Below are 457,849 nucleotides of genomic sequence, written 5' to 3'. Positions count from 1 at the left end.
GGCAGATTGCGCATGAAACCATGTTTGGGCAGCATGCCGCGCATGTTGAACTGCGGGCAACATACGGGCACGCCACCGCGGATCGCGGTCTTGCCGTCGAACACGGCGCGGGGGCTGACATAGAACCTTTCCACTCCGTCGGCCGTGGTCCACGAGAGCACTTGCGCGCCATGCAGGGCCACGGTCAACGTGCTGCCGTCTGCGCCAAGGGCTCGGATCGCGGGCTGGCCGCGCAACTCGATCGGGGTGATTTCCATGTGAGGAATTGTAGGCAGCGCCCGTGTCATGGCACGGAATTGGCACTGGAAGCCATTGCGCGCCCCGCTCCTCTTTGGATACCCTGTGCCTGCTTGCACGAGGGGACAAGGTGCAGGTCGGTCCCGAGCCTTCGACAAAAACCACTCTCATACGACAAAGGGGATACGCATGAAGAAAAAATTGCCGATGGCGGCATGGATCCTGATCGCCATGGTGCTCGGCATCATCGTGGGCTACATGATCTTCACCAGCTTTCCCGACAAGAAGGCTGCCAAGGAAATCGCGGACTACGTTTCCATCGTCTCGGACGTGTTCCTGCGCCTCATCAAGATGCTGATCGGCCCGCTGGTGTTCTCCACGCTGGTGGTGGGCATCGCGCACATGGGCGATGCCAAGTCGGTCGGCCGCGTGTTCGGCAAGGCCATCGGCTGGTTCCTCACCGCCTCGCTCATTTCGCTGGTCATCGGCCTGGTCATGGCCAACCTGCTCAAGCCCGGCGAGAACCTGGGCCTGCCGCTGCCCGACATCGGCACCTCGGCCAACCTCGCGACCAGCAAATTCACCTTCAAGGACTTCGTGAGCCACACGGTGCCCAAGTCTTTCGTGGAGGCGATGGCCAACAACGAGATCCTGCAGATCGTGGTGTTCTCGATGTTCTTCGGCGTGGCGCTCGCCTCGCTGGGCGATAAGGCCAAGACCCTGGTGGCCGCCATCGAGGAGCTCTCGCACGCCATGCTCAAGATCACGGGCTACGTCATGAAGCTCGCGCCGCTGGCGGTGCTGGCCGCCATGGCTGCCACGGTCGCCGTGAACGGGCTGGGCATTCTCATCAAGTTCGCCGTGTTCATGCGCGACTTCTACCTGGGCCTGTTCGTGCTGTGGGCCGTGCTCATCCTGGCCGGCCTGCTGTTCCTCGGACCGCGCGTGTTCAAGCTGCTGGTGCTCATCAAGGAAGCCTTCCTGCTCTCGTTCGCCACCGCGAGTTCCGAGGCGGCGTACCCCAAGATCCTGCAGGCACTCGACCGTTTCGGCGTGAAGCGCAAGATCTCCAGCTTCGTGATGCCGATGGGCTACTCGTTCAACCTCGACGGCTCGATGATGTACTGCACCTTCGCCGTGCTCTTCATCGCGCAGGCCTACGACATCCACATGCCGATCAGCACGCAGGTCACGATGCTGCTGATCCTCATGCTCACCTCCAAGGGCATGGCCGGCGTGCCGCGCGCCTCGCTGGTGGTGATTGCCGCCACGCTCAACCACTTCGACATTCCCGAGGCCGGCCTGCTGCTGATCCTGGGCGTGGACACCTTCCTGGACATGGGCCGCTCGGCCACCAACGCGGTGGGCAATTCCATCGCCACCGCGGTGGTCGCCAAATGGGAGGGCGAACTGCTCTCCGAGGGCGATGCCGAGATCAACGCCAAGGCGCTCGACGAGGAGGCCAACGCCACCCTCGCCCATCCGGCCCACGCGTGAGGCGCGCCATGAAGCCCAAGGCCACGCGGTCGGTTCTGTCGGTTCTTCTTGCCGGACTGCTGGCGGTTGCCTCGCTTGCGCCGGCGTACGCGCAGGAACAGCTCACCGGCACCCTTGCGAAGGTGCGCGAGACGGGCGCCATCGCCATCGGCTACCGCGAGTCGTCGGTGCCCTTCTCGTACCTCAATGCGCGCAAGGAGCCGATCGGCTATTCGATCGAACTCTGCCGCGCACTGGTCACCGCCATCGAGGACACGGTGAACAAGAGCCTCGCGATCAGGTGGGTGCCTGTCACGTCCGATTCGCGCATCGACGCGGTCGCCAGCGGCAAGGTCGACCTGGAGTGCGGCTCCACCACCAACAACCTCGAGCGCCAGAAGCGGGTGAGCTTCTCGCCGACGATGTTCGTCTCGGGCACCAAGGTGCTGGTGAAGAAAGGCGCGCCGATCAAGTCGTTCCGCGACCTGGCCGGCAAGAAGGTGGCCGTGACCGCCGGCACCACCAACGAGAAGACGCTGCGCGACCTGTCGGAGAAGTTCAAGCTGCGAATCAACCTGCAGGTGGCGCGCGACCACGCGGAATCGTTCGGCCTTGTGAAGAGCGGCCAGGCCGATGCGTTCGCGACCGATGACGTGCTGCTCTACGGCCTCATCGCGCAGGACGCTGCCAAGTCCGACTACGAGGTGGTCGGCGACTTCCTCTCGTACGACCCCTACGGGATCATGTACCGCAAGGGCGACGCGCAACTGGCCAGGGTGGTCAACGACACCTTCCAGGTGCTGGCGGAAGACGGCGAGATCCACCGGCAGTACAAGCGATGGTTCCTGCGCAAGCTGCCGTCGGGGGAAAGCATCAACCTGCCGATGAGCGCGCAGTTGGAGACGATCATCCAGACGATGTCGGTGAAGGCCGAATAGGCGGCGCGACGCTCCCTACCGCGCTGGCCACTCCCAGCGCGGGATTTCGCTCATGTCGAGGTTCGCGATGCGGGTTTCGCCGAACTGCTTTTCGAGCACCACCGGTTGCAGGCCTTCGCAGTCGTCCAACGCGGCGATCAGGCGCGCCGCGTGCGATACCACGATCACCTGCGACTGCCGCGCCGTCTGCGCGATGAGGCGGCCGAGCGCCGGCAGCAGGTCCGGATGCAGGCTGGTCTCGGGCTCGTTGAGCACCAGCAGCGCGGGCGGCCGCGGCGTCAGCAACGCGGCGATCCACAACAGGTAGCGCAGGGTGCCGTCGGAGAGTTCGGCGGCCGTCAGGGGCCGCAGCAGGCCGTGCTGGTGCATCAACGTCTGGAAGCGATCGCCTTCGGCCTCGACTTCGACGCGTGCGCCTGGAAAGGCATCGTCCACGGCACGGTCGAGCGCCTCGCCGTCGCCGATCTCGCGGATGGTCTGCAGCGCGGCGGCCAGGTCGGCGCCGTCGTTGGCGAGCACGGGCGTGTAGGTGCCCAGTTGCGGCAGGCGCGCGGGTGCATCGGCGTCGGAGCGGAAGTGATCGTAGAAGCGCCAGGAGCGCATTTGCTCCCGCAGCGTGAGCATCTCGGGCGCATCGCGCGGGTCGGCGTGCTCGGTCATCATGCTGGCGAAAGCCGGAATCGGCCGGCCCACGGCCTGCCAGCCCTTGCCTTCGCGCAGGCGCAGCGCGCCGCCCTTGCGGTCCACCAGTTGCGTCGAGGGCCGCAGCAGCGGGCCGCTCCAGATGGCTTCGTGCTTGATCTGCGGGTCGCGCGAGAAAGCCGTCGAGGGAATCGGCGGCGGCAGGCCGATGTCGATCGCGTATCCGAAATCCTCCGACTCGGCGCCGGCAAACCCCAGCTTCAGCGCGACCGGTTCGCTGCGCGTGGTGCCCTGCACCGGCATTTCCCCGCGCAGCATCGCCGCCGAAAAACGCTCGGGCCCGGCCCACAGCGTGGAAGACAAGCCGCCTTCGCGAACCAGCGAGCGGATCACACCGCCATTGGCGATGTCGGCCAGGAGGCGCATCGCGCGGTACACGCTCGACTTGCCGCTGCCATTGGCGCCCGTCACCACCGTGAGGCTGCCCAGCGGCACCGTCAGCTGGCGCAGCGAGCGGTAGTTGGCAATGGCGAGCGCGGAGAGCACGCGCTACAGGACGTAGAGGAAAAAGGCGTCAGGCGCCGGCCAGCTCGTCCGCGCGGGCTTGCGCGGCGGCGAAGTCGAGGTCGCCCGAGTAGATGGCGCGTCCGCAGATCACGCCCTCGACGCCTTCGAACTCGACCGCGCAGAGCTGGTCGATGTCGGCCATGTTCGAGAGACCGCCCGAGGCGATCACTGGAATGGTCAGCGCCTGCGCGAGCTTGACGGTGGCGTCGATGTTGATGCCCGAGAGCATGCCGTCGCGGCCGATGTCGGTGTAGATGATCGACTCGACGCCGTAGTCCTCGAACTTCTTGCCGAGGTCTGCCACCTCGTGGCCCGTGAGCTTGCTCCAGCCGTCGGTGGCGACCTTGCCGTCCTTGGCATCCAGGCCCACGATGATGTGGCCGCCGAAGGCGCTGCAGGCGTCCTTGAGGAACCCCGGGTTCTTGACCGCGGCGGTGCCGATGATCACGTAGCGCAGGCCGTCGTCGATGTATCGCTCGATGGTGTCCAGGTCGCGGATGCCCCCGCCCAACTGCACCGGTATGTCGTCGCCGACCTCCTTCAGGATCGCCTTGATCGCCGCGTGGTTCTGCGGCTTGCCGGCGAAGGCGCCATTCAGGTCGACCAGGTGCAGCCGCCGCGCGCCGGCGGTGACCCACTTGCGGGCCATGGCGGCGGGGTCTTCGCTGAAGATGGTGGACTGGTCCATGTCGCCCTGCTTGAGGCGAACGCAGTGGCCGTCTTTGAGATCAATGGCGGGAATGAGGAGCATGGAAGTGACGCGAGTGAGCGAAAGCCGGGCTGTGGGAGGTTCGGCCCGGTCGGAAAAAATGGTTCAGGGATTCCAGTGGAGGAAGTTGCGATAGAGCTGCAGCCCATGGTCCGCACTCTTCTCCGGGTGGAACTGGGTGGCAAAAATGTTATCGCGTGCGATGGCTGCGGTAAAGCTCGCGCCGTAATCGGCCTCGCCCACGCTGTGCCGGGCGTCGGCCGGCCGCGCGTAGAAGCTGTGCACGAAGTAGAAATAGCTTTGGTCCGGAATGCCCGCCCACACCGCGTGCGGCTGGGCCTGGCGCACCTGGTTCCAGCCCATCTGCGGCACCTTGAAACGGCTGCCGTCGGCCTGCAGGCGGCCAGCCAGTTCGAACTTGATGACCTCACCCGGTATGAGGCCAAGGCCGTCGGTCGGGCCTTCGTCGCTGCGCGACAGCAGCATCTGCATGCCGACGCACACGCCGAAGAGCGGCTTGTTCGCTGCCGCTTCGAGCACGGATTCCTGAAGACCGGAATCGCGCAGCTCGCGCATGCAGTCGGGCATCGCGCCCTGCCCCGGCAGCACCACGCGGGTGGCCTTGCGCACCACGTCCGGATCGGAGGTGACGAACACCTCCACGCCCACCTGGTCGGCCGCATGGCGCACGGCCTGCGACACGGAGTGCAGGTTGCCCATGCCGTAGTCGACAACGGCGACGGAATTCGTTGCTACAGATTTCATAGCTGTTCGCCGATGGATTTCAGAGCGAACCCTTGGTCGAGGGAATGACGCCGACGGAGCGCGGATCGAGCTCCAGCGCGCCGCGCATGGCGCGCGCGAAGGCCTTGAAGACCGTCTCGCACTGGTGATGCGCGTTCACGCCCTTGAGGTTGTCGATGTGCAGCGTGACGAACGCGTGGTTCACGAAGCCCTGGAAGAACTCGTAGGTGAGCTGGCTGTCGAAGGTGCCGATCATTCCGCTGGTGAAGGGCACATGCATCACGAGGCCCGGGCGACCCGAGAAGTCGATGACCACGCGGCTGAGCGCTTCGTCCAGCGGCACGTAGGCATGGCCGTAGCGGCGGATGCCCTTCTTGTCGCCGATGGCCTGGGCCACGGCCTGCCCGAGCGTGATGCCGACGTCTTCCACCGTGTGGTGGCCATCGATGTGCAGGTCGCCCTGGCAGTCGATGTCCAGGTCGATCAGCCCGTGGCGGGCGATCTGGTCGAGCATGTGGTCGAAGAAGCCGATGCCGGTGGCGAGCTTCGCCTTGCCGGTGCCGTCGAGGTTCACGCTGACGGTGATCTTCGTCTCGGCGGTGTTTCGGGTGACCGACGCGGTGCGGTCGGTGCTCTGTGGGGTGGTCATAGTGAGGCTTCGAGTGCCGCCAGCATCCGCGCGTTCTCGTCGGCCGTTCCGACGGTGAGGCGCAGGCAATTTGCCAGCAGTTCGTGCATTTTAGAAACGTTCTTCACCAGGACCCCCTGGGCCTTCATGCCCTCGAAGGTCTTGGTGGCATCGGGCACGCGCAAAAGGACCATGTTGGCGTCGCTCGGCCAGGTCTTCACGCCGGGCAGCCGGCCCAGGCCCGTCATCAGGCGCTCGCGCTCTTCGCGGATCTGTTTGGCCTGTGCCTCGAACACCTCGGCGTGCGCCAGCGCGAACAGCGCGCACTCGCAGTTGAGCACGCTGATGTTGTAGGGCGGGCGCACCTTGTCGACCTCGGCGACCAGCGCGGCCGGCCCCATGAGGTAGCCCAGGCGAATGCCCGCCAGCCCGAACTTGCTGAGCGTGCGCATCAGCAATACGTGGCCGTGCTTCGCGAGCCGGTCGATGTAGCTGCGAGCGGCGAAGGGCTGGTAGGCCTCGTCGATCACCACCAGGCCGCCCTGCGCGCCCTGGGCTTCGACGATCTTCTCGACGACCGCGTCGTCCCAGAGATTGGCGGTCGGGTTGTTCGGGTAGGCGAGGTAGACGATGGCGGGCTTTTCGCGCGCGGTGGCGGCCAGCATGGCGGCCTCGTCCAGCTCGAAGTCGGCCGTGAGCGGCACGCCGACGAAGCGCAGGCCCTGCAGCTGGGCGCTCATCGCATACATCACGAAGCCGGGCACGGGCGCGAGCACGGTGGCGCCGGGCTGGTCGCAGGCGATGGCCAGCAGCGAGATCAGCTCGTCCGAACCGTTGCCCAGCATCAGCGAAAAGCCTTCGGGCATCTGCGCGTGGGTGGCCAGCGCGCGCTGCAGGTCGGCACCGCGGTCGCCCGGGTAGCGGTTGAGGGCCAGTGCGCCGAGTCGCGCGCCGAGTTCGGCCTGCAGCGCGGGCGGCAGGCCGAAGGGGTTTTCCATCGCGTCGAGCTTGATGAAACCGCGCGCGTCCTGCACGGCATAGGCATGCATGGCGCGCACGTCCGCGCGGATGCGCTGGAGCGCGGGGAGAGAGTCAGACATAGGAGGTTCGCTGGGGGTCGAAGACCATCGGGTGGTCGTTGGCGTCGAACAGGTCGAGCAGTTCGCCGAGACCGTCTTCGCGCTTGACCAGCGCGTATTCGGCTTCGGAGATGAGGTTGACGGTCAGCGTGGCGATGGCCTCGCCTTCATCGACGGTGACGCCCGAGAGCATGCGTGCGTCGGGGCCGTAGATCGGCGTGAGAAAAAAGAAGGTCTGGAACCCGCAGAACGACAGCGGCGGCTCGGGCATCGGCACGCGGTGGCCGCTGGCGAGGAAGAAGCGGTCGAAGGCCGGCAGCTTGGCGAGCCAGCGCAGGTTCGAGATGTATTCGGGGTTCAGGTCGCGCACGTACCAGACCAGCTCGGCCGCGCGCGTCATGCCCTCGGGCACACCAGCGGGCGGCGCGGGCATGAGGCGGTCGCTCATGCCGTTGGTGACGAGCACGTAGCCTTCGTCGTCGGCCGAGTCGCCATCTTCGACGAAATTGCGGCCGAAGGCGTGGATGTCGACCCGGTGCTCGGCATCGGCGCTGTCCAGGAAGGTCTGCTCGGGCTCGTCTTCCAGCGCGTCGAGCATGGCCTGCAGGCGCACTTGGGCGCGCGTGGGCGTCGCATCCGCGGCGCCGCCCATCAGAGCCTTTTTCAGTTTCGCGAACATGGGGAAATCAGGACGCGCACCGGAAGCTGTTCTGCAGCGCGCTCGACAGCACCAGCTGCACCGGCATGTCGGCCTCGTACAGCTCGGCATTGCGCTTGAGCTCGGCCTGGAAGAGCGAACGCGCCATCGAGGGCTCGAGCCGGCGGCCATCGACGCAGAACAGCGGCTTCTGGCCGGTGCGCCGCGCCGTGTCGCTGGCTTCGCGCAGGCCTTCGAGCACGCCCACGAGGTAGTAGCTCGCGTAGGCCTTGCCCTCTTTCTTTTCCTTGACCTCGAGCGTGTGGAACTCGCGGAGGGTCATGGCCTGCGCACCGGCGCCGGCCGCGAGCGCGAGCGCGAGCAGCAACATCGACAGACGCGCGGTGCGCTTCATGGCATTTACTTGCGGTAGCGCGGCGGGGGCGCATAGACGCCATCGGCCGGGAAGGCGCTGGGCTGCGGCGGCGTGGCATCGCGGCGCGGACGGCGCGGTGCCTGCGGCTCTTCGAGCTCGAACAGCGCGGCGCCGATCACGCCAATGTTGCGCACGTCGCCCGCTTCGGTGTTCGCTGCATAGGCGCGGCCCGGCGTGGCGAAGCGGAAGGCCGCAACCTCGCTCTGACTCTTGCGGAAGCCCTCGATGTTCAGCGTCTCCTGCGGGCGCAGCACGTAGCCGCCGTTGCGCAGGCTCCCGGCCTTGCCGGTGAGCACGTCCAGGCCGTCGACGGTGGCGATCACCTCGTAGCTGCGGTCGCTCAGGTTGCGAAAGCGCAGCGTGTAGCGCGCGCCTTCGACGCCGGCGAGGCGGAACATGTCGCTGCTGCTATTGCCGCGGCGCGCGCGCTGCAGCGGCAGCGGGCGATTGCTCTCATCGAGCACCGACCATTCGACGTCGCCCTGAGCCAGCTGCAGGTTGAGCCGGCGCTCGGGGTTGTTGCCCACGTCGCGGCGCACGGCGGATGCTTCGTTGTAACCCAGCGAAGCCACTTCGTCGGGCTGCTCGGACAGCCGCTTGGCCACGACGGTACGGGTCTTCGACTCGATGCCCTCGCCCCATTGGGTGCCCAGTTGTGCGGGCGCAGGTGCAGCCGGCGCGGCGCTGGGCGTTGCGGACATCGCAGCCGTTTCGCCGCGGTTCTGCGGCATCTGCGTGCAGGCGGCCAGCAAGGCGGCGCCGGCCACGAGGCTGGCGGCGAAACGGAAAAACCGCGAACGATAGAGACGTTGAATCATCTGGCTTGCTCCTCCCGGGAACGGGGTTATTGGAGCGTCAGATCTTACTGAGCCGCATCCGGGCGGCTTCAGCGTGCGCCTGCAGGCCCTCGCCCTCGGCCAGCGTGACGGCGATCGGGCCGAGCACCTGGGCGCCGGCTTCGCTCACCTCGATGAGGCTGGAGCGCTTCTGGAAGTCGTAGACGCCCAGCGGACTGGAAAAGCGCGCCGTGCCGCTGGTGGGCAGCACGTGGTTCGGGCCGGCGCAGTAGTCGCCCAGGCTCTCGCTGGTGAAGGCGCCCAGGAAGATCGCGCCGGCGTGGCGCAGCAGGGGCTCCCAGCGGTTCGGCTCGCTGCTGCTGACTTCGAGGTGTTCGGGGGCGATGCGGTTGCTGATCTCGCAGGCCTCTTCCATGCTCTTCGTGTGGATCAGCGCGCCGCGCCCGTTGAGCGAGGCGGCGATGATTTCCGCGCGCGGCATGGCCGGCAGCAGGCGATCGATCTCGGCCTGCACGCGGTCGATGTAGACGGCGTCGGGGCACAGCAGGATGCTCTGCGCCAGTTCGTCGTGCTCGGCCTGGCTGAAGAGATCCATCGCCACCCACTCGGGCGGCGTGGTGCCGTCGGCCAGCACGAGGATCTCGCTCGGGCCCGCAATCATGTCGATGCCCACGGTGCCGAACACGCGGCGCTTGGCGGCCGCCACATAGGCGTTGCCGGGGCCGGTGATCTTGTCGACCGCCGGGATGGTGGCGGTGCCGTAGGCGAGCGCGGCAACGGCTTGGGCGCCGCCGATGGTGAAGGCGCGGGTGACGCCGGCCACATAGGCCGCAGCGAGCACCAGCACGTTGCGCTCGCCCTTCGTCGACGATTGCCCGCCCGCGCCGCCCGTCGCAACGCTGCCCTTCACGGGCGTCGGCACGACCATGATGATTTCACTGACGCCAGCCACATGCGCCGGGATCGCGTTCATCAGCAGGCTGGACGGATAGGCCGCCTTGCCGCCGGGCACGTAGATGCCGACGCGGTCGAGCGGCGTGACCTTCTGGCCGAGCAGCGTGCCGTCCGCATCGCGGTAGCTCCAGCTCTCGCCGCTGGCCTTCTTCTGTGCCTCGTGATAGCTGCGCACGCGGTCGGCCGCGGCTTGCAGCGCGGCGCGCTGGTCTTCGGGCAGCGAGTCGAAAGCTTCCTTGAAATCGGCTTGCGTCAGTTCGAGTTGCGGCACGGACGCGGCACCCAGCCCGTCGAAGCGGCGCGTGTACTCCAGCACCGCGTCGTCGCCGCGCTTCTGCACATCGGCCAGGATGTCGGCCACCACCTTCTCGATCGCAGCATCCGCATCCGCGGACCAATGCAGCCGCGCCTTGAATTCAGCGTCGAAGCTGGCTGAAGTCGTGGAGAGACGAGCGGGGGCTGCTTTCAGAGTCATGGGGCGGGAGATGTGGCGGGAGGAATGGCGGACGCGAAGGCGTCGATGATGCGGCGGATCGGCTCGCGCTTGAGCTTGAGCGCGGCCTGGTTGACGACCAGCCGGGCGCTGATGTCCATGATGCGTTCCACCTCGACCAGGTGGTTGGCCTTGAGCGTATTGCCGGTGGAGACCAGGTCGACGATGGCATCGGCGAGGCCCGTGAGCGGCGCGAGCTCCATGCTGCCGTAGAGCTTGATGAGGTCGACGTGCACGCCCTTGCTCGCGAAGAACTCGCGCGAGAGGCCCACGTACTTGGTCGCCACGCGCAGGCGCGAGCCCTGGCGCACGGCCGAGGCGTAGTCGTAGTCGGCGCGCACGGCCACGCTCAGGCGACAGGCCGCGATGCGCAGGTCCAGCGGCTGGTACATGCCCTGGTTGCCGTTTTCCAGCAACACGTCGAGGCCGGTCACGCCGAGGTCGGCACCGCCGTACTGCACGTAGGTGGGCACGTCGGAAGCGCGCACCAGCACCACGCGCACGTCGGGGCGGGTGGTTTCCAGGATCAGCTTGCGCGACTTCTCGGGGTCTTCGGTGACCTCGATGCCGGCGGCGGCGAGCAGGGGCATCGTCTCTTCGAAGATGCGGCCTTTGGAGAGGGCCAACGTGATCATGCGGCGGCTCCGGTCACGCGTTCGATGTCGGCACCGAGGCCGCGCAGCTTGGCTTCCATGCGGTCGTAGCCGCGGTCCAGGTGGTAGATGCGGTCGATCAGCGTCTCGCCCTCGGCCACGAGGCCGGCGATCACGAGGCTGGCGGAGGCGCGCAGGTCGGTGGCCATCACGGTGGCGCCCGAGAGTTGCTGCACGCCCTCGACCATCGCCACCTTGCCTTCGACATGGATGGTCGCGCCCAGGCGCACCATCTCGTTCACATGCATGAAGCGGTTCTCGAAGATCGTTTCGGTGACCATCGAGGCGCCGCGCGCAATCACGTTCAGCGCCATGAACTGGGCCTGCATGTCGGTGGGGAAACCGGGGTATTCGGTGGTGCTGAAGCTCTGCGCCTTCAGGTGCTCGCTGGCCGGGGCCTTGGAGCTGATGCGCACGCCGCCCTCTTCCGGCGCGACCACGCAGCCGGCGTCGCGCAGCTTGTCGATCACCGCGTCCATGTGGTCGGCGCGGGCGTGGCGCAGGAACACGTCGCCGCCCGTGGCCGCGACGGCGCAGAGGAACGTGCCGGCCTCGATGCGGTCGGCCACCACGGCGTGCTCGCAGCCGTGCAGCTTCTCTACGCCCTGGATGCGGATGTGGCTGGTGCCGTGGCCTTCGATCTTCGCGCCCATCCGGATCAGCATTTCGGCGAGGTCGACGATCTCGGGCTCCTGCGCGGCGTTTTCAAGCAGCGTCTCGCCCTCGGCCAGCGCAGCGGCCATGAGGAAGTTCTCGGTGCCGGTGACGGTGACCATGTCGGTCAGGATGCGCGCGCCCTTCAGGCGGGTGCGGCCTGCCGGCAGGCTGGCGATCATGTAGCCGTGCTCGACCACGATCTCGGCGCCCATCGCCTGCAGGCCCTTGATGTGCTGGTCGACGGGGCGCGAGCCGATGGCGCAGCCGCCGGGCAGCGACACCTTGGCGTGGCCGAAGCGCGCGAGCAGCGGGCCGAGCGCCAGCACCGAGGCGCGCATGGTCTTGACCAGCTCGTAAGGGGCTTCGGGGTTGGTGAGGTCGCCGGCGTTCAGCTGGACCGTGCCGTTGTCGTCGCGCTCGGCCACGACGCCCATGTTGCGCACCAGCTTGAGCATGGTCGACACGTCCTGCAGGCGGGGCACGTTGTGCAGCGTCACGGGCTGGTCGGTCAGCAGCGCCGCGCACAGCTCGGGCAACGCGGCGTTCTTGGCGCCGGAAATGAGTACCTCGCCGCGAAGCTGGCGCCCGCCGCGAATCAGAAGTTTGTCCATCGAGGATCCAGCGAAATGGGGTGGCCCGAGGGCCGGAATTTACTTTTCCACCGCCGCCCATTCGGCCGGCGTGTAGGTTTTCATCGAGAGCGCATGCACTTCGTCGGTGTGCATTTTCGCACCGAGGGTGGCGTAGACCCGCTGGTGGCGCTGGATGGCGCGCTTGCCCTCGAATTCGGCCGAGACAATGGTCGCGTACCAATGTCGGCCATCGCCCTCCAGCGAGATGTGCTCGCACGGGAGGTGGGATTGGATCAGGGCCTGGAGTTGTTCGGCGGTCATGGGTCTGGAAAGGGGCGTTCAGCCCCGGATTTTGTAGCCGATACGGAGGAGATGAACAGCAATCGCGCTCACCACCAGCCAGGCGGTGCCGACGATGCCCAGGCTGAGCCAGGGCGAGGCGTCGCTCACGCCGAAGAAGCCGTAGCGAAAGCCGTCGATCATGTAGAAGAACGGGTTCAGGTGGCTCACGCTCTGCCAGAACGGCGGCAGCGAGCCGATCGAATAGAACACGCCCGAGAGAAACGTCATGGGCATGATCAGAAAGTTCTGGAAGACCGCCATCTGGTCGAACTTCTCGGCCCAAAGGCCGGCGATGAGACCCAGGGTGCCGAGCATCGCAGCGCCCAACAGTGCGAAAACGACGATCCAGACCGGCGCCACGAAATTCGGCATTGCGAAGAACACGGTCACCACGAACACGCCGAGCCCCACGGCCAGCCCGCGGATGATCGACGAGCCTACATAGGCGAAGAACCAGCCCCAGTGCGACAGCGGCGTGAGCAGCACGAACACGAGGTTGCCCATGATCTTGCTCTGGATGATCGAGGACGAGCTGTTCGCAAAGGCGTTCTGCAGCACGCTCATCATCACTAGGCCCGGCACCAGGAAGGCCGTGTAGCCGACCGAGCCGTAGACCTTCACATGGTCTTCGAGCACGTGGCCGAACACCATCAAATAGAGCAGCGCGGTGAGAACCGGCGCACCGACGGTCTGGAAGCCGACCTTCCAGAAGCGCAGCGTTTCCTTGTAGAGCAACGCGCGCCAACCGGTCACTGCCATCATCTTGCGACCTCCAGCGGTGTCTGCTCGCCCGCCATCAGGTCGATGAACACGTCTTCCAGATCGGCCTTGCGCATTTCCACGTCTTCCACCGCGACGCCGGCTTCGCGGATCGCGGCCAGCAGTTGTTCGACTTCATGGGCGTTCTGCGCCGGCAGCTGCACGATGCGCCCGGTGATGCGCGCATGCTGGGCAATGGCCCAGGGCAGCATTGCATCGGTCTTGAAGCGCAGCACGTTGCTTGCGGCCGATTTCAGGAGTTCACTGGTGCGGTCGAGAGCGATCACACGGCCCAGCTTGAGCATCGCGATGCGGCTGCACAGCGCCTCGGCCTCTTCGAGGTAATGCGTGGTGAGCAGCACGGTGCTCCCCTGCTTGTTGAGTTTGGCGACGAATTGCCAGAGGGTCTGGCGCAACTCGACGTCGACGCCGGCCGTGGGCTCGTCCAGCACGATGACGGGCGGCTTGTGCACCAGCGCCTGCGCCACGAGCACCCGGCGCTTCATGCCGCCCGAGAGCTGCCGCATGTTGGCCGTGGCCTTGTCGGCGAGGCCGAGGCTGTGCAGCAGCTCGTCGATCCAGTCGTCGTTGTTCTTGATGCCGAAGTAGCCCGACTGGATGCGCAGCGACTCGCGCACGTTGAAGAAGGGGTCGAACACCAGCTCCTGCGGCACGATGCCCAGCTGGCGGCGCGCCTCGGCGTAGTCGCGCTGCACGTCGAAGCCATGCACGCTGATGGCACCCGACGTGGGCCGCGAGAGGCCCGCGAGCATGCTGATCAGAGTGGTCTTGCCCGCGCCGTTGGGGCCGAGCAGGCCGAAGAACTCGCCCGGCTCGATCTGGAAGGAGACCTCGTCGACCGCGCGCAAGCCTTGTTTGCCTTGGGCTTTCTGCTGTCTGGAGGGGGGGTAGGTCTTGGAGACCGATTGAAATGAGATCGCGGGCATGGGAGCCCGCGATTTTAAGGGGCCGTTACTTTTTCAGGGCGCGGCGGGCAAAAGGCCCGCGATGCCGTACAGCGCCGCCAGTTCGCGCAGGCGCGGCGAGAGGCCCTTGACCGAGAAGCCGCGGCCCAGCGCGCTCGACTCACGACGGCACTCGAGCAGCACCGCCAGCGCCGACGAATCGAACTGGGTCAGCGCGGTGGCGTCGACCACCGTGGACGATGAATCCGTCTGACCCTTGAGCCCCTGCTGCAGCATGCGCATGCAGGCGGGGGCCTCGTCGTGGGTGAGCTTGGTGGGCAGGACCAGCATGTGCGTTGCCGTTGGCCGGTCAGCCCTTGATGTTGCTCTTGTTGCGGGCGGCGAGCGCGGCGATCAGGCCGTCGATGCCGCTCTTGTTGATTTCCTGCGCGAACTGCGTGCGGTAGGTGTCGACCAGCCAGACGCCCAGCACATTCAGGTTGTAGACCTTCCAGCCCGCGCCTTGTCCCGGCGTCTTTTCCAGGCGGTAGTCGAGCTGCACCGGTTCGCCGCGGCCCTGGATCTCGGTGCGGACCAGCACTTCCTTGTCATCGGCCGAGCCGCGGAACGGACGCACGGTGACGGTCTGGTCGACCACCTGGTCGAGCGCGCCAGCGTAGGTGCGAACCAGGAGGGCCTTGAACTCTTCCTGCAGGCGCTTTTGCTGCTCGGGGGTGGCCTGGCGCCAGGCCGGGCCGACCGCCGAAGCCGTCATGCGCTGGAAGTTGACGTTGGGCATGATCTTGCTGTCGACCAGCAGCATGATCTTGTTGACGTCGCCGGCCTTGATCGACGAGTCAGCCTTGATCGTCTCGAGCACATCGCTCGACAGGCGCTTGACCAGCGCGTCGGGCGCCTCATCGGCGGCGTAGGCGGGGCGAACGAACGTGGTGGCAGCGCCCAGCAGCAGGGCACCGGCCAGGGCCAGTCGGCCCATATCGCGTCGTTGCAGCAAGATCTTGTTGTTCATGGAGAGTCCCTCAAATTTGAAAAATCGACGAAGCACCCGGATCGCACAAAGCAAGGGGTGCTGCGACAAGAACGGATTCGACAGGCCCGGGGCCGACCGGGTTCCTGAAGCGCAGGTGAAGCCTTGCAACCGGATGCAAGCAGCTTCATCGCCCGTCCTCGCGCTTTTGCTTACTTTCCGGCGCCGTCGTCTGCCGGGCTGTTGCCGGCACCGTCGTCCGGCGGATTGCCGTCGTAGACCTGGCTTCGGCGGCGCTGCAGGAACGCATCGCGTGTGAACGAGTACTTGTCGAGCGCCGCTTCGCCGAGCAGGCGGCCGGCGCGCAGGTACTGCGAACGCGTGTCGACGGCATGAAGCACGGTGAGCGAATTGCGCCAGGCCACGTCGTTCATCTGCGAAACCGGATCACCCAAGCGGTCCACCGGCAACGCGGCTGTGTCACGCAGCGTCGACGGACCCAGCAACGGCAGCACCACGTAGGGACCGGCGCCCACGCCCCAGTAGCCCAGCGTCTGCCCGAAGTCTTCTTCGTGGCGGGGGATTCCCGCCTCGGTCGCCACGTCGAGCAGGCCGCCAAGCCCGAAGAACGTGTTGACATTGAGCCGCATGAAAGTCTCGGCGCTGCCCTGCAGCTTGAGCTGCGCGACATTGTTGGCGAGGTTCCAGACGTCGCCCAGGTTGTTGAAGAAGTTGTCCACGCCGGTGCGAACCATCGACGGCAATGCACGCTGGTAAGCCGTGGCCACTGGCACGAGAACCGCGTCGTCGACCGTCTCGTTGAAGCGCGTGACGCCGCGATTGAAAGGCTCGAACGGATCGACCGGATTGGCATTGGGCCCCGTGGCACATCCGGCAACGATCGCCAGAGCGGTGGCGGTAACTGCCCAGCGGGCACTGTTGGCTATGCTTTTCATAGCATGCGATGCAAAAGGTCGTGATTTCATTTTTTGTTGGCTGTTCCCGGCGCCGTATTCGAGCCCCCTTCGGCCGCCTTGCTGTAAAGGAACTGGCTGATCAGGTTCTCCAGCACCACGGCCGATTGGGTCGAAGTGATGGTGTCGCCGGCTTGCAAGTTCTTCTCCTCGGCGCCCGCTTCGATGCCGATGTACTGCTCGCCGAGCAGGCCACTGGTCAATATCTTGAGCGAGCTGTCCTTGGGAAAACTGTAACGGTTTTGAAGTGCCAGCGTCACATCGGCCTGAAAGGCCTTGTCGTTGAACGCGATGGACTCCACACGCCCGACCACCACGCCGGCACTCTTGACCGCGGTTTGTGGCTTCAAACCACCAATGTTGTCGAAGCGCGCGGTTACCGTGTAGGTCTTCTGGAAATTCAGGCTCAGCAGATTGGCCGACTGCAGCGCGAGAAACAGCAGTGCCGCCGCGCCGATGAGCACGAAAAGGCCGACCCAGATGTCGTTGTTGGAACGTTGCATGGTTTGCACTCTTTAGAACGATTGGAGCGGTGCCCCTTTAGATACTGAACATCATGGCGGTGAGCAGGAAGTCCAGCCCAAGCACTGCCAGCGATGCGGTGACCACCGTGCGGGTCGTCGCGCGCGACACGCCTTCGGGCGTGGGCTGGGCCGCGTAGCCCTGCAGCAGAGCAATGAAGGTCACGGTGAAGCCGAAGACGATGCTCTTGATGACGCCATTGCCGACGTCGCGCCACACGTCGACGCCGCCCTGCATCTGGCCCCAGAACGCACCCGGATCGACCCCCAGCATCAGCACGCCCACCACGTAGCCGCCCATGATGCCGACCGCGCTGAACACGGCCGCCAGCAGCGGCATGGTGATGACGCCGGCCCAGAAGCGCGGCGCGAGGATGCGCTGCACCGGATCGACCGCCATCATTTCCATGGCGCTCAATTGCTCGTCGGCCTTCATGAGCCCGATCTCGGCGGTGAGTGATGTGCCCGCCCGCCCGGTGAAGAGCAAGGCCGCCACCACGGGGCCGAGTTCGCGCACGAGGCTCAGCGTGACCAGCAGCCCGAGCGCCTCGGACGAGCCGTAGCGCTGCAGCGCGTAATACATCTGCAGCCCCAGCACGAAGCCGACGAACAGCCCCGACACGCCGATGATCGCGAGCGAGTAATTGCCGAGGAAATGGATTTGGTCGCGCACAAGGCCGAAGCGACGCATGATCTGCGCGCCCGGACCCAGGAGACGCATGAAGAGCTTGGCGCCATAGCCAAGATTCGCGAGGTGGCTGCGCACGGCAAAGCCGACATCGGCGGGCTTCCACCAGCTCATGAACGCCCTCCTTCGACATTGCCGAAGTCGTCTTCGATGCTGACGCCGGGATAGTGAAACCGCACTGGCCCGTCGGGCAGCGCATTCACGAACTGGTGCACGAGAGGGTCGGTGCTCTCGCGCACCTCGGCCGGCGTGCCCTGCGCGGCGATGCTGCCGTTGGCCAGGATGATCACGTGATCGGCGATGCGGAAGGTTTCTTCCAGGTCGTGCGACACGATGATGCTGGTGAGCCCCAGCGTGTCGTTGAGCTGTCGGATGAGCCGTGCCGCGGTGCCCAGAGAGATCGGGTCGAGGCCGGCGAAGGGTTCGTCGTACATCACGAGGTCAGGGTCCAGCGCAATTGCGCGCGCCAGCGCCACGCGTCGCGCCATGCCGCCCGACACCTCGCTGGGCATCAGGTCGCGTGCACCGCGCAGGCCCACCGCGTCGAGTTTCATGAGCACCACATCGCGCACCAGCGCTTCGGATAACTGCGTGTGCTCACGCAGCGGAAACGCCACGTTGTCGAACACGGTCATGTCGGTAAAGAGTGCACCGGACTGGAACAGCATGCCCATGCGGCGCCGGGCCAGGTAGAGCGCCGCGTTGTCGAACTTGCCAACATCTTGGCCGTCGAAGAGCACTTCACCGCGTTGCGCCCGCTGCTGCCCGCCGATCAATCGCAGCACGGTGGTCTTGCCACCGCCGGACGCGCCCATCAGGGCCGTGACCTTGCCGCGCGGGACGGTGAACGAGACGCCGTCGAGGATCGTGCGCGTACCGTAGCCGAACGTGACGTCACGGAACTCTGCGAATGGTTGTGGCGGTGTGGCTGGGTCCATCTCAATAAAAAAGCCGGGCGCCTTTTCAGGCATCCCGGCATGCGGTTTCCGCGAATGATAGCGGGGCCGCGAAGGGCCCCGCGAAATTGAAACAAAATTCAGCGCGGCAAATCACTGAATCCCATCAGGAATTCGTCCACCGAGCGCGCGGCCTGGCGGCCCTCGCGAATCGCCCATACAACCAGCGATTGGCCGCGGCGGATGTCGCCCGCTGCAAACACCTTCGGCACGTTGGTGGCGTAACCGCCGATGAAGTCGACGGTCGCGCGTGCGTTGCCGCGTGCATCCTTCTCCACGCCGAAGGCATCGAGCACGGTGGCCACGGGGCTGATGAAGCCCATCGCCAGCAGCACGAGGTCGGCCTTCAGGATCTGCTCGCTGCCGGCCACTTCCTGCATCTTGCCGTCCTTCCACTCGACGCGAACGGTCTTCAGGCCGGTGACCTTGCCCTTCTCGCCGATGAATTCCTTGGTGGAGATCGCAAACTCGCGCTCGCAGCCTTCCTCATGGCTGGAGCTGGTGCGCAGCTTGATCGGCCAGTAGGGCCAGGTCAGCGGGCGGTTCTCTTCCTCGGGCGGCTGAGGCATCAGCTCGAACTGCGTGACGCTCACGGCGCCGTGGCGGTTGCTGGTGCCCACGCAGTCGGAGCCGGTGTCGCCACCGCCGATGACGATGACGTGCTTGCCTTCGGCGCGCAGTTGGCCCTTGACCTTGTCGCCCGCGTTGACGCGGTTCTGCTGCGGCAGGAACTCCATCGCGAAATGGATGCCATCGAGGTCGCGGCCGGGCACCGGCAGGTCGCGCGATTGCTCGGCGCCGCCGGTGAGCACCACGGCGTCGAAGTCCTTCTGCAGCTGCTCGGGCGTGATGGTTTCCTTGGCGAGGTTGGTCACCTTGGAGCCCTTGCCCAGCGGATCCTTTGCGGCACCGATCATCACGCCGGTACGGAAGACGACACCCTCGGCCTTCATCTGCTCGACGCGGCGATCGATGTGCGTCTTCTCCATCTTGAAGTCGGGGATGCCGTAGCGCAGCAGGCCGCCGATGCGGTCGTTCTTCTCGAACAGCGTCACATCGTGGCCGGCGCGCGCCAGTTGCTGCGCGGCCGCCATGCCGGCCGGGCCCGCACCCACCACCGCCACTTTCTTGCCGGTCTTGTGCTTGGCCACGCGCGGCGCGACCCAGCCTTCGTCCCAGGCGCGGTCGATGATCGCGTGCTCGATCGACTTGATGCCGATCGCGTCGTCGTTCACGTTGAGCACACAGGCCGCCTCGCAGGGTGCGGGGCAGATGCGGCCGGTGAACTCGGGGAAGTTGTTGGTCGAATCGAGCACCGCGAAGGCGTTCTGCCAGTCGTTGCGGTACACGAGGTCGTTGAAGTCCGGAATGATGTTGTTGACCGGGCAGCCGCTGTTGCAGAACGGCGTGCCGCAGTCCATGCAGCGCGCGCCCTGCACCTTGGCCTGCTCGGGCGTCAGGCCGACGACGAATTCCTTGTAGTGCTTGACGCGCTCGTCGACAGGCTTGTAGCCCTCTTCGATGCGCTCATGCTCCATGAAGCCGGTGATCTTTCCCATCGTGCTTTCCTCTGTTCTTCGTTTTCGTTGCCGCTCAGACCGCAGCCGTCGTGGCCGGTGCGACCAATGCGTGCGGCTCCAGGCCCACGTGCGCGTTGTTGCCGCTGCTGGTCAGCTCGACCTTGCGGTCGTGCAGTTCGGCGAGCGCCCGCTTGTATTCGTTCGGGAACACCTTGACGAACTTGGTGCGCGACACGGCCCAGTTGTCGAGCAGTTCGCGCGCGCGCTTGCTGCCGGTCCAGCGGTGGTGTTCTTCGAGCAGCTTCTTCAGTTGCGCTTCGTCGGTCTCGCCGCCGTGCCAGATCTTGCGATGCACGCTGGCGGTCTGCTCGGCGGAGGTCAGCACCTTGTCGAGCGACACCATCGAGAGATTGCAGCGCGTGGCGAACTGGCCGTCCTCGTCATAGACGAAGGCAACGCCGCCGCTCATGCCTGCTGCGAAGTTGCGGCCGGTCTTGCCGAGCACCGCAACCGTGCCGCCGGTCATGTATTCGCAACCGTGGTCGCCCGTGCCTTCGATGACCGCCGTGGCACCCGAGAGGCGCACTGCAAAACGTTCGCCGGCCACGCCGCAGAGGTACGCCTCGCCGGTGGTCGCGCCGTAGAGCGCGGTGTTGCCGACGATGGTGTTGCGCACCGCTTCACCGCGGAAGTCCAGGCTCGGACGCACCACCACGCGGCCGCCCGAGAGGCCCTTGCCGGTGTAGTCGTTGGCGTCGCCGATCAGGTACAGCGTGATGCCGCGCGCGAGGAAGGCGCCGAACGACTGGCCGCCCGTGCCCTCGAGTTGGATGCGGATCGAATCGTCGGGCAGGCCTTGCGGATGCACCTTGGTGAGCGCACCCGAAAGCATCGCGCCCACCGAGCGGTTGACGTTGCGCGCCACCTCGATGAACTGCACCTTCTCGCCCTTGTCGATGGCGGGACGCGACTTCTCGATGAGCCTCACGTCCAGCGCCTTGTCCAGGCCGTGGTCCTGGTTCTCGACGTGGAAGCGCGCCACGTCGGCCGGCACGTTCGGCAGCGCGAACAGGCGGCTGAAATCGAGGCCCGAAGCCTTCCAGTGTTCGATGCCCTTGCGGGTGTCCAGCAGGTCGGCGCGGCCGATCAGGTCGTCGAACTTGCGGATACCCAGCTGGGCCATGATCTGGCGCACTTCTTCCGCGACGAAGAAGAAGTAGTTGACGACGTGCTCGGGTTTGCCCGAGAACTTCTTGCGCAGCACCGGGTCCTGCGTGGCCACGCCTACCGGACAGGTGTTCAGGTGGCACTTGCGCATCATGATGCAGCCCTCGACCACCAGCGGCGCGGTGGCGAAGCCGAACTCATCCGCGCCCAGCAGCGCGCCGATGGCGACGTCGCGGCCAGTCTTCATCTGGCCGTCGGCCTGCACGCGGATGCGGCTGCGCAGGCGGTTGAGCACCAGCGTCTGCTGCGTTTCGGCCAGGCCGATTTCCCACGGGCTGCCCGCATGCTTGATCGACGACCAGGGCGAAGCGCCCGTGCCGCCGTCATGGCCGGCGATCACGACGTGGTCGCTCTTGCACTTGGCAACGCCCGCGGCGATGGTGCCGACGCCGATTTCGCTCACCAGCTTCACGCTGATGCTCGCGTGCGGCGCGGTGTTCTTCAGGTCGTGGATGAGCTGGGCCAAATCCTCGATCGAGTAGATGTCGTGGTGCGGCGGGGGCGAGATGAGGCCCACGCCCGGCACGGCATAACGCTGCTTGCCGATGTACTCGGTGACCTTGCCGCCCGGAAGCTGACCGCCCTCGCCCGGCTTGGCGCCCTGCGCCATCTTGATCTGGATCTGGTCGGCCGAATGCAGGTACTCGGCGGTAACGCCGAAGCGGCCCGACGCGACCTGCTTGATGCGCGAACGCAGCGAGTCGCCGTCGTTGAGCGGCAGATCGACCTCGACGTTGGCCGCGCCGATCACGCTCTTGAGCGTGTCGCCCTGCTTGATCGGGATGCCCTTGAGCTCGTTGCGGTAGCGCGCCGGGTCTTCACCGCCTTCGCCCGTGTTGCTCTTGCCGCCGATGCGGTTCATGGCAATCGCGAGCGTGGCGTGCGCCTCGGTGCTGATCGAGCCGAGCGACATCGCGCCGGTGGCGAAACGCTTGACGATTTCGGAAGCCGCTTCGACTTCATCGACCGGAATGGCCTTGGCCGGATCGATCTTGAACTCGAACAGACCGCGCAGCGTGAGGTGGCGGCGGTTCTGGTCGTTGATGAGCTGCGCGTATTCCTTGTACGTGTTCCAGTTGTTGGAGCGCGTGCTGTGCTGCAGCTTGGCGATGGCGTCGGGCGTCCACATGTGCTCTTCGCCCCGCGTGCGCCAGGCGTATTCGCCGCCGGCATCCAGCATGTTGGCGAGCACCGGGTCGTCGCTGAACGCGGCCTTGTGCATGCGGATGGCTTCCTCGGCGATCTCGAAGACGCCGATGCCTTCCACGCGGCTTGCCGTGCCGGTGAAGTACTTGTTCACCGTCTCGGTGTTGAGGCCGATGGCTTCGAAGAGCTGCGCGCCGCAGTAGCTCATGTAGGTGCTGACACCCATCTTCGACATGATCTTCGACAGACCCTTGCCGATTGCCTTGACGTAGTTGTAGACCGCCTTGTCGGCGCTCAGGTCGCCCGGCAGGTCGGCGTGAATGGCCGCCAGCGTTTCCATCGCGAGGTACGGGTGCACGGCTTCCGCGCCGTAACCGGCGAGCACGCCGAAGTGATGCACTTCGCGGGCCGAACCGGTTTCGACGACGAGGCCGGCGGTGGTGCGCAGGCCCTCGCGGACCAGGTACTGGTGCACGGCCGAGAGAGCCAGCACGGCGGGGATCGCCACCTGCGTCGGGCTCACGCCGCGGTCGCTCACGATCAGGATGTTGTGGCCGCCCTTGATGGCATCCACCGCTTCGGCGCACAGCGACGCAAGCTTGGCTTCGACGCCCTCGTCGCCCCAGGCGAGCGGGTAGGTGATGTCGAGCACATAGCTCTTGAACTTGCCCTGCGTGTACTTGCCGATGTCGCGCAGCTTCGCCATGTCGGCGAAGTCGAGGATCGGCTGGCTCACTTCGAGCCGCATCGGCGGGTTGACCTGGTTGATGTCCAGCAGGTTCGGCTTGGGGCCGATGAAGGACACCAGCGACATCACGATCGCTTCGCGGATCGGGTCGATCGGCGGGTTGGTCACCTGCGCGAACAACTGCTTGAAGTAGTTGTAGAGCGGCTTGTTCTTGTTGGAGAGCACGGCCAGCGGGCTGTCGTTGCCCATGGAGCCGATGCCCTCTTCGCCGGCCTGCGCCATCGGGCTCATCAGGAACTTGATGTCTTCCTGGGTGTAGCCGAAGGCCTGCTGGCGATCGAGCAGCGCAACCTGGCTGAGCGGCGCCGAGACCGGCTCGGCCTTGACGCTGTCCAGCTTGATGCGCAGGTTCTCGATCCACTGCTTGTAGGGCTTGCTGTTCGCGAGGGTGGCCTTGACCTCCTCGTCGTCGATCATGCGGCCCTGCTCCAGGTCGATCAGGAACATCTTGCCGGGCTGCAGGCGCCACTTGCGCACGATCTTCTGCTCGGGCACGGGCAGCACGCCCGACTCGGAGGCCATGATGACCAGGTCGTCGTCGGTCACGCAGTAGCGGGAAGGACGCAGGCCGTTGCGGTCGAGCGTGGCGCCGATCTGGCGGCCGTCGGTGAAGACGATGGAGGCCGGGCCGTCCCACGGCTCGAGCATGGCGGCGTGGTACTCATAGAACGCGCGGCGGCGCGGGTCCATGGTGGCGTGCTGTTCCCAGGGCTCGGGAATCATCATCATGACGGCCTGGCTGATCGGGTAGCCGGCCATCGTCAAGAGCTCGAGGCAGTTGTCGAAGGTGGCGGTGTCGGACTGGCCGGCGAAGCTGATCGGATAGAGCTTCTGCAGGTCGGCGCCCAGCACGGGCGACGACATCACGCCTTCGCGTGCCTTCATCCAGTTGTAGTTGCCCTTGACCGTGTTGATTTCGCCGTTGTGGGCGACATAGCGGTACGGGTGAGCCAGCGGCCACTCGGGGAAGGTGTTGGTCGAGAAGCGCTGGTGCACGAGGCCGAGGGCCGAGACGCAGCGCTTGTCCTGCAGGTCCAGGTAGTAGGTGCCGACTTGGTCAGCGAGCAGCAGGCCCTTGTAGACCACGGTGCGGCTGGACATGCTCGGAACGTAGTATTCCTTGCTGTGCTTGAGCTTCAGGCGCTGGATGTTGGCGCTGGCGGTCTTGCGGATCACGTAGAGCTTGCGTTCCAGCGCGTCCTGCACGATCACATCGTTACCGCGGCCGATGAAGACCTGACGCAGCAGCGGCTCCTTTTCGCGCACGGTGGGCGACATGGGCATGTCGCGGTTGACCGGCACATCGCGCCAGCCCAGCAGGACCTGGCCTTCGGCCTTGATGGCGCGTTCCATTTCCTGCTCGCAGGCTTCGCGGGAGGCGTGCTCCTTCGGCAAGAAGATCATGCCGACGCCGTATTCGCCCGGCGGGGGCAGCGTGACGCCCTGCTTGGCCATCTCTTCGCGGTAGAGGTGATCGGGCAACTGGATCAGGATGCCGGCGCCGTCGCCCATGAGCTTGTCAGCGCCCACTGCGCCGCGATGGTCGAGGTTCTCGAGGATCTTCAGGCCCTGCAGAACAATGGCGTGGCTCTTTTCGCCTTTGATGTGGGCCACGAAGCCGACGCCACAGGCATCGTGCTCATCGGCACCGGAATACAGACCGTGTTTTTGGAGATGTTCGATCTCGGCAGCCGTTGTCATGGCGCACTCCTTCAGTTTTCGCAGGGAAAGGGAGCATATTGCGATGCACAAAGAATGCCAAACACTTTAATTGGGGTCAGAGTCTTATTAAAAGCCGAGTTTTCTTATCGGAATTAAATTGGGGACATATCAAAGAAGGTAGCGGAAGAGCGAGCGGTTACGCCGGGCAGTCGGCGTTATCGACTCAGGAATTGGATGCTGATGGTGGCCGGCCAGCCTTCGCCTTGACCACGCGGCGCTCGGTCGATTTCTGCAAAGCGTCCAGAAACTCACCGTCACCCGCCGCCCAGCCGCGCAAGGTCGCCTCGGTCAGCGCGTCCTGATCGGCCATTCGAACCCCCGCGCGCACCAACTCGACATACGCCGCCTCACGCGCGAACGGCGTGTTGCCGAGTTCCCAGTACAGCGGATGCGGCGTCAGCAGCTTGTCGTGCCGCAGGCCCGCGTAGTGCCCGTGGCTCGACCACGGATAGTCGCGGGCATCGGCCGCCATGCCGGCACGCACCGGATTGAGGTCGATGTAGGCCATGCAGGTCATGAGGTAGCGATCGGTCTGGATCAGCGTCGACCTGTAGCGGCCTTCCCACAAGGTGCCGCTGCGGCCGTGACGGTCGTTGAAATAACGCACATAGCTGCGCCCGACCGACTGCATGAACTGCGGCAGACCCGTGGTGCTGTCGGGCGTGGCCAGGAGGTGGAAGTGGTTGTCCATCAGCACATAGGCGTGCAGCGCGATACCGAAGCGCGCGGCGTTGTCGGCCAAGAGGCCGAGCAGCTTTTCGTGGTCCGCACGATCGACAAAGATCGGCTGGCGGTTGTTGCCGCGCTGGATCACGTGGTGCGGCATGTCGGCCAGCGTGAGACGGGGGAGACGGGCCATGGAATGAAGTGACGCGCGAGGCTTGTATCCTAAGCGGCCCGTTTACCAACGCACCCAGGGAGGGATGAATGTTCAAGTTTTTCAAGGAACTGGTCGATTCGGTGAAGGAAGGCATGGCCGAAGGAAGGGACGAGCTCGCCCAGGAAACGGCCGATCGCGAGGCCGCGCAGCAGGAAAACAACGCCGCGCTGGCAGCGCGCCTCGCGGCCTCCTCGCGCTTCGAGAACTTTGCCGTGGCGCTCGCCGCGGTGTACCGGCAGACCTTTGCACCCGACCTGAAGGAAGCACACGAGGCGCAACGCAGCGCGGTGCACCTGCTGTGCATCGGCATTCCGCCTAACGAAGTCGAAGCCTGGAAGAAACTGCTGGCACGCGATTTCTCGGTGACGAATGGAGAAGAGGCGGAGGCCGCGGTGGCAGGGATCGTCGAAGACCTCGCTTCGCAAGCCAGCAATGACGCCCTCGCCCTGTGGATCGGGCGCGCGGCCCATCTGGCGACCGGTGCGGCGGCGGTCGGCCATGCGACTGCAGAAGAATCACTGGACTGGCTCGAACCTGCAGCAGAACTCGCCATCGACCGCTTCACCGGTTGGGACAGCTACGCGCAGAGCTTCCTCGCCGGCGAACGCAACGCGCCGGGCAGCAACATCGTCGGGCGCAAGCTGCTGGCCTCGGTGGCCGAGAAGCTTCTCGCGGACGAACTCAGCCCCTGGAAAACCGTGGCGTGGCCGACGCGTGATTCGTTCGCAGACCTGGTGGCCTCGCGCGGAGCCGCCCGCCCCGCCTAGCGCCCTGTTGCGGATTCGTCAGGCGAGCCGAAACCGCGTATCGCCCAGCGCGTCGAGCCCGAACTGCGACAGCAATTCGCCCAGCCGCGTCGCCGCGCTCGCCTTGCGCTGCCCGGTGTAGCGCGCCAGGATCAGCTCGTTCTTCATGCTGTGCTCCCAACCGACCAGTTCGGTCACCGTGACGCTGTAGCCGTTGGCTTCGAGGTACAGGCAGCGCAGCACATTGGTGAGCTGGCTGCCGATTTCGCGCGTGTGCAGCGGATGACGCCACAGCTCCGCGAGCGGCGTGCGCGACAGGGCCAGCGCCTTGGTTTCGCGCAGGCACGCAGCCACTTCCGCCTGGCAGCACGGCACCAGCACCATGCAGCGCGCCTTCTTCGCGAGACCGAAGGCGATCGCGTCGTCGGTCGCGGTGTCGCAGGCATGCAGCGCGGTGACCACGTCGATCTGCGCCGGCAGCTCGCTCGCATTCGCCGATTCGGCCACCGTGAGGTTCAGGAATGACATGCGGCCGAAGCCCAGGTGCTCCGCCAGCTTGCGCGAGCGCTCGACCAGTTCGGCGCGCGTCTCGATGCCGTAGACGTGCCCGCCCTGGCGCGCCCGGAAGAACAGGTCGTAGATGATGAAACCGAGGTACGACTTGCCCGCGCCATGGTCGGCCAGCGTGGCCTCTGCGCCCTCGCCCGGCAGTTCGCGCAGCAGCTGCTCGATGAACTGGAACAGGTGATAGACCTGCTTGAGCTTGCGCCGCGAGTCCTGGTTGAGCCGGCCCTCGCGCGTGAGGATGTGCAGTTCCTTGAGCAGTTCGATGGACTGCCCGGGGCGCAGTACCTCGGTCAATTCAGCGTCGGCCTTGGAAGCCTTGTTCGTCTTCGTGGCCTTGGCGGCGGTGTGTGCGTTCATGGTCGGGCACTCCCTGGTCCCACGTCGAGCGCCGCCCAGCCGTCGGGGCCCAGCGCCTCGAGCGTCTCGATGTTGCGTTCGAAGATGGCTTCGGCTTCCGGAAATGCCTCCACCGCGCGGCTCACGCTGTCCTCGCGCAGCAGGTGCAGCGTCGGGTACGGCGCGCGGTTGGTCGCGTTCTCGATGTCGTCTGGCTCGGTGCCCGCGAACTGGAACTGCGGGTGAAAGCTCGCGAGTTGGAACACGCCGTCGAAGCCCGCCCGGGAGAGCTTGCGTTCGGCGCGGCCGAGAAAATCGTTGAAGTCCAGAAAGTCCGCCAAGGTGTTGGGTGCAATCAAAAGGGTGGTGTCGCGCACGGCGGCGTCGAGGGCTGCGAGGTCGTTGGCTTCGGCAAGAAGCGCATCCATCAGGCCGGATTGGTCGGTGGGCAGGTGCACGGCGTAGTGGATCTGCGCCTTCACATGCACCGCCTTGGCGAACGGGCACAGGTTGAGGCCGATCACCGCTCGCTCGAGCCAGCGGCGCGTGTCGGCTTCGGCCTGAAGGGCGTCGATTGTCGCTGGGGCGGTCATGCCACCTCCGTGGGAGGGCGAATTCGCCCCAGCTTCCGGGCGATCGCCATGCCGGCCAGCGAGCAGGCCAGCGTGGCCGCCCAGGTCCAGTGCCAGCCGCCGACGCGGTGCGCCACCCAGGCCACTGCCGGCGGCGCAAGAAACTGCCCGAGTGACGATGCCTGCTGCATCAGCCCCACCGTCGTGGAAACCGTGGTGGGACTGGGCGCCAGCCGGACGCCGAGCAGGAACAGCGTGGCCGGCACCATGCCGCCGCCGAGCGAGAAGGCGCAGACCGCGGCGTAGCGCAACGCAGGCGGCAAGCCCAGCGCATCCGCGCCCTGCCCCACCTGTGCAAACGCCGCCACCCCGCCGAGCGCCATCGCCAGGAAGCCCCATTGCAGCAATCGCTCGGGCGCCACGCCGCGCTGCAGCCACCGGCCGCCCGCGACGTTGCCGACGATGTTCATTGCGGCCGCGATCGCGGTGAGTACCGCATTCCAGCCGGATGGAATGCCCGCGCCGGCATAGATGGCGGGCAGGAAGCCGATCACGGCCATCCACTGGGCCGAATAGACGGCGAAGGTCAGCGCGGTGAGCCAAGGTGCGCGCGCACCGACGGTGGAGCGCAGGCGCGATGCCCATCCTCCACTTGTGCCGCCCGACGCGGCCGGACGCAGCCGGTCCGAAGGCACGGTCGCCCACACCCAGAGCGCAGCGGCCGCCGACACGATCGACAACGCCCACCACCAGTCGGCCCAGCCGCCCCAGGCAATCAGCGCAGGCCCGAGCAGCAGCGCCAGGGCCACGCCGAGCGGCATGTAGGCGCCCCAGAGACCGAGCGCGGCCTTGTCGGCGCCCGACGGCGTCAGGGCTCGGATCAAGCCGGGTCCCGGCATCACCGCCAGCAGGAAACCGATGCCTTCGACCGCGCGCAGGACCAGCAGCCACTGCACGGCGTGCGCGCCGCCGACAAGGCCTGCACCGACCGCGCCGCCGAGCACGCTGGCCACCGTCAGCACCACGAGGCCCGTCAGCAGGCTGCGGCGCAGGCCGATGCTGTCGGCCGCAAGTCCGGCCGCGAGGCCCAGCGTCATGCTTGCGACCTGCACCAGCGACAGCAGAAAACCCGCCTCGACCAATCCGATGCCGAGCGACGCCTGCAGCGCCGGCACGGCGGGCGGCAGCTTGCCCAGGTGCAAGGCGGCACTGACGCCGCCGAGCATGACGGCGTAAGCCGCGAGCGGGACGCGCGGCGCGGGACTCGTACTCATGCGATGCCCCGCCGGCCGGTCAGCCGCTCGTGCTCGCGCATCGCGAAGCGGTCGGTCATGCCGGCGATGTAGTCGGCGACGGCCCGGTGACGGTCGCGGCGGCCGGCATACGAATCAGGCATCTCGGCGTCGCGCTCGAGATAGGCATCGAACAACTCGCGCACGACCTGCTGGGCCTGGTCGGTGGTCTGCGTCACCTGCGGGTGGCGGTAGAGGTTGCGGAACAGGAAACGCTTGAGTTCGTCCGACAGGGACTGCATGGCTTCGCTGAAGGCGACGATGGGCGGCGCATGGCGCACGCCATTCGCATCGGTGGGCGCCAGCGTTTGCAGCGCTGCGCGCGTGGCATCGATCACGTCGTAGACCTGCGCGCTCAGCATGCGCCGGATGGTCTCGTAGAGCACGCGGCGGCCCTGCAGGTCGGGGTACTCGGACAGCGCCTCGCGGCGGTAGCGCTCGAAGAGCTCCACCTCGGCCAACTGCTCGACGCTGATGAGGCCCGAACGCACGCCGTCGTCGATGTCGTGGGCGTTGTAGGCAATGGCGTCGGCGAGGTTGCAGAGTTGGGCCTCGAGGCCGGGCTGCGTGCGGTCGAGGAAGCGGCGAGCCACGCCGTTCGGCTCGGCCAATTCCAGGCGTTCGGCATTCGCGCGCGAGCAATGCTTGAGGATGCCTTCGCGGGTCTCGAAGCTGAGGTTCAGTCCGTCGTACTGCGGATAGCGGTGCTCCAGTGCGTCCACCACGCGCAGGCTCTGCAGGTTGTGCTCGAAGCCGCCGTGCTCGGCCATGCATTCGTTCAGCGCATCCTGGCCGGCGTGGCCGAAGGGCGTGTGGCCCAGGTCATGTGCAAGGGCAATCGCCTCCACCAGGTCTTCGTTCAGGCGCAAGGCACGTGCGATCGAACGGCCCAACTGCGCCACCTCGAGCGAATGCGTGAGCCGCGTGCGGAACAAGTCGCCTTCGTGGTTCAGAAAAACCTGGGTCTTGTAGACCAGCCGGCGGAACGCCGTGGAATGCACGATGCGGTCGCGGTCGCGCTGGAAGGCATCGCGCGTGGGCGCGGGCGGCTCGGCATGACGGCGGCCGCGCGACTGCGCGGGATGGCAGGCGAACGCCGCGAGGCTCATTCCACGCAGCACTGCGCGAGCACTTCGCGCACCAGTGCGTCGGGCGCGCTGCTGACCGCGGCGGAACCGGGCTGGTCGATGACCACGAAACGGATTTCGCCGGCTTCGGATTTCTTGTCGACGCGCATCAGTTCCAGGTAGCGATCGGCACCCAGCGCCGGGCCAACGATCGGCAGGCCCGCACGCTCGATGAGACGCGTGAGCCGTTCGACGAAGGCTGTGTCCACGCCGCCCAGCCGCTGCGAGAGGTGCGCCGCCATGACCATGCCGCAACCGACCGCTTCGCCGTGCAGCCACTCCCCATAGCCGAGTCCCGATTCGATGGCATGGCCAAAGGTGTGGCCGAAATTCAGGATGGCCCGCAGGCCCATCTCACGCTCGTCCTGACCGACCACCAGCGCCTTGATCTCGCAGCTGCGCTTGACGGCATAGGCAAGCGCGGCCGGATCGCGCGCGACCAGCGCGTCGATATTCGTCTCGATCCAATCGAAGAAGGCCATGTCGTGGATCGGTCCGTACTTGATCACCTCGGCCAGGCCTGCGCTGAGTTCGCGCGGCGGCAGCGTCTGCAGCGTGCCCAGGTCGCAGACGACCAGTTGCGGCTGGTAGAACGCGCCGATCATGTTCTTGCCCAGCGGGTGGTTGATGGCCGTCTTGCCGCCGACCGACGAATCGACCTGCGCTAGCAGTGTGGTCGGCACCTGGACGAAGGGCACGCCGCGCATGTAGCTCGCGGCGGCGAAGCCGGTCATGTCGCCCACCACGCCGCCGCCCAGGGCGAACAGCACGGTCTTGCGGTCGCTGCCGTGGCCCAGCAGTGCGTCGAAGATCAGGTTCAGGGTCTCCAGGTTCTTGTACACCTCGCCGTCGGGAAGCTCGAGCAGGTGCACGGTGCGAAAGCGGTTCGCCAATGCGGTCCGAAGGGCCTTGGCGTAGAGCGGAGCGACCGTGGTGTTGCTGACGATCAGCGCGCTGGCCGCCGCGGGCGTGGCCGCGAAGCTCGCCGGATCGTCCAGCAGGCCGGAGCCGATCAGGATGGGGTAGCTGCGCTCGCCGAGCTGGATGTCGACGCGTTCTGGCGGTGCGGAAGGTGCGGGCAATGGCATGGCAGCGAGTTTAGGCGCTGCGGCCGGGGCGGGCTCGGCCTCTCAGGCGGCGGGCTCTTCCGGATGGGCGCCCGGCGCGACGATGCCGGCCAGTTCGAGTTGCATTACGATGATGTTCACCAGCATGGCGATCGAGGGCCGGCCGGTGTCGACCACGTCGTGGGCCGTCTCGCGATAGAGCGGGTCGCGCGCATCGTGCAACTCGCGAAGCCGCCCGAGCGGGTCGGCCACCTGCAAGAGCGGCCGCTTGACGTCGTGGCGCAGGCGCCGGAACAGGTCTTCGGGGGAGGAGCGCAGGTAGATCACGTGGAAGTGATCCCGCAACTGGCTGCGGTTGGCTTCCCGCAGGACGGCACCGCCGCCAGTGGCCAGCACGCCTTGGGCGTTAGCAGCGAGATCCGCGATGACGGTCTGTTCGAGATCCCGGAAGGCCACTTCGCCTTCGCGGTCGAAGTAGTCACGGATCGAGCAGCCGATGCGCTGTTCGATCACGTGATCGGTGTCGATGAATGGAGTGTTCAGCCGTGCGCCCAGGCGCCGGCCCACTGCGGATTTTCCGGCGCCGGGCAAGCCGACGAGTGCGACCGCCACGCGGTAGCTGCTACGCCCGCGCGTCAGCGCGCGGCGTTGCGGTCGGTAATCATCTTTGGAGTGATAAAGACGAGCATTTCGGTCTTGTTGGCAATGCGTTCGCGCTTGCGGAACAATGCCCCCATGTAGGGGATTTCACCCAGCACCGGCACGCGCGACTCGTCATTGGTTTCGGTAAGTTCGAAGATACCACCGATGACAACCGTGCCGCCGTTCTCCACCAGCACTTCGGTCTGCACGTGCTTGGTGTTGATGGCAGGGCCCGACGGCGTGTTGACGCCGCGCGCATCCTTGCTCACGTCCAGGGTCAGAATGATGTTGCCTTCAGGCGTGATCTGTGGGGTGACCTCTAGCTTCAGCACTGCCTTGCGGAACGAGATGGAGGTCGCGCCACTGGACGTTGCCTGCTGATAGGGAATTTCTTCCCCCTGCTCGATCAGCGCCTTGGTCTGGTCGGCGGTGATGACACGAGGGCTGGAAACCAGCTTGCCCTTGCCGTCGGCTTCGAGCGCGGAGATTTCGAGGTTCAGCATGCGCGAGAAACTCGAATTGAAGAGCGAAATTGCGAAGGTGCCGGCCGCGGTACCTGCCTGGCCTGCATCACCTGCTGGCAGGTTGATGAAGTTGGAATTGGTCCAAGTCGTTGTGGGAGTGCCACCGCTATTGCCACCCGAACCGCCCGTGCCCGAGACGGGCATCGCACCGATCGTTCCGAACGCACGATTGCCGGCCGACGAGGCGAAGCGCTCTCCTGCAATGCCACCACCCAAGCGAACCCCGAGCGACTTGCCGAACGTGTCGGATGCTTCGACGATCCGGGCTTCGATCAGCACCTGACGGACGGGAATGTCCAACTTCTGAATCAGTTCCGTTACCTGCGCGAGGCGCGATGGAATGTCAGACACGAACAACTGATTGGTTCGGGACTCTGCGATGACGCTGCCGCGGGGACTCAAGATGCGGGTCGTCGTACCACTGCTGCCACCACCACCACCGCTGCCGCCGGCCGAAGCTCCAGTACCCATCAGGCCCTGCGCAATGGCAATCGCCTTCGTGTAGTTCAACTGGAACGATTGCGTACGCAGCGGCTCCAGGTTCTCGATCGCCGCCTTCGCCTCGAATTCAAGCTTTTCCTTGGCGTTGATTTCATCCTTCGGCGCGATCCACAGCACGCTGCCGTTCTTGCGCATGCCGAGGTTCTTCGCCTGCATGATGATGTCGAGCGCCTGGTCCCATGGCACGTCTTTCAGGCGCAGCGTCAGCGCGCCAGTCACCGAATCCGAGGTCACGATATTGAAGTTCGTGAAGTCGGCGATCACCTGCAGCAGCGAGCGGATCTCGATGTTCTGGAAGTTCAGCGAGAGCTTCTCGCCGTTGTAGCCCACACCTTGCGTCAGCTTGGTCGGATCGACCTTGCGGGCGCGGACTTCCACCACGAACTGGTTTTCGCTCTGGTAGGCGCTGTGTTCCCAGTCGCCCTTGGCTTCGATCGTCATGCGGACGCGGTCGCCCGACTGTTGCGAAGTGATCAGCTGAACCGGCGTTCCGAAGTCGCCCACATCGAGGCGACGGCGCAGCCCCTCAGGCAGCGTCGACTTGGTGAACTCCACGACGAGGTTCTTGCCTTGCTGCTTGACGTCGACGCCCACCTGGTTGTTCGGCAGGTCGACGATCACGCGGCCGGTGCTGTCGGCACCGAGACGGAAATCGACATCGCGCAGGGGGAGCGTGTCGCGGTTGCGGTTCTCCGCGAAAACAGTAGCGGTGGATGTGGCCAGGGCGGTGCCAGCCACAGGCTCAAGAACGACCAGCAGCGACTTGCCCTGGATTTCCGTCTTGTATGCGGTGGCCTGCTTCAGGTTCAGCACCACCCGGCTGCGCTCACCGGCTTGCACCACATTGACCGAACGCAGGTTGCCCTGATTCACCTCAATGGCGGAGCGGCCGATCGCATTCGTCACGCCCGGGAAGTCGAGCGCGATACGCGCCGGCGTCTGGACGGCGAATCCGGCCGGCACCGCCGTGAGCGGCTTGGCGAGATCGATCCGGATCACCTCGGCGCCGGATTGGGTCGAGCTGGTCACAGCCTCGATCGCGTTTTGCGCATGGGCGACGGCAACTGCACCGAAGGCCAGCAGACCCAGCCCGGCGGCGCGCAGCCACTGTGCCATCGTTGATTTTTTTTGGTTCATTTCGCACTCTCTTGCAGCTGCAATGTCGCCACGCGTTCGATCCATTCACCGGCGGCGTCTTGCACGATTTCACGCAAGGCGACTTCGGTTTCGTTGATACGGGTAATGCGCCCGTAGTTGAGCCCCAGGTATTCGCCGACGCGCACCTTGTAGAGCAGCTTGTCGACACGGACCAGCGCCACCGGCTGGCCGTTGCGGTTCATGCTGCCGACCATGGCCATCGAGTCGAGCGGGAAGGCTTCGAGCGATTCCTTGCGGCGCGCCAGCTCGGGCGCGATCAGCTCCGAGGTGCTCGGCTGGTTTGACTCGCGGCGCAGCGCCTGCGTCAGCTTCAGGATATTGAACGGCTCGAAGGAAGAGCCTTCGGTATAGGCCTGAGGCGTGAATTTCTTGGGCTCGGCAATCGGCGGCACCGAAGGCTTCACCTGGGCACGCTGCTCGACCATCCAGCGCTGGAGGTCTTCTTGGCCTGAATCGCAGGCGCTCAGACCCGCCGTGGCCAGCATCAGCCACAGGACTTTGCTTGCCGCTTTCATTTCTTCGCCTTCGGCGCCGTGGCGCGTTTCTGGGCGGCCCGCTCGTCTTCATCGAGATAGCGGAAGGTGCGCGCGGTGGCGTCCATCGTCAGCACGTCCTTGTCCTTTTGCGGCGTGATCGTCACGTTGTTGAGCGTCACGATGCGCGAGAGGCTGGCGACGTCGGCGGCGAAAGCGCCCATGTCGTGGTAGCGCCCCGTCACGCGAACGGCAATCGGAAGCTCGGCGTAATAGTCCTTCACCGATATCGAACCGGGACGGAACAGCTCGAACTGCAGGCTTCGGCCGAGCCCTGCCTGATTGATGTCCGAGAGCAACGCGTCCATCTCGGCCTTGCTGGGCAGCTGCTTCTCGAGCAGGGTCACGTACTGCTGCACCTGCTCGCGCTGCTTCTTCAACAGGTCGAGATTGGCTGCCTGCGCGACCTTCTTCTGGTAGTCGGCCTTGAGCGTCACTTCCTTGGCGCGCTCGCTCTCGAGCTGGTCATTGGAGTTGGTGAGCCACACGAACCACAGCGCCACGAGCACCAGAGCGGTCACGGCCAGGCACAGGGCATAGCGCGGCACTGCCGGCCACATCGACGGGTCGTTCGGATTGAGTCCGCGGAACTGGTCGCCGGCGTTCCGCAGTACGGCGGACATGTCTACTTTTTGGGAGGGGCGATTGCTTGCCATGATCGATTACCCCTTGACCTGCGCCGCTGCGGCCAATGCCTTGTCGGCTGCAGCCTTCTGTGCATCGGTCGGCCGCTTCAGGCCGATCTTCATCGTGAAATTCGCGACGCGGCGCTGATCGCGCTGGCTCAGGTTGACCATCGTCGAGGTGATTTCGACCAGCTCCGGCTTCACCAGCCACGGACTGTTGTTGCCCAGGTTGCGCAGCAGCTCCGACACGCGTTCGTTCGACTGCGCCATGCCTTGCAGCGTGACGGTCTGGTTGTCCTGCTTCATGCTGGTCAGGTAGACGCCGTCAGGCAGTTGCCGGACCAGTTCGTTGAGCAGGTGCACGGGCAGGTTGCGGTCGCCCTGCAGGTCCTCGACCGCTTGCTGGCGTGCACGCAAGGCCGCGATTTCGTCCTGCAGCGTCGAGATTTCCTTGATTTCGACTTCGAGCTTCTTGATCTCGGCCTGCAGGAAGCTGTTCTTCGATTGCTGGTTGGAGATCTGCGCCTCGAACCAGAGATAGCCGAGGCCTGCGATCAGGCCGCCCAGCAGCGCAGCGCCGCCGAGGGTTCCATAGAAAGCCTCGCGACGCCGCTTGCGTGCGGCTTCGCGGTGCGGAAGCAGATTGATGAGGATCACTGCAGGAACCTCCGCATGGCAAGGCCGCAAGAGGTCAGGTACGAGGGCGCTTCGCGCCGCACCTTCTTCTCGCGGATGCTCGGCCCAAAGTCCATGCCGTCGAACGGATTGACGAGCGAGCAGGCAAAAGAGGTCTGGCGGGTGACGGCACTGGTCAGGCCCGGCAGCGACGACGAACCGCCGGCCAGCAGCACATAGTCCACGCGGTTGTGCGGCGTGCTGGTGAAGAAGAACTGCAGCGCACGTGCGATTTCCTGCGCAATGCTTTCCACGAAGGGCTTGAGCACGCCCGAGCCGTAGTCGTCGGGCAGATCGCCGCTGCGCTTCTTGGCTTCGGCTTCTTCAGCGGAAAAGCCGTATTGGCGGACGATCAACTGGGTCAGCTGCGCGCCACCGAAGGCCTGGTCGCGGTCGTACAGCACCTCCTGGTTACGCAGCACCTGCATGCTGGTGGTAAAGGCGCCCACTTCGAACAGCGCCACGATCGAATCCACGCCCTTGCCGGGCAGCTGCTCGATCAGGCGTGCGGTCGCGAGGCGCGAGGCATAGGACTCGACGTCCAGGATCATGGCCTTCAGCCCGGCCGCTTCGGCCAGGCCTTCGCGATCCTGGACCTTTTCCTTGCGGGAGGCTGCAATCAGCACTTCCACATCGCCGGCGGACGAGGTGCTGGGGCCTGTGACGCAGAAGTCGAGGCTCACCTCGTCCAGCGAGAAAGGGATGTACTGGTTGGCTTCGGACTCGACCTGGATCTCGAGTTCCTGCTCGCTCATGCCACCGGGAAGAATGATCTTCTTGGTGATCACCGCCGAGGGCGGCAGCGCGAGCGCGACGTTGCGCGTCTTGGTTCCGCTCTTGCGCACGACGCGCCGGACGGCCTCGGCCACCTCGTCGAACTTCTCGACGTTGCCGTCGGTGATCCAACCGCGTTCCAGGGGTTCGATGGCACAGCGCTCCAGAACCAGCTTGCCGCTGGCCTCGCGGCCGAGCTCTACCAGCTTGACGCTGGACGAGCTGACATCCAGCCCAAGCAAGGGGGCGTTTTGACGACGAAACAATGATCCAAGAGCAGCCAAGTTAGGTCCCTCTCCCCCTGTATTTGTAACCAATGGAAAAATATGCGTTCGGTTGCACTCTAGCAGCAGGCGTTGTACCAACCAAGCAACCAAGGGGGGCAAAACGGCAAAACGTTGTCAAAACCTGACGTCAAAGCCGCATTCTGTAACTTTCGAATTAGGACTGTGCGAGACAGCAAAGATCGAACCGCGGCCGAAGGGACGGCTTTTTATAATGTCGGGTGACTCTCCGGGCCCTCATGCAAGAAACTTCACGCCCCAAAGGGCCAGCCAAGACCCCTCCTCCCGCACGCCCAGCCTGGCTCAAATGGCTGCTGCGCTTCGTGTTCTGGGGGCTCGGCATTGCCGCGGCCGGTGTGCTGTCGGTCCTCTGCGTGGTCGCGGTGGCGCTGGCTGTCGCTTATCCGAACCTGCCGGACATCTCGGAACTCTCCGATTACCGGCCCAAGCTGCCGCTGCGGGTTTTTTCCGCCGAAGGCACGCTGATCGGCGAGTTCGGCGAAGAGCGCCGCAACCTCACGCCGATCGCCGCCATTCCCAAGGTGGTGAAGGACGCGGTGCTCGCCGCCGAGGACGCGCGCTTCTATGACCACGGCGGCGTCGACTACAAGGGCATGGTTCGCGCCGGCTTGGCCAACCTGAACCGCGTGAAGAGTCAGGGCGCCTCGACCATCACGATGCAGGTGGCGCGCAATGTCTATTTGAGCTCCGAGAAGACGCTGACCCGCAAGGTCTACGAGGTGCTGCTGACCTTCAAGCTGGAGCACCTGCTCAGCAAGGACCAGATCTTCGAGATCTACCTGAACCAGATCTACCTGGGCAACCGCGCCTATGGTTTCGCCGCCGCGTCGGACGCGTATTTCGGCAAGCCGCTGCAAGAACTGACGATCGCGGAAGCCGCCATGCTGGCTGGCCTGCCGAAGGCGCCGGGCGCGAACAACCCGGTCAACAACCCGCAGCGCGCGCGCGGCCGCCAGTTCTATGTGATCGACCGCATGCAGGAAGCCGGCTTCATCACCGCCGAGCAGGCGGCCGAAGCCAAGAAGGAAGAGTTGCACCTGCGTGACGCCGCCGATCCGAACCGCCTGCACGCCGAGTACGTCGCCGAAACCGTGCGCCAACTGATGTATGCGCAGTACGGCGACAGCACCTACACGCGCGGCCTGAAGGTCTACACCTCGCTGGTCGCCGCCGATCAGGCGGCTGCCTACAAGGCGCTGCGCAAGGGCATCATGGATTACGAGCGCCGCCAGATCTACCGTGGCCCCGAGAAGTTCGTCGACCTGCCCAACGACCCCAAGGAACTGGACGAAGCCGTTGACGACGCGCTGACCGATCACCCCGACAACGGCGACGTCATGGCCGCCGTGGTGCTCAAGGCCAACGCCAAGGAAATCACCGCGGTGCGCGGCAACGGCGACCCGGTGCAGATCACCGGCGAAGGCCTCAAGCCCGCGCAGTCGGGCCTCTCCGACAAGGCGCCGCCCAACATCAAGATCCGCCGCGGCGCGGTGATCCGCGTGGTGAAGACGCCCAAGAACACCTGGGAAATCACGCAGTTGCCTGAAGTGGAAGGCGCGTTCATCGCCATGGACCCGCGCGACGGCGCGATCAAGGCGCTGGTGGGCGGCTTCGATTTCGGCAAGAACAAGTTCAACCACGTCACGCAGGCCTGGCGCCAGCCGGGCTCGAGCTTCAAGCCGTTCATCTACTCGGCGGCGCTCGAGAAGGGTTTCACCCCTGCCACGGTCATCAACGACGGTCCGCTGTTCTTTGACGCCGGCACCACCGGTGGACAGCCCTGGGAGCCAAAGAACTACGGCGGCGGCTACGACGGCCCGATGTCGATGCGCACGGCGCTCATGAAGTCGAAGAACCTGGTGTCGATCCGCATACTGCAATCCATCGGCACCCGCTACGCGCAGGACTGGATCACCAACTTCGGCTTCGACAAGGACAAGCATCCCGCCTACCTGCCCATGGCGCTGGGCGCAGGGGCCGTCACCCCGATGCAGATGGCGGTGGGCTACTCGGTCTTTGCCAATGGCGGGTACCGCGTCAATCCGTACCTCGTGACCCGCATCACCGACCACAAGGACAAGCTCCTGGTCGACAAGCAGCCCTCGCTGCTCAACGAGGCGAACCGCGCCATTCCCCAGCGCAACGCCTTCATCATGGACACGCTGCTCAATTCCGTGGCTCGCGCCGGCACCGCCGCAAAGGCGCAGGCCATGCTCAAGCGTGTCGACCTCTACGGCAAGACCGGCACCACCAACGACTCGCTCGATGCGTGGTTCGCGGGCTTCCAGCCGACGATGACAGCCATCTCATGGATCGGCTACGACACGCCGCGCAACCTGGGCGACCGCGAAACCGGCGGCGGCCTGAGCCTGCCGATCTGGATCAACTACATGGAGACCGCCCTCAAGGGCGTGCCGGTGACAGACCTGTCGACCACGCCGCCTTCGGGCATCGTGAACGTCGGCGGCGAGTGGTACTACGACGACTATGCGCCGGGCCGCGGCGTCGCGACCCTCGGCGTGGAAGCTGCCGCGCCCGTTGCACCCGTCGAGGCCCTGACCGGCGCGCCGGTGAGCCCGCCGGCGCCGCCGGAAGAGCGCAACCGCATCCTCGATCTGTTCCGGAACTGACGACAGCGAATCAGGCGGCCGCGAACGCCAGCGGCTGGCCTGCCTGAAGACTCGCTTCGCGCGAGAGGTTGCCGAAGAATTCCTCGCCGGTCTTGGTGTCGACCCAGGCCTGGCCGTCGTGCCGGTAGTGATAGCCACCCGAGCGCGCGGCCAGCCAGATCTCCTGCAGCGGCTTCTGCAGGTTCACGATCAGCTGGCTCCCGTTCTGGAAGGAAATCGTGATCATCCCGCCCACCCGCTGGTTGTCGAGATCGGCGTCGGTCGCGTCGTTGATGCGATCGCAGGCTCGCTCGATCGCAGCAAGCGCGGCTTCGGCGCGGTCCATGTACTCGGTGTCGGTCATTACAATTTCGCTATGTTGAATGTTCGCCAAATTCTAGTGACCGCCCGCGGCCGCACTGTGCTCATGGTTTGCATCGCCGCTGCGGCCGCCGGGCTCGCCGCCTGCGGCCAGCGCGGTGCGTTGTATCTGCCGAACGATCCGGCAGCGGCCCAGCGGGCCACCTTGCCGCAGTTGATCACCCCCGGCGACTCCAGCGCTTCTTCCAGCCAAGCGGCACCCAAGCCTGCCGCCGCCAGCAGCGCGCCGGCCGCAGCCACCACCGGCAACGGAGCGCCCAAGTGATGAACGCCTCCCTGCCCGGCCATCCCCATATCGCCCACCGCGACGGCGCCCTTCATGTCGAAGGGCTGGCCCTCGACGCCTTGGCGCGCGAACACGGCACGCCGCTGTTCGTCTATTCGAAGCAATGGATGCTCGACGCGCTGGCCGCCTACCAGCGCGGCTTCGAAGGCCGAGACGCCCTGATCTGCTACGCGATGAAGGCCAATTCGTCGCTCGGCGTGCTGCGCGTGTTCGCTGAAGCGGGCTGCGGGTTTGACATCGTCTCTGGCGGCGAGCTTGCCCGCGTGCTGGCTGTAGGCGCCGATCCGAAGAAGATCATCTTCTCGGGCGTCGGCAAGACACGTGCGGAAATGCGCCAGGCCCTTGCCGCCGGCATCGCCTGCTTCAACGTCGAGAGCGAAGCCGAACTCGACGTGCTGAACGAAGTGGCGCTGGCCGAAGGCAGCCGTGCACCGATCAGCATCCGCATCAATCCGAACGTCGATCCGAAGACGCATCCCTACATTTCCACCGGCCTCAAGGGCAACAAGTTCGGCATTGCGCATGACCGCGCTGTCGAGGCTTATCGCCATGCCGCCAGGCTGCCGGGCCTTGAGGTGGTCGGCATCGATTGCCACATCGGTTCGCAGATCACCGAAGCCTCTCCGTACCTGGATGCCTGCGATCGCATCCTCGACCTGGTCGAGGCGATCGAGGCGGCCGGCGTGCCGATCCATCACCTCGACTTCGGCGGCGGCCTGGGCATCGACTACAACGGCGAAGTGCCGCCCAAGGCCGATGACCTCTGGCAGCAGTTGCTTGCCAAGCTCGACGCACGTGGCTTCGGCGCGCGCAAGCTCGTCATCGAACCCGGCCGTTCGCTGGTCGGTAACGCGGGCGTGTGCGTGACCGAGGTGCTCTACACCAAGCCCGGCGAAGACAAGAATTTCTGCATCGTCGATGCGGCAATGAACGACCTGCCGCGCCCCGCGATGTACCAGGCCTTCCAGAAGATCGTGCCGCTGCGCATCCGCGCGGGCGATGCGCCGACCTACGACGTCGTCGGCCCGGTCTGCGAGAGCGGTGACTGGATCGGCCGCGATCGCGCACTCAACGTGCTGGCCGGCGATCTGCTCGGCGTGCTGTCGGCGGGCGCGTACTGCATGAGCATGTCCAGCAACTACAACACGCGTCCGCGTGCGGCCGAAGTGCTGGTGAGCGGCCAAAGTGCCACGCTGATCCGTCGCCGCGAGACGATGGAAGACCAGTTGCGCAACGAGCTGGTCTGACTAGCTGGTGCTGCGCAGCGGCTTCTCGCCGCCGCGCGCACCTGCGGGTGCGTTCTTCGCCTTCCGCTTGCTCGCGTAGTTCCACACGCGCCATCCCACCAGCACCGCGATGATCGCGGCGTAGACGAACACTTCCGCAAAGTTGTTCTTGCCCGCCCGCATCCAGAAGAAGTGCAGCAGGCCCAGGCCGGCGATCACATACACCAGCTTGTGCAGCATCTGCCAGCGCTTCGCGCCCATTGCCTTGATCGCACGATTGAACGAGGTGGCCGCGAGCGGCGTCAGCAATACGAAGGCCGAGAAGCCCACCAGGATGAACGGCCGCTTGGCGATGTCCTTGGCGATCTCGCCCCATTCGAAGCCCATGTCGAACCCGCTGTAGCACAAGAGGTGCAGCACCACGTAGAAGTACGCGAAGAGGCCCAGCATGCGGCGAAAGCGCGCGAGCGCGTTCCATTTGCTGATGACGCGCAGCGGCGTCACCGCCAGCACGATGCAGATGAAGCGCAGCGTCCAGTCGCCGGTCGCGCGGATCAGGTACTCCTGAGGGTTGGGTCCCAATTCCCCAACGACCACGCCGTAGGCGAGCCACGCGAACGGCAGCAGGCACAGCACAAAGACGAGGGGCTTGGCGGCGGGATGGAGCAGCAGCTTGTTCATGGCGTTCGGGTCGCGCCCCCTGCGGGCAGCAGGGGTGCGCGCCCGCCTCAGTAGTTCTTCTTCAGGTCCATGCCCGCGTACAGCTGGCCGACCTGCGCTTCATAGCCGTTGAACAGCAGCGTCTTGTTGCGCTTTGCGAAGAGGCCACCGCCGTCGCCGATGCGGCGCTCGGTCGCCTGGCTCCAGCGCGGATGGTCGACGTTCGGGTTCACGTTCGAATAGAAGCCGTATTCCTGCGCCGCCGCCTTGTTCCAGGCGGTGCTCGGCTCTTTTTCGACGAAGCGGATCTTCACGATCGACTTGGCCGACTTGAAGCCGTACTTCCATGGCACCACGAGGCGCACCGGCGCGCCGTTCTGGTTGGGCAGCACCTCGCCGTACATGCCGAAGGACAGCAGCGTGAGCGGATGCATCGCCTCGTCCATGCGCAAGCCCTCGGTGTAGGGCCAGTCGAGCACGCGCGAGCCGACGAAGGGCATGGTCTTCGGGTCGGCCAGCGTCACGAACTCGATGAACTTGGCATTGCCCTGCGGCTCGACCTTCTTGATGAGTTCGGCCAGCGAATAGCCGATCCACGGAATGACCATCGACCAGCCCTCGACGCAGCGCAGGCGGTAGATGCGCTCTTCCTGCGCGCTGAGTTTGAGGAGGTCCTCGATGCCGTACTTGCCCGGCTTCTTGACCAGGCCCTCGACCTCGACGGTCCATGGGCGGGTCTTCAGCGTGCCGGCGTTCTTGACCGGATCGCCCTTGTCGGTGCCGAACTCGTAGAAGTTGTTGTAGCTCGACGCGTCCTTGTAGTCGGTGAGCTTGTCCATGGTCTGCGCGCCAGGCACCGTCGATTTGACGGCGGGCAGCAGCGCCAGCTTGTGCGGGCCGGTCGCCTGGGCGAAGGCCTCGCGCCCGGCAAAGCTGGCCAGTGCCGCACCGGCCGCGCCCGTGGCCATCAGCTTGAGCAGGTCGCGCCGGCCTTCGTAGGCGGCGCGCGGCGTGATTTCGCTCGACAGCGGATGGATGAAGCCGCTGGTGTCGCGGCGGTGCGAGCGGGAATGGAACGACATGACAGGCCTTTCGCGTGAATCGTTGGTCTCAGGGTAGTTCGTGACACGCCCTGGTTTGGTTACGCGCCATGGCGGCGCGTGGTTTCAATTCTTCGCGAAAGGCTGAAAGCCCGCGCTTACAGGGTGCCGTAGCTGTGCAGCCCGCTCAGGAACATGTTCACGCCCAGGAAGGCGAAGGTGGTCACCGCCAGCCCGCCCAGTGCCCACCACGCGGCCACCGTGCCGCGCAGGCCCTTCACGAGCCGCATGTGCAGCCAGGCCGCGTAGTTGAGCCAGACGATCAGCGCCCAGGTTTCCTTCGGGTCCCAGCTCCAGTAGCCACCCCAGGCATCGGCGGCCCACAGGGCGCCGAGCACGGTGGCGATGGTGAAGAAGGCGAAGCCGACGGTGATCGACTTGTACATGACGTCGTCGAGCACCTCGTTGGCCGGCAGGCGCGCCGCGATGCGCTTGCGCCCAAGCAGGATGCCCGCGGCGATCAGCGCCGAGATGCCCGCATAGATCACCCAATAGCTGCCGCCGGCTTCCTGCACGCGCTGGCGAAACGCCACGGGCACGAAGCACAGCGCCACGCCCAGGAGCCAGATCGGCGTGAGCTTGTACCAGCGGGTCTCGGTCGCCTGCTCCTTGATGAGGTAGGCGAACGCCACCATGGCCGCAAGCGCGAAGGTGCCGTAGCCGATGAAGTTGGCGGGCACATGCAGCTTCATCCACCAGCTCTGCAGGGCCGGCACCAGCGGCTGGATTTCATGCGCCTCGCGCACGATCGTGTACCAGAGCAGAAAGCCGACCGCGGCGCTCACCACCAGCATCACGAAGGCGCCGAGCGCGCGCGTGTTGTAGCGCTCTTCGAAGTAGAGGTAGAACGCGGCCGTCAGCCAGCAGAACAGCACGAACACTTCGTACAGGTTGCTCACCGGGATGTGGCCGATGTCCGGGCCGAGCTGGTGGCTCTCGTACCAGCGCACCATGGTGCCGATCAGCGCCATCGTTACCGCTGCCCAAGCGAGGCGCGAGCCGATCGCATCGAAGGTATCGGCCTGCTTGCCGCCGAAGAAGCCGAGCCAATAGAACACCGTGCTCATGAAGAACAGCACGCTCATCCAGAGGATGGCCGACTGGCTCGAGAGGAAGTACTTGAGCCAGAACACCGAGTCGGCGCGCGCCAGGTCGCCCTGGTAGGAGGTGATCGCCAGCAACGAGGCCGTAGCCACTACGATCGCCAGCACCCGCAGCGGGCGCCAGAACCAGCCGATGGAAATCATCGCGATCACCGCGGCGGCGAGGATCGGCTTCTCGTAATAGTCCATCGACCCCGCATAGCGGGTGAACGCGAACAGTCCGCCCGCCAGCACCAGCGCCGCGAACACCCAGTCGAACAGGTTCCGGCGCGAGAGCCAGCTTTCATTGAGCGTGAGGGTCGTGGTGTTCATGGTGTCTCTGGTTCTGTTTTGTTCAGCGCGAGCAGCTTGTGCTTGAGGTGCTCGAATTCGCGGTCGCTGTCGATCGTCTTGCGGTTGACCGAGAAGGCCATCGTGGCGGCCGTTGCGTTGTCTCCGGAAGCCGCTCCACCGGGCGTGAGCCACACCCAGAGTCGCCGCTCGCGCACGTACAGCATGGCAAAAATCCCGACGATGAGCAACAGACACCCGAGATAGACGACGTTCTTCCCAGGGGCGCGCGCCACCTGGAACACGCTGGCCTGCACCTGGGTGAAGTCGGTCATCATCATCGCGACCGGCGCCGGGTAGAAGTGCGCATCGCTGATGGCCAGCACCGCCTGGGTGAGATAGGCCTGCGATTTGTCGTCGCTCGGCACAGCAGCGAGGCCGGCGCCTTCGCGGCTCAGGTTGAGCACTTCGAACAGCACGTCGTTGAGGATGCGCACCAGCACCGCGCCGGCACGTTCGCGCTCGGCCTCGGGCACGTTGACTTCCATGAATTCGGCAATTGCCTGCCAGCCGCCGGCCGTCGTGGCATCGGCACGGGCGCGCTCGCTTCCCGAGAACAGCGCAAGGGCGCGAGTGGCCGACACGCGCAGCTGCTCGGCCATTTCAGGCCGCTTCGGATCGGTTGCCTTGGCGATGTAGCGCTCGATGGCGCGCGCGCGGGTGTCGGGGTCGGCGAGCGCGGTGCGCATGCGCACAAAGCCGTCCATGGAACCCTGTTCGTCGGCCGGCACGCGCAGGTAGCGGAACGGGTCCTCGGGCTTCTCGCGCATGCCCAGCAGGAACACCGGCTGACCGTCGCCGGTGTCGACCGGCACCATGTAGTTCTGGTATTCCCGCGCCTGGCCCGCAGCATCGCGCAGCTTGTAGCCGATGCTCGGGCCGATGTTGCGCAGCACCTTCGGCTTGTTGGTCTTGTTGGCCGCGCCCAGGCGCGATTCGAGGCTGTGGCGCAGGTCGACCTTGCGCACGTCGGCACCGCTGCCCATCGCACCGCCATCGGCGAAGTTCTCGACGTTGATCACCCGCAGCGCGGCGTATTCGAGCGTGAGCTTGTCCTTGCCGTTGGTGATCTCGGTGCTCGGGCCGCCGATGATCCCCTCGACCTCGAAGGGCTTGGCCGCGGCCGCCATCGGCACCGCCTTGAGCTTTACCTTGGAGCCACCGTCGTCGAAGCTCGATTGGTAGATCTCCACGCCCTTGTAGCTCGCGGGGTGGTTCACCTCGATGCGCGCCGGCACCTGTGCGCCGGTCTCGCGGTCGTGCAGCACCACCTCGCTCGCGAAGAGCTTGGGCATGCCGGTCGAGTAGTAGTCGACGATGAACTTCTTGAGCTCGATCGAGAACGGCAGCTCCTGCAGCAGCACGCCGTCGGCCTGGTTCAGGATCGCCACGCTACCCTGCCCGCCCTCGGGCACGAGGATGTTGCCGCGGAAGGTCGGGTTGTTGACCGAGAGCCGGTGCTCGGGCGCCACGTCCGCGATCATGCCGCCGCCGGTGAACACGCTCTTGCCGTTGAACCAGGTCTGCGCGCGCACCACGAGGTCGCCGTCGAGCAGGCCGCCGATGCACACCAGCACGATGGCGCTGTGCGCCGCGATGTAGCCCAGCTTGTGCGCGCCGCCCGCACGCGCGGCGACCATCCAGCCCGGCGCGGCCTTGCCGTCGCCTGAACCCTCACGCTGCTGCAGCTTGACCTTCCAGCCGCCGCTCACCAGCAGTTGGCCGATGCGGTTGGCGGCCGCATCCGGCGTTTCCGCCAGCGTGTTCTCGGCGCGCTGACCGAAAGCTTTCAGGCTCTGCGCGCGGATGTCTTCCTTGAAGGTCTTCAGGTCGACCAGGATGCGCGGCGTGTTGCGCGCGATGCACAGCGTGGTGCTGATCACCAGGAACAGCAGGATCAGCAGAAACCACCAGGCGCTGTAGATCGAATCGAGCCGCGCCGCCCGGAAGAGCTCCGCCCAGAACGGCCCGAACTGGTTGATGTAGTTGTTGATCGGCTCATGCTGCTTGATGACCGTGCCGATGATCGAGGCGATGCAGATGACGGTGAGCAGCGCGATCGCGAAGCGCATCGACGAGAACAGCTCCACCGCCGCGCGAAGCACTTGCGGGCCGCGATGAACGCGAAGGCCATGGGTGGAGACTGACATCGGGTGAGGCGCTGAAAAAAGGGGAAAAAAGCAAAAGGGCGGGCCATCCTCCTGGATCGGCCCGCCCTTTGTTTGGGATTGTTGTTGGCGGTTAGTTCACGCTGGAAAGCGCAGGGTCAGCGCAGGCCGGCGATGTAGTCGGCCACGGCCTTGATTTCACGATCGTTGAGCTTGGCGGCAACGCCGGTCATCGGCAGGCTGTTGTTGCGCACGTTGTCGCGGAAGGCGGTGAGCTGGGCGACGGTGTATTCGGCGTTCTGGCCACCCAGGCGCGGGTACTGGGCGGGAATGCCGGCGCCGTTCGGGCTGTGGCAGCCGGCGCAGGCGGGGATCTGGCGATCGCCGATGCCGCCGCGGTAGATCTTCTCGCCGAGGGCGATGGTGTCCTTGTCTTTCGAGAAGCCCGTCTTGACCTTCTTCGAGCCGACGAACCAGGCGATGTTGCGCATGTCTTCTTCGGACAGCGCCGACGCGAACGGCTTCATGATCGCGCTCTTGCGGGCGCCGGACTTGAAGTCCTGCAGCTGCTTGAGGATGTATTCGGGATGTTGTTGCGCCAGCTTCGGGTTGGCCGCGATGGCCGAGTTGCCGTCGGCGTTGTGGCACGAAGCGCAGCTCTGGCTGTTGGCCGGCGTTGCGTTGAACACCGTGTCGCCCTTGGCGGGATCGGGCTTGGCCGGCTTGGCCGCCGCCGCCGCGGGGGCCGCTGCATGTTCATCGGCTGCAAAACTCGCGCTGACTGCACTACCCAAGAGGGCTGCAAGCAGAATATTGGCAAACAACTTCATATCGGGGGCTTAGATTTATGGCGCAAAACCCCGCGATTCTACAATGGCGCCCCGTTCCGAAAGCCCATTGATGACCTCCCCGCGCGCCAAGTCCGCCGCTTATCCCCCCCGCGCGGCGCCCGCCGCGGACCCGCAGGTCGCCGAACGCGAGCGCGTGGCCCTCGGCTGGCTGCACACCGCCCACTTCCTCACAAGCGCTCCGCAACTGGAACACCTGCCTCCCGTCGACCTCCCGGAGATCGCTTTCGTCGGTCGATCGAACGCCGGCAAATCGACCGCCATCAACACCCTCACTCAGCAGACGCGCCTGGCTTTTGCCTCGAAGACACCGGGCCGCACGCAGCACATCAACCTGTTCGGCATCGGCAAGCAGAAGGTCGACGACGCGGTGCTGGCCGACCTCCCCGGCTACGGCTACGCGGCCGTGCCGAAGGAAGCCAAGCTGCGCTGGCAGCGCGTGATGGGCAACTACCTCATCACACGCGAAAGCCTGCGAGGGGTTGTCCTGATGTGCGATCCGCGCCACGGTCTGACCGAGCTCGACGAGATCCTGCTCGATGTGATCCGCCCGCGCGTGCAGCAAGGCCTCAAGTTCCTGATCCTGCTGACCAAGTCGGACAAGCTCACGCGCAGCGAAGCCGCCAAGGTGCTGTCGATTACGCGACTCCAGGCCGGCGGCGGCGAGGTCAAACTGTTCTCGGCGCTGAAGAAGCAGGGTGTCGGCGACGCAGCCCAGTTGCTGTGGCAATGGGTGCATCCGGAAGGCGGCGCTGCGCCGGCCCAATCGCAGGAGCCGCAGGAAACACCGGAGTCACCGGAAGAAACCTGAGGCCGAACGGCTGCATTGACCGTCCCGCCTGCTCAGCTCACTATCAAAAAAATAGCGACAGTCAACCCAAGGAGACACGAAGCATGATCGAGACCTTCCAACGCAGCCTGCCCAACGGCACCAGCCTGAGCTGCCGCGCGAGCGGCAAGCCGGGCCAGCCGCTGATGGTGTTCCTGCACGGCTTTCCCGAGGCCGCGTTCATCTGGGACGAGCTGCTCGATTACTTCGCCGACCCCGCCCACGGCGGCTACCGCTGCGTGGCGCCCAACCTGCGCGGCTTCGAGAAATCGAGCGCGCCGACCGAGGTGGCCGAGTACAAGGCGCACCTGCTGATCCAGGACATCCAGCAACTCGTCGCCACCGAAAGCGCCGACGGCAAGATGGCCGCGCTGGTCGCTCACGACTGGGGCGGCGCCTTCGCCTGGGGCTACGCGAACGCGTTCCCGGCGCAGATCGGCAAGCTGGTCATCATCAATTCGCCGCACCCGGGCACCTTCACGCGCGAACTGCGCAACAGCGCAGCGCAGCAGCAGGCCAGCGCGTACATGAACTTCCTCGCGCGCCCCGACGCCGAAGCGCTGCTCGCGGCCGACGACTTCAAGCGCATGTGGCCCTTCTTCACGCTGATGAAGGCCGGTCCCGATGGCTTCGGCTGGCTGACCGAAGAAGTGAAGCAACAGTACCGCGAGGTCTGGAGCGCGGGCCTCACCGGCGCCTGCAACCTCTACCGCGTGACGCCGATGAAGCCGCCGCTGCCGGGCCAGACCATCGACGGCATTCCGGTGCTGCCGCACGAACGGCTCACGGTGAACGTGCCGACCTTCGTGTTCTGGGCGCTGGACGACGCGGCGCTGCTGCCGGGGTTGCTCGATGGGCTGGAGGACTACGTGCCGAAGCTCGAGGTCAAGAAGGTGCCCAACGCGACCCACTGGATCGTGCACGAGCAGCCGCAACTCGTCGCGCGCGAGATCGAGGCCTTCCTGCAGCGCAGTTGATTCCTGGAAACCGTTCGGGCTGAGCCTGTCGAAGCCCTGCGCGGCGCTTCGACAAGCTCAGCGTGAACGGGTTTGGCTTTCAGTAGATGTTCGGCTCGCCGTCAGGGCGGGTCTTGAAGCGGCGATGCACCCAGTAGTACTGCGACGGCATCGTGTCGATGTAGTCCTGCAGCCGCTCGTTCATGAGGGCCGTGTCAGCCTCGACGTCGTCGGTGGGGAAGTTCTGCCACGCCGACTTCACCTCGATCTCGTAGCCGCCGGGCGTGAGCTTCGCCACCACCGGCACCACCTTGGCCTTGCCCAGGCGCGCGAAGCGCGAGAGCGAAGGCACGGTCGCGGCCTGTACGCCGTAGAACGGCACGAAGATCGTCTGGTCGCGTCCGAAATCCATGTCGGGCAGCAGGTACAGCAGGCCGCCCTTGCGCAGGCCCGAGAGCACCGGCTTGATGCCGTCCACCCGGTTGAGCGCCGCCACGTCGCCGAAGCGCGTGCGGCCTTCGCGGATCCAGGCGTCGACCATCGGATCGCGCTGCGTCGTGTAGATCGTGGCCGAGGGGCGTGCGGTGTGCATGGTGAGCGCGGTGGCCGCGGCATCGAGGCCGTAGAAGTGCGGCGCGAACAGGATCATCGGCGCGTCGCCCTCGGCGATCTCGCGGATCTCGGACTCGGAACCCACGATCTTCAAGCGGCTCGCCACCACCTTCTCCGGCGCATGCCAGAGCCAACTGCGGTCCAGCCATGACTGCGCGACAAAGATGAAGGTCTCGCGTGCGATGGCGCGGCGCTCGGCCTCGGATTTTTCGGGGAAGCAAAGCGCGAGATTTCGGTCGACCACGCGCCGCCGCGGCACGGCGATGGTGTGCAGCACGCGGCCGAGGATCTTGCTGAAGCCGCGCACCAACGGCAGGGGCAGCGGGGCGAGCACCCGCATGAAGCCGATACCGAGTCGGGAGCTGAGGCTCATGGCGCCTGCTCCCCGGCGACGGCCGCGACGGCCCGGTCGGCGCGCGGCTCCTTGTAGCGCGCGTAGTCCCAGACGTACTGGCCGGGCAGGCTGCGGATCAGGCGGCCGATGCCGTCGTTCATCGCCGCGGCTGCATCTTCAACGGTGGCCTTCGGATCGGTCAGCGCCGTGCCCAAGATCGGCTCGAAGCGGATCACGTAGCCCGCACCACGTGGCAGCCGCTCGCACACGCTGAGAAAACACGCCGCGCCTGTCTGCTGCGCGAGGCGCGGGAGCAAGGTCATGGTGTAGGCCGGCCGGCCGAGGAATGGCACCCACACGCCCTGCCCCGCTGGCGGCACCTGGTCGGGGAGGATGCCGGTGTAGCCGCCGCTTCGCAGCGTGCGGATCAAGCCGCGCACTCCGGTGTTGTTGGTCGGCAGCGTCTGCAGGCCCGGCCGGTCGCGCGAGCCCGCGGCGATCAGGTCGGCCATCCACTTCTTGCGCGCGGGGCGGAACAGCGCGGTGATCGGCCCGAAGGCCTCGAAGAAGCGCTCGCCGATGGCTTGGCCGCACATCTCCCAGCTGCCCAGGTGCGGCGCGACCAGGATCACGCCCTTCTTCGCACGCATGGCCGCTTCGAAGGCCTCGACGCCTTCCCAGCGCACGACGCGGGGCAGCACGCTTTCCCCTTGCGGCCGCAGCCACAACCAGGGCAGCTCGGACGCCATGTGACCGGCGGCGGCGATGGCGGGACGGTATTGATCGGGCGAGAAGCCCGCGCTTTCGGCATTGGCCTTGAATCGGCGTCGGTAGTCCGGCGCAGCGAACCAGACCAGCCAGCCCAGCATGGCGCCCAGGCGATGCATCAACGGCATCGGCACGCGGGCGAGCAGGCGAAACAGGGTGATCATTGAACGGGAAAGGGAGTCAAAAAACGGACGCGCGCGCATGGTATTGCGCGGCTCTAATAGAATGCAAATTGTCGCCGAGTTACGGAACAACTTGCAGGGCGACAACCACAAGCGCAAAAGCGATTGTGTCCCGCCGATTACTCGGCATCTGCTAAAGCGTTCGCCAGGGCTCCGCAGAGTTGGCAACGCGCCAATCAACTTCAAGGAGCTTTGAAAAATGGCGAACGACTTCCTCTTCACTTCCGAATCCGTTTCCGAAGGCCACCCCGACAAGGTCGCCGACCAGATCTCGGACGCCATCCTGGACGCGATCTTCGAGCAGGACCCGCGCAGCCGCGTGGCCGCCGAGACGCTGACCAACACCGGCCTCGTGGTGCTCGCCGGCGAAATCACGACCAACGCGCACGTCGACTACATCCAGGTCGCGCGCGACACCATCAAGCGCATCGGCTACGACAACACCGAGTACGGCATCGACTACAAGGGCTGCGCGGTGATGGTCTGCTACGACAAGCAGTCCAACGACATCGCCCAGGGCGTGGACCACGCCTCCGACGACCACCTGAACACCGGTGCCGGCGACCAGGGCTTGATGTTCGGCTACGCCTGCGACGAAACGCCCGAGCTGATGCCCGCGCCGATCTACTACGCGCACCGCCTCGTGGAGCGCCAGGCCCAGTTGCGCAAGGACGGCCGCCTGCCGTTCCTCCGCCCCGACGCCAAGAGCCAGGTCACGATGCGCTACGTGGACGGCAAGCCCCACAGCATCGACACCGTGGTGCTCTCCACGCAGCACAGCCCCGACCAGAGCGAGACCTCGACCAAGATGAAGGCTTCGTTCAACGAAGCCATCATCGAAGAGATCATCAAGCCCGTGCTGCCCAAGGAGTGGCTGCAGAACACGCGCTACCTGATCAACCCGACCGGCCGCTTCGTCATCGGCGGCCCGCAGGGCGACTGCGGCCTCACCGGCCGCAAGATCATCGTGGACACCTACGGCGGCGCCTGCCCGCACGGCGGCGGCGCGTTCTCGGGCAAGGACCCGTCGAAGGTCGACCGCTCGGCCGCCTATGCCGCGCGCTACGTGGCCAAGAACATCGTGGCCGCGGGCCTTGCGCGCCAGTGCCAGATCCAGGTCGCGTACGCGATCGGCGTGGCGCAGCCGATGAACATCACGGTCTACACCGAAGGCACGGGCGTGATCTCGGACGAGAAGATCGCCGAACTCGTGCGCGAGCATTTCGACCTGCGCCCGAAGGGCATCATCCAGATGCTCGACCTGCTGCGCCCGATCTACCAGAAGACCGCCGCCTACGGCCACTTCGGCCGCGAAGAGCCCGAGTTCACCTGGGAAGCGACGACGCAAGCGGCTGCACTGCGCGCAGCAGCCGGCCTCAAGTAAGTAGATAGAAAAAGACGGTGGGTCGTCAGAAGCGGTACGCACCGCTGAGGCCAACCGTCCAGTTACGGCCCGGCGCGGGTTCGTAATAGCGCGCATTGCCCTCGTTGACGATGACCGAGCCCACGTAGCGCCGGTCGAACAGGTTGTCGACACGCGCGAAGGCGTTGAATTCCCAGCGCTCCCATTTCTTCAGATAGCCCGCATACAGCGCCGCGACGGCATAGCCCGGCGCACTCGCCGTGTTGACGTCGTTCGCCTGGATGCGGCCGAGCGCGCGCATCTCGACACCGGCGCGCCAGCCCTCGGGCGGCACCCAGCCGAGCGACGCGAACAGCGACTGCCGCGCGATGCCCGGAATGCGCTTGCCGCCGGCCACGGTGTTGGCTGCCGCACACGGCGACGGCGAGCAGAACGCATCGCGGTACGTCGCATCGAGCCAGGTGTAGGCCAGCTGCGTGCGCCAGTGGTTCGACGTCTCGTGCTGCCAGCCGAGCTCGAAGCCGTTGCGCCGTGTGCGCCCCGCGTTCTGGAAGGTCGCTCGGCCGCCGACGTTGGTGTCGGTCACGATCTCGTCGCGCGTGCGGGTCTGAAACAGGGCCGCCGTCAACAGCCCGCCGGCGAGCCGCGCCTTGGCGCCCAGCTCGATGCTGTCGTTCACCGAGGGCCGCAGCGCGAAGTTGAGGCCGCTCGCGCCGCCCGAGCGGTACGAGAGCTCGTTGAGCGTCGGCGTCTCGAATCCTCGGCCGATGGAGCCGTAGAGCGCGAGGTCTGGCGTCGCCTGATAGCGCAGCGACGCCACCGGCAGCGTCTTGCTGTAGCGCGCGGTGCCACTGTCGTCGCGGTTCGCGCCCACGATGTAGCGGTCGTTCGATGCGAAATGCACGCTGCTGCGGCGCACGCCGGCCTCGAGCGTCCAGCGGTCGGTGAAGCGCCAGGTGGCCTGCGCGTAGGGGTCGAGGTTCCAGACCTCGTTGCGCTCGCTGCGACGCAGGCGCCCCTGCACGCCCAGCAACGGGTTCGCGACGCTGCCGAGGTAGTTCTCGTAGCCGCGGCGGCGCTCGCGCAGGCTGTCGTAGCCGAGGCCCGCCACCACGTCGAGCGGCCGGTCGGCGAGTTGCAGCGCGGCGGTCCAGCGCACATCGATGCCGCCGTACTGCCGCGAGAGATCGATCACCCCGCCCGCATGCAGCGGGTTCTGCTGCGCCGAGGGAGGGATCGACTGGTACTGCGTGGTCTTGCGCTCGCCGCCGTAGACCATGAGACGCAGCCCCTGCGTCGCGTCGATGCGCCGCTCGTAGAGCAGGCCGAGCTGCGTCTGCTCGACCGTCTTGCGCGTGTCGTACTGCGTCGCGAGCGGCGCGCTGCGGGGCGCTCGCGCGTACTGGTCGGCGGTCAGGCCCAGCGGGTCCTGCGCGTCGATGCGCACGCTGTTGAGCACGAGCGTGAGCTTGTCGCCGTTGTCCAGCGCAATGCCCAGCTTGCCGTTGGCGATGTCGCGCCGCGCGGCGCTGTGCTCGCGCCATCCGTCGGTGTGGAAGCGGCTGGCGCCCAGCAGGTAGTCCACCGCGCCCTGCGAGCCGCTGATCTGCATCGACTGCCGCCAGGTGCCGAAGCTGCCGCCGGCCACGGCATACGAAAGGCGCGGCGCACCTTCGCCCGATGCGGTGAAGGCCTGCACCACGCCGCCTGATGAGTTGCCATAGAGCGCCGAGAACGGCCCGCGCAACACCTCCACGCGATCAACGGAGCCGATGTCGATGTTCGACGTCTGCCCCTGCCCGTCGGGCAAGGTGGCCGGAATGCCATCGACATAAAGCCGCACGCCGCGCACGCCGAAGGTCGAGCGCGCGCCGAAGCCGCGGATCGACAGTTGCAGGTCCTGCGCGTAGTTCAGCCGGTTCTGCACCTGCAGCCCCGGCACGGCGCCGAGGCTTTCGGAGAGATTGACCTGCAGGCGGCTGTCGCGCATCTCCGCACCATCGATGCGGTCGACCGAGCCGGGGACGTTGAAGGGTGCCACCTCTCCGCGCGGCGTGGAGACGGTGACCTCCCGCAGCTGGCCCTTCGCCGTTTCGGCTGGAAGCTCCTGCTGCTGGGCGTGTGCGGCGAGGGGAATGCCCAGGATCAACAGGCGAAAGGTGGTGGCGAATGCAGCGGTCATTGCACCGATTCTGCGTCGGTGCGGCGAGCGCCCTGCCTATCGGGAACCCGACCGGCGCCGGGCAACGGAACCGGCGAAGTCAGTCCGCCGGCGCGCGGCGCCAGCCGTACCAGGCGCACACGACGACCGGAATGCCGAGTGCGACCCAAGCCAGCATGTCGCCGAACCCGCCGTCGCTGAAGAGCGCGGAGATGAGGCCGATGGTCGTCAGCACGCCGAGCACGATCGGCCACCCCCACATGCGCCAGAACGACTGGTGCGGCGTCTTGTGGTGCGTCGTCATGCCTGCACCTTCATGGCCGGTGCCGGGTCGGGCTGCGCGCCCGATGTCGTGGGCGGCGCGCGCTCCGAGCCAGGCGAAGCTGCAGGCGCATTCGAGGCTGTTCTGGCCGGCACGGTCTTGCCGCGCTTGAGCCACAGGTAGAGCCCGCTGCCCAGCACGATGATGGTCGCGATGTCGAGCAAGGCCCAGAGGATCTGCATCGGCATGCCGCCGTAATCGCCGAAGTGCAGTGGCTGCGACACCAGGAGCGCCGTGAGGTACCAGGGCAGCTTCGGTGCCGCCGTGATCTCGGTGGTCTTGGCGTCGACCAGCACCGGCTGCAGCAGCTTCGAAGTGAAGGGCTCGTTGCCGCGCAGGAAAAAGGTCGTATGGTGCGGGCTCGAGAACGCGGTGCCGGGGAAGGCGATGAACGACAGCTTCGTGTCGGGCGCGCGCTGCATGGCCACCTCCATCGAGCGCTGCACGGAGCCGCGCTCGGCCACCGGCACCGTCGGCTGGTCCTTGTAGGGCGCAAGCAAAGTGCTGAGCTGGTCGTACTGCCAATACTTGATGACCAGGTCGGCCCACGTGTTGATCATGCCGGTGGAGCCCACCACGAACAGCCACACGAGCGTGACGACGCCCAGCAGGTTGTGCAGGTCGAGCCACTTCAGGCGCGGGCGTTTCTCGCGCCGCACGGTGCCGAAGTCGAGCTTGCGCATGAAGGGCGAATACAACACCACGCCAGAGACGATGGCCACCAGCAGCAAGAGCCCCATGAAACCGAGGAACAGCTTGCCGGGAAGCCCCGCGAACAGGTCGACGTGCAGCTTGAACATCACGTACATGAAGCCTTCGTCGAACTTCGGCTGAGCGAGCACGACGCCCGTGCGCGCGTCGACCGCGACCGACTTGAAGTCTTCGGTAGGCGCGGGGGTAGGCGTGAGCGTGACGAACCACAGGCCGTCGTCGTCCTCGGGCTGCGAGGCGAACTGCACCACGCGATCGGGGTGCTTCGCCTTGGCGATGTCCAGCACCTTGTCCAGGCTGATGCGCGGCGTGTTGGCCGGCATCTTCGGCGCCTCGACCTCGGTGCCCAGCAGGTGCCCGATCTCGTGGTGAAAGATCAGCGGCAGCCCAGTGATGCACAGGAGCAGCATGAACACCGTGCACACGAGGCTGCTCCACTTGTGCACCCAGGCCCAGGTCTTGATCTTTCGGCTGTTCATGTCGTTGCGGCTGTGTGGGTTGAAGGCGGAGTCTAGAAGCGGTACGTTGCGCTTGCGACGATGTTGCGGCGCGAACCGTACCAGCAGTCACCGCGCGACAGGCAAGTGGAGAAGTACTTCTTGTCCGTCACGTTGTTGATGTTGAGCGCATAGCGCCAGTTCGCGGTGTCGTAGGCGAACACGAGGTCGGCCAGAACGACGCCCGGAATGCGCGGGCCGACACCGAACTGGACGTCGCGGAACGAGCTCATCGCACGCACGCCGGCACCGGCCGAGAAGCCGCTCATGCCGGCAACGGAGAACCTGTACTTGGCCCAGACGCTCGCCTGGTGCTTGGGCAGGCCTTCGATCTGCGCGTCGGCATCGGTGTAGTTGTAGTGGGCGATCAGGTCGAGGTTGGAGCCGATCGAGCCCTTGGCTTCGAGCTCCACGCCCTTGGTCTTGGTGAGGCCGCGCTGTGAGAACACGTTGGGCTGCTCCTCGACGATCTGGTTCTTTTCGCGCAGGTCATACACCGCGGCGCTGAAGGCCAAGGCACGATCCTTGGGCTCGTATTTCACGCCCACTTCCCACTGCTCGCCGCGCAGCGGCGTGAAGATGCGCCCCTGGCGCGGCGACTGCGGCGTGAACGACTCGCTGTAGCTCACATACGGCGACCAGCCCGAAGGCGACGCGTACATCACGCCCAGGCGCTTGGTGGTGGCGCTGCTCTTTTGCTCCTCGCTGCCAACGGCGCTGGAGGAGGCGCGGTCGTGGCGCAGGCCCGCCACGAAGATCCAGTTGTCGAGCTTGATCTGGTCCTGCAGATAGATGCCCGTCTGGCGCTGGCGCGTGCGCGGCAGCGCGGTGGCGTCGGGCACGTCGCGGTGGCCATAGACCGGCGCGTAGACATCGATGGTGTCGACATTGGTGCCGCTCCAGACGTTCTCGCGCTGGCGCGCGAAGTCCGCTCCCACCAGCAGCGTGTGCTTGAGGGCGCCGGTCTGGAAATGGCCCTCGACGTGGTTGTCCAGCGTCTGGGTGCGGTTGAGGGTCAGCTGGTTGTCGAAGTAGCGGCCCAGCACGCGCTTGAAGATCGGATCGCTGGACCAGCTGTCGAACCCGCTGAACGCGGCGCCATAGTGGTACTGGTTGGCGTTTTCGTTCTGCGCGTAGCGGAAGTTCTGCCGCACGGTCCAGTTGTCGTTGAACTTGTGCTCGAACAGCCAGCCGAAGGTCTTGCGCTCGCTGTTGTAGAAGTCGCCCGGCTCGCCGATGAAGCGGCTGCCCGGCAGCCGCCCGTTGGGGTTCGGCAGCAGCGTGCCCTCCCACGGCAGGAACTGCGAGCTGCTGCCGCTCTTGTCCTTTTGCCACAGGCCTTGCAGCGTGAGCGAGGTCGCCGCGTTGGGCCGCCAGGTGAGCGAGGGGGCGATCAGGCTGCGGTCGTCGGGCACGTAGTCGACCTGCGTGTCGGACTTGCGCTGCAAGGCGATCAACCGGTACGAGAGGGAACCGTCGGCATTGAGCGGGCCGGTCAGGTCGGCCTGGATCTGCTTGCGGCCGAAGCTGCCGAACTGCACGCCCACTTCGCGCTGGGCCTCCTGCTGCGGCCGCTTGCTGACCATGTTGACCACGCCCGCGGCCGTGCCCGCACCGAACAGCATGCCCGAGGGGCCACGCAGCACTTCGAGCCGTTCCAGCGTGTAGGGGTCGGTTCGGGTGGTGCTGGTGTAGTAGCCGTAGGCCTGGCGCAGGCCGTCGAGATAGATATCGGGGTAGGCGCCGCGCACGCGCACGGAGTCGGTCCGCGAATCCAGGCCGTAGGCGTCGGAGCGCACGCCGGCGGCGTAATTGAGCGCGTCCTGCAGGTTGTTCGCACCCTGGTCGACGATCTGGTCGCGCGTCACGACGGTGACGGATTGCGGCGTTTCGGACAGTGGCGTGTCGGTCTTGGTGGCGGTAACGGCGTTCTTCGCGCGATAGCCGATGACGGGCGTCGTGGCGGTTTCAGCTTCTGCATTCGCATCGACCCGCACTTCCGGCAGCGAACCCTGGGCTCCCGTCTGGGCCAACACCTGGTGTTGCATGTAAACGGCCATGCATCCCACCAGCACCGAGGCGGCTCTCCGCCGCACCAACATCCTCTTCATTCCGACCTCACTCCAAGCGTTTATCAAATGTCAATTAAGAAGCATTCTCATTTTAGTAGGTAGAAAATCTCAATTTGTCCAATCCCCAAGCGCGGCAAAGGGGGTTGCGTTGCGCATTTGCATCCTCGGCGCGGGGCAGAGCGGCTACGATGCCGCGGGCACATTTCTCCGTGCCGGCAGGTCTCATGCACAAGCTCATCGCCTTTCTGATTCCTGCGTTTCGCGCACCGGTGCTGCTGCTGATCGCCCTTGCATTGACAGGCTGCGCCGGGCTCCCGCCGCGCACACCCGAACCGCCGACCGAGGCGATCGCAGCCTCCCCCGCCACCGCGCTCGGCCGCGCCGCCATCAGCCTGAACACACCGCCTGACGGCCTCTCGAGCCTGCGGCCGCTGATCGAGGCCTCCTACGCCCTCGATGCGCGGCTGGAGCTGATGCGGCGCGCCCAGTCTTCGCTCGACGTGCAGAGCTACCAGCTAGGCAACGACAAGACCGGCCGGCTCCTGCTGCGGGAGCTGCGCGATGCGGCACGGCGCGGGGTGCGCGTGCGCCTCTTGCTCGACGATTTCTACACGGCCGGCATGGACCGCCTTCTGCTGGGCCTGGCCGCCGAGCCCAACGCCGAAGTTCGCCTGTTCAACCCCTTCGTCAACCTGCGCGACCACTCCTCGGGCCGATGGTTGGAGTTCTTCGGCGATTTTCGGCGGCTCAACCACCGCATGCACAACAAGCTGTTCGTGGCCGATGGCGCCATGGCCATCGCCGGCGGCCGCAACCTCGCCGACGAATACTTCCTGCGCAGCGAGAGCGCGAATTTCATCGACTTCGAAGTGCTCATGGCCGGCCCGGTGGTTCGGGAGTCGGCAGCGATCTTCGACACCTACTGGAACAGCGACGTCGTCTACCCACTGCAGCGGGTCGCCGGCACCAGCCGCACGGCCGACGAGCTGAAGTCCGCGTTCGAGACCGACACCTCCCCACGCTACGCCCCGCCTCCCGACCCGCTGCCCGCCACTGACCTGCTGGGCGACCCGCCGCTGGCCGCGCAACTGGCGAACATCGACGAAGCCAAGTGGATGCGCGCCGAAGCGCATGCCACCGCCGACAGCCCCAACAAGGCTTTGGGCGTCATGGCGCGCCCCACCGAATCGCTGGCGCAGCGCTTCCATGAAATGCTGGCCACCGCGCAGTCGAACGTGGTGGTGATCTCGCCCTACTTCATCCCGGGCGACGAGGGCATGGCGCGCATCCGCATGGGACGCGAGCACGGGATCAACATCACGGTGATCACCAATTCGCTTGCCGACAGCGACGAGCCGCTGGTCAACATCAACTACAACCGCTACCGCGTCGACATGCTCAAGCTGGGCGTGAACCTGTATGAGGTGAGCACGCAGCAGCTGCGCCGCAGCGGCCAGTTCCGCGACCTGCTCAAGAAGGCGCGCGGCCGGCTGCACGCCAAGCTGGCGTTGGTCGACCGCCAATGGGTGCTGCTGGGCTCCATGAACCTGGATCCACGCTCGGCGCTGCTGAACACCGAATTCGGCGTGCGCGTGCGCAGCTTCGACCTGACGCAGGCCCTGCTCTTCGCCTACCAGCTGGACGACATCGAGGGCGTCTACCGCGTGGTGCTGAAGCCGGACGGCCAGAACGTGCAGTGGATTGGCACCGGCGACGTCAACAACGAGGTACTCGACAGCGAGCCGGATTCCAGCATGCTGACCCGGCTGCAGCTGCTGCTCTTCTCTTGGTTCGTGCCCACGGACCAGTTGTAAGCGACCGGCCTCCGGCAGCCCCCAGACCTTGAAAGGTCACGGATTGCCCTTATGATTAGCACTCGCTGATGATGAGTGCTAACAGCCCTCGCTCCCCAGTCGATGGGTCGCCAACCTTCGGGTCCGGCGCCCGACCACAAACCCGTTTCTTATCCATATCCAGGAGATGCAATGAAACTTCGTCCTTTGGCCGATCGCGTGATCGTCAAGCGTATCGACAGCGAAACCAAGACCGCCTCCGGCATCGTCATCCCCGACGCAGCCGCCGAAAAGCCCGATCAGGGTGAAGTCCTGGCCGTCGGCCCGGGCAAGCGCAACGACAAGGGCGATCTGGCCGCACTGACCGTCAAGGTCGGCGACCGCGTCCTGTTCGGCAAGTACAGCGGCCAGACCGTCAAGGTCGATGGCGACGAACTGCTCGTGATGAAGGAAGACGACCTGTTCGCAGTCGTCGAGAAGTAAGCCTTCTCCCTTTTGATTCATTCAATCCAATCCATTCGGAGTTAATTCATCATGGCAGCAAAAGACGTAGTCTTCGGCGGAGAAGCCCGCGCACGCATGGTCGAGGGTGTCAACATCCTGGCCAACGCAGTCAAAGTGACCCTGGGCCCCAAGGGCCGCAACGTGGTGCTCGAGCGCTCGTTCGGCGCCCCCACCGTGACCAAGGACGGTGTGTCCGTGGCCAAGGAAATCGAACTCAAGGACAAGCTCCAGAACATGGGCGCCCAGCTCGTGAAGGAAGTGGCTTCCAAGACTTCGGACAACGCCGGTGACGGCACCACCACCGCGACCGTGCTGGCCCAAGCCATCGTTCGCGAAGGTTTCAAGCTGGTGGCTGCCGGCATGAACCCGATGGACCTGAAGCGCGGCATCGACAAGGCCGTGACGGCCCTGGTCGCCGAGCTGAAGAAGGCTTCCAAGCCCACCACCACGTCGAAGGAAATCGCGCAAGTCGGCTCCATCTCGGCCAACAGCGACGAAACCATCGGCAAGCTCATCGCTGACGCGATGGACAAGGTCGGCAAGGAAGGCGTGATCACCGTCGAAGACGGCAAGTCGCTCGACAGCGAACTCGACGTCGTCGAAGGCATGCAGTTCGACCGCGGCTACCTGTCGCCCTACTTCATCAACAACCCCGAGAAGCAATCGGCGTTGCTGGACAACCCCTTCGTGCTGCTGTTCGACAAGAAGATCAGCAACATCCGTGACCTGCTGCCGGTGCTGGAGCAAGTCGCCAAGGCTGGCCGTCCGCTGCTGATCATTGCCGAAGAAGTCGAAGGCGAAGCCCTGGCTACCTTGGTCGTGAACACGATCCGCGGCATCCTGAAGGTCGTGGCCGTCAAGGCTCCTGGCTTCGGCGACCGCCGCAAGGCCATGCTGGAAGACATCGCCATCCTGACGGGCGGCAAGGTCATCGCTGAAGAAGTGGGCCTGACGCTCGAAAAGGTGACGCTGGCCGACCTGGGTCAAGCCAAGCGCATCGAAGTGGGCAAGGAAAACACGATCATCATCGACGGCGCCGGCGCTGCTGGTGACATCGAAGCCCGCGTGAAGCAAGTGCGCGTTCAGATCGAAGAAGCGACCAGCGACTACGACCGTGAAAAGCTGCAAGAGCGCGTGGCCAAGCTGGCCGGCGGCGTTGCAGTGATCAAGGTCGGCGCTGCCACCGAAGTCGAAATGAAGGAAAAGAAGGCTCGCGTCGAAGACGCCCTGCACGCCACCCGCGCTGCAGTGGAAGAAGGCGTCGTGGCTGGCGGCGGCGTGGCTCTGCTGCGTGCCAAGCAAGCTGTGGGCGACTCGGTCAAGGGCGACAACGCTGATCAAGAAGCCGGCATCAAGCTGGTGCTCAAGGCCATCGAAGCGCCCCTGCGCGAAATCGTGAACAACGCCGGCGGCGAAGCCTCGGTGGTGGTGAACGCTGTGTTGGCCGGCACCGGCAACTACGGCTTCAACGCTGCGAACGACACGTACGGCGACATGCTCGAACTGGGCATCCTGGACCCGACGAAGGTCACCCGCACCGCACTGCAGAACGCCGCTTCGGTGTCCTCGCTGCTGCTGACGACCGAAGCCATGGTTGCTGACGCACCCAAGGACGAGTCCGGCGCCGGCGGCGGCATGCCCGACATGGGCGGCATGGGCGGCATGGGCGGCATGGGCATGTAATTTCGCTCGCCCCCAGGCTGCGCGGCACTTCGTGTCCGCTACGCCAACCCCCTACCGGGGGCAACACCTGCGGCCCGGCAAAGCCGGTTCCGCGGTGTTTCGCGAAAGTAAAAAACCCGTCTTGCGACGGGTTTTTTTATGGGCGTTCGGTTTGTCGTGTCGGCTATCGAAACTGATCGCGCAGCGCCATGTACAGCACCTGGAACCGCGCATGCCGTGTCTTGTGCCCATCGCCCCCTTCGGACGAAGGAACCAGTTGCTGCTTGACCGGCGGCAGCGTGCACACCTCGGCCACGGCACCGCCATCGGCCAACCACGCAAGCCGCGCCGCACCGAGCGCCCCGCCCGTCTCGCTGCCCGCATACAACGTAAGCGGCACCTGGAAGATGTCGGCCAGCAACTGGCCCCACCAGATGCTGCGCGCCCCACCGCCCACCAGCGCAACTTCGCGCAGCGGCATGTCGGCCGGCAGGCGCAGCGTATCGAAGCCGTCGCGCAGGCCAAAGCTCACGCCCTCGACCACGGCATAGGCGATTTCCGCCGGACCGTGCGCATGCGTGAGGCCGAACAGCGCGCCTTGCGCATTCGGGTTGTTGTGAGGCGAGCGTTCGCCCGACAGGTACGGCATGAACAGCGGGCAGCGCGCCCGGTCCGCCAGCGCGACCGATGCCGCCGCTTCGAGCAGCGCGGCCTCGTCCGTGAACTTGAAAGTCTTGGCGGCCCAGCTCACCGCACTCGCGGCCGAGAGCATCACCGACATCTGGTGCCAGCGCTTGGGCAGCGCATGGCAGAAGGCATGCATCGCCTGCGCGGGGTTCGGCAAGAAGCGATCGGTCGAGACGAACACCACGCCCGACGTACCGAGCGACACGAAGCCCTGGCCAGGTTCGACCAGGCCCATGCCGACCGCGCTTGCGGCGTTGTCGCCGGCCCCGCCAGCAATCAGCACCGTGCCGTTGCCCACACCCCAACGCGCAGCCAGGTCGGGCTTGAGCTTCGCCGACACCTCGCTGCCTTCGACCAGCCGCGGCATGTGATCGCGCGTGAGCCCCGTGGCCGCGAGCAGTTCGTCGGACCAGTCGCGCGCGCCCACGTCGAGCCACAGCGTGCCTGCCGCATCCGACATCTCGCTGACCGCCTCGCCGCTCAGCATGAAGCGCAGCCAGTCCTTGGGCAGCAGCACGCGTGCCGTGCGCTTGAAGATCTCGGGCTCGTGCTCGCGCACCCACAGGAGCTTGGGTGCGGTGAAGCCCGGCATCGCGAGGTTGCCCGCGATCTCGCCCAGGCGCGGCACGGCGCGCGTGAGTTCATCGCATTGCGCACCGCTGCGCCCGTCGTTCCAGAGGATGGCTGGCCGCAGCACTTCGCCAGCCGCATCGAGCAGCGTCGCGCCATGCATCTGGCCCGAGAGGCCGATGGCCCGCACGGCAGACAGCGCTTCCGCATGCGAGCCCCGAAGCTGCGTCATGACATCTTCCAACGCCTGCCACCATTGGCTGGGCGCCTGCTCAGACCAGAGCGGTTGCGGCCGTTCGACCGTGAGTGCCGCGCGCGCGACGCCGACGATGCGGTGATCGTCGGCGAGCAACAGCGCCTTGAGCTCGGACGTGCCGAGGTCGAGTCCCAGATACAAGATGAGCTCCCTGCTTTTTCTGACTAAGAAGAAATACCCGAGCCGAAGCGCGTGTCGGCCTGGCGCCTGAATTCGCTGGGCGTCATGCCCTTGATCTCCAGGAATCGCCGGTTGAAATTCGCCACGTTGTTGAAGCCGACCTGATAGCAGATGTCCGTCACGTAGTGGTCGGTCTGCATCAGCAGGTGGCAGGCGCTGTTGATGCGCACGCGGTTGACGAAGTCGGTGAAGCTGTTGCCGGTCGAGCGGCGGAAGAACCGGCTGAAGCGGCTCTCGCTCATGCCCAACTCTGCCGCCACATCGGACATCGCGATCGGCTCGGCCATGTTGTTGGTGATGCGGTTGACGACCTCGTTGATCTGGTCGACCTGCGCATCGCCGTCGCTGCCCTGCGCGCCCTGCATCTGCACGCTGGACAGCAGCCGGTAGTCGGAGCATTGCGCAAGATCGGCCATGAACTCGAGGAACAGGCCGAGCCGGCGCGCGCCGCGCGCGGCCTTGATGTTGTCCCAGTGCGTCTGCGCCTGCTGCGACATGCCGAAGAACTCGATGCCGTGGCGCGCGCGCTCCAGCAGCTGCATCACTTCGCGCAGTTCGGGGATCTCGGCCGCGGCCAGCTCGATGGGTTCGTGGCGGAACTGGATCACCCGGTCGCGACCGGCGGCGCCGCCTTCGGGCACGTCGAGCGAGATCCAGTTGTGCGGCAGCCGCGGCCCGCAGAGCACGAGGTGCCCGGGCTGGAACGGCCCGATCCAGTCGCCGATGAAGGCCTTGCCCGAGGTCTCGGTGATCAGGTGCAGCTCGTAGTCTTCATGGAAATGCCATCGCACCAGCGGGCTCGGAAAGCCGTGCGCGAGGCAGCGCACCAGACCGGTTTCTTCAGGAGCCTCGTAGCCCAGCGAGGGAGAGCGCGCAAAGTCGCGCTCCAGCTCGGGTTGGCGCTGACGGGGGACCGAACGTTTGCGTGTGGACGTCGTCATGGCAGCAGGAAGGCAGAACCTGGAAGCAGCCTCAATTGTCCGCCTGGGCCAGCGCGTTGTGAACGGCTTCCAGCGAGGGTGGATCTGCCCCTTCGCGGGTGCAGTTCAGGGCGGCGGCGGTGGCGGCGAAGCGCATCACTTCAGTCCAGGCTTCATCCGTCAGTTCGCCCAGTTGGGCTGGGTGCTCGACGCCGTGTTCGAGCAGCGACACCGAGAGCCCCGCGGTGAAGGTGTCGCCCGCGCCGATGGTGTCGACCACGGTGACGCGCGGCGCCGCCACGGTGAGCGGCGCGTGCCCCGTGCGCCAGAGCGTGGCGCCCGCGCCGCCGCGCGTGACGATCACCGCGCGCGCGCCGGCCTTCAGGCAGTCAGCGGCCAGCGCATCGACCGGCTGGCCGGGTGCGAGCAGTTCGGCGTCTTCATCGCTGAGCTTGACCAGGTCGGCCATCGCCAGCCAGTTCGTCACGCGGTCGCGGAAGGCGGCCATGTCCGGAATCAGGCTCGGCCGCACGTTGGGATCGAACACGATCACGCAGCGCCCGGCGTTGGCGGTGATGAGGTCGGCGATGCGCGTCGAGGCCGGCTCCTGCAGCAGCGAGATCGAGCCGAAGTGCAGGAATCGGCACTCCGCCGGCAACTGCGGCAGCGGCTCGGGCGACCAGGTCGCATCGGCGCTGCCGCTTGTATAGAACGCATAGCGATTGGTTTGCGGCGTGCGTTCGACGAAGGCCAGCGTCGAGGGCGCATTGCTGCGCAGGATGAAGCTGGTGTCCACGCCGTTGCGCGCCAGGAAATCCATCAGTCGCTCGCCGAAGAGGTCGGTCGACAACTGCGTGAGAAACCCCGTGTGCACCCCGAGCCGAGCGCAGGCCACGGCCGTGTTGAGCGGCGAGCCGCCCTCGTGGCCGAGGAATGCCAGGGCGCCCGCCTCGCTGGCGGTGAAATCGATGAGGGCTTCGCCCGTGAGTGCAATTCGCATGGTGCTTGAATGTCGTGGGATCAAGTCAGGTCGTTGGCATCGGCCAGGAAGCCGCGCTCGGCGGCCAGTGTGGCCGGATGGTCCAGCAGTTCGGCAAAAAGGCGCGGCGGGATCGTGAGGGCACCGACGCCCAGCGCCAGCAGCGAGAGGTACGCCTCACGCGACCGGATGCTCGCCACCAGGAGCCGCGTGCGGGGCGAAGGCCGCTGCGCAACCAGCGCCTGCATCTGCGCGATGAGCCCCAATCCGTCGACACCCGAGTCGTCGAGCCGCCCGAGATAAGGCGCCGCATAGGCCGCGCCCAGTTGCGCCGCGAAGTGCGCCTGCTCGGGTGCGTACACGGCCGTCCACGTCACGGGCACGCCTTCGGCAATGAGCCGCGCGCCGGCATCGAGGCCCTGGCGCGTGGCGGGAATCTTGACGACCAGCTGACCGCGGTCGAAATGCGAGAGCAGCGCTTTCGCGTCTTCGAGCATGCCGTCGACATCGCTCGAATACACCTGCGCCTGCACCTGCCGCGCGCCCAGGTCGAGGCAGCGCTTCAGCAGGCCGGGCACGTCACCGCGGTCGACACCCGCGCGTTTCAGCAGCGTCGGGTTGGTCGTCACGCCGTGGACCACCGGATGCGGCAGGCAGGTTTTCAACTCTGCCAGGTCGGCGCTGTCGAGGTAGAGATGGAAGTCTTCGTTCATGGGTCGCATGCTGCAAGGGAAACCGATCTTCTCACCGGGCCGGGAGAAATTCACCGCGCCAAAGGGAGAGGTCCCGATACTTTCTTATCCGGCCTCATGTCAGCTCATGACGTTGCCGCCATCGACGTTCAGCGTCTGCGCCGTGATGTAGCGCGCCTCGTCGCTGGCGAGGAACACAGCGGCGCCCGCGATGTCGCCCGGCATGCCCATGCGCCCGAGCGGCACCTCGAGCCCCACGCGCCGCTTCTTCTCACCGGGCGGCAGCCCTTCGGCCTTGGCGAACAGACTGTCGACGTGGTCCCACATCGGCGTATCGACCACGCCCGGCGCAATGCCGTTGACGCGGATGCCGTGCGGCGCCATGGCCAGTGCGGCGCTCTGCGTGTAGCTGATGACCGCCGCCTTGGTCGCGCAGTAGTGCGACACCAGCGCCTCGCCGCGGCGCCCTGCCTGCGAAGCCATGTTGATGACCGATGCGCCCTGCGCGCCGGCCTCGACCATGTGGCGCAGCACCGCCTGCATCACGAAGAACATGCCCTTCACGTTGACGGCGAAGAGCTTGTCGAACGAGGCCTCGTCGCTGTCGAGCAGCGGCGCGAGATCGAACACGGCCGCGTTGTTGAAGAGCGCGTGGACGGGGCCGAAGGCGGCAATCGCCTCGGCGAGCAAACGTTGAATGTCTTGCGTGCGCGTGACGTCGGCCGAGATGTAGGCCAGACGATCGGGGTGCCGCTGCAACACCGCGCGCACCGCCTCCGGCGCGCTGCCCCCCCGATCGATCACGCTGCAGCGCGCACCCTCGGCGATGCAGGCCTCGGCCACCGCGAGACCGATGCCGCCGCCGGCACCGGTCAGCAACACGTGGCGGTCCTGCAGGCGGCCGCCGGTCATTGCACGTCGCCTTCGACGAAGCGCACCACGCGCGCACACGCCTTGCGAACCGCCTCGACCAGCCGCGCATCACCCGCGAGGTCGCCCCACAGGCCCGCGTCGGCGCACAGTGCAGCGACCGGATCGGCTGCATCGCAGATCGCGTGCGCCACCGCCGCGTCCATGCCCTGGTCCTGGTAGGCGTAGGGCAGCGCGCCGCGGTGCCAGCGCTGCAGGAAGGCGAGGAACAGCGCCGGCAGCATCGCCACGCTGTCGATGCCCTGTCCCGCGGCCAGGCGCTCGCGCACGGTCGGCGCGATGAAGCCCGGGATCTTCGAGAAGCCGTCCGCCGCGACGCGCTGGTTGGTGTCGCGGATCGCGGGGTTGCCGAAGCGGTCGAGCACCACGTCGCGATACGCCGCGAGGTCGATGGGGCTGGGGCTCAGGCACGGGATCACGTCGTCCGTCACGTAGTCGTGCGCCATCTTGCGGATGGCCGCATCGTGCGTGCCTTCGTGAATGAACTCCAGGCCGATCAGCGTGCCGGCCCAGGCAATGCAGCTGTGGGTCGCGTTGAGGATGCGGATCTTCGCCTCCTCATACGGCTGCACCGACTCGACGAGCTCCACGCCCACGCGCCCCCAATCGGGCCGGCCGGCGATGAAGCTGTCTTCGATGACCCACTGGATGAAGCTCTCGCCCGTGATCGGCGCGGCATCGTCGCGGCCGGTGGCGGCGAGCACGCGCGCGCGCAGCTCGGGCGGCGGCCGGGGCGTGATGCGGTCGACCATCGCGTTCGGGCAGCGGGTGTTGGCAGTCGTCCAGGCCAGCAGGTCGGCATCGCCCGCGCGCTCGATGAACTCCAGCAGGCCCCCATGGAAGCGGTCGCCGTTGTGGCGCAGGTTGTCGCAGTTCAGGAGCGTGACCGGCCCCGCGCCCGCCGCCTTGCGCGCGCGAAGAATCGCGCAGACCGCGCCGTAGATCGTCTCGCCCGCCTCGCCGCGCCGCGCGCGTTCGATGTCCGCGGCGAGGTCCGCGAACGACAGGTCGAGCTTGTTGTCCTTCGCATCGAGGTAGTAGCCCGCCTCGGTCACGGTGAACGAGACGATGCGCGTGGACGGCGCCGCGCCGCGCGCGATCACCGCGGCCAGCGAGGGCTCGTAGGGCAGCACCTCGCGGATCGCCTCGATCTGCTCGTAGCGGTACTCGCCCGCGGGCGACACGGTCTCGAGCGTGTAGCGCCCGCCCTGCGCGCGCAGGGCGGCGACGACCTCGGCCATGTCGGGCCGGATGTTGGCGCCCGACAGCGACCAGCGGGTGTCGCCCGCCTCGATCAGCCGCTGCAGGTAGACGGCCTGGTGGGCGCGGTGGAACGAACCCAGGCCCAGGTGAAGCACCGTGAACTCCGAAGGAGCCGGTGGTGTGTGCGCGGTAGACGCTGCTGCGAGAGTCACGGGAAATGTCCGTAAAGAAAAGGAGGAATCAAGCGGAGACCGAACGGCCTTCGCGGTTGAAGAGATGCAGCACGCTGGGGTCGAGCTCGACCGCCACGTCGTCGCCCGCCTGCAGCGGCGTGCGGTCGTTTTGCCGCGCAATGAGCGGCACGCCGCCGACATCGACGTGGATCAGCGTGTCGGCGCCCAGCGCTTCGATCAGTTCGACACGGCCCAGCACGTCCGACACCGGAGCGCCCTGCTTCGGATGCACGCGCAGGCCCTCGGGGCGCACGCCGAGGAAGCCGTCGTTCGGCAGCCGTCCGCCAGTCGCTGCGGAAAAACTCGGGATGGCGCTCGCCGACACCATGTTCATCGACGGCATGCCGATGAACTGCGCGACGAACTGGTTGGCCGGGCGGTCGTACAGCTCCAGGGGCGTGCCGACCTGCTCGATCAGCCCGTCTTTCAGCACCACCACGCGGTCGGCCAGCGTCATGGCCTCGACCTGGTCGTGCGTCACGTAGATCGTGGTCGCGCCGAGCGCGCGGTGCAGCTTGTGGATTTCGACGCGCGTGTTGCCGCGCAGCGCCGCATCGAGGTTCGACAGCGGCTCGTCGAAGAGAAACACCTTCGGCGCACGCACGATCGCGCGCCCGATGGCCACGCGCTGGCGCTGGCCGCCCGACAGGTCCTTCGGCGTGCGGTCCAGGTACTGCGTGAGGTTCAGCGTCTTGGCCGCGTACTCGACCTTGGTCCTGATCTCGTCCTTGGCGACGCCCGCGAGCTTGAGCGCGAAGGACATGTTGTCGTACACGCTCATGTGCGGATAGAGCGCGTAGCTCTGGAACACCATCGCGAGGTCGCGCTTGCCCGAAGGCGCCCAGGTGATGTCCTTGCCGTCGAGCATCAGGTTGCCGCTGGTGATCGGCTCCAGGCCCGCGATCAGCCGCAGCAGCGTCGACTTGCCGCAGCCCGAGGGCCCGACGAAGACGATGAATTCGCCCTTCTGGATTTCGAGGTCGACGCCCTTGATGATGTTCACGTCACCAAAGCTCTTCTTGATGTTCTTCAGTTCGAGGTAGGCCATGAGATGTCTCCCTTTCTTTACTTGACGGCGCCGAAGGTCAGGCCCTGGACGAGTTGCTTCTGGCTGAACCAGCCGAACACGACGATGGGCGCAATGGCCATCAGCGAGGCGGCCGACAACTTGGCCCAGAACAGGCCTTCGGGGCTGGAGTACGAGGCGATGAGCGTCGCCAGCGTGCCGGCCTTTGCCGACGTGAGGTTCAGCGCCCAGAAGGCCTCGTTCCAGCTCAGCACCAGGCACAGCAGGCCGGTCGATGCGAGCCCGCCGACCGACAGCGGCATCACGACATGGCGGAACTCGGTCCACAGGCTCGCGCCGTCCATGCGCGCTGCCTCCAGGATCTCGTTCGGAATGTCCTTGTAGGCGCTGTAGAGCATCCACACCATGATCGGCAGGTTCGACAGCGTGAACACGATGGTGAGCGCGGTGAGCGAGTCCAGCATGCCCGCGGTCTGCGCGAGCACGTAGATCGGCACCAGCGCGCCGACGGCCGGCATCATCTTGGTGGAGAGCATCCACATGAGGATGTCGCGCGTCTTCTTCGTGCGAAAGAACGCCATCGAGTACGCGGCGGGTGCCGCGATCAGCAAGCCGAGGATGGTCGAGCCCAGGCTGGTGATGAGCGAGTTGCGCGCATACAAGAGGTAGTCGCTGCGGCGCTGCACTTCGCCGAAGTTGTCGAGCGTGGGCTCGAAGATGAACAGCGGCGGCACATGGATCGCCTGCAGTTCCGTCTTGAAGGCCGTGAGGAACAGCCAGCCGAGCGGGAAAAACAGGAGCAGTGCGACGGCCCAAGCACCGACGGTGCGCAGCAATTGGGGAAGGAAGTTGCTGGGTTGCATGGTCGTTCCTTCAGTCGAGGTTCTTGCCGATGATTCGGATGAGGAACACCGCGACGATGTTCGCCAGCACCACCGCGAACAGCGCACCGGCCGAGGCCACTCCCACGTCGAAATTCATCAGCGACTGCTTGAAGATCAGGTAGGTCATGTTCGTGCTCTCGTTGCCCGGGCCGCCATTGGTGGTGATGGCGATCTCGGCGAACACGCTGAGCAGAAAGATCATCTCGATCATGATCACCACGGCCATCGGGCGGCCCAGGTGCGGAATGGTGAGATAGAAAAAGCGCTGGAACGAGCTTGCGCCGTCCATGCGCGCGGCCTCCATCTGCTCGCGGTCCAGCGACTGCAGCGAGGTGATGAAGATGAGGCACGCGAAGGGCAGCCACTGCCAGGCCACCATGATGATCACCGAGAGCAGCGGCACGTCGGTGAGCCAATCGACAGGCTGCGCGCCGAAGAAGCGCCACACGTCGGCGAGCACGCCGTAGATGGGGTTCATCATCATGTGCTTCCACAGCAGCGCGTTGACCGCGGGCATGACGAAGAACGGAGAGATGAGCAGCACCCGCACGATGCCGCGGCCCGGAAAGGGCTCGTTCACCAGCAGCGCGAGCAGCACGCCGAACACCACGGTGATGACGATCACGCTGCCGATGAGCAGCAGCGTGTTCCACGTGGCGGGCCAGAAGTCGGGGTCGGTGACGAAGTAGTGAAAATTCTCGATGCCCGCGAACGTGCGTTCGCCGGGCTGCATGAGGTTGTAGTTCACGAAGGAGAAGTACAACGTCATCAACAGCGGCACGATCATCCAGAGGAAGAGCGTGAGCACGGCGGGCGCCATCAGGGCTCGGGGCAGGAGTCTTTTCATGAGGAAGTCCTTCTTGTTGTCTCTGGCTCCTTCCCCCTCTGGGGGAAGGCGGGGATGGGGGCTCCCTGATCGACCACTGCGGCGGTTCGATGCGCCGCGTGCCCCCACCCCTACCCTCCCCCGGAAGGGGAGGGAGTAAAGCCCTGGCTTACTTGCTTACTTGTACTGGCCCGACTTCTTGATCTCGCGCTCGGCCAGCGTCTGCGAGGTCTTCAGCGCCTGGTCGACCGTGACCTTGCCCGACAGCGCCGCGCTCATCTGCTGGCCCACGCCGGTGCCGATCGCCTGGAACTCGGGAATGGCCGCGTACTGAACGCCGACGTACGGCGACTTGGGCAGCGTGCTGTCGCTCAGGTTGGCGCTGTCGATGGCCTTCTTCTCGGCCGCGGCGAACTTGGCCACCTTCTGGAACTCGGGGTTCGCATAGGTCGACTTGCGCGTGCCGGTGGGCACGGTGCCCCAACCGTGTTCCTTCGCAACGAGATTGACGTACTCCTTGGAGGTCGCCCACTTCACGAAGGTCTGCGCGGCCGCGCCCTTGGTCGAGCTGGCGGGAATCGCCAGGTTCCAGGTCCACAGCCAGTTGGCGCCCTTCGGGGTCACGGCGACAGGTGCCTGTGCGAAGGCAACCTTGTCGGCCACCTTCGACTGCTTCGGATCGCTGATGAACGAAGCCGCGATGGTCGCGTCCACCCACATGCCGCACTTGCCCTCATTGAAGAGCGCGAGGTTCTCGTTGAAGCTGTTGGCCGAGGCGCCCGGCGGGCCATAGGCCTTCATCAGGTCGACGTAGAAGGTGATCGCGTCCTTCCAGGGCTTGGTGTCGATCTGCGGCTTCCACTGCATGTCGAACCACTGGCCGCCGTTGGTGTTGACCAGCGTCGTAAGGAAGGCCATGTTGTCGCCCCAGCCCGGCTTGCCACGCAGGCACATGCCGTACACACCGGCCTTGGGGTCGTGGATCTTGCCGGCCAGCTCCTTCACCTGCAACCAGGTGGGCTGCTCGGGCATCTTGAAGCCGACCTTGTCGGCCAGGTCCTTGCGGTACATGAGCATCGAGCTCTCGCCGTAGAAGGGCGCGGCGTAGAGCTTGCCTTCGTACGAGAGGCCGGCGCGGATGGCGGGCAGCAGGTCGTCCGCGTCATAGGCGGCGTCGGTGGCGATGGGCTGGAGCCAGCCCTTCTTCGACCAGATCGGCGCTTCGTACAGGCCGATGGTCATCACGTCGAACTGGCCGCCCTTGGTGGCGATGTCGGTGGTCACGCGCTGACGCAGCGTGCCTTCTTCCAGCGTGACCCACTTGAGCTTGATGTCGGGGTTGGCCTTCTCGAAGAAGGGGGTGAGCTTCTGCATCTCGATCATGTGGCCGTTGTTCACGGTCGCGATCACGAGTTCGGTGGCGGCCTGGGACACGAACCCCGTGCCGAGGAGTGCGAGGACGAGGCCGGCTTTCAGAAAACGCTTCATGTTGTCTCCTAGAGGTGAGCGACGCCCTCCTGGTGTCGGGTCGCCGTGGGGGGATTCTGGAGAAACTCAATTGCAGTTTTGGTACTTCGTCGGTTACCTCCAGTACTTTCATGCACCGGTTGGCTAGTGAATTCCCTAATTGGTGCAACACAGCATGGAAATCCGCAAGCCAAAGGCTTCAAGCCAATTTCAGGTACCGCCGCCCAGCAACTGGCGCCTGAACTGCGCGGCCGCCGGCGAGAGCGCCCGGTCTTCCCGGGTGATGAGGCAGATGGGCGGCACGCGCACCGGCAACTCCACCGGCACGGTGCGCAGCACGCCGAGCCGGGCGTAGTGATCGGCCTGCGAAGCCGGCATCACGGCCGCCATGTCGGAGTTCTCCAGCAGCGCGGTGATGGCAATGGGCGATGCCGTTTCGATGATGTCCAGCCGCGCCTGGATGCCCGCCTCGCGCATCGCCGCCTCGAAGCGCCCGCGCTGCGGCGAGCCGGGCGGCTGCAGCACCCACGACCAGCCCGCCATCTCGGCCAGCGTGACCGGGGCGCTGCGCTCGAACACCGGGTGCGCCGCGCGAACCACCGCCACCTGCGATTCGCCCAGCAGCGGCACGCTCGCGTACTTCGCCTCGTCGTGGCTGTCGGTGAGCCGGCCCAGCACGAGATCGACATCGCCCTGCTCCAGTTGCGCCTGCATCACGTCGCTGGTCTCGACCACCACCGACACGGCCACTTGCGGATGGCGGCGGTGGTACTCCACCAGCGCAGGCGCCAGCAATTCGGGCACCGCGCCCGGCACGCTGCCCACGCGCAATGCACCGCTCAGACCGGAGCGCAGCGCGAGCATTTCCTCGCGGGCGGTGCCGAAGTCGCTGAGCACGCGGCGGGCGTAGCGGATCAGGATCTCGCCGTAGGGCGTGGGCTCCATGCCGCGCGCGAGGCGCTCGAAGAGCTTTTCGCTGAGCGAATCCTCCAGTTGCTGCAGCAGCTTGGTGGCGGCGGGCTGGCTGATGTTCATGGCTTCGGCCGCGCGCCCGAGGTGGCGGTGGGCATCGAGCCGGGCCAGCAGGAGCAACTGGCGCGGCCGCACATGGAGCATCAGCGAGGTGTCGGAGAGGCCCTGGGTCGCATCGGTCATGCACAAAAGTATATGGAGCTTCGGGCTTTTACGATTGGATTGCGAGGGTGAAGCTCCGTAGGCTCGGGCCAAACAAAGCAGGAGACAACCCGATGAAGCTTTCCTACCTGGCCCGCGCGGCCAGCATTGCCGTATTGGCGTTGGCCGCGGCAACCGCCGGCGCGCAGCCGAACTACCCAGACAAGCCGGTGCGCATCATGGTCGGCGCTTCGCCCGGCGGCGGCACCGACATCCTCGCGCGCGTGCTGGCCGACAAATTCGCGCCGGTGCTGAAGCAACCCGTGACGGTGGAAAACCGCCCCGGGGCCTCCAACACCATCGCCGGCGAACTCACCGCGCGCGCACCGGCCGACGGCGCCACGCTCCTCCTGGCCACCAACACCGCGCAGGCGGTGGCGCCGCACATCCTCAAGCTCAAGTACGACCCGCTGAAAGACCTGACGCCCATCGGCCTCGTGGCCGTCATGCCCAACGTGCTGGTGGTCTCGGCCAACTCGCCCTACAAGTCGGTGAAGGACCTCGTGGCCGCCATGGCCGCGAAGCCCGGCGGCTTCAAGTACGCCTCGTCGGGCATCGGCAGCACGCAGCACGTGGGCGGCGAGGCCTTCAACCTGGCCACGGGCATGAAGTCGATCCACGTGCCCTACAAGGGCAGCTCGCAGGCGCACATCGACATCATCTCGGGCGAGGTCGACATGATGTTCGACAGCACCTCGTCGGCCATGGGCCAGATCAAGGCCGGCAAGTTCCGCGCGCTGGCGGTGAGCGCACCGCAGCGCTCGCCCGAACTGCCCGATGTGCCCACGCTCGCCGAGCAGGGCATCAAGGGCGCCGACGTGTCCACCTGGTACGGCCTCTACGTGACGGCCGGCACGCCCCGCCCCGCAGTCGACAGGCTCAGCGCCGAGCTCGTTCGCACGCTGAAGCTCGCCGACGTACAGGCGCGCATCAAGGCGCTGGGTGGCGAACCCGGCGCGCTGACCGGCGACCCGTTCGCAGCGATGAACAAGCAGGAGTTCGACCACTACGGCCAGCTCGTGCGCGACGCCAACATCAAGGCCGAATGAGGCCGCCTTCCACCCACTCACTTCAACCTCCACAACGCATGCCCATGTCAACGCAAACGAAAACCCCGAGCGTGATCTCCGCCAAGCCCCGCATCGTCGTGCTGCTGGGCGACCCCAGCGGCGTCGGCCCCGAAATGGCCGTGAAGCTGCTCGCGCGCCAGCGCAACCTGGACGCCGCACGCGTGCTGCTGATCGCCGACCCGGCCGTGCTGGCCGAGGGCGAGCGCGTGGCGGGCGTGAAGCTCGATCCGCTGCAGGTCGACAGCCTGGACGAACTGCGCTTCGAGGACGGCCGGCCCAGCCTGTACCTGCGCGACTGGATGGAGGGCGAGGCGCCGGTGCTCGGCGAATCCAACGAGCGCTCGGGCCGGGCCTCGTTCGAGGCGCTCGAATATGCGACCGTGGTCGTGCGGCGCGGGCAGGCCGACGCCATCCTCTTCGCGCCGCTCAACAAGCATTCGCTGCGCCTGGGCGGCCTCACGCACGAGGACGAGCTGCGCCACATGCAGGAGTGCTTTGCGGTGACGGGCTTCGTCTGCGAGTTCAACCTCACCGGGTCGCTCTGGACCTCGCGCGTGACCTCGCACATTCCGCTGAAGGACGTGGCGAGCCACATCACGGTCGAGGGCGTCGGCGATGCGGTGAAGATCATCGCGTCTGCCTTGCGCCGCGCGGGCGTGGCGCAGCCGCGCATCGCGGTGACCGGGCTCAACCCGCACGCGGGCGACGGCGGCACCATCGGCATGGAAGAGATCGAAATCATCGCGCCGGCCATCGAGAAGCTGCGGGCCGAAGGCTACGACGCGCGCGGCCCGTTCTCGCCCGACACGGTGTTCATCGGAGCGCGCCGCGGCGATGTGGATGCGGTGGTGTCGATGTACCACGACCAGGGCCAGATCGCGATGAAGCTCATGGGCTTCGAACAGGGCGTGACGCTGCATGGCGGGCTGCCCGTGCCCGTGGCCACGTCGGCCAGCGGCAGCGCCTTCGACATTGCCGGCAAGGGCATCGCGCAGATCGAAGGGCTGCAGCAGGCCTTCGACCTGTGCGTGCGGATGGCGAGCGGTGGAGCGCCTGTGCGGGCGCCCACGGAAACCGCCGCGGCCTGAAACTTCAGGAGCTCAGGCGCTTCAACAAACCCGCCGTAGACGCGTCGAGCCCCAAGATGTCGCCCGAGGCGAGGCGCGGCTCGATGTCCTTCGCCAGCACCTTGCCCAGCTCCACGCCCCACTGGTCGAAGCTGTTGATGCCCCAAAGCGCGCCGCTGGTGAACACGCGGTGCTCGTACATCGCAAGGAAGGCGCCGAGCGCTTCGGGCGTGAGCTTCTCGAACACGAAGAAGCTGCTTGGCCGGTTGCCCGGAAAGTTCTTGTGGCCGCCTTCGTCCAGCTTGCCCACCATCAGCGCCTGCGCCTGCGCGAGCGCGTTGGCCAGGAGCTTGGGGTGGTGGCCTTCGAGGTCGTGCGCCGCATCGCGCACCGCCACAAATTCGAGCGGCGTCACGTCCGTGCCCTGGTGCAGCATCTGGAAGTAGGCGTGCTGGCCGTTGGTGCCGGGCTCGCCCCAGAGCACCGGTGACGTGCCGAACGCCACGGGCTTGCCGCTCGCATCGACCTGCTTGCCGTTGCTTTCCATTTCCAGCTGCTGCAGGTAGGCCGGCACGCGCTTCAGGGCGCTGTGATACGGCGCGATGCCGCGGCTCGTGAACTTGTGGAAGTTGCGATACCAGACATCGAGCAGCCCGAGCCGCACCGGCAGGTTCTGCGCGAGCGGCGCGGTGCGGAAGTGCTCGTCCATCGCATGTGCGCCCGCGAGCAGCCGGCGAAAACCGTCGGCGCCGATGGCCAGCGCGATCGGCAGGCCGATGGCCGACCACAGCGAATAGCGGCCGCCCACCCAGTCCCAGAAGCCGAAGGTGGTGTCGATGCCGAACTTGTTCGCGGCTTCGACATTCGTCGTGAGCGCGGCGAAGTGGCCGGCGATGTCGTTGCCGCCCGACTGCTCGTACCAGCGCTTGGCCGAGAGCGCGTTGGTCATCGTCTCGGTCGTGGTGAAGGTTTTCGAGGCGATCAGGAACAAGGTGTGCTCCGGCGCCAGGCCCTGCAGCACGCCGGCCAGCTCGTGGCCATCGACGTTCGAGACGAAGTGAAAGCGCTTGCCCGGCGCGGCGAACTCCGCGAGCGCCAGCACCGCCATCTGCGGACCGAGGTCGGAGCCGCCGATGCCGATGTTGACCACGTCGGTGATCGTGTGGTCGCCGCGCACCTTCTCGGCATAGGCCAGCATCGCGTCGAGCGTGGCGTGCACTTCGCGCAGCTTGTCGGCCGTCTTGCCGACCTTGGCATCGGCCGGCGCGCGCAGCAGCGTGTGCAGCACGGCGCGGTCTTCGGTGTTGTTGATGTGCTCGCCCGCGAACATCGCGTCGCGGTGTGCTTCGAGGCCGCATTCGCGGGCCAGCGTGAGCAGCAATTCTTCGGTGCGCGCGTCGATCAGGTTCTTGGACAGGTCGGCGAACACATACGGCGCCTCCTGGCTGAATCGCTCGAAGCGCCCCGCGTCGTCCACGAAGGCATGGCGCACGTCGAACTGGCGGCCCGCCGTCTCGAAGTACGACTGCAGTTGCGCCCAGGCCGGCGCACGGTCGCAGCGTTGGGTCACGTGGGTCACTGCCATGTTTACTTGCCGCTTTCCTGCATGAGCTTCTCGAGCTTCACGGCGTCGGCCGCGAAGGCGCGGATGCCTTCGGCGAGCTTCTCGGTGGCCATCGCGTCTTCGTTGAGCGCGAAGCGGAAGCCGGCTTCGTCGTAGCTCACCTGCTTTGCGTCGCCCTTGGCGGCGGCCTTGGCGTCGAGCGCGTGTTCGAGCGGTTCGTTGCTCGCGGCCAGTTCCGCCAGCAGCTCGGGGCTGATGGTCAGCAGGTCGCAGCCGGCCAGCGCCTGGATCTGCCCGACGTTGCGGAAGCTCGCGCCCATCACCTCGGTCTTGATGCCGTGCTGCTTGTAGTAGTTGAAGATTTCGCGCACCGACTTCACGCCCGGATCGTTGGCGCCGCCATTCGCCGCTTCGTCCCACTTGGCGCCGGCCGACTTCTTGTACCAGTCGTAGATGCGGCCCACGAAGGGCGAGATCAGCTGCACCTTCGCGGCGCCGCAGGCCAAGGCCTGCGCGAACGAGAACAGCAGCGTGAGGTTGGTGCGGATGCCCTTCTGCTCGAGCTGACGCGCGGCCTCGATGCCTTCCCAGGTGGAGGCGACCTTGATGAGCAGCCGCTTCTCGGTGTCGATGCCTTCGGCCTTGTAGAGCGCCACGATGCGCTCGCCGCGGGCGATGGTGGCGGCGGTGTCGAACGAGAGGCGCGCATCGACTTCGGTGGAGACGCGGCCCGGAATGATCTGGAGGATTTCGGTGCCGAAGTTCACCAGGAGGCGGTCGATGACTTCATCGAGCGGCTTGCCCGCATGCTTCTTCACGATCTCGTCGAGCAGGGGGCGGTATTCGGGCTTCTGAACGGCCTTGAGGATCAGCGACGGGTTGGTGGTCGCGTCCTGCGGCTTGGAAATGCTGAGTTGCTTGAAGTCACCGGTGTCGGCGACGACAGTGGTCCATTGGCGGAGGGCATCGAGTTGGTTCATGAAATCAATTATCCAGTGCGGGTTGTGACAAGTCCTGCACGCAGTTGCGCGGCGGCCGATGTTTTCATGCGCACCGTAGCACGGGTTTTCGCGAGGTTCCATCGGCCTGCTGCCCGCAGGGTTGTCGGCCGCCCTGCCCTACAGGGGCTGTGGTCCGTGGCTGACGGCATGCGGCCACCGGCCAGGGCTACCCTGAGCGTCAAGCGAGTCTTGTCCAGGACCTGCGCAGAACGTCTTACCTCCAGGAGCCCCCTCATGTCCCCTCGCCAACGACGCCCCGTCGCAGACCTCGCCGGCCGGCCTTTCGATGACCGCCGCACCAGCCAGGCGATCGGCGCGATGGCCACGGCCTTCGTCGTGGGCGGCCTCGCGACCTGGCTCGCGATGGGGGCCGCCCGCACCGCCCGCGCCCAGGTAGCCGGCCCGCCCGACGGCGCGCCGCTGATGCGCGCCCCCCTGCAGGTGGTGGCGCCGGTCGACCTGCAGCGCTATGCCGGCATCTGGCACGAGCAGGCGCGGCTGCCGAACCGCTTCCAGAAAAGCTGCTCGGGCCCCGTGACCGCCGAATACACGCCGCAGCCCGACGGCACGGTGCAGGTGGTCAACCGCTGCGTGCGGGCCGACGGCAATTTCAACGAAGCCATCGGCACGGCGCGCGTGGTGCCGGTGGCCGGCCAGCCCGGCGCGGGCCGCCTCGAGGTGCGCTTCGCGCCCGCATGGCTGAGCTGGCTGCCCGTCGTCTGGGGCGACTACTGGATCTTGAAGCTCGACCGCGACTACCAGGTGGCGCTGGTCGGCACGCCCGACCGCGAATACCTCTGGGTGCTGTCGCGCGCGCCGCGCCTGGACGACGCAGCGCTGCAGGTCGAGCTGGACTACGCGCGAAGCCTCGGCTTCGACGCCGACAAGGTGGTGCTGACCGGCAGATAGCGCGCGAGCTGCGCCGGCAGCATGTCCGGCGCGGTGCAGTGGATCGCCTGCCAGCCGAAGGCGCGCGCCGCCTCGACGTTGGGCGCCGAGTCGTCGATGAACACCGTCTCCGCCGCATCGAGCGCATGGCGCACCGCCAGCAGCTCGAAGATTTCACGATCCGGTTTGATGAACTTCACATCGCCCGAAAACACGCCGCCGTCGAAGCGGCGCATGAACGCATGCCGCCGCTCGAGCGCGCGTGCATACGGCGCGGGCATGTTCGACAGGTAATAAAGACGCAGCGGCTGCCCGGCTTCGCGGTGGGCAAACAGTTGCTCGAGCATGTCGACGGTGACCTCGATGGCTTCGAGGCGCTCGCCCAGGTTGCCGAGCATCGCGTGAAGCGATTCCGCCGGCAGCGACAGCCGCGCCGCCATGCGGGCGATGGCATCGTCCAGCGTGCGGGTGCCGCAATCGAAACTGGTCCAGTCGTCGTGGTGGAAAAGCGCCCTGCCGAGCGCCACCGCGGCGGCTTCAGTGGGCGCGTGTTGCGCGAGATGGGCCTGCACCAGCCGCGTGGGCTCCCATGCGATCAGCACGGCGCCAAGATCGAAAACCAAGTTCATGGCGCGATTGTTTCATGCGCCCGGCACCACGCTCACGCCATGGGCGCGCAACGACAGCGTGGTCCGCGCGCCCGCGGCCAGGGGCTGCGACAAGTCGGTGGAGACCACGAAGACCGGGCCCAGCGTGGTGTCGAAGCCGTATTCGTAGAAGCTGCCGAGGTAGGCGGCCTTGCGCAAGGTGGCGGGCAAGCCATCGGCCGCGCCAATCTCCCACGCTTCGGGCCGCACCGCCACCTTCACCGTGCCGGGCGCGACGGCATGGCGCGGCTTGAGGCGCAGCGGACCGAGCGTGACGCTGCCGTCGGCCTCCGCCACGCCGGGGAACACCATCGCCTCGCCCATGAAGCCGGCGACGAACTCGCTCTCGGGCCGGCCGTAGAGCTGCTCGGGCGTGCCGCGCTGGGCGATCACGCCGTGGTCCATCACGATGATCTGGTCGCTCACGGCCAGCGCCTCGCTCTGGTCGTGCGTGACGTAGGCGACGGTGAGCTTCAGCCGCTGCTGCAGCGCGCGGATTTCCTCCCGCATCTCGCGGCGCAGGCGCGCGTCGAGGTTGGAGAGCGGTTCGTCGAACAGCAGCACCGCGGGTTCGAGCACCAGCGCGCGCGCGAGCGCCACGCGCTGCTGCTGGCCGCCCGAGAGCTCGCTCGGCAGGCGCTCGTCGAAGCCGACCAGGCCCACGCCCCGGAGCGCTTCACGCGCACGCGAGGTGGCCTCGTCCTTCTTCACACCGCTCATGCGCAGGCCATAGCCGACGTTCTCGATCACGTTCATGTGCGGGAACAGGGCGTAGCTCTGGAACATCATGCTCACGTTGCGTTCGGCCGGGCCGAGCGTCGTCACATCACGCCCGCCCATGAAGATCGAACCCGAGGTCGGCGACTCGAGCCCCGCGATCATGCGAAGCGTGGTCGTCTTGCCGCAGCCCGAAGGGCCGAGGATGGTGGTGAGCGTGCCCACGGGCACTTCGAAGCTGATGCCCTTGACCGCCATCGGCCCGTTCCTGTCGGTGCCGTAGCGCTTGGTGACGTTGCGGAATTCGATGCCGTTCATGGTGTAGCCAGGCTTTCCATTTTGTGATGTCCCTGATGCGGCGGCGCAGTGCCGCGCCGCCCCAGCTTGCGCCCTCCCACCACGAACTGCACCAGCGCAATCGCCAGCGACATCAGGATCATGAGCACGGTGCAGTACGCGAGCGCGATGCCGTAGTCGCCATTGCCGACGCGGCCGATGATGTAGGTGGTGGCAAGCTCGTTCTCGGCGGTGACCAGGAAGATCACCGCGCTCACCGTCGTCATCGCGCGCACGAAGCTGTAGACCAGCGCGGCCACGAGCGCGGGCTTGAGCAGCGGCAGCACCACCTTGAACAAGGTCTGCGAGGTCGAGGCGCGCAGCATCAGCGAGGCTTCGTCGAGCGAGCGGTCGAGCTGCTTGAAGGCCGCGGTGCCGGCGCGCACGCCCACCGGCAGGTTCCGGAACATGAAGCACAGCACGATGATCAAGCCGGTGCCCGTGAGCTCCAGCGGCGGGACGTTGAACGCCAGGATGTAGCTCACGCCGAGGACAGTGCCCGGAATCGCAAAAGCCAGCAGCGCGCCGAACTCGAAGATGCCCTGGCCCTTGAACTCGTTGCGCGCCAGCAGCCACGCGATCAGCAAGCCGAGCGCCGCGGTGATCGGCGCCGAGATGCCCGCGAGCTTGAGCGTGGTGATGAGCGAGTTCCACGCCGTGCCCGCCCACACCAGCCCGAACTGGCCCCACTCCAGCGCGAATGCGTTCTTGAAGTGGTTGAGCGTGAAGCTGTAGTCGCGCCCCCAGGTCTGCACGAAGCCGCCCGCGAAGGCGAAGAGATACACCACCGCGGTGAACGCGATCCACGGCAGCGCGATGCAGTAGATGGTGCGGCGCACGCCGTCGGGCAGCGCCATCGCGATGCCTGCGTCACCCTTGCCGCTCACGGTCGTGTAGTTCTGCTTGCCCAGCAGCCCGCGCTGCAGCGCGAACACGCCGAGCGCGAACAGCGTGAGCACCCAGGCGAGCGAGGCCGCGCGGCCCTGGTCGTACTGCGCGCCGACGATGGCAAAGAAGATGTCGGTCGAGAGCACCGAGAACTGCCCGCCCACCACCACCGGGTTGCCGAAGTCGGCAATGCTCTCGATGAAGCCGACCAGGAAGGCGTTGGCGAGCCCCGGCTTCAGCAGCGGCAGCGTGATGGTGAAGAAGGTGCGGCGCCGGTCGGCGCGCAGCATCTGCGCGGCTTCTTCCAGACTGGGCGCAATGCCCTGCACCACGCCGCGCATGATCATGAAAGCGATGGGCGTGAAGGCGAAGAGCTGCGCCACCAGCACGCCTGGCATGCCGTAGAACCAGCGCGTCGGCTCGATGCCGAACACGTTCTCCAGCAGTTGGTTGACGATGCCCGCGCGGCCGAACAGCAGGATGAGGCCGAGGCCCACCACGAACGGCGGCGTGATGATCGGCAGCAGCGCCAGCACCCGCAGCGCGCCCTGCCCGCGCTTGCTGCTGCGCTCGGCCATGAGCGCCATCAGCGTGCCGAGGAAGGTGGTGCCGGCCGCCGTGAGCAAGGCCAGCACCAGCGTGTTCCACGCCACGCCGCAGCGCACCCCGCCCGCGAGGCAACCCAGGCCCCAGATGCGTTCGGTGAACACGCGCGCGATGAAGGCGCCGATCGACCATTGCCCGTCTTCATTGAAGAACGCGCCCGACAGCGCCTTGCTCACCGGGTAGGCAATGAACAGCGCCATCAGCACGCCGCAGCCGATGACCGCGGCCGCCACGAACAGGTCGCCCTTGAAGAGGCCGAGCCGCGCAATGCCGAAGGCCGCGAGCATCACGAGCGCGGTGAGCGCCACGAAGCCGCCCGCGCCGATGCCGAACTGGTTGATCGCCAGTTCGCCGAACTGCGTGTTGAGCGCCGCGACGCTCCAGCCGCGCGCGCCGATGGTGAAGCCCGCGACCGACAGCCCGATGGCGCCTATCGCGCCGCCCGCCAGCAGCCAGTGCCCCTGAGCCCGTCCCGCGGGCAGCCATGCGCCGACCGCGCACATCAAGAGGCCCGCCAGGCCGATGAAGAGCCAACTGCGCCCCTGCGTCGCGGCCTGCATCAGGCCATTGGCGCCCTCCGCCTGCCCGAAGACCTGTGGAACGGCTTCGTACCAGGTCGCATCCTGGATGGCGTACCAGGGCAGCAGCAGGTACGCCGCAAAGCCCAGTGCAACCCACGCCCAGATCCAGCGCTGCGAACGCCGGGCGGCCGCCACGGAAGCCGGGTTGACCGGCGCGCCGCCGATGGAGCTCGCTTCCACTTAGCGCGGCAGCGAGTTGACGTCCTTCTCCCAGCGCGCGATCAGGCGCCGGCGTTCGGCGCTGGCGCCGTACTTGGCGTAGTCGTAGTCGATGAACTTGATCTTCTTGAAATCAGGGATGCGCGGGTCGAGCTTGGCGCCCGCGTTGCTCGGCAGCTGGAACTGCTTGTTGGCGGCGCCCAGTTCCTGCGCGGCGGGCGTGAGCGCCCATTCGTAGAACTTCTTGGCGGCGTCGAGGTTGCGCGCGCCCTTGATGATGCTCATGGAGCCGATCTCGGCGCCGGTGCCGTCGCTCGGCGTGATGGTCTCGACCGGAAAGCCCTGCATCTTCTCGCCCGGGCCGTCGTGCACGAAGCTGATGGAGATCGCGGTTTCGCCGCGCGCCACCGCCTTGATCGGGCCGGTGCCCGAGCGGGTGTACTGGCCGACGTTCTTGTGAAGCGCCTTGAGGTAGTCGAAGGCCTTGTCCTCGCCCATGAGCTGCACCAGCGTGGCGATCATGGTGTAGGCCGTGCCGCTCGATGCGGGGTTGGCCACCTGGATGTCGCCCTTGTACTCGGGCTTGAGCAGGTCGGCCCAGGTCTTGGGCACGGGCAGCTTCTTCTTGGCGAGCAGCTCGGGGTTGTAGCCGAAGCCCAGCGGCCCCGAGTAGATGCCCACGGTCTTGTAGCCCGACTGCTTGGCCTGCTGCTGGGCCCAGGGGTGCAGTTGCGCGAGCGTGGGCGACTTGTATTCGAGCGTGAGGCCCTGCTCGGCCGCCTGCAGGTGCGGGTCGCCGGTGCCGCCGAACCACACGTCGGTCTTGGGGTTGTCCTTCTCGGCGATGAGCTGGGCCAGCGCCTCGCCCGAGCCCTTCAGGGCCATGTTGATGCGAACGCCCGTGGTGCGGGCGTAGACGGTGGAAATCACGTTGCACCATTCGGCCTGGACCGAGCAGATCACGTTCACGGTCTGTGCCGATGCGGCGGCCGACAAGCCCAGCAGTGCGGCTGCGCAAAAAAGCTTCTTCATTTGGAGTTTTCCTGCTTCATGCATAAAAAAAAGCCTTGCGGCTTGAGAGCAGCGTAGCTTTAGTACAGGTCGCGGGAATCGGTACAAGTACCATCGCGACTGGCGCGCCGGCCCTGCCCGGACGTCTCCAGGCACTCAGACAAAGGAAAGTTTTTCATGAGCTTCGATCTCGTTCTGTTCGGCGGTACTGGCGATCTCGCGTGGCGCAAACTCATGCCCGCGCTGTTCCAGGCCTTCCGGCACGGCAGCCTCCCGCAGGACGGACGCATCGTCGGCGTGGCGCGGGACGACCTGTCGGACGACCAGTACCGCGAGCTGATCCAGTCGCGCTTCAGCGCGGTCGAAGGCGCCAAGCGCCCCTCCCCGGAAGAGTTCAAGAAGTTCGCGTCGATGCTGCATTACCTGCGCATGGACCTCTCCAAGCCCGACGATTACGCCAAGCTCGCCGAGTTGCTCAAACAGCGCGATGCCTCCACGGTCGTGATGTACGTGGCCACGGCGCCCGCCCTCTTCACGCAGGTGGTCGAGCAGATCGCAGCGGCCGGCCTCAACGGCCCCAAGACCCGCATCGTGCTCGAGAAGCCGCTCGGCCACGACCTCGCCTCCAATCGCGCCATCAACGCCGCGGTCGGCAAGGTGCTCGAGGAAAAGCAGGTCTTCCGCATCGACCATTACCTCGGCAAGCCCTCGGTGCAGAACCTGTTCGCGATGCGCTTCGGCAATGCGCTCTTCGAGCCCATCTGGCGCCGCGAGCACATCGCCAACATCCAGATCACCATCGCCGAAGACCTGGGCGTCGAGAAGCGCGGCGCCTTCTACGACCAGACCGGCGCGCTGCGCGACATGGTGCAGAACCATGCGCTGCAGTTGCTGTGCGCGATCGGCATGGAGCCGCCGATCAACTCGCATGCGGACGCGATCCGCGATGAAAAACTCAAGGTGCTGCGCGCCCTCAAGCCCTGGACGCCCGAGAGCCTGAGCCTGCATGCGATCCGTGGCCAGTACACCTCGGGCACGGCCTACGGCGAGCGGGTGCAGGGCTACCGCGACGAGCCCGGCGTCGACCCGGACAGCCGCACCGAGACCTTCGTCGCGCTGCGCACCGAAATCGCCAACTGGCGCTGGGCCGGCGTGCCGTTCTACATCCGCACCGGCAAGCGCCTGGCCTCGCGCGATGCACGCATCGAGGTCAACTTCCGCCCGACGCCGCATGCGATCTACCGCGCGCCAGCGGGCAACGTCAACAAGCTGGTGATCAACCTGCAGCCCAAGGACGGCCTGGAGCTGCACATGCTCGCGCAGGCGCAGGACAACCGGCAGCGCACCAATGGCAACCAGAGCGCCGCCGCGCAACTGGCGCCGGTGCAACTCGACCTGGACTTCGACAAGCGCTTCGGCGCGGAACGCGTGGGCGCCTACGAGCGCCTGCTGCTCGACGTGATCGACGGGCGCCTCAACCTGTTCGTGCGCAGCGACGAGCAGGAAGAGGCATGGCGCTGGGTCGAGCCGCTGATCGACAGTTGGGCATCGGACGGCGGCCCGCGCCCCTACGCGGCCGGCACCTGGGGCCCGAGCGCGTCGAGCGCGATGATTGCGCGCGACGGCTTCTCGTGGGGCGAAGAGCAGTAAGCCTTCAGCCGAACTGCACGCAGCGCATGCTGAGCGTGCCCGACTGGAATCCCTCGTAGACCGTCTTCGCGCGCTCGCCCGTGCCGGCGGCGCCGAGGGCGTAGAGGAACGGAAAGTAGTGATCGGGCGTCGCCACCGCGGTCGATGCGCCCTCCAGCTTTTCATAGCCGATCAGCGCGCGGTCGTCGCGGCCGGCGAGCGCCGACTTCACGGCATCGTCAAAAGACTGCGCCCACGGGCGGCTCGCCTTCGGCCCATCGACCGTTCCGCGGTCGGTGGCGCGCAGGTTGTGCACCACGTTGCCGCTGCCCATCACGAGCACGCCGTTGTGGCGCAGTGCCGCGAGGTCTCGGCCCACTGCGTAGTGGAAGGCGGCCGGCTTGTCGTAGTCGATGCTGAGCTGGAAAACGGGGACATCGGCCTTCGGGTAGAGGTGCTTGAGCACCGACCACGTGCCATGGTCGAGTCCCCATTGATCGGTCGCGATCACCGGCGACTGCTTCACGATGCCGACGGTTTCGCGCGCCAGTGCCGGATGGCCGGGCGCGGGGTAGTCGACGTCGAACAGCGCCTGCGGGAAGCCGCCGAAGTCGTGGATCGTCTTCGGCTTCGCCTGCACCCCGACGCCCGTGGCGCCGCGGCTCAGCCAATGCGCCGAAACACTCAGGATGGCCGTTGGCGGCGGCAACTCTTTGCCCCATGCGGAGAGGCGGCGTGTGAAGGCGTTGTCGGCAATGGCGTTCATGGGTGTGCCATGGCCGATGAAGATGACGGGCATCCGCCGTGAAGGCGCGCCGCTTGCCGCATGCGAGCGCGTTGCGAGCGATGCCAACGCGGTGGTGGCGCCGAGCGCGGACGCCATCACGAAGCCCCTGCGGCCGAGCCCGGGTGCGTTCAATGGATGCGGGGTCGAGAAAGTCGTGCGGCCTGCCATGGTGTCCTTCGGGTTTGCGGCATCACTCTGCCGCAGCGCCCGACGCCACGCAGTGCGTTTACGCACATGCCGTGCCGTCTAGATCCGGTCCTCTTCGACCGCATGGCACGCCACCTGGACGCCCTTGAGGCTCAGCAGCTTCGGCCGCTCCGCCGAGCAGCGCGCATTCGCATGCGGGCAGCGCGGATGAAACGCACAGCCCGTCGGCGGGTTCAGCGGATTCGGCACCTCGCCCTGCACCGGCGTGCGCTGGCGGCCCGTGTGCTTCATCTGCGGGATCGCGTCGAGCAGCATGCGGGTGTACGGATGCTGCGGCTCGGCGAAGAGCTTCTGCTTGTCCGCCACCTCGACCAGCCGGCCCAGGTACATCACGCCGACTTGGTCGGCCACGTGGCGCACCACCGCGAGGTTGTGCGAGATGAAAAGGTAAGTCAGGCCCTGCTCGCGCTGCAGGTCCTTCATGATGTTGAGCACCTGCGCCTGCACGCTCACGTCGAGCGCGGAGGTGGGCTCGTCGCACACCAGGAACTCGGGCTGCGTGGCGAGCGCGCGGGCGATCGAGATGCGCTGACGCTGACCGCCCGAGAACTGGTGCGGGTACTTGCTCATGTCCAGCGGCGACAGGCCCACCGACTTGAGCAGCTCGCCCACGCGCTCGCGCAGTTCGGCCTTGCCGCTCAGGATGCCGTGCTCGCGCAGCGGCTCGCCGATGATGTCTTCGACGATCCAGCGCGGGTTCAGGCTCGCGTAGGGATCCTGAAAGATCATCTGGATACGGCGGCGCAGCTTGCGGCCTTCGGGGGTCTTGAACGCGGCATGCGCGTCCTGCCCGTCGAACTGCAGGCCGCCGCGCGTGGGCGCATAGAGGCCGACCAGGAGGCGCGCGACGGTGCTCTTGCCGCAGCCCGATTCGCCCACCAGCGCAAGCGTCTTGCCGCGCTCGATGGAAAAGCTCACGCCGTCCACCGCATGCAGCAGCACGCGCGGCTTGCGTTCGAGCACACGGTTGAGCCAGGGCGGCGAAACGTCGAAGGTGCGCGCGAGGTCGTGCGCCACCACCAGCGGCTCGCCGGCCACGGTGTCCTTGCGGGGTTCGATCACGGCGCTCATCGCGTCACCTCCACGATGGGTTCGGCCGCCTCGGGCGTGGCGCGTTCGCCGGCCGCGAGCGCGTCGTGGTGCTTCGCCGCGATCTCGGCCTGGCCCGCATGCGGATCGGCCGCGTCGTGCAGCCAGCATGCGGCGCGCGTGGCGCCCGCGTGCAGCAGCTCGGGCCGCTCGGTGAGGCAGCGCGCAAAGGTGCGCGGGCAGCGCGGGTTGTAGGCACAGCCGGTCGGAATGGCGTTGAGCCGCGGCATCGCGCCGTCGATCTGGTTGAGCCGTTCGCGGTCGCTCGCCATGTCGGGAATCGACGCCATGAGGCCCGAGGTGTAGGGGTGCGCGGGCTGATGAATCACCTCATGCACCGGGCCGATCTCGGCGATGCGGCCCGCATACATCACGGCCACGCGGTCGCAGGTCTCGGCGATCACGCCCATGTCGTGCGTGATCAGCATCACGGCCGCGCCGCGGTCCTTGCAGATGCGCTTGAGCAGCTGAATGATCTGCGCCTGGATCGACACGTCCAATGCGGTGGTCGGCTCATCGGCCACGATGAGCTTGGGCTCGGCCGCGAGCGCAAGCGCGATCACCACGCGCTGCCGCATGCCGCCCGAGAACTGGTGCGGAAAGTGATCGATGCGCTGCTCGGCCGCGGGAATGCCGGTGTCCTGCAAGAGACCGATGGCGCGCTTGCGGGCTTCCGATTCGGTCACGGGCAGGTGCGCGCGGATGGTCTCGATGAGTTGCCGGCCCACGGTGTAGAGCGGGTTCAGCGAGGTCAGCGGGTCCTGGAAGATCGCACCGATCTTGCGGCCGCGGATGGGGCGCATCGCATCGAAACTCAGGTTGTCGATGCGCTCCCCCTCCAGCAGGATCTGCCCGCTGGCCACGCGGCCCGGCGGTTCGAGCAGCCCGATGATGGCCGCGCCCGTGAGCGATTTGCCCGCGCCCGATTCGCCCACCACGCCGAGGATTTCCCCGGGCGCGATGTCGAACGAGATGCGGTCGATTGCGCGCAGCGTGCCGCGGCGGTGCGGAAATTCGACAACGAGGTCCTGGACCTGGAGCAGCGTCATGGTGGCGTTCTCCTTTTCTCTTCAGCGCAAACGCGGATTCAACGCGTCGCGCAGCCAGTCGCCCAGCAGGTTCACGCTGAGCGCGATCAGCACCAGCATCAGGCCCGGGAACACCGTGATCCACCACTCGCCCGAAAACAAGTATTGATTGCCGATGCTGATGAGCGTGCCCAGCGAAGGCGAGGTCGGCGGCACGCCGACACCCAGGAACGAAAGCGTGGCCTCCGTGATGATCGCGGTCGCGACCTGGATGGTGGCCAGCACCATCACCGGCCCCATCACATTGGGCAGCACGTGGCGCAGCATGATGCGGATCGGCGCCACGCCGGTGACGCGCGCGGCCTGCACGTATTCCTTGTTGCGCTCCACCAGCGTGGAGCCGCGCACCGTGCGTGCGTACTGGACCCAGCCCGTGAGCGAGATGGAAATGATCAACACGCCGAAAGCGAGCGACTCGTGCGCGCCCGGAAAGAGCGCGCGGCCGACGCCGGCGATCAGCAGCGCGACGAGGATGGGCGGGAACGACAGCATCACGTCGCACACGCGCATGAGAAACGAATCGAGCCAGCCGCCGAGAAAGCCGGCCAGCAGGCCGAACACCACGCCGACGATAACCGACAGCACGACCGAGACGATGCCCACGATCATCGAGATGCGCGCGCCGTAGATGACGGCCGAGAGGATGTCGCGGCCCTGGTCATCGGTGCCGAGCAGGTACTTGGAAGAACCTTCGGCGCTCCATGCGGGCGGCAGGCGGGCATCGCCGAGTTCGAGCGTGGCGAGGTCGAAGGGGTTGTGCGGCGACACCCATCCGGCGAACGCGGCGCAGAAAAGGCAGACCAGCGCGATCAGTGCCGCCGCCATCGCCACGGGCGAGGTGCGAAAGCTGTAGCCGACGTCGCTGTCGAGCCAGCGGGCAAGGGTTTTTTTCATCGCCGGGCCGCCCCAAGATGAAAAACGGCCCCCTCGGGGGGCAGCGGACCTTGCGCAGCAAGGGGAGCGTGGGGGTTAAATTTCATCGTGAGGCAGAAAGGAAAGGGCCCGCAAGAAGCGGGCCCATGGTCGGGCCGCCCCGGGGCGGCGGCCCATCGAATCACGGCTTGACGCTCATCCACTTGAAGTACATGAAGTTGTCGGCCAGTTGCACCAACTCGACCTTCTTGCTCACGCCCCAGGCCAGCGACTGCTGATGCAGCGGCAGCGTGCCGATGTCGTCTGCATGCAGCTTGAAGGCTTCCTTGATGAGCTCGTTGCGCTTGGCCTTGTCGCTCTCGGACTGGATCTTCTTGGTCAGCTCGTCCAGCTTGGGATTGCAGTACGCGCCCAAGTTGAACTGGCCCGTGCCCTTGTCGTCCGGACAGGCGGTGAGCGAGCTCAGCGCGTTGTGCGAGTCGTAGGTGGTCGGAGTCCAGCCCAGCATGTAGAAGCTGGTGTCGCGGCGCAGGATCTTGGGGAAGTAGGTGCCCTTGGTCTCGGCGGCCAGGTTGATCTTGACGTTGATCTTGGCGAGGTTGGCGGCCACGCTCTGGCAGATCTGGCCATCGTTCACGTAGCGGTCGTTCGGGCAGTTCATCGTCACTTCGAAGCCGCTCGCATAGCCGGCTTCGGCCATGAGCTTCTTGGCGGCTTCGACGTCGAAGGGCAGGCGCTTGTCCTGCTCGGCGGTCCATCCGTTGATGCCCGGGCCGACCAGCAGGCCCGTGGGCTTGGAGGCGCCGCGCATCACGGTGCGCTGGATGCCGACGATGTCGATGGCCTGGTAGAAGGCCTGGCGAACGCGCTTGTCCTTGAACGGGTTCTTGCCCTTGATGTTGGAGTACAGCAGCTCGTCGCGCTTCTGGTCCATGCCCAGGAAGATGGTGCGCATCTCGGGGCCGGTGATGACACGGGCGTTGGGCGCGGCGTTGATGCGGGCGATGTCCTGCACGGGCACCGGCTCCATCACGTCGACTTCGCCCGAGACCAGCGCGGCCACGCGGGTGGCGGGGTTGGCGATGGGCGTGAAGACGATCTCCTGCGCGTTGCCGTCGATCTTGCCCCAGTAGGTGCCGTTGCGCGTGAACACGGTGCGCACGTTCGGCTGGCGCTCGCGCACGCGGAACGGGCCGGTGCCGTTGGCCTTGAACGAAGCGGTGTTCTCGATGCCCTTGCGGCGGTCGACCGGCTTGGTGGCCTGGTTTTCCTCGCACCACTTCTTGCTCATGATCATGGTGAGCGAGATCACGTCGGGCAGGATGGGGAACGGGCCGTTGGTCTCGATTTCGACGGCGAGATCGCCGACCTTGCGCACGGCCTTGATGTCGCTCAGCGTGGCGCGCATGTCGGAGCCGTCGCCCTGGGCGCGCGCGAAGCTGAACACCACGTCGTCGGCGGTGAACGGCGTACCGTCATGAAAGACCACGCCCTTGCGCAGTTCGAAGCGCCAGACGTTCGGCGAGGTCTGCTTCCAGCTGGTGGCCAGGAGCGGCGCAAGGCTCAGGTCCTTGTTGCGCCCCACGAGGGTTTCATAGACGTTGGCGGTGACGCTCAACTGCAGCGACTCGTTGAGCGAGTGCGGGTCGAGCGACAGCGCGTCGCCCTGGTTCGCGATGCGGATGGTCTGCGCGCTCGCGACCAGGCTGGCGGCGCTCAGGGCGCACAGGACGGCGACCGCGGCCGCTTTCTTCTTGAAACTCATGGAGACACTCCTCGGGTTGAAATCGAACACATCACGACGCCGCGGTGGCGGCTGCTTTCCCTGGCTGCGTGCTGCGGGTAGCGGCAAGCGGCATGCCCTGCTCGATCAGGCCGGCATGCAGCGCGGCGCCAAGCGGCAGGATCTCGTCATTGAAGTCGTAGCGGCTGTTGTGGAGGAAGGCGCCTTCGCGCACGTCCTGACCGATGCGCAGGTACGCGCCCGCCTTTTTCTGCAGCATGAAGGAGAAGTCCTCGGCGCCCATGCTGGGCTCCATGCTGCGCTCGACATTCTTGGCCCCGACCAGCGACTCGGCCACGTCGGCCGCGAACATCGCCTCGGGGGCGGTGTTGATGGTGGCCGGGTAGATGCGCTCGTACTTGATGGTGGCGGTGGCGCCGAAGCCGGCGGCAATCGCCGTGCACAGCTCGGTCAGGCGCTGCTCGACCTGGGCCTGCACCCGCGCGCTGAAGGTGCGCACCGTACCGACCAGCGTGGCCTCGCCCGGAATCACGCTCATCGCGCCGAGGTCGCCCGCCTGCACCGCGCAGATGCTGACGACGGCCGCATCGATGGGGCGCACGCTGCGCGACACGATGGTCTGGGCCGCGGTGATGATGTGCGCGGCGACCACCACCGGGTCGATGGTCTGGTAGGCGTGCGCACCGTGCCCGCCCTTGCCCTTGATCTCGATCGTGATGCGGTCGGCCGCGGCCATCATTGCGCCGCGGTTGATGCCGACGGTGCCGGCGGGCATCGCGGGCCAGTTGTGCATCGCATAGACCGCGTTCACCGGGAAGCGGTCGAACAGGCCGTCCTCGATCATCACGCGCGCGCCGGCGAAGCCTTCTTCACCGGGCTGGAAGATCAGCACGGCGGTGCCGTCGAAATCGCGGGTCTCGGCGAGGTAGCGCGCGGCACCGACCAGCATGGCGGTGTGGCCGTCGTGGCCGCAGCCGTGCATCAGGCCGTCGTTGGCGGAGCGCCAGCCGAAGCTGTTGTCCTCGCGCATGGGGAGTGCGTCCATGTCGGCGCGCAGGCCGATCATGCGGCCGCTGGCGGTCGACTTGCCGCGGATCACGCCGACCACGCCGGTCTTGCCGATGCCTTCGTGGATCTCGTCGACGCCGCAAGCGCGCAGCGCCTCGCGCACGCGGCCTGCCGTGTAGACCTCTTCGAAGCCGAGCTCGGGGTGCGCGTGCAGGTCGCGGCGAAAGGCCGTGAGCTCGGGATAGAAGCTCGCAATGTTCGCGAAAGCCCGCCCGGACGCCTTGAGGCGAGGGACTGCCGTTGTGGTCGCTGCTTCTGTTGCTGCTGCCATGCTCAATGCCCTCCCGCCTTGCCCACGCGCAGACGCGGATCGACCACGAAATACAGCAGGTCGACCACGAGGTTGATCACCACGAAGATCAGCGCAATGAGGCACAGGTAGGCCGCCATCACCGGGATGTCGGCGAAGGTCACGGCCTGGATGAACAGGAGGCCCATGCCGGGCCACTGGAACACCGACTCGGTGATGATGGCAAAGGCGATCAGGCCGCCGAGCTGCAGGCCGGTGATGGTCATCACCGGCACCAGCGTGTTCTTGAGAGCGTGGCCGAAATGAATGGCGCGGTTCGACAGGCCCCGTGCGCGTGCGAACTTGATGTAGTCGGTGCGCAGCACCTCGAGCATCTCGGCGCGCACCAGCCGCATGATCAGCGTGAGCTGGAAGATCGCGAGCGTCACCGCCGGCAGCACGATGTGTTGCCAGCCGTCGACGCTGAAGAGGCCGCTGGTCCACCAGCCGAACTTCACGGTTTCGCCCCGGCCGAAGCTCGGGAACCAGCCCAGCGTGACCGCGAAGACGAGGATCAGCAGGATGCCGATCAGGAAGGTGGGAAGCGACACGCCGAGCAGCGAGACCGTCATGAACACCTGGCTCATGAAGGTGCCGCGGCGCAGGGCCGTATAGACGCCCATCGGGATGCCGATGAAGAGCGCCAGCACAGCAGCGACGAGTGCCAGTTCGAGGGTGGCTGGAAAGCGCTCGCCGATCAGGCGCGAGACCTTGGCGCCCTGGCGCAGGCTCAGGCCGAATTCGCCCTGGGCCGCATTGACCAGGAAATGCCAGAACTGCACGAAGAAGGGCTTGTCGAGCCCCAAGCCGGCGCGCAATTCACGAATCTGTTCGGGCTTGGCATCCTGGCCCAGCAGGAACACGACGGGATCGCCGACGTATTGGAACAAGAGGAAGGCAATGAACGCGACCGCGATCATCACGATCACGGCCTGGATCAGGCGGCGCAGTACGAAGGCAATCATTAGCAAACAGAGTGATCGGGCATGCTAGCAGTGCAAGGTGCGTGCCCGCACGGGGGTTCCCCGGGGGTGCACACACATGGTGCTCATTGCCAACACCTAGCCCTTGCAGCGCCAGAATGAAAAAAGCCACCCGACTTGCGTCGGGTGGCTTTTGAGCTTTTAGCTTCGATGCTGGCTTACGCCAGCGTCAAATCAGAAAGCGTGACGGATACCGAAGTCGTAGCCGGTCGCGGTCTTGGGGGTCAGGCCGCCGGTGGTCACGAAGCCAGGACCACCAGTGGTCAGAGCTGCGCCGTTCTTGTTGCTGATGCGAGCAACCGTTGCGTACAGAGCCGTGCGCTTCGACAGGTTGTGCACGTAGCCGATTGCCAGCTTGTTGGCCTTCGGGTCAGCAACACGCGGTTGGAACAGCACGTCAGCTTGGTTCAGGTCGTACTTGACAGCCGAGTACGAAGCGCGGATCAGGCCAGCACCGACCGGCACGGTCACGCCGAGCAGGTAACCGGTCAGGTCAGTGTCAGCCGTGCGAACCAGGGGTTCGTTTTCGTAGTCGTCCTTCTTCTTCGAACGCGAGAACTCACCGAACAGCTTCACGGGACCGAAGTCATACGAAGCGCCGACGTTGAACGTGTTGACCTTGCTGGTCACGCCAGCGTAGAACTGGTCGCCAACGGTGCTGCTGCCGTAAGCAGCTGCAACGTCCAGAGGACCGTTTGCGTAGCCGAAACGACCACCGATGTAACGGCCAGCGCGCGAGTTGTTCGCAACGTTAGGCGTAGCGGTGCCCGGGCTGTACTTGGTCTTTTCGCTGAACGAGTACTGCAGTTGGCCGTAGAAACCGCCCAGGTTCGGTGGCAGGAAGTAGGCGATGTTGTTGCTGGTGCGGGTGTAGTTGCTACCACCGACGTCCGTGATCTGGGGCGTGTTCACCAGAGGCGTCTTTGCAGCGCCGTAGCCGTTGAAGGCAGCGAAGCCAGACGAAGCCGCGAAGACCAGGTTGGTACCAACACCATTGGTGCCGAACGGATCAAACACGGTGTCGTTCCAGAACGTGGCGGAGTAGTCACGACCCAAACGAACTTCACCGAAACCACCCGACAGGCTCACGGTCGAACGACGAGCGAACGTCGAAACGCCGCCTTGGCCGTCGTCATTGGTGATCGGAGCTTCGAGCCAGAAGCTGGCTGCCAAGCCACCACCGAGGTCTTCCGTGCCACGGAAGCCCAGACGGCTGGAGTTGTAACCGGAATTAGCCAGTTCGCGACGGCTTGCCTTGATGCTGCCCTTGTTCACGTAGAACGGGTTCAGGAACGTGGCACCGTTCAGGTCACGCGCGGTGGCCGAGTAGCCGCTGATCGACGCGTCGACCACACCGAACAGCGTGACGGACGACTGAGCCGAGGCAACACCGGCAACAGCCAGGGCAGCCAGAGCAACTAGAGATTTTTTCATTGCAAGTTTCTCCAAGGTTAAACATAGGGCTCCGGTGCGAAGGGCTCACCGTGACTGGCACTTTTGTGCTCCCACCGGACCCCGGGCCAACCTCCTTTTGGGAAGTTGATGCTATTGCACCAGAGCCGCTGCGGCAGGGCAAAACAAATCGCCCGAAATCTTGGATGGCCCGCGCGTTTCGTTGCAGTCCTGCAACAAAGGACTTAGCCTATCTGTCGCACCACAATGCGAAACAAGAACGTAACTTTTTGCAGCACTTTCGAGGTGCGTTCAAATAGGCGAATGACGCTCTCGCTTGACCCCGTTCTCACCGCAACAGATGCGGCTTTGCGCACCCTTTTTGCTCGCCCTCACGCAACGCGAACCATGCCCATCCTGTCCCAGGCTCCCGCTGAGATGGACGAGAAAGAGCGCCGCCAAGCCGGCGCGCTCATGCGAGTCAACCATGTCGGAGAAGTCTGTGCACAGGCGCTTTACACAGCCCAGGCAGCCGTGGCGCGCGATCCAAGCCTGCGCGCTCAATTCCTTGAAGCTGCGCACGAAGAGACCGATCACTTGGCCTGGACACGCCAGCGCCTGGACGATTTGGGTGATCGGCCTTCGCTGTTGAATCCGCTCTGGTATGCCGGCGCTTTCGGGCTCGGCCTCGTTGCCGGCCGACTGGGGGATCCTTGGAGCCTGGGTTTCGTGGCCGAAACTGAACGTCAGGTGGAGGCTCATCTCGACAGCCATCTGGATCGACTCCCGTTATCCGACAGTGCCTCCCGGGCCGTGGTCGAGCAAATGAAGTCCGACGAGGCGCGTCATGCAGCGCAGGCCGTCGATGCCGGCGCCGCTGAACTCCCGCCGCCGGTCAAGGCCTTGATGCGTCTGGCCTCACGCGTGATGACCACTGTGGCGCATCGGATCTAAAACGCCCCCAGCCTCAGGTTTCGATCAGATCGAAGCTGGTGGTGATCTCGGCCGTCTTCGCCAGCATGATGCTGGCCGAGCAATAGGTCTCGTGACTCAGTGCAATTGCACGCTCCACTGCGGAAGCGGGGATCGCCTTGCCGGCCACCGTGAAATGCATGTGGATCTTGGTGAAGACCTTGGGATCCTTTTCCGCACGTTCGCTGGTCAGCTTGACGCTGCAACGCTCGACGCGATGTCGGCCTCTTTTCAATATCAGCACCACGTCATAGGCAGTGCAGCCACCGGTACCGGCCAGCACCGTCTCCATCGGCCTCGCGGCAAGGTTCTGGCCGCCGTTCTCCGGCTTGGCCGCGTCGGGCGCGCCATCCATCATCAGGACATGACCACTGCCGGTCTCGGCGACAAAGCCCATGGCCGAACGCGTTCCGGCGTCGCCGGTCCAACTCACTGTGCATTCCATGATTCTTCGGATTCCAGTCAGGATGCCCGGCAAAAACGCACGTCGGCATCGGATTTGTGTGGGAAAAGCATCACTCGCTTGTTGCAACGCAACAAACAGTCGATATACTTTATTTCATCGCGCATACGTTTGCGCCCACAGTTGTCTCCTCCACCCTTCCAATTGGTGGATTTAGCCCCGAGCTGCAAAGCTCGGGGCTTTTTTCTTTGCCGGTTGCCCGACGCGGCCGGAGTCCCCACTCTAGTTTTCGCCCCAAAAGGGCAACTGCTCTGGCTGCCCTGGCTGTTGCCGGTGTTGCCTCGGCTCAGTCGTCCGTCACGCTGTTCGGTGTGGTCGACGCGTCGATCAGCGGCTACTCGTCCACCTCGCGTGACCAAAATAATGGTTTCACGTACAACGCACAGGGCGTCGCCACTGGCTTCAACCCGCTCTACCTGAACAAAGGCAGCGTGAAGGTCAGCCGCACGGCCTTGGCCAACAGTGGCTACAACTCCAGCCGCCTGGGCTTCCGTGGTACGGAAGACCTCGGCGGTGGCCTGGCAGCCAGCTTCTGGCTCGAAGCCCCGATCGCCAACGACGACGGCGCCACTGGCGTTGCGTCGTTCAAGCGCCGCTCGACAGTGAGCCTTTCGGGTGGTTTCGGTGAGGTCCGTTTAGGTCGTGACTACACGCCCACGTTCTGGAACGACACCGTGTTCGATCCGTTCGGCACCAACGGCGTTGGCAGTAACTTGATCAATACGGCCAACGGCTTCAATGTCGACACGAATGGAGCCAAAGACACTGGAGGCTTCGGTGGCAACCAGAACTACGACCGTGCCAGTAACTCGATCGGCTACTTCCTGCCGCCGAACCTGGGGGGGTTCTACGGTCAAGTGATGTACGCGTTCCATGAGCAGGACAAGTACGACAACGGCAACTTCACGCCGAAGACCGGCACCGGTTTCGTTCTGAACCCGAAGACCGGCGCAATCGAGCAAGCCAGCGTTGCCAAGAGCCGCACCGGCCGTTACGTCGGCGGCCGCTTCGGCTATGCAAACGGTCCTCTGGACGTTGCAGTTGCTTATGGCAGCAGCACCGTTGGCGACCAGTTCTATGCAGGCATCACCAACAAGGTCGACACTCTGAACTTCGGCGCTTCGTACGACTTCGGTCCCCTGAAGCTCTTCGGTGAATTCTCGAAGGCCAAGAACAAGCTGGACTACGAAATGACGCCTACCCTGGGCGGCCGTCCCGACATCGACCTGACCGGTTACCTGCTCGGCGTGACCGTGCCGGTCGGTGCTGGCCTGATTCGCGCTTCGTACTCGAGCGTCAAGTACGACGAGAACTTGGTCGCACAGTCTCCCTTCGCGGTCATCCCCGAAGACAAGAAGGCCAACAAGCTGGCAATCGGCTACGTGCACAACCTGTCGAAGCGCACGGCTCTGTACGCAACGGTCGCTCGCGTCAGCAACAAGAACGGTGCAGCTCTGACTGTTGGCGGCCCTGGTTTCGTGACCGCTGGTGGCTTCACCCCGAAGACCTCGACCGGCTACGACTTCGGTCTCCGTCACGCGTTCTGACCTTCTTCGTTTGATCCCGATGCTGGCTCGCGCCAGTTCGAATCAGCAAAGCCTCAAGTCGCCCGGCGCAAGCCAGGCGACTTTTTGTTCTTTGCCCTCAGCTCATCCGGCCTCGCCGGCTTTGCAGCAGCCCCACATTCATTTCTCCGCTCAAAACAGATGCGTAGAAACGTTCGATCATGTTGACGCTCGTTCGCGCATTGCGCGCCAAGGTCAGCATGTCGATGCCTTGCCCATACAAGAGTCGCAACGTGATTGCGGTATGGCGCAAGCAATAGAGCGTTCTAGATTGACCCAGCGGCCCCTTCCCGAGCCGCGTCACATCGAGAACCCAATGGAAAAAGAAATTGAGCACCGCAAGGGCGTGCTCGCGATTCTTCAAATGAGGCAGGAAAAGATAGTCGTCCGCTCCGCCGAAACCATGTTCCCGGCGCTCGGCGAGCAAGCACTCATAGACACGCACAGCCGGCCGCAAGCTCACGATCGGTTGGCTGTGCCGCTTGCTCTCCGGCAGGTTCATCCGCAGGTAGACATGCTTGCCGCGCACTACTTCGATGTGCTTGTGCTTCATGAGCTTGATATCGCTCGGACGAACAAAGGTGTTCACCATCCAGCGAATCAGCCAGGGCAGCTCGTCCGGCATGGCCAGATGCTCGCGTGCGATCCAGAACCGCTCGCCGGCGCCCAACCGGCTGAGCACCGGATGCGAATTTCCGCGCAGCCTTCGCGCTGCAGCAACGATCGCCCGGTACTCCGAAACGCTGAAGCTCCCGCGCGGCTGGCTGCGCACCTTGACCTTGGGAAACAGCGGCGCCTCGCGCAGCACGCCGGTGTGCACACCGTGCATCACGACCTTGCGCAGCAGCACCAGGTACTGCGCGATCGTCGTGCTGGTGAAACCCTGTTCGCCAAGGCGATCGATCAGTCGCTGCGCGTCGGATGTGGCAAACGACTGGGCGGGCAAATTTCCCAGCAGCGGAACGATGTGCGCGCGCAATCTGTTGCCCATCACTTGCCATGTGGCGCGTCCGATTTCTCCTCGTTGAACGCGCGCCGCTTCGGCTTGCATCAGTCCCTTCGAAAGGTCACTGACAAAAACCGTTAACAAATTCTGCTCAAAAGTAATTTCATTTGCAGGCGTATGAATTGCAGGATAGGTGCGCGCAAAAAATCCAGAATCATTTGCGGCTGTCATGCTATCGAAGAGGTTTATGACATTTGTGTCCATGTCATACCTCGCATGCAATCTCGATACCATTTATCATTGGTAAACAAATGAAAATTCCCTTGAAAAAAAATGTGCGCCAAGCACCTGTACCGGCGCAATTGACGCCCGCCGACTATCTCAGAAAAATTCTCAACGCCCGGGTGTACGACGTCGCCGTCGAGTCCGCGCTTGAGAAGGCGCGCGCACTCAGCGAACGTTTAAGTTGCACCGTATTGCTCAAGCGCGAAGACCAGCAACCGGTATTCAGCTTCAAACTTCGGGGCGCTTACAACAAGATGGCGCATTTGAGCGCCGCGCAATTGGCAAGCGGCGTGATCTGCGCCTCGGCCGGCAATCACGCGCAAGGCGTTGCACTCGGCGCGCGAAAGCTCGGCACGCGCGCAGTGATCGTCATGCCGGTGACGACGCCCAAATTGAAGATCGATGCCGTGCGCGGTTTCGGCGGTGAAATCGTCTTGCACGGCGACAGTTATTCCGATGCCTATCTGCACGCGCTCGAATTGCAGAAGCAACAGAACCTGACCTTCGTCCACCCCTTCGACGACCCGGACGTCATCGCAGGACAGGGCACCATCGCGATGGAAATCCTGCGCCAGCACCAAGGCCCGCTCGATGCGGTCTTCGTCGCGATCGGCGGCGGCGGCTTGATCTCCGGCGTGGCCAACTACATCAAGGCCGTGCGTCCCGAGATCAAGGTGATCGGCGTGCAGATGAACGACTCCGACGCGATGATGCAATCGGTCGCAGCCCACCAGCGCGTGAGCCTGCCTGACGTGGGCCTGTTCTCCGACGGCACCGCCGTCAAGCTGGTCGGCGAGGAAACCTTCCGCATCGCCAGCGAACTGGTCGACGAATACATCGCCGTCGACACCGATGCCGTTTGCGCCGCCATCAAGGACGTCTTCGTCGACACGCGCAGCATCGTCGAGCCCGCAGGCGCGTTGGCGGTGGCCGCAATCAAGCAGTACGTGGCCGAACATGGCCGCCGCGGCGAGACCTACGCAGCAATCCTGTGCGGCGCCAACATGAACTTCGATCGGCTGCGCTTCGTGGCCGAGCGCGCCGAGGTCGGTGAGGAACGCGAGGCGCTCTTCGCCGTCACGATCCCCGAGGAACGCGGCAGCTTCCGCCGCTTCTGCGAACTGGTCGGCGAACTGCCCGCGAGCGATGCCGAGGAATCGGGTTCGACCGGCGGCGCGCTGCGCAACGTGACCGAGTTCAACTACCGCATCAGCGACGCGGCCAAGGCGCACGTGTTCGTCGGCCTCACGACATCGACGCGTGGCGAATCGGCCACCATCGCACGCAGTTTCATCGACCACGGCTTCGACGCGCTCGACCTCACGCACGACGAGCTCGCCAAGGAGCATCTGCGGCACCTGGTCGGCGGGCGCACGGGCCTTGCGCACGACGAGCGCCTGCTGCGTTTCGTGTTCCCCGAGCGTCCGGGCGCGCTGCTCAAGTTCCTGAGCCTGATGCGGCCGAACTGGAACATCAGCCTCTTCCACTACCGCAACCAGGGCGCCGACTACGGACGCATCCTGGTCGGTCTGCAGGTGCCGGCCGGCGACGCTGCGGCCTTTGACGCGTTCCTCGAAAACCTGGGCTATCCCTACGTCGAGGAAACGGCCAACCCGGCCTACCGGCTGTTCCTGCAGGCCTGAGGCGCGGTCCTCGCAAACAACGAAAAAGCCGGCGCGAAGCCGGCTTTTCATGGGCGCTACACGCGCTATTGCGCGGCGATTGGCGCCTGCCCTTGCGGCTGTTGCGTCGCCTCGGTCGGGGGCGGCATCACCACGGCGGGCATGGTGGACGGCAACATCCCGGCCGACCTTTGCGCGGGTGGCTGAGCCGGCGCCGGCATGGGCGACACGCCCGAAATCGGCGGCGGCGGCAGCCCCACGCTGATCGGCGCGCGCACCGGAAGTTGCAGCGTGAACGCCGGTGGTCCGTCGGCCTGCGCGCCGAGCGTTGCCGCGCGCACGCCCACCGACTGCAGCACGTAGTTGTCGCCGACGCGCGAACCGACGCGGAAAGGTTTGGGCGGCTTGCCGTCGATGGCGATCAGGGCCGCGCCCTGGTTCGACGGATCGGCAACCACGCCCACCAGCGCGAAGCGGCTGGCCGCCTCAGGGGCCGCGGGCGCCGCTGACTGCGCGGAGACCACGCCGAGCAACCGCCCGACCGCTTCGGCATCCGCCGTGACCGAAGGCCGGGGCATCGCGGCCGCGGCGGCCACGGCATCTGCCGGTGACGAGAGGCGCAAGGCCCAGAACACCGCGGCGCCAGCGGCCAGCGCCCAAAGCCCCGTCGTTGCAAGTGGGGCATGCCAGCGGGCAGCGGAGTAAGGACTTGTCATGGGCGCGGATTATCATGCAGCGCGCTTTCCGAATCATGTCGCCCAACCTATGAACAAATTCCTTCGTGCCGCTTCCCGGACCGCCCAGCGCGGCTTCACGCTGATCGAACTGATGGTGGTGCTGGTCATCATCGGCGTGCTTGCCGCGCTGATCGTGCCGAACGTGATCGAGCGTGCCGACGACGCCCGCGTGACGGCCGCCCGCACCGACATCAACAACCTGATGCAAGCGCTCAAGCTCTACCGCCTGGACAACCAGCGCTACCCGACCGCCGAGCAGGGCCTGCAGTCGCTGCTGACGCGCCCGACCGTCGGTCCGGCCGCCCCGAACTGGAAGCCCTACGTCGAGAAGCTGCCCAACGACCCCTGGGGCCATCCCTACCAGTACATGAACCCAGGCATCAAGGGCGAAATCGACGTGCTCTCGTTCGGCGCCGATGGTCAGAACGGCGGCGAGGGCAAGAATGCCGACATCGGCAGCTGGCAATAGCAGCAAGGGCAGCAAGGGCAGCACGGCGCGCGGCTTCACGCTGCTCGAGCTGATCATCGTGATCGCGATCATCGCGATCGCCACCGCCAGCGTGAGCTTTGCGATGCGCGACACCAACGCCGCCAAGCTCGATCGCGAAGCCGACCGGCTCGCCGCGCTCCTCGAATCCGCCCGCGCCCAGTCGCGGGCCAGCGGCGTCGCCGTGCGGTGGCGGCCCGTCGAAGGCAGCTTCGTCTTCGACGGCCTGCCGGCCGATGCGATCCCGAGCGGCTGGGTCGCCGAAGGCATCACCGCCCAGGCCGCGCTTGGCAACGGCACGCTGGTTCCGGCGCTGCAGCTCGGGCCCGATCCGATCATCGCGGCGCAGCAGATCACGCTCTATTCCGCCGGCCCGCCTGCACGCTCGCTGCGCATCGCCACCGACGGCCTGCGCCCGTTCACCGTCTTCCCCGTGCCATGAGATTGCGGCGCGGAACAAGGGCATGGGCCTGCAGCGGCTTCACGCTGATCGAAGTGCTGATCGCGTTGGGCATCGTCGCGCTCGCGCTGGCCGCGGGCTCGCAGGCCACGATGTCGCTCACGCGCAATGCGCAGCGCCAGTCCGACCTCGTGCTGGCCGACCTGTGCGCCGAAAACGAACTCGCCAAGGCCCGCCTCTCGCGCCAGATGCCGGCCGTGGGCGACTCGGGCTCCATCTGCGTGCAGGCAGGCGCCTCGTTCAACGTGACGACCTCGACGGTGCCCACGCTCAATCCGAACTTCCGGCGGGTCGACGTGCAGGTGCGCGACGAGGTCAACTCACCGATCCTGCGCATCTCCACCGTGGTGGGCCGCTTCTGATGACGAAGACGAAGCAGAAGACCTCGCGCGGCTTCACGCTGATCGAGCTGCTCGTGGCCATCTCGGTGATGGCGCTGCTCTCGCTCGTGAGCTGGCGCGGGCTGGACAGCATGTCGCGCGCCACCACGCAGAACCAGCAGCGCGCCGACGCCATCCTGACCCTGCAGGCCACCCTCGCGCAATGGGGCGCCGACCTCGATGCGGTGACCTCGATCGCGCAGACCCGCCCGATCGACTGGGACGGCAACGTGCTGCGGCTCACGCGCCGCAGCAGCGATCCGACGGCGCCCGCCATGCTGGTGGTGGCCTGGACCCTGCGGCCGGGCGCCGAGGGCCCGCGCTGGCAGCGCTGGCAGTCGCAGGCCTTCACCACGCGCGGCGAATGGCAGCAGGCCTGGAACCTCGCGGCCTCCTGGGCGCAGGGCGGCGGCGCCCAAGGCGGCGGCTACAACGATGTGGTGCTGATGCCCGCCATCGGCTGGCAGCTTTACTACTTCCGCGACAACAACTGGACGCCCGCGGGTTCGCTGCCCACGGCACCCACCACGCCGGTCAATCCAGCCAACCCGGCCAACCCCGCAGGCCCGATCGTCAACATGCCCGACGGCGTGCGCCTGGTGATCAGCCTGCCGCCGGGCGACGGGCTGTCGGGCACGCTCACGCGCGATTGGGTCAAGCCGATCGTGGGGGGTGCGAAGTCATGACCCGGCGCATTACGGCACTCGGGCCACGTGCGCGCCGCCAGTCCGGCGCCGCGCTGCTCGCGGCGATGCTGACGGTGATGCTCGTCGCCACCTTCTCCGCTGCCGCGCTGTGGCAGCAATGGCGCGCAGCCGAAGTCGAAGGCGCCGAGCGCGCGCGCGTGCAGGCGGCCTGGGTGCTGATCGGCGCGCTCGACTGGTCGCGGCTGATCCTTGCCGAGGACGGCCGCGCCGGCGGCCCCGATCACCTGGGCGAACCCTGGGCGGTGCCGCTCGAGGAAGCGCGGCTCACCAGCTTCCTGTCGGCCGACAAGAACGTGTCGAGCGACAACCTCGACGGCCTGCCCGACGCCTTTCTCTCGGGCCGCATCGTCGATGCGCAGTCCAAGCTCAACGTGCTGTCGCTGGTCGATGCGGGCAAGCCGGTGCCGGCCAGCGTGGCCACCTTCACCCGCCTCTTCAACCTGCTGGGTCTGCCGGCCTCGGAGCTCAGCCAGATGACGACCGGGCTCGTGAGGACGCTGTCCACCGGCACCGACGAAGCCTCCGGCGGCGGCGATGCGGGCAATGCGCCCTTGATGCCGCAGGAGGTGTCGCAACTGGTGTGGCTCGGGCTTTCGCCATCGACCGCCGCGGCCATCGAGCCCTACGTGACGATCCTGCCGGTGCGCACCACGCTCAACCTCAACACCGCGAGCGCCGAGGCCATCAGCGCCAGCCTGGAAAACCTGCCGATTGCGACCGCACGCCAGTTGGTGGAGAAGCGCAACCGCTCCTACTTCAAGACCATCGACGAGGCCAATCAGGGGCTGCCCAGCGAAGGCTCCCGCTTCAACGCCACCCAGCACGGCGTGGGCACCCAGTACTTCGAGGTCTACGGGCGCCTCCGTCTGGACCGCACCTGGGTCGAGGAGCACTCGCTCCTGCAACGCAACGGCGTCACGGTGACGACGGTCTGGCGCACCCGCGGCGCCGGCGCAACAACGACTCCGGCTAAACCCTGAGTGCTGTTTACATATATTGATCAAAAAGCCTTATAACGCCCGTCACAACTGTCAACTACGCTATTCAAATAATAGCAATTGACTGTCAGACGCCCTCCTACAATCACCGGCTTTTCCGACCACCTCCATGACCCCGCTGCTGCTCATTGCCCCGCTGCCCCCGGCCGACGCCGCGGGTGAGTACGACTGGGCCCAGGCCGGCGACGACGGCATTGCATTGCGCGACCAGGGCCGTGCGCTGCTGGCGCTGTTGCCCTCGGGCAGCGAAGTCACGCTCGGCATTCCTTCCAAGGCGCTGTCGTGGCACCGCGTCACGCTGCCCAAGGGCAGCATGGGCAGCGCGTCGAAGCTGCGCGCCGTGCTCGACGGCCTGCTCGAAGAACACCTGCTCGACGACCCCGAGGCCCTGCACTTCGCGCTCGAGCCCGACGCGAAGGCCGGCGCCCCCGTGTGGGTGGCCGCATGCAACCGCATCTGGCTTCGCAGCATCGTGCAGGGGCTCGAAGCGGCCGGGCGCCGCGTCGTGCGCATCGTCCCCGAATTCGCACCGCAGTCCGCCGACGGCCCGCCGCTGCTGCAGATCACCGGCGAACCCGAAGCGCCGCAGCTCACCGTCTGCGACGCCGATGGCGTGGTCTCGCTGCCGCTGGCCGGCGCGGGCCTGGCGCTGTCGGGCAGCCTGCCGCTCGACACCGCCGTCATCACCACCGAGCCCGCGGTCGCCGAAGCGGCCGAGCGCCTGCTGGAGCGCCGCGTGCCGATCGTGAAGGCGCCGCAGCGCTGGCTCAACGCCGCGCGCACGCCGTGGGAGCTTGCGCAGTTCGATCTCGCCGCCACCGGCCGCGCGCGCGCCGGCAAGAAATTCGCCTCCGTGCTGCAGACGCTGCGCTATGCGCACGAATGGCGCGCCGCGCGCTGGGGCGTCGTCGTGCTGCTGCTGACGCAAGTGATCGGCCTCAACGCCTGGGCCTGGAAGGAGCGCGGCGCGCTCGAGTCCAAGCGCCAGGCCGCCAAGACCATCCTCACCCAGACCTTTCCCTCGGTGAAGATCGTGATCGACCCGCAATTGCAGATGACGCGTGAAGTCGCGGCGCTGCAGCAGGCCGTGGGCGACGTGGCCGCGACCGATTTCGAACCCATGGTCGGCGCGCTCGCCACCAACCTCCCGCTCGGCCGCACGCCTTCGGCCGTGGACTACACCAACGGCCAGTTGCGCCTGCGCGGCCTCGGGCTGCAGCCGTCGGAGGTCTCGCAGATCACCGGCGCAATGGCGCCGCGCGGCTACAACGTGCGCACCGAGGGCGATCTGCTGCTCGTGCAGGCCGAGACCACTCCCCGATGAACTTCAGCGAACAACTCAAGGCCCGCTGGGCTGCCCTCGCGATGCGCGAGCGCCAGATGGTCGGCGGCGCCATCGCGCTCGTGGCACTGGCCTTGCTCTGGTGGATTGCGCTCGCTCCCGCGTTGCGCACGCTGGCCGCGGCACCGGCCGAACACGCGCAGCTCGATGCGCAACTCCAGCAGATGGCCACCTTGCAGAACCGCGCGAAGGCGCTGCAGTCGCAACCCCGGCTCGCCCGCGACGAGGCGCTGCGCTCGCTCGAAACTTCGGTGCGCGAGGGCTTGGGCGTCAACAACGCGCAGCTCATGACGGCAGGCGGCGACGGCGCCACCGTCACGCTGCGCGCCACGCCCGCCAGCACGGTCGCCCAGTGGCTCGCGCAGGCACGCGGCAATGCGCATGCGGTGCCGCGCGAAGTGCACCTCACGCGCGCGCCCGCCACCCCGCCGGCGCCCGGCAACAAGGACAAGGACGCGCCGCAGCTTCCGCAGGTCCGCTGGGAGGGCACCGTCGTGATGGCGTTGCCCGCCCCCCGGTGAACAGACAGCCCGGCATGGCGACGCGCTCCCCGCTTTCCGCGCTCTCCGAGCCCAAGCCGCGACGCGGCTGGCGCTGGGCCCTCCTCGGCATCGTGATCGGCGCGGTGCTGGCGGTGGTGCTGTTCGCACCCGCGCGCTGGCTCGCCTCGGCGCTGTCGAACTGGAGCCAGGGCCGGCTGCTGCTGGTCAATCCGCGCGGCACGGTATGGAACGGCGCGGCTGCGGTGGTGTTCGCCAGCGGCACCGGCAGCGCGCAGGCCGTTTCGCTGCCCGGCCTCCTGCACTGGCGCCTGCGCCCGAGCTTCAGCGGCGTCTTCGCCTCGCTCGACCTGCCCTGCTGCGCTCCGCGTCCGCTCGAACTCAAGGCCAGCCCGCGCGGCAACGGCGTGCTGCTCGACTGGCAGGACGGTCGCTCGCGCTGGCCCGCCACGATGCTCACCGGCCTCGGTGCCCCGTGGAATACGCTCAAGCTCGACGGCGCGCTCGACCTCTCCACCAAGGCCTTCTCGCTGCAATGGGACGGCCCGGTGCTGCGCATCGCGGGCCAGGCCACGCTCGACGCCACCGACGTTTCTTCCAGCCTGTCGACCCTCAAGCCGATGGGCAGCTACCGGCTCTCGCTCGAAGGCGGCAACAGCCCCACGCTCCTGCTCAGCACGCGCGAAGGCAGCCTGCAACTGAACGGCAGCGGCAGCTGGAACGGCACCGCCTTCCGCTTCAACGGCGAAGCCAGTGCCGCGGCCGGCCGCGAAGACGCTCTTTCCAATTTGTTGAACATCATCGGACGGCGCGACAACGCGCGTTCGATCATCACCCTGGGTTGACCATGATGAAGCCACTGTCCACGCCCGGCGCCCGCCTCGGCATCGTCGCGCTCGCGGCGCGCCTGCTGATCGCGGCGTCCTTCCTGCAGGTGCTGCCGCCCGCCTTCGCGCAGGGCGATGCGCCGCGCCGCGGCGAGCCGATCACGCTCAACTTCTCCAATGCCGACATCGAGGCCGTGGCCCGCACCATGGCGGTGGTCACCGGACGCGACGTGGTGGTCGATCCGCGCGTGAAGGGCACGATGAACCTGGTCACCGACCGCGCCATCCAGCCGGCCGCCGCCTTCAACCAGTTCGCCTCGGCGCTGCGCCTGCAGGGCTTTGCGGTGGTGGAGGCCGACGGCCTCTACAAGGTGGTGCCCGAGGCCGACGCCAAGCTGCAGAGCAGCACCGTGAACACCTCGATCGGCGCGACCTCGTCGTCGGGCAGCAACCAGATCGTCACGCAGATCTTTCGGCTGAACTACGAGTCGCCCAACAGCCTGCTGCCGGTGCTGCGCCCGCTGATTCCGCCGAACAACACCATCAACGTGAACCCGGGCAACAACTCGCTCGTGATCACCGACTACGCCGACAACATGCGCCGCCTCGCGCGAATCATCGCGGCGCTCGACGTGCCGAATGCGTCGGACATCGAGATCATTCAGCTCAAGCACTCGGTCGCGAGCGACCTGCTGCCGCTGGTGCAGCGGCTGGTCGACGGCAGCGGTTCGGGCGCTGCACCGGGTGCTGCGCCGGGCGCGGTCGATGCGTCGTTCCGCACGACGCTGCTTGCCGATCCGCGCAGCAATTCGCTCATCCTGCGTGCGGCCAATCCGGCGCGCGCGCAACTGGTGCGCACGCTGGTCGAGAAGCTCGATCGTCCGCCCGCGGAGAGCAGCAACGGCCTGGCCGGCAACATCTACGTGGTCTATCTGAAGAACGCCGATGCGGTGCGGCTCGCTGCGACGTTGCGTGCAGCGATGGCGGCGAACCAGCAGGCCACGCCGGGTACGCCCGGTGCCGCGGGCGGCGGCAGCAGCCCGGCGCCGCAGCAGGCCAGCTTCCAGCAGAACAACCAGAGCAGCATGGGCGGCAGCAGCGGGCAAGGTGGCTCAGCGGCTGCCAATGCGCCGCTCAACAACGCCAACCAGCCCTCCACCGGCGGACAGATCCAGGCCGACCCATCGACCAACTCACTGATCATCACGGCACCCGAGCCGCAGTACCGCCAGATGCGCGCGGTGATCGACAAGCTCGACGGCCGCCGCGCGCAGGTGATGATCGAAGCGCTGATCGTGGAGGTCAGCGCCAACAAGGCGGCGAACTTCGGCGTCCAGTGGCAGAGCGCGCTGGGCAACAACGCGGTCATCGGCACCAACTCCAGCCTCAACAGGAACAACATCCTGGCCCTCACGCAGGCCTTGGCCACCCGCAACCCCGCGGGTCTGGCCTCCTCGATCCAGCCGGGGCTGAACCTGGGCATTGCCGGCAAGATCGGCGGCCAGTACATCCTGGGCGCCATCGCCAACTTCTTCAACAGCGACGGCGATGCCAACGTGCTCTCGACGCCCAACCTGCTGACGCTGGACAACGAAGAGGCCAAGATCATCATCGGCCAGAACGTGCCCTTTCCCACCGGCTCGTACGCGAGCACCTCGGGCTCGGTGGGCGTGAACCCGTTCACCACCGTGGAGCGCAAGGACGTGGGCCTCACCCTGCGCGTGCGCCCGACGATCAACGAGAACGGCACGGTGCGCATGACGATCTTTCAGGAGACCTCCACGGTCGACCAGAACTCGCTGGCCAACCCCAACGGCCCGACCACCAACAAGCGCTCGATCGAATCGAGCGTGCTGGTGGAAGACGGCGGACTGGTGATGCTGGGCGGGCTGCTGTCGGACACCTACAACAACAACATCGAGAAGATCCCGCTGGCCGGCGACATCCCGGTGCTGGGCAACCTGTTCAAGAACGAGAACCGCACGCGCAACAAGAGCAACCTCATGATGTTCCTGCGCCCGGCGGTAATGCGCGACGGCGCCTCGACCGAAGCCTTTGCCTACGACCGCTACGACGAGATCCGCGGCCAGCAGTTGCAGGTGCAGCCCAACACCGACAACGTGATGCTGCGCGGCGTGAACGCCGCCCCGGTGCTGCCCGAAGCGGCGCTGCAGCGCTCGAACAACCGCGGCAACGGCAGCACCCGCATGGAGGGCACGCAGTTGATTCCGCCGCCGCAGCCTTTGGCGGACACACGCAAGCTCGCACCGAGCCCGTTGCGCGGTGCCCTGCCGCCGACGGCCGACCCGGTCTCCTCGCGCGAAATGCCTTGATGTCCATGCGCTACCCGCTTCCCTACGCGTTCGCACGCAGCCAGCAACTCCTTCTCGAAGAGGCCGACGACGGCCGCTACACGCTGTGGATGTCGGACCACCCCGCGCGCAGCGCGGTCGGCGAAGTGGCGCGCAAGTACAGCGTGCAGGCCTTCGAGGTGCTGGCCGACGCACCGCTCGCGCAGCGCATCAGCGCGGCCTATTCGCAGGGCGAATCGAGTGCCGCCGCGGTGGTGAGCGAAGTGCAGAACGACGCCGATCTCTCGCGGATGATGCAGGAGCTGCCGGCTGTCGAAGACTTGCTGGCGAGCGCGGGCGATGCGCCCATCATCCGCATGCTCAACGCACTGCTCACGCAGGCTGCGCGCGACGGCGCGAGCGACATCCACATCGAACCCTACGAGCGCACCTCGTCCGTGCGCTTTCGCATCGACGGCACGCTGCGCGAGGTGGTGCAGCCCAACCGCGCGCTGCACGCCGCGCTGATCTCGCGCCTGAAGATCATGGCCGACCTCGACATCTCCGAGAAGCGGCTGCCGCAGGACGGGCGCATCAGCCTGCGCATCGGCACGCGCGCGGTTGATGTGCGCGTTTCCACGCTGCCGAGTGCGCATGGCGAACGCGCGGTGCTGCGCCTTTTGGACAAGAGCGAATCGAAGCTCACGCTCGAATCGGTGGGCATGCTGGGCGACACGCTGCAGCGCTTCGAAAAGCTCATCACGCAGCCGCACGGCATCATCCTGGTGACCGGCCCGACCGGCTCGGGCAAGACCACCACGCTGTATGCCGCGCTGGCCCGGCTCGATGCGAGCCGCAGCAACATCATGACGGTGGAAGACCCCATCGAGTACGAGCTGCCGGGCGTGGGCCAGACGCAGATCAACGCGAAGATCGAGCTCACCTTCGCGAAGGCCCTGCGCGCGATCCTCCGGCAAGACCCGGACGTGATCATGATCGGCGAAATCCGCGACTTCGAAACCGCGCAGATCGCCATCCAGGCTTCGCTCACCGGCCACCTGGTGCTTGCGACGCTGCACACGAACGATTCGGTCAGCGCCGTCACGCGCCTCACCGACATGGGCGTGGAGCCCTTCCTCCTGAGCTCGTCGCTCCTGGGCGTGCTCGCGCAGCGCCTCGTGCGCAAGGTCTGCACGAGCTGCGCGGGCGCGGGCTGCGACGTCTGCGGGCAAACGGGCTACCAGGGCCGCACCGGCATCTTCGAATTGCTGGTGGCCGATGAAACCGTGCAGGGCCTCATCCACAGCAAGGCGGCCGAGAGCGAGCTGCTCAAGGCCGGCGCGCTCGGCGGCCTGCGGCTCATGCGCGAAGACGGCGAACGGCTGGTGCAGGCCGGCATCACCTCGCGTGCAGAGCTGCTGCGCGTGACACGCGATTAGCGACCAGCGCCCGCCATGCCCGCCTATTCCTTCGAAGCCATCGATGCCAGCGGCCAGTCGCGCGAAGGCGTGCTGGAAGCCGACACCGCGCGCAGCGCACGCAGCCTGCTGCGCGCGCAGGCGCTGATTCCGCTGTCGGTCAAGCCGGTCGGCAGCGACCACATCAACGGCACCGGGCAGCGCAGCAGTCTTTCGCGCTGGCTGGGCGGCGGCAAGCGTGTCTTCAACTCGACTGGCCTTGCGGTGTGGACGCGCCAGCTCGCGGGCCTCGTCTCGTCGGGCCTGCCGCTCGAACGCGCGCTCACGGCCCTCACCGACGAAGCCGAGTCCGAGCCGCAACGCAACCTCGTCGCCTCGCTGCGTGCCGAAGTCAATGCGGGCTCGCCCTTCGCGCGCGCGCTGTCGGCGCACTCGCGCGAGTTCTCGCCCATCTACACCGCGGTGATCGGTGCCGGCGAGCAGAGCGGCAACCTCGGCCTCGTGCTCGACCGCCTGGCCGACGACCTCGAAGAACGCCAGGCGCTGCAGCAGAAGCTGGTCGGCGCGGCGCTGTACCCGGCCATCGTCACGCTGGTGGCGATCGTGATCGTGATCTTTCTCGTGAGCTACGTGGTGCCGCAGGTGGCGCAGGTGTTCGCGGGCACCAAGCGCTCGCTGCCTTTTCTCACCACCGTGATGCTCTCGCTGAGTGCGGGCGTGCGCAACTACGGCTGGTGGATGCTGGGCGGCGTCGTGCTCTTCGCCATCGGCGTGCGGGTGGCGCTGGCGCAGGAGGCCTTCCGCCTCAAGTTCGATGCGGCCTGGCTCAAGCTGCCGTTGGTGGGCAAGCTCGCGCGCGGCTACAACGCGGCGCGTTTTGCGAGCACGCTCGCGATGCTGGCGACGGCCGGCGTGCCGATCCTGCGCGCGCTGCAGGCCGCCGCCGAAACGCTCAGCAACCGTGCGATGCGCGCCGATGCGCTCGACGCGCTGGTGCTGGTGCGCGAGGGCGCGCCGCTCGCTTCGGCGCTCGCGCAGAAGAAACGCTTTCCCGGCCTCGTGTCGATGTTCGCGCGCCTGGGCGAGCAGACCGGCACCCTGCCGCTGATGCTGCAGCGCGCGGCCAACCAGCTGGGCGCCGAAGTGCAGCGCCGCGCGATGCACCTGGCCACCATCCTCGAGCCGCTGCTCATCGTGGCGATGGGCGGCGTGGTGATGCTGATCGTGCTGGCCGTGATGCTGCCGATCATCCAGCTGAACCAGTTCGTCAAATAGCGGGAGAGTCGCGCCATGGCCAACCGGAGCTACCTGTTCGCAAGCCCCTTTGTTCCGGGCGCGGACGCTGCGGGGAACGATCCGAAACAGCTCAAGGGCCTCTCGGAGTGCAAGTACAACATCCCGCTGGTCTACCGGCTGCTGGTGTCGGCCGACGTGCAACGATGCCGCTCGCTGATCTGGTCCATGCCCGAACCCACGGCGCTCGCGGGCCGCGCCGGTGCCGGCATCGACCGGCTCGAACAGTTTCTGGCCCGCATCGACCACCCCGCCATCGCGCCGATGCGCGACCAGGCGCTCGATTTCCTGAACCGCCACGCCGACCGCAACGGCTACATCTTTCTGGAGTGCGCCGAGGTGCTCGGCATGGACGACACGCCGCTCGACACGCAGGCCGCGAGCCTGCTGCAGGGTGTGCAGAACATCGACGCCGAGGTCGAGGCGGCCCTGGCTCAGCTGGCCCCGAAAAAAAAGAGCTTCTGGGACCGCGTCTTCACGCCCTCGCAGGAGAGCATCGAGGCGCCGCTGCGCGACCTGGGCCTGGGCTACTGGTCGAATACGCTCTATTTCTCGCTCGACGACGCGCTCGACGACGCGCCCGACGACGCCACCTGAACTGCCTCCCACCATGCCAGTCACTCTCGAAGACAAACTCGTGGTCGCGATTTCCTCGCGCGCGCTCTTCAACCTCGAGGAAGAAAACCGCATCTTCGAGGCTGGCGACAACGAGGGCTACATGAAGCTGCAGCTCGACCGGCTCGACGTGCCCGCCGCACCCGGCATCGCGTACTCGCTGATCCGGAAGCTGCTGCGCTTCAACGACGACGGCGTGCAGCGCGTGGAGGTGGTGATCCTCTCGCGCAACGATCCGGTCTCGGGCATGCGCATCTTCAAGTCGAGCGCGGCGGCCGACATCAAGCTGCAACGCGGCGTGTTCACGCAAGGCCGCCCGCCCTTCGGGTATCTGCGCCCGTTGCGCGCGCACCTTTTCCTTTCCGTCAACGCACAGGACGTGCGCGAGGCGCTGGTCGCGGGCTTTCCGGCCGCGCGCGTGCTGGTCGAATCGGTGAAGGCGAGCGATGCCTGGCCCAACGAAGTGCGCATCGCCTTCGACGGCGATGCGGTGCTGTTCTCCGACGAGGCCGAGCGCGTGTTCCAGGCCGAGGGACTCGACGCCTTCCAGGCCCACGAACTCAGCAAGGCCGACCTGCCGCTGCCCGAAGGCCCGTTCAAGCCGCTGCTGATGGCGCTGCACCGGCTGCAGATGGCGGGCAATGCGCAGATGCGCATCCGCACCGCGCTGGTCACCGCGCGCAGCGCACCGGCGCACGAGCGCGCGATCCGCACGCTGATGAACTGGAACATCCGCGTCGACGAAGCGATGTTCCTCGGCGGCCTGCCCAAGGGCGAGTTCCTGCGCGAGTTCGAGCCTGATTTTTTCTTCGACGACCAGACGGGTCACGTCGATGCGGCCTCGCGGCATGTGCCTGCGGGGCATGTGTCGAGCGGGATCAGCAACGAAGGCTGACCCTCACGCGTCGGCCCCTTGCAGGGGAGCGACGCCTGCGGCCCGGCAATGCCGGTTCCACGACATCTCCAGAACGAAGCCCACCCGCTTCCTTGAGCGTTGCTTCGTGCGTCGTCACGCGCACGACTTCGCTCTGTCATCCCGCATTCATTGCGGCGTAACGCGCGCTTCTTAGCCTCGCTGTCTGTTCGGTGCGCAGTGCCCTCGTGGCACTTTTTTTTTGCCGCACCGGCGTCCATCCCTCCGACAGACAGACACACCGGCTTCCTCCGATGCGCCCGACCACACCTTCGCACGCCGCGCATTTCGCGCGCTGGCTCCTGCCCCTCGCCACCTCGCTCGCGCTTGCCGCTTGCGGCGGTGGTGGCGGCGGCGGTGCTTCCTTCCCCCTCGTCAATGTGCCGCCGGCCAGCAGTGGCGGCAGCAATCCGCCTGCATCCGGTACCAACGAGGGCAAGAGCGGCCCGAAGGCGCTCGTCGTGGAGATCGATGGCCTCACACATGCGGCCCTGCGCGACGCCATCGCGCAGAACAAGGCGCCGGCATTGCAATCGATGCGCGTGGCGCCCGCATGGACCGGCGGCGCTAACGGCACGCCGAGCGAACAGCGCACCACCGACGGCCCGGGCTGGGCCACGCTGCTGACGGGCACCTGGGTGACGCGCCACGGCGTGCGCTGGGACACGACCGACCAGCGCATCGATGCGAAGCTCGCGCCTTCGATCTTCGCGCTCGCCAAGCAGAACAAGGCGGCCGGCTACAAGACCGCATCGGTCACGGCCAATGCGCTCTATCCGCGGTTGCTGGCCACCGAGAGCGGCACCATCGACGGAGCCGTCGATTGCGCGGGCGCCGATGCCTGCGTGACCGAGCGCACCGCGCAGTTCATCGACGCCGGCTACGACCTGACGGTCGCGCAGTACGGCGCACCGGCGGCGGCCGCCGACAGCGGCCTGAAGAGCGACGCCTACCAACGCGCGATTTCCGACACCTCGGCCGCCGTCGGCCGGCTGCTCGCGCGCATCGCGCAGCGCACGGCCAACGATGCGAAGGAAGACTGGCTCGTCATCCTCACCACCGGCCACGGCCTGGACGCCTTCGGCACCGCCTCCGGCCTGCAGGCCGTTGACAACAAGACCATCTTCATCGCCAGCAACAAGACGCTGGCCGCCCTGCCCGGAACAGGCACCGCCGCACCGGCGGACACCGCGCTGCTGCAGCTCGCCGCGGCGACCGACATCGCACCGACCGTGCTGCGGCACCTCGGCGCCCTGCCGAGCTCGGAGGCCTACAACTTCAACGGACAGGCGCTGCAGGCCGCCACGTCGTTGCGCAATCTCACCGCCAAGGCGGGCGCGGACAAGAACAGCATCGAACTCTCGTGGACGCTCGCGGGCGCTGCGACGGCGCCGGTGCAGGTGCTGCGCGACGGCAAGCTGGTCGCCACGCTGCCGGCGGGCTCGACCGCGTACGCCGACCCCATCGTGGCCGACGCGGACGGCGTCTACACCTACCAGTACACCGTCGTTGCCGGCGAAGCCAGCGTCGCGCTCGCCGCGCAACTCGCCTACGTGAAGCCCGCCACGCTCGCGCCCACGCTGGCGAACGGCCTCGTCAACTACTACCCGCTGGACACGCTCCCGGCCGCGGACCCGAAGAACGCCTCCACCCTCGCGCCCTGGGCGGCCGATGCCGACGGCGGCACATCGGTCGACGACGGTTTCAAGCTTCCCTACAAGGTCAAGGCGCTGCGTGTCGACAGCACGGTGAAGAACGCGAGCGGCTCGGCCGGCTACCGCCTGCTGCAGACCACCGACGTGGCCACCAACCCGGCCGTCACCGCCTACACCCTCGGCTTCTGGGTGCGCACCGACGCCACCTGCAGCCAGGGCGTGAGCAACGGCGCCTCGATGCTCGCCAACAAGAACTACACCACCGGCGCGAATGCGGGCTTGGCCATCGGTCTCTTCGGCAGCTGCGAGATCCGCTTCAACGTGGGCGCCGGTGGCGGCATCCGCGCCGACAGCAACGGCTACGGCCTGAGCGCAGGCCAGTGGGCCTACGTGGCGGTCGTGATCGACAAGGCCAACCTCAAGCTCACCGGCTACGTGTTCGATTCGGCCCGCGCCATGCAGACCGGGAGCGCCACGCTCACGAGCGCGCTGGTCGCGCAGCTCGGCGGCCTGAAGAACGGCATCGGCCTCAATGAAGACGGCACCGGCCAGTACTACCAGCGCGAGACCAGCTCGCCGCGCGGCGCCATGGACTTCAACGAGTTCGCCATATGGAATCGCGCGCTCACCACCGACGAGCTCACCAGCATCTTCAAGTCGGGCCAGCCGCTGATGTTGCTGCTGCCCTGAACCGTCCCCCGCTCACCTCCCACAACGAACGACTCAAGAGATCTCCATCATGCGAATTCCATTCCTTGCCCCGCGCCTTGTGCCCGTGCTGTCCATGTTGATCGTGGCCTCTGCCCTGTCCGCCTGCGGTGGTGGCAGCGGCGGTGGCGGCTTCGCCGGCCTGCCCGTTGCTGGTACGCCGCCCACCACCCCACCCGTGACGACCCCGCCCGAAACCGGCGTCGCCCCCGTGAAGAGCTGCGCGCCCTGAAAGAGAAAGTCCACGCCATGAACCAGAACGACAAGCCCACGAATTCGCGCCGCAAATTCCTCACCGGCACCGCAACCACCGGCGCTGCCGCGCTCGCGCTCTCGGCCTTTCCACCCGCCATTCGCCGTGCGCTCGCCATTCCGGCCAACAACAAGACCGGCACCATCCAGGACGTCGAGCACATCGTGATCCTCATGCAGGAGAACCGCTCGTTCGACCATTACTTCGGCACGCTGATGGGCGTGCGCGGCTTCGGCGATCGCTTCACCATTCCGCTGCCCAAGGGCATGAATGTGTGGCAGCAGAGCGATGCCTCGGGCAAGCCGATCCTGCCCTACCACCTGGACAGCCGCAAAGGCAATGCGCAGCGCGTGAGCGGCACGCCGCATTCGTGGAGCGATGGGCAGAACGCCTGGGACGGCGGGCGCACCTACCAGTGGCCTCGTTACAAGACCAATGCGTCGATGGGCTACTTCAAGGAGACCGAAGTCGCCTTCCAGTTCGCGCTGGCCAACGCCTTCACGCTTTGCGACGACTACCACTGCAGCATGCACACGGGCACCAACTCGAACCGCATGTTCCACTGGACCGGCACCAACGGCCCTGGCGGCCAGCTGGCCAGCGGTGCGGGGGGCGTCGCAGGCGTGGCCACCGTGAACAACGAGTGGGACTCCATCGACAGCTCGGCGACCGGCTATGAATGGAAGACCTACCCCGAGCGCCTGCAGGAAGCCAAGGTCAGCTGGATCGTCTACCAGAACATGCCGGAGAACTTCGGCGACAACCCGCTTGCGGGCTTCAAGCAGTACCGCCTGGCCAACGAGGCCTCGGGCAAGCCGGTGAGCAACGACGCGGCCTCGCCGGTGTACGACCCGGCGAGCGACGACGCGGGCAACCCGCTCTACAAGGGCATCGCCAACACGATGGGCGACGGCGGATTCCTGGAGCAGTTCCGCCAGGACATCAAGAACGGCAAGCTGCCGCAGGTGTCGTGGATCATTGCGCCCGCCACCTACTCCGAGCACCCCGGCCCGTCGAGCCCGATCCAGGGTGGCTGGTACATCCAGGAAGCGCTGGACGCGCTCACCGCCGTGCCCGACGTGTGGAGCAAGACCGTGCTGCTCATCAACTTCGACGAGAACGACGGCTACTTCGACCATTACCCGTCGCCGGCCGCGCCCTCGATCAATCCCGACGGTTCGATGGCCGGCAAGACCACGCTGCCCGAGGCCGACCTCGCCGTGGAACGCTTCAACCACCCGAAGCCCCCGGGCACGAGCAGCCAGCCCGCGCCCGATGGACGCGTCTACGGCCCCGGCGTGCGCGTGCCGATGTACATCGTCTCGCCGTGGAGCCGCGGTGGCTGGGTCAACTCGCAGGCCTTCGACCACACCTCGGTGATCCGCTTCATCGAGACGCGCTTCGGCGTGAAGGAGCCCAACATCTCGCCGTTCCGGCGCGCGGTGTGCGGCGACCTCACCAGCGCCTTCAACTTCGCGACACCCAACACCGAGGCGCTGCCCACGCTCGCGGGCCGCACGACCCGCACCGGCGCCGACAAGACGCGCAGCGACCAGGAAGCCCTCGCGCAGGTGCCGCTGCCGCTCGATCCGCAACTGCCGCGCCAGGCCACCGGCATTCGCCCCTCGCGCGCACTGCCCTACGAGTTGCATGTGAGCGCGCGCGCCGATTCGGTGAGCGGCAAGATCCAGCTCCTGTTCAAGAACAGCGGCAAGGCCGCGGCCGTGTTCCACGTCTACGACAAGCTCAACCTCGACCGCCTGCCGCGCCGCTACATGGTGGAACCCGGCAAGTCGCTGGACGACGCCTGGAGCCCGATGACCGACAACAGCGGCTTCTACGACCTGTGGGTGCTCGGGCCGAACGGCTTTCACCGCTACTTCAAGGGCGACCTCAATGCGCTGCGCACGAGCGGCGCGAATCCCGAAGTGCGCGTGTGCTACGACATCGCCAACGGCAACGTCTACCTGGAGATGCTCAACGCCGGCACGAACCCCGCCAGGTTCACGGTGCGCGCCAAGGCCTACCGCAACGACGGCCCCTGGGGTGCCACGGTCGCCGGCGGCGCCAAGGCCGAGCAGCTCTGGGTGTTGGCAAGCAGCGGCCAGTGGTACGACTTCGCGGTCACCTGCGATGCCGACCCGGCCTACTACCGCCGCTTTGCGGGCCGCGTGGAAAACGGCAAGCACACGGTGAGCGATCCCGCCATGGGCCTGGCCGACCTCTGAGCGTGGCACCCGGCAACCGCCCCATGAACTCACGCCGCAAATTCCTCACGGGCACCGCCACCACCGGTGCCGTCGCGCTCGCGCTCTCGGCTTTTCCGCCGAGCATCCGCCGTGCCCTGGCCATTCCGGCCAACAACAAGACCGGCACGATCATGGACGTCGAGCACGTCGTGATCCTGATGCAGGAGAACCGCTCGTTCGACCACTACTTCGGCACCCTCAAGGGTGTGCGCGGCTTCGGTGACCGCTTCACGATTCCGCTGCCCAAGGGACTGAACGTGTGGCAGCAGAGCGATGCCTCGGGCAAGCCGATCCTGCCGTATCACTTCGACAGCCGCAAAGGCAATGCCCAGCGCGACGGCGGCACGCCCCACGACTGGAACGACAGCCAGAACGCGTGGGACAACGGCCGCATGTACCAGTGGCCGCGCTACAAGACCAACAAGGCGATGGGCTACCACAAGGAAGCCGAGGTTCCCTTCCAATACGCGCTGGCCAACGCCTTCACGATCTGCGACGCGTACCACTGCGGGATGCACACCGGCACGGACGCGAACCGCTCCTTTCACCTCACCGGCACCAACGGACCGACCGCGCAAAACGTGGCGTTCGTGCGCAACGAGTGGGACTGGATCGAGGGCAAGCCCGCCTCGGCCAACACCGGCTACACGTGGAAAACGTATGCCGAACGCCTGGAGGACGCAGGCGTCAAGTGGATCAGCTACCAGAACATGCCCGACGAATGGGGCGACAACATGCTGGGCGCGTTCCAGCAGTTCCGCCAGGCCAACCTCGCCTCGGGCTTTCCGGTGTGCAGCGGCGGCGCGCCGAACCAGCCTTACGCAGACACCGGCCAGGCATTGCCGTATCACGCCTACGACGCAGCCTCGGACAACGCAAGGAACCCGCTCTACAAGGGCGTGGCCAACACGCTGCCGGGCACGCGCCCCGAGGAGTACCTGGACGCCTTCAAGCGCGACATCCGCGAAGGCAAGCTGCCGCAGGTCTCGTGGATGAACGCGCCCTCGATCTACTGCGAGCATCCCGGGCCGTCGAGCCCCGTGCAGGGCGCCTGGTTCCTGCAGGAAGTGCTGGATGCGCTCACCGCCGTGCCCGAGGTGTGGAGCAAGACCGTGCTGCTCATCAACTTCGACGAGAACGACGGCTACTTCGACCACGTGCCCTCGCCCTCGGCACCATCGCCCAACGGCGACGGCACCTACGCCGGCAAGACGACGCTGCCCGATGCGGCCCTGGGCGCCGAGTACTTCACGCATCCGGCGCCGGCCGGCAGCAGCAGCCAGCCCAAGCCCGACGGCCGCGTCTATGGCCCGGGCCCGCGTGTGCCGATGTACGTGATCTCGCCGTGGAGCCGCGGCGGCTGGGTCAGCTCGCAGGCCTTCGACCACACGTCGGTGATCCGTTTTCTGGAGACACGCTTCGGCGTGAAGGAGCCCAACATCTCGCCGTTTCGGCGAGCGGTGTGCGGCGATCTCACGAGCGCCTTCAATTTCGCGACGCCCAACACCGAGGCCCTGCCCACGCTCACCGGGCGCACGACGAAGGCCGATGCCGACAAGCTGCGCAACGACCAGCAGGCGTTGCCGCAGGTGCCGCTGCCTCTCGACCCACAGCTACCGCGCCAGTTCACCGGCACGCGGCCTTCGCGCGCGCTGCCTTACGAGCTGCACGTGAGCGCCAAGGCCGACACGATCGGCGGCAAGGTGCAACTGCTGTTCTCGAACACAGGCAAAGCGGCTGCGGTGTTCCACGTCTACGACAAGCTGAACCTCGACCGGCTGCCGCGCCGCTACATCGTGGAGCCCGGCAAGACGCTCGACGATGCGTGGAGCGCGATGACCGACAACAGCGGCTTCTACGACCTCTGGGTGCTGGGACCGAACGGCTTCCATCGCCACTTCAAGGGCAACCTGAATCGCCTGCGCGCGGGCGACGCCGCAATGCCCGAAGTGCGCGTGTGCTACGACATCGCGAACGGCAATGTCTATGTGAGCATGCGCAACGACGGCAAGAATCCTTGCCGGTTCACCGTGCGTGCGAAGGCTTATCGCGACGACGGCCCGTGGACTGCAACGGTGAATGGCGGTGCCACCACCGACCAGCACTGGGAGCTCGCCGAGAGCGGCCAGTGGTACGACTTCGCGGTGACCTGCGATGCCGATGCCAGCTACTACCGCCGCTTCGCGGGCCGCGTGGAAACCGGCAAGCACACGGTGAGCGATCCGGCGATGGGGTTGGCCGATCTCTGAGCCTGTGCGGACAGCAGTGCTTGTGCGCGCGCCGATTCATGGCGCGCGCACAAGACGCCGTGCCGGTGTGATCACGCGCTGAAAAAACAACGGCGCACAGCGCGCAACGTAGTCCGAAAGATCGCAAACATTCCCGGTCGTTTCGCTCTCTTACACCTCGTCCCCTGCGGTTCATGGCGTTGTCATCGCCGATTTCTAGCCTTGGTTCTGGCGGCCTTCACGACTCTGCGTGAAGTGCCGCACAGCAACTCCAAGAGGATCTCACCCGATGCAACTTCCTTCTTCTTCCGCGCGACTTGCACCCGCATTGATCGTGGCCTGCGTGCTCTCCGCCTGCGGCGGCGGCAGCGATGGCGGCGGCTTCTTCGGCGGCCTTCCGGGCGCCGGAACGCCACCGACAACGACGCCACCCGTCACAACGCCGCCCGACACCGGCGTGAAGCCCGAGATGCGCTGCGCGCCCTGATCGCACAATGAGAAACACCAAGAACAACACCATGACCTCACGCCGCAAATTCCTCACCGGCACCGCCACCACCGGCGCCGCCGCCCTCGCGCTCTCGGCCTTTCCGCCGAGCATCCGGCGCGCCCTGGCCATTCCGGCCAACAACAAGACCGGCACGATCATGGACGTCGAGCACGTCGTGATCCTGATGCAGGAGAACCGCTCGTTCGACCACTACTTCGGCACGCTCAAGGGCGTGCGTGGCTTCGGCGACCGCATGACCATTCCGCTGCCCAACGGCCTGGCCGTGTGGCAGCAGCTCGACGACACCGGCAAGCAGGTGGTGCCCTATCACCTCGATGCGACCAAAGGCAATGCGCAGCGCGTGAGCAGCACGCCGCACACCTGGGTCGATTCGCACAATGCATGGGACGGCGGTCGCCTCTACCAGTGGCCGCGCTACAAGAAGGTGAACAACAAGGCACCCTTCACGCAGTCGATGGGCTATCTCACGGAGGCCGAGCTTCCGTTCCAGTTCGCGCTGGCCAACGCCTTCACGATCTGCGACGACTACCACTGCGCGATGCACACCGGCACGCACGCCAACCGCTCGTTCCACTGGACCGGCACCAACGGCCCCAACAGCTCGGCCGGTGGCAACCAGGCCTACGTGAACAACGTCAACCCGTGGAGTTCGACCGGCCCTTCGACCGAAGGCTACGAGTGGAAGACCTATGCGGAGCGCCTGCAGGAAGCCAATGTCAGCTGGATCGTCTACCAGAACATTCCGAACAACTACGGCTGCAATCCGTTGCTCGGCTTCAAGCCCTACCGCAAGGCGAACGAGGCTTCTAGCAAACCGGTGAGCACCTCGCTGCCGCAAGGCGCATCGCCGGCGTATGCACCCGGCGACGATGCCGGCAACCCGCTCTACAAGGGCACGGCCAACACGCTGCCGGTGGCCGACCAGGCGGCCTTCGATGCGGGCGCGATCTTCGATGCGTTCCGCGCCGACGTGAAGGCCGGCCGCCTGCCGCAGGTGTCGTGGGTCATTCCGCCGGACGTGTACTCCGAGCACCCAGGCCCTTCGAGCCCTGTGCAGGGTGCCTGGTACATCCAGGAAGTGCTGGACGCGCTCACCGCGGTGCCCGAGGTGTGGAGCAAGACGGTGTTCATCGTCAACTTCGACGAAAACGACGGCTACTTCGACCACGTGCCCTCGGCTTCCGCGCCCTCGCCCATTCCCTCGGCCGACCCGAGCGTGAAGGCCTTCGCGGGCAAGACCACGCTGCCGGATGCGGACCTGAGCTACGAGTACTTCAACCACCCGAAGCCGCCGGGCATGACCGCGTCGCAGCCCACGCCCGACGGCAACGTCTACGGCCCGGGCATGCGCGTGCCGATGTACGTGATCTCGCCGTGGAGCCGCGGCGGCTGGGTCAACTCGCAGACCTTCGACCACACCTCGGTGCTGCGTTTCCTCGAAGCGCGTTTCGGCGTGAAGGAAACCAACATCAGCCCGTTCCGCCGCGCGGTGAACGGCGACCTCACGAGCGCCTTCAACTTCGCCACGCCGAATGAAGAAGCACCGCCCACGCTCGCGGGCCGCCGCAGCAAGGCCGAGGCCGACCAGGTGCGCGCCGCGCAGGACGCACTGCCGCAGGTCACGCCGCCGGGCGACGGCAAGCTGCCCGTGCAGGTCACGGGCACGCGGCCGTCGCGCGCGCTGCCTTACGAATTGCATGCGAGCGGCAAGGTCGACACGGCCGGCGGAAAGGTGCAACTGCTGTTCTCGAACACGGGCAAGGCCGCCGCCGTGTTCCACGTCTACGACAAGCTCAACCTCGACCGCCTGCCGCGCCGCTACATGGTGGAAGCGGGCAAGTCGCTCGACGACACCTGGGCCGCGGCTGCCGACAACGCCGGCAAGTACGACCTGTGGGTGCTCGGGCCGAATGGCTTTCATCGCCACTTCCAGGGCGACCTCAACACCGTGCGCGCGGGCGATGCGGCGGTGCCCGAGGTGCGCGTGTGCTACGACATCGCCAACGGCAATGTGTACCTGAGCATGCGCAACGACGGCAAGGCCGCCTGCAAGTTCACCATCCGCGCCAAGGCCTACCGCGACGACGGCCCATGGACCGCGACAGTGAACGGCGGTGCCACCGTCGACCAGCATTGGGAGCTTGCAGCGAGCGGCCAGTGGTACGACTTCGCGGTGACCTGCGATGCCGATGCGAGCTACTACCGCCGCTTCGCCGGCCGCGTGGAGACCGGCAAGCACACGGTGAGCGATCCCGCGATGGGCATGCCCGACCTCTGACCTCCCGGGAGCGCGAGCTCGCGCGCAAAATCCCGCCATGCTGATCCTCCAACACGCCGACATCCTCGTCACCATGGACGCCACCCGGCGCGAAATCGCCGATGGCGCCGTGGTGACCGACGGCCCCGCGGTGGCCTGGGCCGGCCCCACGGCCGAGCTGCCCACCATCTACCTCGACGCCCTGCGCAACGGCCACGCCGAAGCCATCGACATGCGGGGCCACGTCGTGATGCCCGGCCTGGTCAACACGCACCACCACATGTACCAGAGCCTCACCCGCGCGGTACCCGAGGCGCAGGACGCCGAACTCTTCGGCTGGCTCACGAACCTCTACCTGCTGTGGGCGCGCCTCACGCCCGAGATGATCCGCGTCTCGACGCAGACCGCGATGGCCGAGCTGATGCTCTCCGGCTGCACCACCACCAGCGACCATCTCTACCTGTTCCCCAACGGCTCGAAGCTCGATGATTCGATCGAGGCGGCCGACGCCATGGGCATGCGCTTTCATGCCGCGCGCGGCAGCATGAGCGTGGGCCGCAGCGCCGGTGGGCTGCCGCCCGATGAGGTGGTGGAAACCGAAGCGGCGATCCTGCGCGACAGCGAGCGTCTCATCGGCCGCTGGCACGATGCCTCGCGCCATTCGATGCGCCGCATCGTGCTGGCGCCCTGCTCGCCGTTCTCGGTCTCGCGCGACCTGATGCGGCTGTCGGGCGAACTCGCGCGCGAGCGCGGCGTGTCGCTGCACACGCACCTCGCCGAAAATGACAACGACGTCGCCTACTCGCGCGAGAAGTTCGGCATGACGCCGGCCGAGTACGCCGAAGACCTGGGCTGGGTCGGCCGCGACGTGTGGCACGCGCACTGCGTGAAGCTCGACGAAGCGGGCATCGCGCTCTTCGGGCGCACCGGCACCGGTGTTGCGCATTGCCCCTGCTCGAACATGCGGCTGGCCTCGGGCATCGCGCCCATCGGTGCGATGCGGCGCGCGGGCGTACCGGTGGGGCTGGGCGTGGATGGCAGCGCGTCGAACGACGGCGCGCACATGCTCGGCGAAGCGCGGCAAGCCATGCTGCTGCAGCGCGTGGGCTACGGCCCCGCGGCGATGACGGCGCGCGAGGCGCTGGAGATCGCGACGCTAGGCGGTGCGCGCGTGCTGGGGCGCGACGACATCGGCGCGATCGCGCCGGGCATGTCGGCGGACCTCGTGGCCTTCGACATGCGCGGCGTGGCGCACGCAGGGGCGTGGCATGACCCGGTGGCGGCGCTGGTGTTCTGCACGCCGGCGACCACCGCATTCAGTGTGATCAATGGCGAGGTCCGCATCCGGGACGGACGCTTCACGGCGCTGGAACTGCCGCCCCTGCTGGCGAGGCACCGCGAGCTGGCGCGCACGCTGTACGACAGTGCCCGGCATCCGCACACGGCCCGGTGACGGAAGGGCGAATGCGCACGACCTCTGATTGCCAAGCCTGCGCTGCTCCGCGGAAGCCGATCGGCATCCCGTCGCGCACCAACATCCGAGACGGCGCTCAGCGCCGCATGGTGTCCAGCTGCGTGACGGGCGCGCTGTCGTTGCCCCACGAGCCGCGGATGTAGGTCAGCACCGCCGCTACTTCCGCCGCATCGAGCACCTGTCCGAACGGCGGCATGCCGTACGGGCGCGGGTTGCCGGCAGTCGATGGCAGGAAGCCGCCGTGCGAGACCACCTGGATGAGGTTGGTCGGCGTCGACATGTTCACCGCACGGTTGCCTGCGAGCGGCGGGTAAGCGCCGGTCGCGCCCTGACCCTGGTCGCCGTGGCAGTAGGCGCAGCGCTGGTCGTAGATCTTGCCGCCGCGCGCCATCGTGCCGGCGTCCCGGCGGATGGGCGTTGACGTGCGCGCAGGTTCGTCGGCCTTGGGAACCTCGGGCAGGTCTTTCAGGTAGCCCGCCATGGCCGTGAGGTCTGCCTCACTCAGGTGCTGCGTGCTGCGGAACACCACGTCGGCCATCGGCCCCATCACCGAACCGCCCGGCGCGGTGCCGGTCTTGAGCAGCGCCACCACGTCGGCCGTGGGCCATCCGGCCACGCCGGCCTGGCGCTTGTCGGTGAGCGACGGCGCATACCAGTTCTCCACGGCGATGAGCCCGCCCGAGAGGCCGAGCCTGGTCTCGGTCGCGCCCAGCGAATTGCGCGTGCCGTGGCAGGCAATGCAATGGCCGAGGCCGTCGACGAGGTAGGCGCCGCGGTTCCATTCGGCCGGCTTGCCCGCGTTGGCGACGAAGGGCTCGGGCTTGAACGAGAGCGCGCGCCACACGGCCAGCGCGGCCTGCGTGTCGTAGGGAAAGCGCAGCCGGTGCGCGAGGTTCGGCGTGGGTGCGGGCGCGACGGTGCGCAGGTACGCGTAGATGGCGTCCGAGTCCTCGCGCGTCACTTTGGTGAAGTTCGGGTACGGGAACGCGGGATAGAGCAGGCGCCCGTCCTTGCTGCGGCCGTTGTGCATTGCGCGCCAGAAATGGGCGCTGCTCCAACTGCCGATGCCGGCCTTGGCGTCGGAGGTGAGATTGCTCGAATAGATGGTGCCGAAGGGCGTTTCCAGCGGCAGCCCACCCGCGTACGGCTGGCCGCCGCGCGTGGTGTGGCAGCCCGCGCAGTTGCCGGCGAGCGCAAGGTAGCGGCCGCGCTCGACCTGCTGGGGCGTGGCCTCGAAGGCTTGCGCCTGTTCGGGCAACGGGTCTTCGCCGCGAAGGTTCATCGCCACGAGCACGCCCGCGCACACGGCCGCGAGCACGATGAGGGTGAGAAGGGTCCAGCCGAGGTGTCGCAGTTTCATCGCGGGCTCACTTCGGCATGCCGCCGCAGGCCACACGCTGCGATCCAGGCAGCGGCGCGGGCAACGAAGCCGCGGGCTTGGTGTTCGCCGGCATCGGCTGCACCGCCAGCCAGCTCGCGACCGCGTTGATGTCGGCCGTGGTCATGCGGCGGCCGACCTCGGCCATGCAGTCGGGCGCCATCGCATGCCGCTCGCTCGTGAGCCATGCGCCGAGCTGCGACGACACATAAAGCCGCGGCAGCCCGAGCAACCCGGGGATGGCCGGCTGCACGCCGGTGAGCGCCGCGCCGTGGCATTGCACGCACGCCGGAATGCCGCGTGCCGCATCGCCTTCGAGCGCGAGCTTGCGGCCGCGCTGCAACTGGTCGGGCGTCGCATCGCTGTTGGGAGAGATCGGCGGGTACGGCAGGTCGAGCCCCGCGAAGTACTCGGCCATCTCGCGCAGGTAGGCGTCCGAGAGGTGCTGCACCATGTACGCCATGTCGGCGTTGAAGCGGCGGCCGTCGCGAAAGCTCACGAGCTGGTTGAAGAGGTAGCCTGCTGGCTTGCCAGCCAGGCGCGGAAAGAAGCCCGCGTTGGTGGTCGCACCCTCGCGGCCGTGGCAGGCGATGCAGGCGGCCACGCGCTGCTCGATGGTGTCGGGCACGGTGGCCGGCGGCGCGGCATTCGCCACGCCTTGCACGAGAAACAGCAGCGCGAGCGCGAAGGAGCGGAGGCCGGCCGTCATGTGCCGGCCACGAAGCGCGCCAACGTGATCAGGCCCACGACCAGCAACAGCACCACGAACAGCGCGACGCCGATCAGCGGCAGGATGCCGACCTGGGCGGTCCGCTTGTCGGCGTCGGCGCGGCGGCCGCCCAGCCCGATGAAGCTCCAGAGAACGGCGCGCACCGCGCGCATGAGATTGGACATGCACCGACTGTGCCCCAAACCGCACCGAAAAAACAGATGCAGATCCTGCTCGATTCACCGGTGCAGATAAAGTCCGGGCCAATGACGAACCTCGCGCCATGAAACGTTACGAAGCCCTGGCCGCCGACATCGAGGCCTCGATCCGCAATGGCACCCTGAAGACCGGCGACCGCCTGCCTTCGGTGCGCCACACCGGCCAGAGCCGCGGGGTCAGCGCATCGACCGTGTTCCAGGCTTACTACCTGCTGGAGGCGCGCGGCCTCGTGCGCGCGCGCGACCGCTCGGGCTACTACGTCACGGGCGGAGGCCTGCGCGATGCACCGCCCGAGTCCACCCTCACCTCGCGCCCCGCGGACGGCCCCATGTCGCTCGACGTCAGCGACCGCGTCTTCGACATCCTCGAAGCCAGCATGTCGCGCAAGGTTGTGCCCTTCGGCTCGGCGTTTCCGAGCCCGCTGCTGTTTCCGCTCGCGCGGCTCGGCCAGTTCATGGCCGCGAGCGCCAAGTCGCTCGACCCATGGAGCACGGTGGACGACCTCACGCCCGGCAGCGCGGCGCTGCGCAGGCAGATCGCTCTGCGGTATCTGGCCGACGGCATGCAGGTGCCGGTCGAGGAGATCGTCATCACCAACGGCGCACTCGAGGCGCTCAACCTGTGCCTCGCGGCGGTCACGCGGCCGGGCGATGCAGTGATCGTCGAATCGCCCACCTTCTATGCCGCGCTGCAGGCGCTGGAGCGCATGGGGCTCAAGGCCATCGAAGTGCCGACGCATCCGGGCGAAGGCATCGACCTCGGCGCGCTCGAGCGGGCCATTGCGGCGCACCAGCCCAAGGCCTGCTGGCTCATGACGACCTTCCAGAATCCGCTCGGCAGCCTGATGCCCGATGCGAAGAAGAAGGCACTGGTTGAACTGCTCGCGCGCCACGAGCTGCCGCTGATCGAGGACGACGTGTACGCCGAGCTTTACTTCAGCGACCGCAAGCCCGCGCCGGCCAAGGCCTTCGACACGCAAGGGCTGGTGCTGCATTGCTCGTCGTTCTCGAAGTGCCTCGCGCCGGGCTACCGCATCGGCTGGACATCGGCCGGGCGCTTCGCGCGCAAGGTGGCGCGGCAGAAGCTCATGTCCACGCTCAGCACGTCCGCGCCCGCGCAGCTTGCGCTCGCGGCTTACCTGGAAAAAGGCGGTCTCGACAAGCACCTGCGAAAGCTGCGACAGACGCTCGCGATGCAGCAGGCGACCTTCGCGCAGGCGGTGGGGCATTACTTTCCCGAGGGCACGCGCGCCACGCGGCCGCTGGGCGGCTACTTCCTGTGGGTCGAACTGCCGGCGCGTGTGAACGCACTCGACATCCATCGCAAGGCGCTCGCGCTCGGCATCAGCGTGGCGCCGGGGCCGATCTTTTCAGCGACGCGCGCCTTCACGCATTGCCTGCGCCTGAACTACGGCCACGCGTGGAACGCGCAGAGCGAGAAAGCTATGCGGACACTGGGCCGGCTGGTGTCCGAAGCCGCAGGCGGTACAGCCTGAACAGCAGGAACGACGCGATGCACAGGTTCAGCAGGTTCCAGCCGATGCCGTTGACGAAAGCCGCGTGGTAGCTGCCGGTCAGGTCGAACACCTTGCCCGACATCCATCCGCCCAGCGCCATGCCGAACAGCGAGAACATCAGCACCGTGCCCACGCGCGCGCCGGCTTCCTTCGGCGGAAAGTGCTCGCGCACGATGATCGCGTAGGACGGCACGAGGCCGCCCTGGAAAAGCCCGAACAGCGCCGAGATCACATAGAGCGACACGAGGCCGTCGAACGGCAGGAACAGCAGCAGCGCGATGCACTGCAGCACGCCGCCCAGCAGCAGGGTGCGCAGGCCTCCGATGCGGTCGCAGATCGCGCCCGACACCAGCCGGCTCACCACGCCGAAGCCGAGCATCAGCGACAGCATCATCGCGCCCTGCGTGGGCCCGTAGCCGAGGTCCCCGCAGTAGGCCACGATGTGCACCTGCGGCATCGCCATCGCCACGCAGCAGGCCACGGCCGCGACGCACAGAAGGCCCTGCGCCGTTGTCATGCTCAGGCCGAAGGGGCGTGTCATGTCGCGCGGCGCCGTTGCATTCGATGCATTGCCGACCGGCGCAGCGGCCACTGCCGGCGGCCGCGCGCGGAAGAAGAGCGCGAGCAGCGCCATCGCGATGCCGCAGAAGATGCCCATGCCGATGTAGGTCTGGCGCCAGCCGACCGTCTCGATGAAGTGCTGCGCGATCGGCGGCCAGATGGCGCCGGCCACGTAGTTGCCGCTCGCGCACACCGCCACCGCGATGCCGCGCCGCTTGACGAACCACAGCGACGTGTCGGCCACCAGCGGCGCGAAGGCGGCCGAGCTGCCGAGCAGGCCGACCAGCAGGGCCTGCGCGATGGTGAACGAGACGATGCCGCCCGACAGCCCTGTGGCGATGTAGCCCGCACCGAGAAAAATCGAGCCCATCAGGAGCGGCCACATCACGCCGAAGCGGTCGGCTAATTTGCCCATGAGCACGCCGCCGAAACCGAAGCCGAGCATCAACCAGGTGTAGGGCAGCGAGGCATCGGCACGGTCGATGCCGAACTCGGCCTGCACCGCGGGGAGCATCACCGAGACCACGTACATGCCGCTGCTGCCGACCGTCATGATCAGCAGCGTGAGCGCCAGGCGCAGCATGGCGTAGCGCGAATCCGCCGCGTGGGCGGTTGTCTCTGAAGTCTTCGTCATTGTTTCCTCCGCAGCGAGGATACCCCTCGGCGCGGAGATGCGAGCGCGCAATGGCCGGCGGCACGCGGCCGCCCTCGCGCACGGTGCGCGGATCAGCTGGCCAACACGACCGGCAGCACGACGTTCGCCGAAGCCTTGGGCATCGGCCCGCCCGGCTTGGGCTTGTCGTCGCAACCGGCCGCGATGAGGCCGATGCAGAACAGAAGAGCAAGTGCTGTGCTTCTCATCCGGCGGATGCTAGGCCTGTCGCCTCGCCAGTCAAGTCGGACACCGCGCCGACAAGGGCCTGTCGGCTACCGGCTTCTCCAGGCCTGCGTGCGCTTGAGCGCCCAGTGCCCGGCCAGCGCGAAGACGCCGCGCCCGATCGCCGCCGTGAGCATGATCAACGAAGCCATGGCGGCCGCGGGCGCCACGTCGCCGGCATCGTCCATGTTGAGCACGGCGATGGCGGCCAGCGTGGTCTGCGGCGAATAGAGGAACACGACGGCCGACACGGTGGTCATCGCATTGACGAAGAAATAGCCGCCCACGTTGAGCACGGGCGGCAGCGCCACCGGCAGGTGCACGCGCCAGAGCGTGTGCCAGAACGGCACGCCCATCGATTCGGACACCAGCTCGTATTCGCGGTCGAGCTGGCGCAGCGCGGTGAGCGAGGTGAGATGCGCCACCGAGAAGAAGTGCGCCACGGTGCAGATCACCAGGATCGTCATGCCGCCGTACAGCCCGTTCAGCGGATTCGACGGCGAGATGAAAAAGAAGATGTAGCCCACGCCCAGCACCAGCCCCGGCACCGCGAGCGGCAGGTTCGCGAGCAGGTTGAGCAGTTCGCGCAAGAAGCCGAAGTGGCGCGGCTTCTCCACGAGGTAGGCCGAGACGAAGGTGACGAGCGCGCCCGCCACCGCGGCGCACAGCGCAAGCCGCAGCGAGTTGAAGTAGCTGCCCCAACCGCCGCCGTCCATGTTGCTGAAGTCGTAGTTCTTCAGCGACGGCGTGAGCTTGTACGGCCAGTAGGTCGCAAGCGAAGCGAACACCGCCATGCCGATCATCACGAGGATGGCAGCGGCCGCCAGCACGCAGAACACGAGCAGTGCGCGGTCGCGCGATGCCACCGGCTCCGGTTGATAAGGCGTGGCGCGTGCCGAGAGCGCCGCGGCTTGCTTGCTGCGAACGTGGCGCTCGACGAGGAAGGACAGCACCGCTGGAATCAGCAGCACGAGCCCGACCACCGCGCCCATCTGGAAGTTCTGCTGCCCGACCACCTGCTTGTAGATGTCGGTCGCGAGCACGCCGGTCTGGCCGCCGACCACCTTGGGCACGCCGAAGTCGGTGATGACGAGCACGAACACCACCATCGCGGCCACGATGAGGCCGTAGCGCGAGGACGGCAGCGTCACGGTGCGGAAGATGCGCCAGCGCGAGGCACCGAGCGTCTGCGCGGCTTCATAGAGGCGCCCGTCGGACGTGGCCATGGCGGTCGTGAGGATCAGGAGCGCATGCGGCAGCGTCCAGAACACCGAGCCGAGCACGATGCCCAGCGACCCGTAGATCGAGGCGTCGCCCATCAGCCCCTTGAAGAGGCCCTGGTTGCCGAAGAGGTAGACCAGGCTGATGGCAGGCAGCAGCGAAGGCGCGAGCAACGGAATGAGCGCCACCGCACGCAGCGCGCCCTTGGCCGGCATGCACGAGAGCGTGAGCGCATACGCGTAGACATAGGCGATGGCCGTGCAGATCACCGCGCTGATCGCGGCGAGCCACAGGCTGTTGAAGGCCGACTGCACAAGCGCCGGGTTGTCGAGATAGCGCGCGAAGTTCGCGAGACCGACGAAGGCGCCGGCCCGATCGAAGAAGCTCTGGCCGACCAGCGCACCGACGGGCAGCGCGACGATCACGACCAGCAGCAGCACCATCAGCGCAACGGCTGCGCCGGTGAGCCAGCGTTCGCGGTCGAACGCGCTGCTGCGCGCCATCGCCATCGGCATGACGGCGATGGCGTCGGGAGAACTGCTCATGCTCAATGCGCCAGCACGGACAGCGCGTTCAGAGGCAACTGGATGTGCACCATGCTGCTCGGCACCAGCGGCTCTTCGCCGCCATAGCGCGCATCGGCGGGCAGCTCGGCTTCGATCTCGATGCCCAGCGGTTCGCAGGCCAGCCGCGCCGAGGTGCGGTTGCCGAAGAATTCCGTGTCGAGCAGGCGCGCCGCAAAGCTGTTGGCACCGAGTTCGGTGCCGAAGCGCTTGACCACCACGTGCTCGGGGCGGATGCCCACGGTCGCCTGCGAACCGACGCTCAGGTTGCCCGGCGCGCAGAACAGTTCGCTGTCGCGCACGCGCACCTTGCCGTCGGCCAGCACGGTCGCGGGCAGCATGTTCATGCGGCCGACGAAGCCGGCGACGAAGCGGGTGCGCGGCTGGCGGTACAGCTCGTCGGGCGTGCCGGCCTGCTCGATGCGGCCGTTGTGCATCAGCACCACGCGGTCGGCCATCGAGAGCGCTTCTTCCTGGTCGTGCGTGACCATGATGGTGACGATGCCCAGGCGCTTCTGCAGCGCGCGGATCTCGCTGCGCAGGCTCGCGCGCACCTGCGCGTCGAGCGCGGAGAGCGGCTCGTCGAGCAGCAGCAGGCGCGGATTCGGCGCAAGGGCGCGAGCGAGCGCGATGCGCTGCTGCTGGCCGCCCGAGAGCTGCACTGGGTATTTGTCGGCATGCGCGGTGAGGCCGACGAGGTCGAGCATCTCGCGCGAACGCTTGGCCATCTCGCGTGCCAGCGCGCCCGTCGGGTGCAGGCCGTAGGCGATGTTCTGTGCCGCCGTGAGATTCGGAAACAGCGCATACGACTGGAACACCACGCCGAAGCCGCGCGCCGCGGGCGGCAGGCCCGCGATGTCCTGGCCGCCGAGCAGGATCTGCCCGCTGTCGGCGCGCTCGATGCCGCACACGATGCGCAGCAGCGTGGTCTTGCCGCAACCCGAGGGACCGAGCAGGCAGACGAATTCGCCCGGCTCGATGTCGAGATCGATGCCGTCGAGCACGCGGGTGGCGCCAAAGGACTTGCCGATGCCGCGGAGAGAAAGAAAGCTCGTCATGTGCTTTTTACCGTTCGGACTGAATCCACCCCCGTTCGGACTGCATCCTCCAGCCGTTCGGACTGCATCCTCCGCCGTTCGCCCTGAGCCTGTCGAAGGGCTGCTTCAATCACGCAAGGCTTCGACAAGCTCAGCCCGAACGGTTGGACGCTCGGCCCGAAGGGTTGGACGCTCAGCCCGAACGGTTGGGAGTGCATCAGAGCGGTGCCTTCTTTTCCGACTTCGATTCGTAGCGCTTCGACCATTCGGTGAGGATGCGGTCGCGGTTCGCGGCAGCCCAGGTGAAGTCGTTCTTGGCGAGCAGCTTCTCGACGTCGCCCGGCACGAACTCCAGCTTCTCCTGGATGCCCGGCAGCGCGAGCACGGCGAAGTTCTTCGCGTAGAGCTCGTTGGCCTGCTTGGTCACAGCCCAGTCGGCCAGCGCCTTGGCGGCGTCCTGCTTCTTGCTGGTCTTGATGATGCCGGTGGCTTCCATGTCCCAGCCGAGGCCTTCCTTCGGCAGCACGATGTCGATCGGCGCGCCGTCGCGCTTGGTCTTGTTGGCGCGGTATTCGAAGGACATGCCGAGCGCGAATTCGCCGGCGCCCGCCTGGCGGCAGGGCTTGCTGCCCGACTGGCTGTAGATGCCGATGTTCTGGTGCAGCGCGTCCATGTACTTCCACGCTTTTTCCTCGCCCATCATCTGGATCCAGCCCGACACCATCAGGTAACCGGTACCCGAGGCCGCCGGGTTGGGCATGGTGATCTGGCCCTTGTAGACCGGGTTCGTGAGGTCGGCCCAGCTCGTGGGCTTGGGCAGGTTCTTCTTGGTGGCTTCGGCGGTGTTGAAGCAGATGGCCGACGACCACACGTCCATGCCGACCCACTTGGGCGGGTTGGCCGGATCGCGCATGGTGGGCTTCACCGCATCCAGGCCCTTGGGCGCGTACGGCTGGAGCATGCCTTCCTTGTCGAGCAGCATCAGCGAGGTGGCGGCCAGGCCCCACACCACGTCGGCCTGCGGGTTGGCCTTTTCGGCCAGCAGCTTGGCGGTGACGATGCCGGTCGAGTCGCGCACGAACTTCAGCTCGATGCTCGGGTTTTCCTTTTCGAACGCGGCCTTGTAGGCCTGCACCTGGTCGGCTTCGAGCGCGGTGTAGACCAGCAGTTCGGTGCGACCCTGTGCCGAAGCGGCGAACGCCAGCGAGAACAGGGCGGCCGGTACGGCGGCACGACGGATGAAGCGGAGCAACATGATGGGAAATCCCTGGCAATGAGTGAGATGACGCGGACAAAAGTACGCACGGCGTGGCCGTGAACGCGGCGATGCTCGCAGCGCCATGTGACAAGGGTTTGTCAGATGCGTCACATGGATGTCATGGCGCGCGCCGACGCTTCATGGGCTGTCGCACGCGCTTCCGCCTCCGTTTCACTTTCATGACACTCGACCTCGCAGAGATCGCCCGCCTGTTCGCCGAACGCGGCGGGGTCGCCTACGCGGGCGAGCCGGTGTCGCAGTTGGAGCACGCGCTGCAGTGCGCGTGGCTCGCCGAGCAGGCGGGCGCGGGCGATGCGCTGGTCACGGCCGCACTGCTGCACGATCTCGGACATTTGCTGATCGCCGAGCACCAGACGCTGTCGCAATCGCCCACCGAGCTGGGCATCGACGACCGCCATCAGTACATCGCATTGCCGCTGCTGCGCGGCGCCTTCGACGTGGAAGTGCGCGAGCCGATCCGGCTGCATGTGGATGCCAAGCGCTACCTGTGCGCGACGCGGCCGGACTATGTCTCGAAGCTCTCGCCGGATTCGGTGCGCAGTCTGGCGCTGCAAGGCGGGGTGATGGACGCGGAGGCGGCGAGCCGCTTTGCCGCGCATCGCTGGGCCGGCGATGCCGTGCGGCTGCGGCTGTGGGATGAAGAGGCGAAGGTCGACGGGCTGAAGACGCCGCCGCTGGCGCACTTTCTTTCGACGGCTGCGCGGGTTCTGCTGCGCTGAGGCGCTGAGGCGCTGAGGCGCTGAGAAAGAAGAGGGTTTCTGCCCTTCGGCCGGTTTCAGGCCGCTTTAAGAAACATTTGTCTACGATGGCTTCCTCACGATGTCCGGCGCACCAGCGCCTGCGAGGAAACCTGCATGTCTTCATCCGTCACGGCGCGCGCCGCCACGTTCGCCCAGGTGTTGAAGCGCGTCTTTGCGCTGTCTGCGCCTTATTTCAGGTCTGAGGAGAAGTGGCGGGCGCGCGTCATGCTGCTGGGCATCGTCGCGCTGAACCTGTTCTACGTGTACGTGGCGGTGCTGGGCAACGAGTGGTACGGCCGCTTCTTCGACGCGCTGCAGAACAAGAACTCGGCGGCCTTCTGGCACGAGGTCGGCGTGTTCTGCTGGATCGCCTTCTTCAACATCGCGGTGCAGGTGCTCAAGTTCTACGTCACGCAGCTGCTGCAGCTGCGCTGGCGCAGCTGGATGACGCGCGAATACTTGTCACGCTGGATGGCCAACCACACCTTCTATCACCTGGAACTCGCGCGCTACGCGACCCAGGATGGCCGCGTGCCCGACAACCCGGACCAGCGGATCCAGGAGGACATGCAGATGTTCACCAGCGCCACGATGTCGCTGTCGATGGGCCTGCTGAATGCGGTCGTCACCCTGACAAGCTTCGTCGGCCTGCTGTGGGTGCTGTCGAGCAGCGTCTCGTTCACCGTCGCCGGCACGACCTACCAGGTCGTCGGCGCCATGGTCTGGATCGCGCTGGGCTACTCCGTCATCGGCACCGTCATCACGCATTTCATCGGCCGTCCGCTGATCAAGCTGAACTTCATGCAGCAGCGCTACGAAGCCGACTTCCGCCATCACCTGGTGCGCGTGCGCGAATACAGCGAGGCGATCGCGCTGGACAAGGGAGAGAAGGTCGAGCGCGGACAGCTCGACTTGCGCTTCTCCAGCGTGCTGCGCAACTACCTGCAACTGATCAAGCAGCAGAAGAACCTGGTCACTTTCACTGCATTCTTCGGCCAGGCGGCCGTGATCTTTCCGTTCATCGTCGCGGGCTACCAGTACTTTGCCGGAGCGTTCCAGCTCGGCCACCTGATGCAGATCCGGTCGGCTTTCGGCAGCGTGCAGGAAGCGCTCAGCTGGTTCGTCGACAACTACGACAGTCTGGCCGTATGGCGTGCCGTCACGGACCGTCTCACCGGCTTCGACGACAGCATGACCGCCCATGCCGCGCAGGAGCAGGCTTTGCAGCGCGCATCCGCCGCCGAACTGCGCACCGATGACCTGGCGGTCGCGCTACCCAACGGCACGCCGCTGCTCGCCGGCGCCGCGCTCGCGGTGAAACCCGGCGACAGCGTGCTGCTGCAAGGCCCATCGGGCAGCGGCAAGTCGACGCTGTTCCGTTCGTTCGCGGGAATCTGGCCGTTCTCGAAAGGCCGGATACAGGTGCCCGACAACGTCGCCTTCATGCCCCAACGCCCCTACGTGCCCGATGGCAAGCTGCGCGACGCACTGACCTATCCGAACCCCGCCGCCGATTTCACCGACGACCAGCTCCGCCAGGCCCTGACCGACGCCCTGCTCCCCGACCTCGCCACCCGCCTGGACGACAGCGATTCATGGAGCCAGAAGCTCTCCGGCGGCGAGCAACAACGCTTGGCCATCGCGCGCGTGCTGCTGAAGAAACCGGCATGGCTCTTCGCCGACGAGATCACCAGCGCGCTCGATGCCAAGGCCGAAAGCGAGCTCTACAAGCGGCTCTCGGACACGGTCCACGCGGCGGGCGGCGCGATGGTGTCGATCGCGCACCGCGCGGCGGTCGGCGACTTCCACAACCAGCGCTGGACGCTGGTGCCTCAAGAAGAAGGAACAGGAACCGGAACGCCAGGCGGCGGCGCACGCTACCGCCTGAACACCTCGACCGCTCAGCCGGCGGCGGCCTGACCGGAGTAGCGCTCCCAGCCCTTCTTGCGCAAATCGCAGGCGGGGCATTCGCCGCAGCCATAGCCCCACGCCTGCCGATGCACCCGGTCGCCGAGGTAGCAGGTGTGGGTCTCTTCCACGATCAGCTCGACCAGCGGCTCGCCGCCCAGGCGGTGCGCCATCTGCCAGGTCTCGGCCTTGTCGATCCACATGAGCGGCGTCTCGATGACCAGGCGCCGCTCCAGCCCGAGCGAGAGCGCGAGCTGCATCGCCTTCATGGTGTCGTCGCGGCAGTCGGGGTAGCCCGAGAAGTCGGTCTCGCAGACGCCGGTGACGATCACCTGCAGTCCGCGGCGGTACGCCAGCGCGCCGGCCAGCGTGAGGAACAGCAGGTTGCGCCCGGGCACGAAGGTGTTGGGCAGGCCGTCGGCCTGCATGGCGAAGGCCACCTCCTCGGTGAGCGAGGAGCCGCCCAGCTGGGCCAGCGCCGCGAGCGTGAGCACATGGTCTTCGCCCAGGCGCGGCGCCCAGTCGGGAAAGCGCTCGCGCATCTGGGCGAGGATGGTGCCGCGCACGTCGAGCTCGACGCGGTGGCGCTGCCCATAGTCGAAGCCCAGCGTCTCCACGCGCTGGTACTTCGAGAGCGCGTCGGCCAGGCAGGTGGTCGAGTCCTGGCCGCCGGAGAACAAGACGAGGGCGGTGGTGTGCAGGGGCATGTGCGTCAGCGAAAGGCGCTGTAGTCCAAAGACGCGATTTTCGCAGGGCTCCCCCGGTGCGCGGATACGATCCCGCGGATGAGCACCAAACACCTCGTCGCATGGGCCGCCACCTTCATCGTGCTGCTGGTGATCGACATGCTCTGGCTCGGCGTCGTCGCCAAGAACATGTACCAGCAGGCCATGGGCGACCTGATGTCGCCGGAGCCCCGGCTGGCCTTCGCGGCGGTGTTCTACCTGCTGTACCCCATCGGCCTGCTGATCTTCGCGATCCTGCCGGGCATCGAGGCGCAGAGCATCACGCGTGCGGCGGTGCTGGGCGGGCTCTTCGGCCTCTTCTGCTATGCCACCTACGACCTGACCAACCTGGCGGTGATCCGCAACTGGCCGCTGGCGCTGTCCTTCATCGACATCGCCTGGGGCACGCTGGTGAGCGGCGTGGCAGCCGCGGCGGGCGCCCTGGCCTTGCGCTGGTTCGCAGGGCGTTGATTTCGCCCCACACCATGACTTTAGTCAGGTGGTTGTAACGCCTTGTCAATGCAAAATCCTGCATCAACGATGCAGGGGACAACAAGATGGGCGAGCGCGGCACCGCGATCAGCTTCGAAGACTTTCAGGGCACACGCAATTTCGGCGCACTCGACGGGCTTCGGGCCGTCTCCGTCTTCCTTGTCTTCAGCGACCATTTCGGCGGCATCGGCTGGACCCGCTTCTCGGGCTGGCTCGGCGTCCACGCCTTCTTCGTTCTCTCCGGCTTCCTGATCACCACACTGCTGCTGCGCGAGCGCGACAGCACCGGCGGCGTGTCGCTCAAGGCGTTCTACATCCGCCGCACCACGCGCCTCTTGCCGCTCTACCTGCTGGTCTTCTTGGCCGTGCTGGGCCTGAGCCATCTGGCGCAGGACGGCACCTGGGAGCAGATGAAGGCGGCCGCGCCGTACTACCTGACGCTGCTCAACGAGCTGGCCGACATGGCGCCGCTGCACATGACCTGGACGCTGGGCGTGGAGTGGAAGTACTACCTCGTCTGGCCCGCGCTGCTGGTGGCCTTCGGCACAACGCTGCGCTCGCGCCTGGCGACCGTCGGCTTCTGTCTCGCGGCGTTGGCCATGATCGGCATCGGCGACTTCCAGTGGAAGCTGCTGCTTCCGCAGAACTACGTCGGCATGCTGTTCGGCTCGGGCTTGGCCATCCTGATGAATGCGCGCCGCACCTTCGGGCTGGTTCGCTGCCTCATGACCCATGGCGCGGCCATCGCGCTCGTGCTGGCTCTCTTGGTGGTGCACCGGCGCTTTCCAGTGATCGCCGGGCGCATCGGCGATACCTCGGCCATCGCGCTGTACAGCCTGCTGATCGCGATGCTGATCCCGGCCCTCATCGCCGGCCGCACCTGGATCGCGCGGGCGCTGGCTTCGAAGCCGCTGGTGTTCGTCGGGCATCGCTCGTATGCGATGTACCTGGTGCAGTACACCGCCGCGCACACGGTGATCGCGGTGCTGCCGGCGCCCACCATCGTCGGCGGCACGCTGCTCTTTCTTTCGTTCGCCCTGGCGCTGGTGCTCTCGGACCAGCTCTACCGCTGGTTCGAGAAGCCGATCACCGACTGGGGCCACCGCTGGGCCAAGGCAGTGAAGCAGGCGGCCGTGTCGAAGACGCCGCTGCCGGGCTGCGATGCCGCCGCCGCTGCACTTGGGCCGGCCGGAAAGCGCAGTCCGCTCTGAGCTCGGCCTAGAGAAAGCGCTCGAGCAGCTTGCGCGAAGGCCGGTCCAGCGCCTTCGCATCGGGAATCCGGAACTGCACGCCGTGCGCGCTGGCGATCAGCAGCGCGCCGCCTTCGAGCCGGCGGATGTCTTCCTCGGCCTTGAGCACGAAGCTGGTGTCGCCGCGGTCGGTGCTCACGGTCCAGGTGCTGGGCACGCCGAAGCTGGAGACCTTGTGCAGTTTCAACAGCGTGGGCGCGAAGTCGCGCACCGCCAGTTCTTCTTCGAGCAGCGCGCGGGTCTGGGGCGGCAGCGTTTCGACGCGGTCGATCCAGACCAGCTCGCGGCCGTCGCCGCCGACCAGCGAAATGCCCTCGCCGGGCGCGGTGAGCGGAAAGGCGCGTACGGGCGTGATGCCCACATGGCGCTCGCCCTGGGCGTCGGTCAGCACGAGCCGGCCGAAGGCGTCGCGCTCCATGGCAAAGGGGATGGTGGTGTCGAGTGTCATGCGTCGCCTGCCGGGTGTGCTGCGTGGCTGATCAGCGGCAACTGCGCACCGGCGCGTTCGTCGACGGCACCTTCGCTCGCATCGTCATCGGCTTGGCGCAACTGCGCCTGGTAGAGCCGCCAATAGGCGCCCTGCTTGGCCATGAGCGCATCGTGCGGCCCGACCTCGACCACCTCGCCGCGGTCCATCACCACCAGCCGGTCGGCCTTGCGCAGCGTCGAGAGGCGGTGGGCGATGGCGATGGTGGTGCGGCCCTGCACGAGGTTGTCGAGCGCCTTCTGGATTTCCTTCTCGGTCTCGGTGTCCACCGCCGAGGTGGCCTCGTCCAGGATCAGGATGCGCGGGTCGATGAGCAGCGCGCGCGCAATGCTGATGCGCTGGCGCTCGCCGCCCGAGAGCCCCTGACCCCGCTCGCCGACCAGCGAGTCGTAGCCGTGCGGCAGGCGCAGGATGAAGTCGTGCGCGTGCGCGGCGCGGGCCGCGGCCACCACTTCTTCGCGCGTCGCGTCGGGCTTGCCGTAGGCGATGTTCTGCGCGATGGTGCCGAAGAACAAAAACGGCTCCTGCAGCACCAACCCCACGTGACGGCGGTAGTCGGCCACGGCGAAGCGGCGGATGTCGGTGCCGTCGACCTTGATGGCGCCGTCGGTCACGTCGTAGAAGCGGCAGATCAGGTTGACCAGCGTGCTCTTGCCCGAGCCGCTGTGGCCGACGAGGCCGATCATCTCGCCGGGCTCGATCACGAGATCGAGGTCGTGAATCACCGCGCGCGAGCCGTAGCGGAAACCCAGCCCGCTCATCTCGATGCGGCCCTGCACGCGCTCCACCTTCACCGGGTTCACCGGCTCGGGCACGTTGCTCACATGGTCGAGGATGTCGAAGATGCGCTTGGCGCCGGCCGCGGCCTTCTGCGTGACCGAGACGATGCGGCTCATCGAATCCATCCGCGTATAGAAGCGGCCGATGTAGGCGATGAAGGCGGTGAGCACACCCACCGTGATGCTGCCGCGCGCCACCTGCCAGATGCCGAAGCCCCACACCACGAGGAGGCCGATTTCGGTCAGCAGCGACACGGTCGGCGTGAACACCGACCAGGTGCGGTTGAGCTTGTCGTTCACCTGCAGGTTGTAGGCATTGGCGGTGCGGAAACGGTCGGCTTCGCGGCGTTCCTGCGCAAAGGCCTTGACCACGCGGATGCCGGGAATGGTGTCGGCCAGCACGTTGGTCACTTCCGACCAGACGCGGTCGATCTTCTCGAACCCGGTGCGCAGGCGATCCCGCACCACATGGATCATCCAGGCGATGAAGGGCAGCGGCACCAGCGTGACCACCGCCAGCAGCGGGTTGATCGAGATCAGGATGGCCGCCGTCATGACGATCATCAGCACGTCGTTGGCGAAATCGAGCGCGTGCAGCGACAGGAAGACGTTGATCCGATCGGTTTCCGAACCGATGCGCGCCATCAGGTCGCCGGTGCGCTTGCCGCCGAAATAATCGAGCGGCAGCGTCAGCAGGTGTTCGTAGGTGCTGGTGCGCAGGTCCGCGCCGATGCGCTCGGACACCAGCGCCAGCAGATAAGTGCGCGCCCAGCCCAAGCCCCAGCCCAGCAGCGCGGCGCCCAGGAGGCCGCTCAGGTAAAGGGCGACAAGCGAAGGATCGATCTGCTTGCCGTTCTGGAACGGGATCAGGATGTCGTCCATCAGCGGGATGGTCAGGTACGGGGGGACCAGCGTGGCGGCGGTCGAGAGCAGGGTCAGGAAAAACCCGAGGAAAAGCTGCTTCCTGTACGGCTTGGCGAAACGGCCCAGGCGCAGCAGCACCCAGGTCGAGGGCGGAGTCTGGAGTTCGGTGTCCGCGAGTTCGTCGCCGTCGATGGCATCCGGTGTCGCTTCGGCGACAGCATCTGCCCGCTGACCGAAAAGCTTGAGAAGGCGCAGCGCATGGGCCTGGTTGGCCAGCGTGTAGCGCCAGCGCGCCAGGCGGCCGTCGGGGCCGATCAGGTCGAGCGTGCCGACGCCGGAATGGTCGGCCAGGAGCAGTTGAAGGGCGGGTTCCGTGAGCGGCCACTCACGCCATTCGCCCCCCGGTTCCAGCGCAATCAGGCGCTGGTCAGTCAGGGCAACCAGGCCGGAAGAGAAACGAAGTTCGTAATCGAGGTCAACCGGCAGTGTTACCAGAACGTTTTCCGCGACTGCGAGCCGGTTTTTCAGCGCACCTGAAGCCGCCTCGATTTCTCCCTCCCGGGTGCCGACTGGATCGTGATGTTGCATTGTGTTTCTTTGACTCTTGCCCGTCGCGGGCCGCAGGGACCGCGCCATGGCGTCCTTTGTCGGGCGCCGATTCTGACCGATTGCCATGGGCGCGCTTGAAGGCGCCGTGGTGCTCGGCCAAAGCACATCGAACGTTTTCATGACCCGTTTCGACGACATCCGCCTGCTGCGCATCAACTATTTGCGCGGTCCCAACCTCTGGACCTACCGTCCGGTGCTCGAAGTCTGGCTCGACCTGGGCCAACTGGAAGACTTTCCCTCCAACAAGATCGACGGTTTCACCGACCGCCTCACGGGCCTGCTCCCGGCACTTATCGAGCACCATTGCGGCGTGGGCGAGCGCGGCGGCTTCATCCAGCGGCTGACCGAAGGCACCTGGTCGGGCCACGTGCTCGAGCACGTCGTCATCGAACTGCTGAACCTGGCCGGCATGCCGACCGGATTCGGGCAAACCCGTAGTACGTCGGAGCACGGCGTCTACCGCATGGTGTTCCGGGCGCGCGACGAGCAGGTCGCCCGGGTGGCGCTGGCCGAGGGCCACCGGCTCCTGATGGCCGCCATCAACAACGACCCGTTCAGCGCCGCCGATGTGCAGAAGGCGGTCGATGCGGTCAAGGCCAAGGTCGAAGACTGCTATCTCGGCCCGAGCACCGCCGCCATCGTTTCCGCCGCCACCGACCGCGGCATCCCGCACATGCGACTGAACAGCGGCAACCTCGTGCAACTGGGCTACGGCGCCAACCAGCAGCGAATCTGGACCGCCGAGACCGACTACACCAGCGCCATCGGCGAATCGATCGCCAGCGACAAGGAACTGACCAAGTCCCTGCTCGCCAGCTGCGGCGTGCCGGTGCCCGAAGGCCAGATCGTTTCCAGCGCCGAGGAAGCCTGGGAAGCCGCCGAAGACATCGGCCTGCCGGTGGTCGTGAAGCCTTCCGACGCCAACCACGGCCGCGGCGTGTCGCTCGAACTGACGACGCGCGAAGAAGTGATGGCCGCCTTCGCGGTCGCCGAGCCCGAAGGCAGCGACGTGATGGTCGAGCGCTTCATCCGCGGCCACGAACACCGCCTGCTGGTGGTGGGCGGCGAAGTGGTGGCGGCCGCACGCGGCGAGATCATCACCGTGACCGGCGACGGCAAGCTGAGCGTGGCCGAACTCATCGAAAAGCAGCTCAACAGCGACCCGCGCCGCGGCGCCGAAGAGGAATATCCGCTCGACCTGATCGTGCTGGCCACCGACGCCAAGCTGCAGCTCGAACTCAAGCGCCAGGAACTCGATGGCGCCGCCGTGCCGGCCGCCGGCCGCGTGGTCACGATCCAGCGCAACGGCAACATGGCCAACGACTGCACCGACCAGGTCCACCCCGAAGTCGCGCACGCCGCCGTGCTGGCCGCGCGCGTCGTGGGCCTCGATATCGCGGGCATCGACCTCGTGGCGCAGGACATCTCCAAGCCGCTCGGCCCGCAGCGCGGCGCGATCGTCGAAGTCAACGCCGGCCCCGGTCTCCTGATGCACCTGAAGCCGGCCGTCGGCTCGCCGCGCCCGGTGGGCCGCGCGATCTGCGACCACCTGTTCCCCAACGATGCACCCGGCCGTATTCCGGTGGTCGGCGTGGCCGGCTCGCAGGACACCGCGGTGCTCGCGCGCCTCGTCGCCTGGCTCATCAACCTGGGCGGGCGCCACACGGGCCTGGCCTGTCGCGACGGCCTGTTCCTCGAGCGCCGCCGGGTCGATGCACGCGACAGCGCCAACTGGGAAGCCGGCCATCGCCTGCTGGTGAACCGCGCGGTGCAGGCCGTGGTGATCGAGAACGGCGCCGAGACCATCCTGCGCGACGGCCTGGCCTACGACCGCTGCGAGGTCGGCATCGTGACCGACCTGGAAGGCGCCGAAGCGCTCGCCGACTACGACATCACAGAGAGCGACCAGATGGTGAAGGTGCTGCGCACCCAGGTCGACGTGGTGCTGGGCGAAGGCACGGCCGTGCTGAACGCCGCCGATGCGCGCGTGGCCGGCCTCGCGCCGCTGTGCGATGGCGCCGTCATCCTGTATTCGGCCGACTCGCAGGCCGCCGCGCTCGTCGCGCACCAAAGCACCGGTGGCAAGGCCGTGCTCGTGCGGCAGGACCGCGTGGTGCTGGCCAACGGCAGCAGCGAATCGTTCTTGCCGGGCCTGGGCCGCCTCACGATCTGGCGCGCCACCCATACCGGCGTGACCCTCGAAAGCCTGCTGGCCGCTGTGGCAGCCGCGTGGGCCATGGGCATTCCGCTGAACCTGATCGGCGCCGGCGTGGAGGCTTTCGAAGCCGATCTGCAGGCGGCCCTGGCTTCGCTGCAACTGTCGCAAACGCAGCCCCTTCAACCTCAATTCGTCTGAGGCGCCCAGCGCCCGACTGCAAGCTCTCGCAAGCCCCATGAAAGTCACCCGCATCCGAGCCCTTCGCGGGCCCAATCTCTGGAGCCGCCACACCGCCATCGAGGCGGTCGTGGCCTGCGAAGGCGATGAAAACGCCATCAGCAAGCTCGCCGGTTTCGAAGCGCGCCTGCGCGCCCGCTTCCCGACCATCGGCGAACTGCACCCGATGGTGCTGGGCCAGCCGCTGGCGCTCGCCCACGTGCTCGAAAACGCGGCCGTGGCGCTGCAGGCGCAGGCCGGCTGCGCGGTCAACTTCGGCCACACCGCGCCGACCGTGGAAGACGGCGTCTACCAGGTCGTGTTCCAGTACAGCGAAGAGGCCGTAGGCCGCCGCGCGATCGAGCTGGCCGAAGCGCTGATCGCCGCCGCGCAGGCGGACACGCCCTTCGACGCGACCGCCGCCATCACCGAACTGCGCGACCTGGACGAATCCGAGCGGCTCGGCCCGAGCACCGGCTCCATCGTCGATGCGGCCGTGGCGCGCGGCATTCCGTACCGGCGCCTCACGAGCGGCAGCCTGGTGCAGTTCGGCTGGGGCTCCAAGCAGCGCCGGATCCAAGCGGCAGAGGTCGACAGCACCAGCGGCGTGGCCGAGTCGATCGCGCAGGACAAGGAACTGACCAAGCAACTGCTCAACGCCGCCGGCGTGCCGGTGCCGCTGGGCCGCCCCGTCACCAGCGCCGAAGACGGCTGGGTCGCGGCCGGCGAAATCGGCCTGCCGGTCGTGGTGAAGCCGCAGGACGGCAACCAGGGCAAGGGCGTCACCGTCAACATCACCACCCAGGAACAGCTGACCTCGGCCTACGACTCCGCCGCCGTCTATGGCGAGGTGATGGTCGAGAAATTCCTGCCGGGCTTCGACTTCCGCCTGCTGGTGGTGGGCGACCGGCTCGTGGCCGCCGCGCGGCGCGATCCGCCGCAGGTGATCGGCGACGGCCAGCTCACCGTGCGCCAGCTGGTGGACACCGTGAACCTCGACCCGCGCCGCGGCGAGGGCCATGCCACCTCGCTCACCAAGATCCGCCTGGATGACATCGCCATCGGCCGGCTCGAATCGCAAGGCCTCACGCCCGAGAGCGTGCCCGAGCGCGGCCAGCGCGTGGTGCTGCGCAACAACGCGAATCTCTCCACCGGCGGCACCGCCACCGATGTGACCGACACCGTGCATCCCGAAGTGGCCGCGCGCGCGGTCGATGCGGCGCAAATGGTCGGCCTGCACATCTGCGGCGTCGACATGGTCTGCGAGAACGTGCTGCGTCCGCTCGAAGAGCAGCACGGCGGCGTGGTCGAAGTGAACGCCGCGCCGGGCCTTCGCATGCACATTTCGCCCTCGTTCGGCCGCGGCCGCGCGGTCGGCGAGGCGGTGGTCGACACCATGTTCGCCCACGGCGACGACGGCCGCATTCCCGTGGTCGCCGTCACCGGCACCAACGGCAAGACGACCACTGCGCGCCTCATCAACCACCTGCTCGCCTCCAGCGGCCTGCGCACCGGCATGACGAACACCGACGGCGTGTACGTCGATGGCCGCCAGACCGACAGCGGCGACTGCAGCGGCCCCAAAAGCGCGCGCAACGTGCTGATGCACCCCGACGTCGATGCGGCCGTGTTCGAAGTGGCCCGCGGCGGCGTGCTGCGCGAGGGCCTCGGCTTCGACCGCTGCCAGGTGGCCGTGGTCACCAACATCGGCAGCGGCGACCACCTGGGCCTGAACTACATCACCACCGTGGAAGACCTCGCGGTGCTCAAACGCGTGATCGTGCGCAACGTGGCCGCCGACGGCTACGCGGTGCTGAATGCGGCCGACGTGAACGTTGCTGCCATGGCGGCCGGCTGCCCCGGCCACGTGATCTTCTTCACCGCCGACCGCATGCACCCGGTGATGGCCACGCACCGCGCGCAGGGCAAGCGCACCGTGTATGTCGACCAGGACACGCTGGTCGCGGCCGAAGGCTCGTGGCGCGAGCGCATTCCGCTGCGCGACGTGCCGATCACGCGCAACGGCACCATCGGCTTCCAGGTCGACAACGTGATGGCCTCGGTGGCCGCGGCCTGGGCCGTCGGCCTCGACTGGGACACCATCCGCAGCGGCCTCGCGAGCTTCATGAACGACGCGGCCGGCGTGCCCGGGCGCTTCAACGTCATGGACTACCGCGGCGCCACCGTGATCGCCGACTACGGCCACAACACCGACGCCATGCGCGCGCTGGTCTCGGCCGTGGACACCATGCCGGCCAACAAGCGCTCGGTGGTGATCAGCGGCGCGGGCGACCGGCGCGATTCGGACATCCGCGACCAGACGGCCATCCTCGGCGAAGCCTTCGACGACGTGATCCTGTATCAGGACGCCGCGCAAAGGGGCCGCGCCGATGGCGAGGTGATGGCACTGCTGCGCCAGGGCCTTCAAGGCGCGGGTCGCACGCGCCAGATCGACGAGATCCGCGGCGAGTTCGTGGCGATCGATGCGGCACTGGCCCGCCTGCAGCCCGGCGACCTGTCGCTGATCCTGGTCGACCAGGTCGAGGAAGCGCTCGCTCACCTGGCACAGCGCATCGCAGCAGGCTGAGCACGCTGGTAGATGGGTTGACGGACATGTCCCACATCGAAGGGCGTGTCCGGCCCGCCCGCTGAACACAGGGCTGTCCCACACGCGGCAGCCCCTGCCGCGCAGCAGACTGTGGCTCCGGTCGCGAACCTCCGGCGAGGTCGCGCCCCAACCAGGAGCCCGCATGACAACAACAGTTCGTTCCATCCTTTCCGCCACGGCACTTTTCGCCGCCAGTGGCTTCGCCGTCCTCGGCGCGCAGACCGCAAGCGCGCAGGCGCCCGGGTCCAGTGTCCGCATGCAACAGGAACGCGCCACCTGCGACGGCGTGCAGCAAGACCGTGCCGCCTGCCTGCGTGAAGCCGGGGCCGCGAAACAGGAAGCCGGCCGCGCCGGCCTCACGACGCCGAGTCCGGCCCGTGGTCAGGTCAATTCCCTGGCGCGCTGCGCCGAACAGCCCGCGGCCGACCAGGCCGACTGCGAAGCCCGCGTCAAGGGCGGCGGGCGCACCACCACCGAAGGCAGCGTGATGGGCGGGGGCGTGATCCGCGAAACCGTGACCCCGCTGCCGGCCCAACCCGCGCCGGCCCGTTGATTGACTGACAGATCCCTCCAAGGAGAACTCATCATGAAGAGCAACACCCGTTCGATCGTCCTCGCCCTGCTCGCCGTCGGCGGCATGGCCACAGCCGGCGTCGCCTCCGCACAAGGTTCGCGCGGCGGCACCTATCAGCAGGAACTCGCGGTCTGCGGCCACAACCAGCAAGACCGCGCCGCCTGCATCCGCGAAGCTGGCGCCGCCCGCCAGGAAGCCGCTCGCGGCGGCCTGACCAGCGCGCCCGACTACCGCGCCAATGCGCTCGCGCGCTGCGGCCTGCAGCAGTCGTCCAGCGACCGCGCGGCCTGCGAAGCCCGCGTGCTCGGCGGCAGCGGCAACACCCGCGCCAGCGTCGACGGCAGCGTGATGGGCGGCGGCGTGATCCGCGAATCGGTCACCACCGTCGTGATGCCTGCGCCGATGCCCGCACCGATGCCCGCCGAGCGCGCACCCGCGCCGATCATGGCGCCGATGCCTGCGGAGCGGATGCCCGATCCGATGATGCCGCCGCCGCGCCCCGCGCCGATGCCGGCACCTTTGCGCTGATCCCGACGGCATCGCCGCCTGCGCCGCACGGCGCGGGGGCGATGCCCTTGATTGTCACGAGACTGTCACAAAAGACGGTGGCCTGCTAGCTATAGTTCTCGGTCCCTGCCCACCGAGGAACTCTTTCCCATGAATGCCATCAAGGTCGCTCGCCGATTCATAGAAACGGACCCGGCCAACGAATCGGCCAAGATCCTGGCCCAGCTCGTGTTGGCCCTGGAGTCCGAACGCAGCTTCGAGCTGGTCACGCTCTATTCCCTCGACTACAAGAGCTTCGAGCTCGCCATGGAGATCCTGAAGGAATGGCGCCTGGACCGCTACTACGCGAGCAAGTCCAAGCTGTTCGACCTGTCGCTGCAGGTCACCGAACTCGAGAAAAGCTGACCGCCGCTGTCGCCGGGATACCGCTCAGACGAACATCCCGCCCGACACCTCGATGCGCTGGGCGTTCACCCAGCGGCTCCCCTCTCCCAGCAAGCCCGCGATCGCACCGCCGATGTCGTCGGGCTTGCCCGTGCGTCCGAGCGCGGTGAAGCCCGCGACCATCGCATTCACCTGTGCGTTGTCGCGCACCATGCCGCCGCTGAAGTCGGTTTCGATCGCACCCGGCGCAATCGTGTTCGCCGCGATGCCGCGCTTGCCGAGTTCCTTGGCGAGGTAGCGCGTCAGCACTTCCACGGCGCCCTTCATCGCGGCATAGGCCGAAGCGCCTTCCATGGCGAAGCGCGTGAGCCCCGTCGACACGTTGACGATGCGCCCGCCGTCGTTGATGAGCGGCAGCAGCTTCTGCGTGAGGAAGTACGTGCCCTTGAAGTGGATGTTGTAGAGCGCATCGAACTGCGCTTCGGTCATGTCCTCGAAGTTCACATGCAGGCCGACGCCCGCGTTGTTCACCAGGAAGTCGAAGCGCTCGCGCTGCCAGGTGGCCGCGAGCGCCGCCTTCACCGACTCCGCGAACGCGGCGAAGGCCTTGCTGTCGCCCACGTCGAGTTGCAGTGCGACGGCGCGGCGCCCTTTCGCCTCGATCTCGGCGACCACCGCCTTGGCGGCGGCTTCGTTCGACACGTAGGTCAGGATCACATCGACGCCATCGGCGGCGAGCGCCAGCGCGGCGCTGCGGCCGAGGCCGCGGCTGCCGCCGGTGATGAGTGCGATGCGGGATGGATTGGAAGTGCTGGAAGCGGTCATCTCAAAGTCCTCGGGTGTTGATCGGTGAATCGATACGTGGACTTTAAAAATTACCGGCAGAAAGATAAATTCCGCCAAACTGCGCACACTGTTATCTCAAGAAGAAACAATCTGCCGCCATGAACACCGACGAACTGCGCATCTTCTCGAGGGTCGCCGAACTCGCGAGCTTCAGCCGCGCCGCGGACCAGCTCGGCCTGACCCGCGCACGCGTCTCGGTCGCCGTGCAGCACCTCGAAGAGCGCCTGGGCACGCGGCTCCTGCAGCGCACGACGCGCAGCGTGCGGCTCACCGAAGACGGCGAGCGCTTCCTCGACCGCTGCAGGGACTACCTCTCCGAAGGCGAGCAACTGGCCACCATGTTCCGCGCGAACACCGGCGGCCTCACCGGGCGCCTGCGCATCGACCTGCCGGCCACCGTGGCGCGCGACCTTGTCATTCCGCGTCTGCCCGAATTCCTCGCGCGGCATCCCGCATTGGAGATCGGCATCAGCACCACCGACCGCCGCGTCGACCTGGTGAACGAGGGATTCGACTGCGTGCTGCGCATCGGTGTGCTGGGCGATTCCGAACTGGTCGCGCGACCGCTCGGTTTCATGCGGATGGCCAACGCCGCGAGCCCGGCCTACCTGCAGGCGCACGGCACGCCGCACACGCTGGCCGACCTTGCGCAGCACCGCATCGTGCACTTCGCGCAGACCCTCTCGCCGAACGACGCGGGCTGGGAATACTTCGACGCGGCCCAGGGCCGCTACCGGATCAAGCCGGTGCGCGCCATCGTCACGGTGAACGGCACCGATGCCTACAACGCCGCGGCGGTCGCGGGCCTCGGCCTGATCCAGGCACCGGTCGGCGGCCTCCTGCCCTGCTTTGCAGCCGGCTCACTGGTGGAGGTGATGCCGGCGTTCACCGCGCGCCCGATGCCGGTGTCGCTGGTGTACGTCAACCGGCGCCAGCTCGCGCCGCGCGTGCTCGCGGTGATGGACTGGCTGGCCGAACTCCTCGCGCCCTACTTCGTCGAGGACAGCGAACTGACCATTGCCTCTACTTCCCCCAGCGCAGCACCAGCGGGTCCAGCCGCTTCGCCGTCTCGATCAGCCCGGCGCGCGTTGCAGGATGCATCGCCGGCAGCGGATGCCGCGGTGCCTCGCAAGCGATCACGCCGCCCTCCTTCATGAGCGACTTGCAGGCCAGCAGGCCCGCCTGCCGGTTCTCGTAATTGATGAGCGGCAGCCACTGCTGATAGAGCGCGAAGGCCTTGTCGCGGTCGCCCGCGCGGTGCGCTTCGATGATCGGGCGGATGCCGTCGGGATAACCGCCGCCGGTCATCGAGCCGGTCGCGCCGGCATCGAGGTCGGGCATCAGCGTGATGGCCTCTTCGCCATCCCACGGGCCTTCGATGGCGTCGCCGCCCAGGCGGATCAGCTCGCGCAGCTTCGCGGCCGCGTTGGCGGTCTCGATCTTGAAATACGCGACGTGCTCGATCTCCTTGGCCATGCGCGCAAGGAACGGCGCCGACAGCACCGTGCCGCTCGCGGGTGCGTCCTGGATCATGATCGGAATGCTCACCGCATCGGACAGTCCCGCATAGAACTCGAAGATCTGCGGCTCGGGCACGCGGAAGGTGGCACCGTGGTACGGCGGCATCACCATCAGCATCGCGGCGCCCATGTCCTGTGCGCGGCGGCTGCGCTCGGCGCAGACCTTGGTGCTGTAGTGCGTGGTCGTCACGATCACCGGCACGCGGCCCTTCACGTGTTCGAGCATCGTGCGCGTGAGCACCTCGCGCTCTTCGTCCGACAGCACGAATTGCTCCGAGAAATTCGCGAGGATGCAAAGCCCGTCGGAGCCCGCGTCGATCATGAAATCGACGCAGCGCTTCTGGCTTTCCAGGTCGAGCGCGCCCTGTTCGGTGAAGGTGGTCGGCACCACCGGGAAGATGCCGCGGTATCTGGGGGTCATGGTGTGTGTGGTCAGTGGGAATGACGGGGAACGGCGGAGCCTCTGCAGCCCACCAGAAAGTCGAAGTCGCAGCCTTCGTCGGCCTGCAGCACATGGTTGACGTAGAGCTTCTGGTAACCGCCGCCGCGCGTGCTCATCGGTTGCGCATCGGAGGCGGACAACGAGGCCAGGCGCGAGGCGAGCTCTTCGTCGCTGATGTCGAGATGCAGGCGGCCCGCATCGCAGTCGAGCTCGATCCAGTCGCCATCGCGCACCGCCGCCAACGGCCCGCCGTCCGCCGCTTCGGGCGCGACGTGCAGCACCACCGTGCCGTAGGCCGTGCCGCTCATGCGCGCATCCGAGATGCGCACCATGTCCTTCACGCCCTGGCGCAGCAGCTTCGGCGGCAGGCCCATGTTGCCGACCTCGGCCATGCCGGGGTAGCCCTTGGGGCCGCAGTTCTTGAGCACCATCACGCAGCTCGCATCGATGTCGAGCGACTCGTCGACGATGCGTTCCTTGTAGTGCTCCAGGTTATCGAACACCACGGCGCGGCCGCGGTGCTTGAGCAGTTCGGGCGTGGCCGCCGAGGGCTTGAGCACCGCGCCGCGCGGCGAGAGGTTGCCGCGCAGGATGCGGATGCCGCCATCGGCGATCAGCGGGTTGTCGAGCGGGCGGATCACCTCGTCGTTGAGGCTCGGCGCCTCGCGCACGTTGTCCCAGATCGAGTGGCCGTTGACCGTGAGCGCATCGGGGTGTGGCAGCAATCCGTTTTCACCGAGCCGGCGCAGCACGGCGGGCAGCCCGCCCGCGTAATAGAACTCTTCCATCAGAAAGCGCCCCGAGGGCATCAGGTCCACGATGGTCGGCGTGTGGCTGCCGATGCGCGTCCAGTCTTCCAGTTCGAGGTCGACGCCGATGCGGCCCGCAATCGCCTTCAGGTGGATCACTGCATTGGTCGATCCGCCGATGGCCGCGTTCACGCGAATCGCGTTCTCGAACGCCTCGCGCGTGAGGATCTTCGAGAGCGTGAGCCCTTCCTTGGCCATCTGCACCGCGCGCATACCCGACATCTGCGCAAGCACATAGCGCCGCGCATCGACCGCCGGAATCGCCGCGTTGTGCGGCAGCGAAGTGCCCAGCGCCTCGGCCATGCAGGCCATCGTCGAGGCGGTGCCCATCGTGTTGCAGGTGCCCGCCGAGCGCGACATGCCGCCTTCGGCCGAGAGGAACTGGTGCAGATTGATCTCCCCCGCCTTCAGCGATTCGTGCAGTTGCCACACGGCGGTGCCGGAGCCGATGTCCTTGCCGTCGAGCTTGCCGTTGAGCATCGGCCCGCCGGTCACCACGATGGCCGGGATGTCGCAGCTCGCGGCGCCCATCAAGAGCGCCGGCGTGGTCTTGTCGCAGCCGGTGAGCAGCACGACGGCATCGACCGGGTTGCCGCGGATGGCCTCTTCCACATCCATGCTCGCGAGGTTGCGCGTGAGCATCGCGGTGGGCCGCAGGTTCGACTCGCCGTTCGAGAACACCGGGAACTCGACGGGGAAACCGCCCGCTTCCGAAATGCCGCGCTTCACATGCTCCGCGATCTTGCGGAAGTGCGCGTTGCAGGGCGTGAGCTCCGACCAGGTGTTGCAGATGCCGACGATCGGCCGGCCGTCGAACTCATGGTCCGGAATGCCCTGGTTCTTCATCCAGCTGCGGTACATGAAGCCGTTCTTGTCGGCCGAGCCGAACCATTCGGTCGAGCGCAGTTTCTTCGGAGGGGTGTCCGGCATGCGAAAGTGTCCTGAGAGAAAAGAGAGAGAAAGAAAAAAGAACGTCAGCGCCGGGGTGCGCGCGAGGTGAAGAAGCGTTGCAGCAGGCAGAACACGAAGAGCAGCGCGCCGACGACGATGCGCGTCCACCATGAACTGAGCGTGCCGTCGAAGGAAATCAGCGTCTGGATGATCCCGAGCATCAGCACGCCGAAGAGCGTGCCCGCCACATAGCCCACGCCGCCAGTGAGCAGCGTGCCGCCGATCACCACTGCCGCGATGGCATCGAGCTCCAGCCCGAGCGCATGCAGGCCGTAGCCCGAGAGCATGTAGAAGGTGAAGATCACGCCGGCCAGCGCCGAGCAGAAGCCCGACAGCGTGTACACGCCCACGAGCGTGCGGCGCACCGGCAAGCCCATCAGCATGGCCGAATGTTCGCTGCCGCCGATGGCGTACACCGCGCGGCCGAAGGGCGTGCAGTGCGCGATGAAAACAGCGGCCAGCAGCACCACGATGGCGATCACAGCGCTGATCGAGACCGAGGCCTCGCCCCAGATCGGAATGCGGATCTGCGAAACCTCGGAGTAGAACTCGTTGGTGATGCTGATCGAATCGATGCTGATGAGATAGCAGAGCCCGCGCGCGAGGAACATGCCCGCGAGCGTGACGATGAAGGGCTGCAGCCGGAAGCGCTCGATGAGCAGGCCCATGAATGCGCCGAAGGCCGTGCCCATGGCCAGCACCAGCGGAATCACGATCGCCGGGCTCCAGCCGTGCTTCTCGACCAGCGAGGCCGACACCATCGTGGTGAGCGCGATCACAGAGCCCACCGAAAGGTCGATGCCGCCCGAGAGAATCACGAAGGTCATGCCAACCGCGACGACGATCAGGAAGGCGTTGTCGATCAGCAGGTTGAGGAACACCTGCGCCGAGAAGAAGCCGTCGTAGAACACCGAGCCCAGCGTTGCCATCAGCACGAACAGCGAGATGGTGGCCGTGAGCGGCAGGTACTTCGGGTTGAGCCCTGCCCTGCCTTTCCGAGGAGCGGGCTGGGCCGAAGGAGCAGCCGCAGTCGTCTCGATCACTGCGCTCATGCCCGTCCTCCCTCGTGCGCCGGCCGCTGCACCAGCGACCGCACTTCCGACCTGAACTCCGGCGACTGCAACAGCATCACCACGAACACCACCACCGCCTTCACCACGAGGTTGATTTCCGGCGGCACGCCGAGCGAATAGATCGCATAGGTGAGCGTCTGGATGATCAACGCGCCGATCACGCTGCCCACGAGGCTGAAACGTCCACCGGTGAGCGCCGTGCCGCCGAGCGTGACCGCAAGAATGGCGTCGAGCTCCAGCAACTGGCCGGCGTTGTTGCCGTCCGCGCTCTTCACGTTCGAGCTGATCAAGAGACCCGCCACGCCCGCGCAGAGGCCGCAGAACGCATACGCGCCGACGACGAGCCGCCGCGACTGGATGCCCGCCACGCGCGCCGCGGTCGGGTTGATGCCCACCGCCTGGATGAACAGGCCGAGCGCCGTGCGGGTGATTGCGAGGTACAGCAGCACGAACACCGCCGCCACGATGAACAGCGAGAACGGCAGGCCCAGCAGGTAGCCGCTGCCGAGGAAGAAGAAGGGCTTGTAGTAGATCGTGATGATCTGCCCGTCTGCGACGAGCTGCGCGATGCCGCGGCCCGCCACCATGAGGATCAGCGTCGCGATGATCGGCTGCATGCCGACCTTGGCGACCAGCAAGCCGTTCCAGAGGCCGCACAGCAGCGCGACGGCGAGCGCCGCAAGGATCGCGAGCGGCATCGGGAAGCGGCTCACGTCGCTCGCGACCGAGCCGCCGATCATCCAGGCGGCCACCGCCGCAGCGATGGCCACCACCGCGCCGACCGAGATGTCGATGCCGCGCGTGGCGATCACGAGCGTCATGCCGAGCGAGACCAGCACCAGCGGTGCCGCACGGTTCACGATGTCGATCAGGCTGCCGTAGAGATGGCCGTCGCGCCACTCGAGATGGAGGAAGCTGGCGTTGAACGCGGTGTTGATCGCGAGCAGAAGCAGCAGCGTGATGACCGGCCAGGCGAGGCGGTGGCTCATGAGTGATGAAAGGCGGTTCATGGCTTATGCCTTGCTCCTTCCCCTTCCGGGGGAAGGCTGGGATGGGGGCACGCGGCCTCAAACGCTGCGCGGTGGTGAAGGCCGCGCGCCCCCACCCCGACCCTCCCCCGGGAGGGGAGGGAGAAACACGAGGAGAGATCGAGGCGATTCATGCGGCGGCAATCATTTCGTAGACCTCGTCCTCGGTCGAACCACCTGGGAGTTCGCCCACCTTCTGCCGATCCCTCAGCACCACGATGCGATGCGCCACGCGCACCACTTCGCTCATCTCCGACGAGATGAAGACCACCGCCATGCCCGCTCGCGCGAGCCGCAGGATCTCTTCCATGATTTCCTGCTTGGCCGCGACGTCGATCCCGCGCGTGGGTTCGTCCAGGATCAGCAGGCGCGGCTCGGTCGCGAGCCAGCGCGCGATCATGGCCTTCTGCTGGTTGCCGCCCGAGAGCAGGCCGATGGGGGTTTCGACGCTCGCCGTCTTGATGCCCAGCGAGGCGACGAAGCGCTCGGCCATCGCGGTCTGCTCGGCGTGCGAGAGGAATTTCCGTGTGCCCAGGCGTGCCTGCAAAGCCAGCGCGATGTTCTCGCGCACCGACAGCTCGGCCACGATGCCGTCGGTCTTGCGTTCTTCGGGGCAGAGCGCGAGTCCTTCGCGGATCGCGTCAGCCGGGTTCGAGAAAGTGACGGAGCGGCCGTCGACCTTGAGCACGCCGCGGTCCGGCGATTCGAGACCGAACAAGAGGCGCGCGAGTTCGGTGCGGCCCGCGCCGAGCAGACCCGCGATGCCGACGACTTCGCCGGCACGCACGCGCAGGTCGGTGGCCTGCAATTGCCCGGCCTGGCCCAACCCCTCGGTCTGCAGCAACGCGGGCGCGGCCTCATCGAATGCCGGCAGCGCGGCGGGCCGTGCCGACTGCGCGGCCAGTTCGCGACCGAGCATCGCCGCGATCAGCGCCTGCGGCCCGAGGTCCGCCGCTTTCCATTCGCCCACCCAGTTGCCGTTGCGCAGCACGGTGATGCGGTCCGACACGGCATACATCTGGTTGAGAAAGTGCGTCACGAACACGATCGCGAGCCCCTCGCTGCGCAGGCGCCGCAGCACCTCGAACAGCTTCTCGACTTCGTCGTCGTCCAGGCTCGATGTCGGCTCGTCGAGGATCAGCACCTTCGACGACACGCCGAGCGCGCGCGCAATCGCCACCAGTTGCTGCACCGCGACCGAGTAGCTCGACAGCAGGCGCGTCACGTCGATGTCGAGCCCGATGCGCGCCAGCAATTCGGCCGCGCGGCGGTTCACTGCGGCCCAGTCGATGCGAAAGCCCTGCAATGCGCCGCAGCGCGGATAGCGCCCCGCGAACACGTTCTCCGCCACCGAGAGGTTCGGGCACAGGTTCACCTCCTGGTAGACGGTGCTGATGCCCAGCTTCTGCGCCTCCAGCGGCGAGCCGGGCCGAATGGCCTGGCCGTCGAAGAACATCTCGCCGCCGCTGGACGGCAGCACGCCGGTGAGCACCTTGATCAGCGTCGACTTGCCCGCGCCGTTCTGTCCCATCAGCGCATGCACCTCGCCCGGATACAGCCGCAGTTGGACATCGTTCAGCACCGGAATGCCGCCGAACTGCTTGTGGATGCCCCGCAGCTCGAGCACGGGGGCGAGGGTCGTGCGCTCGGTCATGCGGTCACTTGTTCTTGTTGTAGACGTCGATGAACACAGCCGCCAGCAGCACCAGTCCCTTGATGACCTGCTGGTAGTCGATGCCGATGCCCAGGATCGACATGCCGTTGTTCATCACGCCCATGATGAAAGCGCCGATCACCGCGCCCATCACGCGGCCCACGCCGCCCGAGGCCGAGGCGCCGCCGATGAAGCAGGCCGCGATCACATCGAGCTCGAAGCCGAGGCCCGCCTTGGGCGTGGCAGTGTTCAGGCGCGCCGCGAACACGAGGCCCGCGAGCGCAGCCAGCGCGCCCATGTTCACGAAAGTGAGGAACGCGAGCCGCTGCGTCTTCACGCCCGACAGCCGCGCCGCCTTCTCGTTGCCGCCCAGCGCATAGATGCGCCGGCCGATGGTCGTGCGGTTGGTGACGAAGTCGTACACCACGATCAGCACCGCCATCACCACCAGCACGTTGGGCAGGCCCTTGTAGGTGGAGAGCAGGTAGCTGAAGAACAGGATGATCGCCGCGAAGAACAGGTTCTTCACGAGGAAGAAAGCGTAGGGCTCCTGCTCCATCCCGTGCGCCTTGAGCTTGGCGCGCCCGCGCAGCTTGAAGAACACCAGGGCCGCTGCAGCGAGCGCACCCACGACCAGCGAGGTGGTGCGCAAGGTGTCGCCGCCCAGCGGATCGGGAATGAAGCCCGAGCTCAGGCGCTGGAACTCCACCGGAAACGGCCCCACCGATTGCCCGGCGAGCAGCGCCAGCGTGAGCCCCTTGAACACCAGCATGCCGGCGAGCGTGACGATGAACGACGGGATCTTTCGGAACGCGACGAACCAGCCCTGCGCGGCACCGATGACTGCACCGGCCACGATGCTGATGATCGCGGTCGGTATGAAATGCCATTCGTACTCGACCATCAACACCGCCGCGAGCGCGCCGATGAAGCCGCACACGGAGCCCACCGACAGGTCGATGTGCCCCGCCACGATCACCAGCAGCATGCCCAGCGCCATGATGACGACGTAGCTGTTCTGCAGCAACAGGTTGGTGAGGTTCAGCGGCCGCAGGAGCGTGCCGTCGGTCAACACCTGGAACAGCACCATGATCGCGACCAGCGAGATCAGCATGCCGTATTCGCGCAGGTTGTTCTTCAGGAAGCCCACATGCAGCTTCGGGGAAACGACAGGAGCGGCACCTTGCACCGCGTTGGCTTCAGGCTGCGACATGAACGGAACTCCCTGCGCTCACGATGGCATGCATGATGCGTTCCTGCGATGCCTCGGCCGCCGTGAACTCGGCGACGAAGCGCCCTTCGTTCATCACGTAGATGCGGTCGCACATGCCGAGCAACTCGGGCAGTTCGGAAGAAATCATGAGAATGCCTTTGCCCTCGTTCGCGAGCTGGTCGATGATGGTGTAGATCTCGTACTTGGCGCCCACGTCGATGCCGCGCGTGGGTTCGTCCAATATCAGCAGTTCGGGTTTGGTGAAGAGCCACTTGCTCAGCACCACCTTCTGCTGGTTGCCGCCCGACAGGTTGACCACCAGTTGCTCGACGCCCGAGCAGCGGATGTTCAGCGCCTTCCTGTAGTCGTTGGCGACCTTGAATTCGCGGCCGTCGTCGATCACCGAGCGTTCGGAAATCGCATCGAGGTTCGCGAGGCTGATGTTCTTGCGGATGCCTTCTTCCAGCACCAGCCCGAGGCCCTTGCGGTCTTCGGTGACGTAGGCGATGCCGTGGTCGATGGCCTTGCGCACGGTGCTCACGTCCACCGGCTTGCCGTGCATGAGCACCGAGCCGCTGATGCGTTGTCCGTAGGACTTGCCGAACACGCTCATCGCGAGTTCGGTGCGGCCCGCGCCCATGAGGCCCGCGATGCCGACGATCTCGCCCTGGCGCACATGCAGGTTCACGCCCTTGATCTGTTCGCGGTCGGCATGCAGCGCGTGGTGCACGCGCCAGTCGCGCACCTCGAACACCGTCTCGCCGATCTTCGGCGAGCGCTGCGGATAGCGGTGTTCCATGTCGCGCCCGACCATGCCGCGGATGATGCGGTCTTCGCTGATCGGGTCGCTGCGGCAGTCGATGGTTTCCACCGTCGCGCCGTCGCGCAGCACGGTGATGGAGTCGGCCACCTTGGCGATCTCATTGAGCTTGTGCGAGATGAGGATCGATGCGATGCCCTGGCGCTTGAGTTCAAGCAGCAGCATCAGCAGCGCATCGCTGTCGTTCTCGTTCAGGCTGGCGGTGGGCTCGTCGAGGATGAGGAGCTTCACCTCTTTTGCCAGCGCCTTCGCGATTTCCACCAGCTGCTGCTTGCCGACGCCCAGGTCGGTCACCAGCGTGGTGGGCAGCTCTTTCAGGCCCACCTTGGCGAGCAGCTCGCGCGTCCTCGCATAGGCGGCGAACCAGTCGATCACGCCGCCGCTCGCGATCTCGTTGCCGAGAAACAGGTTCTCGGCAATCGAGAGCAGCGGCACCAGCGCGAGCTCCTGGTGAATGATGATGATGCCCAGCTTCTCGCTGTCGGCAATCGTCTTGAAGCGGCGCAGCTCGCCCTCGAAATGGATCTCGCCGGTGTACGAGTCGCACGGGTAGACGCCGCTCAGCACCTTCATGAGCGTCGACTTGCCCGCGCCGTTCTCGCCGACCACCGCGTGGATCTCCCCCGCGCGCACGGCGAGGTTGACGTTGCTGAGGGCTTTCACCCCCGGGAACGTCTTGGTGATCCCGCGCATCTCGAGGATCGTGCGCCCGTCTGCGCTCACCGTGCTCACTTGACCTGGCTTTCCTTGTAGTAGCCGCTGTCCACCAGCACCTGCTTCCAGTTCGAGGCGTCCACGCTCACCGGCTTCAGCAGGTAGGAGGGCACGACCTTGATGCCGTTGTTGTAGGTCTTGGTGTCGTTCACTTCAGGCGTCTTGCCCGAGAGCATGGCGTCCGCCATCGCGACCGTCACCTTGGCCAGCTCGCGCGTGTCCTTGAACACGGTGGAGGTCTGTTCCTTGCGGAGGATCGACTTGACCGAAGGCACCTCGGCGTCCTGGCCCGAGACGATGGGCATCGCCTGCGTGCCCGAGCCGTAGCCCACGCCCTTGAGCGACGACAGGATGCCGATCGAAAGACCGTCGTACGGCGACAGCACCGCATCCACGCGGTCCTTCGTGTAGTAGGCCGACAGGAGGTTGTCCATGCGCGCCTGCGCCACGGCGCCGTCCCAGCGCAGCGTGCCGACCTTGTCCATGCCCATCTGCTTGCTGCGCACCACGAGCTTGCCGCTCTTGATGTAGGGCTCCAGCACCGACATCGCGCCGTTGTAGAAGAAGAAGGCGTTGTTGTCGTCCGGCGATCCGCCGAAGAGTTCGATGTTGAACGGGCCCTTGCCGCTCTTCAATCCCAGCGCCGCCTCGATCGATTGCGCCTGCAGCACGCCGACCTGGAAGTTGTCGAAGGTGGCGTAGTAGTCGACGTTCTTCGAGCCCTTGATGAGCCGGTCGTACGCGATGACCTTCACGCCCTTGTCGGCCGCCTTCTGCAGCACGTCGGAGAGCGTGGTGCCGTCGATGGCAGCGATCACCAGGACCTTCGAGCCCTTGGTCACCATGTTCTCGATCTGCGCGAGCTGGTTCGGGATGTCGTCGTCCGCGTACTGCAGGTCGGTCTTGTAGCCCTTTTCCTTGAAGTACTTGACCATGTTGGCGCCGTCGGCGATCCAGCGGGCCGACGACTTGGTGGGCATCGAGATGGCGATCAGGCCCTTGTCCTGCGCATTGGCCAGCGGCGTGAAGCCGACGACGGCAAAGGCGAGGCCCGCGAGCGAGGCCTTGAGGAAGTTGCGTTTCATGGTGCGATGAGTTCCGTCTTTGGGAGGTGGTTTCTGTCTTGTTCAATGAGCACCGCGCAGCCGGCTCTGCCGGCCCGCAGGTGTCGCCCCCTGCAAGGGGGAAGGCGCGCGCAACGCGAATCGCGCGCAGCCTGGGGGACTCAATACTTGCGGTTCGGGAATTCCTTGGCGGCCACTTCCATCGGGAAGATGCCTTCCTCGGTCACGATGCGCTTGGGCAGCGGCTTGCCGGCCTTGATGTCCTTCACCGCGCTCATCAGTTGCGGGCCGAGCAGCGGGCTGCATTCCACCGACACGTTGAGCTTGCCGGCGATCATGGCTTCGAACGCGCCCTTCACCCCGTCGATCGAGATGATGGTGATGTCCTTCGCGGGCTTCATGCCGGCTTCCTCGATGGCCTGGATCGCGCCGATCGCCATGTCGTCGTTGTGCGCGAAGAGCACATTGATCTTCTTGCCGTCGGCCTTGAGGAAGGCTTCCATCACTTCCTTGCCCTTGGCGCGGGTGAAGTCGCCGGTCTGCGAGCGGATGATCTTGAACTTCGGATCGGACTTGATGATTTCCTCGAAGCCCTTCTTGCGGTCGATGGCCGGCGCGGAGCCCACGGTGCCCTGCAGCTCGACGATGTTCACTTCGCCCTTCTGGTCCTTCATCTTTTCGACGAGCCAGCGGCCGGCCTTGCGGCCTTCCTCGACGAAGTCGGAACCCATGAAGGTCACGTAGAGCGTGTCGTCCTTGGTGTTCACCGAGCGGTCGGTCAGCACCACCGGGATCTTGGCGGCCTTGGCTTCGCGCAGCACGGTTTCCCAGCCCGATTCGACCACCGGCGAGAACGCGATCACGTCGACCTTCTGCGCGATGTACGAGCGGATCGCCTTGATCTGGTTCTCCTGCTTTTGCTGCGCATCCGAGAACTTGAGCTCGATGCCCGCCTCCTTGGCCGAGGACTTGATCGACTCGGTGTTGGCGGTGCGCCATTCGCTCTCGGCGCCCACCTGTGCGAAGCCCAGCACGAGCTTCTTCTGCGCGAGCGCGGACACGGGCAGCATGCTGCCCAGGGCGGCAGCGGCGAGTGCGGTGTTGAGGGTGCGGCGATTCATGGTCATGGGATGTCTCCTTCTGTGGATTTGCTTGTTGAGAACCGTTCGAGAACCGATTGTTGTGACGGCTCAGGCCAGCATGTAGCCGGTCTTCACCGTCGTGTAGAACTCCGCGGCGTGGCGCCCTTGTTCGCGCGGCCCGTAGCCCGACCCCTTGCGGCCGCCGAAGGGCACATGGAAGTCCACCCCCGCGGTTGGCAGATTCACCATCGTCATGCCGACCACGGCATGGCGCCTGAAATGCATCGCGTGCTTGAGCGAGTTGGTGCAGATGCCCGCGCACAGGCCGAAGGGCGTGTCGTTGCACAGCGCCAGCGCCTGGTCGTAGTCGTCGGCGCGCAGCACGCAGGCCAGGGGGCCGAAGATTTCTTCCCGCGCGATGCGGTGCGAAGGCTTCGCGAGAAACAGCGCCGGGCTCATGTAATAGCCGGGCGTCGAACGCTCGAGCGCCTCGCCGCCCCACACATGCTCGGCGCCTTCCTCGCGCGCGATGTCGACCCACGCGAGGTTCATCGCCAGGCGCTCTTCATCGGCCACAGGGCCGATGTCGATGCCGCGCTCCAGCGCATGGCCGATCTTCAGTGTCTTGAGCCGCTGCCGCAGCTTCGCCACGAAGGCGTCGTGCACCGCCGCCTCGACGATGAGCCGGCTCGATGCCGTGCAGCGCTGGCCCGCGGAAAAGTAGGCGCCCTGCACCGCGCAGTCGACAGCGCGGTCGAGGTCGGCATCGGCCAGCACGACGAGCGCGTTCTTGCCGCCGGTCTCCAGCTGCACCTTCGCGCGCCGGGTGGCTGCGGCCTGCAGCACGCGTTCGCCGTTGGCGGCGGAGCCGGTGAAGCTCAGCGCATCGACCAGCGCGCTGTCGACCAGCGCCTGGCCCACTTCGCGGCCGCTGCCCATCACGAGGTTGAAGGCGCGCCGCCGGCAGGCCTGCGCGGCTGATGATCTCGGCCAGCGCCCAGCCGCAGGCCGGCACCAGCTCGGCCGGCTTGAACACGACGCTGTTGCCATGGGCGAGCGCAGGCGCGATCTTCCAGGCGGGAATCACGAAAGGTGCGTTCCACGGCGTGATGAGCCCGGTCACGCCGACGGCCTCGCGCGTCACGTCGACCTGCACGCCGGCCCGTGTCGAGGCCATGTTCTCGCCACCGCCGCCGCGCAGCGCTTCGCCCGCGAAGAACTTGAAGACCTGGCCCGCCCGCGCCGTTTCGGCCACAGCCTCGGGCAGCGTCTTGCCCTGTTCGCGCGCCAAGAGCAGGCCCAGCTCGTCCTTGCGCGCCAGGAGCTCGGCGCCGATGCGGTCGAGCACGTCGGCGCGGCGCTGCGGGGTGCTGTGGCTCCAGTGCGGAAAGGCCTCGGTGGCCGCGCGGATGGCGGCTTCGGCCTGCCGGCGGTCGGCACGTGCGTACTCGGCGACCACCTCGCTGGTGTCCGAGGGGTTGGCGCTCATACCCGTGGTCGCGCTGGTTTCCCAGCGGCCGTTGATGTATTGCCGCACGTTCTGATGGATCTCACCGTGGATCACGAGGGCGCCGATCTTTCTTGTCTCTTTGTTTGAACTGGCGTGAGTCTAGGAACAGAATTGATATCGATCCAATCGTTTTTTCGACAAAATGCATATCGATCGCCGGATTCTGGAAAACCCGATGTACCAGGCACACCCCCAGTCTTCGCGCACTCCGTGTCGCTTCGCCAACCCCCTTGCAGGGGGCAACACCAGTGGCCCGGCAAAGCCGGTTCCACGGTGTTCCTGGAAGGGCCGCGTCAGTTCCACGGCGGCGTCTCGACATTACGCACAAGAAAACTAGATATGACCAACTACAACCACTGGTTCATTCGCGCGCGGCTCAAGACACGGCAGCTGCTGCTGCTGGTCGCGCTGGCCGAGGAAGGCAACATCCACCGCGCGGCGCAGGTGCTCAACATGACGCAGCCGGCCGCCTCGAAACTGCTGAAAGACCTGGAAGACGTGCTGGAGGTGCCGCTGTTCGACCGCCTGCCGCGCGGCATGCGGCCCACCTGGTACGGCGAAACCATGATCCGCCACGCCCGCGTCGCGCTCGCGAGCCTGAACCAGGCGCACGACGAACTCACCGCGCTCAAGGCCGGCCGCTTCGGGCAGGTGAGCGTGGGCGCGATCACATCGCCGGGGCTGGCGCTGCTGCCGCCGGCCGTCGCGATGGTCAAGCGCGAGCAGCCTGACCTGCGCGTGTCACTCGAAATCGAAACCAGCCCGGTGCTGATCGAGCGGCTCGAGCAGGGCAAGCTCGACATGCTCGTGGCCCGGCTCTTCGCCGAGCACGACAAGTCGCAACTGCGCTACGAGGCATTGAGCGAGGAGCCGGTGTGCGCGCTGGTGCGCCCGGGCCATCCGCTGCTCGGCGAGAGCGGGCTCACGCTGCGCGACGTGGTCGGCGCCGGCTGGATCGTGCCGCCCGCGGGCAGCGTGCTGCGCCACCGCTTCGAGCTGATGTTCCAGGAAGAAGGGCTCGCCCCTCCGACCAACACCATCGAGAGCTCGGCGCTGCTCTTCATCACCCGCATGCTGCAGCAGAGCGACATGCTGGCGGTGCTGGCGACCGACGTGGCGCGCTACTACGCGGCGCACGGCATCGTGTCGCTGCTGCCGCTGGACATGCCCTGCCACATGGACCAGTTCGGCATCATCACGCGCACCGACCGGCTGCTGTCGCCCGCGGCGCGGGTGATGATGAAGGCGCTCAAGACCGCCAGCATGAGCGTCTATGGACGCAAGCTGGAGATGGACTGATCAGGTCCAGCCGGCGTCCACGGTGAACTCCTGCGCCGTGCACATCTTCGCGTCGTCCGATGCCAGGAACAGCACCATGCGCGCGATGTCCTCCGGCATCAGCTTGTCGGGCAGGCACTGGTTGCGCTTGAGCGCTTTCTCGCCTTCGTCGTCGAGCCACAGCTTCACCTGCCGCTCGGTCATCACCCAGCCGGGCGACACCGTGTTGATGCGGATGCGGTCCTTGCCCAGATCGACCGCAAGCCCACGCGTGAGCCCGTTCACCGACGACTTCGCGATCGCATAGCAGGGGTAGCCCGAGCCCTTGCTTTGCCAGCCGGTCGAACCGAGGTTGACCACCGAGCCGAACCCCAGCCGCTTCATGCCCGGAACCACCGACTGGATCGCGAACAGCGCAGGCCGCTCGTTGATCGCCATGCGGTTGTCGTAGTAGTCGGGCGTGACCGATTCGAGCGTGTGGCGGTCGTCGCTCGCCACGTTGTTGACCAGCACCGCGAAGTCGCCAAGCGCGGCGGCGGCGTCAGCGATGGCGCCTTGCATCGCGCCGATGTCGCGCACGTCGCAGGCGCGCCACCACGGCGCGGCATGGCCGGCCTCGACGATCTGCTGCGCGAGCGCTGCGCTGGCGCTCTCGGCGATGTCAATGAAGGCCACCCGCGCACCTTGCGCCGCAAAGGCGGCGACGATGGCCGCGCCGATGCCGCTGCCGCCGCCGGTCACGAACACGGTGCGGTCTTTCAGGCTCGGATGGATCGAGAGTTGGGGTGAATTCAAGAAGGGTCTCCAGTGAGATGGAAAACTGACATTGCAAAACGCATATCAATCTATTCCATATTGTTTGATTTCAATTATCAATATGCCTTGATACGATCCGCTGCGTCAAGGAGACATGACAAGGAAAACAATGACGAACTACACCGCACCCTCGATTGAGGGCTCCCCCGAATGCATCTGGGCCGCCGAGGCGAACCTGGGCGAAGGCACTCTCTGGTCAGAGCGCGAGCAGGCGCTCTACTGGATCGACATCCTCACGCCGCGCCTGTTCTGGTTTCGCCCGTCCGACGGCGCGCGCCGGGCCTGGCAGTTCGATGAGGAGATCACCGCGATCTCGGAACGCGCGGAGGCGCCGGGGCTCATCCTCACGCTGCGCCGCGGCTTCGCGCTCTTCGACACGACGCAGTTGCCGGGCGCCGGCGCCAAGCCGCGCTACCTGCACCAGCCCGAACCCGAACGCATCAACAACCGCTTCAACGACGGCAAGTGCGACAGCCGCGGCCGCTTCTGGGGCGGCAGCATGGACTTCGACTGCAAGGCGCCCACCGGCGCGCTCTACCGCTACGACGCCGACGGCCGCTGCACGAAGCACGACGACGGCTTCGAGGTGACCAACGGCCCGACATGGTCGGCCGACGGCCGCACCATGTACTTCAACAACACGGTACTTAACAACCTCTATGCCTACGACTTCGACATGGAAGCCGGCACCGTGTCGAACCGCCGCGTGTGGCACCGCTTTCCCAAGCCGGACGGCTTGCCCGACGGCATGACCACCGACGCCGCCGGGCGCCTGTGGATCGCGCACTGGGACGGCGCGTGCGTCACCTGCCACGACCCGGAAACCGCGGCGGAGCTTGCGCGCATCGTGCTGCCCGCGAGCAACGTCACCGACTGCGCCTTCGGCGGCGCCGACATGCAGACGCTCTACATCACGACCGCGCGCAACGGCCGCACCGAAGAACAGTTGAAGAGCGAGCCGCTGGCCGGTGGTCTGTTCGCCGTGCGCATCGGCAGCCCCGGCGTGCCGGCCGCCTTGTTCGCGGGCTGAGCCCGGCAACCGTCCGAACCGAGCCCCTACCGTTCAGGCTGAGCCCCAACCCGTTCGGGCTGAGCTTGTCGAAGCCTCGCGCAGCGCTTCGACAAGCTCAGCGTGAACGGACTTTTACTCAGCCCGAACGGACGTTGACTCAGCCTGAGGTTATTCATCTTCAGCCGACGCTGAAGCGGTGTTCCGTCGTGCTGCGGAACACCTCGCCCGGCCGCAGCACGGTCGACGGAAAGCCCGGCTGGTTCGGCGAATCCGGGTAGTGCTGCGTCTCCAGGCAGAGACCATCGCCCTGCCGCAGGCTCGCACCTTGCGAGCCCATGAGGCTGCCGTCGAGGAAGTTGCCCGAATAGAACTGCACGCCGGGCTCGGTGGTGTGCACTTCCATCACGCGGCCGGAGGCTTCGTGCTGCAGGCGCGCGGCCAATGCGAGGCCTTCGCCGCCGCGGTCACCATCGAGCAGCCAGTTGTGGTCGTACCCGTGCGCGCGCAGCAACTGCTCGTGCCCTTCGCGGATGCGTTCGCCGATGCGAACCGGCGTCCGGAAATCGAAGGGCGTCGCGCCCACCTCCGCCAGACCGAGCGGGATCAGCGTCGCATCCACCGGGCAATAGCGGCTCGCGGGCAGCGTCAGCACATGGTCCATCACGGCGCCACTGCCGGCGAGATTGAAGTAGTCGTGGTGGCTCAGGTTCAGCACCGTGGGCTTGTCGGTCGTCGCACGGTAGTCGATGCGCCAGGTGTTCTCGGTCGCCGAGAGCGTGTAGCGCACGGTGAGCTGCACTTCGCCCGGATAGCCCTCTTCGCCATCGGCGCTCGTGTAGCGCAAGTCGATGGCGATGTCGCCGCGCGCGTCCTCCGCGGACACCGGCTCGATCTGCCAGAAGCGCGTGCCGAAGCCCTTCGCGCCGCCGTGCAAGGAATTCACGCCGTCGTTCAGGCCCACCTGGTGCGCGGCGCCATCGAGCGAGAAGCGCCCGGCCGCGATGCGGTTCGCATAGCGGCCGACGATGGTGCCGAAGTGCGGATGCGGCTTCATGTAGTCGTCGAGCGACGGCAGGCCCAGCACGATGTTCGCGGCCTGTCCGTCTCGGTCGGGCACGCGCAGCGCGGTGACGATGCCGCCGTGGTTGATGGCACTCAAGCTGAGGCCACGGCCGTTGTCGAGGGTGTATTCGGTCACGGCGCGCCCATCGGGCATGCGGCCGTATTCACGTGAGGTGATGCTGCTGCTCATTCAGATCCAGGTATGGGTGGAAACAACGCCTCGCGCGCGCACAGCGATGCGGTCTGCAGGCCGATGCGGTCGGTGAGGTCGTGGTAGGTGGGTGGCTCCGCCGCATGCGTCTTCAGCTCGATGCGGTGGCCGGCCTTCGCCACCGCATCGCCGAAGCGCTGCTGCAGGACGAAGGGCGTGTTCTTGTCGTCGCGGTTGCCGATCAGCACGATGCGCCGCGACGGGTCGCGCGCGATGCCGCTCACATGGTCGAGCGGATCGTAGAACTGCGTGCTGCCGGTGGTGTCGGTGCGGCCGCCCTTCGACATGCCCAGCATGCGCGCGCGTTCGAGCAATCCGTAGGCGCCCGAGGTCAGCACCGCGCAGGCCACGCGCGTGCGGCCCATGGTGAGCAGCGCGGCACCGGCAGTCGCGCCGCCGCTGTGGCCCAGGATCACGATGCGCTGCAGCTGGTGGCGCTGCATCAGCGCATCGAGCGCCGCATCGAGCGCGTGGAACTCCACGGGCTCGCGCCGCCTGCGGTGGTCGCCCGAGGAGCCATACGTGCCGGGCCGCGCCATGAAGATCCACGGCACGCCCGCGCGGTCGCGGCTGCGCTGCGAATCGAGCATGCGCAGCGCCTCGGTGTTGCCCGAAATGCGCGTGGGCGGCTGGTCCATCACGCTGTCGCGGTCGCCGGAAAACTGCACGATGGCCACGCGCGCGCCGTCGATCTCGTCGCTCGCGAAGTAGCGGATGCAGGCCGGCCCCTCGACCGGCTGCACCCAGAGGTAGCCGCGGCGGTCGGGGCAGTTCGCACGCACGGCCGACTGGTTCCAGTGCAGCACTTCGTCTTCGGCGGCCACCGGGCGCGCGGCCGGTGTGCCCGGCGCGCGCAGGTCGGCACCCGCGCGCTGCGCACAGGCGGCCTGCATCAACGCGAGCAGCACGAACGCGAGGCGCCGATGTCGCCAGAGGGCAGGCATGAAAGGCGGCGCCGTCACAGCTTCTTCAACAGCGAAGGGATGGTGCCGAAGTCCGAGCGGTCGCGGTCACCCTTCACCAGCAGCAGGTCGCCGTCGCGCAGGTACTCGCCGAGGTACAGGGTCAGCTCGGCCGCGTTGTCGAAATGCGGGCCGAGCAGGCTGGTGGGCACCTCTTCGCGCAGCCAGCGCATCTCGTCGCCGTGCGTCACCAGGTGCGCGATGCCCGAGGCCAGCAGCGGCTCGGCCAGCCCGCGGTGCATCGCCTCGGCCTGCTCGCCCAGGTTCACGATGCGCCCGAGCACGCCGACCTTGCGCGCGACCGGCGTGTTGCCGGACGGTGCGCGGTAGCTGCGCACGAAACTCATCGCGTTGCGCATCGACATGACCTCGGCGTTCCAGCTGTCGTCGACCAGCGTGACCAGCGCGCCATTGCGGGTGCGCAGCGGCTCCACCTGCATCACCGACGCGGGCAGCCGCACATTGGGCATGCGCGCGCTGGCTTCTTCGGCATCGAAGCCCATCGCCACGATCGCGGCGAAGGCCAGTGCCGAGTTGCGCACCAGCCCGATGCTCGCGACCGGAAACAGGTACTCGTGGATGCGCCCCTTGAAAGAGAGCCGCACCCGGCAGCCCGAGGATTCGGGCCGCGCATCGAGCAGGCGGATGTTGTCCCTCGGCCCGGTGCCCACGGTCCACACCTTCGCGGCCGTGCGCATCGCGGCCTTCACGACCTTCGCGAGGTGGGGAATGTGCCCGCTCACGACGGCGATGCCGCCGGGCTCCAGCCCGAGGAAGGCGCGCGACTTGTACTCGGCCGTCTTCTCCAGCGTGTTGGTCTTGGCGGTCTGCGAGAGCCCGACCTCGGTGAGGATCGCCACATGCGGGCGCGCCTCCAGCGAAATCGGCCCACGGTCCATCCACAGCGCGCTCTGCGCCATCTCGAGGATGCACACGTCCACGTCGGGCCCCAGGCTCGCCATGGCGCCGGGCACGCCGACGCGCGAGTTGTTGTTCTCCACCGTGGTGAGCACGCGCGCGCCCGGCGGCAGCAGGTCGCGCACCATGGCGATGGTGGACGACTTGCCCACCGTGCCGGTGACGCCCACCACCAGCCCCTTGTAGCGCGCCCGCGCGGCCGCGCCGAGCGAGAGCAGCGCACGGATCGGGTCGGGCACCTGCAGCAGCGGAAAGTCCGGCGGCAATCCTTCGACCGCGTGCTGCACGATCGCGCCCGCGCACTGGGTGTGCAGGCGCGGGAGGTCGTCGTGCTGGTCCCAGTCTTCCGGCGCGTGGCTGAAGTTCTCGTGCGCGGCCAGCGTGCGGTAGTCCGATGCGACGAACAGCGCCGGCCCCGGCCGCACCTTCAAATGCATCGGAAGGCGCACCACCGACTGCACCGACCAGCCCGCGGGCGGCGGCACCAGCCACTGGCCGCCGGTGATCTGCGCGAGCTGCTCGGCCGTCCACACCGGCCCCGGATCGCGGCTCGCGCCCGGCAGGTTGACCGACAGCACCGGCGCGCGGGTCTCGGGCAACGGCGCCGGCACGCCGGGCATGCGCAGGCCGCACCACACGGGAAGCCGCCGCGCCGCGGGCAGTTCGGGTGCGCCGCGCAGGCGCACTTCGAGCTGCAGCACGTCGCTTTCCATCTGGCGCGTGAGCGGCGGCCGCAGGCCGTAGCGGTCGCGGTAGATGCGCCCGGGGGTCCAGCGGCTGGTCGGCCACATCCAGTCGCAGGGGTCGTGGTCCATGCCGTCGCCCCACACCGGCATGGTCTTGCTGCGAACGGGCAGCGCACGGAACTGCAGCCGCAGGTCGGCCTCGACGGGCGCATCGACCGTCCAGAACGACTCCACCCACAGCAACTGGCGGCCGAAGACCTGGTTGGGCATGCAGCGCATGCCCACGAGGCGCAGCGGCCCGATCTTCAGCGGCGGCATGGCCGCGTCCGCGGGCACGGCATCGACGACCCAGCCGGGCCTGGCGGTGCGCAAGGGCGGCGAGGCGGGGCGAACCACCGCCGCATCAGCCGTCACGGGTTGCAGCGGTTGTTGCGGCAGCACCTCGCGCACGGGCGGCGCCAGGTGCAGCACGCAGCCACCCTCGGGCGTCGGAAAGACCTGCGTGCCCAGCGCGCGGCATTGGGCGGCGAAGTGTTCGCTCGCGGCGCGCGCGCGGTCGCCTTCGTACTGCTCCGAGAACCCGAAATCGACGCGGATGGGCGTGAACTGCACCCGCTCGACACCGTGCGCATGGAGCGTGAGCGAGAAGATGCCCGCGTTCCACGCATCGCCGCGCATCGCATCGAACAGCAGGTCGCCGGCGTCATGGATGATCGGCCGCCCGCGGTAGAGCTCGATGCCCTGCAGCACATGCGCCGAGGTGCCGAGGATGGCGTCGGCACCCGCATCGACGATCGCGTGGCCCACGGCGATCTCGGCGCGCGAGGGCACGGTCTCCAGGTTGTCGCCCCAGTGCACCGCCACCAGCACCACGTCGGCGTGCGACCGCGCCCGCGCGATGCGCGGCGCGAGCACCGCAGTCCATTCGGCGGGGTCGCTCAGCGACAGGTAGGCGCCGCCCGGATGCCAGGCCGTGGCCGCGAATTTCGGCTGCGTGGCATCGAGCGAGAACAGCGCCACCCGCACCTCGCCGGCGCGGGCCATCACCGGCTGCAGCGCGGCCTCGAGGTCGGGCCCGGTGCCCGCCGAGCCGATGCCCGCGGCGTCCAGCAGCGTCTTTTGCTCCAGCAGGGCCTGCGGGCCGTAGTCGCCGCTGTGGTTGTTGGCGGTGCTCACGAGATCGATGCGCGCGGCCGTCAGCACGTCGATCATCTCGGGCCGTGCGCGGTAGTAGTAGGCGCCGGTCTCGTCCTTGTCGGCGCCCTGCTCGCCGGTGGTCGCGACCACGCATTCGAGGTTGACGATGCGCAGGTCCGCATCGCGCAGCGCGGCGATGTTGCCGAGCATCGCCTGCGGTCCGCCCAGCTCGGCCACCCGGTAGTGCTGGCGCCGGCCCAGGTTCACGTCGCCGCCCCAGGCCACCACGCCGCTCGGGCCGCGCGGACCCGGTGCGGCGCCCGTCTCCGCAGCGCCGGCTTCGGCCTGCTGCGCTTCGCGGTTGCGCAGCATCCGGTGGTACGCGACATAGCCCGACAGGTAGTGCTCCACATCGTCGATGCGCACCCGGAAGCTGTGGTGCTTGATGAAGAACGAGCCTGCGATGCGGTCCGGGTTGCGGAAGAACATCGCCAGCTCGGGCCAGAAATGGCCATTGGCGAGATACCGCGCGCGGTGCTCCAGCGCGCGGTCGAACTTGTCGCGGTCAAGGCCCGCCAGCAGCGGGCGCAGCGCCGGGTCGGCATCGATGCGCAGGACCATCTCGCGCGCCGCCATCATCAATTCGAGCAGCGTCGGGAAGGTAGTGATTCGCTCCAGCACGAAGTCCAGGTACCCGGCCACGTTCTGCAGGCCGAACTGGTAGTAGCGCGTCTCGGGCCGGTAGCGCGTGAGCTCGTTGACGCAGTAGCTCAGCCAGTGGTCGTGCGCCTGCCAGTGCTTGGCGGCGATGAAATGGTCGAAGGCTTTCTCCACCACCGCGAGCCAGCGCTCGTCGCGCGTGAGCCCGTACAGGCGCATCAGCCCGAACGCGGCCTCGCCGTCGTAGTAGATGACGCGGAACGCATCCTTGATGTCGAGCTTGGGGAAGTTGAGCACGTGCACGAAGCGCCCGCTCTTCTGGTCCTGCATGGCGCGGATGCCGAGGGCCAGCTGCTCCATCAGCGTCATGTACTGCCGGTCGCCGGTGAGTTCGGTGTACTTCACCAGCGCGAGCAGGCACACCGCGTTGCCGCCGAGCTTGACCTCGTTGCCCACGTCCACCAGGAGCGCCGCCTGCGCGCCATCAGGCAATGGCACCTGCCGGATCAGCTTTTGCGTGAGGATGCCCAGCGAGCGGTCGATGGCCGCCTTCTGCGTGGCGCTGCGCGTGAGCTCCCAGGCTTCGAGCATCGCGTAGGTCGTGCTGGCGTGGCGCAGGGTGTTGTAGGTGGGAATGGCGCGGTCGAAGCAGGGAAACCAGCCGTAGTGGAATTCGCCGGTGGGCTTGACCTGTTCGGCGAGGTAGTCGCTGGCCGAGTCGATCAGGGTGCGCACCTGCCGCGCGTTCCAGTCGTCCAGCCGGCGAAAGCCCGCGGCCTGGCCTTCGGCGGTGATCGGCCAGGCGCCTTGGGCATCGATATACACCGCGCGGGTGGTGAAGCACCAGACGGGCGCGGCGTCGTCCGAGGGAAAGTCGATCTCGGTGCCGAAGCGGCGCTTGGCGTGCAGCCGCAGGTTCGCGAGGTTGGGCAGTGCATGCTCGACCTCGCCGCTGTAGAGCACTGCCGCGCCCTGCATCTCCTGCGCGAGCAGCGCGTGCTTGAAGTTGGCGTCGAAGGCGATGCCGAGGTTGAAGTAGTTGCGCTTGGTTTGCGCCAGCTTCGCCTTCAACTCGCCCCAGCTCATGGCCGTGACCTTGTCGACGATCTCCGCGCGCAGGCGCTCGAAAGGCCGGTCGCCGCGCTTGGCCTGAACGGCCGCCGCATCGGCGCCCCGCTTCCATGCGGTCTCGATGTCCGGTCCGCGTCCGGACACCACGCGGGCCCGGCTTTCGCCTTCGCCCATGGCGAAGAACACCACGCATCCCGCCTCCGCGGTGGCGGGCGATGCGGGAGGCAATGCGCCCTCGGCATCGGCCAGGGCAAGCCTGGCACGGTTCAACAGATCGGAGAGAGAGTTCGGTTCGTGAGTCATTCCACCGCGAATGATGACAGGGCACGACGCAGCCTGCCATCCCGATAACCCGGGACGTGGGCCGCTGCTCGGGGAGCCATTTATTCAGGTCGTGCTCAGGTAGCGGGTCTAGGGCCTGCGCACCCTGCGCGAGGGGTCGCGAAGCTCAGGCCCACGCCTCCATCACCGCCCCACGCACCGCATCGACCGACACGGCCCGCTTGCCATCGACCGGTGCGATCCAGCAGAGCCAGGTGTGCGACCGCCAGCCGTTCCAGATCGCAAGCTCGCCATTGCGCGCGCCCTGCTCCGCCTGGTCGAGCCGCATCAGCCCCGCGCCCATGCCGCTTGCGACCATGCTGCGGATCGCGCTTTCGCCATCGGCGGTGCGGCCCTGCTGGTACTCGCGGCCCGCGCTCGCGAACAGTTTTTCGAGGTGCACGCGCAGGATGCAGGACGTCGGCGTGCCCACCCATGGCAGGTTCACGAGCGCGTCGAGCGAGAGATCGGGGTGCGCCTGGGCCACCGGCAACGGCAGCACCACGGCCAGGTCGACCACGCTCAGGCGCCGCAACTCCAGGCCCTCGGACTGCTCGCTGTCGCTGAGCACATAGGCGCAGTCGAGCTCGCCGCGCTGCACGCCGGCCAGCGTCTCGAACGACAGCCCCTGCTTGAGTTGCAGCGTGACCTGCGGATGCCGCTCCGCCAGCTTCACCAGCACCTCGCCCAGTTTCAGCGACACCGGATCGACCACCGTGCCGAAGCGCACCACGCCCTGCGCCGCACCGCGCAACTGGTCGGCGGCCGAACGCATGCGCATGGCAGAGGCCAGCGTGCGCTCGGCCTCGTCGAGCAGGCTGTGGCCGGCTTCGGTGGGCACCATGCCGCGTGGGGTGCGGTCGAACAGCTTCACGCCCAGTTCGTCTTCCAGCGCCTTGAGTTGCGCGCTGACCGCCGGGGCGCTGGTGAACACGCGCTCGGCGGCGCGGGTCAGGCTGCCCTCCCTGGCGATGGCGACAAAGGTCTTGAGTTGGTAGAGCTCCATGGGGCAAATTGTGGGCGCTTCGGTCCGATTCGACCATTCGCTTTTTTGGAGGGGCCCGTCCAAAGAAGCGAATGGAAATCGGAGCCGCGAACCGCGATTCTTGGAGCCATTGATTCATCGCAAAAGGCTCCCCGTGTCGCTCACCATGTCTCCTCGTCAACGCCTGCTTGGCATCGCCGCCCTGCTGCTCGCCACCTCCAGCTGGGGTGGCATGTTCCTCGTCAGCAAGGGCGTGCTCCACCACGTCGAACCCGTGTGGTTCACGCTCACCCGCTACACCATGTCCGCGCTGCTGTTCGTACTGCTCATTCTTCCGCGCGGCATGGCACCCTGGCGCAAGCTCAAGCTGCATGCGGGGCCGCTGGCGCTGCGCGGATTCGCAGGCTTCGGCGTCTTCAGCGTGATGCTGCTGGTCGGCCTCGCGCACTCGGTGCCCTCGCACGGCGCGGTCATCGTGGCGACCACGCCCATGACCACGCAACTGCTGCGTTGGGCGCTCGACGGCGTGCGCCCCACGCGCTCGACGCTGCTGGCATCGGCGCTGGCGCTGCTCGGCGTGGCCATCGTGTCGGGGTTGCTGTTCGGCAATGCGGCGGCGGGCGAATCGACGCTCTTCGGCGACGCCGTGGCCTTCGTCGGCACGCTGGGCTGGGTCTGGTACACGCGCGGCGCCGCACGCTTTCCGGAGCTGGACGTGATCGAGTACAGCGCACTCACCGTGCTGGCCGCGTGGCCGCTGCTGCTGGCCGTCACCGTCGGCGCGAGCGTGCTGGGGCTCTCGCACATGCCGAGCGCCGAGGGGCTGCGGCTGTCGTGGGAGGCGCTGCTCTATGTGGGCCTGGTGTCTTCGGCCATCGCGGTGCTGGCTTTCAACTACGGCGTGAGCAAGCTGGGCGCGGTCACGGGCACGGCCTTCTTCAACTTCGTACCCGTGTCGGCGCTGCTGATGAGCATGGCGATGGGCAAGATGCCCACGGCAAACGAAGCCGTCGGCATGGCGATGGTGATCGGCGCGCTGCTCATCCATACCGCGGCCGGCCGCAAGGCTTCTGCGGCGCCGGCAGCAGAGGCCGTGCCGCCGCTCCAGAATCGCGGCACCTGCGCAGCCACTTCGTGACATGACATGAGCCAAGCCCAACTCTTCACACCCCTGCAACTCGGCCCGCTTCGCCTGGACAACCGCATCGTCATCGCGCCGATGTGCCAGTACTCCGCCACCGAGGGCACGCCCGGCGACTGGCACCTGATCCACCTCGGCCACCTCGCGCTTTCGGGCGCGGGGCTGATGATCCTGGAGGCGACGGCGGTGGAGGCCGAAGGGCGCATCTCGCCCGGCGACCTCGGGCTTTATTCCGATGCCAACGAAGAGGGCCTGGCCCGCGTGCTCGCGGCGACGCGGGCCCACTCCCCCATCAAGATCGCGATGCAGCTCGGGCATGCCGGGCGCAAGGCATCGAGCCGCGCGCCATGGGAAGGCGGCAAGCAGATCGCACCGGGCGAGCCCGGCGGATGGAAGGCATACGCGCCCTCGGCCGTGCCGCATGCGCCAACGGAAGATGCGCCCCTCGCGCTCGATGCCGCGGGCCTCACGCGCATCCGCAATGCTTTTGTCGATGCCGCACGGCGCGCGGCGAGGCTGGGTCTCGACGGCCTGGAGATCCACGCGGCGCACGGCTACCTGCTGCACCAGTTCCTCTCGCCGCTGGCCAATCACCGCGATGACGCATACGGCGGCAGCCTGGAGAACCGCATGCGTTTTCCGCTCGAGGTGTTCGATGCGGTGCGCGAAGCCTTCCCCGCCGACAAGCCGGTGTGGGTGCGCGCGTCGGCCGTCGACTGGGTGCCGGGCGGCTGGGACCTCGACGGCACCGTCGCGTTCGCCAAAGCGCTCGAAGCGCGCGGCTGCGCGGCGATTCACGTGTCCAGCGGCGGCGTGTCGCCGAAGCAGGCCATCGCGCTCGGCGCGGGCTACCAGGTGCCGTTCGCCGAACGCGTGAAGTCCGAAGTCGGCATGCCGGTCATCGCGGTGGGCCTCATCACCGAACCGCGCCAGGCAGAAGAGATCATCGCGAAGGGACAGGCCGATGCGGTGTCGCTGGCACGCGCGATCCTGTACGACCCGCGCTGGCCGTGGCATGCGGCCGCCGAGCTGGGCGCGCAGGTGAAGGCGCCGCACCAGTACTGGCGCTCGCAGCCGCGGGAGTTCAAGGACCTGTTCGAGAACGCGGCGTTCGGGGCGCGTTAGCAGACGAAGACCGGGTCCGGCTGCCCGGCTCTGCCTTACCATCCCGCCCGGCGTCATGGGCCCGCCGGGCCATCGCCTTCGTCCGCGAATGAAACAGTCTCCCGTTGCCCCCAACGCCACGCCCATGGAAGCCCTGGGCATGGTCTCGCTTTGCTTCGGGTGGTTCATCCTCGGATCGCTGTGGTCGGTGAGCGCGGGGTTTCGCAGTGGCGCCATCACCGATGCCTCGTTGCTCGGAATCGTGGGGTTCGAACTGGTGATCGGGCCCATCGCCCTTCTGGTCCTGCGCAGCCGGGGCTATGCCGTGGCAGACCTTCTGCCGTCGCCATCGTGGATCGGCTGCGGTGTCGGTGCGCTGCTCTACATCGCTTGCGTACTGGCGATCTGGATCGCGCTCGCGCCCTTCGCGAGCAGCGCGTCCCAGCCGATCGACCAGCTCATGGCTACGGCCCGCCCTTCGCTCGCCGTGGTTCTCTTGCTGTCGGTGGTCAACGGTCTCTACGAGGAAGTATTTCTGCTGGGTTACCTCATGAAAGGCTTCCGCCATCGCGGTGCTTCGTTCGCACTGGGGCTGAGCCTTCTGGTCCGGGTTCTGTACCACCTCTACCAAGGCCCGCACGGCGCCTTGTCGATTGCCGTCGCAGGTCTGGTATTCGGCGCTTTCTATCTGCGCACGGGTTGGCTCTGGCCCGTCGTGTTTGCGCACATGCTGGCAGACACGCTGCCGTTTCTCTGACCCGTTCAGTCCGACGCAACCCGCACCCATCGCTGCGTCTTCCCCAAGAGCGGGATGCCGACATACGCATGCAGCAGCAACTCCCCCGCCGCATTGCCGGCGGTGCTGACCGACATGTTGCAGCTGTAGAGCTTGCCGTTCTCGCGGTTGTAGATCTGGCCGGCCCATTGGGTGGGCGGCCGCGCGGGGTCGGCGGTTGCATCGACGGGCGCGAAGTCCTTCAGCAGCGTCATGCCCAGCGCCGGGCGTTTGTCGGCGGCTTGCATGTCGCCGCCGCCGGGTGCCATCGAGCGGTTGCCCAACACCTTGGTGACGGTGCCGCACAGCGCGGCGCCGCAGGGCGCGACCTCGACTTCGAGGTTGCCGTTCGCGGTGATCCACCGTCCGCGCGGATCGGCGGCGGATGAAGGCTGGGCCTGCGCGGCGAAAGCTGTAGCGAGCAACAGGACGGCGGCAAGCGCGCGGCCTGAACGATGGTGGAGCGAGAGCAGGGTCATGGCGGGCTTCGTGTCGAGTGGATGAAGCGCTCATTCCATCGCGGCACGCGCCTTCACGTGTTTCGGTTCACCTGCCGATTCGTCGCGCTGCGTATCTGGCGCGGCACCAGACACGGTGCGATACAAAAATCCATGCCGCTCAGCCGGCCGCGGCGTCCAACGAACCGCTCATGCGTGCCCCGCCAGCGCGCGATAGAAGAACGTGGTGCCACACGGCTCACCCTCCGGCAGCAGCGCGAAGCCGGGGATCACGCCCACGCGCAGCCAGCCCATTCGTTCATAGAGCCGCTCGGCCTCGGCACTCGATGTGTCGAGCACCAGCAGCGTCTTGCGATGCTCGCGCGCCGCGTCCTCGGCCGCGCCCATCAGCAGCGCGCCGATGCCGCGGCGCCGCGCGCGGCGGTACACGAGCATCTTCGAGACCTCGGCGCGGTGCGGCTGGTTCTCGGGCTGGTCGAGCACGAGCTGCACAGTGCCCAAGAGGCCCTCGGCGTCTTCGGCCACCAGCAGCACGCGTTCGCCGCGCGCCACGCCGTCGGCCACCTTGCGCCAGAACGCGAGGGCGCGTTCGCGCGTGATCGGCAGCATGAAGCTCACCGACGCGCCGCCTTCCACGCAATCGATCAGCAGGCCGGCCAGTGCGTGCACCTCCGCATCGCTCGCCGCCGCAAGGGCACGGATGCGGGGCGCTTCTTCAGTTGTCGTTGTCGTCATGTCGTTCATCTCCAGGAGGTGGGTGCCGTGGTGATCACGACGGCATAGCGCGCGGTCTTGCGCGTGGGGTTGTAGTAGCTCATCGGCTGGTCGAGCGTGAGCGCGAGGCAGTCGCCCCGCGTCGAGCCGGTGCAGGTCGTCGCCCACAGTGACCTCGATGCGCCCTTCGAGCACCCACACCTGCTGGTGGATGCGCGGCTCGCGCGCGCCGGTTTCGTAGGCCACGCGGGCCTTGGGCGGAAAGTTGACCTCCACGATCTGAATCGGCGAGATGGCCCCACCGGGCGAGACGTTGCGGCGCACATAGCCGGAGTGCGGGTCGCGCCATTGCAGTTGGTCGGCCAGCCGCGACACGGGGCTGGCGACCGGCTCCGCATCGTCGAACAGCGAGGCGAGCGGAACGCCGAGGCCGGTGGCGAGCTTTTCGAGCAGCACTGCGGTCGGACTGCTCTCTCCGCGCTCGATCAGAGAGATCATCGAGCGGCTGACGCCGCAGTGCGTGGCCAGTGCATCGAGCGACAGGCCGCGGGAAGCGCGAAGGTCGCGCACGCGCTGGGCGATGCGGTCGTTGAGGGTGGTGGCAGTGGTAGTCGGGGCGGGCGTTATTTCCTTCATATTGGAGGAAATATCCACCAAATAAGAAACTCCGTCAACCCGTCATTTGCTCGGCGAAGCGGCCATTCTTCGAACGAATATTCGTCAAAGAGATTGAGATCATTCAACAACTCACCAGCACGGATTCGACATGAGCGCCAACAACCCCGACCCTCTGCCCTCCTCGTTCATCGATTTCGCCGATGGCCTCACCCCGCCTTCGGCCTTGCGTGCGCAGATCACCGCCGCTTACCGGCGCCCCGAACCCGAGGCATTGCCACCCCTTCTCGAACAGGCGCGCCTGCCGGCCGGCCAGGCCGAAGAAGCGCACGCCCTCGCCCATCGCATCGCCGAACAGTTGCGCAATCGCAAGAACGCCGCCGGCCGCACCGGCCTCGTGCAGGGCCTGCTGCAGGAATACGCGCTTTCCTCGCAGGAAGGCGTCGCGCTGATGTGCCTGGCCGAAGCGCTGCTGCGCATTCCCGATGCCGAAACGCGCAATGCCCTCATCCGCGACAAGATCGCGCACGGCCAGTGGCAATCGCATGCGGGGCGCAGCCCCTCGGTGTTCGTCAACGCCGCGACCTGGGGCCTGCTGCTCACCGGCAAGCTGGTGGCCACGCACAGCGAGACGGGCCTTTCGACGGTGCTCACTCGCCTCATCGGCAAGGGCGGCGAGCCACTGATCCGCAAGGGCGTGGACATGGCGATGCGCATGATGGGCGAACAGTTCGTCACCGGCGAAACCATCGCGCAGGCGCTGGACAACGCGCGCGAGCTGGAGGCCGAGGGCTTCCGCTATTCGTACGACATGCTCGGTGAAGCGGCGCTCACCACCGAGGACGCGAAGCGCTATCGCATCGCGTACGAAGACGCGATCCATGCGATCGGCAAGGCCTCGAACCACCGCGGCGTGTATGCGGGCCCGGGCATCTCCATCAAGCTCTCGGCGCTGCATCCGCGCTACAGCCGCGCACAGCACGCGCGCGTGATGGACGAGCTGTATCCGGTGCTGCGCGCGCTCACGCTGCTCGCGCAGCAGTACGACATCGGCATCAACATCGACGCCGAAGAAGCCGACCGCCTCGAACTCTCGCTCGACCTGCTGGAGCGCCTGTGCTTCGAGCCGGCGCTCGCGGGCTGGAACGGCATCGGCTTCGTGATCCAGGGGTATCAGAAGCGCTGCCCGTTCGTGATCGATTTCGTGATCGACCTCGCACGCCGCAGCCGCCACCGGTTGATGGTGCGCCTCGTGAAAGGCGCGTACTGGGACAGCGAGATCAAGCGCGCGCAGATCGAAGGGCTCGAGGGCTACCCCGTCTACACGCGCAAGGCCTACACCGATGTGTCGTACCTGGCCTGCGCGCGCAAGCTGCTCGATGCGCCCGAGGCGATCTACCCGCAGTTCGCCACGCACAACGCGCACACGCTCGCCGCGATCTACACGATGGCGAACCCGGCGCGCTACCAGCCGGGGCAGTACGAATTCCAGTGCCTGCACGGCATGGGCGAGCCGCTGTACGAGCAGGTGGTCGGGCCGCTCGGGCGACCGTGCCGCATCTACGCGCCGGTCGGCACGCACGAGACGCTGCTCGCGTACCTGGTGCGGCGGCTGCTGGAGAACGGCGCGAACACCTCGTTCGTCAACCGCATCGCGGACCCGACGATTCCGCTCGAAGCGCTGGTGGAAGGTCCTGTCGCGACGGTGGAGCACATGGCGGCGAAGGAAGGCGCGGTCGGCCTGCCGCATCCGGCGATTCCATTGCCCGCGGCCCTCTACGGCAAGCAGCGCAAGAACTCGCAAGGCCTCGACCTGGCGAATGACGACAGCCTGCGCTTGCTGGGCGAAACGCTCCACGCCACGGCCGCTGAACCATGGCGCGCTGAGCCGCTGCTCGCCGAGGACCGCGAAGCCTCCAGCAGTTGGGCCGATGTGCTGAACCCTGCGGACCATCGCGATGTGGTCGGCCAAGTGCGCGAAGCCACGCTGGCAGATGTCGAATCGGCCGTATCGCAAGCCCAAGGCATCGCATCAACATGGGCCGCCACGCCGCCCACGGAACGTGCCGCCCTGCTCGACCGCGCGGCCGACCTGCTCGAAACACAACAACCGCGCCTGCTCGGCCTGCTCGCCCGCGAGGCCGGAAAGACCTATGCCAACGCCATCGCCGAAGTACGCGAGGCAGTCGACTTCCTGCGCTACTACGCCGCACAGGCACGCACCGATTTCTCCAACGACACGCACCGCGCGCTCGGCCCGATGGTGTGCATCAGCCCGTGGAATTTCCCGCTCGCGATCTTCACCGGCCAGGTGGCCGCCGCGCTCGCGGCCGGCAACCCGGTGCTGGCCAAGCCCGCGGAGCAGACGCCGCTGGTCGCCGCCGAAGCGATCCGCGTGCTGTGGCAGGCGGGTGTGCCGCACGCCGCCGTTCAACTGCTGCCCGGCCGCGGCGAAACCGTGGGCGCCGCACTGGTCGCCGATGCGCGCGTGCAAGGCGTGATGTTTACCGGCTCGACCGAGGTCGCACGCATCCTGCAGAAGACGCTGTCGGCAAGGCTCGGCGCGAACGGCGCGCCCGTGCCGCTCATCGCCGAGACCGGTGGGCAGAACGCAATGATCGTGGACTCGTCCGCGCTGATCGAGCAGGTCGTCACCGACGTGATGGCCTCGGCTTTCGACAGCGCCGGCCAGCGCTGCTCGGCGCTGCGCGTGCTGTGCGTGCAAGAGGAAGCGGCCGACCGCCTGATCGAGATGCTCAAGGGCGCGATGGCCGAGAGCTGCATCGGCAACCCCGCGCGGCTGGCCGTCGACGTGGGCCCGGTGATCGACGCCGAAGCGCGCGACAACATCGAACGCCACATCGCCACCATGCGCAGCCGCGGCCGCCGCGTCTACCGGCAAGGCCGCGAATACGAGCACGACACGCGCCAGGGCACGTACGTGATGCCGACGCTCATCGAACTCGACAACATCGCCGAGCTGCAGCGGGAGGTGTTCGGTCCGGTGCTGCACCTGGTGCGCTATCGCCGCCGCGACCTGGGCGCGATGGTCGGCCAGATCAACGGCACGGGCTATGGGCTCACGCTCGGCGTGCACACGCGCATCGACGAAACCATCGCGCAGATCGTGGAGCACGCGAAGGCGGGCAACGTGTATGTGAACCGGAACATCGTCGGCGCGGTCGTGGGCGTGCAGCCGTTCGGCGGCGAAGGCCTGTCGGGCACGGGACCGAAGGCGGGCGGGCCTCTCTACATGTACCGCATGCTCTCGAAGCGGCCGGACGATGTGCTGGTGCGTGCGCTTGCAGATGCGGATCCGGGTAACGCCTCGCCGACGCAGACGGGCGCAACGCATTCCGCCTTGTCGGCACTGGCTTACTGGGCCAACGAAACGAACCGCAGCGCATTGGCAACGCAATGCCACCGCTTCGGAGAACTCTCTCGCTCCGGCAGCTCACGCACGTTGGCCGGCCCGACAGGCGAGCGCAACGTCTACACGCTGCAGCCGCGCGAAGCCGTGTTGTGCCTGGCCGATGCGGAAGCCGACCGGCTGGTACAACTGGCAGCCGTGCTCTCGGTAGGCAGCACCGCCATCTGGCCCGCAGATGCGGGCGCGCAAAGTCTGCGCGCATCGCTGCCGGCCGAGGTGCAGCAGTCAGTGGCGGTTGCGAGCGACTGGACTTCGGAGACGGTGGTCTTCGACGCCGTTCTTCATCACGGCGATGCGACGGGCCTCATGGGCGTCGTGCATCGCATCGCATCGCGATCAGGGCCGATCGTCGGCGTGCGCGCGTTCGCTCCGGGGGACACGGGCATTCCGCTCGAGAGCCTTGTGGTCGAACGTGCGTTGAGCGTGAACACGGCTGCTGCTGGGGGCAACGCGAGCTTGATGACGATCGGTTGATGCTGTCGTTCAGGGCGGGTGCACAGGCCGCCGGGTACTCCCCTCCGCGAATGTCCTCCGGGCTTCGCCCTCCCCCTTGATTTCGCTGCGGGGAGCACCCGACGCCCTGCGCACTTGGGCACGCTGCTGGTGCGTGGGCTATCAACGACCGCTCTGACGCCAGGTTGCGCTCGAAAAGACAAAACCGTTCACGCTGAGCTTGTCGAAGCGCCGCGCGAGGCTTCGACAAGCTCAGCCTGAACGGTTTGCTTTGGATCGACCAGACAATTCGAATGGGAGCGCTCGCCCCGAACCGCAGCGGCCTTACTTGTCGAACGCTGGATCAACAGGCACGCGATACCCGTTGACCAGCCGGTTCGTCTCGTTCGCCATCCCGACCACGCCCATGAGCTCGCCGAACATCTCGGGCGTCATGCCGGCTTTTTCCGCGCCCGCGTGATGGCTTGCGATGCAGTAGCCGCAGCCGTTGCTGACGCTCACCGCGAGGTAGATCATTTCCTTGACCACGGGGTCGAGCGCACCGGGCGCCATCACTTCCTTCAGGCTCGACCAGGTGCGCTTGAGCGTCACAGGGTCGTTCGCCAGGTACTTCCAGAAGTTGTTGACGTCGGGCACGTTGCGCGATGTCTTGATGTCGTCGAACACGGCCTGCACTTCGGCCGAAGCGTCTTCGTAGTTGATTGGTCGGGGTTTCATCGGGTCTCCTTAGTGAGCGGTGTGCCGCGCACAAGGATAGTCGGCCCCTCAGGCAAGACGGGGGCCGAGGTCTCTTGCCGCCAGCGGCATCAGCGGCGGCCGGTGCCTCAACGCGAGCGCGTCGTCCGCATAGAGGATCGCGAACGCCCTGCGCTTCTGGTTGAAGTTCACGCCGCTCGCGCCCGCGTGGTGCAGAGAGCGGTAGTTGAAGGCCACGACGTCGCCCGCGTCGACCTCGTAGCCCACGATGTCGAAGGCGCGGCGGTTGGCCTCGATGTCGCGCACCTCGATGCGGCCGGCCCAGCCGCGCTCCGCCTTCCAGAGGTGCGAGCCGCGCACGACCTCGATGCCGGTTTCGCGCGGCACATGGTCCACCGGCATCCACACGCGCACGATGCGGTGGCTGTCGGCGAGGCCGTACGAGGTGTCTTGGTGCCACGGGGTGCCGGCCGCCATCGGGTCGCTGTCGAAGAGCTGGTCGTAGATCCAGCGCAGGCGCCGCGTCACGGTGAGCTGCCGCGCGACCTCGCCGGCGCCCGACTCGAACATCACCTGCTCGTGCTCGACGCCGTCCTGCGCGCGCCGCACCCACTCGGGCGAAATGATCTGGCGCAGGCACACCACGCCGTCCCGGAGGAACCGGAGGCGCTCGTCCAGGCGCACATCGCGGAGCAAGGGGTTGATGCTGTTGTTCATGGCAGGTTGCTTCTCAGCCTCTCAGGCGCCCTGCGGCCTCGGCCTCGGCGCCCGCATGAACACGAACAGCCAGCCGATCATCAGCGCGGCCATGCAGGCAAAGCCCAGGGTCATCGCGTGGATGGTCTGGATGTACGAGACCGGCGCCTTGGCCGCGAGCATCGCGATGCCGAACACCACCGCGCCCACGACCGAGCAGAACAACAGCGCGCCCGGCCGCGCCGCGGCACGGAAGCCCGTGCGCAGGCACATGGTGAGACCAAAGATGGCGGGCGCGTAATAGAAGGGCGAAAAATCCATGTGGCGGTAGTTCTCGCCGAAGGCCAGCACCACGAGGTGCGGCCCAAGCAGGCCCAGCACCACGCCGGCGAGTTCGGCGATGAGGAACCCCATCAGCACGAACATCACGAAGAGCCGGTGCACGCTCCTGCGGTCTTCGGCATGCCAGCGGGCCGCCAGTTGCGGCAGCAGGTAGTAGCCGAGCGCCGCGAGCACGTACTGCATCGGCAGCAAGAAGGTGATGTAGATCTTGAGCAGCCCGCCTTGCTCCGAATCGGCCGACGAGCCCAGGAGCAGGATGGCCCCGCCCGTCATGATCCAGCTCATGAACTGCGAGAGGCTGGCCTTCCAGCCGTAGGCCATCGACTCCTTCACGGTGAGCCCTTGCGCATCTTTCGCGGCGGGCAATGCGGGCATGACGTTGCGCAGGTTCAGCAGCACGAGGATCAGGAAAGGCAACTGCAACGCCGATACCAGCAGCAGCGCCTCGGCCCACGTCGCCGGCTTTTCGACACCGAGCACCGCGACATACCCCACGCAGATCAGCACGCCGGTGATGCACAGCATCGCGTAGCGCCGCCCGGTGAGCAGCAGGCTGCGCGAGAGCCAGAAGATCTCGTAGCCGACGATGAGCGCCACGCCCACCCAGCGCAGCTGCCCCGGAAACACGATGAGCTGCCAGCAGAGGTAACCCGCGAGCGAGAAGAGCGCGACGAGCCCCCAACTCGTCCACGCCGCCGACCGGCTCACGTAGAAGCGCCGGATCAGCAAGGGCTCGTGCACCATCGCCGTGTGCAGGATGTACTGGAAGCTCACGACCGCCAGGAACGCGGAAGCGATGCCGAAGTCCGAAGGCGAGAGCACGCGCGCGAGCGCAAAGCTCAAGAGCAACTGGCTCGCGCTGTAGATGCACTGGTCGGCAATCGCGAAGACCGGGCCACCGAGACGTTTCCTGATACCTGAAAGACGCGCCATCGCGTCTAGTCCGAGATCGACAGCAGCACGGGATAGGCCGAAGCCTTCGCGGAGAACCCGCCGCCCGCGCGGGGCCCGCAACTGCCGCGGCGCACCTCTGGGAAGAAGTCGACGCGCGTGCACTTCTTGCCTTCGGCGACGGGGACGGTCACGTCTTTTTCGGAGCCGGGCGTCCACAGCACATGCAGCAGCGCGTCGTTGCGCTTGAGCACCAGCTGGTTCACGCCCTTCGCGTCGTCGTACGACACCTTCTTCGAGTGCCTGGCGATCTTGAGGAACTCGGTGAGCGCGGAGAACGCCTCCTTCTTCTCGCCCGCGTTCGACATGATCCCGAAGTTGTCTTCCTTCGAGAACGACGAGCGGCCACGGTCGCGCCAGGCGTAGAGGTTCAGCAGCTTGATGCCGGCTGCCGCGTTGATGAGGTACTCGCGAAACACCAGCGAGGCCTGCGTGCTCTGGCTGCGCACCGGCAGGTACGAGGCATAGCCCCATTCGGAAATGGCGATGCCGGTCTTCTGCAGTTGCCGCTGGTCGAGCTGCGCGCGCAGCTTTTCGTAATCACCGAAGGCCGTCTCGGGCACCGGGCGGTACGGGTGGATCGAAATGTCGGTGAGGCAATCGGACTTCGCGGCTGCGACGAAGGCGTTCTCCAACTGCCTTGGCACTTTGCCGCCCACGAACGGCAGGTTCGCGAAACCGAAGCCGACGACGATGTTCGGCTGCACCTTCTGTTTGGCCATGTTGGCGCAGAGCTCCGACGATGCGGCCTCGAAGTCCGACAGCATCGCGGGGTTCAGAAAGGTCTTGTGGTCGGGCTCGTTCCACACTTCCCACACCGCCACGTCGTCGGTGTGCGCCTTCATGAAGCCGACCGCGAAATCGGAGAACAGGCTTTCCTTGCGGGCGCCCGCGCGCAGCTCTTCGGGCTTCGCGCCCCAGATCGCGTTGCCGCCGAACAGCGTCACGATCGCGTCGAGCTTGGCGTTGCGCACGCGCTTGATGAGGCGCGGGTAGTCGATGAGGCTGGGGTTCACGCTCTTGAGCGGCGGGCGCACGCCGAAGCGCACGAACTCGAAGCCGGCCGCGCGAATTTCATTGAGATCGGCGTCGGTGATGGTGGCGGGGTCGATCTGCACGCTGAGCGCGACCGGGTAGTCCGTCTCGATGCCGCTCACGCCTCGGGCTTGCGCCGGATGGCCCGCGAGCATCCACACACTCAGCAATGCAAGGACCTGCAGGAAACGCCCGGCGCGGCAGAAAAAAATCTTCATCGGAGAACCGACTCCTTGTACAGGTTGACGATGGCCGTGTTCATGCGCTGCGAGGTGAACTTCTCTTCGAAGATTCGCCGCCCGGTCTGCCCCATCTGCTGCAGGGCCGCGTCGGAGAGGCCATCGATGTCGCGCAGCGCCTGGTCCATCTGGTCGAGGGAAAAGAGCCGGCCGCTTCGGTCGTGCTCCACGATGTCGACAAGGCCGCCGACGGCCGAAGCAAACACGGGCTTGCCGCGCGCCATGGCTTCCACCGCGACGAGGCCGAAGCCTTCCCACCGCGACGGGACGATGGTGGCATCGCAGTCGCGGTAGACGGCATCGAGCGCGTCTTTCTCGAGCCAGCCCTTGAACTCCACGTGCTCGGGCTGCGCGAGCTGCAGGTCCTTGCGCACGGAGTCGCCGACCACGATGAGCTTGAAGTTCGGCCGCACCCTTGCGTAGGCATCGAGCAGGGCATCGATGCCTTTCTGCTTGTCGAGCCGGCCGACGAAGAGCACCTTGCGCGGCCCGACGGGCTCAGTGTCAGTGATGGTGCTCGTACTGGTGGTGGCGCTGGTGCCGCTCGCCGGTGCGCCCTGCTGCACCATCGACTGCTCGATGCGGTCGATGCCGTTCGGAATGCACCGGCAGCGCAGGATGCCGAACTTCTCGGCGATGCGGATCTCGTGCTTGCTGATGCAGATGATCGCGTCGCTGCGCCAGGAGAGCAGCCGCTCGATCCAGCGATAGGCGATGTTCTTGTACGCGGGGCCGGTCTGGTCGAAGGCCCAGCCGTGCGAGCAATAGACGATCTTCACGCCGCGCGGCACCTGCCCGGCGAGCGCCATGGCGCGCACGACGCCGCCGGCAATCGAGCTGTGCAGATGAAGAATCGCCGGACGCTCCGCCGCGATGATCTCGCGCACGCTCTTCGCGTACCCGAGCAGCGCCGAAGCCTTGCGCGCGGTCGGCACGACGTGCGTGTTCTCCGCGCCCAGCCAGTCGACCTGCCCCGGCAGCACGAACTTCACCTGGCTGATGTCGGGCGACGTGGTCTGGTGGCGCGCGACGGTGCGCAGGTACGTCTCCAGCCCGCCCTTGAGCGTCTCGGCAACGTGCAGTACTTTCATGGTGCAAGGTGCTCCGGGGCCGGTCAGATGAGCGCGTGCGTGCCGGCGATGACTTCGCCCTGCAGCACGTCGAGCCGTTCGCGGTCGGCGTTCTTCTCGCGCAGCAGTTGCAGCACCGAGGCCTTGAGCTGGTCGGGGCGCGGCGACAGGTCGAACAGGTACTGCGTGCGGCCGGTGAGGCGGAAGAACGATTCGACCTTCTTGTCCCAGTTCATCCCCACCGAGGGAATGTTCAGGCTGTAGGCCACGATGTTCGCGTGCAGCCGGTGCGCCGCGATGCACGAGCACGCGCTGATGAGCGCGACGAGATCGTCGGGGCGCTTGGGCACGAGAAAAGCGGTTTCCGCCGCGCCCGCGCCCGCACTGGCCGGGCGCGCCGAGATCTCGGCCATCACGCGGTTGTCTTCGGCCGCGCCGTTCGTGAAGTAGAGAACGCGCGCGCCCTCCTGCTGCAGCGCCTCGGCGAGGTTCGCGAAGAAATCGGCCGAGCCGATGGCGTTGGAATCGCCGTACTCCGAGTTCATGACCAGCGCATCGAGGCTGCTCACGCAGATGCCCACGTCCCATTTCTTGTCGGGCGAAAGCTCGCTGGAGAACGCGCTCTCGCAGACCAGCGCCGGGTCGGGCACCACGCGGATGTCGGGCCGGGGAATGCGAAAGATGTCGTGCAGGTTCTTCGCCGATTCCGCATCGCGGGTCGCGAAGAACACGGGCGCGGCGTTCCTGAAGAACTTGCCCACGAGCACTTTGCCCCAGTACGACCACTTGGCCGTGACGCCGACCGACACCACCGCCACGCGCTTGCCGCGCAGGAGCCGGCTCAGGAAGAACAACTTGGCCGGGAAGTTGAGCGCCACGTCGCAAAAAAGCTGGCCGCCGCCGACGATGACGAGGTCGGCATCGCTCACGGCCGCCTTCCAGTGCGGGCGCCAGCGCTGGAAGTAGTTCTTGAGGCAATACGCGAACACGATGGCCGAACGCAGCAGCGCCGGCAATTTCTGGAAAACGCCGAACGCGCCGCCGCCGCGCAGGTTTTGCTCGTCGAATCCGTGCCGTCCGGCAATGTCGAGGAATTCGACGCGGGCGTCCGGGTATTTGAGGCCGGCAATGTGCGCCAGCGATGCGGCAATGACCCCGTCGCCGAGGTTGTCGCTGAATGGCACGGCGCAAATCAGGATTTTTTTCATCTGAGGAATGGTTTTCTCTCGGCAACCTTGATGGCAATGAGATAGAGCAGCACCGAGGTCAAATGGCGGGTAAAGCTTCCGAGATCGGGCTCGAATATCAATTGCACCAATATGTGGGCAATAAAAAGGCTGGCGAAGAATCTGGTTTCGAAGCGGTCATGCCCGCGTCGGGCTTTTTTTCGGGCCCGGTAAAGAATGATCAGCATCGCGCCGATCATCAATTGCATGAAGAAATCGCTCGGCGTCTGGAAATACAGCACCGGCGTGATCAACACCGTGCCGGCATAGGCGTAATTGACAAGGAACCCGGGGCCAGTGGCTGGCGATGCGATATTGGTAAAGGCCGTCCGATTGTCGCTGCCGATCTGCTCCGCATAGGCGTTGGATGTGTCTCTTGGCGATTGCAATGTCTGCAATACGCTGGATGGCGCCGCCATGACTGCACCAGCCGCCACAATGGCCGCCAGCACATGGTATTTGAGCGGCCGCCGCCAGAGCCAATAAACGAGAAAGAACACGCCGACAATCAGCAAATAATATTGGCGAACGAAGACGCCATAGACTGCGTACAGGAACAAAAAGGAAATGAAGGTGTATTTCTTCGACGTCCGGAAATAAATCGCCGACACGGTGATGAACATCGTCATGATGAGCACCACCGTTTCTTTCGACGGCGCAAACATGTTGAGCATGATGCACGGCGCAATCAGGAGCAATCGCGTAAAGAAATCCCCGGCCCGGCGGATATCGTGGGTCGCAAACAGCAGGAACAGCGCGCTCACGCTGCAGGTAAAGACATCCAGGTTGTCCACGCCAATGAGGCCGAACAAGGCCGCGGTGATCGCGAACGAATTATCCAGGTCGCCGCCCGCGCCGCCGTAATTCAGGATCTCGATGATCTTTGCCGAATCGACGCTCCACTTATCGGGAAGCGAATCCCGAAAATAGACGTAGATGACCGTGTAGACGAACACGATCGAAATCCCGGCAATCGAATACGGGTTGACGCGCCCCGAATTCTTTTTTGTTCTTTTTGTCGTCGTGGCTGGATATCCCTGCTGGATGGCGTGGCTCACCGCGACCCGTGCCCGACAGCGACCACCCATATCGTCCGGAGGAATATGTCGACGTCTTTCGTGACGGAAAGCGTTTCGACATACCTCACGTCCAATGCAACGCGTGCGTTGTAGGTGAGCTGATTGCGGCCACTCACTTGCCAAAGGCCCGTGATGCCCGGCCGTACGGCGCAGTAATGCGCCCAGTCGTGCCCGTACAGCGCCTTCTGCTCGAGCATGCAGGGGCGCGGGCCGATCAGGCTCATTTCGCCGATCAGCACGTTCCAGAATTGCGGCAATTCATCGAGGCTGGTCTTGCGGATGAATTTGCCGAAAGGCGTGATGCGCGGATCGTTTTCCAGCTTCTGGTATTCGTCCCATTGCCGGCGCGCTTCCGGATTGTTTTTCAGGTGCTCTTCGAGCACCTGCGCCGAATTGGCGGTCATCGAGCGGAATTTCCAGAAGCGGAATACCCGCCCGTCTTTTCCATAGCGCGGCTGCGAATAGAAGACGGGCGCACCGGAACTGATCATGACGCACAGGCCGATCAATACAAACACCCAGCCGAATGCCAGGAAGAAGAAAAGCGCGGCGGCAATGTCCACCGATCTTTTCCCAATTCGAAGCAGGACCGGATGATTCACCCGGTTTTGCCCGATGTCGTAGGGCGATTGGCTGTGCGAATGTTCCGAATTGTCCCAACCTTGCGGGACCATCGATTCTTCGGGTCGGAGGTTTCTCATGGCTTTCTCCATCCAGAGGTGAAACGCGAAAGAATTTCTTTAGCAAGGTATTTCATTGGCGACGCACCTTTCCACATGCGGGCAAAAACGCCCGCATCTCTTTGGTTATGGCCCTTGATTTTTTTGGCCGACAGGACCCGCGCAAATGCCCCGTAGCTTCTGCAGTGCAAAAGCTATTGCGCGGTCAACGGACTCGATAGAAGTAGTAAAAATGAATTGCTGCTCATTGGTACTACATAAGTTTTGACTGAATACAAATTGAGTATGAACTCAATACGCCCATCTAAATGTCAAGCGCATCAAGGTGAATTTAACTCCAATTTTTCACGGTCTAGGTGGAATCCCTGTTGGCTTTGTATGTGTATTGTAAATGCTTGTAAGCGCCGTACTTATAGCCCCCACTGCCCGCATGGCGGCGCGATAGGTCAATAGCATTCAGAATTACGCCATTTACCGATCGGCCCGCATGCGCGAGGCGCCGGACGCTTTCATTCAATTCGCCGAGCTGGGTCTTTTCGGCCCGCGCGACCAGGAGGAAGGTGCTGGCCAGCGGCGCCACAGAGGCGGTATCCGCGGCCACCAGCACGGGCGCCGTGTCGATGACGACGAGGTCGTAGCCCGGCGAAAGCCTGTCCAGCACCTGCACGAAGGATTCGCTCATCAGCAATTCGGCCGGGTTGGGCGGCAGCACGCCGGTGGTGATGATGTCCAGGTTCGGCAGCACCGAAGAGCGCACCGCCGTTTCGAAACTGAGGGTTCCTGCTATCAATTCCGACAACCCTGAAGAACGTGGAATCGACAGGAATTGATTGACGCGGCCTTTTCGCAAATCCGCATCAATCAAAAGAACTCTTTTTCCGGCGGCGGCGGAAATGGCCGCGAAATTGACCGAAATAAACGTTTTGCCTACACCGGGCGTTGCACCGGAAATGAGCAGGCGGTTGTTGGTCGCCTCCAGCATCGCGAACTGCAGCGCGGTGCGCAGGCTGCGCAGGCTCTCGACCGCCGGGTCTTCCGGCTGCAGGTGTGCGAGCACGTGCAGGCCGGCCACCTTGTTCTCGATGTTCCGGTCGATCGTGCGCTGCGCCGCGCTCAGCGGAATGCTGCTGTAGACGTTGAGCCCGGTGTGGGTCTCGATCTCGCCCGGGTTGCGGATGCCGCCGAAGAAAGAACTGCGCGCCACCGCGGCCGCGACGCCGGCGGCGAGCCCGAGGATGAGCGCGAGCGCGATGACCAGCGGGCGCTTGGGCCACACCGCTTCTTCGGGAACGATGGCCTCGTCGAGCAGGCGCACGTTGCCGACCTTGCCTTCCTTGGCCAGGCGCATCTGCAGCGAGCTGTTGAGCAGCGACACGTACAGGTCGGTGTTGACCTTGATGTCGCGCTGCATGCGCACGGTGTTCTGCTGCAGCTCGGGCATCTTGCGGATGCGCGCATCGATGCTGGCGAGCGCCGCCTTCCATGCGACGACCTGGGTGTCGAGCGTCTGCACCGCGGGGTGCTCGTCGGTGAAGCGCGCGGCGAGCTCGCGCCGCTTCTGCTCGGCTTCGAGCAGCTTGGACTGCAGGTCGACGGTTTGCGTGAGCGCGTTCTTGGCTTCGTCGTCCAGGCTCACCGTGCCGTTCTGGTTGCGGTAGCGGTTGTAGATGTCTTCGGACTGCTCCAGCTGCTTCTTGAACTGCGGCAGCGCGGTGTCGAGGAAGCCCAGCGTTTTTTCGGCCTCGGCGGCCTTGCGCTCCATGTTCTGGCGCACGTAGAGCGTGCCGATCTCGTTGAGAAGCTGCGTGAGCTTTTCGGGGTCGGCGTTCTTCCAGCTCACGTCGAGCACGCCCGACTGCTTGCCCTTTTCGACGACCTTCAGCGCATCCTGCAGCGCGAGCAGCGTCTTCTGCGTCGACGAGCGCACGAGCTGGAACTGCGCGCCCGGCTTGCCCTCGATGCTGGTGACCATCAGGCTCACGCTGCCGTTCGCGACGTTCGGCACGTTCGCCGAGAGCAGCGTGCCGACGGTGCCTTTCATCGGCGTGTCGATGTCGGGGTTGCTCAGCTCGTACTGGCCGTTGGTGCCGACGGTGAGCGTGAAGGGCTTGTCTTCGAAATCGGGCGGCACATCGAAGCGCGGCACGAGGATGCTCTCGGTGCCGGTGACGTAGCCCGCGAGCCCCATGAAGCCCGGCTCCGACAGCTCGGTGGCGCGGCGCGAGAGGTAGCTGCCCACGAAGGGCGCATAGCGCGGCCGCGCGCTGATGTAGAGCTTGGTGTTCTCCACCGCCTTGCTGAGGACGGCGCGCGAACGCAGGATTTCGATTTCGCCCGCGGCCGGCGTCTTCACGCTCAGCAGCGACGAGGCCGCATCGCCGAGGAAGCTGCCGGCGGAGTTGCCCGAGTCTTCCACCTGCACCGCGAGGTTGGCTTCGTAGACGGGCTTGCCCAGCAGCGCATAGGCGGTGCCGAGGAACAGGAAAACGGCCACCACGGCTGCGACGAGCCAGCGGTTGTCGACCAGGATGTCCCAGTACTCCGCGGGATTGATGCCTTCGCTCTCGTCGTCGGGCGCTTGCATCGGCGGAGCGGCTTGCGGGGATGCATTCATGTGAGTTGATGCTCGGGTTTTGTGATCTTCAGGACGCGCTCGATCCACGAGCGGGCGCCGGCCTCGATGAGCGCCAGCGCATCGGTGAATGCGGCTTCGCCTTGGCGGTAGGGGTCGGGCACGTCTTGCGCCAGCGTGTCGGCAATGCGGAACACCTTGCCGCGCACGAAGGGGTAGGTCGACTCGAGGTGGCGGCGCTGCGCGAGGTCCATCACCAGAATCAGGTCGGCCTGGCGGCACAGCAACTGGCTCACCTGCTGCGCGACGTGGCCCGAGATGTCGATGCCGCGCGCCCGCATGAGCTTCTGCGCGGTGGCGTCGGCCGGCTGGCCGATGAGCGCGCCGGTGCCCGCGGACGCCACGCGCAGGTGCGGCAGGCCCGCCGCGAGCAGGCCTTCGGCCATGGGGCTGCGGCAGATGTTGCCGATGCAGACTGTGAGCACGGATTTCATCGCGGCCTCGTCAGGGTTCACCGGGGTCATCGGTGGTTCATGTAGACGCGGTCGCCGATGTCCAGCACCTGGGCGGCCGGCAGGATCAGGCTGGCCACGCGGTTCCAGCTCACGAGCGGCACCGAGTCGATGTAGACGACGTCGCGCGGCTGCAGCGGAAAGCGGTCGGCCAGCGCGAGCGCGGCGGGGTTCTTCGCGTTCAGGTGGAACACGGCCGGCGTGCCCTTGGCGGTGTTGCGCACGACGTAGATCTGCCCCGTGTTCGCGGTGCCCAGGCTCGCGCTGCCGGCTTCGCCGAGCGCTTCGTTCAGGCTCAGGCGCCCGTTGTGCATGAGCAGCGCCGAGGGACGCAGCACCTCGCCCATCACCACGACCTTGTTCTCGTCGCGGTTGCGCACCAGCACCACGTCGCCGTTCTGCAGCGGAATGCTGCCGGCGCCGCTGCCCAGGTCCTGCAGGCGCGTGAGGTCGATGAGCGTGGTGCGGTCGCCGCGCGTGAGCGTGACGAACGAGCGGTCGCCGTTGGGCGTGATGCCGCCCGCGCGGTTGAGCGCTTCGGCCAGCGTCATCGGCACGTCGGTGAAGATCTGCAGCCCCGGCGAGCGCACCTCGCCTTCGACGAACGCGCGGCGGCTGCGGAACGACTGGATGCGCACCGTGACCTGCGGCTCCTTGATGTAGCGCGCGATGCGCTTGGTGATGAGATCGGAGGCCTCGATTTCGGTGAGCCCCTGCATCTTCACGCGGCCGATGTAGGGAAAGCTGATCTCCCCGTTGGCGCCGACGATGAAGCCGGGCGCCACGCTGATGCCGGTCGGGTCGACCTGCTGGGAGATGACGGCGCCGGCGTTGGGCAGCAGCTCGGGGTGGTCGTAGACGATGACGCCCACGACATCGCCCGGCCCGATGGTGTACGGGGCGGCCTCGCCGAACAGCGCCTTCACGTCGGCCGGCACCGCGGTCGGTTGCGCATCGGCCATCGCGCGGATGAGCGACGGCGAAATCGGCGTGAGCGCGCCTTCGGGCGAGCCGTCCGCGGACAGGGCGGGCGCCGGGCCGAGGTCGGGCTCGGAAGCCGCCATCCTGCCGAAGCCCGGCGCACAGCCCTGGAGCAACATCGCGCCGGCCAGGGCAGCGCTCCACCCCATCAGGTACACGTAGCGTGTCAAATTGATCTCCATTGCAAATCTGATTTCTTCTTCAACTGCGGCCCCTATGCAAAGGTCGAGCCCGCTTGAAGGGGGTCGGCCTTTTGATCGGGGCGCACCACAAAGCGCAGCCCGGGATTTACCGGTGCGCAGGTCGAAAACCGAATTGTCGCTGCGCTCGAAGATGCATTTTTTCGTCGCGCAGGCGAAAAAATCGTGTCTATTCGTGGCGCAACCCTGTGCTACGCAGGGTTATCTGTCATCGCACTCTCTGGAACGGTGTTTTCACTGGGAAAACCACCTTTGGAACAGCATTCCGGATTGCCGTTTTTGCCGTTGAAATGGCGACTTATTAATTACCCCGCAGCGCAGGGAGATCGTGGCGCCTGTGCCACGAAATTGATTTTTTGAGGGTTTTTGATATTGCACGTCTATTTGTAAGATTTTGTGTTTCCGTGCAGTGTAGGAGAACTTCCCGAGTGAAGAACGCCTACCACACCCTGCAAACGGACATGCAACAGCACCCGAAAGGGGCACCGCTACGGTGACACGCGCCCCGATTTGAATAGATGTAGGTTTTTCGATTTACCTGAAATTCGTATGACCGCCGCCAGAGATGGCACCAACACCGTGCAACCATTGCTCACAAAGTTAAATGAATAATTTCACATTCATTTTCAAGCTAAGACTTTTGCACTGTTTTTCAATTTCAGTCATCCATTTGCCATGGATTCTTCGCATTTCGGTCACGCAAATCCGATTTAATCATTCAACGGCACGGTGAATGAGAAAAAAGAATTCAGGCCGAATATGGGCATACGAATTCCTCGATAAGAGTTATCGGGAATTGAGATATAGCGCGCGGGAAATTAAATGAAAAAGGCCTCCAAAAGGAGGCCTGTCGGTGATCGATGCAGGGCCCGTAGGGCCTGCTGGCGCGGAGCTCACTGCTCCTGGTCGTCGCCGGGCTGGCCCAGCTTCTCCTTGGTGGCGCGAACGCCCCGGAGCACGAGGAACAGGGCGATGCCGACGAGAACGAGAAAGCCGGCGAGCGCCCAGCCGCCCATGCCGAAGGCCCACCACCAAAAAAGGCCGCTCAATGGCAGCAGCACCAAGGCCAACAGCAATTCGATGACGATCAAGCGCATTTGTCTCTCCCCCTTCGCTCGGGCACGCGTCAGCCCCATGGATGTGTAAAAAATCGCTACGCGCGTCGGGTGCGAGAGGATAGCCCAAGAAAAGCCGAGGATATGCAGGTCGCCGGACGCTGCATAGAGAGTATTTGTGCTGAACCTGTGCAGGGGCTGACCGTGTTTTTCCCCTGCACTTCCGATCGTTGTTCGCCAGCGACGCCCTGCGCAGTGCGTGCACCGAAGTGGACATCCCGATGGACGCGCGCAGGTTCGATCTCGGCACGGCCATGGCGGCGCACGAAGAGATCGAGTCGGGACGCGTAAAGGGAAAGTTCACCGCCGAGGTCCGCAGCTGAAAGCAGGCGCGCGGTCGCCGTGCGGATGACCGCTCAGTGCGACGACACGACGGCGATGCCGCGGAACTGCCCCGTCTTCGCGTTCTTCTCGGGTCTCGGATGGCGCTGCGGCGAGAAGCGGTGCAGCAGCTCCGCCTCGCGATCGGTTGCGAGCGCGAGGTTGGCCAGCTTCACATGCCCAAAGCCGCGGATCGTCAGCGGCAGCGCCGCGATCTGCGCGGCGAGCGCCTGGTTGTCGGCAGACAGATCGGCGGCCAGTTCGTCAAGCCGCTGGTCGAACTGGGCGATCAGCGCACGCTCCATCCGGCGCTCCGCCGTGTAGCCGAACAGGTCGAAGCCCGTGCCGCGCAGCCGCTTGCCGTGGGCCAGCCATCTCATTGCCGGCAGCATCCACGCGCCGAGACGAATCTTGGCGGGCGCCTGGCCGTTCGCGCGGCGCGAGAGCAGTGGCGGTGCCATGTGGAATTCGAGCTTCAGGTCGCCTTCGAACTGGTCCTTGAGCTTCTGCAGGAATGCGCCGTCGGTGTAGAGGCGCGCGACCTCGTACTCGTCCTTGTAGCTCATGAGTTTCAACAGGCTGCGCGCTGCATTGCGCGTGAAGGGCAGGCGTGCATCGCCGCCCGGCAGCGCGGATTCGGCCGCCTGCAATGCGCGGATGCGTTTGTAGAAGCGATCGGCCCATGCGGCGTTCTGGTAGCCGGTGAGATGGCGGCGCGCGTCGGCGAGCAGCGCGTCCAGCGGGCGCTCGTCGGCTTGTTGTTGCGCCTGCGCTTGCATCGGTGCTGCGCGCAACTGATCGAGCGCAGCCGGGTCGCCCGCCGCGAGCCGCCCCAGCGAAAACGCCGACTGGTTGGCCGCCACGGCCACGCCGTTGAGTTCGATCGCATGCATCAGCGCCTCCAGGCTCAGCGGCACCAGGCCGCGCTGCCATGCATAGCCGGTCGCGACGATGTTCGCGGCCAGCGTGTCGCCGAGGAACTCCTCGGCCAGGCTCTGCGCGTCGAAGGTCTCGACCTGTTCTTCACCGGCGACGAAGCGCATCTTCTCCAGCAGCAGGCCGACGTGCAGGTCGGCATCGGGGTTGCGCAGCGACTCGGCCACCGGAATCTCATGAATGTTCGCGAGCACGCGCGTGCGCCCGTGCCGCACGGTCTGCAGCGCGTCGGGCGAGGCGCCCACCACCACGTCGCAGGCGAGGATGGCGTCGGCCTGCTGCGTGTCGATGCGCACCTGGTTCAGCCGCTCGGGCGTGTCGGCCAGCCGCACGAAGCTCAGCACCGAGCCGCCCTTCTGCGCGAAGCCCATGAAGTCGAGCACGCTGGCCGATTTGCCCTCCAGGTGCGCGGCCATCGCGATGACCGCGCCCACCGTCACCACGCCGGTGCCGCCGACGCCAGTCACGAGCAGGTCGTAGGGGCCGGTCCACGCATGCGGCGCGGGGTGCGCGAGCGCGCCCACGCGATGCAGGAAGGCATCGCGCCCGGCCGCGAGCGCGCCGCTCTTGCGGCGCAGCTTGCCGCCGGTGACGCCCACGAAGCTCGGGCAGAAACCCTTGACGCAGGAATAGTCCTTGTTGCAGCTGGTCTGGTCGATCTTGCGTTTGCGGCCCATCGGCGTTTCGTGCGGCAGCACGGCCACGCAGTTGCTCTGCACGGTGCAGTCGCCGCAGCCTTCGCACACGGCCTCGTTGATGTAGAGGCGCTTGGGCGGATCGGCCAGCTCGCCCTTCTTGCGGCGGCGGCGTTTTTCGGCGGCACAGGTCTGTTCGTAGATGAGCACGGTCACGCCGGGCATTTCGCGCAGGCGCCGCTGCACCTCGTCGAGGGCGGCGCGGTCGTGGAACTCGGTGCCGTGCGGAAAGCGGTTCGTGATGGCGTCGTACTTGCCGATCGCGTCGCTCACGACCACCACCTTGGTGACGCCTTCCGATTCGACCTGCCGCGCGATAGCGTCCACGCTGATGACGCCATCGACCGGCTGCCCGCCGGTCATCGCGACCGCGTCGTTGAACAGGATCTTGTAGGTGAGCGTGGCCTTGGCCGCGACGGCCTGGCGGATCGCGAGATAGCCCGAGTGGTAGTAGGTGCCATCGCCGAGGTTCTGGAACACATGCGGTGTCTTGGTGAACATCGCATGCGAGATCCAGTCGACGCCCTCGCCGCCCATCTGGATCAGGCCCGCGGTGCTGCGGTCCATCCAGTTGGCCATGAAGTGGCAGCCGATGCCGGCGCGCGCGGTCGAGCCTTCGGGCACCTTGGTGCTGGTGTTGTGCGGGCAGCCGGCGCAGAAGTACGGCAGGCGCTTGACCGCATCGCTCGCGTTGCCCAGCAGGTCGGGCGGCGTGAAGTCGCGCACATGCTGAAGGTGATCGCCGAGGTCGTGGTTCTCGGGAAAGTGCACGGCCAGCCAGTGCGCGACCAGTTCGATGAGGCGCGAGGGCCGCAGCTCGCCGAGCGCGGACACGAGCGGCTGGCCGTCGCGGTCGTGCTTGCCCACGAGCACGGGTCGGGCATCGGGCGGCGCGTTGTAGAAGATGTCGCGCAGTTGCGTCTCGACCACCGCGCCCTTCTCTTCCACGACAAGGATTTCATCGAGCCCGCGCGCAAAGTCTTTCAGGCGCGTCTGCTCGACCGGAAAGCTCAGCCCCACCTTGTAGAGCCGCACACCGACACGCGCGAGCTGCTCGGGCGAGAGCTCCAGGCGCCGCAGCACCTCCATCAAATCGTGGTGCGCCTTGCCGCAGGTGACGATGCCGACCTTCGCATGCGGGCTCACGATGACGTGACGGTCGATGCTGTTGCGCCGCGTGAATGCGGCCACGGCGGCGAGCTTGTCCTCCAGCCGCGACTCGATGCGCAGCGAGGGCAGGTCGGGCCAGCGGTAGTGCAGGCCGTCGGGCGGCGCGGCGTGGCCGGTGGCGGCGCGCACGGCATCGGCGTCTTCCCAGGCGGCGACGCGCGCGTTCACCGCATCGAGGTCCACGGTGCCCGCGCTCTCCACGATTTCAGACAGCGCCGCCATGCCGACCCACGCGCCCGAATAGCGCGAGAGCTCGTAGCCGTACAGGCCGAACTCCAGGTACTCGGCCACGCTCGCGGGCTGCATCACCGGCATGCGCCAAGCCATGAAGGCGTGGTCGCTCTGGTGCGGCATCGACGACGACACGCAGCCGTGGTCGTCGCCCGCCACCACCAGCACGCCGCCGTGCGGCGACGAGCCATAGGCGTTGCCGTGCTTGAGCGCGTCGCCCGCGCGGTCCACGCCCGGGCCCTTGCCGTACCACATGGCAAACACGCCATCGACGGTGCGCTCGGGGTCGGACTCCACACGCTGCGTGCCGAGCACCTGCGTGGCCGCGAGCTCCTCGTTCACCGCGGGCACGAAGCGGATGCCGGTCTGCTTGAAGCGATCGCCCGCCTTCCAGATGGCCTGGTCGACCATGCCCAGCGGCGAGCCGCGGTAGCCGCTCACGAAGCCCTGCGTGTGGAGGCGGCGTGCCGCATCGCGCTGTTTCTGCATCGCCAGGATGCGGATCAGCGCCTGCGTGCCGGTGAGGAAGACCGAGCCGGCATCGGCCCAGAGGTTGTCGGAAAGCTGGTAGTCGGGCCGTCGAAGCGCGGCCGTCTTGTGGGGGGCGTTCATGCCCGGAATTGTTCTGCCGCACCCCGAGTAAGTGTTTCTTCAATACACTGGCGCAGACCCTTGTTTGAAGAAGAATCCACTCGGAAACCGTCATGAACGTCGATTCTGTTTCTCTTGATGAGCATTGCCTGAAGATCCTTTCTGCACTGCAGCACGACGGCCGGCAGACGGTGCAGCAGATTTCAGAGGCCGTCGGGCTCTCGCCCACGCCGTGCTGGAAGCGCATCAAGGACATGGAGGCGGCCGGCGTGATCCGCGGCTACACCGCCATGATCGATCCCGAACTGGTGGGCCTGCACGTCTCGGCCGTGGCCGAGGTGAACCTCGACCGCCACAGCGAGGCGATGGTGCAGCGCTTCGAGGAGGTGGTGGCCGCGAGCCCGCAGATCATCCGCTGCGTGTCGGCCACGGGACCCGCGGACTACATCCTGCATGTGACGGTGCCCGACATGAAGCACTACGAGCGCTTCTTGCACGAGGTGCTGTTCAGCCTGCCGGGCGTGACGCACGTGCGCTCGAGCATCGTGCTGCGCGAGATCAAGTCGGAGGTGGCGCTGCCGCTCGGGCACCTCACGGGGGCCAAGGCGAAGACGGGCGCGGCGCCTTCGCGGCGCTGACGCCCGCGACGCCTTATTCCACCGTCACGCTCTTCGCCAGATTGCGCGGCTTGTCCACATCGGTTCCGCGCGCACACGCCGTGTGATACGCCAGCAACTGCAGCGGCACCACATGCAGCAGCGGCGACAGTTGCCCGTAGTGCTCCGGCATGCGGATCACATGCAGCCCTTCGCCGCTCTTGATCTTCGTGTCGCCGTCGGCCAGTACATACAGAACACCGCCGCGCGCGCGCACTTCCTGCAGGTTGCTCTTGAGCTTTTCGAGCAGTGCGTCGTTCGGTGCGACCGCGACCACCGGCATCTCGCTCGTCACCAGCGCGAGCGGGCCGTGCTTGAGTTCGCCCGCCGCATACGCCTCGGCGTGGATGTACGTCACTTCCTTGAGCTTGAGCGCGCCTTCCAGCGCGATCGGGTAGTGCAGCCCGCGGCCGAGGAAGAGCGCGTTGTCCTTGCGCGCGAAGTCCTCGGCCCAGCCGATGATCTGCGGCTCCAGCGCGAGCACCGACTGCAGCGCGACCGGCAGGTGGCGCATTTCCTTCAGGTAGCGCGCTTCGTCGGCTTCGGTGAGATGCCCCTTGGTCTGCGCGATGGCCAGCGTCAGGAGGAAGAGGCCCGCGAGCTGCGTGGTGAAGGCCTTGGTCGACGCCACGCCGATCTCCACGCCGGCGCGCGTGATGTACGCCAGCTTGCACTCGCGCACCATCGCGCTGGTCGCGACGTTGCAGATCGTCAGCGTCTGTTCCATGCCGAGCGAGCGGGCGTGCTTGAGCGCGGCGAGCGTGTCGGCCGTCTCGCCCGACTGGCTGATGGTGACCACCAGCGTCTTGGGGTCGGGCACCGAGTCGCGGTAGCGGTATTCGCTCGCGATCTCGACCTGGGTGGAAATCTTCGCGATGCTTTCGAGCCAGTACTTGGCGGTGCAGCCGCTGTAGTAGCTGGTGCCGCAGGCGAGGATGAGGATCTTGTCGATGTCCTTGAAGACGCGATGCGCGCTGGCACCCGTCGCGCCGTCCTGCCCGATGCCGTCGAACAACTCGGGCACGATGCCCGCCACGCCTTCGAGCGTGTCGCCGATGGCGCGCGGCTGCTCGAAGATTTCCTTCTGCATGTAGTGGCGGTACGGGCCGAGTTCGGCCGCGCCGCTGTGCGCGAGCACGGTGCGCACCTGGCGGGTCACGGGCTTGTGGTTCTTGTCGACGATCCAGTACTTGCCCGGCTGCAGGTCGACCACGTCGCCCTCTTCGAGATAGACGATCTGGTCGGTCACGCCGGCGAGCGCCATCGCGTCGCTCGCGAGGAAGTTCTCGCTGCCTTCCTTGCCCGCGCCGAGGATCAGCGGCGAGCCGGCGCGCGCGCCGACCACGCGCTGCGGCTCGTCGCGGCAGATCACGGCGATCGCGTAGGCGCCGTGCAGCTGCAGCACCGCGGCCTTCACGGCTTCGAACAGGTCGCCGTCGTAGAGGCTGTCGACGAGGTGGGCGATGACCTCGGTGTCGGTCTGGCTCTCGAACACGTAGCCCTTGGCTTCGAGCGCGGCGCGCAGCGTTTCATGGTTTTCGATGATGCCGTTGTGCACGAGGGCGATGCGGCCGGGGCGCGCGCCCTGCGCGTCGGCGCCGGGGCCGTGGCTGAAATGCGGGTGCGCGTTGTGGACGGCAGGCGCGCCGTGCGTGGCCCAGCGCGTGTGGGCGATGCCGGTCAGGCCTTCGACCTTGTCTTCGCGCACCTGGGTGACGAGCTCCGCCACGCGCGAGGTGGTGCGCGCCCGGGTGAGGCCGCCCGCATGGACCGCGACGCCGCAGGAGTCATAGCCGCGGTACTCGAGCCGCTGGAGGCCCTGGACGAGGACCGGAACGATGTTGCGATGGGACGCTGCCCCGACGATGCCGCACATGGTGAGCTGCCTTTGAATGAAGAAGAGGCCAGATGGTAGGGAGGTGAAGAGAAAATATGCCCTCGAAATTTCATGGATTTCGGAGTTTTATTTCATCATCTCTCTCATTTGGATTTTTATTCCATAATTTACATATATATGGAATCAATCTCCCTCGATGCAATAGACCTCCGGCTGCTCGATGCGCTGCAACGCGACGCCTCGCAGACCAACCAGCGACTCGCCGCCGACGTGGGCATCTCCCCGCCCACCTGCCTCAGGCGCGTTCAGCGGCTGAAGGACGAGGGCCTCATCGAGCGCCAGGTCGCGCTGCTCTCGCCCGACCGGCTAGCGGCGGTGCTGGGCCATGGATTGCAGGCGGTGGTCGAGATTTCGCTGGACCGGCAGGACGCCGCCGCGCTCGACGCCTTCGAAACCCGCGTGATCGCCGACAACGCGGTGCAGCAGTGCTGGCGCGTCTCGCCCGGCCCCGACTTCGTGCTCGTTGTCGCGGCGCGCGACATGCCGGACTACGGCGCGCTGACCCAGCGCCTGTTCACGGCCGATGCCAACGTGCGCAACGTGAAGGCGTTCTTCAGCCTCAAGCGCGCCAAGTTCGAACCCGCGGTGCCGCTGGGCTGACTGGCGCCGCGCTCGTCAGGCCTTCGGCTTTTTCTGCGGCCGCTTCCAATTGGGAAAGCTCACCGGCTTGCTGCGCGCGACAGTCAGCGCGCCCGGCTCGGTCGACTTGTTGACGGTCGACCCGCCCCCGATGGTGCCGCCCGCGCCGATGGTGACCGGCGCCACCAGCACGCAGTTGCTGCCGATGTGCACGTCGGCTTCGATCACCGTGCGGTGCTTGTTGGCACCGTCGTAGTTGGCGGTGATGCTGCCCGCGCCGTAGTTGACGCGCTCGCCCACAGTCGCATCGCCCAGGTAGGCCAGGTGGTTGGCCTTGGCGCCGGCGGCGAGGGTCGAATTCTTCACCTCGACGAAGTTGCCGATGTGCACCTCGGTGCCCAGCTGCGCGCCAGGGCGCAGGCGCGCGAACGGGCCGATCAGGGCGCGCTCGCCCACCGTCACGCCGGCTTTCTCGCCGTCGATGTGGGTGAACGGATGGATCACCGCGCCGGCCTCGATGCGCGCATTGGCGATCACGCAGTTCGCACCGATGCGCACGCCCTCGCCCAATGACACCGCGCCTTCGAACACGCAGTTGACGTCGATCTCGACGTCGGCCGCGCAGTCCAACGTGCCGCGCAGGTCGAAGCGCGCCGGGTCGGCCAGGCGCACGCCCTGCTCCATCAGCGTATTCGCCTGGCGCAGTTGCCAGGCGCGCTCGAGCGCCGCGAGCTGCACCGGGCTGTTGATGCCCGCCACCTGCAGCGCATCGGTCGTGATGTGCGCCACCACCGGCACGCCGTCGGCTGCGGCGAGCTTGACGACGTCTGTCAGGTAGTACTCGTTCTGCGCGTTGCGGTTGTCCAGCCGCGCGAGCCAGCCCTTGAGCAGGCGCGCCGGCACGGCCATCACGCCGCTGTAGATTTCGCGCACCGCGCGCTGCGCGTCGTTGGCGTCCTTGTGCTCGACGATGGCCGTCACTGCCCCGCCGGCCGACGTGCGGATCACGCGGCCGTAGCCGGATGGGTCATCGAATTCGATGGTCAGCAGCGCGAGGCGCTCGCCCGCGCTGGCCGCGACCAGCGCCCGCAGCGTGTCTTCGCCGATGAGCGGCACGTCGCCCGAGAGCACGACCACGGTGCCGTCGTCCGGCAGCAGCGGCGTTGCCTGCTGCACCGCGTGGCCGGTGCCCAGCTGCGGCTCCTGGCGTGCGAAACGGGGCGTCGCGCCGCCGACGGCGCCGGCCATCGCGGCCTCGACCTCGGCAGCGCCGTGACCGGTCACGACCACCACGTGGCGGGCGCCGATGCGGGCGGCGGTGTCGGCAACATGCGCGATCAGCGCGCGGCCGCCCAAACGATGCAACACTTTGGGCAGTCTGCTTTTCATGCGCGTGCCCTTGCCGGCCGCCATGATCACCACGTCGATCGGCCCCTGGATGTCTTGCTTTTGCTGCTGCGGAGTCTGATTCATGCTTGTGTTTTCCCGGATGCGTTGCGCGGAACTGGCGCGAATTATCGGCGTGCTGCTGCTGGTCTCTGCGCTGGGCGCCTGCAGCGCGGTGAAGCTGGCCTACAACAACCTGCCCGAGGTGAGCTACTGGTGGCTCGACGGGTATTTCGATTTCGACAGCACCCAGACGCCCAAGGTGCGCGACGAACTCGCCCAGTTGCTGGCCTGGCACCGGCAGAACGAGCTGCCCAAGGTCATCACCCTGCTGCAGGAGGCGCAAGGCCTGGCGCCGGGCGAGGTGACGCCGGCGCAGGCCTGCAAATTCGCCGACGGCATTCGCGAGCGCCTGCTGGCCGCGGTCGAGCGCGCCGAGCCGGCCACCACCGAGCTGGCGCTCACCTTGAGCGAATCACAGCTGCAGCAGCTCGAACGCAAGTACGCCAGGCTCAACAACGACTACCGCAAGGACTGGCTCGACCGCACGCCCGCGCAGGTGCAGGAAAAGCGCTACGACCAGTTCCTCGACCGCATGGAAGACTTCTACGGCCGGCTCACGGCTGAGCAGCGCGACGTGCTGAAGCAGCAGGTCGCGCAGTCGGTGTTCAACCCGCAACTCGCCGATGCCGAGCGCCGCAAGCGCCAGCAGGAAGCGCTGGCGATGCTGCGCGGGTTTGCCACGAAGAAGCCATCGCCGGGCGAGGCGCGCGCCGCGCTGCATGCCTACCTGCTGCGCATCGCCGAGCCGCCGCCCGGCCCCTGGCGCGACCAGCAGCAGGCGCTGCTGGAGGAAGGCTGCCGCAACCTCGCGACCCTGCACAACGGCACCAGCGCCAGCCAACGCGAGCAGGCGGTGCGCCGGCTGCAGGCCTACCAGAGCGACCTGCGGCAGCTCGTGGCCACGCGCTGAGGCTGCGGCCGGCGCGCTTTCAGATCAGCGGAACGGGCCGCAGCGGCCGCTCGAAATAGTCGCCCAACGCCTCCAGCGCATGCGGCTCCAGGATGCGGAGCCACCCCGCATCGAGCTTGTGGAGCCCCAGGCGCTGCAGGCGGCGCAGCGTCTTGTTGGTGTGCACCAGCGAAAGCCCCAGCGCATCGGCGATGTGCTGCTGGTTGAACGGAAACTCCACCCAGCCATCGCGCACCATGCCCACGCGGTCGGCCCGGCGGTACAGGTGCATGAGCAGCATCGCCACGCGTTCGCCCGCGTTGCGCCGGCCGGCGGTGACGAGGTTGTCGTCCACCATCTTTTCCTCGCGCGCCGCGAGCCAGGTGATGTCGTAGCCGAGCTTGGGCTGGGCGTGGAAGAGCGGCCAGAGGCGGTCACGCGAGAAGGCGCACAGCGAGACGTCGGTCACGGCTTCCACGCCGTGGGTCTGGCCTTCGGCGAATTCGTCCTGCAGGCCGATGAAATCACCGGGCAGCAGAAAACTCAGGATCTGCCGGCGCCCGTCGGTCAGGGTCTTGTAGCGGAACGCCCACCCCGAATAAAGGGTGAAAAGCTGCGTGCTGGGCCGGTGCTCTTCGATGATCGAGCCGCCCGCCTCCACCCGCCGCGCGCCGACGCGGAACGACTGGATGGTCTTGAGCTCTTCCGGCGATGCGGGCAGGAACGCCTCGAGCCGGCGCAGCGCGCAGTCGTCGCAAGGATTCACCCCTTGGGGAGGGGAGGCTGCAACGGGATAGTCATCGAATCTCACGCGGCACTATAGGCTTTTGCGCTGTGTCTTTTTACGTTTCGCCGGGCGTCGCCGCTGTCTAGACTCCGCAGCGTTTTCCTCCAAGACGCATGACAGACGAACAGCCGCTCCACGAAATTTTCTATTGCAGCGTACTCGCGCAAGACCTGCCCGCCAATGCCGTGGGCGCCATCGTCAGCCAGGCACGGGCGCGCAATTCCGAGCGGAAGATCACCGGCCTCCTGGTCTTCGACGGCATGCGGTTCTGCCAGCACCTGGAGGGTCCGCGCGATGCGGTGAAGGCATTGATGCGGAGCATCGAACGAGACCTCCGGCATACCGAGGTGCGGCTGGTCCACGAGGGCCCGCTGGAATTGCGCCGCTACAGCGGCTTCGGCCTGGGCCTGGCCGAGAGCGAAGGCCCCGATCTCATGGCCGGCGTGCACGCCCTGGAAGGGGAAGCCGCGCTCAAGCACTTTCTGGCGCTGCGCTCCAGCTTCGACATCAGCGGCTGAAAAAAGCGCCGGAAGCCGCCTGCAAAAAGAAAAGGCGCTCGAAACCGCCTGCAAAAGAAAAAGGCGGCCGAAGCCGCCTTTGTGCGTCCATGGAACCGGTGACCGTTCAGGCCTGATCCCATGTGTAGGTGGCACCGTAGCCATCCCATGCTTCCATGACGATGCGCTGGCCGGCGGCCACCGTCATCGATTCGCCCGGTGCGAGCACCAGGTCTTCGCTGGGGTTGGCCAGCGTGGCGTCGGGCGTGATCCATACCCGGCCCTGCTTGACGCGCAGGACGCTGGCCGCACGCGCCTTCAGGCTCATTGCCTCGCCGGGGGCAATCTGCCAGGCGCCGCGGCGCACGGCGGGCGGCACGGCGGCGGCAGCGGTACGGGCGGGGATCGACAGGGAAGCGAGCGATTGGGTGGTGCAGACGGCGGTGGACATGATGAAACTCCTTGGGCTTGCCGAAGTGCGATTGACAGGACGGAGGCAATGGCGCAGTTCGGGAATGAATGATCGTTTCCCGGGCGTTGTGGGTCCAATGAAAACGAAGTAGCCTACTGATGCTGGTTTCGCATCAATCAAAGGCTCTCCCCCAGGTTTCGCGCACTTCGTGTCGCCTCTCCTCCCCCTCGCCCGGGGGCAACACCTGCAGCCCGGCAAAGCCGGTTCCGCGGTGTTCCCCGAAGGGACAGCGCAAGCAGATGCAGCCGGCCTTTCAAAGGCACCTCCATGCAACATTCGCAAACCCACCTGCGCTCCCGCCCCATCTCAGCCGGCCACCTGCGCGCCTTCGAGGCCGTCGCCCGGCACCTGAACTTCCGCGCGGCGGCCGAGGAAATGGCGCTGACCCAATCGGCGGTCAGCCGGCAGATCCAGTCGCTGGAAGAGGAAGTGGGCGTGTCGCTGTTCCTGCGCCACACGCGGGCGGTGGAACTCACCAGCGCCGGGGCGCAGTTGCTGCTCGCGGTGCAGCAGTCGCTGCCGCGCATCGACATGGCGGTGCGCCAGATTCGCCAGAGCGCGGGGCGCAAGAGCGTGTCGCTCACCACCTTTGCATCGTTTGCCTCGATGTGGCTGATCCCGCGGCTGGAGGCCTTCCAGCGCGACAACCCCGAGATCGACATCCGCATCGACGCCAGCGACGTGGCGGTCGACCTCGAGGTGGCCGACGTGGACATCGCCCTGCGCTACGGCCCCCGCGAGGCCATGCCGCCCACCGCCGTGCGCCTGTTCGGCGAGAACCTCACGCCGGTGGCGAGCCCGTGGCTCATCAAGAGCAGCCCGCCGATCAAGACGCCCGAAGACATCACCCGCTTCACGCTGATCGAGGCGGGCGACGCGCACCGCACGCACCTGGAATGGCTGACGTGGCGGCGCTGGTTCGAAGTGAACGGCCTGGAGCGCGCGCAGCCCAAGCGCTGGCTCTATTTCAACTACGCCTACCAGATGGTGCAGGCCGCGCTCACCGGGCAGGGGCTGGTGCTGGCGCGCAGTTCGCTCATTGCAGAAAGCCTGGCCAACGGCGACCTCGTGGAGGTGCTGCCCCGGCATCGCATGGATTCACCGATGGCCTACTGGCTCATCTCCGGTCCGCGCAATGCACTGCGGCCCGAGATCAAGGCCTTCTGGGACTGGCTGCTGCTGCAGGCCGGCACCACGCGCGAGACCATCGGCGAGGTGCCCGATCCGGACACCATCGACGACATCGACTGAGCTTCTCAGCTCATCGGCCAGACGACGCCGTTGTCATTGAGGATGGCGTCCAGGGGCAGGTCGTGCGCTTCGGGCTCGAAGTCGTCGAGGAAGCCGTGCGTGAAGCCCAGGCCCACCGTGAACGGCCGGGGCTCCAGCGCCGCCAGCGTGCGGTCGTAGAAACCGCCGCCGTAGCCCAGCCGGTAGCCGCCGGCGCTGTAGCCCACGCAGGGCACGAACAGCAGGGTCGGCACGATCAGCTCGGTGTCCTTGGGCTTGGGAATGCCGTAGGCGTCTTCTTCCATCTGGCAGCCCGGATACCAGGCATGGAAGGTGAGGGTCTTGTGAACCTTGTCGATCACGGGCAGTCCGATGCGGCGGCGCTGCGTCTCTTCCATCAGCTCGCCGTCTTCCTTCCAGCGGTGCAGCGCGGGCAGCGGATCGAACTCGCCCTTGATCGGCCAGTAGGCGCCGATCACGGTGTCGGGCCGGCCGACCAGCCAGATGCGCATGACGCGCTGCAGCAGGTCGGCGCGTGTCAGCCGGTCCGGCATCGCCAGACGTTGTTCGATCAATGCCTTGCGCAACTGATCCTTCAGAAAACTCGCCGTCGCCGAGGTGTCGGCTCCCTTTGACTTGTCCATAATCCCCCGATGCAGTTCCCAAGCATTTTGGCATCCATGCGCAACCGCCCGCGCAACGCAACGCCAGCCGTTGCTTTTTCCCTCGTCCTGACTGCCGCTGCACTGCTCTTTCATCCACCCGCCAGCGCCCAGACCAACACAAACACCAACGACGACGTGCTGGTGCAGATGAAGCAGGCCTTCCAGCGCGGCGACAAGGCCCGTCTCACCGCCCTCCTGCCGCAAGCCCGCGGCCACGCGCTCGAACCCTGGGCCGCGTACTGGGAACTGAAGGCCCGCCTGCAGGAAGCCGCGCCGAACGAAGTGCAGGACTTCTACGCCCGCTACCCCGGCACTTATCAGGAAGATCGCCTCCGCAACGACTGGCTGTTGCTGCTGGGCCAGCGCCGCGACTGGGACGGTTTCTCGGCCAACGTCGCCGGCTACCGCATGGGCGACGACGCGCAGGTGCGCTGCTACGCGGTGCTGGTCGACACGCTGCGCTCGGGCACCGCCACCCAGGCCCAGGCCGACGAAGTGCGCCGCAACTGGTTCCGTCAGAAAGAAGCCGACGACGGTTGCCTCACCGCCGCCGACCGCATGGTCGCCGCCCGCCTCATGTCGACCAACGACGCGTGGAAGAAGGCGCGCCTGGCCATCGAGGCCAACCGCCCGCAGGCCGCGCGCGGCGCCGTCACCATCGCCGCGCCCGATGCGCTGCCGCTCTTCGAGGAGCTCAACGCCAGCTCGGCCAAGTTCCTCGTCGGCCGCGCCTTCGTGGCCGCCAAGTCGCGCAAGGAGCTGGTGGTGCTCGCGCTCATCAAGGTCGCGATTGCCGACCCCGACATGGCCGCCTCGCAGCTCGACAGCAAGTGGGGCCCGATGCTCTCGGCCGAAGAGCGCAACTGGCTCTGGGGCGCCATCGGCCGCGCGTCGGCCAACAAGCTCTCGCCGCAGGCCGTGGGCTATTTCGGCAACGTGACGAAGAACAGCGACCTGTCGGACGACATGCTCGGCTGGCGCGTGCGCGCCGCGCTGCGCGCCGGCCAGTGGAAGGACGTGGCGCCCGCCATCAACGCGATGAGCGAAACCGCCCAGCTCGATCCGACCTGGGTCTACTGGAAAGCCCGCGCGCTCGCCAGCGAACGCAGCGAGGAACGCCGCGCCCAGGCCCGCGAGCTCTATACGAGCATCGCCGGCACGCGCGGCTTCTACGAAATGCTCGCGCTCGAGGAACTGGGCCAGCGCGTCGTCGCGGCCACCCGCCCCGCGCCGCTCACGCCCGAGGAAAAGGCGGCGGCGCGCAGCAACGTCGCGCTCAACCGCGGCCTGTATGCGATTGCCATCGGCCTGCGCTCCGAAGGCACGCGCGAATGGAACTACGCCACCAACCTGCACGACAAGGGCGGCATGGACGACCGCGCCCTGCTGGCCGCGGCCGACTTCGCCTGCCAGCGCGAGGTGTGGGACCGCTGCATCAACACCAGCGAGCGCACCAAGGGCGTGATCGACGTGGAGCAGCGCTTTCCGATGCCGTTCCACGACACGGTGCTGCGCAAGAGCCAGGACATCGGCCTCGATCCGGCCTACGTGTACGGTCTCATCCGCCAGGAAAGCCGCTTCATCATGGATGCGCGCTCGGGCGTCGGCGCCTCGGGCCTCATGCAGGTCATGCCCGCCACCGCGCGCTGGACGGCCCGCAAGATCGGCATGACCGACTTCACGCCCGGCCAGATCAACGACCGCGAGACCAACATCACCATCGGCACCAACTACCTGAAGCTCGCGCTCGACGACTTCGACGGGTCGATGGCGCTGGCGGCCGCCGCCTACAACGCCGGCCCCGGCCGGCCGCGCAACTGGCGCAACGGCCCGGTGCTCGACGCCGCGATCTGGGCCGAGAACGTGCCCTTCACCGAGACCCGCGACTACGTGAAGAAGGTGCTGGCCAACACCACCAACTACGCGGCGATCATCAGCGGCCGGCCGCAGTCGCTGAAGGAACGCCTGGGCCGCATTGGCCCACGCGACGCCGCCGAGCCCGAACCGAACAAAGACCTGCCCTGACATGAGCTGGCACGACGAGGTGCTCGACACCATCGCGTCCGAATTCTCGGACGTGACGGACGTCGCGCAGCTCACCCGCATCGTCGTTCGCCTCACGCTCGCCGGCGCGCTCGGCTTCATGCTCGGCTTCGAGCGCGAGCAGCAGGGCAAGGCGGCCGGCGTGCGCACGCACATGCTGGTGGCGATCGGCTCGGCGATGTTCGTGCTGATCCCGCAGCAGACCGGCATCGTGCCGGCCGACATGAGCCGCGTGATCCAGGGGCTGGTGGCGGGCGTGGGCTTTCTTTGCGCCGGCACCATCCTCAAGCAGGGCAAGGACGAATCGCACGTGCAGGGCCTCACCACGGCCGCCGGACTCTGGATGACTGCGGCCATCGGCATGGCCTGCGGGCTCGGCCGCGAAGCCACCGCCCTGCTGAGCGCGCTGCTGGCGTTGGCGGTGCTGTCGCTGGTGCCGCGGCTGGTGAGCCTGCTGGAGCGCACCATCGCCAAGGACCGCCCCCAGGAATCGCAGCGCGTGATCGCCTCACCGGACGACAAGCCCCGCGACCGCTGACAGGCATCAATTCGCGCCGCGTTCGGCATCAATGGCGGCGCGCCGCGCGGCTAGCATCGAAGGCTTTGCCCTCACCGAATCGAACCGAAGGAACCCTCATGCGCCAGCTCTACATCGGCAACAAGAACTACTCGTCGTGGTCCATGCGGCCCTGGGTGCTCATGAAGCAGGCCGGCATCGCTTTCGACGAAGTGATGGTGCGCTTCGATTCCTTCGAGGCGGAGTCGCGGTTCAAGCACACCATCGCCGCGCTGAACCCGGTCGCCAAGGTGCCGGTGCTGGTCGATGGCGACCTCGTGGTCTGGGACACGCTGGCCATCGCCGAATACCTGGCCGAGACCTTTTCCGAGAAGCAGCTGTGGCCCAAGGGCGTGGCCGACCGGGCACGCGCGCGCAGCATCTGCGCCGAGATGCACTCGGGTTTCGGCGGCCTGCGCGGCCATTGCGGGATGAACATCGAGGCGTCGCTGCCCGAGGTCGGCGCCCGGCTGCTCAAGGAACAACCGGAGGTGCGCAGCGACCTGGACCGCATCGTGCAGATGTGGAGCGACCTGCTCGGCACCCATGGCGGCCCACTGTTGTTCGGCGACTTCACCATCGCCGATGCGTACTTCGCGCCCATCGGCACGCGCGTCAAGACCTACGGCCTGCCGGTGCCGCCGGTTATCTCGGCCTACATCGAACGCGTGCAGGCGCTGCCGGGCATCAAGGCCTGGATCGACGAAGCGCTGGAAGAGAAAGATTTCCTGCAGTTCGAAGAGCCCTACCGCACAGCGCGATAGGGCTTGCCCGCGCGGCAGGCGGGATCAGAACCTGTAGGTTGCCGACAGGAAGGTGACGATGGGGTTCAGCTTCAGGCTCGCTTCGCTGCGGGCGACCGGCAGGCCGGTGATCGACGTCGTCGTCAGCTTGGCCTTGGTCTTCAGCGGGATGTACGACACCGAGAACGAGATGCCCCAGTGCTTGTCGAACTGGTAGGAGATACCGGCGTTGAGCACGGGTGCGAACGAGCTGTCTAGCTTGGCCGTGGTGTTCACCGAGTACGGCGATTGGCGGAACTGGCTGGCCAGCGCGCCCTGCAGGCTTGAGGTCAGCTTCACGTCGCTGTACCAGACGTAGGTGGCACCCAGGCCCACGAACGGACGGAAGGCGGAATTGCCTTCGTTGAAGTTGTACTTCACCAGGACCGTGGGGCTCCACTGGCGAGCCTCGCCCAGTTCGCCCACGCGGGCCAGCGTGCCCTTGCCCTCGAGCTTGAACTTCGGCGGAACGCCCAGGACGCCTTCCACAGCCCAGTGGCTGTCGATGAAGTAGGCCAGGCTCAAGCCAAGCGTGTCCGAGTCCTTGACGCTGGCGCCCGATCCCTGGAGCACGCTCTGCACCGGCGCCGTCACCTGGAGCGGCTTGCTCGAGTCCTGAGGCGCGAGGTGGAACCAGCCTGCCCCCGCGACCCAGTCGCCGGCGTTTTGCGCTGATGCGCTGCCGGACGCCATGGCACCCAGAGCCGCCAGCGCAAACATTGTTTTCTTCATGATGTGAATGCTCCTTTGGTTGAAATATCCCGTTGAACGCGATGCCAGCCCGTGGCCGGCGCTGCGTTCCAGCAAATAAACGAACGTTCGTTCTGTTTGCAATCCGGATTATCGAACGCTCGTTCTATTTAGTGGGTGCGGGGTATCCCTATCCCTAACTTCCACCTCATTCCCGCCTCATTCGCCATCTCCACATTCCTCATCCCTACACTGCGGCCATGAAAATCTTTCTCGTCGGCGGCGCCGTCCGCGACCGGCTGCTCGGGCGGCCGGTGTCCGACCACGACTGGCTGGTCGTCGGCGCCACGCCCGAAGACATGACCGGGCGCGGCTACCTGCCCGTGGGGCGCGACTTCCCGGTGTTCCTGCATCCGAAGACGCGCGAGGAATACGCCCTCGCCCGCACCGAGCGCAAGAGCGCGCCCGGCTACCGCGGCTTCACCATCCACACCGCGCCCGACGTCACGCTGGAGCAAGACCTCGCCCGCCGCGACCTGACCATCAATGCCATCGCGCTGCCCGCCGAGCGGGTGAGCGCCGACGGCCAATTCGAACCCGACCCCGATCACCTGGCCGACCCCTTCCACGGCCAGCGCGACCTGCAGGGCAAGGTGCTGCGCCACGTGACCGACGCCTTCCGCGAAGACCCGGTGCGCATCCTGCGGCTGGCGCGCTTTGCCGCGCGCTTCGACGACTTCTCGGTCGCGCCGGAAACCATGGCGCTGATGCGCGAAATGGTCCGGGCCGGCGAGGCCGATGCGCTGGTGCCGGAGCGCGTCTGGCAGGAGCTCGCCCGCGGCCTCATGGAAGCGCGGCCTTCCCGCATGTTCGAGGTGCTGCGCGAATGCGGCGCGCTCGCCGTGCTGCTGCCCGAAGTCGACCGCCTCTGGGGCGTGCCGCAGCCCGAGGCGCACCACCCCGAGATCGACACCGGCGTGCACCTGATGATGGTCCTGGACACCAGCGCGCGGCTCTCGGCCACCTTGCCGGTGCGTTTCGCCTGCCTGATGCACGACCTGGGCAAGGGCACCACGCCCGCCGACGTGCTGCCGCGCCACATCGGCCACGAGAAGCGCAGCGTCGATCTGCTGCATGCGGTGTGCGACCGCTGGCGCGTGCCGGTCGAGATCCGCGAGCTGGCCGAGGTGGTCGCGCGCGAGCACGGCAACGTGCATCGCAGCGGCGCGCTCGATGCGGCGCCGCTGGTGCGCCTGCTGGAGCGCTGCGACGCCTTCAGGAAGCCCGCGCGTTTTGCCGAGGTGCTGCTGGCCTGCGAGTGCGACGCGCGCGGGCGGCTCGGTTTCGAGGACAGACCCTATCCGCAGCGCGAGCGCCTGCTCGCCGTGCTGGCCACCGCCGCGGCCGTGCCCACCGACGTGGTCGCGCGCAAGGCGCAGCAGTCGGGCGCCACCGGACCGCAGATCGGCGACGCCATCCATCGCGCGCGCATCGAGGCCGTGGCGGCATCGCTGCAAGAAAGCTGAAGAAAAGTCGCGGTCCGCCTTGCGCGGACATGGCGGGCATGACTTCTGGCACTTCTCCCTGCAAATCGGCCCGATAGCATCGATCGGGTGAATGCCACCGAGCCGACGCTGTCACACCCATCCCCGCCGCCCCGCCCGGGGGTGCCGGGCGATCTTGGCCTTCGCGTGCTGCGCGAGCATGTGGCCTCGGTGTACGCGGCCTACAACGCATCGATCCTGGTTCACTTCGGCCTCGGTGCGGCGCTGGGCATCGTCATGTACGTGCACCGCCCGCGGTGGTGGATCCTCGCCTGGATGGCCGCCCACCTGAGCTTCGGCCTCGCCCTCTTCCTCATGCCGCGCTGGCACGCCGACGTGCCGCTGCAGGACACCACCCGCTGGGCGCGCCGGCATTCGCGCACCGTGACGCTGGTGAGCATGGCGACGGCCACGGCGCCGTGGCTCTTCATCTCGGCCGACGACCTGCCCACCACCTCGGTGCTGACCGTCGTCATCATCGGCAGTTGCGCGCGCGCCATGCAGTTGCTGTGGCCGCTCAAGCCCGCGCTCTACGGCTACACCCTGCCGATGATGTTGAGCCTGATCGCCGCGCTGGCCTGGCAGGGCGACGCGATGCATCTCTTCCTTGCGGTGTTCAGCCTGGGCTACCTGCTGTTCACGCTGCGCGTGGGCGGCCAGCAGCACAAGCTCCTGACCGATTCGCTGGTGCTGCGCTTCGAAAACGAGGCGCTGGCCGCCCAACTGGGTGTGCAGATCGCAGCTGCCGAACGCGCGAGCGCCGAGAAGACGCGCTTTCTCGCCACCGCCAGCCACGACCTGCGCCAGCCGCTGCACGCCATCGCGCTCTTCGGCGCCGCGCTGGAGAACGAACTGCGCGAGCACCACGGCAGCCGCAACGCGCAGCGGCTGATGCGCGCGGTGAACGCGCTGGGCAATTCGCTCGACACCATGCTGGACGTCTCGCGCCTGGACGCGGGCGTGATCACGCCGGACATCGCGCCGGTGTCGCTGGACGCGATGTTCCGCTCCCTCAATCACATGTTCGCGGCGCAGGCCGAGCAGCGCGCGCTGCAGTTGCGGGTGCGCGCGAGCGGCCTGTGGGTGCACAGCGACCCGCAGTTGCTCTACCGCATGCTTTCGAACCTCGTGGACAACGCGCTGAAGTACACCGCGCAGGGTGGCGTCTCGGTGCGCGCACGGGCGCGCGACGCCGTCGTATGGATCGAAGTGCTGGACACCGGCATCGGCATCGCGCCCGAGCAGCAGGACCGCGTGTTCGAGGAGTACTACCAAGTGCAGAACCCGGGCCGCGACCGCGCCCAGGGCCTGGGCATCGGCTTGTCGATCGTCGAGCGGCTGTCGCGGCTGCTCGACCATCCGGTGCAGGTGACTTCGCGCGTCGGGCGCGGCACGCGCTTTCGCCTTCAGCTGCCGATGGTCGCGGCCGCGCCGCAGCACGAACAGCAAGCGGCTGCCTCGATGCAGCAGCCACAGCGAACGGCTGCCGCACCGGTAATCTCCATTGCGCCTGCCGCGCACCCATTGCCATCGGCCAAGGCAGTACAGGCAGCGCACGGCCGCATTCTCCTGATCGACGACGAAGCCGAGATCCGCGAGGCCATGGCGCGGCTGCTGCAGGGCCACGGCATCGCAGTAGAGACGGCGGCCAACGAGGCCGAGGCCATCGACGCGCTCGGCCGACCCGGAACGCAAGCCGATCCCTTCGTGCTGCTGCTGTGCGACTACCGCCTCGCCAACGGCGACAACGGCCTGGATGTGGGCCAGCGGCTGCAACGCCGCTTCGGGCTCGACGCGCCGCTGGTGCTGGTCACCGGCGAGACCGCCCCCGAGCGGCTGCAGCGCGTGCGCGCCTCCGGCGTGCCCGTGCTGTTCAAGCCGGTGAGCGCAGCCACGCTGCTGCGCATGCTGGGCGATTTCCTGCCGGGCCTGGCCACGCTGCCCGCCTGAGGGAGATCGGCAGGTCGCGGCCCCCGCCGCGAAGCACGTCCGGTTTTGGCCGACACGCGCGACGGAAAGCGCGTGTTATGGTTTTTCCCAATGCCAAAGTCCTCCGACAGCAACCACCAGTTGCCACCTCCGCTGGGCCGCGACGCCGCCCTTTTCCTCGACTTCGACGGCACACTGGTCGGCCTTGCGCCCACCCCCGAAGCCATCGAAATTCCCCCGGCGCTCGTCGCTCTTTTGAGCGATCTGCGCGACCAGCTCGGTGGTGCGTTGGCTGTGGTGTCGGGGCGCCAGATCGACTCGATCGACCGCTTTCTCGCACCGCTGCGGCTGCCCGCGGCCGGCGAGCACGGCGTGCAGCGCCGCGATGCCCAGGGCCACATGCAGGAGCAGCACGCGCCCGATCTGGTGCCGATCCTGGACATCGCCAACGAACTCGCGCGCGTGCACGAAGGCCTCTTGGTGGAGCGCAAGCACGCCGCCATCGCCCTGCACTACCGGCTCGCGCCGCAGCTGGAAGCGGTGTGCGGCGATGCGATGGCGCGCGCCATCGCGGGCCGCCCGGCACTCGAACTCATGCACGGCAAGTTCGTCTTCGAGGTGAAGCCCGCGGGCGTCAACAAGGGCATTGCCATCGACGCCTTCATGACCGAGGCACCCTTCGCGGGCCGCACGCCCGTCTTCGCGGGCGACGACACCACCGACGAGAGCGGCTTCGCGGTGGTGCAGCCGCGCGGCGGCATCGCCATCAAGGTCGGTTCGGGACCCAGCCTCGCGCTGCACCGGCTCGAATCGCCGCGCGCGGTGTACGAATGGCTGGTGCAGGCGCGCGACATGCTGGTAGCGAAACCCTCGGCCCAACCCGAAGAAAACACGCCAAAGAAAACCGAAGAACCGAGGAGCCCCGGATGAGCGAAGAACAACTGTCAAAGGCGCCCGAGGACCGCGCCGGCGAGGCGCTGGCCGACGCTGCCGGCCCCGACGACCGCGCGCCGGTCGACCTGAAGGCCGCCACCGCGCCCGGTCCGCGCGGCTTCGCGCCGCCGGCCGATCCTTCGCTCGATGTCGGGGTGATCGGCAACTGCGCCTACAGCGCGCTCATCGATGCACGCGGCCGCGCCGTGTGGTGCTGCCTGCCGCGCTTCGACGGCGACCCGGTGTTCAACGCGCTGCTGCATCCCGGCGAAGGCGCGGGCGCATGGAGCATCGACATCGAGGACTTCGCCGAAGCCAAGCAGTGGTACGAGCCGAACACGGCCGTGCTGCGCACGCAGCTCTTCGACAGCGCCGGCCAGGGCATCGAGATCACCGACTTCGCGCCGCGCTTCTACAGCCGCTCGCGCTACTTCCGCCCGCTGATGATGGTGCGCCGCGTGCGGCCGATTGCCGGCGCGCCGCGCATCCGCGTGTCGCTCGATCCGCGCTTCCAGTGGGGCGCGTCGGAACCCATCGAGGTGACGCGCGGCAGCAACCACATCCGCTACGTCGGCCCCGATGTCACGCTGCGCCTGAACACCGACGCCTCGATCTCGCACATCCTCGCGCGCCAGCCCTTCGTGATCTCGCGCGAATACAACTTCATGTTCGGCGTGGACGAGACGCTGCTCGACGGCATCGCCGACACCGCGCGCAAGTTCGAGCAGGAAACCATCGCCTACTGGCGCACCTGGAGCAAGCGCCTCGCGATTCCCTTCGAGTACCAGGACGCGGTGATCCGCGCGGCCATCACGCTCAAGCTTTCTCTGTACGAGGACACCGGCGCCATCGTCGCCGCCATGACCACCAGCATCCCCGAGGCACCGGGCAGCCAGCGCAACTGGGACTATCGCTACTGCTGGCTGCGCGATGCCTTCTTCGTGGTGCGCGCGCTCAATTCGCTGAGCGAAGTGGGCACGATGGAAGACTACCTGCGCTGGCTCGGCAACGTGGTCATCGGCTCGCACGGCGAGCACATCCAGCCGCTCTACGGCATCGGGCTGGAGCGCGAGCTGCCCGAGTCCTTCGTCGAAGGCCTTCCGGGCTACCGCGGCATGGGGCCGGTGCGCGTGGGCAACCAGGCGCAAGAGCATTTCCAGCACGACGTGTACGGCAACATCGTGCTCGGCGCGGCGCAGGCGTTTCACGACCACCGGTTGCTCGCCCGCGCGGGTGTGGCCGAGTTTCCGCACCTGGAGGCGGTCGGCGAGCGGGCGGTGAGCGTCTACGGCACGCCCGACGCCGGCATGTGGGAGCTGCGCACCCGCGCCCGCGTGCACACCAGCTCCGCGCTGATGAGCTGGGCCGCCTGCGACCGGCTCGCCAAGATCGCACGCACCCTGGAGCTGCCCGACCGCGCCACCTACTGGCATGGCCATGCGGCGCGCATGAAGGAAGAAATTCTGGCCAAGTCGTGGTGCGAGGAGCGCCAGGCCTTCGCCGAAAGCTTCGGCGGCCACGAGCTGGACGCGAGCATCCTGCTGATGGTCGAAGTGGGTTTGATCGATGCGCGCGACCCGCGCTTCATCTCCACCGTCGATGCCATGGAGAAGTCGCTCTGCGACGGCCCTTACATGCGCCGCTACGAAGCGGCCGACGATTTCGGCAAGCCCGAGACCGCCTTCAACATCTGCACCTTCTGGCGCATCGACGCACTTGCCAAGATCGGCCGCAAGGCCGAGGCACGCCAGATCTTCGAGACCATGCTCGCGGCACGCAACCCGCTCGGCCTGCTTTCGGAAGACACCCACCCGGTCACGGGCGAGATGTGGGGCAATTTTCCGCAGACCTATTCGATGGTCGGCATCATCAATGCGGCTGTGCGTCTGTCCGCTCCCTGGGATTCGTGCATATGAGCCGTCTCGTCGTCATCTCCAACCGCGTGGCCGACCCACGCAAACCAGCAGCCGGCGGCCTGGCCGTCGCACTCGGCGAAAGCCTTCAACAAAGCGGCGGCCTCTGGTTCGGCTGGAGCGGCCAGATCGTGGAAGACGGCCCTACGGGCGAAGGCGAGCTGCACAAGCACCAGGCCGGCAAGGTCACGCTCGCCACCATCGACCTGAGCCGCGAGGACCACGACGCCTATTACCTCGGCTACAGCAACGACGTGCTCTGGCCGGTGTTCCACAACCGCCTGGACCTGGCGCATTTCGAGGCCGGCTTCATCGGCGGCTACCGGCGCGTGAACCAGCTCTTCGCGCGCAAGCTGATGCCGATGCTGAAGGACGACGACGTCATCTGGATCCACGACTACCACCTGATGCCGCTCGCCGCCGAGCTGCGCGCGATGGGCTGCAAGCAGCGCATCGGCTTCTTCCTGCACATTCCGCTGCCGCCGCAGATCATCGTGGCCGCCATTCCGCAGCACGAATGGCTGATGCGCTCGCTGTTCTCGTATGACCTGATCGGCTTCCAGGCACAGCAGGACGTGCAGCACTTCGAGCACTACGTTCGCAACGAGGCGCGCGGCGAATACCTGGGCAACGACATGTACCGCGCCTACGGGCAGACGGTGCGCTGCAGCGCCTTTCCGATCGGCATCGACGTCGACGAATTCGCCGCGCTCACGCACGCGAAGGAATCGCGCGACATGTACGAAACCATGAAGCGCGAGTATTCGAGCCGCCGCCTCCTGCTGGGCATCGACCGGCTCGATTACTCCAAGGGCATTCCGCAGCGCGTGCGCGCATTCCGCGAACTGCTCGCCAACTACCCCGAGAACCGCCGCAGCGCCACGCTGATCCAGATCGCCTCGCCCACGCGCGAGACGGTCGATGCGTATGGCGACATCCGGCGCGAGCTCGAATCGCTGTGCGGCGCGATCAACGGCGACTACGGCGAGCTCGACTGGATGCCGGTGCGCTACATCCACCGCATGGTGGCCCGCAAGCGCGTGCCGGGGTTGTGCCGCGCTGCGGCGGTGGGGTTGGTCACGCCGCTGCGCGACGGCATGAACCTCGTCGCGAAGGAATACATCGCGGCGCAGGACCCGGCCGATCCGGGCGTGCTGGTGCTGTCGCGCTTTGCCGGTGCGGCGGAGCAGTTGAAAGAGGCGCTGCTGGTGAATCCGTACGACACGCACGGCACGGCGGAGACGGTGCAGCAGGCGCTGCAGATGCCGCTGGAGGAGCGGCGCGAACGGCACCAGAAACTGCTGTCGCGGATTCGCGAGCAGGACATTCACTGGTGGCGGCGGACCTTCCTTGAGGCCTTGCGCGAGGCCGCGAGCGAACGCTGAAGCTGTCGTTGGGGCGGCGATCGCGCCGACGGGGTACCTTGCTCCGCGAATGTCCTCCGCCCTTCGGGCTCCCCCTTGATTTCGCTGCGCAAGGCACCCCATCGGCGCGCTCGTTTTCAGAGCCGTCGTTGATCAGCTGTTCACCCAGAGCGTGCCCAAGTGCGCAGGGCATCGGGTGCTCCCCGCAGTGCACCCGCCTGAATGCCCCCGTTACCAGCCCGTGAGCAACCGCACGAAGCGCATCACAGGCCGAGTCTCGGAATAGGCAGAAGCTGCCGGCGCCCCCTTCGTAGGCGCATGAACCCGCAGGTGCGAAGGCTTCAGCGCCGACACCTCGATCCACCCGCCGTGCGCCATGCGATGCACGTCGCCTTCATCGAGCGCCGTCTCGCTCATGAACACCGTGCCGCCGAACCACCCAGGCGGCGACACCAACCGCACACGCCCTTCGGCCACCTGCAGCCAGGTGCCCGCATCGACGCAGGTGCGCAGGGACTGGCCAGGCTCCAGGACGATGGAGTCGGGTGCTTGGGACAGGGTGGTGATCATGGCGGGCCTCGGAGGTGAGTGAGTGAGCGGTGGAAAAGCGATTCGGCGAGTCCAGATCGTAAAAATTCGGGCGCTCAAAAAACAGGCACAAACATCGGCTATTCGCACCGGAACAGCCGGCCGGCAGCGCATCTGTTATGGTCCTTTTCCCGTTCAACTGCATCTGTTTTCGGATGCCCGTTTGGGGGAACATCGACGCCATGGACTCGCTACCGCTCTACCGGCAACTCGCAGCGCACTACGTGGATGCGATCCACACCGGCTCGCTCAAGCAGGGCGACAAGTTGCCTTCGCTGCGCAGCCTCATGCGGCTGCACGAGATCAGCCTCTCGACCGCGCTGCAGTTGTGCCGCGCGATGGAGAGCGACGGCTGGGTCGAGGCGCGCGACCGCTCGGGCTACTTCGTGCGCCGCCCGCAGCGCCTGGCCATCGCGCCGATGGAAGAGCCCGTGGCCGACGTGCCGCCGGACCCCGCGCAGTTCGTCAGCATGCGCACCCGCATGGCCAACTTCATGGCGCGCGGGCGCCACGCCGGCGTGAAGCTCAACTTCGCCATTGCCCGCGCCGCCCCCGAGCTGTACCCGGCCGAGGCCCTGCGCAACTCCATGACGCGCGCGCTGCGCCAGCGGCCCGAGCTGCTGACCACCGCTTCGTCCCAGAAGGGCCACGAGCAGTTCCGCGAGGCCGTGGCGCAGCGCAACCTGCGCGTCGGCATGACGGTGTCGCCGGACGAGGTGCTGGTCACCAACGGCTGCATCGAGGCGCTGAATCTCGCGCTGCGCGCCGTCGCCAAGCCCGGCGACACCGTGGCCGTCGAATCACCCACCTTCTACGGTCTGCTGCAGGTGCTCGAAAGCCTGAACATGCGCGCGCTGGAGATCCCAACCAGCCCGCAGACCGGCATCTCCATCGAAGCGCTCGACCTCGCGATCCACACCTACGACGACATCAAAGCCGTGGTGGTGGTGCCGCATTTGCAGAACCCCATCGGCAGCGTGATGCCCGACGCGCACAAGCAGCGGCTCGTGCAACTGTGCGAGAGCCACGGCATCGCGCTTGTCGAAGACGACACCTACAGCGACCTGGTCGAGAGCGAGGTGCCGCTGCGCGCCGTGAAGTCATGGGACCGCACGGGCAACGTGATCTATTGCGCTTCGCTGCACAAGGTGCTGGCGCCGGGCCTGCGCCTGGGCTGGATCACTGCCGGTCGGTGGCACGCGCAGGTGGAAATGCTCAAGTACGCGCAGACCCGCAACAACGAGGCGCTGGCGCAGATCGCCGCGGGCGAGTTCATCGCGAGCGGCGGCTACGACCGGCACCTGCGGCGCCTGCGCGACCGGCTGCACGTGCAGCGCGACCAGACGGCGGACGCCATCGCGAAGTACTTTCCGCCGGGCACGCGGCTGAACCTGCCGCGCGGCGGCCTTCAGTTGTGGGTCGAGCTGCCCGAGCAGCGCTCGTCGGTCACCGTGTTCGAGGCGGCGCTGCGCGAGCACATGCTGGTGTCGCCGGGCGCGCAGTTCTCCAACTCGGGGCGCTTCGACAACTACCTGCGCATCAACTGCGGATGGCCGTACTCGAAGGCGGTGGACGCGGGGTTGCAGCGGCTGGGCGAGATCGTGTCGTCCACGCGCAAGCTGCCGCGCGCGCCGGCAGCAGGCTAGACGATGTAGAAGACGACGGCGTCGCGCCGCACCGCCGCCTCGGCGAAAAAACGCTTCACGCCTTCCATGAAGTCCGCCAGATCCTCGGCGCTGCCCTGCCAGGTCTTCGCCCAGTAGAGCTCGGCGAATTGCGCCGGCTCGCCGGTGAACCGCGCCACCAGCTCGGGCACGCTGCGCCGCGCCAGCCGGGCCGCCGCGCGCTCGACGTGGCTGGCCGTCAGGTAGATGCAGCCCAGGCCCTCCGTGCCTTCGAGCTGTTCGCCGTCCACGGCCTCGGGCAGCAGCACGCGCACCACGTCCCAGGCCTGCTCCACCGTCTGGCTGGCGTGCGGTCCGCCCTTGTCCCCGGGCGTGTGGAAGAGGAAACCCGACACGCTCGACGGATCGATGACCAGCCCGCGCAGCCGGTAACGGTCGAAGGCGTAGAACGCGCCCCCGATGCTCACGTGCTCGGCTCCAGCCGCGCGGCCCGCGCGACCGCCGCCAGCGCGAGGCTCACGTTGTCGATGTTGCGCTGCGCGTTCGCGAGATTGCCGAAGTGGTCCGGCGCGCAGATCTGGTTGAGCAGCAGCGTGCGCTTGAAGTGCTTCAGCGCCTCGCGCAGGTCGCCCTCTTCCTGCGCGATCAGGCCCAGGTCGTTGTGCGCAGTGGCCGCGCTGGTGGAAATGCCCCGGCAGCTGCGCTCCTGGATCGCCAGCGCGCGTTCGAACAAGGGCTTGGCGTGCTCGGCCTCGTTGCGCGCCATGTGCAGCTGCGCGAAGTTGATCAAGAGGTCGGCGTGCAGGTCGGCATCGCCCTTCCCGTTCTCTTCCGGCGCCAGCTTGTCCAGGTGCACCATGGCCCGCGCGTAGCAGAGCTCGGCCTTCTGGTCCTGGTCGGTGGTCGCATAGAGAAACGCCAGATTGTTGATGGCCCGCACCACGTCGTCGGTCGAGTTGCCCTTGCTGAGCGCCACGGCCATCGCGATGGTCTTCTTGTAGAGCACTTCCGCTTCTTCGGAGCGGCCGGCGCCGGCGCGCAGCAGCGCGAGCGTGTTGCTCGGGCCGAGCCGCCAGCTGTCGTCAAGGCCCAACTGGTCGATGATGGCCAGGCATTCATCGAGCAGCGACACGGCCTTGTCGTGCCATTGCAGCTGCCGGCAGAACTCGGCGTGATTGATGAGGTGCAGCACGACGGCCTTGCCGAGCCCGCCGCCGCACAGCTGGCGGCTGGTGTGGACCGCCTCGGCGCACAGCCGCTCGGCGAGCGCCAGGTCGCGCCGCTCGAAGGCGCCCTTGTAGCGCCGCTCCTGGTCTTCGAGCAGGCCGAGCAGCACGGTGTCGTCGCCCGGGCCGCGGCCGGCGGGCAGGCCCGCGCGCAACTGTCGCGCGGCGTGGTGTTCGCCGATGCCGGCCAGGGTCATGGCCAGCGCCTTGCGCGCGATCTCCATGTCTTCCGCCGGCATACCGATCTGGCGGCCGATGGCAAGGCTTTCCTCCAGGCTGGCCTTGGCCTCGTCGAAGGCCTTGAACTGGTAGCAGGCCTGGCCGTGCATGCACAGCGACATCGCCAGGTTCTGGTGCGGTCCCTTGAAGACCTTGCGCGCGTTGGCGACGATCTGCTCGCTCAGCGCCACCGCCCGGGCCCAGTCGTGCGTCTCGGCGGCGATGACGAAGCGCTCGCGCAGCGCATCGGCATGGCTGAGCGCCTCGAGGTCATAGGTCTTGGCGGTGGGGCGGCGCGCGGCGTCGATTTCATCCTGCCGCTTCAGGCGCACGTGGACCCAGTAGATGTCGAACAGGAGCCAGGGGCCGAGCAGGCCCAGGCAGAACCCCGCGCCCGGCAGGCTGCTGACGCCGAGGAGCAACAGCAGCAATTGCGCCGCCCCGCCCAGGTAGCTGCCCAGATAGAAACGGTGCGCGCCCATGAAGCCACCGACCACCAGCAGCAGCCAGGCGAGCGGCTTGCGGCGGGGGGACCGGGGTGGCGAGATGCGCATGGTTCGCCGAGGGTATTGCGGCGCGGCCGCTCAGTCCAGCAAAGCCAGCGCCGCGTAGTCGCCGACCTTCTCGCCGAGCCCTGCGGGCACAAGAAGCACGCCGCGGGTGAGCGGCGGCAGCTTGCCGTCCACGTGGGCCTGCAGGCGCGGCAGCAGGAACTCGCGGTGGTGCCAGAACACGCTGCCGCCCAGGCTGATGCGCTGCAGGTCCAGCGTGGCGACCAGGTTGTAGAGCATGCGGCCCATCACGCGGCACAAGGCATCGACGATTTCGAGCGAGTGCGGCTCACCGGCCGCGGCCGCCGTGAAGAGATCGGCCGCGGGCTGGCCGAAGCGCCGTGCGATGGAGTTGCCGGCGATCAGGCCCTCCACGTCGCCGACGTTGCCGCAGCCACAGAGCGCGCCGCTCGCATCGTCGACCACGAAGCTGTGGCCCGCATGGCCGGCATTGCCGTTCTTGCCGCGCAGCGCACGGCCGTCGACGCACAGCCCCACGCCGACACCGGTGCTCCAGGTGACGTAGGCGCAGTTGTCCATGCCCTTGAGCGCGCCCCAGTGCCGTTCGGCCTCGAGCGCTGCGACGGCGTCGTTCTCGACGCGCACGCGGCCGAAACGCTTGGCGAGCGGGGCCTCGACCAGTGCCGTCATCCAGTTGTTGGGGAGACCGCGCGCCGGCCCGGCGATGCCGCCGCAGATGTTGGGCGTGGCCAGCTCGACCATGCCGTCGTGCAACTCGAAGGGCCCCGCCGACGACACGCCCACGCGATCGATCGTGGCCGGATCGACGCCCTGTTCGGCGCAGACCTCGTCGATCATCCGCATGATCTGCACCGCCACGGCGTCGTTGTCGCCGGTCTTGGCGGTCGGCTCGCTGCGGCGGCCGATCAGCGGCGCGTCGGCCGATGCGGAAAGGCTCACGGCCACCTTGGTGCCGCCGATGTCTACGCAGGCTCTCATTGCGGGTTTTCTTTTCTCTGTCGTCTAAAGAAGGCGCGCCACCAGCGCCGCGATCATGCTGAGCACCAGGGTGCTCGCAATCGGCAGCTGCCAGTCGCGGCCGAAGGCGCGAAACTCGAAATCGCCGGGCAACCGTCCGAAGCCGAAGCGGCGCAGCCAGGCGGTCAGCCCGCTCATGAGCACCAATGCAAGGACAACGACGATCAGCCAGCGGAACATGAGGACAGTCTAGGCGGCGAGGATCGCCATGGCTTGTCGGTGAAGTTCGGGCGTTGCCGCGGCAATCACCCTGCCGTCGGACTTCAGGTTCAGCGGCTGGCCCTGCCAGTCGGTGATGATGCCGCCCGCGGCCTCGATCAGGCCCGCGGGGCCCAGGTAGTCGTAGGGCTGCAGGCCGGTTTCCACCACGAGGTCGATGGTGCCGCCCGCCAGTTGCGCGTAGCCATAGCAGTCGCCGCCGAAGCGGCGCATCGCGCATTGGCGGCTGAGCCGGTCGAAGGCCTGCCAGTCGGCGGGCGCGAAGATGTCGGGCGAGGTGGTCACGATGCGCGCCTTGGCCACCTCGGTGCAATTGCTCACGTGCACCGGCTGGCCGTCGCGCATGGCGCCCTTGCCGGCCTGGCCGATCCAGCGTTCCTTGAGCACCGGCATGTCGATCACGCCGAGCACCACGCGATTTCCCTGCAGCACGCCGATCAGCGTGCCCCACAGCGGCGAACCGGTGATGAAGCTGCGGGTGCCGTCGATCGGGTCGAGCACCCAGATGCGCTCGGCGTCCAGCCGCTCCGGGCCGTGTTCTTCGCCATAGATGCCGTCCGCCGGCACGCGCGCCCCGAGGATCTCGCGCATCGCCGTCTCGGCCGCGCGGTCGGCCAGCGTGACGGGGCTTTCGTCGGCCTTGGTGATGATGTCCAGCGGCGTGCGGAAATGGCGCATCGACAGCGCCGCGGCCGCATCGGCCAGCGCCTCGGCAATCGCCGACAGATCGGGAGTGGAAGAGCTCATGGGAGAGAGTGAACGCGTGCCAAAACTGCGATTAGACCCGAGGCGGCCGGGGTTTGACACGGGAAGGACCATCGACCTAGCATGGCGCGAAAATTGCCAGGGACAGAACCAATGGCCTCCTTCAAATTCCTGCGCGCCGCGCTCCTCACCCTGCTGCTCGGCGCTTTCGCCGTGCTGGCCCAGGCCACGCCTTCCGACGCCGAGGACAAGCTCATCGACACGCTGATCCAGCGCGTCTCGAAGATGAGCGCCATGGTGTTCCTGCGCAACGGCAACGAATACAACGCCGCCGATGCCGCCAAGCACATGCAGGCGAAGTACGACTACTTCAAAAAGGAACTGGCCACGGCCGAGGACTTCATCGAGCGCTGCGCCTCGCGCTCCGAGATGACCGGGCAGGCCTACAAGGTGAAGCTCAACAATGGCGCGGTGCGGGATGCCAACGAGTTCCTGAACAGCGAGCTGCGCGCGTTGCGTCGAAAAGCAAAAGCAACGGAAAGCAGCTAGCGGGACCGCCCAACTCCTTTTTCCGGCTTCCTGCCTCCCTTGTTTGGGGGATTCCGTTTGATCCGGCGCACTCGAAGATGCGTTTCGGAAACGGCCACATGCGCCGCAAACCGAGTTCAAGCCAATCGCCAATCCCCGTTCGCAACAACAGGCGGCGCCGGAACGGCCAAACTGACGGAGCCACCATGATCGACTTTGATCCGTCACGCTCGGCGCTTTACACCCCGGAGCAACGCGGGACCGTTTTCTCGGCTTCGCAGGCATATTCGATCGTCCAGCTCGGGCTGGAGGCCTCTCGCCTGGCCTATCTCCGCGCGGAGGTCTCCGCCTCTCAACGACAGACCCTCTCGCAGGTATTGGGCGTGATCGGATTCGGCGCACCGAGGATGTTCTCGGATCCGCAGACGAACACGCAAGCATTTGGCGCCTTCCGGAGAGCGGATCGCACGGCTCTTCTTGCATTCCGCGGAACACAGCCGGACGAAGTCGGCGACCTTGGCACGGACTTGCAGGCAGACATGGTCCCATGGCCGGAGGCCGCAGGGCGCGTGCACGCGGGCTTTGCAACTGCGTTCCGTGCGATCAGGCCGGCGCTGGTCGAATGGCTCGACAGCGAATGCGCAGAAAGAAGTGAACTGATCCTGTCGGGCCACAGCCTGGGTGCGGCGCTGGCCACCCTGGCCGCCACGGTCTGGCAACCTGCGCAACTGGTCACACTGGGCTCTCCTCGCGTGGGCAACCCGGAATTCGCCGCCGCGCTCGTCGGCGTTCCTGTGACGCGCGTGGTGAACTGCTGCGATGCGGTGACGCAAATCCCTCCGGAGTCGCCGTGGTACACCCATGTGGCGCCGATGACCTACGTTCGTAGCAACGGGACGGTCGTGCTCCACCCCGAAGGATCCGAGGTGCTCGGTGATCGGTTGGAAGCGCGTGCCCGCTATCTGGTGCAGCACGCCTGGCGAGCCGGTGCGGTCCTCGTGCGGGATCTCGCCGACCATGCGCCCATCAACTACGTGCGGGCTTTCTTCCCGTGATCCTCGCCGCCCACGCCCAGGCCTGCGAGGCCGGCACGATCCAGCTGTGGGTCGGGATGTTCGGCACGCAAGATCCGCCGGCACCGGCGTTCTTCATCCGCGAGGCCGCGGCCGTGCCGCTCGACCCTTCGCCGATGACGCCGATACGCGACCGCCATGTCGGCACCGACGGCAAGCCGATCAACCATCGCGGGATTTTTCGCTTTTCGGTTGCGCCCAACGAAGACCTTTACGCGGTGCGGATTGTCGCGGGCGGCGAAATATACGAGCTGAAAGTACGGACCCTCCCGCAGGCGCTGCCCAGCACCCTTGATGGCGAATTCAACATCCTCCTGTGTTCCTGCTACTTCCAGCCCGAAGACAGGAACGGCCTGCTGGGCACGATCGCTTCGCAGATCAAATTGAAGCCGCACCTCACGCTGATGGCAGGCGACCAGGTTTATCTGGACCTGCCGCTGCTGGAAGACATGCCGCAGTCGGAGCCCGCGCTATCGCAACTCGTCGGCGACAAGTACATGAGGAACTGGGCGTCGGCGTCGCTCAACACTGCTGGCCTCGAACCGGTGCTGGCGAAGGCGCCGGTCGTGGCGATTGCGGACGATCACGAGTTCTGGAACAACTATCCGTTCCCGCAGGCCCAGTTGCCCAACACCTGGAGTGACGAGGTTCGGGGTCGCTGGAAGGCTGCGGCACAGGCGCTCTACGAGGACTACCAGCTTGCCTGCGATCCCACTGCCGCGGGTGTGACGAGACTCGACGTGCTCCCTCTGCGGATGTTGTTCGTCGACATGCGTGCGAATCGCGACGACAGTTTTCATCGCCTGATGAATCCCGCAGCCGAGAGCGCCTTCAAGTCGTGGGTGGACGATCTCATCCAGGACAAGATAGCAGGCGCTCCCGCTGTAGGCGTACTGGCGTCGGGGCAAGCACTGTTCATCGATTCGCCCACGAGCGATTTCAAGAAGCGCACAGCCGATGCCGAGATGGGGAACTACCAGCAGTTCGACTTGGTGAAAAGCGAACTAGTACGGCTGGCCGACGAAGGCGTTCCGCTGCTTTACCTGACCGGCGATGTGCACTGGAGCCGCGTGGCCAGTGCGAAGGATCGACAGCACCCGGGAATGCCTCTTTTCTACGAAGTCATTTCGTCGCCCTCGTGCCTGATCCGCACGCCCGTCATCGACGCCGCGAAGGAGTCCATCAATGCCGTGAAAGGCATCTTCGGGGCCAAGAGTCCATGGCCGCGGCACAGCGACCCCGCGGAGGTACCCGACTACTTCGGGCCCGCCAATCGCTTCTCGCTTCGAAGCGAATTCAAGCGTGCCGGTGACCGCATCGCCTTCGTTTCGTTCGCACGCGCGGGAAACGGCGTGGACGTTCGGGTGACCTATTACGCCATCTCGCCCGACAAGAAACTGTCCCGCTCCGAGACGGTCAAGACCCTTGAACTTCGTCCTGTGTAGGGAGCCATCATGCTGCGACAAGCCCGATCCGGATCGACGCAAAGAAATCCCCAGTTCTCGGAGTTCGAACGCGAGGCCAGGGAAAAGAACACGCAATGGGGCGCGAGGGCCGTCGCCGAAATGCAGACCGGCGGTTCAAGCGATTGGACCTACATCGTCCTGCTGGGCGGCAGCGATTCGATGTCGTTTCGGGTGCGCGTGGCGCAGTCCCACCTGCGCAGCGACATGCTGCCGTCGTATTGGTCGCAAGCGCTGCTGGTGGAGCTCAAACGAGATTCAGTGGTCAAGGCCAACGCGATCCATGTGCCGTTGCTGCAGCCTGACGGGCTGGAGTTTGCCGCCCGGACCAACGGCGTGGTGGTGCAACCCTTGACCGATTTCGACGACCCGATACGCTTTCCCAACATCGCCGTTGTCGCCATTCCGGTCTCACAGGCGCTGATCCTGCAATGCGTCGAAAGCTTCCGGCGGTCGCGCCCCACGCTCGACGCGCTGGAGCATGTGGTGCGCTGGCTCGCTTTTGCATGGGGAGCGGCGCGCACGCCCAATCCATTGCACGACAACTACGGCCTGCCGTCGTCCTGCATGCTGGAGACCGTCTGCGCGGCGGCCAATTTCGATCTGACGCCGGGCTTGGAATCGCGCGCCTCGTGCCCTGAAGCAATCTGGGCGACCGCCCGCTATTGGCAGGCGTATATCGAGAAATTCAGCGGGCGCGCACCTGCCGGCCGGTATTGGAGGCCGCACACGTACCCGATCACCGAGCCTCACGATGCCGCAACGCCTCCGCGACCCGCGGGAAAAAGCGGTCAACCCGCGAAAAGGAAGTGACGCAATGAAAACGTCCTGGAAGGCAAGGCTTCACCAAGGGGTCGCTTGGGGAGGCCCGGTATTGCTGCTCGGACCTCTGGTCTATCTGGCCTGGTTCATCGTCTCACCGGAGGCAGATGCGGGCTTTGTCCGCCTTGTGGTCAGAAACCATCTGGTCTTCTTCGGGATGCCCTATGCAGCCTTCTTCGCCTACTACGCCGTCGTGACTCTAGAGTCCTCGCGGGGACCGATTCAGGTCGAGTTCGGCGGACTCAAGTTCCAGGGTGCAGCTGGCCCGTTGATTTTTTGGATTCTGATTTTTCTGTCCGTGATTTCCGGATTCAAGCTGCTGTGGGTAGGCTGAGCGCGCGTCCAGGCTTCAGCGCTGCTGGCCCCAGCGCCGCACGGTGAGCCGCTCCAGCGTCTTGAACCCCAGGCTCTCCACCAGCAGGCCGATCAGCACCACCATCGCGAGGCCCGCGAACACGCGGTCGGTGTAGAGCTCGTTGCGGTTCTGGAAGATGTACCAGCCGAGGCCGCCCTTGCCCGACGAAGCACCGAACACCAGCTCGGCCGCGATCAGCGTGCGCCAGGCGAAGGCCCAACCGATCTTCAGTCCCGACAGGATCGACGGCAGCGCGGCCGGCACCAGGATCTGCAGCACATAGCGCAGGCCCTTGAGCCCGTAGTTGCGCCCGGCCATCCGCAGCGTCTCGGGCACGCCCTGGAAGCCCGCATAGGTGTTGAGCGCCAGCGGCCAGAGCACCGAATGGATCAGCACGAACACCAGGCTGCCGCGGCCGAGGCCGAACCACAGCAAGGCGAGCGGCAGCAGCGCGATGGCGGGCAGCGGGTTGAACATCGACGTCAACGTGTCCAGCAGATCGCGGCCGATCTGCGTGGACACCGCGAGCGTGGTGAGCGCGAAGGCCAGCACCACGCCTGCCAGGTAGCCCTGCAGCAGCACGGCCAGCGAGATGCGCACCTTCTCGATCAATTCGCCGCTCGCGAGTCCGTCGAACAACGCCGACGCGGTGGCGGTGAAGGTGGGCAGCAGCAGATCGTTGTTCTGCCAGCGGGCCGCGAACTCCCAGAGCACGGCGATGACGATGAGGATCAGGCCCTTGCGCACGCCGGCCTGTGCCCAGATGCGGGCAGGCAGCGGCAGCGTGCGTTCGAGCGGCGCTTCGGTGAAGGGCTCGAGCACGCGTTCGTACTCGGGGCGAATCGGCGGGACGATGGCGCTCATGCCGCCGCCTCCGCATGTTCTTCCTCGAACAGCATGTCGTGAATGCGCTGTGCCGTGCTCTGGAACTCCGCACCGCCCAGGCTCGCGAGCGAGAACCCGTGGCTGTTGACCTCGGCGCGCATGCGCCCCGGATGTGGCGACAGCAGCGCCACGCGGTTGCCCACCACCAGCGCTTCTTCGATGGAATGCGTGACGAACAGCAGCGTGAAGCGCACCTCGTCCCACAGCTCGAGCAGTTCCTGCTGCATCTTGCGGCGCGTGAGCGCGTCGAGCGCGGCGAAGGGCTCGTCCATCAGCAGCACGCGCGGCTGCATCGCGAGCGCGCGGGCAATCGCCACGCGCTGCTTCATGCCGCCCGAGAGCTGGTGCGGGTGCACATCGGCGAACTTGGCGAGGCCGACCTTGTCGAGGTAGTGCAGTGCGCGCTCGGCCGCTTCCTTCCTGCCGAGCGTGCGCGATGCGAGCAGCGGGAACATGACGTTCTGCTTGACCGTCTTCCACGGCGGCAGTTGGTCGAACTCCTGGAACACGACGATGCGGTCGGGGCCGGGATGCGTCACGCGCTGGCCGTCGAGGCGGATCTCGCCTTCGACCGGCGCGATGAAACCGCCCACGGCCTTCAGCAGCGTGGACTTGCCGCAGCCCGAGGGGCCAAGCAGCACGAAGCGATCGGCGGCGTGGACGTCGAAGCTCACACGGTGCGTGGCGCGCACGACGCGTTCGGGGGTGCGGTATTCGAGGCTGATGCCGTCGACTTGCAGCAATGGTGCGGCGTCTTGCCTTGGGTCTTCCTCCCTCCCCTCCCGGGGGAGGGCTGGGGTGGGGGCAGACGGCGCCGACTTCGCCACCGCTCTGCCCGCCCCCATCCCAACCTTCCCCCAGAGGGGGAAGGAGTCAACCCCCGAAGACGCCTTCGCCGAGCTCACTCAATTCCCCGAAACGTTCTGCGCATCGTCGAAGAAATAGTCCTTCACCGACGCCGGCTTGTTCTTGATCGCGCCCACCCGGTGCATGAACTCCGCCAGCCCATAGGTGTTCTGCGGCGTGGTCTTGAACTGCACTTCGGGGTTCTTGATGATCTTCAGCAGCAGCTCGCGGTCGAGCTTCGCGTTGCTCACCTTCAGGTAGATGTCGGCCGCCTTCTCGGGGTTGGCCGTGACGAACTTCGCCGCTTCATCGAGCGCATCGACGAACGCCTTGTAGGTCTTGGGGTTCTCATTGCGGAATTTCTCCGTCGCGTAGAGCACCGTGGCAGAGGCCGGCCCGCCGAGCACCTGGTACGAATTGAGCACGATGTGCGCATTCGGATTGCCCGCCAGCTCCTGTTCCTGGAACGGCGGATTGCCGAAGTGGCCCGTGATTTCGGTGCCGCCCTTGATGATGGCCGCGGCTGCGTCCGGATGCGGCAGCGCCACGCTGATTTTGTCGAGCCGGTTGAACTCCTTGTCGCCCCAGAGCTTCGCCGAAGCGAACTGCAGCACGCGCGACTGCACCGACACGCCCACCGCGGGCAGCGCGATGCGGTCCTTCTCGGTGAAGTCGGCGATCGTCTTCACGTTCGGGTTGTTGCTCACCAGGTAGTACGGGAAATTGCCGAGCGACGCCACGCCCTTCACGTTCTGCTTGCCCTTGGTGCGGTCCCACAGCGTGAGCAGTGGGCCGACGCCCGCGCCCGCGATCTCGATGTTGCCGGACAGCAGCGCGTCGTTCACCGCCGAGCCGCCCGAGAGCTTGATCCACTCGACCTTGGCATCGACGCCCGCGGCCTTCGCGTGCTTCTCGATGAGCTTCTGCTCCTGCGCCACGTTAAGCAGCAGGTAGACGATGCCGAACTGCTCGACGATGCGGATCTGGCCCTCGGCGTGCGCCGCGAGGCTGCCGGCGAAGAGGCTGAGGCCGGCGGCGAATGCAGCGGCCTTGCGCGTGAAGCGGTTCATGGTGAAAGCGGTCCGGAAAAAGAAAGATCGAGAAGGATCAGAAAGGCGTGTCGCCGACGATGGTCGTGCGGTTGAGGCGCCGGCGCAGGTGGTCGGGCGTGCCTGCAGCGAGGTGCATCAGCGAGCGGTTGTCCCAGAACACCAGGTCGTGCGGCGCCCAGGTGTGGCGGTACACGAACTCGGGCTTCACGCTGTGCGCGAACAGCTCGGCCAGCAGCGCGTCGCTTTCGTGCTGCGGCAGGCCGACGATGCGCGTCGTGAAGTGCTCGCTGACAAAGAGCGCCTTGCGGCCCGTCTCGGGGTGCGTGCGCACCACCGGCTGCACGGCGGGCGCGACCTGGTCGATCTGCGCCTGCGAGAGCTTGGGGCGCCATGGATTCTTGGTGCGAAGTTCTTCGTACCTGGCGAGGTAGCTGTGCTCGGCCTTCAACGGCAGGATGCGCTGCTGCAATTCAGGGCTGAGCGATTCCCAGGCGAGGTGCTGGTCGGCGAAGAGCGTGTCGCCGCCTTCGCTCGGCAGCTCCTGGGCGTGCAGGAGGGAGCCGAGGCTGGGCTTGGGCTTGTAGGAGATGTCGGAGTGCCAGTAGACGCCTGCATCGCCCAGGCCGATGGGTTCGCCGTTCTCCTTGATGTTGGAGACGATCAGGATCTCGGGATGGTTCTTGAGCTGGAACTGGTGGAGGACGTGGATTTCGAGTGGGCCGAAACGGCGGCTGAAATCGATGTGCTCTTGTGGGGTGATCTGCTGGTTGCGGAAGACCAGGACGTGGTGGTCGAGGTGCGCCTTGTGAATGCGCTGGAAGTCTTCGGCGTTGATCGGCTTCGAAATATCGAGGCCGATGATCTCGGCGCCTACCGGGGCATCGAAGGCGCGCACTTCGAAGTGCTGCGCCGCGGCCTCGGTGTCGTTGGGGAGAGCGGCTGTCATTCCGGGAATGTAGGGGCCCGGGGGTGGTTCTCCAACGAAATCTTCGTTGCTAGCTTATTCCTTGCCGCTTTACTTTTTTCTTCCCGAGGCCGGGTCTCGCCCCGGCGGGCGACTTACTTTCTTTTGCTTCGCCAAAAGAACGTAAGCAAAGAAAAGGCGACCCTGCTGTCTGCGACCCTCCGCTTCGCTGCGGGCAACCTGCGGTGCTCACGTTTCGCGGGGTCTCGCCCAAACTCGCTTCGCTCAAACAAGGGCGAGCCCTCATCCGCGAAACGCTGCGCTCCTCGGCGCATACAGAAGGGCTTGGGGAACCGGCGCGCCATCGCTGCGCTCGGCCAGCTCTCGGGCCTTCGCTTTGCTCGGCTTGGGTTGGTTTTCTCTCCGGCGACGAGCTTTTGCTCCCGCTGAGTCCGGATTGGCTCCCTCCCCTTCCGGGGGAGGGTTGGGGTGGGGGCATGCGGCACTTGATGAGGCGCTGCCGTGTAGCGAGCGCCGTCGTGCCCCCATCCCAGCCTTCCCCCGGAAGGGGAAGGAGCAATGCATCAGCCCCGGTGTCGCATGTCTTGCCTTTCTCCCTCCCCTCCCGGGGGAAGGCCGGGGTGGGAGCACGGTGGCCGAGCGAAGCAAAGGCCCGTGAACTGGCCGAGCGCAGCGATGGCCTGCTGGTCCCCAAAGCCCTTCTGTATGCGCCGAGGAGCGCAGCGGTTCGCGGATCAGGGCTCGCAGCTGTTTGAGCGAAGCGAGTTCTGCGAGACCCCGCGAACCGCGAGCACCGCAGGTTGCCCGAAGCGAAGCGTAGGGTCGCAGACAGTGGGGTCGCCTTTTCTTTGCTTACGTTCTTTTGGCGAAGCAAAAGAAAGTAAGTCGCCCGCCGGGGCGAGACCCGGCCTCGGGAAAAAAACAAAACATCAGAAGAAAAAACTCACAGCGTATGGCTGCGATCCCCTTCAACAAACCCCATCGCATCCCAAGCCTCACCAACCGCAAAGCCAACAACCTTGAAGAGCTCCCCCATCTCATGCTCATGGATCAACCGAGCCGCCATCGCCCGCTCGGCAATGGTCCCCTGCTCCATCCTCGCCAGCAGCCCGCAGTTCAGCAGAAACCGCGCCTGACTCGTGTACCCCAGCACCTCGAGCCCCGCCTCCTGCCCCGCAACCGCAATGCCCGTGAAATCGACATGCGCAGTGATGTCCTTGTAGCCCACGTCAGCGAGCGGATCACCATCAGCCTGATGCGCCCGATGGCACATCACCGTCCCCATATGCCGCTGCGGGTGGTAGTACTCGCTCTCTGGAAAACCGTAGTCGATGAGGAAGGCCGCGCCTCTCTCCAACCGATCCGCCAGCGTCGCGATGAAAGCCTGCGCCTGCGGATGAATCTCGGTGAGGTAGTCGTGCTCGCCTGGCACCTCGACCGGCGGCCGAAGCTCGGTAGGCCGATCAGCCCACATCCAGCCGTCGTTGCCCGCATTGCGCACCACGCCACGCTCGAACCACTGCCCGCCCACCCGCGCCAGCAATTGCACAGGCATCGCATCGAGCACCTCGTTGCCAACGACCACGCCCTGCATCGACTCCGGCAATTCACCGAGCCATTCGACGCGATCCGCATACCGCACCAGCGCCTGCTGCTGCCGCTCCCGCAAGGTGCCGGAAAGATCGACGATGCGGTAGCGCACATCGCCGCGCCCCATCTCGTCGAGCGCGTGCAGCAGCTGCACCGCCAGCGCACCAGAGCCGGCGCCGAATTCCCAGACCGTGTCGGTCCCGGTCTTCTCCAGCGCCTCGGCCACCTGCGCCGCGAGCGTCTGGCCGAACATCGGCGTGAGCTCGGGGGCGGTCACAAAGTCGCTGCCCGAAGACGGCATGTGGCCGAACTTGGCCGAGGTGTTGGCGTAGTAGCCGAGGCCCGGCGCATACAGGGCGAGCGCCATGAAGCGGTCGAAGCCGATCCAGCCGCCCGCGCGCTCGACGGAGCGGGCGATCAGGTGGTCGAGGGCGGTGGGTAAACTGTTCGGGGTCTTGGTCGTCACCCCTCGATTCTCTCTCCCTCTCCGTTTCTTCCCCGCATGAGCACCGCCCCCCTCTCCCCTGCCCGCCGCACCGTCCTCGTCACGGGTGCGGGCCGACGGCTGGGCCGCGAGATCGCGCTGGCGCTGGCCGCGGGCGGCTGGCAGGTGGCGGTGCACTATCGCAGCTCGCGCGCCGAAGCCGAAAAAACCGTCGCCGACTGCGCCGCGCTCTCGGGCGATTCGGCGCTGTTCGAAGCCGACCTCGAAGACGAGCACGCCACGCGCGCGCTGCTCTCTCGCGTGGCGGCTCGCTTTCGCACCGTCGATGCGGTGGTCCACAGCGCGGCCCTCTTCGAACACGACGACACGGCCACCTTCAGCTACGCCCTCATGGAGCGCCATGCGCGCAGCAACACGGGCGCGGCCATCCTTCTGGCGCAAGCGCTGCACGACCACCTCGCGCGGCGCGGCGATGCGCAGGGAGCGGTCGTTCACCTGCTCGACCAGAAGCTCTGGAACCCGAACCCCGATTTCCTGAGCTACACGCTCTCCAAGGCCGCGCTCGAAGCCGCCACGCCGATGCTCGCGCTGGCCCTTGCGCCGCGCGTGCGCGTGGTGGGCGTCGCGCCCGGCCTCACGCTGCCCAGCCACATGCTGGACGACGACAAGTTCGCGCAGCTGCACAAGCTGTCGCCGCTGGGTCGCTCCTCCACGCCGGCCGACGTGGTCGCCACCGTGAAGTTCGCGCTGGAGAACGGCTCGATCACCGGCACCACGCTGCTGGTCGATGGCGGCCAGCACCTGATGAAATTCGAGCGCGATTTCTCGCTCATGTGAAGAACCTGTGAGCACCACCACCATGTCCTCCTCCCACACCCACGGCCGCCAGACCCTGACCCTGCTGGGCCTGCGCTTCAACGCCAACCTGGGCATCCTCGACCACGAGAAGGTCGCGCCGCAGCCCATCCAGGTCGATGCCGAACTCAGCATGGGCCAGCAGCCGCTGCTGCCGCAGGACGACGACATCTTCCACGTGCTCGACTACGGCAAGGTCCGCCTGATCATCATCGACGAGTGCACGGCCGAGCACGTCAACCTGCTGGAGAGCCTGATCGGCAAGGTGGTGCACCGCCTGCTGCAGCTGCCCGGCGTGCGGGGCGTGCGGGTGAAGATCGCCAAGCTCGAAATCTTCGACGACTGCGAAGTGGCGATCCGCATGGAAGCCGGGGAATGGTGATCCGAGGCAAAATCGGGGTCCTTTCCCCCGATTTGCCTGAAGTAGCCCACCAATGAACGCCGTCTGGATCGACGAGGCGCCTGCCGACGCCACGACCGTCGCCGCGCCCACCAACTCGCTGAAGATCGAACGCGAGACGCACAAGCTCGAGAAGCGCCTGTGCCGCGAGGTCGGCCGCGCGATCGTCGACTACAACATGATCGAAGAGGGCGACAAGGTCATGGTGTGCGTCTCGGGCGGGAAGGACAGCTACGCGATGCTGGACATCCTGCTCAAGCTCAAGGCGCGCGCACCCATCCACTTCGACATCGTCGCGGTCAACCTCGACCAGAAGCAGCCCGGCTTTCCCGAAGAAGTGCTGCCCAAGTACCTGAGCGAACTCGGTGTGGCCTTTCACATCGAGAACCAGGACACCTACAGCATCGTCAAGCGCGTCATTCCCGAGGGCAAGACGACCTGTGGCCTCTGCAGTCGCCTGCGCCGCGGCATCCTGTACCGCGTGGCGGACGAACTGGGCGCCACCAAGGTCGCGCTCGGCCATCACCGCGACGACATGCTGCAGACCTTCTTCCTCAACATGTTCTTCGCCGGCAAGTTGAAAAGCATGCCGCCCAAGCTGGTGAGCGACGACGGCAAGCACATCGTGATCCGCCCGCTCGCCTACGTGGCCGAGAAAGACCTGGTGCGCTGGGCGCAGCACCGCGAATTTCCGATCATTCCCTGCACCCTCTGCGGCAGCCAGGAGAACCTGCAGAGGAAGCAAGTCGGCGAAATGCTCCGCGAGTGGGACAAGAAGCACCCCGGCCGCGTGGAGAACATGTTCACCGCGCTGCAGAACGTGGTGCCTTCGCACCTGCTCGACGGAACGCGGCACGACTTCAAGGGTCTGAAAGCGACGGGCGTGGCCGACGACGACGGCGACAAGGCCTTCGACACGCCCTCCTTCGATTTGTTCTCCCAGGCACCCGCAGCCCTTCGCATCGTCCAGGGCTGAGAGGCTGAGAGGCAATTCGGCGTGACCGAGCAGCGCCCGCAAAGGGTATCAAGGCGCAGAGCGCAGTCATAGCTCGGGCTATGACGAGCATTTGCAACGCAGAGTGGGGCCATTCGCGGGGGATGAGCGGTCATGTCGGATTGCCTCTCAGCCTCTGAACGGCTACCCAGGGGAATTTTGGGCATCGCTGCCCGGAGACCCTTCATGAAACGTGCTTCTCTCGCTCTGCTTTTGGTAGCAGCAGCAACAGTGACTTTGAGCGGCTGCGCCACCTCCTGGGTGGTCGACAGCGACGTGAAGAGCTTTTCGTCGCTCTCTACCGTGCCGCCCGGCGCCACCTACCGCTTCGAACGCCTGCCCTCGCAGCAGGCCGACACCGCCCGGCAGGATTCGCTCGAAGCGATGGCCGCCGCGGCGCTCGAAAAGGTGGGCCTGCGCCGCGACGACGCCAAGCCGCAGTACAGCGCGCAGATCGGCGCCCGCGTCACGGCCGGGCTCTCGCCCTGGGCCGATCCGTGGCTCTTCGACGGCCCGTGGGGCTACGGTTACGGCGGCGCCTACGGCTATTACGGCCGCCGCGGGTATGGCGGCTGGTACGGCGGCCCGGCGTTCTTTCCGCCGGCCGCCAACCCCTGGTACGAGCGCGAGGTGAGCATCGTGCTGCGCGAAGCCGGCACGAACCGCGTGGTCTACGAAACCCGGGCTCGCAACGACGGCCCGTACAACGCAAGCGCTGCGATCCTGCCGGTGATGTTCCAGGCCGCGCTGCAGGGCTTTCCGAATCCGCCGCAGGGCGAGCGCCGGGTCAACATCGACCTGGCCACGGCGAAGACGCCCCCCGTGAAATAGTGCACTTCTAGAATCGAGCGGATGCAAGAAGCCACCCGTTTGATCGCCGTCCGCCACGGCGAGACCGCCTGGAACGTCGACACCCGCATCCAGGGCCAGATCGACATCGGACTCAACGCCACCGGCCTCTGGCAGGCAGAGCGGGCCGGACAGGCGCTGGCGGACGAGGACATCAGCGTCATCTACGCCAGCGACCTCGCGCGCGCCTGGCAGACCGCCGAGGCCATCGCCAGGCCGCACGGGCTCGCCGTGCAGCCCGAACCGCGCCTGCGCGAGCGCGCCTTCGGTCACCTCGAAGGCATGAGCTTCGCGGAGATCGAATCGATGCTCCCCGAAGACGCCAAGCGCTGGCGCGAGCGCGATCCCGAATTCGAACCCGTCGGCGGCGAAAGCCTCCTGACCTTCCGCGACCGCGTCACGCGCGTGGCCGCCGAACTGGCGGCTCGCCATCCGGGCCAGCTGGTCACGCTGGTCGCGCACGGCGGCGTGATGGACGTGCTCTACCGCGCCGCCACCCGCCAGGAGCTGCAGGCGCCGCGCACCTGGCAACTGGGCAATGCGGCCATCAACCGCATGCTGTGGACGCCGGAGGGTTTCAGCCTCGTGGGCTGGAGCGACATTGCCCATTTGGCGGCGGACGACACGCTGGACGAGACGACCGCCTGATGCGCCGTCGCGCAGATGACGAATAGCCAGGCAAGAAATAAATTGCGCCTTTCACCTCGAGGCGAGGCGCAAATCGCAGAAATCTCTTCAGGGAATCACGAGGATTTTTTGCAACGCATCTTCTGAATGAAAAGAATAAATTCCGAATCCTCGGCCTATGCCAGTTGGGACGCCTCCCTGGCGCTTTCGACGCCATGGATCGAAGCCACGCATTTGGGCAGCGTCGTCAGTTTGACAACGGGGGATGTGCTGGCTCGCGAAGGAGAACGGCACAGCTATTTTTATCTTCTTCGATCGGGATTTGTTCATTCGACAATTCAGCGAAGCAACGGCGCCGAATTCCTGCTCGAGATATTCGGGCCGGGTGCAATATTTGGCGAAGGCCCGGCATTTGCCGACAGGCCCCGCCCAACCACGACGCGCGTGGTTGCGCCCGCAATTCTCAGCCGTTATCTGCCGTCGGACATCAACCAGAAATTCGCCACCATGCCAGAATTGGCGGATTCGCTTATCAAGCTGCTGGGTTTCAAGAATCAAATGATTGTTGAAAAGCTGGCGGGTGTTGCGGCGGCCCCCACGGAACGCGTTGTCGATTTGCTTTTGCGTATTGCGCGATTGCAATCGAACAGCGAATTTTCGTCGACACCGGAATCGCAGGATTTTCAGGTCGATCTCACGCACGAGAAAATTGCCGCAATGACCGCATTGAGCCGGGTCACCGTGACGAGGACATTGAACGCGCTGTCGAGGCAAGGGGTCATCGAGACGCGGGCCAAGCAGGTCATCATTCACGACGCCTCCGCGCTACGTCGTTTGCATTACAAAAATAGTTAACTTCCTGTATCTCTGGATACCACGAAAACCCTCACTTGACGCCATTATCAGCCTCGCAATTCAAGAGGAAATGATGGCAGAGTCAAACAACTGGGTGGTTGAGGATATCAATCGCGCAACGCCGAACCTCGCGGCGATAAGGAAGTTCTCAACCGGGGACCGCGCGGGCCTGCGGTTCGAGAATTTTTTGCAGGAATATCAAATCGACCTGATATTGCATGCCATTAAAAAAATTGGCATTGAATATTACGAGGGCGACGACAAAGCCGGGGGCGTGGTTCGCAAAGGAAAGCTCGGTCCCAATTTTTTTCGATTCAAAACGGATCAAAGCGAGTATTTCCGCCGGGCGCAAATTTTCGAAGAAATATTCGATCAGCAGATTCTCGGCCTGGTCAATTTCTTCCCTCGGGTCCAGGAAGTGGCGTCGAAGATGTTTTCCTTGGCACATGGCGTCGCAGAGCACCACGGCCGGCGCATGATGAATTTCACGGTGCGCGTTTTGCCGGAAGCGCCAATTCATCGGGACTGGATGCCGGGTGAGGACTCCGGTCTTTCATTTGCACCGCAAATCAAAGAGCAATTTGCCTGGAACATTTATCTCAAGACGCCAAAATCCGGAGGCCAGACTCGCATTTATAACGAGCAAAACCTCGCGCTTGTCAGCAAAGGAAGTGAGCATTGCGAGGTCGCCCCGCGCGTCGGGGATTTAATCATCTTCCGCACCACGCACGCCCATGAGGTATTGCCAAGCGATGGCGAGCGATTGACCTTGTCAGGTTTTTTTGCAACCACCCCCGAGAAACTCCTGTTCTGGATATAAGGGTTTCGATGGAAAAATCCCTGTCCGCACCCATGGGAATTTCGCATGGGTGGGTTGCGGCGCTGCCTTTCATTCCCAAGGTATTGGTATTCGGCCTGATTGTCGGCGTGGCCAGCAAGAATGCCGATTGGTCCTTGAATGAATTGATTCTTGCCGCATTGAGCATCAATGCGGCCACCGCCCAATTGGCCGCGCTCGAATTCAACAATTCCGCGCATATCGGCGCATTGATTGCATTGACCATCGGGCTCAATGCAAAGCATCTTATTTTCACGGCCTCGCTGTGGCCTTATTTGAAGAATTCCGGCAAATGGCGTGCGTGGCTGGCGGCGGCCATGGTGACCGACAGCAGCTGGACGGCATGCCACATCGCCGCCCAGCGCGGCCCGATCAACGTCAACTTCATCCTGGGCAACTCCTCCGCGCTGACCCTGGCGTGGACGGCCGGCTGCATCGCCGGATTCCAGTTCGGCGCGGTTTTCACGCAGCAGATGCTGTATCGCTTTGGATTGGATGCGCTGGTGCCCCTCTCGATGGCACTGCTGCTGCCCGTCGGTCTGCGGAGAAATCCTCACCAACTGGCGCCCATCGGCATCGGCGCCGTGGTCGGCCTGGTTTACTGGTGGCGAACCGATCAACAGGCCGCGGCGGTGCTGGTGGCGGGCCTGGCCGGCATGGCGGCCACGCTGTGGCTCCACAGGCTGCATAGGAAAAGCCAGGTATGAACGCCATCCTCGTCATGGCCTTGGTCACGATCGCGATCCGCCTTTCGGGCCTGGGCGCGGCCCAATGGCTGTCGCGTTGGCCGGCTGCCGAGCTGGCCTTGTCGAACGCCGGCCCGAGCCTGATGGGCGCCTATCTGTTGATCCAGATCTGCATCGCGCCCACCCTGCTCTTGCCCGTGGTCGTCACCATGGCCGTGATGTGGCGCTTCGGCGGGCTGCAGATCGCATTTCTCGCCGGTTGGCTGGCGCTCATGGCCGCGCGCCATCTTTGAAGCCGAGGGGCAGCGCAAGGTTTCGACAAGCTCAACCCGAACGGTCCTTGTGGATCGAACGCAAGAGTGGCCTTGAGAACGAACGCTGCGGTTCAGGCGTGCGCCGCCGTATCTCCGGCCACGCCCGCTTCAGCCTTCTTCGCCTCGCCCGGCAGCTCGACCATCGGCCCGGTGCCGCTGTAACGGTCGAGCGCGAGGTAGATCGCGGGCGTGATGTAGAGCGTGATCACCTGCGAGAAGATCAGCCCGCCCACCACCGCCACGCCCAGCGGCTGGCGCAGTTCGGCGCCGGCGCCCAGGCCCAGTGCGAGCGGCAGCGCGCCCATCAGCGCGGCCAGCGTGGTCATGAGAATCGGGCGAAAGCGCAGCCGGCAGGCTTCGCGGATCGCGTCGACCGGCTTCATGCCCTCGGTGCGCTGCGCGTCGAGGGCGAAGTCGATCATCATGATCGCGTTCTTCTTCACGATGCCGATCAGAAGCAGGATGCCGATGGTCGCGATCAGCGTGAGGTCGAAGCCGAAGATCTTCAATGACAGCAGCGCGCCCACGGCCGCCGACGGCAGCCCCGCAAGAATCGTCAGCGGGTGGATGTAGCTCTCGTACAGCACGCCCAACAGCACATAGATGACCAGCACCGCCAGCACCAGCAGCACCGCCTGGCTCGATTGCGAACTCTGGAACACCGCCGCATCGCCGCCGTAGGTGGTGATGATCGACTGCGGCATGTTCAGCTCGCTCTTGAACTGGTCGATCTTGGCGGTGGCGTTGCCCAGCGGCACGTCGGGCGCGAGGTTGAACGACACCGTCACCGCCTGCAGCTGGCCCTGATGGTTGACCGAGGTCGGGCCCACGGTGCGGTTGATGGTCGAGAAGGCCGACAGCGGCACCAGCCTGCCCGTGGTGCTGCGCACCGACAGGCGCGAGACGTCGTCCTCGAACTGGCGGTCGCTGTCGGCGGCCGAGAGGATCACCTGGTAGGTGTTGCTCGCGGCGTAGATGCTGCCGATCTGCCGGTCGCCGTAGGCGTTGTAGAGCGCGGTGCGCAAATCGCCGACCGCCACGCCGAGTACGCCGGCCTTGTCGCGGTCGATCTCCAGCGTGGCCTGGAGGCCCCGGTTCTGCGAATCGCTGGTCACGTCGCGGAAGGCCGGGTCGGCGCGCATGCGCTCCATGAGCTTCGTGGCCCAGGGCACCATTTCGCCGGCGTTCACGCTCTGCAGCGTGTACTGGAAACGCGCCTTGCTCTGGCGGCCGCCCAGGCGCAGGTTCTGCACCGGCTGCATGTAGACGGCGATGCCGGGAATCTCGCGGAAGCGCTGGCGCAGCGACTCGAGCACCTTGGCCATCTTCGGGCGCTCGCTGCGCGGCTTGAGCACGGCAAAAAGGCGCCCCGAGTTCTGCGTGGCGGTCGGGCCGCCGACGCCGACGAAGGAGCTCACGTAGGCCACGCTCGGATCGTCCTTGAGCGAGGCGGCCACGCGGTCTTGAAGCGCCTTCATGGCGGTGAAGGAAATGTCTTCGGCCGCCTCGGTGGTGATCTGGATCTGGCCGATGTCTTCCTCGGGGAAGAAGCCCTTGGGAATGGTGATGAAGAGCCAGGCGGTGATGACGAAGGTAAGGCCCGCGGCCACCAGCATCACCCAGCGGTGAACGAGCGTCCAGTCGAGCGTGCGCATGTAGGCGCCGTGCACCGCGCGGTAGCCGCGCTCGAAGGCGCGGCCGATGGCGGTGCCGGGCTCGGGGTGCTCCTCCTCATGGTCGAGCGCGCCCTCCTTGCGCGGCACCTGCTTGAGCAGCCGGCTCGCGAGCATCGGCACCAGCGTGAGCGACACGATGGCCGACACCAGCACCGCCAGCGCCACCACCACCGCGAACTCGTGGAACAGAAGGCCGATCACGCCCGGCATGAAGAAGATCGGGATGAACACCGCCACCAGCGAGATCGAAATCGACACGATGGTGAAGCCCACCTCGCGCGCGCCGCGCAGCGCCGCCGCGAAGGGCTCCATGCCCTTTTCGACGTAGCGCATGATGTTTTCGAGCACCACGATGGCGTCGTCCACCACCAGCCCCACGGCCAGCGTGATGCCCAGCAGCGAGACGTTGTCGAGGCTATAGCCGAAGGCGTAGAGCAGCGCCACCGCGCCGATCAGCGAAATCGGAATCGTGGCCGCCGGAATCAGCGTGGCCACCAGCCGGTGCAGGAACAGGAAGATCACCAGCACCACCAGCGCGATGGTGCCCAACAGCGTGAGCTGCACGTCGTGCACCGCTTCGCGGATGGAGAGCGAGCGGTCGTTCACCATCTGGATCTCGACCGACTGCGGCAGCTCGGCCTTGAAGCGCGGAATGAGCGCGCGCACCGCGTCCACCACCTGCACGGTGTTGGCATTGGGCTGGCGCTGCACGGCCAGCGATATGGAGTCCTGGCCGTTGAAGCTGCTGGCGGTTTTCACCGATTCGAAGCTGTCTTCGATGGTGGCCACTTCGTCCAGCCGCACCGGCGCGCCGTTGCGCTGGCCGACGATGAGCTTGGCGAAATCGGCCGCCTTCACGAGTTGGCGGTTGGCCTGGATGGTGAGCGTCTGGCGCGGACCGTCGAGCGTGCCGACCGGCGTGTTGGCGTTGGCCGAATTCACCGCCTTGGCCAGCTCGTCGAGCGTGATGTTGCGGGCGTTGAGCAGGTCGGCATTGGCCTTGATGCGCACGGCAAACGCCTTGCGGCCGTAGACGCCCACCTGCGCCACGCCGTCGATGGTCGAGAGCGTGGGGGAGATCAGGTTCTCGGCGTAGTCGTTGAGCTCGGCCGGATTCATCGACGGCGAGATCAGCGCGATGAAGAGCACCGGCGCATCGGCCGGGTTCACCTTGCGGTAGGAGGGGAGCTGCGTCAGCTCCTGAGGCAACTGGCGCTGGGCGCGCAGCAGGGCGGCCTGCACGTCGACGGCGGCGGCGTCGATGTCGCGGCTGCTGACGAATTCGAGCGTGAGCGAGGTCACGCCCTGCGTGTTGACCGAACTGATGGTCTGCAGGCCCGGGATGGTCGAGAACTGCTTTTCGAGCGGCAGCGCAACCGAGCTCGCCATGGTGTCCGGACTGGCGCCCGGCAACTGCGCGTTGACGTTGATGACCGGCGTGTTGTAGCTGGGCAGCGCCGCCACCGGGATGCTGAAGTACGCAAAGATGCCGACCACCACCACCGCGGCAGACAACAGCACCGTCATCGCAGGACGACGGATGCAGAGCTCCGAGATGTTCATCGGAAGACCTCCGCGCTTCGCGCTGCGGTGCGAGCTTGCTTGGGGCGGCCCGGCGCGGCGCTCATGCGCGTTCTCGCTGCGGCGGCTTGGTGCCGGTGCCTTCGGATGACGCCGCGCTACCCGGCGTCACGCCCGTGGTGCCGTTGGGCGCGGCGCCCGGCCCGCCAGCCTTTGCATCGACCCGCACCTTGCCGCCCGGACGCACGTTCTGGCTGCCCTCGATCACCACCTGCTCGCCCGGCTCGATGCCGCTCACGGCCACCTTGGTGCCGAAGGTGTGCAGCGCCTTCACCTTGCGGCGGGTGGCGGTCTTGGCCTGGTCGACCACGTAGAGCGAGGTGCCGTCGGACAGCATCATCAGAGCGGCGGCCGGGACCACCGTGGCGCCGGCGAGCGTTCGCACCGTGATGCGCGTGCCGACGAACTGGCCCGGCCAGAGGCCCTGGTCGGCGTTGGCGAACACGGCCTTCGCGCGCACGGTGCCGATCTGCGGATCGACCGTGTTGTCGACGAAATCGAGCGAGCCGATGAGCGGGGTCTTGCGCCCGGCGACGAGCGCCTCGACCGGCGCCCGGCTGCGCGCGGCTTCCAGCAGGTCCTGCAGGTTGCCCTCGGGCACCGGGAAGCTCACTGCGATCGGATCGAGCTGGGTGACGGTGACCAGCGACAGCGTCGGCTGCACCAGCGTGCCCGGGTAGATGTTGACGGCGCCGATGCGCCCGGCGATCGGCGCGCGCAGCGTGGCATAGCCCAGCGCCACCTGCGCCGACTGCACGGCGGCGCGGTCGGCCGCCACGGCGGCACGCTGCGCCTCGAGCTGGGAGAGCGTGGCGTCGGCCGCGCTCTTGGCGATGAAGTTCTGGGCGACGAGGTCCTGGCTGCGCTTGTACTGGCGCTCGAGGTCGGCCATGGTGGCCTCGTCTTTTTGCTGCTGGGCGCGGGCACGGGCCAGATTGGCCTGGTCGTTGCGGTCGTCCAGCGAGAAGAGCAGCTGGCCCGCTTTCACGAACTGGCCTTCCTTCACATGCACGGCGCTGACGGTGTTGGTGACCTGCGGGCGCAGGTCGACGCTGTTGAGGGACACCACGCTGCCGTTGACCTGCACCGTGACCGGCACGTCCTGCTTTTCGGCGGTGGCCAGGGTCACCAGGGCAGGGGCGGCGCCACCGGATGCGGCGCCATTCCCCGGGGCTGCCGCCGTGTTCGCATTCTTTGCCCCGGCCTTGCCCCCGGACATGCTCCACCACCCGCCGGCGACGGCTACGATCAACACACCCGCAAGGGCGATGGCAGCATTTTTCTTCATGGGGTTCTTGTGCACTTTGGGCTGACACTGGCTATTGAATCAGCGCCCGACTCACGGCGTTCATGGTTCCCGTAAAGAAATGTAAAGCAGGTCAACCGACAAGCCCGCGCTCAACCTGCTGTGGCCGGCGCGAAGGGGCCGAACCCCTCGCTAAAATCGCCCGCTCCACAGCCTCTGGATATACCCCATGAACCGCTGCAAGAAAACCACCAATGCCCTCACTTTGACCGCGCTGTGCGCCCTCGCTGCCAGCGCCGGACTTTTCTCCCTGCAAGCCAGCGCACAGGACGAAATTCCCCGTCCGCAGACCCAGAACGAATCGCTGAACGGCGGGCGCAACTTCCCCATCGGCACGCTGCGCGGCAAGTTCATGGTGACCAACGCGCCCGACGTCGAACTCGACGGCAACGCCGACCGCCTCGGCGCCGGCGCCCGCATCCGCAACCCGCAGAACATGCTGGTGATGCCCGGCGCGATCATTGGCCAGAAGTACCTGGTGAACTACACGCGCGATGCCGCCGGGCTGCTGCGCGAAATCTGGATCCTCACGCCAGAAGAAGCCGTGGCCAGCCGCGAATCGCTGAACAGGCCGCTGCTGAACATCTGGCCGTTCACCACGAACGACACCCTCAATACGCAGTAACCGCTGCGGACAGACATACAGAAAGAGGCGGCGCAGGCCTTCCGCGCCCGCCGCGCCTTCCGTCCCCGGAGGGCATAGAGAGCACTCCATGAAAAAAGTATTCATCAAGACCTTCGGCTGCCAGATGAACGAGTACGACTCGGACAAGATGGCCGACGTGCTGAACGCCGCGCAGGGCTACGAGCCGACGCAGAACGTGGACGAGGCCGACCTCATCCTGTTCAACACCTGCTCGGTGCGCGAGAAGGCGCAGGAGAAGGTGTTCTCCGATCTCGGCCGCGTGAAGCACCTGAAGGCCAAGGGCGTGAAGATCGGCGTGGGCGGCTGCGTGGCGAGCCAGGAAGGTGCGGCCATCATCGCGCGCGCCCCGTACGTCGACATCGTGTTCGGCCCGCAGACGCTGCACCGCCTGCCCGAGATGCTCAACGACCGCGAGCGCCTGGACCGCCCGCAGGTGGACATCAGCTTTCCCGAGATCGAGAAGTTCGACCACCTGCCGCCCGCGCGCGTCGAGGGCGCGACCGCCTTCGTGTCGATCATGGAAGGCTGCTCCAAGTACTGCAGCTACTGCGTGGTGCCCTACACCCGCGGCGAGGAAGTGAACCGGCCGCTGGACGACGTGCTGGTCGAAATCGCCGGCCTCGCCGACCAGGGCGTGCGCGAGATCACGCTGCTGGGCCAGAACGTGAACGCCTACCGCGGCAAGATGGGCGACACCGCCGAAATCGCCGACTTCGCGCTGCTCATCGAGTACGTCGCCGAAATTCCCGGCATCGAGCGCATCCGCTACACGACCAGCCACCCGAACGAGTTCACGCCGCGGCTTATCGAGGCGTATGCCAAGGTGCCTCAGCTCGTGAGCCACCTGCACCTGCCGGTGCAGCACGGCAGCGACCGCATCCTCATGGCCATGAAGCGCGGCTACACCGCCATGGAATACAAGAGCACGGTGCGCAAGCTCCGCGCCATCCGCCCCGACCTGGCCCTCTCCAGCGACTTCATCGTCGGCTTCCCCGGCGAGACCGACGAAGACTTCGCCAGGATGATGAAGCTCATCGACGACTGCCAGTTCGACAACAGCTTCAGCTTCATCTTCAGCCCGCGTCCCGGCACGCCGGCCGCCGCGCTGCATGACGACACGCCGCACGAGGTGAAGCTCGCGCGCCTGCAGACGCTGCAGCGCGTGATCGACGGCAACGTGCGCCGCTTCGGCGATGCGCTGGTGGGCAGCACGCAGCTCGTGCTGGTCGAGGGCGCGTCCCGCAAGGATGCGAACGAACTGATGGGCCGCACCGCCTGCAACCGCGTCGTCAACTTCGAGGGCGACGCACGCCTGGTCGGCCAGATGACCGACCTGCGCATCACGCGCTCGCTGGCCTACACGCTGCGCGGCGAAGTGGTGACGCGCGAATCGTCGCCGGCGCTGCAACAGCCCGCAGTGGCGCTCGCCCACTGATGGCGAAGCGGCCGTCGATACGGGGCTCGTTCCAGCAGCTCCTGCTCTTTGCCTTCTTGCTGATCACCGCGTTGCTGGTGGGCGTGGCGCTGCGCTCGGTGTTCCAGTACGACGCGCTCATGACCCAGAGCCGCGATGCCGCCGCCCGCGCGCTGCGGCTTTCGGGCGCGGCCCAGTCGCTGGCCGAACGCAGCGCGGCCATGGAACGCGCCGGGCGCCAGTCGCTGGTTCTCAACGACGCGGTGCTGCGCCGCCGCTTCGACGAAGCGGCGCGCGAATCGCACCAGGTGCTCGAACGCTTGGAGAAGAACGGCCTGCTGCCCGCAAGCATCGAGCCGTGGCGCGTGCAGCTGGCTGTGATCGAAGGCCTGATGAGCGGCAGCGCCGACAGCGCCCTCGCCCGCGAAAGCACGATGGCCATGCAGTTCCGCGAGCTCGACACGCTCAACACCAGCCTCGCGCAGCAGGCCCAGTTCCTCATCGAGATGCAGAACGACGCGCTCGCCAAGCGCATCGAGAACGCGCGCCGCCGACTGATGCGCGAAGTGGTGGCCGCGAGCGTGCTGGCGGTGGTGCTGGCGCTGGCTTTCGGCATCTGGCTCGCGCGCCCGTTCAAGCGCATGGAGCATGCGATCGTCGGCCTCGGCCAGAACCGGCTGGACGAACCCATCGACATCCGCGGCCCGGCCGACGTGCGGCGCGTGTCGCAGCAACTCGAATGGCTGCGGCTGCGCCTCACCGAACTTGACGCCGACAAGGCGCGGTTCCTGCGCCATGTGTCGCACGAACTCAAGACGCCGCTGGCCGCGCTGCGCGAAGGCGTCTCGCTGCTGGAAGACGGCGTGACGGGCCCGCTGAATCCGGCGCAGCTCGAAGTCGCGCAGATCCTGAACCAGAACACCGTGTCGCTGCAGGGCCAGATCGAGGCACTGCTGCGCTTCAATGCCGCTGCCTTCGAGGCGCGCGAATTGCGCCGCGAGCGCACCGAGCTGCTGCCGCTCATCGAGGAGCAGATCGAGGCCCAGCGGCTGCAATGGCAGTCGCATGGTTTGCGCGTGCGCGCCGAGGGCGAGCCGATCTCGATCACGGTCGACCGGACCAAGCTGGGCACGGCAATCGCCAACCTGCTGTCGAATGCGATCCGCTTTTCGGTAACGGGTGGTGTCATCACGCTCGCGGTGTCGGGCACGCCCGAGGCCGTCTATATCGACGTGAACGACGCGGGGCCGGGCATCGCCGAGGGCGATCGCGACCGGATCTTCGAACCCTTCTTCCGCGGCGAACGCCAACCCGAACACACGGTGAAAGGCACCGGCATCGGACTTTCCATCGTGCAGGAGTACATTGCAGCCCACGGGGGCCGCATCACGCTGCAGCCTGGCGGGCCCGGTGCACGTTTTCGCATCGAGTTGCCGCGCACGGCCTGACGCCCGATCTCCTTGCCGGCACGCCCCAGCTTCTTCTTTCTTCTGAATCACCGCTTCGCGCCCCTTCGTCCCTTTTTCGACCCATGTCTTTTTCGTTCGTCCGCAGTTCCACCCTCGCAGCGGCGTTGGCCATGCCCTTCGCCCTGTTGCTGGCCGCCTGCGCCACGCAGCCCAAGCCGCCCGCCGAGGCTGATGCACTGCCTCCGCCCGCCGTCGTGCCGCGCGTGATGCCTGTCGAGGCCGAGCCCCGCGCGCCCGCCACGCAGCCGGCCTCGCTCTTCACGCTGATGACCCAGGGACCGCTGGCGGCCATGCTGTCGTATGCCGACAAGGTGCGCCCGCTCGGCGGGAACGAACTCAGCGCCGAAATTGCCCGCATCGGCGACCCCGGCGATTCGCCGGCCACGCAGATGCAGTTGGCGATATTGCTGTCGCAGACCCGCGTGCCGGCCGACCTGGCGCGCGCGCTCGGCCTGCTGCAGCGCGTGATCGCCAACCCGTCGCCCGAGGCGCAGCCCCTGCACCCGCTCGCGCGCGCGCTGGCCGCCCGCTATGTGGAACAGCGCCGCGTCGAGGACGACCGCGACAAGCAGGTGCAGCAGTTGCGCGAGAGCCAGCGCCGCATCGACCAGCTCAACGACCGGATCGAAGCGCTGCGCGCCATCGAACGCAGCTTCGCGCGGCCCGCCGCCACGCCGGCCCCGGCAGCAGTACCGGCGCCGGCGACCAACGGAAACAAACCGAATCAATGAGTACCGCACGGCCGCCAGCAGTTACTCGCACCGCAGTGCGCCGCACGGAGGTTTCCTGATGAGCACTACTGGCGCCCGCCTCCTCGTGGTCGACGACGACCCGGACATGCTGCGTCTGATCTCGATGCGGCTGGTGTCGGCGGGCTACCAGGTCACGGCCGTGACGTCGGCTGAAACCGCGCTCACCCAACTCGAGATCGAACATCCGCAACTGGTATTGAGCGACGTGCGCCTGCCGGGCCGCGACGGCCTCGCGCTCTTCGACGAGATCCGCAAGCGCCATCCCTCGCTGCCCGTGATCCTGCTCACCGCGCACGGCACGATTCCCGACGCGGTCGAGGCCACCGCGCGCGGCGTGTTCACCTACCTCACCAAGCCCTACGACGCGCGCGAGCTGCTCGACAAGATCGGCCAGGCGCTGGCGCTCGGCGCTCCCGCCAGCACGCCGGCCAAAAGTGGCGACGAAAGCTGGCGCGCCGAAATCGTGAGCCGCAGCAACCGCATGGCCGAACTGCTGGCCGAAGCGCGCATGGTCGCCAAGTCGGACGCCTCGGTGCTGCTGCGCGGCGACTCGGGCGCCGGCAAGGAACTGCTGGCGCGCGCCATTCACAAGGCCAGCGCGCGCGCCGACAAGCCCTTCGTGGCCGTCAATTGCGGCGCGATTCCCGAAGCGCTGCTCGAATCGGAGCTGTTCGGCCACATGAAGGGCGCCTTCACCGACGCCCACGCGAACCACAAGGGCCTGTTCCAGCAGGCCGACGGCGGCACGCTGCTGCTCGACGAAATCGGGGACATGCCGCCCGCACTGCAGGTCAAGCTGCTGCGCGTGCTGCAGGAGCGCGCGGTGCGGCCGCTGGGCGCGAGCCAGTCGATCGAGGTCGATGTGCGCATCGTCTCGGCCACCCACCGCGACCTGGACGCCGCGATGGAAGCCGGCCAGTTCCGCGAAGACCTGTATTACCGCCTGAACGTGGTGACGCTCACGCTGCCGCCGCTGTCGGCGCGGCGCGAGGACATTCCGCTCCTGGCCAATCACTTCCTGCAGCGGCTCTCGACCAAATACGGCAAGCGGCTTTCCGGCTTCGCGCCCGAGGCGCTGAAGGCGCTGACCACCGCGGCCTGGCCGGGCAACGTGCGGCAGTTGTTCAACGTGGTCGAGCAGGTGTGTGCGCTGTCGAGCTCGCCGCTGATCCCGCTGGCGCTGGTGCAACGCGCGCTGCGGGTGCCGACGGTCGAGGTCCAGACCTATGCCGAAGCCAAGCAGCGTTTCGAGCGCGATTACCTCGTCGGCCTGCTCAAGCTGACCGACGGCAACGTGGCCGACGCGGCCCGCCTGGCCGACCGAAACCGCACCGAGTTCTACCGCCTGCTGCAGAAGCACGAGCTCACGCCGGGGCACTTCAAGGCCGACGCTGTCGCTCCGGGCTCGGACCCTGTCGCCGAGTAGCGACGCCCCTAAGTCGTTGATTTCAAAGGGCATCTCCCACCGGCCGCCAAGGCTTGTCGGGATTCGGCGACAAAAACAGGGGTTTGGAGGGCCTGTGGCGGGCCTCCCCACCGAAATCTGTACTCAGATCGCTCCAAGTCGTTGATCTGAAAGCGTTTTTCCAGGCTGGCACAGGGTTTGCCCCTGTACTGGCATGACAGCACTTACCAGCCCATCTTTCGCACTGCGCCCGCAGCGCGACGGCCTGCGTCAAAAGCAGTTTTCCCTCTCGCGGCCCCGTGCCGCGGGTCATTCGTCCGCAGCGCTCGCCAGCGCAGGCGGCGCCGAACCCGATTGCGTCATCAAGCGCTTTCCGGCCATTGGCGACACCCCTTCCCTCGACAAGCAACGTTGGTAAATCACATGAAGCCCACTGACTTCTCCCAACTGAACGTGCTGACCGAAGCCGACTTTTCGCACCGCAGCCCGGTCCGCGAAGAGCGCCACCCCAATTCGGTCACCGCACCGCCCGTCAACCGCGGTTCGATGACGCCCCGCCCCTGGCGCGGTTTCTGGAACAGCATCGGCACCGCCTTGCTGGTCAAGCTCGGCGCCGGCCGTGCGGCCGAAGACGAAAGCGCCGAATCGGCCCGCCAGGTCAAGCAGCCGTGGCAACGCGCCGCGGCCCGCCGCCGCAACGCGTTCATGCTGCTCACCGTGCTCAGCACCGTGATCGCCTCGACGCTTTTTGCCGGCGTGCAACCCGACTACAACAACGTCTGGCTCGAATACGGCCAGATCGGCCTGTACGGCCTGCTCTCGGGCTGGGTCGTGACCGGCTTCGTGACCGCCCTCATGGGCTTCTACGTCTCGGTGCGCGGTGACAAGCACGCGCTGTCGGCCAAGCAGGTCGCCAACCACCCAATGAACCCCGAGGCACGCACCGCGATCATCATGCCGATCTGCAACGAAGACGTTGCCACGGTGTTCGCCGGCCTTCGCGCCACCTGCGAATCGGTCGCCTCCACCGGCCATGCCAAGCAGTTCGACGTGTTCGTGCTGTCCGACAGCTACAACCCCGAGACCGCCGCCGCCGAGCGCGCCGCCTGGGAAGACCTGCGCGCCGCCCTGGCCGACAGTCCGAACCAGCCGCAGGTCGAGGTGTATTACCGCCTGCGCACCCGCCGCACGCACCGCAAGGCCGGCAACGTGGCCGACTTTTGCCGCCGCTGGGGCAAGGACTACCGCTACATGGTCGTGCTCGACGCCGACTCGGTGATGAGCGGCGATTGCCTGACCTCGATGGTCAAGCTGATGGAAGCCAACCCCACCGCCGGCATCATCCAGACCGCGACGCAGGCCATCGGCCACGTCACGCTGCACGCCCGCGCACAGCAATTCGCTTCCCGCGTGACGGGCCGCCTGTTCACGCTGGGCATGCAGTTCTGGCAACTGGGCGAATCGCACTACTGGGGCCACAACGCGATCATCCGCGTCGAGCCTTTCATGAAGCATTGCGCGCTGGCCCCGATCAAGGGCACCGGCGGCATGTCGGGCGGCATCATGTCGCACGACTTCGTCGAAGCCGCGCTGATGCGCCGCGCCGGCTACAACGTGTGGCTGGTGTCCGACCTGGTCGGCAGCTACGAGCAGCAACCGCCGGACCTCCTGGCCGAACTGCAGCGCGATCGCCGCTGGTGCCAGGGCAACCTGCAGAACGCCCGCCTGATGGCCGAGCCCGGCATCCACCCGGTGCACCGCGCCATGTTCGTGACCGGCACCATGGCCTATGCGTCCGCGCCGCTGTGGCTCGCGTTCCTGACGCTGGGCACGGCCCTGTGGCTCAGCGGTTCCAGCCTCGTCTCGAGCTGGAGCGTGCTGCCCGCCGAACTGGCCGGCCTCTGGATCTGGACCCTGTGCCTGTTGTTCCTGCCGCGCGTGCTGGGCATCGCCGCCGTGCTGATGCGCGGCGAGCAACGCCAATACGGCGGCACCTGGGGTCTCGTGAAGAGCTCGGTGCTGGAAAGCGCCCTGGCCATCGTGCAGGCACCGGTCCGCATGCTCGCCCACTCGCTGTTCGTGCTGGTCGCCCTCACCGGCATCAAGCTCGACTGGAAGTCGCCCCCGCGTGAAGCCGCCGCCGTGCCGTGGAAGATCGCTGCCACGCAGCTGGCCCCGATGACCCTGGTGATCGGCATGCTGGCCGTCGGCGTCGCGATGATCGACCCGAGCGCGCTGATCTGGCTCATGCCTGTCGGCCTGCCGCTGCTGCTGGCGATTCCGCTGACCGTGCTGACCAGCCAGATCGCGCTGGGCACCACGCTGCGCGACCGCGGCTTCCTGCTGATTCCCGAGGAATCGCGCTCGCCGGCCGTGCTGCGCCGTGCGTGGATGCATGCGTTGCGCCTGGCACGCCCCGCGGCTCTGGCTGCGGCCTGAGCTCCGCTGATGCGCTGAAGACACAGCGCCCACGAAAAGCCGGCCCGAGGGTCGGCTTTTTTCATGGCGCGTGGCTAGAATCGCCCACTCTTTTTTCCTTCAACCCACGGATCGTTCGATCCCCTGGAGCGCCAAGTGCCCCGATTCGCCGTCATCACTCTCTGACGCCGACAACACCACTTCATTGCTGGTCATGTCGGGCGCCTAGCTGCGTACCCCGCTGACCAGACACGGCCTCTTCGGCCATCGAAGTCGACTTTCTCTTCCAGCTTCGCTCCCGCACGTTGTCGGTTCTTCCTGATTTCCATCTGGAGAACAACGTGTTTTCTCTCTCTTCTTCCCTTTCATCGATCCCGCTGCTCAAGTACCCGCGTACGGCGCACCTGGAAGGCTCTCGGCTGCAGGCCGGCGATACCGACGACGGCCAGACGCCGTTGTCCGCGCTGCGCGGCCAGCATGTGGTCATCGAGGAAAAACTCGATGGCGCGAATGCCGCCGTGTCCTTCACTTCGGCGGGCGAATTGCTGCTGCAATCGCGCGGCCATTACCTGGCCGGCGGCGCGGGCGAGCGGCAGTTCAACCTGTTCAAGCACTGGGCCGCGGCGCATGAGGCGATGCTGCTCGAGCGGCTCGAAGACCGCTACGTGATGTACGGCGAATGGTGCTTCGCCAAGCACAGTTGCTGGTACGACCGGCTGCCCGCGTTCTTCCTGGAGTTCGATCTGTACGACCGGCAGGCGGCGTGCTTTCTCTCGACGCCGGCCCGGCATGCGCTGCTGGCCGTCGGCCCGGTGATGTCGGTGCCCGTGCTGTACGAGGGCGAGATGCCGTACAGCGCGAAGGCACTGCGCACGCTGGTGCGGCCTTCGCTGGCACGCAGTGCCGACTGGAAGCCGGCCTTCGAGCAGGCCGTGGCACAGGAGAACCAGCCGCTCGATCTCGTGCGGCAGCAAACCGACCTGTCGGACCTCGCCGAAGGCCTGTACCTCAAGACCGAATCGAACGGCCAGGTAACCGGCCGCTACAAGTGGGTGCGGCCGGACTTCGTGCAGACGATCCTCGACTCGGGCTCGCACCACAGCCGCCGGCCGGTGCTGCCCAACCAGCTCGCGCCAGGTGTGGACCTCTACGCGCCGACGCCGCCCGTGCGCTGGGAAGACCTGGGCCTGACGACCTTGCGCGACGCCGCCGCACTAACAACCAAAGGGAGGCCGCGATGACCTGCGACGATCTGCGCGCGCTGGTCCCCGCGCCCGCACAAAGCTACGACTGGGCCCGATGCTGCGACCTGCTGCCGGCCCTGCTGCGCCTGGAGGAAACACCGCAGGACCCGTACTACCACGCCGAAGGCAACGTCGGCATCCACACGCGCATGGTGCTCGACGCGCTCCTGGCCGACGCGCACTACCAGCGCGCCGATGCCGACGGCCGCTTCGTGCTCTTCATGGCCTGTCTGCTGCACGACATCGCCAAGCCCGACACCACGGTGATCGACGAGGCCAGCGGCCGCATCGGCCAGCCCGGCCATTCGCGCCGCGGATCGGTCGACGTGCGCGTGCTGATGTGGAAGGCCCGCGTGCCCTTCGCATTGCGCGAGGCGGTCTGCCGGATCATTGCCGTGCACCAGGTGCCGTTCCACGCCTTTGCCTCGCGCAAGGGCGAGCGGCCCGAGTGGCTGGCTCACCGGCTCTCGTGGGAGCTGAGCCTGCCCGATCTGTGCTGCGTGGCGCGTTGCGACATGCTTGGGCGCCACTACGAAAAGCGCGCCGACAGCCTCGCCGACATCGCGCTCTTCGAACAGCTCGCGCAGGAAGAAGGCTGCTGGAATGGCCCGCGGAATATGGCCGATGCGCACACGCGCCTGGCCTATTTCCGAGGCGCCGACACCAGCCCCGACTACCCGCTGTTCCAGCAGCCGGGCGCGCAGGTCACGGTGATGTGCGGCCTGCCCGCGAGCGGCAAGAACCACTGGGTGGCGCAGCACCGCAAGGGCTGGCCGGTCGTGTCCTTCGACGATGCGCGCGCCGAGCTGGGGCTCAGGCACGGCGAGAACGATGGCATGGCCGCGCACCACGCGGTCGACCAGGCGAAGGCGCTGCTGCGCAGGCAGGAGCGTTTCGTCTGGAACGCCACGCACCTGAGCCAGCAGATGCGCACCAAGACGCTGGACCTGCTCTGGGCGTACCACGCGCAGATCGAGCTGGTGTACCTGGAAGTGCCGCACCCGGAACTGATGCGCCGCAACCGCGAGCGCGACACGACGCTTTCGAACGCGGGCATCGAGCGGATGCTGCACCGCTGGGAGCTGCCCGCACCGATCGAGGCGCACGAGACGGTCTACGACGTGCAGACCTGAAAACGTAGAAGCCCGCCGGGGCATCCCACGGCGGGCTTCTGCTTCTGTCTCTCTATATATGTATGCAGCTCAGAACGGCAGCTTCGGACCGCCAGGCCCACCCATGCCGCCCATGCCCTTCATGCCGCCCATCTTCTTCATCATCTTCATGAGGCCGCCGCCCTTCATCTTCTTCATCATTCCCTGCATCTGCTCGAACTCGTTGAGCAGCCGGTTCACTTCCTGAACCTGCACGCCGGCGCCGGCCGCGATGCGGCGCTTGCGCGTAGCCTTCAGCAGCTCGGGCTTGCGGCGCTCCAGCGGGGTCATGCTCTGGATGATCCCTTCCTTGCGGCGGATGTCGCGCTCGGCGCGCGTCATGTCGGCCTCGGTCGCCTTGGCGGCCATCTGCGTGGGCAGCTTGTCCATCAGGCTGGAGAGCCCGCCCATCTGCTTCATCTGCTGCAGCTGGCCGAGGAAGTCGTTCAGGTCGAAGCCCGCGCCGCTCTTGACCTTGGCCGCGAGTTTCTGCGCCGCCGCGACGTCGACGCCAGCGGTGACCTGCTCGACCAGCGCGACGATGTCGCCCATGCCCAGGATGCGGCCCGCGTGGCGCTCGGCGTCGAACACCTCCAGGCCGTCGATCTTCTCGCTCGTGCCGGCGAACTTGATCGGCACGCCCGTGACCTGGCGCACCGACAGCGCGGCACCGCCGCGCGAATCGCCGTCGGTCTTGGTCAGGATGATGCCGGTGAGGGGCAGCGCCTCCTTGAAGGCCTTGGCGGTGTTGATCGCGTCCTGGCCCTGCATGGCATCGACCACGAACAGCGTCTCGACCGGATCGAGCGCTGCATGCAGCTGCTTGATTTCGGTCATCAGCACTTCGTCGATCGCGAGGCGGCCGGCGGTGTCGACCAGCAGCACGTCGAAGTAGTGGCGCTTGGCGTGATCGAGCGCGGCGCGCGCGATGTCCAACGGCTTCTGGTCGGGCGTGCTGGGGAACCATTCGGCGCCGGCCTGCCTGGTGACGGTCTTGAGCTGCTCGATGGCGGCCGGTCGGTACACGTCGCCCGAGACCGTGAGCACCTTCTTCTTGCGCTTCTCGATCAGGTGCTTGGCCAGCTTGGCGGTGGTGGTGGTCTTGCCGGCGCCCTGCAGGCCCGCCATGAGGATCACCGCCGGCGGCTGGGCTGCGAGGTTGATGTCCGACACGCCTTCGCCCATGGTCGCCGCGAGCTCGCGGTTCACGATGCCGACCAGCGCCTGGCCCGGCTTGAGCGAGCCCAGCACTTCCTGGCCGAGCGCCTTTTCTTTCACGCGGGCGACGAAGTCGCGCACCACGGGCAGCGCCACGTCAGCCTCCAGCAGCGCCATGCGCACCTCGCGCAGCATGTCCTGCACGTTGCTTTCGGTGATGCGGGCCTGGCCGCTCATCGTCTTGACGAGGCGGGAGAACTTTTCTGTAAGGGCGGTGGCCATGAGCGGGGATGCCTTGCTGCCCGCTGCGGCGGGCCGGATGGAAAGTCTGAAAGACGAGGGGAGAACTTGAAGTCGGGCGCGGGGAACGCAAGGTCCAGCCGGTACACTCCGGCCGATGATTTTAGCGATCCCCTCCCCACTCGGCGTGGCGCTGGGCATCGCCACCGCGGCGGCCTACGGATTTGCCGCTGCCGCAGGTGCCCGGCTCAGCCGTCAAACCACCCAATGGGCCCTTGGAATCGCGTGGCTTCTGCATGCGGCCGTGCTGGCGCATGGACTGGTCGGGAGCGAGCCGCGCTTCGGCTTTGCCCCCGCGCTGTCGGTCACGGCGTGGCTGGTGCTCACGGTCTATGCGATCGAAAGCCGCCTGTATCCCCAATTGAAGGTGCGGCGCGCGCTGGCCTGGCTGGGTGCAGCGGCGGTGCTGCTGGCCATTCTATTCCCCGGCACGCCGCTGCACGTCACTGCCTCGCCGTGGCTTCCTCTGCACCTCGCGCTGGGCATCGCCTCCTATGGCCTCTTCGGCGCGGCCGTAGTCCATGCGTGGCTGATCACGCGCGCCGAAAAGCAGATCCGCCTGACGACCGGCGCGCCCCCCGAAGGCGGCGTGCCGCTGCTGACGCTGGAGCGCCTCACCTTCCGCTTCGTGACCGCGGGCTTCGTGCTGCTGTCGGCCACGCTGCTGGCCGGCCTGCTGTTCACCGAGCAGTTGTACGGCGCCGCAGGCCGCGCCTGGAAGTGGGACCACAAGACGACCTTCTCGGTGCTCGCCTGGGTCACGTTCGCGGTTCTTCTGATCGGCCGCGCGCGCTTCGGCTGGCGCGGCCGCACGGCCCGCCGCGTGCTGTACGCCGGTTCGGCCCTGTTACTGCTGGCCTATGTGGGTTCCCGCTTCGTGCTCGAAGTGGTGCTGGCGCGTCCTCCCGTATGAAATACCTCCTCGTCCTCGCCGTGCTCTGGATCGCCATCTGGCTCTGGCGCAAGAACCGGCGCGAAGAAATGCGCGATGCCCAGCGCGAGCGCATGGCCAAGGCGCAGCAACGCCCGGCTGCGCCGACGGCGGTCGGCGCGCCGCAGGCGATGGTGCGCTGCGCACATTGCGGCCTGCACCTGCCCGCGAGCGATGCCATCGCAGGCCCCGACGATGCGGTCTATTGCAGCACCGCCCACCGCCAGGCCGCGGTCGCGGCGCGCGGCTGAACACGCCCCCTGCTCCATGAGCACCCCTCTCTGGTCGCGCGGCGATCCGGTCACGGATTGGGACGTGCTCGAACCGGGCGGCAGCGAAAGCACCGCGCTGCTGCGGCTCTGGCGCGGCTTCATGGCCGCGCGCTGCTTTGTCGCGCTGGTGCTGGTGGTGCTGCAGGGCGTGGCCTTCGCGCTCGGGCAGACGATGCAGGCGGTGGCCATCGCGATCTGCGCGGCCTACCTCGTGGTCACCTGGCTGGAGCTGCGCTATGCGCACTTCGAACCGCCGATCCGCGGCTTCTCGACGCTCTGGCTGCTGACCATCGGCGTCGACCTCGCCACCTTCACCGCGCTGCAGGTGCTGCAAAGCGGCAACGTCAACTACACGCCGCTGTTCGCACTGCCGGTGCTCATGAGCGCGGTGCTCGGCACGATGATCGTGAGCCTGGGCACCACGGCCACCGTCACGCTGCTGCTGCTGGCCGATGCGGGATGGCACTGGCTGCAGCAGCCGGGCGACTCCTCGGCCCGCTTCGTTCAGGCGGCGCTCACCGGCACCGGCCTCTTCGTGGTGGCCCTGCTCGCGCACGAACTGGCACGCCGGCTTGCGCGCGAAGAGGCGGTGGCGCAACGCAACCGCAGCAGCGCGCAGATGCAGGCGGAGGTCAACGACCTGGTGATCGAGACGCTGGCCGAAGGAGTGCTGGTGATCGATGCCGAAGGCATGGTGCACGCGGCGAACCCGGCGGCCGACGCGATCCTCGGCCAGGGCCTGGCGAAGTTGTCGCTGCCGTTTGCGCTGCACGCGCAGCCCGCCTGGCATGCGCTGGCCGCGCTGTCGCGCCAGACCTTCTCGCGGCGGGCGCCGCAGTCCGAAGAAATTCCCGTCGCACAAGCCCGCGGCGCGGCGCGCGAGGTGCGCGTGCGCACCCGTCTCACGCCGACCAGCGACAAGCGCGCCGACAGCCTCTGCGTGATGTTCCTGCAAGACCTGCGCGAACTCGAGGCCCGCATCCGCACCGAGAAGCTGGCTGCGATGGGCCGTATGTCCGCCGCCGTGGCGCATGAAATCCGCAACCCGCTGGCCGCCATCGCGCAGGCCAGCGCGCTGCTCAGCGAAGACCTCACCGACCCCGCGCACCGCAAGCTCACCGACATGGTCCAGCACAACGCGCAGCGGCTCGCGCGCATCGTGGACGACGTGCTCGACGTCTCGCGCGCGCGCCAGCAGCGCGTGCTCTCGCTCGGTGAACAGGTGGTGCTCGACCCGGCGGTGCAGGCGCTGGCCGAGGAATGGGTGCGCCAGACGCAGCGCAAGGGCGTGCTGGTCGCGCTCGACGCGCCCGGCATCGACGTGCGCTTCGACGCCGAGCACCTGCGCCGCCTGCTGGTGAACCTGCTGGACAACGCATCGCGCTATGCAGGCAAGGGCGAGGGCGCGATCCAGGTCATCACCACGCTGCAGCGCGCGGGCACCAACCGCCCCGCCCTGCAGGTGTGGAGCGACGGTGCGCCGCTGGAGCCGGCGGTGCAGCGCCACCTGTTCGAGCCCTTCTTCTCGTCCGAGAGCCGCTCCAGCGGCCTCGGCCTTTTTCTCTGCCGCGAGCTGTGCCGGCGCCATGGCGCCACCATCGGCTACGAGCGGCGGGCGCTGGTGGCGGGCGGCCCCGAAGGCAACGAATTCTTCGTCAGCTTTGCCGCCAGCGAGAACCGGCTGACACAATAGCGCCGTGAGCACCCCCCTCTCTTCCGCCCCGCGTCCCGCACAGATCCTTGTCATCGACGACGAGCCCGACTTGCGCACGCTGTATGAGCTGACGCTGCTGCGCGAAGGCTATCGCGTCGAGGCCGCGGGCAGCGTGTCCGAAGCCTGGCAGCACCTGGAGGCCGCGCGCTTCGATGCGGTGATCACCGACATGCGCCTGCCCGACGGGCAAGGCATGGAGATCATCCACCGCATCCAGAAGAACCAGCGCAGCGAGCGCTGCGTGGTGATGACGGCCTACGGCTCGGCGGAAAACGCGGTCGAGGCGCTCAAGGCGGGTGCGTTCGACTACCTCACGAAGCCGGTCGACCTGAAGCAGTTCCGTGCCGTGGTCGCTTCGGCGGTGCAGGCCACGCGGGCCCCGGTCGTGCAGGTCAAGCCGGAGAAGGCCGTTGCCGCAAGCACCAGCAGCGAACGCGCCGAGGCCGCATCGGTCACCGGCAGCAGCGGCATCGCGGCCCTCGATCGTCTGGTGGGCGAATCGGACCCGATGCGTCTCGTCAAGTCGCGCATCGCCAAGGTGGCGCGCGGCATGGCGCCGGTGCTGGTGCGCGGCGAGTCGGGCACCGGCAAGGAACTGGTGGCGCGTGCGGTGCACGCCTGCAGCCAGCGCAGCGACGGCCCGTTCGTCGCGGTCAATTGCGGCGCGATTCCCGAGAACCTGCTCGAAGCCGAATTCTTCGGCGCGAAAAAAGGCTCGTACACCGGCTCCTCGCAGGACCGCGACGGCTACTTCCAGGCCGCGCGCAGCGGCACGCTGTTCCTCGACGAAATCGGCGACCTGCCGCTGGCGATGCAGTCGAAGCTCTTGCGCGCGATCCAGGAGCGCAGCGTGCGTTCGATCGGCTCGACGCAGGAAGAAGCGGTCGACGTGCGCATCGTGAGCGCCACCCACAAAGACCTGCACGCCGAGGTGCAGGCCGGCCGCTTCCGGCAAGACCTTTTCTACCGCCTCAACGTGATCGAGATCGCAGTGCCTGCGCTCCGCGACCGCCGCGAAGATCTCCCCGCGCTCTGCGCCGCGCTGCTCGCGCGCATCGCGCAGGACGGCGGCTTGCCGGTGCCGCACCTGTCGGCCGAACTGCTGCGCCGCCTCGCGCTGCATCCGCTCGACGGCAATGTGCGGGAGCTCGAGAACCTGCTGCACCGCGCGGTCGCGCTGAACGACGGCGACGAACTGCACCTGGACCTGATGGGCGGCAATGTCGCCACGACGATGGCCGCCGCCGACGTGGCCTCGATGACGCCCGCGCAACTTGCGCCGGGCAACGATGTGCCGCCACCGGCCGTGATTGCGCCGGCACCGGTGGCGGAGTTCAAGCCGACCCCGCCGCCGCTGCCCTCCGACCTGCAGGCCTATCTCGACCAGCAGGAGCGCGAGATCCTCGTGCGCGCGCTGCACGAGAGCGGTTTCAACCGCACCGCGGCCGCCGCACGCCTGGGCATGAGCCTGCGCCAGATCCGCTACCGCATCGCGCGGCTGGGCATCACCACGCCCAACGGCGACGATGGCGCCAGCAGCAGCCATGCCGACGACTGAAGCAGCCTCTTCGCACAACACGCCGCCCGCCGACGACGGGCTCTGGCGGGCCGGCTGGTACCGCTTCGCGAAAGCCCTGCCCTCGCCGAACTTCGGCCCCCGACCTGTCGGCGCACAGACCGATCTGATCGTGCTGCATTCGATCAGCCTGCCGCCCGGCGAATACGGCGGCGACGCGGTGCAGCGGCTCTTCACCAATCGCCTCGACTGGGACGCGCATCCTTATTTCCAGTCGATCCGCGGCATCGAGGTGTCCTCGCATTTCTATGTGCGCCGCAACGGCGAGCTCTGGCAGTTCGTGAGCTGCGACGACCGCGCCTGGCATGCGGGCGTCTCGTCGTGGCGCGGCCGCAGCAACTGCAACGACGACTCCATCGGCATCGAGCTCGAAGGGCTCGAGGGCCAGACCTTCGAAGCCGCGCAATACGAGACGCTCGCGAGCCTCTGCCCCGCGATCGCGCAGCACTACGCCATCGCGCACATCGCCGGTCACGAGCACATCGCACCGGGCCGAAAACAGGACCCCGGCGCGGGCTTCGATTGGCATTTGCTGCACGCGCAACTGGGCTGGAAATCACAGATGTTTCCCCCACCTGTGTTGAAGCGCTAATTTTTTCAATCGCGTGACGCCCTGCGATGCCCTGCCCTCGGGCCGCATCGATTTCAGAAACGCAGATGCGCAGTGCAGCAACCATGCGCCCTGCAGGCCCAAATCGGCTTGCAAGCCACGCCCCATGCGGGTTGCGCAACCATAGTCCAGTATTCACGCGGCATTGCCGGCCACGGCATACATCTTGAGAGATACCCGCCATAGGTGAATCACTCACAAAACACTACCTGTAGTGGCTTGTAGACCCCTGACACCCTAGATATAGTGTCCTCCGTCCGGTCAACAACGCCGGCGCGGCGCCCAGCCAAGGCGTCGCCACCCAACAAGAATTGCCAACCGAGAGGAAGCGAATGCAAACTGCCCTGAACACCCCATCGACCCCGCGTGCCGTTCCCTCCACGCCTGTCCAACAACAGCGGGACACAGCCGGCTCCCCCACCGGCCAGAACCTGGCGCACTACCAGATCATTCGCCGCAACGGCGCGGTCGTTCCCTTCGAGCCGAACAAGATCGCCATCGCGATGATGAAGGCCTTCCTGGCCGTGCACGGCACCCAGGGCGCGGCTTCGGCCAGCGTGCGCGAAACGGTCGACGTGCTCACGCAAGGCGTGATCCGCGCCATGGTGCGTTCGCGTCCGGGCGGCGGCACCTTCCACATCGAGGACGTGCAGGACCAGGTCGAGCTCGGCCTGATGCGCGGCGGCCACCACGAGATCGCCCGTGCCTACGTGCTGTACCGCGAACGCCGCACGCAGGAGCGTTCCAAGCAGGTCGAGCAGGAAGCGCCGGCCACGCCGACGCTGCATGTGCTGGACAACGGCGAACGCGTCGCGCTCGACCTGAACCAGCTCAAGGGCCTGATCGAATCGGCCTGCGAGAACCTGGGCGACAGCATCACCGCCGCGCCGATCGTCGCCGAGACGATGCGCAACCTCTACGACGGCGTGCCGCTCGACGAGGTCTACAAGGCCTCGATCCTGGCGGCCCGCACCCTGATCGAGAAAGATCCCGACTACACCTTCGCCACCGCGCGCCTCCTGCTGCACACGATCTTCAAGGAGATCATCGGCCGCGAAGTGATGCCGGTCGACCGTGCCACGGCCTACGCCGACTACTTCCCGCAGTTCATCAAGAAGGGCGTGGAGAACGACCTGCTCGACGAGAAGCTGCTGCAGTACGACCTGCCCCGCCTGGGCGCGGCCCTCAAGGCCGAGCGCGACAACCAGTTCGACTACCTCGGCCTGCAGACGCTGTACGACCGCTACTTCCTGCACGTGCGCAAGACCCGCATCGAACTGCCCCAGGCTTTCTTCATGCGCGTGGCCATGGGCCTGTCGCTTGGCGAAATCGACCGTGAAGCGCGCGCCATCGAGTTCTACGAAGTGCTGTCGTCGTTCGACTTCATGTCGAGCACGCCCACCCTCTTCAACGCCGGCACGCTGCGCTCGCAACTCTCCAGCTGCTACCTGACCACCGTGCCGGACGACCTGGACGGCATCTACGAGTCGATCAAGGAAAACGCGCTGCTCTCGAAGTTCGCGGGCGGCCTGGGCAACGACTGGACCCGCGTGCGTGCGCTCGGCTCGCACATCAAGGGCACCAACGGCGAATCGCAGGGCGTGGTGCCGTTCCTCAAGGTGGTGAACGACACGGCCGTGGCGGTGAACCAGGGCGGCAAGCGCAAGGGCGCTGTCTGCACGTACCTGGAAACCTGGCACCTGGACATCGAGGAGTTCCTGGAACTGCGCAAGAACACCGGCGACGACCGCCGCCGCACGCACGACATGAACACGGCCAACTGGATCCCCGACCTCTTCATGCGCCGCGTGATGGAAAAGGGCACCTGGACGCTGTTCTCGCCCTCCAACGTGCCTGACTTGCACGACCTGTTCGGCGCCGACTTCGAAAAGGCCTACGTCGCCTACGAAGAGAAGGCCGCCCGCGGCGAGATCAAGCCCGCGCGCACCATCCAGGCTTCGGACCTGTGGCGCAAGATGCTCACGATGCTGTTCGAGACCGGCCATCCCTGGATCACGTTCAAGGATGCCTGCAATGTGCGCTCGCCGCAGCAGCACGCCGGCGTCGTGCACTCGTCGAACCTCTGCACCGAGATCACGCTGAACACCAGCGACACCGAAACCGCCGTCTGCAACCTGGGTTCGGTGAACCTGCTGCAGCATCTGAAGGACGGCAAGGTCGACCAGGAAAAGTTGAAGCGCACGATCTCGACCGCGATGCGCATGCTCGACAACGTGATCGACATCAACTACTACGCCGTGAAGAAGGCGCGCGACTCGAACCTGCGCCACCGCCCGGTGGGCCTGGGCCTGATGGGCTTCCAGGACGCGCTGTACGAACTGCGCATTCCCTACGCCTCGCAGGAAGCCGTGCAGTTCGCCGACGAGTCGATGGAAGCCATCTGCTACCACGCCTACTGGGCATCGACCGAACTGGCCAAGGAACGCGGCAAGTACTCGAGCTACAAGGGCTCGCTGTGGGACAAGGGCATCCTGCCGATCGACACGCTCGACCTGCTCGAGCAGGCACGCGGCGGCTACGTCGAAGTGGACCGCTCGGCCACGCTCGACTGGGACGCGCTGCGCGCCAAGATCAAGGCCGACGGCATGCGCAATTCGAACTGCGTGGCCATCGCACCGACCGCGACGATCTCCAACATCATCGGCGTGGACGCTTCGATCGAACCTTGCTTCGGCAACCTGTCGGTCAAGTCGAACCTGTCGGGCGAATTCACCGTGATCAACCACTACCTGGTGCGCGACCTGAAGCGCCTGGGCCTGTGGGACGACGTGATGGTGATGGACCTGAAGCACTTCGATGGTTCGCTGCGTCCCATCGACCGCGTGCCGCAAGACGTGAAGGCGCTCTACGCCACCGCGTTCGAAGTGGAAACCACGTGGCTCGTCGAAGCCGCCTCGCGTCGCCAGAAGTGGATCGATCAGGCACAGTCGCTCAACATCTACATGGCCGGCGCATCGGGCAAGAAGCTCGACGACACCTACAAGCTCGCATGGCTGCGCGGCCTGAAGACGACCTATTACCTCCGCACGCAGAGCGCGACGCACGCAGAAAAGTCGACGGTGCAATCGGGCCGTCTCAACGCGGTGTCGTCGGGCAACGACGCACCCTCGGGCATGAGCGCACTCGAAGCCGCCGCTGCCGCAGCGAAGGCACAGATGAGCGCGATGCCTGCCACCGACATCGCGTTCTGCGGTGTGGACGATCCGACCTGTGAAGCGTGCCAGTGACACGCCGATGCTCGCGACAGTGAGTCAGTGAGGTGCATGCGAAAAGTCGCGCGACGTTCAAGCAATGAAGCCATTGACTGACATCGCGCGATGCATGCGAGCAACATAACAACCACATAAATGGCGCGCGATGTGAACGAGCACTTTGCAACTCACATCGTTGCTCCGATAATTTGAGCATTGGATTTTTCTATGTTGACCTGGGACGAAGAAGTCAAGCCCTCCTTACCAAAGGATATGCAACAAGGATTGCAGCACCACAACGCATCGACCAGCGGCTCGCCCGCAGGCCGTTCGGTGGACGCTCCGACTTCGTCGATTGCACAACCCGCGCTGCGCACGCTCGATGACGGCGCCGCAGTCCGTCCGGTTGTCACCGCAGCAGCAACGCCTGCCGCCACCCCAACCACCCAGCGCGTCAAGGCTTCCGACAAGCGCATCATCAACGGCCAGACCGACGTCAACCAGCTGGTGCCGTTCAAGTACAAGTGGGCTTGGGAAAAATACCTCGCCACCTGCGCCAACCACTGGATGCCGCAGGAAGTGAACATGACGCGCGACATCGCGCTCTGGAAAGACCCGAACGGCCTGACCGAAGACGAGCGCCGCATCGTCAAGCGCAACCTCGGCTTCTTCGTGACCGCCGATTCGCTGGCCGCCAACAACATCGTGCTGGGCACCTACCGCCACATCACGGCCCCCGAATGCCGCCAGTTCCTGCTGCGCCAGGCTTTTGAAGAAGCGATCCACACGCACGCGTACCAGTACATCGTCGAGTCGCTCGGCCTGGACGAGAGCGAGATCTTCAACGCCTACAACGAAGTGCAGTCGATCCGCGAGAAGGACCAGTTCCTGCTCCCGTTCATCGACGCCATCAGCGATCCGCACTTCAAGACCGGCACGCACGAGACCGACCAGACGCTGCTCAAGTCGCTCATCGTGTTCGCCTGCCTGATGGAAGGTCTCTTCTTCTACGTCGGCTTCACGCAGATCCTTGCGCTCGGCCGCCAGAACAAGATGACCGGTGCCGCCGAGCAGTACCAGTACATCCTGCGCGACGAGTCGATGCACTGCAATTTCGGCATCGACCTGATCAACCAACTCAAGCTCGAAAACCCCGGCCTCTGGACTCCAGAGTTCAAGGCCGAGATCAAGGACCTCTTCATGAGGGCCGTCGAGCTCGAATACAAATACGCCGAAGACACCATGCCGCGCGGCGTGCTCGGCATGAACGCCTCCATGTTCAAGGGCTACCTGCGGTACATCGCCAACCGGCGTGCGCAGCAGATCGGCCTCGAAACGCTCTTCCCGAACGAAGAAAATCCGTTCCCCTGGATGAGCGAAATGATTGACCTGAAGAAAGAGCGCAACTTTTTCGAAACCCGCGTGATCGAGTACCAGTCGGGTGGTGCGCTCTCCTGGGATTGAATCTTTCCGATAAGAATTAATGAATTCAAGAATTGCCCTTGCCACCGATCGCGCCGAAGAGCGCGGCATGGACGAGGGCTCAGGTGTTCATGGTGCTGGGGCTCAGATTCCAACGCCATGAATCGCTTCGCGCTCCCAACGTGCGTGAAGTGCTTCAATAGGTTGATTTTTTCAACTTGATCAAGGAGAAATAGAAATGGCAACTGCAAAGAAAGCGCCGGCTAAAAAAGCCGCTGCAAAGAAGGCTCCGGCAAAGAAGGTCGCGGCCGCTAAGAAGGCTCCGGCAAAGAAGGTAGCAGCGAAGAAGGCTCCGGCCAAGAAGGTTGCTGCCAAGAAGGTCGCCGCCAAGAAGGCTCCTGCCAAGAAGGTAGCGGCGAAGAAGGCAGCACCGGCCAAGAAGGCTGCTGCGAAGAAGGCTCCGGCGAAGAAGGCCGCTGCCAAGAAGGCGCCTGCGAAGAAGGCTGCAGCGAAGAAGGCTCCTGCCAAGAAGGCAGCCGCCAAGAAGGCCCCTGCAAAGAAGGCCGCTGCCAAGAAGGCTCCTGCGAAAAAGGCTGCGGCCAAGAAAGCCGCGAAAAAGCCCGCTGCCAAGCCTGCCGCTGCTGCCAAGAAGCCTGCTGCAAAGAAGGCTGCCAAGGCACCCGCCAAGGCTGCTGTAGCGCCTGCCCCTGCTGCGCAAACGACGCTGAACCCCCAGGCAGCCTGGCCGTTTCCTACGGCCAGCAAGCCCTGAGTTTTCTCAGCGCCCTTGACGGCAAAAAACCCGGCACCTCACGGTGTCGGGTTTTTTTATGGGCGCTCGAAAAAGCGGCTTCTTACAGGCCCAGTGCCTTGCGGTCGACCTGGTAGTTCTGCGGTCCGCGCTGCGCGATCTTGAGTGCGCCGATGCGGTTGCCCAGCGCCGCGCATTGCGCGAGCGGCCATTCCTTTTCCAGACCGAACAGCAGTGCGCCGCGCCATGCATCGCCGCAACCCGTGGGCTCGATCACGGCAGTAGGCGTCACGCCCGGCACATGTTCGCGCTCGCCATCGATCCAGACTTCACAGCCCTCGGCCGCGAGCGTAACCACCAGGCCGCGCACGCGCTTGGATATCTCGGCCAGGCTCCAGCCGGTGCGCTGCGACAGCATCTTGCCTTCGTAGTCGTTGACCACGACCCAGCTCGCGAGATCGACGAAGTGCTTGAGCGCATCGCCGTCGAACATCGGCAGGCCCTGACCCGGATCGAACACGAACGGAATGCCGGCGGCTGCGAATTGCTCGGCGTGTTGCAGCATCGCCTCGCGGCCGTCGGGCGCGATGATGCCGACCTTGATGTCCTCGCGCGCAGCCACCTTGGTGATGTGCGCCTGCTGCATCGCACCGGGATGGAACGCGGTGATCTGGTTGTTGTCGACGTCGTTCATGATCATCGCCTGCGCGGTGAAGGTGTCGTCGAGCTGACGCACGAACTCGGTGTCGATGCCCAGCGAACGCATGCGCTCCAGGTAGTCGGCGCCGTCGCTGCCGAGCGTGGCCATCGGCAGCGCCGTGCCGCCCAGCGCGTTGAGGCTGTAGGCGATGTTGCCGGCGCAGCCGCCGAAGTCGCGCCGCAGGCCCGGCACCAGGAACGACACGTTCAGGATATGCAGCTGGTCCGGAAGGATCTGATCGGCGAACCGTCCCTCGAAAGTCATGATGGTGTCGAACGCGAGGGAACCGCAAATCACTGCTGCCATGGGTGGACCGTTTTCGTTGAATGAAGATGGATGAAAGAAGGAGGACGTTTGCTTGCGCGCAGGCGTCGTCCAGCTAGGGATAGAACGCTTCCACGCGGTAGCCCGCGATGGGAGGCAGCGCGGCCGCTTCGTTCGGTGACAGCGTGAGCGGCAACGAGGCCGCGCGGTCGGCGCGCGCCGCGAGCACCGAGGGCGCGCCGTAGTCCGCGGGCATCAGCACGCGCCGCACGACCGCACGCTCCTGCGTGTCGAGCAGCGACAGCTCGACAGCCGGCATCGCGAGTGGCACGGTGGCCGCGTTGCGCAAGGTGAAGCTCAGCCGGTAGTCGTTGCCGCCGCTCTTCTCTCGAGCGAAGGCGGCGCCCTCGATCATGATGTCTCCGATCTGGCGCAGGGCCGAGAGCTCGCAGCCGGTGTACTGGCACAGCGCCGCCAGCGCGGGGCGCAGGCCCGGCTGCCGCGCGACGATGCCGTCGCGCTCGTGGCGAACGATCTGCACGATGAGCAGCAAGACGGCAAGCACCGCCAGAACGACCAACAGTCGCCGCACGCCCGTACGCTGCCAGAAACCGGGCGCATGGACGTCGTGCTCTTCGTCGTCGGAAAAATGGTGGTCCTCTTCGCGCTCGGCGAACATCGGCGGCAGCGAGGCGGGACTCTCCGGCTCGCTCGCCTCCCGCACCACCGACGACGGCGACGACGAAGCGGCCTTGGCCGCAGCCCTGGCTTCGCGCGACTTGTGAGCGCTCTCAATCTTGGCCGACTTGATGCGCGCACGCCGCAGCGCCTTCTGCATCTGGACCTGGTCCTCTTCTTTTTCTTCTGTCTCTTTGGCGCCGTCGTCGATGGCGGGCTCGACCAGTCCATGCGTCTTGGCGCGAGGAACGGGCAGCGGGGGCACCGGCGGGGGAGGCGATGGCGGCGGAGGCGCGAGATTCAGGTCGATGTTCGGAAACGGCGGCAGCGAGCTCGCCGGCGGCCGCCACGTGGGTTCGCTGACATCCAGGTCGGACCACGGCTCGTCCGCGATGATGCCGTGCGCGGGCAGCGACAGCGCCGGAGACTGCGCGGGCGATGCAGGTGGTGGCGGCGGAGGCGGTTCGGGCTGCGGCGCGACCGCCACTTCCACGGGCTCGAAGGCTTCCGGTGCGGATGGTGGATGCGCCACCTCGGCGCGGGCATGCTCTTCGGGTTCGTCGTCGAAGAAATCCGCATCTTCGGAAGCCTGGGAAGGAGGCTGCGATGAAGTCCGCGGCGCATCGGCCCGATGCTCGGAGGAAGGCTCGACCAGCGACGGCGAATAAGCGGCTGCCGGGGACGGTGCAGGGGGCGCTCCGGCCGGCACTCCATCAGATGATTCGTGCAGATCGAGCGTCGCATCGAACACATGGCTGCAGCGGCCGCAGCGCACCCAACCATCCGAGATGCGAAGCTGGTCGCGCACCACCTTGAAGGTGGTGGTGCAGGCGGGGCAACGCGTGACGAGGCTCATGACCGGGCGATTGTAGGGTTGGGCCCCCGCCACGCGAACGGTGCGCGGCAGTGCGAAAACCCGGCCCCGCTGCTCAGCAGCGTGCCGTCATGAGGATCCAGCCGTCCTCGCTGTCGCTGACCTCGAGGGCCGCATACGGCGCGTAGGCCTCTTTCAACTCGTCGGCCTGACGCTCGAGGATGCCGGCCATCACCAGCGATCCGCCCGGGGCCACATGGCTGCGCAGCAGCGGCGCGAGCAGCTTGAGCGGCGTCGCAAGGATGTTGGCGAGCACCGTGTCGTAGGTGCCCTTGGCCGCGTCCGGCAGGCCGACGTTCAGGCTGACGCCGTTGGCTTCGGCATTGAGCCGGCTCGAGGAGACCGCGGCTTCGTCGATGTCGACGGCATCGATGTCGCGCGCGCCGAACTTCGCCGCGCCGATCGCCAGGATGCCGGAGCCGCAGCCGTAGTCGAGCACGCGCTGCTTGCCGAAGGCGCCCTCGCCCTGTTTCGCGATCCAGCGCAGGCACATGCGCGTGGTGGGATGCGTGCCGGTGCCGAAGGCCAGACCCGGGTCCAAGCGGATCACCTGCTTCGCCTGTGCGGGCGGCTCGTGCCAGGTCGGCACGATCCAGAACTCGGGCGTGATCTCGACCGGCGCGAACTGCGATTGCGTGAGCCGCACCCAGTCCTGCTCGGGCACATTCGCCACGCCGAGCACCGAGCAGCCCTCGAAGAAGTCCTGCAGCGCGAGCAGCGATGCGGCCTCGTTCGCAAGCGCCTCGTCGGGGAACAACGCGATCACGCGCGAGCGTTGCCAGCCCTCCTTGGGCGGCGGCATGCCGGGTTCGCCGAACAGCGCCTGCTCGGCATCGGTCTGCGCATCGGCGTCCTCGACGGACACGCTCAGCGCATCGAGTGCATCGAGCGCGTCGCTGAGCATTTCGACCCGGTCTTCCGGTGCCATCAGGCGAAGTTCGAACATGGCGTGGTCCCGTGGGTCAGCGCTTGTGCGCTGCCAGCCACTCTTCCAGGTAGTGGATGTTCGTGCCGCCGCTCATGAACTTGGCGTCGACCATCAACTCGCGGTGCAGCGGGATGTTGGTCTGGATGCCTTCGATCACGGTCTCGTTCAGCGCCGTGCGCATGCGCGCCATGGCCTGCTCGCGCGTGTCGCCGTACACGATGATCTTGCCGATCATCGAGTCGTAGTTCGGGGGCACGAAGTAGTTGGTGTAGGCGTGCGAATCGACGCGCACACCAGGGCCGCCCGGCGGGTGCCACATGGTGATGCGGCCCGGCGACGGCGTGAACTTCCACGCGTCTTCGGCGTTGATGCGCACCTCGATGGCATGGCCGCGCATCTCGATCTGGCGCTGGGTGAACGGCAGCTTCTCGCCGGCGGCCACCATGATCTGCGTCTTCACGATGTCGATGCCGGTGGTGAACTCCGTCACCGGATGCTCCACCTGCACGCGCGTGTTCATCTCGATGAAGTAGAACTCGCCGTTCTCGTAAAGGAACTCGAAGGTGCCGGCGCCGCGATAGCCGATCTTCTTGCAGGCCGCGGCGCAACGCTCGCCGATCTTCTCGATCAGCTTGCGCGGAATGCCGGGGGCCGGCGATTCCTCGATCACCTTCTGATGGCGGCGCTGCATGGAGCAGTCGCGCTCGCCCAGGTAGACGGCATTCTTGTGCTTGTCGGCGAGTATCTGGATCTCGATGTGGCGCGGGTTCTGGAGAAACTTCTCCATGTATACGGCCGGATTGCTGAAGGCCGCGCCGGCCTCCGCCTTGGTCATCTGGATCGCGTTGACCAGCGCCGCCTCGGTGTGCACCACGCGCATGCCGCGGCCACCGCCGCCGCCCGCCGCCTTGATGATGACCGGATAGCCGATCGCACGGGCAATGCGCTTGTTGGTGGCGGCGTCGTCCGAGAGCTCGCCCTCGGAGCCTGGCACGCAAGGCACGCCGGCCTTGATCATGGCCTGCTTGGCCGACACCTTGTCGCCCATCGTGCGGATGTTGTCGGGCGTCGGGCCGATGAACTGGAAGCCGCTCTGCTCCACGCGCTCGGCGAAGTTGGCGTTCTCGCTCAGGAAACCGTAGCCGGGGTGGATGGCTTCGGCGTCGGTCACTTCCGCCGCCGAAATGATCGCCGGCATGTTGAGATAGCTCAGCGCCGATGGAGCCGGGCCGATGCACACGGCCTCCTGCGCCAGCTTGACGTACTTGGCGTCGCGATCGGCTTCGGAATAGACCATCACGGCCTTGATGCCCATCTCGCTGCAGGCGCGCTGAATCCGGAGGGCAATCTCCCCCCGGTTTGCAACCAGGATCTTCTTGAACATGGTCACTCGATGATGAACAGCGGCTGGCCGTATTCGACCGCCTGCCCGTTTTCGCCGAGGATCTGGGTGATCGTGCCGGACTTGTCCGCTTCGATTTCGTTGAGGATCTTCATCGCTTCGATGATGCAGATCGTGTCGCCCTCGTTCACCTTGCTGCCGACTTCGACGAAAGCGGCGGCGCCGGGGCTGGACGAACGGTAGAACGTGCCCACCATGGGCGACTTGACCGCGTGGCCGGCCGGAGCGGCTTCGACCGCGGGGGCACTTGCAGCGGCCGGGGCGGCGGGCACACCTGCCACCGGAGCGGCGGCAGGGGGCGCTGCCAAGGTTTGCACATACTGCACCGGAGCGGCGCCGCCGCCCTTGACGATGCGAACCTTGCCTTCGGTTTCGGTGATTTCCAGTTCGGAAATATTCGATTCGGACACCAGATCAATCAGTGTCTTGAGTTTGCGCAGATCCATGGGACTCCAGTGCCGGCTTTGCCGGTCATTCGGATATAACTGGGCTGAAAATCGGCGATTTTCAGCGTTTGGTGGCTAACGCCAGCTTGGGCGGCCGATTCTAACCATGAACAAGTTCACGCCGCCATGTGTCCAGATCGGCGGTTTCGAGCTTGCCCATTTTACGAGCTGCAACAGAGCCGTTACCGCTCAGGACCAGCGTGAAGGGCAATCCGCCGCCGGTATTGCCCAGGTTCTTGACCAGCTCCGTGCCTTGCAGCCCTGCGAGGCCAGTGGGATAGGTGACCGGCGTGCGCTGCAGGAACTTGCGTACCGCGCTTGGTTGATCGATGGCTAATCCGACCACTTGCCATCCTTTGGCGCCATGTTCGCGGAAGAAAGTGTCGATCATCGGCATTTCTTCTACACAAGGCGGGCACCAGGTGGCCCAGAAGTTGAGCAGCAGCGGCTTGCCGCGCAGGCTCGATAGAACGAGTTCACCGCCCTCAGGCCGTTCGAATTTCTGGGCCCAGAAGGTCGCGTCCAGCTGCTCGCCACCCGCCGCATTGCTGCCGGCGCTGCGTTCCCGCCACCAGGCGCCACCCACCCCGGCAGCGGCGGCCACCGCCGCCACGCCGCCATAGAGCATGCCGCGTCGTGTCGGCGAAGAAGTCATTCACTTGTCCTTTTCTCTTTCAATCAATCGGCGCAAGGCGGGCAGATCGCCGCGCGGCGTGCGGCCCTGGGCATCGGGCTTCAAGGCGCCGCGCAGGTCGTCCAGGTCGTAGACCAGCAGGTGCACGCCGATTTCCTCACCGAGCGCACGGCTCGGCGCGTGCACGCTCAAGGCTTCGACCTGCTCGCCATGAAAGCCGGTGACCATGCGCGGTTCGTAATCCACATGATGGTCGATGAGGGCGATCTCGGCCGACTTGGAATCATCACAGAACAACTGGATATAGATGTCCGAGAGCCGCGTCGCCGTGCCATGCCAGACAGCGCCACCCACGTGCGGGCGAAAGGCTGCCATTCGCTCCATCCACTCCAGCGCCAGCAGGCGCAGCGCGTGCAACTCCTGCGGCTGGGTGTCGGCACAGAAGAGCGCGATGTAGTCGCGCACCTCGGCCTCGACTTCGTCATTGTTCGGCAGCGAAGTACGTGCCGACAAGCCCAGGTCGCGCACGGCCCGGCGTTTGGCAGGGCCGTATTCCAGCCCTTCCTCGACGACAAGGCGGGCTGCGGTGGCGGCGATTTCACGCTTTGACGTGTCCATCAGGGCATTTTGCCCGCAGTAAGCGTCACGCACACGAAATCAACATGAAGCTCGGGGCGAAGGCCGGGCTTGCGAAGCAGGGCCCCGATTCCGCCTCCCTAGAATCGCCCGATGCACATTCATATTCTGGGTATCTGCGGCACGTTCATGGGCGGACTGGCCGCCTTGGCGCGCGAAGCGGGCCACCGGGTCACGGGCTGCGACGCCGGCGTGTACCCGCCGATGAGCGACCAGCTGCGCGCCCTGGGCATCGACCTGATCGAGGGTTTCGGCGCCGATCAACTCTCGCTCGCACCCGACATGTTCGTGGTCGGCAACGTGGTGTCGAGGGCGCGCCTGCCCGATGGCAGCCCCAAGTTCCCGCTGATGGAAGCCATCCTCGATGCCGGTAAGCCCTACACGAGCGGCCCGCAATGGCTGGCCGAGCACGTGCTGCTCGGGCGCCACGTGCTGGCGGTGGCCGGCACGCACGGCAAGACGACCACCACGTCGATGCTGGCCTGGGTGCTCGAGCAAGGCGGCAAGGCGCCAGGCTTCCTGGTCGGCGGCGTGCCGCTGGACTTCGGCGTGTCGGCCCGGCTGGGCGACGGTGCCGCCTTCGTCATCGAGGCCGACGAGTACGACACCGCCTTCTTCGACAAGCGCAGCAAGTTCGTGCACTACCGGCCCCGCACCGCCGTGCTCAACAACCTCGAGTTCGACCACGCGGACGTCTTCGACGACCTCGCAGCCATCGAGCGCCAGTTCCATCACCTCGTGCGCACGGTGCCCGGCAACGGGCGGCTGGTGGTGAATGCCACCGAGGAGAGCCTGCAGCGCGTGCTGGCCCAGGGATGCTGGAGCGGACTTGCGCGATTCGGTGCCGGTGGCGAGTGGCAGGCGAGCGGCTCGCACGACGCCTTCGACGTGCTCCAGCAAGGGGAAAAAGTCGGCCGGGTCGAGTGGGAGCTCTCGGGCCTGCACAACCAGATGAATGCGCTGGCCGCCATCGCGGCCGCCGACCACGTCGGCGTTGCGCCGGCCGATGCAGCTCGCGCGCTCGGCAGCTTTCGCAACGTGCGCCGGCGCATGGAGTTGCGCGGCACGGTGGGCTCGATCACCGTCTACGACGACTTTGCCCATCACCCGACCGCCATCCGCACCACGCTCGACGGCCTGCGCAAGAAGCTCGGCGACGCGGGCAAGCAAAGTGAGCGAATCCTCGCGGCCTTCGAACCGCGCAGCAACACGATGAAGCTGGGCGTGATGGCCGCGCAGCTGCCGTGGAGCCTGGAGTCAGCCGATCTTTCGTTCTGCCACACGGCCGGACTCGACTGGGATGCCGCTGCCGCCCTGGCGCCGATGGGCGACCGCGCGCAGATCGCCGGGGCCATCGAGCCCCTGGTGGCGCAGATCACCGCCGCCGCGCGTCCAGGCGATCACATCGTCTGCATGAGCAACGGCGGCTTCGGCGGCGTGCACGACAAACTGCTTGCGGCCCTGCGCGCCGCGACGGCATCATGACCGCCATGCGCGCCCGGGAACTGATCGACAGCCTGAAGCTGCAGCCCCACCCCGAGGGCGGCTGGTACAGCGAGGTGTTCCGTTCGCCGGCCAGCGTCACTCCGGCCGACGGCCGCGCGTCCCGCAGCGCGCTCACCAGCATCTACTTCCTGCTCGAAGCGGGCCAGCATTCGCGCTGGCACCGGGTGCTGTCGGACGAAGTCTGGGTGCACCTCGAAGGCGTGCCGCTGGCGCTCTGGACCTGCGATGCCGCGATGCGCACGGCGCCGGCCCATGTGCGGCTGGGGCCGGTCGATGCGCACGGCACGCGCCCCCAGCATGTGGTGCCGGCCGGCCAGTGGCAGGCGGCTCGTCCGATCCAGGGCCATTCGTCAGGCGACTACACGCTGGTCGCCTGCATGGTCGGTCCGGGTTTCGACTTTGCCGACTTCTCGATGGTGCCGCCCGACAGCGACGAGGCGGCGTCGATGCGGCACCACTGGCCCGAACTGGCCGGAATGCTCTGACTCTTTTCAGCCGCGGCGCGCCTTGACGGCCTGCGACAGCGTCTCGAGCACCTGCGTCGAATCGTCCCAGCCGATGCAGGCGTCGGTGATGCTCTTGCCGTATTCGAGGCCCGAGAGCTTGTCCTTGCCCGGCGTGAACTTCTGAGCACCGGCCTGCAGGTGGCTCTCGACCATCACGCCGAACACGCGGTTGGAGCCGTTGGCGATCTGGCCGGCGATGTCCTTGGCCACGTCGATCTGCTTCTGGTGCTGCTTGGAGCTGTTCGCGTGGCTGCAATCGACCATCAGCGTGGGCGGCAGCTTGGCCGCTTCGAGGTCCTTGCAGGCGGCTTCGACGCTGGCGGCGTCGTAGTTGGGCGCCCTGCCGCCGCGCAGGATCACATGGCAGTCGCGGTTGCCGTTGGTCTGCACGATCGCGACCTGGCCATTCTTGTGCACCGAGAGAAAGTGATGGCCGCGGGCCGCGGCCTGAATGGCGTCGGTCGCGATGCGGATGTTGCCGTCGGTGCCATTCTTGAAGCCGATGGGCGCCGAAAGACCCGAGGCCAGTTCGCGATGCACCTGGCTTTCGGTGGTGCGCGCGCCGATCGCGCCCCAGGAGATCAGGTCACCGATGTACTGCGGCGAGATCACGTCGAGGAACTCGCTGCCCGCCGGCAGGCCGATGCGGTTGATGTCGATCAAGAGCTGGCGCGCAATGCGCAGGCCTTCGTCGATGCGGAAGCTCTCGTCCAGGTACGGGTCGTTGATGAGGCCCTTCCAGCCGACGGTGGTGCGCGGCTTTTCGAAGTAAACGCGCATCACGATCTCGAGGGTGCCGGCGTATTTTTCGCGCTCGACCTTCAGGCGCTTGGCGTAGTCGATGGCAGCGGCCGGGTCGTGGATCGAACAGGGCCCCATGATCACCAGCAGCCGGTCGTCCTTGCCATCCATGATGTTGTGGATGTTGCGGCGGGTGCCCTCGATCAGCGTTTCGACCGGCGTGCCGCGGATCGGGAAGAAGCGGATCAGATGTTCAGGAGGGGGCAGCACGTTGATGTCCTTGATGCGTTCGTCGTCGGTCTTGCTGGTTTTTTCGACGCTCGCATACCAGCTGTCGCTGGCGGGGGCAGTGTTCGTGCTCATGGTGCTTTTCCTTGTTGGAGTGAAATCGTCAGGGCATAAAAAAACCGCCGGGGCTTGAGGCGCCGGCGGTTTTGGGAGGGTGTTCGTTTGCTTTACGCGCTCGCCTCTCGTCCGCCGGAAACCGGGAACCAAAAGAAGGCAAAGAAATAAGCGCGGAGGGCGGACATAGGGGCGGAATGTAGCACGGAAAAGAAAGACCCGGTCAAGCGGCCAAGTCCGGGGCGGTTTACCGATAGCCCGATTCGTTGGCGTTGTGAATGATCCAGATCAGGTTGCCGCCGGTGTATTCACCCATGCCGCCGCCCGCGAAGATCAGCCGTCCCTGGCCCTTGTAGGTCATCTCGAAACGATGGCGATCGCTGCCGAAATAGAAGGGAATGAAGGCTTTGCCCGTCACGTAGGCGCCCTGGTCGGTCGGCGGGCCGGCGAGGTCGGTGACCTGCTTGGCGCTCATGCCGATCTGCAGGCGGGTGAACTTGCTGTTGCGCGCCGGGTTGCCGGTGATCTCGCCTTCATAGCCGTTCAGGCCCTTGACGGTGCGGCCGCTGCCGGCCTCGACCTTGGAGGAATCGGTCACGTTGCCGCGAGCGTCCATGCCGGCCTTGGAACCGCTGGGCGCCGCGGGCGCTGCAGCAGCGGGTGCCGGTGCGGCGGCGGGCTGGCTGCCCGAACCGCCGCGCGAGGCGCAACCGGCGGTGGCCAGCACCACCACGGCGGTCACGGCCCACAGAACGGCGGGCGAATTGGTCCTGTTCCCCATTGAAATGCTCCTTGATTCGTAGTTCGAAAAAAAGAGCGCAGCTTAGCAACCGAAGGAAACAGCCGGCAAGTGACGAAAGTCCTAAGCCGTTCCACCTACCGTGAGACCGTCGATGCGCAGCGTGGGCTGCCCGACGCCGACCGGCACGCTCTGGCCTTCCTTGCCGCAGGTGCCCACGCCGGAATCGAGCGCCATGTCATTGCCGATCATGGTCACGCGGGTGAGCGCGTCGGGGCCGTTGCCCACGATGGTCGCGCCCTTGACCGGGTACTGGATCTTGCCGTTCTCGACCCAGAAGGCCTCGCTGGCCGAGAACACGAACTTGCCGCTCGTGATGTCGACCTGCCCGCCGCCGAAATTGGTGGCGTAGAGGCCCTTCTTGATGCTGGCCACGATTTCCTGGGGATCCTTGTCGCCGCCCAGCATGTAGGTGTTGGTCATGCGCGGCATCGGCACGTGGGCATAGCTCTCGCGGCGGCCGTTGCCGGTGGGCTTGACCTTCATGAGGCGGGCGTTCATCGAATCCTGGATGTAGCCCTTGAGGATGCCGTCTTCGATCAGCACGTTGCGCTGGCTGGCGTTGCCCTCGTCGTCGACGTTGAGCGAGCCGCGGCGGTCGGCGATCGTGCCGTCGTCCAGCACCGTGACGCCCTTGGCGGCGACGCGCTGGCCGATGCGCCCCGAAAACGCGCTCGATCCCTTGCGGTTGAAGTCGCCTTCCAGACCGTGGCCGATGGCCTCGTGCAGCAGGATGCCGGGCCAGCCGGAGCCGAGCACCACTGTCATCTCACCGGCCGGGGCCGGGCGGGCGTCGAGGTTGGTCAAGGCGGCCTTCACGGCCTGATCGACGTATTCGGCGATCTTCTCGTCGTCGAAGTAGGCGAGGCCGAATCGCCCGCCGCCGCCGCCGGAGCCGACTTCACGCCGGCCGTTCTGCTCGGCGATCACGGTGACCGACAGGCGCACCAGCGGACGGACATCGGCGGCCAGCGTGCCATCGGCGCGTGCCACGAGCACCACGTCGTATTCGCTTGCGAGGCCCGCCATGACCTGCGCCACGCGCGGATCGCGCGAGCGCGCCAGCTTCTCGGTCTTTTCGAGCAGCTTGACCTTGGCCGTGCTGTCGAGCGTGGAGATGGGATCGACGCCGTTGTAGAGCGACCGGCTGGAGGCGATCTTGCGGGTCGGCGTCTTCACGCGGCCGGTGCGGCCGGCGGAGGAAATCGAGCGGACCGTGCGGGCCGCATCGAGGAGCGAGGCTTCGGAAATGTCATCCGAATAGGCGAATGCGGTTTTCTCGCCGCTGACCGCGCGCACGCCGACGCCCTGGTCGATGCTGAAGCTGCCGGTCTTCACGATGCCCTCTTCGAGGCTCCAGCCCTCGCTGCGCGTGTACTGGAAGTAGAGATCGGCGTCGTCCACCTTGTGCGAGGTGATCTCGGCGAGGGCCTTGCTCAGGTGCGATTCGTCGAGTCCGAATGGCGTGAGCAAGAGTTGTTGGGCTGTTGCCAGGCGCTCGATGGTGGGTTCGCGAGAGATCATGGCTGCCATTCTAGGCAGCCACCCTCTTCCGCGCCGCCCCCAAGGACACTCGGGCGCTAGTTCTGCGCCAGCTTCCTCGCCCGGGCGATCGACATCAGGATGCCCAGCCCCAACCCCAGCGTCACCATCGCCGTCCCGCCGTAGCTGATGAAGGGCAGCGGCACGCCCACCACCGGCAGGATGCCGCTCACCATGCCCATGTTCACGAAGGCGTAGGTGAAGAAGATCATCGTGACCGCCCCCGCCAGCAGGCGCGAGAACAGGGTGGCCGCGCTGGTCGCGATGGCCAGCCCGCGGAAGATGAGGAGGATGAAGGCCGAGATCAGCGCCAGGTTGCCCACCAGCCCGAACTCCTCGGAATAGGCGGCGAAGATGAAGTCGGTGGTGCGCTCGGGAATGAATTCGAGGTGCGTCTGCGTACCCTGCATGAAGCCCTTGCCGCCGACACCGCCCGAGCCGATGGCGATCATCCCCTGGATGATGTGGAAGCCCTTGCCCAGCGGGTCCTTGCTCGGGTCGAGCAGCGTGCACACGCGCTGCTTCTGGTAGTCGTGCAGCACCCGCCAGTCGACGCCGTCGGTGCACAGCTTCGACTCGAAGCTCACGATCAGCGTCACCGCAATGGCGCCGATCACCACCGGCGGCACGATCAGCTTCCAGGGCAGCCCGGCGAAGAAGATCACCGCCAGGCCCGCCGCCAGCACCAGGAGCGAGGTGCCCAGGTCGGGCTGCTTCATGATGAGCCCGACCGGCACCGCCAGCAGCACGGTGGCCACCACGAAATCGAGCGGCCGCAACTGGCCTTCGCGCCGCTGGAACCACCAGGCCAGCATCAGCGGCATGGCGATCTTGAGGATTTCACTGGGCTGGATCACCACGCCGATATTGATCCAGCGCTGGGCGCCCTTCTTGGTGATGCCGAAGAGCGCCACCGCGATCAGGAGCGCCACGCCCGCCGCGTAGAGCGGCACCGCGAACATCATCAGCCGCTGCGGCGGCACCTGCGCCACCACGAACATGATGAAGCCGGCCAAGAGCATGTTGCGGCCATGGTCGACGAAGCGCGAACCGTGATCGTAGCCGGAGGAATACATGGTCAGCAGCCCGGCGAAGGCGAGCAGCAGCACGGCGAAGGCCAGAAAGCCGTCGAAGCCCTGGAAGATGGGCGCAATTCGACGCGCCAGGGAGGGCTGATTGAACACGGCAGACATGGGGGCGGATTATCCGCGCCCCGCATGTCCTTTCAGCCGAAAGCGAGCTGAACGACCGTGCGCCCCGGTCGGCTTTCGACCGCCAGGCGCGCGCCGATCGCGCCGGCGCGCTCCCACAGGGCCCTGGGGACCTGCGAGGCATCGAAGCCCCGGCCGTTGTCGATCACCCGCAAGCGCACCGTCTCGCCCTGCATGTCCGCCTCGATCCGCAGCACGCTCGCCTGCGCGTGCTGCAGCACGTTGGAAATGGCCTCGAACAGCAGGAACTGCAGCTGCCGCATGGCATGCGCATCGAGCAATTGCACCGGCCCGACCTCTTCCACCGCCCATTCGAACTCGATGCCCGCCGCCACCAGCCGGGGTTCCAGCCGGTAGCGCAGCGCCGCCAGCAGCGCGCCGACATCGCCCGGCGGCAGGTGGATCGAGTCGATCGACAGCTTGAGCTGGTCGAGCGAGTCGCGCAGCGTGCGCAGCAGCTCTTCCGAACTGGTCTGGCCCGACTGCAATTGCCGGATCGCCGAGCTGATGTGCGAGCCCACGCCGTCGTGCATGTCGCGCAGGATGCGCTCGCGCTCGTGGGTGCGCGCCTGGTCGCGCGCCACCTGCTCGAGCTCGGCATAGGTCAGCGCCAGTTCGCGCTCGCGTTGCGCGACCCGGTCGGCCAGCGCCGCGACCCATCCGCGCGCCTGCGTGCTCACGGCGTGAAAGCGCCGCAGCACGATCAGGAGCAGCGCGATGCCGAAGAAGATCGACGAATAGCGCACCCAGGTCGTCTCACCGTAGGCGTCGCTCAGACGGATCACCAGCCAGTCGCGCAGGCCGAAGGCCACCGTGACGAGCGCGGCGAGGGCCACCAGCATCCGCTCGGTGCTCGGGTTGCGCACGGTGGCCACCACGAAGCCGACGACGAAGATGCCGATGATCACGATCTCGACGGCCAGCCAGCCGGTGAGCCACACCGGTTGTTCGCGATGCAGCGCCAGCGTGGTCGCCACCACCGTTCCGGCGACGACCGCGGCGAGCGGCCAGCGCAGCCATTGCAGGCGCGGATTCCGGGCCCACCCCGCGAGGTGATAGCAGAACATCATGGCCGAGGCCGCCCAGCCCGCGTAGCAGGCGGCCATCAGCACGCCCCAGGGAACCCAGGGCAGCGGCGGCTCGGCGATCACGCCGTCTGCCACGCGCACCGCCCAGCAGAACTCGGCGAGCGCCGCCCAGAAATAGATGCCGTCGCGCCGCTGCCGCCCCACGGCGCCGGTGTCCACCTGCGTGAGCCAGAGCGCCAGCGCGATGCTGCCCACGATCAGGCTGAAGGCGGTGAGCAGCACCGCGCCGGTGAAGCGCCAGGCATAAGCGCTCTCGAAGAGCTCGGTGCGCACCGGCGTGGCGGGGCCGACGACGACGCGCGAGAGTCCCGCGCGCCGGGCGCTGTCGGCGCGCAGGCGGATCTGCAGGTGGTTCTCGCCGGCCGTCAGCAGGTGCCCCGGCACTGGCACATAGATGGGCGCCTTGGCGTAGTCGGCGTCATTGCCCACGCTCATGTCGCCGTAGACCTGCAGCAACGCCCCGTTGAGCTGCACCTCGAAGACATTGCCGACGCGGGGAATGAAGATGCCCCAGGGCGTTGCCGGCGCGGCCGCGAGGGTGAAAGGCAGGTCGAAGCTCGCCAGGCCCGGCCGGCCGCGGTGCTGGCGGTCCCAGTGATAAGAGAGCTCGACCGGCCCGGTGCGGGTGATGCCGTCGACCGACGTCGTGATGGTGCCGTGACGCAGCTCGATCGAGCCATCGGCCGCCTGGAGCGGCTCCGCCGACGCAGCCCCCATGCCGGCAGCGCCGATCACCAGCACCGCCAGCCACAGCGAAAGCAGTGCGCCCAGCCTCGCCAGCATCCGTCCTCAGCCCGGGTGAGGCAGCAGGCCGAGGCGCGTGGCCTCGAAGACCGCCTCGCTCTTGGAGTGCACCGCGAGCTTGCCGTAGAGGTTCTTGATGTGCGTCTGAACCGTGTGCACGCTCAGGCCCTTGAGCCGCGCGATTTCTGCATACGAGAAGCCGCGGGCGATCAGCGTCAGCACCTCGTGCTCGCGCGCGGACAAGAGGCCACGCTCGTTCTCGTCGAAGGCGGTCTCGGGTGCCGCGCCCGAAGCAGCCATGCCCGGCGCGAGGCTGGCCGATTGCAGGCTGCGGTACTTGGCCAGCACTCGCCGCGCGATCATCGGCGAGATCGGCGATGCGCCGGCCTTCATCTCCACGATGGTCTGCGCGATGTCCTCGGGTGCGGCGTCCTTGTGGATGTAGCCCACCGCGCCGGCCTCGATGCTGGCGAGCACGTTCTCCTCGTCGCCGAAGACCGACACCACCAGCGGCTCGCAGCCGGGAAAGCGCGCGACAGCATCGCGGATCACGTCCAGTCCGGTGCCGTCGGGCATGCCGAGGTCGACCAGCAAGACGTCGGGGATCGTCGTGGTGCGCGCCAGCCAGCCCCGCGCCTCCTGCACCGTGCCCGCGCTGCCGAGCCAGAAAAGACGCGGGCTGCGCTGCACGCTGGCTTCGAAGAAGGCGCGTGCGCGGCTGTCGTCCTCGACCACCAGCACGCCCCAGCGGCGCAGCGTCCCGTCGTCCAGAGCCTCTGTATTCATGGGATGAAGCATAAGCCTCGGCGCCTTGCCGAACGCTGGACATGCATACCGCTTTCATGGGATGCGCACGGCGGATCGCGTCCCGAGAATTGGGCGTTTTCTTTTTCTTTTTGCCGCGGGTTCATCGCCGAGCGTGCGACGCCGGCAACGAGGAGCAGCCCATGAATACTTTCGAACTCAAGCCAGGCGAATGTCGCAGGGCCGAGGCCGACGGGATGTTCATGCGGTGTAAGTCGTTATGAGTTATCGCTTTCCCCAAGAGCCCCTCGCCGCAGGTTTTTTGAATGCCGCGAGCCGCTTTGCGGGCACGGACCTCATGCAGAATTACCTCGCCTCGGCCAGCGAGGTACGGCGTTCGCACCTTCCCGCCCTTCCCCCCATGGACCCGCAAACCACCCATCTGCTGTACCTGCACGGCTTCCGTTCCTCGCCCCGTTCGACCAAGGCGAGGCTCGTGGCGCAGCGCGTGGCGCAGGCGCATCCGAACCTGGAGTGGTGGTGCCCGCAACTGCCGCCTTCGCCGCACGACGCCATCGACATGGTGATGAAGGGCATCGCGCACTGGCCGCGCAAGTCGATGGCCGTGATCGGCTCGTCGCTGGGTGGCTTCTACGCCACCTACGTCGCCGGCATGACGCGCTGCCGCGCGGTGCTGCTCAATCCGGCCGTGCATCCCGCGCGCGACCTCACGCTCTACATCGGCGACCAGACCGTCTGGCACGACCCGGCCGAGCATTTCTATTTCCGGCCCGAGTACATCCACGAGCTGCGCGCCATGGAAGTCGGCCCGCTCACCCGGCCCGAGCGCGTCTTCGCGATCATCGCCAAGGGCGACGAAGCGCTCGACTGGCACGAGATGTCGGCGCGCTATCCGGACAGCAACATCAAGCTGCTGGAAGGCAGCGACCACGCCCTGTCGGATTTCGAGACGGCGCACCTGGACGACGTCATGGCGTTCATCAATCCCGTCTGAGCCAATTCCGGAAACACCGCGGAACCGGCTTCGCCGGGCCGCAGGTGTTGCCCCCGGAAGGGGGAAGGAGGCCACACGAAGTGGGCAAGCCTGGGGGCGAGCCCATTTCTCGCCGTGGGAGAATCCGCGCCTATGTTTGTATTGTTTGAAGAAGCCGGCAAGTACCTCGGCGGCCGTGTCCTGTCGGAGGCCGAAGCCTCGGCGCAGGTCGAGCTCGAGACCGGCAAGCGCGTCAAGGTCAAGGGCGCCAACATCGTTCTGCGTTTCGAGAAACCGTCTCCGGCCGAGCTGATCGCCGAGGCGCGCACGCTCGCCGCCGCGATGGACCTCGACCTGGCCTGGGAATTCGCAGCCGACGGCGAGTTCGGCTTTGCCGACCTCGCCGCCGACTATTTCAGCGACAAGCCCACGCTCGCCCAGCAGGCCGCGGCGCTGTTCGCCCTCTTCGAGGCGCCGCATTACTTCCGCCGCGCGGGCAAGGGGCGTTTCAAGAAGGCGCCCGCCGAAATCGTGCAGCAGGCGCTCGCCGCCATCGAGAAGAAAAAGGTCATCCAGGCGCAGATCGTCGAATGGGCCGGGCAACTGGCCGAGGGCGTGTGCCCGCAGCCGATTCGCGAACAGCTCTACAAGATCCTGTTCAAGCCCGACAAGAACGCCCCCGAATACAAGGCCGTGGTCGATGCCGCGCGCGCCACGCAGCGCCCGCCGCTCGACCTCTTGGAACGTGCCGGAGCGATCGATTCGCCCTACCAGTTCCACTGGCGCCGCTTCCTCTTCGAGAACTTCCCCAAGGGCCACGGCTTCCCCGCACTCGCGGCACCGGCCATCGCGGACGACCTGCCTGTCGCCACCGGCGTGCAAGCCTTCTCGATCGACGATTCGCAGACCACCGAAATCGACGATGCACTGTCCGTGCAGGGCCTGGGCACAGGCACCGTCACGGTCGGCATCCACATCGCGGCGCCGGCCCTGGCACTCACGCCGGGCAGCGCCATCGACAACGTCGCGCGTGCGCGCATGTCGACGGTCTACATGCCGGGCTACAAGATCACGATGCTGCCCGACGAGGTGGTCAACACCTACACGCTGCTCGAAGGCGCCGACCGCCCGGCCGTGTCGCTCTATGCGCGCTTCGACGAAGCCACGCTCGAGCTGCAAGGCACCGAGACCAAGCTCGAACGCGTGCCGATCGTCGCCAACCTGCGCCACGACCAGCTCGACGCCGTCGTCACGCAGCCCTGGCTCGAAGACGCCACGGTCACGAGCCCCGACACGCCCGAGGCCGCCGCGAACCTGCGCGCACCGCTCTCCTTCCTGTTCCGCCTTGCGAAGCAACTGAAGGCGCAGCGCGAAGTGGTGCGCGGCAAGCCCGAGAACTTCAACCGGCCCGACTACAACTTCCGCCTCGTCGGCAACGACGGCAACGAACCCACCGGCAACGAGCAGGTGCAGATCACGACGCGCCAGCGCGGCGCGCCGCTCGACCTGATCGTCTCGGAAGCGATGATCCTGGCCAACAGCACCTGGGGCAGTTGGCTCGGCGAACTCGGCGTGCCCGGCCTCTATCGCAGCCAGGCGAGCCTCGCGCCCGGCATCAAGGTGCGCATGGGCACGCGCGCGCTGCCGCATGCGGGCCTGGGCGTGAAGAGCTATGCGTGGAGCACCTCGCCGCTGCGCCGCTACACCGACCTGGTGAACCAGTGGCAGATCATCGCGGCCGCCCGCCACGGCAAGACCGCCGCGCTGGCCGCTCCCTTCAAGCCGAAGGACGCCGACCTGTTCTCGATCCTCTCGGGCTTCGACGCGGCCTATGCCACCTACAACGGCTACCAGGGCGGCATGGAGCGCTTCTGGACGCTCAAGTACCTGCAGCAGAACGGCATCACCGAGCTCGAAGCGACGGTCATCAAGGACATCCCCAACGGCGCGCTGGTGCGTGCCGACACGCTGCCGCTGGTGTTCCCGGTCGCGGGCCAGCAGGAGCGCGGTGCGCGCCTGCGGGTGAAACTCGGCGAGATCGACGAGATTGCGCTCGACGTGAGTGGCACCGTGCTCGAGCGCCTCGATGCACCGAAGGCCGATGCGTCGGCGGAAGACGAAAGCGGCGAGGATGAAGAAGAAGTCGCCGGCCCGATCGCCATCGCCGTCGATTTGAGCGACAGCGAGGCCGCGCCGGAAAACACACCCGCACCTGCATGAACTCCGGCGAGACGTCCGGAGAAGTGCGCCCCCTGGAGGAGTTTCGAGAATGAACTTCAAGGACCTCAGCACGCTGCAGATTGCCCTGGGCGTGTCGGTCATTGCGCATGCCGCGCTGCTGGCGGTGCGCTTCGTCGATCCCGAATCATTCAACCGCGCGTTCACCGACACGCCGCTCGAGGTGATCCTGGTCAACAGCAAGACCAAGGAGCGGCCCGACGCGAATGCCAAGCTGATGGCGCAGACCTCGCTCGCAGGCGGCGGCGACCTCGACAAGGGCCGCGCGACCAGCCCGCTGCCCCCGTCGAGCTTCACCGCGGTGGGCGATTCGTTCGAAGACGCGCGCAAGCAGGTCGATGCCCTGCAGGCCGAGCAGATGCAGATGATCACGCAGCTCAAGCGCGACATCGCCGCCATGCCGGTTCGTGATCCGCGCAACGCGGGCGACCCGACCGAAGCCGCCGCGCAGGAAGAAAAGCGCCGCCAGATGGTCGAGCTGCTGGCCCAGATCGAGCGCCGGGTGAACGAAGAGAACTCGCGCCCCAAGAAGCGCTACATCAGCCCCTCCACGCGCGAAGCCGCCTTCGCGGTGTACGTGGACACCATGCTGCGCCGCGTAGAGGCGCGCGCCGCCGAAAACTTCCCGGAGCTGGCCGGCAAGAAGCTGTATGGCGAACTCAAGATGACGTTGACCGTCAACTTCGACGGCAACGTGCTCGCCACCGTGGTCGACCAGAGCTCGGGCAACATCGCGCTCGACCGCCGCGCGCAAGCCATCGTTCGCAGCACCGGAAACTTCGGCAAGTTCACGAACGCGATGCGCCAGGAGCAGGCCGACCAGATGGTGATCCAGGGCACGTTCCGCTTCGCACGCGACGGCACGATGGAAATCTCCCAATAAGCATCGATCGAGAAGGCTGCAGCGATGGACCTGTATTGCGTCATGGGCAACCCCGTCGAGCACAGCCGCTCGCCGCGCATCCATGCCCGCTTTGCCGAACTCTGCGGCCAGCAGATCGACTACGGCCGCCGGCTGATTCCGCTCGGCGCCTTCGCCGAAGGCATTGCCGCATTCCGACGTGAAGCCGCCGAGCGCGGCGACAGTGCGCGCGGCTGCAACATCACCGTGCCCTTCAAATTCGAAGCCGCCGCATTGGCGCAGCACACCAGCGAGCGCGCCCTGCTCGCGCAGGCGGTCAACACGCTGCGCTTCGAGGCCGACGGCAGCATCCATGCGGACAACACCGACGGCATCGGGCTCGTCAACGACATCGTTCGAAACGCGGGCGTGCCGCTGGCTGGCAAGGAGCTGCTGCTGATCGGTGCCGGTGGCGCCGCCGCTGGCGTGCTGGGTCCGCTGCTCGATGCGGGTGCTTTGCGCATCGTGGTCGCCAACCGCACCGTCGACAAGGCGGTTGCGGTGGTCCGGCGCCATGCCGCACTCGCGCTCGGCCACGGCGCCGCGCTCGAAGCCTGGGCGCTCGACGAAGTGCTGGGCAGCTTCGACGTGGTGGTCAACGCCACCGCCTCCAGCCTCGCGGGCGACGCAGTGCCGGTGAGCGCAAAGGTGCTGCGCCCCGGTGCGCTCGCGGTCGACATGATGTACGGCCCAGCGGCCGCCGGCTTCATGGCCTGGGCAGAGGCGCATGGCGCCGTGCCCCGCGACGGGCTCGGCATGCTGGTCGAGCAGGCGGCCGAGTCGTTCGAGATCTGGCGCGGCGTGCGCCCGCCTTCGGCGCAGGTGCTGGGCGAGTTGCGCGCATCGCTCGCTGCCGGCCAATGAAAGCGGTGCTGCGTCTTGTCGCCTGCCTCGCGGTAGCGGCTCTCGCGCTCGAGTTGTTCTTCGTGGCGCGTATCGCGGCCATGGCGGTGATCGATCCGCAAAGCACCGCGTTCCAGCGCTCCGAGGCCTGGCAGGTCGCGATTCACAAAGGCAGCGAAGGCGGCTGGCGGCAAGAGTGGGTGCCGTATGCGCAGATCAACGACACGCTCAAGCGCGCCGTGATCGCGAGCGAGGACGCCGGCTTCGTCGATCACAACGGCGTGGAGTGGGAAGCCATCGAGCGCGCGCGCCAACGCAACGCCAAGGCAGAAGAGCTGGCCGCCAAACGCGCCGCCCGTGCCGCGGCGCGCGGCAAGCCGGTGCAGCCGGTGCGCCTGCGCGGTGGCTCCACCATCACGCAGCAGCTCGCAAAGAACCTGCTGCTTTCGGGCGAACGCACGATGCTGCGCAAGGGCCAGGAGCTGGTGCTCGCGACGCTGCTGGAAGTCTTTCTCGACAAGCGCCGCATCCTCGAGCTTTACCTGAACAACGTCGAATGGGGCGAAGGCGTGTTCGGCGCCGAGGCCGCATCGCAGTACTACTTCCGAAAGCCCGCCTCGCGCCTGAGTGCCAACGAAGCCGCGCGGCTCGCGGTGATGCTGCCGAGCCCGAAGTTCTTCGAGCGCCGGCCCGGCTCGCCGTACCTCAGCGGACGGGCGTCGACGGTCGTGGCGCGGATGTCGTCGGCCGAGCTGCCCTGAAGCCCCTGGCTCGCAGCGCTTCGAGCGCCAGCACGGCCGCGAAGCCGATCGTGTAGGCCAGCACGTCCCACCAGTCGGCCGTGCTGCCGAGCACGATGCGCAACGCGCGGTTCGGAATGTGCAGGTGCCACGCCGACGCAATGAACTGACCCAGTTCCACCGCGTAGCCCACGCCCAGCGCGGCCACTGCCAGCGGCAGCACGCGCGCCGCGATGACGGTCTTGAAGACGAAGTAGACCCACACCACGGCCAGCACATCGCCGAAGAAACTGCGCAGCCAGCCCCAGCGCGCGCCGACGGTGGCCAGCAACGCAAGAACAACGAACAGGGCCACCGCCCACGCCAATGAAAGAGGATCGAATCGCCATCGCATGGCCCGTATCATCGCGCCCATATGCTGGCAAAGCTCACAGGTTGGTTGTTGTTGGGGTTCGTCCGGTTGCTCACGGGCGCGCAGGCGCGCTGGTACGGCTGTCCACCGAAGGCCGAGCAGCGCATCTATTTCGCCAACCACCAGAGCCACGCCGACCTCGTGATGATCTGGGCGGCGCTGCCCGAGGAGCTGCGCAGCATCACGCGGCCGATCGCGGCACGCGACTACTGGGCCAACACGCCGGTCAAGCGGTGGATCACGACGGAGGTGTTCAACGCGGTGTATGTGGAGCGTGCGGCCACGGCGCCTGCTGCAGCTGCTGCGCCTGAACCGATGCAGGCCGAGCCGGCTGTCGCTGCGGCGCCCGCTGAGCGCATCGAACCTTCGATGGAGCCGCTGCTGCCGGCCGAAGCGCCGCGTGCCGAGGTCGTGAACGAGCTGCAAGGCGAGCTCGACCTTCCAGCACCGGTGCCGCCCCCCGCGCCCATCGCCCCGCCGCCATTCGTTGCGGAACCCGCGCCGCCGCAGGCCGAACCCGCACCGCCACCCACCGATCCCCTCGCGCCGCTCGTCGAGGCCCTGCGCAGCGGCGACTCGATCATCATCTTTCCCGAGGGCACGCGCGGCCACACGGGCGAGCCGCAGAAGTTCAAGTCCGGCCTCTACACGCTCGCGACGATGTTCCCCGACGTGGTGCTGGTGCCGGCCTGGATCGACAACGTTCAGCGCGTCATGCCCAAGGGCGAGATCGTGCCGGTGCCCATTCTTTGCTCTGTCACCTTCGGCGCGCCGATCCGCGTCGAAGAGGGCGAAGAGCGCCGTCCCTTCCTGGATCGCGCGCGCGCCGCGGTGATCGCATTGCGCGATATCTGACCCCATGAACCAGTTCCTGCGCAGCCTCACCCCGACCCAGCAGGTCGCGGCGCTCTTCCTCATCATCTTCGGCCTGCTGGTGATCATCAGCACCACCGCCTTCTTCCTGAGCTTCCGCGAAAAGCGCAACCCCGTACACGATGCCACCTGGCAGGCCGAGCTCGCGCATTACCGGGCGCTGCTGGGCACCACCTGGTTCATGGTGATCATCTTCTGGATCGGCTGGGCGCTCGGCGAAACGGTGGCCACGGTGCTGTTCGCGCTGATCTCGTTCTTCGCGCTGCGCGAATTCATCACGCTCTCGCCCACGCGGCGCGGCGACCACCGCAGCCTGATCCTCGCGTTCTTCGTGGTGCTGCCGATCCAGTTCTGGCTGGTGGCCACGGCGCACTTCGATCTCTTCACCGTGTTCATCCCGGTCTACGTGTTCCTCGCGATTCCGGTGGCGAGCGCGCTGGCCAACGATTCGAGCCATTTCCTCGAGCGCAACGCCAAGCTGCAGTGGGGCATCATGGTCTGCGTCTACGGCATGAGCCATGTGCCGGCGCTGCTCTTGCTGAGCTTTCCGGGCTACGAAGGCAAGAGCGCCTTCCTCGTGTTCTTCCTGGTGTTCGTGGTGCAGACCTCGGTGCTGGTGCAGCACCTCATCTCGCGCCGCACGCAGCGCACGCCGTTCGCACCCAACGTGAGCCGCAGCTTCAACTGGACGAGCTGGGGCATCGGCATCGTGGTGGCGAGCCTGGTGGGCGCGCTGTTCTCGTTCATCACGCCGTTCAAGTTCGGGCAGGCACTCGCGGTGTCGGTCATCGCCTGCATCGCGGGCTCGATGGGCCACCTCGTGATGAAGGCGCTCAAGCGCGACCGCGGCATTCCGAACTGGGGCAAGAAGGGCGTGGGCGTGACCGGTGCGAACGGTCTGCTGGACCGCGTCGATGCGCTGTGCTTCGCGGCGCCGATCTTCTTTCACTCGATCCGCTGGTACTTCAACGCCTGACAGACATGCGCATCCTCGGCATCGACCCCGGCCTCCTCACCACCGGCTTCGGCGTGGTGGACGCGGACGGCCACGCATTGCGCTATGTGGCCAGCGGCACCATCAGCACGCGGCACCTGGGCAGCGGCAACCTACCGGCACGCCTGAAGGTGCTGTTCGACGGCATCGCCGAAATCACCGCGCGCTACCAACCCGATGCGTCGGCGGTGGAAATCATCTTCGTCAACGTTAACCCGCAGTCGACGCTGCTGCTGGGCCAGGCGCGCGGCGCGTGCGTGACCTCGCTGGTGAACAGCAACCTCACGGTGGCCGAGTACACCGCGCTGCAGATGAAAAAGGCGGTCGCAGGCCATGGCCAAGCCGCAAAGGCACAGGTGCAGGAGATGGTGAAGCGGTTGCTCGACCTGCCGGGGCTGCCCGGTGCCGATGCGGCCGATGCGCTGGGCATCGCGATCACGCATGCGCAAGTGGGCCGTTCGATGGCGCGGCTGGCCGAAGCGGCGGAGTTGTCGAAATCGCACGCCGGCACGTACCGGCAAGGACGTTCGCGCTAAGCCCGGCAGAAGGAAGAAGGCCTAGGCCACGCGCTCCGCGATCAGCACCGCGAAGAAGCCGAAGGCGCAGCGAGCAGCGTCCACTTGAGCACGATCCAGCCGACGCGCCGGTACTTCACGTGGCCGGTGCCCGCATAGAAAGCGAAGGACACGCCCGCCACCAGCAGAAGCAACAGGATGGCCCAGCGGAAGAGAAGCATCGTTCGGAAAGGCGCCGGTCTACCAGGCCCGTGCCACTTCGCCGAAGCCGCGGGGTGCGCGCTTCTCGTCGTCGAAGGTCACGACCTCGTAGGCGTCGCTGTGCGAGAGCAGCTCGCGCAGCAGCTTGTTGTTGAGCGCATGGCCCGAGCGGAACGCGGTGTAGGCCGCGAGCAGCGGCTTGCCGATGATGTAGAGGTCGCCCATCGCATCGAGGATCTTGTGTTTCACGAACTCGTCGTCGTAGCGCAGCCCGCCGGCATTGAGCACCTTGGTGTCGTCCATCACGATGGCGTTGTCGAGACCGCCGCCGAGGGCCAGGCCCTTGCTTCGCATGTACTCGACCTCTTTCGTGAAGCCGAAGGTGCGCGCACGCGCGATGTCGCGGCTGTACGAATCGGTACCGAGGTCGAACTCCACGCGTTGGCCGGTGGAATTGACCACGCGGTGATCGAAGTCGATCTCGAAGCTCAGCTTGTAGCCGTGGTACGGCTCCAGACTTGCCCACTTCTCGTTGGCGCCCTCGCCTTCGCGCACCTCGACCTTGCGGGTCACGCGGATGAAGCGGCGCGGCGCCTTCTGCAGTTCGATGCCCGCGCTTTGGAGCAGGAACACGAAGGACGAAGCCGATCCGTCGAGGATCGGCACTTCGTCGGCCGTGATGTCGATGTAGAGGTTGTCGATGCCCAGGCCCGCGCAGGCCGACATCAAATGCTCGACCGTCTGCACCTTCGCGCCGCCGGTCGAGACCGTGGAGGCGAGGCGCGTGTCGGTGACCGCTTCGGCGGTCATGCGGATTTCAGCAGGCTCGGGCAGGTCGACGCGGCGGAACACGATGCCCGTGTCGGCCGGGGCCGGTCGCAGGGTCAGTTCCACGCGTTGCCCGCTGTGAAGCCCCACGCCCACGGCGCGGCTGATCGACTTGAGGGTTCGTTGTTGCAGCACGCCGGGGATTTTAGGCGCGCCACGTGCGTGGCGGCCTATTCCCCTCGCTATGGCAGCGATAGACATCGGTTCTATGCAATCCCGGCAATGGACGCAAAGGGCACGAAGTGAACGCAGCGCCTAGAGCCAGCGGAAGTCCCTTTCAGGTCTTCCCTGTACCCCTTGCGAACCTTCGTGCCCCGAGCGTCCCGTTGAGTCACTTCGCGAAACACCGCGGAACCGGCTTTGCCGAGCCGCTGGTGTTGCCCCCGGTAGGGGGTTGGCGAAGCGACACGAAGTGCGCGCAGCCTGGGGGTGAGCCCGGTTAATCGGCCTGACGGCGCAGGAATGCGGGAATTTCGAAGTCGTCCATGCCACCCGACGACAGTGCATCCACCTTGGCCGCGGCCATCGTGCGGTTGGTGCGCCACACGCTCGGGACCGCCATGCCGTCGTAGTTCGGCTGGCTGCCACCGCTGGTGTGGCCGACGCCGCCCATGGTGGGCACGTTGAACGGGATGTTGTCGGTGCCGGTACGAATGACTTCCAGCGTCGGTGCCTGGCGGCGTGCGTCCGCGCGCGAGAGGCCCGTGGCCACCACGGTCACGCGCATCTCGTCGCCCAGGGCTTCGTCGTAGGCAGCGCCGTAGATCACGTGCGCGTCCGGCGAGGCGTAAGCGCGGATGGTGTTCATCGCGAGCTTCGACTCGTTGAGCTTCAGCGAACCCTTCGATGCAGTCACCAGCACCAGCACGCCCTTGGCGCCCGAGAGGTCGATGCCTTCGAGCAGCGGGCAGGCCACGGCCTGCTCGGCGGCGATGCGCGCGCGGTCCGGACCGGCGGCCGCGGCGGTGCCCATCATGGCCTTGCCCGGTTCGCCCATCACGGTGCGCACGTCTTCGAAGTCGACGTTCACGCCGCCGTATTCGTTGATGATTTCCGAGATACCGCCCACGGCGTTCTTGAGCACGTCGTTGGCGTGCGCGAAGGCTTCGTCCTGGGTGATGTCTTCACCCAGCACGTCGAGCAGCTTCTCGTTGAGCACCACGATCAGCGAATCGACATTGGCTTCGAGCTCGGCCAGGCCGTCGTCCGCATTCTTCATGCGGCGGCCGCCTTCCCAGTCGAAGGGCTTGGTCACCACGCCCACGGTGAGGATGCCCATTTCCTTGGCCACGCGCGCGATCACCGGCGCAGCGCCGGTGCCCGTGCCGCCGCCCATGCCGGCGGTGATGAACAGCATGTGCGCGCCGTCGATCGCCGCGCGGATTTCGTCCACGGCGGCTTCGGCGGCTTCACGGCCCTTGTCGGGCTTGCTGCCGGCGCCCAGGCCGCTGGTGCCGAGCTGGATGATCTTGTTCGCGTTGCTGCGGGTCAGCGCCTGCGCATCGGTATTCGCGCAAACGAACTGCACGCCCTGCACACCACGCTCCATCATGTGGGCGACCGCATTGCCGCCACCGCCGCCGACGCCGATCACCTTGATCTGCGTGCCCTGATTGAATTCTTCGACTTCGATCATTTCGATGGTCATTTCTAACTCCTTGAATATTGCAGTTGCCGTTGTGTATCTATGAATAATTCTTTTGCCGTGACGTGTTCAACGAGAGCGCCGTCACGATGGTGGACCTGTTCGTCGCCATCGCTCGTTGAAATGCAACGGCGGACTGCCGCGAGCGAGCCAGAGTGGGGAGTGGTTCATGGTCAGAAGTTCCCCACGATGAAGTCCTTGAAACGTCCGAACGCAGTCTTTACCGACCCGTTCTTCTGCGCGACCTTGAAGCCGCGCATGCGTGCGAAGCGCGCCTCTTCGAGCAGGCCCATGACAGTCGCCGCGCGAGGCTGCGCGACCATGTCGGACAACGCGCTGGAATACTTCGGGATGCCGCGGCGCACGGGCTTGAGGAAGATGTCTTCGCCCAGCTCGACCATGCCCGGCATCACCGCACTGCCGCCGGTGAGCACCACGCCCGAAGAGAGCACCTCTTCGTAGCCCGATTCGCGCACCACCTGCTGCACGAGCGAGAAGATCTCTTCGATGCGCGGCTCGATCACGCCGGCCAGCGCCTGCTTGCTCAGCATGCGCGGACCGCGGTCGCCCAGGCCCGGCACTTCCACCTGCTGGTCAGGGTCGGCCAGCAGTTGCTTCGCATAGCCGCTCTCGACCTTGATGTCTTCCGCGTCCTTCGTCGGCGTGCGCAGCGCCATCGCGATGTCGCTCGTGATGAGGTCGCCCGCGATCGGGATCACCGCCGTGTGGCGGATCGCGCCGTTGGTGAAGATCGCCACGTCGGTCGTGCCCGCGCCGATGTCCACCAGCACCACGCCCAGCTCGCGCTCGTCTTCCGTGAGCACCGCCTGGCTCGAGGCCAGCGGGTTCAGCATCAGCTGATCGACCTCCAGGCCGCAGCGGCGCACGCACTTGATGATGTTCTCGGCCGCGCTCTGCGCGCCGGTCACGATGTGCACCTTCGCTTCGAGCCGCATGCCGCTCATGCCGATCGGTTCCTTCACGTCCTGGCCGTCGATCACGAACTCCTGCGGCTCCACCAGCAAGAGGCGCTGGTCGCTGGAGATGTTGATCGCGCGTGCGGTCTCCACCACGCGGGCCACGTCGGCGGGCGTCACTTCCTTGTCCTTCACCGCCACCATGCCGCTGGAATTAATGCCGCGGATGTGGCTGCCGGTGATGCCGGTGTAGACGCGGCTGATCTTGCAGTCGGCCATCAGCTCGGCTTCTTTCAGCGCCTGCTGGATGCTCTGCACCGTGGCGTCGATGTTCACCACCACGCCGCGCTTCAAGCCATTGCTCGGCGCGATGCCGAGCCCCGCGAGCTTGAGCTCGCCGCCGGGCAGCACCTCGGCCACGACCACCATCACCTTGGCGGTGCCGATGTCCAGGCCTACGACCAGGTCTTTGTATTCTTTGGGCATTGAAATATGTCCTCGATTTCTCGCTGTGCGCTACTTGATTCTTCTTGGGGTCTCGGGCGAGACCGTGGTGACGCCGCGCAGCCGCAATGCATACGCGTCGTTGTGGCGCAGGTCGGCGCCTTCGACGTCGGCCACCGTGCGGTGGTACTGGCCCGCGACCTGGGTCACGGTCTTCAAAAAGCGCTGCAGCCTGGCCGACACCTCTTCGCTCTGCCCGCGCCCGAGTTCGATTCGCGCGCCGCTGTCCAGCACCACCCTCCAACTGCCGCGGCTGGAGAGCGTGAGCTCGTCGATGCCGAAGTCGTAGGGCTGGAACTGCGGCGCCAGCACGCGGTACATGCCCAGCACCTGCCCGGCCTGCTCGATCGGGCCGTCCAGGCGCGGCAGGTCCTCGTCCACCTCGGCCACGTTGGCTTCGAACACATCGCCGAAGCCGTTGATGAGCTTGGACCCCGCCTCGTCGCCCCAGCTGGCCACGGGCACCTGCTCGGTCAGCGTCACGCGCAGCTTGTTCGGGAACTCGCGCCGCACCACCGCGCTGCGCACCCACGGCACCGCTTCGAAGGCGGTGCGCGCACGCGCGAGGTCGATGGTGAAGAAGTTGCCCGAGAGCTGCGGCGCCACGTTGGCGCGCAGGGTGACCGCGTTGTTGTGCGTCACTTCGCCGTCCACCTTGATCCCCGCGAGCGGGAAGAAAGGCTGGCGCAGCACCCACCACGCGCCCGCGGCCAGCAGCATGAGCGCCACCGCCACGAACGCGAGGTTCGCCACGATGTTCATGAGCTTGACGTCGAACGGCGCCTGGATGCTGTCGGCCATGGCTATTGCGCGCCTCCCTTGGCATCCAGCGAAGCGGAGGCCAGCACGCGCAGGCACAGCTCTTCGTAGGAAATGCCCGCCGCGCGCGCCGACATCGGCACCAGCGAATGGCTGGTCATGCCGGGCGATGTGTTCATCTCGAGCAGGAAGGGCTTGCGGTCGCTGGCGCGGATCATCACGTCGGCGCGGCCCCAGCCGCGGCAGCCGAGCGTGTGGTACGCGGCCAGCGTGATGCGCTGGATCTCGTGCTCCTCGTCCGCCGGCAAGCCGCTCGGGCACTTGTATTGCACGACGTCGGTGAAATACTTGTTCTGGTAGTCGTAGGCGCCTTCGGGTGCGGCGATGCGAACCACGGGCAGCGCGCGCGCATCGAGCCCCTGGCCGAGCACGGCGCAGGTCACTTCCTCGCCTTCGATGAACTCCTCGCAGAGCACGTCGGCGTCGTACTTGGCCGAGAGCGTGACCGCGTCCTGCATCTGCCTGTCCACGTCGTTCGGGCCCTCGACCTTGGTCACGCCGATGGACGAGCCCTCGCGCGGCGGCTTCACGATCAGCGGCAAGCCGAGCACGTCGGGCACCGCGCGGATCTGCTCGCGGCTTTGCTGGTCGAAGGCCAGGCGCACGTACTTGGGCGTCGGCAGGCCGTCGGCCTGCCAGATGCGCTTGGTCATGACCTTGTCCATCGCCACGCTCGAAGCCATCACGCCCGAGCCGGTATAGGGAATGCCGAGCAGTTCGAGCGCGCCCTGCACCGTGCCGTCTTCGCCATGGCGGCCGTGCAGCACGACGAAGCAGCGCGCAAAGCCTTCGCGCTTGAGCTCGACCAGGTCGCGCTCGGACGGATCGAAGGCATGCGCATCGACACCGCGCGAACGCAGTGCCTCGAGCACGCCGGTGCCCGACATCATCGAGACCTCGCGTTCCGCGGAACTGCCGCCGAACAGCACGGCGACCTTGCCGAAAAGTTTTGGATCCTGAAGGCTCACGATGCCCTCCCCTTGCGCGAGCCGCGCTCCGAAGTTGTTGACGATGGCGCAGTGGCTGCCGTAGCCGCTGCGGGTGCGGCCGCGCCGCCGAGCTCGACCACCTTGCCGGGCACCGCGCCGATGGAACCGGCGCCCATGGAAAGCACGACGTCGCCCGGGCGGGCGTTGTCCAGCACAGCCTGCGGCATGGCCGCGATGTCGTCGACGAACACCGGCTCCACCTTGCCGGCCACGCGCAGCGCGCGCGCCAGCGTGCGGCCGTCAGCGGCCACGATGGGCGCCTCGCCGGCGGCATAGACCTCGCCGAGCAGCACCGAATCGGCCGTGCCGATGACCTTCACGAAATCCTCGAAGCAGTCGCGCGTGCGGGTGTAGCGGTGCGGCTGGAAAGCCAGCACCAGCCGGCGGCCCGGGAACGCGCCGCGTGCGGCGGCGATCGTGGCCGCCATCTCGACCGGGTGATGGCCGTAGTCGTCGATCACGGTGAAGCTGCCCGTGCCGCCCGGCACGCTCACCTCGCCGTAGCTCTGGAAGCGGCGGCCCACGCCCTTGAAGCCGGCGAGACCACGCTGCACCGCCTCGTCGGGAATGCCGAGCTCGACCGCCACCGCGATCACCGACAGCGCATTGCGCACGTTGTGCTCGCCCGGCAGGTTCAGCACGATGGGCAGGTCCGGCAGCGTCACGCCGTTGCGGCGCTGCGCGGTGAAATGCATCTGGCCGCCGACCGCGCGAACGTCGACGGCGCGCACCTGCGCGTCTTCGCCGAAGCCGTAGCTGGTGACCGGGCAGGTGACCTGCGCCACGATGTCGCGCACTGCCGCGTCGTCTGTGCAGAGAATCGCCACGCCATAGAACGGCATGCGGTGCAGGAAGTCGACGAAGGCCTTCTTGAGCTTCGCGAAGTCGTGTCCGTAGGTCTCCATGTGGTCGGCATCGATGTTCGTGACCACCGCCATCACGGGCAGCAGGTTCAGGAACGAGGCGTCCGACTCGTCGGCCTCCACCACGATGTAGTCGCCGCTGCCGAGCTGCGCATTCGCGCCTGCGCTGTTCAGGCGCCCGCCGATCACGAAGGTCGGATCGAGCCCGGCCGCATCGAGCACGCTCGCCACGAGGCTGGTGGTGGTGGTCTTGCCGTGCGTGCCGGCGATCGCGATGCCCTGCTTCAGGCGCATCAGCTCGGCCAGCATCAGCGCGCGCGGCACGACGGGAATGCGCTTCTCGCGCGCGGCCAGCACCTCGGGGTTGTCCGACTGCACGGCGGTCGAGGTGACGACCGCGTCCGCGCCCTCGATGTGCGCGGCCGCATGGCCCACGAAGGTGCCGATGCCCAGGCCCGCGAGCCGGCGCAGCGTGGCGCTGTCGGACAGGTCGGAGCCGGTGATCCTGTAGCCCAGGTTGAGCAGCACCTCGGCGATGCCGCTCATGCCCGAGCCACCGACGCCGACGAAATGGATGTGGCGAATGGCGTGCTTCATTTGGCAAGCTCCTCGCAGGCGCGAACGACGGCTTCCACAGCCTCTGTCTTCTGCATGGTCTTGGCCTTCGCGGCCTTCTCGATCAGCGCGGTGCGCTCGGTGTTCTGTAGCAAATCGGCCAGCAATTCAGGTGTGAGGTCGGCCTGCTGCACCAGCCAGCCGCCGCCCGCGTCCACGAGGAAGCGCGCGTTGGTGGTCTGGTGGTCGTCGACCGCCGAGGGGAAAGGCACGAACAGCGCTGCTGCGCCGACGGCCGCGATTTCTGTGACGGTGCTGGCACCGGCGCGCGCGACGATGATGTCCGCGTCCGCATAAGCCTGCGCCGTGTCTTCGATGAACGGCGTGAGTTCGCCTTCGACGCCCGCGGCCGCGTAGTTGGCGCGCAGTTCGTCGATCTGCTTGGTGCCGCTCTGGTGCAGCACCTGCGGACGCGTTTCGGGTGCGATACGCGCCAGCGCCTGCGGCACCACGGTGTTGAGGCCGCGCGCGCCTAGGCTGCCACCCACGACGAGCAGCTTGAGCGGGCCGGTGCGGCCCGCGAAGCGCGAGGCCGGATCGGCCTGAGACGTGAACGCCGCGCGCAGCGGATTGCCGACCCACTGCGCCTTCTTCAGCACATTCGGGAAGGCGGTGAACACGCGGTCGGCCACGCCCGCCAGCACCTTGTTGGCGAGGCCCGCAACCGAGTTCTGCTCGTGCAGCACCAGCGGCTTGTTGAGCAGCACGCCCATCATTCCGCCCGGAAAGGTGATGTAGCCGCCCAGGCCCACCAGCACGTCGGGCTTCACGCGGCGCACCACGCGAAAGCTCTGCCAGAAGGCGCGCAGCAGTTTCAACGGCAGCAGGAACAACGTGAGCGGGCCCTTGCCGCGCACGCCGCCGAACTGCACCGGCTCGAACGCGAAGCCGCGCGGCGGCACGAGCTTTTCTTCCATGCTGCCGGGCGCGCCCAGCCAGTGCACGCGCCAGCCACGCTCGCGCAATGCCTCGGCCACGGCGAGGCCCGGGAAGATGTGGCCCCCGGTGCCGCCGGCCATGACGAGTGCGGTGCGCCCGGTCATACGCGCCCTCCGCGCATGAGGACACGGTTTTCGTAATCGATGCGCAGCACGATCGCCAGTGCGACCATGTTCATCAGGATGGCCGAGCCGCCGAAGCTCATCAGCGGCAAGGTCAGGCCCTTGGTCGGCAGCGCACCGAGGTTCACGCCCATGTTGATGAAGGTCTGGAAGCCGAGCCACACGCCCACGCCTTGCGCGACCAGGCCCGAGAACACGCGGTCCAGTGCAATGGCCTGGCGGCCGATGTGCATGACGCGGCGGGTCAGCCAGAGGAAGAGGCCGATGATCAGCAGCACGCCGACGAGGCCGAATTCCTCGCCGATCACGGCGAGCAGGAAGTCGGTGTGCGCTTCGGGCAGCCAGTGCAGCTTCTCGACGCTGCCGCCCAGGCCGACGCCGAAGATCTCGCCGCGCCCGATGGCGATCAGCGAGTGCGAGAGCTGGTAGCCCTTGCCGAGCGCATGCTCCTCGCTCCACGGATCGAGGTACGCAAAGATCCGCTCGCGGCGCCACGGGCTGCTCGCCACGATGGTGCCGAAGGCCACCACCACGAGCGCGGCGATCACGAAGAACATGCGCGCGTTCACGCCGCCCAGGAAGAGGATGCCCATGGCGATCACTGCGATCACCATGAACGCGCCCATGTCCGGCTCGGCCATCACCAGCATGCCGACCACCACCACCGCGATGCCCATCGGCAGTACGGCGCGAAAGAACCGCTCCTTGATCTCCATCTTGCGCACCATGTAGCTGGCGGCATAGAGCACCATCGCGAGCTTGGCAAGTTCCGACGGCTGGAAGCGCATGAAGCCCATCGGCAGCCAGCGGCGGGCGCCGTTCACGTTGATGCCGATGTGCGGAATGAGCACCGCCACCAGCAGCAGCAGCGAGGCCACGAAGAGCCAGGGCGCGGCGCGCTCCCAGGTCTTCATCGGGATCTGGAAGGCCAGCAGCGCGGCGATGAACGCGAACGCCACCGAGGCGGCATGCCGCGTCAGGAAGAACGAGGCGCCATAGCCGGCACGCGCGAAGCGCGGGTTGTCGGGCAGCGCGATGGACGCGGAATACACCATCACCAGGCCCCAGGTCAGGAGCGCCACGGTGACCCACACCAGCGCCTGGTCGAAGCCCAGCACGCGCATCGGCGTGGCCTTGGTCTGCGCGATGCCGGCCCCGCCCAGCCGCACCGGCAGGTGCACGGGCAGCGAATCGATGCCGCTGCGGGCGCGCCTGAACCAGCCACCGAAGCGGCTGGTGCGGGTGTTGGGCGTGGCGCCTGCAGCAGCGGAGTTCACAGCGTTTCCTCCGGGAACGAACCGTCGGTCGACATGCCGCGCGGGTTGTCCGCGAGCGCCTGGACGACCTCGCGGAACACTTCCGCACGGTGCTCGTAATCCTTGAACATGTCGAAGCTCGCACAGGCCGGTGACAGCAGCACGGCATCGCCGGGGTTGGCGCGCGCGGCGGCCAGCTTCACAGCCTCGTCCATCGAGGCGGCATGCATCAGCGAGACGCCGGTGTTCGCCAGCGCGGCCTCGATCAGCGGCGCGTCGCGACCGATCAGCACGACGGCGCGCGCGTGCTGGGCGACGGGTGCGGCGAGCGGTTCGAAGTCCTGCCCCTTGCCTTCGCCGCCGAGGATGACGACCACGCGGCGGTCTTCGCCCAGGCCGTTCAGCGCCGCGACCGTCGCGCCGACGTTGGTGCCCTTGCTGTCGTCGAAGTACTCGACGTCGTCGATCAGCGCGATCGGCTCCACGCGGTGCGGCTCGCCGCGGTATTCGCGCAGGCCGTAGAGCATCGGGCCCAGCGGGCAATCGGCGGCGGTGGCGAGCGCGAGCGCGGCCAGCGCGTTCATGGCGTTGTGGCGGCCGCGGATACGCAGCGCGTCGGCGGGCATGAGGCGCTGGAAGAAGATTTCTTCTTCGACCACCGCGCCGCGCTTGCGCTTTTGCGTTTCATCGGCCTCCAGCGCACGCACCAGCCAGCCGATGCCGTTGATGCGTTCGATGCCGTAGTCGCCCGGGCGCAGCGGCATCGCGCTGCCGAAGGTGACGTGCGTGCGGATCTGCGGGCGCTGCAGCTTCACTTTCACGGGCGGGGGCAGCATGGCCATGACACCCGTGTCGTCGCGGTTGAGGATCATCAGGCCCTTCGCACCGAAGATGCGCGCCTTCGCCGCCGCATAGGCCGGCATGTCGCCGTGCCAGTCGAGGTGGTCCTGCGTGAGGTTGAGCACGGTCGCGGCGGTCGGCTCGAAGCCCTGCACGCCGTCGAGCTGGAAGCTGGAAAGTTCGAGCACCCACACGTCCGGCAGCGTCTCGGCATCGATGTGCGCGGCCAGGGTATCGAGCAGCGTCGGGCCGATGTTGCCGGCGACAGCCACGCTCTTGCCCGCGCGCTCGACCAGTTGGCCGGTGAGCGCGGTGACGGTGGTCTTGCCGTTGGTGCCGGTCACGGCGAGCACCGCGGGGGTGTAGCCCTTGGGGGCCGGCGTTTCCTCGATCGGCACCAGGGGCAGCTGGGCGGTCGGCTCTTCTTCCACCGCGGCGGAGGCCGGGTTGGTGGCGGAGAGTTCGGCGATCTTGGCGACGAAGTCGGCGGCCTCGCGAGCGGCCGTGGGGACGTAGGGCTTGCCGGTGGCTGGCAGGCGAGAACCGGTGGCGGGTGCGACTGCTGGCGCTGGTGCCGTCGCGTCGGGTGCGGCGTCGGTGACCTCCGCGGCCGGGGCGGCTTCGTCCACGGGCGGCGTGACCGGAACGCTCAGCGACGGATCGCGCGGCATGGCCTCGGCCATTGCGGGAGTTGCGGGTTCGGTTGCTTCCGTGCTTTCGGTTGCGGCGACGGGCTCGACGGTTTGCGCAGGCACTTCCGCCGGCTCGACGGCTTCGGGCACTTCGGTTGTCTCGACAGGCGCAGCCGCTTCGGCCTCGACCTGCTCGGTCACCGGAGGCACCTCTTCCGGTTCTGGCGCGGCCGGCACTTCGGCCACTTCGACGGGCGCGGCTTCCGCCGGCTCGACGGTCAACGTCAGCTCGGCTTGCGCCGCTTTGGGCACGGCGGGTTCCGCAGGCACTTCCGCAACCGGTTCGGTCACAGCTTCCGGCTCGGTCTCGGCGACTTCCTCCGCCGGCACTTCGACCGTCCGCAAATCGAGCAATGCGCGCGCGAAGAGGTCCAGCTCACCGCCGACCGTCAGCCCCACGGCCTTCGCCGCATCGATGACCGGCGCAATGGTCGCGGGCGACAGGCCCGGCGAGCGGTACACCGCGCGAATCGGCGTGCCTTCGACCAGTGCGGCCGAGAACGGCCCGCCGATGAAGCTCACCTCGGGCAACTCCGCCTGCAGCGTCGCGAGCGCGGCGGGCGCCCCGCGCGTGTCCGCCACGGTCACGACCGCACCATGCCGCGCGCACCAGCGCGCCATCGCCAGCCCGGACGCACCGAGGCCGAGGACGAGAACAGGGAGGTCTTTCAGATGGCGCATCGGTTTCTTCTCACCGCAGCTTCAGCGTCGAGAGACCCACGAGGCACAAGAGCATCGTGATGATCCAGAAGCGCACCACGACCTGCGTTTCGCGCCAGCCGCTCTTCTCGAAGTGGTGGTGCAGCGGCGCCATCTTGAGCACGCGCCGGCCTTCGCCGTAGCGCTTCTTCGTGTACTTGAAGTACATGACCTGCGCCATCACCGAGATCGCCTCGACCACGAAGATGCCACCCATGATGAAGAACACGATCTCCTGGCGCACGATGACCGCGATGGTGCCCAGCGCGCCGCCGAGCGCGAGCGCGCCCACGTCGCCCATGAACACTTGTGCCGGGTGCGTGTTGAACCAGAGGAACGCGAGGCCCGCGCCAGCCATCGCCGAGCAGAACACCAGCAGTTCGCCCGAACCAGGGATGTTGGGGAACAGCAGGTACTTGGAATACACCGCGCTGCCCGTGACATAGGCGAACACGCCCAGCGCCGAGCCCACCATCACCACCGGCATGATCGCGAGGCCGTCGAGCCCGTCGGTGAGGTTCACCGCGTTGCTCGCGCCCACGATCACGAGGTACGTGAGGATCACGAAACCGATGCCGCCCAGCGGATAGCTCACTTCCTTGAAGAAGGGCACCAGCAGGTTGATCTTGGGCGGAAAGTCGAGATCGAAGCCCGACTGCACCCAGGCGAAGAACAGCTGCAGCACGCGCCAGTTGGAGCTCTCGGAAATGCTGAAGAGCAGGTAGAAGCCCGCGAGCAGGCCGACCACCGACTGCCAGAAATACTTCTCGCGCGAGCGCATGCCCTCGGGGTCCTTGCGCACCACCTTGCGCCAGTCGTCGACCCAGCCGATGGCGCCGAAGCCCATGGTCACCCACAGCACGATCCACACGAAGCGGTTCGAGATGTCGAACCACAGGAGCGTGGCGAAGGCGATCGCGAACAGCACCAGCACGCCGCCCATGGTGGGCGTGCCGCTCTTGGTGAGGTGCGTCTCCATGCCGTAGCCGCGCACCGGCTGGCCGATCTTGAGCGCGGCGAGGCGGCGGATCACGTACGGGCCGGCCACCAGGCCGACCAGGAGCGCGGTCACCGCGGCCATCAGCGCGCGGAAGGTGAGGTACTGGAAAACGCGCAAAAACCCGAACTCGGGCGAAAGCGTCTGCAGCCATTGGGCAAGGCTCAGCAGCATGGTGTATCGCGCGGCTCATGCGTCATGACCGGCCTCCTTTTGTTGTTTTGGGTTGTGACTGAGCAAGATCGCCAATCGCCTGCACCACGCGTTCCATCTTCATGAAGCGCGAGCCCTTGACGAGCACGCTGCCGACCAGCGGCAGGCGAGCGAGCACGGCGGCATGGAGCGCGTCGTAGTCGCTGAAATGACGGCCGTTGTCCGCATCCTGGAACGCGGCGATGGTGTGCGCGGTTTCGGTGCCGAGCGTGTAGACGGCCTCGATGCCGCGCTGCTTCGCCCACGCGCCGACCTCGGCGTGGAACTCCGGCGCGCGGTTGCCGACCTCGCCCATGTCGCCGAGCACCAGCAGGTGCGGGCCGGGCAGGCCCGCGAGCACGTCGATGGCGGCGATCACGGAATCGGGGTTGGCGTTGTAGCTGTCGTCGACCAGCGTGAGCACGTGCTTGTTCGACAGCACGACCTCGCTGGCCTTGGAGCGGCCCTTCACCGGCTCGAAGGCCGACAGGCCCTCGGCGATGCGGTCGATCGGCACGCCCGCGGCCAACGCGCAGGCGGTGGCGGCCAGCGCGTTGCCCACGTTGTGGCGGCCGGCGATGTGCAGTTGCGCATCGAAGGCGCCCAGCGGCGTGCGGATGCGCACGGCCCAGGCGCCCTGCTTCCATTCGGCGCTCTCGAGCGAGATGTCGGCGCCTTCGTCTTCGCCGAAGGTCATGCAGCGGCGCGAGCCGCCGTCGTGCGCCATGTCGGTCCAGAGCGAGGTGAAGGTGTCGCCGTACGGGAAAACGGCCGTGCCGTCGTCGGGCAGCACCGCGAACACGGCGGCGTTCTCGATGGCGACCGCTTCCACGCTGGCCATGAACTCCTGGTGCTCGCGCTGGGCGTTGTTGACCAGCGCGATCGTCGGGCGCGAGATGGCGGACAGCCGCGCGATCTCGCCCGGATGGTTCATGCCCAACTCCAGCACCGCGTGCTGGTGGCGGGCGCGCAGGCGCAGCAGCGTGAGCGGCACGCCGATCTCGTTGTTGAAATTGCCGGCGGTCGCGAGCGCGCGGTCGGCGCGGAAGGCGACGAGGATCGCCGCGATCATCTGCGTGACGGTCGTCTTGCCGTTGCTGCCTGTCACGGCGATCAGCGGCAGCTCGAACTGCGCGCGCCAGCCCGCCCCGAGCGCGCCGAGTGCCACCAGCGAGTCGGGCACTTCGAGGCCGGCGAGACCGGCGGCTTCGAGGCCGTGGTGGGCAATGGCTGCGATGGCGCCCTTCTCCTTGGCCTGGGCCAGGAAATCGTTGGCGTCGAAACGCTCGCCCTTGAGGGCGACGAACAGGTCGCCTTGCGCCAGCGTGCGGGTGTCGGTGTGCACGCGCGCGATGACGGTCGCTGGGTCGCCTACCAGGCGCGAACCCGGAATCCATTGCTGCGCCTGCGCGAGCGTCATGTTCAGCGGCGTCATATCGGTCATTCGGAGACCTCCGCGCTTCGCGCTGCGGTATTCGTCTTGGGAACGGCCCGGCGACTCATGCCGCACCTCGCTTCGTCAGCGCATCCAGCGCGTGGGTCTTGTCCGAGAACGGCAGGCGCTGGCCCGCAATCTCCTGCCAGGCTTCGTGGCCCTTGCCGGCGATCAGCACCACGTCCTGCGGCGCGGCCTGCGTGATCGCGTCGGCGATGGCGGCGGCGCGGTCGGGCTGAACCTGGGCGGCGTCGGAACGAGAGAAGCCGCGCAGCACCTGGCTGATGATCGCGTCGGGCTTTTCGCTGCGCGGGTTGTCGCTGGTCACGATGACGTGGTCGGCCTGGCGCTCGGCGACGGCCGCCATCATCGGGCGCTTGATCGGATCGCGGTCGCCGCCGCAGCCGAACAGGCACCAGAGCGCGCCACCGCGCTGCTGCGCCAGCGGGCGCAGGCCTGCGAGTGCCTTGTCGAGTGCATCGGGCGTGTGGGCGTAGTCGACCACCGCAAGAGGCGCATTGCCACCGACGCTCACGCGTTCCATGCGGCCGGGCACGCTGGTGAGGTTGGCACACGCGGCAACGGCCCGCGAGAGCGACAGGCCCAGCGCGCGCAGCGTACCGAGCACGCCGAGCAGGTTCGCCACGTTGTACTGGCCGATGAGACCGGTGGAAAGACGCTCGACCGACACGCTCCCCTGCTCGGCCACCGAAAACTGCAGGCCCTGCGCGTCGTAGCCGATGTCGCGTGCCACGAGGCGCGCCGGCTTGCCGCCGGCCGACACCGTCCAGACGTCGAGCGCGCCGATGCCTGCATCGACGAGGTTCGCGCACAGGCTCGCGCCGTGCATGTCGTCGATGTTGATCACCGCGGCGCGCAGGCCCGGCCAGCGAAAGAGCTCGGCCTTGGCTTCCCAGTAAGCATCCATGCTGCCGTGGTAGTCGAGGTGGTCCTGCGTGAAATTGGTGAACACCGCGACCGCGATCTGCGCGCCGTCGAGCCGTCGCTCGGCGATGCCGATCGACGATGCTTCGATGGCGCAAGCGCCGAAGCCGCGCTCGACCAGCGCGCGCAGTTCGCCCTGCATCATCACGGGGTCTGGCGTGGTGAGGCCGGTGTAGGTGAGATCGGGCGGCACGCCGATGCCCAGCGTGCCCATCACGGCGCAGGGCGACGGCGCGCTGCGCTCCATGGTGCCGTCGGGCCGCATCGCGCGAACGCCGCCGGCCGCGCGCAGCGTGGAGAGCGATTCGGCCAGCCACCACGCGGTGGAGGTCTTGCCGTTGGTACCGGTCACGGCCAGCACGTCGAGCAGCGCCGAGGGGTTGTCGTAAAAAGCCGAGGCGATCGGGCCGGTCGCGGCCTTGAGACCGGGGTAGCTCGCGATGCGGTCATCGTCACCGAAGCCGAAGGCATCGACGCCTTCGTGCTCGACCAGGCAGGCCGCGGCGCCCTGCGCCAGCGCGGCCGCCACGTGCTTGCGCCCATCGGTCGCGGCGCCGGGCCAGGCGATGAAGCCGTCGCCCGCGCCCACCGGACGGCTGTCGGCATGCAGCGCACCCTGCACGCGCTCCTTGAGCCAGAGCGCGGCCATTTGGGGGGAAGTGAGTGTCAGCATGCTCAGAAGCTCTCGTCGACGCCCTGCGTCATCACAAGGGGTTTGACCGCCAGATCGGGCGCGACGTTCATCATGCGCAGCGTCTGCTGCACGACTTCGCTGAACACGGGCGCTGCCGCAACGCCGCCGAAATACTGGCCGTCGCTGGGCTCGTCGATCATCACCGCGACGATGATGCGCGGCTTCTCGATGGGCGCCATGCCGGTGAACCAGGCGCGGTACTTGTTGCTTGCGTAGCCCTTGCCGACCTGCTTGTGGGCCGTGCCCGACTTGCCGCCGACCGAGTAGCCGACCGTCTGCGCGCGCGTGCCGGTGCCGCCGGGTCCGGCGGCCATCTGCAGCATCTTGCGCACGGCCAGCGCATTCGAGGGCGAGAACACCCGCACGCCGACCGGCGGCTCGGCGTTCTTCAGGATGGTGACCGGGATGATCGAGCCGTCGTGCGCGAACGCCGTGTACGAATGCGCCATCTGGAACAACGACGCCGACAGGCCGTAGCCGTAGGCCATGGTCGCCTGCTCGACCGGCTTCCAGGTCTTCCACGGGCGCAGCCGGCCCGTCACGGCGCCGGGGAACTGGATCTGCGGCTTCTGGCCGTAGCCGAGCGCGGTGTAGGTGTCCCACATCTCGTGCGGGGTCATCTTCTGGGCGATCTTGAGCGCGCCGACGTTGCTCGACTTCTGGATCACGCCCTCGACCGTCAGCGTGCCGTAGTTGTGCGTGTCGCTGATGGTGAAGCCGCCGAGCTGGTAGCGGCCGGGGCCGGTTTCGATGAGCGTCGATGGCTTCACGCGGCCGGCTTCCAGCGCCATGCCGACGGTGATGGGCTTCATCGTCGAGCCGGGCTCGAAGGTGTCGGTGAGCGCGCGGTTGCGCAGTTGCTCGCCGGTGAGGTTCTGGCGCTTGTCGGGAACGTAGCTCGGGTAGTTGGCCAGCGCCAGCACCTCGCCGGTGATCGAGTCGAGCACCACCACGCTGCCGGCCTTGGCCTTGCGCGCGGTCACCGCGTCGCGCAGCTTCTGGTAGGCGAAGAACTGCACCTTGCTGTCGACGCTCAACTGGATGTCCTGGCCGTCCAGCGGCGGCACGATGTCGCCCACGCCTTCGACCACGCGGCCCAGGCGGTCCTTGATCACGCGGCGCGAGCCCGCCTTGCCGGCCAACTCCTTGTTGAACGCGAGCTCGATGCCTTCCTGGCCGCTGTCTTCGACGTTGGTGAAGCCCACCACGTGCGCGGCCGCCTCGCCCTCGGGGTACTGGCGCTTGTATTCCTTGCGCTGGTAGATGCCCTTGAGGTTCATCGCGGCGATCTGCTTGGCGATGGGTTCGTCGACCTGGCGCTTGATCCAGACGAAGGTCTTGTCCTCGTCCTGAAGCTTCTTGTCGAAGTCCTTCTGCGGCATCTCGAGCAGCTTGGCCACCTGCTTGAGCTTGGCGCGCACCTCGGGGTCGTCGCGCTCGATGTCTTCCGGAATCGCCCAGATGCTGGGCGCCACCACGCTGGAGGCGAGGATGAGACCGTTGCGGTCGAGGATGCGGCCGCGGTTGGCAGGCAGCTCGAGCGTGCGCGCAAAGCGCACTTCGCCCTGCCGCTGGAAGAAGCTGTTGTTGAAGACCTGCACATACGCGGCGCGGCCGGCCAGCCCGAGGAAGCCGAAGGCGATGCCCGCGACGATGAACTTGCTGCGCCACACCGGCGTCTTGCTCGCGAGCAAGGGGCTGGTGGTGTAGCGAACGCTGCGGTCGCGACGGCTCATCGTGCAGCCCCCCTGGCGGTCGTGGCGGCCGGCTTCGGCGGCACGACCGGCGGCAGCGGCGCGACGGCCGGAATCACCGAGCCGTCCGGGCGCACGTACTGCGTGATCGCCGGCGTGGTGGTGCGCATCTGCAGCTGCTCCTTGGCGAGCTTCTCGACGCGCAGCGGCGTGGCCTGCGCACGCTTCTCGACCTGCAGGCGGTCGTGGTCGGTTTCGAGACGGCGCGCTTCCTGCTGCACGCGGTCGAGCTCGGTGTAGAGCTGGCGCGAGCGGTACTGCGTATGGACGAGATAGAGCGACGTCGCGATGACGGCCATCAGCAGGAGCAGGTTCAAGCGGGCCATGACTAGAGAACCTCCCCCAGGCTGTGCCACTGCGTGGCTCCGCCAACCCCCTCGCAAGCGAGGGGGCGAGCGCCTTCGGGCGGCCGGGCGGCGCTCATAGGGCCTCCGTGCGTTCGGCGACGCGCAGGATCGCGCTGCGCGAGCGCGGATTGCCGCGCACTTCGTCTTCGGACGGCTTGATGCGTTCGAGTGCGTTGAGCTTCATCACCTTGGGCGCTGCGAAGGGCGCCCGGCGGTCGTAGACCTCTTTCGAGTGCTTGGCGATGAACTGCTTGACGATGCGGTCTTCCAGCGAATGGAAGCTGATCACCGCGAGCCGGCCGCCGGGCTGCAACACGGACAGGCTCGCCTCTAGCGCCTGTTGCAGCTCTTCAAGCTCGGCGTTGATGAAAATCCGAAAAGCCTGAAATGTGCGCGTTGCAGGGTTCTGGCCCTGCTCGCGGGTTTTGACCGTGCCAGCCACGAGCTCGGCCAGTTCGGTGGTGGTTGAAATTGGGCCCCGTTCTTGTCGGCGAGCAACAATCGCCTTTGCAATCTGAACAGCAAACCGTTCTTCGCCATAGTCACGGATCACCTCTGCAATCTGCTGAAGTTCGGCCGTTGCCAGCCACTCGGCCACGCTCTCGCCGCGCGTGGTGTCCATGCGCATGTCGAGCGGGCCGTCGAATCGAAAACTGAAGCCGCGCACCGGGTTGTCGATTTGCGGCGAACTCACGCCCAGGTCCATCAGCAAGCCGTTGACGCTCGCATCGGGCAGCTCGCCCAGCGAACGGAATCCCTGGTGCCGGATGGAAAAACGCGCATCCGAGATGCGCGCTGCTTCGGCCACTGCTTCCGCATCCTTGTCGAATGCGATCAGCCTGCCTTCCGGTGCCAGCCTCGCGAGGATCGCCCGCGCGTGCCCTCCCCGACCGAAGGTGGCGTCCACGTAGGTGCCGGTGGCTGCCGTGCTGCCGGAAAGAAGGGCTTCCACCGCTTCGTTCAGCAAGACGGTCGTATGGGTCCATGGGGTGTTCACGTGGGTCCTCAGAACGCGAAGTCCTGAAACACATCCGGCATCTCGCCCTGGGTGGCCTCGGCCTCCTTGGCCTCGTAGGTGGCCTTGTCCCAGAGTTCGAAGTGGTTGCCCATGCCCAGCAGCAGCGTGTCGCGTGCGATGCCGGTGGCGGCGCGCAGCTCGGGCGACACCAGGATGCGGCCGGTGCCGTCCATCTCGACGTCCATCGCGTTACCGAGGAAGACGCGCTTCCACCACTGCGCCGACATCGGCAGCGCGGCGATGCGCTCGCGGAATTTTTCCCATTCGGGACGGGGAAAACACCATGAGACATCCGTGTGGATGCTTGGTGATCGTGAGCTGGCCGCCTGCCGTGGCGCTCAGGACGTCACGGTGCCGGGTCGGCACGGAGAGCCGCCCCTTGGCATCCAGACTGAGCGATGAAGCGCCTTGAAACACGACCACAAACCCCTGTGTTGGGAGGTACTGCAATGCCCGAAAGAGGCACTACCCGCACTTTTTCCCACTTAACTGCACTTTTTTGCACTGTAGCAGGAAACACTTGGGGCGCAACTGGCCGTTGGTGGTATTTTTTGTAATGGAATCAACGACTTAGCGCCGACTCCAAAACCTCGGAATTGGCGAATTTCGTTGAAAATGAAGTACTTAGCTCACGCAGTGAAAGTAAAGCGTGAAGCATTCCCCCGTTACAGGGGGAAGAAGAAGCTGCTTCAGAGGATGAAGCGCGAAAGGTCTTCGTCGTGACTTAGTGCCGCAAGGCGCTCGTCGACGTAAGCGGCATCGATGCGGATCGTCTGACCCTCGATGCGGGCCGCGTCGAAGCTTACCTCATCGAGCAGGCGCTCCATCACGGTCGACAAACGGCGCGCGCCGATGTTCTCGGTGCGCTCGTTCACCTCGAAGGCGATGCTCGCCAGCCGGGTCACGCCGTCGGGTTGGAAATCGAGCGTCACACCCTCGGTCGCGAGCAGCGCCTGGTACTGCTTCACGAGCGATGCGCGGGTCTGCGTGAGGATGCTTTCGAAGTCCGACACCGAGAGCGATTGCAGCTCGACGCGTATCGGAAAACGCCCCTGCAGCTCGGGGATCAGGTCGCTCGGCTTGCTCAGGTGGAACGCTCCGCTCGCGATGAACAGCATGTGGTCGGTGCGCACCACGCCGTACTTGGTGGTCACGGCCGTGCCCTCGACCAGCGGCAGCAAATCGCGCTGCACGCCTTGCCTCGACACGTCGGAGCCCTGCGCTTCGCTGCGGGTCGCAACCTTGTCGATCTCGTCGATGAAGACGATGCCGTTCTGCTCGGCGTTGGTGATCGCCTGCGCGCGGATCTCGTCCTCGTTGACCAGCTTGGCGGCCTCCTCGTCGATCAGCAGGCGCAGCGCCTCGGCGATCTTGAGCTTGCGCGTCTTGCGCTTGCCACCGCCCATCTGGCCGAACATGCCGCGCAGTTGCTCGGTCATTTCCTCCATGCCCGCGGGGCCCATGATTTCGAGCGGCGTGCGGGTCTCGGCGAGGTCGAGTTCGATTTCCTTGTCGTCGAGTTGGTGCTCGCGCAGCTTCTTGCGGAAAGCCTGTCGCGTGGGGTTGGGTCCATCGATTGCCGCGGTCGTGCCGTCGGCACCGCGCGCCGGAGGCAGCAGCACGTCGAGGATGCGGTCTTCGGCGGCGTCTTCGGCCCGCGCGCGCACCTTGGCGCTCTCGGATTCGCGGGTCTGCTTGACGGCGATTTCGGCGAGGTCGCGAATGATCGAATCGACGTCTTTCCCGACGTAGCCCACCTCGGTGAACTTGGTCGCCTCGACCTTGATGAACGGCGCATCCGCCAGGCGCGCGAGACGGCGTGCGATCTCGGTCTTGCCCACGCCCGTCGGGCCGATCATGAGGATGTTCTTCGGGGTGATTTCGCTGCGCAGCTTCTCGTCGACCTGCTGGCGGCGCCAGCGGTTGCGCAGCGCAATGGCCACGGCACGCTTGGCGGCCGGCTGCCCGACGATGTGGTTGTCGAGCTCGGAGACGATTTCCTGGGGGGTCATGGACATGGTCAGAGCGCTTCCACCGTGTGGTTCATGTTCGTGTAAATGCAGATTTCTCCGGCGATCCCCAGCGATTTGCGCACGATCTGCTCGGCCGAAAGGTCGGTGTTCTCGATCAGCGCCTTGGCCGCCGACTGGGCATACGCACCGCCCGAGCCGATGGCGATCACGCCGTCTTCGGGCTCCAGCACGTCGCCGTTGCCGGTGATGATGAGCGAGGTGGTGGCGTCCGCCACGGCCAGCATGGCCTCGAGCTTGCGCAGCACGCGGTCGGTGCGCCAGTCCTTGGTGAGCTCGACCGCCGCGCGGGTGAGGTGGCCCTGGTGCTTTTCGAGCTTGGCCTCGAAGCGCTCGAAGAGCGTGAAGGCATCGGCGGTGGCGCCGGCAAAGCCGGCCAGCACCTTGCCGTGATAGAGGCGGCGCACTTTGCGCGCCGTGCCCTTGATGACGATATTGCCGAGAGTGACCTGCCCGTCCCCGCCAATGGCGACTTGATCGCCTTGGGGGGTCTTGCGGCGCACGCTCACGATGGTGGTGCCGTGAAACTGTTCCATCGCAGCCATCTGGGGGTGGCCGAGGGCAATGCAACCCCGAAACAGGGTGGTTTCAGTTCTTTCGAACGGCTACGGTTGCGTGGTCGGTAATGCCCACGAGCCCGAACAGCGCGGCGATCAGCCGGTGCGCATCGACGAACTGCACCCGCTCGCCATCGGCGTCCCGCGCCCGCACCCAGCTCAGCAGCGTGCCGGCGGCGGCGAGGTCCATGCGCAGCAGCGCCGCGCATGAAATGACGGGCGCCGTGGTGTGGCGCAGGTCGGTGTCCAGCCGCTGCCAGGCCGACAGCGATTCCCCCCGCAAATCGCCGGCCAGCGCGGCAAAGCCGGTGTCGTGCGTCGGAAAGCTCTCCGATTCGGCACTCGACAGCAGCGACCACACCGAGCTGCTGCGGCTCGGCGGCGGCGCGGCGAGCGCGGTGCATTCGCCGATCGGGTCCTGCCACGACGGCGGCGACACCTCGTAGGTGATGCAGTAGTTGAGCGCCACCAGTTCGAAATCGTCGGGCAGGTGCATCACCCGCAGCGCGGCCAGATGCAGTTGCCACCAGACGTCGTCGGTGCCGCGTTCATTGTTGGGCGCCGCTTCGGCCAGTACCGCCAGCAGCTGCGCGGTGCCGATGAAGCGCAGCTTGACCGGCGAATCGGCCCAGTGCGTCAGCAGCACCCGCAGGGGCGCGGCAGCTTCGGGTTCGATGGCGGTCAGGGGGCGCCAGTCGAGCGTCCAGACCGAACCGGCCTGCGACAGCGCGCGCGTGAGGCTCATCAGCCCTTCGCGGGACAGGCGCGCGGGGCTGCTCCAGTCCGCCTGGGCACCACCGCCCTCGCCCTGCTCTGCCGCATCTTCGCTCGCAGTCACCGCCTTCACGCTGCGCGCCAGGTCTTCGAGCGACACCCAGTCGGGGCCCATGCGCTTCATGCGCTGCGCATAGCGCATGCGGGCGGCCGCGAACTTGGCGGCGTCGCCGGTGGCGCGGTACAGGTCGAACAGGGTGCGCCAGCGGCTGTCGTCGCGCTCGGCCGCGGCGTCGTTCTCGCCGTCGGCGGCCGGGGCGCTCTCGGAGGCCAGTGCCTGCAGCAGGATCGCCTCGGCGCCGGCATCGTCGCCATGCGCAAAGCGGATCACCGCTTCTTCGAGCGCGCCGTCGTGCGCCAGCCGGGAAGACAGCGGTGACGCACCGCCGCCCCCCACCGCGACGGGGCTGGCTGCCTGGACGGGCGGCACGGCCGCCACGGTGCGATGCACCGGCGGCGGCTCGAGCAGGTCGTCGACATGCACCGGCGGCAGCGTCTCGGCGCCGGCATCGGGCGGCGGGTTGACCAGCGTCTCGCCGTTCGGGCCGCGGCCCTTCCACCATTGCTGCGACATCTGCTCTTCGATCTCGTCGATCTTCTTGAGCGTGAGCGCGCGGCCCTCGGACTTTTCCGAGGAGCTGTTGATGTTGAACGACGAGGGCGTGACCGTCCCCTCGAAGGCATGGGCGGCCGCTTCGCGCTGTCGGAGCTTGCGAAGCATGTCGAACTCGCGCCGGCGCACGAAATCGTTGCGCTGGCGCCGCTCGATCATCTCCTTGAGCATCTCCCGGCTGTAGGTCTGCTCGGGGAGCGAGGAGTCCGACGTCGTGGAGGAAGGCGCATCCAGCTCCGACCAATCCTTGAGCGGATTGCGGACAAACTTGGCCACCTTCGAGAAAAGACGGCCCGATTCTTCCTTTGGCATTCGGTGAAGACTATCGAACGGGCTGGGGTTTATCTACCTTGACCCGGTTCAATCCCCGAACATTTTCTGCTTGAGTTCGCGGCGCTGCTGCGCCTCGAGCGACAGCGTGGCGGTCGGGCGGGCCAGGAGGCGGCCGACGCCGATGGGCTCGCCGGTCTCGTCGCAGTAGCCGTAGTCGCCGCCGTCGATGCGCTGGATCGATTGCTCGATCTTCTTGAGCAGCTTGCGCTCGCGGTCGCGGGTGCGCAGCTCGAGGGCGTGTTCTTCCTCGATGGTGGCGCGGTCGGCCGGATCGGGCACGACCACCGTGTCTTCACGCAGGTGCTCGGTGGTCTCGCCGGCGTTTTCCAGGATGCCGCGCTTGAGTTCTTCGAGCTTCAGGCGGAAGAACGCCATCTGCTTTTCGTTCATGTACTCGGTGTCGGGCATCGCGATGACTTCGGCATCGGTCAGCTCGGCGGCCGACTTGGTCTTCCAGTTGTTCGCGAGCTTGGGGTCTTTCTTGACGGCCAGCGGCGGCGGCGGCACCAGCGCGGTGGACGGCGCCTGCGAGAAGCTGGACTTCGCGGCGGTCGACGCCACGGATTGCGGCATCGAGGGGACGGTCAGTTGCGACAGCCGGGACACACGGCCCCCACGCGCGGCGGGTGCGGGCGTGGCGGTTTGAGCGGGCATCGAGGGTGTCGCCGGGGCGGAAGAGGAGGCGGCAGCCGTTTTTTTCATGGGGATCGGGGGAGCAGAAGGAACGGCAGCAGGGCGGCCGACGGGTTTGGATGACGATGGACCCGTGCCTGCGGTCTTGGTTGCTGTTGCAGGCTTGGCGGGCTTGACGGACTTCTTTGTCGCAGCGGTGGCGGCCTTGGCCGGTGGTGCTGCGGGCTTTTTGGACGCGCTTTTCTCCTTCGTTGCAGGCGCCTTCGCGGTGGCGGAAACCTTGTTCGCCGCGGGTACAGCCTTCGCAGCCGTCGCCTTCTTTGCGGCGGGCTTGGATGCTGGCGTGGCCTTGGCGGCGGGTTTCTTCACGGTGACTGGCTCCTTGGACGAACTGGAACGCGCTTTCACTGGGTGTCTCCTCCCATGGGAACCACTCGCGGCTTTCGTGCCGCGCGGGCTCCACGTTGTCGGGGTGCTCGCGGTTGCGAACCCCGGGGTTATACCCCCGAAAGCCCTGCAGAAACCCGCGGCGCCCCGTGCCGGAAGTCACATCTCGTCCAACAGGACTGGGTGTGGCTCCCGGAACAGGCGCGCGATTGTATAGAGAACTCGAAATCGCGGGCGATGTGTCTGCATGCCGGTTGGCTCCGGTAGCATCGGCCCGCGTCGCCTGAGGGGGTGATGCGGGGCTGCCGCTCCCTCGGGGCGGCGCGGGCCCATCCGATCATTCGATAAAAGAAAGCAAGCCTTGAGCAAGAAAGTAGTTTTGGGAGCCGTGGCCGCGGCCATCGTCGTCGCCTACGGAGGGAGCACCTGGTGGACCGGATCGAAGGTCCGTTCGATCTACGAGACCGCGCTCGACGAGATGCCCAAGCAGACCGCGCTGGTGCGCGTGACCGAGCGCAAATACGAGCGCAACTTCTTCGGCGCCGTGAGCACCGTGACGCTGGAAATCGGCTGTGCGGCCGATGCCGCCACCGCCCCGGCGGTGGCGCAGGCACCTGCCGCCAAGCCCGCGGAAGGCGAGGAGCCGCAGGAGGAAGAAGACGGCGACGAAGCGGACGCCAAGCCGCCCAAGCCCCTGCGCATCACCATCCGCGACACCATCCACCACGGCCCGATCGCAGGCGGCAAGTTCGCGGCAGCCACCATCGACAGCGAGCTGGTGCTCGACATCAAGGGCCAGGCGCAAGCCGAGAAGTTCTTCGGCAAGGCCAAGCCGCTGACGGCATTCACCAAGGTCAACTTCGACGGCAGCTACGCCATCGACATGGCGGTCGCGCCCGTCAAGGTGGCCGAAGAAGGCAAGGGCGAGTTCGCCTGGCAGGGCGCGCAGGCGCACATCGAAGTGAACGCCGCCCGCACCAAGGCGCGCTACGACATGACGATGCCGGGCCTGGACTTCAACTACGCGGCCAAGGGCGTGCAGATGAAGATGGGCAAGATCACGGCCAAGGCCGACATGGACGGCAGCGCGGGCTGGATCCTGGCCACCGGCAAGACCGCGGGGCGCCTGGATGCCTTCGAGTTCTCCGCCACCAAGGGCCTCGGCGGCAGCGCCGATGCCGACGCGCCGGCCGGCACGCACAAGCCCGTGAAGGTGCTGCTGCAGAACGTCGACCTGAACGGCGAAGCCACGATCAAGGACGGCCTCTACGCCTCCGAAGGCACCCTCAAGGGCCAGGGCAAGATCGGCGAGACCAGCATCGACAAGTTCGAGATGTCCAGCGGCGGCCGCCGCATCCACGCCGCCGGCTACAAGAAGCTGGCCGACGCCTACCTGCAATCCACCGCCCTGGCCGGCTGCGGCAAGAGCAGCAAGGCCACGCAGGCCGCGATGAAGGCGCTGGCCGACCAACTCGCCCCGGATCTGAAGGCCATGGCCAAGTACAGCCCCGAATTCGGCCTGGACAAGATGGTGGTCGAGATCGGCGGCAAGCGCGGCGAACTCAGCTACACCGCCGGCATGGTCGGCGTGACCGACGAAGACCTGCAGGCCCCCGGCATGGCCCTCCTGATGAAGCGCGGCGTGCTCAAGGCCAACGCGCGGCTGCCGGTGCAATGGCTCGAGCAGATCGCCGCCACCGGCGCCGAGAGCGGCCAGACGCCGCCGCCCGAAATGGTGGCGGGGCTGGTCGAGCAAGGCGAGGCCAGCGGCTTCGTCAAGCGCGACGGCGAACATGTGACCGGGCAGGTCGAGTTCAGCGAAGGCAGCCTGAAGGTCAATGGCAAGCCGCTGACCGAACTGGGCAAGTAAGCCACTGCCAGGCCATGAAAAAGGCGCTGTCCCTTGCGGGGCAGCGCCTTTTTCCTTGGATGAATCAGCAGCGGGCCGTCGTCACACCAGGCACTGCTCGAGCCCCTGCTCGAGAATTTCGCGCGGCAGCTCGATGCCGATGAACACCATGCGGCTCTGGCGGTTTTCGTCCTTGCCCCACTCCGGGCCCAGGTCGCTGCCCATCAACTGGTGCACGCCCTGGAAGATCACCTTGCGCTCGGTGCCCTTCATGTTCAGCACGCCCTTGTAGCGCAGCATGCGCGGGCCGTAGATGTTGACGATCGCGCCCAGAAAGTCTTCGAGCTTGGCCGGATCGAAGGCGCGGTCGGCCTTGTAGACGAAGCTCTTCACGTCGTCGTCGGTGTGGTGATGGTGGCCGTGGCCTTCGTGCTTGTGCGAGGGGTGGTCGCAATGCTCGCCATGCGCGTGGTCATGGTCATGGTCGTGGTGGTCGTGATCGTGGTCGTGGTCGTCTTCCTTCAGGAAGTCCGGGTCGATGTCCAGCTTCGCATTCAGGTTGAAGCCGCGCAGGTCGAAGATGTCCTTCAGCGGCACATCGCCGAAGTGCGCCTTCTGCTGGGGCGCGCGCGGGTTCATGTGCTTCAAGCGATGGATCAGCGCCTCGGTTTCCTCGGCCGACACCAGCTCGCTCTTGCTGATGAAGATCTGGTCGGCAAAGCCCACCTGGCGGCGTGCTTCCTGGCGGTCGTTCAGTTGCTGCGGCGCGTGCTTGGCATCGACCAGCGTAAGGATCGAGTCGAGCAGGTAGCTCTCGGCAATCTCGTCGTCCATGAAGAAGGTCTGCGCCACGGGGCCGGGGTCCGCGAGGCCGGTGGTCTCGATCACCACGCGGTCGAAATCCAAGAGGCCCTGGCGCTTCTTGGCGGCCAGCAGTTGCAGCGCCTCGCGCAGGTCTTCGCGGATCGTGCAGCAGACGCAGCCGTTGCTCATCTGGATGATCTGCTCCTTCGACTCGGTCACGAGGATGTCGCTGTCGATGTTCTCTTCGCCGAACTCGTTCTCGATGACCGCGATCTTCTGGCCGTGGGCCTCGGTCAGGGATGCGCTTGAGCAACGTGGTTTTGCCCGAGCCGAGGAAGCCGGTGAGGATGGTCGCGGGAATGAGGGCCATGAGGGGTGCTCCGAAGCGGAAAAACTAAAAAACGGGGGTGGCGGGCAGTTTAGCCAATGCCACTGAGTTGCGTTGCCGAAGGGGTCAAGCGGCCTTTTCAGGCGGGCTTTCTCACCACCACCAGGCCCTTCAAATACTCCCCTTCCGGGAATTCGATCGTCATTGGATGGTCGGGTGCCGCACCCAGGCGTTCGCTGATGTAACCGTCGACATTCGCGTCCAGCCCGGCCGACGCCACGATCTTGTGGAACAGGTCGGCGCTGATGCCGCCCGAGCACGAAAAAGTCAGCAGCACGCCGCCCGGCTCCAGGATCTTGAGTGCGAGGCGGTTGATGTCCTTGTAGGCGCGCGCCGCGCGCTCGGCATGCGCCGCCGTGGGCGCGAACTTCGGCGGATCGAGCACGATCGCGTCGAAGGTGCGGCCCTGGTCGATGAACTCGCGCAGCACGGTGTTCACGTTCGCATCGAGAAACTCGGTCTTCACGCTCGAACCCTCACCGCCGAAGCCGTTGAGCGCGATGTTGGCGCGCGCGAAGTTCAGCGCCGGCTGCGACGAATCGACCGACACCAGCTCGGCCCCATCGAGCGCACCCGCGGCCTTGAGCCCTGCGAGTGCCGCGACGGTGAAGCCGCCCGTGTAGCAGAAGCAGTTCAGCACGCGCCTGAAGCGCCGGTGCTTCGCGAGTTCGGCAAAGCGCTGGCGGCTGTCGCGCTGGTCGAGGTAGAAGCCGGTCTTGTGGCCGGTCGCGACGTCGAGCGAGAGTTTCCAGTCGTGCTCGCGAATGATGATCTCGGTGGCGCCCTCCCCGCGCAGCCAGCCCGTGACCGGCTTCAGGCCTTCGCGCTCGCGGCCGCTGGCGTCGGAGCGCTCGTAGAACTTCGTGAGGCCCGTGGCCTTGAGTAGCGCATCGGTCAGCACGTCTTTCCAGCGCTCGACACCGGCCGAGAGGAACTGCGCGACCAGGGTGTCGCCGTAACGGTCGACGATCAGCCCCGGCAAGCCGTCGGCTTCGCCGTGCACCAGCCGCACGCCATCGCTCTGCAGGTCGAAGAGGCCGCGCGCGCGCACGGCGCGCTCGCACACCGACGCGAGAAACGCCGCGTCGATGCGCTGCGTTTCGACAAAGCTCCAGGCCCGCGCGCGGATCTTGGAGATCGGACTGAACGCCGCCCACGCGAGGAACGCGCCGTCGTGCGATTCCACGCGCACCGTCTCGCCCGAGTCGGCACCGCCGCGCGCAATGGCGGATTCGAAGACCCACGGATGGCGGCGCTGCATCGAGCGCTCTTTGCCGGGTTTGAGGCGAAGGGTTTTCATTTTTTTACCTGGCTTGCTTGCGTACTTATTTATCTTTGTCGGTCCGGGCCTTCGCGCGCGGATGCGCCGCGTCATAGGCCTTTGCCAGATGCTGGAAATCCAGCCGCGTATAGACCTGCGTGGTCGCGATGTTCGCGTGCCCCAGCAGCTCCTGCACCGCGCGCAGGTCGCTGCTCGACTGCAGCACATGGCTCGCGAACGAGTGCCGCAGCATGTGCGGATGCACGGGCGCGGCAAGGCCGGCCTTCAGGCTGCGTTCGCGCAGCAGCTTCCACACCGCCTGCGACGACATCCGCGCGCCCTTGCCGCTGACGAAAAGCGCGGGCACCGAACGGTCGCCGCGCACGTCCAGCCACTCCTGCAGGGCCTCGGCCGCCTTGCTGCCCACCGGCACGAGGCGGCGCTTGCTGCCCTTGCCGAGCACGTTGGCTTCTTTCGCGTCGAGATCGATCCAGCCGAGCGCCGTGTTGCTCGCCTGTGCATCGAGCCCCGTGAGCTCGCTCACGCGCAGGCCGCAGCCGTAGAGTATTTCGACGATGGCGCGGTCGCGCGCTTCGATCCACGGGTCGGCGTCTTCGTCGTGCAGCTCGGCCAGTTGCACCGCGTCGTCCACGCCCAGCGCCTTCGGCAGCGGGCGGCCGGCCTTGGGCGCATGCACGTCCTGCACCGGGTTGAAGCCGATCAGCCCTTCATGCCCGAGCCAGCGGTAGAAGCTGCGCCAGCACGACAGCACCAGCGCGATGCCGCGCGGCTCGCGACCGGCGCTGTGCAGCTTGGCCATCCAGCGGCGGATGTGGGCGGTCTGCACGCGGTCCAGCGGCAGGTTGGCCTCGGCCGCGTTTTCCCTGAGCGCCTGCAGGTGGAAGGCGTAGAGCTCGACCGTTCGCGCCGCGAGCCGGCGCTCCACGCGCACATGCTCCAGGTACTTCGCGATCCAGTCCGGCGGAGCGGATGCGGTCGGCTCAGAAGAGATAACCATGGCCGGCATTGTTGATGATGGCTGCCGGCTCGCGCAATGCGCCCTTGAACAGCATGCCCCAGCGGCGCCAGCACGAGGTGGGCGCGGCGGCGTACTGCACGTCGAAGGTCTGGTCGAACCCGCTCATGCGCACCAGCCGCTCGACGCGCCACAGGTGATAGGGCTCCGACACGATCACCACGCTGCGCACCCCGGCCGCCTGCAGCAGCGGGCGCGAGAGCGAAAGATTCAGCCGCGTGGACGTGGACGCGGGCTCCAGCAGCATCGGCCCCGCAAAGCCCAGGCCTTGCGCGTGCTGCTGCATCACGTCGGCCTCGATGCGCCCGTCTTCCTTGTCGACACCGCCCGTGAACACCAGTTGCTTCACCTGCCCGGCCTGCGCGAGCGCGATGCCGGTATCGACGCGGCCCGTGAGACAGGGATTCGGCTTGCCGTCCAGGTACGCACGACTCCCCAGGATCAGCGCCGCATCGGCGGGCCTTTGCGGCGGGTTGTCCAGCAGCTCGTCGGCGCGCTGCCAGATGACGGCGGCAATCGCCGCATAGGCCAGCGCCAGAACCAGCAGCGCGCCGAGCAGCGCGACCTGCCACGGCCGGCGCAGCCAGCGCGGCCGGTTCAAGGACGCAGCCGCGAGAGGCCGCCCGAGGCCAGCTCGGCGATGCGCTCGAGAAAATCGGTGCCCATCTCGGCATTGAATCGCTGCGCGTCGGGCGACGCCAGCACCAGCAGACCGAAGGCCGGTGATTCGGCATCGGCGCGCAGCGGAATCAGCGCGATCGACATCGCAGCCTGCGGCTCCGGCAGCCAGTTGGCGGCCTCGAAGCCCGAGTTCAGGCCGCAGTACGGCGAAGTGAGCGAAGTGGCCAGCGCCTTCACGTCGTCGCTCACCCACTGGGCATAGGCTTCGTTGAGGTAGTCGCTGCTGCAGTCCCACACCTTGATCGCCGTCTGCGGCACCAGGAACAGCGACTGAAGATCGACCGCGATGCGGTACGGCAGGCTGCGCGGGTCGCGCGTGGTCAGCAAGCCGCTGGTCCAGCGCTGCAGCCGGTCGGCAATGACGACGTTCTCGGTGCCGTGGCGCACCATGTCCATCAGGCGATGCTCCAGCGCCTTGATCTTCTCGCGCAGCATCTCGGCCTGCCTCTCCTGCAGGCTCACCGCGCGGTTGCCGTGGGGGCTGGTGAGCTGCACCTGCGCCAGCAACTGGGCATGGCGCTCGAAGAAGTCGGGCGTGTTCGCCAGGTAATTGGCGATGTCGTCTTCGGTGATCGGGTTCATGGCGTCGTTGTCGTGAGTGGAATTGGTCATGGCTGTTCCGAGATTTCGGGCACGTCGATGTCGCCCTCGAACACCGTCGTGGCCGGGCCCGTCATGAGCACCGGCTGGCCCTCGCCCTGCCATTCGATCGTGAGGATGCCGCCGTGCGTCTGCACGTCGACGCGTGGGTCCAGCAACCCGAGCCGGATGCCCGCGACCACCGCCGCGCAGGCGCCCGTGCCGCAAGCCAGCGTTTCGCCGGCGCCGCGCTCGAACACGCGCAGCTTGATATGGGAGCGGTCGACCACCTGCATGAAGCCCGCGTTCACCCGCTGCGGAAAGCGCGGATGGTGCTCGATCTGCGGGCCCTGCTCGGCCACCGGCGCGGTGTCGACGTTGTCGACCACCTGCACCGCGTGCGGGTTGCCCATCGAGAGCACCGCGACCGACACGATCGGGCTGCCTGCGCGGGTGCCCAGCGCCAGGTGCCACTTTTCCCACGCGCCATCGGGCTGCGCATCGAGCCCGGCGGTGTCGAAGGGCACGCGCGCGGCCTCGAAGATCGGGGCGCCCATGTCGACCGTCACGCGGCCGTCGTCGCCCATACGCGGCTCGATCACGCCGGCCAGCGTCTGCACGCGCACCTGGGTCTTGTCGGTGAGCTTGTGCTCCTTCACGAAGCGCATGAAGCAGCGCGCGCCGTTGCCGCACTGCTCGACCTCGCCGCCGTCGGCGTTGTGGATCACGTACTGGAAGTCGATGCCTTCCGCGGGCGATGGCCGCACGGTGAGGATCTGGTCGGCGCCGACGCCGAAATGGCGGTCGGCCAAAAAGCGGTACTGCGCGGCACTGAGGCCCAGCGTGCCGCGGGTTTCGTCCAGCACGACGAAATCGTTGCCGGCGCCCTGCATCTTGGTAAAGCGGATTCGCATCGGGGGATTATCGCCACCGGCACCGCCGGTGACGACCCGGCGGCGCCAAACCCGCTACAGCGACAGGAAGTGATGCACCTCGGGCTTGTCCGGCCCGATGTGAAAACGCAGCGCCTCGGCCTGCAGGTCGGCATCGGCATGCGACACGCGGTGGTGCTGGCGCAGGTGCTCGGCCCACGATTCCACGAGGAACCACTCCATCACCCGCTCCGCGTCGTTCGTGTGCTCATGCACGCCCCAGGCGTAGGCGCCGTCGCGGCGGCGCTCCAGCGACAGGCGCTTCATCGCATCCATGAACGCCGGCCGGTCTTCCTTGCGGATGCGGTATTCGACCTGGATCATCACGGGCCCGCGGTCGTGCGCCACGGGCTCGGCCAGGAGCGGCTCGGGCCAATGGTTCGAGGCCTGCAGGTCGGCCTCGCCGGCGGGCAGCCGCACGCGGTGGAACACGAGGCCCATCACCACCAGGCCCACCGCGCCCGCCACGAGCGTGGCCGGCACGCCGATCTGCTGCGCGATCAGGCCCCAGCCCAGGCTGCCGGCCGCCATTGCGCCGTTGAACACCGTGAGATACACGGCCAGCCCGCGCCCGCGCACCCAGTTCGGCAGGATCGACTGCGCCACCCCGTTGAGCGTGGTCAGCGCAATGATCCAACCCAGGCCCAGCACCAGCAGCATCAGCACCGCGAGCCATTGCGGCGGCGCGAACACCAGGCCACCCATCACCGCAGCCGTCAGCAGCGAGGCCAGCAGCAACATGCCGTCGGCATCGAGCCGGGCGCGCAGCCGCGGCATCACCAGCGCGCCGCCGATGGCGCCCGCGCCCACCGCGCCGAGCAGGATGCCGTAGAAGCTCGCCGTGCCGCCCAGCATCTGGCGCGCCACCAGCGGCAGCAGCGCCCAAACCGAACTCGCAAACAAAAAGAACACCGCCGCGCGCAGCAGCACCACATGCAGTTCCTTGCTGGCCCGGGTGTAGCGGATGCCCGCGCGGAAGGCGCCGAAGAAGTTTTCCGACAGCCCGCTGTCCACCGCCGCCGGGCGCTTCCACCACAACAGCGCCGCGATCACGAACACATAGCTCAGCACGTCGAGCCCGTAGGTGGCCGCCGCGCCGAAGCTCGCAAGGATCAGCCCGCCCGCCGCCGGTCCGATGGAGCGCGCGATGTTGATGCCCAGCGAGTTGAGCGCCACCGCGCCCTTGAGCTCGCTGCGCGGCACCAGCTCCGGCACGATCGACTGCCAGGTCGGCCCCATCAGCGCCGCGCCGATGCCGCCCACGAAGGTCAGCGCGACCAGGTACTCGACCGTGAGCGAACCGGTGTGCGAGAGCACCAGCAGCGTGCCGCTCACCGCGCCCAGCATCACCTGCACGAAGATCAGAAAGCGCCGCCGGTCGAGGATGTCCGACAGCACCCCCGCCGGAATCGCGAGCAGGAAGATCGGCAGCGTCGCCGCCGTCTGGATCAGCGCCACCGCCGTCGGGCTCGCCGACAGGTCGGTGACGAGCCACGAGCTGGCCACGTCGCGCATGAAGCTGCCGATGTTGCCCAGCACCGTGGCGGCCCACAGCACCGCGAAGACCGGCTGGCGCAGCGGCGCGAAGGCGCCGGCGGACTTTTGAGGCTCAGTCATCCCGGCGCTCCTTGAGATCGAGCCAGGCGACGAGCAGGAAGCCGCCGACCAGGCCCAGGTGTTCGAAGAAAGAGTTCGCGGCCATGAAGCGCTCGGGGCCCACCGGCATTTCCCAGAAACGCAGCGCGACGAAGGTTGCCATCAGTGTGAAGCCGCCGAGCGCGAGCGCGCCGAGCCAGCGCCAGAAGCCGATGAGGATGAGCGCCGCGGCGCCCAGTTCCAGCACGATCACCGCCACGGCCAGCGGGCCGGCAGGCGACAGGCCGAAGTGGTTCATCTCGCCGATGGCGGCGTCGAAGTCCATCGCCTTGTTCAGGCCGCCCTGCAGGTAGGCCGCGCACAGCAGCAGCAAGGCGATCCAGCGCACGGCGGGCGACAGGGTCCAGTGCATCGTCTTCATCACACCGCCCAGCAGGCGCAGCCGAGCGCGCCCCAGAAGCTCTTGAGGTCGGCAACGGGCAGCTTGCTGCTCCATGCGGTCGCGTGCTGGTGGCCGTGCACGTTGCAGTCGTTGGCGCAGGCGCACGACATGGCGGCGTTGCGCATCACCTTCTGCAGCGGCGCGCCCTCGGCCGTGTCTGCCCAGCCAGCGTAACCACCGAAAGTGCGCGCGGGCGACCAGTCGGGCATGGCCGGCGGCAGCGTGCCTTCGTCGTGCGCGGCGAACGGGCCGGCGCCGTAGACGACCTTGCCGCCCACCATCGTGAGCAGCGCGGTCGTGTCGGCGATTTCCGATTCGGCGCAGGCGAAGAAGTCGCGGTCGGGCACCACCAGGTCGGCGAGCTGGCCGGCCTCGATGCGGCCCTTCTTGCCCTCTTCGTTCGAGAACCAGGTGACGTTCTCGGTCCACATGCGCAGCGCGCCTTCGCGGTCCAGGCAGTTGCGCTGCGGATACAGCTGCATGCCGCCCACCGTCTTGCCCGTGACCAGCCACGACAGCGACACCCACGGGTTGTACGAGGCGACGCGCGTCGCGTCGGTGCCGGCCGAGACCTTCATGCCGCGCTCGAGCATGCGCTTGACCGGCGGCGTGGCCTCGGCCGCGCCGGCGCCGTAGCGCTCGACGAAGTACTCGCCCTGGTAGGCCATGCGGTGCTGCACCGCCACGCCGCCGCCGAGCGCGGCGATGCGGTCCATCGACTTCTCGGAAATCGTCTCGGCATGGTCGAAGAACCAGTTCAGGCCCGCGAGCGGCGTGTCCTTGTTGACCTTCTCGAACACATCGAGCGAACGGCTGATGGTCTCGTCGTAGGTCGCGTGCATGCGCCACGGCCAGCGGTTCTGCGCCAGGATGCGCACCACGCCTTCGAGCTCGCCTTCCATCTCGGGCGCCATGTCGGGGCGCGGCTGGCGGAAGTCTTCGAAGTCGGCCGCCGAGAACACCAGCATCTCGCCCGCGCCGTTGTGGCGGAAGTAGTCGTCGCCCTGCTTGTAGGTGGAGCTGGCCGTCCAGTTGAGGAAGTCTTCCTTCTCGGCCTTGGGCTTCTGCGTGAAGAGGTTGTAGGCGAGGCGAATGGTGAGTTGGCCGTCGTCGTGGAGCTTGCGGATGACTTCGTAGTCGTCGGGGAAGTTCTGGTTGCCACCGCCCGCGTCGATGGCGCCGGTCACGCCCAGGCGGTTGAGCTCGCGCATGAAGTGGCGCGTGGAATTGAGCTGGTAGTCGAACGGCAGCTTCGGTCCCTTGGCCAGCGTGGCGTAGAGGATGGCCGCGTTCGGCTTGGCCAGCAGCAGGCCCGTCGGGTTGCCGGCGCCGTCGCGCACGATTTCGCCGCCGGGCGGCGCGGGCGTGTCCTTGGTGTAGCCCACGGCGCGCAGCGCGGCGCCGTTGAGCAGCGCGCGGTCGTACAGATGCAGGATGAACACCGGCGTATCGGGCGCCACCGCGTTCAGCTCGGCGATGGTCGGCAGGCGCTTCTCGGCGAACTGGTGCTCGGTGAAGCCGCCCACCACGCGCACCCACTGCGGTGCGGGCGTGATCGCCACCTGGCGCTTGAGCATGCCCATCGCATCGGCCAGGCTGCGCACGCCGTCCCAGCGCAGCTCCATGTTGTAGTTCAGCCCGCCGCGAATGATGTGCAGGTGGTTGTCGATGAGCCCCGGCAGCACGCGCTTGCCCTGCAGGTCGATCACGCGGGTGTGGCTGCCGGCCAGCGGCAGCACGTCTTCGGCGCGGCCCACGCGGGTGAAGCGGCCGTCCTTGATCGCCACCGCGTCGGCCGTGGGATTGGCGCGGTCCAGCGTCGTGAAGCGGCCGTTGCGCAGGATGAGGTCGGGGGTGGAGTTCAGCGTGTTGGCCATGGTCGATGCAGGTGCGAGGGAGGTTGCGGCGAGCGCGCCGAGGGCGCCCAGGAAGTGGCGGCGTTGCGGGTCCGAAGAACTCATGCGTCGCTCCGGTCCGATGGGCGGCCCGCAGCGGTCTTCACCGCCTCGGGCTGCACGCACTTGGGCAGCTCGCCGAACACATGCGGCTTGACCTGGTGATGCAGCCACGAGGTGGCGGCCGGCCGGTCGAGCACCTGCCGCACCAAGGGCGGAAGCTGCTCGCCGAGCAGGATGCCCAGGAGCCCCACCAGGGCGATCACCGGCGGCGCCGGCGAGCGCACCTGGAAGAGCGCGTAGATCACGCCGACCAAGAGGCCGAGTGCGAGGGAAACGACATAGGGCTTCATGGCCGGCGCTCTCTTTCGTTCTTCGTCCGCTCAGCCTTCGTGGGCGCCGAACATGCTTTTCGCGTAGTTGATGCCGATGCCGTAGGCGCCGCCCACCTTCTTCGCGATGCCGGTGGTCAGCTCGTACGTGTCGCCACGCGCCCAGTCGCGCTGCAGCTCCAGCAGGTACTGCAGCGAGGTCATCGGCCGCGCGCCGGCCTGCACCATGCGGTCCATCGCGCGGTTGTGCGCCTCGGTGGAAACGTCGCCGCAGGTATCGGCGATCACGTACACCTCGAAGCCCTGGTCGAGCGCCGAGAGCGCCGGGCCGACGATGCACACGCTGGTCCACAGGCCCGCCAGCACGATGCGCGGCTTGCCGATTTCGTTCACGCGGTCGATCACGGCCGCGTCTTCCCAGGTGTTCATCGAGGTGCGGTCGAGCATCTTCTGGCCCGGGAAGGCGTCGGTGATCTCGCTGAACATCGGGCCCGAGAAGCTCTTTTCGGCCACCGTCGTGAGGATGGTCGACACCTTGAAGCCGGCCGCCGCCTGCGCCACCAGCGCGGCGTTGTTGCGCAGGTTCACCGCGTCGATCGAGTGCGTGGCAAAGGCCATCTGCGACTGGAAGTCGATCATCACCAGTGTGTGGTCGGCGGGGGTCAGCAGCTTGGAACCGGCGGTGGGGGTGGCTTGGATGGACATGAAAAAGACTCCTGGGTGGTTGAACGGACAATCGATTGAATTCACAATTGCTTTCGGAGGGAATCTCCTTGGCATGGACTCAATCATCGGTTTGCAAACCACCGCCATCGACGAAACTTTTCAGCCCCAATGATCGAAGTTTTCGATCATTCCTTTTTTCCCCACCCACCTGAAGGAGCCGCCGCGTGCTCAAGCTCAGCCTGGAAGCCATCGAGGTCGTCGACGCCATTGCGCGCCACGGCTCCTTTGCCGCCGCCGCCACCCACCTGAACAAGGTGCCCTCCACCATCTCGTACGCGGTCGGCAAGCTCGAGGAACAGCTCGGCATGCTGCTCTTCGAGCGCAACGGCCCGCGCGTGAGCCTCACCGCCGCCGGCGACGAAATGCTGAAGGAAGGCCGCTGGCTCCTCGGCGCCGCGAGCGACCTCGAATCGCGCATGCGCCAGATCGCCACCGGCTACGAGTAGGAGCTGCGGCTGGTGCACGACTCGCTCATTCCCACCGAGGCGCTCATCGGCGACATCCGCGCCTTCGAAGACCTGCGCTGCGGCACGCGATTGCGCGTCGGCTGCGAGGCGCTCACCGGCAGCTGGGAGGCGCTGCGCGAGGGCCGCGCCGACATCGTCATCGCCGCGGGCGAAGGCCCGGCCGGCGGCGGCTACCAGGCGGCGACGGTGGGCAGCATCGAGTTCGCGTTCTGCGTCGCGCCCACCCATCCGCTCACCCGGCTCGGGCGTCCGCTGGAGCGCGGCGACCTGCTCGACTGCAACGCCATCGTCGTGGGCGACACCGCGCGCACGCTGTCGGACCGCACCGTCGGCCTGCTCGCGGGGCAGCCCCGCATCACCGTGCCGTCGATGGCAGCGAAGGTCGCCTGCCAGGTGGCGGGCCTAGGCCACGGCTTTCTGCCGCGCGCCTGCATCGCCAACGAGCTCGAACGCGGCACGCTGGTCGAACTGCCGACCGAGGAGCCGCGCGCGCCCGAGGTGTTCTGGCTCGCATGGAAGACCGGTGCGAAGGGACAGGCGCTGCGCTGGTGGCGCGAGCGGATGAACCGCACGCTGGTGCCGGCGCTGCTGCCGCGATCGTTCGTGCGATGAAGGTTCGGGCGATGAAGACGCAGCCGGGCGTTCAGCCCGCCGCGCGCAGCTTGTCCAGCGCCCGATCGAGAAACGCCAACCGGTCCTGACCCCAGAACCGCTCGCCGTTCAGGATGAACGTCGGCGCGCCGAACACGCCCGCGTCCACCGCCTCCGCGCTGTTCGCGCGGTACACGGCCAGCGTCTCGGCCATCTGCTCCAGTGCCTGCAGCGAGGCGCCGTCGTAGCCGTTTTCGTTGGCGACGGCGATGCGCACATCGGCCTGCGCGGTGTCGCGCTCCTCGGCCCACAGTGCGCGCAGCAGCGCATGCGAGAGCGGCTGCGCATCGAGCCCCTTGAGCTGCGCGGCGATCACCATCCAGCCCGGGTACTTGTTCCAGTTCGGATCGCTCGGCGCGCCCTTCGGGTAGTGCGCGGGTTCCAGGTTCATCGGCATGCCGAGGTGCTCGCTCCAGCGCGCGAGCTCGAGCGCGTGGTAGGTGCGGCGCGGCTCGGGGCGCGTCTTCAGTGGAATGCCGCCGGTCTGCGGCACCACCGCCTGGAAGTCGTAGGGCTTGAGCGTGAGCCGCACATGGTGGCGGCGCACGATGTCCTGAAGCTGCGGGCCGCCGAGGTAGGCCCAGGGGGAAGAGAGGCTGTAGTAGCAGTCGAGCGCGATCATGTTTGGGATTATCTTCAGCGCATGCCCGCCCACGCCGCGCCCCTCACCCTTTCGCCCTCGGGGTCGGCGCCTGCGCCGGCAGCGCGACGATGAAATTCCCCGCCTTCCTCTTCTCGCTCTTCGTCTCCCGCCTGGCCGACCAGATGCTGCTGTTCCTGGTGCCGCTCGTGGTGTTCCAGGTGACGCAGAGCGTGGCGTGGTCCGGCTACGCCTTCGCGGCCGAGACCTTTCCGCGCTTCTTGTCTTTCCCCGTCTGCGGCGCGCTGTGCGACCGCGTCTCGCCGCTCAGGCTCCTGCGCGCCAGCCAGATCTTTCGCGCGCTGGTGTGCCTGCTCGGCGTGCTGGGCAGCGAGGCGCTCGGCGGCATCGGCTGGCTCGTGGGCCTCTCTGCCGTGTGCGGCGTGCTCACCACGCAGGGCGTGATGGCCCGCGAAGTGATGCTGCCGCAGATGACCGCCAACGGCCACCGCTTCGACCGCGTGCTGGCCCACGCGCAAACGGCCGAGCAGACCGGCATGGTGCTCGGCCCGCTGGTGGCGGCCGCGCTGTTTGCGCTCTGGCCCTGGCAGGCCGTGGTCGGCGCGGCGGCGGCGCTGTTCCTGCTGGCCGATGCCGCCACCGCGTACTGGCGGCACGGCAATCCGGTGCAACTGAGGGAACCGCATGCCGAGCCGGGGCACTTTCTGCGCCCCATCCAGACCGCCCTCCTGCACGTGCTGCGCCTGCCCGGCCTGATGCGGCTCACCATGGTGACGGCGGGCGTCAACCTCGTCATCGGCGTCACGCTCGCGTCTTCGGCGGCGCTGGTCACCGGGCTCTACCAGCGCTCGGCCAACTACTACGCGGGCCTGCAGATGCTGGGGGCAGTCGCCACCGTGGTCGTGCTGCTGGCCATTGCGCGCGGCGCGTTCGCGCTGCGCAAGATGGGCGTGGTGTCGTTCCTGTTGATCTTCGGCGGCGGCGTGCTCACCGCCGTGAGCCCCAGCCATTGGGGCTACGCGCTGGGCTTTCTGCTGGTGACCGGGTTCGACAAGATGTTCAGCATCTACATCCGCGTGCACCGGCAGAAGATCATTCCTGCCAAGGACTACGGCAAGACCACCGGCGTGATCGTGCTGCTCAACAACCTGAGCCAGCCGGTGGCGGGTTTGCTGGTCGGCGCGCTGGCCGGCACGGCGCAGACGGGTTGGGTGATCCTCGCGCTGTGCCTGCTGATGGCCGCCCTCGGCATCGCCGCCGCGCTCAGCCACCGGGCATCGACTGCGGCCGCAGCCTCTACATCACCTTGACCGCACGCCCGATGAACTGGATCGGCCCCGTCGGCCGGTCGAGCGGCGAGCCGTTCTCCGGCTCCAGCGTCAGCTCGAAGAGCTGATTCGGCTCCAGCGGCGGCAGCTTGTCGATGGGGATGCGCAGCGTCTGGCCCTGCTGCTTGACGAGCCCCAGCGACACCGGCCCGCGCCACTGGTCGGCCTTGGTCCAGAACTGCAGCGTCTTCTGCGGCGGCACCTCGAACGTGCCCAGCGGCACCAGGCTGAGCTGACGCGACGAGTTCGCCTGGATCACCCAGCCCGGCGACTTGTTCTCGGGCGCCACCAGCACCACCATGTACTGCGTGGCCGGCGGTGCCGCGACGCGCGTGACCACCACCGCCAGCAGCAGCGCCGCCGTGGCGAAGCCGCCCGCGGCCAGACCGCGCCAGAGCTTGAGGTTGTTCCACCAGCCGACGACGCCCGCAGCCTGCGCCTTCGACGCCCTGCCCAACCCATCGACGCTGCGCTCGATGCGCGCCCACAGCGAAGGCGACGGCTCTGCCGGCTCCGCCAGCGCCGTGAGCGGCTGCAGCCGCGCCTCCCACGCGCGCACCGCTTCGCGCAGCGCCGGTTCGCTGCGCATGCGCACCTCGACCGCCGCGCGCCCGGTGGCCGAGAGCGTGCCCAGCACGTACGCGCCCGCGAGCCCGTCGATGTCGTTGATGTCTTTGTCCTCGATGTCTTCAGCGCTGCTCATCCCATGCACTCCCGCAGCGCGCGCATGCCGCGCTGGATCCAGGCTTTCACCGTGCCCAGCGGCGTCTGCAGCCGCTCGGCGATTTCGCCATGCGAGCAGCCTTCGACGTACGCATAGAGGATGCAATCGCGCCGCGCCGGCTCCAGCCCCGAGAGGCAGCCGTGCAGCCGGCCGAGATCGGCACGCAGCTCGAACGGATCGCTCGCCGCCGCATACGCCGCGAGCGAAGCGCTGTCATCGACCGCTTCGGCCGCGTCTTCATCCAGGCTCACCTGCCGCGCGCCGCTGCGCACCATGTTCAGCGCCGCGTGGCGCACCACGCTGTAGACCCAGCCCCGGCCTTCGCCGAGCGCGGGGTTGAAGCTCTCGGCGCGCTGCCAGATGCTGATGAAGGCATCGTGCAGCACGTCTTCGGCCTGCTGGCGCTGGCGCACGATGCGCAGCGCCACGCCCATCAGGTAGCGGCTCTCGCGCTGGTAGAGCTGCTGCAACGCCGTACGGTCGCCGCGGGCGCAGGCCATGAGCGCGGCGTCGTAGTCGAAGGGGGCGGCGGTGGATGTGGGGGGCGACAAGAAGAAGGTCTGCGGCGGGTGGTGGGCGGCCCATCGTAGTGGAGCCCGCCCGCGCCGCGGCAGATTCACCCCCGAAACATCGGGGCGCCTGTCAGGACGCCTTGTAGAAGATGTAGTCGGCCTGGTACTTCACGACCTGCTTCTGCCCCTTGGTGGCGGGCGTGCAGGGCACGGCGGCCGGTGCCACGCCGCCTTGCAGGGCCACGCGCTGGATGTAGGTCACGCCCGTCATCGCGCCCGAGCCCACGGCCGGGTTGGCCTTCACGAGCTGGAACGGCAGGCTGGTCGGGCCCGAGGGTGCGACCGCCAGTTGCGTGGCCGTGAGCTTGGAGCCGTCCATCGACTCCCAGGTGGCCGGCGGGCCGTAGTACTTGCCGACCTGCTTGCCGCTGCGGTCGTTCAGCTTCGCGTCGGGGCCGACGAACACCCACTCGGTCGCGCCGGGCGTGTTGGCCTTGTCGCGGCATTCGTAGGTGATGTCGCCCACGCCGACGGTTTCCATGGCGACCTTGTTGCCGGCGGGCACCTGGATGGTCGGCGGCAGGCTCGACTGGTTGAACGTGGGGGCCATCGACATCGAGCCGCAGGCGGTGAGCACGGCTGCAGCGGCGGAGATGGCGCCGAGGACGGCGATCGAACGGGAGGTGTGCATGGAATTTCTCCTGGGTTGTAGAAGGTCAGCAGCTCCTCGCTGCTGGTAGTAACTACCCACCAGATGCACGTTTGGATGCAGGGGATGCGAAATATTTTTTCGCCCCCTGCCTCAGCGCCATCCCCGGCCACCTCAATACAAATAAACCGCCCCCACATCCGACGCGGAGTTGTCCGCCTGATTCCCCCCGATACCCGTCGCATTGCTGTCTTCGTTGCCCGCGCCCACCGCAAGCGTCTTGCCGTCCGCCGAGAGCGCGACCCCATAGCCGAAGGCGTCGCCGTTGCCCGGGTTCGATGCCTTCACGAAGGTCTTCAGCGTCCAGGTGGCGCCGGGCTTCCCGTACAGCATGACCGCGCCCGTGCTGGTGCCCGCCACCGGTGTCATGTCGCCGTTCACCCCGGCCGATGCCGCACCGTCGCTCAGGCTGGCAATGGCGATCAGCGATCCGTCGGCCGACACCGCCGTGCCGCTGCCGCCGAACCGGGCCCCCTGCCGGGGAACGGGCGCGGAGATTCGCTGCTCCAGCTCGTAGCCCGCGCCCACGCGCCGGTATACGTACAGCGCGCCCGCCACCGAATAACCCGCGTCGTTGTCGCGGGCCGCGCCCACGAGCACCACCTCGCCGTTGCCCGACAGCGCCACCGACCCGCCGAACCAGCCGTTGGGCAACGGCGTCGGCGATTCGAAGCGCGTGTTCAGCGTCCAGGCGGCAGCGCCGGCCGGCTTGGTGAAGACGTAGGCCGCACCGGCGTCCTCCAGGGCGCCGATGTTTTCGTACTGCGAACCGACCGCGATCGTGGTGCCGTCCCGCGAGATCGTGGCGAACGCGCCGAAGATCGAGCCCGACTGGCCGCTGGGCGCGTCCACCCGCTGCTCCGTGGTCCATTGGCCCGACACCTTGCGGTACACATAAAAGTTGCCTGCACCGCCCAGCCCGTATTCGGACACCACCGCCACCGTGCCGTCCAGCGAGATGCCCACCGAGGCGCCGAAGTCGCCATGGGCCCGGGGCGTCGGCGACGACCAGGTCTGCGCGTGCGACCACCCCTGCGGGCCGCGCTCGTACACCTCGACCTGTCCGCCCGGAATGGCGTTGGCCTGATAGCTGCCCGCGAGCAGCGTGCCCTCGCCCGAGAAGCTCAGGCTCGCGGGCCAGGAGCCGGGCGCGGTGAGCGTCTGCGCCCAGCGCCAGGTTCCCGCGTCGTTGGCGTACAGGTAGACCGAATCGGCCCGCACGTCGGCGATGGCCATGGTGAGGCCGTCCGGCGTGAAGGCGATGCCGCTTCGGGTGGTGCCGATGCCCGAGGGGTTCACGGCCGTGGGCTGCTTCAAGTAGCCGATGGCCTGAGTCGCATCCGGCAGCACCGCAGGCGACCATGCGCTGCAGCCCTTGTCGCTGCAGGCCTGCAGCGCGTAGCGGTAGGCCGCGGGCGGCGCCGTGAGCGCGAGGTTCTGCAGCGCGTAGCCGGTGCCCGCGAGGTTGTCGGCCAGCACGCTGAAGGTGCCGCTTGCGGCCGGGTCTTCGCCGAGCCGGTAGTAGGTGGCATCGGCCACGGCCGCCCAGCTGAAGAGAAACGCCTTGGGCGCATACGCCACCGACGGCGTCGCGGGCACGGCGGGCGGCAGGCTCGCGGGGTCGGCCACGCAGGTGGCGGCGATGGCCGTGACCGGCGCGGTGGCGATGCCGCTCGCGTTGGCCAGCGTGCAGATCTGCCCGGCCGGCTGGGTGCGCACCGTCACGTCGAAGGCCGCGCCGTGCGGCAGCGCCTGGGCAAAGCCGAAGCCGCCGTTGGCCGTCACGCTCAGCTCGTCGGCGCCGTTGTTGCGCAGCACCAGCGTGCCCGAGGCCGCCAGGCCGCTGACCGCGCCGCCGATGGCGTAGGTCTGCGCGGCGCAGACCACCCGCACGTCGCTCACGTTCGCGCTGGCGACGGTGCCCTGTGCCGCGCTGACGGCGCAGGTCTGGCCCTCGGGTTGCTGCGCCACGGTGACGGCATAGGGGTTGCCGGCGGTCACGCCGGTGGCGAAGACAAAAGCGCCATCTGCCGTCAGCTTGAGGTCGTCTTTGTCGTTGTTGCGCAGGACGACGGTGCCTGCAACGCCGCTGGCGGTGCCGCCGATGGTGAAGCTGGTGGCGGCAGGCGGCGGAGGTGCGGAGACGACCGGCGGGGAGACGATCGGCAGGAAGCCGCTGCTTCCGCTTCCACCGCCGCCTCCGCCTCCACCGCCGCAGGCCGCGATGAGCTGGGCTGCCAGTGCGGTGCCGATGATTCGGATGGCACGCTTTGCCGGGAGGTGGCTTCGCACCGAATGCTGTTGTGCCATCTGAGCAACCCTTTTGTGAACTTTTGTCGCCGGCGATGGTAGGTCTGCGCAGGGGCCAAGGCCATACCCGAGAACAGGTAGACAGCCAGCCAGCTTGCGTGCGGGGCACCCTGTTGTCAGTGCTTGCTGTTGTTGTTGGTGTTGTCGCTCAGGGCCCGCCCACGCCGACGGGGTGCCTTGCTCCGCGAATGTCCCCCGCCCTTCGGGCTGCTCATGATTTCTTCGCTGCGGGGGACAGCACCCGGTGCTCTCTCTTCGCACGAGACACGCACGCGGTGGGGACATGGGCGATCAGCCCTGCCTGCCCTGGACGATCAGGACGCCGCGGGCAGGCTGCCTTGCAGCGCCATCAGCGCCCGGCGCATGTCGCCAGCGGCCGCGTTGACGGCGTCGATGCGCGCCACGAGCGCTTCGTTGAGCAGGCCGAGCAAGGCGCCCAGTTCGCTGCGGGTCGGGGCGAGCACTTCGCTGTCGTTCGGGGCGCCGGTTTCGATGAGCTTTTCGAACGCGGTGTAGGCGCGAAGGATCTCGTTGAGGTTTTCGGCGTCGTCGCAGGTTTGGATTGCGAGGGTGTCGAGGGTGGGGGATGTGGAACCAGCGCTTGATTGCGCGGATGTGGATGCGGATTCAGCCATGTGCGGCCTCCCAGGGATTTTTGATTTGCCACAACCGCCGCACCCGCTTCCAAACGGTGGCGGCGGCTCGAACAGGTTGGAAGACCGGAAAACCCCTGAAGGAAACCGGCAGGGCTCGCGCCCTCCCGTCCGAGCCGCCTAAAAAAGCAGCGCGAACGAAAAGCCGCAGACCATGTGCGGGTCCTGCGGCTTTCGTCGCAGGGGTTTTAGCGGGCTTCCAAACCCGATCGCGTTTTTTTCGCGACAGAGCAGTATATCTACGCCATTGACTCGCGACCGCTCCTAATACCCGCTATTCACTCAGGTCTTATCAAATTCGCCATGCCGTCCTCCACCTTGAACGGCACGCGTCCGCCAAGTCTTAGCCACGTGTCGGAATCCAGATTTGCCGATGCGTCGACTTGATATGGCCCATATCTCAGCATCACGCGACGATTCACGGCATCAATAGCATCGATTTGACCTATGTAGTGACCGTCGACCAACAACAATTTCTCCGAAGACCTCTCCCCATCGAGCACTAATATTTTCTGCTCCTGCTTTGCGTTTTTCAAAGCACGATAAAGCTCCTCAAGCAATTGTTCTGTAATTTTTGGAGCTCTATTTTCATCGGAAAGAAGCCGCAAATGCTCTACGACCTTTGCAGCAACGATATATGCCGCATCAAATTCAGCATCGATCTTCTTCAGAATTTCCAAAAATTTCTTATCCGTTAAGGCTGAGCCCTTTTGAAGTTCTGGTGAAATTTGCCTTTTAATCAAAAGTGCCAAATGAAAGAGCCAGTCCTTCATCTCTCTGTTTTTTCCAATAGCCAACCTGGTTCTTGAAACTATGTGATAAGCAGCAAAATAAAGGCCTGGATAATCATCTTCCGCAAACAACTCACTATTCCTATTTTGATTGTATTCAATAAGCAATCGTCCGTAGTAATAGTGAATCTTGTGGGGCTCCTCAAGCACGACTGATACAAACGCTTGAATCAAAGAGGGCGCGGAAGCAATTCTTGACTGACGAATATCATCGCGATCGTCATACTGGTGAGGTCGACGTTCATAGTAGTACTCATAATTGGTACTCCTCATAGCATTGAAAAAATCTTCCAAACTACGATGGTATGGGCGAATTGTCGCAAAGGCCTCCTTGTTTACATGAGACTGACTGTTTGTTGTAGCAATTATTTTCCCGCTCAAATCGACATCCGATGTCTCAATCAGCTTTACGGTGACATACATATCATCAGTAATGGCATCTTTATTATTAAAGAGCATATGACTAGTCTGACAACCATTAACCACTTGGAATTGAGAAAGCTTGAACGTATCACCCGATGGCGTAACACTCCTTGCCACAATCGTTACGCCATTATTAAGAAGCGCAAAGCGATCTCGCTCCTCATGATCATTAATGGTTTTTGCAATCTCTTGATTTACCGAATTTTCGTCGCCGAGGAAATCTCTTACGTTTTCAAAGAAGAGCCCCTTGTTAAGCTCTCCGTTTTCTTTTTGAATAATTCGTACGTAGTCTTGACAACTTGCGACTCCGAGATAGGCCGCTCTCGCACCTCGAATATGAGGCAACGCGACGTGCCTTTGAAAAGGAATATCTTTTTGGATATCATTTTGGGTCTCTCGGTACAGTCTCGCGATTGCATCTCCATCATGGATGTGCCATGTGACATCCGAAAAGAGATATGGCATGGCGCGAATCGCTTGAATTTCGTTTTCTATTTGCTTTTCTATTTGAGAGCCTTCCAACTGAAAGCGCCCCGAGTACACGTATGAGAGCTCCACCGTGGGTGCCTGCCTGAGTTTGGCAGCCCGCTCATAGACTAAACTCTTTATTTTGAATGCCTTTTGAAGTTCTGCAGGTATAGCTGCGACGTCTCTTCCAAAAAACACCTTTACGGTGGTTACGAATTTCAGGAAATCTCCGAGATCGAATTTTGATGACGTTTTTGCCTGCGCAAAAATAAACTTGGCATCAAACTGTCCCTTGGTGAATATCTGTGCGTCATCCAATTCATTAACGATCACCCCACCTATTGAAACCGCCACACCATCGACACCAATACAATCACCCGTACTGACTTTTTCAAATTCAAAAGAATCATAGTGATCCGTCCTCATCAAACAATAGTTGGCAAATTTTTCAAATTGCCGATCTGTTGCATCCAAGGACAAATCATGCTTCTGAACAAAGTCCTTGAGCATGCCCGTGAGAATAATGTTATCCATAGCTAATTGACGCTCAGAGTAGTAAGTTGTTGATTGTGAAAATCAGACCCGTATCACTTTAATACAACCAAGCGCGACTGGGGCTATTTTTTCAGCACCGACAGCGCCGTTTCGTCCGCGGCTGGGATTCAGAGAGTTCGAATTCAAGGGTTTTTCCAGTTGTGCTCAGGAAAAAATAATGTAGGCACTTATTCAGTATTTCTAACAAGCATTTTCTCGCGCGAATGAGAAGGAAGTTGATACCTCGCAAAACCTTGAACTGTTTCTCTCCGGGTGCTTGGCAAAAAAATACTTGCTTTCCAGTCAACTATCTTCTGCCCCAATCCCGATTTATCCGCAAAGGTATCCCCAAGACACTCCTCCTAACCCATCCAGGAGTGCCTCATGCCAATTGCCCTACTCGCGCTGACCCTCAGCGCCTTCGCCATCGGGACGACCGAGTTCGTCATCGTTGGCCTTATCCCCACGGTCGCTGCTGACCTCGCCATCAGCCTGCCCTCGGCCGGCTTGCTGGTCAGCCTCTACGCGCTGGGCGTCGCCATCGGCGCGCCGGTGCTCACCGCCCTCACGGGCAAGCTGCCGCGCAAGGCGCTGCTGCTCGGGCTCATGGCGCTGTTCACGCTCGGCAATCTGCTGGCGTGGCAGGCACCGAGTTATGAATCGCTGGTGGCCGCGCGCATCCTCACGGGCCTCGCGCACGGGGTGTTCTTCTCGATCGGCTCGACCATCGCCACGGGCCTGGTGCCCAAGGAAAAGGCGGCGAGCGCCATCGCGATCATGTTCACCGGGCTCACGGTGGCGCTGGTCACGGGCGTGCCGCTGGGCACGTTCATCGGGCAGCACTTCGGCTGGCGCGAGACCTTCCTGGCCGTGTCCGCGCTGGGCGTGGTCGCCTTCATCGGCAGTTGGATCTTCGTGCCCAACAACATCCGCCACACGGCGCCGGCCTCGCTGGCGCAGCAGGCAAAAGTGCTGGCCGAGCCGCGATTGCTGCTGGTGTATGCCAAGACGGCCATCGGCTACGGCGGCTCGTTCATTCCGTTCACGTTTCTAGCGCCGATCCTCACCGACGTGTCGGGCTTCAGCGCCGGCGCGGTGGGCTGGGTGATGCTGGTCTACGGCATCTCGGTGGCGGTGGGCAACATCTGGGGCGGCAAGCTGGCCGACCGCCTGGGGCCGATTCCGGCGCTCAAGATCATCTTCGCGCTGCTGGCCGCCGTGCTGCTGGTCTTCAACTTCGCGGCGCCGCACAAGTGGCTGGCGCTGGTGGCGGTGCTGATGTGGGGCGCGGTCGCGTTCGGCAACGTGCCGGGGCTGCAGGTGTATGTGGTGAAGCAAGCCGAGCGCTTCACGCCGCAAGCAGTCGATGTGGCCTCGGGCCTGAACATCGCGGCCTTCAACCTGGGCATTGCCCTCGCAGCCTGGGCCGGCGGCCTGATCGTGACGCACCTCGGGTTGATGCACACGCCATGGATCGGCGCGCTGGTGGTGCTGGTCTCTCTCGCTCTCACGCAGTGGAGCGGATGGCTTGACGCTAACCCCCAGTCTTCGCGCACTTCGTGTCGCTCCGCCAACCCCCTTGCAGGGGGCAACGCCAGCGGCCCGGCAAAGCCGGTTCCGCGGCATTCCTCGAATTGATCCCTCACACCTTTAAGGACCAACCATGAAAACGACGAACAACTCAACCATCCCCGCCTTCGGCCTCGGCACCTTCCGCCTGAAGGGCCAGGTGGTCATCGACTCGGTGAAGAACGGCCTGGACGTGGGCTACCGCGCCATCGACACCGCGCAGATCTACGGCAACGAAGCCGAGGTGGGCCAGGCGATTGCCGAAAGCGGCGTGGCGCGTGATGACCTCTTCATCACCACCAAGATCTGGACCGACAACTACGCCAAGGCCAAGCTGGTGCCCAGCCTGAAAGACAGCCTCGCCAAGCTGCGCACCGATCACGTCGACCTGACGCTGATCCACTGGCCCTCGCCCGGCAACGCGGTTTCTGTCGCCGAGTTCATGGGCGCGCTGGCCGAGGCGAAGGCCGCGGGGCTCACGAAGCGCATCGGCGTGTCGAACTTCAACATCGCGCTGATGAAGGAAGCGATCGCGGCCGTGGGCGCCGAGAACATCGCCACCAACCAGATCGAGCTGCACCCGTACCTGCAGAACCGCAAGGTGGCGGAGTTCGCGAAGAGCCAAGGCATCCACATCACCTCGTACATGACGCTGGCGTACGGCAAGGTGATTGCCGATCCGGTGATCGAGGCGATTGCCAAGGCGCACGACGCGACGACCGCGCAGGTCACGCTGGCGTGGGCGATGCAGTTGGGCTATGCGGTGATTCCGTCGTCCACGAAGCGCGCGAACCTCGAAGGCAATCTGAAGGCGCGGCAGTTGACGCTGACGGATGCGGAGATGGCGCAGATGGCGGCGTTGGACCGTGGCGAGCGGTTGACCGATCCGGCTGGGCTGTCGCCGGCTTGGGACTGAGCGATCGACTGGGTTGCGATGCCATCGCGCGGACTGTGCTGCCTTGCTCCCTCTCCCCTCGGGGAGAGGGTTGGGGTGAGGGCCGGCAGCGCGGGCAAGAAGCGGTGAGAGTGCGGTGAGTGTGCGGTGAGTGTGCGGTGAGTGTGCGGTGCCTGCGCGAGCGCCGCTGGCCCTCACCCTAGCCCTCTCCCCCCAAGGGAGAGGGAACAGTTTCCAGACGCTTTGACGCGGAGATGGCGGCAGGCTTGATGTGCAGCGCGCTCAGCGCATCGCACTCGGTCTTCAATTCGGTCGCGACCTGCTCGGGGTCCGCGTGCAGTTCCACGATGTCGCGCTCGCCGACGCAGTGGCCGTCGAGGCGCACGTAGATGCGCTTGAAGTCGCCACCCAGTGCCCGTGCCACATCGCTCAAGCAGTCTGCGAGGGTGGGAAAGCCGCCGTCCTTATAGGAACTCGGGGGAATCACGCCCTTCGAGCGCGGCGCCCGCACCGAATAGGCAAAGGTAGCGCCCTCGCCCCGCAGCTCCACGACGGGCTGCAGGATGCGTGGCGCGTCCCGGGGGCTTTTCATGGGCGGATTTTAAGTAGGTGCGTCGGGGGCGGGGTGGCACTTCAGCGACTGGCGGTTTTCTTGCGCGCGGGCAGCGTCGCCGCGGGCTTGTCGTGACGCGCCTCCAGCAGCATGTCGTGAAAGAGCCGGGCAGCCGGCATCAGCTCGCGGCCGCGCCGCTTGATGAGGCCGATCACGCGGGTGACCTTCGGGTCTTCGAGCGGAATGCTGATGAGCCCCGAATGCCCCTTGGGCGGCATCGCCAGGCGCGGAACCACGCCGAGGCCGAGGCCCGCTTCGACAAGGCTCACGAGCGCCGGCACATGCCGCACTTCGCAGATCCACTGGGGCTTGTTCTCCACGTGGCTCAACGCCTGGTCGATGAGAAAGCGGTTGCCGCTGCCCTGCGCGATGGTGACGTACTCGTGCGCCGACAACTCGGCCCAGGTCACGCGCTTTTGCTTCGCGAGCAGATGGCCTGCGGGGCATGCGACGACGAAGCGCTCTTCGAGCAGCGGCTCGAAGTCGATGTCCGACTCCTGCGTGCCGATGTAGGTGAGGCCGAAGTCGGCATCGCCCCTCGCAACGGCCACGAGGATTTCGGCGGACGACTCGTCGATGAGGCGAATGCGCACGCGCGGATACGCGGTGTGAAAGCGCTTGATGGCCACCGGCAAAAAGTAGCCGACCGCCGATGGTACGCAGGCGATGGTCACCTGGCCCGAGATGCGCTCGGTCGTGTCCTTGATGCCGACGAGCGCGTCTTCGAGCTCGCGCATCACGTTGCGCGCCTTGGGCACGAAGGCGCGCCCGACTGTCGTGAGCTCGACCTTGCGCGTGGTGCGGCTGAAGAGCTTCACGCCCAGCGCCGCTTCAAGTTTGTCGATGCGGCGGGACAGCGCCGACTGCGACAGGTGCAGGCTGTCGGAGGCCGCGCGAAAGCTCGCGAAGTCGGCCACCGACAGAAAAGCGCGGAGGTCCGCGAGGTCGAAATTCATGCGTTGGCTGCAAGAGTAGAGCGAATATTTGCAATTTACACCGGGAGCGGTCGTCACGATCATTCAGCCTTGAACCGCAGCAGCAGACGCAAACAACGTCGCGCTGCATGAACGACAAGGAGACATGAATGCGTATTTCGACCCGCGCGGGCCATCGCCATCGGCGCCCGTTTTTTCTTCTTTCGCCCATCGCGCGTCGCGTGGTCGGGCTGGCGTCCATCGCCGTGGCTGCCGTTGCCGCGCCGCTGGCGCATGCCGCGTGGCCCGAACGGCCGGTGCGCCTTGTCGTGCCGTATGGCCCCGGCGGCAGCTCGGACGTGATCGCGCGGCTGCTTGCCAATGAAATGGGCAAGACGCTCGGGCAGGCCGTGGTCATCGACAACAAGGCGGGCGCGTCGGGAATCATCGCGATGCAAGAGGTCGCGCGCGCCGCGCCCGATGGCTACAACGTGGTGCTGGGGCACGTGGGCACGCTGGCGGTCAACCCGGCGATGTTCGCCAAGCTGCCCTATCGCGACGAAGACTTCTCGCCGGTCGTGCTGCTGGCCAAGGTGCCGATGGTGTTCGCGGTCGGGGCCAAGGTGCCGGCGCAGACGCTGGCCGAATTCGTCGCGCTGGCCAAGGCGCAGCCCGGCAAGCTGAACTACGGCTCGGCGGGCAACGGCAGCGCGGGTCATCTTGCGTTCGAGATGCTGAAGGTGACGACGGGCATCGACGTGACGCACGTGCCCTACAAGGGCACCGGCGCGCAACTGAACGACCTGTTGGCGGGCAACACCGATGCGGCTTCCGCGGGGCCGCCGGGGTTCGTTGCGCAGGCGAAGGCGGGCAAGCTGAAGATCATCGCGAGCGGTTCGCCGCAGCGTCTGTCGGCGCTGCCGAATGTGCCGACGGTGGCGGAGCTCGGCTATCCGGGCTTCGACAGCTCGCAGTGGTTCGGCATCCTCGCGCCGGCTCACACGCCGCCCGACGTCGTCGCGCGGCTGCACGACGCGGCGGTGAAGGCGCTGAACGTGCCCGCGGTGCGTGCGCGCCTCGAAGAAGAAGGCAGCACCGCCTCGCCGATGAGCCCCGCGGAGTTCGCGAAGTTCATCAAGACCGAGCGCGAGCGGTGGAGCACCGTGGTGCGCAAGGCCGGCCTGAAGGCCGAGTGACTTCACTCCTGATCAATATCAACGCAACGACAACATGAACAGCATCACCGCAGAAAAAACCGCCACGTTCAGCGAAGCCGAGCTGATGGCCCTCGGCACCAAGGCCTTCACCGGCCTGGGCCTCGAGCAGAACGATGCGCGCGACGTGGCGCGCATCCTCGTCACGGCCGACCTCTTCGGCCTTTCCACCCATGGCTTGAGCCGCATCGAGTCGTATGGCGAACGGCTGGAGGTGAAGGGCATCAAGGCGCGGCCGCGCATCACGGTCGAGCAGGTGGCGCCGGCGCTGGTGCGCGTCGATGGCGACAACGGCGTGGGGCCGCTCGTGGGCATGCGCGCACTCGAAGCGGCCATGGCCACGGCAAAGCAGACGGGCGTGGGCGTGGCCTTCGCGCGGGGCAGCAACCATTTCGGGCCGGTCTCGCCCTACTCGCTCATCGCGGCGGAGGCGGGCTTCGCGAGCATCATCGGCAGCAATGCCACGACGACGATCGCGCCATGGGGCGGCAGCGATGCGCGCCTGGGCAACAGCCCGGTCGGCTTCGGGGTGCCGAACCCGGGCGGCCGGCCGTTCTTGCTGGACATGGCCATCAGCGTGGTGGCCCGCGCGAAGATCCGCAACGCGCTCAAGCGCGGCGAGGCGATCCCTGACACCTGGGCCACCGACAAGACAGGCCGCGCGACGACGGACCCGGCCGCGGCGCTCGACGGCTTTCTGCTCCCCATCGGCGGGCACAAGGGCTACGGCCTCGCGCTGATCGTGGACATGTTCGCGGGGCTGCTCTCGGGCGCGGCCTACCTCACGCATGTGAAGTCGTGGGTCGATGCGCCGGACGAGCCGCAGAACCTGGGGCATTTCTTCATCCTCATCGACACGCGGCACCTCGGTTCCACCGCGTGGCTGGCCGAGCGCATAAACGACTTCGCGGCGATCCTGCACGACAGCCCGCCGGCCGATGCGACGCGCCCGGTGCTGGTGCCCGGCGAGATCGAGCTGGACAACCTCGCGCGCCATCGTCGCGATGGGCTCGCGCTGGACCCGGCCGTGCTCGCATTGCTCGAACAACACGCGGCCAAGGCATGAGCACGGCGATGACGACCATCGACAACGCCATCCGCTCCGCGCTCATGCCCACGGGCGTGCTGCGCGCATCGATCAATCTGGGTAATCCGATCCTTGCGAACTGGGATGCCGACAACAAGCAGGCGCGGGGCGTTTCGGTCGATCTGGCGAACGAGCTGGCGCGGCGGCTCGGCGCCGAACTGCAGCCTGTGGTGTTCGACGCGGCGGGCAAGTCGGTCGCAGCCGTGACCGGAGAAGAGGCCGACGTGGGCTTCTTCGCGGTCGATCCGCTGCGCGGCGAAGGCCTGCTGTTCACGGCGCCGTACATCCTGATCGAAGGGGCGTATCTCGTGCGCGACGGCTCGGCCATGCGGGCCAATGAAGAGGTCGATGCCGAGGGCGTGCGCATCATGGTCGGCAAGGGCAGCGCCTACGACCTGTTCCTGAGCCGCGAGCTGCGGCACGCGACCATCGTGCGTGCGAACACATCACCGACGGTGGTCGACGAGTTCATCGCACAAGATGTCGAGGTGGCCGCGGGCGTGCGCCAGCAACTGGCCGCGGATGCGGCGCGGCTGCCGGGGCTGCGGCTCTTGCCGGGGCGCTTCATGGTGATTCAGCAGGCGATGGGGTTGCCGCGCAGCCGGGGCGTGGAGGCTGCGAATTTCCTCAGCGACTTCGTGGAAGAAATGAAGGCGACGGGGTTCGTGGCCGATGCGATGGCGCGGCATGGCATCGAGGGCGCGCAGGTCGCGCCTGCCCGATAGACCTTGTCCGTCTGAAGGCGGCGCAACGCGCCGGTTTTTTCAGAAAGTTGCTTGACCCTCTCGCTACGGCACGGTCTAGGATGCCCTTCACTTGAAGACAGAGAGAAGGCACGCAAGGCATGTTTCTGAAGATCGGCGAACTCGCCCGGCGCGCGGGCCTGACGGTGCGCGCACTGCGGCACTACGGCGACATCGGCCTCCTGGTGCCGTCCAAGCGCTCCAGCGGCGGCTATCGCCTCTACGACCGCAAGGACGTGGCGCGGCTCTACCGCATCCAGGCACTGCGGCGCCTCGATCTGTCGCTGGCCGAGATCGGCGCGCTGCTGGTGGACAACGACGCGGGCGGCCTGGCCGGCATCGTCGAGCGGCAGGTCGCGCAGCTCGACCGCGAGATCCGGCAGGCCTCGGCGCTGCGCACGCACCTGCTGGCGATGCAAGGCCAGTTGCAGGCGAGCGAGGAGCCGGCCATCGACGACTGGCTGGTCGCGCTCGAAAGCATGGTGGCGGGCGCGAAGTACTTCAGCGACGACGAACTGCGCACGCTGGCTTCGCAGCGCAACGGCCAGGCCGAAGCGGTGGCGCCCGAGCGCGCGGAGCTCACGGCCCTGTTGCACGAGCTGATCGCCTCGGGCGCATCGCCCGAGAGCCCGCAGTCGCAGGCACTGGCCCAACGCTGGATCGGCATGCTGCTTGCGGAAACCGGTGGCGACGAGGGCCTCCTGATGAAGCTCTACGACATGCACTGGAACGAGCCTTCGCTGCATTCGCTGACCGGCGTCGACAGGGAGGGCATGCGCTTCATCTCGCACGCCATGGCTTTCGCGCGCCTGCAGCTTTATGCGCCCCACTGCAGCGACAGCGAGATGGCGACGCTGCGCGCGCACTACGTCGCGCAGACCGACGCGTGGCCGCCGCTCATTGCCGAGGTGCGGCAGCAGATGCTGCAGGGCGTCCTTGCGGACAGCGCGGCCGTGCGTGCGCTCGCGCTGCGCTGGCAGGCGCTCTCGCTGGCCAAGGCGGGCGGCGATGCGGCGTTGCACATCAAGCTGCAGGACGCGTTCCGCAACGACGCGGCACTGCGCGCCGGCTCGGGCATCGATGCGCCGCTCGCAGGCTACATCGGGCGGGCGATTGCGCAGCTGGGCACGGCCATGGTCCCGAACCCTTGAATGGATTCACAAGAAAGAAAGAAGAAGAACTTGAACGCACCGACGCAGGCCAACCCGCATTTCTTCACCGGCAACTACGCGCCACTCACCGAGGAACACGACATCGCGGCGCTCGATATCGAAGGCGCCATGCCGACGGCGCTTTCAGGGAGCCTGTACCGCGTGGGACCGAACCCGCGGTACGCACCGCGCGACGGCAACTACCACTGGTTCTCGGGCGACGGCATGGTGCATGCGTTCCACATCGGCGAGGGCCGCGTGTCGTACAGCAACCGCTGGGCGCGCACGCCCAAGTGGCAGCTGGAGCACGAGGCCGGCCGCGCGCTCTTCGGCACCTTCGGCAACCCGGCCACGAGCGATCCGCTGGCGCATGGCCGGAACGGTGGCACGGCGAACACGAGCATGCTGTGGCACGGCGACCGTCTGTTCGCGCTGGAGGAGTCGCACCAGCCCTTCGAGCTCGATGCGCGCACGCTGGCATCGAAGGGACACCAGAGTTTCGGCGACCGCATCACCGCGCGCTGCACGGCGCATCCGAAGGTGGACCCGGAAAGCGGCGAGCTGCATTTCTTCGCCTATTCGCCCGATGGCCCCGGCTCGCCGACGATGCTCTACGGCACGATGGACCGCGACTGCGAAGTGACCGGGCTGCAGTCGTTCACCGCGCCGTACGCGAGCATGGCGCACGACTTCATGGTGACGCGCGGGCATGTGCTGTTTCCGGTGATGCCGCTCACGCTCAGCGTGGAGCGCGCGATGCGCGGCAAGCCGCTGCTGGCGTGGGATGCGCAACTGCGCACGCACGTGGGCGTGATGCGGCGCGGAAGCACCACCGGCACGCTGCGCTGGTTCGAGGCCGAGGCCTGCCATGTGTTCCATGTGATGAACGCGTGGGAGGACGGCGACATGCTGGTGGCGTACGTGATGCAGTCGGAAACCGCGCCGGGCCTGCCCGATGCCGAGGGCCGGCCGGGCGACCCCGAAGCCATGGCGGCGCGCCTGTGCCGGTGGACCTTCGATCTCTCCAGTACAGGCAACGGGTTCGGTCGCGAGTACCTCGACGATCTGGCGGCGGAGTTTCCGCGCATCGACGAGCGTTTTGCAGGGCGCCGCAACCGCTACGGCTTCTACACCTGCCATGCGATATCGCGCGCGCGGGGCGACGACGAGAGCGTGCTGTACGACAGCCTGGCCCGTTTCGATTTCGAGACAGGCGAGCGCCGCATGTACACGCTGCCCGAAGGCGATGTGGTGTCGGAGCCGGTCTTCGTGCCGCGCCATGCCGATGCGGCGGAAGGCAACGGCTGGTTGCTGGTGGTGGCGTGGCGGGCGCAGGAAGCGCGCAGCGACCTGCTGGTGCTGGATGCGAGCGATGTGTCCGCCGGGCCTGTCGCCATCGCGCGTTTGCCGCATCGCGTGCCGTTCGGCTTTCATGGGAGTTGGCGCGGCAACGGCAATGGTTAGCCGCCCAGGGGGAGCGAAGTACTGGCGGACCGGATGGTGTTCACGCGCGCCCTGAGCCTTGCTTTTCTTCTTCGCGCGTGAACACTCCGGCACCCTCTCCGCTCCACCCTCCTCGCAGGTCAACCCAGCGGCAGCATCGGCACGAACCCCCATGCCTGTTTCTCGAACTCGATGAAGCTGATCGCGCCGGCCACCGCTGACGCCCCGGACTCGCCGCCGGTGAGCCCGATGACCATGGGCGACTGCGAATTGCTCGCGCGGTACTTGCTCTGGATGTACCAGTAGCCGAGTTTCTCGGTGGACTGGAGGCACCAGAGTTGATGGTCGGTCTGGAGCGGGTCCTTCGGCATCATGACCAAGGGCCTCGGCTCGATCGTCATGTTCGGCTCGAGCGTGATGACGAAGTTGGTGCTCATCTGTGTCTGCAGATACCACCACCCCGGATTGTCTCGGCCCGCGGCAACGAACTTCCATTGCTGGTTGTTGCTGTTCGGCGAATTGCGCGAATAGGCAATGACCTGTGTGCCCGAGGCGGCGTTGTTCTGGAACACGTCCAGCACGTTGTGGCTTCCGGCCAGCCGCCGGATGACGTAGGGGCCAAGGTCCAGCGGGCCCATGGTCGGGGTCGCTGGCGAAACATCTTTTTGAAGGGTCGACATCGTTGCTCCTTGAGAGGAATACGTACGTTCGTGGAATGCAGTGAAACAGCACTCAGGCGCGCGCGGCGCTGGGCTGGGTGCCGCCCAGGATGGGGTCGTCGACGACGATGCTGGTCCTCCAGTAGGCCCTGATCAATGCCTCCGCCTTGGAGGTGTCCGCAGCCCAGCCCTTGTCATTCAGCAGCTGGATGGCCTCAGGGTACGTCGTGTTCTCCGGAATGAAGAAAGGCAGCCTCGGGTTGAGGTTGACGTAGCGATCGCCCAGCAGGAAGCTGGCCAGCGTCGGCATGAGGTTGCAGGAGGTTCCGTTCAGGCTCATGTCCAGGACCGGCCCGGGCGTGGACTGGTTCATGAGGAACGGCGGCGTGTTGTTGAACGGGTTGCCGTCGCCGAGCATCCACTGGTTGGCGCCCCAGCTGTGGGTGTCGCTTGCAATCCAGTCGTACATGAGGCCGGTGCCGATGGTGATGGCCGTGATGTCCTCCAGCTTGTGCCCTGCCTGCACGGCCAGCGCAATGGCCGTCACTGTCGGATCGTGGTTCAGGAAAGCGCCATCGACATTGCCTTCATAAGAGCCCAGTTGCCCCGGCATCGCACCGCTGGAGGTGGCGGCCTTGGCGATGAGCACGTCGCCCATGCCCGGCGCCATGTTCGTGTACATGACCGGTCCCCAGGGCGTGGGCGTCACGACGCCGTCGGCCGAGGTGGCGAGGCCGCCGACATTGAAGGTCACGAAAAGCACCTTGCGTTCGAGGTCGGAGACTTTCTTGTCCAGGTGCCGCGCGTACTGCGAGGCGAAGACTTCGTCGATGTCGTACGCGGGCGTGTTCGGGTCGGTGTTCATCTTGTCGTAGAACTTGATCTCGCCGGTCTTGAAGAATTTGACGAGCTCCTTCGCAGTCTTTCCGGCAAGAAGCTCGCTCGTGATGATCGACCCTGTCGAGCACCCTGCGATCAGATCTGTCTCATCCACGACGCCGGGGAATTTCTCCTGCAGTTTCTGCAGGATCGTGACCGACATCAGTCCGCGTATGCCACCTCCGACGAACGAGAGGATGGTGAATTTTTTTCCAGGCTCTGCCATGACCAGCTCCTTTCAAATCATTGAATTCCCCGGGTTGGGGAAGCGGAGTCTCTGCCTCTGGCCCGTGCATCGTCTACACGTGGAATCCCGTTCAATCCATCGGCGTAATTCCGAACGCCGCGCAAGATATCGGTTCCCTCTCATGCATCGTCATGCGGGTTCATGCAGTGCTTCAAGCGCAGTCCTTAGTTCACTCTCTTGTGCGAACGACAGCGATTGCACGAGCTTGCGAAACTCGGCCCGGTAGCAAGGAAGCATCAGTGCGGCGGTGAGTGCATGAACACCATCGCCGCGTGCGATGTGCGCGTGGCATACCGCAATGCTGCGATGAATGCCGAGGGCGCGCTCGACAAGCGCGCTGTGCATCAGGTCGCTGTCGTGTTCGTGTTCGTCGTTGCTCGTGTCGTGTGCCGTGCGCGTCATTGCATGCTCCTCGTGGCGCACTGCAATGGCGCCGAGAGACAACTCTATGCATGCGGGCGCGGCGCGGGGAGTAACAACATCGTCGTGAATCGAACCGGGCCGCCGGCGAGCGAGCAAGCAAGCAAGCTGCCGGGCGGGGACAATCGAGGGCTCCTTGAAAACGAATGCATCCATGCCGACCGAACCTTGTACCCCTCCTTCACCGACGGACCAGCCGGCCGATGCGTCGACACCCACACCCACACCCACACCCACGCCTCCGGCGCGCGCTGCGCAGAGCGCAGGCAAGGCCCGGCGCCTGCGCACCGAAGCCGACAAGCTCGAAGCCTTCTGCGTCGTCGTGCGCGCGGCCTCGTCCGCGGCGGACCATGCCGCGTTTGCCGAAGTGAGCCGAGCGGCATCGAAGGCGCTGCAGGCCAAGTTCGGCGGCGGAACGATCACATCGGTGTTTGCATGGCTCACCAGCAGTGCGGGAAAAGATGCGCTGGACAGCGTTATTGCAGGCGAGGTCGAGTTGACCGGGTCGCTCTCGGTCGAGCAGATCGTCGAGGCGGTGGCACTGGCGCAGAAGGCGGAGCTGCTGCGCGCCACACAAGGCTAAAACTAAGCTGAGGTTTCTGCTTCTTCCCTCAGCCGGCCGCGCGCCAGCGGCCGGACTCGGGGCACACGCTGGCCCGTGCGCCATCGAGCCAGACCTGCTCGTCATTCAATCGCGATGCGGTGGAGGGGTCGATGTCGAATTCGATGCGCAACGCGCGCGCCACATCGGCGTTGTCGATGGGAAGCTCCCAGGTGAGAAAGAGCTGGCTGCAATCGCGCCCCGCTGCGAAGTCTTCCGCATCGAACCCGCTGGCGCCGCGGCGGATCACCGCATGCGGCTGGGCGGTGTCGAACATCAGCACCGTGCCCCTGGCCAGCGGAATGCGATGGCCGGTGCCGGGAAAGTGCACGTCGAGCCCCTTGTCCTCGCTCACGAAGAGATTGCAGAAAGCAGCGCTGCCGTACTGCTCGCCGTCGTGGTGGTAGCGCGCGCCGCGGCAGGCCATGAGGGCGATGTCGCTCGACGCCAGCACGTCCTTCAGGCCAAGCGCCTCCGTCCACTCGCTCATCGCCTGCACGCAGCGCTTGTGGTCGGGCCAGCGCATGCGCGCGCGCGCCAACGGCAAGGGCTCGACGTCGCCGGGTTCGAGGAACAGGGTCTCGGCGATGTCGCGTTCCCAATCGGCCATGAGCCGCGCGGGCGGCTGCGGCACATCGACCGTGCCCGACAGCACGATGTCGCTCACGCTGCGGCTGCGCAGCGCGGTGCTGTTCCAGAAGTAGGAGGTGAGGCGGTGGCTCATGGGGGAGCCAGTGTAGTGAGCGCCTCTACCGGCGGCGCGCCGCGGGCGCTTTAACCCGCGTTCTTCAGCGACTGCTTGGCCTTGTCAGCCGAGCTCTTCGAGCGGTTCTTGTGATAGCCCGACTTGACGTTGTTCACCGCCTTGCCGACCGGGCCACTCTTCTTGGCCTTGCTGTCGGCCTGCTTCTCGTCGATCTTGTGCTGCGCGGCGTCGGTCGCCTCGGAGGCGGCCTTGCCGATCTGCGCGTTGGCCGTGCCGGCCGCAAGCAGGGTGAGCGAGGTGGCGAGTGCGATCAGGGTCTTGTTCATCGGGATTCCTCCAGGAATTGAAATTGGAGTCGATGGTTGCATCGCTCGCGCGGGCGCCGTGTCAGCCGCCGCCCCGCGTGCCCTGAGGACCAAACCTCGCACCGTCGCCGTTCACAACGCCGCCACGTCGGGCTGCAACTCGCCATCGCGCGCCACGATGTGCCCACCCGCCACCACCAGCTTTCGCACCGGCCGCGACACCACCGCATGCGCCAGGGTCTGCGCATCGACCAGCACCAGGTCCGCGCGGTTGCCCGGCACGAGCCCATAGGCCTCGAAGCCGCAGCCGCGCGCGCCCGAATGAGTGACGGTGTCGAGCGCCACTTCGACCTCGTCGTCGCGGCGCAGGTTGTAGCGCAGGCCGATGAGCATCGCGCGCTCGAGCATGTCGGGGTTGCCATAAGGCGTCCACGCGTCGCGGATGCCGTCGTTGCCGCCGACCACCGTCACGCCCGCCTGCCGGCAGGCCAGAAGCGGCGGCACGCTGCGGGACGGCGGCGCGCTGGTGACGAGCACCACGCCGAGCTTCGCCATGCGCGCGAGCAGCGTCTCGCGCTCGCGTTCGGCCACATCGCCGAGGCAAAAGCCATGGCTCACCGCGACCTTGCCCTGCATGCCCAGAGCCTCGGTGCGCTGCAGGATGAGGTCGAGCGAGAACGCGCCCATGGCACCCGGCTCGTGCAGGTGAATGTCGATGGGACGCTGGTGTTTGTCTGCAATGCCGAAGAGCACGTCGAGCGATTTCACCGGGTCGCCGTCGATGGCGCAGGGGTCGAGGCCGCCGAGCACATCGGCACCGAGTGCGAGCGACTGGTCGAGCAGTTCGGCGGTGCCGGGGCGGCCCAGCAGGCCCGATTGCGGGAACGCGACGATCTGGATCTGCTGCAGATCGCGCAGCGCCTCGCGCGTCTGCAGCGTGCCTTCGAGATGCCGCAGGCCCGCCTGCGTATCGACATCGACATGCGTGCGAAGCCGCGTCGTGCCGAGCGCGAGAAAAGCCTTGGCGAGCACGAGCGACTGCGCGGCCGCATCGTGCCCGCTCGCGTGACGGAAGGCGCGCTCGTTCTCGATCTTGTCGATGAGATTGGTGCCGACTTCGTTGCGGTACCAGTCCATGCCCCACATCGTCTTGTCGAGGTGCGTGTGGCCTTCGACGAGGCCGGGGAGCAGCAAGGCGCCGCCGCCCTCTTCGATCGTTGCATCGGCGGGCGCGGGCGGCGCGGTGCCGATGCCTGCGATACGGCCGTCGCGCACCAGCACGTCGACGGGGGAAGCGCCCATCGGGCGAACGTTGCGGATCAGGAGCGTGGGCATGGTTCTTTTTCGAGAAGGCATCGGGAAGGTCGTGAGACAGCGTACCCAGATTCGGGCGCGTGGTCATCATCAGCGCACGCACACGATTCGTTCCAGGCCGAAGTGTTCGCGCCGCCCGATCGCGATGATCGGCGCACCATGCACACGACCACGCTCGATACAGCCGCCGGGCCGCGCCCCAACCTTGCCTTCGAATGGATGCTGCTCGCGGTGCTCGCGACCTGCTGGGGCGCCTCGTACACCTTCATCAAGATCGGCGTCCAGACGCTGCCGCCCATCACGCTGATCGCGGCGCGCACGCTCGTCGCCGGCCTGCTGCTGCTCGCGGTGCTGCGCATGCGCGGCGTGAAGCTGCCGGCCGATCCCGCGATGTGGCGGCGCTTCGCGCTGCAGGCGGGCCTGAACAGCGTGCTGCCGTTCACGCTCATCGCATGGGCCGAGCGCAGCGTCGATGCCGGGCTCGCGACCATCCTCAACTCGACCTCGCCGATCTTCATCTTCCTGCTCGGCCTCGGCATGGGCGGCGCGGAGAGGCCCACGCTGCGCCGGCTGTTCGGCGTGGGCGCGGGGCTGGCGGGCATCTGCCTGATCGTCGGCTTCGAGGCGCTGCACGGCCTCGAGCATTCGCTGCGCGCGCAGATCGGGTTGGTGGCGGCCGCCGTCTGCTATGGCTGCGCCGCGATGTTCGGGCGCGTGTTCAAGGGACTCGACCCGATGGTGCCGGCTGCCGGCTCCCTGCTGAGCGGCGCGGCGATGCTGCTGCCCGCGAGCATCGCGATCGACAGGCCGTGGACGCTCGCGCCCTCGGCCGCATCGGTGATGGCGGTGCTGGCGCTGGCCGTGGTTTCGACGGCCCTCGCCTTCACCATCTACTTCCGCTTGATCAAGACGCTCGGGCCGATGTCCACCGCCGCGCGGGCGTATCTGCGCGTGCCCGTCGGCGTCACGATCGGCGTGGTGCTTCTCGGCGAAGCGCTCTCGCCCACCGCGTGGATCGGGCTCGCGTGCATCGTGGCGGGCGTGGTCGCGATGACGATGCCGGCGCGACGCGCGGGCTGATTCCGCTGATCGGCTCCAGCGAGACTAGGCGCCCTCGAACTCGAGCCGCGCCGCCGGCCGCAGCAGGCGCCACGCCACGAGCAACCCGACCAGCGCGAACACCGCACAGGCCACGAACGACGCGCGGTATCCATGGTTCAGCGCCGCCACGGTGCTGCCCACGGTGAACGACACGGCCACCGTCGCCACCACGGCCGCGCCGAACGCGCCGCCCAGCTGGAACGCGGCGGTGTTGAGACCCGACGCAAGACCCGACTCGGCGCGGGTCACGCCCATCAGCGCCGCAATCGATGCCGCGACCGCGCACGCGCCGAGCCCCGCGCCGAAGATGAACAGGCCGAAGAAGATGTCGCCGAAGTAGGTGCCCTCTACCCGGATCCGGCTCAGAAACAGGCTCGCGATGCCGAGCAGCAGCATCGCGACCATCGCCACGCGGCGAGAGCCCACGCGCGTGACAAAGCCTTGGCCGAAGGTCGAGCCGACCACGGCCATCACGGTGAGCACCGCGGTGCCGAGCCCGAACTGCAGCGCCGAGTAGCCGAGCACCTTCTGCGCATAGAGCGACACGGTCGTGCCCACGCCCCACGCGGTCATGCCGAGCACGAGCATCAGGAGGTTGCCGCCCACCAGCGTGCGCGAACGGAAGATCGCGAGCGGCACCAGCGGCGCGGCCGAGCGGGCTTCGATCCAGACGAAGAGCGCGATCAGCACCACGGCCGCGGCGAACACGCCCAGCGTCTGCCCGCCGAGCCAGCCGACGGCGGGCGCCTCGACCAGCGCGTAGACCAGCAGCATCAGCCCCGCCGTGATGGTGAACGCGCCGGCCGGGTCGTAGCGGCGCGGATGCGTGCGCTCGTCGGTGCGGCTCTCGCGCAGCAGCACGGGCGCAAGCAGCATCACCGCGCCCGCCACCGGCACGTTGATGTAGAAGATCCACGGCCAGCCCAGCGAATCGGCCAGCGGCCCGCCGATGAGCAGCGCCGAGGTCGCACCCACGCCGCCCATGCCCGACCAGATGCCCAGCGCCTTGTTGCGCTCCGCGCCCTCGGTGAACGTGGTCATGAGGATGGAGAGCGCCGAAGGCGACATCACCGCCGCCGCCACGCCCTGCAGCACACGCGCCACGATCAGCACCTGCGGCGAACTGGCCAGCCCGCAGCCCAGCGAAGCCAGCAGGAACAAGCCCGTGCCCAGCATGAACAGGCGCCGCCGCCCCAGCAAGTCGGCCATGCGCCCGCCGAGCAGCAGCAGGCCGCCGAAGCTCAGCAAATAGGCGCTCATCACCCACTGCACGCGTCCGGGCGAGAAGCCGAGTGCCCGCTCGATGGAGGGCAGCGCCAGGATGACGATCTGCGAATCGAGGATCACCATGAAGTAGGCGGTGCACAGCACGGCCAGCGCTTTCCAGCGGCGTGGGTCGGAGGAGATCTCGGTAGTGGTGGTGGTGGTGGTGGTGGTGTTCATGCCAGTAGTCGAACGGCGATCGCCCGAATCGACATCCGGGCCCAAAACTTTTTGCGCCGGCGCGCTGTTTTTTTACACGGCTTTTAGACGCCCCCTCCTACGCTGCCGGCTCCTCTATCCGTTAGCGATTTCTTTCGATGAAACACCTTCTCCGCATCGCCCTGCCGATGCTCGTTCTCCCTACCCTCGCCGCCCTGCCGATGCTCGCGAGCGCGCAGCTCAGTGGCAACGTCGCGCTCACCACCAACTACAAGTTCCGCGGGCAAGACCAGGACATGCTCGGCCGCAACGACTACGCCAAGACCAGCGGCTTCAAGCCCGCCATCCAGGGCGGCCTGGACTACGCCTTCGGCGAGAGCGGCTTCTATGTGGGCAACTGGAATTCGAGCGTCAACTGGCTCAAGGGCAACAGCCTGGAGAGCGATTTCTACGGCGGCTACAAATTCAAGGCCGGCCCGCTCGACCTGGACGCGGGCGCGCTCACCTATGTCTACCCCGGCAACTCGTCGGGCAACACGACCGAGCTCTACGGCAGCGCCGGCTACACCAGCGAGGCGATCGGCTCGTTCACGCTGAAGTACTCGCACACGGTGTCGAAGGACTACTTCGGCTACGCGGGCAACAAGGCCGGCTCGGGCCTGAAGGGCACCAACACCGGCTACCTGAACCTGGCGTACAGCAAGGAGATCGCGCCCAAGCTCACGTTGAAGGCGGCCGTCGGCTACACGAACATGTCGAGCGACATCCGCAGCCTTGGCTACAAGAACTACGTGGACTACAACGTGGGCGCTTCTTACGACTTCGGCAACGGCCTCTCGCTCGCCGGCTCGGTGCAGGGCGCGAACAAGAAGAGCGCGTACACGGCAGTGAGCACCCCCGGCGTGGACTTCGGCTTCGGCACCTTCGGCCGCGAGACCTATTCGCCGAACAAGGCGCGCTTCATCGCCACGCTGACGAAGACGCTGTAGTCCAGTAGCAGTCAGAGCACTGGCGCCAGCCGCACACCCGCAGCGTGCCCATGTGCGCAGGGCGTCGGGTGCTCCACGCAGTGAAATAAAGGAGGAGCGAAGCGGGGGACATTCGCGGAGGGGAGTACCCGGCGGCCTGCGCACGCGCCGCGAACAAGCCCCCAACGAAGCATCAATCGATGCTGATATTCGCAGCCTTCGCCACCTCAGCCCACTTCACACGGTTCTCATGCACCGTCTTCTTGAACTGCGCAGGCGACTCGATGCGGATGGTGTTCCCCTGCGCCTCGAACTTCTCGCGGATCTCGGGCTGCTCGAGCACCGCCTTCACAGCCGCATTGAGCTTGTCCACGATCTGCGCATCCGTGCCCTTGGGCGCGAAGATGCCGAACCAGATCGAACTGTCGAAACCCTTGGTGCCCGGCACACCGCTGGAGGCGATGGTCGGCACTTCCTTCACCGCCGCCACCGGCGTCGCCGTGGTCACGCCCAGCAAGCGCACCTTGCCCGCCTTGTAGTGCGGCAGCACCGTCTGCACCTGGTTCATGATGCAGCAGGTCTCCCCGCGCACCACCGACGTGATGGCCTCCGGGCCGCCCTTGTAAGGCACGTGCACCATGTTCAGCCCGAGGCGCGAATTGAATTCGGCAAACGCCATGTGCGTGCCCGCGCCATTGCCCGTGGACGCGTAGTTGTACTTGCCGGGGTTGGCCTTGACGAGGTCGACGAACTCCTTCAAGGTCTTCACGTCGATCACGCTCGAATTGATGGTGAGCACGTTCGAGACATCGAGCACCGGTGCCACCGGCACGAAGTCGGCCTCCACGTCGAACGGCAGCTTCTTGTAGAGCGCGGCATTGCTGCCATGCGTGGCCGCGGTGCCGAACGAGAGCGTGTAGCCATCGGGCTTCGAATGCGCCACGTACTCGCTCGCGATGTTGCCGGCCGCGCCCGAGCGGTAATCGATGATGACCGGGCGGCCCAGCTGTTTGGACAGCGGCTCCTGGATGGTGCGGGCGACCACGTCGACGCCCGAGCCGGCGGGAAAGCCCATGATCAGCGTGACGGGCTGCTGCGGCCAATCTTGCTGGGCGAAAGCGGCCGGCGATGCGGCGGCGCACAAGGCGGTGGCCAGCAGCACCGAGCGGCGCGAAAACAGGGAGAAGAGAGAGAACGGAGAGGAGTGAGAATGGGCCATGACTGTCTTTCTGCGAGACCGACGGTGTGGACGGAACAGACGATGCAAAAGCGGATTGTGGCGCGCGGCTCATGCCCGTTGGCACATGAGCTTATGCACCGAGCCACACGCGCATCGCACCTGCTCCCGATAATCACCCCATGGTCCGCTTCTCCCAACTGATTCACCCCGCACGCGAGCCCGCGCCCGTGCGCGCCGCCGCCACCGTGCTGCTGCTGCGCGACACGCCCGCCGGCATCGAGGTGCTGATGACCCGCCGCTCGGCCACTGCGAGCTTTGCGCCGGGCGCCTATGTTTTTCCCGGCGGCCACATCGACGCGGCCGACGAAGCCGCCAAGCGCATCGCCACCCGCCGTCCCACCCAGAGCCGCGTCCAGCGCACCCAGGCCATCGCGGCCATTCGCGAGGCTTTTGAAGAACTGGGCGTGCTGCTCGCACACCACGCCGACGGCCGACCGGTCAGCGCCGAAGACATCGCCGCCATGGACCGCGGCGACACCGCGGGCACCGCTTTCGCCGACCAGTGCGCCGCGCGCGGGCTGGTGCTGGCGTCGGACCAGGTGTTCACCTTCGCGCACTGGATCACCGACCGCGACCTGCCCAAGCGCTTCGACGTGCCCTTTCTCGTCGCGCGCATGCCCGAGGGCCAGGTGCCCACGGCCGACGAGAGCGAGCAGTTCGAGCCCTGCTGGGTGCGCCCCGCCGATGCGCTCGCGCGCCACGCGGCGGGCAACTTCTTCATGATCTTCCCGACCGTGCGCACGCTGCAGCGCATGGCGGCCTATGCGACGGTCGATGCGGTGCTCGCGGCCTGCGCGCCCAACGGCAATGGCGAGGCACCGCTCTGGACCAGCTGCCCGCGCGCAGGTCTCCTCAAGGGCGAGGACGTGCGCTACATGGAAAGCGATTCGCCCTACGGCGAGCTCGCGCTGGTCTGCCCCGACGGCCAGCTCGTGCATGCGCTCGACTGGCAGAGCGAGCAACCGGTCGCGCTCTTGAAGAATGTGCAGCGCCTCACCGCGCCCAACCCGAGCGCCATGACCGGCCCGGGCACCAACACCTACATCGTGGGCGATGCCGCCACCGGCTACCTGGTGATCGACCCGGGCCCGAACGACTTCGACCACATCGGCCGCCTCTGGCGCATCACGCACGGCGACATCCGCATGATCGTCTGCACGCACTCGCACGCCGATCACTCGCCGGGCGCCGCGCCGCTGCAGGCGCTGTGCAAGTCGAGCAAGCCACCGATCCTCGGCCTGCCCTCGGCGCCGACCGCGCGCGCCACGGCGCGCTTCACGCCCGAGCGCTCGCTGATCAACGGCGAGCGCCTCACGCTCTCGGGCACCACCGCCGAGGGCGAGCCCATCACCCACACGCTGCGCGTGATCCACACCCCCGGCCACGCGGCCAACCACCTGTGCCTGGTGCTCGAAGAAGACGGCCTGCTGTTCTCGGGCGACCACATCCTGAACGGCAGCACCACCGTGATCGATCCGCCCGATGGCGACATGACGGCCTACCTCGACTCGCTCGACACGCTCGATGCGGCCTGCGCCGAGGGCCTCGTCGAATTCATCCTGCCGGCCCACGGCTACGTGATCGGCTTTGCACGCAACGCCATCGCGCACCTGAAGGCGCATCGGCTCAAGCGCGAGGCAAAGATCGCGGCGGCCATGCAGGCGCTGCCGGGCGGCACGCCCGAGCAATGGCTGCCGATCGCCTACGACGACGTGCCCGAACGCATGTGGCCGGTGGCCGCGCGTTCGCTGGCCGCGCATGTGGCGCGCATCCAGCATCTGCAGCAGCAGCAACAACAAAAACAGACGGGCGCCCGATGAAGAACAACAACGCTCCCGAAGACGAAGGCATCCGCCTCGCCAAGCGCGTGGCCGCCCTCGCCGGCGTGTCGCGGCGCGAGGCCGAACTGCTGATCGAGAACGGCGCGGTGCGCGTCGATGGCGTGCCTGCGGTGCTGCCGCAGTCGCGCGTGCAGGCGCATCAGCAGGTCGAGATCGCGGCCGGCGCCAAGCCCGAGCCGGTGGTGCCTGTGACGATGCTGCTCTACAAGCCGGCCGGCATGCCGACCGACAACGCACACAGGCTGCTGGTGGCCGCGAACCACCACGAGCCCGAACGCGCGGGCCAGAAATTCCTGCCCGCGCACTTGAAGGGCCAGCACTGCATGACGCCGCTGGAAACCGGCGCCAGCGGCCTCGTGGCCTATACGCAGGAGTTCCGCATCGAGCGCAAGCTGCAGGAAGACGCCGGCATCCTCGAACACGAGGTGATGGTCGACGTGGCCGGCACGGTGAGCCCCGAGGTATTGATGCGCTTCGAGCGGTCGCCAGCGCGCGTGAGCATCGGCCGGCAGGCCGAAGACGGCAAGCAGACGGGCCTGCGCTTCGCGCTCAAGGGCGCGCGGCCCGGGCAGATCGCGCACCTGTGCGACCAGATGGGCCTGACCATCGTCGCGATGCGGCGCATCCGCATCGGGCGCGTGCCGCTCGCGGGGCTGCAGCCCGGCCAGTGGCGCTACCTGGCGCCGCACGAACGCTTTTGAGATCGAAGAAGAAGAAAGAGAAGAACGACGCGCCGCCTGCCTCGCGCTTGCGGCCCGAAATTTTCAGCAAGCGGCCTCAGGCCGCCGACAGGGAGACCGAGCCATGACATTCAGAAAAACCAGAACCGCGGCCGCTGCATTGGCCTCCACGGTGCCCGTGGCACTGCTGGCAGGTTGCAGCTTTTTCGCTTCGCTGCAGCCGGCGCCCGGGCCCGCTGCGGCAACTGCGCCGCCCGCCCCGCCGCCCGCGGTGGTGTCGAAGGACGGGCTCGCACCGATCACCGGCGAGCAGGTCGAGCGCATCCGCGAAGTCATCGGCGGCAAGACGCCAAGCCCGGCTGTGGCCAAGGTGGTTCGCGGCGCGGCGCCGACCATCGAATCGTTCGTGCGGACCGAAGGCTGCATCACCGACCGCAACGGCGCGGTGCTCAACCCCTTCGCGGCGCCGGGGCGGCTGTTCGACGGCACCGGCTTCCAGGGCGGTCCGATGTCGCAGATGCAGTACCACGACAAGACGGCCTGCGTGACCGTCAAGCGCATACAGAACTGGAAGATGGTGTCGCCCAAGCTGCTGCGCTTCGACGTGGTCTACGTGGGCGACGACGGCGAGGAGCAATCGGTGCGCCGCCATGAACTGGTGCGACAGCCCAAGGGCGGCTGGCTGTTCACGCGCTGAGCATCGTTCTTCAGTCCGCGGCTGCGCCCACGAGCTTCTTCTGGTGGCGCAGTGCCACCGCGAACGACAACTGCGCCACGATGCCCGCTCCGGCCAGCACGATGGCCGCAGCCAGCGCCGGATTCTGGTGGCCCATGCCGGCCAGCGCCGTGCACAGCGCGCCCACCGCCATCTGCGTCGAACCATAGAGGCCCGAGGCCGAGCCGATCACCTGCGGATTGACGCTGATCGCCTGCGTCAGCGCGGCCGGTGACGCCATGCCCGCGCCGACGGTGAAGAGGAACATGGTGCCCACCGCCAGCGGCACCGAGAGGTGCCCCGACAGCACGCCGCCCAGCAGCACGAAGGCCGCGAGCACGCTGAGCGCGTTCGAGCGGATCATGAGGCGGTCGACGCGCACGCGCTGGATCAGGTGGCTAGTGAGAAAGCTGCCGAGCCACACGCCCGACACCAGGATCGCGAGGTAGATGCCCGCCTCGTGCGCGGGTCGGTGCAGTTGATCCACGAAGATGAAGGGCGCGGATGCGATGAAGGCGTACATCGAGGTGGTCGCGCAACCGCCGCCGACCGAGAAGCCGAGGAACGCGGGCGAGCGCAGCAGCTGGCCGTAGTTGCGCGCGAGCGCCGACGCATCGAGCTGCGTGCCCGGCGTGCCGGTCTCGGGCAAGAGGCGCCAGGTGAAGAGCAGGCCGACGATGCCGAGCGCGAAGAGCGCGTAGAAGATGGAGCGCCATCCGAGCGCGGTGGCGAGCGCGCCGCCGACCAGCGGCGCGATGCTAGGGCCGACGGTGACCATCAGGTTCATCAGCGCGAGGCGTCGCGTGGCCTCTTGCGGCCCGGCCGTGTCGCGCACGATGCTGCGGCCCAGCACGAGGCCCGCGCAGCCGCCGATGGCCTGGAACAGCCGCGCCGTGATGAGCGCATGCACGTCCGGCGCGAGCGCGGCGACGAGCCCCGCCGCCGAATAAAGGCCGAGCCCGAACAGCAGCACGGGGCGCCGGCCGTAGCGGTCGGCCATCGGGCCGTACAGCAACTGCCCGACGGCGAGGCCCAAGATGTAGAGACTCACCGTCATCTGCATCGCGCCCATGCCGGCGCCGAGATTCTTCGCGGCGATCGGCAAGGCCGGCACGAAGATGTGCATCGCCAGGGTGCCGCTGAAGGTGACCAGCGCGAGCAGCCACAGCGGCGCGTGCGGGCGTTGTGACGGCGTTGCTGTCGACGTCATTGCTTCGTGGTTGCTGGCGTGTTCAGGTCGAGCGCGACGGCGCTGGATTCATCGGGCTCCCAGCCGCCGCCGAGCGCCATGAACAGCACCACCTGGTCGTCGGCCAGTTGCGCTTCGCTGGCGGCCAGGGCCGCGTCGCTTGCAGCGAGGGACCGTTCGGCATCGAGCGTGTCGAGGTAGGCGGTGCGGCCGTTCTTGTAGAGCTGGCGTGCCTGCGCCGCGACCTTCGCGCTTTCGTCGCGCGAGGCCTGCAGGGCGGCATGGCGGTCGAGTTCGCGGGCGTAGGTGCCGAGCGCGGTTTCGGTTTCGCGCAGCGCGGTGAGCACGGTGCCGTCGAACTTGGCGAGCGCGGCGCGCGTGGTGGCCTCGGCCTCGGCAATGCGGGCCTGCGCGATGCCGGTGTTGGGAATCGTCCAGGAGATCAGCGGACCCATGCTCCAGCTCATCGTTTCCTTGCGGCCGAAGTCGGCAGCCGGGCCGGCCGATGAAGCCGAGAGACCAAGCGTGACCTTCGGATAGAGATCGGCCGTGGCCACGCCGATGCGCGCGGTCGAGGCCGCAAGGCTGCGCTCGGCCTGGCGAATGTCGGGACGGCGGCGCAGCAGGGCCGCGCCATCCCCCACGGGCAGCGTGCCGGCCACGCGCGGGGGCACGGTGCAGCCGGCCACCTCGCGCGGGAAGTCCTGCGGCAGTGCGCCGGTCAGCGTGGCGAGGCGGTAGAGCGCGCCCTGGCGCTCGGCCTTCAGTGGCGGCAGCGCGGCGTTCAGTTGCTCGAGCTGCGCACGCGCGCGGCTGGTGTCGATGGTGCCGGCGCGGCCGGCGCGCTGCAGGCGGTCGGTGACATTCACCGCGTCCTGCTGCAGCGCGACGGACTTCTCGGCGATCTGCAGGCGCAGGCCCGTCGAGCAGGCTTCGGCGTAGGCGCGCGCGGTGCCGGCGGCGACATTCACGCGCACGAGATCGAGCGCCGCCGCGGCCGCTTCGGTGTTGGCGCCGGCTGCTTCGATGCTGCGGCGGATCTGGCCGAACAGGTCGACCTGGTAAGACAGCGATGCACCCGCGCTGTAGTTGAAGCGGCTCGGCGGCTCGTAGCCCTTCTGCAGCAGCGAGAGGCCCGAGACATGGCCGAACGACGGGCCGCCGTTCACGCCCAGCGTGGGGCGCTGCGCGCCGGCCACTTCAGACTCGATGGCGCGTTCGCGTTCGAGGTTCGCGACGGCCTGGCGCAGATCGGTGTTGTGCGCGAGGGCCTGCGTGACGAGCCTGTCGAGCAGCGGGTCGTGGTACAGGCGCCACCAGTGCGGGGGCAGCGGCGCGGCATTCGCGGGCGCTTCGGCAAAGGGCTTTGCCGCAGCAGGCTGGCTGGCGAGCGCATCGGCGGGCTGCTTGTAGTCGGGGCCAACCGCCGCGCATGCGGCGAGCCCGGCAGCAACCGCCAACGAGGCCAGGCGAAAAGCGAAGCGGGTCATGGCGTCATCCCTTCTTCGGAGTGGCCGCACCGTGCTCCAGCACCTGCACGGTCACCGTCTGGCCCGCGACGAGCCGCGCGCCTTCTGGCAGCGGATCGAGCTTCACACGCACCGGAATGCGCTGCGCGAGACGCACCCAGTTGAAGGTCGGGTTCACGCTGGGCAGCAGGTTCGCGCTGGTGGAGCGGTCGCGGTCGGCGATGCCGGCGGCCACGCTGTCGACCGCGCCTTCGAGCACCGCGCCGCCGCCCATCGGCGTGACGCGCACGCGGTCGCCCAGGTGGATGCGGGGCAGCTTCGTTTCCTCGAAATAGCCTTCGACGTAGAACGACTGCGCATCGACCAGCGCGAGCACCGGCCTGCCCGCCGCGGCGTAGCTGCCTTGGCGCAGATCGAGGTTGGTGACGAGGCCGTCGGCCGGCGCGCGCACCTGGGCGCGCTGCAGGTTGAGGCGCGCGGAGTCGAGCGCCACCTCGGCCTGCGCGACGGCAGCCTGCATCTGCTCGAGGCGCGAACGGGTCTGTTCGCGCGACTCCTTGGAGACGAGTTCATCCAAACCCGCATTGCGCGCGTTCTCGCGCTGCACCTGGGCTCTCGCGGCGCGTTGCGCCGACAGAGCGGCCTGCGCCTGGCGCACGGCGAGGTCATAGCGGGCACGGTCCACCTCGAAGAGCAGCGTGCCGGCGGCGACCGATTGGTTGTCCTGGATCGGCACGGCCGTGACGAGGCCCGACACGTCGGGCGCGATCTGGACCACGTTGGCGCGCACGCGGCCGTCGCGCGTCCACGGCGCGAGCTCGTAGTGGTCCCAGAGCCGGAAGCCGGCCCAGACGGCCGCGGCCACCACGGCCACGGTAAGAAGGACGCGCAGCAGGCGCTGTATCCGGGAGTTGTCTGCAGAAGAAGAACTGGCTGTCATGGGAATCTCTTCGTCATTGAAGGTGTGAGGTGAGGCGGCTCAGTGCGTAGAGCAGCAGCAGGTAGAGCGCCATGTCGAACAGCGCCGGGTGCCACACCCAGCGGTAGAGGCCGGTGGCCGCAAGCAGGCGCCGCACGCCCCAGAGCGCGAGCAGCGCACCAGCGGCGAGCACCATGAGCCATGGCAGGTAGAGGCCGTAGAAACTGGCTTCGCCGATCATGTGGAAGCTCCTTGAAGAACTGCGGGAGGGACTGCTGCCAGCGAAGGCGGCGCATCGGGGAACAGGTTGCGGCGCAGGCCGACCAGCGCGGTAACGGCCGCGCGCGATGCCGAAGAGGTGTCGCGCGCGGCGAGCACCGCATGGAGCGCGTCGTCGATCTGCGGCAGCAGGCCTTGCGGCCGCGGCGTCATGCGGCCTTCGCCGCGCTGGCGGAAGAAGCGCGAGATGCCGCCCAGCAGCGCGGCCGAAGTGGCCAGCGGCAACTGCGCGCGCACGCGCTGCAGCACGGCGATGTCGGCGCCCATGCGCAGGTCGCGCAGCGCGTCGTTGGCGGCCACGCCTTCGATGGTGCCGCCGGCCTGCGCGATGCGCGGCGCGAGCAGGCCGATGCGGTCGAGCATGCGCACCGCGTAGGCGTCGCCCTGCGCGTACTGCGGTTGCGATGAAGCGGCCATCTCGCCGAGCTCGCGCCAGGTCGCGCGCTGGATGCGGCGTGCGCTCCAGTCGGCGCCCACCGAGCGCACGAGGCGCGTGACGCGGGCCGCGACCAGCACGCCGACGATCTGGCCGATCATGCTGTTGATGAAGCTCACGAGGTCGGCGCTGGCGGTGTCGTGCATCGCGAGCGTGCCGGCCACGCCGAAGATCATCGCCATCGCGGGCATGAAGTGCGTCGGCCGCGGCAGGTAGAGGCCGAGCAGCAGGAAGAGTGGCGCGCAGATCGCGACCAGCATGCCGAAGTCCTGCACCGTGGGCATGAGCACCAGCACGTAGACGGCGGAGATCGGAACGGACCACAGCGTCCATTTCAGGAAGCCGTGGATCGCCGGCACCGGGTCGTCCATGGTCGCGAAAAAACAGCAGAAGACGGCGGCCATCATGGTGGCGACCGAGCCCATGGTCCAGCCGGTGAGGATCCAGAACGCGCCGCACAGGCAGATGGCGATGACGGCCGCGAGTGCGGAGAGCAGCGCCATGCCGTAGTCGCGGTGCAGCGCGCGGTTGCCGAGTGCGGCGGTGCGGCGCAAGGGGGCGGCGCCCTTGAGGCCTTCGTCGATGTCCAGGCGCAGTTGGGCGCACGCGGTCCAGCCGTCGACGAGTTCTTCGAGGCGGCCGGCGAGGCCGATGCGCAGGGCGCGGCCCCAGGCGGTGGGTTGTTGCGCGCCGGTGTCGGCTTGCGGTGTGGCGCTCAGTGCGGCGATGGCGTTGCGCAGGGCTTGCAGGCGCTCGGTGCGCGAGGTGTCGTCGCTCGCGGGTTCGGCTTCCGCGCGCAGCCATTGCGCGGCCTGCGCGAGCGCCGCGGCCACGTCGGGTGCGAGCGCGCCTTCGGCCTCCTCAAGCGCGAGCAGTCGGTCTTCGACAGCCGAGAGCGCGGGCGTGAGCGCGGCGACGCGATCCTGCATCGTGCGGATCGCGCCGGCCGTCCAGCGCAGGTGCGTGGTGTCGAAGGGCACATGGGTGGAGAGCAGGCGCAGTTGCGTGATGTCGCCCGCGAGGCGGCGGCGGTCGGCATCGAGGCGCTTGGGATCGGCATCGCTGCTGCTCTTGCGGCCGGTCGGCTGCAGCAGGTCGCCGAGCCACTTGCGCGCGTCCTGCAGCGTGCGGTCGAGCAGGCCGAGCACGGTGGGCGCGAGGCCCATGGGCAGCACGAGGCTGTGGACCAGCGTGGCGCAGAAGATGCCGAGGCCGATCTCCTCGACGCGCGCCACGGCGGTGTCGAACAGCACCAGCGGCGTCTGCACCGACGGAAAGCCAATCAGCGCAGCCGTGTAGCCCGCGAGCATGAAGACGTAGGAGCGCGGCGTGCGGTCGAAGAGCGAGATGCACAGGCACAAGCCCACCCACAGCGCGAGCACCAGCGTCAGCAGCTCGGGCGCATTCGAAAGCGCGGGCACCAGGAGCACCGTCGCCGTGCAGCCGATCAGCGTGCCGAGGAAGCGGTACACCGCCTTGGAGCGCACCGCGCCGGCCAGCGGATGGGCCACGATGTAGGTGGTCATGAGCGCCCAGAACGGCCGCGGCAGGCCGGCGCGGCTGGCAAGGTACATCGCGAGCATCGCGGCGGCGAAGCTCTTGCCGGAAAACAGGAGCTCCGCGCGGCTGAAGCGCGGCAGGCGGAGCGTGGTCATTTACTTGCGGCCTTCCTGCTGTGTTGCCAGCGCGTTGCGGCCCAGGCGCTCTTCGAGCGTGGCGAAGACGCGCAGGCAGGCGGCGATGTCGTCGTCGGCAACGCCTTCGAACAGCGTGTTGCGCATCTCGCTCAATGCGGCTTCGATGGTGGCGCATGCCTTCACGCCGGTGGGTGTGAGGTGCAGGGTCTTGGCGCGGCGATCGGCCGGGTCTTCGAGTCGTTGCACGAGGCCCGCATCGACCAGTTGATCGACCGAGCGCACCAGCGACGGTCCCTCGATGCCCAGCACGGAGGCGAGCATGCCCTGGCGCATACCGTCGCCCATGCGGCCGATCATCACGATGGGCCAGGCCAGCGTCTGCGACACGCCGACATGGGCCACCGCCTTGTCGGCCACGGCACGGTAAGAGCGCTGCAGCGTGGACAGCGACATGCCAAGGTGCATGAGCGCGTGTTCGCGGGTCTGGGTTTTCTCGGAGGTGGTCACGCCGGATAGATATTAGTTAGCTTGCTATCTATTATACGGGTAACTACCGATCCGTGCAGCGGCCACGCTCGCGCCCGCCCGGGGCGCCGGCGAACCGGGAAAGAAAAACGGGGGAAAGAAGAAAAGTGTGAAGCCCGCCGATAAGCCGGATTCTGTGCACCGAAGGCCTCTTGCGAAGCCTTCGGCGTGACCGCCATTACTCTGGGCCGTTTGTCGCCAAACGGCTCGATGCCACCTACCCGCCAGCTCAGCGGAACCACCTCGATACTGGCCTACTTGGTGTTGCTGCGCGCAGAGATTGCCCGTTTCACCCGAACTGAATCGGCTCGTCTCTGTTGCTCTGATCCTCACCTCACGGTGGAGAGTCGTTAACTCCTGCGCTGTCCTGTGCAGTCCGGACGTTCCTCCAGTGCGGTCTTTCGACGCGGCGCCCTAAGGCGTCGCCCCTTTCGGGCTTGCACCAGCGGCGGTCTGGCGTGCTTCACACGGCGATTATCGCCCGGCGAACGAAGCTGGATTTCGACCGTGTGGCGCGCGCCCTGTTCAAGAGATCATTGCGCCCGGAGACACCAAGGCCTAGTTGCCTCCGAGCGGGTCAGCCTGAAGCCGGATCGCGCCCGGCAGCTACAGCGCAAGCACGCGCGCAATCTGCCGCGCCGCTTCGTCGGGCGGCGTGGCGGTGGTGTCGATCGTCAGCTCGGCCGGCGGCATCGCCCGCTCCGCCTGTTCGAACTGCGTGCGCAGTTCCTTCAGCAGTGCCAGCGAACGCAGCTTGCCGAACTCGGCGCGGCTCGCGGCATCGATGCGTTTTTCCTGCGCGTCGCGCGAGAGCGTCAGCCGCACGAAGGCCGTGCTGCCGCCCGCACCGGCCACGGTCTGGGCCGCGCGCTGTGGAAAGTCCGGTGCCACCGAGGGCTCCGGCGCAAAGGTGAAGACCAGCGAGCGCCCCGCCACTGCGGCCTCGCGCATCATGGCCAGCCACATCTGTTCGCGCAGCCTGATGAAAGGCTCGCTGCCGAAGGGGAATACCGCCGCGACGGCATCGACGACCAGGTGGTTGTGAAAGACCGCGAGGCCGCTCAGGCGGCCCAGCTCCCTTGCGATGGTGAGCTTGCCGGAGGCGACAGGCCCATGGATGAACACCAGTTTCATGACTCCATTCTGCCGACACCCGTGCGCCGGAACCGCCCCGGCGTGATGCCTGCGTGGCGCGCGAAGGCACGGTTGAACGCAGCCTCGGACCGGTAGCCGACCGCCTCGGCGATGCTGGCGGTATCGCGCCCGCCTTGTGCCAGCAGGCGCGACGCGAGTTCCATGCGCAGCGTGGTGAGAAATTCGAGCGGCCCGGTGCCCACGCGCCGCGTGAATTCGCGCGCGAAGGTGGCGCGCGACAGGTGGCAACGCTCGGCCAGCGATGCCACGGTCCAGGGCTCCTGCGGCTGCGCCAGCATCGCCCGCAGCCCGGGCGCGAGACGCGGACTGGCCATGAGGCCCAGCACGCCGGTGAGCTCGGGCCTCGTTTCCAGGTGCGCGCGCACCGCCAACGTGAAGAGCGTGCCCGACAGTTGCGCCACGACCGCCGCGGCGCCGGCGCGCTGCTGCGCGATCTCCTCTGCCATGAGCCGCACCAGCCCTTCGAGCCACACGAAGCCGGGACGTTCGGCGAAAGCGATCACCATCGGCTCGGGCAGCGCCTCCAGCAGCACGCTGCGCCGCCGGCCGGGGAATTCGAACTCGCCGCAGAGGATGTCGGTGTCCGCCTTTTCGGGGCGCCTGAGGTTGGTCTTGAGATCGAGCAGTCCGCCGGTCCGCAGCCTGATGGCCCGGCCCTCGCCCTGCAGTCCCGCGGTGCGCAGCACATGCGCCGGCCCGCGCGGCAAGATCACGAGGCTGCCCTCCTCCAGCGGCACCAGCGTGCGGCTCTCGGGCAGCCAGAGTTCGCAGCGCCCGCGCAGCACGATATGAAAGGGCGCGCGCCACGGGCCGATGGCCTCGTGCGGCGCCGCCCAGTCCTCGCCGAACAGGCAATGCAGGTCCATGCGCCCGCGCAGGCCGAGCCAGTCGACGAGTTCGCTCAGGGGGTCGGCATGCGTGTTCATTTGAGACGATGGAGCAAATTTTTAGAGGCTCAAGAGCATTCAAAATCTTACCCTCAGCGCCCAGAATTCATCCAACGATCCTTCCCCCAGGTGAACCGAATGACTTCCGAGCGTGCCCCCATCCCCGTTTCCTATTTCGGCATTGCCGTCGGTGCGCTGGCGCTGGGCAACGCCTGGCGTGTCGCGGTGCCGCTCTGGCATCTGCCGCAGGACATCGCCCATGTCGCGACATGGAGCAGCCTCGCGGTGTGGCTCGCGTTGCTGGCGCTCTACGCCCACAAGTGGCTGCGCCACGGCGACGCCGCACGCGCCGAGATGAACCACCCGGTGCAGTCGTCGTTCGCGTCGCTGGTCCCGCTGGCCAGCATGCTCGCGGCGATGGCGCTGCTGCCCTACGCGCGCGGGCTGGCGCTGGCCGTGTTCGTTGTGTCGGTCGTGGCGTCGCTCGCTCTCGGCCTCTGGCTCTACGGGCGCACATGGCAGGGCGGGCTCGCATCCGAACTCGTCACGCCGGCCTTCTACCTGCCGGCTGTCGGACAGAACTTCGTGGCCGGCACGGCCGCAGCCGCATTCGGCTGGCCGCAATTGGGCATGTGGTTCTTCGGCGCGGGGCTCTTCTCGTGGCTGGCCATCGAATCGCTGATCCTCGGCCGCGCGGCGACGCACGCACCGCTGTCCGAGGCGTTGCGCCCCACGCTGGGCATCCAGCTCGCGCCGCCGGTGGTGGGGGGCGTCACGTACATGAGCCTGAACCACGGCGCGCCCGACCTGTTCGCACAGGTGCTGCTCGGCTATGGCCTGTTCCAGGCGCTGCTGCTCCTGCGCCTCTTGCCGTGGATCGCCAGGCAGCCCTTCACGCCGTCGTACTGGGCCTTCACCTTCGGCGTGGCGGCGCTCCCGACCCTGGCGATGCGCCTGGTCGCAGCCGGCGCCACCGGGCCGGTCGAATGGGTCGCGCCGGTGGCCTTCACGGCGGCCAACGCGATCATCGGATTCCTGGCGTTTCGGACGATCGCGCTCTTGGTGCAAGGCCGGCTGTTGCCGGCTGCAACACCCTCGCGCTGAAGCGGTCACGGGCTGGTCTCACAATGCGCGCTGTCCGCTGAACAACCGCATCCAAGGAGATTCATTCCATGAAGGCCCAGAACATCCTCCAGACCATCGGCAACACGCCGCACATCCGCATCAATCGCCTGTTCGGCAATGCGAAGCAACAGGTGTGGATCAAGTCGGAGCGCGCCAACCCCGGCGGCTCGATCAAGGACCGCATCGCGCTCTCGATGGTGGAAGACGCCGAGAAAAGCGGCGCGCTCAAGCCCGGCGGCACCATCGTCGAACCGACCTCGGGCAACACCGGCATCGGCCTCGCGATGGTGGCGGCGGTCAAGGGCTACAAGCTGATTTTGGTGATGCCCGACAGCATGTCGATTGAGCGCCGCCGCCTCATGCTGGCCTACGGCGCCACCTTCGACCTCACGCCGCGCGCCGGCGGCATGAAGGCCTCCATCGCCCGCGCCGAGGAAATCGTGGCCGGCACGCCGGGCGCGTGGATGCCGCAGCAGTTCAACAACCCCGCCAATGTCGAGGTGCATGTGCGCACCACGGCCGAGGAAATCGCAGCCGACTTTCCCGATGGCATCGACGTGATCATCACCGGCGTGGGCACGGGCGGCCACATCACCGGCGTGGCGAAAGTGCTCAAGAAGAAGTGGCCGAAGCTGCAGGTGTTCGCGGTGGAGCCGGTGGCTTCGCCCGTCATTTCGGGCGGCGCGCCGTCGCCGCACCCGATCCAGGGCATCGGCGCGGGCTTCATCCCGAAGAACCTCGACACCTCGCTGCTCGACGGCGTGCTGCAGGTCGATGCGGAGCCGGCCCGCGAAATGGCCCGCCGGTGCGCGCAGGAAGAAGGCATCCTCGTGGGCATCTCGTCAGGCGCGACGCTCGCGGCCATCGCGCAGAAGCTGCCGTCGCTGGCGCCCGATGCGGTGGTACTGGGGTTCAACTACGACACGGGGGAGCGTTATCTCTCTGTCGAGGGTTTCCTGCCGGCCTGAACACCGGTCATCCGCCAGCTATCCCTTTCATAGCGCCCCGGCGCGTAAAATCCGCGGTCTGCTTGATAACCACAAGCCACCGCCATGCTGAGAATCTCCGAACTCAAACTCCCGCTCGACCACGCGCCTGAAGCGCTGGTCACCCTGATCGCCCGGACCCTCGACGTCCCGCTCGAAGCGATCGCCTCGCACACTGTCTTCAAGCGCAGCTTCGATGCGCGCAAGGTGGACCTGCTCACGGTCTACATCTGCGACGTGCAGCTGGCCGACGCGAAGCTCGAAGCCGCGTTGCTCGCGAAGCACGCCGGCCATCCGCACATCCAGCCCGCGCCCGACATGCGCTACACGCCGCCGGCCGACGCGCCCGAAGGCACGAGCCGCCCCGTGGTGATCGGCTTCGGCCCCTGCGGCATCTTCGCGGCGCTGATGCTCGCGAAGATGGGCTTCAAACCCATCGTGCTCGAACGCGGCAAGACCGTGCGCCAGCGCACCCGCGACACCTGGGGCCTGTGGCGCAAGAGCGTGCTCAACCCCGAGTCGAACGTGCAGTTCGGCGAAGGCGGCGCGGGCACGTTCTCCGACGGCAAGCTCTACAGCCAGATCAAGGACCCGCGCTTCCTCGGCCGCAAGGTGATGGAAGAGTTCGTGAAGGCCGGCGCGCCGCCCGAAATCCTTTACGTCGCGCATCCGCACATCGGCACCTTCAAGCTGGTGAAGGTGGTGGAGAACATCCGCGAACAGATCGTCGCGCTCGGCGGCGAAATTCGCTTCGAGCAGCGCGTGACCGATGTGCAGATCGAAGACGGCCAGCTTCGCGGCCTCACGGTGCTCGACCAGACCACCGGCCAGTCGAGCGAACTGCGCGCCGACCACGTCGTGATGGCGCTCGGCCACAGCTCGCGCGACACCTTCGCGATGCTGCACGAACGCGGCGTTCACATCGAGGCCAAGCCCTTCTCGATCGGCTTTCGCGTCGAGCATCCGCAGGGGCTCATCGACCGTGCGCGCTGGGGCCGCCACGCAGGCCATCCGCTGCTCGGCGCGGCCGACTACAAGCTGGTGCATCACGCGAGCAATGGCCGCTCGGTCTACAGCTTCTGCATGTGCCCGGGCGGCACGGTGGTCGCGGCCACCAGCGAGCCGGGCCGCGTGGTCACCAACGGCATGAGCCAGTACTCGCGCAACGAACGCAACGCGAATGCGGGCATCGTGGTGGGCATCGATCCGAAGGACTTCCCCGGCGATGCGCTCGCGGGCATCGCGCTGCAGCGCGATCTCGAATCGAACGCCTACCTGCTCGGCGGCAGCAACTACCACGCACCGGGCCAGCTCGTCGGCGACTTCGTGGCCGGCAAACCGTCGACCGCACTCGGCAGCGTGACGCCTTCGTACAAGCCGGGCGTGACGCCGACCGACCTGCGCGAGGCCCTGCCCGCCTACGCCATCGAGGCGATGCGCGAGGCCTTCCCCGCCTTCGGCCGCAAGATCAAGGGCTTCGATACGCACGACGCGGTGCTCACCGGCGTCGAGACGCGCACCTCGTCGCCGATCCGCATCACGCGCGGCGACGACTTCCAGAGCCTCAATGTGCGCGGCCTCTACCCCGCGGGCGAAGGCGCGAGCTACGCGGGCGGCATTCTCTCGGCGGGCGTGGACGGCATCAAGGTGGCCGAAGCGGTGGCGCGCAATGTGCTCGCCGCGGCCGAACGCGAACGCACGGCGAACGTCTGATGCAGACCACGTCTTTCGCACGCCCCACCGCCGGCCAGTTCGCCATTGCCACGCTGGCCATGGCCGCGGTGGTGCTGGCCTCCAACATCCTGGTGCAGTTCGCGCTCAATGACTGGCTCACCTGGGGCGCCTTCACCTACCCCGTGGCGTACCTCGTGAGCGATCTCGTCAACCGGCGCTTCGGCCCCGGCATGGCGCGCCGCGTGGCGTGGGTCGGCTTCGCGGTCGCCATCGTGGCCTCGCTGCTGCTCGCGCCGGTGCGCATTGCGCTCGCCTCGGGCTTGGCCTTCATCGCCTCGCAGCTGCTCGACATTCGCGTGTTCGACCGCCTGCGCCGCGGCCTCTGGTGGCGCGCGCCGCTGGTGGCGACCGTGATCGCGGCGGTGCTCGACAGCATCGTCTTCTGGGGCATCGCCTTCGCGGGCACCGACGGTCCCTGGCTCACCTGGGCGGCGGGCGACCTTGCGGTGAAGCTCGGCGTAGGCGTGCTGATGCTGCTGCCGTTCCGGCTGCTGATCGGCCGCACGGCCGCGCGCACCTCGGCCCTGAGCCATTGAAAGCCATGATGTCCAGCAACGACGATTTCCACTACTACGAGCCCGCCAAGGGCCACGGCCTGCCGCACGATCCGTTCAATGCGATGGTCGGCCCGCGCCCCATCGGCTGGATCTCGTCGCAGGACGAGAACGGCGTGCTCAACCTCGCGCCCTACAGTTTTTTCAACGCCTTCAACTACACGCCGCCGATCGTCGGCTTCGCGAGCATCGGCGCGAAGGACAGCCTGCACAACATCCGCCAGACGCGCGAGTTCGGCTGGAACCTCGCCACGCGCCCGCTGGCCGAGCGGATGAACCAGTCGTGCGCGATGGTGCCGCCCGAAGTGAACGAGTTCGAGCTCGCGGGCCTCACGCCGGTGGCTTCGAAGCAGATCGCCGTGCCGCGCGTGGCCGAGAGCCCCGTGTCCTTCGAGTGCCGTCTCACGCAACTGATCCAGCTCGAAGGCGTCGATGGCGTGCCGGTGCAGACCTGGCTCGTGCTCGGCGAAGTGGTAGGCGTGCATATCGCGCGCCACCTGCTGAAGGACGGCATCTACGACACCGCGGCGGCACAGCCCATCCTGCGCGGCGGCGGTCCGGCCGATTATTTCGAGATCAGCGCCGACAATATGTTCAGGATGTTCCGACCGCGTTGAATGCGCGCAACCGGCTTCCTGTTGTTCCTCTTTCCATCCCATCGCGCCCACCGCCGATCCCACGTATGACCGACGCATCCACCGCCGCCCCGAACACGAACGCGCGCAACGCACGGCGCCCGCGCCAGGACCTGGCCGAGCAGCTGCAACAGCTGAAGACGGGCGCAAGCGACGGCGCCCCCGCGAGCTCCGACGCGCAAGCGTCAGCCGAACAGCAGCCGCGCCAGCAGCAAGAACAGCGGCCACCGCGCGACAGGAAGCCGCGTCCGCAAGGGCAGGGACAGCAGCCCCGGCAGCAGCAGGGCCGGAAGCCGCAAGCGCAAGCACAGGCACAACCGCAGCGCGCGCCGCGCAAGGTCAACCCGGTGCTCGAGCGCCTGTTCGAGCTCTACCCGCAGCTCTTCGGCGCACGCTTCGTGCCGCTCAAGCTCGGCGTGTACGAGGAACTGATCGCGCGCCATCCCGAAGACTTCAAGGCCGAAGACCTGAAGATCGCGATGGGCCAGCACGCACGCTCCACGCGCTACCTCGAAGCCGTGGCCGCGGGCCTCGCGCGCCATGACCTCGACGGCAACGCGCTCGATCCGGTCGCGCCCGAACACGTGCACCACGCCATCCTCGAACTGCACCGCCGCCGCATGCACCGCAACCCCGGCGAAGACCTGCGCCCGCAGCTCGTGGCGCGCATCGCCAAGGCGATCGAAGCCTCCGGCCTGGACCGCGAAGCCTATGCCGTGCTCGTGCGCTCGCGCGACGCGAACAACAACGCGGTGGTCGATGAGGCACTGGCCGAACTCGCCCAGCAGGCCGCCAAGCGCGAAGCGCTGCTGCGCGCCTTCGAGGCCAGCGGCCGCAGCGAGCAGGAGTTCGCCGACATGTACGGCATGAAGCCGGGCGAGGTGACGCGCACGCTGGAGCGCGCGCGGGCCGAGCGGCAGGCGCCGGCTCCCGCGGCGCCTGTGGCCGAGTCCGAGTCAGAGCCGGCAGCGGACTGACGCACGGGGCGCGCGACGCCCTCAGGCGGAGAACACACCGCACGACGAAACGTTCGGCCCCGCCTCACCTGCTACCAGGCGGGCCTCGATTTCCGGCAGCATGCCGGCCGCCGACGCGGCGAGCACGCGGTATGTGGCAGTGTCATCTGCGCAGCCTTCGCAGCTGAAAAAACGGTCAACCGTGCCGTCGTCGCCCACGCGGCATTGCCGGCGTGCGCGATCGGTGAAGGCCACATGCTTGGGCAGCAGTTGGTCCTGCTGCGCCAGCAAGTTTTACCAGTTTTGCGCTAAATCCTGATACGCCAGGAAACATATTTAGACATTCAAGCTACATTCCCCCGGCCCATTTCGGGTGAGGAGGAACCAATTTGAAAAAACACATCAGGCTGCTGCTCGCAGCCGTGGCCATTTCGGTGCTCGCGAGCGGCTGCGCGATCAACCGCGCGACCGCCACCGTCGACCCCTCAGCCAATCTCGACAAGCTGCGCGTCGTGCAGGTCAGGAAAACCGAGGGCGAGGACGGCACGATCCAGAAGCTGGTCGCGGGCAATCTGCGCAAACGCGGGTACGAGGTGTCGGAGGACGCCAAAGCCCCTGAAAAAGTCGACGCTGTCGTCACCTATGTCGACAAGTGGATGTGGGACATCACCATGTACCTCATCGAACTGACGGTCATCGTGCGCGACCCCAAGTCCGACTTCCCGCTGGCCAGCGGCAATTCGTTCCACACCTCGCTCACGCGTCTCTCGCCGCCCGAAATGGTCGACGAAGTGGTTGGCAATATCTTCAAAGAATCGGAAAAACAGAAATGATCCATCAAGCCTTTCGCCGCGCCGGTGCGCTGGCAGTTCTCGCCGTTGTCATCGTCCTTGCAGGTTGCGCCTCGCCGGCCAATCGCGATGCGATGACGGCCAGCAGCATCGCTTCGAGCAAGAAGCTGCCGTATTCGCTCTCGGTCAAGACCGGCGGCGGCAATGAAACGAACCCCCTGTGGAGCGCGGATATCTCCAACGATGACCTGCGCGCAGCCATCGAGAAATCGGTCACGCAGACGGCCTTGTTCAAGGAGGTTGTCCAAGGCAAGAGCGGGGAATACGAGTTGTCGGTCTCGATCGCAAAGTTGACCAAACCCACATTCGGCGCAGCGTTCACGGTCGACATGGAAGCCGGCTGGACACTCATCAAGATCTCCGACAAATCAGTGGCGATGCGCCAGGTCATCAAGTCGACCTACACCGGTGGCGCGTTCGATTCGCTCGTGGGCACCACTCGCCTGCGCATGTCGGTGGAAGGTGCCGCGCGCAACAACATCAAGCAGGGCCTGCAAGCCATCGCGGCACTCGATCTCTGATCGATCGACACACGGTCTCGCAAAAGAAAAGGGGCTGGTCGATCGACCAGCCCCTTTTCCATTTGTCTTGCCGTTCGGCTCAGCGCGCGTTCTGCAGCGCGGCAATGCGCTCTTCGATCGGCGGGTGCGTCGCGAACAGCTTGCCGATGCTGCCGGTGATGCCCATGGCTTCCACCGCCTTGGGCAGTTCGCCGGCGGGCAGGCCGCCCAGGCGCGCGAGCGCGTTCATCATCGGCTGCTTCTGGCCCATGAGCGCGGCGGCGCCGGCGTCGGCGCGGAACTCGCGCTGGCGCGAGAACCAGGCCACCACCATCGCGGCGGCGAAGCCGAGCACGATGTCCAGCACGATGGTGCTCACGTAGTAGCCGATGCCGGGGCCCGAGGAGCGGTCGTCGCCGCGGCGCAGGAAGCTGTCGACCGCGTAGCCGATCACGCGCGAGAGGAACACGACGAAGGTGTTCATCACGCCCTGGATCAGCGTCATCGTGACCATGTCGCCGTTGGCGATGTGGGCCACTTCGTGGCCGATGACGGCCTCGACTTCTTCGCGCGTCATGTTCTGCAGGAGGCCGGTGGACACGGCCACGAGCGACGAATTCTTGAAGGCGCCGGTGGCGAAGGCATTGGGCTCGCCCTCGAAGATCGCGACCTCGGGCATGCCGACGCCGGCCTTGTCGGCGAACTTGCGCACGGTGGCGACGATCCAGGCCTCGTCGGGCGACTGGGGGTTGTCGATCATGCGCAGGCCGGCGGTCCACTTGGCCATCGGCTTGCTGATGAGCAGCGAGATGAACGCGCCGCCGAAGCCCATGATGAGCGCGAAGCCCAAGAGCGCCGTCAGGTTCAGCCCGTTGGCCGTGAGGAAGCGGTTGACGCCGAGCAGGCTCGCGACGATGCCGAGCACTGCGACGACCATCACGTTGGTCAAAACGAACAGAAGGATACGTTTCAAGTTGAATTCTCCGTGGGGGAACTGCCGCTCAGATGAGGGCCGGCGGGCCCTCTTCAAGCCATGCGGTGATGCGGGCGCTTCTTTGTTGTTGGGATACTGACGCGGCCCCGGCATGGCGGCTGCGGGTAGAGCAATGATAGGAGCAAAAGTTCTACGGACGGGGGCGGAAGACCTTCGGATCGTCGTAGTACTCGGGCGACGCATTGGCGGCGCACCATCCCGGTACGCCCAGCACGGGAAGCGGCACGAAGGGCTTTTGCGCGAGCCATTCCGGGCCAAGGCGACGGGCCAGTGCGGCGTCGTCGAGGGCGTTCGAACGCGTCGCATCCGGCAGCAACACATGCGCCGTCGCGGCCTTGCGGGGCGCGATCAGTTTCTCAAGAAGCGCATGGCCGAATACGAGCAGGCGCGCCTCCGACCACAGGGCGCGCTGCGTCACGAAAAGCGCCTGCCAGTCGCGCGCCACCAGCGCGTCCCACAACGCGGCCGGTGCATCGAGCACCGCGCCGTTCTCATCGAACAGCGTGAGCGCGTCGCGCAACGGGCCACGGGTGGCGCCGACACCGGCGCGGGCGATTTCGGCGGCCTGCAGTTCGTTCAGGCGGCGCTTGGTTTCGGGAAACGCGAGCCAGACCAGGCCGTTGAAGAAGTCGTGCAGGTTGTCGCGGGTCGGCACGGTGCGGGTCTGGAAGATGTGCGCTTCGTAGGCCTGGCCGGCAGGCAGGCTGTCCTGGTGCACGAAGTCGGGCGCCGAGGGCGGCTTGATCGCCTGCAGCGCCGAGGCGACCGATGCATCGCTTGCCTGCGTAACCGCTTCGCCACTGGCGCGATAGGGCGCAAACCAGGGCTGCGCCCAGTCGACCGGCGGCAGCATCGAATCAGAACGCGGGGGCGCCCGTCCAGCGGATGCGGTCGGGGTGCTGCATCACCGCGAATTCCGCCGTCAGCTTGTCGAACAGCTTGAGCGAGCTGCCGCTCTTGCTGAGGAGGCCCGCGGTGCGCAGGGCTTTCGCCACGTCGTTGAGCGGCACGTCCTTGCCGCTGCGCAGGGCCGGCGCGGCCTCCAGGATGAACTCGGCGGCTTCGGAGACCGGCTGCGGCGTGGGCTGGGGCGGAGGCGCGGCGGCCCGCGTCGTCTTCCTGGCGGCCGTCCTGGTCGCAGTCTTCTTGGCAGGCGTTGTCGCGCTCTTTGCGCGCGTGGTCTTCGCGGCAGGCACCTTCGCCGCGACCTTCTTCGCCGCAGCGGTGCGGGCCGCGGGCTTCACGCTATGGTGCGCGAGATCGATGAAGGTGTCGTAGATGCCGACCGTCTCGTCGCCCGTCTTGCCTTGCTGGCCGATGCCGCAGACGCGGCAGCCCTTTTCGCGCAGCCGGCTCACGAGCGGCGCGAAGTCGGAGTCCGAGGACACCAGCACCACCACGTCGGGCCGCTCGGCGATCACGAGGTCGATCGCATCGACCGCGAGCGCGATGTCGGTGCTGTTCTTGCCGGCCGAGAGATTCACCATCGGCCGCACCGACAACTGCTTGAAGAGCGCCTGCCGATTCACCGCCATCTCGGCGTTGCAGTACGCGCGGCGCACGTGGACGGCGCCATACTCGTCCATCGTGCGCTGCACGGCCTGCTCGATCACGTCGGCCGAGACGTTGTCGGCATCGATCAGGAGCATCACGCGCAGCGTCGGTGTCATACGAGTTTCCAGTTGATGGTTTCGCCGCCGCGCAAAGGCTTGAGCGTGGCTTCGCCGTAAGGCACCGTCTCCGGCACGGTCCAGCTCTCGCGCTTCAAAGTGACGGTGTCGGTGTGCCGCGGCAGGCCGTAGAAGTCGGGGCCGTGGAAGCTTGCAAAGCCTTCCAGCTTGTCGAGCGCGTTCACGCTGTCGAAGGCTTCAGCGTACAGCTCGATCGCGGTCAGCGCGGTGTAGCAGCCGGCGCAACCGAGCGCGTGCTCCTTCAGGTGCGCGGGGTGCGGCGCGCTGTCGGTGCCGAGGAAGAAACGATCGCTGCCGCTTGCAGCCGCTTCGACCAGCGCGACGCGGTGCGTCTCGCGCTTGAGCACCGGCAGGCAGTAGTAGTGCGGGCGGATGCCGCCGGTGAAGATGGCGTTGCGGTTGTAGAGCAGGTGGTGCGCGGTGATGGTGGCGGCCGTGAAGCGGTCGGCATCGCGCACGTAGTGGGCGCCCTCTTTGGTGGTCAGGTGCTCGAACACCACCTTGAGTTCGGGGAAGTCGCGGCGCAGCGGGATCATCACGCGGTCGACGAAAACGGCCTCGCGGTCGAACAAGTCGATGGCCGGGTCGGTCACCTCGCCGTGCACCAGCAGCAGGAGGCCGTGCTTCTGCATGGCCTCGAGCGTCTTGTAGGTCTTGCGGATGTCGGTCACGCCGGCATCGCTGTTGGTGGTGGCACCGGCCGGGTAGAGCTTGAGCGCGCGCACACCGGCTTCGGCGGCGAGGGCGATTTCTTCGGGCGGCAGCTTGTCGGTGAGATAGAGCGACATCACCGGTTCGAAGGCGGTGCCTTCAGGCACGGCGGCGAGGATGCGGTCGCGGTACGCCACGGCCTGGGCGGCGGTGGTCACGGGGGGGCGCAGGTTCGGCATGATCAGCGCGCGGCCGAACTGGCGCGCGCTGTGCGGTACGACGGCTTCGAGCGCGGCGCCATCGCGCACATGCAAATGCCAGTCGTCGGGGCGGGTGATCGTGAGGGTGTCTGTCATGGCGCCGGGATTGTCGCACCGCCTCCCGGGCGCGCCCTTCGCCGCTCCGAGCTACGCGTGCAGGAACACCCGGCAGATGTTCCCTGCCGTGTGCCGGCTCCAGCTCGCATGGTTGACGGAGCAACGCGCGCCCTTGTTCGGCGGCCAGGGATCGAAGATGCGCAGCGTGGTGCCGGCGTCGCCGTCCCCGCGAATGCCCGCCACGACGACCATGTGCCCCGGGCCGCCGGCCGCATGGCCCTTGACGCCCCAGCGCAGGTCGAACATCAGCAGCCCGCTCTCCAGCGCGGTGCGCATGGCGCAGACCGTCCAGGACGTCGCCGGCCGCTGCAGCACCAAACCGTGCGCGGATGCGAAGAGCGCATCGGCCGTCATCGCTTCGTCGGCGTCCACGAAGCCGCGCAGCCCGCCATCCCCGGCGACCAGTTCGCCCGGCGTGTGCGCGACCACCGCCGGCACCGTGGAGCGCGTGATCATGGCCGTGGCGGCCGCCCAGCACAGGGCGGGCACAGGCTGGGGGATCAGCGCGACGGGATGCAGGATCGGCTCGCGGGCCTCGCGGCCGAACACGAGGTTCTGCGTGCAGGGGCCGGCCTCGCCGTCCTCGACCAGCCAGTTCGCAGCCTGCAGCCGGCGCACGGCCATCCGGGTGAACGGGCCGTAGTCGCCATCGATCACGAGCCCGGGCCCCGGCCGCAGCGTCCTGTTCAGGGCCTCCTGCAGCCTGCGGACATCGGCCCCGCGCGAGCCTTGTCTCAGTGTTGTCATCGGTTCTTGCCCTCGCCCACGCGACTTCGGCTTTCGAAGCGGGCGGCTGCATTGTCGAAAGCGCGGTGCGGCCGCGTCTATCGGTCGGATGGCCTAGCCGGGATGGCGGCATCGCGGCGACAGCCCCCGCAGCCAGCAATAGCCAGCGAATGCCTGGGGCCTCTTCGCCGGTTGGCACATGTCGTGCTTGAAGGCTTCCTTCGCCTTTCCGTCATCCCCCACACCGGAGTTCCATGTGAAGCGTGCTGCCCCCGCCCTGTCCCTGAAACCCCTGGCCGCCTGCGCGGCGCTCGCCGTGCTTGTTCTTGCATCGCCGGCCGCGCTGGCCCAGGAAAAGACGCTGCGCATCGCCATGACCGCCGCCGACATTCCGCGCACCCTCGGCCAGCCCGACCAGGGCTTCGAAGGCAACCGCTTCACCGGCATTCCGATCTACGACGCGCTCACGCAGTGGGACCTGTCCAAGGCCGATGCGCCCAGCGTGCTGATTCCCGGCGTTGCCACCACGTGGGCGGTCGATGCCAAGGACAAGACCAAGTGGGTCTTCAAGCTGCGCCCCGGCGTCAAGTTCCACGACGGCTCCGCCTTCAACGCCGATGCGGTGGTGTGGAACGTGCAGAAGGTGCTCGACAAAGACGCGCCGCAGTTCGACGCGAGCCAAGTCGGCGTCACAGCCTCGCGCATGCCCACGCTCAGGTCCGCCCGCAAGATCGACGACATGACGGTCGAGCTCACCACCAGCGAGCCCGATGCGTTCCTGCCGATCAACCTGTCGAACCTGTTCATGGCCTCGCCCGCGCACTGGCAGAAGAAGTTCGACGCCGCTGCCGGCGCCACGCCCGCCGACAAGGCCAAGGCCGCCTGGACCGCCTTCGCCGCCGACCCGTCCGGCTCGGGCCCGTTCAAGGTCACGCGCTTCGTGGCGCGCGAGCGGCTGGAGCTGGCCGCCAACAAGACGTACTGGGACGCGAAGCGCGTGCCCAAGATCGACAAGGTCGTGATGATCCCCATGCCCGAGGCCAACGCGCGCACCGCCGCGCTGCTGGGCGGGCAGGTCGACTGGATCGAGGCGCCTTCGCCCGACGCCATGGCGCAGATCACGCAGCGCGGCTTCAAGATCTATTCGAATGCACAGCCGCACGTGTGGCCGTGGCAGTTGTCGTTCGCCGAGGGCTCGCCTTGGCTCGACAAGCGCGTGCGCCAGGCAGCCAACTTGTGCATCGACCGCGGTGGCATGAAGCAGCTGCTGGGCGGCATGATGGCCGAGCCCAAGGGCACGGTGCCGCCGGGCCACCCGTGGTTCGGCAAGCCCAGCTTCGACATCAAGTACGACGTGAAGGCCGCGCAGGCGCTCATGACGCAGGCCGGCTACTCCGCGGCCAAGCCGATCAAGGTGAAGGTGCAGATCTCGGCCTCGGGCTCGGGCCAGATGCAGCCGCTGCCGATGAACGAGTTTGCGCAGCAGTCGCTCAAGCAGTGCTTCTTCGACGTGCAGTTCGACGTGATCGAATGGAACACGCTCTTCACCAACTGGCGCAAGGGCGCAAAGGACCCGTCGGCCAACGGCGCCAACGCGGTCAACATCAGCTTCGCGGCGATGGACCCGTTCTTCGCGATGGTGCGCTTCGTGAGCACCAAGGCCTTCCCGCCGGTGTCGAACAACTGGGGCTACTACGGCAACGCCGAGGTCGACAAGCTGGTGGCCGATGCGCGCACCAGCTTCGACGACAAGGCGCGCGACGCCGCGCTTGCCAAGCTGCACACCCACATCGTGGACGACGCACCCTTCGTGTGGATCGCGCACGACGTGGGTCCGCGCGCCATGTCGGCCAAGGTGAAGAACGTGGTGCAGCCCAAGAGCTGGTTCATCGACATCGCGACCATGACGATGGACTGATGCCCAGGATACGTTCAAGGAGATGAAACCCAAACCGTTCACGCTGAGCTTGTCGAAGCGCCGCGCGAGGCTGCGACAAGCTCAGCCCGAACGGTTCTTATCTATTGCCAGCCAGAACCCACGATGCTCACCTACCTCCTGCGCCGCGTGATCTACGCCGTGCCGATCATGATCGGCGTGGCCCTCGTGTGCTTCCTGCTCGTGCACATCGCGCCCGGCGATCCGCTGGTGTCGATCCTGCCGCCCGACGCTTCGGCGGACCTGCAGGCACAGTTGCGCGAGCTCTATGGCTTCAACCGCTCGCTGCCCGAGCAGTTCGCCATGTGGGTCTGGCGCGCGGTGCACGGCGACCTGGGCGTGTCCATCGCGAGCAACCGCGCGGTGGCCGGCGAGGTGTTCACCGCCGTGGGCAACACGCTGCGGCTGGCGGTGGTGGCCACCTTCATCGGCTTCGTGCTGGGGTGCCTCTTCGGCTTCGTGGCGGGCTACTTCCGCAACTCGTGGATCGACAGGCTCGCCTCGATGTTCTCGGTGCTCGGCGTGAGCGTGCCGCACTACTGGCTCGGCATGGTGATGGTGATCGTGTTCTCGTCGCAGCTCATGTGGCTGCCCGCCACGGGCGCCGGCCCGAGCGGCTCGGACGACTGGGCCTGGAACTGGGAGCACCTGCAGTTCCTCCTGCTGCCGGCGCTCACGATGTCGGTGATTCCGATGGGCATCATCGCGCGCACCGTGCGCGCGCTGGTGGCCGACATCCTCGACCAGGAGTTCATCGTCGGGCTGCGCGCCAAAGGGCTCACGCATTTCGGCGTGTTCCGCCACATGGTGAAGAACGCCGCGCCCACGGCGCTGGCGGTGATGGGCCTGCAACTGGGCTACCTGCTGGGCGGCTCGATCCTGATCGAGACCGTGTTCTCCTGGCCTGGCACCGGCTTCCTGCTGAACTCCGCCATCTTCCAGCGCGACCTGCCGCTGCTGCAGGGGACGATCCTGGTGCTGGCGATGTTCTTCGTGGTGCTCAATCTGCTGGTCGATGTGCTGCAGACGCTGCTCGATCCGCGCATCGCGCGTGCCTGAAGAAGAAAGCCGCCAAGCCATGTCCACCGTGCTCGCTTCTTCTTCCAACGCCGCCGCCGTCGAACCGCTGCCGGCGCAACGCTCGCGCGGCTACTGGGCTTCGGTCTGGCTGCGCTTTCGCCGCGACCCGGTCGCGGTCGGCGCGGCCATCGTCGTGCTGCTGCTGATCGCGATCGCGGTGTTCGGCCCGTGGCTCGCGCCGTCCGACCCGTACCAGTCGTCGATGCTCAAGCGCCTCAAGCCCATCGGCACCGAGGGCCTGCCCTTCGGCAGCGACGAATTGGGCCGCGACATGCTCTCGCGGCTGATCGTTGGTGCGCGGCTGTCGCTCTTCATCGGCATCACGCCGGTGCTTTGCGCCTTCGTGTTGGGCACGGTGATCGGCATCGTCGCGGGCTATGCGGGCGGCATTGCCAACACGCTGATCATGCGCACCATCGACGTGTTCTACGCGTTCCCGTCGGTGCTGCTGGCCATCGCGCTCTCGGGCACGCTGGGTGCGGGGGTGGTCAATTCGCTGATCTCGCTGACCATCGTTTTCATTCCGCAGATCGCACGCGTAGCCGAGAGCGTGACCACGCAGGTGCGCACCCGCGACTACGTGGAGGCGGCGCGCGCCTCGGGCGCCAGCCCCTTCACCATCGTGCGGGTGCATGTGCTGGGCAACGTGCTCGGACCGATCTTCGTCTACGCCACCAGCCTCATCGCGGTGTCGATGATCCTGGCCTCGGGCCTCTCGTTTCTCGGCCTCGGCGTGAAGCCGCCCGAACCCGAATGGGGCCTGATGCTCAACACGCTGCGCACCGCGATCTACGTGCAGCCCTGGGTGGCCGCGCTGCCGGGGGCGATGATCTTCATCACCTCGATTTCCTTCAACCTCCTGTCCGACGGCCTGCGCTCGGCCATGGACAACAAGGGCTGAGGCCATGGAAGCTCTGAAAGACATCGGCGGCCCCGCGCAGCCGCTTCTCACCATCTCGGGCCTGGTCAAGCACTTCCCGCTCAAGAAAGACCCGCTGGGCCGCGGCGGCGGCGTGGTGCGCGCCGTGGACGGCGTGGACTTCGAAGTGATGAAGGGCGAGACGCTCGGTGTGGTCGGCGAATCGGGTTGCGGCAAGTCGACGACCGCGCGCCTTCTGATGCAGCTCATCGAGCCGACGCGCGGCGAGGTGATCTTCGACGGCCGCGAAGTCGGCGGCCGCGACCTGCCGCTGAAGGAATTCCGCCGCCAGGTGCAAATGGTGTTCCAGGACAGCTACGCCTCGCTCAACCCGCGCCTCACCATCGAGGATTCGGTCGCCTTCGGGCCGCAGGTGCATGGCGTGTCGCGGCGCGAATCGGTGGCGCGGGCGCGCGACCTGCTGGCGCGCGTGGGCCTCGCGCCGCAGCGCTTTGCCGAACGCTATCCGCACGAGCTGTCGGGCGGCCAGCGGCAGCGCGTGAACATCGCGCGCGCGCTCGCCTTGCAGCCGCGCATGGTGATCCTGGACGAAGCCGTCTCGGCGCTCGACAAATCGGTGGAAGCGCAGGTCATCAACCTGCTGCTCGACCTGAAGACCGAGTTCGGCCTGACCTATGTGTTCATCAGCCACGACCTCAACGTGGTGCGCTACGTGAGCGACCGCGTGATGGTGATGTACCTCGGGCAAGTGGCCGAGATCGGCCCGGCCGATGCGCTGTACGAGACGCCCGCGCATCCGTACACGCGCGCATTGCTGTCCTCGATGCCGTCGATGGACCCGGACCGCCGCACCGAGGTGGCGGCCCTCGCGGGCGATCCGCCGAACCCGATCAACCCGCCGACGGGCTGCCGCTTCCATCCGCGCTGCTCCATCGCGGCGCCGGTGTGCAGCCAGATCGTGCCCGAGCGCATCGCGACGGATTCGCAGCATGCGGTGAGCTGCCTGGTGCACGAGCCCGGCAGCGGGCATCCGATGGCGCAGCCGCAACCCTTCTTGCAGAGGCAGGCCGCATGAGCGCAGCAGCATCAATGACAGCAACAGAAACCGCCGCCACCGGCCCCATGGTCCGGCTGCGCGACCTCAGCGTCACCTTCAGCGGCGGCCGCAAGCCCGTGCATGCGGTCAGCGGCGTGAGCCTCGAGGTGCAGCGCGGCGAGGTGGTCGCGCTGATCGGCGAATCGGGCTCGGGCAAGAGCGTGACCCTGCGCACGCTCTTGCGCCTGCACCCCGAGCGCCGCACCCGCATGGGCGGACTGGTGGAAGTGGCGGGCCGCGACGTGCTTGCGATGCCGCAGCGCGAGCTCGCGGACTTCCGCGGCAAGGTCGCCTCGATGATCTTCCAGGAGCCGCTGCTCGCGCTCGACCCGGTCTACTCGGTGGGCGCGCAGATCGTCGAGTCGATCCGCCGCCACGAATCCGTGAGCCAGGCCGAGGCGCAGCAGCGCGCGCTGGCGCTGTTCGAGCGCGTGCGCATTCCGAGCCCCGAACGGCGGCTGGAGGCCTATCCGCACGAGATGTCCGGCGGCATGCGCCAGCGCGCCATGATCGCGCTCGCCCTCGCCTGCAAGCCGCAGCTGCTGCTGGCCGACGAGCCGACCACGGCGCTCGATGCCACGGTGCAGATCCAGATCCTTTTGCTGCTTCGCGAACTGCAGCGCGACCTCGGCCTCTCGGTGATCTTCGTCACGCACGACATCGGCGCGGCCGTCGAAGTGGCCGACCGCATCGCCGTGATGTATGCGGGACGCATCGTCGAGGAAGGCACGGCGCGCGAGCTGATCCGCTCGCCGCGCCATCCGTACACCATCGCACTGCTCAAGAGCCGGGCGCACGGGGCGCTCGCGCGCGGCACGCGGCTGGAGACCATCGGCGGTGCGCCGCCCGATCTTTCGGCGCTGCCGCCCGGCTGCTCTTTTGCCGAGCGCTGCGCGCTCGCGAGCGATGCGTGCCGCGCCGCACAACCGCCGGTGATTGAACTGGCACCGAATCACCGTGTACGCTGCATCCACACGGAGGCGGCCGCAGCCATTTCACCCGTGCTGGTCGCCTGAGTTTTCCTTCTTCACGCCTTTCATTGCCATGCCATTGCACGACCCTGCCCACGCCTTCGTCCCGTATCCCGATGCGCCGGTGGCGCGCGCCGGCACCGGCCCGCTGACGGACCTGAGCTTTGCCGCCAAGGACCTGTTCGACGTGGCCGGCTATCCGACCGGTGGCGGCAACCCGATCGTGCTGGCGATGTCGGGCATCAAGACCCGCACCGCGCCCACGGTGCAGAAGCTGCTCGATGCCGGTGCGCGCTTCGTGGGCAAGACCGTGACCGACGAACTCGCGTTCTCGATGAACGGCAACAACGCGCATTTCGGCGCACCGGTCAACGGCGGCGCGCCGCTGCGCATCACGGGCGGCTCGTCGTCGGGGTCGGCCTCGGCCGTGTCGTCCAATCTGTGCGACTTCGCGCTCGGCACCGACACCGGCGGCTCGGTGCGCGCACCGGCCAACCACTGCGGCCTGTACGGCCTGCGCCCGACGCACGGCCGCGTGAGCCTCGAAGGCGCGCTCGACCTTGCGCCCAGCTTCGACACCTGCGGCTGGTTCGCGCGCGACATCGGTACCTTCGCGCGCGTGGCCGATGTGCTGCTGGACGCCGATGCAGCCGCCCTGCCCGAGCGCGTGCGGCTGCTGCGGCCCGACGATGTCTGGGCGCTCGCCGTACCTGCCGCGGCCGAAGCCCTGCAAGGCGCGGCCGATCGCGTGCAAGGCCTGCTCGGCCCGGCAAAGGGCACGACCGTGGCGATGGAATCCTTCGACGCGATGTACTGGCATTTCCGCTACCTGCAGTCGCGCGAAGCCTGGCTCACCGACGGCCCGCTGATCGAGCGCTACGCGCCGCCGCTGGGCCCCGGCGTGGCCGAGCGCTTTGCGTGGTCGCGCGAAGTGACCGATGCGCAGGTGGCGACCGCGCGGGTTTTCCGCACCGCGTTCCGCGCGCACCTGGCCGAGCTGCTCGGCACCGACGGCGTGCTGCTGATGCCGACCATGCCCGACATCGCACCGCTGCGCAGCGACAGCGAGGCGGCGATGGAGGATTACCGCAACCGCGCGATCCGGCTGCTGTGCATTGCGGGGCTGGCCGGCTTTCCGCAGCTTTCGATGCCGCTCGCCACACGCGATGGCGCGCCGCTGGGCATTTCACTGCTCGGGCCGGCGGGGTCGGACCGGTCGCTGATCGCGCTGGCCGAGCGCATCGCGGGCTAGCTAGTGCCGAGGGCGTGCGAGATCGTGCAGCCTGGGGTAGGCTGCCACTCCCACGTCCTGCACAGAAGCCTCATGTCGAACACCCACCAGGTCAGCACCCCCAAGGAAATCGCCGCCTCGCTCACCGAGTTCTGGTCGCCGCGCGTCGTCGCCGAAGTCGATGACGCCTACATCAAGGTCGCCAAGGTCCAGGGCTCGCTCGCCTGGCACAGCCATGACGAGGAGGACGAACTCTTCCTCGTGCTCAAAGGGCACCTGCGCATCGAGATGGAAGCCGGCCCCGTCGAGCTCGGTGAGGGCGAGATGTTCGTCGTGCCCAAGGGCGTGCGGCACAACCCTGTCGCCGAGGAGGAATGCCACCTGATGCTGATCGAGCGCAAGACCACGCTGCACACCGGCAGCACCGTCACCGAGAAGACGCGCTCGCTCGCGGACCAGTTGCGCCCCGTCTGATCAGCGCGACGCGGCAGCCACGACGCTTAGCGGTTCCTGCAGCCGGCAGACATCGCAGTCGACCGCAGCCGCTGCCCGCTCGATCACCACGAAGTCCCCCGCATCGACCGCGAGCAGTGCGTGGTGCCAAGTGCCGGGCGCGAGCACCACGCCTTGATGCCCGTCCGTGACGAAGGCCGCGAGGTCGCGGGGCGACACAGGCGCATCGCCGGCCCGCGCAACGACGATCACGAAACGCCGCTCGCCCAGCGGCACGAAGGTCTGGCTGCCGAGCGCATGCCGTTCCATCTCCGTGACCTCGTGCGGAAAGCTTCGCGCCTGCGCGCGGAACAGCGCGAGCATCGGCCGGCCGCCGTCGGCATCGAGTTGCAGATCGCCGAGCAGGTCGAAGCGCCGTGCGTTGCCGCCGTTGATCGGGCGGCCTTCGCCGGTCGGAGCCTCGATTACCGTGCCGAAGGGCGCAAAGGCCGTGGATGTGAGCGGTTCCGCAACGAGCGGCGCTGCAAGGGGCGGTTCGGCATTCATGCCGCGATTGCAGCAGAAACCGTGCCGCGCGCGCGTTCGAGGTCGTCCAGCCAGCGGGCGTAGGCCTCGGCGCGCTCGCCGTCCGAAAGCCGCAGCAGCGCCGAGGGATGCAGGGTCACGAACACCGGCCTGCCGTCGCGGCGCTCGTGCAGCCACGCCCCGCGCTCGGCCTGCACCGCCACCGGCCGGCCCAGCAATGCGCGCGCTGCCGTGGCGCCGAGCGCCACCAGTCCTTCAGGCCTCACGAGCGATATCTCGCTGTCGAGCCAGTGCGCGCAGGCATCGGCTTCGCGCTGCGCCGCGGTCTTGTGGATGCGGCGCTTGCCGCGCAGCTCATACTTGAAATGCTTGACGGCGTTGGCAAGGTACACGCTGTCGCGCGCCCAGCCCAGTTGCGCCATCGCGCGGTCGAGCAACTGGCCCGCCGGGCCGACGAAGGGGCGGCCGGCCAGGTCTTCCTGGTCGCCGGGCTGCTCGCCGACGAGCATGTGCCGCGGTGCGAGCGGGCCTTCGCCGCACACGGCCTGCGTGGCGAGCGCGCCGATGGGGCAGGCGCGGCAGGCGTGCGCGGCCGCGCGCAACTCGCCCAGGTCGGCGGGCGCCACGCCCTCGGCCGGCCGCACATGCAGCGCAATGGGCGCACGGATGCGCCGTGCCGCCGTCGGCGGCGCATCGATCATCGACTGGCTGTGCGCCTCGGCCGCGTCCGTGAGCGGCTGGATCAGCGCGGCCTCGGGCAGGTTGTGCCAGTAGCGGCGCGGCATCTCGCGCCGCATCATCGCGACCTTCAGGCGCGCGGGGTTGAAGATGTGCTCGTAGTAGGTGAGCCAGAGCTGCTCGCCCGCGTCGGGCGGCGGCTTCTCGCGGCGGTCGGCGCCGTCGCGGAAGGCCAGCGTCTCGCCGTTCCACTCGACGCAGCGCTCGGGCGTGAGGATGGCCCAGCGCATCTGCGCGAAGCGGCGCGCGAAGAACGGCGCGTTGGCCTCGATGATGTGGTGGTCGGGCTCGAACCAGGCGACGTGGCGCTCGAGCCCGTCGTCGCCCATGACGCGGGTGAAGCGCACGAAGGCGCGCATCTTGTGGATGTCGCGGTGCACGGCCTTGGCCATCAGCTGCGCCTGCATCATGTCGGCATCGAGCGGGTCGTGCCGCAGCGAGGGCTCGTGCGCGAGGCGCCACAGCAGGCGGTACATGAGTGCGAAGCGCTGCGGGTCGCGATGCAGGATCACGTTGCCGCACAGCGCGACGAAGGACGCGGGCACGGCGTGCGGCGCGCCGGCGACGAGCGGTGCTGGCGCTGCGTCGTTCGTCTCGTCGAACAGACCGGCAACCCGCTCCCCATTCCATTCGACCTGCTCCGGCGGAACGCCTCCCGCCAGCAGTTGCCGCGCGTGACGGCGGAAGGCATCGAGATCGATCGGGTTGTCGAGCCGCACGTGCATCGGAGGCCCGCTCAGAACAATGCGGCTTGCGTCGGTTGCGCGGCAGGCGCCGCCGCCGCCATGGCGCCCGCCGCGGGCCGGTGCCCATCGGCCACCACGAACGGCAGCACCTTGCGCGCCGGCACATGCAGCCGCCGCAGGTCGTCGGCCCGCACCCGGCGCACGCGCCGCGCCTGCAGCAGCCGCTCGACCGCCTTCACGCCCAGGCCGGGCACGCGCAGCAGCATCTCGCGCGGCGCGTGGTTCAGGTCGACCGGAAAACGCTCGGCATGCGCGAGCGCCCAGGCCATCTTGGGATCGACGTCGAGCCGCAGCAGGCCATCGGGCGCAGCCACGATTTCCTGGTGCTCGAAGCCGTAGAAGCGCATGAGCCAGTCGGCCTGGTAGAGCCGGTGCTCGCGCATCAGCGGCGGCGCGACCAGCGGCAGCGCGCGCGCCGCATCGGGGATGGGGCTGAAGGCCGAGTAATAGACGCGCTTCAACTTGTAGGCGCCGTAGAGCGTGGCGCTCGAGGCGAGGATGTGGCGGTCGTCGGTGGCGTCGGCGCCCACGATCATCTGCGTGCTCTGGCCCGCGGGCGCGAAGGGCGGCGGCTTCGCGGCGGTGGGCGCGGCGCCCGGCAGCGCGCGGATCGGCACCACGCGGCGCGCCTCCTCGCGCGTGTCGTCGATGCGCAGCCGCAGCCGCGCCATCGATCGCCGGATCGCGCTCTCGTCCTTCTCGGGCGCGAGCGCCTGCAGGCCTTCGGTGGTGGGCATCTCGACATTGATGCTGAGCCGGTCGGCATAACGACCGGCGCGGGCGATGAGCTCGTCGCTGGCGTCGGGAATGGTCTTCAAATGGATGTAGCCGCGAAAGTCGTGGTCTTCGCGCAGTTGGCGCGCCACCTCGACCACCTGCTCCATCGTGTGGTCGGGCGACTTGACGATGCCGCTGGAGAGAAACAGGCCTTCGATGCAGTTGCGCCGGTAGAAGTCGAGCGTGAGCTGCACCACCTCCTCGACGTGGAAACGCGCGCGCGGCACGTTGCTCGAGGCACGGTTGACGCAGTAGAGGCAGTCGTACTGGCAATGGTTGGTGAGCAGCACCTTCAGGAGCGAGATGCAGCGGCCGTCGGGCGCGTAGCTGTGGCAGATGCCGGCGCCCTCGGTCGAGCCGATGCCGCGGCCGCCGAGCGAGTCGCGCGGCTGCGAGCCGCTGGACGCGCACGAGGCGTCGTACTTGGCGGCGTCCGCAAGGATGGCGAGTTTGCGCTGGAGGTCCACGGGCAGGCTTGGGCTCGAAAAATACTGGATGAATATACAGTCATTCGATCACACCGTCTGCCAATGCCCGTGCGGATTTCCAGACAAACCGCGCGCGGGCTGGCTGGTTTTCCAGCCCGCGCCGCGCGGGAAAACCACGAGTCCGCCGACGCAAATCATTTGAATTCAAGCACTTGCGCGCGACACCGCGCCTGGCACATCGGTTGCTATCGGTTGCACACCCGCCAGAGGATGGAGACACACATGACCGACCTGCCGACGCCCGCTTTCCCTCTCAGTCCGCACTGACGCCCCCGCACCGCGCGACGACCCGGCCCCAGCCGGGTCGCGCCGCCGCATGCCTGCTTTCTTTTTTCGCAACCACAACAAGACGGAGACCTGACCATGACATCCCGGAACACGAAACGCCTTCGCCCGACACCGGCCCGCGCCAGCGCGCTGCTGGCCGCGCTGATCCTTACCGCCTGCGGCGGCGGCAGCGGCGGGGGCGGCGGCTTCAGCTTCTTTCCGCCCGTCTCGGGCGGCCCCGGCGGTCCCGGCACGCCCGGCAATCCGGACCCCGGCAATCCGAACGATCCCGGCACGCCGCCGACGCCGCCGGACGCCACGCTCAAGGTCGGCGTGCTGTCCTCGGCGCCGCAGCTCGTGACGGGCGACGACGCGCTGGTCGAGCTCGAACTGCTCAAGGACCAGCCCGCCGACAGCCTCGCAGTGACCGTCGACGGCCGCGATGTCACTACCGCCTTCACGCGCAACGCCACCACCGGCCGGCTGCTCGGCAAGGTCACGGGCCTGAAGGAAGGCGCCAACGAGCTGGTCGCGAAGTACGGCAACTACAGCGCCAGGCTCGCGCTCACCGCCTACCCGGTCACCGGTCCGGTGATCTCGGGCCCGCACGAGGAGCCCTTCGTCTGCGGCTACGCCACCTTCACGCGCATGGGCGGGCAGGTGCTCAAGTCGCTGGACGACGGCAAGTGCTCGGTGGAGACGCGCGTGGACTACTACTACCGCACCACCGGCGGCACCAACACGCGCTTCGTGCCCGAATCGATCACCGCCTACCCGGCCAACATCGCCTATCTCACGATCAACGGCAAGCAGGTGCCCTACGTGGTGCGGCTGGAGAGCGGCACCATCAACCGCGGCCTGTACCAGTCGGCGATCCTGCACGACGTGCTCCACGAGCCGCCGCCCTCGCCCACCACGCCGCCGGCCAGCTGGAACGGCACGCTGCTCTATCCGCTGGGCGGCGGCTGCCAGGGCGGCTGGTTCCAGCAGGGCAACGACTTCGGAACGCTCATCAACCCGACCTACCAGAGCCGCGGCTTCGCGGTGACGACCTCCACGCTCAACGTCTTCGGCACCAACTGCAACGACCAGCTCTCCTCGGAGACCATCGCGATGGTGAAGGAGCGCTTCATCGAGAACTACGGCGTGCCGGCCCACACCATCGGCACCGGCGGCTCGGGCGGCTCCTACCAGAGCCACCAGACGAGCGACAACTACCCGGGCCTGTTCGACGGCGTGGTGGTGAGCCAGGTGTTCGCGGACGTCACCTCCTCCACCATCTTCAAGCTGCACGACTCGCGCGTGCTCAACAACTATTTCAACGACCCGGCCACCACCGCGCTGGCCTACACGACAGCCGAGAAGCAGGCCATTTCGGGCTACCTGCAGATCGGCAACATTCCCAACATGAGCAACAGCGCGGGCCGGCTCGACCCCACGGTGTCGTTCCCCGCGGGCGTGCCGGCCGACAAGCGCTACAACGCGCTCACCAACCCGACCGGCGCGCGCGCCACGGTGTTCGACCACACGGTGAACGTCTACGGCAAGACCGAGGCCGAGGGCTTCGCGCTGCGTCCGATCGACAACGTGGGCATCCAGTACGGCCTGAACGCGCTCAACGAGGGCAAGCTGGGCATCGACAAGTTTCTCGACCTGAACGAGCGCGTGGGCGGCGTGGACCGCGACATGAAGCGCACCGCCGCGCGCACCGTGGGCGATGCGGAGGCGCTGCGCCGCGCCTACCAGTCGGGCCGCATCGTGAGCGGCGGGGGCGGCCTCGCTTCCACGGCCGTCATCGACCTGCGCGACTACAACGACGGCAACACCGGTGGCGACATCCACACCAAGATCCATTCGTTCTCGATGCGCGAGCGCCTGCGCCGCGCCAACGGCCACATCGACAATCACGTGATGTGGACCATGGGTGGCGGCACCGCGGCCGCATTCGACGAAATGGTCAAGTGGCTCACCGCTGTGAGGGCCGACACCTCCGACCGCACCAAGGCGCAGAAGATCGCCGCCAACCGCCCGGCCGACCTGAAGGACGCGTGCTGGAACGCGGGCCTGAAGTACACCGAGGAACAGACCGCCTTCGGCCCCGGCGCGTGCAACACCTTCTACCCGGCCGGCACCACGCCGCGCATGGCCGCGGGCGGCCCGCTCACCGACGACATCGCCAAGTGCCAGCTGAAGCCGCTGAACCCCTCGGACTACAGCGTGACCTTCAGCCCGGTGCAGTGGGCGCGCCTGAGCGCGGCCTTCCCGGACGGCGTGTGCGACTGGACCAGGCCCGGCGTGGGCCAGCAGCCGCTCGTGGGCACCTGGCTGTCGTTCGGGCCCTCGCCGGTGAACCTGCTGTTCGACATCACGAAGAAGCTGGTGTCCAGCTTCATGTAAGCCGTCCGCGGGGACGAACCGCCGTCCCCGCCTTTTTTCCTGCATCCCGGAGTGAACCTTGAAAGCATCCATGAAGAAGCCCCTTGCCCTCGCAGCGATTGCCGCGGTCCTTTGCACCGCCTCGCTCGGCCTGCACGCGCAGGACTTTCCCGCGGGCAAGCCGATCACCATCGTCGTGCCCTTCGCGGCCGGCGGCCCGACCGACCGCGTCGCGCGCGACCTCGCCGAGGCGATGAGAAAGCCGCTGGACGGCACCAGCATCGTGATCGACAACGCGGCCGGCGCGGGCAGCACCATCGGCAATGCCAAGGTGGCGCGCGCGAAGGCCGACGGCTACACGCTGCTGCTCACGCACGTGGGCATGGCGACCACGCCGGTGCTCTACCGCAAGCTCCCCTACAACTACGAGACCGACTTCGAGTACCTGGGCATGATCAACGACGTGCCGATGACCGTCATCGGCAAGCCGCAGCTGGAAGCGGGCAACTTCAAGGAGCTGCGCGAGTGGGTCGCGAAGAACGCCGGCAAGACCAACCTGGGCAACGCCGGCATCGGCTCGGCCTCGCACCTGTGCGGCCTGCTGCTGCAGAGCGAACTCAAGGCCGAGATGACCACCGTGCCCTACAAGGGCACCGCGCCGGCCATCGCCGACCTCCTGGGCGGGCAGATCGACCTGCTGTGCGACCAGACCACCAACACCACGGGCCAGATCGAGGCGAAAAAGGTCAAGCCCTACGCCGTGACCACGCTCAAGCGCCTGTCCACGCCGGCGCTCAAGGACCTGCCCACGCTCGACGAATCGGGCCTGAAGAATTTCCAGGTGACGATCTGGCACGGCCTCTACGCGCCCAAGGGCACGCCCGCGCCGGTGCTCAAGAAGATCAACGATGCGCTGAAGGTCGCGCTGAAGGACCCGGAGTTCATCAGGAAGGAAGAAGGCCTGGGCGCCGTGGTCGTGGCCGACAAGCGCGTCGAGCCGGCCGAGCACAAGAAGTTCGTGCAGGCCGAAGTGGCGCGCTTCGGCCCCGTCATCAAGGCGGCCGGCGTGTACGCCGACTGACGCGCTCCGATGGCGCGGCGCACCGGTGCAGGAGGGGGTCGGGGTGGGGGCGGCAACGAGGGTAATTCCGTCTCGGCGCGGCCGGCCGGCCTGACTACCATCGGAGCCCTTTATCGCAGACCGGCGGACCTCCGCTTCCCGTTCCCGTGTCAATGCTCCTTGCGGCAGGCCGTGCCATGCTGAAGCTCTCCGCGCCGTACCGGCCCGGCTTTGCCGGATCGCCGGGCGAGCTGCGCGACAAGGCCGTGCTGGCGCGCTTTCCCGCCGGCGGCGATGCGGCGTCCGCGCCCGCCGGTGCGCCGCAGGCCGCACGCTGGCGCCGCTGGACGGCCGTCGGCATCTGGCTCTGCCTCATCGGCGCGGGCGGGGCGCTCGCCTATGTCGTGGGCGAGCGCGCCGGCATCCGCTCGCTGCAGCAGGGCACGCTGCACCGGCTGGACATCTATTCGACCAGCCTGCGCAGCGAACTGAGCCGCTACGAATACCTGCCGCAGGTGCTGTCGCTCAGCCCCGACGTGCTCGACCTGCTGCGAAGCCCCGGCGACAGCAGCCTGCAGTTCAACGCCAACGTCTACCTGGAAACCGTCAATGCGCACGCCCAGGCCTCGGCCCTCTACGTGATGGATGCCAAGGGCCTCACGCTGGCCGCGAGCAACTGGAACCAGCAGGGCAGCTTCGTGGACATGAACTTCTCCTACCGCCCCTACTTCCAGGACGCGGTGCGCGGCGTGCCGGGGCGCTTCTACGGCATCGGCACGGTGAGCCGCGAACCGGGCTACTACTTCTCGTTCGGCATTCCCGACGGCGACCGGCAGCTCGGCGTGGCGACGGTGAAGGTCAACCTGGACAAGCTCGACGCCACCTGGTCGCAGTCGGCCGACAAGGTGCTCGCGGTGGACGGCAACGGCGTGGTGTTCCTCTCGTCGGACGCGGGCTGGAAGTTCCGCGCGCTGCGGCCGCTCTCCAGCGAAACGCTGCAGCAGCTCGCGCAGACGCGCCAGTACACCGAGGCCGGCTCGCTCACGCCCATCGACATGCGCGAGCACCGGCCGCTGTCGGGCGGCGCCGGCATGGTGGTGCAGCTGAGCCGGGGGGAGGCCGGCCGCGCGTCGGGCGGCGACGCCTTCGGGCCCGACTACCTGCTGGACAGCCGCCCGGTGGACGGCACCGACTGGAAGCTCATCATGCTGTCGGACATGAAGCCGGTGCATGCGCTCGCGCGCACGAGCGCGTTGGCCACGGTGTTCGCGCTGGTCTTCCTCACGCTCCTGGTGCTGTACTTCCAGCAGCGCAGGCGCATCGTGCACCAGCGGCTGGCCGCGCGCGAGGCGCTGCAGGGCGCCTACGACGAACTCGAGCACAAGGTGCAGCTGCGCACCGAGGCGCTGAGCGAGGCCAACCTGCACCTGCAGACCGAGATCGCCGAGCGCAAGCGTGCCGAGGAGATCCTGAAGACCACGCTGGACGACCTCGTGCAGACCGGCAAGATGGCCGTGCTGGGCCAGATGTCCGCGGGCATCACGCACGAGCTCAACCAGCCGCTGGCGGCGCTGCGCACGCTCTCGGCCAACGCGGTGGTGTACCTGGAGCGGGGGCAATCCTCGCAGGTGGACCTGAACCTGCGCACCATCTGCCAGCTGACCGACCGCATGGGGCAGATCACCGCGCAGCTGAAGAAATTCGCGCGCCGCTCGGCGGTCGCGATGCGCTCGGTGGCGCTGGCCGACGTGATCGCCGATGCGCTCTTTTTGCTGGACCAGCGCATCCGCCAGGAGCACATCCAGCTGGAGCAGGCGATCGAGCCGCACCTGTATGCGCTGTGCGAGGGCAACCGGCTGGAGCAGGTGCTCGTCAACCTGCTGGCCAATGCGTTCGACGCCACGGCGGCCAATGCATTCGATGCCACCGCGACCGGTGGGGCGAGCCTGCGGCGCGTGCGCATCGTCGCGCGCAGCACGCCCGAGGGGGCCACCGTGGAAGTGCACGACAACGGCAACGGCATCGCGATGGAGGTGATGCCGCGCCTGTTCGAGCCCTTCTTCACCACCAAGGAGCAGGGCCTCGGGCTCGGCCTGGGCCTGGCCATATCCGCGGGCATCGTGCGCGACTTCGGCGGGCTCCTGCGCGCCGGCGAGAGCGAGCTCGGCGGCGCGGCATTCATCGTCACATTGCGCAACGGACCGCGCGGAGCAAATCCCCATGGCTGAAGAAGAACTCGAAGTGCTGTTCGTCGAGGACGATCCCGCGGTGCGCATGGGCAGTACCCAGGCGCTGCAGCTGGCGGGCCTGCGGGTGTCGGGCTTCGGCTCGGCCGAGCAGGTGATGCCGCGCGTGGTGCCGGGCTTTGGCGGCGTGCTGGTCACCGACGTGAAGCTGCCGGGCATGGACGGCCTGGCGCTGCTCTCGCATGCGCTGAAGATCGATGCGACGCTGCCCGTGATCCTGGTGACCGGGCACGGCGACATCACGATGGCGGTGCACGCGATGCGGCTGGGCGCCTACGACTTCATCGAGAAGCCTTTCTCGCCCGAACAGCTCACCGAGGTGGTCGAGCGCGCGTTGGAGAAACGCGCGCTGAGCCTGGAGGTGGACCTCCTGCGCCGCAAGCTCGCAAGCTACGAGGCGATCGAGGCCAAGCTCATCGGCCGCTCCTCAGCCATGCAGCGCCTGCGCCGGCTGGTGCTGGACGTCGCCACGACCGACGCCGACGTGCTGATCCTCGGCGAGACGGGCACAGGCAAGGAGCTGGTGGCGCGCTGCCTGCACGACCACGGGCGGCGGCGCGAGGGCCACTTCGCGGCCATCAACTGCGGCGGCATGCCCGAGGCGCTCTTCGAGAGCGAGATGTTCGGCCACGAGGCCGGCGCCTTCACCGGCGCGGCCAAGCGGCGCATCGGCAAGATCGAGCATGCGCGCGGCGGCACGCTCTTCCTGGACGAGATCGAGACCATGCCGATGAACCTGCAGGTGAAGATGCTGCGCACGCTGCAGGAACGCCAGTACGAGCGCCTGGGCTCCAACGAGCTGCGGCCGATGGACAGCCGCGTGGTCGCCGCCACCAAGGCCGACCTGCTGGAGGCCGCGCGCGCCAGGACCTTCCGCGACGACCTGTACTACCGCCTGAGCGTGGTGGTGCTGCAGCTGCCGCCGCTGCGCGAGCGCCGCGAGGACATTCCGCTGCTGTTCACCCACTTCGCGATGCAGGCGGCGCTGCGCCACGAGCGCGAGCTGCCGGTGGTCACGCCGCGCCACCTGCAGGAGTTGATGGCGCACGCATGGCCAGGCAACGTGCGCGAGCTGCGCAACATCGCCGACCGCTTCGTGCTCGGCCTCTGGGATGGGTACAGCGACGGAAATGGCGGCATCCTCAGCACCGCGCAAGGCTCGCGCACGCTCGACGAGCAGATGGCGCAGTTCGAGCGCTACCTGATCCACGAGGCGCTGGAGGCCTGCGGCGGCAGCGCGGCGGCCGCGGCCGAGCGGCTGGGTGTGCCGCGCAAGACGCTGTACGACAAGATGCGGCGGCTCGGCCCGCTCGATGCGCCGGTGGACGACACGGGCGCGCGCCGCGCATTGCGCAGCGCCTGAACCTTGGGCTACGCTCGGCGGCAGATGACACCTGCGCTTCCGCACGACTCCGCAACCCCCCGCCTTGTTGCCGCCGCCCTCGCCGATGGCGGGCTGGCCGCGACGTTCACCATGCCCGATGGCGCATCGGCTTTCGCTGTGCGCTGGCACGGCGCCGTCCACGGCTACCTCAACCAATGCCCGCACGCCGGCGGCCCGCTCGACTTCGAGGGCCAGGTCCTCGAAAGCTCGGGCCGCTTCTTGATGTGCGCGCGGCACGGCGCGATCTTCGAGCCGGACACCGGCAAATGCGTCGGCGGCCCCTGCCGCGGCGCGCGGCTCACGCCCGTGGCGCTGCGCGAGGATGCAGAGGGCCAGGTGTGGCTCACCGATTGATCGACAACAACCACCCTGGAAAACACATGCACACCCTCTCCATCTCCGCCATTGCACTTGCGGCGCTTCTCTCGGGTTGCGGCGCCATGGCCCCCGCCACCGGCGGCAAGGCGCCCACCGGCATGAAGGTCACATCCACCGCCTTCGCCGACAACGGCACCATTCCCGCCGAGCACGCCGGGGTCGGCGACTGCGGCGGCAAGAACGTCTCGATGCCCGTGGCCTGGACGCAGTTGCCCGCCAAGGCGAAGTCGGTCGCGGTGCTGCTGTCCGATCCGGACGGCGCGATGGGCCTGGGCGTCTCGCACTGGGTGGCCTACAACATCCCGGCCGAGCGCGGCCAGCTCAAGGCGAACGAGACGGGCGGCTTCACCGTGGGCACGAACGTGGCGGGCGCGACGGCCTACCGCGGCATGTGCCCGCCGGTGGGCGACCATCCGCACCATTACGTGCTGACGGTGGTCGCATCCGACCTGGCGCCGGGCGCGCTGCCGGCCGGGCTCACGCGCGATGCGCTGCTCGCGGCGCTCAAGGGGCACGCGCTGGGCGGGCAGAGCGTGGTGGGGCTCTACAGCCGCTAAAGTCGCGCACTTCTTTTCTTTCCACCACCGTGCGCAGCGATGCGCGTTCACGATGCGCCGCTTCACCCGCCCTTTTTGTTCTCGTCGCCACCGCCCTGGCCGCAGGATGCGTGTCGCGCCCCGCGCCCCGGGTCACCTTTCTCAACGACGGCGTGCTCAAGTCGCCCAGCGCGCAGGACGCGGAAAACTACTGCCGCAATTTCGGTGCGCCGATGCGCTTCCTGAGCGCTGCAGGCTCGGAAATCCCGGCCGCGCAGGTCCCCGCCGGGGAAGTGATCTACCGCTGCGACTGATCGCCCGGCGGCGCACCGGCCGCCCGGGCCCGCTCCAGGATGAAGTCGATGAAGGTACGGATCGCGCGCGTGTGCTGGCGGTTCGGCATGTAGAGCATGAACATCTGCGTGCCGAAGATGCTGAGGCGCCAGTCGTCCAGCGTGGTCAGCACCTCGCCCTTGCGCACGTCTTCCTGCACCACGTAGTCGGGCACGAGGCCGATGCCCAGGCCCGCGAGGATCGCCTGGCGCAGGAACAGGAAATTCTCTGAAATCAGCGTCGGCTCCAGGATCACCTCGCGCCGCGTTTCACCCTGGTAGGCCGACACGCGCAGTTGCCGGCCGATGACCGCGGCGGTGACCACGGGCGCGCCCTGCAGTTCGTCGAGCTGCACGGGCAGCGGATGTTTTTCCGCGTAGTCGCGTGAGGCGCACGCCACGTAGCGCACCGGCCCCAAGTCGCGCGCCACCAGGTTCTGCGGCGGCTCGGGAATCACGCGCACCGCGATGTCGACTTCGTCGCGCAGCAGATCCTCGATGCGGTTCTCGAACACCACGTCCAGCACGATGCCGGGGTACTGGCGCTTGAAGTCGATCAGCCAGTCGGCCATCACCAACTGCCCGTAGCCGCTGGGCACGCTCAGCCGCACACGGCCCTGCAGGCCTTCGCCCAGCGTGGTGACCGACTCGCGCGCGGCCAGCAACTCGGTCTGGATGGCCACCCCATGCTGGTAGAGCCTGAGGCCGATTTCGGTCGGCTCTGCGCGCCGGGTGGTGCGCCGCACGAGTTGTGCGCCGACCGAGCGCTCCAGCTGGTTCAGGTGGTAGCTGACGTTGGCGCGGCTCATCTTGAGCCGGCGCGCCGCGGCGCTCAGGTTGCCGGCGTCAAGGATTTCCACCAGCAGGGTGAGCGATTGAAGGTCCATTTAACGATTGTGTCAAAAATCCTTTGACAGTCTGTCAACCGTCTATGCAATTGTCAAAGCCGCAATGCGGGCCAAGAATGCGGGGTTCACCCCCAGAGCCTCGGGCCCCTCGCGAATCCATCCGCGTCGAGGGCCCGCCAACGCAAGAGACAAGCACATGGCCACCACCACTCCGAGCCCTTCCACGTCCTCCGGTCCCGTCACCTTCGAACGTCTTGGCGACGTGTTCGTGGTGACCATCGACAACCCGCCCGTCAACGCCCTGGGCGTGGATGTGCGCCGTGGCCTCGTGACCGCGATCGCCGCAGCCGAGACCGACAGCGCGGCCAAGGCGGTGCTGATCGTCGGCGCCGGCCGCAACTTCATCGCGGGCGCGGACATCCGCGAATTCGGCAAGCCGCCGCAGGCACCGTCGCTGCCCGAGGCGTGCCTTGCGATCGAGAACTGCACGAAGCCGGTCGTCGCCGCCATCCACGGCGCGGCGCTCGGCGGCGGGCTCGAGGTGGCGCTCTCGGCGCACTACCGCATCGCCTCGCCCACTGCCAAGCTGGGACTGCCCGAAGTGGCGCTCGGACTTCTGCCCGGCTCGGGCGGCACGCAGCGCGCGCCGCGCCTCATCGGCGTGAAGCCCGCGCTCGAACTGATGCTCAGCGGCCGCCATGCGGGCGCGAAAGAGGGGCTGTCGCTCGGCCTCATCGACCGCCTCGGCACCGAAGCCGACGCGTGCGCCGAAGGCCTCGCCTACGCTGAGGAACTCGTCGCCGCCAAGGCCCCGGTGCGCCGCACGCGCGAAGCGACCGGCCTCGCCGACAAGGACGCCAGCCGCGCCGCGCTCGAAGCCGCGCGCGCCGACACCGCCAAGAAGAGCCGCGGCCTCTTCTCGCCGATGAAGATCATCGAAGCCGTCGAGGGCGCGCTCACGTTGCCCTTCGACGAAGGCATGGCGCTGGAGCGCAAGCTCTTCATGCAGTGCATCGACAGCCCGCAGCGCGCCGGACTCATCCACGCCTTCTTCGCCGAGCGCGAAGTGCTCAAGGCGCCCGAGACCAAGTCCGCCAGCCCGCGCAAGCTCGAATCGGCCGGCATCGTCGGCGGCGGCACCATGGGCGCGGGCATCGCGGTGGCAATGCTCGATGCGGGCCTGCCCGTGACCATGATCGAGCGCGACGAGCCCAGCCTCGCGCGCGGCCGCCAGCATGTCGAGAAGGTGTACGACGGCCTCATCGCCAAGGGCCGCATGACGCCCGATGCCAAGGCCGCGGTGATGGCGCGCTTCAGCGGCTCCACGTCGTATGACGCGCTGGCCAACGTCGACATCGTCGTGGAAGCCGTGTTCGAGGAGATGGGCGTGAAGAAGGCCGTGTTCGCCGAACTCGACCGCGTGTGCAAGCCCGGCGCCGTGCTGGCCACCAACACCTCGTACCTGGACATCGACGAGATCGCCGCGAGCATCAAGCGCCCGCAGGACGTGGTGGGCCTGCACTTCTTCTCTCCGGCCAACATCATGAAGCTGCTGGAGATCGTGGTGCCCGCCAAGGTGAGCGCCGACGTGGTGGCCACCGGCTTCGAGCTCGCGAAGAAATTGAAGAAGGTGCCGGTGCGCGCGGGCGTGTGCGACGGCTTCATCGGCAACCGCATCCTCGCGGTGTACCGCCAGGCGGCCGACCACATGATGGAAGACGGCGCCTCGCCCTACCAGATCGACGAAGCGGTGCGCGAGTTCGGCTACCCGATGGGCCCGTTCCAGGTGTCGGACCTGGCCGGCGGCGACATCGGCTGGGCCACGCGCAAGCGCAAGGCCGCCACGCGCGATCCGCAGGCGCGCTACGTGCAGATTGCCGACCGCATCTGCGAGCGCGGCTGGTTCGGCCAGAAGACGCAGCGCGGCTATTACCTCTATCCCGAAGGCGCACGCACCGGCACGCCCGACCCGGCGGTGCTCGCCATCATCGACGCCGAGCGCGAACGCGCGGGCATCGTTCGGCGCAGCTTCACGAACGAGGAAATCATCCGCCGCTACATGGCCGCGATGGTGAATGAAGGCGCGAACGTCGTGCTCCAGCGCATCGCGCTGCGCCCGCTCGACGTGGACGTGACCTTCCTCTACGGCTACGGCTTTCCGCGCCACCGCGGCGGCCCGATGAAGTACGCCGACACCGTGGGCCTTGCCACGGTGCTGGCCGACATCCGCGAGTTCGCGAAGGAAGACCCGATCTTCTGGAAGCCTTCGCCGCTGCTGGTCGAGCTGGTCGAACGCGGCGCCGATTTCTCGAGCTTGAACCAATCCGAATAAACAGGAGCACTCCCATGCGTGAAGCCGTCATCGTTTCCACCGCCCGCACCCCGCTGACCAAGGCGCACCGCGGCGAATTCAACATCACGCCCGGCGCCACGCTGGCCTCTTTCGCGGTGAAGGCCGCAGTCGAACGCTCGGGGCTGGACCCGGCACTGATTGAGGACGCGATCCTCGGCTGCGGCTACCCCGAGGGCACCACGGGCCGCAACATCGCGCGCCAGTCGATCATCCGTTCGGGCCTGCCGATCAGCATCGCCGGCACCACGGTGAACCGCTTCTGCGCCTCGGGCCTGCAGGCGATCGCGATGGCCGCGGGCCGCATCGTGGTGGACGGTGCGCCGGCCATGATCGCGGGCGGCGTCGAAAGCATTTCGCAGATCCGCGGCCGCAGCCCCGGCGATGGCGGCGACCTCAGCCTGGACCCGTGGATCGTCGAGCACAAGCCCGAGCTCTACATGGCGATGATCGACACGGCCGACATCGTCGCCAAGCGCTATAACATCAGCCGCGAGGCGCAGGACCGCTTCTCCGCCGAGAGCCAGCGCAAGACCGAAGAAGCGCAGCTCGCCGGCCGCTACAAGGACGAGATCGTCGCCTGCACCACCACGATGGCCGTGACCGACAAGGAGACCAAGGAAGTCACCCACCGCGAAGTCACCGCCACCGAAGACAACTGCAACCGCCGCGGCACCACCTACGAAGCGCTCGCCAAGCTCAAGCCCGTGATGGGCGAGGACAAGTTCATCACCGCCGGCAACGCCTCGCAGCTCTCTGACGGCGCCTCGGCCTGCGTGCTGATGGAAGCGAAGGACGCGGAGCGCGCCAACATCAAGCCGCTGGGCGCCTTCCGCGGCCTCGCACTGGCGGGCTGCGAGCCCGACGAAATGGGCATCGGCCCGGTGTTCGCGGTGCCCAAGCTGCTTGCGCGCCATGGTCTCAAGGTCGAGGACATCGGCCTCTGGGAACTCAACGAAGCCTTCGCCTCGCAGTCGATCTACTGCCAGGACAAGCTGGGCATTCCGTCGGAGCTGCTCAACGTGAACGGCGGCGCGATCTCCATCGGCCACCCCTTCGGCATGACCGGTGCGCGGCTCACGGGCCACGTGCTCATCGAAGGCAAGCGCCGCGGTGCGAAGTACGCGGTGGTCACGATGTGCATCGCCGGCGGCATGGGTGCGGCCGGCCTCTTTGAAATTTATTGAGGAGCCTTCGATGGACCTGAACTTCACCCCCGAAGAAGAAGCCTTTCGCGCGGAAGTGCGCGCCTTCCTCGCCGACAAGCTGCCCGTGCGCCTCTCGGCGAAAGTCAGCGGCGGCCAGATCCTCAGCAAGGCCGACATGCAGGAGTGGCACGCCATCCTCAACGCGCGCGGCTGGCTCGCCAACCACTGGCCCGAGCAGTACGGCGGCCCGGGCTGGACGGCGGTGGAGAAGTTCATCTTCGAACACGAATGCGCCCTCGCCTTCGCGCCGCGCATCGTGCCCTTCGGCGTGAACATGCTGGGGCCGGTGCTCATCAAGTACGGCAACGAGGCGCAGAAGCAGCGCTGGCTGCCGCGCATCCTCGATGGCTCGGACTGGTGGTGCCAGGGCTACTCGGAACCCGGCGCGGGCTCCGACCTCGCGGCGGTGAAGACCTCTGCGGTGCGCGGCATCGACGCGCAGGGCGACCACTACCTCGTGAACGGCCAGAAGACCTGGACCACGCTGGGCCAGCACGCCAACATGATCTTCTGCCTGGTGCGCACCAACCGCGAGGCGAAGAAGCAGGAAGGCATCAGCTTCCTCCTGATCGACATGACCTCGCCCGGCGTCGAAGTGCGACCGATCATCACGCTCGACGGCGAGCATGAAGTGAACGAGGTGTTCTTCTCCGACGTGCGCGTGCCGGCCGAGAACCTCGTGGGCGAAGAGAACAAGGGCTGGACCTGCGCCAAGTACCTGCTGACCTACGAGCGCACCAACATCGCGGGCGTGGGCTTCTCGGTGGCCGCCCTCGAACAGCTCAAGGGCATTGCCGCGAAGCAGGTGAAGAACGGCAAGCCGCTCGCCGAAGACCCGTCATTCGCCGCGCGCATGGCGCGTGTCGAGATCGATCTGGAGAACATGAAGACGACGAACCTGCGCGTGATCGCGGCAGTGGCCGGCGGTGGCGTGCCCGGTGCGGAGAGTTCTATGCTGAAGATTCGCGGCACGGAAATCCGCCAGGAGATTTCTTCGCTGGCCCGCCGCGCGATGGGCGTCTACGGCCGCCCCTTCGTCGAGGAAGCGCTGCACGACGGCTTCGATGGCGAGACCTTCGGTCCGGCCTACGCGAAGGCCGCCGCCGCGCGCTACTTCAACAACCGCAAGCTGTCGATCTTCGGCGGCTCGAATGAAATCCAGAAGAACATCATCTCCAAGATGATTCTTGGCCTGTAAAGGAGACATGCAATGAACTTCGAACACACCGAAGACCGGCGCATGCTCGCCGACAGCCTGAACCGCTTCATCGCCGAGCAGTACGCCTTCGATGCGCGCGATCGCATCGCGAAGTCGGCGCACGGTTTCAGCAAGGAAATCTTCCAGCAGTTCGCCGAACTCGGCGTCATCGGCGCACTGTTCAGCGAAGCCGACGGCGGCTTCGGAGGCGGCGGCTTCGACATCGCCGTGGTCTTCGAAGCGCTGGGCCGCGGCCTCGTGGTCGAGCCGCTGCTGGGCGCCGTCATGGTCGGCGAAGCGCTCAGCGCCGCCGGCAGCGATGCGCAGAAAGAAAAGCTCGGCGACATCATCAACGGGGTCACCGTCGCGGCCTTCGCGCATGACGAAGCCGACACGCATTACGAACGCACACGCGTTTCGACCCGCGCCGAGCGCAGCGGCGACGGCTGGGTGCTGAACGGCGCCAAGGCCGTCGTGCCGCAGGGCGAGCAGGCCGACCTGTTCCTCGTTTCGGCGCGCACCTCTGGCAACGTGGACGACGAAGCCGGCATCTCGCTGTTCCTCGTGCCCGCGAAGACCGCAGGCCTCACGGTGCGCGGCTGCCCCGCCATCGACGGCGGCCGCGTCGCCGAACTCACGCTCGACGGCGTGAAGCTCGGCGCCGACGCATTGCTCGGCACCGAAGGCCAGGGCGCCGCAACGCTGGAACGCGCCATCGGCCGCGGCGTGCTCGCGCTCTGCGCCGAAGCCGTCGGCGCGATGGAAGCCGCCAAGACCGCGACGCTGGAGTACCTGCGCACGCGCAAGCAATTCGGCATCCTCATCGGTAGCTTCCAGGCGTTGCAGCACCGCATGGCCGACCTGCTGCTCGAGATCGAACAGGCCCGCTCGGCGGTCATCAACGCCGCGGCCGCCATCGACGGCACCGACCGCGTGGCGCGCGAGCGCGCGCTGTCGGCCGCCAAGTTCAGCATCGGCCGCATCGGCGCGCTGGTGGCCGAAGAAAGCATCCAGATGCACGGCGGCATCGGCATGACGTGGGAGCTGCCGCTGCCGCACTACGCCAAGCGGCTCGTGATGATCGACCACCAGCTCGGCGACGAAGACCATCATCTGCAGCGCTACATCGCCTTGGGCAAAGAGTCCAGCAAGGAGGTGGCGGCATGACGGACAAGACGGTTCTGATCTCGCAGCAGGGCGCGGTCCGCATCCTGACGAACAGCAACCCCGGCTCGCGCAACGCGATCACGCCGACGCTGTATGCCGAACTCTCCGCCGCCCTCGCCGATGCGCAGAACGACCCGGAAATCGGCGCCATCGTCTTCACCGGCGCGGGCGATTTCTTCTGCTCGGGCGGCGACTTGAACTTGCTCGCCAAGCGCCGCGAGTTGCCCGCTTCGGAACGCCGCGAAAAACTCGAAGGCCTGCACAACCTGATCCGCGCGATCCGCGATTGCGGCAAGCCGGTGATCGCGGCCGTGGAAGGCGGCGCGGCCGGCGCGGGCCTCTCGATGGCGCTCGCATGCGACATGCTGGTGTCGGCGCGCGATGCGTTCTACACGGTGGCCTACGTCAAGGTCGGCCTCACGCCGGACGGCGGCGCGACCGCCTTCCTCGCGGAATTCGTCTCGCGCCAGGTGCTCACCGAGATGTGCCTCACCGGCGACCGCATGCCGGCCGAGCGCCTGCATGCGCTGGGCGCGGTCAACCGCCTGACCGACAAGGGCGCGGCGCTGGCCGAAGCCATCGCGCTCGCGGCGAAGGTGGCCGAAGGTCCGCAGCGCGCGAGCGCACGCATCAAGACGCTGTGCCGCCAGGCGCACCGGGCGACGCTCGAAGAACAACTCGAAGCCGAGGCGGTGTACATGGTCGAGTCGCAGGCGGATGCCGAAGCGGCCGAAGGCATCGGCGCCTTCCTCGGCAAGCGCAAGACCGACTTCGCCGCACTGCGTCACAAGAAGCAGGACGCGTCCTGAAGCCTGTGCCTCATTCCCTCCGAACCAGAACCGTTCGGGCTGAGCTTGTCGAAGCCTTGCGCGGCGCTTCGACAAGCTCAGCGTGAACGGGTCTGGAGCGATTTCCTGGAACCCAATCCGCTCTCACGTCTTCCTGGAGCCCTCATGCCACTGCTGAATTCCTCGCTGCCGCTCGCCGGCGTGCGCGTCCTCGATCTGTCCCGCATCCTCGCGGGCCCCTGGTGCGGCATGGTGCTGGCCGACATGGGCGCCGAGGTGATCAAGGTCGAGCACCCGGGCCGCGGCGACGACACGCGCGACTGGGGCCTGCGCGTCGGCAAGACCGAGACGGCCTACTTCAACAGCGTGAACCGCAACAAGCGCTCGGTCACGCTCGACCTGCAGACGCCCGAAGGCCAGCAGATCGCGCGCGACCTTGCGAAGCAATGCGACGTGGTGATCCAGAACTTCAAGTTCGGCGGCATCGACAAGCTGGGCCTCGGCTACGAGCAGTTGAGCAAGGAGCATCCGGGCCTCATCTACTGCTCGATCTCGGGCTACGACCGCACCGGCCCCGAAGCCGCGAGGCCCGGCTACGACCTCGTGGTGCAAGGTGAAGCTGGTTTGATGGCGCTCAACGGCGAAGCGAACCAGCCGCCGCTGAAGTTCGGCGTCGCGGCGGTCGACCTCTTCACCGGCATGTACTCGGCGCAGGCGATCCTCGCGGCGCTCTACCAGCGCGAGAAGACCGGCGCGGGCCGGCATGTGGAGATGGCTCTCTTCGACTGCGGCCTGATGATCACCGCCTACTACGGCCTCGAAGCGCTGCTGATGGGCGAAGACCCGCCGCGCTACGGCAACTCGCACCCGTCGATCGTCCCCTACGGCGTGTTCGATGCGGCCGACGGCCCGCTGGTCATCACCGTGGGCAACAACGCGCAGTTCGCACGCTTCTGCACCGACGTGATCGACCGCCCCGACCTCGCGGCCGACGAGCGCTTCAAGACCAACATCCTGCGTTCGGCGAACCGCGCGGTGCTGCTGCCCGAGTTGCACGCCGAACTCGCGAAGCGCCAGCGCGTCGACCTGCTCGCCAAGCTCACCGCCTCGGGCATTCCGTGCGGCGAAGTGCTGGGCCTGCTCGAAGCACTGCAATCGAAGCGAGCGACCGATGCGGGCCTCGTGACCACGCAGCCGCATCCGGTGGCCGGCACGGTCAACGTGCTGGCGCCGCCCTACCGTTTCGACGGCGAGCGCCTGCCGGTGCGCAGCGCGCCGCCCACCCTGGGCGAAGGCACGCACGACGTGCTCCAGTCCCTGCTCGGCCTGTCGGACGACAAGCTGGCCGCGCTGAAAACAAGTGGCGTCGTCTGACGAGACGCGCCTGCATTCCTGATCCCCTGAAGAAGTAGCAACTGAAGTCCATGGCCTCCCTCGTTTCCCGTTCCGCTTTCCGTTCCCTCCGCAATCCCGTTCGCCGTGCATTCGTCGCCCTGGCCCTTCCCCTCATCGCCGGCAGCGCCTTCGCGCAGGCCTGGCCCGCCAAGCCGATCACGCTGATCGTGCCCTTCCCGCCCGGCGGCCCGACCGACGTGGCCTCGCGCATCGTGGCGCAGAAGATGTCGGTCGCGCTCAAGCAGAACATCGTCATCGACAACCGCAGCGGCGCCTCGGGCACCGTGGGCGCAGCCGCCGCGGCACGCGCGCCGTCGGATGGCTACACCTTCGTGATGCTCGCCACGCCCACGCTGCTGGCTTCGCACCTCTACGGCCCGACCAGCTACGACATCTTCAAGAACTTCACGCCCGTGGGCTCGGTGTACGACCTGCCGATCGTGCTGGTGGTGAACCCGAAATCGCTGCCCGACGTGACCGATCTCCAGGGCCTGATCGCCAAGGCCAAGGCCGAGGGCGGCAAGCTCAACTACACGACGGCCGGCGCCGGCAGCTTCGGCCACCTGACGACCGAACAACTCAAGACCATCGGCAAGTTCGACATGCAGCACGTGCCCTACCGCGGCAGCGCGCCGGCCGTGACCGACCTCATCGGCGGCCAGGTGCCCGCGATGTTCTCGGACCTCGTGGCCGTGCTGCCGCACATCCGCGCGGAAAAGCTGCGCGCCATCGCCGTCGGCTCGGGTCAGCGCGTGAGCCTGCTGCCCGACGTGAAGACGGTGGCCGAGCAAGGCTTCCCCGGTTTCGATGCGACCTCGTGGGGCGGCCTGCTCGCGCCGGCCGGCACGCCCAAGGACGTGATCGACCGCATGAGCGCCGAGCTCAAGACCGCGCTGGCCGACAAGCAGGTGCAGGAAAAGCTCGAGAGCGTCGGCTCCTTCGCGGCCTACCGCACGCCCGAGCAGACCGGCGTTCGCATGCGGCAGGACTTCGAACGCTGGGGCAAGGTCATTCGCGACAACAAGATCACGAACCAGTAAAACAGGGCGCTTCGCGCGCGGCCCGCAAGACGACATCAAGGAGACAACATGACAGGCAACAACAACAACAACAACAACAACAAGAAGACGGCCGCTGCGCCGTTCCGCCCCCTGTTCCCGGTGCGCGGCCTCGCCGACATCCGGCGGCTGGAAGAAACGTCGCTCGAAGAAGCGCTCACGGTGCGCAGCACCTACGAACTGTTCCGCAATTCCGGCGCGGCGTTCGGCGACAAGACGGCGCTGACCTTCTTGCGCAGCGGCAACCCGGCGGACGAGCCGATCCGCTGGTCGTATGCCCAACTGCTCGCGGGCATCCACCAGACCGCGAACCTGCTGCACACGCTGGGCGTCGGGCCCCAGGACGCGGTCGCGGTGCTGCTGCCCGGCTGCCTCGAATACCACCTCGCGCTCTGGGGCGGCGAAGCGGCCGGCATCGTGCAGCCGCTGAACCCATTGCTGACCGACGAGAAGCTGGTTGCGCTGATGACCGCGGCGCGCGCGAAGGTGCTGATCGCCTACGGCTCGGACGCCGAATCGGGCATGTGGTCGAAGGCGATGCGCCTGCGCGGCCAGGTGCCCACGCTCACGACCGTGCTGCGCGTGGCGCCGCACGACGAAGCGCCCGGCGCCGCGGGCGCGCTGCCCGAAAGCGTGGCCGAGTTCGACGTGCTGCGCGCGGCCCAACCGAGCGACCACCTCGTGAGCGGCCGCGACATCGCGCCTACCGACATCGCCGCCTACTTCCACACCGGCGGCACCACCGGCGCGCCCAAGCTCGCGCGCCACAGCCACGGTGCGCAGGTGTTCACCGCCTGGGCCAGCGTGCAGCTCGCGGGCATGAACGAGAACGGCATCTCGATCAACGGCTATCCGCTCTTCCATGTGGCGGGCGTGCTGCCGGCTTCGCTCTCGGCGCTGTCGGCGGGCGTGGAGGTGATCATTCCAACGCCCTCGCTGCTGCGCAACAAGGAGGTGCTGGCCAACTACTGGAAGCTGGTCGCGAAGTACCGGCCGACCTCGCTCTCGGCCGTGCCCACGGTGCTCGCGGCGCTCGCGAACGTGCCGCTCGATGGCGCGGACATTTCCTCGATCACTTATTGCCGCACCGGCGCGGCCGTGCTCGCGCCCGAGCTGGCCGCGCGCTTCGAGCGCCTCTTCGGCCTGCATGTGCACGAGAGCCTGGGCATGACGGAAATGGCCGGCATCTCGACCATCACGCCGCCCGGCGTGAACGGGCCGGCCGGTTGCGTCGGCTTTCGACTGCCGTACTCGCAGATACGCATCGTCGCGCTCGACGAGAGCGGCAACGCGAGCGACCGCGACGTGGCGCCCGGCGAGCAGGGCATGGTGCTCTTCAAGTCGCCCAACGTGTTCTCGGGTTTCGTCGATCCGGTGGACAACGCGAAAGCTTTCACCGCCGACGGCTGGCTCGCCACCGGCGACCTCGGCTGGATGGACAGCGAGGAGCGGCTCAACCTCACCGGCCGTTCGAAGGACCTGATCATCCGCAGCGGCCACAACATCGACCCGAAGACCATCGAGGACGCGCTCGGCGCGCACCCTGCGGTGCAGCTGTGCGCCGCAGTAGGCGCGCCCGATGCCTACGCGGGCGAGCTGCCGGTGATCTTCGCGACGCTGGTGCCCGGCGCCGCGGCCACCGAAGAGGAACTGCTCGCCTTCACCGCCGCGCGCGTGGACGAAGCGCCCGCCAAGCCCAAGTGGGTGTCGGTGATCGGCGCGATGCCGATGACCAACGTCGGCAAGATCTACAAGCCCGAGCTGCGCGCGATGGCCGCTCGGCAGGTGGTGGCCGCGACGGTCGCCGAACTGTGCGCCGAACTCGGCGCGAGCGATGCCGCATTGCCATCGGTGACCACCGAAGGCGAAAGCCTCGTGCACGTGCAGATCGACGCCACCGCGGCGGGCGCGCTGGCCGCAGTGCTGCAGGACCGGCTGCAGAAGGCGCTGGCGCCGCTGCCCTTCAAGACGCGCATTGCGCTGAACTGAACCTCAAGAGTTTCTGAAACCAACGGGAGACAAAAAACATGACCCATTCATCCTCCAACCGCCGCGCGTTGCTCTGCGCCGCAGCCGCATCGACCGCCGCGCTGTTCGCGCTGGCGCCCGCTCATGCGCAGGCGCCTTACCCGAACAAGCCGATCCGCCTCGTCGTGCCCTTCCAGGCCGGCGGCGCGACCGACGTGCTCGCGCGCGTGCTGGGCCAGAAGATGTCGGCGGGCTTCGGGCAGCCGGTCGTCATCGACAACAAGCCGGGCGCGGCCGGGATCATCGGCACGGATGCGGTCGCCAAGTCGGCGCCGGACGGCTACACCGTCGTGTTCTCGCTCAGCAACGCGCTGCTGACCAACGAGTTCCTCTACGAGAAGCTGCCCTACGACACGCAGCGCGACCTCACGCTGGTCTACCAGGTGGCGATGGGTCCGCTGGTGCTGGTGGTGCATCCGAGCGTGCCGGTGAAGACCGCGCCGGAGCTCCTGAAGTACGTGGCCGCGAACAAGGGCAAGGTCGCCTACGGTTCCTACGGCGTGGGCGCCTACCCGCACCTGGCCGGCGCGCACATGAGCCTTACGCAGCAGGCCGACATGAACCACGTCGCCTACAAGGGCGAGGCACCGATGATCCAGGACCTGATCGGCGGGCAGATCCAGATGGCCTATGCGAGCGCGCTCGTGGCCAAGCCGCACATCGATGCGGGCAAGGTGCGGGCCATCGGTGTGAGCGGCGAACGCCGCATGGCCGCGCTGCCCGATGTGCCGACGCTCGCCGAACAGGGTCTGAAGGACGAGGCCTATCGCGTCACCGGCTGGCTCGCCTTCGCGGTGCCCGCCAAGACGCCCAAGCCCATCGTGGACCGCATCGCCGACGAAGTGCGCAAGGCCTCGCAGCAGCCCGACGTGCGCGAGCGCATCGCGGCCATGGGCTTCGAGCTCAAGGACAGCTCGCCCGAACTCTTTGCCGCCGCCTGGAAGCAGGAGCGCCCTGTGTGGGAGCGGCTCATCAAACAATCGGGCGCGAAGCTCGAGTGAACGAACCTCATCTGATTTCTGAAGGAACAACCATGAAGATTCTTGTGCCTGTCAAACGGGTCGTCGATTACAACGTGAAGGTGCGCGTCAAGAGCGACGGCACCGGGGTGGACATTGCCAACGTCAAGATGAGCATGAACCCCTTCGACGAGATCGCTGTCGAAGAAGCTGTGCGCCTGAAAGAGAAGGGCGTGGTCACCGAAGTGATCGCCGTCTCCTGCGGCGATGCGAAGTGCCAGGAAACCCTGCGCACCGCGATGGCCATCGGTGCTGATCGCGGCATCCTGGTCGAGACCACCGAAGAGCTGCAGCCTCTGGCCGTTGCCAAGTTGCTCAAGGCGCTGGTCGAGAAGGAACAGCCCCAGCTCATCATCCTCGGCAAACAAGCCATCGATGACGATGCGAACCAGACCGGCCAGATGCTCGCTGCATTGGCTGACCTGCCCCAAGCCACCTTCGCCTCGAAGGTCGATCTCGCGGCCGACAAGGTCACCGTGGCGCGCGAAGTCGACGGCGGCATGGAAACTCTGACGCTCACGCTGCCCGCGGTCATCACGACCGACCTGCGCCTGAACGAGCCGCGCTACGTCACGCTGCCCAACATCATGAAGGCCAAGAAGAAGACGCTCGATGTCTTCAAGCCCGAAGACCTGGGTGTGGACGTGAAGCCGCGCCTGAAGACCCTGAAGGTCAGCGAGCCGCCCAAGCGCGGTGCCGGCATCAAGGTGCCCGACGTTGCAACGCTGGTGGACAAACTGAAGAACGAAGCGAAGGTGATCTGAACATGACCGCACTTGTTATTGCCGAACACGACCACGCCAGCATCAAGCCGGCCACCCTCAACACCGTGACTGCAGCGCTGGCTTGCGGTGGCGACGTCCACGTGCTGGTGGCTGGTGCCAATGCCGCTGAAGCCGCCAAGGCTGCTGCGCAGATCGCGGGCGTCACCAAGGTCATCGCCGCCGACAGCCCGAGCCTGGCGGAGAACCTCGCAGAGAACGGGGCCGCTCAAGTCCTGGCCATCGCCAGCAACTACAGCCACATCCTGTTCCCCTCGACCGCCAACGGCAAGAACGTCGCCCCGCGCGTGGCCGCCAAGCTGGACGTGGCGCAGATCAGCGACATCACCAAGGTCGACAGCCCGGACACCTTCGAGCGCCCGATCTACGCCGGCAACGCGATTGCCACCGTGCAGAGCAGCGACGCCACGAAGGTGATCACCGTGCGTACGACTGGCTTCGACGCCGCAGCCGCTACCGGTGGCAGCGCTACCGTCGAAACCGCCGAAGGCGTTGCCGACAGCGGCAAGAGCAGCTTCGTCGGCCGCGAAGTCACCAAGAGCGAGCGCCCCGAACTGACCGCCGCCAAGATCATCGTCTCCGGTGGCCGCGCCCTCGGCAGCGCCGAGAAGTTCACCGAAGTGATGGCGCCCCTGGCCGACAAGCTCAACGCAGGCCTGGGCGCCAGCCGCGCAGCCGTCGATGCAGGCTACGCCCCGAACGACTGGCAAGTGGGCCAGACCGGCAAGATCGTCGCGCCGCAGCTGTACATCGCAGCGGGCATCTCGGGTGCGATCCAGCACTTGGCCGGCATGAAGGATTCCAAGGTGATCGTTGCGATCAACAAGGACGAAGAGGCGCCGATCTTCTCGGTGGCCGATTACGGCCTCGTCGCCGACCTGTTCGTGGCCGTGCCGGAACTGGTCAAGGCGCTGTAGGCAGTGCGGCGAAGGATGAAGACCCGCATCACCGAACTGCTCGGCATCCTCTATCCGATCGTGCAGGGCGGCATGCAGTGGGTGGGCCGCGCCGAGCTGGCGGCGGCCGTGTCGAACGTCGGCGGCCTGGGCATCGTGACCGCGCTCACGCAGCCCACGCCCCATGACCTGCGCGGAGCTGATCGAGCACATGCTGCGTGAATGCCGCGAGCATCTGGACCGGGCGCGGTCCTGGATGGACTGAAGTCCTTCTGCTCGCATCCGGGGCGACGCTCACGCCGACGGGGTACCTTGCTCCGCGAATGTCCCCCGGCCTTCGACCTCCTCCTTGATTTCGCTGCGCAAGGCACCCCATCGGCGTGAACTCGCTTGCGGCTCAATGAACCCGCAGCACCTCAAACTGCCGTCGGGTCAGAGCCACCTGTATCGACACCTCATCACCCTCGCATTTGCCCAGCATGGCCCTGCCCAAAGGTGCTTCGCTGCTGATGACCTGAACGAGCTGAGCGCCGCTGACCAACGTCATGCTGCCCCCATTCGGACCAAGGAAAAGCTGTTGCTGCTTGTCGTCGGAATCGACCAGGCAGACCAGCGCGCCGAGCTGTATACCTTTGCTGGCGTCGTAGGGACGCGGGCGGAATTGGCGCCAATTGGCCATCGCCTGGCGGATCGCTTCGGCGCGCCGAGCTTGGCCGGTGGCCAGGTAGGCGGCTTCGAGTCCCAAGGTGTCGTATTTGTTTTCGGCGACGTTCTCTTCGTGAGTCGCCGTTTCATGGGCCGCCCGCATTGCCTGTTCGGCTTGCAGCAGGTCTTCAGCGAGCCGTTCCAGCACCTGCTGTTGCAGCAAGAATTTATCCATGACGAAAGGTCGGCATCTCGAGCAAGCGGGGGGTAGGTTTTGAACATGAAGGGCTCCAGAACCCTTCGACGCTTATGTTTGTTGGCTGCAGGTTAACTTCAGCTCAGCTATGGGCCCACCCGCGCCGTTCGCTGCCTGGTGTCGAACGGCAGCAGACAGTCAATCTGAAGCGTGCGTACGCGAAGGACAGCTGTGCAGCGATCGCGGTCTGTGTCGTGCGTCTGCAATTGGCGTCCGCTTCTTGCTGGTGAACTGCCCTCGAACGCGGCTGCTCCGACTACCAGCGGGAAGAAAAGCTGGCCACAAAAGCGGGGCGATCCGGTTCGCCCTGTGCTGTTAGCCTTACATGGTCGGCAGGGCCTCTGCCACGCCAACTCCGGCCATCGCGCCCAATTTTAGAAGTGAACTCACCATGACCAGCCCGCTGTACAACGCCTCCGTTCCCGTCCTGCAGCAGATGCTGCGCGCCCTGTCCGACGTGCTCAAGAAGGCCGAAGACCACGCGACGCAAAAAAATATCGATCCCAATGCGCTGCTGCAGGCGCGGCTGTTCCCTGACATGTTTCCGCTGGTACGTCAGGTACAGATCGCCGCAGACTTCTCCAAGGGCATTGCCTCCCGCCTGGCTGGTGCCGAGATGCCGTCCTGGCCCGACACCGAGGTCAGCTTCGCCGACCTGCAAGCGTTGATCGCCAAAGCCTTGGCCCATATCGGCTCCTTCAAGTCGGAGCAATTTGATTCAAGCGAGAGCCGCGAGATCGTATTGCGCCCCGGCACCCCCAAGGAAAAGAAGCTGACCGCAGGCGCATATCTTTTGCACTATGGACTGCCGCAGTTTTTCTTCCACGTGACCACCACCTATGCCATCTTGCGCCACAACGGTGTTGAGATCGGTAAGCGCGACTACATGGGTGCCTACTGACCCAAGACGGACAGGATTTCAGCCACTCTGGCCACTGCCGCTCGATAGCAACTAGAGCCTCCGCTATCGCCCAAAGCGGAAATAGCCGCAGCTCAAAATCGGACGCGCCGAGGGCTTTTAGATCGGCTCTGTGTGCACCGCTTCCGCCCCGCCTTTCACCAGCGGCGACGCTTGAAGAGCATCGACCAGAAAGTCGACCATCACCCGCACCTTGGCGCTGAGATGCCGACGGCTTGCGTAGATCGCCAGGATGTCGACGGGCGGCATGTGATAACCGGGCATGACCTCGACCAACCGTCCGGTGCGCAAGTCCTCTCCGATCACGAAGCTCGGCTGCCAGATGACGCCGGCACCGGCGAGCGCAGCGGCGCGGGCGGTTTCGCCATTGTTGGCGCGCAGGGCCCAGCGCACGCGCACGGAGTCCAGCGACCCCCCGGGGCCGGCGAACTGCCACTCGTCGGAGGTCGCACCGTATGTGTAGCCGAGGCACAAGTGGCGCGACAGGTCTGCCGGTACCTGGGGCATGCCATGGCTTGAAAGGTATCCCGGGGAGGCGCAGACCAGGTTCTGCGAGCGACCCAGCCGGCGCGCGATGTGGTTGCCCGACGAGGTCCGAGAAATGCGAATGGCCAGGTCGTAGCCCTCTTCGACGATGTCGACCACGCGGTCGATGAGCGCGACGTCGAGCTCGACATCAGGGTACTTCGCCATGAACTTCGGCCACAGCGGCGCCAGCACGAGGCTGCCAAAACTCAGTGGCGCGTTGATGCGCAGACGCCCCCGCGGCTGGAGGGAGGCGGTGGTCGCCAGCGCCTCGGTCTCCGCGACTTCTTCAAGGATCGATTTTGCGCGGTCGAACAATGCTTCGCCGCCTTCGGTAAGCGACAGGCGGCGCGATGTCCGGTTGATGAGCCGCGTACGCAGGTGCGCTTCCAGCTCGTTGACGTAGCGCGTCACGTTGGCCGGCGAGGTGTCCAGCGCATCGGCCGCCTTGGTGAAACTGCCCCGCGCCACCACGGTGACGAATACCTCGTAGGCACGCAATCGGTCCATGGCACCACTTCCAATCATTCATAAAAGCTGAATGAGTAAACCACTTTTGGCCTCTTTCTGGAAGCGAAGCTGAACCATAAATTCAGCTCATCCCAGAAACCGAAAGAAAGGAAGTTCAACATGACCGACGCCGATCTCACCCCCGCCGCCCCCTCTGCACCGACCCGCCGTGCGCTGCTTGGCGGTGCCGTCGCCGTGGGCGCCGCCCTGAGCATGGGCCGCGCCGCGCACGCGGCTCCTGCCGTCGACACGGTGCCGGGCTTCCGTTCGGGCAGTGCGGAAGTCAACGGCGCCCGCATCCGCTACCGCATCGGCGGCAGCGGGCCGACCGTCGTGCTGCTGCACGGCTATGCCGAGACCGGGCACATGTGGAACCCGCTGATGCCGTTGCTGGCGAAAACACACACAGTGGTGGTGCCCGACCTCCGAGGCGCCGGTAACTCATCGAAGCCCGAGACGGGCTACGGCAAGAAGAACATGGCCGTCGACATCCACGAGCTTGTGCGGTCGCTGGGCATTCGCAGCGTCAGCATCGTCGGCCACGACATCGGCCTGATGGTGGCCTACGCGTACGCCGCACAGTTTCCTTCGGAGACCGACAAGGTGGTGCTCATGGACGCCTTCCTGCCCGGCATCGGCGCATGGCAGAACGTCTGGCTCCTGCGCGACCTGTGGCATTTCCATTTCCACGGTGCGACGCCGCTGGCGCTCGTGAAAGGGCGGGAGCGCATCTATTTCGAGCACTTCTGGAACGACTTCGCGGCCGACCCGAAGCACTCGGTTCCCGAAGCCGACCGCCAGTTCTACGCCAGGGCCTATGCGCAGCCCGGTGGCATGCGTGCAGGATTCGAATATTTCAAGGCCTTCGAGCAGGATGCGGCCGAGTTCGCCGAACTGGGCAAGACGCCACTGCCCATGCCGATGCTGGTGCTCTCCGGTGAAAAGGCCGGCGGAACCTTCCTGATCGAGCAGGGAAAGATGGTCGCGACCCATGTGCAGGGCGTGATCGTCAAAGGCTCCGGCCACTGGTTGATGGAAGAGGCGCCGGAGCAGGTCATTCCGGCCTTGGTCAACTTCCTGGGCTAGCAGGAAAGCTTGCTGGCCCAGCATGGGTAGGAGGGGTCTTGCCACCCTGCGGGCGGCACGCGCAGCAGAACTCAGCGAACATGAACGTCGAATCAACCCAGGAGAATCAAGATGGATCTGCAACTCGATGGAAAGCTCGCCCTGGTGAGCGGAAGCACCGCCGGCATCGGCTATGCGATTGCTCGCACGCTGGCCGAGGAGGGCGCAAGCGTGATCGTGAACGGCAGATCGCAGGCGGCGGTCGACGAAGCGGTGGACCGCATCCGCTCGGAAACACAAGGCACGGTGCTCGGCTATGCCGGGGACCTTAGCCGGGCGGACGTCGCGGAGGAAGCGGTGCGTCGTCACTCCGGCATCGGCATCCTCGTGAACAACCTGGGCATCTTCGAGGCCAAGGCCTTCGAAGATATTCCAGATGAAGACTGGCAGCGCTTCTTCGACGTCAACGTGCTGAGCGGCGTTCGCCTCTCGCGCTTGGTGCTGCCGCAGATGAAGCGGGCGAACTGGGGCCGGATCATCTTCATTTCGAGCGAGAGCGCCGTGCAGATACCGACCGAGATGATCCATTACGGCATGACGAAGACCGCGCAACTGGCAGTGTCGCGCGGTCTTGCGGAATCGCTCGCCGGCACGAACATCACGGTGAACAGCGTCCTTCCAGGACCGACGAAATCGCGGGGCGTCGGCGACTTCGTGGAAGGCATGGCGCGCTCGAGCGACAAGAGCTTCGAGCAGGTCGAGGCGGAGTTCTTCGACCACGTGCGCCCGACCTCGCTGATCAAGCGCTTCGCCTCGCCGCAGGAGGTGGCGTCGCTCGTCGCCTACGTGGCAAGCCCGCTCGCCTCGGCGACTACGGGTGCGGCCCTTCGCGTCGACGGCGGTGTCGTCAAGAGCGCCTTCTGACCAACGCTTGATCGATAGAGGCACGGCCGTGCAGCATGACGAACTACGCGATCACGTGCCTTTGCCAAGCCCCGAAAGAGAGAGCCCAGCTAAGGAAACCCCCGATGCATGAATGGTCATCGACCCTCTAGCATCGGCGGCTGCTCCCCCTGTCGAGGTGTACGGACCGCGTCCCGGCGTCCGCCCGGTGACATGGCGCCTGCCTCACCTGCCCTTTCTGCGATGACAACTCCTCCCGAGTCCGGCCCCACGCTGGACGCCGCCAGCCCCCTCCCCCCCGACATCCAAGCCGCCGACGAACCCACCAAGGTGCCGCTCGCCATCGAAGACTGGCTCACCGTCATCATCATGGGCGCGCTGGCGCTCATCACCTTTGCCAACGTGCTGGTGCGCTACTTCACCAGCTCGTCGTTCGCGTGGACCGAGGAGTTCTCGGTGTTCCTCATGATCATGCTGGCGCTGGTGGCCGGCTCGGCCGCGGTGGCGCGCGACCGGCACATCCGCATCGAGTACTTTTCGGAAAGCGGCTCGATGGCGCGGCGCAAGCGCCTGGCGCAGTTCGGCGCGCTGATGATCGCCATCCTCTTCGGCCTGATCGGGGCGCTCAGCATCCGCATGGTGTGGGATGACTACCGCTTCGAGGAAACCACGCCCGGCATCGGGCTGCCGGCCTGGTGGTATTCGATCTGGCTGCCGATCGTGTCCTTCGCCATCGCGGGGCGCGCCATCGGCCTCATGGTGCGGCGCGGGCGCAAGACGAACTACCAGTCCGACGGCAGCGACAGCAACAGCACCAACAACATCAAGGGCGACGTCAAGTGATCGCCACCCTGCTCTTCGTCGCCTTCGTGCTGATGATGCTGGTGGGCGTGCCCATCGGCGCCGCGCTGGGCCTCGCAGGCGCCGCCTGCATCGCACTCGCCAACAGCAACGCCCAGTGGTTCGGCCTCCTGGCCGTGCCGCAGAACTTCTATGCGGGCCTGGGCAAATACCCGCTGCTGGCCATTCCGATGTTCGTGCTGGTCGGCTCGATCTTCGACCGCTCGGGCGTGGCGCTGCGGCTCGTGAACTTCGCGGTCGCCATCGTCGGGCGCGGCCCCGGCATGCTGCCGCTGGTGGCGATTGCGGTTGCGATGTTCCTCGGCGGCATCTCGGGTTCGGGGCCGGCCAACGCCGCCGCCGTGGGCGCGGTGATGATCGCGGCGATGTCGCGCGCCGGCTACCCGGCCGCGTTCTCGGCGAGCGTGGTGGGCGCCGCGGCGGCCACCGACATCCTGATTCCGCCCTCGGTCGCGTTCATCGTGTACTCGGTGCTGGTGCCCGGCGCCTCGGTGCCGGCGCTGTTCGCAGCCGGCATGATCCCGGGCGTGATGGCCGGCTTGGCGCTGATGATCCCGGCCGTGTGGCTCGCTCGCAAGCACAAGATGGGCGCGCTCGAAGCGACGCTGCCGCGCCCGCCGTTCTGGAAGAGCTTTCGCGAAGCGATCTGGGGCCTTGCGGCGCCGGTGCTCATTCTGGGCGGCATGCGCGCGGGCTGGTTCACGCCGACCGAAGCGGCGGTGGTGGCGGTGTTCTACGGCCTCTTCGTGGGCATGTGCATCCACCGGACGATCAAGGTGCGCGACCTCTTCGTCATCTTGCGCGAATCGGGCGAGCTCTCGGCGGTGATCCTGCTGGTGGTGTCGCTCGCGGGCATCTTCGCGTACTCGCTCTCGACGCTGGGCATCATCGATCCGGTGACGCGGGCGATCGTGAATTCGGGCCTCGGCGAATACGGCATCCTCGCGCTGCTGATCCTCTTGCTCATCACCGTGGGCATGTTCCTCGATGGCGTGTCGATCTTCCTGATCTTCGTGCCGCTGCTTTTGCCGATCGTGCAGTACTACAAGTGGGACCCGGTGTGGTTCGGCGTGATCCTCACGCTCAAGGTCGCGCTCGGCCAGTTCACGCCACCGCTTGCGGTGAACCTCATGGTCTCGTGCCGCATCGCCAAGGTGCGCATGGAAGAGACCGTGCGCTGGGTCGGCTGGATGCTGTTCTCGATGTTCGTGGTGATGGTGCTGGTCATCGCCTTCCCCGAGCTTGCGCTCTGGCTGCCGCGCAAGCTGGGCTACTGATTTTTTCGTTCCGTATTTCGTTCCATCTACAAAGAGGAGACCTTCCATGAAATTCCGCCGCACCCTGCTGGGCCTCGCTGCTGTCGCCGCCACGCTCGGCCTCTTCTCGACCGGCGCGATGGCGCAGGCCGCCTACAAGCCCGAGTACAAGATGTCGCTCGTGCTCGGCCCGCCCACGCCGTGGGGCCAGGCCGGAAAGATCTGGGCCGACCTAGTGAAGGAGCGCACCCAGGGCCGCATCAACATCAAGCTGTACCCGGGCGTGTCGCTCATTCAAGGCGACCAGACGCGCGAGTTCAGCGCGCTGCGCCAGGGCGTGATCGACATGGCCGTGGGCTCGACCATCAACTGGTCGCCGCAGGTCAAGCAACTCAACCTGTTCTCGATGCCCTTCCTCATGCCCGACTACGCGGCCATCGACGCGCTCACGCAGGGCGACGTGGGCAAGGAAATGTTCAAGACCCTCGACAAGTCCGGCGTGGTGCCGCTCGCCTGGGGCGAGAACGGCTACCGCGAAATCACCAACTCCAAGAAGCCGATCAAGTCGCCCGAAGACATGAAGGGCATGAAGATCCGCGTGGTCGGTTCGCCGATCTATTCGGACATGTTCACCGCGCTCGGCGCCAATCCCACGCAGATGAGCTGGGCCGATGCGCAGCCCGCGCTCGCGAGTGGTGCGGTCGATGGACAAGAGAACCCGCTCTTCCTGTTCACCGTGCTCAAGATGCACACCGTGGGCCAGAAGTTCGTGACCACCTGGGGCTATGTGGCCGATCCGCTGGTGTTTGTGGTGAACAAGGAAATCTGGGCGTCGTGGACGCCGGCCGACCAGGCCATCGTGCGCCAGGCCGCCGTCGATGCTGGCAAGCAGGAAATCGCGATCGCCCGCAAGGGCCTCGTGGAAGCCGACAAGCCGGTGCTGAAAGACATCGCCGCCATGGGCGTGACGGTGACCAGCCTCACGCCGGCCGAGCGCGAAGCTTTCGTGAAGGCGACGCGTCCTGTGTACGACAAGTGGAAGTCGACGGTCGGTGCCGACCTGGTGGCGCAGGCTGAGAAGGCGATTGCTGCGCGCAAGAAATAAGTAAGCGGCGTTTTCACAACACCGCAAGGCCTTCGATGGCCTCGCCAAGGCCCCGCTTGCGGGGCTTTTTCTTTGCTGTTTGCGCACTTTCAACTGCAACGAAAATGGCGGGCGAAATCCTTGGTTTGCGGATCGCCCGATGCCCTGTGGCAGAGGCAAAAAACACGCCTTCGATTTCGTGCCGCCGACGCGAAATGCTCTGGCAGACTGGTTTTCACCGCGCGTTTTTTCGCGCTTCAAGGAAGCCAGTTCATGCCTCGCTCTTCGCGTTGGAAAGCCGATCTTTCCTCGTTCCTTCTCGCGGGATTCGCCGCCCTCTTGATGACCACCAGCATCGCCCCGACCGCAGCGCGCGCCGCCGACGCCACCACGGTGCACACGCTCATCATCGACACCGACCCCGGCGCCGACGACGTGATCGCGCTGCTGTTCGCGATGGCATCGCCCGAGACACTGAAGATCCAGGCGCTGACCACGGTGGCCGGCAACGTGCCGCTCGCGAAGACATCGCGCAATGCGCGCCTCGCACGCGAATGGGCCAAGCGACCTGACATCCCCGTCTACGCCGGCGCGCCGCGTCCCCTGCTGCGCACGCCGATCTACGCGGCCGACGTGCACGGCAGCGAAGGCATCACGGGCGTGCAGGTGTTCGAGCCCAAGCAGCCGCTCGCCGAAGGCAACGCGGTCAATTACCTGATCCGCACGCTGCGCGCCGCGCCCGAGAAAAGCGTGACGCTCGCGATGCTCGGGCCCGAGACGAACCTCGCGCTGGCGCTCACGCAGGCCCCGGACATCGTGCGTGGCCTGCGCGAGCTGGTGCTGATGGGCGGCGCGCACTTCAACGGCGGCAACATCACGCCGACCGCGGAGTTCAACGTGTTCGCCGATCCGCATGCAGCGGAGATCGTGTTGAAAAGCGGCGTGCCGATCACCATGCTGCCGCTGGACGTGACGCACAAGATTCTCACGAGCCCCGAGCGCATCGCCAGGCTGCGCGGCCTCGGCAACCAGGCGGGCAAGACGGTCGCCGATATCCTCGATGCCTATGTGCAGCACGACATGCAGTACTACGGCCTGACCGGCGGTCCGGTGCACGACGCCACCGTCATCGCCTACCTGCTGCAGCCTTCACTCTTCAAGGGCAAGCAGGTGAACGTGGAAGTCGACAGCCGCGAAGGCATCGGCTTCGGCCAGACAGTGACCGACTGGTACGGCGGCCTCAAGCGCCCCGCCAACGTCAACTGGATCGCCGAGGGCGATTCGCAAGGATTCTTCGATCTGCTGACGCAGCGCATTTCTCGCTTGCCTTGAGCGGCGCCGCCCCAGGGCGACGTTGACTCGAGTGGTCGGCGCGGCGCACCATGGCGCACCGTCGCCCAAGTCCCAACACGCGGCGGACTCGTTGGGGAGGCCCGCCCCGCTCTGCAGCAGGTGATCCAACACGCCATTTCAGAGCTTTCGAGGAGCTCTCATGGCTGAAAGCGACAAGGTGTTCGCGGGTTCGATCCCGAAGTTCTACGACACGCTGATGGTCCCCCTGATCTTCGAGGCCTATGCCACGGACATGGCTGCACTTGTTGCCGCCTCCTCGCCCGGCTCGGTGCTTGAAACGGCGGCAGGCAGCGGCGTGGTCACGCGGACGCTTGCCCCCAGACTCGGCGCCGGTGCGCGCTACGTGGTGACCGACCTCAACCAGCCCATGCTCGACTACGCCGCCACCCGGCAAGGGGCCAATGGCCGTATCGAGTGGCGGCAGGCCGACGCGCTCGCCCTGCCGTTCGAAGATGCCTCGTTCGATGTCGTTTGCTGCCAGTTCGGCGCGATGTTTTTCCCCAATCGAGTGGCTGGCTACGCCGAGGCGCGCCGTGTACTGAAGCCGGGCGGGCGCTTTGTCTTCAGTGTCTGGGACCGTATCGAGGAGAACGCCTTTGCCGACGACGTCACCAACGCCGTCGCCACGGTATTTCCGCAGGACCCTCCGCGATTCCTGGCCCGCACGCCGCACGGTTATCACGACACCGCACTGATACGCGAGGACCTGAGCCGCGCAGGGTTCACCGACATCGGCATCGAGACGCACGAGAAGCTGAGTCGCGCGCCCTCGGCGCGCGACGTTGCCACCGCCTATTGCCAAGGGACGCCGCTGCGCAACGAAATCGAGACACGCGACGCCAGCCTGCTTCAGCTCGCAACGGAGCGCGCGACGGAGGCGATCGCCAGCCGCCATGGCGAACAGGGCCCGGTGGCCGGCAAGATCCAGGCGCATGTGATCGTGGCGGCGGGATAGCAGGGTTCCGGCCTTCTTCGACAAGGCCTTGCCGGCCCTATGAAAAAAGCCACGCTGCGGAACAGCGTGGCTTTTGTCTTTGCGCCGCAGCAGCGAATCGATCAGTGCTGCAGGATCTTGTTCAGGAAGTCCTTCGTGCGCGGCTGACGGTTCTCAGGGTGATTGAAGAACTCGTCCTTCGCGCAGTCTTCCAGGATCTTGCCGCCCACGTCGATGAAGATCACGCGGCTCGCGACCTTGCGGGCGAAGGCCATTTCGTGCGTGACCACCATCATGGTCATGCCTTCCTTGGCCAGGCTCACCATCACGTCGAGCACTTCGCCGACCATCTCGGGGTCGAGCGCCGAGGTGGGTTCGTCGAACAGCATCACGATCGGGTCCATCGACAGCGCACGGGCAATCGCCACGCGCTGCTGCTGGCCGCCCGAGAGCTGGCCGGGGAACTTGTCCTTGTGCGCCATCAGGCCCACGCGGTCGAGCATCTTCAGGCCACGGGTCTTGGCTTCGTCGGGCGTGCGGCCCAGCACCTTGATCTGCGCGATCGTGAGGTTCTCGGTCACCGACAGGTGCGGGAACAGCTCGAAGTGCTGGAACACCATGCCAACCTTGGAGCGCAGCTTGGGCAGGTTGGTCTTGGGGTCGTGCAGCGGGATACCGTTGACGGTGATCTCGCCCTTCTGGAAGGGCTCGAGCGCGTTCACGGTCTTGATGAGCGTGGACTTGCCGGAACCCGACGGGCCGCACACCACCACCACGTCGCCCTTGGAGATGTTCACCGAGCAGTCGTTGAGCACCTGCACCGGGCCATACCACTTGGAGACGTTCTTGATTTCGATCATTTTTTCGGACATTTCTTTCTCTCCGGTTCAGTCTGCCACTCAGCGAATGATGGCGATCTTCTTGTGGAGGCGCTTCACGAGCCACGACAAGGCATAACACATGACGAAGTACACGACGGCTGCGAGCAGGTAGGCCTCGATCGGGCGGCCGAAGTTCTTGCCGGCGGTCTCGAAGCCCTTGAGCATGTCGTAGGCACCGATGGCATACACCAGCGAGGTGTCCTGGAACAGGATGATGGTCTGCGTGAGCAGCACCGGCAGCATGTTGCGGAACGCCTGCGGCAGCACCACCAGACGCATGTTCTGGCCGTAGGTCATGCCCACCGCCTGGCCCGCATTCACCTGGCCGCGCGGGATCGACTGGATGCCGGCCCGCATGATCTCGGAGAAGTACGCAGCCTCGAACGCGACGAAGGTGATTACCGCCGAGATTTCGGAGCGGTAGTTCGAACCGAGCGAACCGAACAGCGAATAGAACGACGCCGGCACGAGCAGGAAGAACCACAGGATCACCATCACCAGCGGAATGCTGCGCATGCCGTTGACGTAGATGGCGGCGGGCGTATCGAGCCACTTCTTGCCCGACAGCCGCATGAGCGCGAGGATCGTGCCGAAGATCACGCCGCCGATCGTGGCCACCACCGTCAGCATGATGCTGAAGTAGAAGCCCTTGATGACGAAGTTGCTGATGACGTCCCAGTTGTAGAACGACAGGTCGAGATTCATCATGTCAATGACCTCCGCCGCCAGCGCTGGCCGAGACGATGAAGCCCGGCACGCGGGTCTTCTTCTCGATGAACGCCATGAGCCGGTTGATGGCCAGGGCCGACACCACGTAGCACGCTGTCACCGCGAGGTAGACCTCGATGCCGCGCGAGGTTTCTTCCTGCGCCTGCATGGCGAACATGGTGAGTTCGGTGACCGACACGGCGAACGCGACCGACGAGTTCTTGAAGATGTTCATCGTCTCGCTCGTGAGCGGCGGGATGATGATGCGGTAGGCCATCGGCAGGATCACGTAGCGGTAGTACTGCGTGGTGGTGAAGCCCACCGCCATGCCCGCGTAGCGCTGGCCCTTGGGCAGCGCCTGGATGCCCGATCGCACCTGCTCGGCGATACGCGCCGAGGTGAAGAAGCCCAGCGCCAGCACCACCAGGATGAAGCTCGGCACGCCCTTCATCACGGGTATGAGCGCCGGAATGACGTGGTACCAGAGGAAGATCTGCACCAGCAGCGGAATGTTGCGAAAGAGCTCCACCCATGCATTGCCGAACCGCACCAGCCACGGGCTGTCGGGCAGCGTGCGGATGATGCCGATCAACGAGCCGAGCACCAGCGCCACGACCAGCGCCAGCAGCGCCACGGACACCGTCCAGCCCCAGGCCGAGAGCATCCACTGCCAGTAGGTCGGATAGTCCCCCCCCGGGTCCTGCAGGAACACCTGCCAATCCCAGTTTCCCATTTCTTACTCCTTCACCGTCTTCGACAAAACCGTCCCTTGAAAAGAAACGCCCACCGCGAAAGGTGGGCGTCATTCACGCAGCGACGCGCGCTTATTCCTTGGTGACGTACTCTTCCGCGGGCTTGTCGTTCGGGTTCGCCCACGCGTTCTTGGTGGCTTCGCCCAGCGGCAGGTTGATCACGACATTGGCCGGGGGAATCGGCTTCAGGAACCACTTGTCATAGAGCTTGGCGAGCTCGCCCGACTTGGCCTGGGCCTTGATGCTGTCGTCCACGGCCTTCTTGAAAGCCGGGTCGTCCTTGCGGATCATGATGCCGATGGGTTCCACGGCCAGCACGTCCGGCAGGATCTTGTAGTCCTTGGGCGACTTGGACTTGGCGGCGAGCGCGGCCAGGATCGAGCCGTCCATCACGAAGGCGTCGGCACGGCCGGTTTCCAGCAGCAGGAAGCTGTCGGAGTGGTCCTTGCCGTAGACCTCCTTGAAGCTCAGGTTCTCGGCGCGCTTTTGCTTGCGCACGGTCTGCAGCGGCGTGGTGCCGGTGGTGGTGGCGACCGTCTTGTCCTTCAGGTCGGCCAGCGAGTTGATGCCCGAGTTGGCCTTGACGACGATCTTGGTTTCTTCGACGTAGGTGGTCACGCCGAAAGCCACGTCCTTCTGGCGGGTGGCGTTGTTGGTGGTCGAGCCGCACTCGATGTCCACGGTGCCGTTCTGCACGAGGGGAATGCGGTTCTGCGAGGTGACGGGCTGGAACTTGACTTCGAGCTTCTTGCCAGCGGCCTTCTCGAGGTCCTTGATGATGTTGGCGCAGACGTCGTAGTGGAAGCCGGTGTACTGGCCGTTGCCCAGCGTGTACGACAGGCCCGAGGATTCGCGCACGCCTTCGGTGATAACGCCCGAGGCCTTGATCTTGGCCAGGGTGTCATTGGCCTGAGCGAAGGCGCCGCTTGTGGCGAACGCTGCGATTGCCAATGCCATTGCTTGTTTTTTCATACAGAAAACTCCTGAGGGTGACTGAAACAGATACAACTAAATTCTAGACATACATATTTTGCGTGATACCCGGACCAACCCGGTGCATCCGGGGGGCATCCCGCCGTGCGCTGCACCGGGCGCGCGCATCGCGGCGCCAGCGTGGTGCGATCCTGCCTCCTGGCATTGTCCGACTTTCACTAAGCAGCCTTTGTGCCCGAAGGCTCGGCAGCCGGCGGGACCGGTGCGGCGGACAGGCGCACCGGCTGGGTCAGGTTCTCGGGCACCAGCAGCGCCTCCATTTCGGCGCGCGTCATGATCCCGAGCGACTCCGCCACCAGGTCGATCGGCCCGCCCGTGGCGAGCGCCGTCTTGGCGATGAGCGCCGCCTTTTCGTAGCCGATGAGCGGATTGAGCGCAGTGACCAGCGTGACCGATTCGCGCACCCGCTTGGCCAGGAACTCCCGGTTGGCCTCGATGCCGTCCACGCAGTTCAGCTGCAGCGTGTTGCAGGCATTGCCCAGGTGCTTGATGCTCTTGAAAAGGCTCCAGCCCATGATCGGCTCGAAGGCGTTGAGCTGCAGCTGTCCGGCCTCCGACGCCATCGTCACGGTGATGTCGTTGCCGATGACCTCGAAGGCCACCTGGTTCATGACTTCCGGAATCACCGGGTTGACCTTGCCCGGCATGATCGACGAACCCGCCTGCCGCGCGGGCAGCCGGATCTCGCCGAAGCCGGCCTGCGGGCCGCTGGAGAGCAGGCGCAGGTCGTTGCAGGTCTTGCTGAGCTTGGTGGCCACGCGCTTCAACACACCCGAGAGCTGCACGAAGGCGCCCGTGTCCTGCGTGGCCTCGATGAGGTTGGCGGCCTGCTTCAAAGGCACGCCGGTCTGCTCGGCCAGGTACTGGCAGGCGAGGTTGGCATAGCCGTGCGGCGCGTTGATGCCGGTGCCGATGGCGGTGGCGCCGAGGTTGATTTCCTCGATGAGCGCGCGGGCCTCGCCCAGCCGCGCCTCGTCCTCGCCGATCATGATCGCGTAGGTCAGGAACTCCTGGCCCAGCGTCATCGGCACGGCGTCCTGCAACTGGGTGCGGCCGATCTTCAGGATGTCCTTGAACTCGAGCGCCTTGGCCTCGAAGCTGCGGCGCAGCGCGGCCATGGCTTCGAGCAGCTTGCCGATCGCGAACCACAGCGCCAGGCGCACCGCCGTCGGGTACACGTCGTTGGTGCTCTGCGAGGCGTTGACGTGGTCGTTGGGGTGCAGCACGTCGTAGCGCGCCTTCTCGTGGCCGAGCTTTTCGAGCGCGAGGTTGCAGATCACCTCGTTGGCGTTCATGTTGGTCGAGGTGCCGGCACCGCCCTGAATGACGTCGACCACGAACTCGTCGAGCAGCTTGCCTTCGATGATGTCCTCGCAGGCCAGGATGATCGCGGCGGCACGGTCGCGGTCGATGGCGCCCAGGTCGGCATTGGCGCGGGTCGCGGCCTTCTTCACGAAGGCCAGCGCGCGCACGAGGTCGGGCATGGCCGAGATGCGGGTGCCGGAGATGGCGAAGTTCTCGACGGCGCGCGCCGTGTGCACGCCCCAGTAGGCGGCGGCAGGAATCTGCTTCTCGCCGAGGAAGTCGTGTTCAGTCCTGAAATTGGAGTTCATACGGGGTTCCTCGGCTTAAAAAAAAGCACGCGAGTGGCGCGTGCCGGAGAAGGATGCCGTGACAGCAGTGAAAAACTGCCGCGACTGTAGTACCCCAGTGCTCATGGCGCCAATGCTGAATCCGGGGGGCCCCATGCACGGCATTTATAGATTGTGCGGCGCACAAATCCGGTGTCAGAGGGTGGCCGGCTGGGTGCCGACGAGGTACGACCAGAGCGCGTCCGCCGTACGCTTGGGCTGGATGCCTTCGGACACCGCGGCCACCTTGGCAGACCGGCCATTGCCGGTCTTCACAGGCGCGGGTGCGCTCGGCTTCTCGCGGTAGGCGCGGATTTCCATCGTCGCCTCCAGGCTGTCGATCTCGGGCGGCAGCGCGCTCACGAGCTTGCGGGCCTTGATCTCCTTGCGCACCGCGCTCTGCGGCAGGAAGGCGATGCCGTGGCCTTCGAGCGCCATCACCTTCAAGCCTTCGGCCATGTCGGTCTCGTAGACGCGGTCCAGGTGGATGGCCGTGCCCGACTCCTTGAGCAACTGGTCGACCACGCGGCCCAGGTAGGCGCCGGGCGCATAGCCCAGGTAAGGGAGCGGCTGGCCCGGGCGGCCCGGCAGCCGGAAGCGCGGCGCGCCGTCGGCATCGGCCTTGACCCAGGGGGCCACGGTTTCCTCGCCGAGGCTCACCATCTCGTACTTGTTGTTGTCCAGCTGCAGCGGCTGCGAGGGGTGGTGGTAGGCGATCAGCAGGTCGCAACTGCCCTCGACCAGCCGCAGCACCGCGTCGTGCACGTTGAGCGCGATGAGCCGGCTCTTGATCGGCCCGAAGTGTTCGCGCAGGCTGGTCACCCACGAGGGGAAGAAGGTGAAGGCCAGCGTGTGCGGCACGGCGATCTCGATCACGTCCTGCCCGGCGGCCGAGTGGCCCCGCAGCATGGCCCGGGTGCTCTGCAGCGACTGCAGCATCTCGATGGCCTGGCTATAGAGCGTCTGGCCCGCGGGCGTGAGCCGCGTGGGATAGGAGCTGCGATCGACGAGGTCGGTGCCGGCCCAGCCTTCGAGCGCCTGGATGCGGCGGGAGAACGCCGGCTGCGTCACGTGCCTCAACTGGGCCGAGCGGCTGAAGCTGCGGGTCTCCGCCAAGCTGATGAAGTCTTCGAGCCACTTTGTTTCCATGAGCGACGATTATGCGAGCGCCGCGCCATACTGGGCGCCTCCTCCTTTACCCGCATCCGCCATGCCTTCAGACGACCTGCTCGCCCTCAGCGCCACCGAACTCTCGCGCCGCATCGCAGCCCGCGAGGTGTCCTGCAAGGAACTCATGCAGGCCTCGCTGGGCCGCATCGAGGCGCTGAACCCGCGCTTCAATGCCATCGTCTCGCTGCGTGAACCGGAGCAACTGCTGGCCGAAGCCGGCGAGCGCGATGCCGAACTGGCACGCGGCGAACGGCGCGGCTGGATGCACGGCTTTCCGCTCGCGGTGAAGGACCTGAGCCATGCCGCCGGCCTGCCGACCTCGATGGGCTCGCCCCTGTCGCCGCGTTCGCCTTCGCGCACCGACAGCCTGCATGTCGCCCGCATGCGCGCGGCCGGCGCCATCGTCATCGGCAAGACCAACACGCCCGAGTTCGGGCTCGGCTCGCACACCTACAACACGGTGTTCGGCATCACCCGCAATGCCTATGCGCCCGATCGAAGCGCGGGCGGCAGCAGCGGCGGCGCCGCAGTAGCGCTGGCCCTGGGCATGCTGCCGGTGGCCGACGGCAGCGACATGATGGGATCGCTGCGCAACCCCGCCGCCTTCAACAACGTGATCGGCATGCGGCCCTCGCGCGGCCGCGTGCCCGGCGATCCGGAGCAGGAGCTGTTCTTCCAGCAACTGGGTTGCGAAGGGCCGATGGCGCGCACGGTGGAAGACACGGCGCGGCTGCTCGCGGTGCAGTCGGGTTTCGACGGACGCGTGCCGCTGTCGTCGCCGCATGCATTGCCCTCGCCCGACGACATCGTGCTCGAGGGCGATGGCAAGGGCCTGCGCATCGGCTGGCTCGGCAGCATCTGGCCCGAGCTGCCGCTGGCGCCCGGCATCCGCGAACTCGGCGAGAAGGCGCTCGACACCTTCCGCACCATCGGCTGCGAGGTCGAGCCCTGCACACTCGACGTGCCGCGCGAGCACAACTGGAGCGCGTGGCTGCGGCTGCGGCAGTTGCTGGTCGGCGGCAAGCTCGGCGCGTACCTGAGCGATCCGAAGCTCTTCGCGCAGTTGAAGCCCGAGGCGCAGTGGGAAATCGAGCAGAGCCGGCACCTGGATGCGGCCTCGCTGTACCAGGCGTCGCTCTATCGCTCGAACGTGTACCGCGCGTTCCTCAAACTCTTCGAGCGCTTCGATTTCGTGGTGGCGCCGACCGCGCAGGTCTTTCCGTTCGATGCCGAGCTGCACTGGCCTGATGCAGTGGGCGACGTGAAGAGCGACACGTACCACCGCTGGATGGAGATCGTCACGCCCTTCACGCTGGCGGGACTGCCGACGTTGAATGTGCGCGCCGGCTTCGGTGAAGGCGGCCTGCCGATGGGCCTGCAGCTCGCCGGGCCGATCCACGCCGACCTCGACGTGCTGCGGCTCGGGCATGCGTATGACCAGGCCTGCGGCTGGGGCGCGCGGCGCCCCACGGCTCTGGCTTGACTCCCTCCCCTTCCGGGGGAGGGCGGGGGTGGGGGCAAGCGGCGCACCTATCGAGCGCTCTGCCCGCCCCATCCCAGCCTTCCCCCAGAGGGGGGAAGGAGCAAGACATCAGATCGGGGTGAGCACGCCACGCCCCGCGAAATGCCCTTCGGCATTCGCAAGGAAGTGATCCACCGACTTCTGCGTCGCCTCGGGCGACCAGCCCGCCATGTGCGGCGTCAGCAGGACGTTGTCGAGACCCACGAGCGGCTCCGGCCGCTTGGGTTCGCTCTCATACACATCGACGCCTGCACCCGCGATACGGTTCTCGCGCAGCGCGGCGCCCAGCGCCTCGGTATCGACCACGCTGCCGCGGCCGATGCTCACCAGGTACCCCTGCGGCCCGAGCGCGTCGAGCACCTCGGCGTTGACCAGGTGCCTGGTCGCCGGGCCGCCCGGCGCGGCGAGCACCAGGAAGTCGGCCCAGGCGGCGAGCGACTTCAGATCGTCGAAATAGCGGTGCGTCGCGCCTTCGCGGGGCTTCCGGTTGTGATAGCCGATTTCCATATCGAACGCCGCCGCGCGCTTGGCGATCTTCTGGCCGATGGTGCCGAGCCCCAGGATGCCGAGCTTCTTGCCCGACACGTTCGGCGGCTGCGGAATGGCCTCGCGCCACACGCCTTCGCGGCACAGCCGGTCGAGCTTGCGAAGCTCCCGCACGACGCCGATCAGGAGGCCGAAGGCGTGGTCGGCCACGCAGTCGTCGTTGGTGCCGGCGCCGTTGGCGGTCACGATGCCGCGGGCGCGCGTCACCTCGAGCGGCACGCATTCGTAGCCCGCGCCCAGGCAGCAGATCAGTTCGAGCGCCGGCATCGCGGCGATTTCCTCGGGGGCGACGCCGATCACGCCGATGGTGAGCACCGCGCGGAATGCCTTGCCGCGCTCGGCGATGGCGGCCGCGCGTGCGTCGGGGTCGAAGGCGTAGGTCACGTCGTAGACCTCGGCAAGCTGGGCCTGGTGGGCGCTCGAGAGGCTGTTGAGCACCAGCAGGGGAATCTTGGTCGACACGTCTGAACTCCTGGATCGAGTAGAGGAAAAGGGTTGAATGATCGGGCTAGAGCAGAGGCGCCGCTTCGCTCTTCTGCAAAGCCCACATCTGGGCGTAGCGACCTTGCTTGGCGAGCAGTTCGGCGTGCGTGCCGCGCTCGACGATCACGCCGGATTCGAGCACGAGGATCTCGTGCGCATCGACCACGGTCGACAGCCGGTGCGCAATGACCAGCGTGGTCTTGTCCTGCGCGGCGCTCTTGAGCTCCGACTGGATGGCCCGCTCGTTGGCCGAATCGAGCGCCGAGGTGGCCTCGTCGAAGATCACGATCGGCGGATTCTTCAGGAGCGTGCGCGCGATGGCCACGCGCTGCTTCTCTCCCCCCGAGAGCTTGAGGCCGCGCTCGCCCACCGTCGTTTCGTAGCCCATGGGCGTGGCCGAGATGAAGTCGTGAATGCGCGCGGCCCGCGCTGCGCCTTCGACCTCTTCGCGCGTTGCACCGGGGCGGCCGTACGCGATGTTGTATTCGACCGTGTCGTTGAAGAGCACCGTGTCCTGCGGCACGATGCCGATGGCCCGGCGCACGCTCGACTGGGTGACCTCGCGGATGTCTTCGCCGCCGATGGTGATGCGGCCCTGCTGCACGTCGTAGAAGCGATAGAGCAGCCGAGCCAGCGTGGACTTGCCCGACCCCGACGGCCCGACCACCGCCACCGTCTTGCCGGCTGGAATCTCGAAGCTCACATGCTTGAGGATCGGCCGCGCGGGTTCGTAGGCAAAGTTCACGTCCTCGAAGCGGATGGTGGAATCGATGCCGGCCAGGGGCTTCGCATCGGGCGCATCGCGCACCTCGCGTTCCTTCTCCATCAGCACGAACATCTTGTCCAGGTCGGTCAGGCTCTGCTTGATCTCGCGGTAGATCACGCCCAGGAAGTTGAGCGGAATGTAGAGCTGGATCATGAAGGCGTTGACCATCACCAGGTCGCCCAGCGTCATGCGCCCTTCGACCACGCCCGAGGTGGCGCGCCACAGCATCAGCACCAGGCTGATCGCGATCAGCAACTGCTGCCCGATGTTGAGCATGCTCAGCGTGCGCTGGCTCTTGATGGCCGCCTTGCGGTAGCGGTCCAGGCTCGCGTCGTAGCGCTTGGCCTCGAACTCCTCGTTGTTGAAGTACTTGACCGTTTCGTAGTTCAGGAGCGAATCGACCGCGCGGCTCTGGGCCATCGAGTCGAGCTCGTTCATGGTCTTGCGGAACTGGGTGCGCCACTCGGTCACGGTCACTGTGAAGGCGATGTAGAGCACCAGTGCCGCCGCGGTGATCCAGACGAACAGCGAATCGAACTTCACGCCCAGGATCGTGAGCACCAGCACCAGCTCGATGATGGTGGGCACGATGCTGTAGAGCGACATCGAGATGAGCGAGTGCACGCCGCGCGTGCCGCGCTCGATGTCGCGGGTCATGCCGCCGGTCTGGCGCTCCAGGTGGAAGCGCAGGCTCAGCGAATGCAGGTGGCCGAAGACCTCCAGCGCGATCTGCCGCGCCGTGCCCTCGGTGGCCTTGGCGAAGATCAACTCGCGCAGCTCGCCGAAGAGCGCGGTCGAGAAACGCAGGAGACCATAGGCGAGCAGGAGCCCGATCGGCACGATGAGCAGCGCCTGCGCCATGTCCGGCTTGGGCGTCATCGTGTCGATGAGGTTCTTCAGCAGCACCGGCACGCCCACGTTGGCCACCTTGGCGCCCACCATGAACGCGAGCGCGGCCATCACGCGCCACTTGTATTGCCAGAGGTAGGGAAAGAGCCGGCGCAGCGTCGCCCAGTCGGAGCGGTCGCTTTTCGCCGGTGGATGGCCGGAGACGGTGTGGGAAGGAGAGGAAGAGGCTTCGCCGCTGCGGCGCATGAGGGACAATCGTGGTTGTTGTTTGTTGTCAGATTGTGCCCATGTCAGATACTTCCAGTGCTGCCGCCGCAGCGACCCTCAAAAGCCTGCCCACCGACATGGAGCTGGTGCTCAAGGTCATCCCGATGCCGGCCGACTGCAATGCGAACGGCGACATCTTCGGCGGCTGGGTCATGGCGCAGTGCGACCTGGCCGGCTCGGTGATTCCGGCGCGCTATGCCAAGGGGCGGCAGGCCACGGTGGCCGTCAACGAGTTCATCTTCAAGCAGCCGGTGCGGCTGGGCGACATCCTCTCGTTCTATTCGAAGCTGGTGCGCATCGGGCGCACCTCGGTCACGGTGACGGTCGAGGTGTTCGCCGAGCGCTTCCGGGCGCAGGGCGAATACATCAAGGTGACGCAGGCGACGTTTACCTATGTGGCCATCGACGACAACGGCCGGCCGCGCGTGATCGAACAACCCGCCTGAGAACCGAAACCGTTCGGGCTGAGCTTGGCCTGTCCTGAGCTCGTCGAAGGATCGAAGCCTTGCGCCCCCACTTCGACAAGCTCAGTGCGAACGGCTCCGCGGCATCACATCAAACGCCCGGGTCGCGCACGCGCTCGAATCGCTCGAACTCCTGGTTGACCCAGCGCCCATCGCGCCGCTCGGTGCGGCGGATGTAGACGGTCTGCACGATGTCGCGCGTGTGGGCATCGATCTCGATCGGACCGCGCGGGCTTTCGAACTTCAGGCCACGGAAGGCATCGACCAGCCGCTCCCCGCTCAGGGAGCCGCGCGCCGAGGGCGATGCCATCGCCGCATCGATGGCCGCGAGCGCATCGTGCGCCGCCACGGCGAAATAGCCCGGCCGCAGATGGCTGCCGTATTCCGTCTCGAAGACGCCGGTGAAGCGGCGGTTGGCCGGCGATTCATGCGCGAACGAGTAGTGGTGGCTGGTCACGAGCCCGTCGGCCAACTCGCCCATGCCCTGGAGGTAATGATCGTCGGTGGCGTCGCCGGTCGCGAGCAGGCGGATGCCGGTGTCGGCCATGCCACGGTCGCGCCAGAACTTGAGGAAGGTCGCCGGCATCTGCCCAGAGGGCAGGAAGAAGAAGACCGCCTGCGGCTTGAGCTCGCGCAGCCGCAGCATGTAGGCCGAGTAGTCGAGTGTGTTGAGCGGCACCCGCAGCATCGCGCCGACCTGCCCGCCGCCGGCGGTGATGCCCGCGACGAAAGCGCTTTCGGCATCGACGCCCGAGGCGTAGTCGGCCACCACGGTGCAGATATCGCGCAGGCCCTGCTGCATCGCCCAGCGCGCGAGCGGCAGCGTGACCTGGGCGATGGTGAACGAGAGCCGCACGGCATAGGGACAACGCGCCGTGATGCCCGAGGACGCCGCGTTCATCACCACCAGCGGCAGCTTCGCCTGCACGGCGACGGTGCCGACGGCGTAGGCGTTGGAGCTGAAGTCCAGGCCGGCGAGCAGATCGACGCGCTCGTTCTCCACGAGCTCCTGCGCATTGCGGCGCGCCTGCTCGGGCGCGCTGCCCGGCACGTCGCGGCGCAGCAATTCGACGGGCCGCCCCGCGATCTGCTGGTTGTGCGCCGCCAGCCAGACCGACATGCCCGCATCGAACTGCCGCCCGCCGCCCGCATAAGGACCTGACCAGGAACCGATGATGCCGATGCGCAACGGGCGAACCCGCGCGAGGACCACGGAAGGCGCCGCCAAAGTGCCCGCAAGCAAGCCCAAAGTACGCCTGCGCGCGGGGTCGAATGCTACTTTTTCAGTAGCATCAATTGCCCGCTGGCCGGGCGTTTCGGGCGGTCTTGTCTCGAAAACTTGCATGGCAGACAGTGTAAGGGGCCACTGTCTGCAGGCCAACGCGGGAGGAACCCTCAGAGCTTCGAGAAATCGGGCTTCCGCTTCTCCATGAACGCGCCGAAGGCTTCCTTGGCGGCCGGTTCGCGCAGCATGCGGCCGAAGCTCGCGCCCTCTTCGCCCATGCGTTCGAGCACGGCCGGCAGTTGCGCTTTCTTCAGCAGGCGCTTGGTCTCGACCAGCGCGCTCAGCGGCTTGGCCGCGAGCTTGCGCGCCTGCGTTTGCGCGATGCCGTTGGCTTCGGTCGGCGGCACGACGCGGTTGACCAGGCCCACTTCGAGCGCGGCTTCGGCCATGAAAGGTTCGCCCAGCAGCAGCGCTTCGGCCGCGCGGTGATAGCCCAGCATCTGCGGCACGAGCAGGCTCGATGCCGCTTCGGGGCACAGGCCCAGGTTCACGAAGGGCATCGAGAACGCGGCGTTGTCGCCGGCATAGACGAGGTCGCAATGGAACAGCATCGTCGTGCCGATGCCCACGGCCGGACCGCAGACCGACGCGACGATGGGCTTCGGAAAGGTCGCGATGCCGCGCAGGAACCGGAACACCGGCGACTCCTGCGTGGCGGGCGGCGCATTGAGGAAATCGCCGATGTCGTTGCCCGCGCTGAAGATCGTCGGATCGCCCTGGATCAGCACGCAGCGCACCGCCGCTTCGCTCTCGGCCGTGGCCAGCGCATCGGCCAGCTCGGCGTACATGCTGCTGGTGATCGAGTTCTTCTTGTCGACGCGATTGAATGTGATGGTCATCACACCGGCTTCGGTGTGGACGAGGATGTCGCTCATGGGAATGGTCCTTGGGTAAAAACGGTTGCTGCTGTCGGCAGTGCGCTCAGGCGTCGAGGGCTTCGCGCACGAAATCGAGGCGGTCCTGCCCCCAGAACATCTGGTCGCCGACGAACATGGTGGGGGCGCCGAACACGCCGCGCTCCACGGCTTGCTGCGTGACGGCCTTGAGGCGGTCCTTCACTTCCTGCGCGCCGGCCAGTGCGAGCAGGCCCGCAGCGTCGAAGCCCGCATTCTGCAAGACGGCGCCGACCGTCGCCGGATCGTTGAGGTTCCGCGGCTCGACCCACATCGCGTGGTAGACCGCATCGACGTAGGAGCCAAAGCGCGCCGGCTCCTTCATCTGCATGCCGGTCGCACCGCGCATCAGCAGCAGCGTGTTGATCGGGAAGTGCGGGTTGTGCACGAACGGCACACCGTAGCGCCTGGCGAAGCGCTTGAGGTCGATGTTCATGTACGGCCCCTTGGGCTTGATCTCTGCGGGCGAATGGTTGCCGGTGGCCTGGAACACGCCGCCCAGCAGCATGGGCTTCCACACCAGCTCAGCGCCCGTGTCCGCGCACACGTGCGGCAGCTGGGTCGCGGCCAGGTAGGCGGCGGGGCTGCCGAAATCGAAATAGAACTCGACGGTCTTTGTCATGGGTGTCTCCACATCCTGGATCTTTTGGAAAGCTTCAGAACTTCTCGGACCAAGGCCGCAAGTCGAGCTCGTGCGTCCACGCGTCGCGCGGCTGCGAATGCAGCATCCAGTAGCTGTCGGCGATGTGGTCCGGATTCAGGATGCCGTCGCTCTCCTTCAGCGCATAGCGCTCGGGGAAATTGCTGCGGATGAACTCGGTGTCGATGGCGCCGTCGACCACCACGTGCGCGACGTGAATGCCTTGCGGCCCCAGCTCGCGTGCCATCGATTGGGCCAACGCGCGCAGGGCCATCTTCGCGCCCGAGAACGCGCCGAAATTCGCGGCACCGCGCAGCGAGGCGGTGGCGCCGGTGAAGATGATCGTGCCGCGATGCCCGCCTTGCGGCATCTCGCGCGCCACCATACGCTTGGCCACCTCGCGCCCGTTGAGAAAGCCCGAGAAGCACGCCATCTCCCACACCTTGAAGTACTTGCGCGCGGTCTCGGTGAGGATGCTCTCGGGCACGTTGGCGCCGATGTTGAACACCATCACTTCGATCGGGCCGACCGTCGATTCGATCTGCTCGATGAGGGCGACGACCTCTTCTTCCTTGCGCGCATCGCAAGCGAACGCATGGGCGCGGCCGCCATCGGCCTCGATCTGCGCGACCAGCGGCTGCAGCTTGTCGAGGCTGCGCCGGGTGACGCAAGCGGCGAACCCCTCGCGTGCGAAGCGGCGGGCGATGGCGCCGCCGGTGGCATCGCCAGCTCCGACGATGAGCGCGGCTTTCTGCAGAGCGGCCATTTCTATTCCTTGTAGTAGACGATCTGGTTCGAGGTGGCGAGCAACACGCCCCTCTCGCTCCACAGATGTGCCGTCTGGTCGAAGAATCCGTTGAAGAACTGCTGCCCCGCCGCGCGGCCCAGCAGGTAGCCCGTGCCGACCTCGGCCAGTTGCGCCGGCCCGGCGTGGAAGTAGGTGGTGATCGACACCGTGCCCGCCGGCACATGCTTGGCGCGGCGCAGCCACACCCGCGGATAGAACATGTCGCTCATCGCCCCGAGCGAGGCAAAGTCCAGCGGCCGCGGTTGCGCATCGCGCAGCCAGATGCGCGTTTCGCTGTGCTGCCGGCTCTCGTCCCACTTCGCGGGAATGCCGCCGCTGAAGGGGCGCATCTCGTACTGGTTGATCCACGCCACGCCCGACGGGCCGATGCTCATGCGCTCGACCGTCTCGGGCGCGGGCGCCTCGGGCATCGGCATGTCGCTCTCGCCCCAGGTGTCGCGGCGCGCGGCCGTCACCACGGTGGCGGTGGTGGTCATGTTCGGCGCGCCGCTCGCGCCGGCCTGCGTGATCTGCACGGTCCAGTGCTGGGTCGAGCGGTTGGTACGCACGGCCGTGGCCTGGATGTCGAACGCGCCGGCTTCGAGTGCGGCCGCGTAGTTGACGGTCAATGCGATCGGCGTGCCGAGCACGTCGGGGTGCCGCATCACCGACTGCAGCACCAGGGCTGCGGTGGTGCCGCCGAAGGGACCGACCATGTTCCAGTAGTCGGGGCTGGTCATGCCCGTGAAGTGGCCCACGCGGATGTCGCTGTGATGCAGGGCCAGGGCTTTGTCGAAGGGGTGTTGCGTGCTGCTCATGGTGCTTGCAGTGTGCCTCCGGTGGATGGCGTCACGCAGTCGTGTGCGGGACGTTGGCGTGCTGCACCGCCGCAGGCGCGGCAGGTGCGGTAAGGGCCGCCAGCCGGTGCAGCTTGTCGACCATGCCCGGCCACAGGCTCTGGCTGAACTGCTCGCGGAAAAAGCCGAAGTGGCCGATGCGCCGCGCCTGCACATCCGCCGGTGCGATGCGCTCGACCGCACTCGGGGCGCCCGCATAGAAGCTCACCAGGCTCTCGGTGCCGGCGAGCGTCATCAATTCATCGTCGGTGATCGACAGCGCAAGCACCGGGAAGCGCACGCGCCCGTAGCTTCGCACCGCCGATTCGCCTTCCGCGCCGAGGCTGTAGCGCGGGTGAAGGCACCAGCGCCGCCATTGCAGGATCACCCCGCGCGGCAGGTCGCCCACCTTCTTGAGCTTGCGGCCCGGAAAGTAGCCGCACAGCCGCGTGACCAGCGGCACGAGCACGAACCAGAAGTAGAGGATGCTGCGCCGAAGCTTCGGCGCGTTCTCGCGCCAGTAGCCGCTGCCGGCCGCGATGCTCACGAGGCCAGCGACCTGCTCGGGACGTTGCAGAAAGCCCGGCAGTTGCGCGCCGAGGCTGTGGCCCAGCAGGTAGAGCGGTTCGTCGGGCAGCGCGGCCTTGGCAGTGTCGATCACCGCTTCGTAGTCGCGCGCCCAGTCGAACAGGTCGGCCTTGAAGCCGCGCAGCGGTGCGTTGCCGCGCGAGTCGCCCGAGCCCCGGTAATCGAAGGTCCAGACGCGAAGGCCTTGGCCGGCGAGCCATTGCGCGAAGGGGTCGTAGAACGACTGGCGCACACCCATCGCACCGCCGATCACGATGCTGGCGCGCGGTGCGCCGGCGGGCTCGTAGCGGCGCACCGCCAGTTGCTGGGCGCCGCCATCGACCGGGAGTTGTTGCGCTTGCATGCGTTTGCCTCTTTCTTCGTTGATCGACCACCGGCCCGCGGCGCAGCGAGCGGGATGAGATGCAAGGCGCGGGTGGCGGGAAACCGGAGTGACCTGAAGGTCGTGAGGATTTCCCGACGGGCCCCGCAACGCCGCGGATCGCCCGCGCAGCAGCCGCTAGACGCGTTCGAAGATGCCCGCAGCGCCTTGGCCCATGCCCACGCACATCGTGACCATGCCGTACTTCAGGTTCTCGCGGCGCAGCGCGTGCACCACGGTCGCCGCGCGAATCGCGCCGGTCGCGCCGAGCGGATGGCCCAGCGCAATCGCGCCGCCCATCGGGTTGACCTTCGACGGATCGAGCCCCAGCGTGTTGATCACCGCGAGCGATTGCGCGGCGAAGGCTTCGTTGAGCTCGAACCAGTCGATGTCCTCGTGCTTCAGGCCCGCATAGCGCAACGCGGCGGGAATCGCCTCGATCGGGCCGATGCCCATGATGTGCGGCGGCACGCCCTTGCTCGCGAAGCTCACGAAGCGTGCGAGCGGCGTGAGGCCGTATTGCTTCACCGCCTTCTCGCTCGCCAGGATCAGCGCACCCGCGCCGTCCGAGGTCTGCGAGCTGTTGCCGGCCGTCACGGTGCCGCGCGCGGCGAACACGGTGCGCAGCTTGGCCAGGCCCTCGATGCTGGTGTCGGGGCGTGCGCCTTCGTCGAGGTTCACGGTGCGGGTCTTGGCGATCGACTCGCCGGTTTCCAGATCGGGCGAACGGTCGGTCACCTCGATCGGCGTGATCTCGTCCGCGAACTTGCCGGCCTTCTGCGCAGCCAGTGCCTTCTGGTGCGAGGCGAGCGCGAACGCGTCCTGCGCCTCGCGGCTCACCTTCCACTGCTGCGCGACCTTCTCGGCCGTGAGGCCCATGCCGTAGGCGATGCCCACATCGCCTTCGCGCTCGAAGATCGAAGGCGACAGCGAGGGCGAGTTGCCCATCATCGGCACCATGCTCATGCTCTCGACACCGGCCGCGATCATCACGTCCGCCTCGCCGACGCGGATACGGTCCGCGGCCATCTGCACAGCCGACAGGCCCGAGGCGCAGAAGCGGTTGACGGTGATGCCGCCGATGCTGGTGGGCAGACCGGCCAGCACCGCGCCGATGCGCGCGACGTTCAGGCCCTGTTGCGATTCGGGAATCGCGCAGCCGCAGATGATGTCTTCGATGGCCTTGGGGTCGAGGCCCGGCACGGCGGCAAGCGCCGCCTTCAGCGTGGTCGCGAGAAGGTCGTCGGGACGGTAGTTGCGGAAGTAGCCGCGATGAGACTTGCCGATGGGGGTGCGGGCGGCGGAGACGATGTAGGCGTCTTGGATTTGTTTCATGGCTTGAGATTCCTGGTGTCTTGTCTTGCTCATTCGCCCGATGGGACGACGGATTTCTGTCTTGCTCCCTCTCCCGCTTGCGGGAGAGGGTTGGGGTGAGGGCTGCCTTCCTGCAGTGCTTGCAGGACCCGTTCACGTACGGACTCCGTCTGCGTCAGCACTTCGTTGTTCCAGAACCGGAGCACGCGATAGCCTTGGCCTTGCATGAAGTGCGTTCGGCTCTCGTCGTACGCAGCAGCTTCCACGTGCTGCCCGCCATCCAGCTCAAGGATCAGCTTCGCTTCGAGGCACGCGAAGTCTGCGAAGTACGGGCCTATCGGGCGCTGGCGCCGAAACTTGTAGTTCGCGAGGCGGCGATCACGCAAGTGATACCAGAGCAGGGCCTCGGCATCGGTCGGGGTTTCGCGAAGGCTGCCCGCCCTCACCCTAGCCCTCTCCCGCTCGCGGGAGAGGGAACCGGACGTGTTGCGGTTCTCGCTCATGGTCCTTGCTCGCTCAGTTGCGCACCGGCTTCCCCGTACTCAACATCCCCATGATTCGCTCTTGCGTCTTGGGGTGCACGATGAGCGAGCAGAACGCCTTGCGTTCCAGCGTCATCAGGTATTCCTCGGTCACGAGCGAGCCCGCGTCCACGTCGCCGCCGGTGACCACGTTCGCGATCAGGCTGGCGATGTGGAAATCGTGCGCGCTGATGAAACCACCATCGCGCATGTTCACGAGCTGGCCCTTGATCGTCGCGGCGCCGCTGCGGCCCGCTACGCGGAAGGTGCGGCGCAGCGGTGCGCGGTAGCCGGCGTCGGCCATGGCCTTGGCCTGCTGCAGCGCCACGTAGAGCAGTTCGTCCTTGTTCGGCACGATCACGTCGCTGTCTAGCAGGTAGCCGAGCTTCTTCGAATCGAGCGCGCCCGTGCCGACCTTGGCCATGGCCGCGGCGGTGAAGCCTTCGGTGAGGAAGGGCAGCAGGTCGGTGCCCGTGGAAGCCGATGCGTTCTCTGCCGCACGGCGTGCGATGTAGGTCAGGCCGCCCGCGCCGGGGATGAGGCCCACGCCCACTTCGACCAGGCCGATGTAGCTTTCCATCGCGGCCACGCGCTTGGCCGAGTACACGGCCAGCTCGCAACCGCCGCCCAGTGCCATGCCGCGCACGGCCGAGACGACCGGCACGCTCGCGTAGCGGATCTTGAGCATCACGTTCTGCAGCTCTTCTTCCGCGCCCTCGACCGCGCCGATGCCGGCGACCACGAAGGCCGGCAGCATCGCCTGCAGGTCGGCGCCGACCGAGAACATCTCGTCAGGCGACCAGATCACCAGGCCCTTGTATTCGGCCTCGGCCAGTTCGACCGCGGCGCCCAGCGCTTCGGCCACATCGGGGCTGATGGCGTGCATCTTCGAATGGATGCTCGCGATGAGCACTTCGCCGTCGAGCGTCCACACGCGCACGTCGCCTTCGTCGCTGATGGTCGTGCCCGCGGTGTTCGCATCCGCGGCGTTCGCGCCGAGCACGCTCTCGGGGAACAGCTGGCGGTCGTGCACCGGCAGCTTGCGCTGCGGCACGAACTGGCCCTGCGATGCGCTCCACGAGCCTTCGGGCGTGTGCACACCGCCGGCCTTGGCCACGGCGCCTTCGAACACCCACTTGGGCAGCGGCGCGGTGCTCAGCGCCTTGCCGGCATCGATGTCTTCCTGAATCCACTTGGCGACCTGCGCCCAGCCGGCTTCCTGCCAGAGCTCGAACGGGCCCTGCTTCATGCCGAAGCCCCAGCGCATCGCATAGTCGATGTCGCGTGCGCTCTCGGCGATGTCGGCCAGGTGCACCGCGGCGTAGTGGAAACCGTCGCGCAGGATCGCCCAGAGGAACTGGCCCTGCGGCCCTTCGCTCTCGCGCAAGAGCTTCAGCCGCTCGCCCGCGGGCTTCTTGAGCATGCGGCCGTACACCTCGTCGGCCTTCGCACCGGCGGGCACGTATTCGCCGCTCTGGAGGTCGAAACGCAGGATGTCGCGGCCGACCTTCTTGAAGAAACCGGCCTTGGTCTTCTGGCCGAGGTTGCCCAGCTCCAGAAGCTTCGCGAGCACGGGCGGCGTCGCGAAGTTCGCGTAGAACGGATCGCTCTCGGCGTTCAGGTTGTCCTGCAGTGTCTTCACGACGTGGGCCATCGTGTCCAGGCCCACCACGTCGGCGGTGCGGAAGGTGCCCGAGCTCGCGCGGCCCAGCTTCTTGCCGGTGAGGTCGTCCACCACGTCGGGCGTCAAGCCGAACTTCTCGACTTCCTTCAGCGTGGCCAGCATGCCGGCGATGCCGACGCGGTTGGCGATGAAGTTGGGCGTGTCGTGCGCGCGCACCACGCCCTTGCCGAGCGTGCTGGTGACGAAGGCCTCGAGGTCGTCGAGCACCTGCGGCTGCGTGGTGGGCGTGTTGATCAGCTCCACCAGGAACATGTAGCGCGGCGGGTTGAAGAAGTGAATGCCGCAGAAGCGCGGCTTCAATGCTTCAGGCAATGCTTCGCTCAGCTTGGTGATCGACAGGCCCGAGGTGTTCGAGGCCAGGATCGAATGCTTGGCCACGTGCGGCGCGATCTTCTTGTAGAGATCGAGCTTCCAGTCCATGCGCTCGGCAATGGCTTCGATGACGAGATCGCACTCGCCGAGCTTGGCGAGGTCGTCGTCGTAGTTCGCCTGCTCGATCAGGCCCGCATCGGCCACGTCGCCGAGCGGCGCGGGCTTGAGCTTCTTGAGGTTGTCGATGGCGCGCGTGACGATGCCGTTCTTCGGGCCTTCTTTCGCGGCCAGGTCGAACAGCACGACGGGCACGCGCACGTTGACGAGGTGGGCCGCAATCTGCGCGCCCATCACGCCGGCGCCGAGCACGGCAACCTTCTTCACTTGAAATCGGGGATTTGTCATTGAGTTACTCGTTGTCTAACAACCGTTCGGGCTGAGCTTGTCGAAGCCTTGCACGCTCTGAACTGCCCTTCAACAAGCACAGGGCGAACGGGTTGGGTTTATTGCGCGCGTGTCCAGGTTTGGGTGCGCCAGAAGGGTCCGAGATAACCGCGCACTTCGAGCTTCTTGCCGCCGTCGATGGGCGTGAAGCTCGCGCGGTATTCCTTGCCGTTCTCGGGGTCGAGGATCTTGCCGCCTTCCCAGACGTCCTTGCCCTCCGCCTTCTTGCCGCCGCGGATGATCTCCAGGCCGGTGATGGGCTTGCCCTTGCGGTCGTCGCTGCATTCGTCGCAGGTCGCATCGGGCTTGGTGTCTTTCTTCAGCGACTTCTCGATGCGGCCGCTGAGCGCGCCGTTGGTCTCGGCGATGCGGATCTCGGCCTTGACCTCGCCGGTCTTGTCGTCGGCGTTGCGCCAGAGCCCCACGGGGGTGCTCTGGGCCATGGCCGTGACGGCGGTGGCGGCGAGGACGATGGCTGCAACGATCGATTTCATGAGCGGCTCCCGGGTTGGACGATGAGGAAGGACAGTGGCCTCAGGCCAGCGCTGCGTCGGTGTCCATCAACACCTTGCTGCCGGCACGCGCGGTGCGCATCAGCGTCGCGGTCTCCGGGAACAGCTTGGCGAAGTAGAAGCGCGCGGTCTGCAGCTTGGCGACATAGAACGGATCGGTGTTGCCGGCGGCGATTTCGCGCAGCGCGACCTGCGCCATGCGGGCGAACAGGTAGCCGAACACGAAGTGGCCGGCCACGCGCAGGTAATCCACCGCGGCGGCGCCGACTTCGTCGGGGTTCTGGAAGCCCTTGAAGCCGATCTCGGTCGTGAACTTGGTGAGCTGGTCGCCCAGCATCGCGATCGGGTTGATGAACTCGGCCATCTTCTCGTTCACACCTTCTTCTTCGACCAGCCGGGCCACGAGCTTGCCGAACTTCTTGAGCGACGCGCCGTTGTTGCCCAGCACCTTGCGGCCCAGGAGGTCCAGCGACTGGATCGTGTTGGTGCCTTCGTAGATCATGTTGATGCGGTTGTCACGCACGAACTGCTCCATGCCCCATTCCTTGATGAAGCCGTGGCCACCGAACACCTGCATGCACGAGTTGGTCGCGATGTGGCCGTTGTCGGTGATGAAGGCCTTGACGATGGGCGTGAGCAGCGCGACCAGTTCGCCCGAGTCCTTGCGCACCTTTTCGTCGGGGTGGTTGTGCTCCTTGTCGAGCAGCAGCGTGCAGAAGATCTGCAGCGCGCGGCCGCCTTCGGCATACGCCTTGGCCGTGAGCAGCATCTTGCGCACGTCGGGGTGCACGATGATCGGGTCGGCTTCCTTGTCCTTGGCCTTCACGCCCGAGAGCGAGCGCATCTGGATGCGGTCCTTGGCGTACGCCAATGCGTTTTGATAAGCCACTTCGGTAAGGCCCAGCGACTGGTTGCCCACGCCGAGCCGCGCGGCATTCATCATCACGAACATCGCAGCCAGGCCCTTGTTGGGCTCGCCGACCAGCGTGCCGGTCGCGCCTTCGATCACGATCTGTGCGGTGGCGTTGCCGTGGATACCCATCTTGTGCTCGAGGCCCGCGCAGAAGATCGGGTTGCGCTCGCCGAGCGAACCGTCGGCCTTCACCTTGAACTTCGGCACCACGAACAGGCTGATGCCCTTGCTGCCCTTGGGCGCGTCCGGCAGGCGGGCCAGCACCAGGTGAATGATGTTGTCCGTCATGTCGTGCTCGCCGGCCGAGATGAAGATCTTGCTGCCGGTGATGCGGTAGGTGCCGTCGGGCTGCGGCTCGGCCTTGGTGCGCAACAGGCCCAGGTCGGTGCCGCAATGCGGCTCGGTCAGGCACATGGTGCCGGTCCACTCGCCGCTCGTGAGCTTGGGCAGGTAGGTCTTCTTCTGTTCTTCGGTGCCGTGCGCCTTGAGCGCTTCGTACGCGCCGTGCGAGAGGCCGGGGTACATGGTCCAGGCCTGGTTGGCGCTGTTGAGCATCTCGAACAGGCACTGGTTCACCACGAACGGCAGGCCCTGGCCGCCGAAGGCCGGGTCGCACGAGAGCGCCGGCCAGCCGCCTTCGACGTACTTGGCGTAGGCGTCCTTGAAGCCCGTGGGCGTCTTGACCTCGTGCGTGGTCTTGTCGAGCACGCAGCCTTCTTCGTCGCCGCTGATGTTCAGCGGGAAGGTCACCTCGGCGGCGAACTTGCCGGCCTCTTCGATCACCGCGTTGATGGTGTCGGCATCGGTTTCGGCATGGGCCGGGAGTGCCTTGAGTTCTTCGGCGACGTTGAGCACTTCGTGCAGCACGAACTGCATGTCGCGCACGGGTGGGTTGTAGGTAGGCATCCGGGACTCTCCTGGTCGAAACTAAATTGAAAGAAGAAAAGGGGGAAAGCGAAAACGGTGCCGCGCGTTCAGCGCACGGGCTTGAGGCGCCGGCCGGCGGGCGCCGGTGCGGCAGCAGCGGGGTCCGCCGGCGCATCGGGCGTGGCGCTGCGCGCGAGGATGTTGTTGAAGCCGACAGTCGCGCGACCGATGGAGCCGGGCACCTGCAGGAAACGGGCTTCGTAGTGCAGCGCGAGGATGAGGCCATGGATCTCGAACGCGACCTGGCGCTCGTCGGCATCGGCGCGCAGATGGCCTTCGGACTGCGACTGCACGATGGCGCGCAGCACTGCGGCCTGCCAGATGCTGACCGACTCGACCAGCGCATCGCGCACGGGGCCGGGACGGTCGTCGAATTCGGAAGCGCCACTGATATAGATGCAGCCCGAGTCGATCTCGGTCGAGGTGCGCTTCATCCAGTTGGCGAACATGGCGCGAAGGCGCGGGAGGCCGCGCGGCGCCGAGAGCGCAGGAAAGAACACCTCCTGCTCGAAACGTGCGTGATACTCGCGCACCACCGAGATCTGCAGTTCCTCGCGCGAACCGAAGTGGGCGAAGACGCCCGACTTGCTCATCTTGGTGATTTCAGCCACCGCGCCGATCGACAGGCCTTCGAGCCCGATCTGCGCCGCCAGTGCCAGTGCGGCATCGACGATCACGGCCTTGGTCTGCTGGCCTTTCTGGGCGGCGCGGGCCGGCTTGGCGGGAACGGCATTGACAGACATCGTGAAAGCTCCGAATAAAACGAACGGTCGTTCTATTTTGCGGGAGCTTTGCACTTTTGGCTGCAAATGACCTTCTATTCCAGAAGGTTAAATGATGCGAAGCGGGGCCGCACCGGCCCCGCCCCGATCAGAAGTCCTGCGACACCGGCCGCACGACCACTTCATTGATGTCCACGTTCGCCGGCTGCTCCACCGCGTAGACCACGGCACGGGCGACCGCATCGGCCGGGATCTGGTTGGCGTCGTAGAACGCCTTCAGGCCGGCGGCGGCATCCGCATCGGTGCTGCCGAGCTTCAGTTCCGAATCGACCGCGCCGGGCGACACAATCGTGACGCGCACGCCCGAGTTGCCCACTTCGACGCGCAAGCCCTCGGAGATGGCGCGCACCGCATGCTTCGTCGCGCTGTAGACCGTACCGATCGGCGTGAACACCTTGATGCCCGCGATCGACGCGACATTCAGGATGTGCCCGCTGCCCTGCGCCTGCATGCGCGGCAGCACCGCGGCAATGCCGTAGAGCACGCCCTTGATGTTGACGTCGATGGTGCGGTCCCACTCGTCGACCTTGAGCTTCTCGAGCGGCGACAGCGGCATCACGCCCGCGTTGTTGACCAGCACGTCGATGCGGCCGAAGGTTTCGACCGTCGCGGCGGCGAGCTTTTCAAGATCAGTGCGCTTGGACACGTCGGTGGCGATGGCGACCGCTTCGCCGCCCGCCTCGCGGATCTCTGCAACGACCTTGTCGAGCCGGTCGGTGCGGCGTGCCGCGAGCACCACCTTGGCGCCGCGTGCGGCGAGGTGGCGGGCCATGGATTCGCCGATGCCGCTGCTCGCGCCGGTGACGATGGCGACCTTGCCTTGGATGTTGTCTTGAACGGATGTCATGGGAAATTCCTTTCGGGTGTGTTGAAGAAGTGCATGCAGTGTGGAAAATCCACGCGTTCCAGTAAATGAAACTCTGGCGACTTCAGAATTCCACATCCAGGAACAAGGCAACACACCATGTCCAACCGTCTCGAAGCCCTGCGCGTGTTCTTCACCGCCGCCGATGCCGCCAACTTCCGCGAGGCGGCCGTGCGGCTGTCCGTGTCGCCGCAGGTGGTGACACGCGCGGTGCGCGAGCTCGAAGAAGAACTGGGCGAGCCGCTCTTTCACCGCAGCACGCGCGGTGTGCAGCTCACCGATTTCGGCCGGCAGCTCGCGCAGCGCGCGCGCGCCGCGGTGGGCGGTGTCGACGCGCTGTTCCACCGCACCGACCGGCGCGCGCTGTCGCAGCACGCGGGCACGGTGCGCGTGACCGCGCCCAACGTGTTCGGCCGCCGGCTGATTCCGCAGGTGCTGGCGCCGATGCTGGCCGAACATCCCGGCCTGGTACTCGACCTGAGGCTGTCGGAGACCCATGCCGACGTGGTCGACGAGCAGATCGACATCGGGGTGCGCGCGGGTCCGATCCGCGATGCCCGCTTCGTCGCGCGCACCGTCGGCAAGATGCGCCTCTACGTGGTGGCGACGCCCGCGCTGATCGAGCGCACGGGCATTCCGAAAAGCCTCGATGCGCTGCCCGGCTTTCCGCTCACCGCGCTGATGGACCGCAGCTCGGGCCGCCCGTGGTCGTGGTTCTTCAGCAAGGGGCGGCAGATGCCGGTCGCCGCGCCGGCCTTCGTCACCGACGACGTCGATGCCGAGTGCGCCGCGGTGCGCGCGGGCCTGGGCTTCGGCCAGCTCGTGGGCCCGCTGGCCGAGCCGCTGCTGCAATCGGGCGAGCTGGTGGCGGTGCTCGAGGCCGAGGCGCCCGAGCCCTGGCCGATCCATGTCTACCGCTCGCAGCGCGCGCCGGTGCCGGCGCGGGTGCGGCTGGTCTACGACGCGCTGGTGAGCGCGCTGCGCTGAAGCGCGCGTTCAGTCGTACTTCTGCCCGGTGCGCATCAGCTCGGGCGTGCCGATCACCTCGTTGAGCGCATCGAAGTCCAGCATCTGCGGCCGCCACGGCTGCGTGGTGCGGTGCTTGTGCAGGCTCCCGTAGTAGCCCTGCAGCGTGTGCACCACCGCGCGCGCCGTGCCGCCCGGGAAGATCGCGATGCGAAAGCCGTGCTTCTGCAGCGCGTCCGCATCCTGGATCGGCGTCTTGCCGCCTTCGACCATGTTCACCAGCAGCGGCACGCGGTCGCCGAAGCGCTGGCAAGCGGCGTCCATCTGCTCGGGCGAGCGCAGCGCCTCGATGAAGAGCGCGTCCACGCCGCAGGCGAGGTACGCCTCGGCGCGGTCGAGCGCCGCGTCGAGCCCTTCGACCGCCACCGCATCGGTGCGCGCGAGGATCAGCGTGTCGCTCGATGCACGCGCGTCCAGCGCGGCCTTCAGCTTGCCGACCATCTCGCGCTCGGGCACCACGGCCTTGCCATCGAGGTGGCCGCAGCGCTTGGGAAAGGTCTGGTCCTCGATCTGCACCATCGCCGCGCCCGCACGCTCGAAACCGCGCACGGTGCGCTGGGTGTTGAGCGCGTTGCCGAAGCCGGTGTCGGCATCGACGATCACCGGCAGGCTCACCCGCTCCGTGATGCGCGCGAGCGTGTCGGCCACCTCGGTGAAGGTCGTGAGGCCGATGTCG

General features: G+C 66.8%; 408 protein-coding genes, 1 other RNA gene and 7 pseudogenes (2 of these 416 running past the window's edge). 172 read left to right on the top strand and 244 right to left on the bottom strand.

The genetic code is table 11. The annotated features are described in order from the left end of the window. A protein-coding gene (locus QF040_RS31400; RefSeq protein ID WP_429614191.1) for a D-hexose-6-phosphate mutarotase crosses the window boundary here: on the bottom strand, window positions 1–257 show its start. Its footprint begins 580 nt before the window's first position; 257 of the gene's 837 nt are visible here — the first part of the coding sequence; its start codon is at window positions 255–257; its stop codon lies off the left edge, out of view. Window positions 258–426: 169 nt separating this feature from the next. On the opposite strand from QF040_RS31400, the gene QF040_RS31395 reads away from it, so the two are divergent. Next, on the top strand, window positions 427–1,734 hold the full coding sequence (locus QF040_RS31395; protein ID WP_429614190.1) for a dicarboxylate/amino acid:cation symporter: 1,308 nt from the start codon (window positions 427–429) through the stop codon (window positions 1,732–1,734). 8 nt (window positions 1,735–1,742) lie between these two features. After that, a complete protein-coding gene (locus QF040_RS31390; protein ID WP_429614189.1) occupies window positions 1,743–2,651 on the top strand; it encodes an amino acid ABC transporter substrate-binding protein in 909 nt (302 codons plus the stop codon). A 15-nt stretch (window positions 2,652–2,666) separates the two neighbouring features. On the opposite strand, the gene QF040_RS31385 is transcribed toward QF040_RS31390, so the two are convergent. The 23 genes from QF040_RS31385 to QF040_RS31275 form a co-directional block, all read right to left on the bottom strand. After that, complete coding sequence (locus QF040_RS31385) at window positions 2,667–3,839, bottom strand: AAA family ATPase (RefSeq protein ID WP_429614188.1); 1,173 nt, start codon at window positions 3,837–3,839, stop codon at window positions 2,667–2,669. Window positions 3,840–3,867: 28 nt separating this feature from the next. Further along, the gene (hisA, locus tag QF040_RS31380; RefSeq protein ID WP_306880144.1) at window positions 3,868–4,611 is read right to left on the bottom strand and encodes a 1-(5-phosphoribosyl)-5-[(5-phosphoribosylamino)methylideneamino]imidazole-4-carboxamide isomerase; all 744 of its coding nucleotides are present in this window, start codon (window positions 4,609–4,611) and stop codon (window positions 3,868–3,870) included. A gap of 63 nt (window positions 4,612–4,674) precedes the next feature. After that, a complete protein-coding gene (gene hisH / locus QF040_RS31375) occupies window positions 4,675–5,334 on the bottom strand; it encodes an imidazole glycerol phosphate synthase subunit HisH (protein ID WP_307611877.1) in 660 nt (219 codons plus the stop codon). A gap of 19 nt (window positions 5,335–5,353) precedes the next feature. Then, on the bottom strand, window positions 5,354–5,962 hold the full coding sequence (gene hisB, locus QF040_RS31370) for an imidazoleglycerol-phosphate dehydratase HisB (RefSeq protein WP_013539717.1): 609 nt from the start codon (window positions 5,960–5,962) through the stop codon (window positions 5,354–5,356). Continuing rightward, window positions 5,959–7,041 (bottom strand): histidinol-phosphate transaminase, encoded by a 1,083-nt coding sequence (hisC, locus tag QF040_RS31365; protein ID WP_429614187.1) that lies wholly within the window; start codon window positions 7,039–7,041, stop codon window positions 5,959–5,961. The genes hisB and hisC overlap by 4 nt, the downstream gene beginning before the upstream one ends. Then, the gene (locus tag QF040_RS31360) at window positions 7,034–7,699 is read right to left on the bottom strand and encodes a suppressor of fused domain protein (protein WP_429614186.1); all 666 of its coding nucleotides are present in this window, start codon (window positions 7,697–7,699) and stop codon (window positions 7,034–7,036) included. The genes hisC and QF040_RS31360 overlap by 8 nt, the downstream gene beginning before the upstream one ends. A gap of 7 nt (window positions 7,700–7,706) precedes the next feature. Next, entirely contained in the window at window positions 7,707–8,072 is a 366-nt protein-coding gene (locus QF040_RS31355) for a hypothetical protein (protein WP_429614185.1), read from the bottom strand. A gap of 5 nt (window positions 8,073–8,077) precedes the next feature. Beyond that, on the bottom strand, window positions 8,078–8,911 hold the full coding sequence (locus tag QF040_RS31350; protein WP_429614184.1) for a hypothetical protein: 834 nt from the start codon (window positions 8,909–8,911) through the stop codon (window positions 8,078–8,080). Window positions 8,912–8,948: 37 nt separating this feature from the next. After that, window positions 8,949–10,319, bottom strand: coding sequence for a histidinol dehydrogenase (hisD, locus tag QF040_RS31345; RefSeq protein WP_429614183.1), 1,371 nt, complete (start codon window positions 10,317–10,319; stop codon window positions 8,949–8,951). After that, the gene (hisG, locus tag QF040_RS31340) at window positions 10,316–10,972 is read right to left on the bottom strand and encodes an ATP phosphoribosyltransferase (RefSeq protein ID WP_429614182.1); all 657 of its coding nucleotides are present in this window, start codon (window positions 10,970–10,972) and stop codon (window positions 10,316–10,318) included. The genes hisD and hisG overlap by 4 nt, the downstream gene beginning before the upstream one ends. Further along, complete coding sequence (murA, locus tag QF040_RS31335; RefSeq protein WP_429614181.1) at window positions 10,969–12,258, bottom strand: UDP-N-acetylglucosamine 1-carboxyvinyltransferase; 1,290 nt, start codon at window positions 12,256–12,258, stop codon at window positions 10,969–10,971. Before murA ends, hisG begins: the two co-directional genes overlap by 4 nt. A 39-nt stretch (window positions 12,259–12,297) precedes the next feature. Then, entirely contained in the window at window positions 12,298–12,540 is a 243-nt protein-coding gene (locus tag QF040_RS31330) for a BolA family protein (RefSeq protein ID WP_013539709.1), read from the bottom strand. A gap of 18 nt (window positions 12,541–12,558) precedes the next feature. Further along, complete coding sequence (locus tag QF040_RS31325) at window positions 12,559–13,314, bottom strand: ABC transporter permease (RefSeq protein ID WP_041943354.1); 756 nt, start codon at window positions 13,312–13,314, stop codon at window positions 12,559–12,561. 5 nt (window positions 13,315–13,319) lie between these two features. After that, complete coding sequence (locus QF040_RS31320; protein ID WP_429614180.1) at window positions 13,320–14,267, bottom strand: ABC transporter ATP-binding protein; 948 nt, start codon at window positions 14,265–14,267, stop codon at window positions 13,320–13,322. A gap of 33 nt (window positions 14,268–14,300) precedes the next feature. Beyond that, window positions 14,301–14,576, bottom strand: coding sequence for an STAS domain-containing protein (locus tag QF040_RS31315; protein WP_429614179.1), 276 nt, complete (start codon window positions 14,574–14,576; stop codon window positions 14,301–14,303). A 19-nt stretch (window positions 14,577–14,595) separates the two neighbouring features. After that, a complete protein-coding gene (locus QF040_RS31310; RefSeq protein WP_429614178.1) occupies window positions 14,596–15,255 on the bottom strand; it encodes an MlaC/ttg2D family ABC transporter substrate-binding protein in 660 nt (219 codons plus the stop codon). A 170-nt stretch (window positions 15,256–15,425) separates the two neighbouring features. Continuing rightward, window positions 15,426–16,169 (bottom strand): MlaA family lipoprotein, encoded by a 744-nt coding sequence (locus QF040_RS31305; RefSeq protein WP_429614177.1) that lies wholly within the window; start codon window positions 16,167–16,169, stop codon window positions 15,426–15,428. Between the two features lie 26 nt (window positions 16,170–16,195). Continuing rightward, the gene (gene mlaD, locus QF040_RS31300) at window positions 16,196–16,690 is read right to left on the bottom strand and encodes an outer membrane lipid asymmetry maintenance protein MlaD (RefSeq protein ID WP_013539703.1); all 495 of its coding nucleotides are present in this window, start codon (window positions 16,688–16,690) and stop codon (window positions 16,196–16,198) included. 37 nt (window positions 16,691–16,727) lie between these two features. Further along, a complete protein-coding gene (gene mlaE / locus QF040_RS31295) occupies window positions 16,728–17,510 on the bottom strand; it encodes a lipid asymmetry maintenance ABC transporter permease subunit MlaE (protein WP_306880156.1) in 783 nt (260 codons plus the stop codon). Further along, entirely contained in the window at window positions 17,507–18,367 is an 861-nt protein-coding gene (locus QF040_RS31290) for an ABC transporter ATP-binding protein (RefSeq protein ID WP_307598974.1), read from the bottom strand. Before QF040_RS31290 ends, mlaE begins: the two co-directional genes overlap by 4 nt. Window positions 18,368–18,432: 65 nt before the next feature. After that, window positions 18,433–19,911: a glutamate synthase subunit beta gene (locus tag QF040_RS31285; RefSeq protein WP_307685915.1), complete on the bottom strand. Its 1,479-nt coding sequence runs from the start codon at window positions 19,909–19,911 to the stop codon at window positions 18,433–18,435. Window positions 19,912–19,945: 34 nt separating this feature from the next. Beyond that, window positions 19,946–24,694, bottom strand: coding sequence for a glutamate synthase-related protein (locus tag QF040_RS31280; RefSeq protein ID WP_429614176.1), 4,749 nt, complete (start codon window positions 24,692–24,694; stop codon window positions 19,946–19,948). Window positions 24,695–24,878: 184 nt separating this feature from the next. Further along, on the bottom strand, window positions 24,879–25,574 hold the full coding sequence (locus QF040_RS31275; RefSeq protein ID WP_429614175.1) for a transposase: 696 nt from the start codon (window positions 25,572–25,574) through the stop codon (window positions 24,879–24,881). A gap of 68 nt (window positions 25,575–25,642) precedes the next feature. Between QF040_RS31275 and QF040_RS31270 the strand changes: the two genes are divergently transcribed. Next, complete coding sequence (locus QF040_RS31270; RefSeq protein ID WP_429614174.1) at window positions 25,643–26,362, top strand: DUF1266 domain-containing protein; 720 nt, start codon at window positions 25,643–25,645, stop codon at window positions 26,360–26,362. Window positions 26,363–26,380: 18 nt separating this feature from the next. Here the strand turns inward: QF040_RS31270 and QF040_RS31265 are convergent, their stop codons facing one another. The 11 genes from QF040_RS31265 to QF040_RS31215 are packed head-to-tail and all read right to left on the bottom strand — an operon-like array spanning window position 26,381 to window position 37,019. After that, window positions 26,381–27,265, bottom strand: coding sequence for a class I SAM-dependent methyltransferase (locus tag QF040_RS31265; protein ID WP_429614173.1), 885 nt, complete (start codon window positions 27,263–27,265; stop codon window positions 26,381–26,383). After that, window positions 27,262–27,837 carry a DUF1415 domain-containing protein gene (locus tag QF040_RS31260; RefSeq protein ID WP_429614172.1) on the bottom strand — a complete coding sequence of 192 codons (576 nt, stop codon included), beginning with the start codon at window positions 27,835–27,837 and terminating at the stop codon, window positions 27,262–27,264. Before QF040_RS31260 ends, QF040_RS31265 begins: the two co-directional genes overlap by 4 nt. Continuing rightward, on the bottom strand, window positions 27,834–29,090 hold the full coding sequence (locus QF040_RS31255) for a CynX/NimT family MFS transporter (RefSeq protein ID WP_429614171.1): 1,257 nt from the start codon (window positions 29,088–29,090) through the stop codon (window positions 27,834–27,836). Before QF040_RS31255 ends, QF040_RS31260 begins: the two co-directional genes overlap by 4 nt. Further along, window positions 29,087–30,217 (bottom strand): deoxyguanosinetriphosphate triphosphohydrolase, encoded by a 1,131-nt coding sequence (locus tag QF040_RS31250; protein WP_429614720.1) that lies wholly within the window; start codon window positions 30,215–30,217, stop codon window positions 29,087–29,089. Before QF040_RS31250 ends, QF040_RS31255 begins: the two co-directional genes overlap by 4 nt. Next, window positions 30,214–31,323: a 3-dehydroquinate synthase gene (gene aroB / locus QF040_RS31245; RefSeq protein ID WP_429614170.1), complete on the bottom strand. Its 1,110-nt coding sequence runs from the start codon at window positions 31,321–31,323 to the stop codon at window positions 30,214–30,216. Before aroB ends, QF040_RS31250 begins: the two co-directional genes overlap by 4 nt. A gap of 42 nt (window positions 31,324–31,365) precedes the next feature. Then, entirely contained in the window at window positions 31,366–31,914 is a 549-nt protein-coding gene (locus QF040_RS31240) for a shikimate kinase (RefSeq protein ID WP_429614169.1), read from the bottom strand. A gap of 23 nt (window positions 31,915–31,937) precedes the next feature. Continuing rightward, a complete protein-coding gene (gene pilQ / locus QF040_RS31235; RefSeq protein WP_429614168.1) occupies window positions 31,938–34,106 on the bottom strand; it encodes a type IV pilus secretin PilQ in 2,169 nt (722 codons plus the stop codon). Then, window positions 34,103–34,642 (bottom strand): pilus assembly protein PilP, encoded by a 540-nt coding sequence (locus tag QF040_RS31230; protein ID WP_429614167.1) that lies wholly within the window; start codon window positions 34,640–34,642, stop codon window positions 34,103–34,105. The genes pilQ and QF040_RS31230 overlap by 4 nt, the downstream gene beginning before the upstream one ends. Next, window positions 34,639–35,316, bottom strand: coding sequence for a type 4a pilus biogenesis protein PilO (locus tag QF040_RS31225; RefSeq protein WP_429614166.1), 678 nt, complete (start codon window positions 35,314–35,316; stop codon window positions 34,639–34,641). The genes QF040_RS31230 and QF040_RS31225 overlap by 4 nt, the downstream gene beginning before the upstream one ends. A gap of 6 nt (window positions 35,317–35,322) precedes the next feature. Continuing rightward, window positions 35,323–35,943: a PilN domain-containing protein gene (locus tag QF040_RS31220; protein WP_429614165.1), complete on the bottom strand. Its 621-nt coding sequence runs from the start codon at window positions 35,941–35,943 to the stop codon at window positions 35,323–35,325. Further along, on the bottom strand, window positions 35,940–37,019 hold the full coding sequence (locus QF040_RS31215) for a pilus assembly protein PilM (protein ID WP_013539687.1): 1,080 nt from the start codon (window positions 37,017–37,019) through the stop codon (window positions 35,940–35,942). Before QF040_RS31215 ends, QF040_RS31220 begins: the two co-directional genes overlap by 4 nt. Before the next feature lie 239 nt (window positions 37,020–37,258). Between QF040_RS31215 and QF040_RS31210 the strand changes: the two genes are divergently transcribed. After that, complete coding sequence (locus QF040_RS31210; protein WP_429614164.1) at window positions 37,259–39,670, top strand: penicillin-binding protein 1A; 2,412 nt, start codon at window positions 37,259–37,261, stop codon at window positions 39,668–39,670. Window positions 39,671–39,680: 10 nt separating this feature from the next. On the opposite strand, the gene cyaY is transcribed toward QF040_RS31210, so the two are convergent. Continuing rightward, a complete protein-coding gene (gene cyaY, locus QF040_RS31205) occupies window positions 39,681–40,013 on the bottom strand; it encodes an iron donor protein CyaY (protein ID WP_429614163.1) in 333 nt (110 codons plus the stop codon). Window positions 40,014–40,025: 12 nt separating this feature from the next. On the opposite strand from cyaY, the gene lptM reads away from it, so the two are divergent. Together lptM and lysA are read left to right on the top strand one after the other, a co-directional pair. Then, window positions 40,026–40,295 (top strand): LPS translocon maturation chaperone LptM, encoded by a 270-nt coding sequence (gene lptM, locus QF040_RS31200; RefSeq protein WP_013539684.1) that lies wholly within the window; start codon window positions 40,026–40,028, stop codon window positions 40,293–40,295. Then, complete coding sequence (lysA, locus tag QF040_RS31195; protein WP_429614162.1) at window positions 40,295–41,563, top strand: diaminopimelate decarboxylase; 1,269 nt, start codon at window positions 40,295–40,297, stop codon at window positions 41,561–41,563. The genes lptM and lysA overlap by 1 nt, the downstream gene beginning before the upstream one ends. On the opposite strand, the gene QF040_RS31190 is transcribed toward lysA, so the two are convergent. The 5 genes from QF040_RS31190 to QF040_RS31170 all read right to left on the bottom strand — a co-directional run bounded on the left by QF040_RS31190 (window position 41,564) and on the right by QF040_RS31170 (window position 47,673). Further along, entirely contained in the window at window positions 41,564–42,223 is a 660-nt protein-coding gene (locus tag QF040_RS31190) for a sulfite oxidase heme-binding subunit YedZ (protein WP_429614161.1), read from the bottom strand. 47 nt (window positions 42,224–42,270) lie between these two features. Then, a complete protein-coding gene (gene msrP / locus QF040_RS31185; RefSeq protein WP_307643623.1) occupies window positions 42,271–43,284 on the bottom strand; it encodes a protein-methionine-sulfoxide reductase catalytic subunit MsrP in 1,014 nt (337 codons plus the stop codon). Window positions 43,285–43,400: 116 nt separating this feature from the next. Next, complete coding sequence (gene ccsB / locus QF040_RS31180) at window positions 43,401–44,717, bottom strand: c-type cytochrome biogenesis protein CcsB (RefSeq protein WP_429614160.1); 1,317 nt, start codon at window positions 44,715–44,717, stop codon at window positions 43,401–43,403. Next, the gene (locus QF040_RS31175; RefSeq protein WP_429614159.1) at window positions 44,714–46,885 is read right to left on the bottom strand and encodes a cytochrome c biogenesis protein ResB; all 2,172 of its coding nucleotides are present in this window, start codon (window positions 46,883–46,885) and stop codon (window positions 44,714–44,716) included. The genes ccsB and QF040_RS31175 overlap by 4 nt, the downstream gene beginning before the upstream one ends. 116 nt (window positions 46,886–47,001) lie before the next feature. Next, window positions 47,002–47,673: a c-type cytochrome gene (locus QF040_RS31170; RefSeq protein WP_429614158.1), complete on the bottom strand. Its 672-nt coding sequence runs from the start codon at window positions 47,671–47,673 to the stop codon at window positions 47,002–47,004. Between the two features lie 70 nt (window positions 47,674–47,743). Here QF040_RS31170 and yihA point away from each other — a divergent pair, with 70 nt between their 5' ends. Together yihA and QF040_RS31160 are read left to right on the top strand one after the other, a co-directional pair. Then, window positions 47,744–48,502 (top strand): ribosome biogenesis GTP-binding protein YihA/YsxC, encoded by a 759-nt coding sequence (gene yihA, locus QF040_RS31165; RefSeq protein WP_429614157.1) that lies wholly within the window; start codon window positions 47,744–47,746, stop codon window positions 48,500–48,502. A gap of 83 nt (window positions 48,503–48,585) precedes the next feature. Next, window positions 48,586–49,497, top strand: coding sequence for an alpha/beta fold hydrolase (locus tag QF040_RS31160; protein WP_429614156.1), 912 nt, complete (start codon window positions 48,586–48,588; stop codon window positions 49,495–49,497). A gap of 79 nt (window positions 49,498–49,576) precedes the next feature. On the opposite strand, the gene QF040_RS31155 is transcribed toward QF040_RS31160, so the two are convergent. Both QF040_RS31155 and QF040_RS31150 read right to left on the bottom strand, forming a co-directional pair. After that, a complete protein-coding gene (locus tag QF040_RS31155) occupies window positions 49,577–50,461 on the bottom strand; it encodes a lipid A biosynthesis acyltransferase (protein WP_429614155.1) in 885 nt (294 codons plus the stop codon). After that, window positions 50,458–51,354, bottom strand: coding sequence for a lysophospholipid acyltransferase family protein (locus QF040_RS31150; RefSeq protein ID WP_429614154.1), 897 nt, complete (start codon window positions 51,352–51,354; stop codon window positions 50,458–50,460). The genes QF040_RS31155 and QF040_RS31150 overlap by 4 nt, the downstream gene beginning before the upstream one ends. Window positions 51,355–51,571: 217 nt before the next feature. On the opposite strand from QF040_RS31150, the gene metK reads away from it, so the two are divergent. Then, window positions 51,572–52,756, top strand: coding sequence for a methionine adenosyltransferase (gene metK / locus QF040_RS31145; RefSeq protein ID WP_101491032.1), 1,185 nt, complete (start codon window positions 51,572–51,574; stop codon window positions 52,754–52,756). Between the two features lie 25 nt (window positions 52,757–52,781). On the opposite strand, the gene QF040_RS31140 is transcribed toward metK, so the two are convergent. The 4 genes from QF040_RS31140 to QF040_RS31125 form a co-directional block, all read right to left on the bottom strand. Beyond that, entirely contained in the window at window positions 52,782–54,917 is a 2,136-nt protein-coding gene (locus tag QF040_RS31140) for a TonB-dependent receptor domain-containing protein (protein ID WP_429614153.1), read from the bottom strand. A gap of 79 nt (window positions 54,918–54,996) precedes the next feature. After that, complete coding sequence (locus tag QF040_RS31135; RefSeq protein ID WP_013539671.1) at window positions 54,997–55,200, bottom strand: hypothetical protein; 204 nt, start codon at window positions 55,198–55,200, stop codon at window positions 54,997–54,999. After that, window positions 55,197–56,408 (bottom strand): PepSY-associated TM helix domain-containing protein, encoded by a 1,212-nt coding sequence (locus tag QF040_RS31130; protein ID WP_429614152.1) that lies wholly within the window; start codon window positions 56,406–56,408, stop codon window positions 55,197–55,199. Before QF040_RS31130 ends, QF040_RS31135 begins: the two co-directional genes overlap by 4 nt. Window positions 56,409–56,440: 32 nt before the next feature. Next, on the bottom strand, window positions 56,441–58,537 hold the full coding sequence (locus QF040_RS31125) for a TonB-dependent siderophore receptor (RefSeq protein ID WP_429614151.1): 2,097 nt from the start codon (window positions 58,535–58,537) through the stop codon (window positions 56,441–56,443). Between the two features lie 185 nt (window positions 58,538–58,722). On the opposite strand from QF040_RS31125, the gene QF040_RS31120 reads away from it, so the two are divergent. The 3 genes from QF040_RS31120 to groL all read left to right on the top strand — a co-directional run bounded on the left by QF040_RS31120 (window position 58,723) and on the right by groL (window position 62,478). Then, window positions 58,723–60,312: a phospholipase D family protein gene (locus QF040_RS31120; RefSeq protein ID WP_429614150.1), complete on the top strand. Its 1,590-nt coding sequence runs from the start codon at window positions 58,723–58,725 to the stop codon at window positions 60,310–60,312. Window positions 60,313–60,483: 171 nt separating this feature from the next. Further along, window positions 60,484–60,774, top strand: a complete 291-nt coding sequence (locus QF040_RS31115; RefSeq protein ID WP_176660349.1) for a co-chaperone GroES — start codon at window positions 60,484–60,486, stop codon at window positions 60,772–60,774. A gap of 51 nt (window positions 60,775–60,825) precedes the next feature. After that, window positions 60,826–62,478 (top strand): chaperonin GroEL, encoded by a 1,653-nt coding sequence (gene groL, locus QF040_RS31110; protein WP_013539664.1) that lies wholly within the window; start codon window positions 60,826–60,828, stop codon window positions 62,476–62,478. 163 nt (window positions 62,479–62,641) lie between these two features. Here the strand turns inward: groL and xylB are convergent, their stop codons facing one another. The 11 genes from xylB to QF040_RS31055 form a co-directional block, all read right to left on the bottom strand. Next, a complete protein-coding gene (gene xylB / locus QF040_RS31105) occupies window positions 62,642–64,111 on the bottom strand; it encodes a xylulokinase (RefSeq protein ID WP_429614149.1) in 1,470 nt (489 codons plus the stop codon). 23 nt (window positions 64,112–64,134) lie between these two features. Continuing rightward, entirely contained in the window at window positions 64,135–65,091 is a 957-nt protein-coding gene (locus tag QF040_RS31100; protein ID WP_306880187.1) for an AraC family transcriptional regulator, read from the bottom strand. Between the two features lie 31 nt (window positions 65,092–65,122). After that, on the bottom strand, window positions 65,123–66,070 hold the full coding sequence (locus QF040_RS31095; protein WP_429614148.1) for a carbohydrate kinase family protein: 948 nt from the start codon (window positions 66,068–66,070) through the stop codon (window positions 65,123–65,125). A 20-nt stretch (window positions 66,071–66,090) separates the two neighbouring features. Then, the gene (locus tag QF040_RS31090) at window positions 66,091–66,762 is read right to left on the bottom strand and encodes a transaldolase family protein (protein WP_429614147.1); all 672 of its coding nucleotides are present in this window, start codon (window positions 66,760–66,762) and stop codon (window positions 66,091–66,093) included. A gap of 99 nt (window positions 66,763–66,861) precedes the next feature. Further along, window positions 66,862–67,653, bottom strand: coding sequence for an L-iditol 2-dehydrogenase (locus tag QF040_RS31085; protein ID WP_429614146.1), 792 nt, complete (start codon window positions 67,651–67,653; stop codon window positions 66,862–66,864). Then, entirely contained in the window at window positions 67,650–69,029 is a 1,380-nt protein-coding gene (gene dalD / locus QF040_RS31080; RefSeq protein ID WP_429614719.1) for a D-arabinitol 4-dehydrogenase, read from the bottom strand. Before dalD ends, QF040_RS31085 begins: the two co-directional genes overlap by 4 nt. Before the next feature lie 85 nt (window positions 69,030–69,114). Then, entirely contained in the window at window positions 69,115–70,155 is a 1,041-nt protein-coding gene (locus tag QF040_RS31075) for an ABC transporter ATP-binding protein (protein WP_306880191.1), read from the bottom strand. Between the two features lie 17 nt (window positions 70,156–70,172). Next, on the bottom strand, window positions 70,173–70,997 hold the full coding sequence (locus QF040_RS31070) for a carbohydrate ABC transporter permease (RefSeq protein ID WP_013539656.1): 825 nt from the start codon (window positions 70,995–70,997) through the stop codon (window positions 70,173–70,175). Window positions 70,998–71,007: 10 nt separating this feature from the next. Then, a complete protein-coding gene (locus tag QF040_RS31065; RefSeq protein ID WP_013539655.1) occupies window positions 71,008–71,865 on the bottom strand; it encodes a carbohydrate ABC transporter permease in 858 nt (285 codons plus the stop codon). A gap of 156 nt (window positions 71,866–72,021) precedes the next feature. Then, a complete protein-coding gene (locus QF040_RS31060; protein ID WP_429614145.1) occupies window positions 72,022–73,332 on the bottom strand; it encodes an ABC transporter substrate-binding protein in 1,311 nt (436 codons plus the stop codon). 189 nt (window positions 73,333–73,521) lie between these two features. Next, window positions 73,522–74,466 carry a LysR family transcriptional regulator gene (locus QF040_RS31055; protein ID WP_429614144.1) on the bottom strand — a complete coding sequence of 315 codons (945 nt, stop codon included), beginning with the start codon at window positions 74,464–74,466 and terminating at the stop codon, window positions 73,522–73,524. Between the two features lie 92 nt (window positions 74,467–74,558). Here QF040_RS31055 and QF040_RS31050 point away from each other — a divergent pair, with 92 nt between their 5' ends. Both QF040_RS31050 and QF040_RS31045 read left to right on the top strand, forming a co-directional pair. After that, the gene (locus tag QF040_RS31050) at window positions 74,559–75,533 is read left to right on the top strand and encodes a Bug family tripartite tricarboxylate transporter substrate binding protein (protein WP_429614143.1); all 975 of its coding nucleotides are present in this window, start codon (window positions 74,559–74,561) and stop codon (window positions 75,531–75,533) included. 44 nt (window positions 75,534–75,577) lie between these two features. Further along, the gene (locus tag QF040_RS31045) at window positions 75,578–76,642 is read left to right on the top strand and encodes a 4-hydroxythreonine-4-phosphate dehydrogenase PdxA (RefSeq protein ID WP_429614142.1); all 1,065 of its coding nucleotides are present in this window, start codon (window positions 75,578–75,580) and stop codon (window positions 76,640–76,642) included. 4 nt (window positions 76,643–76,646) lie between these two features. Here QF040_RS31045 and pgi read toward each other — a convergent pair whose 3' ends face one another. Both pgi and tal read right to left on the bottom strand, forming a co-directional pair. Beyond that, window positions 76,647–78,206: a glucose-6-phosphate isomerase gene (gene pgi / locus QF040_RS31040; RefSeq protein ID WP_429614141.1), complete on the bottom strand. Its 1,560-nt coding sequence runs from the start codon at window positions 78,204–78,206 to the stop codon at window positions 76,647–76,649. Window positions 78,207–78,208: 2 nt separating this feature from the next. Further along, window positions 78,209–79,165, bottom strand: coding sequence for a transaldolase (tal, locus tag QF040_RS31035; protein WP_429614140.1), 957 nt, complete (start codon window positions 79,163–79,165; stop codon window positions 78,209–78,211). 255 nt (window positions 79,166–79,420) lie between these two features. On the opposite strand from tal, the gene QF040_RS31030 reads away from it, so the two are divergent. Then, entirely contained in the window at window positions 79,421–80,095 is a 675-nt protein-coding gene (locus QF040_RS31030) for a lipocalin family protein (RefSeq protein ID WP_429614139.1), read from the top strand. On the opposite strand, the gene QF040_RS31025 is transcribed toward QF040_RS31030, so the two are convergent. From QF040_RS31025 to QF040_RS31010, 4 genes are read right to left on the bottom strand one after another with little or no spacing between them, the layout of a single operon-like run. After that, window positions 80,041–80,703, bottom strand: coding sequence for an HAD family hydrolase (locus tag QF040_RS31025; RefSeq protein WP_429614138.1), 663 nt, complete (start codon window positions 80,701–80,703; stop codon window positions 80,041–80,043). The two genes, QF040_RS31030 and QF040_RS31025, sit on opposite strands and share 55 nt — an antisense overlap. Before the next feature lie 12 nt (window positions 80,704–80,715). Then, complete coding sequence (locus QF040_RS31020) at window positions 80,716–81,756, bottom strand: ABC transporter ATP-binding protein (RefSeq protein ID WP_429614137.1); 1,041 nt, start codon at window positions 81,754–81,756, stop codon at window positions 80,716–80,718. Next, on the bottom strand, window positions 81,753–84,029 hold the full coding sequence (locus tag QF040_RS31015; protein WP_429614136.1) for an ABC transporter permease: 2,277 nt from the start codon (window positions 84,027–84,029) through the stop codon (window positions 81,753–81,755). The genes QF040_RS31020 and QF040_RS31015 overlap by 4 nt, the downstream gene beginning before the upstream one ends. After that, window positions 84,030–85,040, bottom strand: a complete 1,011-nt coding sequence (locus QF040_RS31010) for an ABC transporter substrate-binding protein (protein ID WP_307598937.1) — start codon at window positions 85,038–85,040, stop codon at window positions 84,030–84,032. Window positions 85,041–85,196: 156 nt separating this feature from the next. On the opposite strand from QF040_RS31010, the gene zwf reads away from it, so the two are divergent. Beyond that, window positions 85,197–86,669, top strand: a complete 1,473-nt coding sequence (zwf, locus tag QF040_RS31005; protein ID WP_429614135.1) for a glucose-6-phosphate dehydrogenase — start codon at window positions 85,197–85,199, stop codon at window positions 86,667–86,669. A 4-nt stretch (window positions 86,670–86,673) separates the two neighbouring features. Here zwf and ygiD read toward each other — a convergent pair whose 3' ends face one another. The 8 genes from ygiD to QF040_RS30965 form a co-directional block, all read right to left on the bottom strand. After that, the gene (ygiD, locus tag QF040_RS31000; protein WP_429614134.1) at window positions 86,674–87,603 is read right to left on the bottom strand and encodes a 4,5-DOPA dioxygenase extradiol; all 930 of its coding nucleotides are present in this window, start codon (window positions 87,601–87,603) and stop codon (window positions 86,674–86,676) included. Between the two features lie 78 nt (window positions 87,604–87,681). Continuing rightward, window positions 87,682–88,713, bottom strand: coding sequence for an ABC transporter ATP-binding protein (locus tag QF040_RS30995; protein ID WP_429614133.1), 1,032 nt, complete (start codon window positions 88,711–88,713; stop codon window positions 87,682–87,684). Continuing rightward, a complete protein-coding gene (locus tag QF040_RS30990; RefSeq protein WP_429614132.1) occupies window positions 88,710–89,780 on the bottom strand; it encodes an ABC transporter ATP-binding protein in 1,071 nt (356 codons plus the stop codon). Before QF040_RS30990 ends, QF040_RS30995 begins: the two co-directional genes overlap by 4 nt. 21 nt (window positions 89,781–89,801) lie before the next feature. Beyond that, window positions 89,802–90,713 (bottom strand): ABC transporter permease, encoded by a 912-nt coding sequence (locus QF040_RS30985; protein WP_429614131.1) that lies wholly within the window; start codon window positions 90,711–90,713, stop codon window positions 89,802–89,804. A gap of 160 nt (window positions 90,714–90,873) precedes the next feature. Next, window positions 90,874–92,457 carry an ABC transporter substrate-binding protein gene (locus tag QF040_RS30980; protein ID WP_429614130.1) on the bottom strand — a complete coding sequence of 528 codons (1,584 nt, stop codon included), beginning with the start codon at window positions 92,455–92,457 and terminating at the stop codon, window positions 90,874–90,876. A gap of 31 nt (window positions 92,458–92,488) precedes the next feature. Then, window positions 92,489–93,775 (bottom strand): M20 aminoacylase family protein, encoded by a 1,287-nt coding sequence (locus tag QF040_RS30975; RefSeq protein WP_429614129.1) that lies wholly within the window; start codon window positions 93,773–93,775, stop codon window positions 92,489–92,491. Window positions 93,776–93,777: 2 nt separating this feature from the next. Beyond that, on the bottom strand, window positions 93,778–94,758 hold the full coding sequence (locus QF040_RS30970; protein WP_306880207.1) for an ABC transporter permease: 981 nt from the start codon (window positions 94,756–94,758) through the stop codon (window positions 93,778–93,780). Between the two features lie 192 nt (window positions 94,759–94,950). Next, window positions 94,951–96,210, bottom strand: coding sequence for a porin (locus QF040_RS30965; protein ID WP_429614128.1), 1,260 nt, complete (start codon window positions 96,208–96,210; stop codon window positions 94,951–94,953). 282 nt (window positions 96,211–96,492) lie between these two features. Here QF040_RS30965 and coq7 point away from each other — a divergent pair, with 282 nt between their 5' ends. After that, the gene (gene coq7, locus QF040_RS30960) at window positions 96,493–97,122 is read left to right on the top strand and encodes a 2-polyprenyl-3-methyl-6-methoxy-1,4-benzoquinone monooxygenase (protein WP_429614127.1); all 630 of its coding nucleotides are present in this window, start codon (window positions 96,493–96,495) and stop codon (window positions 97,120–97,122) included. A 13-nt stretch (window positions 97,123–97,135) separates the two neighbouring features. On the opposite strand, the gene QF040_RS30955 is transcribed toward coq7, so the two are convergent. Further along, window positions 97,136–97,585 (bottom strand): OsmC family protein, encoded by a 450-nt coding sequence (locus QF040_RS30955; protein ID WP_013539632.1) that lies wholly within the window; start codon window positions 97,583–97,585, stop codon window positions 97,136–97,138. A 269-nt stretch (window positions 97,586–97,854) separates the two neighbouring features. Here QF040_RS30955 and QF040_RS30950 point away from each other — a divergent pair, with 269 nt between their 5' ends. Continuing rightward, complete coding sequence (locus QF040_RS30950) at window positions 97,855–99,150, top strand: porin (protein WP_429614718.1); 1,296 nt, start codon at window positions 97,855–97,857, stop codon at window positions 99,148–99,150. 97 nt (window positions 99,151–99,247) lie between these two features. Here QF040_RS30950 and QF040_RS30945 read toward each other — a convergent pair whose 3' ends face one another. Continuing rightward, window positions 99,248–100,378 carry a hypothetical protein gene (locus QF040_RS30945; RefSeq protein ID WP_429614126.1) on the bottom strand — a complete coding sequence of 377 codons (1,131 nt, stop codon included), beginning with the start codon at window positions 100,376–100,378 and terminating at the stop codon, window positions 99,248–99,250. A 47-nt stretch (window positions 100,379–100,425) separates the two neighbouring features. Here QF040_RS30945 and ilvA point away from each other — a divergent pair, with 47 nt between their 5' ends. Continuing rightward, complete coding sequence (gene ilvA, locus QF040_RS30940; protein ID WP_429614125.1) at window positions 100,426–102,042, top strand: threonine ammonia-lyase, biosynthetic; 1,617 nt, start codon at window positions 100,426–100,428, stop codon at window positions 102,040–102,042. Between the two features lie 65 nt (window positions 102,043–102,107). On the opposite strand, the gene QF040_RS30935 is transcribed toward ilvA, so the two are convergent. Further along, window positions 102,108–102,737: a type II secretion system protein N gene (locus QF040_RS30935; RefSeq protein ID WP_429614124.1), complete on the bottom strand. Its 630-nt coding sequence runs from the start codon at window positions 102,735–102,737 to the stop codon at window positions 102,108–102,110. Between the two features lie 49 nt (window positions 102,738–102,786). On the opposite strand from QF040_RS30935, the gene gspG reads away from it, so the two are divergent. The 20 genes from gspG (at window position 102,787) to QF040_RS30835 (ending at window position 126,303) form a co-directional block, all read left to right on the top strand. Then, window positions 102,787–103,227: a type II secretion system major pseudopilin GspG gene (gspG, locus tag QF040_RS30930; protein WP_013539627.1), complete on the top strand. Its 441-nt coding sequence runs from the start codon at window positions 102,787–102,789 to the stop codon at window positions 103,225–103,227. Next, window positions 103,202–103,687 carry a prepilin-type N-terminal cleavage/methylation domain-containing protein gene (locus QF040_RS30925; RefSeq protein ID WP_429614123.1) on the top strand — a complete coding sequence of 162 codons (486 nt, stop codon included), beginning with the start codon at window positions 103,202–103,204 and terminating at the stop codon, window positions 103,685–103,687. Before gspG ends, QF040_RS30925 begins: the two co-directional genes overlap by 26 nt. Beyond that, the gene (gene gspI / locus QF040_RS30920; RefSeq protein WP_013539625.1) at window positions 103,684–104,067 is read left to right on the top strand and encodes a type II secretion system minor pseudopilin GspI; all 384 of its coding nucleotides are present in this window, start codon (window positions 103,684–103,686) and stop codon (window positions 104,065–104,067) included. The genes QF040_RS30925 and gspI overlap by 4 nt, the downstream gene beginning before the upstream one ends. Next, the gene (locus tag QF040_RS30915) at window positions 104,067–104,771 is read left to right on the top strand and encodes a PulJ/GspJ family protein (RefSeq protein ID WP_429614122.1); all 705 of its coding nucleotides are present in this window, start codon (window positions 104,067–104,069) and stop codon (window positions 104,769–104,771) included. Before gspI ends, QF040_RS30915 begins: the two co-directional genes overlap by 1 nt. Then, a complete protein-coding gene (gene gspK, locus QF040_RS30910) occupies window positions 104,768–105,772 on the top strand; it encodes a type II secretion system minor pseudopilin GspK (protein ID WP_429614121.1) in 1,005 nt (334 codons plus the stop codon). The genes QF040_RS30915 and gspK overlap by 4 nt, the downstream gene beginning before the upstream one ends. Window positions 105,773–105,899: 127 nt before the next feature. Beyond that, window positions 105,900–107,114 (top strand): type II secretion system protein GspL, encoded by a 1,215-nt coding sequence (gene gspL / locus QF040_RS30905; protein WP_429614120.1) that lies wholly within the window; start codon window positions 105,900–105,902, stop codon window positions 107,112–107,114. After that, a complete protein-coding gene (gene gspM / locus QF040_RS30900; RefSeq protein ID WP_306880217.1) occupies window positions 107,111–107,653 on the top strand; it encodes a type II secretion system protein GspM in 543 nt (180 codons plus the stop codon). Before gspL ends, gspM begins: the two co-directional genes overlap by 4 nt. Window positions 107,654–107,667: 14 nt before the next feature. Beyond that, entirely contained in the window at window positions 107,668–108,477 is an 810-nt protein-coding gene (gene gspN / locus QF040_RS30895) for a type II secretion system protein N (RefSeq protein WP_429614119.1), read from the top strand. A gap of 2 nt (window positions 108,478–108,479) precedes the next feature. Continuing rightward, entirely contained in the window at window positions 108,480–110,792 is a 2,313-nt protein-coding gene (gspD, locus tag QF040_RS30890) for a type II secretion system secretin GspD (protein WP_429614118.1), read from the top strand. 5 nt (window positions 110,793–110,797) lie between these two features. Further along, window positions 110,798–112,189 carry a GspE/PulE family protein gene (locus QF040_RS30885; protein WP_041943347.1) on the top strand — a complete coding sequence of 464 codons (1,392 nt, stop codon included), beginning with the start codon at window positions 110,798–110,800 and terminating at the stop codon, window positions 112,187–112,189. A 15-nt stretch (window positions 112,190–112,204) separates the two neighbouring features. Beyond that, a complete protein-coding gene (gspF, locus tag QF040_RS30880; protein ID WP_013539617.1) occupies window positions 112,205–113,443 on the top strand; it encodes a type II secretion system inner membrane protein GspF in 1,239 nt (412 codons plus the stop codon). Window positions 113,444–113,458: 15 nt separating this feature from the next. Further along, window positions 113,459–114,058, top strand: a complete 600-nt coding sequence (locus QF040_RS30875; RefSeq protein ID WP_429614117.1) for a hypothetical protein — start codon at window positions 113,459–113,461, stop codon at window positions 114,056–114,058. A 13-nt stretch (window positions 114,059–114,071) separates the two neighbouring features. After that, window positions 114,072–114,971 (top strand): 5'-nucleotidase, encoded by a 900-nt coding sequence (locus tag QF040_RS30870; protein ID WP_198789233.1) that lies wholly within the window; start codon window positions 114,072–114,074, stop codon window positions 114,969–114,971. Between the two features lie 272 nt (window positions 114,972–115,243). Next, window positions 115,244–117,334: a LamG-like jellyroll fold domain-containing protein gene (locus QF040_RS30865; protein WP_429614116.1), complete on the top strand. Its 2,091-nt coding sequence runs from the start codon at window positions 115,244–115,246 to the stop codon at window positions 117,332–117,334. Window positions 117,335–117,383: 49 nt separating this feature from the next. Continuing rightward, window positions 117,384–117,584: a hypothetical protein gene (locus tag QF040_RS30860; protein WP_429614115.1), complete on the top strand. Its 201-nt coding sequence runs from the start codon at window positions 117,384–117,386 to the stop codon at window positions 117,582–117,584. Between the two features lie 17 nt (window positions 117,585–117,601). Further along, complete coding sequence (locus tag QF040_RS30855; RefSeq protein ID WP_429614114.1) at window positions 117,602–119,833, top strand: phosphocholine-specific phospholipase C; 2,232 nt, start codon at window positions 117,602–117,604, stop codon at window positions 119,831–119,833. Window positions 119,834–119,856: 23 nt separating this feature from the next. Continuing rightward, entirely contained in the window at window positions 119,857–122,103 is a 2,247-nt protein-coding gene (locus QF040_RS30850; protein WP_429614113.1) for a phosphocholine-specific phospholipase C, read from the top strand. A gap of 268 nt (window positions 122,104–122,371) precedes the next feature. Beyond that, entirely contained in the window at window positions 122,372–122,569 is a 198-nt protein-coding gene (locus tag QF040_RS30845) for a hypothetical protein (RefSeq protein WP_429614112.1), read from the top strand. A 31-nt stretch (window positions 122,570–122,600) separates the two neighbouring features. Then, window positions 122,601–124,871: a phosphocholine-specific phospholipase C gene (locus tag QF040_RS30840; protein WP_429614111.1), complete on the top strand. Its 2,271-nt coding sequence runs from the start codon at window positions 122,601–122,603 to the stop codon at window positions 124,869–124,871. Window positions 124,872–124,908: 37 nt separating this feature from the next. Further along, entirely contained in the window at window positions 124,909–126,303 is a 1,395-nt protein-coding gene (locus tag QF040_RS30835) for an 8-oxoguanine deaminase (protein WP_429614110.1), read from the top strand. A 97-nt stretch (window positions 126,304–126,400) separates the two neighbouring features. Here the strand turns inward: QF040_RS30835 and QF040_RS30830 are convergent, their stop codons facing one another. The 3 genes from QF040_RS30830 to QF040_RS30820 are packed head-to-tail and all read right to left on the bottom strand — an operon-like array spanning window position 126,401 to window position 128,596. Further along, complete coding sequence (locus tag QF040_RS30830) at window positions 126,401–127,684, bottom strand: c-type cytochrome (RefSeq protein ID WP_429614109.1); 1,284 nt, start codon at window positions 127,682–127,684, stop codon at window positions 126,401–126,403. Between the two features lie 7 nt (window positions 127,685–127,691). Beyond that, complete coding sequence (locus QF040_RS30825) at window positions 127,692–128,411, bottom strand: c-type cytochrome (protein WP_429614108.1); 720 nt, start codon at window positions 128,409–128,411, stop codon at window positions 127,692–127,694. Beyond that, window positions 128,408–128,596 (bottom strand): DUF2970 domain-containing protein, encoded by a 189-nt coding sequence (locus QF040_RS30820; protein ID WP_429614107.1) that lies wholly within the window; start codon window positions 128,594–128,596, stop codon window positions 128,408–128,410. The genes QF040_RS30825 and QF040_RS30820 overlap by 4 nt, the downstream gene beginning before the upstream one ends. 98 nt (window positions 128,597–128,694) lie before the next feature. Here QF040_RS30820 and QF040_RS30815 point away from each other — a divergent pair, with 98 nt between their 5' ends. Further along, complete coding sequence (locus tag QF040_RS30815; protein WP_429614106.1) at window positions 128,695–130,125, top strand: PLP-dependent aminotransferase family protein; 1,431 nt, start codon at window positions 128,695–128,697, stop codon at window positions 130,123–130,125. On the opposite strand, the gene QF040_RS30810 is transcribed toward QF040_RS30815, so the two are convergent. From QF040_RS30810 to QF040_RS30790, 5 genes are all read right to left on the bottom strand, one after another. Then, the gene (locus QF040_RS30810) at window positions 130,073–131,341 is read right to left on the bottom strand and encodes an MFS transporter (protein ID WP_429614105.1); all 1,269 of its coding nucleotides are present in this window, start codon (window positions 131,339–131,341) and stop codon (window positions 130,073–130,075) included. The two genes, QF040_RS30815 and QF040_RS30810, sit on opposite strands and share 53 nt — an antisense overlap. A gap of 92 nt (window positions 131,342–131,433) precedes the next feature. Further along, a complete protein-coding gene (locus QF040_RS30805; RefSeq protein WP_307510307.1) occupies window positions 131,434–131,568 on the bottom strand; it encodes a hypothetical protein in 135 nt (44 codons plus the stop codon). 66 nt (window positions 131,569–131,634) lie between these two features. Continuing rightward, on the bottom strand, window positions 131,635–133,350 hold the full coding sequence (locus QF040_RS30800) for a putative 2-aminoethylphosphonate ABC transporter permease subunit (protein WP_429614104.1): 1,716 nt from the start codon (window positions 133,348–133,350) through the stop codon (window positions 131,635–131,637). 2 nt (window positions 133,351–133,352) lie between these two features. Next, the gene (locus QF040_RS30795) at window positions 133,353–134,426 is read right to left on the bottom strand and encodes an ABC transporter ATP-binding protein (protein WP_013539601.1); all 1,074 of its coding nucleotides are present in this window, start codon (window positions 134,424–134,426) and stop codon (window positions 133,353–133,355) included. 196 nt (window positions 134,427–134,622) lie between these two features. Next, the gene (locus QF040_RS30790) at window positions 134,623–135,660 is read right to left on the bottom strand and encodes a putative 2-aminoethylphosphonate ABC transporter substrate-binding protein (protein ID WP_013539599.1); all 1,038 of its coding nucleotides are present in this window, start codon (window positions 135,658–135,660) and stop codon (window positions 134,623–134,625) included. A gap of 182 nt (window positions 135,661–135,842) precedes the next feature. Between QF040_RS30790 and QF040_RS30785 the strand changes: the two genes are divergently transcribed. Together QF040_RS30785 and QF040_RS30780 are read left to right on the top strand one after the other, a co-directional pair. After that, window positions 135,843–136,403 (top strand): phosphonate degradation HD-domain oxygenase, encoded by a 561-nt coding sequence (locus tag QF040_RS30785; protein WP_429614103.1) that lies wholly within the window; start codon window positions 135,843–135,845, stop codon window positions 136,401–136,403. 135 nt (window positions 136,404–136,538) lie between these two features. Continuing rightward, window positions 136,539–138,344, top strand: coding sequence for an ABC transporter ATP-binding protein/permease (locus QF040_RS30780; protein WP_429614102.1), 1,806 nt, complete (start codon window positions 136,539–136,541; stop codon window positions 138,342–138,344). On the opposite strand, the gene queC is transcribed toward QF040_RS30780, so the two are convergent. Then, entirely contained in the window at window positions 138,326–139,039 is a 714-nt protein-coding gene (queC, locus tag QF040_RS30775; protein WP_013539596.1) for a 7-cyano-7-deazaguanine synthase QueC, read from the bottom strand. The two genes, QF040_RS30780 and queC, sit on opposite strands and share 19 nt — an antisense overlap. Before the next feature lie 78 nt (window positions 139,040–139,117). Here queC and QF040_RS30770 point away from each other — a divergent pair, with 78 nt between their 5' ends. Next, the gene (locus tag QF040_RS30770) at window positions 139,118–139,528 is read left to right on the top strand and encodes a DUF2177 family protein (RefSeq protein WP_429614101.1); all 411 of its coding nucleotides are present in this window, start codon (window positions 139,118–139,120) and stop codon (window positions 139,526–139,528) included. Window positions 139,529–139,614: 86 nt separating this feature from the next. After that, on the top strand, window positions 139,615–140,760 hold the full coding sequence (locus QF040_RS30765) for an acyltransferase family protein (RefSeq protein WP_429614100.1): 1,146 nt from the start codon (window positions 139,615–139,617) through the stop codon (window positions 140,758–140,760). A gap of 7 nt (window positions 140,761–140,767) precedes the next feature. Here the strand turns inward: QF040_RS30765 and QF040_RS30760 are convergent, their stop codons facing one another. Both QF040_RS30760 and QF040_RS30755 read right to left on the bottom strand, forming a co-directional pair. Next, entirely contained in the window at window positions 140,768–141,247 is a 480-nt protein-coding gene (locus tag QF040_RS30760; RefSeq protein WP_429614099.1) for a DUF1854 domain-containing protein, read from the bottom strand. Continuing rightward, entirely contained in the window at window positions 141,244–143,517 is a 2,274-nt protein-coding gene (locus tag QF040_RS30755) for an ABC transporter ATP-binding protein (protein ID WP_429614098.1), read from the bottom strand. Before QF040_RS30755 ends, QF040_RS30760 begins: the two co-directional genes overlap by 4 nt. Before the next feature lie 139 nt (window positions 143,518–143,656). Here QF040_RS30755 and cphA (QF040_RS30750) point away from each other — a divergent pair, with 139 nt between their 5' ends. The 5 genes from cphA (QF040_RS30750) (at window position 143,657) to QF040_RS30730 (ending at window position 150,006) form a co-directional block, all read left to right on the top strand. After that, the gene (gene cphA, locus QF040_RS30750) at window positions 143,657–145,894 is read left to right on the top strand and encodes a cyanophycin synthetase (protein ID WP_429614097.1); all 2,238 of its coding nucleotides are present in this window, start codon (window positions 143,657–143,659) and stop codon (window positions 145,892–145,894) included. A gap of 37 nt (window positions 145,895–145,931) precedes the next feature. After that, on the top strand, window positions 145,932–148,499 hold the full coding sequence (gene cphA, locus QF040_RS30745) for a cyanophycin synthetase (RefSeq protein WP_429614096.1): 2,568 nt from the start codon (window positions 145,932–145,934) through the stop codon (window positions 148,497–148,499). Between the two features lie 163 nt (window positions 148,500–148,662). Beyond that, the gene (locus tag QF040_RS30740; RefSeq protein ID WP_307607165.1) at window positions 148,663–149,073 is read left to right on the top strand and encodes a hypothetical protein; all 411 of its coding nucleotides are present in this window, start codon (window positions 148,663–148,665) and stop codon (window positions 149,071–149,073) included. Between the two features lie 33 nt (window positions 149,074–149,106). Continuing rightward, window positions 149,107–149,622: a hypothetical protein gene (locus tag QF040_RS30735; RefSeq protein WP_429614095.1), complete on the top strand. Its 516-nt coding sequence runs from the start codon at window positions 149,107–149,109 to the stop codon at window positions 149,620–149,622. 129 nt (window positions 149,623–149,751) lie between these two features. Next, window positions 149,752–150,006: a hypothetical protein gene (locus QF040_RS30730; protein WP_429614094.1), complete on the top strand. Its 255-nt coding sequence runs from the start codon at window positions 149,752–149,754 to the stop codon at window positions 150,004–150,006. A 24-nt stretch (window positions 150,007–150,030) separates the two neighbouring features. Here the strand turns inward: QF040_RS30730 and QF040_RS30725 are convergent, their stop codons facing one another. Beyond that, a complete protein-coding gene (locus QF040_RS30725) occupies window positions 150,031–150,810 on the bottom strand; it encodes an SDR family NAD(P)-dependent oxidoreductase (protein ID WP_429614093.1) in 780 nt (259 codons plus the stop codon). Window positions 150,811–150,929: 119 nt separating this feature from the next. On the opposite strand from QF040_RS30725, the pseudogene QF040_RS30720 reads away from it, so the two are divergent. Further along, window positions 150,930–151,823 (top strand): annotated as a pseudogene (locus QF040_RS30720) (LysR family transcriptional regulator); the annotation flags it as partial. A gap of 31 nt (window positions 151,824–151,854) precedes the next feature. On the opposite strand, the gene QF040_RS30715 reads toward QF040_RS30720, so the two are convergent. The 10 genes and pseudogenes from QF040_RS30715 to QF040_RS30670 form a co-directional block, all read right to left on the bottom strand. Further along, a complete protein-coding gene (locus tag QF040_RS30715; protein WP_306880250.1) occupies window positions 151,855–152,772 on the bottom strand; it encodes a dihydrodipicolinate synthase family protein in 918 nt (305 codons plus the stop codon). A gap of 11 nt (window positions 152,773–152,783) precedes the next feature. Next, window positions 152,784–154,532 carry an IlvD/Edd family dehydratase gene (locus QF040_RS30710; protein WP_429614092.1) on the bottom strand — a complete coding sequence of 583 codons (1,749 nt, stop codon included), beginning with the start codon at window positions 154,530–154,532 and terminating at the stop codon, window positions 152,784–152,786. A gap of 44 nt (window positions 154,533–154,576) precedes the next feature. Beyond that, complete coding sequence (gene yjfF / locus QF040_RS30705) at window positions 154,577–155,605, bottom strand: galactofuranose ABC transporter, permease protein YjfF (protein ID WP_429614091.1); 1,029 nt, start codon at window positions 155,603–155,605, stop codon at window positions 154,577–154,579. Then, the gene (locus tag QF040_RS30700) at window positions 155,602–156,636 is read right to left on the bottom strand and encodes an ABC transporter permease (protein ID WP_429614090.1); all 1,035 of its coding nucleotides are present in this window, start codon (window positions 156,634–156,636) and stop codon (window positions 155,602–155,604) included. Before QF040_RS30700 ends, yjfF begins: the two co-directional genes overlap by 4 nt. A 148-nt stretch (window positions 156,637–156,784) precedes the next feature. Next, the gene (locus QF040_RS30695; protein ID WP_429614089.1) at window positions 156,785–158,308 is read right to left on the bottom strand and encodes a sugar ABC transporter ATP-binding protein; all 1,524 of its coding nucleotides are present in this window, start codon (window positions 158,306–158,308) and stop codon (window positions 156,785–156,787) included. A 4-nt stretch (window positions 158,309–158,312) separates the two neighbouring features. Next, window positions 158,313–159,521 carry a multiple monosaccharide ABC transporter permease gene (mmsB, locus tag QF040_RS30690; protein ID WP_429614088.1) on the bottom strand — a complete coding sequence of 403 codons (1,209 nt, stop codon included), beginning with the start codon at window positions 159,519–159,521 and terminating at the stop codon, window positions 158,313–158,315. Next, complete coding sequence (gene mmsA / locus QF040_RS30685) at window positions 159,508–161,034, bottom strand: multiple monosaccharide ABC transporter ATP-binding protein (protein ID WP_041943335.1); 1,527 nt, start codon at window positions 161,032–161,034, stop codon at window positions 159,508–159,510. The genes mmsB and mmsA overlap by 14 nt, the downstream gene beginning before the upstream one ends. A gap of 35 nt (window positions 161,035–161,069) precedes the next feature. After that, complete coding sequence (chvE, locus tag QF040_RS30680; RefSeq protein ID WP_013539577.1) at window positions 161,070–162,140, bottom strand: multiple monosaccharide ABC transporter substrate-binding protein; 1,071 nt, start codon at window positions 162,138–162,140, stop codon at window positions 161,070–161,072. 140 nt (window positions 162,141–162,280) lie between these two features. Then, window positions 162,281–163,246, bottom strand: a complete 966-nt coding sequence (locus tag QF040_RS30675) for an ABC transporter substrate-binding protein (RefSeq protein WP_429614087.1) — start codon at window positions 163,244–163,246, stop codon at window positions 162,281–162,283. A 63-nt stretch (window positions 163,247–163,309) separates the two neighbouring features. Beyond that, window positions 163,310–164,765 (bottom strand): annotated as a pseudogene (locus QF040_RS30670) (aldehyde dehydrogenase family protein). A 285-nt stretch (window positions 164,766–165,050) separates the two neighbouring features. On the opposite strand from QF040_RS30670, the gene QF040_RS30665 reads away from it, so the two are divergent. Continuing rightward, on the top strand, window positions 165,051–166,010 hold the full coding sequence (locus tag QF040_RS30665) for a LysR family transcriptional regulator (protein ID WP_013539574.1): 960 nt from the start codon (window positions 165,051–165,053) through the stop codon (window positions 166,008–166,010). Here QF040_RS30665 and QF040_RS30660 read toward each other — a convergent pair whose 3' ends face one another. Then, a complete protein-coding gene (locus QF040_RS30660) occupies window positions 166,011–166,784 on the bottom strand; it encodes an SDR family NAD(P)-dependent oxidoreductase (protein WP_013539573.1) in 774 nt (257 codons plus the stop codon). Between the two features lie 130 nt (window positions 166,785–166,914). On the opposite strand from QF040_RS30660, the gene QF040_RS30655 reads away from it, so the two are divergent. Beyond that, window positions 166,915–167,835: an SMP-30/gluconolactonase/LRE family protein gene (locus QF040_RS30655; RefSeq protein WP_429614086.1), complete on the top strand. Its 921-nt coding sequence runs from the start codon at window positions 166,915–166,917 to the stop codon at window positions 167,833–167,835. Between the two features lie 160 nt (window positions 167,836–167,995). Here the strand turns inward: QF040_RS30655 and QF040_RS30650 are convergent, their stop codons facing one another. The 4 genes from QF040_RS30650 to QF040_RS30635 form a co-directional block, all read right to left on the bottom strand. Further along, window positions 167,996–169,069 (bottom strand): aldose epimerase family protein, encoded by a 1,074-nt coding sequence (locus tag QF040_RS30650; protein WP_429614085.1) that lies wholly within the window; start codon window positions 169,067–169,069, stop codon window positions 167,996–167,998. Further along, window positions 169,066–170,034: an alpha/beta hydrolase family protein gene (locus QF040_RS30645; RefSeq protein WP_429614084.1), complete on the bottom strand. Its 969-nt coding sequence runs from the start codon at window positions 170,032–170,034 to the stop codon at window positions 169,066–169,068. The genes QF040_RS30650 and QF040_RS30645 overlap by 4 nt, the downstream gene beginning before the upstream one ends. Window positions 170,035–170,048: 14 nt before the next feature. Beyond that, on the bottom strand, window positions 170,049–174,827 hold the full coding sequence (locus QF040_RS30640) for a CapA family protein (protein WP_429614083.1): 4,779 nt from the start codon (window positions 174,825–174,827) through the stop codon (window positions 170,049–170,051). Between the two features lie 145 nt (window positions 174,828–174,972). Then, complete coding sequence (locus QF040_RS30635; protein ID WP_429614082.1) at window positions 174,973–175,851, bottom strand: LysR family transcriptional regulator; 879 nt, start codon at window positions 175,849–175,851, stop codon at window positions 174,973–174,975. Between the two features lie 145 nt (window positions 175,852–175,996). Between QF040_RS30635 and QF040_RS30630 the strand changes: the two genes are divergently transcribed. The 3 genes from QF040_RS30630 to QF040_RS30620 all read left to right on the top strand — a co-directional run bounded on the left by QF040_RS30630 (window position 175,997) and on the right by QF040_RS30620 (window position 178,832). Continuing rightward, window positions 175,997–176,968 carry a DMT family transporter gene (locus QF040_RS30630; RefSeq protein ID WP_429614081.1) on the top strand — a complete coding sequence of 324 codons (972 nt, stop codon included), beginning with the start codon at window positions 175,997–175,999 and terminating at the stop codon, window positions 176,966–176,968. Between the two features lie 6 nt (window positions 176,969–176,974). Beyond that, the gene (locus QF040_RS30625) at window positions 176,975–178,096 is read left to right on the top strand and encodes an NADH:flavin oxidoreductase/NADH oxidase (RefSeq protein ID WP_429614080.1); all 1,122 of its coding nucleotides are present in this window, start codon (window positions 176,975–176,977) and stop codon (window positions 178,094–178,096) included. A gap of 124 nt (window positions 178,097–178,220) precedes the next feature. Then, window positions 178,221–178,832, top strand: a complete 612-nt coding sequence (locus QF040_RS30620) for a CPBP family intramembrane glutamic endopeptidase (RefSeq protein WP_429614079.1) — start codon at window positions 178,221–178,223, stop codon at window positions 178,830–178,832. Window positions 178,833–178,837: 5 nt separating this feature from the next. Here QF040_RS30620 and QF040_RS30615 read toward each other — a convergent pair whose 3' ends face one another. From QF040_RS30615 to QF040_RS30605, 3 genes and pseudogenes are all read right to left on the bottom strand, one after another. After that, the gene (locus QF040_RS30615; protein WP_429614078.1) at window positions 178,838–179,329 is read right to left on the bottom strand and encodes a DUF2147 domain-containing protein; all 492 of its coding nucleotides are present in this window, start codon (window positions 179,327–179,329) and stop codon (window positions 178,838–178,840) included. Window positions 179,330–179,497: 168 nt separating this feature from the next. Next, on the bottom strand, window positions 179,498–180,043 hold the full coding sequence (locus QF040_RS30610) for an N-acetyltransferase family protein (protein WP_429614077.1): 546 nt from the start codon (window positions 180,041–180,043) through the stop codon (window positions 179,498–179,500). Between the two features lie 5 nt (window positions 180,044–180,048). Then, window positions 180,049–180,658 (bottom strand): annotated as a pseudogene (locus QF040_RS30605) (helix-turn-helix domain-containing protein). Window positions 180,659–180,788: 130 nt separating this feature from the next. Between QF040_RS30605 and putA the strand changes: the two are divergent. After that, window positions 180,789–184,541, top strand: coding sequence for a trifunctional transcriptional regulator/proline dehydrogenase/L-glutamate gamma-semialdehyde dehydrogenase (gene putA, locus QF040_RS30600; protein WP_429614076.1), 3,753 nt, complete (start codon window positions 180,789–180,791; stop codon window positions 184,539–184,541). 303 nt (window positions 184,542–184,844) lie between these two features. On the opposite strand, the gene QF040_RS30595 is transcribed toward putA, so the two are convergent. The 12 genes from QF040_RS30595 to QF040_RS30540 form a co-directional block, all read right to left on the bottom strand. Continuing rightward, window positions 184,845–185,237, bottom strand: a complete 393-nt coding sequence (locus tag QF040_RS30595) for a carboxymuconolactone decarboxylase family protein (protein WP_429614075.1) — start codon at window positions 185,235–185,237, stop codon at window positions 184,845–184,847. Window positions 185,238–185,285: 48 nt separating this feature from the next. Then, entirely contained in the window at window positions 185,286–185,933 is a 648-nt protein-coding gene (locus QF040_RS30590; RefSeq protein ID WP_429614074.1) for a phytanoyl-CoA dioxygenase family protein, read from the bottom strand. Window positions 185,934–185,954: 21 nt separating this feature from the next. Further along, window positions 185,955–187,187 carry a lipopolysaccharide biosynthesis protein gene (locus QF040_RS30585; RefSeq protein ID WP_429614073.1) on the bottom strand — a complete coding sequence of 411 codons (1,233 nt, stop codon included), beginning with the start codon at window positions 187,185–187,187 and terminating at the stop codon, window positions 185,955–185,957. Window positions 187,188–187,192: 5 nt separating this feature from the next. Next, the gene (locus QF040_RS30580) at window positions 187,193–188,458 is read right to left on the bottom strand and encodes a hypothetical protein (protein WP_429614072.1); all 1,266 of its coding nucleotides are present in this window, start codon (window positions 188,456–188,458) and stop codon (window positions 187,193–187,195) included. Beyond that, complete coding sequence (locus tag QF040_RS30575) at window positions 188,455–189,570, bottom strand: glycosyltransferase family 4 protein (RefSeq protein WP_429614071.1); 1,116 nt, start codon at window positions 189,568–189,570, stop codon at window positions 188,455–188,457. Before QF040_RS30575 ends, QF040_RS30580 begins: the two co-directional genes overlap by 4 nt. Window positions 189,571–189,593: 23 nt before the next feature. Beyond that, window positions 189,594–190,733: a polysaccharide pyruvyl transferase family protein gene (locus QF040_RS30570; protein ID WP_429614070.1), complete on the bottom strand. Its 1,140-nt coding sequence runs from the start codon at window positions 190,731–190,733 to the stop codon at window positions 189,594–189,596. A 20-nt stretch (window positions 190,734–190,753) separates the two neighbouring features. Next, on the bottom strand, window positions 190,754–191,833 hold the full coding sequence (locus tag QF040_RS30565) for a hypothetical protein (protein ID WP_429614069.1): 1,080 nt from the start codon (window positions 191,831–191,833) through the stop codon (window positions 190,754–190,756). Further along, window positions 191,830–192,555 (bottom strand): sugar transferase, encoded by a 726-nt coding sequence (locus tag QF040_RS30560; protein WP_429614068.1) that lies wholly within the window; start codon window positions 192,553–192,555, stop codon window positions 191,830–191,832. Before QF040_RS30560 ends, QF040_RS30565 begins: the two co-directional genes overlap by 4 nt. 331 nt (window positions 192,556–192,886) lie before the next feature. After that, window positions 192,887–195,148 (bottom strand): polysaccharide biosynthesis tyrosine autokinase, encoded by a 2,262-nt coding sequence (locus QF040_RS30555; protein ID WP_429614067.1) that lies wholly within the window; start codon window positions 195,146–195,148, stop codon window positions 192,887–192,889. After that, on the bottom strand, window positions 195,145–195,600 hold the full coding sequence (locus QF040_RS30550) for a low molecular weight protein-tyrosine-phosphatase (RefSeq protein ID WP_429614066.1): 456 nt from the start codon (window positions 195,598–195,600) through the stop codon (window positions 195,145–195,147). Before QF040_RS30550 ends, QF040_RS30555 begins: the two co-directional genes overlap by 4 nt. Window positions 195,601–195,626: 26 nt before the next feature. Beyond that, window positions 195,627–196,781 carry a polysaccharide biosynthesis/export family protein gene (locus QF040_RS30545; RefSeq protein WP_013539553.1) on the bottom strand — a complete coding sequence of 385 codons (1,155 nt, stop codon included), beginning with the start codon at window positions 196,779–196,781 and terminating at the stop codon, window positions 195,627–195,629. A 911-nt stretch (window positions 196,782–197,692) separates the two neighbouring features. Next, window positions 197,693–197,896 (bottom strand): hypothetical protein, encoded by a 204-nt coding sequence (locus QF040_RS30540; RefSeq protein ID WP_429614065.1) that lies wholly within the window; start codon window positions 197,894–197,896, stop codon window positions 197,693–197,695. 188 nt (window positions 197,897–198,084) lie between these two features. On the opposite strand from QF040_RS30540, the gene QF040_RS30535 reads away from it, so the two are divergent. Next, window positions 198,085–198,237 (top strand): hypothetical protein, encoded by a 153-nt coding sequence (locus QF040_RS30535; RefSeq protein ID WP_429614064.1) that lies wholly within the window; start codon window positions 198,085–198,087, stop codon window positions 198,235–198,237. A 33-nt stretch (window positions 198,238–198,270) separates the two neighbouring features. Here QF040_RS30535 and QF040_RS30530 read toward each other — a convergent pair whose 3' ends face one another. Next, the gene (locus QF040_RS30530; protein WP_429614063.1) at window positions 198,271–201,879 is read right to left on the bottom strand and encodes an indolepyruvate ferredoxin oxidoreductase family protein; all 3,609 of its coding nucleotides are present in this window, start codon (window positions 201,877–201,879) and stop codon (window positions 198,271–198,273) included. Window positions 201,880–201,971: 92 nt separating this feature from the next. Between QF040_RS30530 and QF040_RS30525 the strand changes: the two genes are divergently transcribed. After that, complete coding sequence (locus QF040_RS30525) at window positions 201,972–202,496, top strand: Lrp/AsnC family transcriptional regulator (RefSeq protein WP_429614062.1); 525 nt, start codon at window positions 201,972–201,974, stop codon at window positions 202,494–202,496. Window positions 202,497–202,509: 13 nt separating this feature from the next. Here QF040_RS30525 and glmS read toward each other — a convergent pair whose 3' ends face one another. Further along, window positions 202,510–204,390, bottom strand: a complete 1,881-nt coding sequence (gene glmS, locus QF040_RS30520) for a glutamine--fructose-6-phosphate transaminase (isomerizing) (RefSeq protein WP_429614061.1) — start codon at window positions 204,388–204,390, stop codon at window positions 202,510–202,512. A 138-nt stretch (window positions 204,391–204,528) separates the two neighbouring features. On the opposite strand from glmS, the gene QF040_RS30515 reads away from it, so the two are divergent. Next, the gene (locus QF040_RS30515) at window positions 204,529–205,011 is read left to right on the top strand and encodes an Lrp/AsnC family transcriptional regulator (RefSeq protein ID WP_429614060.1); all 483 of its coding nucleotides are present in this window, start codon (window positions 204,529–204,531) and stop codon (window positions 205,009–205,011) included. 15 nt (window positions 205,012–205,026) lie between these two features. Here QF040_RS30515 and glmU read toward each other — a convergent pair whose 3' ends face one another. Continuing rightward, window positions 205,027–206,463 (bottom strand): bifunctional UDP-N-acetylglucosamine diphosphorylase/glucosamine-1-phosphate N-acetyltransferase GlmU, encoded by a 1,437-nt coding sequence (glmU, locus tag QF040_RS30510; protein WP_429614059.1) that lies wholly within the window; start codon window positions 206,461–206,463, stop codon window positions 205,027–205,029. Between glmU and QF040_RS30505 the strand changes: the two genes are divergently transcribed. Continuing rightward, a complete protein-coding gene (locus QF040_RS30505) occupies window positions 206,462–207,349 on the top strand; it encodes a DUF6279 family lipoprotein (RefSeq protein ID WP_429614058.1) in 888 nt (295 codons plus the stop codon). The genes glmU and QF040_RS30505 overlap by 2 nt on opposite strands. 19 nt (window positions 207,350–207,368) lie before the next feature. Here QF040_RS30505 and QF040_RS30500 read toward each other — a convergent pair whose 3' ends face one another. Continuing rightward, complete coding sequence (locus QF040_RS30500; protein WP_429614057.1) at window positions 207,369–208,094, bottom strand: Crp/Fnr family transcriptional regulator; 726 nt, start codon at window positions 208,092–208,094, stop codon at window positions 207,369–207,371. Between the two features lie 134 nt (window positions 208,095–208,228). Here QF040_RS30500 and QF040_RS30495 point away from each other — a divergent pair, with 134 nt between their 5' ends. After that, the gene (locus tag QF040_RS30495; RefSeq protein WP_429614056.1) at window positions 208,229–208,633 is read left to right on the top strand and encodes a BLUF domain-containing protein; all 405 of its coding nucleotides are present in this window, start codon (window positions 208,229–208,231) and stop codon (window positions 208,631–208,633) included. Window positions 208,634–208,739: 106 nt separating this feature from the next. On the opposite strand, the gene QF040_RS30490 is transcribed toward QF040_RS30495, so the two are convergent. Next, window positions 208,740–209,063: a DUF2917 domain-containing protein gene (locus tag QF040_RS30490; RefSeq protein ID WP_176660242.1), complete on the bottom strand. Its 324-nt coding sequence runs from the start codon at window positions 209,061–209,063 to the stop codon at window positions 208,740–208,742. Between the two features lie 288 nt (window positions 209,064–209,351). Here QF040_RS30490 and QF040_RS30485 point away from each other — a divergent pair, with 288 nt between their 5' ends. Further along, the gene (locus QF040_RS30485) at window positions 209,352–210,335 is read left to right on the top strand and encodes a LysR substrate-binding domain-containing protein (protein WP_429614055.1); all 984 of its coding nucleotides are present in this window, start codon (window positions 209,352–209,354) and stop codon (window positions 210,333–210,335) included. 5 nt (window positions 210,336–210,340) lie between these two features. Here the strand turns inward: QF040_RS30485 and QF040_RS30480 are convergent, their stop codons facing one another. Beyond that, window positions 210,341–210,958, bottom strand: coding sequence for a 5-formyltetrahydrofolate cyclo-ligase (locus tag QF040_RS30480; protein WP_093443293.1), 618 nt, complete (start codon window positions 210,956–210,958; stop codon window positions 210,341–210,343). Between the two features lie 9 nt (window positions 210,959–210,967). On the opposite strand from QF040_RS30480, the gene QF040_RS30475 reads away from it, so the two are divergent. The 3 genes from QF040_RS30475 to QF040_RS30465 all read left to right on the top strand — a co-directional run bounded on the left by QF040_RS30475 (window position 210,968) and on the right by QF040_RS30465 (window position 214,342). Next, on the top strand, window positions 210,968–213,004 hold the full coding sequence (locus QF040_RS30475) for a transglycosylase SLT domain-containing protein (protein WP_429614054.1): 2,037 nt from the start codon (window positions 210,968–210,970) through the stop codon (window positions 213,002–213,004). 1 nt (window position 213,005) lies between these two features. Next, entirely contained in the window at window positions 213,006–213,560 is a 555-nt protein-coding gene (locus tag QF040_RS30470) for an MgtC/SapB family protein (protein WP_429614053.1), read from the top strand. 98 nt (window positions 213,561–213,658) lie between these two features. Beyond that, on the top strand, window positions 213,659–214,342 hold the full coding sequence (locus QF040_RS30465) for a glutathione S-transferase family protein (protein WP_429614052.1): 684 nt from the start codon (window positions 213,659–213,661) through the stop codon (window positions 214,340–214,342). 24 nt (window positions 214,343–214,366) lie between these two features. Here QF040_RS30465 and QF040_RS30460 read toward each other — a convergent pair whose 3' ends face one another. Further along, the gene (locus QF040_RS30460) at window positions 214,367–215,092 is read right to left on the bottom strand and encodes an OmpW/AlkL family protein (protein ID WP_429614051.1); all 726 of its coding nucleotides are present in this window, start codon (window positions 215,090–215,092) and stop codon (window positions 214,367–214,369) included. 218 nt (window positions 215,093–215,310) lie between these two features. Here QF040_RS30460 and QF040_RS30455 point away from each other — a divergent pair, with 218 nt between their 5' ends. From QF040_RS30455 to otsA, 5 genes are all read left to right on the top strand, one after another. After that, on the top strand, window positions 215,311–216,576 hold the full coding sequence (locus QF040_RS30455; protein ID WP_429614050.1) for a multifunctional CCA addition/repair protein: 1,266 nt from the start codon (window positions 215,311–215,313) through the stop codon (window positions 216,574–216,576). Window positions 216,577–216,717: 141 nt separating this feature from the next. Next, window positions 216,718–218,544: an ATP-binding response regulator gene (locus QF040_RS30450; RefSeq protein ID WP_429614049.1), complete on the top strand. Its 1,827-nt coding sequence runs from the start codon at window positions 216,718–216,720 to the stop codon at window positions 218,542–218,544. Between the two features lie 90 nt (window positions 218,545–218,634). After that, complete coding sequence (gene otsB, locus QF040_RS30445; protein WP_429614048.1) at window positions 218,635–219,453, top strand: trehalose-phosphatase; 819 nt, start codon at window positions 218,635–218,637, stop codon at window positions 219,451–219,453. Continuing rightward, entirely contained in the window at window positions 219,450–221,372 is a 1,923-nt protein-coding gene (locus QF040_RS30440; protein WP_429614047.1) for a glycoside hydrolase family 15 protein, read from the top strand. Before otsB ends, QF040_RS30440 begins: the two co-directional genes overlap by 4 nt. Further along, window positions 221,369–222,754: an alpha,alpha-trehalose-phosphate synthase (UDP-forming) gene (gene otsA, locus QF040_RS30435; RefSeq protein WP_429614046.1), complete on the top strand. Its 1,386-nt coding sequence runs from the start codon at window positions 221,369–221,371 to the stop codon at window positions 222,752–222,754. Before QF040_RS30440 ends, otsA begins: the two co-directional genes overlap by 4 nt. A 210-nt stretch (window positions 222,755–222,964) precedes the next feature. On the opposite strand, the gene QF040_RS30430 is transcribed toward otsA, so the two are convergent. Beyond that, window positions 222,965–223,303, bottom strand: a complete 339-nt coding sequence (locus tag QF040_RS30430; protein ID WP_429614045.1) for a hypothetical protein — start codon at window positions 223,301–223,303, stop codon at window positions 222,965–222,967. A gap of 200 nt (window positions 223,304–223,503) precedes the next feature. On the opposite strand from QF040_RS30430, the gene QF040_RS30425 reads away from it, so the two are divergent. Beyond that, window positions 223,504–224,967 carry a PLP-dependent aminotransferase family protein gene (locus QF040_RS30425; RefSeq protein ID WP_429614044.1) on the top strand — a complete coding sequence of 488 codons (1,464 nt, stop codon included), beginning with the start codon at window positions 223,504–223,506 and terminating at the stop codon, window positions 224,965–224,967. Here QF040_RS30425 and QF040_RS30420 read toward each other — a convergent pair. Genes QF040_RS30420 through hisN form a run of 5 tightly spaced genes read right to left on the bottom strand, consistent with a single transcriptional unit; the run spans window position 224,964 to window position 228,907 of the window. Continuing rightward, window positions 224,964–225,413, bottom strand: coding sequence for a DUF1877 family protein (locus tag QF040_RS30420; protein ID WP_429614043.1), 450 nt, complete (start codon window positions 225,411–225,413; stop codon window positions 224,964–224,966). The genes QF040_RS30425 and QF040_RS30420 overlap by 4 nt on opposite strands. After that, complete coding sequence (locus QF040_RS30415) at window positions 225,410–226,945, bottom strand: tetratricopeptide repeat protein (protein WP_429614042.1); 1,536 nt, start codon at window positions 226,943–226,945, stop codon at window positions 225,410–225,412. The genes QF040_RS30420 and QF040_RS30415 overlap by 4 nt, the downstream gene beginning before the upstream one ends. Before the next feature lie 30 nt (window positions 226,946–226,975). After that, window positions 226,976–227,902, bottom strand: a complete 927-nt coding sequence (locus tag QF040_RS30410) for an ROK family protein (RefSeq protein ID WP_429614041.1) — start codon at window positions 227,900–227,902, stop codon at window positions 226,976–226,978. Between the two features lie 24 nt (window positions 227,903–227,926). Then, the gene (locus QF040_RS30405) at window positions 227,927–228,121 is read right to left on the bottom strand and encodes a DUF2905 domain-containing protein (RefSeq protein WP_013539508.1); all 195 of its coding nucleotides are present in this window, start codon (window positions 228,119–228,121) and stop codon (window positions 227,927–227,929) included. Between the two features lie 9 nt (window positions 228,122–228,130). Next, window positions 228,131–228,907, bottom strand: coding sequence for a histidinol-phosphatase (gene hisN, locus QF040_RS30400; RefSeq protein WP_429614040.1), 777 nt, complete (start codon window positions 228,905–228,907; stop codon window positions 228,131–228,133). Window positions 228,908–229,018: 111 nt separating this feature from the next. Here hisN and QF040_RS30395 point away from each other — a divergent pair, with 111 nt between their 5' ends. From QF040_RS30395 to QF040_RS30375, 5 genes are all read left to right on the top strand, one after another. Beyond that, window positions 229,019–229,414: a DUF5329 family protein gene (locus QF040_RS30395; protein ID WP_429614039.1), complete on the top strand. Its 396-nt coding sequence runs from the start codon at window positions 229,019–229,021 to the stop codon at window positions 229,412–229,414. Window positions 229,415–229,599: 185 nt separating this feature from the next. Continuing rightward, entirely contained in the window at window positions 229,600–230,448 is an 849-nt protein-coding gene (locus QF040_RS30390) for a lipase family protein (RefSeq protein WP_429614038.1), read from the top strand. After that, a complete protein-coding gene (locus QF040_RS30385; RefSeq protein WP_429614037.1) occupies window positions 230,445–231,911 on the top strand; it encodes an alkaline phosphatase D family protein in 1,467 nt (488 codons plus the stop codon). Before QF040_RS30390 ends, QF040_RS30385 begins: the two co-directional genes overlap by 4 nt. A 9-nt stretch (window positions 231,912–231,920) precedes the next feature. After that, window positions 231,921–232,742 (top strand): hypothetical protein, encoded by an 822-nt coding sequence (locus QF040_RS30380; protein ID WP_429614036.1) that lies wholly within the window; start codon window positions 231,921–231,923, stop codon window positions 232,740–232,742. A gap of 4 nt (window positions 232,743–232,746) precedes the next feature. Continuing rightward, complete coding sequence (locus tag QF040_RS30375; protein WP_429614035.1) at window positions 232,747–233,085, top strand: hypothetical protein; 339 nt, start codon at window positions 232,747–232,749, stop codon at window positions 233,083–233,085. 15 nt (window positions 233,086–233,100) lie between these two features. Here QF040_RS30375 and QF040_RS30370 read toward each other — a convergent pair whose 3' ends face one another. The 5 genes from QF040_RS30370 to QF040_RS30350 all read right to left on the bottom strand — a co-directional run bounded on the left by QF040_RS30370 (window position 233,101) and on the right by QF040_RS30350 (window position 238,870). Next, window positions 233,101–233,970 (bottom strand): ABC transporter permease, encoded by an 870-nt coding sequence (locus QF040_RS30370; protein ID WP_429614034.1) that lies wholly within the window; start codon window positions 233,968–233,970, stop codon window positions 233,101–233,103. Beyond that, window positions 233,967–234,836 (bottom strand): ABC transporter ATP-binding protein, encoded by an 870-nt coding sequence (locus tag QF040_RS30365; RefSeq protein WP_429614033.1) that lies wholly within the window; start codon window positions 234,834–234,836, stop codon window positions 233,967–233,969. The genes QF040_RS30370 and QF040_RS30365 overlap by 4 nt, the downstream gene beginning before the upstream one ends. Before the next feature lie 60 nt (window positions 234,837–234,896). Further along, window positions 234,897–235,907: an ABC transporter substrate-binding protein gene (locus tag QF040_RS30360; RefSeq protein ID WP_429614032.1), complete on the bottom strand. Its 1,011-nt coding sequence runs from the start codon at window positions 235,905–235,907 to the stop codon at window positions 234,897–234,899. A 37-nt stretch (window positions 235,908–235,944) separates the two neighbouring features. After that, window positions 235,945–236,835, bottom strand: coding sequence for a TauD/TfdA dioxygenase family protein (locus tag QF040_RS30355; protein ID WP_429614031.1), 891 nt, complete (start codon window positions 236,833–236,835; stop codon window positions 235,945–235,947). 922 nt (window positions 236,836–237,757) lie between these two features. Further along, window positions 237,758–238,870: a class I SAM-dependent methyltransferase gene (locus tag QF040_RS30350; protein ID WP_429614030.1), complete on the bottom strand. Its 1,113-nt coding sequence runs from the start codon at window positions 238,868–238,870 to the stop codon at window positions 237,758–237,760. Between the two features lie 36 nt (window positions 238,871–238,906). Here QF040_RS30350 and QF040_RS30345 point away from each other — a divergent pair, with 36 nt between their 5' ends. The 9 genes from QF040_RS30345 (at window position 238,907) to QF040_RS30305 (ending at window position 245,246) form a co-directional block, all read left to right on the top strand. Next, window positions 238,907–239,686: an SDR family oxidoreductase gene (locus QF040_RS30345; protein WP_429614029.1), complete on the top strand. Its 780-nt coding sequence runs from the start codon at window positions 238,907–238,909 to the stop codon at window positions 239,684–239,686. A 22-nt stretch (window positions 239,687–239,708) separates the two neighbouring features. Then, window positions 239,709–240,086, top strand: coding sequence for a dihydroneopterin aldolase (locus QF040_RS30340; RefSeq protein WP_429614028.1), 378 nt, complete (start codon window positions 239,709–239,711; stop codon window positions 240,084–240,086). Between the two features lie 52 nt (window positions 240,087–240,138). Further along, window positions 240,139–241,080, top strand: a complete 942-nt coding sequence (gene ttcA / locus QF040_RS30335; RefSeq protein ID WP_429614027.1) for a tRNA 2-thiocytidine(32) synthetase TtcA — start codon at window positions 240,139–240,141, stop codon at window positions 241,078–241,080. A gap of 204 nt (window positions 241,081–241,284) precedes the next feature. Next, complete coding sequence (locus QF040_RS30330; protein WP_429614026.1) at window positions 241,285–241,929, top strand: DUF4136 domain-containing protein; 645 nt, start codon at window positions 241,285–241,287, stop codon at window positions 241,927–241,929. A gap of 21 nt (window positions 241,930–241,950) precedes the next feature. Continuing rightward, window positions 241,951–242,595: a histidine phosphatase family protein gene (locus QF040_RS30325; protein WP_429614025.1), complete on the top strand. Its 645-nt coding sequence runs from the start codon at window positions 241,951–241,953 to the stop codon at window positions 242,593–242,595. 126 nt (window positions 242,596–242,721) lie between these two features. Further along, the gene (locus tag QF040_RS30320; protein WP_041942782.1) at window positions 242,722–243,429 is read left to right on the top strand and encodes a Crp/Fnr family transcriptional regulator; all 708 of its coding nucleotides are present in this window, start codon (window positions 242,722–242,724) and stop codon (window positions 243,427–243,429) included. 73 nt (window positions 243,430–243,502) lie between these two features. Further along, window positions 243,503–244,249, top strand: a complete 747-nt coding sequence (locus QF040_RS30315) for a 2OG-Fe(II) oxygenase (protein ID WP_429614024.1) — start codon at window positions 243,503–243,505, stop codon at window positions 244,247–244,249. An 8-nt stretch (window positions 244,250–244,257) separates the two neighbouring features. After that, the gene (locus QF040_RS30310; protein ID WP_429614023.1) at window positions 244,258–244,974 is read left to right on the top strand and encodes an AzlC family ABC transporter permease; all 717 of its coding nucleotides are present in this window, start codon (window positions 244,258–244,260) and stop codon (window positions 244,972–244,974) included. Then, window positions 244,971–245,246 carry a hypothetical protein gene (locus QF040_RS30305; protein ID WP_013539491.1) on the top strand — a complete coding sequence of 92 codons (276 nt, stop codon included), beginning with the start codon at window positions 244,971–244,973 and terminating at the stop codon, window positions 245,244–245,246. The genes QF040_RS30310 and QF040_RS30305 overlap by 4 nt, the downstream gene beginning before the upstream one ends. A gap of 92 nt (window positions 245,247–245,338) precedes the next feature. Here the strand turns inward: QF040_RS30305 and QF040_RS30300 are convergent, their stop codons facing one another. Beyond that, window positions 245,339–248,506: an efflux RND transporter permease subunit gene (locus QF040_RS30300; RefSeq protein ID WP_429614022.1), complete on the bottom strand. Its 3,168-nt coding sequence runs from the start codon at window positions 248,504–248,506 to the stop codon at window positions 245,339–245,341. A 61-nt stretch (window positions 248,507–248,567) separates the two neighbouring features. Continuing rightward, window positions 248,568–249,743, bottom strand: a complete 1,176-nt coding sequence (locus tag QF040_RS30295) for an efflux RND transporter periplasmic adaptor subunit (protein ID WP_429614717.1) — start codon at window positions 249,741–249,743, stop codon at window positions 248,568–248,570. A gap of 256 nt (window positions 249,744–249,999) precedes the next feature. On the opposite strand from QF040_RS30295, the gene QF040_RS30290 reads away from it, so the two are divergent. From QF040_RS30290 to QF040_RS30255, 8 genes are all read left to right on the top strand, one after another. Then, the gene (locus QF040_RS30290) at window positions 250,000–250,455 is read left to right on the top strand and encodes a hypothetical protein (RefSeq protein ID WP_013539488.1); all 456 of its coding nucleotides are present in this window, start codon (window positions 250,000–250,002) and stop codon (window positions 250,453–250,455) included. Window positions 250,456–250,543: 88 nt separating this feature from the next. Beyond that, window positions 250,544–251,911, top strand: a complete 1,368-nt coding sequence (gene miaB / locus QF040_RS30285) for a tRNA (N6-isopentenyl adenosine(37)-C2)-methylthiotransferase MiaB (protein ID WP_429614021.1) — start codon at window positions 250,544–250,546, stop codon at window positions 251,909–251,911. Next, window positions 251,911–253,338, top strand: a complete 1,428-nt coding sequence (locus QF040_RS30280; RefSeq protein ID WP_429614020.1) for a sensor histidine kinase — start codon at window positions 251,911–251,913, stop codon at window positions 253,336–253,338. The genes miaB and QF040_RS30280 overlap by 1 nt, the downstream gene beginning before the upstream one ends. Before the next feature lie 83 nt (window positions 253,339–253,421). Further along, window positions 253,422–254,090 (top strand): hypothetical protein, encoded by a 669-nt coding sequence (locus QF040_RS30275; protein ID WP_429614019.1) that lies wholly within the window; start codon window positions 253,422–253,424, stop codon window positions 254,088–254,090. Between the two features lie 58 nt (window positions 254,091–254,148). After that, window positions 254,149–255,537: a sigma 54-interacting transcriptional regulator gene (locus QF040_RS30270; protein ID WP_013539484.1), complete on the top strand. Its 1,389-nt coding sequence runs from the start codon at window positions 254,149–254,151 to the stop codon at window positions 255,535–255,537. 402 nt (window positions 255,538–255,939) lie between these two features. Then, a complete protein-coding gene (gene mdoH, locus QF040_RS30265; RefSeq protein ID WP_429614018.1) occupies window positions 255,940–257,955 on the top strand; it encodes a glucans biosynthesis glucosyltransferase MdoH in 2,016 nt (671 codons plus the stop codon). A 320-nt stretch (window positions 257,956–258,275) separates the two neighbouring features. Then, window positions 258,276–259,175, top strand: a complete 900-nt coding sequence (locus tag QF040_RS30260; RefSeq protein WP_429614017.1) for an RNA ligase family protein — start codon at window positions 258,276–258,278, stop codon at window positions 259,173–259,175. Next, entirely contained in the window at window positions 259,172–260,311 is a 1,140-nt protein-coding gene (locus tag QF040_RS30255; RefSeq protein ID WP_429614016.1) for an AAA family ATPase, read from the top strand. Before QF040_RS30260 ends, QF040_RS30255 begins: the two co-directional genes overlap by 4 nt. A 69-nt stretch (window positions 260,312–260,380) precedes the next feature. Here the strand turns inward: QF040_RS30255 and ffh are convergent, their stop codons facing one another. Further along, window positions 260,381–261,769 (bottom strand): signal recognition particle protein, encoded by a 1,389-nt coding sequence (gene ffh, locus QF040_RS30250; protein WP_429614015.1) that lies wholly within the window; start codon window positions 261,767–261,769, stop codon window positions 260,381–260,383. A 115-nt stretch (window positions 261,770–261,884) separates the two neighbouring features. Between ffh and QF040_RS30245 the strand changes: the two genes are divergently transcribed. The 8 genes from QF040_RS30245 (at window position 261,885) to QF040_RS30210 (ending at window position 272,296) form a co-directional block, all read left to right on the top strand. Further along, window positions 261,885–262,700, top strand: coding sequence for a cytochrome C assembly family protein (locus tag QF040_RS30245; RefSeq protein ID WP_206177309.1), 816 nt, complete (start codon window positions 261,885–261,887; stop codon window positions 262,698–262,700). Then, window positions 262,697–262,969 (top strand): PP0621 family protein, encoded by a 273-nt coding sequence (locus QF040_RS30240; protein ID WP_013539480.1) that lies wholly within the window; start codon window positions 262,697–262,699, stop codon window positions 262,967–262,969. The genes QF040_RS30245 and QF040_RS30240 overlap by 4 nt, the downstream gene beginning before the upstream one ends. Before the next feature lie 16 nt (window positions 262,970–262,985). Then, window positions 262,986–264,683: a two-component system sensor histidine kinase NtrB gene (locus tag QF040_RS30235; RefSeq protein WP_429614014.1), complete on the top strand. Its 1,698-nt coding sequence runs from the start codon at window positions 262,986–262,988 to the stop codon at window positions 264,681–264,683. Between the two features lie 4 nt (window positions 264,684–264,687). Further along, window positions 264,688–266,262 (top strand): sigma-54-dependent transcriptional regulator, encoded by a 1,575-nt coding sequence (locus QF040_RS30230; protein WP_429614013.1) that lies wholly within the window; start codon window positions 264,688–264,690, stop codon window positions 266,260–266,262. Next, window positions 266,249–266,872, top strand: a complete 624-nt coding sequence (ampD, locus tag QF040_RS30225) for a 1,6-anhydro-N-acetylmuramyl-L-alanine amidase AmpD (RefSeq protein ID WP_429614012.1) — start codon at window positions 266,249–266,251, stop codon at window positions 266,870–266,872. The genes QF040_RS30230 and ampD overlap by 14 nt, the downstream gene beginning before the upstream one ends. Before the next feature lie 350 nt (window positions 266,873–267,222). Then, window positions 267,223–270,138 (top strand): ribonucleoside-diphosphate reductase subunit alpha, encoded by a 2,916-nt coding sequence (locus tag QF040_RS30220; protein ID WP_013539476.1) that lies wholly within the window; start codon window positions 267,223–267,225, stop codon window positions 270,136–270,138. A 192-nt stretch (window positions 270,139–270,330) separates the two neighbouring features. Further along, window positions 270,331–271,566 (top strand): ribonucleotide-diphosphate reductase subunit beta, encoded by a 1,236-nt coding sequence (locus QF040_RS30215; protein WP_429614011.1) that lies wholly within the window; start codon window positions 270,331–270,333, stop codon window positions 271,564–271,566. Window positions 271,567–271,762: 196 nt separating this feature from the next. Then, window positions 271,763–272,296 carry a histone H1-like DNA-binding protein gene (locus tag QF040_RS30210; protein ID WP_013539474.1) on the top strand — a complete coding sequence of 178 codons (534 nt, stop codon included), beginning with the start codon at window positions 271,763–271,765 and terminating at the stop codon, window positions 272,294–272,296. Window positions 272,297–272,378: 82 nt separating this feature from the next. Here QF040_RS30210 and QF040_RS30205 read toward each other — a convergent pair whose 3' ends face one another. The 7 genes from QF040_RS30205 to QF040_RS30175 form a co-directional block, all read right to left on the bottom strand. Then, window positions 272,379–273,281 (bottom strand): carbohydrate kinase family protein, encoded by a 903-nt coding sequence (locus QF040_RS30205; RefSeq protein WP_013539473.1) that lies wholly within the window; start codon window positions 273,279–273,281, stop codon window positions 272,379–272,381. A gap of 73 nt (window positions 273,282–273,354) precedes the next feature. Beyond that, on the bottom strand, window positions 273,355–274,773 hold the full coding sequence (locus QF040_RS30200) for a zinc-ribbon and DUF3426 domain-containing protein (protein WP_429614010.1): 1,419 nt from the start codon (window positions 274,771–274,773) through the stop codon (window positions 273,355–273,357). Between the two features lie 73 nt (window positions 274,774–274,846). Beyond that, window positions 274,847–275,737 carry a 50S ribosomal protein L11 methyltransferase gene (gene prmA / locus QF040_RS30195; protein WP_429614009.1) on the bottom strand — a complete coding sequence of 297 codons (891 nt, stop codon included), beginning with the start codon at window positions 275,735–275,737 and terminating at the stop codon, window positions 274,847–274,849. A 16-nt stretch (window positions 275,738–275,753) separates the two neighbouring features. Beyond that, window positions 275,754–277,103 carry an acetyl-CoA carboxylase biotin carboxylase subunit gene (gene accC, locus QF040_RS30190; RefSeq protein ID WP_013539470.1) on the bottom strand — a complete coding sequence of 450 codons (1,350 nt, stop codon included), beginning with the start codon at window positions 277,101–277,103 and terminating at the stop codon, window positions 275,754–275,756. Window positions 277,104–277,105: 2 nt separating this feature from the next. Continuing rightward, a complete protein-coding gene (accB, locus tag QF040_RS30185; protein WP_429614008.1) occupies window positions 277,106–277,567 on the bottom strand; it encodes an acetyl-CoA carboxylase biotin carboxyl carrier protein in 462 nt (153 codons plus the stop codon). Window positions 277,568–277,667: 100 nt separating this feature from the next. Further along, entirely contained in the window at window positions 277,668–278,222 is a 555-nt protein-coding gene (locus QF040_RS30180) for a TlpA family protein disulfide reductase (protein ID WP_307643756.1), read from the bottom strand. Then, window positions 278,223–278,819 carry a hypothetical protein gene (locus QF040_RS30175; protein ID WP_429614007.1) on the bottom strand — a complete coding sequence of 199 codons (597 nt, stop codon included), beginning with the start codon at window positions 278,817–278,819 and terminating at the stop codon, window positions 278,223–278,225. It abuts the gene before it with no gap. Window positions 278,820–278,930: 111 nt separating this feature from the next. On the opposite strand from QF040_RS30175, the gene mpl reads away from it, so the two are divergent. Together mpl and QF040_RS30165 are read left to right on the top strand one after the other, a co-directional pair. Then, window positions 278,931–280,322, top strand: a complete 1,392-nt coding sequence (mpl, locus tag QF040_RS30170; protein ID WP_429614006.1) for a UDP-N-acetylmuramate:L-alanyl-gamma-D-glutamyl-meso-diaminopimelate ligase — start codon at window positions 278,931–278,933, stop codon at window positions 280,320–280,322. Further along, window positions 280,319–280,828, top strand: coding sequence for a cupin domain-containing protein (locus tag QF040_RS30165; protein WP_307607210.1), 510 nt, complete (start codon window positions 280,319–280,321; stop codon window positions 280,826–280,828). The genes mpl and QF040_RS30165 overlap by 4 nt, the downstream gene beginning before the upstream one ends. 6 nt (window positions 280,829–280,834) lie before the next feature. Here the strand turns inward: QF040_RS30165 and QF040_RS30160 are convergent, their stop codons facing one another. The 6 genes from QF040_RS30160 to QF040_RS30135 form a co-directional block, all read right to left on the bottom strand. After that, window positions 280,835–281,953: a 3-deoxy-7-phosphoheptulonate synthase gene (locus QF040_RS30160; RefSeq protein WP_429614005.1), complete on the bottom strand. Its 1,119-nt coding sequence runs from the start codon at window positions 281,951–281,953 to the stop codon at window positions 280,835–280,837. A 226-nt stretch (window positions 281,954–282,179) separates the two neighbouring features. Then, window positions 282,180–282,713: a hypothetical protein gene (locus tag QF040_RS30155; protein WP_429614004.1), complete on the bottom strand. Its 534-nt coding sequence runs from the start codon at window positions 282,711–282,713 to the stop codon at window positions 282,180–282,182. A gap of 81 nt (window positions 282,714–282,794) precedes the next feature. Further along, on the bottom strand, window positions 282,795–284,255 hold the full coding sequence (gene tldD / locus QF040_RS30150) for a metalloprotease TldD (protein WP_041942779.1): 1,461 nt from the start codon (window positions 284,253–284,255) through the stop codon (window positions 282,795–282,797). A gap of 56 nt (window positions 284,256–284,311) precedes the next feature. Next, entirely contained in the window at window positions 284,312–285,466 is a 1,155-nt protein-coding gene (gene rodA / locus QF040_RS30145; RefSeq protein WP_307510540.1) for a rod shape-determining protein RodA, read from the bottom strand. 32 nt (window positions 285,467–285,498) lie between these two features. Further along, complete coding sequence (locus tag QF040_RS30140) at window positions 285,499–287,355, bottom strand: sensor histidine kinase (protein ID WP_429614003.1); 1,857 nt, start codon at window positions 287,353–287,355, stop codon at window positions 285,499–285,501. A 6-nt stretch (window positions 287,356–287,361) separates the two neighbouring features. After that, a complete protein-coding gene (locus tag QF040_RS30135) occupies window positions 287,362–288,114 on the bottom strand; it encodes a response regulator transcription factor (protein WP_013539459.1) in 753 nt (250 codons plus the stop codon). 367 nt (window positions 288,115–288,481) lie between these two features. Here QF040_RS30135 and QF040_RS30130 point away from each other — a divergent pair, with 367 nt between their 5' ends. The 5 genes from QF040_RS30130 to mtgA all read left to right on the top strand — a co-directional run bounded on the left by QF040_RS30130 (window position 288,482) and on the right by mtgA (window position 293,797). Next, window positions 288,482–289,075, top strand: a complete 594-nt coding sequence (locus QF040_RS30130) for a YqiA/YcfP family alpha/beta fold hydrolase (protein WP_429614002.1) — start codon at window positions 288,482–288,484, stop codon at window positions 289,073–289,075. 132 nt (window positions 289,076–289,207) lie between these two features. Continuing rightward, window positions 289,208–291,274, top strand: coding sequence for a ribonuclease catalytic domain-containing protein (locus tag QF040_RS30125; RefSeq protein WP_429614001.1), 2,067 nt, complete (start codon window positions 289,208–289,210; stop codon window positions 291,272–291,274). A gap of 49 nt (window positions 291,275–291,323) precedes the next feature. Then, entirely contained in the window at window positions 291,324–292,175 is an 852-nt protein-coding gene (locus QF040_RS30120; RefSeq protein WP_429614000.1) for an energy transducer TonB, read from the top strand. A gap of 24 nt (window positions 292,176–292,199) precedes the next feature. Further along, the gene (gene aroE, locus QF040_RS30115; protein ID WP_429613999.1) at window positions 292,200–293,057 is read left to right on the top strand and encodes a shikimate dehydrogenase; all 858 of its coding nucleotides are present in this window, start codon (window positions 292,200–292,202) and stop codon (window positions 293,055–293,057) included. Further along, window positions 293,054–293,797: a monofunctional biosynthetic peptidoglycan transglycosylase gene (gene mtgA, locus QF040_RS30110; protein ID WP_429613998.1), complete on the top strand. Its 744-nt coding sequence runs from the start codon at window positions 293,054–293,056 to the stop codon at window positions 293,795–293,797. The genes aroE and mtgA overlap by 4 nt, the downstream gene beginning before the upstream one ends. Here mtgA and QF040_RS30105 read toward each other — a convergent pair. Further along, entirely contained in the window at window positions 293,742–294,182 is a 441-nt protein-coding gene (locus QF040_RS30105; protein ID WP_429614716.1) for a DUF2809 domain-containing protein, read from the bottom strand. The genes mtgA and QF040_RS30105 overlap by 56 nt on opposite strands. A gap of 9 nt (window positions 294,183–294,191) precedes the next feature. Between QF040_RS30105 and QF040_RS30100 the strand changes: the two genes are divergently transcribed. From QF040_RS30100 to ruvC, 3 genes are read left to right on the top strand one after another with little or no spacing between them, the layout of a single operon-like run. After that, window positions 294,192–295,043, top strand: coding sequence for a lysophospholipid acyltransferase family protein (locus QF040_RS30100; RefSeq protein ID WP_429613997.1), 852 nt, complete (start codon window positions 294,192–294,194; stop codon window positions 295,041–295,043). A gap of 4 nt (window positions 295,044–295,047) precedes the next feature. Next, complete coding sequence (locus tag QF040_RS30095) at window positions 295,048–296,037, top strand: phosphatidate cytidylyltransferase (RefSeq protein WP_429613996.1); 990 nt, start codon at window positions 295,048–295,050, stop codon at window positions 296,035–296,037. 5 nt (window positions 296,038–296,042) lie between these two features. Then, window positions 296,043–296,591 (top strand): crossover junction endodeoxyribonuclease RuvC, encoded by a 549-nt coding sequence (gene ruvC / locus QF040_RS30090; protein WP_176660174.1) that lies wholly within the window; start codon window positions 296,043–296,045, stop codon window positions 296,589–296,591. 41 nt (window positions 296,592–296,632) lie between these two features. Here the strand turns inward: ruvC and QF040_RS30085 are convergent, their stop codons facing one another. The 21 genes and pseudogenes from QF040_RS30085 to dksA form a co-directional block, all read right to left on the bottom strand. Next, a complete protein-coding gene (locus QF040_RS30085) occupies window positions 296,633–296,791 on the bottom strand; it encodes a hypothetical protein (protein WP_429614740.1) in 159 nt (52 codons plus the stop codon). Between the two features lie 19 nt (window positions 296,792–296,810). Next, window positions 296,811–297,734, bottom strand: a complete 924-nt coding sequence (gene lpxC / locus QF040_RS30080) for a UDP-3-O-acyl-N-acetylglucosamine deacetylase (RefSeq protein WP_306880388.1) — start codon at window positions 297,732–297,734, stop codon at window positions 296,811–296,813. Window positions 297,735–298,038: 304 nt separating this feature from the next. After that, the gene (gene ftsZ / locus QF040_RS30075) at window positions 298,039–299,247 is read right to left on the bottom strand and encodes a cell division protein FtsZ (RefSeq protein WP_013539447.1); all 1,209 of its coding nucleotides are present in this window, start codon (window positions 299,245–299,247) and stop codon (window positions 298,039–298,041) included. A 170-nt stretch (window positions 299,248–299,417) separates the two neighbouring features. After that, window positions 299,418–300,647, bottom strand: coding sequence for a cell division protein FtsA (gene ftsA / locus QF040_RS30070; protein ID WP_013539446.1), 1,230 nt, complete (start codon window positions 300,645–300,647; stop codon window positions 299,418–299,420). A 30-nt stretch (window positions 300,648–300,677) separates the two neighbouring features. Beyond that, a complete protein-coding gene (locus QF040_RS30065) occupies window positions 300,678–301,466 on the bottom strand; it encodes a cell division protein FtsQ/DivIB (RefSeq protein ID WP_307510562.1) in 789 nt (262 codons plus the stop codon). A 2-nt stretch (window positions 301,467–301,468) separates the two neighbouring features. Beyond that, window positions 301,469–302,452 (bottom strand): D-alanine--D-alanine ligase, encoded by a 984-nt coding sequence (locus QF040_RS30060; protein WP_429613995.1) that lies wholly within the window; start codon window positions 302,450–302,452, stop codon window positions 301,469–301,471. Next, window positions 302,449–303,933, bottom strand: coding sequence for a UDP-N-acetylmuramate--L-alanine ligase (gene murC, locus QF040_RS30055; RefSeq protein WP_429613994.1), 1,485 nt, complete (start codon window positions 303,931–303,933; stop codon window positions 302,449–302,451). The genes QF040_RS30060 and murC overlap by 4 nt, the downstream gene beginning before the upstream one ends. Continuing rightward, window positions 303,930–304,994 carry an undecaprenyldiphospho-muramoylpentapeptide beta-N-acetylglucosaminyltransferase gene (gene murG, locus QF040_RS30050; protein WP_429613993.1) on the bottom strand — a complete coding sequence of 355 codons (1,065 nt, stop codon included), beginning with the start codon at window positions 304,992–304,994 and terminating at the stop codon, window positions 303,930–303,932. The genes murC and murG overlap by 4 nt, the downstream gene beginning before the upstream one ends. Then, complete coding sequence (gene ftsW / locus QF040_RS30045; protein ID WP_429613992.1) at window positions 304,991–306,289, bottom strand: putative lipid II flippase FtsW; 1,299 nt, start codon at window positions 306,287–306,289, stop codon at window positions 304,991–304,993. The genes murG and ftsW overlap by 4 nt, the downstream gene beginning before the upstream one ends. Then, window positions 306,286–308,481, bottom strand: a complete 2,196-nt coding sequence (gene murD, locus QF040_RS30040) for a UDP-N-acetylmuramoyl-L-alanine--D-glutamate ligase (RefSeq protein ID WP_429613991.1) — start codon at window positions 308,479–308,481, stop codon at window positions 306,286–306,288. The genes ftsW and murD overlap by 4 nt, the downstream gene beginning before the upstream one ends. A gap of 10 nt (window positions 308,482–308,491) precedes the next feature. Beyond that, a complete protein-coding gene (mraY, locus tag QF040_RS30035) occupies window positions 308,492–309,670 on the bottom strand; it encodes a phospho-N-acetylmuramoyl-pentapeptide-transferase (protein WP_013539439.1) in 1,179 nt (392 codons plus the stop codon). Window positions 309,671–309,692: 22 nt separating this feature from the next. Continuing rightward, the gene (locus QF040_RS30030; RefSeq protein WP_429613990.1) at window positions 309,693–311,132 is read right to left on the bottom strand and encodes a UDP-N-acetylmuramoyl-tripeptide--D-alanyl-D-alanine ligase; all 1,440 of its coding nucleotides are present in this window, start codon (window positions 311,130–311,132) and stop codon (window positions 309,693–309,695) included. Window positions 311,133–311,187: 55 nt separating this feature from the next. Continuing rightward, the gene (locus tag QF040_RS30025; RefSeq protein ID WP_429613989.1) at window positions 311,188–312,741 is read right to left on the bottom strand and encodes a UDP-N-acetylmuramoyl-L-alanyl-D-glutamate--2,6-diaminopimelate ligase; all 1,554 of its coding nucleotides are present in this window, start codon (window positions 312,739–312,741) and stop codon (window positions 311,188–311,190) included. Window positions 312,742–312,743: 2 nt separating this feature from the next. After that, window positions 312,744–314,498, bottom strand: a complete 1,755-nt coding sequence (locus tag QF040_RS30020; RefSeq protein WP_429613988.1) for a peptidoglycan D,D-transpeptidase FtsI family protein — start codon at window positions 314,496–314,498, stop codon at window positions 312,744–312,746. Beyond that, complete coding sequence (gene ftsL / locus QF040_RS30015) at window positions 314,495–314,842, bottom strand: cell division protein FtsL (protein ID WP_307510571.1); 348 nt, start codon at window positions 314,840–314,842, stop codon at window positions 314,495–314,497. The genes QF040_RS30020 and ftsL overlap by 4 nt, the downstream gene beginning before the upstream one ends. Before the next feature lie 94 nt (window positions 314,843–314,936). Then, on the bottom strand, window positions 314,937–315,860 hold the full coding sequence (rsmH, locus tag QF040_RS30010; RefSeq protein ID WP_429613987.1) for a 16S rRNA (cytosine(1402)-N(4))-methyltransferase RsmH: 924 nt from the start codon (window positions 315,858–315,860) through the stop codon (window positions 314,937–314,939). An 8-nt stretch (window positions 315,861–315,868) separates the two neighbouring features. Beyond that, a pseudogene (mraZ, locus tag QF040_RS30005) lies at window positions 315,869–316,298 on the bottom strand (division/cell wall cluster transcriptional repressor MraZ). A gap of 272 nt (window positions 316,299–316,570) precedes the next feature. Continuing rightward, window positions 316,571–317,899 carry an ATP-dependent protease ATPase subunit HslU gene (hslU, locus tag QF040_RS30000; protein WP_176660160.1) on the bottom strand — a complete coding sequence of 443 codons (1,329 nt, stop codon included), beginning with the start codon at window positions 317,897–317,899 and terminating at the stop codon, window positions 316,571–316,573. Window positions 317,900–317,901: 2 nt separating this feature from the next. After that, window positions 317,902–318,447, bottom strand: a complete 546-nt coding sequence (gene hslV / locus QF040_RS29995; protein WP_013539431.1) for an ATP-dependent protease subunit HslV — start codon at window positions 318,445–318,447, stop codon at window positions 317,902–317,904. A 52-nt stretch (window positions 318,448–318,499) separates the two neighbouring features. Next, complete coding sequence (locus QF040_RS29990; protein ID WP_429613986.1) at window positions 318,500–320,167, bottom strand: STAS domain-containing protein; 1,668 nt, start codon at window positions 320,165–320,167, stop codon at window positions 318,500–318,502. Window positions 320,168–320,215: 48 nt separating this feature from the next. Further along, entirely contained in the window at window positions 320,216–321,190 is a 975-nt protein-coding gene (dksA, locus tag QF040_RS29985) for an RNA polymerase-binding protein DksA (RefSeq protein ID WP_429613985.1), read from the bottom strand. 379 nt (window positions 321,191–321,569) lie between these two features. Here dksA and QF040_RS29980 point away from each other — a divergent pair, with 379 nt between their 5' ends. After that, the gene (locus tag QF040_RS29980) at window positions 321,570–323,078 is read left to right on the top strand and encodes a YdgA family protein (RefSeq protein WP_429613984.1); all 1,509 of its coding nucleotides are present in this window, start codon (window positions 321,570–321,572) and stop codon (window positions 323,076–323,078) included. Between the two features lie 81 nt (window positions 323,079–323,159). Here the strand turns inward: QF040_RS29980 and QF040_RS29975 are convergent. From QF040_RS29975 to QF040_RS29925, 11 genes and pseudogenes are all read right to left on the bottom strand, one after another. Beyond that, window positions 323,160–324,231 (bottom strand): annotated as a pseudogene (locus tag QF040_RS29975) (CobW family GTP-binding protein). Window positions 324,232–324,328: 97 nt separating this feature from the next. Continuing rightward, on the bottom strand, window positions 324,329–325,549 hold the full coding sequence (locus tag QF040_RS29970) for a class I SAM-dependent rRNA methyltransferase (protein WP_429613983.1): 1,221 nt from the start codon (window positions 325,547–325,549) through the stop codon (window positions 324,329–324,331). Window positions 325,550–325,574: 25 nt separating this feature from the next. After that, window positions 325,575–326,528, bottom strand: a complete 954-nt coding sequence (locus QF040_RS29965) for a tyrosine recombinase XerC (RefSeq protein ID WP_429613982.1) — start codon at window positions 326,526–326,528, stop codon at window positions 325,575–325,577. Continuing rightward, a complete protein-coding gene (locus tag QF040_RS29960; protein ID WP_306880405.1) occupies window positions 326,512–327,147 on the bottom strand; it encodes a YdcF family protein in 636 nt (211 codons plus the stop codon). Before QF040_RS29960 ends, QF040_RS29965 begins: the two co-directional genes overlap by 17 nt. Continuing rightward, entirely contained in the window at window positions 327,144–327,839 is a 696-nt protein-coding gene (locus QF040_RS29955; protein WP_013539423.1) for a DUF484 family protein, read from the bottom strand. Before QF040_RS29955 ends, QF040_RS29960 begins: the two co-directional genes overlap by 4 nt. Continuing rightward, on the bottom strand, window positions 327,836–328,720 hold the full coding sequence (gene dapF, locus QF040_RS29950) for a diaminopimelate epimerase (protein WP_429613981.1): 885 nt from the start codon (window positions 328,718–328,720) through the stop codon (window positions 327,836–327,838). The genes QF040_RS29955 and dapF overlap by 4 nt, the downstream gene beginning before the upstream one ends. Window positions 328,721–328,774: 54 nt before the next feature. Further along, window positions 328,775–330,355: an MFS transporter gene (locus QF040_RS29945; protein WP_429613980.1), complete on the bottom strand. Its 1,581-nt coding sequence runs from the start codon at window positions 330,353–330,355 to the stop codon at window positions 328,775–328,777. Then, entirely contained in the window at window positions 330,348–330,755 is a 408-nt protein-coding gene (locus QF040_RS29940; protein ID WP_429613979.1) for a DoxX family protein, read from the bottom strand. The genes QF040_RS29945 and QF040_RS29940 overlap by 8 nt, the downstream gene beginning before the upstream one ends. Further along, window positions 330,755–332,653, bottom strand: a complete 1,899-nt coding sequence (locus QF040_RS29935; RefSeq protein ID WP_429614715.1) for an amidohydrolase — start codon at window positions 332,651–332,653, stop codon at window positions 330,755–330,757. Before QF040_RS29935 ends, QF040_RS29940 begins: the two co-directional genes overlap by 1 nt. Window positions 332,654–332,733: 80 nt before the next feature. Next, window positions 332,734–333,024: a DUF1427 family protein gene (locus QF040_RS29930; protein WP_429613978.1), complete on the bottom strand. Its 291-nt coding sequence runs from the start codon at window positions 333,022–333,024 to the stop codon at window positions 332,734–332,736. A 30-nt stretch (window positions 333,025–333,054) separates the two neighbouring features. After that, window positions 333,055–333,708 carry a hydrolase gene (locus tag QF040_RS29925; RefSeq protein ID WP_429613977.1) on the bottom strand — a complete coding sequence of 218 codons (654 nt, stop codon included), beginning with the start codon at window positions 333,706–333,708 and terminating at the stop codon, window positions 333,055–333,057. 185 nt (window positions 333,709–333,893) lie between these two features. Between QF040_RS29925 and QF040_RS29920 the strand changes: the two are divergent. Beyond that, window positions 333,894–334,808, top strand: a pseudogene (locus QF040_RS29920) (LysR family transcriptional regulator). 31 nt (window positions 334,809–334,839) lie between these two features. On the opposite strand, the gene QF040_RS29915 reads toward QF040_RS29920, so the two are convergent. Continuing rightward, window positions 334,840–335,469: a 2-hydroxychromene-2-carboxylate isomerase gene (locus QF040_RS29915; protein WP_429613976.1), complete on the bottom strand. Its 630-nt coding sequence runs from the start codon at window positions 335,467–335,469 to the stop codon at window positions 334,840–334,842. An 89-nt stretch (window positions 335,470–335,558) separates the two neighbouring features. Here QF040_RS29915 and QF040_RS29910 point away from each other — a divergent pair, with 89 nt between their 5' ends. Continuing rightward, window positions 335,559–336,758 carry an MFS transporter gene (locus QF040_RS29910; RefSeq protein ID WP_429613975.1) on the top strand — a complete coding sequence of 400 codons (1,200 nt, stop codon included), beginning with the start codon at window positions 335,559–335,561 and terminating at the stop codon, window positions 336,756–336,758. Here QF040_RS29910 and QF040_RS29905 read toward each other — a convergent pair. From QF040_RS29905 to QF040_RS29880, 6 genes are all read right to left on the bottom strand, one after another. Next, the gene (locus QF040_RS29905; RefSeq protein ID WP_429613974.1) at window positions 336,745–337,479 is read right to left on the bottom strand and encodes an anti-sigma factor; all 735 of its coding nucleotides are present in this window, start codon (window positions 337,477–337,479) and stop codon (window positions 336,745–336,747) included. The two genes, QF040_RS29910 and QF040_RS29905, sit on opposite strands and share 14 nt — an antisense overlap. Continuing rightward, window positions 337,476–338,000 (bottom strand): sigma-70 family RNA polymerase sigma factor, encoded by a 525-nt coding sequence (locus QF040_RS29900; RefSeq protein WP_429614714.1) that lies wholly within the window; start codon window positions 337,998–338,000, stop codon window positions 337,476–337,478. The genes QF040_RS29905 and QF040_RS29900 overlap by 4 nt, the downstream gene beginning before the upstream one ends. 142 nt (window positions 338,001–338,142) lie before the next feature. Then, a complete protein-coding gene (locus QF040_RS29895; protein WP_307643783.1) occupies window positions 338,143–338,703 on the bottom strand; it encodes a DUF3455 domain-containing protein in 561 nt (186 codons plus the stop codon). 132 nt (window positions 338,704–338,835) lie between these two features. Next, window positions 338,836–341,013, bottom strand: a complete 2,178-nt coding sequence (locus QF040_RS29890) for a hypothetical protein (RefSeq protein WP_429613973.1) — start codon at window positions 341,011–341,013, stop codon at window positions 338,836–338,838. A gap of 332 nt (window positions 341,014–341,345) precedes the next feature. Continuing rightward, window positions 341,346–341,666 carry a hypothetical protein gene (locus tag QF040_RS29885; RefSeq protein WP_429613972.1) on the bottom strand — a complete coding sequence of 107 codons (321 nt, stop codon included), beginning with the start codon at window positions 341,664–341,666 and terminating at the stop codon, window positions 341,346–341,348. 296 nt (window positions 341,667–341,962) lie between these two features. Next, window positions 341,963–343,876 carry an AIPR family protein gene (locus QF040_RS29880; RefSeq protein ID WP_429613971.1) on the bottom strand — a complete coding sequence of 638 codons (1,914 nt, stop codon included), beginning with the start codon at window positions 343,874–343,876 and terminating at the stop codon, window positions 341,963–341,965. Between the two features lie 408 nt (window positions 343,877–344,284). On the opposite strand from QF040_RS29880, the gene QF040_RS29875 reads away from it, so the two are divergent. After that, complete coding sequence (locus QF040_RS29875; RefSeq protein ID WP_429613970.1) at window positions 344,285–345,538, top strand: MFS transporter; 1,254 nt, start codon at window positions 344,285–344,287, stop codon at window positions 345,536–345,538. A 25-nt stretch (window positions 345,539–345,563) separates the two neighbouring features. After that, window positions 345,564–346,385: a 2,5-didehydrogluconate reductase DkgB gene (gene dkgB / locus QF040_RS29870; protein WP_429613969.1), complete on the top strand. Its 822-nt coding sequence runs from the start codon at window positions 345,564–345,566 to the stop codon at window positions 346,383–346,385. A gap of 178 nt (window positions 346,386–346,563) precedes the next feature. On the opposite strand, the gene QF040_RS29865 is transcribed toward dkgB, so the two are convergent. Both QF040_RS29865 and QF040_RS29860 read right to left on the bottom strand, forming a co-directional pair. Further along, window positions 346,564–346,956, bottom strand: a complete 393-nt coding sequence (locus QF040_RS29865; protein WP_429613968.1) for a hypothetical protein — start codon at window positions 346,954–346,956, stop codon at window positions 346,564–346,566. 41 nt (window positions 346,957–346,997) lie between these two features. Further along, window positions 346,998–347,933 (bottom strand): LysR family transcriptional regulator, encoded by a 936-nt coding sequence (locus QF040_RS29860; RefSeq protein WP_429613967.1) that lies wholly within the window; start codon window positions 347,931–347,933, stop codon window positions 346,998–347,000. Window positions 347,934–348,061: 128 nt separating this feature from the next. Here QF040_RS29860 and QF040_RS29855 point away from each other — a divergent pair, with 128 nt between their 5' ends. The 5 genes from QF040_RS29855 to QF040_RS29835 all read left to right on the top strand — a co-directional run bounded on the left by QF040_RS29855 (window position 348,062) and on the right by QF040_RS29835 (window position 353,550). After that, a complete protein-coding gene (locus tag QF040_RS29855; RefSeq protein ID WP_429613966.1) occupies window positions 348,062–349,087 on the top strand; it encodes a Bug family tripartite tricarboxylate transporter substrate binding protein in 1,026 nt (341 codons plus the stop codon). Window positions 349,088–349,121: 34 nt separating this feature from the next. Then, window positions 349,122–350,171: an Ldh family oxidoreductase gene (locus QF040_RS29850; protein ID WP_429613965.1), complete on the top strand. Its 1,050-nt coding sequence runs from the start codon at window positions 349,122–349,124 to the stop codon at window positions 350,169–350,171. Further along, a complete protein-coding gene (locus tag QF040_RS29845) occupies window positions 350,168–350,917 on the top strand; it encodes an ABC transporter substrate-binding protein (protein WP_429613964.1) in 750 nt (249 codons plus the stop codon). Before QF040_RS29850 ends, QF040_RS29845 begins: the two co-directional genes overlap by 4 nt. Window positions 350,918–351,036: 119 nt before the next feature. Beyond that, complete coding sequence (locus tag QF040_RS29840; protein ID WP_429613963.1) at window positions 351,037–352,086, top strand: MerR family transcriptional regulator; 1,050 nt, start codon at window positions 351,037–351,039, stop codon at window positions 352,084–352,086. Between the two features lie 30 nt (window positions 352,087–352,116). After that, on the top strand, window positions 352,117–353,550 hold the full coding sequence (locus QF040_RS29835; protein ID WP_429613962.1) for a carotenoid oxygenase family protein: 1,434 nt from the start codon (window positions 352,117–352,119) through the stop codon (window positions 353,548–353,550). Between the two features lie 119 nt (window positions 353,551–353,669). On the opposite strand, the gene QF040_RS29830 is transcribed toward QF040_RS29835, so the two are convergent. The 3 genes from QF040_RS29830 to QF040_RS29820 all read right to left on the bottom strand — a co-directional run bounded on the left by QF040_RS29830 (window position 353,670) and on the right by QF040_RS29820 (window position 355,890). Next, window positions 353,670–354,209 (bottom strand): RICIN domain-containing protein, encoded by a 540-nt coding sequence (locus QF040_RS29830; RefSeq protein ID WP_429613961.1) that lies wholly within the window; start codon window positions 354,207–354,209, stop codon window positions 353,670–353,672. Window positions 354,210–354,261: 52 nt separating this feature from the next. Then, window positions 354,262–355,293: a patatin-like phospholipase family protein gene (locus QF040_RS29825; RefSeq protein ID WP_429613960.1), complete on the bottom strand. Its 1,032-nt coding sequence runs from the start codon at window positions 355,291–355,293 to the stop codon at window positions 354,262–354,264. Window positions 355,294–355,443: 150 nt separating this feature from the next. After that, entirely contained in the window at window positions 355,444–355,890 is a 447-nt protein-coding gene (locus QF040_RS29820) for a hypothetical protein (protein ID WP_429613959.1), read from the bottom strand. On the opposite strand from QF040_RS29820, the gene QF040_RS29815 reads away from it, so the two are divergent. Beyond that, on the top strand, window positions 355,889–356,317 hold the full coding sequence (locus QF040_RS29815; protein WP_429613958.1) for a hypothetical protein: 429 nt from the start codon (window positions 355,889–355,891) through the stop codon (window positions 356,315–356,317). The two genes, QF040_RS29820 and QF040_RS29815, sit on opposite strands and share 2 nt — an antisense overlap. A gap of 28 nt (window positions 356,318–356,345) precedes the next feature. On the opposite strand, the gene QF040_RS29810 is transcribed toward QF040_RS29815, so the two are convergent. From QF040_RS29810 to QF040_RS29800, 3 genes are all read right to left on the bottom strand, one after another. Beyond that, the gene (locus QF040_RS29810; RefSeq protein ID WP_429613957.1) at window positions 356,346–357,059 is read right to left on the bottom strand and encodes a hypothetical protein; all 714 of its coding nucleotides are present in this window, start codon (window positions 357,057–357,059) and stop codon (window positions 356,346–356,348) included. Between the two features lie 50 nt (window positions 357,060–357,109). Further along, the gene (locus QF040_RS29805; RefSeq protein ID WP_013539384.1) at window positions 357,110–357,367 is read right to left on the bottom strand and encodes a hypothetical protein; all 258 of its coding nucleotides are present in this window, start codon (window positions 357,365–357,367) and stop codon (window positions 357,110–357,112) included. Window positions 357,368–357,478: 111 nt separating this feature from the next. Further along, window positions 357,479–358,681: an amidohydrolase family protein gene (locus QF040_RS29800; protein ID WP_429613956.1), complete on the bottom strand. Its 1,203-nt coding sequence runs from the start codon at window positions 358,679–358,681 to the stop codon at window positions 357,479–357,481. Between the two features lie 138 nt (window positions 358,682–358,819). On the opposite strand from QF040_RS29800, the gene QF040_RS29795 reads away from it, so the two are divergent. Further along, window positions 358,820–359,740, top strand: coding sequence for a DMT family transporter (locus QF040_RS29795; protein ID WP_429613955.1), 921 nt, complete (start codon window positions 358,820–358,822; stop codon window positions 359,738–359,740). A 24-nt stretch (window positions 359,741–359,764) separates the two neighbouring features. On the opposite strand, the gene QF040_RS29790 is transcribed toward QF040_RS29795, so the two are convergent. Then, window positions 359,765–361,204: an MFS transporter gene (locus tag QF040_RS29790; protein WP_429613954.1), complete on the bottom strand. Its 1,440-nt coding sequence runs from the start codon at window positions 361,202–361,204 to the stop codon at window positions 359,765–359,767. Window positions 361,205–361,341: 137 nt separating this feature from the next. On the opposite strand from QF040_RS29790, the gene QF040_RS29785 reads away from it, so the two are divergent. Then, on the top strand, window positions 361,342–362,172 hold the full coding sequence (locus QF040_RS29785) for a TorF family putative porin (protein WP_429613953.1): 831 nt from the start codon (window positions 361,342–361,344) through the stop codon (window positions 362,170–362,172). Between the two features lie 172 nt (window positions 362,173–362,344). Here the strand turns inward: QF040_RS29785 and QF040_RS29780 are convergent, their stop codons facing one another. Continuing rightward, window positions 362,345–363,370, bottom strand: a complete 1,026-nt coding sequence (locus tag QF040_RS29780) for a Bug family tripartite tricarboxylate transporter substrate binding protein (RefSeq protein WP_307603065.1) — start codon at window positions 363,368–363,370, stop codon at window positions 362,345–362,347. 140 nt (window positions 363,371–363,510) lie between these two features. On the opposite strand from QF040_RS29780, the gene QF040_RS29775 reads away from it, so the two are divergent. The 3 genes from QF040_RS29775 to QF040_RS29765 all read left to right on the top strand — a co-directional run bounded on the left by QF040_RS29775 (window position 363,511) and on the right by QF040_RS29765 (window position 366,609). Next, entirely contained in the window at window positions 363,511–365,211 is a 1,701-nt protein-coding gene (locus tag QF040_RS29775) for an MBL fold metallo-hydrolase (RefSeq protein WP_429613952.1), read from the top strand. Next, window positions 365,208–365,933: an RNA pseudouridine synthase gene (locus tag QF040_RS29770; protein ID WP_429613951.1), complete on the top strand. Its 726-nt coding sequence runs from the start codon at window positions 365,208–365,210 to the stop codon at window positions 365,931–365,933. The genes QF040_RS29775 and QF040_RS29770 overlap by 4 nt, the downstream gene beginning before the upstream one ends. Before the next feature lie 103 nt (window positions 365,934–366,036). After that, on the top strand, window positions 366,037–366,609 hold the full coding sequence (locus tag QF040_RS29765) for a hypothetical protein (RefSeq protein WP_429613950.1): 573 nt from the start codon (window positions 366,037–366,039) through the stop codon (window positions 366,607–366,609). Between the two features lie 10 nt (window positions 366,610–366,619). On the opposite strand, the gene QF040_RS29760 is transcribed toward QF040_RS29765, so the two are convergent. From QF040_RS29760 to QF040_RS29720, 9 genes are all read right to left on the bottom strand, one after another. Next, entirely contained in the window at window positions 366,620–367,837 is a 1,218-nt protein-coding gene (locus tag QF040_RS29760) for a multidrug effflux MFS transporter (RefSeq protein WP_429613949.1), read from the bottom strand. After that, window positions 367,834–369,306, bottom strand: a complete 1,473-nt coding sequence (locus QF040_RS29755) for an efflux transporter outer membrane subunit (RefSeq protein WP_429613948.1) — start codon at window positions 369,304–369,306, stop codon at window positions 367,834–367,836. The genes QF040_RS29760 and QF040_RS29755 overlap by 4 nt, the downstream gene beginning before the upstream one ends. Before the next feature lie 4 nt (window positions 369,307–369,310). Further along, window positions 369,311–370,225, bottom strand: coding sequence for an efflux RND transporter periplasmic adaptor subunit (locus tag QF040_RS29750; protein ID WP_429613947.1), 915 nt, complete (start codon window positions 370,223–370,225; stop codon window positions 369,311–369,313). 13 nt (window positions 370,226–370,238) lie between these two features. Next, the gene (locus tag QF040_RS29745) at window positions 370,239–370,445 is read right to left on the bottom strand and encodes a DUF1656 domain-containing protein (protein WP_013539373.1); all 207 of its coding nucleotides are present in this window, start codon (window positions 370,443–370,445) and stop codon (window positions 370,239–370,241) included. Beyond that, a complete protein-coding gene (locus tag QF040_RS29740) occupies window positions 370,442–372,574 on the bottom strand; it encodes an FUSC family protein (protein ID WP_429613946.1) in 2,133 nt (710 codons plus the stop codon). Before QF040_RS29740 ends, QF040_RS29745 begins: the two co-directional genes overlap by 4 nt. Next, the gene (locus tag QF040_RS29735; protein WP_429614713.1) at window positions 372,575–373,021 is read right to left on the bottom strand and encodes a MarR family winged helix-turn-helix transcriptional regulator; all 447 of its coding nucleotides are present in this window, start codon (window positions 373,019–373,021) and stop codon (window positions 372,575–372,577) included. It abuts the gene before it with no gap. A gap of 167 nt (window positions 373,022–373,188) precedes the next feature. After that, an RNA gene (gene rnpB / locus QF040_RS29730) (RNase P RNA component class A) lies at window positions 373,189–373,546 on the bottom strand. Window positions 373,547–373,687: 141 nt separating this feature from the next. After that, entirely contained in the window at window positions 373,688–374,215 is a 528-nt protein-coding gene (locus tag QF040_RS29725) for a shikimate kinase (RefSeq protein ID WP_429613945.1), read from the bottom strand. Then, entirely contained in the window at window positions 374,212–375,162 is a 951-nt protein-coding gene (locus tag QF040_RS29720; RefSeq protein ID WP_429613944.1) for a cupin domain-containing protein, read from the bottom strand. The genes QF040_RS29725 and QF040_RS29720 overlap by 4 nt, the downstream gene beginning before the upstream one ends. A 99-nt stretch (window positions 375,163–375,261) precedes the next feature. On the opposite strand from QF040_RS29720, the gene tehA reads away from it, so the two are divergent. The 6 genes from tehA to QF040_RS29690 all read left to right on the top strand — a co-directional run bounded on the left by tehA (window position 375,262) and on the right by QF040_RS29690 (window position 381,134). Further along, on the top strand, window positions 375,262–376,227 hold the full coding sequence (gene tehA / locus QF040_RS29715) for a dicarboxylate transporter/tellurite-resistance protein TehA (RefSeq protein WP_429613943.1): 966 nt from the start codon (window positions 375,262–375,264) through the stop codon (window positions 376,225–376,227). A gap of 68 nt (window positions 376,228–376,295) precedes the next feature. Then, the gene (cysK, locus tag QF040_RS29710; protein ID WP_307510640.1) at window positions 376,296–377,216 is read left to right on the top strand and encodes a cysteine synthase A; all 921 of its coding nucleotides are present in this window, start codon (window positions 376,296–376,298) and stop codon (window positions 377,214–377,216) included. 84 nt (window positions 377,217–377,300) lie between these two features. Next, window positions 377,301–378,947 carry an NAD(P)/FAD-dependent oxidoreductase gene (locus QF040_RS29705; RefSeq protein ID WP_307687494.1) on the top strand — a complete coding sequence of 549 codons (1,647 nt, stop codon included), beginning with the start codon at window positions 377,301–377,303 and terminating at the stop codon, window positions 378,945–378,947. Further along, complete coding sequence (locus QF040_RS29700; RefSeq protein WP_429613942.1) at window positions 378,947–379,504, top strand: VUT family protein; 558 nt, start codon at window positions 378,947–378,949, stop codon at window positions 379,502–379,504. The genes QF040_RS29705 and QF040_RS29700 overlap by 1 nt, the downstream gene beginning before the upstream one ends. 5 nt (window positions 379,505–379,509) lie before the next feature. Beyond that, the gene (locus tag QF040_RS29695; RefSeq protein WP_429613941.1) at window positions 379,510–380,139 is read left to right on the top strand and encodes a flavin reductase family protein; all 630 of its coding nucleotides are present in this window, start codon (window positions 379,510–379,512) and stop codon (window positions 380,137–380,139) included. Window positions 380,140–380,204: 65 nt separating this feature from the next. Further along, window positions 380,205–381,134 (top strand): ProQ/FinO family protein, encoded by a 930-nt coding sequence (locus QF040_RS29690; protein ID WP_429613940.1) that lies wholly within the window; start codon window positions 380,205–380,207, stop codon window positions 381,132–381,134. A gap of 21 nt (window positions 381,135–381,155) precedes the next feature. On the opposite strand, the gene QF040_RS29685 is transcribed toward QF040_RS29690, so the two are convergent. Beyond that, window positions 381,156–381,404: a hypothetical protein gene (locus tag QF040_RS29685; RefSeq protein WP_429613939.1), complete on the bottom strand. Its 249-nt coding sequence runs from the start codon at window positions 381,402–381,404 to the stop codon at window positions 381,156–381,158. A gap of 98 nt (window positions 381,405–381,502) precedes the next feature. On the opposite strand from QF040_RS29685, the gene QF040_RS29680 reads away from it, so the two are divergent. Next, a complete protein-coding gene (locus tag QF040_RS29680; RefSeq protein ID WP_429613938.1) occupies window positions 381,503–381,946 on the top strand; it encodes a hypothetical protein in 444 nt (147 codons plus the stop codon). Beyond that, window positions 381,943–382,485, top strand: a complete 543-nt coding sequence (locus tag QF040_RS29675; RefSeq protein ID WP_429613937.1) for a hypothetical protein — start codon at window positions 381,943–381,945, stop codon at window positions 382,483–382,485. Before QF040_RS29680 ends, QF040_RS29675 begins: the two co-directional genes overlap by 4 nt. Window positions 382,486–382,564: 79 nt before the next feature. Here the strand turns inward: QF040_RS29675 and htpX are convergent, their stop codons facing one another. From htpX to QF040_RS29650, 5 genes are all read right to left on the bottom strand, one after another. Continuing rightward, window positions 382,565–383,437, bottom strand: coding sequence for a protease HtpX (gene htpX / locus QF040_RS29670; RefSeq protein WP_013539363.1), 873 nt, complete (start codon window positions 383,435–383,437; stop codon window positions 382,565–382,567). 151 nt (window positions 383,438–383,588) lie between these two features. Further along, the gene (locus QF040_RS29665; protein ID WP_429613936.1) at window positions 383,589–384,311 is read right to left on the bottom strand and encodes a DUF3025 domain-containing protein; all 723 of its coding nucleotides are present in this window, start codon (window positions 384,309–384,311) and stop codon (window positions 383,589–383,591) included. A gap of 4 nt (window positions 384,312–384,315) precedes the next feature. Next, window positions 384,316–385,128, bottom strand: a complete 813-nt coding sequence (locus tag QF040_RS29660; RefSeq protein WP_429613935.1) for an NYN domain-containing protein — start codon at window positions 385,126–385,128, stop codon at window positions 384,316–384,318. Beyond that, window positions 385,125–386,156 (bottom strand): dihydroorotase, encoded by a 1,032-nt coding sequence (pyrC, locus tag QF040_RS29655; RefSeq protein WP_429613934.1) that lies wholly within the window; start codon window positions 386,154–386,156, stop codon window positions 385,125–385,127. The genes QF040_RS29660 and pyrC overlap by 4 nt, the downstream gene beginning before the upstream one ends. 51 nt (window positions 386,157–386,207) lie before the next feature. Then, window positions 386,208–386,924 (bottom strand): peptidoglycan-binding protein, encoded by a 717-nt coding sequence (locus QF040_RS29650; RefSeq protein WP_429613933.1) that lies wholly within the window; start codon window positions 386,922–386,924, stop codon window positions 386,208–386,210. Between the two features lie 235 nt (window positions 386,925–387,159). Here QF040_RS29650 and QF040_RS29645 point away from each other — a divergent pair, with 235 nt between their 5' ends. From QF040_RS29645 to QF040_RS29615, 7 genes are all read left to right on the top strand, one after another. Further along, entirely contained in the window at window positions 387,160–388,821 is a 1,662-nt protein-coding gene (locus tag QF040_RS29645; RefSeq protein ID WP_429613932.1) for an ABC transporter substrate-binding protein, read from the top strand. A 123-nt stretch (window positions 388,822–388,944) separates the two neighbouring features. Next, window positions 388,945–389,898 (top strand): ABC transporter permease, encoded by a 954-nt coding sequence (locus QF040_RS29640; RefSeq protein ID WP_429613931.1) that lies wholly within the window; start codon window positions 388,945–388,947, stop codon window positions 389,896–389,898. 19 nt (window positions 389,899–389,917) lie between these two features. Next, complete coding sequence (locus tag QF040_RS29635; protein ID WP_429613930.1) at window positions 389,918–390,820, top strand: ABC transporter permease; 903 nt, start codon at window positions 389,918–389,920, stop codon at window positions 390,818–390,820. Between the two features lie 4 nt (window positions 390,821–390,824). Further along, entirely contained in the window at window positions 390,825–391,874 is a 1,050-nt protein-coding gene (locus tag QF040_RS29630; protein WP_429613929.1) for an ABC transporter ATP-binding protein, read from the top strand. A gap of 47 nt (window positions 391,875–391,921) precedes the next feature. Continuing rightward, complete coding sequence (locus tag QF040_RS29625) at window positions 391,922–392,911, top strand: ABC transporter ATP-binding protein (protein ID WP_429614712.1); 990 nt, start codon at window positions 391,922–391,924, stop codon at window positions 392,909–392,911. A 28-nt stretch (window positions 392,912–392,939) separates the two neighbouring features. After that, a complete protein-coding gene (locus QF040_RS29620) occupies window positions 392,940–394,118 on the top strand; it encodes an amidase (protein WP_429613928.1) in 1,179 nt (392 codons plus the stop codon). Between the two features lie 72 nt (window positions 394,119–394,190). After that, window positions 394,191–394,571, top strand: coding sequence for a cupin domain-containing protein (locus QF040_RS29615; protein WP_429613927.1), 381 nt, complete (start codon window positions 394,191–394,193; stop codon window positions 394,569–394,571). Here the strand turns inward: QF040_RS29615 and QF040_RS29610 are convergent, their stop codons facing one another. Genes QF040_RS29610 through QF040_RS29600 form a run of 3 tightly spaced genes read right to left on the bottom strand, consistent with a single transcriptional unit; the run spans window position 394,572 to window position 397,803 of the window. Next, entirely contained in the window at window positions 394,572–395,096 is a 525-nt protein-coding gene (locus tag QF040_RS29610) for an ureidoglycolate lyase (protein WP_429613926.1), read from the bottom strand. Next, entirely contained in the window at window positions 395,093–396,538 is a 1,446-nt protein-coding gene (locus QF040_RS29605) for a UdgX family uracil-DNA binding protein (protein ID WP_429613925.1), read from the bottom strand. The genes QF040_RS29610 and QF040_RS29605 overlap by 4 nt, the downstream gene beginning before the upstream one ends. An 11-nt stretch (window positions 396,539–396,549) precedes the next feature. Then, window positions 396,550–397,803: a putative DNA modification/repair radical SAM protein gene (locus tag QF040_RS29600; RefSeq protein WP_429613924.1), complete on the bottom strand. Its 1,254-nt coding sequence runs from the start codon at window positions 397,801–397,803 to the stop codon at window positions 396,550–396,552. Between the two features lie 384 nt (window positions 397,804–398,187). On the opposite strand from QF040_RS29600, the gene QF040_RS29595 reads away from it, so the two are divergent. From QF040_RS29595 to QF040_RS29565, 7 genes are all read left to right on the top strand, one after another. After that, entirely contained in the window at window positions 398,188–400,488 is a 2,301-nt protein-coding gene (locus QF040_RS29595) for a DUF6351 family protein (protein WP_429613923.1), read from the top strand. A 70-nt stretch (window positions 400,489–400,558) separates the two neighbouring features. Then, window positions 400,559–401,548: a tripartite tricarboxylate transporter substrate-binding protein gene (locus QF040_RS29590; protein ID WP_429613922.1), complete on the top strand. Its 990-nt coding sequence runs from the start codon at window positions 400,559–400,561 to the stop codon at window positions 401,546–401,548. A gap of 176 nt (window positions 401,549–401,724) precedes the next feature. Beyond that, window positions 401,725–403,755: a sensor histidine kinase gene (locus QF040_RS29585; protein ID WP_429613921.1), complete on the top strand. Its 2,031-nt coding sequence runs from the start codon at window positions 401,725–401,727 to the stop codon at window positions 403,753–403,755. After that, window positions 403,748–405,136, top strand: coding sequence for a sigma-54-dependent transcriptional regulator (locus QF040_RS29580; protein WP_429613920.1), 1,389 nt, complete (start codon window positions 403,748–403,750; stop codon window positions 405,134–405,136). The genes QF040_RS29585 and QF040_RS29580 overlap by 8 nt, the downstream gene beginning before the upstream one ends. A gap of 24 nt (window positions 405,137–405,160) precedes the next feature. Further along, entirely contained in the window at window positions 405,161–405,511 is a 351-nt protein-coding gene (locus tag QF040_RS29575; RefSeq protein WP_429613919.1) for a Rieske (2Fe-2S) protein, read from the top strand. A gap of 26 nt (window positions 405,512–405,537) precedes the next feature. Continuing rightward, entirely contained in the window at window positions 405,538–406,092 is a 555-nt protein-coding gene (locus QF040_RS29570) for a YbhB/YbcL family Raf kinase inhibitor-like protein (protein ID WP_429613918.1), read from the top strand. 29 nt (window positions 406,093–406,121) lie between these two features. Beyond that, the gene (locus QF040_RS29565) at window positions 406,122–406,385 is read left to right on the top strand and encodes a hypothetical protein (RefSeq protein WP_429613917.1); all 264 of its coding nucleotides are present in this window, start codon (window positions 406,122–406,124) and stop codon (window positions 406,383–406,385) included. On the opposite strand, the gene QF040_RS29560 is transcribed toward QF040_RS29565, so the two are convergent. After that, on the bottom strand, window positions 406,370–407,290 hold the full coding sequence (locus QF040_RS29560) for a LysR family transcriptional regulator (protein ID WP_013539344.1): 921 nt from the start codon (window positions 407,288–407,290) through the stop codon (window positions 406,370–406,372). The genes QF040_RS29565 and QF040_RS29560 overlap by 16 nt on opposite strands. Window positions 407,291–407,447: 157 nt before the next feature. Here QF040_RS29560 and QF040_RS29555 point away from each other — a divergent pair, with 157 nt between their 5' ends. The 12 genes and pseudogenes from QF040_RS29555 to QF040_RS29500 all read left to right on the top strand — a co-directional run. Beyond that, on the top strand, window positions 407,448–409,583 hold the full coding sequence (locus QF040_RS29555; RefSeq protein WP_429613916.1) for a 3-hydroxyacyl-CoA dehydrogenase NAD-binding domain-containing protein: 2,136 nt from the start codon (window positions 407,448–407,450) through the stop codon (window positions 409,581–409,583). A 14-nt stretch (window positions 409,584–409,597) separates the two neighbouring features. Next, window positions 409,598–410,788: an acetyl-CoA C-acyltransferase gene (locus tag QF040_RS29550; RefSeq protein WP_429613915.1), complete on the top strand. Its 1,191-nt coding sequence runs from the start codon at window positions 409,598–409,600 to the stop codon at window positions 410,786–410,788. 10 nt (window positions 410,789–410,798) lie between these two features. Further along, the gene (locus QF040_RS29545; RefSeq protein ID WP_429613914.1) at window positions 410,799–412,007 is read left to right on the top strand and encodes an acyl-CoA dehydrogenase family protein; all 1,209 of its coding nucleotides are present in this window, start codon (window positions 410,799–410,801) and stop codon (window positions 412,005–412,007) included. 12 nt (window positions 412,008–412,019) lie between these two features. After that, window positions 412,020–413,174, top strand: coding sequence for an acyl-CoA dehydrogenase family protein (locus QF040_RS29540; protein WP_429613913.1), 1,155 nt, complete (start codon window positions 412,020–412,022; stop codon window positions 413,172–413,174). Beyond that, the gene (locus tag QF040_RS29535; protein WP_429613912.1) at window positions 413,171–413,983 is read left to right on the top strand and encodes an oxepin-CoA hydrolase, alternative type; all 813 of its coding nucleotides are present in this window, start codon (window positions 413,171–413,173) and stop codon (window positions 413,981–413,983) included. The genes QF040_RS29540 and QF040_RS29535 overlap by 4 nt, the downstream gene beginning before the upstream one ends. Before the next feature lie 144 nt (window positions 413,984–414,127). Next, a complete protein-coding gene (locus QF040_RS29530) occupies window positions 414,128–415,336 on the top strand; it encodes a CaiB/BaiF CoA transferase family protein (protein ID WP_429613911.1) in 1,209 nt (402 codons plus the stop codon). A gap of 50 nt (window positions 415,337–415,386) precedes the next feature. Continuing rightward, window positions 415,387–416,397 (top strand): Bug family tripartite tricarboxylate transporter substrate binding protein, encoded by a 1,011-nt coding sequence (locus QF040_RS29525; RefSeq protein ID WP_429613910.1) that lies wholly within the window; start codon window positions 415,387–415,389, stop codon window positions 416,395–416,397. A 48-nt stretch (window positions 416,398–416,445) separates the two neighbouring features. Then, the gene (locus tag QF040_RS29520) at window positions 416,446–418,404 is read left to right on the top strand and encodes an acyl-CoA synthetase (protein ID WP_429613909.1); all 1,959 of its coding nucleotides are present in this window, start codon (window positions 416,446–416,448) and stop codon (window positions 418,402–418,404) included. 38 nt (window positions 418,405–418,442) lie between these two features. Continuing rightward, window positions 418,443–419,444, top strand: coding sequence for a Bug family tripartite tricarboxylate transporter substrate binding protein (locus tag QF040_RS29515; protein ID WP_429613908.1), 1,002 nt, complete (start codon window positions 418,443–418,445; stop codon window positions 419,442–419,444). A gap of 32 nt (window positions 419,445–419,476) precedes the next feature. After that, window positions 419,477–420,226, top strand: coding sequence for an electron transfer flavoprotein subunit beta/FixA family protein (locus QF040_RS29510; RefSeq protein WP_429613907.1), 750 nt, complete (start codon window positions 419,477–419,479; stop codon window positions 420,224–420,226). A gap of 2 nt (window positions 420,227–420,228) precedes the next feature. Then, window positions 420,229–421,161, top strand: a complete 933-nt coding sequence (locus tag QF040_RS29505) for an electron transfer flavoprotein subunit alpha/FixB family protein (RefSeq protein ID WP_429613906.1) — start codon at window positions 420,229–420,231, stop codon at window positions 421,159–421,161. Window positions 421,162–421,176: 15 nt separating this feature from the next. Then, window positions 421,177–421,332, top strand: a pseudogene (locus tag QF040_RS29500) (nitronate monooxygenase); the annotation flags it as partial. A gap of 205 nt (window positions 421,333–421,537) precedes the next feature. Here QF040_RS29500 and QF040_RS29495 read toward each other — a convergent pair. Then, complete coding sequence (locus QF040_RS29495) at window positions 421,538–422,020, bottom strand: GreA/GreB family elongation factor (RefSeq protein ID WP_429613905.1); 483 nt, start codon at window positions 422,018–422,020, stop codon at window positions 421,538–421,540. A 412-nt stretch (window positions 422,021–422,432) separates the two neighbouring features. Here QF040_RS29495 and QF040_RS29490 point away from each other — a divergent pair, with 412 nt between their 5' ends. Then, window positions 422,433–422,942 (top strand): DUF1993 domain-containing protein, encoded by a 510-nt coding sequence (locus QF040_RS29490; protein ID WP_429613904.1) that lies wholly within the window; start codon window positions 422,433–422,435, stop codon window positions 422,940–422,942. Window positions 422,943–423,059: 117 nt separating this feature from the next. Here QF040_RS29490 and QF040_RS29485 read toward each other — a convergent pair whose 3' ends face one another. After that, window positions 423,060–423,995: a LysR substrate-binding domain-containing protein gene (locus QF040_RS29485; protein WP_429613903.1), complete on the bottom strand. Its 936-nt coding sequence runs from the start codon at window positions 423,993–423,995 to the stop codon at window positions 423,060–423,062. A gap of 120 nt (window positions 423,996–424,115) precedes the next feature. Between QF040_RS29485 and QF040_RS29480 the strand changes: the two genes are divergently transcribed. The 7 genes from QF040_RS29480 (at window position 424,116) to QF040_RS29450 (ending at window position 431,472) form a co-directional block, all read left to right on the top strand. Next, on the top strand, window positions 424,116–425,081 hold the full coding sequence (locus QF040_RS29480; protein ID WP_429613902.1) for an alpha/beta fold hydrolase: 966 nt from the start codon (window positions 424,116–424,118) through the stop codon (window positions 425,079–425,081). A 111-nt stretch (window positions 425,082–425,192) separates the two neighbouring features. Beyond that, window positions 425,193–425,984 (top strand): SDR family NAD(P)-dependent oxidoreductase, encoded by a 792-nt coding sequence (locus QF040_RS29475; protein WP_429613901.1) that lies wholly within the window; start codon window positions 425,193–425,195, stop codon window positions 425,982–425,984. A 222-nt stretch (window positions 425,985–426,206) separates the two neighbouring features. After that, a complete protein-coding gene (locus tag QF040_RS29470; protein ID WP_429613900.1) occupies window positions 426,207–426,806 on the top strand; it encodes a TRAP transporter small permease in 600 nt (199 codons plus the stop codon). Further along, window positions 426,803–428,101 carry a TRAP transporter large permease gene (locus QF040_RS29465; RefSeq protein ID WP_429613899.1) on the top strand — a complete coding sequence of 433 codons (1,299 nt, stop codon included), beginning with the start codon at window positions 426,803–426,805 and terminating at the stop codon, window positions 428,099–428,101. The genes QF040_RS29470 and QF040_RS29465 overlap by 4 nt, the downstream gene beginning before the upstream one ends. Window positions 428,102–428,147: 46 nt before the next feature. Next, on the top strand, window positions 428,148–429,185 hold the full coding sequence (locus tag QF040_RS29460) for a DctP family TRAP transporter solute-binding subunit (protein WP_429613898.1): 1,038 nt from the start codon (window positions 428,148–428,150) through the stop codon (window positions 429,183–429,185). Between the two features lie 252 nt (window positions 429,186–429,437). Continuing rightward, the gene (locus tag QF040_RS29455; protein WP_429613897.1) at window positions 429,438–430,496 is read left to right on the top strand and encodes a nucleoside hydrolase; all 1,059 of its coding nucleotides are present in this window, start codon (window positions 429,438–429,440) and stop codon (window positions 430,494–430,496) included. Between the two features lie 160 nt (window positions 430,497–430,656). Further along, a complete protein-coding gene (locus tag QF040_RS29450) occupies window positions 430,657–431,472 on the top strand; it encodes a class I SAM-dependent methyltransferase (protein ID WP_429613896.1) in 816 nt (271 codons plus the stop codon). A 101-nt stretch (window positions 431,473–431,573) separates the two neighbouring features. On the opposite strand, the gene QF040_RS29445 is transcribed toward QF040_RS29450, so the two are convergent. From QF040_RS29445 to QF040_RS29420, 6 genes are all read right to left on the bottom strand, one after another. Then, window positions 431,574–432,311: an amino acid ABC transporter ATP-binding protein gene (locus QF040_RS29445; protein WP_041942767.1), complete on the bottom strand. Its 738-nt coding sequence runs from the start codon at window positions 432,309–432,311 to the stop codon at window positions 431,574–431,576. Window positions 432,312–432,350: 39 nt separating this feature from the next. Next, on the bottom strand, window positions 432,351–433,040 hold the full coding sequence (locus tag QF040_RS29440) for an amino acid ABC transporter permease (protein WP_013539317.1): 690 nt from the start codon (window positions 433,038–433,040) through the stop codon (window positions 432,351–432,353). A 1-nt stretch (window position 433,041) separates the two neighbouring features. Then, the gene (locus QF040_RS29435; RefSeq protein WP_093441603.1) at window positions 433,042–433,773 is read right to left on the bottom strand and encodes an amino acid ABC transporter permease; all 732 of its coding nucleotides are present in this window, start codon (window positions 433,771–433,773) and stop codon (window positions 433,042–433,044) included. A 91-nt stretch (window positions 433,774–433,864) separates the two neighbouring features. Then, window positions 433,865–434,764, bottom strand: a complete 900-nt coding sequence (locus QF040_RS29430) for an amino acid ABC transporter substrate-binding protein (protein WP_013539315.1) — start codon at window positions 434,762–434,764, stop codon at window positions 433,865–433,867. 179 nt (window positions 434,765–434,943) lie between these two features. Beyond that, a complete protein-coding gene (locus QF040_RS29425; protein ID WP_013539314.1) occupies window positions 434,944–436,398 on the bottom strand; it encodes an aspartate ammonia-lyase in 1,455 nt (484 codons plus the stop codon). A 174-nt stretch (window positions 436,399–436,572) separates the two neighbouring features. Next, entirely contained in the window at window positions 436,573–437,565 is a 993-nt protein-coding gene (locus QF040_RS29420) for a LysR substrate-binding domain-containing protein (RefSeq protein ID WP_429613895.1), read from the bottom strand. A gap of 61 nt (window positions 437,566–437,626) precedes the next feature. On the opposite strand from QF040_RS29420, the gene QF040_RS29415 reads away from it, so the two are divergent. Next, window positions 437,627–439,069 (top strand): amidase, encoded by a 1,443-nt coding sequence (locus tag QF040_RS29415; RefSeq protein ID WP_429613894.1) that lies wholly within the window; start codon window positions 437,627–437,629, stop codon window positions 439,067–439,069. Window positions 439,070–439,177: 108 nt separating this feature from the next. Here QF040_RS29415 and QF040_RS29410 read toward each other — a convergent pair whose 3' ends face one another. Both QF040_RS29410 and QF040_RS29405 read right to left on the bottom strand, forming a co-directional pair. Continuing rightward, on the bottom strand, window positions 439,178–440,116 hold the full coding sequence (locus QF040_RS29410; protein ID WP_429613893.1) for a 2-hydroxyacid dehydrogenase: 939 nt from the start codon (window positions 440,114–440,116) through the stop codon (window positions 439,178–439,180). 46 nt (window positions 440,117–440,162) lie between these two features. Continuing rightward, window positions 440,163–441,998 carry an ABCB family ABC transporter ATP-binding protein/permease gene (locus tag QF040_RS29405; protein ID WP_429614711.1) on the bottom strand — a complete coding sequence of 612 codons (1,836 nt, stop codon included), beginning with the start codon at window positions 441,996–441,998 and terminating at the stop codon, window positions 440,163–440,165. A gap of 41 nt (window positions 441,999–442,039) precedes the next feature. On the opposite strand from QF040_RS29405, the gene QF040_RS29400 reads away from it, so the two are divergent. After that, window positions 442,040–442,465, top strand: a complete 426-nt coding sequence (locus tag QF040_RS29400; protein ID WP_013539309.1) for an acyl-CoA thioesterase — start codon at window positions 442,040–442,042, stop codon at window positions 442,463–442,465. 109 nt (window positions 442,466–442,574) lie between these two features. Here the strand turns inward: QF040_RS29400 and QF040_RS29395 are convergent, their stop codons facing one another. From QF040_RS29395 to QF040_RS29335, 13 genes are all read right to left on the bottom strand, one after another. Continuing rightward, window positions 442,575–443,732: an ABC transporter substrate-binding protein gene (locus tag QF040_RS29395; protein ID WP_429613892.1), complete on the bottom strand. Its 1,158-nt coding sequence runs from the start codon at window positions 443,730–443,732 to the stop codon at window positions 442,575–442,577. A gap of 146 nt (window positions 443,733–443,878) precedes the next feature. Next, window positions 443,879–444,643 (bottom strand): enoyl-CoA hydratase, encoded by a 765-nt coding sequence (locus tag QF040_RS29390; protein ID WP_429613891.1) that lies wholly within the window; start codon window positions 444,641–444,643, stop codon window positions 443,879–443,881. Between the two features lie 46 nt (window positions 444,644–444,689). After that, window positions 444,690–445,283, bottom strand: coding sequence for a 2-hydroxychromene-2-carboxylate isomerase (locus tag QF040_RS29385; RefSeq protein WP_429613890.1), 594 nt, complete (start codon window positions 445,281–445,283; stop codon window positions 444,690–444,692). 34 nt (window positions 445,284–445,317) lie between these two features. Beyond that, window positions 445,318–446,067: an SDR family oxidoreductase gene (locus QF040_RS29380; RefSeq protein WP_429613889.1), complete on the bottom strand. Its 750-nt coding sequence runs from the start codon at window positions 446,065–446,067 to the stop codon at window positions 445,318–445,320. Window positions 446,068–446,069: 2 nt separating this feature from the next. Next, window positions 446,070–446,906, bottom strand: coding sequence for an acyl-CoA thioesterase (locus QF040_RS29375; protein WP_429613888.1), 837 nt, complete (start codon window positions 446,904–446,906; stop codon window positions 446,070–446,072). Between the two features lie 31 nt (window positions 446,907–446,937). Next, window positions 446,938–447,855, bottom strand: coding sequence for an alpha/beta hydrolase family protein (locus tag QF040_RS29370; protein WP_429613887.1), 918 nt, complete (start codon window positions 447,853–447,855; stop codon window positions 446,938–446,940). 156 nt (window positions 447,856–448,011) lie between these two features. After that, complete coding sequence (locus QF040_RS29365) at window positions 448,012–449,208, bottom strand: acetyl-CoA C-acyltransferase (RefSeq protein WP_429613886.1); 1,197 nt, start codon at window positions 449,206–449,208, stop codon at window positions 448,012–448,014. Window positions 449,209–449,237: 29 nt separating this feature from the next. Next, complete coding sequence (locus QF040_RS29360; protein ID WP_429613885.1) at window positions 449,238–449,690, bottom strand: endonuclease domain-containing protein; 453 nt, start codon at window positions 449,688–449,690, stop codon at window positions 449,238–449,240. A 13-nt stretch (window positions 449,691–449,703) separates the two neighbouring features. After that, window positions 449,704–452,109 carry a 3-hydroxyacyl-CoA dehydrogenase/enoyl-CoA hydratase family protein gene (locus QF040_RS29355; RefSeq protein WP_429613884.1) on the bottom strand — a complete coding sequence of 802 codons (2,406 nt, stop codon included), beginning with the start codon at window positions 452,107–452,109 and terminating at the stop codon, window positions 449,704–449,706. A gap of 98 nt (window positions 452,110–452,207) precedes the next feature. Next, window positions 452,208–452,642, bottom strand: a complete 435-nt coding sequence (locus QF040_RS29350) for a DUF2147 domain-containing protein (protein ID WP_013539299.1) — start codon at window positions 452,640–452,642, stop codon at window positions 452,208–452,210. Between the two features lie 40 nt (window positions 452,643–452,682). Then, entirely contained in the window at window positions 452,683–454,479 is a 1,797-nt protein-coding gene (locus QF040_RS29345; protein WP_307601854.1) for an acyl-CoA dehydrogenase C-terminal domain-containing protein, read from the bottom strand. Between the two features lie 68 nt (window positions 454,480–454,547). Beyond that, the gene (locus tag QF040_RS29340; RefSeq protein ID WP_429613883.1) at window positions 454,548–455,243 is read right to left on the bottom strand and encodes a TetR/AcrR family transcriptional regulator; all 696 of its coding nucleotides are present in this window, start codon (window positions 455,241–455,243) and stop codon (window positions 454,548–454,550) included. Between the two features lie 127 nt (window positions 455,244–455,370). Beyond that, window positions 455,371–456,129, bottom strand: a complete 759-nt coding sequence (locus tag QF040_RS29335) for an SDR family oxidoreductase (protein WP_429613882.1) — start codon at window positions 456,127–456,129, stop codon at window positions 455,371–455,373. Between the two features lie 117 nt (window positions 456,130–456,246). Here QF040_RS29335 and QF040_RS29330 point away from each other — a divergent pair, with 117 nt between their 5' ends. After that, window positions 456,247–457,134 (top strand): LysR family transcriptional regulator, encoded by an 888-nt coding sequence (locus QF040_RS29330; protein ID WP_307510737.1) that lies wholly within the window; start codon window positions 456,247–456,249, stop codon window positions 457,132–457,134. A gap of 9 nt (window positions 457,135–457,143) precedes the next feature. On the opposite strand, the gene QF040_RS29325 is transcribed toward QF040_RS29330, so the two are convergent. Next, on the bottom strand, window positions 457,144–457,849 hold the 3' portion of the coding sequence (locus tag QF040_RS29325; RefSeq protein WP_429613881.1) for an isocitrate lyase/PEP mutase family protein. 158 nt of this gene lie beyond the right edge of the window; 706 of the gene's 864 nt are visible here — the last part of the coding sequence; its start codon lies off the right edge, out of view — the gene reads right to left on this strand; it ends in the stop codon at window positions 457,144–457,146.

This window comes from Variovorax sp. W2I14 (assembly GCF_050435205.1).
Taxonomy (GTDB): domain Bacteria; phylum Pseudomonadota; class Gammaproteobacteria; order Burkholderiales; family Burkholderiaceae_C; genus Variovorax; species Variovorax paradoxus_C.
Note: the sequence above shows the minus strand (reverse complement) of the source record. Positions and strands in the feature narration are given on the sequence as shown.

Coding starts and splice junctions, on each gene's coding strand:
- glmS (WP_429614061.1), bottom strand. CDS start 204,390: ATGTGCGGCATCGTCGGGGCAGCGTCCCATCGCAACATCGTTCCGGTC.
- QF040_RS31255 (WP_429614171.1), bottom strand. CDS start 29,090: ATGAGTACGAGTCCCGCGCCGCGCGTCCCGCTCGCGGCTTACGCCGTC.
- QF040_RS29345 (WP_307601854.1), bottom strand. CDS start 454,479: ATGCCTACCTACAACCCACCCGTGCGCGACATGCAGTTCGTGCTGCAC.
- QF040_RS30390 (WP_429614038.1), top strand. CDS start 229,600: ATGATCGACTTTGATCCGTCACGCTCGGCGCTTTACACCCCGGAGCAA.
- QF040_RS31230 (WP_429614167.1), bottom strand. CDS start 34,642: ATGAAAGCGGCAAGCAAAGTCCTGTGGCTGATGCTGGCCACGGCGGGT.
- QF040_RS30650 (WP_429614085.1), bottom strand. CDS start 169,069: ATGAGCAGCAGCATCACCTCACGTGAATACGGCCGCATGCCCGATGGG.
- QF040_RS31045 (WP_429614142.1), top strand. CDS start 75,578: ATGTCAACGCAAACGAAAACCCCGAGCGTGATCTCCGCCAAGCCCCGC.
- QF040_RS30935 (WP_429614124.1), bottom strand. CDS start 102,737: ATGACAAGTCCTTACTCCGCTGCCCGCTGGCATGCCCCACTTGCAACG.
- QF040_RS30665 (WP_013539574.1), top strand. CDS start 165,051: ATGACCAACTACAACCACTGGTTCATTCGCGCGCGGCTCAAGACACGG.
- QF040_RS30505 (WP_429614058.1), top strand. CDS start 206,462: ATGCTTGTGTTTTCCCGGATGCGTTGCGCGGAACTGGCGCGAATTATC.
- groL (WP_013539664.1), top strand. CDS start 60,826: ATGGCAGCAAAAGACGTAGTCTTCGGCGGAGAAGCCCGCGCACGCATG.
- accB (WP_429614008.1), bottom strand. CDS start 277,567: ATGGATCTGCGCAAACTCAAGACACTGATTGATCTGGTGTCCGAATCG.
- QF040_RS30095 (WP_429613996.1), top strand. CDS start 295,048: ATGAACCAGTTCCTGCGCAGCCTCACCCCGACCCAGCAGGTCGCGGCG.
- QF040_RS31160 (WP_429614156.1), top strand. CDS start 48,586: ATGATCGAGACCTTCCAACGCAGCCTGCCCAACGGCACCAGCCTGAGC.
- QF040_RS31320 (WP_429614180.1), bottom strand. CDS start 14,267: ATGCCCGCGATCTCATTTCAATCGGTCTCCAAGACCTACCCCCCCTCC.
- QF040_RS30245 (WP_206177309.1), top strand. CDS start 261,885: ATGATTTTAGCGATCCCCTCCCCACTCGGCGTGGCGCTGGGCATCGCC.
- QF040_RS31170 (WP_429614158.1), bottom strand. CDS start 47,673: ATGAAGTTGTTTGCCAATATTCTGCTTGCAGCCCTCTTGGGTAGTGCA.
- QF040_RS31150 (WP_429614154.1), bottom strand. CDS start 51,354: ATGATCACCCTGTTTCGCCTGCTCGCCCGCGTGCCGATGCCGTTGATG.
- gspI (WP_013539625.1), top strand. CDS start 103,684: ATGAGATTGCGGCGCGGAACAAGGGCATGGGCCTGCAGCGGCTTCACG.
- QF040_RS30395 (WP_429614039.1), top strand. CDS start 229,019: ATGGCCTCCTTCAAATTCCTGCGCGCCGCGCTCCTCACCCTGCTGCTC.
- mdoH (WP_429614018.1), top strand. CDS start 255,940: ATGAAGCCCACTGACTTCTCCCAACTGAACGTGCTGACCGAAGCCGAC.
- QF040_RS30220 (WP_013539476.1), top strand. CDS start 267,223: ATGCAAACTGCCCTGAACACCCCATCGACCCCGCGTGCCGTTCCCTCC.
- QF040_RS30545 (WP_013539553.1), bottom strand. CDS start 196,781: ATGGAGATCAATTTGACACGCTACGTGTACCTGATGGGGTGGAGCGCT.
- QF040_RS29560 (WP_013539344.1), bottom strand. CDS start 407,290: ATGGACCTTCAATCGCTCACCCTGCTGGTGGAAATCCTTGACGCCGGC.
- QF040_RS29915 (WP_429613976.1), bottom strand. CDS start 335,469: ATGATCGCGCTCGACTGCTACTACAGCCTCTCTTCCCCCTGGGCCTAC.
- QF040_RS29385 (WP_429613890.1), bottom strand. CDS start 445,283: ATGACAAAGACCGTCGAGTTCTATTTCGATTTCGGCAGCCCCGCCGCC.
- accC (WP_013539470.1), bottom strand. CDS start 277,103: ATGTTCAAGAAGATCCTGGTTGCAAACCGGGGGGAGATTGCCCTCCGG.
- ftsL (WP_307510571.1), bottom strand. CDS start 314,842: ATGGCCCGCTTGAACCTGCTCCTGCTGATGGCCGTCATCGCGACGTCG.
- QF040_RS29425 (WP_013539314.1), bottom strand. CDS start 436,398: ATGAACTCCAATTTCAGGACTGAACACGACTTCCTCGGCGAGAAGCAG.
- QF040_RS29905 (WP_429613974.1), bottom strand. CDS start 337,479: ATGAGCAGCGCTGAAGACATCGAGGACAAAGACATCAACGACATCGAC.
- QF040_RS30130 (WP_429614002.1), top strand. CDS start 288,482: ATGGACCCGCAAACCACCCATCTGCTGTACCTGCACGGCTTCCGTTCC.
- QF040_RS30470 (WP_429614053.1), top strand. CDS start 213,006: ATGAGCTGGCACGACGAGGTGCTCGACACCATCGCGTCCGAATTCTCG.
- QF040_RS30675 (WP_429614087.1), bottom strand. CDS start 163,246: ATGACCATGAATCGCCGCACCCTCAACACCGCACTCGCCGCTGCCGCC.
- QF040_RS31270 (WP_429614174.1), top strand. CDS start 25,643: ATGTTCAAGTTTTTCAAGGAACTGGTCGATTCGGTGAAGGAAGGCATG.
- QF040_RS30655 (WP_429614086.1), top strand. CDS start 166,915: ATGACGAACTACACCGCACCCTCGATTGAGGGCTCCCCCGAATGCATC.
- QF040_RS31250 (WP_429614720.1), bottom strand. CDS start 30,217: ATGAGCCTCGCGGCGTTCGCCTGCCATCCCGCGCAGTCGCGCGGCCGC.
- QF040_RS30875 (WP_429614117.1), top strand. CDS start 113,459: ATGGCCAACCGGAGCTACCTGTTCGCAAGCCCCTTTGTTCCGGGCGCG.
- hisA (WP_306880144.1), bottom strand. CDS start 4,611: ATGCTCCTCATTCCCGCCATTGATCTCAAAGACGGCCACTGCGTTCGC.
- hisC (WP_429614187.1), bottom strand. CDS start 7,041: ATGTCTGACTCTCTCCCCGCGCTCCAGCGCATCCGCGCGGACGTGCGC.
- QF040_RS31010 (WP_307598937.1), bottom strand. CDS start 85,040: ATGAAGAAGCTTTTTTGCGCAGCCGCACTGCTGGGCTTGTCGGCCGCC.
- QF040_RS31260 (WP_429614172.1), bottom strand. CDS start 27,837: ATGACCGCCCCAGCGACAATCGACGCCCTTCAGGCCGAAGCCGACACG.
- QF040_RS30885 (WP_041943347.1), top strand. CDS start 110,798: ATGCGCTACCCGCTTCCCTACGCGTTCGCACGCAGCCAGCAACTCCTT.
- QF040_RS29415 (WP_429613894.1), top strand. CDS start 437,627: ATGCCTTCAGACGACCTGCTCGCCCTCAGCGCCACCGAACTCTCGCGC.
- QF040_RS30550 (WP_429614066.1), bottom strand. CDS start 195,600: ATGAAATCCGTGCTCACAGTCTGCATCGGCAACATCTGCCGCAGCCCC.
- QF040_RS30475 (WP_429614054.1), top strand. CDS start 210,968: ATGCAGTTCCCAAGCATTTTGGCATCCATGCGCAACCGCCCGCGCAAC.
- QF040_RS31075 (WP_306880191.1), bottom strand. CDS start 70,155: ATGGCCTACCTCGAACTGAAGAACATCAAGAAGAGCTTTGGTGACGTG.
- QF040_RS29875 (WP_429613970.1), top strand. CDS start 344,285: ATGCCAATTGCCCTACTCGCGCTGACCCTCAGCGCCTTCGCCATCGGG.
- QF040_RS29855 (WP_429613966.1), top strand. CDS start 348,062: ATGCGTATTTCGACCCGCGCGGGCCATCGCCATCGGCGCCCGTTTTTT.
- QF040_RS29700 (WP_429613942.1), top strand. CDS start 378,947: ATGCAGACCACGTCTTTCGCACGCCCCACCGCCGGCCAGTTCGCCATT.
- gspF (WP_013539617.1), top strand. CDS start 112,205: ATGCCCGCCTATTCCTTCGAAGCCATCGATGCCAGCGGCCAGTCGCGC.
- QF040_RS29900 (WP_429614714.1), bottom strand. CDS start 338,000: ATGGCCTGCGCCCGCGGCGACCGTACGGCGTTGCAGCAGCTCTACCAG.
- QF040_RS30620 (WP_429614079.1), top strand. CDS start 178,221: ATGGAAGCCCTGGGCATGGTCTCGCTTTGCTTCGGGTGGTTCATCCTC.
- QF040_RS29725 (WP_429613945.1), bottom strand. CDS start 374,215: ATGAAACTGGTGTTCATCCATGGGCCTGTCGCCTCCGGCAAGCTCACC.
- murG (WP_429613993.1), bottom strand. CDS start 304,994: ATGACCGGGCGCACCGCACTCGTCATGGCCGGCGGCACCGGGGGCCAC.
- QF040_RS30020 (WP_429613988.1), bottom strand. CDS start 314,498: ATGAGCCGTCGCGACCGCAGCGTTCGCTACACCACCAGCCCCTTGCTC.
- QF040_RS30065 (WP_307510562.1), bottom strand. CDS start 301,466: ATGGCCGACAGCATCCAGGCGCCGTTCGACGTCAAGCTCATGAACATC.
- QF040_RS30795 (WP_013539601.1), bottom strand. CDS start 134,426: ATGACGAGCTTTCTTTCTCTCCGCGGCATCGGCAAGTCCTTTGGCGCC.
- hisN (WP_429614040.1), bottom strand. CDS start 228,907: ATGAGCTCTTCCACTCCCGATCTGTCGGCGATTGCCGAGGCGCTGGCC.
- QF040_RS29480 (WP_429613902.1), top strand. CDS start 424,116: ATGACCGACGCCGATCTCACCCCCGCCGCCCCCTCTGCACCGACCCGC.
- QF040_RS29650 (WP_429613933.1), bottom strand. CDS start 386,924: ATGACAACACTGAGACAAGGCTCGCGCGGGGCCGATGTCCGCAGGCTG.
- QF040_RS30305 (WP_013539491.1), top strand. CDS start 244,971: ATGAACGCCATCCTCGTCATGGCCTTGGTCACGATCGCGATCCGCCTT.
- QF040_RS29965 (WP_429613982.1), bottom strand. CDS start 326,528: ATGGTTATCTCTTCTGAGCCGACCGCATCCGCTCCGCCGGACTGGATC.
- QF040_RS30760 (WP_429614099.1), bottom strand. CDS start 141,247: ATGACACTCGACACCACCATCCCCTTTGCCATGGAGCGCGACGCCTTC.
- QF040_RS30700 (WP_429614090.1), bottom strand. CDS start 156,636: ATGAACCGCCTTTCATCACTCATGAGCCACCGCCTCGCCTGGCCGGTC.
- QF040_RS29340 (WP_429613883.1), bottom strand. CDS start 455,243: ATGTCTGTCAATGCCGTTCCCGCCAAGCCGGCCCGCGCCGCCCAGAAA.
- QF040_RS30695 (WP_429614089.1), bottom strand. CDS start 158,308: ATGACCGAGCGCACGACCCTCGCCCCCGTGCTCGAGCTGCGGGGCATC.
- mmsA (WP_041943335.1), bottom strand. CDS start 161,034: ATGCGCGGGATCACCAAGACGTTCCCGGGGGTGAAAGCCCTCAGCAAC.
- QF040_RS29570 (WP_429613918.1), top strand. CDS start 405,538: ATGCACACCCTCTCCATCTCCGCCATTGCACTTGCGGCGCTTCTCTCG.
- QF040_RS30340 (WP_429614028.1), top strand. CDS start 239,709: ATGTCCTCCTCCCACACCCACGGCCGCCAGACCCTGACCCTGCTGGGC.
- QF040_RS31020 (WP_429614137.1), bottom strand. CDS start 81,756: ATGAACGGCATCGAATTCCGCAACGTCACCAAGCGCTACGGCACCGAC.
- QF040_RS29450 (WP_429613896.1), top strand. CDS start 430,657: ATGGCTGAAAGCGACAAGGTGTTCGCGGGTTCGATCCCGAAGTTCTAC.
- QF040_RS30310 (WP_429614023.1), top strand. CDS start 244,258: ATGGAAAAATCCCTGTCCGCACCCATGGGAATTTCGCATGGGTGGGTT.
- QF040_RS30865 (WP_429614116.1), top strand. CDS start 115,244: ATGCGCCCGACCACACCTTCGCACGCCGCGCATTTCGCGCGCTGGCTC.
- QF040_RS30625 (WP_429614080.1), top strand. CDS start 176,975: ATGAGCCAAGCCCAACTCTTCACACCCCTGCAACTCGGCCCGCTTCGC.
- QF040_RS30780 (WP_429614102.1), top strand. CDS start 136,539: ATGTCTTCATCCGTCACGGCGCGCGCCGCCACGTTCGCCCAGGTGTTG.
- QF040_RS29735 (WP_429614713.1), bottom strand. CDS start 373,021: ATGCACCTTGGCATGTCGCTGTCCACGCTGCAGCGCTCTTACCGTGCC.
- QF040_RS31120 (WP_429614150.1), top strand. CDS start 58,723: ATGCACAAGCTCATCGCCTTTCTGATTCCTGCGTTTCGCGCACCGGTG.
- QF040_RS30160 (WP_429614005.1), bottom strand. CDS start 281,953: ATGAGCACGAACACTGCCCCCGCCAGCGACAGCTGGTATGCGAGCGTC.
- QF040_RS30240 (WP_013539480.1), top strand. CDS start 262,697: ATGAAATACCTCCTCGTCCTCGCCGTGCTCTGGATCGCCATCTGGCTC.
- QF040_RS31155 (WP_429614155.1), bottom strand. CDS start 50,461: ATGAGCCTCAGCTCCCGACTCGGTATCGGCTTCATGCGGGTGCTCGCC.
- QF040_RS29805 (WP_013539384.1), bottom strand. CDS start 357,367: ATGAACAAGACCCTGATCGCACTCGCCACCTCGCTCACCCTGCTTGCG.
- hslV (WP_013539431.1), bottom strand. CDS start 318,447: ATGGAACAGTTTCACGGCACCACCATCGTGAGCGTGCGCCGCAAGACC.
- QF040_RS30970 (WP_306880207.1), bottom strand. CDS start 94,758: ATGATTGCCTTCGTACTGCGCCGCCTGATCCAGGCCGTGATCGTGATG.
- QF040_RS29555 (WP_429613916.1), top strand. CDS start 407,448: ATGGCCACCACCACTCCGAGCCCTTCCACGTCCTCCGGTCCCGTCACC.
- QF040_RS31280 (WP_429614176.1), bottom strand. CDS start 24,694: ATGACAACGGCTGCCGAGATCGAACATCTCCAAAAACACGGTCTGTAT.
- QF040_RS31130 (WP_429614152.1), bottom strand. CDS start 56,408: ATGAACAGCCGAAAGATCAAGACCTGGGCCTGGGTGCACAAGTGGAGC.
- QF040_RS31355 (WP_429614185.1), bottom strand. CDS start 8,072: ATGAAGCGCACCGCGCGTCTGTCGATGTTGCTGCTCGCGCTCGCGCTC.
- QF040_RS30355 (WP_429614031.1), bottom strand. CDS start 236,835: ATGACAGCCGCTCTCCCCAACGACACCGAGGCCGCGGCGCAGCACTTC.
- QF040_RS29380 (WP_429613889.1), bottom strand. CDS start 446,067: ATGGCCGCTCTGCAGAAAGCCGCGCTCATCGTCGGAGCTGGCGATGCC.
- lptM (WP_013539684.1), top strand. CDS start 40,026: ATGTTGAATGTTCGCCAAATTCTAGTGACCGCCCGCGGCCGCACTGTG.
- QF040_RS30740 (WP_307607165.1), top strand. CDS start 148,663: ATGACAACAACAGTTCGTTCCATCCTTTCCGCCACGGCACTTTTCGCC.
- QF040_RS29615 (WP_429613927.1), top strand. CDS start 394,191: ATGTCGAACACCCACCAGGTCAGCACCCCCAAGGAAATCGCCGCCTCG.
- glmU (WP_429614059.1), bottom strand. CDS start 206,463: ATGAATCAGACTCCGCAGCAGCAAAAGCAAGACATCCAGGGGCCGATC.
- QF040_RS29360 (WP_429613885.1), bottom strand. CDS start 449,690: ATGAGCGAGAACCGCAACACGTCCGGTTCCCTCTCCCGCGAGCGGGAG.
- QF040_RS30370 (WP_429614034.1), bottom strand. CDS start 233,970: ATGAGCGCCATCGTCCCGCCGATTCGCCCCGAGTACGAACGCGTGCTC.
- QF040_RS30100 (WP_429613997.1), top strand. CDS start 294,192: ATGCTGGCAAAGCTCACAGGTTGGTTGTTGTTGGGGTTCGTCCGGTTG.
- QF040_RS31350 (WP_429614184.1), bottom strand. CDS start 8,911: ATGATTCAACGTCTCTATCGTTCGCGGTTTTTCCGTTTCGCCGCCAGC.
- aroB (WP_429614170.1), bottom strand. CDS start 31,323: ATGCCATTGCCCGCACCTTCCGCACCGCCAGAACGCGTCGACATCCAG.
- QF040_RS31290 (WP_307598974.1), bottom strand. CDS start 18,367: ATGCCTGAAAAGGCGCCCGGCTTTTTTATTGAGATGGACCCAGCCACA.
- yihA (WP_429614157.1), top strand. CDS start 47,744: ATGACCTCCCCGCGCGCCAAGTCCGCCGCTTATCCCCCCCGCGCGGCG.
- QF040_RS30410 (WP_429614041.1), bottom strand. CDS start 227,902: ATGAGAGCCTGCGTAGACATCGGCGGCACCAAGGTGGCCGTGAGCCTT.
- QF040_RS31025 (WP_429614138.1), bottom strand. CDS start 80,703: ATGAACTTGGTTTTCGATCTTGGCGCCGTGCTGATCGCATGGGAGCCC.
- QF040_RS29830 (WP_429613961.1), bottom strand. CDS start 354,209: ATGTCGACCCTTCAAAAAGATGTTTCGCCAGCGACCCCGACCATGGGC.
- QF040_RS29750 (WP_429613947.1), bottom strand. CDS start 370,225: ATGACAGCCAGTTCTTCTTCTGCAGACAACTCCCGGATACAGCGCCTG.
- QF040_RS30965 (WP_429614128.1), bottom strand. CDS start 96,210: ATGAAAAAATCTCTAGTTGCTCTGGCTGCCCTGGCTGTTGCCGGTGTT.
- QF040_RS29760 (WP_429613949.1), bottom strand. CDS start 367,837: ATGACGTCGACAGCAACGCCGTCACAACGCCCGCACGCGCCGCTGTGG.
- QF040_RS30830 (WP_429614109.1), bottom strand. CDS start 127,684: ATGAAACTGCGACACCTCGGCTGGACCCTTCTCACCCTCATCGTGCTC.
- mlaE (WP_306880156.1), bottom strand. CDS start 17,510: ATGAGCTGGTGGAAGCCCGCCGATGTCGGCTTTGCCGTGCGCAGCCAC.
- QF040_RS31125 (WP_429614151.1), bottom strand. CDS start 58,537: ATGAAGAGGATGTTGGTGCGGCGGAGAGCCGCCTCGGTGCTGGTGGGA.
- QF040_RS29435 (WP_093441603.1), bottom strand. CDS start 433,773: ATGGGAAACTGGGATTGGCAGGTGTTCCTGCAGGACCCGGGGGGGGAC.
- QF040_RS29910 (WP_429613975.1), top strand. CDS start 335,559: ATGAAATTCCCCGCCTTCCTCTTCTCGCTCTTCGTCTCCCGCCTGGCC.
- murA (WP_429614181.1), bottom strand. CDS start 12,258: ATGGACAAACTTCTGATTCGCGGCGGGCGCCAGCTTCGCGGCGAGGTA.
- coq7 (WP_429614127.1), top strand. CDS start 96,493: ATGACGCTCTCGCTTGACCCCGTTCTCACCGCAACAGATGCGGCTTTG.
- otsA (WP_429614046.1), top strand. CDS start 221,369: ATGAGCCGTCTCGTCGTCATCTCCAACCGCGTGGCCGACCCACGCAAA.
- QF040_RS29460 (WP_429613898.1), top strand. CDS start 428,148: ATGAAATTCCGCCGCACCCTGCTGGGCCTCGCTGCTGTCGCCGCCACG.
- QF040_RS31395 (WP_429614190.1), top strand. CDS start 427: ATGAAGAAAAAATTGCCGATGGCGGCATGGATCCTGATCGCCATGGTG.
- QF040_RS30640 (WP_429614083.1), bottom strand. CDS start 174,827: ATGACTCACGAACCGAACTCTCTCTCCGATCTGTTGAACCGTGCCAGG.
- miaB (WP_429614021.1), top strand. CDS start 250,544: ATGAAAAAAGTATTCATCAAGACCTTCGGCTGCCAGATGAACGAGTAC.
- QF040_RS29495 (WP_429613905.1), bottom strand. CDS start 422,020: ATGGATAAATTCTTGCTGCAACAGCAGGTGCTGGAACGGCTCGCTGAA.
- QF040_RS30175 (WP_429614007.1), bottom strand. CDS start 278,819: ATGGACACGTCAAAGCGTGAAATCGCCGCCACCGCAGCCCGCCTTGTC.
- mlaD (WP_013539703.1), bottom strand. CDS start 16,690: ATGCAACGTTCCAACAACGACATCTGGGTCGGCCTTTTCGTGCTCATC.
- QF040_RS29550 (WP_429613915.1), top strand. CDS start 409,598: ATGCGTGAAGCCGTCATCGTTTCCACCGCCCGCACCCCGCTGACCAAG.
- QF040_RS30200 (WP_429614010.1), bottom strand. CDS start 274,773: ATGAGCCTCGTCACGCGTTGCCCCGCCTGCACCACCACCTTCAAGGTG.
- QF040_RS29865 (WP_429613968.1), bottom strand. CDS start 346,956: ATGAAAAGCCCCCGGGACGCGCCACGCATCCTGCAGCCCGTCGTGGAG.
- QF040_RS29525 (WP_429613910.1), top strand. CDS start 415,387: ATGGCCTCCCTCGTTTCCCGTTCCGCTTTCCGTTCCCTCCGCAATCCC.
- QF040_RS30440 (WP_429614047.1), top strand. CDS start 219,450: ATGAGCGAAGAACAACTGTCAAAGGCGCCCGAGGACCGCGCCGGCGAG.
- QF040_RS30415 (WP_429614042.1), bottom strand. CDS start 226,945: ATGCGCATCTCGCCACCCCGGTCCCCCCGCCGCAAGCCGCTCGCCTGG.
- QF040_RS31305 (WP_429614177.1), bottom strand. CDS start 16,169: ATGAAAAGCATAGCCAACAGTGCCCGCTGGGCAGTTACCGCCACCGCT.
- QF040_RS29930 (WP_429613978.1), bottom strand. CDS start 333,024: ATGAAGCCCTATGTCGTTTCCCTCGCACTCGGCCTCTTGGTCGGCGTG.
- QF040_RS29375 (WP_429613888.1), bottom strand. CDS start 446,906: ATGAGCAGCACGCAACACCCCTTCGACAAAGCCCTGGCCCTGCATCAC.
- QF040_RS30825 (WP_429614108.1), bottom strand. CDS start 128,411: ATGACGGCCGGCCTCCGCTCCTTCGCGCTCGCGCTGCTGTTTCTCGTG.
- otsB (WP_429614048.1), top strand. CDS start 218,635: ATGCCAAAGTCCTCCGACAGCAACCACCAGTTGCCACCTCCGCTGGGC.
- QF040_RS30925 (WP_429614123.1), top strand. CDS start 103,202: ATGCCGACATCGGCAGCTGGCAATAGCAGCAAGGGCAGCAAGGGCAGC.
- QF040_RS29535 (WP_429613912.1), top strand. CDS start 413,171: ATGACGGACAAGACGGTTCTGATCTCGCAGCAGGGCGCGGTCCGCATC.
- QF040_RS30995 (WP_429614133.1), bottom strand. CDS start 88,713: ATGAGCGCCGTGATCGAACCCCGCAAGGACACCGTGGCCGGCGAGCCG.
- QF040_RS29955 (WP_013539423.1), bottom strand. CDS start 327,839: ATGACCAATTCCACTCACGACAACGACGCCATGAACCCGATCACCGAA.
- QF040_RS29605 (WP_429613925.1), bottom strand. CDS start 396,538: ATGCACGTGCGGCTCGACAACCCGATCGATCTCGATGCCTTCCGCCGT.
- QF040_RS30645 (WP_429614084.1), bottom strand. CDS start 170,034: ATGCCTGCCCTCTGGCGACATCGGCGCCTCGCGTTCGTGCTGCTCGCG.
- QF040_RS31275 (WP_429614175.1), bottom strand. CDS start 25,574: ATGGCCCGTCTCCCCCGTCTCACGCTGGCCGACATGCCGCACCACGTG.
- QF040_RS31065 (WP_013539655.1), bottom strand. CDS start 71,865: ATGAAAAGACTCCTGCCCCGAGCCCTGATGGCGCCCGCCGTGCTCACG.
- QF040_RS29840 (WP_429613963.1), top strand. CDS start 351,037: ATGTTTCTGAAGATCGGCGAACTCGCCCGGCGCGCGGGCCTGACGGTG.
- QF040_RS30325 (WP_429614025.1), top strand. CDS start 241,951: ATGCAAGAAGCCACCCGTTTGATCGCCGTCCGCCACGGCGAGACCGCC.
- prmA (WP_429614009.1), bottom strand. CDS start 275,737: ATGTTCGAACTTCGCCTGATGGCACCGGAAGACCGGGTCGAAATGCTC.
- QF040_RS29935 (WP_429614715.1), bottom strand. CDS start 332,653: ATGGCCAACACGCTGAACTCCACCCCCGACCTCATCCTGCGCAACGGC.
- QF040_RS31190 (WP_429614161.1), bottom strand. CDS start 42,223: ATGAACAAGCTGCTGCTCCATCCCGCCGCCAAGCCCCTCGTCTTTGTG.
- QF040_RS30205 (WP_013539473.1), bottom strand. CDS start 273,281: ATGGCAGCAGTGATTTGCGGTTCCCTCGCGTTCGACACCATCATGACT.
- QF040_RS30165 (WP_307607210.1), top strand. CDS start 280,319: ATGACCGCCATGCGCGCCCGGGAACTGATCGACAGCCTGAAGCTGCAG.
- ttcA (WP_429614027.1), top strand. CDS start 240,139: ATGAACGCCGTCTGGATCGACGAGGCGCCTGCCGACGCCACGACCGTC.
- QF040_RS29350 (WP_013539299.1), bottom strand. CDS start 452,642: ATGAAATCGATCGTTGCAGCCATCGTCCTCGCCGCCACCGCCGTCACG.
- QF040_RS30360 (WP_429614032.1), bottom strand. CDS start 235,907: ATGAACCGCTTCACGCGCAAGGCCGCTGCATTCGCCGCCGGCCTCAGC.
- QF040_RS30845 (WP_429614112.1), top strand. CDS start 122,372: ATGCAACTTCCTTCTTCTTCCGCGCGACTTGCACCCGCATTGATCGTG.
- cphA (WP_429614097.1), top strand. CDS start 143,657: ATGACCCGTTTCGACGACATCCGCCTGCTGCGCATCAACTATTTGCGC.
- lysA (WP_429614162.1), top strand. CDS start 40,295: ATGAACGCCTCCCTGCCCGGCCATCCCCATATCGCCCACCGCGACGGC.
- gspD (WP_429614118.1), top strand. CDS start 108,480: ATGATGAAGCCACTGTCCACGCCCGGCGCCCGCCTCGGCATCGTCGCG.
- QF040_RS29775 (WP_429613952.1), top strand. CDS start 363,511: ATGGTCCGCTTCTCCCAACTGATTCACCCCGCACGCGAGCCCGCGCCC.
- chvE (WP_013539577.1), bottom strand. CDS start 162,140: ATGAAACGCAACTTCCTCAAGGCCTCGCTCGCGGGCCTCGCCTTTGCC.
- QF040_RS29845 (WP_429613964.1), top strand. CDS start 350,168: ATGAGCACGGCGATGACGACCATCGACAACGCCATCCGCTCCGCGCTC.
- QF040_RS30985 (WP_429614131.1), bottom strand. CDS start 90,713: ATGAAAAAAACCCTTGCCCGCTGGCTCGACAGCGACGTCGGCTACAGC.
- QF040_RS29755 (WP_429613948.1), bottom strand. CDS start 369,306: ATGACCCGCTTCGCTTTTCGCCTGGCCTCGTTGGCGGTTGCTGCCGGG.
- QF040_RS30365 (WP_429614033.1), bottom strand. CDS start 234,836: ATGGGGGCGGGCAGAGCGGTGGCGAAGTCGGCGCCGTCTGCCCCCACC.
- yjfF (WP_429614091.1), bottom strand. CDS start 155,605: ATGAGCGCAGTGATCGAGACGACTGCGGCTGCTCCTTCGGCCCAGCCC.
- QF040_RS30945 (WP_429614126.1), bottom strand. CDS start 100,378: ATGGACACAAATGTCATAAACCTCTTCGATAGCATGACAGCCGCAAAT.
- QF040_RS31285 (WP_307685915.1), bottom strand. CDS start 19,911: ATGGGAAAGATCACCGGCTTCATGGAGCATGAGCGCATCGAAGAGGGC.
- hisH (WP_307611877.1), bottom strand. CDS start 5,334: ATGAAATCTGTAGCAACGAATTCCGTCGCCGTTGTCGACTACGGCATG.
- QF040_RS30595 (WP_429614075.1), bottom strand. CDS start 185,237: ATGAAACCCCGACCAATCAACTACGAAGACGCTTCGGCCGAAGTGCAG.
- QF040_RS30765 (WP_429614100.1), top strand. CDS start 139,615: ATGGGCGAGCGCGGCACCGCGATCAGCTTCGAAGACTTTCAGGGCACA.
- QF040_RS31210 (WP_429614164.1), top strand. CDS start 37,259: ATGCAAGAAACTTCACGCCCCAAAGGGCCAGCCAAGACCCCTCCTCCC.
- QF040_RS30490 (WP_176660242.1), bottom strand. CDS start 209,063: ATGTCCACCGCCGTCTGCACCACCCAATCGCTCGCTTCCCTGTCGATC.
- QF040_RS29780 (WP_307603065.1), bottom strand. CDS start 363,370: ATGGCCCATTCTCACTCCTCTCCGTTCTCTCTCTTCTCCCTGTTTTCG.
- QF040_RS30860 (WP_429614115.1), top strand. CDS start 117,384: ATGCGAATTCCATTCCTTGCCCCGCGCCTTGTGCCCGTGCTGTCCATG.
- cysK (WP_307510640.1), top strand. CDS start 376,296: ATGAAGGCCCAGAACATCCTCCAGACCATCGGCAACACGCCGCACATC.
- QF040_RS29825 (WP_429613960.1), bottom strand. CDS start 355,293: ATGGCAGAGCCTGGAAAAAAATTCACCATCCTCTCGTTCGTCGGAGGT.
- QF040_RS29540 (WP_429613913.1), top strand. CDS start 412,020: ATGAACTTCGAACACACCGAAGACCGGCGCATGCTCGCCGACAGCCTG.
- QF040_RS29335 (WP_429613882.1), bottom strand. CDS start 456,129: ATGACATCCGTTCAAGACAACATCCAAGGCAAGGTCGCCATCGTCACC.
- QF040_RS29490 (WP_429613904.1), top strand. CDS start 422,433: ATGACCAGCCCGCTGTACAACGCCTCCGTTCCCGTCCTGCAGCAGATG.
- QF040_RS29860 (WP_429613967.1), bottom strand. CDS start 347,933: ATGAATTTCGACCTCGCGGACCTCCGCGCTTTTCTGTCGGTGGCCGAC.
- QF040_RS30840 (WP_429614111.1), top strand. CDS start 122,601: ATGACCTCACGCCGCAAATTCCTCACCGGCACCGCCACCACCGGCGCC.
- QF040_RS29640 (WP_429613931.1), top strand. CDS start 388,945: ATGCTCACCTACCTCCTGCGCCGCGTGATCTACGCCGTGCCGATCATG.
- QF040_RS30730 (WP_429614094.1), top strand. CDS start 149,752: ATGAATGCCATCAAGGTCGCTCGCCGATTCATAGAAACGGACCCGGCC.
- aroE (WP_429613999.1), top strand. CDS start 292,200: ATGGACCTGTATTGCGTCATGGGCAACCCCGTCGAGCACAGCCGCTCG.
- QF040_RS29630 (WP_429613929.1), top strand. CDS start 390,825: ATGGAAGCTCTGAAAGACATCGGCGGCCCCGCGCAGCCGCTTCTCACC.
- QF040_RS29705 (WP_307687494.1), top strand. CDS start 377,301: ATGCTGAGAATCTCCGAACTCAAACTCCCGCTCGACCACGCGCCTGAA.
- QF040_RS31390 (WP_429614189.1), top strand. CDS start 1,743: ATGAAGCCCAAGGCCACGCGGTCGGTTCTGTCGGTTCTTCTTGCCGGA.
- QF040_RS29485 (WP_429613903.1), bottom strand. CDS start 423,995: ATGGACCGATTGCGTGCCTACGAGGTATTCGTCACCGTGGTGGCGCGG.
- QF040_RS29790 (WP_429613954.1), bottom strand. CDS start 361,204: ATGAACACCACCACCACCACCACCACCACTACCGAGATCTCCTCCGAC.
- QF040_RS30275 (WP_429614019.1), top strand. CDS start 253,422: ATGTCTTTTTCGTTCGTCCGCAGTTCCACCCTCGCAGCGGCGTTGGCC.
- QF040_RS30380 (WP_429614036.1), top strand. CDS start 231,921: ATGCTGCGACAAGCCCGATCCGGATCGACGCAAAGAAATCCCCAGTTC.
- murC (WP_429613994.1), bottom strand. CDS start 303,933: ATGAAGCACGCCATTCGCCACATCCATTTCGTCGGCGTCGGTGGCTCG.
- mraY (WP_013539439.1), bottom strand. CDS start 309,670: ATGCTGCTGAGCCTTGCCCAATGGCTGCAGACGCTTTCGCCCGAGTTC.
- QF040_RS30785 (WP_429614103.1), top strand. CDS start 135,843: ATGACACTCGACCTCGCAGAGATCGCCCGCCTGTTCGCCGAACGCGGC.
- QF040_RS29745 (WP_013539373.1), bottom strand. CDS start 370,445: ATGATCGGCGAAGCCAGTTTCTACGGCCTCTACCTGCCATGGCTCATG.
- QF040_RS30800 (WP_429614104.1), bottom strand. CDS start 133,350: ATGAGCAGTTCTCCCGACGCCATCGCCGTCATGCCGATGGCGATGGCG.
- gspM (WP_306880217.1), top strand. CDS start 107,111: ATGAACTTCAGCGAACAACTCAAGGCCCGCTGGGCTGCCCTCGCGATG.
- QF040_RS30815 (WP_429614106.1), top strand. CDS start 128,695: ATGAAACGTTACGAAGCCCTGGCCGCCGACATCGAGGCCTCGATCCGC.
- gspN (WP_429614119.1), top strand. CDS start 107,668: ATGGCGACGCGCTCCCCGCTTTCCGCGCTCTCCGAGCCCAAGCCGCGA.
- QF040_RS29505 (WP_429613906.1), top strand. CDS start 420,229: ATGACCGCACTTGTTATTGCCGAACACGACCACGCCAGCATCAAGCCG.
- QF040_RS31070 (WP_013539656.1), bottom strand. CDS start 70,997: ATGCAACCCAGCAACTTCCTTCCCCAATTGCTGCGCACCGTCGGTGCT.
- ampD (WP_429614012.1), top strand. CDS start 266,249: ATGCCGACGACTGAAGCAGCCTCTTCGCACAACACGCCGCCCGCCGAC.
- QF040_RS31085 (WP_429614146.1), bottom strand. CDS start 67,653: ATGACCGGCGGCCGCCTGCAGGACCGCCACGTGTTGCTGACCGGTGCC.
- QF040_RS29580 (WP_429613920.1), top strand. CDS start 403,748: ATGGCTGAAGAAGAACTCGAAGTGCTGTTCGTCGAGGACGATCCCGCG.
- tal (WP_429614140.1), bottom strand. CDS start 79,165: ATGAACCAACTCGATGCCCTCCGCCAATGGACCACTGTCGTCGCCGAC.
- QF040_RS30580 (WP_429614072.1), bottom strand. CDS start 188,458: ATGAAGATTTTTTTCTGCCGCGCCGGGCGTTTCCTGCAGGTCCTTGCA.
- QF040_RS31095 (WP_429614148.1), bottom strand. CDS start 66,070: ATGCGAATTGCACTCACGGGCGAAGCCCTCATCGATTTCACCGCCAGC.
- rodA (WP_307510540.1), bottom strand. CDS start 285,466: ATGTCTGCCGTGTTCAATCAGCCCTCCCTGGCGCGTCGAATTGCGCCC.
- QF040_RS30540 (WP_429614065.1), bottom strand. CDS start 197,896: ATGCGCTTGATCGTCATCGAATTGCTGTTGGCCTTGGTGCTGCTGCCA.
- QF040_RS31090 (WP_429614147.1), bottom strand. CDS start 66,762: ATGAACGAAGACTTCCATCTCTACCTCGACAGCGCCGACCTGGCAGAG.
- QF040_RS29405 (WP_429614711.1), bottom strand. CDS start 441,998: ATGCGCCGCAGCGGCGAAGCCTCTTCCTCTCCTTCCCACACCGTCTCC.
- QF040_RS30725 (WP_429614093.1), bottom strand. CDS start 150,810: ATGACCGCTTCCAGCACTTCCAATCCATCCCGCATCGCACTCATCACC.
- QF040_RS29475 (WP_429613901.1), top strand. CDS start 425,193: ATGGATCTGCAACTCGATGGAAAGCTCGCCCTGGTGAGCGGAAGCACC.
- QF040_RS30515 (WP_429614060.1), top strand. CDS start 204,529: ATGGAATCAATCTCCCTCGATGCAATAGACCTCCGGCTGCTCGATGCG.
- QF040_RS30810 (WP_429614105.1), bottom strand. CDS start 131,341: ATGACGAAGACTTCAGAGACAACCGCCCACGCGGCGGATTCGCGCTAC.
- QF040_RS30460 (WP_429614051.1), bottom strand. CDS start 215,092: ATGAAGAAAACAATGTTTGCGCTGGCGGCTCTGGGTGCCATGGCGTCC.
- QF040_RS29510 (WP_429613907.1), top strand. CDS start 419,477: ATGAAGATTCTTGTGCCTGTCAAACGGGTCGTCGATTACAACGTGAAG.
- QF040_RS30320 (WP_041942782.1), top strand. CDS start 242,722: ATGAAAAGAATAAATTCCGAATCCTCGGCCTATGCCAGTTGGGACGCC.
- QF040_RS31115 (WP_176660349.1), top strand. CDS start 60,484: ATGAAACTTCGTCCTTTGGCCGATCGCGTGATCGTCAAGCGTATCGAC.
- QF040_RS30140 (WP_429614003.1), bottom strand. CDS start 287,355: ATGCTGGCGAGGCTGGGCGCACTGCTTTCGCTGTGGCTGGCGGTGCTG.
- tldD (WP_041942779.1), bottom strand. CDS start 284,255: ATGATCTCTCGCGAACCCACCATCGAGCGCCTGGCAACAGCCCAACAA.
- QF040_RS30755 (WP_429614098.1), bottom strand. CDS start 143,517: ATGCAACATCACGATCCAGTCGGCACCCGGGAGGGAGAAATCGAGGCG.
- QF040_RS29585 (WP_429613921.1), top strand. CDS start 401,725: ATGCTGAAGCTCTCCGCGCCGTACCGGCCCGGCTTTGCCGGATCGCCG.
- ruvC (WP_176660174.1), top strand. CDS start 296,043: ATGCGCATCCTCGGCATCGACCCCGGCCTCCTCACCACCGGCTTCGGC.
- QF040_RS30485 (WP_429614055.1), top strand. CDS start 209,352: ATGCAACATTCGCAAACCCACCTGCGCTCCCGCCCCATCTCAGCCGGC.
- QF040_RS29810 (WP_429613957.1), bottom strand. CDS start 357,059: ATGAGCCACCGCCTCACCTCCTACTTCTGGAACAGCACCGCGCTGCGC.
- QF040_RS30770 (WP_429614101.1), top strand. CDS start 139,118: ATGAGCACCAAACACCTCGTCGCATGGGCCGCCACCTTCATCGTGCTG.
- QF040_RS31050 (WP_429614143.1), top strand. CDS start 74,559: ATGAAGCTTTCCTACCTGGCCCGCGCGGCCAGCATTGCCGTATTGGCG.
- QF040_RS29400 (WP_013539309.1), top strand. CDS start 442,040: ATGTCAGATACTTCCAGTGCTGCCGCCGCAGCGACCCTCAAAAGCCTG.
- queC (WP_013539596.1), bottom strand. CDS start 139,039: ATGCCCCTGCACACCACCGCCCTCGTCTTGTTCTCCGGCGGCCAGGAC.
- hisG (WP_429614182.1), bottom strand. CDS start 10,972: ATGATCACGTTGGCCCTCTCCAAAGGCCGCATCTTCGAAGAGACGATG.
- QF040_RS29625 (WP_429614712.1), top strand. CDS start 391,922: ATGGTCCGGCTGCGCGACCTCAGCGTCACCTTCAGCGGCGGCCGCAAG.
- gspL (WP_429614120.1), top strand. CDS start 105,900: ATGACCCCGCTGCTGCTCATTGCCCCGCTGCCCCCGGCCGACGCCGCG.
- QF040_RS30710 (WP_429614092.1), bottom strand. CDS start 154,532: ATGCCGGACACCCCTCCGAAGAAACTGCGCTCGACCGAATGGTTCGGC.
- QF040_RS29430 (WP_013539315.1), bottom strand. CDS start 434,764: ATGAAAAAACAAGCAATGGCATTGGCAATCGCAGCGTTCGCCACAAGC.
- QF040_RS29440 (WP_013539317.1), bottom strand. CDS start 433,040: ATGATGAATCTCGACCTGTCGTTCTACAACTGGGACGTCATCAGCAAC.
- QF040_RS30125 (WP_429614001.1), top strand. CDS start 289,208: ATGTTTGTATTGTTTGAAGAAGCCGGCAAGTACCTCGGCGGCCGTGTC.
- QF040_RS29330 (WP_307510737.1), top strand. CDS start 456,247: ATGTCCAACCGTCTCGAAGCCCTGCGCGTGTTCTTCACCGCCGCCGAT.
- QF040_RS29575 (WP_429613919.1), top strand. CDS start 405,161: ATGACACCTGCGCTTCCGCACGACTCCGCAACCCCCCGCCTTGTTGCC.
- ccsB (WP_429614160.1), bottom strand. CDS start 44,717: ATGAACACCACGACCCTCACGCTCAATGAAAGCTGGCTCTCGCGCCGG.
- hisD (WP_429614183.1), bottom strand. CDS start 10,319: ATGACTCTGAAAGCAGCCCCCGCTCGTCTCTCCACGACTTCAGCCAGC.
- QF040_RS30270 (WP_013539484.1), top strand. CDS start 254,149: ATGAGCACTACTGGCGCCCGCCTCCTCGTGGTCGACGACGACCCGGAC.
- QF040_RS30135 (WP_013539459.1), bottom strand. CDS start 288,114: ATGCTTCATCCCATGAATACAGAGGCTCTGGACGACGGGACGCTGCGC.
- metK (WP_101491032.1), top strand. CDS start 51,572: ATGGCGAACGACTTCCTCTTCACTTCCGAATCCGTTTCCGAAGGCCAC.
- QF040_RS30990 (WP_429614132.1), bottom strand. CDS start 89,780: ATGACGCTGCTCCAGGTCCAGGACCTCGTTGTCGAATTTCCGCACCGC.
- QF040_RS30300 (WP_429614022.1), bottom strand. CDS start 248,506: ATGAACATCTCGGAGCTCTGCATCCGTCGTCCTGCGATGACGGTGCTG.
- QF040_RS29885 (WP_429613972.1), bottom strand. CDS start 341,666: ATGGCTGAATCCGCATCCACATCCGCGCAATCAAGCGCTGGTTCCACA.
- QF040_RS30855 (WP_429614114.1), top strand. CDS start 117,602: ATGAACCAGAACGACAAGCCCACGAATTCGCGCCGCAAATTCCTCACC.
- QF040_RS29740 (WP_429613946.1), bottom strand. CDS start 372,574: ATGACCACGCTCCGCCTGCCGCGCTTCAGCCGCGCGGAGCTCCTGTTT.
- QF040_RS29895 (WP_307643783.1), bottom strand. CDS start 338,703: ATGCACACCTCCCGTTCGATCGCCGTCCTCGGCGCCATCTCCGCCGCT.
- QF040_RS30915 (WP_429614122.1), top strand. CDS start 104,067: ATGACGAAGACGAAGCAGAAGACCTCGCGCGGCTTCACGCTGATCGAG.
- QF040_RS30280 (WP_429614020.1), top strand. CDS start 251,911: ATGGCGAAGCGGCCGTCGATACGGGGCTCGTTCCAGCAGCTCCTGCTC.
- pyrC (WP_429613934.1), bottom strand. CDS start 386,156: ATGACAGACACCCTCACGATCACCCGCCCCGACGACTGGCATTTGCAT.
- QF040_RS30835 (WP_429614110.1), top strand. CDS start 124,909: ATGCTGATCCTCCAACACGCCGACATCCTCGTCACCATGGACGCCACC.
- QF040_RS31315 (WP_429614179.1), bottom strand. CDS start 14,576: ATGCTGGTCCTGCCCACCAAGCTCACCCACGACGAGGCCCCCGCCTGC.
- QF040_RS29850 (WP_429613965.1), top strand. CDS start 349,122: ATGAACAGCATCACCGCAGAAAAAACCGCCACGTTCAGCGAAGCCGAG.
- QF040_RS29800 (WP_429613956.1), bottom strand. CDS start 358,681: ATGCCCACGCTCCTGATCCGCAACGTTCGCCCGATGGGCGCTTCCCCC.
- QF040_RS29660 (WP_429613935.1), bottom strand. CDS start 385,128: ATGACACCGACGCTGCGCGTGATGCTCCTGATCGATGCCGACAACGTC.
- QF040_RS29820 (WP_429613959.1), bottom strand. CDS start 355,890: ATGGATGCATTCGTTTTCAAGGAGCCCTCGATTGTCCCCGCCCGGCAG.
- QF040_RS30590 (WP_429614074.1), bottom strand. CDS start 185,933: ATGAACAACAGCATCAACCCCTTGCTCCGCGATGTGCGCCTGGACGAG.
- QF040_RS31225 (WP_429614166.1), bottom strand. CDS start 35,316: ATGGCAAGCAATCGCCCCTCCCAAAAAGTAGACATGTCCGCCGTACTG.
- ffh (WP_429614015.1), bottom strand. CDS start 261,769: ATGGCCACCGCCCTTACAGAAAAGTTCTCCCGCCTCGTCAAGACGATG.
- QF040_RS29765 (WP_429613950.1), top strand. CDS start 366,037: ATGACATTCAGAAAAACCAGAACCGCGGCCGCTGCATTGGCCTCCACG.
- QF040_RS30790 (WP_013539599.1), bottom strand. CDS start 135,660: ATGTTGCTCCGCTTCATCCGTCGTGCCGCCGTACCGGCCGCCCTGTTC.
- QF040_RS30430 (WP_429614045.1), bottom strand. CDS start 223,303: ATGATCACCACCCTGTCCCAAGCACCCGACTCCATCGTCCTGGAGCCT.
- QF040_RS30295 (WP_429614717.1), bottom strand. CDS start 249,743: ATGTCCGGGGGCAAGGCCGGGGCAAAGAATGCGAACACGGCGGCAGCC.
- QF040_RS29970 (WP_429613983.1), bottom strand. CDS start 325,549: ATGAAAACCCTTCGCCTCAAACCCGGCAAAGAGCGCTCGATGCAGCGC.
- QF040_RS30870 (WP_198789233.1), top strand. CDS start 114,072: ATGCCAGTCACTCTCGAAGACAAACTCGTGGTCGCGATTTCCTCGCGC.
- mmsB (WP_429614088.1), bottom strand. CDS start 159,521: ATGTCGCAGCCTGAAGCCAACGCGGTGCAAGGTGCCGCTCCTGTCGTT.
- QF040_RS30495 (WP_429614056.1), top strand. CDS start 208,229: ATGACAGACGAACAGCCGCTCCACGAAATTTTCTATTGCAGCGTACTC.
- QF040_RS29665 (WP_429613936.1), bottom strand. CDS start 384,311: ATGCTGCCGCCGGTCGACTGGGCGCAGCCCTGGTTTGCGCCCTATCGC.
- gspK (WP_429614121.1), top strand. CDS start 104,768: ATGACCCGGCGCATTACGGCACTCGGGCCACGTGCGCGCCGCCAGTCC.
- QF040_RS30330 (WP_429614026.1), top strand. CDS start 241,285: ATGAAACGTGCTTCTCTCGCTCTGCTTTTGGTAGCAGCAGCAACAGTG.
- QF040_RS30215 (WP_429614011.1), top strand. CDS start 270,331: ATGTTGACCTGGGACGAAGAAGTCAAGCCCTCCTTACCAAAGGATATG.
- QF040_RS30345 (WP_429614029.1), top strand. CDS start 238,907: ATGAGCACCGCCCCCCTCTCCCCTGCCCGCCGCACCGTCCTCGTCACG.
- QF040_RS31140 (WP_429614153.1), bottom strand. CDS start 54,917: ATGACCGCTGCATTCGCCACCACCTTTCGCCTGTTGATCCTGGGCATT.
- QF040_RS29520 (WP_429613909.1), top strand. CDS start 416,446: ATGACAGGCAACAACAACAACAACAACAACAACAAGAAGACGGCCGCT.
- QF040_RS30635 (WP_429614082.1), bottom strand. CDS start 175,851: ATGGAGCTCTACCAACTCAAGACCTTTGTCGCCATCGCCAGGGAGGGC.
- QF040_RS30375 (WP_429614035.1), top strand. CDS start 232,747: ATGAAAACGTCCTGGAAGGCAAGGCTTCACCAAGGGGTCGCTTGGGGA.
- QF040_RS30405 (WP_013539508.1), bottom strand. CDS start 228,121: ATGTTCCGCTGGCTGATCGTCGTTGTCCTTGCATTGGTGCTCATGAGC.
- QF040_RS29610 (WP_429613926.1), bottom strand. CDS start 395,096: ATGAATGCCGAACCGCCCCTTGCAGCGCCGCTCGTTGCGGAACCGCTC.
- QF040_RS30210 (WP_013539474.1), top strand. CDS start 271,763: ATGGCAACTGCAAAGAAAGCGCCGGCTAAAAAAGCCGCTGCAAAGAAG.
- QF040_RS29455 (WP_429613897.1), top strand. CDS start 429,438: ATGCCTCGCTCTTCGCGTTGGAAAGCCGATCTTTCCTCGTTCCTTCTC.
- QF040_RS30850 (WP_429614113.1), top strand. CDS start 119,857: ATGAACTCACGCCGCAAATTCCTCACGGGCACCGCCACCACCGGTGCC.
- QF040_RS29635 (WP_429613930.1), top strand. CDS start 389,918: ATGTCCACCGTGCTCGCTTCTTCTTCCAACGCCGCCGCCGTCGAACCG.
- QF040_RS30575 (WP_429614071.1), bottom strand. CDS start 189,570: ATGAAAGTACTGCACGTTGCCGAGACGCTCAAGGGCGGGCTGGAGACG.
- QF040_RS29445 (WP_041942767.1), bottom strand. CDS start 432,311: ATGATCGAAATCAAGAACGTCTCCAAGTGGTATGGCCCGGTGCAGGTG.
- QF040_RS31055 (WP_429614144.1), bottom strand. CDS start 74,466: ATGACCGATGCGACCCAGGGCCTCTCCGACACCTCGCTGATGCTCCAT.
- gspG (WP_013539627.1), top strand. CDS start 102,787: ATGAACAAATTCCTTCGTGCCGCTTCCCGGACCGCCCAGCGCGGCTTC.
- QF040_RS29590 (WP_429613922.1), top strand. CDS start 400,559: ATGAAGAAGCCCCTTGCCCTCGCAGCGATTGCCGCGGTCCTTTGCACC.
- cphA (WP_429614096.1), top strand. CDS start 145,932: ATGAAAGTCACCCGCATCCGAGCCCTTCGCGGGCCCAATCTCTGGAGC.
- hslU (WP_176660160.1), bottom strand. CDS start 317,899: ATGTCCATGACCCCCCAGGAAATCGTCTCCGAGCTCGACAACCACATC.
- QF040_RS30560 (WP_429614068.1), bottom strand. CDS start 192,555: ATGAGAAACCTCCGACCCGAAGAATCGATGGTCCCGCAAGGTTGGGAC.
- QF040_RS31360 (WP_429614186.1), bottom strand. CDS start 7,699: ATGTTCGCGAAACTGAAAAAGGCTCTGATGGGCGGCGCCGCGGATGCG.
- QF040_RS31100 (WP_306880187.1), bottom strand. CDS start 65,091: ATGACGACGTCCACACGCAAACGTTCGGTCCCCCGTCAGCGCCAACCC.
- QF040_RS29470 (WP_429613900.1), top strand. CDS start 426,207: ATGACAACTCCTCCCGAGTCCGGCCCCACGCTGGACGCCGCCAGCCCC.
- hisB (WP_013539717.1), bottom strand. CDS start 5,962: ATGACCACCCCACAGAGCACCGACCGCACCGCGTCGGTCACCCGAAAC.
- QF040_RS30610 (WP_429614077.1), bottom strand. CDS start 180,043: ATGACGACAACGACAACTGAAGAAGCGCCCCGCATCCGTGCCCTTGCG.
- QF040_RS29365 (WP_429613886.1), bottom strand. CDS start 449,208: ATGAAACAAATCCAAGACGCCTACATCGTCTCCGCCGCCCGCACCCCC.
- QF040_RS30980 (WP_429614130.1), bottom strand. CDS start 92,457: ATGAGTTTCAAGAAGAAAGCGGCCGCGGTCGCCGTCCTGTGCGCCCTG.
- QF040_RS30455 (WP_429614050.1), top strand. CDS start 215,311: ATGAAAATCTTTCTCGTCGGCGGCGCCGTCCGCGACCGGCTGCTCGGG.
- ilvA (WP_429614125.1), top strand. CDS start 100,426: ATGAAAATTCCCTTGAAAAAAAATGTGCGCCAAGCACCTGTACCGGCG.
- QF040_RS30585 (WP_429614073.1), bottom strand. CDS start 187,187: ATGGCGCGTCTTTCAGGTATCAGGAAACGTCTCGGTGGCCCGGTCTTC.
- QF040_RS29940 (WP_429613979.1), bottom strand. CDS start 330,755: ATGAAGACGATGCACTGGACCCTGTCGCCCGCCGTGCGCTGGATCGCC.
- QF040_RS30030 (WP_429613990.1), bottom strand. CDS start 311,132: ATGACCGATATGACGCCGCTGAACATGACGCTCGCGCAGGCGCAGCAA.
- dkgB (WP_429613969.1), top strand. CDS start 345,564: ATGAAAACGACGAACAACTCAACCATCCCCGCCTTCGGCCTCGGCACC.
- QF040_RS30465 (WP_429614052.1), top strand. CDS start 213,659: ATGCGCCAGCTCTACATCGGCAACAAGAACTACTCGTCGTGGTCCATG.
- QF040_RS29595 (WP_429613923.1), top strand. CDS start 398,188: ATGACATCCCGGAACACGAAACGCCTTCGCCCGACACCGGCCCGCGCC.
- QF040_RS30525 (WP_429614062.1), top strand. CDS start 201,972: ATGAACGTCGATTCTGTTTCTCTTGATGAGCATTGCCTGAAGATCCTT.
- QF040_RS30715 (WP_306880250.1), bottom strand. CDS start 152,772: ATGACCCCCAGATACCGCGGCATCTTCCCGGTGGTGCCGACCACCTTC.
- mtgA (WP_429613998.1), top strand. CDS start 293,054: ATGAAAGCGGTGCTGCGTCTTGTCGCCTGCCTCGCGGTAGCGGCTCTC.
- QF040_RS31030 (WP_429614139.1), top strand. CDS start 79,421: ATGTCCCCTCGCCAACGACGCCCCGTCGCAGACCTCGCCGGCCGGCCT.
- QF040_RS30180 (WP_307643756.1), bottom strand. CDS start 278,222: ATGACTTCTTCGCCGACACGACGCGGCATGCTCTATGGCGGCGTGGCG.
- QF040_RS29770 (WP_429613951.1), top strand. CDS start 365,208: ATGAAGAACAACAACGCTCCCGAAGACGAAGGCATCCGCCTCGCCAAG.
- QF040_RS30235 (WP_429614014.1), top strand. CDS start 262,986: ATGAGCACCCCTCTCTGGTCGCGCGGCGATCCGGTCACGGATTGGGAC.
- putA (WP_429614076.1), top strand. CDS start 180,789: ATGAGCGCCAACAACCCCGACCCTCTGCCCTCCTCGTTCATCGATTTC.
- QF040_RS30105 (WP_429614716.1), bottom strand. CDS start 294,182: ATGATACGGGCCATGCGATGGCGATTCGATCCTCTTTCATTGGCGTGG.
- dapF (WP_429613981.1), bottom strand. CDS start 328,720: ATGCGAATCCGCTTTACCAAGATGCAGGGCGCCGGCAACGATTTCGTC.
- QF040_RS31265 (WP_429614173.1), bottom strand. CDS start 27,265: ATGAACGCACACACCGCCGCCAAGGCCACGAAGACGAACAAGGCTTCC.
- QF040_RS30615 (WP_429614078.1), bottom strand. CDS start 179,329: ATGACCCTGCTCTCGCTCCACCATCGTTCAGGCCGCGCGCTTGCCGCC.
- QF040_RS29990 (WP_429613986.1), bottom strand. CDS start 320,167: ATGCCAAAGGAAGAATCGGGCCGTCTTTTCTCGAAGGTGGCCAAGTTT.
- QF040_RS30290 (WP_013539488.1), top strand. CDS start 250,000: ATGAACCGCTGCAAGAAAACCACCAATGCCCTCACTTTGACCGCGCTG.
- msrP (WP_307643623.1), bottom strand. CDS start 43,284: ATGTCGTTCCATTCCCGCTCGCACCGCCGCGACACCAGCGGCTTCATC.
- QF040_RS29370 (WP_429613887.1), bottom strand. CDS start 447,855: ATGCAAGCGCAACAACTCCCGGTCGATGGCGGCGCCCAGCAACTGGCG.
- pgi (WP_429614141.1), bottom strand. CDS start 78,206: ATGGCAGTGACCCACGTGACCCAACGCTGCGACCGTGCGCCGGCCTGG.
- QF040_RS30805 (WP_307510307.1), bottom strand. CDS start 131,568: ATGAGAAGCACAGCACTTGCTCTTCTGTTCTGCATCGGCCTCATCGCG.
- QF040_RS29390 (WP_429613891.1), bottom strand. CDS start 444,643: ATGAGCGACATCCTCGTCCACACCGAAGCCGGTGTGATGACCATCACA.
- QF040_RS31330 (WP_013539709.1), bottom strand. CDS start 12,540: ATGACCGCCGAACAACTCCAGGCCCTGATCCAATCCCACCTCCCGTGC.
- QF040_RS29675 (WP_429613937.1), top strand. CDS start 381,943: ATGATCCATCAAGCCTTTCGCCGCGCCGGTGCGCTGGCAGTTCTCGCC.
- QF040_RS30955 (WP_013539632.1), bottom strand. CDS start 97,585: ATGGAATGCACAGTGAGTTGGACCGGCGACGCCGGAACGCGTTCGGCC.
- QF040_RS30735 (WP_429614095.1), top strand. CDS start 149,107: ATGAAGAGCAACACCCGTTCGATCGTCCTCGCCCTGCTCGCCGTCGGC.
- QF040_RS29785 (WP_429613953.1), top strand. CDS start 361,342: ATGAAACACCTTCTCCGCATCGCCCTGCCGATGCTCGTTCTCCCTACC.
- QF040_RS29355 (WP_429613884.1), bottom strand. CDS start 452,109: ATGACAAATCCCCGATTTCAAGTGAAGAAGGTTGCCGTGCTCGGCGCC.
- QF040_RS30480 (WP_093443293.1), bottom strand. CDS start 210,958: ATGGACAAGTCAAAGGGAGCCGACACCTCGGCGACGGCGAGTTTTCTG.
- QF040_RS29815 (WP_429613958.1), top strand. CDS start 355,889: ATGCCGACCGAACCTTGTACCCCTCCTTCACCGACGGACCAGCCGGCC.
- ftsZ (WP_013539447.1), bottom strand. CDS start 299,247: ATGACCATCGAAATGATCGAAGTCGAAGAATTCAATCAGGGCACGCAG.
- tehA (WP_429613943.1), top strand. CDS start 375,262: ATGACTTCCGAGCGTGCCCCCATCCCCGTTTCCTATTTCGGCATTGCC.
- QF040_RS30120 (WP_429614000.1), top strand. CDS start 291,324: ATGAACTTCAAGGACCTCAGCACGCTGCAGATTGCCCTGGGCGTGTCG.
- QF040_RS29530 (WP_429613911.1), top strand. CDS start 414,128: ATGCCACTGCTGAATTCCTCGCTGCCGCTCGCCGGCGTGCGCGTCCTC.
- QF040_RS29620 (WP_429613928.1), top strand. CDS start 392,940: ATGCCATTGCACGACCCTGCCCACGCCTTCGTCCCGTATCCCGATGCG.
- QF040_RS31310 (WP_429614178.1), bottom strand. CDS start 15,255: ATGAACAACAAGATCTTGCTGCAACGACGCGATATGGGCCGACTGGCC.
- ygiD (WP_429614134.1), bottom strand. CDS start 87,603: ATGGCAGGCCGCACGACTTTCTCGACCCCGCATCCATTGAACGCACCC.
- murD (WP_429613991.1), bottom strand. CDS start 308,481: ATGCGCCATCTGAAAGACCTCCCTGTTCTCGTCCTCGGCCTCGGTGCG.
- QF040_RS29420 (WP_429613895.1), bottom strand. CDS start 437,565: ATGGAAACAAAGTGGCTCGAAGACTTCATCAGCTTGGCGGAGACCCGC.
- QF040_RS30315 (WP_429614024.1), top strand. CDS start 243,503: ATGGCAGAGTCAAACAACTGGGTGGTTGAGGATATCAATCGCGCAACG.
- pilQ (WP_429614168.1), bottom strand. CDS start 34,106: ATGAACCAAAAAAAATCAACGATGGCACAGTGGCTGCGCGCCGCCGGG.
- QF040_RS30555 (WP_429614067.1), bottom strand. CDS start 195,148: ATGAATGCATCCCCGCAAGCCGCTCCGCCGATGCAAGCGCCCGACGAC.
- QF040_RS29795 (WP_429613955.1), top strand. CDS start 358,820: ATGCACACGACCACGCTCGATACAGCCGCCGGGCCGCGCCCCAACCTT.
- QF040_RS31060 (WP_429614145.1), bottom strand. CDS start 73,332: ATGAAGCGTTTTCTGAAAGCCGGCCTCGTCCTCGCACTCCTCGGCACG.
- mpl (WP_429614006.1), top strand. CDS start 278,931: ATGCACATTCATATTCTGGGTATCTGCGGCACGTTCATGGGCGGACTG.
- QF040_RS30820 (WP_429614107.1), bottom strand. CDS start 128,596: ATGTCCAATCTCATGCGCGCGGTGCGCGCCGTTCTCTGGAGCTTCATC.
- QF040_RS31175 (WP_429614159.1), bottom strand. CDS start 46,885: ATGTCAGTCTCCACCCATGGCCTTCGCGTTCATCGCGGCCCGCAAGTG.
- ftsA (WP_013539446.1), bottom strand. CDS start 300,647: ATGCCCAAAGAATACAAAGACCTGGTCGTAGGCCTGGACATCGGCACC.
- cyaY (WP_429614163.1), bottom strand. CDS start 40,013: ATGACCGACACCGAGTACATGGACCGCGCCGAAGCCGCGCTTGCTGCG.
- QF040_RS29720 (WP_429613944.1), bottom strand. CDS start 375,162: ATGAACACGCATGCCGACCCCCTGAGCGAACTCGTCGACTGGCTCGGC.
- QF040_RS29515 (WP_429613908.1), top strand. CDS start 418,443: ATGACCCATTCATCCTCCAACCGCCGCGCGTTGCTCTGCGCCGCAGCC.
- QF040_RS29880 (WP_429613971.1), bottom strand. CDS start 343,876: ATGCTCAAGGACTTTGTTCAGAAGCATGATTTGTCCTTGGATGCAACA.
- QF040_RS29925 (WP_429613977.1), bottom strand. CDS start 333,708: ATGTCCATCCAAGCCACCCCCACCGCCGGTTCCAAGCTGCTGACCCCC.
- QF040_RS30975 (WP_429614129.1), bottom strand. CDS start 93,775: ATGGCAGCAGCAACAGAAGCAGCGACCACAACGGCAGTCCCTCGCCTC.
- QF040_RS30085 (WP_429614740.1), bottom strand. CDS start 296,791: ATGCTTCTCTTCCGCTGGGCCATCCTGTTGCTTCTGCTGGTGGCGGGC.
- QF040_RS30025 (WP_429613989.1), bottom strand. CDS start 312,741: ATGCTGACACTCACTTCCCCCCAAATGGCCGCGCTCTGGCTCAAGGAG.
- QF040_RS30255 (WP_429614016.1), top strand. CDS start 259,172: ATGACCTGCGACGATCTGCGCGCGCTGGTCCCCGCGCCCGCACAAAGC.
- QF040_RS29690 (WP_429613940.1), top strand. CDS start 380,205: ATGACCGACGCATCCACCGCCGCCCCGAACACGAACGCGCGCAACGCA.
- QF040_RS30425 (WP_429614044.1), top strand. CDS start 223,504: ATGGACTCGCTACCGCTCTACCGGCAACTCGCAGCGCACTACGTGGAT.
- zwf (WP_429614135.1), top strand. CDS start 85,197: ATGAGCTTCGATCTCGTTCTGTTCGGCGGTACTGGCGATCTCGCGTGG.
- QF040_RS30530 (WP_429614063.1), bottom strand. CDS start 201,879: ATGAACGCCCCCCACAAGACGGCCGCGCTTCGACGGCCCGACTACCAG.
- QF040_RS29695 (WP_429613941.1), top strand. CDS start 379,510: ATGATGTCCAGCAACGACGATTTCCACTACTACGAGCCCGCCAAGGGC.
- QF040_RS30630 (WP_429614081.1), top strand. CDS start 175,997: ATGTCTCCTCGTCAACGCCTGCTTGGCATCGCCGCCCTGCTGCTCGCC.
- QF040_RS30155 (WP_429614004.1), bottom strand. CDS start 282,713: ATGGGGAACAGGACCAATTCGCCCGCCGTTCTGTGGGCCGTGACCGCC.
- QF040_RS29945 (WP_429613980.1), bottom strand. CDS start 330,355: ATGACTGAGCCTCAAAAGTCCGCCGGCGCCTTCGCGCCGCTGCGCCAG.
- QF040_RS29545 (WP_429613914.1), top strand. CDS start 410,799: ATGGACCTGAACTTCACCCCCGAAGAAGAAGCCTTTCGCGCGGAAGTG.
- QF040_RS31135 (WP_013539671.1), bottom strand. CDS start 55,200: ATGACGACGCACCACAAGACGCCGCACCAGTCGTTCTGGCGCATGTGG.